General features: G+C 60.3%; 412 protein-coding genes, 11 tRNA genes, 3 rRNA genes, 1 other RNA gene and 16 pseudogenes (2 of these 443 only partly in view). 237 read left to right on the forward strand and 206 right to left on the reverse strand.

What is annotated here, in order from left to right:
* Positions 1–481: the 3' end of a lysylphosphatidylglycerol synthase transmembrane domain-containing protein gene (locus BJ985_RS07485; RefSeq protein WP_179387085.1), read on the forward strand. 536 nt of this gene lie to the left of the window's left edge; the window shows 481 of its 1,017 coding nt (coding positions 537–1,017); the start codon falls outside the window, past its left edge; the stop codon is at positions 479–481.
* Complete coding sequence (locus tag BJ985_RS07490; protein ID WP_179387086.1) at positions 478–807, forward strand: DUF3054 domain-containing protein; 330 nt, start codon at positions 478–480, stop codon at positions 805–807. Before BJ985_RS07485 ends, BJ985_RS07490 begins: the two co-directional genes overlap by 4 nt.
* 188 nt (positions 808–995) lie before the next feature.
* On the opposite strand, the gene BJ985_RS07495 is transcribed toward BJ985_RS07490, so the two are convergent.
* From BJ985_RS07495 to BJ985_RS07555, 13 genes are all read right to left on the reverse strand, one after another.
* Positions 996–2,552 carry an acyl-CoA carboxylase subunit beta gene (locus BJ985_RS07495; protein ID WP_179387087.1) on the reverse strand — a complete coding sequence of 519 codons (1,557 nt, stop codon included), beginning with the start codon at positions 2,550–2,552 and terminating at the stop codon, positions 996–998.
* Entirely contained in the window at positions 2,527–7,233 is a 4,707-nt protein-coding gene (locus BJ985_RS07500) for a type I polyketide synthase (protein WP_179387088.1), read from the reverse strand. The genes BJ985_RS07495 and BJ985_RS07500 overlap by 26 nt, the downstream gene beginning before the upstream one ends.
* Before the next feature lie 79 nt (positions 7,234–7,312).
* Positions 7,313–9,025 (reverse strand): FadD32-like long-chain-fatty-acid--AMP ligase, encoded by a 1,713-nt coding sequence (locus BJ985_RS07505; protein WP_179387089.1) that lies wholly within the window; start codon positions 9,023–9,025, stop codon positions 7,313–7,315.
* Positions 9,026–9,084: 59 nt separating this feature from the next.
* Complete coding sequence (locus BJ985_RS07510; protein ID WP_005327066.1) at positions 9,085–9,999, reverse strand: cutinase family protein; 915 nt, start codon at positions 9,997–9,999, stop codon at positions 9,085–9,087.
* 22 nt (positions 10,000–10,021) lie between these two features.
* On the reverse strand, positions 10,022–10,456 hold the full coding sequence (locus BJ985_RS07515) for a DUF732 domain-containing protein (RefSeq protein ID WP_179387090.1): 435 nt from the start codon (positions 10,454–10,456) through the stop codon (positions 10,022–10,024).
* 2 nt (positions 10,457–10,458) lie between these two features.
* Positions 10,459–12,405, reverse strand: a complete 1,947-nt coding sequence (locus BJ985_RS07520; protein WP_179387091.1) for an alpha/beta hydrolase-fold protein — start codon at positions 12,403–12,405, stop codon at positions 10,459–10,461.
* 137 nt (positions 12,406–12,542) lie between these two features.
* Positions 12,543–13,943, reverse strand: a complete 1,401-nt coding sequence (locus BJ985_RS07525) for an NAD-dependent succinate-semialdehyde dehydrogenase (RefSeq protein WP_179387092.1) — start codon at positions 13,941–13,943, stop codon at positions 12,543–12,545.
* A 21-nt stretch (positions 13,944–13,964) separates the two neighbouring features.
* Positions 13,965–15,110 carry an HNH endonuclease signature motif containing protein gene (locus BJ985_RS07530; protein ID WP_236587126.1) on the reverse strand — a complete coding sequence of 382 codons (1,146 nt, stop codon included), beginning with the start codon at positions 15,108–15,110 and terminating at the stop codon, positions 13,965–13,967.
* A gap of 160 nt (positions 15,111–15,270) precedes the next feature.
* The gene (locus tag BJ985_RS07535) at positions 15,271–16,284 is read right to left on the reverse strand and encodes an alpha/beta hydrolase (RefSeq protein WP_150850360.1); all 1,014 of its coding nucleotides are present in this window, start codon (positions 16,282–16,284) and stop codon (positions 15,271–15,273) included.
* 137 nt (positions 16,285–16,421) lie between these two features.
* The gene (locus BJ985_RS07540; protein WP_179387093.1) at positions 16,422–18,116 is read right to left on the reverse strand and encodes an arabinofuranosyltransferase AftB family protein; all 1,695 of its coding nucleotides are present in this window, start codon (positions 18,114–18,116) and stop codon (positions 16,422–16,424) included.
* Positions 18,117–18,169: 53 nt separating this feature from the next.
* Positions 18,170–19,150: a decaprenyl-phosphate phosphoribosyltransferase gene (locus BJ985_RS07545; protein WP_005325409.1), complete on the reverse strand. Its 981-nt coding sequence runs from the start codon at positions 19,148–19,150 to the stop codon at positions 18,170–18,172.
* Positions 19,143–19,658 (reverse strand): phosphatase PAP2 family protein, encoded by a 516-nt coding sequence (locus BJ985_RS07550; RefSeq protein ID WP_005325407.1) that lies wholly within the window; start codon positions 19,656–19,658, stop codon positions 19,143–19,145. Before BJ985_RS07550 ends, BJ985_RS07545 begins: the two co-directional genes overlap by 8 nt.
* Positions 19,648–21,600 (reverse strand): glycosyltransferase, encoded by a 1,953-nt coding sequence (locus tag BJ985_RS07555; protein ID WP_179387094.1) that lies wholly within the window; start codon positions 21,598–21,600, stop codon positions 19,648–19,650. The genes BJ985_RS07550 and BJ985_RS07555 overlap by 11 nt, the downstream gene beginning before the upstream one ends.
* 106 nt (positions 21,601–21,706) lie before the next feature.
* Between BJ985_RS07555 and BJ985_RS07560 the strand changes: the two genes are divergently transcribed.
* A complete protein-coding gene (locus tag BJ985_RS07560) occupies positions 21,707–22,969 on the forward strand; it encodes a hypothetical protein (RefSeq protein ID WP_179387095.1) in 1,263 nt (420 codons plus the stop codon).
* Here BJ985_RS07560 and BJ985_RS07565 read toward each other — a convergent pair.
* From BJ985_RS07565 to glf, 3 genes are all read right to left on the reverse strand, one after another.
* The gene (locus BJ985_RS07565; RefSeq protein ID WP_179387096.1) at positions 22,966–23,553 is read right to left on the reverse strand and encodes a three-helix bundle dimerization domain-containing protein; all 588 of its coding nucleotides are present in this window, start codon (positions 23,551–23,553) and stop codon (positions 22,966–22,968) included. The two genes, BJ985_RS07560 and BJ985_RS07565, sit on opposite strands and share 4 nt — an antisense overlap.
* A 76-nt stretch (positions 23,554–23,629) precedes the next feature.
* Complete coding sequence (locus BJ985_RS07570) at positions 23,630–23,818, reverse strand: hypothetical protein (RefSeq protein WP_005325400.1); 189 nt, start codon at positions 23,816–23,818, stop codon at positions 23,630–23,632.
* A gap of 40 nt (positions 23,819–23,858) precedes the next feature.
* Positions 23,859–25,055: a UDP-galactopyranose mutase gene (glf, locus tag BJ985_RS07575; RefSeq protein WP_179387097.1), complete on the reverse strand. Its 1,197-nt coding sequence runs from the start codon at positions 25,053–25,055 to the stop codon at positions 23,859–23,861.
* Between the two features lie 146 nt (positions 25,056–25,201).
* Between glf and BJ985_RS07580 the strand changes: the two genes are divergently transcribed.
* Positions 25,202–27,124 carry an N-acetylmuramoyl-L-alanine amidase gene (locus BJ985_RS07580; RefSeq protein ID WP_179387098.1) on the forward strand — a complete coding sequence of 641 codons (1,923 nt, stop codon included), beginning with the start codon at positions 25,202–25,204 and terminating at the stop codon, positions 27,122–27,124.
* On the opposite strand, the gene BJ985_RS07585 is transcribed toward BJ985_RS07580, so the two are convergent.
* The 6 genes from BJ985_RS07585 to serS all read right to left on the reverse strand — a co-directional run bounded on the left by BJ985_RS07585 (position 27,121) and on the right by serS (position 35,206).
* Complete coding sequence (locus tag BJ985_RS07585; RefSeq protein WP_005327047.1) at positions 27,121–27,951, reverse strand: Cof-type HAD-IIB family hydrolase; 831 nt, start codon at positions 27,949–27,951, stop codon at positions 27,121–27,123. The two genes, BJ985_RS07580 and BJ985_RS07585, sit on opposite strands and share 4 nt — an antisense overlap.
* Before the next feature lie 22 nt (positions 27,952–27,973).
* Positions 27,974–29,521: a glycerol kinase GlpK gene (glpK, locus tag BJ985_RS07590; RefSeq protein WP_179387099.1), complete on the reverse strand. Its 1,548-nt coding sequence runs from the start codon at positions 29,519–29,521 to the stop codon at positions 27,974–27,976.
* A gap of 28 nt (positions 29,522–29,549) precedes the next feature.
* Positions 29,550–30,287 carry an MIP/aquaporin family protein gene (locus BJ985_RS07595; protein WP_005325393.1) on the reverse strand — a complete coding sequence of 246 codons (738 nt, stop codon included), beginning with the start codon at positions 30,285–30,287 and terminating at the stop codon, positions 29,550–29,552.
* A gap of 3 nt (positions 30,288–30,290) precedes the next feature.
* Positions 30,291–32,015 (reverse strand): glycerol-3-phosphate dehydrogenase/oxidase, encoded by a 1,725-nt coding sequence (locus tag BJ985_RS07600; RefSeq protein WP_179387100.1) that lies wholly within the window; start codon positions 32,013–32,015, stop codon positions 30,291–30,293.
* 297 nt (positions 32,016–32,312) lie between these two features.
* A complete protein-coding gene (locus BJ985_RS07605) occupies positions 32,313–33,848 on the reverse strand; it encodes a lysophospholipid acyltransferase family protein (RefSeq protein WP_236587127.1) in 1,536 nt (511 codons plus the stop codon).
* A gap of 101 nt (positions 33,849–33,949) precedes the next feature.
* A complete protein-coding gene (gene serS, locus BJ985_RS07610; protein ID WP_049359893.1) occupies positions 33,950–35,206 on the reverse strand; it encodes a serine--tRNA ligase in 1,257 nt (418 codons plus the stop codon).
* A gap of 65 nt (positions 35,207–35,271) precedes the next feature.
* Here serS and BJ985_RS07615 point away from each other — a divergent pair, with 65 nt between their 5' ends.
* Genes BJ985_RS07615 through BJ985_RS07625 form a run of 3 tightly spaced genes read left to right on the forward strand, consistent with a single transcriptional unit; the run spans position 35,272 to position 37,478 of the window.
* Positions 35,272–36,021, forward strand: coding sequence for a GntR family transcriptional regulator (locus tag BJ985_RS07615; protein ID WP_179387102.1), 750 nt, complete (start codon positions 35,272–35,274; stop codon positions 36,019–36,021).
* 36 nt (positions 36,022–36,057) lie between these two features.
* On the forward strand, positions 36,058–37,131 hold the full coding sequence (locus BJ985_RS07620) for a septum formation family protein (protein ID WP_179387103.1): 1,074 nt from the start codon (positions 36,058–36,060) through the stop codon (positions 37,129–37,131).
* Positions 37,131–37,478 (forward strand): metallopeptidase family protein, encoded by a 348-nt coding sequence (locus tag BJ985_RS07625; protein WP_005325385.1) that lies wholly within the window; start codon positions 37,131–37,133, stop codon positions 37,476–37,478. The genes BJ985_RS07620 and BJ985_RS07625 overlap by 1 nt, the downstream gene beginning before the upstream one ends.
* Here BJ985_RS07625 and BJ985_RS07630 read toward each other — a convergent pair.
* Complete coding sequence (locus BJ985_RS07630) at positions 37,475–38,128, reverse strand: histidine phosphatase family protein (RefSeq protein WP_179387104.1); 654 nt, start codon at positions 38,126–38,128, stop codon at positions 37,475–37,477. The two genes, BJ985_RS07625 and BJ985_RS07630, sit on opposite strands and share 4 nt — an antisense overlap.
* A gap of 9 nt (positions 38,129–38,137) precedes the next feature.
* Complete coding sequence (gene pheA, locus BJ985_RS07635; protein ID WP_005325381.1) at positions 38,138–39,034, reverse strand: prephenate dehydratase; 897 nt, start codon at positions 39,032–39,034, stop codon at positions 38,138–38,140.
* 33 nt (positions 39,035–39,067) lie between these two features.
* On the opposite strand from pheA, the gene BJ985_RS07640 reads away from it, so the two are divergent.
* The 5 genes and pseudogenes from BJ985_RS07640 to BJ985_RS07660 form a co-directional block, all read left to right on the forward strand.
* A complete protein-coding gene (locus BJ985_RS07640; RefSeq protein ID WP_179387105.1) occupies positions 39,068–40,204 on the forward strand; it encodes an amidase in 1,137 nt (378 codons plus the stop codon).
* Positions 40,201–40,899: a CPBP family intramembrane glutamic endopeptidase gene (locus BJ985_RS07645; RefSeq protein WP_179387106.1), complete on the forward strand. Its 699-nt coding sequence runs from the start codon at positions 40,201–40,203 to the stop codon at positions 40,897–40,899. Before BJ985_RS07640 ends, BJ985_RS07645 begins: the two co-directional genes overlap by 4 nt.
* Positions 40,900–40,961: 62 nt before the next feature.
* Entirely contained in the window at positions 40,962–42,200 is a 1,239-nt protein-coding gene (locus BJ985_RS07650; RefSeq protein ID WP_179387107.1) for an LCP family protein, read from the forward strand.
* 36 nt (positions 42,201–42,236) lie between these two features.
* Positions 42,237–42,743, forward strand: a pseudogene (locus tag BJ985_RS11905) (exonuclease domain-containing protein); the annotation flags it as partial.
* An 80-nt stretch (positions 42,744–42,823) separates the two neighbouring features.
* Positions 42,824–43,791 (forward strand): annotated as a pseudogene (locus tag BJ985_RS07660) (IS3 family transposase); the annotation flags it as partial.
* Positions 43,792–43,824: 33 nt separating this feature from the next.
* Here BJ985_RS07660 and BJ985_RS07665 read toward each other — a convergent pair.
* Positions 43,825–45,018, reverse strand: a pseudogene (locus tag BJ985_RS07665) (IS3 family transposase).
* A 733-nt stretch (positions 45,019–45,751) separates the two neighbouring features.
* Here BJ985_RS07665 and BJ985_RS07670 point away from each other — a divergent pair.
* The 3 genes from BJ985_RS07670 to BJ985_RS07680 are packed head-to-tail and all read left to right on the forward strand — an operon-like array spanning position 45,752 to position 48,212.
* Positions 45,752–46,501, forward strand: coding sequence for an ATP-binding cassette domain-containing protein (locus BJ985_RS07670; RefSeq protein ID WP_234447502.1), 750 nt, complete (start codon positions 45,752–45,754; stop codon positions 46,499–46,501).
* Positions 46,491–47,630, forward strand: a complete 1,140-nt coding sequence (locus BJ985_RS07675) for a hypothetical protein (RefSeq protein WP_150851231.1) — start codon at positions 46,491–46,493, stop codon at positions 47,628–47,630. The genes BJ985_RS07670 and BJ985_RS07675 overlap by 11 nt, the downstream gene beginning before the upstream one ends.
* Positions 47,631–47,690: 60 nt before the next feature.
* Positions 47,691–48,212: a hypothetical protein gene (locus BJ985_RS07680; protein ID WP_150851232.1), complete on the forward strand. Its 522-nt coding sequence runs from the start codon at positions 47,691–47,693 to the stop codon at positions 48,210–48,212.
* A gap of 224 nt (positions 48,213–48,436) precedes the next feature.
* Here the strand turns inward: BJ985_RS07680 and BJ985_RS07685 are convergent, their stop codons facing one another.
* The 5 genes and pseudogenes from BJ985_RS07685 to BJ985_RS07705 form a co-directional block, all read right to left on the reverse strand.
* Entirely contained in the window at positions 48,437–49,666 is a 1,230-nt protein-coding gene (locus BJ985_RS07685; RefSeq protein ID WP_005324630.1) for an IS110 family RNA-guided transposase, read from the reverse strand.
* A gap of 796 nt (positions 49,667–50,462) precedes the next feature.
* The gene (locus BJ985_RS07690; RefSeq protein WP_179387108.1) at positions 50,463–50,996 is read right to left on the reverse strand and encodes a YceI family protein; all 534 of its coding nucleotides are present in this window, start codon (positions 50,994–50,996) and stop codon (positions 50,463–50,465) included.
* Between the two features lie 183 nt (positions 50,997–51,179).
* Positions 51,180–54,608 carry a murein biosynthesis integral membrane protein MurJ gene (murJ, locus tag BJ985_RS07695; RefSeq protein ID WP_179387109.1) on the reverse strand — a complete coding sequence of 1,143 codons (3,429 nt, stop codon included), beginning with the start codon at positions 54,606–54,608 and terminating at the stop codon, positions 51,180–51,182.
* Between the two features lie 18 nt (positions 54,609–54,626).
* Positions 54,627–56,822 carry a DUF6049 family protein gene (locus BJ985_RS07700; RefSeq protein WP_179387110.1) on the reverse strand — a complete coding sequence of 732 codons (2,196 nt, stop codon included), beginning with the start codon at positions 56,820–56,822 and terminating at the stop codon, positions 54,627–54,629.
* Positions 56,822–57,325: pseudogene (locus BJ985_RS07705) on the reverse strand (NUDIX hydrolase); the annotation flags it as partial. The gene BJ985_RS07700 and the pseudogene BJ985_RS07705, both read right to left, overlap by 1 nt.
* Before the next feature lie 178 nt (positions 57,326–57,503).
* Between BJ985_RS07705 and BJ985_RS07710 the strand changes: the two are divergent.
* From BJ985_RS07710 to BJ985_RS07725, 4 genes are read left to right on the forward strand one after another with little or no spacing between them, the layout of a single operon-like run.
* Complete coding sequence (locus BJ985_RS07710; RefSeq protein WP_179387111.1) at positions 57,504–58,940, forward strand: CCA tRNA nucleotidyltransferase; 1,437 nt, start codon at positions 57,504–57,506, stop codon at positions 58,938–58,940.
* Positions 58,940–59,536 (forward strand): YqgE/AlgH family protein, encoded by a 597-nt coding sequence (locus tag BJ985_RS07715; protein WP_005325866.1) that lies wholly within the window; start codon positions 58,940–58,942, stop codon positions 59,534–59,536. Before BJ985_RS07710 ends, BJ985_RS07715 begins: the two co-directional genes overlap by 1 nt.
* A gap of 39 nt (positions 59,537–59,575) precedes the next feature.
* Positions 59,576–60,304, forward strand: coding sequence for an AzlC family ABC transporter permease (locus BJ985_RS07720; RefSeq protein ID WP_005325868.1), 729 nt, complete (start codon positions 59,576–59,578; stop codon positions 60,302–60,304).
* The gene (locus BJ985_RS07725) at positions 60,304–60,636 is read left to right on the forward strand and encodes a branched-chain amino acid transporter permease (RefSeq protein WP_179387112.1); all 333 of its coding nucleotides are present in this window, start codon (positions 60,304–60,306) and stop codon (positions 60,634–60,636) included. The genes BJ985_RS07720 and BJ985_RS07725 overlap by 1 nt, the downstream gene beginning before the upstream one ends.
* A 12-nt stretch (positions 60,637–60,648) precedes the next feature.
* Here the strand turns inward: BJ985_RS07725 and BJ985_RS07730 are convergent, their stop codons facing one another.
* The 5 genes from BJ985_RS07730 to BJ985_RS07750 all read right to left on the reverse strand — a co-directional run bounded on the left by BJ985_RS07730 (position 60,649) and on the right by BJ985_RS07750 (position 63,522).
* Positions 60,649–60,957 carry a hypothetical protein gene (locus BJ985_RS07730; protein WP_179387113.1) on the reverse strand — a complete coding sequence of 103 codons (309 nt, stop codon included), beginning with the start codon at positions 60,955–60,957 and terminating at the stop codon, positions 60,649–60,651.
* A 15-nt stretch (positions 60,958–60,972) separates the two neighbouring features.
* Positions 60,973–61,938, reverse strand: a complete 966-nt coding sequence (locus tag BJ985_RS07735) for a bile acid:sodium symporter family protein (RefSeq protein WP_179387114.1) — start codon at positions 61,936–61,938, stop codon at positions 60,973–60,975.
* 101 nt (positions 61,939–62,039) lie between these two features.
* Positions 62,040–62,405: a Rieske (2Fe-2S) protein gene (locus tag BJ985_RS07740; RefSeq protein ID WP_005326925.1), complete on the reverse strand. Its 366-nt coding sequence runs from the start codon at positions 62,403–62,405 to the stop codon at positions 62,040–62,042.
* A gap of 85 nt (positions 62,406–62,490) precedes the next feature.
* The gene (locus BJ985_RS07745) at positions 62,491–62,712 is read right to left on the reverse strand and encodes a hypothetical protein (RefSeq protein ID WP_179387115.1); all 222 of its coding nucleotides are present in this window, start codon (positions 62,710–62,712) and stop codon (positions 62,491–62,493) included.
* 339 nt (positions 62,713–63,051) lie between these two features.
* Positions 63,052–63,522, reverse strand: coding sequence for an SdpI family protein (locus BJ985_RS07750; protein WP_005326927.1), 471 nt, complete (start codon positions 63,520–63,522; stop codon positions 63,052–63,054).
* Positions 63,523–63,713: 191 nt separating this feature from the next.
* On the opposite strand from BJ985_RS07750, the gene BJ985_RS07755 reads away from it, so the two are divergent.
* The gene (locus tag BJ985_RS07755) at positions 63,714–64,925 is read left to right on the forward strand and encodes a dicarboxylate/amino acid:cation symporter (protein ID WP_005326930.1); all 1,212 of its coding nucleotides are present in this window, start codon (positions 63,714–63,716) and stop codon (positions 64,923–64,925) included.
* 65 nt (positions 64,926–64,990) lie between these two features.
* Here the strand turns inward: BJ985_RS07755 and trpA are convergent, their stop codons facing one another.
* Genes trpA through BJ985_RS07785 form a run of 6 tightly spaced genes read right to left on the reverse strand, consistent with a single transcriptional unit; the run spans position 64,991 to position 71,680 of the window.
* Positions 64,991–65,857, reverse strand: coding sequence for a tryptophan synthase subunit alpha (gene trpA, locus BJ985_RS07760; protein WP_179387116.1), 867 nt, complete (start codon positions 65,855–65,857; stop codon positions 64,991–64,993).
* A complete protein-coding gene (trpB, locus tag BJ985_RS07765) occupies positions 65,857–67,062 on the reverse strand; it encodes a tryptophan synthase subunit beta (RefSeq protein WP_179387117.1) in 1,206 nt (401 codons plus the stop codon). Before trpB ends, trpA begins: the two co-directional genes overlap by 1 nt.
* Before the next feature lie 13 nt (positions 67,063–67,075).
* Positions 67,076–68,482: a bifunctional indole-3-glycerol-phosphate synthase TrpC/phosphoribosylanthranilate isomerase TrpF gene (gene trpCF, locus BJ985_RS07770; protein ID WP_179387118.1), complete on the reverse strand. Its 1,407-nt coding sequence runs from the start codon at positions 68,480–68,482 to the stop codon at positions 67,076–67,078.
* A complete protein-coding gene (trpD, locus tag BJ985_RS07775; RefSeq protein ID WP_179387119.1) occupies positions 68,482–69,516 on the reverse strand; it encodes an anthranilate phosphoribosyltransferase in 1,035 nt (344 codons plus the stop codon). Before trpD ends, trpCF begins: the two co-directional genes overlap by 1 nt.
* A 2-nt stretch (positions 69,517–69,518) precedes the next feature.
* Positions 69,519–70,166, reverse strand: a complete 648-nt coding sequence (locus BJ985_RS07780; RefSeq protein WP_179387120.1) for an anthranilate synthase component II — start codon at positions 70,164–70,166, stop codon at positions 69,519–69,521.
* Positions 70,163–71,680: an anthranilate synthase component 1 gene (locus BJ985_RS07785; RefSeq protein WP_179387121.1), complete on the reverse strand. Its 1,518-nt coding sequence runs from the start codon at positions 71,678–71,680 to the stop codon at positions 70,163–70,165. Before BJ985_RS07785 ends, BJ985_RS07780 begins: the two co-directional genes overlap by 4 nt.
* Positions 71,681–72,003: 323 nt before the next feature.
* Between BJ985_RS07785 and BJ985_RS07790 the strand changes: the two genes are divergently transcribed.
* Entirely contained in the window at positions 72,004–73,485 is a 1,482-nt protein-coding gene (locus BJ985_RS07790) for an NAD-dependent succinate-semialdehyde dehydrogenase (RefSeq protein WP_373366768.1), read from the forward strand.
* A 272-nt stretch (positions 73,486–73,757) separates the two neighbouring features.
* Positions 73,758–74,969: an MFS transporter gene (locus BJ985_RS07795; protein ID WP_179387123.1), complete on the forward strand. Its 1,212-nt coding sequence runs from the start codon at positions 73,758–73,760 to the stop codon at positions 74,967–74,969.
* A gap of 294 nt (positions 74,970–75,263) precedes the next feature.
* Here the strand turns inward: BJ985_RS07795 and BJ985_RS07800 are convergent, their stop codons facing one another.
* Positions 75,264–75,896, reverse strand: coding sequence for an MOSC domain-containing protein (locus BJ985_RS07800; protein WP_179387124.1), 633 nt, complete (start codon positions 75,894–75,896; stop codon positions 75,264–75,266).
* A 10-nt stretch (positions 75,897–75,906) separates the two neighbouring features.
* Complete coding sequence (locus BJ985_RS07805; RefSeq protein WP_179387125.1) at positions 75,907–78,489, reverse strand: hypothetical protein; 2,583 nt, start codon at positions 78,487–78,489, stop codon at positions 75,907–75,909.
* A gap of 173 nt (positions 78,490–78,662) precedes the next feature.
* Here BJ985_RS07805 and leuS point away from each other — a divergent pair, with 173 nt between their 5' ends.
* Positions 78,663–81,509, forward strand: a complete 2,847-nt coding sequence (leuS, locus tag BJ985_RS07810; protein WP_179387126.1) for a leucine--tRNA ligase — start codon at positions 78,663–78,665, stop codon at positions 81,507–81,509.
* Here leuS and BJ985_RS07815 read toward each other — a convergent pair whose 3' ends face one another.
* Positions 81,510–82,151, reverse strand: coding sequence for a hypothetical protein (locus BJ985_RS07815; RefSeq protein WP_236587128.1), 642 nt, complete (start codon positions 82,149–82,151; stop codon positions 81,510–81,512).
* Between the two features lie 333 nt (positions 82,152–82,484).
* On the opposite strand from BJ985_RS07815, the gene BJ985_RS07820 reads away from it, so the two are divergent.
* Positions 82,485–82,943: a MarR family winged helix-turn-helix transcriptional regulator gene (locus tag BJ985_RS07820; protein WP_179387128.1), complete on the forward strand. Its 459-nt coding sequence runs from the start codon at positions 82,485–82,487 to the stop codon at positions 82,941–82,943.
* Positions 82,944–83,021: 78 nt separating this feature from the next.
* Here BJ985_RS07820 and BJ985_RS07825 read toward each other — a convergent pair whose 3' ends face one another.
* Positions 83,022–83,996, reverse strand: a complete 975-nt coding sequence (locus BJ985_RS07825) for an MDR family oxidoreductase (RefSeq protein ID WP_179387129.1) — start codon at positions 83,994–83,996, stop codon at positions 83,022–83,024.
* Between the two features lie 84 nt (positions 83,997–84,080).
* Here BJ985_RS07825 and BJ985_RS07830 point away from each other — a divergent pair, with 84 nt between their 5' ends.
* Positions 84,081–84,665, forward strand: coding sequence for a VanZ family protein (locus tag BJ985_RS07830; protein ID WP_236587129.1), 585 nt, complete (start codon positions 84,081–84,083; stop codon positions 84,663–84,665).
* A 150-nt stretch (positions 84,666–84,815) separates the two neighbouring features.
* Here the strand turns inward: BJ985_RS07830 and BJ985_RS07835 are convergent, their stop codons facing one another.
* From BJ985_RS07835 to BJ985_RS07850, 4 genes are all read right to left on the reverse strand, one after another.
* A complete protein-coding gene (locus tag BJ985_RS07835) occupies positions 84,816–85,568 on the reverse strand; it encodes a DUF364 domain-containing protein (RefSeq protein WP_179387131.1) in 753 nt (250 codons plus the stop codon).
* An 82-nt stretch (positions 85,569–85,650) separates the two neighbouring features.
* Entirely contained in the window at positions 85,651–86,625 is a 975-nt protein-coding gene (locus BJ985_RS07840) for an NAD(P)-binding domain-containing protein (RefSeq protein ID WP_179387132.1), read from the reverse strand.
* On the reverse strand, positions 86,625–87,242 hold the full coding sequence (locus tag BJ985_RS07845) for a response regulator (RefSeq protein WP_005326954.1): 618 nt from the start codon (positions 87,240–87,242) through the stop codon (positions 86,625–86,627). Before BJ985_RS07845 ends, BJ985_RS07840 begins: the two co-directional genes overlap by 1 nt.
* A complete protein-coding gene (locus tag BJ985_RS07850) occupies positions 87,235–88,335 on the reverse strand; it encodes a sensor histidine kinase (protein WP_218840874.1) in 1,101 nt (366 codons plus the stop codon). Before BJ985_RS07850 ends, BJ985_RS07845 begins: the two co-directional genes overlap by 8 nt.
* A gap of 153 nt (positions 88,336–88,488) precedes the next feature.
* Between BJ985_RS07850 and BJ985_RS07855 the strand changes: the two genes are divergently transcribed.
* Together BJ985_RS07855 and BJ985_RS07860 are read left to right on the forward strand one after the other, a co-directional pair.
* A complete protein-coding gene (locus tag BJ985_RS07855; protein ID WP_179387133.1) occupies positions 88,489–89,472 on the forward strand; it encodes an ABC transporter permease in 984 nt (327 codons plus the stop codon).
* A 1-nt stretch (position 89,473) separates the two neighbouring features.
* A complete protein-coding gene (locus BJ985_RS07860) occupies positions 89,474–90,115 on the forward strand; it encodes an ABC transporter ATP-binding protein (protein WP_179387134.1) in 642 nt (213 codons plus the stop codon).
* A 6-nt stretch (positions 90,116–90,121) separates the two neighbouring features.
* Here BJ985_RS07860 and BJ985_RS07865 read toward each other — a convergent pair whose 3' ends face one another.
* Positions 90,122–91,699 carry a bifunctional ADP-dependent NAD(P)H-hydrate dehydratase/NAD(P)H-hydrate epimerase gene (locus tag BJ985_RS07865; RefSeq protein WP_179387135.1) on the reverse strand — a complete coding sequence of 526 codons (1,578 nt, stop codon included), beginning with the start codon at positions 91,697–91,699 and terminating at the stop codon, positions 90,122–90,124.
* A gap of 18 nt (positions 91,700–91,717) precedes the next feature.
* Positions 91,718–92,533: an Fpg/Nei family DNA glycosylase gene (locus BJ985_RS07870; RefSeq protein ID WP_179387136.1), complete on the reverse strand. Its 816-nt coding sequence runs from the start codon at positions 92,531–92,533 to the stop codon at positions 91,718–91,720.
* Positions 92,534–92,660: 127 nt separating this feature from the next.
* Here BJ985_RS07870 and BJ985_RS07875 point away from each other — a divergent pair, with 127 nt between their 5' ends.
* The 4 genes from BJ985_RS07875 (at position 92,661) to BJ985_RS07890 (ending at position 96,493) form a co-directional block, all read left to right on the forward strand.
* A complete protein-coding gene (locus BJ985_RS07875; protein WP_049359185.1) occupies positions 92,661–94,157 on the forward strand; it encodes a DUF1846 domain-containing protein in 1,497 nt (498 codons plus the stop codon).
* A gap of 112 nt (positions 94,158–94,269) precedes the next feature.
* Entirely contained in the window at positions 94,270–95,211 is a 942-nt protein-coding gene (trhO, locus tag BJ985_RS07880; protein WP_150851517.1) for an oxygen-dependent tRNA uridine(34) hydroxylase TrhO, read from the forward strand.
* A gap of 433 nt (positions 95,212–95,644) precedes the next feature.
* Positions 95,645–96,109 (forward strand): phospholipase A2 family protein, encoded by a 465-nt coding sequence (locus BJ985_RS07885; protein ID WP_179387137.1) that lies wholly within the window; start codon positions 95,645–95,647, stop codon positions 96,107–96,109.
* Between the two features lie 21 nt (positions 96,110–96,130).
* Positions 96,131–96,493, forward strand: a complete 363-nt coding sequence (locus BJ985_RS07890; RefSeq protein ID WP_150851549.1) for a hypothetical protein — start codon at positions 96,131–96,133, stop codon at positions 96,491–96,493.
* Positions 96,494–96,685: 192 nt separating this feature from the next.
* On the opposite strand, the gene BJ985_RS07895 is transcribed toward BJ985_RS07890, so the two are convergent.
* From BJ985_RS07895 to BJ985_RS07920, 6 genes are all read right to left on the reverse strand, one after another.
* The gene (locus BJ985_RS07895) at positions 96,686–97,432 is read right to left on the reverse strand and encodes an aminotransferase class IV (protein ID WP_150851550.1); all 747 of its coding nucleotides are present in this window, start codon (positions 97,430–97,432) and stop codon (positions 96,686–96,688) included.
* Entirely contained in the window at positions 97,429–99,288 is a 1,860-nt protein-coding gene (locus tag BJ985_RS07900; protein ID WP_179387138.1) for a chorismate-binding protein, read from the reverse strand. Before BJ985_RS07900 ends, BJ985_RS07895 begins: the two co-directional genes overlap by 4 nt.
* 17 nt (positions 99,289–99,305) lie before the next feature.
* On the reverse strand, positions 99,306–99,788 hold the full coding sequence (locus tag BJ985_RS07905) for a hypothetical protein (protein ID WP_179387139.1): 483 nt from the start codon (positions 99,786–99,788) through the stop codon (positions 99,306–99,308).
* A 9-nt stretch (positions 99,789–99,797) separates the two neighbouring features.
* Positions 99,798–100,769: a universal stress protein gene (locus tag BJ985_RS07910; protein ID WP_179387140.1), complete on the reverse strand. Its 972-nt coding sequence runs from the start codon at positions 100,767–100,769 to the stop codon at positions 99,798–99,800.
* An 86-nt stretch (positions 100,770–100,855) separates the two neighbouring features.
* Positions 100,856–101,356: a MarR family winged helix-turn-helix transcriptional regulator gene (locus tag BJ985_RS07915; protein WP_179387141.1), complete on the reverse strand. Its 501-nt coding sequence runs from the start codon at positions 101,354–101,356 to the stop codon at positions 100,856–100,858.
* 54 nt (positions 101,357–101,410) lie between these two features.
* Positions 101,411–102,499: an inositol-3-phosphate synthase gene (locus BJ985_RS07920; protein WP_005326986.1), complete on the reverse strand. Its 1,089-nt coding sequence runs from the start codon at positions 102,497–102,499 to the stop codon at positions 101,411–101,413.
* A gap of 117 nt (positions 102,500–102,616) precedes the next feature.
* On the opposite strand from BJ985_RS07920, the gene BJ985_RS07925 reads away from it, so the two are divergent.
* The 8 genes from BJ985_RS07925 (at position 102,617) to dnaB (ending at position 110,318) form a co-directional block, all read left to right on the forward strand.
* A complete protein-coding gene (locus BJ985_RS07925) occupies positions 102,617–102,994 on the forward strand; it encodes a DUF5318 family protein (RefSeq protein ID WP_034667960.1) in 378 nt (125 codons plus the stop codon).
* 75 nt (positions 102,995–103,069) lie between these two features.
* A complete protein-coding gene (locus BJ985_RS07930; RefSeq protein ID WP_179387142.1) occupies positions 103,070–105,319 on the forward strand; it encodes a transglycosylase domain-containing protein in 2,250 nt (749 codons plus the stop codon).
* A 6-nt stretch (positions 105,320–105,325) separates the two neighbouring features.
* Positions 105,326–106,723 (forward strand): glycosyltransferase family 87 protein, encoded by a 1,398-nt coding sequence (locus tag BJ985_RS07935; RefSeq protein ID WP_179387143.1) that lies wholly within the window; start codon positions 105,326–105,328, stop codon positions 106,721–106,723.
* Positions 106,720–106,908, forward strand: coding sequence for a hypothetical protein (locus BJ985_RS07940; RefSeq protein WP_005326995.1), 189 nt, complete (start codon positions 106,720–106,722; stop codon positions 106,906–106,908). Before BJ985_RS07935 ends, BJ985_RS07940 begins: the two co-directional genes overlap by 4 nt.
* A 122-nt stretch (positions 106,909–107,030) precedes the next feature.
* Positions 107,031–107,321 carry a 30S ribosomal protein S6 gene (rpsF, locus tag BJ985_RS07945; RefSeq protein WP_005326996.1) on the forward strand — a complete coding sequence of 97 codons (291 nt, stop codon included), beginning with the start codon at positions 107,031–107,033 and terminating at the stop codon, positions 107,319–107,321.
* A gap of 49 nt (positions 107,322–107,370) precedes the next feature.
* Positions 107,371–107,919 (forward strand): single-stranded DNA-binding protein, encoded by a 549-nt coding sequence (locus BJ985_RS07950; protein ID WP_005326997.1) that lies wholly within the window; start codon positions 107,371–107,373, stop codon positions 107,917–107,919.
* A 48-nt stretch (positions 107,920–107,967) separates the two neighbouring features.
* A complete protein-coding gene (rplI, locus tag BJ985_RS07955) occupies positions 107,968–108,420 on the forward strand; it encodes a 50S ribosomal protein L9 (RefSeq protein WP_005325949.1) in 453 nt (150 codons plus the stop codon).
* A 467-nt stretch (positions 108,421–108,887) separates the two neighbouring features.
* Positions 108,888–110,318, forward strand: coding sequence for a replicative DNA helicase (dnaB, locus tag BJ985_RS07960; protein ID WP_005325950.1), 1,431 nt, complete (start codon positions 108,888–108,890; stop codon positions 110,316–110,318).
* A gap of 1 nt (position 110,319) precedes the next feature.
* Here dnaB and BJ985_RS07965 read toward each other — a convergent pair whose 3' ends face one another.
* The 3 genes from BJ985_RS07965 to BJ985_RS07975 form a co-directional block, all read right to left on the reverse strand.
* Positions 110,320–110,784 (reverse strand): VanZ family protein, encoded by a 465-nt coding sequence (locus BJ985_RS07965; RefSeq protein WP_034667967.1) that lies wholly within the window; start codon positions 110,782–110,784, stop codon positions 110,320–110,322.
* 118 nt (positions 110,785–110,902) lie between these two features.
* On the reverse strand, positions 110,903–113,056 hold the full coding sequence (locus BJ985_RS07970) for a heavy metal translocating P-type ATPase (RefSeq protein ID WP_179387144.1): 2,154 nt from the start codon (positions 113,054–113,056) through the stop codon (positions 110,903–110,905).
* 8 nt (positions 113,057–113,064) lie between these two features.
* Complete coding sequence (locus BJ985_RS07975) at positions 113,065–113,265, reverse strand: heavy-metal-associated domain-containing protein (RefSeq protein WP_005325954.1); 201 nt, start codon at positions 113,263–113,265, stop codon at positions 113,065–113,067.
* Positions 113,266–113,382: 117 nt separating this feature from the next.
* Between BJ985_RS07975 and trxA (BJ985_RS07980) the strand changes: the two genes are divergently transcribed.
* Both trxA (BJ985_RS07980) and BJ985_RS07985 read left to right on the forward strand, forming a co-directional pair.
* On the forward strand, positions 113,383–113,751 hold the full coding sequence (trxA, locus tag BJ985_RS07980) for a thioredoxin (protein ID WP_005325956.1): 369 nt from the start codon (positions 113,383–113,385) through the stop codon (positions 113,749–113,751).
* Positions 113,752–113,834: 83 nt separating this feature from the next.
* Complete coding sequence (locus tag BJ985_RS07985) at positions 113,835–114,572, forward strand: PspA/IM30 family protein (protein WP_049359222.1); 738 nt, start codon at positions 113,835–113,837, stop codon at positions 114,570–114,572.
* Here BJ985_RS07985 and BJ985_RS07990 read toward each other — a convergent pair.
* A complete protein-coding gene (locus BJ985_RS07990) occupies positions 114,569–115,666 on the reverse strand; it encodes an NYN domain-containing protein (RefSeq protein WP_049359225.1) in 1,098 nt (365 codons plus the stop codon). The two genes, BJ985_RS07985 and BJ985_RS07990, sit on opposite strands and share 4 nt — an antisense overlap.
* A gap of 203 nt (positions 115,667–115,869) precedes the next feature.
* Between BJ985_RS07990 and BJ985_RS07995 the strand changes: the two genes are divergently transcribed.
* The 6 genes from BJ985_RS07995 (at position 115,870) to rrf (ending at position 123,888) form a co-directional block, all read left to right on the forward strand.
* The gene (locus BJ985_RS07995; protein WP_005327000.1) at positions 115,870–116,244 is read left to right on the forward strand and encodes a GntR family transcriptional regulator; all 375 of its coding nucleotides are present in this window, start codon (positions 115,870–115,872) and stop codon (positions 116,242–116,244) included.
* Positions 116,241–117,044: an AAA family ATPase gene (locus tag BJ985_RS08000; RefSeq protein WP_179387145.1), complete on the forward strand. Its 804-nt coding sequence runs from the start codon at positions 116,241–116,243 to the stop codon at positions 117,042–117,044. Before BJ985_RS07995 ends, BJ985_RS08000 begins: the two co-directional genes overlap by 4 nt.
* Positions 117,041–118,012, forward strand: a complete 972-nt coding sequence (locus tag BJ985_RS08005) for a beta-carotene 15,15'-monooxygenase (protein WP_179387146.1) — start codon at positions 117,041–117,043, stop codon at positions 118,010–118,012. Before BJ985_RS08000 ends, BJ985_RS08005 begins: the two co-directional genes overlap by 4 nt.
* A gap of 585 nt (positions 118,013–118,597) precedes the next feature.
* Positions 118,598–120,115: ribosomal RNA gene (locus BJ985_RS08010) — 16S ribosomal RNA — on the forward strand.
* A gap of 450 nt (positions 120,116–120,565) precedes the next feature.
* Positions 120,566–123,635 (forward strand): 23S ribosomal RNA (locus BJ985_RS08015).
* 135 nt (positions 123,636–123,770) lie between these two features.
* Positions 123,771–123,888 (forward strand): 5S ribosomal RNA (gene rrf, locus BJ985_RS08020).
* The 16S, 23S and 5S rRNA genes sit together here, the layout of an rRNA operon.
* 344 nt (positions 123,889–124,232) lie before the next feature.
* Here the strand turns inward: rrf and BJ985_RS08025 are convergent.
* Positions 124,233–125,243, reverse strand: a complete 1,011-nt coding sequence (locus BJ985_RS08025; RefSeq protein ID WP_373366769.1) for a pseudouridine synthase — start codon at positions 125,241–125,243, stop codon at positions 124,233–124,235.
* Between BJ985_RS08025 and BJ985_RS08030 the strand changes: the two genes are divergently transcribed.
* From BJ985_RS08030 to BJ985_RS08045, 4 genes are all read left to right on the forward strand, one after another.
* A complete protein-coding gene (locus BJ985_RS08030) occupies positions 125,224–125,367 on the forward strand; it encodes a hypothetical protein (RefSeq protein WP_005325337.1) in 144 nt (47 codons plus the stop codon). The two genes, BJ985_RS08025 and BJ985_RS08030, sit on opposite strands and share 20 nt — an antisense overlap.
* A 41-nt stretch (positions 125,368–125,408) precedes the next feature.
* Entirely contained in the window at positions 125,409–126,308 is a 900-nt protein-coding gene (locus BJ985_RS08035; protein ID WP_179387148.1) for a universal stress protein, read from the forward strand.
* Between the two features lie 119 nt (positions 126,309–126,427).
* Complete coding sequence (locus tag BJ985_RS08040) at positions 126,428–126,676, forward strand: GlsB/YeaQ/YmgE family stress response membrane protein (RefSeq protein ID WP_179387149.1); 249 nt, start codon at positions 126,428–126,430, stop codon at positions 126,674–126,676.
* Positions 126,677–126,754: 78 nt separating this feature from the next.
* A complete protein-coding gene (locus tag BJ985_RS08045; RefSeq protein WP_179387150.1) occupies positions 126,755–127,363 on the forward strand; it encodes a TetR/AcrR family transcriptional regulator in 609 nt (202 codons plus the stop codon).
* Here BJ985_RS08045 and yidC (BJ985_RS08050) read toward each other — a convergent pair.
* Positions 127,320–128,264, reverse strand: coding sequence for a membrane protein insertase YidC (gene yidC, locus BJ985_RS08050; RefSeq protein WP_005325343.1), 945 nt, complete (start codon positions 128,262–128,264; stop codon positions 127,320–127,322). The genes BJ985_RS08045 and yidC (BJ985_RS08050) overlap by 44 nt on opposite strands.
* Before the next feature lie 33 nt (positions 128,265–128,297).
* On the opposite strand from yidC (BJ985_RS08050), the gene BJ985_RS08055 reads away from it, so the two are divergent.
* Together BJ985_RS08055 and BJ985_RS08060 are read left to right on the forward strand one after the other, a co-directional pair.
* A complete protein-coding gene (locus BJ985_RS08055) occupies positions 128,298–128,960 on the forward strand; it encodes a class E sortase (RefSeq protein ID WP_005327018.1) in 663 nt (220 codons plus the stop codon).
* Positions 128,960–129,112 carry a hypothetical protein gene (locus tag BJ985_RS08060; protein WP_049377502.1) on the forward strand — a complete coding sequence of 51 codons (153 nt, stop codon included), beginning with the start codon at positions 128,960–128,962 and terminating at the stop codon, positions 129,110–129,112. Before BJ985_RS08055 ends, BJ985_RS08060 begins: the two co-directional genes overlap by 1 nt.
* Here BJ985_RS08060 and BJ985_RS08065 read toward each other — a convergent pair.
* The gene (locus BJ985_RS08065) at positions 129,109–129,645 is read right to left on the reverse strand and encodes a DUF2020 domain-containing protein (protein ID WP_179387151.1); all 537 of its coding nucleotides are present in this window, start codon (positions 129,643–129,645) and stop codon (positions 129,109–129,111) included. The two genes, BJ985_RS08060 and BJ985_RS08065, sit on opposite strands and share 4 nt — an antisense overlap.
* Between BJ985_RS08065 and BJ985_RS08070 the strand changes: the two genes are divergently transcribed.
* Both BJ985_RS08070 and BJ985_RS08075 read left to right on the forward strand, forming a co-directional pair.
* Positions 129,644–130,807: a sensor histidine kinase gene (locus BJ985_RS08070; protein WP_179387152.1), complete on the forward strand. Its 1,164-nt coding sequence runs from the start codon at positions 129,644–129,646 to the stop codon at positions 130,805–130,807. The genes BJ985_RS08065 and BJ985_RS08070 overlap by 2 nt on opposite strands.
* A gap of 37 nt (positions 130,808–130,844) precedes the next feature.
* Positions 130,845–131,483, forward strand: a complete 639-nt coding sequence (locus BJ985_RS08075) for a LuxR C-terminal-related transcriptional regulator (protein ID WP_040425341.1) — start codon at positions 130,845–130,847, stop codon at positions 131,481–131,483.
* Here the strand turns inward: BJ985_RS08075 and BJ985_RS08080 are convergent.
* Both BJ985_RS08080 and BJ985_RS08085 read right to left on the reverse strand, forming a co-directional pair.
* A complete protein-coding gene (locus BJ985_RS08080) occupies positions 131,480–131,791 on the reverse strand; it encodes a histone-like nucleoid-structuring protein Lsr2 (RefSeq protein ID WP_005325354.1) in 312 nt (103 codons plus the stop codon). The genes BJ985_RS08075 and BJ985_RS08080 overlap by 4 nt on opposite strands.
* 189 nt (positions 131,792–131,980) lie before the next feature.
* On the reverse strand, positions 131,981–132,613 hold the full coding sequence (locus BJ985_RS08085) for a DUF6474 family protein (protein ID WP_005325356.1): 633 nt from the start codon (positions 132,611–132,613) through the stop codon (positions 131,981–131,983).
* Between the two features lie 69 nt (positions 132,614–132,682).
* Here BJ985_RS08085 and BJ985_RS08090 point away from each other — a divergent pair, with 69 nt between their 5' ends.
* Positions 132,683–134,116: a TM0106 family RecB-like putative nuclease gene (locus BJ985_RS08090; protein ID WP_179387153.1), complete on the forward strand. Its 1,434-nt coding sequence runs from the start codon at positions 132,683–132,685 to the stop codon at positions 134,114–134,116.
* On the opposite strand, the gene BJ985_RS08095 is transcribed toward BJ985_RS08090, so the two are convergent.
* Together BJ985_RS08095 and BJ985_RS08100 are read right to left on the reverse strand one after the other, a co-directional pair.
* Entirely contained in the window at positions 134,103–135,401 is a 1,299-nt protein-coding gene (locus tag BJ985_RS08095; RefSeq protein WP_236587130.1) for a copper oxidase, read from the reverse strand. The two genes, BJ985_RS08090 and BJ985_RS08095, sit on opposite strands and share 14 nt — an antisense overlap.
* A gap of 10 nt (positions 135,402–135,411) precedes the next feature.
* Positions 135,412–136,563, reverse strand: coding sequence for an MFS transporter (locus tag BJ985_RS08100; RefSeq protein ID WP_179387154.1), 1,152 nt, complete (start codon positions 136,561–136,563; stop codon positions 135,412–135,414).
* Between the two features lie 71 nt (positions 136,564–136,634).
* Here BJ985_RS08100 and BJ985_RS08105 point away from each other — a divergent pair, with 71 nt between their 5' ends.
* The gene (locus BJ985_RS08105) at positions 136,635–137,489 is read left to right on the forward strand and encodes a LysR family transcriptional regulator (protein WP_179387155.1); all 855 of its coding nucleotides are present in this window, start codon (positions 136,635–136,637) and stop codon (positions 137,487–137,489) included.
* Between the two features lie 43 nt (positions 137,490–137,532).
* Here the strand turns inward: BJ985_RS08105 and BJ985_RS08110 are convergent, their stop codons facing one another.
* Positions 137,533–138,135, reverse strand: coding sequence for a superoxide dismutase (locus BJ985_RS08110; protein ID WP_179387156.1), 603 nt, complete (start codon positions 138,133–138,135; stop codon positions 137,533–137,535).
* 164 nt (positions 138,136–138,299) lie between these two features.
* Between BJ985_RS08110 and msrA the strand changes: the two genes are divergently transcribed.
* Complete coding sequence (gene msrA, locus BJ985_RS08115) at positions 138,300–138,947, forward strand: peptide-methionine (S)-S-oxide reductase MsrA (protein ID WP_179387157.1); 648 nt, start codon at positions 138,300–138,302, stop codon at positions 138,945–138,947.
* Here the strand turns inward: msrA and BJ985_RS08120 are convergent.
* Positions 138,944–140,686, reverse strand: a complete 1,743-nt coding sequence (locus BJ985_RS08120) for an alpha/beta-hydrolase family protein (RefSeq protein ID WP_179387158.1) — start codon at positions 140,684–140,686, stop codon at positions 138,944–138,946. The two genes, msrA and BJ985_RS08120, sit on opposite strands and share 4 nt — an antisense overlap.
* 87 nt (positions 140,687–140,773) lie before the next feature.
* On the opposite strand from BJ985_RS08120, the gene BJ985_RS08125 reads away from it, so the two are divergent.
* Genes BJ985_RS08125 through BJ985_RS08135 form a run of 3 tightly spaced genes read left to right on the forward strand, consistent with a single transcriptional unit; the run spans position 140,774 to position 143,366 of the window.
* On the forward strand, positions 140,774–141,721 hold the full coding sequence (locus BJ985_RS08125) for an L-lactate dehydrogenase (RefSeq protein ID WP_179387159.1): 948 nt from the start codon (positions 140,774–140,776) through the stop codon (positions 141,719–141,721).
* On the forward strand, positions 141,721–142,425 hold the full coding sequence (locus BJ985_RS08130; protein ID WP_005325366.1) for a glycerophosphodiester phosphodiesterase family protein: 705 nt from the start codon (positions 141,721–141,723) through the stop codon (positions 142,423–142,425). Before BJ985_RS08125 ends, BJ985_RS08130 begins: the two co-directional genes overlap by 1 nt.
* 20 nt (positions 142,426–142,445) lie before the next feature.
* Entirely contained in the window at positions 142,446–143,366 is a 921-nt protein-coding gene (locus tag BJ985_RS08135; protein WP_179387160.1) for a DUF5926 family protein, read from the forward strand.
* A 100-nt stretch (positions 143,367–143,466) separates the two neighbouring features.
* On the opposite strand, the pseudogene BJ985_RS08140 reads toward BJ985_RS08135, so the two are convergent.
* The 3 pseudogenes from BJ985_RS08140 to BJ985_RS08145 all read right to left on the reverse strand — a co-directional run.
* A pseudogene (locus BJ985_RS08140) lies at positions 143,467–143,615 on the reverse strand (IS3 family transposase); the annotation flags it as partial.
* Between the two features lie 18 nt (positions 143,616–143,633).
* Positions 143,634–144,135 (reverse strand): annotated as a pseudogene (locus BJ985_RS11750) (transposase domain-containing protein); the annotation flags it as partial.
* Positions 144,136–144,376: 241 nt separating this feature from the next.
* Positions 144,377–145,562: pseudogene (locus BJ985_RS08145) on the reverse strand (IS3 family transposase).
* Between the two features lie 29 nt (positions 145,563–145,591).
* On the opposite strand from BJ985_RS08145, the gene BJ985_RS08150 reads away from it, so the two are divergent.
* The 3 genes from BJ985_RS08150 to BJ985_RS08160 all read left to right on the forward strand — a co-directional run bounded on the left by BJ985_RS08150 (position 145,592) and on the right by BJ985_RS08160 (position 148,795).
* Positions 145,592–145,915, forward strand: coding sequence for a Type 1 glutamine amidotransferase-like domain-containing protein (locus BJ985_RS08150; protein ID WP_179387605.1), 324 nt, complete (start codon positions 145,592–145,594; stop codon positions 145,913–145,915).
* Positions 145,912–147,255, forward strand: a complete 1,344-nt coding sequence (locus BJ985_RS08155; RefSeq protein WP_179387161.1) for an IS256 family transposase — start codon at positions 145,912–145,914, stop codon at positions 147,253–147,255. Before BJ985_RS08150 ends, BJ985_RS08155 begins: the two co-directional genes overlap by 4 nt.
* Before the next feature lie 310 nt (positions 147,256–147,565).
* Positions 147,566–148,795, forward strand: a complete 1,230-nt coding sequence (locus tag BJ985_RS08160) for an IS110 family RNA-guided transposase (protein ID WP_005324630.1) — start codon at positions 147,566–147,568, stop codon at positions 148,793–148,795.
* A gap of 578 nt (positions 148,796–149,373) precedes the next feature.
* Here BJ985_RS08160 and BJ985_RS08165 read toward each other — a convergent pair.
* Together BJ985_RS08165 and BJ985_RS08170 are read right to left on the reverse strand one after the other, a co-directional pair.
* On the reverse strand, positions 149,374–149,808 hold the full coding sequence (locus BJ985_RS08165; RefSeq protein ID WP_179387162.1) for a hypothetical protein: 435 nt from the start codon (positions 149,806–149,808) through the stop codon (positions 149,374–149,376).
* Positions 149,809–150,542: 734 nt separating this feature from the next.
* Positions 150,543–151,202: a hypothetical protein gene (locus BJ985_RS08170; RefSeq protein WP_179387163.1), complete on the reverse strand. Its 660-nt coding sequence runs from the start codon at positions 151,200–151,202 to the stop codon at positions 150,543–150,545.
* Between the two features lie 201 nt (positions 151,203–151,403).
* Here BJ985_RS08170 and BJ985_RS08175 point away from each other — a divergent pair, with 201 nt between their 5' ends.
* Positions 151,404–152,114, forward strand: coding sequence for an IS6 family transposase (locus BJ985_RS08175; protein WP_005326899.1), 711 nt, complete (start codon positions 151,404–151,406; stop codon positions 152,112–152,114).
* Here BJ985_RS08175 and BJ985_RS11755 read toward each other — a convergent pair.
* The 4 genes from BJ985_RS11755 to BJ985_RS08190 are packed head-to-tail and all read right to left on the reverse strand — an operon-like array spanning position 152,057 to position 153,073.
* Entirely contained in the window at positions 152,057–152,491 is a 435-nt protein-coding gene (locus BJ985_RS11755; protein WP_236587131.1) for a hypothetical protein, read from the reverse strand. The genes BJ985_RS08175 and BJ985_RS11755 overlap by 58 nt on opposite strands.
* Positions 152,446–152,772, reverse strand: a complete 327-nt coding sequence (locus BJ985_RS08185) for a hypothetical protein (RefSeq protein WP_179387164.1) — start codon at positions 152,770–152,772, stop codon at positions 152,446–152,448. Before BJ985_RS08185 ends, BJ985_RS11755 begins: the two co-directional genes overlap by 46 nt.
* A 2-nt stretch (positions 152,773–152,774) precedes the next feature.
* Positions 152,775–152,897, reverse strand: coding sequence for a hypothetical protein (locus tag BJ985_RS11760; protein WP_257020387.1), 123 nt, complete (start codon positions 152,895–152,897; stop codon positions 152,775–152,777).
* Positions 152,894–153,073 carry a hypothetical protein gene (locus BJ985_RS08190; RefSeq protein ID WP_179387165.1) on the reverse strand — a complete coding sequence of 60 codons (180 nt, stop codon included), beginning with the start codon at positions 153,071–153,073 and terminating at the stop codon, positions 152,894–152,896. Before BJ985_RS08190 ends, BJ985_RS11760 begins: the two co-directional genes overlap by 4 nt.
* 210 nt (positions 153,074–153,283) lie before the next feature.
* Between BJ985_RS08190 and BJ985_RS11880 the strand changes: the two are divergent.
* Positions 153,284–153,367 (forward strand): annotated as a pseudogene (locus BJ985_RS11880) (IS6 family transposase); the annotation flags it as partial.
* A 255-nt stretch (positions 153,368–153,622) separates the two neighbouring features.
* Positions 153,623–154,123 (forward strand): hypothetical protein, encoded by a 501-nt coding sequence (locus tag BJ985_RS11765; protein WP_236587132.1) that lies wholly within the window; start codon positions 153,623–153,625, stop codon positions 154,121–154,123.
* A 137-nt stretch (positions 154,124–154,260) separates the two neighbouring features.
* On the opposite strand, the pseudogene BJ985_RS08200 reads toward BJ985_RS11765, so the two are convergent.
* The 4 genes and pseudogenes from BJ985_RS08200 to BJ985_RS08215 form a co-directional block, all read right to left on the reverse strand.
* Positions 154,261–154,467, reverse strand: a pseudogene (locus tag BJ985_RS08200) (IS1249 family transposase); the annotation flags it as partial.
* 125 nt (positions 154,468–154,592) lie between these two features.
* On the reverse strand, positions 154,593–154,922 hold the full coding sequence (locus BJ985_RS08205; protein ID WP_049378747.1) for a transcriptional regulator: 330 nt from the start codon (positions 154,920–154,922) through the stop codon (positions 154,593–154,595).
* Positions 154,915–155,319, reverse strand: coding sequence for a hypothetical protein (locus BJ985_RS08210; RefSeq protein ID WP_049378746.1), 405 nt, complete (start codon positions 155,317–155,319; stop codon positions 154,915–154,917). The genes BJ985_RS08205 and BJ985_RS08210 overlap by 8 nt, the downstream gene beginning before the upstream one ends.
* A gap of 156 nt (positions 155,320–155,475) precedes the next feature.
* Positions 155,476–155,613: pseudogene (locus BJ985_RS08215) on the reverse strand (transposase-like zinc-binding domain-containing protein); the annotation flags it as partial.
* Between the two features lie 347 nt (positions 155,614–155,960).
* On the opposite strand from BJ985_RS08215, the gene BJ985_RS08220 reads away from it, so the two are divergent.
* From BJ985_RS08220 to BJ985_RS11770, 3 genes are all read left to right on the forward strand, one after another.
* Positions 155,961–156,413, forward strand: a complete 453-nt coding sequence (locus BJ985_RS08220) for a hypothetical protein (protein ID WP_179387166.1) — start codon at positions 155,961–155,963, stop codon at positions 156,411–156,413.
* Positions 156,414–156,679: 266 nt separating this feature from the next.
* Positions 156,680–157,153, forward strand: coding sequence for a hypothetical protein (locus BJ985_RS08225; protein WP_179387167.1), 474 nt, complete (start codon positions 156,680–156,682; stop codon positions 157,151–157,153).
* A 218-nt stretch (positions 157,154–157,371) separates the two neighbouring features.
* Complete coding sequence (locus BJ985_RS11770; protein ID WP_236587133.1) at positions 157,372–157,857, forward strand: hypothetical protein; 486 nt, start codon at positions 157,372–157,374, stop codon at positions 157,855–157,857.
* Between the two features lie 195 nt (positions 157,858–158,052).
* On the opposite strand, the gene BJ985_RS08235 is transcribed toward BJ985_RS11770, so the two are convergent.
* The 3 genes from BJ985_RS08235 to BJ985_RS08245 form a co-directional block, all read right to left on the reverse strand.
* Positions 158,053–158,490: a hypothetical protein gene (locus BJ985_RS08235; protein WP_179387168.1), complete on the reverse strand. Its 438-nt coding sequence runs from the start codon at positions 158,488–158,490 to the stop codon at positions 158,053–158,055.
* A gap of 317 nt (positions 158,491–158,807) precedes the next feature.
* Positions 158,808–160,037 (reverse strand): IS110 family RNA-guided transposase, encoded by a 1,230-nt coding sequence (locus BJ985_RS08240; protein WP_005324630.1) that lies wholly within the window; start codon positions 160,035–160,037, stop codon positions 158,808–158,810.
* A 309-nt stretch (positions 160,038–160,346) separates the two neighbouring features.
* On the reverse strand, positions 160,347–161,690 hold the full coding sequence (locus BJ985_RS08245) for an IS256 family transposase (protein WP_179386209.1): 1,344 nt from the start codon (positions 161,688–161,690) through the stop codon (positions 160,347–160,349).
* 194 nt (positions 161,691–161,884) lie between these two features.
* Here BJ985_RS08245 and pepN point away from each other — a divergent pair, with 194 nt between their 5' ends.
* The 5 genes from pepN to BJ985_RS08270 all read left to right on the forward strand — a co-directional run bounded on the left by pepN (position 161,885) and on the right by BJ985_RS08270 (position 167,651).
* Positions 161,885–164,410, forward strand: coding sequence for an aminopeptidase N (pepN, locus tag BJ985_RS08250; RefSeq protein ID WP_179387169.1), 2,526 nt, complete (start codon positions 161,885–161,887; stop codon positions 164,408–164,410).
* 82 nt (positions 164,411–164,492) lie between these two features.
* On the forward strand, positions 164,493–165,041 hold the full coding sequence (locus BJ985_RS08255; RefSeq protein ID WP_005326023.1) for an RNA polymerase sigma factor: 549 nt from the start codon (positions 164,493–164,495) through the stop codon (positions 165,039–165,041).
* Positions 165,042–165,125: 84 nt separating this feature from the next.
* Positions 165,126–166,052: a thioredoxin-disulfide reductase gene (gene trxB / locus BJ985_RS08260; protein WP_179387170.1), complete on the forward strand. Its 927-nt coding sequence runs from the start codon at positions 165,126–165,128 to the stop codon at positions 166,050–166,052.
* 6 nt (positions 166,053–166,058) lie between these two features.
* Positions 166,059–166,382: a thioredoxin gene (trxA, locus tag BJ985_RS08265; protein ID WP_005326021.1), complete on the forward strand. Its 324-nt coding sequence runs from the start codon at positions 166,059–166,061 to the stop codon at positions 166,380–166,382.
* An 87-nt stretch (positions 166,383–166,469) separates the two neighbouring features.
* Entirely contained in the window at positions 166,470–167,651 is a 1,182-nt protein-coding gene (locus BJ985_RS08270; protein ID WP_040425444.1) for an N-acetylmuramoyl-L-alanine amidase, read from the forward strand.
* A 9-nt stretch (positions 167,652–167,660) separates the two neighbouring features.
* On the opposite strand, the gene BJ985_RS08275 is transcribed toward BJ985_RS08270, so the two are convergent.
* From BJ985_RS08275 to rpmH, 8 genes are read right to left on the reverse strand one after another with little or no spacing between them, the layout of a single operon-like run.
* A complete protein-coding gene (locus BJ985_RS08275) occupies positions 167,661–168,239 on the reverse strand; it encodes a 2-methylaconitate cis-trans isomerase PrpF family protein (protein WP_179387171.1) in 579 nt (192 codons plus the stop codon).
* Between the two features lie 9 nt (positions 168,240–168,248).
* Positions 168,249–169,289, reverse strand: coding sequence for a ParB/RepB/Spo0J family partition protein (locus BJ985_RS08280; protein WP_005326890.1), 1,041 nt, complete (start codon positions 169,287–169,289; stop codon positions 168,249–168,251).
* 6 nt (positions 169,290–169,295) lie between these two features.
* Positions 169,296–170,144, reverse strand: coding sequence for a ParA family protein (locus BJ985_RS08285; protein ID WP_005326017.1), 849 nt, complete (start codon positions 170,142–170,144; stop codon positions 169,296–169,298).
* A 10-nt stretch (positions 170,145–170,154) separates the two neighbouring features.
* Positions 170,155–170,754, reverse strand: a complete 600-nt coding sequence (gene rsmG, locus BJ985_RS08290) for a 16S rRNA (guanine(527)-N(7))-methyltransferase RsmG (protein WP_040425466.1) — start codon at positions 170,752–170,754, stop codon at positions 170,155–170,157.
* Positions 170,755–170,783: 29 nt separating this feature from the next.
* Positions 170,784–171,761: a membrane protein insertase YidC gene (gene yidC / locus BJ985_RS08295; RefSeq protein WP_179387172.1), complete on the reverse strand. Its 978-nt coding sequence runs from the start codon at positions 171,759–171,761 to the stop codon at positions 170,784–170,786.
* 13 nt (positions 171,762–171,774) lie between these two features.
* Positions 171,775–171,990 (reverse strand): membrane protein insertion efficiency factor YidD, encoded by a 216-nt coding sequence (yidD, locus tag BJ985_RS08300; protein WP_005326014.1) that lies wholly within the window; start codon positions 171,988–171,990, stop codon positions 171,775–171,777.
* Positions 171,991–172,037: 47 nt separating this feature from the next.
* Positions 172,038–172,400 (reverse strand): ribonuclease P protein component, encoded by a 363-nt coding sequence (rnpA, locus tag BJ985_RS08305; protein WP_005326013.1) that lies wholly within the window; start codon positions 172,398–172,400, stop codon positions 172,038–172,040.
* 3 nt (positions 172,401–172,403) lie between these two features.
* Positions 172,404–172,547: a 50S ribosomal protein L34 gene (gene rpmH, locus BJ985_RS08310; RefSeq protein ID WP_003847033.1), complete on the reverse strand. Its 144-nt coding sequence runs from the start codon at positions 172,545–172,547 to the stop codon at positions 172,404–172,406.
* Between the two features lie 670 nt (positions 172,548–173,217).
* On the opposite strand from rpmH, the gene dnaA reads away from it, so the two are divergent.
* From dnaA to gyrB, 5 genes are all read left to right on the forward strand, one after another.
* Positions 173,218–174,840 carry a chromosomal replication initiator protein DnaA gene (gene dnaA, locus BJ985_RS08315; protein WP_150850218.1) on the forward strand — a complete coding sequence of 541 codons (1,623 nt, stop codon included), beginning with the start codon at positions 173,218–173,220 and terminating at the stop codon, positions 174,838–174,840.
* A 745-nt stretch (positions 174,841–175,585) separates the two neighbouring features.
* A complete protein-coding gene (gene dnaN, locus BJ985_RS08320; protein WP_179387173.1) occupies positions 175,586–176,767 on the forward strand; it encodes a DNA polymerase III subunit beta in 1,182 nt (393 codons plus the stop codon).
* Positions 176,767–177,978 (forward strand): DNA replication/repair protein RecF, encoded by a 1,212-nt coding sequence (gene recF, locus BJ985_RS08325; protein ID WP_179387174.1) that lies wholly within the window; start codon positions 176,767–176,769, stop codon positions 177,976–177,978. Before dnaN ends, recF begins: the two co-directional genes overlap by 1 nt.
* Positions 177,971–178,540: a DciA family protein gene (locus BJ985_RS08330; protein ID WP_179387175.1), complete on the forward strand. Its 570-nt coding sequence runs from the start codon at positions 177,971–177,973 to the stop codon at positions 178,538–178,540. The genes recF and BJ985_RS08330 overlap by 8 nt, the downstream gene beginning before the upstream one ends.
* Positions 178,541–178,697: 157 nt before the next feature.
* Positions 178,698–180,767 (forward strand): DNA topoisomerase (ATP-hydrolyzing) subunit B, encoded by a 2,070-nt coding sequence (gene gyrB, locus BJ985_RS08335; protein WP_179387176.1) that lies wholly within the window; start codon positions 178,698–178,700, stop codon positions 180,765–180,767.
* A gap of 69 nt (positions 180,768–180,836) precedes the next feature.
* Here the strand turns inward: gyrB and BJ985_RS08340 are convergent, their stop codons facing one another.
* The 5 genes from BJ985_RS08340 to BJ985_RS08360 are packed head-to-tail and all read right to left on the reverse strand — an operon-like array spanning position 180,837 to position 183,696.
* Positions 180,837–182,312 (reverse strand): MFS transporter, encoded by a 1,476-nt coding sequence (locus tag BJ985_RS08340; RefSeq protein WP_179387177.1) that lies wholly within the window; start codon positions 182,310–182,312, stop codon positions 180,837–180,839.
* Between the two features lie 42 nt (positions 182,313–182,354).
* Positions 182,355–182,792, reverse strand: a complete 438-nt coding sequence (locus BJ985_RS08345; RefSeq protein ID WP_179387178.1) for a DUF6918 family protein — start codon at positions 182,790–182,792, stop codon at positions 182,355–182,357.
* Between the two features lie 20 nt (positions 182,793–182,812).
* The gene (locus tag BJ985_RS08350; protein WP_179387179.1) at positions 182,813–183,169 is read right to left on the reverse strand and encodes a hypothetical protein; all 357 of its coding nucleotides are present in this window, start codon (positions 183,167–183,169) and stop codon (positions 182,813–182,815) included.
* A 38-nt stretch (positions 183,170–183,207) separates the two neighbouring features.
* The gene (locus tag BJ985_RS08355; protein ID WP_005325983.1) at positions 183,208–183,468 is read right to left on the reverse strand and encodes a hypothetical protein; all 261 of its coding nucleotides are present in this window, start codon (positions 183,466–183,468) and stop codon (positions 183,208–183,210) included.
* Positions 183,469–183,474: 6 nt separating this feature from the next.
* A complete protein-coding gene (locus BJ985_RS08360) occupies positions 183,475–183,696 on the reverse strand; it encodes a CopG family transcriptional regulator (protein ID WP_005325982.1) in 222 nt (73 codons plus the stop codon).
* 79 nt (positions 183,697–183,775) lie between these two features.
* Here BJ985_RS08360 and gyrA point away from each other — a divergent pair, with 79 nt between their 5' ends.
* The 4 genes from gyrA (at position 183,776) to BJ985_RS08380 (ending at position 186,992) form a co-directional block, all read left to right on the forward strand.
* Entirely contained in the window at positions 183,776–186,328 is a 2,553-nt protein-coding gene (gene gyrA, locus BJ985_RS08365; protein WP_179387180.1) for a DNA gyrase subunit A, read from the forward strand.
* A gap of 3 nt (positions 186,329–186,331) precedes the next feature.
* Positions 186,332–186,670 (forward strand): DUF3566 domain-containing protein, encoded by a 339-nt coding sequence (locus BJ985_RS08370; protein WP_049378050.1) that lies wholly within the window; start codon positions 186,332–186,334, stop codon positions 186,668–186,670.
* Between the two features lie 163 nt (positions 186,671–186,833).
* A tRNA-Ile gene (locus BJ985_RS08375) sits at positions 186,834–186,910 on the forward strand.
* Positions 186,911–186,919: 9 nt separating this feature from the next.
* Positions 186,920–186,992: transfer RNA gene (locus BJ985_RS08380), tRNA-Ala, on the forward strand.
* Between the two features lie 92 nt (positions 186,993–187,084).
* Here the strand turns inward: BJ985_RS08380 and BJ985_RS08385 are convergent.
* The 3 genes and pseudogenes from BJ985_RS08385 to BJ985_RS08395 all read right to left on the reverse strand — a co-directional run bounded on the left by BJ985_RS08385 (position 187,085) and on the right by BJ985_RS08395 (position 191,209).
* A complete protein-coding gene (locus BJ985_RS08385; protein ID WP_179387181.1) occupies positions 187,085–188,722 on the reverse strand; it encodes an IS30 family transposase in 1,638 nt (545 codons plus the stop codon).
* Between the two features lie 122 nt (positions 188,723–188,844).
* Positions 188,845–189,951 (reverse strand): annotated as a pseudogene (locus BJ985_RS08390) (IS1249 family transposase); the annotation flags it as partial.
* A 23-nt stretch (positions 189,952–189,974) separates the two neighbouring features.
* Positions 189,975–191,209, reverse strand: a protein-coding gene (locus BJ985_RS08395; RefSeq protein ID WP_179387182.1) for an IS3 family transposase whose coding sequence is annotated in 2 segments (ribosomal slippage) — positions 189,975–190,921 and positions 190,921–191,209 — 1,236 coding nt in all. Because the reading frame shifts where the segments join, the coding sequence is not laid out codon by codon here.
* A 375-nt stretch (positions 191,210–191,584) separates the two neighbouring features.
* On the opposite strand from BJ985_RS08395, the gene BJ985_RS08400 reads away from it, so the two are divergent.
* The 11 genes from BJ985_RS08400 (at position 191,585) to BJ985_RS08450 (ending at position 210,682) form a co-directional block, all read left to right on the forward strand.
* The gene (locus BJ985_RS08400; RefSeq protein WP_236587136.1) at positions 191,585–192,088 is read left to right on the forward strand and encodes an ECF transporter S component; all 504 of its coding nucleotides are present in this window, start codon (positions 191,585–191,587) and stop codon (positions 192,086–192,088) included.
* 107 nt (positions 192,089–192,195) lie between these two features.
* Positions 192,196–194,442 carry an ATP-binding cassette domain-containing protein gene (locus tag BJ985_RS08405; RefSeq protein ID WP_236587137.1) on the forward strand — a complete coding sequence of 749 codons (2,247 nt, stop codon included), beginning with the start codon at positions 192,196–192,198 and terminating at the stop codon, positions 194,440–194,442.
* Positions 194,443–194,616: 174 nt separating this feature from the next.
* Positions 194,617–196,389, forward strand: coding sequence for an AMP-binding protein (locus tag BJ985_RS08410; RefSeq protein ID WP_179387185.1), 1,773 nt, complete (start codon positions 194,617–194,619; stop codon positions 196,387–196,389).
* 10 nt (positions 196,390–196,399) lie between these two features.
* Positions 196,400–202,726 (forward strand): non-ribosomal peptide synthetase, encoded by a 6,327-nt coding sequence (locus tag BJ985_RS08415; protein WP_179387186.1) that lies wholly within the window; start codon positions 196,400–196,402, stop codon positions 202,724–202,726.
* Positions 202,719–203,897 (forward strand): saccharopine dehydrogenase family protein, encoded by a 1,179-nt coding sequence (locus BJ985_RS11775; protein ID WP_179387187.1) that lies wholly within the window; start codon positions 202,719–202,721, stop codon positions 203,895–203,897. Before BJ985_RS08415 ends, BJ985_RS11775 begins: the two co-directional genes overlap by 8 nt.
* Entirely contained in the window at positions 203,894–204,937 is a 1,044-nt protein-coding gene (locus BJ985_RS08425) for an ABC transporter ATP-binding protein (protein ID WP_086589202.1), read from the forward strand. The genes BJ985_RS11775 and BJ985_RS08425 overlap by 4 nt, the downstream gene beginning before the upstream one ends.
* Entirely contained in the window at positions 204,934–205,686 is a 753-nt protein-coding gene (locus BJ985_RS08430; protein ID WP_005325973.1) for an ABC transporter permease, read from the forward strand. The genes BJ985_RS08425 and BJ985_RS08430 overlap by 4 nt, the downstream gene beginning before the upstream one ends.
* Positions 205,683–206,420 (forward strand): ABC transporter permease, encoded by a 738-nt coding sequence (locus BJ985_RS08435; RefSeq protein WP_005325972.1) that lies wholly within the window; start codon positions 205,683–205,685, stop codon positions 206,418–206,420. Before BJ985_RS08430 ends, BJ985_RS08435 begins: the two co-directional genes overlap by 4 nt.
* Positions 206,421–206,493: 73 nt before the next feature.
* Complete coding sequence (locus BJ985_RS08440) at positions 206,494–207,177, forward strand: class I SAM-dependent methyltransferase (RefSeq protein WP_179387188.1); 684 nt, start codon at positions 206,494–206,496, stop codon at positions 207,175–207,177.
* The gene (locus tag BJ985_RS08445; RefSeq protein WP_179387189.1) at positions 207,174–208,952 is read left to right on the forward strand and encodes an ABC transporter ATP-binding protein; all 1,779 of its coding nucleotides are present in this window, start codon (positions 207,174–207,176) and stop codon (positions 208,950–208,952) included. Before BJ985_RS08440 ends, BJ985_RS08445 begins: the two co-directional genes overlap by 4 nt.
* Positions 208,949–210,682, forward strand: a complete 1,734-nt coding sequence (locus BJ985_RS08450) for an ABC transporter ATP-binding protein (protein ID WP_179387190.1) — start codon at positions 208,949–208,951, stop codon at positions 210,680–210,682. Before BJ985_RS08445 ends, BJ985_RS08450 begins: the two co-directional genes overlap by 4 nt.
* Before the next feature lie 194 nt (positions 210,683–210,876).
* Here the strand turns inward: BJ985_RS08450 and BJ985_RS08455 are convergent, their stop codons facing one another.
* Together BJ985_RS08455 and BJ985_RS08460 are read right to left on the reverse strand one after the other, a co-directional pair.
* The gene (locus BJ985_RS08455) at positions 210,877–211,047 is read right to left on the reverse strand and encodes a hypothetical protein (protein WP_154762578.1); all 171 of its coding nucleotides are present in this window, start codon (positions 211,045–211,047) and stop codon (positions 210,877–210,879) included.
* A gap of 431 nt (positions 211,048–211,478) precedes the next feature.
* Positions 211,479–211,941: pseudogene (locus tag BJ985_RS08460) on the reverse strand (IS110 family transposase).
* Between the two features lie 316 nt (positions 211,942–212,257).
* Here BJ985_RS08460 and BJ985_RS08465 point away from each other — a divergent pair.
* Entirely contained in the window at positions 212,258–212,665 is a 408-nt protein-coding gene (locus tag BJ985_RS08465) for an MmcQ/YjbR family DNA-binding protein (RefSeq protein WP_236587138.1), read from the forward strand.
* 66 nt (positions 212,666–212,731) lie between these two features.
* Positions 212,732–213,217, forward strand: a complete 486-nt coding sequence (locus BJ985_RS08470; RefSeq protein ID WP_179387191.1) for a MarR family winged helix-turn-helix transcriptional regulator — start codon at positions 212,732–212,734, stop codon at positions 213,215–213,217.
* Between the two features lie 18 nt (positions 213,218–213,235).
* Here the strand turns inward: BJ985_RS08470 and BJ985_RS08475 are convergent, their stop codons facing one another.
* Both BJ985_RS08475 and BJ985_RS08480 read right to left on the reverse strand, forming a co-directional pair.
* The gene (locus BJ985_RS08475) at positions 213,236–213,784 is read right to left on the reverse strand and encodes a DNA-3-methyladenine glycosylase (RefSeq protein WP_179387192.1); all 549 of its coding nucleotides are present in this window, start codon (positions 213,782–213,784) and stop codon (positions 213,236–213,238) included.
* Positions 213,784–214,647: a polysaccharide deacetylase family protein gene (locus tag BJ985_RS08480; RefSeq protein ID WP_179387193.1), complete on the reverse strand. Its 864-nt coding sequence runs from the start codon at positions 214,645–214,647 to the stop codon at positions 213,784–213,786. The genes BJ985_RS08475 and BJ985_RS08480 overlap by 1 nt, the downstream gene beginning before the upstream one ends.
* A gap of 167 nt (positions 214,648–214,814) precedes the next feature.
* Between BJ985_RS08480 and BJ985_RS08485 the strand changes: the two genes are divergently transcribed.
* Both BJ985_RS08485 and BJ985_RS08490 read left to right on the forward strand, forming a co-directional pair.
* Positions 214,815–214,887 (forward strand) — tRNA-Ala (locus tag BJ985_RS08485).
* A 258-nt stretch (positions 214,888–215,145) separates the two neighbouring features.
* Entirely contained in the window at positions 215,146–215,394 is a 249-nt protein-coding gene (locus BJ985_RS08490; protein ID WP_179387194.1) for a hypothetical protein, read from the forward strand.
* Here BJ985_RS08490 and BJ985_RS08495 read toward each other — a convergent pair.
* The 3 genes from BJ985_RS08495 to BJ985_RS08505 all read right to left on the reverse strand — a co-directional run bounded on the left by BJ985_RS08495 (position 215,391) and on the right by BJ985_RS08505 (position 217,038).
* On the reverse strand, positions 215,391–215,861 hold the full coding sequence (locus BJ985_RS08495; RefSeq protein ID WP_179387195.1) for a GNAT family N-acetyltransferase: 471 nt from the start codon (positions 215,859–215,861) through the stop codon (positions 215,391–215,393). The genes BJ985_RS08490 and BJ985_RS08495 overlap by 4 nt on opposite strands.
* Before the next feature lie 99 nt (positions 215,862–215,960).
* Entirely contained in the window at positions 215,961–216,164 is a 204-nt protein-coding gene (locus tag BJ985_RS08500; RefSeq protein WP_005329698.1) for a hypothetical protein, read from the reverse strand.
* A 133-nt stretch (positions 216,165–216,297) separates the two neighbouring features.
* Positions 216,298–217,038, reverse strand: coding sequence for a hypothetical protein (locus tag BJ985_RS08505; protein WP_005326241.1), 741 nt, complete (start codon positions 217,036–217,038; stop codon positions 216,298–216,300).
* Between the two features lie 282 nt (positions 217,039–217,320).
* Between BJ985_RS08505 and BJ985_RS08510 the strand changes: the two genes are divergently transcribed.
* Complete coding sequence (locus tag BJ985_RS08510; protein WP_179387196.1) at positions 217,321–218,253, forward strand: methylenetetrahydrofolate reductase; 933 nt, start codon at positions 217,321–217,323, stop codon at positions 218,251–218,253.
* The gene (gene metE, locus BJ985_RS08515) at positions 218,240–220,510 is read left to right on the forward strand and encodes a 5-methyltetrahydropteroyltriglutamate--homocysteine S-methyltransferase (protein ID WP_179387197.1); all 2,271 of its coding nucleotides are present in this window, start codon (positions 218,240–218,242) and stop codon (positions 220,508–220,510) included. The genes BJ985_RS08510 and metE overlap by 14 nt, the downstream gene beginning before the upstream one ends.
* 49 nt (positions 220,511–220,559) lie before the next feature.
* Here metE and BJ985_RS08520 read toward each other — a convergent pair whose 3' ends face one another.
* On the reverse strand, positions 220,560–221,198 hold the full coding sequence (locus BJ985_RS08520; protein WP_179387198.1) for a DedA family protein: 639 nt from the start codon (positions 221,196–221,198) through the stop codon (positions 220,560–220,562).
* A gap of 142 nt (positions 221,199–221,340) precedes the next feature.
* Between BJ985_RS08520 and BJ985_RS08525 the strand changes: the two genes are divergently transcribed.
* Entirely contained in the window at positions 221,341–222,978 is a 1,638-nt protein-coding gene (locus tag BJ985_RS08525) for a dihydroxyacetone kinase family protein (protein ID WP_179387199.1), read from the forward strand.
* Here the strand turns inward: BJ985_RS08525 and BJ985_RS08530 are convergent.
* On the reverse strand, positions 222,938–223,597 hold the full coding sequence (locus BJ985_RS08530; RefSeq protein WP_179387200.1) for an HAD family hydrolase: 660 nt from the start codon (positions 223,595–223,597) through the stop codon (positions 222,938–222,940). The genes BJ985_RS08525 and BJ985_RS08530 overlap by 41 nt on opposite strands.
* 69 nt (positions 223,598–223,666) lie before the next feature.
* Here BJ985_RS08530 and BJ985_RS08535 point away from each other — a divergent pair, with 69 nt between their 5' ends.
* From BJ985_RS08535 to BJ985_RS08545, 3 genes are all read left to right on the forward strand, one after another.
* Positions 223,667–224,197 carry a peptidylprolyl isomerase gene (locus BJ985_RS08535; RefSeq protein WP_005326254.1) on the forward strand — a complete coding sequence of 177 codons (531 nt, stop codon included), beginning with the start codon at positions 223,667–223,669 and terminating at the stop codon, positions 224,195–224,197.
* A gap of 109 nt (positions 224,198–224,306) precedes the next feature.
* Positions 224,307–224,960, forward strand: a complete 654-nt coding sequence (locus BJ985_RS08540) for a rhomboid family intramembrane serine protease (protein WP_179387201.1) — start codon at positions 224,307–224,309, stop codon at positions 224,958–224,960.
* Between the two features lie 306 nt (positions 224,961–225,266).
* Positions 225,267–226,700, forward strand: a complete 1,434-nt coding sequence (locus BJ985_RS08545) for a phytoene desaturase family protein (RefSeq protein WP_179387202.1) — start codon at positions 225,267–225,269, stop codon at positions 226,698–226,700.
* Here BJ985_RS08545 and BJ985_RS08550 read toward each other — a convergent pair.
* The 9 genes from BJ985_RS08550 to BJ985_RS08590 all read right to left on the reverse strand — a co-directional run bounded on the left by BJ985_RS08550 (position 226,672) and on the right by BJ985_RS08590 (position 236,506).
* Positions 226,672–227,235, reverse strand: coding sequence for a hypothetical protein (locus BJ985_RS08550; protein ID WP_179387203.1), 564 nt, complete (start codon positions 227,233–227,235; stop codon positions 226,672–226,674). The genes BJ985_RS08545 and BJ985_RS08550 overlap by 29 nt on opposite strands.
* A gap of 74 nt (positions 227,236–227,309) precedes the next feature.
* On the reverse strand, positions 227,310–227,579 hold the full coding sequence (gene crgA, locus BJ985_RS08555; RefSeq protein WP_005326260.1) for a cell division protein CrgA: 270 nt from the start codon (positions 227,577–227,579) through the stop codon (positions 227,310–227,312).
* 64 nt (positions 227,580–227,643) lie between these two features.
* Complete coding sequence (gene pknB, locus BJ985_RS08560; RefSeq protein WP_179387204.1) at positions 227,644–229,602, reverse strand: Stk1 family PASTA domain-containing Ser/Thr kinase; 1,959 nt, start codon at positions 229,600–229,602, stop codon at positions 227,644–227,646.
* A gap of 3 nt (positions 229,603–229,605) precedes the next feature.
* Positions 229,606–231,051, reverse strand: coding sequence for a serine/threonine-protein kinase (locus BJ985_RS08565; RefSeq protein WP_179387205.1), 1,446 nt, complete (start codon positions 231,049–231,051; stop codon positions 229,606–229,608).
* Entirely contained in the window at positions 231,051–232,481 is a 1,431-nt protein-coding gene (locus tag BJ985_RS08570; protein WP_179387206.1) for a penicillin-binding transpeptidase domain-containing protein, read from the reverse strand. Before BJ985_RS08570 ends, BJ985_RS08565 begins: the two co-directional genes overlap by 1 nt.
* Positions 232,478–233,830: an FtsW/RodA/SpoVE family cell cycle protein gene (locus BJ985_RS08575; RefSeq protein ID WP_179387207.1), complete on the reverse strand. Its 1,353-nt coding sequence runs from the start codon at positions 233,828–233,830 to the stop codon at positions 232,478–232,480. Before BJ985_RS08575 ends, BJ985_RS08570 begins: the two co-directional genes overlap by 4 nt.
* 3 nt (positions 233,831–233,833) lie before the next feature.
* Complete coding sequence (locus tag BJ985_RS08580; protein WP_179387208.1) at positions 233,834–235,198, reverse strand: PP2C family protein-serine/threonine phosphatase; 1,365 nt, start codon at positions 235,196–235,198, stop codon at positions 233,834–233,836.
* Positions 235,195–235,647 carry an FHA domain-containing protein FhaB/FipA gene (locus BJ985_RS08585; RefSeq protein ID WP_005326266.1) on the reverse strand — a complete coding sequence of 151 codons (453 nt, stop codon included), beginning with the start codon at positions 235,645–235,647 and terminating at the stop codon, positions 235,195–235,197. The genes BJ985_RS08580 and BJ985_RS08585 overlap by 4 nt, the downstream gene beginning before the upstream one ends.
* A gap of 25 nt (positions 235,648–235,672) precedes the next feature.
* Entirely contained in the window at positions 235,673–236,506 is an 834-nt protein-coding gene (locus BJ985_RS08590; protein WP_005326268.1) for an FHA domain-containing protein, read from the reverse strand.
* Positions 236,507–236,705: 199 nt separating this feature from the next.
* On the opposite strand from BJ985_RS08590, the gene BJ985_RS08595 reads away from it, so the two are divergent.
* A tRNA-Leu gene (locus BJ985_RS08595) sits at positions 236,706–236,793 on the forward strand.
* A gap of 23 nt (positions 236,794–236,816) precedes the next feature.
* Here the strand turns inward: BJ985_RS08595 and BJ985_RS08600 are convergent.
* Together BJ985_RS08600 and BJ985_RS08605 are read right to left on the reverse strand one after the other, a co-directional pair.
* Positions 236,817–238,001, reverse strand: a complete 1,185-nt coding sequence (locus BJ985_RS08600; protein WP_179387548.1) for an IS481 family transposase — start codon at positions 237,999–238,001, stop codon at positions 236,817–236,819.
* Positions 238,002–238,297: 296 nt separating this feature from the next.
* The gene (locus tag BJ985_RS08605) at positions 238,298–238,459 is read right to left on the reverse strand and encodes a hypothetical protein (RefSeq protein ID WP_179387209.1); all 162 of its coding nucleotides are present in this window, start codon (positions 238,457–238,459) and stop codon (positions 238,298–238,300) included.
* A gap of 176 nt (positions 238,460–238,635) precedes the next feature.
* Between BJ985_RS08605 and BJ985_RS08610 the strand changes: the two genes are divergently transcribed.
* Positions 238,636–238,872 carry an exonuclease domain-containing protein gene (locus BJ985_RS08610; protein WP_236587139.1) on the forward strand — a complete coding sequence of 79 codons (237 nt, stop codon included), beginning with the start codon at positions 238,636–238,638 and terminating at the stop codon, positions 238,870–238,872.
* Here the strand turns inward: BJ985_RS08610 and BJ985_RS08615 are convergent.
* Positions 238,850–240,331: a multicopper oxidase family protein gene (locus tag BJ985_RS08615; protein WP_179387210.1), complete on the reverse strand. Its 1,482-nt coding sequence runs from the start codon at positions 240,329–240,331 to the stop codon at positions 238,850–238,852. The two genes, BJ985_RS08610 and BJ985_RS08615, sit on opposite strands and share 23 nt — an antisense overlap.
* Positions 240,332–240,402: 71 nt before the next feature.
* Positions 240,403–240,978 (reverse strand): CueP family metal-binding protein, encoded by a 576-nt coding sequence (locus BJ985_RS08620; RefSeq protein ID WP_179387608.1) that lies wholly within the window; start codon positions 240,976–240,978, stop codon positions 240,403–240,405.
* 404 nt (positions 240,979–241,382) lie between these two features.
* Here BJ985_RS08620 and copR point away from each other — a divergent pair, with 404 nt between their 5' ends.
* The 5 genes and pseudogenes from copR (at position 241,383) to BJ985_RS08645 (ending at position 246,714) form a co-directional block, all read left to right on the forward strand.
* Positions 241,383–242,105 carry a two-component system response regulator CopR gene (gene copR / locus BJ985_RS08625; RefSeq protein ID WP_201802326.1) on the forward strand — a complete coding sequence of 241 codons (723 nt, stop codon included), beginning with the start codon at positions 241,383–241,385 and terminating at the stop codon, positions 242,103–242,105.
* On the forward strand, positions 242,102–243,229 hold the full coding sequence (gene copS / locus BJ985_RS08630) for a two-component system sensor histidine kinase CopS (RefSeq protein WP_179387212.1): 1,128 nt from the start codon (positions 242,102–242,104) through the stop codon (positions 243,227–243,229). Before copR ends, copS begins: the two co-directional genes overlap by 4 nt.
* A gap of 143 nt (positions 243,230–243,372) precedes the next feature.
* A complete protein-coding gene (locus BJ985_RS08635; protein ID WP_005328297.1) occupies positions 243,373–243,699 on the forward strand; it encodes a heavy-metal-associated domain-containing protein in 327 nt (108 codons plus the stop codon).
* Positions 243,700–243,750: 51 nt separating this feature from the next.
* Complete coding sequence (locus BJ985_RS08640) at positions 243,751–245,985, forward strand: copper-translocating P-type ATPase (protein ID WP_179387213.1); 2,235 nt, start codon at positions 243,751–243,753, stop codon at positions 245,983–245,985.
* A gap of 93 nt (positions 245,986–246,078) precedes the next feature.
* Positions 246,079–246,714, forward strand: a pseudogene (locus BJ985_RS08645) (IS6 family transposase).
* Between the two features lie 80 nt (positions 246,715–246,794).
* Here the strand turns inward: BJ985_RS08645 and BJ985_RS08650 are convergent.
* The 4 genes from BJ985_RS08650 to BJ985_RS08665 all read right to left on the reverse strand — a co-directional run bounded on the left by BJ985_RS08650 (position 246,795) and on the right by BJ985_RS08665 (position 249,925).
* A complete protein-coding gene (locus tag BJ985_RS08650; protein ID WP_179387214.1) occupies positions 246,795–247,373 on the reverse strand; it encodes an LURP-one-related/scramblase family protein in 579 nt (192 codons plus the stop codon).
* Positions 247,374–247,401: 28 nt separating this feature from the next.
* The gene (locus BJ985_RS08655; RefSeq protein ID WP_179387215.1) at positions 247,402–248,598 is read right to left on the reverse strand and encodes an HNH endonuclease signature motif containing protein; all 1,197 of its coding nucleotides are present in this window, start codon (positions 248,596–248,598) and stop codon (positions 247,402–247,404) included.
* A gap of 95 nt (positions 248,599–248,693) precedes the next feature.
* Positions 248,694–249,494 (reverse strand): PrsW family glutamic-type intramembrane protease, encoded by an 801-nt coding sequence (locus tag BJ985_RS08660; protein ID WP_179387216.1) that lies wholly within the window; start codon positions 249,492–249,494, stop codon positions 248,694–248,696.
* On the reverse strand, positions 249,491–249,925 hold the full coding sequence (locus tag BJ985_RS08665) for a hypothetical protein (RefSeq protein ID WP_179387217.1): 435 nt from the start codon (positions 249,923–249,925) through the stop codon (positions 249,491–249,493). The genes BJ985_RS08660 and BJ985_RS08665 overlap by 4 nt, the downstream gene beginning before the upstream one ends.
* 118 nt (positions 249,926–250,043) lie before the next feature.
* Here BJ985_RS08665 and BJ985_RS08670 point away from each other — a divergent pair, with 118 nt between their 5' ends.
* The 3 genes from BJ985_RS08670 to BJ985_RS08680 are packed head-to-tail and all read left to right on the forward strand — an operon-like array spanning position 250,044 to position 251,531.
* Positions 250,044–250,409: a heme transporter gene (locus BJ985_RS08670; RefSeq protein WP_179387218.1), complete on the forward strand. Its 366-nt coding sequence runs from the start codon at positions 250,044–250,046 to the stop codon at positions 250,407–250,409.
* Positions 250,409–251,248 (forward strand): hypothetical protein, encoded by an 840-nt coding sequence (locus BJ985_RS08675; RefSeq protein WP_179387219.1) that lies wholly within the window; start codon positions 250,409–250,411, stop codon positions 251,246–251,248. Before BJ985_RS08670 ends, BJ985_RS08675 begins: the two co-directional genes overlap by 1 nt.
* On the forward strand, positions 251,226–251,531 hold the full coding sequence (locus BJ985_RS08680; protein WP_179387220.1) for a CHY zinc finger protein: 306 nt from the start codon (positions 251,226–251,228) through the stop codon (positions 251,529–251,531). Before BJ985_RS08675 ends, BJ985_RS08680 begins: the two co-directional genes overlap by 23 nt.
* Before the next feature lie 22 nt (positions 251,532–251,553).
* On the opposite strand, the gene BJ985_RS08685 is transcribed toward BJ985_RS08680, so the two are convergent.
* Together BJ985_RS08685 and BJ985_RS08690 are read right to left on the reverse strand one after the other, a co-directional pair.
* Positions 251,554–252,114 (reverse strand): hypothetical protein, encoded by a 561-nt coding sequence (locus BJ985_RS08685; RefSeq protein ID WP_234447459.1) that lies wholly within the window; start codon positions 252,112–252,114, stop codon positions 251,554–251,556.
* Between the two features lie 22 nt (positions 252,115–252,136).
* Positions 252,137–253,447, reverse strand: a complete 1,311-nt coding sequence (locus BJ985_RS08690; protein ID WP_179387221.1) for a M20/M25/M40 family metallo-hydrolase — start codon at positions 253,445–253,447, stop codon at positions 252,137–252,139.
* 78 nt (positions 253,448–253,525) lie between these two features.
* On the opposite strand from BJ985_RS08690, the gene bioB reads away from it, so the two are divergent.
* Genes bioB through BJ985_RS08705 form a run of 3 tightly spaced genes read left to right on the forward strand, consistent with a single transcriptional unit; the run spans position 253,526 to position 255,712 of the window.
* Positions 253,526–254,506, forward strand: coding sequence for a biotin synthase BioB (gene bioB, locus BJ985_RS08695; protein WP_179387222.1), 981 nt, complete (start codon positions 253,526–253,528; stop codon positions 254,504–254,506).
* Entirely contained in the window at positions 254,506–254,778 is a 273-nt protein-coding gene (gene bsaP / locus BJ985_RS08700) for a biotin synthase auxiliary protein BsaP (protein WP_005328279.1), read from the forward strand. The genes bioB and bsaP overlap by 1 nt, the downstream gene beginning before the upstream one ends.
* A gap of 10 nt (positions 254,779–254,788) precedes the next feature.
* Positions 254,789–255,712, forward strand: a complete 924-nt coding sequence (locus BJ985_RS08705; RefSeq protein ID WP_179387223.1) for a Sir2 family NAD-dependent protein deacetylase — start codon at positions 254,789–254,791, stop codon at positions 255,710–255,712.
* Here the strand turns inward: BJ985_RS08705 and BJ985_RS08710 are convergent, their stop codons facing one another.
* A complete protein-coding gene (locus tag BJ985_RS08710) occupies positions 255,713–256,702 on the reverse strand; it encodes an esterase/lipase family protein (protein ID WP_179387224.1) in 990 nt (329 codons plus the stop codon). It lies immediately after the preceding gene.
* Positions 256,703–257,238: 536 nt separating this feature from the next.
* Between BJ985_RS08710 and kdpF the strand changes: the two genes are divergently transcribed.
* From kdpF to BJ985_RS08770, 12 genes are all read left to right on the forward strand, one after another.
* Positions 257,239–257,334, forward strand: coding sequence for a K(+)-transporting ATPase subunit F (gene kdpF, locus BJ985_RS08715; RefSeq protein WP_005328272.1), 96 nt, complete (start codon positions 257,239–257,241; stop codon positions 257,332–257,334).
* Complete coding sequence (gene kdpA / locus BJ985_RS08720; RefSeq protein WP_049358998.1) at positions 257,331–259,046, forward strand: potassium-transporting ATPase subunit KdpA; 1,716 nt, start codon at positions 257,331–257,333, stop codon at positions 259,044–259,046. Before kdpF ends, kdpA begins: the two co-directional genes overlap by 4 nt.
* Complete coding sequence (kdpB, locus tag BJ985_RS08725) at positions 259,043–261,106, forward strand: potassium-transporting ATPase subunit KdpB (protein WP_179387225.1); 2,064 nt, start codon at positions 259,043–259,045, stop codon at positions 261,104–261,106. Before kdpA ends, kdpB begins: the two co-directional genes overlap by 4 nt.
* 17 nt (positions 261,107–261,123) lie before the next feature.
* Positions 261,124–261,675 carry a potassium-transporting ATPase subunit C gene (locus BJ985_RS08730; RefSeq protein WP_049358996.1) on the forward strand — a complete coding sequence of 184 codons (552 nt, stop codon included), beginning with the start codon at positions 261,124–261,126 and terminating at the stop codon, positions 261,673–261,675.
* Between the two features lie 12 nt (positions 261,676–261,687).
* Entirely contained in the window at positions 261,688–264,282 is a 2,595-nt protein-coding gene (locus BJ985_RS08735; protein WP_179387226.1) for an ATP-binding protein, read from the forward strand.
* Positions 264,275–264,994 (forward strand): response regulator, encoded by a 720-nt coding sequence (locus BJ985_RS08740; RefSeq protein WP_179387227.1) that lies wholly within the window; start codon positions 264,275–264,277, stop codon positions 264,992–264,994. Before BJ985_RS08735 ends, BJ985_RS08740 begins: the two co-directional genes overlap by 8 nt.
* An 88-nt stretch (positions 264,995–265,082) precedes the next feature.
* Entirely contained in the window at positions 265,083–266,486 is a 1,404-nt protein-coding gene (gene amn / locus BJ985_RS08745; protein ID WP_179387228.1) for an AMP nucleosidase, read from the forward strand.
* Between the two features lie 73 nt (positions 266,487–266,559).
* Complete coding sequence (locus tag BJ985_RS08750; protein ID WP_150851023.1) at positions 266,560–267,072, forward strand: phosphoribosyltransferase; 513 nt, start codon at positions 266,560–266,562, stop codon at positions 267,070–267,072.
* A gap of 21 nt (positions 267,073–267,093) precedes the next feature.
* A complete protein-coding gene (locus BJ985_RS08755; protein WP_179387229.1) occupies positions 267,094–268,575 on the forward strand; it encodes a SulP family inorganic anion transporter in 1,482 nt (493 codons plus the stop codon).
* 285 nt (positions 268,576–268,860) lie between these two features.
* Positions 268,861–269,361 carry a ferritin gene (locus tag BJ985_RS08760; RefSeq protein WP_179387230.1) on the forward strand — a complete coding sequence of 167 codons (501 nt, stop codon included), beginning with the start codon at positions 268,861–268,863 and terminating at the stop codon, positions 269,359–269,361.
* A gap of 82 nt (positions 269,362–269,443) precedes the next feature.
* On the forward strand, positions 269,444–269,797 hold the full coding sequence (locus BJ985_RS08765; RefSeq protein WP_179387231.1) for a hypothetical protein: 354 nt from the start codon (positions 269,444–269,446) through the stop codon (positions 269,795–269,797).
* 13 nt (positions 269,798–269,810) lie between these two features.
* Complete coding sequence (locus BJ985_RS08770; RefSeq protein WP_179387232.1) at positions 269,811–270,407, forward strand: HAD-IA family hydrolase; 597 nt, start codon at positions 269,811–269,813, stop codon at positions 270,405–270,407.
* Here the strand turns inward: BJ985_RS08770 and BJ985_RS08775 are convergent.
* Positions 270,390–271,523 (reverse strand): ROK family transcriptional regulator, encoded by a 1,134-nt coding sequence (locus BJ985_RS08775; protein ID WP_179387233.1) that lies wholly within the window; start codon positions 271,521–271,523, stop codon positions 270,390–270,392. The genes BJ985_RS08770 and BJ985_RS08775 overlap by 18 nt on opposite strands.
* Before the next feature lie 108 nt (positions 271,524–271,631).
* Between BJ985_RS08775 and BJ985_RS08780 the strand changes: the two genes are divergently transcribed.
* The gene (locus BJ985_RS08780) at positions 271,632–272,201 is read left to right on the forward strand and encodes an LOG family protein (protein ID WP_049377102.1); all 570 of its coding nucleotides are present in this window, start codon (positions 271,632–271,634) and stop codon (positions 272,199–272,201) included.
* Positions 272,202–272,270: 69 nt separating this feature from the next.
* Entirely contained in the window at positions 272,271–273,941 is a 1,671-nt protein-coding gene (locus BJ985_RS08785; RefSeq protein WP_179387234.1) for a DUF885 domain-containing protein, read from the forward strand.
* Here BJ985_RS08785 and BJ985_RS08790 read toward each other — a convergent pair.
* Positions 273,938–275,029: an AbrB family transcriptional regulator gene (locus tag BJ985_RS08790; protein WP_179387235.1), complete on the reverse strand. Its 1,092-nt coding sequence runs from the start codon at positions 275,027–275,029 to the stop codon at positions 273,938–273,940. The two genes, BJ985_RS08785 and BJ985_RS08790, sit on opposite strands and share 4 nt — an antisense overlap.
* A 118-nt stretch (positions 275,030–275,147) precedes the next feature.
* Between BJ985_RS08790 and BJ985_RS08795 the strand changes: the two genes are divergently transcribed.
* Complete coding sequence (locus BJ985_RS08795) at positions 275,148–275,918, forward strand: TSUP family transporter (RefSeq protein WP_179387236.1); 771 nt, start codon at positions 275,148–275,150, stop codon at positions 275,916–275,918.
* On the opposite strand, the gene hrpB is transcribed toward BJ985_RS08795, so the two are convergent.
* Positions 275,919–278,186 carry an ATP-dependent helicase HrpB gene (hrpB, locus tag BJ985_RS08800; protein ID WP_179387237.1) on the reverse strand — a complete coding sequence of 756 codons (2,268 nt, stop codon included), beginning with the start codon at positions 278,184–278,186 and terminating at the stop codon, positions 275,919–275,921.
* Entirely contained in the window at positions 278,187–278,852 is a 666-nt protein-coding gene (locus tag BJ985_RS08805) for a sugar O-acetyltransferase (protein WP_179387238.1), read from the reverse strand.
* Between the two features lie 1,851 nt (positions 278,853–280,703).
* On the opposite strand from BJ985_RS08805, the gene BJ985_RS08810 reads away from it, so the two are divergent.
* Positions 280,704–281,582: a hypothetical protein gene (locus BJ985_RS08810; RefSeq protein ID WP_179387239.1), complete on the forward strand. Its 879-nt coding sequence runs from the start codon at positions 280,704–280,706 to the stop codon at positions 281,580–281,582.
* Entirely contained in the window at positions 281,465–289,516 is an 8,052-nt protein-coding gene (locus BJ985_RS08815; protein ID WP_179387240.1) for a VaFE repeat-containing surface-anchored protein, read from the forward strand. Before BJ985_RS08810 ends, BJ985_RS08815 begins: the two co-directional genes overlap by 118 nt.
* A 332-nt stretch (positions 289,517–289,848) precedes the next feature.
* On the opposite strand, the gene BJ985_RS11780 is transcribed toward BJ985_RS08815, so the two are convergent.
* Complete coding sequence (locus tag BJ985_RS11780) at positions 289,849–290,133, reverse strand: hypothetical protein (RefSeq protein WP_236587038.1); 285 nt, start codon at positions 290,131–290,133, stop codon at positions 289,849–289,851.
* 101 nt (positions 290,134–290,234) lie between these two features.
* On the opposite strand from BJ985_RS11780, the gene BJ985_RS08825 reads away from it, so the two are divergent.
* From BJ985_RS08825 to BJ985_RS08900, 16 genes and pseudogenes are all read left to right on the forward strand, one after another.
* On the forward strand, positions 290,235–290,924 hold the full coding sequence (locus tag BJ985_RS08825; protein WP_179387241.1) for an alpha-ketoglutarate-dependent dioxygenase AlkB: 690 nt from the start codon (positions 290,235–290,237) through the stop codon (positions 290,922–290,924).
* A 38-nt stretch (positions 290,925–290,962) separates the two neighbouring features.
* Positions 290,963–291,508 (forward strand): NADPH-dependent FMN reductase, encoded by a 546-nt coding sequence (locus BJ985_RS08830; RefSeq protein ID WP_179387242.1) that lies wholly within the window; start codon positions 290,963–290,965, stop codon positions 291,506–291,508.
* Positions 291,509–291,661: 153 nt separating this feature from the next.
* Positions 291,662–292,957: pseudogene (locus BJ985_RS08835) on the forward strand (IS3 family transposase).
* Between the two features lie 431 nt (positions 292,958–293,388).
* Positions 293,389–295,164 carry a choline dehydrogenase gene (gene betA, locus BJ985_RS08840; protein ID WP_179387243.1) on the forward strand — a complete coding sequence of 592 codons (1,776 nt, stop codon included), beginning with the start codon at positions 293,389–293,391 and terminating at the stop codon, positions 295,162–295,164.
* 182 nt (positions 295,165–295,346) lie between these two features.
* Complete coding sequence (locus BJ985_RS08845) at positions 295,347–295,475, forward strand: chemotaxis protein (RefSeq protein WP_179387244.1); 129 nt, start codon at positions 295,347–295,349, stop codon at positions 295,473–295,475.
* A gap of 254 nt (positions 295,476–295,729) precedes the next feature.
* Entirely contained in the window at positions 295,730–295,972 is a 243-nt protein-coding gene (locus BJ985_RS08850; protein ID WP_373366775.1) for a hypothetical protein, read from the forward strand.
* 82 nt (positions 295,973–296,054) lie between these two features.
* On the forward strand, positions 296,055–296,414 hold the full coding sequence (gene cmtR, locus BJ985_RS08855; RefSeq protein ID WP_049358960.1) for a Cd(II)/Pb(II)-sensing metalloregulatory transcriptional regulator CmtR: 360 nt from the start codon (positions 296,055–296,057) through the stop codon (positions 296,412–296,414).
* Positions 296,411–298,303, forward strand: coding sequence for a heavy metal translocating P-type ATPase (locus BJ985_RS08860; protein WP_179387245.1), 1,893 nt, complete (start codon positions 296,411–296,413; stop codon positions 298,301–298,303). The genes cmtR and BJ985_RS08860 overlap by 4 nt, the downstream gene beginning before the upstream one ends.
* 190 nt (positions 298,304–298,493) lie before the next feature.
* Positions 298,494–299,168, forward strand: coding sequence for a LysE family translocator (locus BJ985_RS08865; protein ID WP_179387246.1), 675 nt, complete (start codon positions 298,494–298,496; stop codon positions 299,166–299,168).
* 9 nt (positions 299,169–299,177) lie between these two features.
* Positions 299,178–299,507: a YbjQ family protein gene (locus BJ985_RS08870; protein WP_005323228.1), complete on the forward strand. Its 330-nt coding sequence runs from the start codon at positions 299,178–299,180 to the stop codon at positions 299,505–299,507.
* Positions 299,500–300,435: a CE1 family esterase gene (locus BJ985_RS08875; RefSeq protein ID WP_005323227.1), complete on the forward strand. Its 936-nt coding sequence runs from the start codon at positions 299,500–299,502 to the stop codon at positions 300,433–300,435. Before BJ985_RS08870 ends, BJ985_RS08875 begins: the two co-directional genes overlap by 8 nt.
* A gap of 35 nt (positions 300,436–300,470) precedes the next feature.
* Positions 300,471–300,755, forward strand: a complete 285-nt coding sequence (locus BJ985_RS08880; protein ID WP_150851437.1) for an RNA-binding S4 domain-containing protein — start codon at positions 300,471–300,473, stop codon at positions 300,753–300,755.
* Positions 300,756–301,583 carry a VOC family protein gene (locus tag BJ985_RS08885; protein ID WP_179387247.1) on the forward strand — a complete coding sequence of 276 codons (828 nt, stop codon included), beginning with the start codon at positions 300,756–300,758 and terminating at the stop codon, positions 301,581–301,583. It abuts the gene before it with no gap.
* A 5-nt stretch (positions 301,584–301,588) separates the two neighbouring features.
* The gene (locus BJ985_RS08890; RefSeq protein ID WP_179387248.1) at positions 301,589–301,900 is read left to right on the forward strand and encodes an MGMT family protein; all 312 of its coding nucleotides are present in this window, start codon (positions 301,589–301,591) and stop codon (positions 301,898–301,900) included.
* Complete coding sequence (locus BJ985_RS08895; protein WP_179387249.1) at positions 301,897–302,256, forward strand: DMT family transporter; 360 nt, start codon at positions 301,897–301,899, stop codon at positions 302,254–302,256. The genes BJ985_RS08890 and BJ985_RS08895 overlap by 4 nt, the downstream gene beginning before the upstream one ends.
* Positions 302,253–302,570: a DMT family transporter gene (locus BJ985_RS08900; protein WP_005329765.1), complete on the forward strand. Its 318-nt coding sequence runs from the start codon at positions 302,253–302,255 to the stop codon at positions 302,568–302,570. The genes BJ985_RS08895 and BJ985_RS08900 overlap by 4 nt, the downstream gene beginning before the upstream one ends.
* Before the next feature lie 82 nt (positions 302,571–302,652).
* Here the strand turns inward: BJ985_RS08900 and BJ985_RS08905 are convergent, their stop codons facing one another.
* Both BJ985_RS08905 and BJ985_RS08910 read right to left on the reverse strand, forming a co-directional pair.
* Positions 302,653–303,504 carry a PrsW family intramembrane metalloprotease gene (locus tag BJ985_RS08905; RefSeq protein WP_179387250.1) on the reverse strand — a complete coding sequence of 284 codons (852 nt, stop codon included), beginning with the start codon at positions 303,502–303,504 and terminating at the stop codon, positions 302,653–302,655.
* Positions 303,505–304,086, reverse strand: a complete 582-nt coding sequence (locus tag BJ985_RS08910; RefSeq protein WP_005323218.1) for a hypothetical protein — start codon at positions 304,084–304,086, stop codon at positions 303,505–303,507.
* Positions 304,087–304,128: 42 nt separating this feature from the next.
* Here BJ985_RS08910 and BJ985_RS08915 point away from each other — a divergent pair, with 42 nt between their 5' ends.
* The 3 genes from BJ985_RS08915 to BJ985_RS08925 all read left to right on the forward strand — a co-directional run bounded on the left by BJ985_RS08915 (position 304,129) and on the right by BJ985_RS08925 (position 308,436).
* Positions 304,129–306,063 carry a M13 family metallopeptidase gene (locus BJ985_RS08915; protein ID WP_179387251.1) on the forward strand — a complete coding sequence of 645 codons (1,935 nt, stop codon included), beginning with the start codon at positions 304,129–304,131 and terminating at the stop codon, positions 306,061–306,063.
* Between the two features lie 39 nt (positions 306,064–306,102).
* The gene (locus BJ985_RS08920; RefSeq protein WP_179387252.1) at positions 306,103–306,996 is read left to right on the forward strand and encodes an alpha/beta hydrolase; all 894 of its coding nucleotides are present in this window, start codon (positions 306,103–306,105) and stop codon (positions 306,994–306,996) included.
* Between the two features lie 63 nt (positions 306,997–307,059).
* The gene (locus BJ985_RS08925) at positions 307,060–308,436 is read left to right on the forward strand and encodes a PepSY-associated TM helix domain-containing protein (RefSeq protein WP_179387253.1); all 1,377 of its coding nucleotides are present in this window, start codon (positions 307,060–307,062) and stop codon (positions 308,434–308,436) included.
* Here BJ985_RS08925 and BJ985_RS08930 read toward each other — a convergent pair.
* The 5 genes from BJ985_RS08930 to BJ985_RS08950 form a co-directional block, all read right to left on the reverse strand.
* Positions 308,375–311,833, reverse strand: a complete 3,459-nt coding sequence (locus BJ985_RS08930) for an arabinosyltransferase domain-containing protein (protein ID WP_179387254.1) — start codon at positions 311,831–311,833, stop codon at positions 308,375–308,377. The genes BJ985_RS08925 and BJ985_RS08930 overlap by 62 nt on opposite strands.
* 74 nt (positions 311,834–311,907) lie before the next feature.
* Positions 311,908–313,884 (reverse strand): galactan 5-O-arabinofuranosyltransferase, encoded by a 1,977-nt coding sequence (locus BJ985_RS08935; RefSeq protein ID WP_179387255.1) that lies wholly within the window; start codon positions 313,882–313,884, stop codon positions 311,908–311,910.
* A gap of 194 nt (positions 313,885–314,078) precedes the next feature.
* Positions 314,079–314,837, reverse strand: a complete 759-nt coding sequence (gene dprE2, locus BJ985_RS08940; protein WP_150850296.1) for a decaprenylphospho-beta-D-erythro-pentofuranosid-2-ulose 2-reductase — start codon at positions 314,835–314,837, stop codon at positions 314,079–314,081.
* Positions 314,838–314,874: 37 nt separating this feature from the next.
* Positions 314,875–316,290: a decaprenylphosphoryl-beta-D-ribose oxidase gene (dprE1, locus tag BJ985_RS08945; protein ID WP_005329755.1), complete on the reverse strand. Its 1,416-nt coding sequence runs from the start codon at positions 316,288–316,290 to the stop codon at positions 314,875–314,877.
* Positions 316,291–316,416: 126 nt separating this feature from the next.
* Complete coding sequence (locus BJ985_RS08950) at positions 316,417–316,692, reverse strand: hypothetical protein (RefSeq protein WP_179387256.1); 276 nt, start codon at positions 316,690–316,692, stop codon at positions 316,417–316,419.
* Between the two features lie 34 nt (positions 316,693–316,726).
* Here BJ985_RS08950 and BJ985_RS08955 point away from each other — a divergent pair, with 34 nt between their 5' ends.
* Genes BJ985_RS08955 through BJ985_RS08970 form a run of 4 tightly spaced genes read left to right on the forward strand, consistent with a single transcriptional unit; the run spans position 316,727 to position 319,056 of the window.
* The gene (locus BJ985_RS08955) at positions 316,727–317,191 is read left to right on the forward strand and encodes a hypothetical protein (RefSeq protein WP_040424933.1); all 465 of its coding nucleotides are present in this window, start codon (positions 316,727–316,729) and stop codon (positions 317,189–317,191) included.
* Between the two features lie 9 nt (positions 317,192–317,200).
* Complete coding sequence (locus tag BJ985_RS08960; RefSeq protein ID WP_179387257.1) at positions 317,201–318,109, forward strand: plasmid pRiA4b ORF-3 family protein; 909 nt, start codon at positions 317,201–317,203, stop codon at positions 318,107–318,109.
* An 11-nt stretch (positions 318,110–318,120) separates the two neighbouring features.
* Complete coding sequence (locus BJ985_RS08965) at positions 318,121–318,561, forward strand: GtrA family protein (RefSeq protein WP_005323207.1); 441 nt, start codon at positions 318,121–318,123, stop codon at positions 318,559–318,561.
* Positions 318,562–319,056, forward strand: a complete 495-nt coding sequence (locus tag BJ985_RS08970) for a GtrA family protein (protein ID WP_179387258.1) — start codon at positions 318,562–318,564, stop codon at positions 319,054–319,056.
* Here BJ985_RS08970 and glfT1 read toward each other — a convergent pair.
* Positions 319,053–319,976, reverse strand: a complete 924-nt coding sequence (gene glfT1, locus BJ985_RS08975; RefSeq protein WP_005323205.1) for a galactofuranosyltransferase GlfT1 — start codon at positions 319,974–319,976, stop codon at positions 319,053–319,055. The genes BJ985_RS08970 and glfT1 overlap by 4 nt on opposite strands.
* Positions 319,977–320,071: 95 nt before the next feature.
* Here glfT1 and BJ985_RS08980 point away from each other — a divergent pair, with 95 nt between their 5' ends.
* Positions 320,072–320,740, forward strand: coding sequence for a GNAT family N-acetyltransferase (locus tag BJ985_RS08980; protein ID WP_179387259.1), 669 nt, complete (start codon positions 320,072–320,074; stop codon positions 320,738–320,740).
* On the opposite strand, the gene wzt is transcribed toward BJ985_RS08980, so the two are convergent.
* Both wzt and wzm read right to left on the reverse strand, forming a co-directional pair.
* Positions 320,737–321,540: a galactan export ABC transporter ATP-binding subunit Wzt/RfbE gene (gene wzt / locus BJ985_RS08985; RefSeq protein ID WP_005323203.1), complete on the reverse strand. Its 804-nt coding sequence runs from the start codon at positions 321,538–321,540 to the stop codon at positions 320,737–320,739. The two genes, BJ985_RS08980 and wzt, sit on opposite strands and share 4 nt — an antisense overlap.
* 46 nt (positions 321,541–321,586) lie before the next feature.
* A complete protein-coding gene (wzm, locus tag BJ985_RS08990; RefSeq protein WP_179387609.1) occupies positions 321,587–322,438 on the reverse strand; it encodes a galactan export ABC transporter permease subunit Wzm/RfbD in 852 nt (283 codons plus the stop codon).
* A gap of 213 nt (positions 322,439–322,651) precedes the next feature.
* Here wzm and BJ985_RS08995 point away from each other — a divergent pair, with 213 nt between their 5' ends.
* Positions 322,652–323,908 carry an aminotransferase class V-fold PLP-dependent enzyme gene (locus tag BJ985_RS08995; RefSeq protein WP_005329740.1) on the forward strand — a complete coding sequence of 419 codons (1,257 nt, stop codon included), beginning with the start codon at positions 322,652–322,654 and terminating at the stop codon, positions 323,906–323,908.
* Here the strand turns inward: BJ985_RS08995 and BJ985_RS09000 are convergent.
* A complete protein-coding gene (locus tag BJ985_RS09000; protein WP_179387610.1) occupies positions 323,905–324,861 on the reverse strand; it encodes an NAD(P)H-quinone oxidoreductase in 957 nt (318 codons plus the stop codon). The genes BJ985_RS08995 and BJ985_RS09000 overlap by 4 nt on opposite strands.
* A 177-nt stretch (positions 324,862–325,038) precedes the next feature.
* Between BJ985_RS09000 and BJ985_RS09005 the strand changes: the two genes are divergently transcribed.
* From BJ985_RS09005 to BJ985_RS09015, 3 genes are all read left to right on the forward strand, one after another.
* Positions 325,039–325,122, forward strand: a tRNA-Ser gene (locus BJ985_RS09005).
* Between the two features lie 880 nt (positions 325,123–326,002).
* Positions 326,003–327,610 (forward strand): hypothetical protein, encoded by a 1,608-nt coding sequence (locus tag BJ985_RS09010; protein WP_179387260.1) that lies wholly within the window; start codon positions 326,003–326,005, stop codon positions 327,608–327,610.
* A 202-nt stretch (positions 327,611–327,812) separates the two neighbouring features.
* Positions 327,813–328,073 (forward strand): hypothetical protein, encoded by a 261-nt coding sequence (locus tag BJ985_RS09015; protein WP_179387261.1) that lies wholly within the window; start codon positions 327,813–327,815, stop codon positions 328,071–328,073.
* Between the two features lie 27 nt (positions 328,074–328,100).
* Here BJ985_RS09015 and BJ985_RS09020 read toward each other — a convergent pair whose 3' ends face one another.
* Genes BJ985_RS09020 through BJ985_RS09035 form a run of 4 tightly spaced genes read right to left on the reverse strand, consistent with a single transcriptional unit; the run spans position 328,101 to position 331,159 of the window.
* Entirely contained in the window at positions 328,101–329,099 is a 999-nt protein-coding gene (locus tag BJ985_RS09020) for a ThiF family adenylyltransferase (protein WP_179387262.1), read from the reverse strand.
* Complete coding sequence (locus BJ985_RS09025) at positions 329,096–329,557, reverse strand: molybdenum cofactor biosynthesis protein MoaE (RefSeq protein ID WP_005323197.1); 462 nt, start codon at positions 329,555–329,557, stop codon at positions 329,096–329,098. The genes BJ985_RS09020 and BJ985_RS09025 overlap by 4 nt, the downstream gene beginning before the upstream one ends.
* Complete coding sequence (locus BJ985_RS09030) at positions 329,547–330,026, reverse strand: MogA/MoaB family molybdenum cofactor biosynthesis protein (RefSeq protein WP_005323196.1); 480 nt, start codon at positions 330,024–330,026, stop codon at positions 329,547–329,549. The genes BJ985_RS09025 and BJ985_RS09030 overlap by 11 nt, the downstream gene beginning before the upstream one ends.
* Complete coding sequence (locus BJ985_RS09035; protein WP_005329733.1) at positions 330,023–331,159, reverse strand: molybdopterin molybdotransferase MoeA; 1,137 nt, start codon at positions 331,157–331,159, stop codon at positions 330,023–330,025. Before BJ985_RS09035 ends, BJ985_RS09030 begins: the two co-directional genes overlap by 4 nt.
* A 59-nt stretch (positions 331,160–331,218) precedes the next feature.
* Here BJ985_RS09035 and BJ985_RS09040 point away from each other — a divergent pair, with 59 nt between their 5' ends.
* Positions 331,219–331,479 (forward strand): MoaD/ThiS family protein, encoded by a 261-nt coding sequence (locus BJ985_RS09040; protein WP_005329732.1) that lies wholly within the window; start codon positions 331,219–331,221, stop codon positions 331,477–331,479.
* Here BJ985_RS09040 and BJ985_RS09045 read toward each other — a convergent pair.
* The gene (locus tag BJ985_RS09045; RefSeq protein ID WP_179387263.1) at positions 331,476–331,868 is read right to left on the reverse strand and encodes a phage holin family protein; all 393 of its coding nucleotides are present in this window, start codon (positions 331,866–331,868) and stop codon (positions 331,476–331,478) included. The two genes, BJ985_RS09040 and BJ985_RS09045, sit on opposite strands and share 4 nt — an antisense overlap.
* Positions 331,869–332,921 (reverse strand): histidinol-phosphate transaminase, encoded by a 1,053-nt coding sequence (gene hisC, locus BJ985_RS09050; protein ID WP_005329730.1) that lies wholly within the window; start codon positions 332,919–332,921, stop codon positions 331,869–331,871.
* 108 nt (positions 332,922–333,029) lie between these two features.
* Between hisC and BJ985_RS09055 the strand changes: the two genes are divergently transcribed.
* Positions 333,030–333,118 (forward strand) — tRNA-Ser (locus BJ985_RS09055).
* Between the two features lie 80 nt (positions 333,119–333,198).
* On the opposite strand, the gene BJ985_RS09060 is transcribed toward BJ985_RS09055, so the two are convergent.
* The 3 genes from BJ985_RS09060 to BJ985_RS09070 form a co-directional block, all read right to left on the reverse strand.
* Positions 333,199–333,423 carry a hypothetical protein gene (locus BJ985_RS09060; protein WP_034668758.1) on the reverse strand — a complete coding sequence of 75 codons (225 nt, stop codon included), beginning with the start codon at positions 333,421–333,423 and terminating at the stop codon, positions 333,199–333,201.
* A gap of 80 nt (positions 333,424–333,503) precedes the next feature.
* The gene (locus BJ985_RS09065) at positions 333,504–333,887 is read right to left on the reverse strand and encodes an NUDIX hydrolase (RefSeq protein ID WP_005323190.1); all 384 of its coding nucleotides are present in this window, start codon (positions 333,885–333,887) and stop codon (positions 333,504–333,506) included.
* 64 nt (positions 333,888–333,951) lie between these two features.
* Positions 333,952–334,689: a hypothetical protein gene (locus BJ985_RS09070; protein ID WP_005329725.1), complete on the reverse strand. Its 738-nt coding sequence runs from the start codon at positions 334,687–334,689 to the stop codon at positions 333,952–333,954.
* A gap of 113 nt (positions 334,690–334,802) precedes the next feature.
* Between BJ985_RS09070 and BJ985_RS09075 the strand changes: the two genes are divergently transcribed.
* The 6 genes from BJ985_RS09075 (at position 334,803) to BJ985_RS09100 (ending at position 339,886) form a co-directional block, all read left to right on the forward strand.
* A complete protein-coding gene (locus BJ985_RS09075; protein ID WP_034668755.1) occupies positions 334,803–335,165 on the forward strand; it encodes a YidH family protein in 363 nt (120 codons plus the stop codon).
* Positions 335,158–335,466, forward strand: coding sequence for a DUF202 domain-containing protein (locus BJ985_RS09080; protein ID WP_005323186.1), 309 nt, complete (start codon positions 335,158–335,160; stop codon positions 335,464–335,466). Before BJ985_RS09075 ends, BJ985_RS09080 begins: the two co-directional genes overlap by 8 nt.
* A gap of 44 nt (positions 335,467–335,510) precedes the next feature.
* On the forward strand, positions 335,511–336,290 hold the full coding sequence (locus BJ985_RS09085) for an LppP/LprE family lipoprotein (protein WP_234447421.1): 780 nt from the start codon (positions 335,511–335,513) through the stop codon (positions 336,288–336,290).
* Between the two features lie 92 nt (positions 336,291–336,382).
* Positions 336,383–337,747: a magnesium transporter gene (gene mgtE / locus BJ985_RS09090; protein WP_179387264.1), complete on the forward strand. Its 1,365-nt coding sequence runs from the start codon at positions 336,383–336,385 to the stop codon at positions 337,745–337,747.
* 260 nt (positions 337,748–338,007) lie between these two features.
* Positions 338,008–339,582, forward strand: a complete 1,575-nt coding sequence (locus BJ985_RS09095; RefSeq protein WP_005323181.1) for an SLC13 family permease — start codon at positions 338,008–338,010, stop codon at positions 339,580–339,582.
* 231 nt (positions 339,583–339,813) lie between these two features.
* Positions 339,814–339,886, forward strand: a tRNA-Arg gene (locus BJ985_RS09100).
* 53 nt (positions 339,887–339,939) lie between these two features.
* Here BJ985_RS09100 and BJ985_RS09105 read toward each other — a convergent pair.
* Positions 339,940–341,142 (reverse strand): IS481 family transposase, encoded by a 1,203-nt coding sequence (locus BJ985_RS09105; RefSeq protein ID WP_179387265.1) that lies wholly within the window; start codon positions 341,140–341,142, stop codon positions 339,940–339,942.
* A gap of 238 nt (positions 341,143–341,380) precedes the next feature.
* Between BJ985_RS09105 and BJ985_RS09110 the strand changes: the two genes are divergently transcribed.
* The 3 genes from BJ985_RS09110 to BJ985_RS09120 all read left to right on the forward strand — a co-directional run bounded on the left by BJ985_RS09110 (position 341,381) and on the right by BJ985_RS09120 (position 343,734).
* Positions 341,381–341,572 carry a hypothetical protein gene (locus BJ985_RS09110; protein ID WP_005323180.1) on the forward strand — a complete coding sequence of 64 codons (192 nt, stop codon included), beginning with the start codon at positions 341,381–341,383 and terminating at the stop codon, positions 341,570–341,572.
* 252 nt (positions 341,573–341,824) lie between these two features.
* Positions 341,825–342,688: a DUF418 domain-containing protein gene (locus BJ985_RS09115; protein ID WP_218840705.1), complete on the forward strand. Its 864-nt coding sequence runs from the start codon at positions 341,825–341,827 to the stop codon at positions 342,686–342,688.
* Positions 342,689–342,690: 2 nt separating this feature from the next.
* Entirely contained in the window at positions 342,691–343,734 is a 1,044-nt protein-coding gene (locus BJ985_RS09120) for a trypsin-like serine protease (RefSeq protein WP_179387267.1), read from the forward strand.
* Here BJ985_RS09120 and BJ985_RS09125 read toward each other — a convergent pair.
* Positions 343,731–344,759, reverse strand: coding sequence for a prephenate dehydrogenase (locus BJ985_RS09125; RefSeq protein ID WP_179387268.1), 1,029 nt, complete (start codon positions 344,757–344,759; stop codon positions 343,731–343,733). The genes BJ985_RS09120 and BJ985_RS09125 overlap by 4 nt on opposite strands.
* Before the next feature lie 39 nt (positions 344,760–344,798).
* Between BJ985_RS09125 and BJ985_RS09130 the strand changes: the two genes are divergently transcribed.
* From BJ985_RS09130 to tgt, 6 genes are all read left to right on the forward strand, one after another.
* On the forward strand, positions 344,799–345,278 hold the full coding sequence (locus BJ985_RS09130; RefSeq protein WP_005323176.1) for a tRNA adenosine deaminase-associated protein: 480 nt from the start codon (positions 344,799–344,801) through the stop codon (positions 345,276–345,278).
* 25 nt (positions 345,279–345,303) lie between these two features.
* Entirely contained in the window at positions 345,304–345,735 is a 432-nt protein-coding gene (locus BJ985_RS09135; RefSeq protein WP_005323175.1) for a nucleoside deaminase, read from the forward strand.
* Positions 345,736–345,786: 51 nt separating this feature from the next.
* On the forward strand, positions 345,787–345,987 hold the full coding sequence (locus BJ985_RS09140; protein ID WP_005323174.1) for a CsbD family protein: 201 nt from the start codon (positions 345,787–345,789) through the stop codon (positions 345,985–345,987).
* 91 nt (positions 345,988–346,078) lie between these two features.
* Positions 346,079–346,166, forward strand: a tRNA-Ser gene (locus tag BJ985_RS09145).
* A gap of 202 nt (positions 346,167–346,368) precedes the next feature.
* Positions 346,369–348,963 carry an MMPL family transporter gene (locus BJ985_RS09150; RefSeq protein ID WP_179387269.1) on the forward strand — a complete coding sequence of 865 codons (2,595 nt, stop codon included), beginning with the start codon at positions 346,369–346,371 and terminating at the stop codon, positions 348,961–348,963.
* Between the two features lie 2 nt (positions 348,964–348,965).
* Entirely contained in the window at positions 348,966–350,210 is a 1,245-nt protein-coding gene (gene tgt / locus BJ985_RS09155) for a tRNA guanosine(34) transglycosylase Tgt (RefSeq protein WP_179387270.1), read from the forward strand.
* On the opposite strand, the gene BJ985_RS09160 is transcribed toward tgt, so the two are convergent.
* A complete protein-coding gene (locus BJ985_RS09160; protein ID WP_179387271.1) occupies positions 350,195–350,869 on the reverse strand; it encodes a queuosine precursor transporter in 675 nt (224 codons plus the stop codon). The two genes, tgt and BJ985_RS09160, sit on opposite strands and share 16 nt — an antisense overlap.
* Positions 350,870–350,902: 33 nt before the next feature.
* On the opposite strand from BJ985_RS09160, the gene gluQRS reads away from it, so the two are divergent.
* From gluQRS to BJ985_RS09180, 4 genes are all read left to right on the forward strand, one after another.
* Positions 350,903–351,796, forward strand: coding sequence for a tRNA glutamyl-Q(34) synthetase GluQRS (gluQRS, locus tag BJ985_RS09165; protein WP_150851312.1), 894 nt, complete (start codon positions 350,903–350,905; stop codon positions 351,794–351,796).
* Between the two features lie 11 nt (positions 351,797–351,807).
* Entirely contained in the window at positions 351,808–353,388 is a 1,581-nt protein-coding gene (locus BJ985_RS09170; RefSeq protein ID WP_179387272.1) for a cation:proton antiporter, read from the forward strand.
* A 10-nt stretch (positions 353,389–353,398) separates the two neighbouring features.
* Entirely contained in the window at positions 353,399–353,734 is a 336-nt protein-coding gene (locus BJ985_RS09175; RefSeq protein ID WP_150850831.1) for a hypothetical protein, read from the forward strand.
* Positions 353,735–353,818: 84 nt separating this feature from the next.
* Complete coding sequence (locus tag BJ985_RS09180; RefSeq protein ID WP_156794309.1) at positions 353,819–354,142, forward strand: helix-turn-helix domain-containing protein; 324 nt, start codon at positions 353,819–353,821, stop codon at positions 354,140–354,142.
* A 9-nt stretch (positions 354,143–354,151) separates the two neighbouring features.
* Here the strand turns inward: BJ985_RS09180 and BJ985_RS09185 are convergent, their stop codons facing one another.
* Together BJ985_RS09185 and BJ985_RS09190 are read right to left on the reverse strand one after the other, a co-directional pair.
* Positions 354,152–356,131, reverse strand: a complete 1,980-nt coding sequence (locus BJ985_RS09185) for an acyltransferase family protein (protein WP_179387273.1) — start codon at positions 356,129–356,131, stop codon at positions 354,152–354,154.
* A 301-nt stretch (positions 356,132–356,432) separates the two neighbouring features.
* Positions 356,433–356,521 (reverse strand) — tRNA-Ser (locus BJ985_RS09190).
* A gap of 179 nt (positions 356,522–356,700) precedes the next feature.
* Between BJ985_RS09190 and ffs the strand changes: the two genes are divergently transcribed.
* The 6 genes from ffs to recR all read left to right on the forward strand — a co-directional run bounded on the left by ffs (position 356,701) and on the right by recR (position 362,216).
* Positions 356,701–356,799: signal recognition particle sRNA small type (gene ffs / locus BJ985_RS09195), an RNA gene on the forward strand.
* Positions 356,800–356,859: 60 nt separating this feature from the next.
* Positions 356,860–358,131, forward strand: a complete 1,272-nt coding sequence (locus BJ985_RS09200) for an aspartate aminotransferase type Ic (RefSeq protein WP_179387274.1) — start codon at positions 356,860–356,862, stop codon at positions 358,129–358,131.
* Positions 358,085–358,675, forward strand: a complete 591-nt coding sequence (locus tag BJ985_RS09205; protein ID WP_236587040.1) for a hypothetical protein — start codon at positions 358,085–358,087, stop codon at positions 358,673–358,675. The genes BJ985_RS09200 and BJ985_RS09205 overlap by 47 nt, the downstream gene beginning before the upstream one ends.
* Before the next feature lie 18 nt (positions 358,676–358,693).
* Positions 358,694–361,057, forward strand: coding sequence for a DNA polymerase III subunit gamma and tau (locus tag BJ985_RS09210; RefSeq protein ID WP_179387275.1), 2,364 nt, complete (start codon positions 358,694–358,696; stop codon positions 361,055–361,057).
* Between the two features lie 62 nt (positions 361,058–361,119).
* Positions 361,120–361,488, forward strand: a complete 369-nt coding sequence (locus BJ985_RS09215) for a YbaB/EbfC family nucleoid-associated protein (RefSeq protein WP_005327377.1) — start codon at positions 361,120–361,122, stop codon at positions 361,486–361,488.
* Positions 361,489–361,559: 71 nt separating this feature from the next.
* Positions 361,560–362,216 carry a recombination mediator RecR gene (gene recR / locus BJ985_RS09220; RefSeq protein WP_005323161.1) on the forward strand — a complete coding sequence of 219 codons (657 nt, stop codon included), beginning with the start codon at positions 361,560–361,562 and terminating at the stop codon, positions 362,214–362,216.
* 24 nt (positions 362,217–362,240) lie between these two features.
* Here the strand turns inward: recR and BJ985_RS09225 are convergent, their stop codons facing one another.
* From BJ985_RS09225 to leuA, 7 genes are all read right to left on the reverse strand, one after another.
* Positions 362,241–363,332, reverse strand: a complete 1,092-nt coding sequence (locus tag BJ985_RS09225) for an HNH endonuclease signature motif containing protein (RefSeq protein WP_179387276.1) — start codon at positions 363,330–363,332, stop codon at positions 362,241–362,243.
* A gap of 109 nt (positions 363,333–363,441) precedes the next feature.
* Positions 363,442–364,215: a type 1 glutamine amidotransferase gene (locus BJ985_RS09230; RefSeq protein WP_179387277.1), complete on the reverse strand. Its 774-nt coding sequence runs from the start codon at positions 364,213–364,215 to the stop codon at positions 363,442–363,444.
* Entirely contained in the window at positions 364,208–365,485 is a 1,278-nt protein-coding gene (locus tag BJ985_RS09235) for a Mur ligase family protein (protein ID WP_005323158.1), read from the reverse strand. The genes BJ985_RS09230 and BJ985_RS09235 overlap by 8 nt, the downstream gene beginning before the upstream one ends.
* A 27-nt stretch (positions 365,486–365,512) precedes the next feature.
* Positions 365,513–366,811 (reverse strand): DNA polymerase III subunit epsilon, encoded by a 1,299-nt coding sequence (locus BJ985_RS09240; protein ID WP_179387611.1) that lies wholly within the window; start codon positions 366,809–366,811, stop codon positions 365,513–365,515.
* 198 nt (positions 366,812–367,009) lie between these two features.
* Positions 367,010–369,535 (reverse strand): hypothetical protein, encoded by a 2,526-nt coding sequence (locus BJ985_RS11650; protein WP_218840707.1) that lies wholly within the window; start codon positions 369,533–369,535, stop codon positions 367,010–367,012.
* A gap of 110 nt (positions 369,536–369,645) precedes the next feature.
* Positions 369,646–370,425 (reverse strand): hypothetical protein, encoded by a 780-nt coding sequence (locus BJ985_RS09250; protein WP_179387278.1) that lies wholly within the window; start codon positions 370,423–370,425, stop codon positions 369,646–369,648.
* A gap of 57 nt (positions 370,426–370,482) precedes the next feature.
* Complete coding sequence (leuA, locus tag BJ985_RS09255; RefSeq protein ID WP_179387279.1) at positions 370,483–372,300, reverse strand: 2-isopropylmalate synthase; 1,818 nt, start codon at positions 372,298–372,300, stop codon at positions 370,483–370,485.
* A gap of 217 nt (positions 372,301–372,517) precedes the next feature.
* On the opposite strand from leuA, the gene BJ985_RS09260 reads away from it, so the two are divergent.
* On the forward strand, positions 372,518–373,645 hold the full coding sequence (locus BJ985_RS09260) for a mannosyltransferase family protein (protein WP_179387280.1): 1,128 nt from the start codon (positions 372,518–372,520) through the stop codon (positions 373,643–373,645).
* Here the strand turns inward: BJ985_RS09260 and BJ985_RS09265 are convergent.
* Positions 373,642–374,520 (reverse strand): DMT family transporter, encoded by an 879-nt coding sequence (locus tag BJ985_RS09265; protein WP_179387281.1) that lies wholly within the window; start codon positions 374,518–374,520, stop codon positions 373,642–373,644. The genes BJ985_RS09260 and BJ985_RS09265 overlap by 4 nt on opposite strands.
* Positions 374,521–374,746: 226 nt before the next feature.
* Here BJ985_RS09265 and BJ985_RS09270 point away from each other — a divergent pair, with 226 nt between their 5' ends.
* Positions 374,747–376,012 carry an aspartate kinase gene (locus BJ985_RS09270; RefSeq protein ID WP_179387282.1) on the forward strand — a complete coding sequence of 422 codons (1,266 nt, stop codon included), beginning with the start codon at positions 374,747–374,749 and terminating at the stop codon, positions 376,010–376,012.
* 35 nt (positions 376,013–376,047) lie between these two features.
* Positions 376,048–377,079, forward strand: coding sequence for an aspartate-semialdehyde dehydrogenase (locus BJ985_RS09275; RefSeq protein WP_005327109.1), 1,032 nt, complete (start codon positions 376,048–376,050; stop codon positions 377,077–377,079).
* Positions 377,080–377,189: 110 nt separating this feature from the next.
* Here the strand turns inward: BJ985_RS09275 and BJ985_RS09280 are convergent, their stop codons facing one another.
* The 7 genes from BJ985_RS09280 to BJ985_RS09310 form a co-directional block, all read right to left on the reverse strand.
* Positions 377,190–378,590, reverse strand: a complete 1,401-nt coding sequence (locus tag BJ985_RS09280) for a YkvI family membrane protein (protein WP_179387283.1) — start codon at positions 378,588–378,590, stop codon at positions 377,190–377,192.
* Positions 378,591–378,934: 344 nt separating this feature from the next.
* Positions 378,935–379,102 (reverse strand): hypothetical protein, encoded by a 168-nt coding sequence (locus tag BJ985_RS09285; RefSeq protein WP_227909767.1) that lies wholly within the window; start codon positions 379,100–379,102, stop codon positions 378,935–378,937.
* A gap of 163 nt (positions 379,103–379,265) precedes the next feature.
* Positions 379,266–379,628: a DoxX family protein gene (locus BJ985_RS09290; RefSeq protein WP_005292602.1), complete on the reverse strand. Its 363-nt coding sequence runs from the start codon at positions 379,626–379,628 to the stop codon at positions 379,266–379,268.
* Positions 379,625–380,200, reverse strand: a complete 576-nt coding sequence (locus tag BJ985_RS09295) for a TetR/AcrR family transcriptional regulator (RefSeq protein WP_005292598.1) — start codon at positions 380,198–380,200, stop codon at positions 379,625–379,627. Before BJ985_RS09295 ends, BJ985_RS09290 begins: the two co-directional genes overlap by 4 nt.
* A gap of 62 nt (positions 380,201–380,262) precedes the next feature.
* The gene (locus BJ985_RS09300) at positions 380,263–380,652 is read right to left on the reverse strand and encodes an NUDIX hydrolase (protein ID WP_005292595.1); all 390 of its coding nucleotides are present in this window, start codon (positions 380,650–380,652) and stop codon (positions 380,263–380,265) included.
* A gap of 20 nt (positions 380,653–380,672) precedes the next feature.
* Positions 380,673–381,857, reverse strand: coding sequence for an Nramp family divalent metal transporter (locus BJ985_RS09305; protein WP_011272788.1), 1,185 nt, complete (start codon positions 381,855–381,857; stop codon positions 380,673–380,675).
* Between the two features lie 124 nt (positions 381,858–381,981).
* Entirely contained in the window at positions 381,982–382,524 is a 543-nt protein-coding gene (locus tag BJ985_RS09310; RefSeq protein ID WP_179387284.1) for an RNA polymerase sigma factor, read from the reverse strand.
* Positions 382,525–382,630: 106 nt separating this feature from the next.
* Here BJ985_RS09310 and BJ985_RS09315 point away from each other — a divergent pair, with 106 nt between their 5' ends.
* Positions 382,631–384,181, forward strand: a complete 1,551-nt coding sequence (locus BJ985_RS09315; RefSeq protein ID WP_005327112.1) for a catalase — start codon at positions 382,631–382,633, stop codon at positions 384,179–384,181.
* A 94-nt stretch (positions 384,182–384,275) separates the two neighbouring features.
* Here the strand turns inward: BJ985_RS09315 and BJ985_RS09320 are convergent, their stop codons facing one another.
* Entirely contained in the window at positions 384,276–384,872 is a 597-nt protein-coding gene (locus BJ985_RS09320; protein WP_236587041.1) for a hypothetical protein, read from the reverse strand.
* 86 nt (positions 384,873–384,958) lie between these two features.
* On the opposite strand from BJ985_RS09320, the gene BJ985_RS09325 reads away from it, so the two are divergent.
* Positions 384,959–386,407: a hypothetical protein gene (locus tag BJ985_RS09325; protein ID WP_179387286.1), complete on the forward strand. Its 1,449-nt coding sequence runs from the start codon at positions 384,959–384,961 to the stop codon at positions 386,405–386,407.
* Between the two features lie 458 nt (positions 386,408–386,865).
* Complete coding sequence (locus BJ985_RS09330; protein WP_179387287.1) at positions 386,866–388,230, forward strand: CitMHS family transporter; 1,365 nt, start codon at positions 386,866–386,868, stop codon at positions 388,228–388,230.
* A 35-nt stretch (positions 388,231–388,265) separates the two neighbouring features.
* Here BJ985_RS09330 and BJ985_RS09335 read toward each other — a convergent pair.
* Both BJ985_RS09335 and BJ985_RS09340 read right to left on the reverse strand, forming a co-directional pair.
* Positions 388,266–388,342: transfer RNA gene (locus BJ985_RS09335), tRNA-Pro, on the reverse strand.
* Positions 388,343–388,420: 78 nt separating this feature from the next.
* Positions 388,421–389,311: a metallophosphoesterase gene (locus BJ985_RS09340; RefSeq protein WP_179387288.1), complete on the reverse strand. Its 891-nt coding sequence runs from the start codon at positions 389,309–389,311 to the stop codon at positions 388,421–388,423.
* A gap of 33 nt (positions 389,312–389,344) precedes the next feature.
* On the opposite strand from BJ985_RS09340, the gene BJ985_RS09345 reads away from it, so the two are divergent.
* The gene (locus BJ985_RS09345; RefSeq protein ID WP_179387289.1) at positions 389,345–389,809 is read left to right on the forward strand and encodes a GatB/YqeY domain-containing protein; all 465 of its coding nucleotides are present in this window, start codon (positions 389,345–389,347) and stop codon (positions 389,807–389,809) included.
* 27 nt (positions 389,810–389,836) lie between these two features.
* Here the strand turns inward: BJ985_RS09345 and BJ985_RS09350 are convergent, their stop codons facing one another.
* Positions 389,837–392,350, reverse strand: coding sequence for a transglycosylase domain-containing protein (locus BJ985_RS09350; protein ID WP_179387290.1), 2,514 nt, complete (start codon positions 392,348–392,350; stop codon positions 389,837–389,839).
* Between the two features lie 144 nt (positions 392,351–392,494).
* On the opposite strand from BJ985_RS09350, the gene BJ985_RS09355 reads away from it, so the two are divergent.
* The 4 genes from BJ985_RS09355 to BJ985_RS09370 are packed head-to-tail and all read left to right on the forward strand — an operon-like array spanning position 392,495 to position 394,314.
* Positions 392,495–392,818 (forward strand): WhiB family transcriptional regulator, encoded by a 324-nt coding sequence (locus BJ985_RS09355; protein ID WP_005323132.1) that lies wholly within the window; start codon positions 392,495–392,497, stop codon positions 392,816–392,818.
* 44 nt (positions 392,819–392,862) lie between these two features.
* The gene (gene sp36 / locus BJ985_RS09360; protein WP_005327118.1) at positions 392,863–393,018 is read left to right on the forward strand and encodes a Sp36 family protein; all 156 of its coding nucleotides are present in this window, start codon (positions 392,863–392,865) and stop codon (positions 393,016–393,018) included.
* A 3-nt stretch (positions 393,019–393,021) separates the two neighbouring features.
* On the forward strand, positions 393,022–393,480 hold the full coding sequence (locus BJ985_RS09365) for a RidA family protein (RefSeq protein WP_005327119.1): 459 nt from the start codon (positions 393,022–393,024) through the stop codon (positions 393,478–393,480).
* A gap of 18 nt (positions 393,481–393,498) precedes the next feature.
* Positions 393,499–394,314: an MBL fold metallo-hydrolase gene (locus tag BJ985_RS09370; RefSeq protein WP_040424920.1), complete on the forward strand. Its 816-nt coding sequence runs from the start codon at positions 393,499–393,501 to the stop codon at positions 394,312–394,314.
* A gap of 210 nt (positions 394,315–394,524) precedes the next feature.
* Here BJ985_RS09370 and BJ985_RS09375 read toward each other — a convergent pair.
* Both BJ985_RS09375 and glxR read right to left on the reverse strand, forming a co-directional pair.
* Positions 394,525–395,874, reverse strand: a pseudogene (locus tag BJ985_RS09375) (IS30 family transposase); the annotation flags it as partial.
* A 327-nt stretch (positions 395,875–396,201) separates the two neighbouring features.
* On the reverse strand, positions 396,202–396,885 hold the full coding sequence (glxR, locus tag BJ985_RS09380) for a CRP-like cAMP-activated global transcriptional regulator GlxR (protein ID WP_005323128.1): 684 nt from the start codon (positions 396,883–396,885) through the stop codon (positions 396,202–396,204).
* Between the two features lie 340 nt (positions 396,886–397,225).
* Here glxR and nth point away from each other — a divergent pair, with 340 nt between their 5' ends.
* The 4 genes from nth to BJ985_RS09400 are packed head-to-tail and all read left to right on the forward strand — an operon-like array spanning position 397,226 to position 400,407.
* Positions 397,226–397,882: an endonuclease III gene (nth, locus tag BJ985_RS09385; RefSeq protein ID WP_179387291.1), complete on the forward strand. Its 657-nt coding sequence runs from the start codon at positions 397,226–397,228 to the stop codon at positions 397,880–397,882.
* A gap of 9 nt (positions 397,883–397,891) precedes the next feature.
* Entirely contained in the window at positions 397,892–398,455 is a 564-nt protein-coding gene (locus tag BJ985_RS09390) for a TlpA family protein disulfide reductase (protein WP_179387292.1), read from the forward strand.
* Positions 398,452–399,153 carry an NUDIX hydrolase gene (locus BJ985_RS09395; RefSeq protein ID WP_179387293.1) on the forward strand — a complete coding sequence of 234 codons (702 nt, stop codon included), beginning with the start codon at positions 398,452–398,454 and terminating at the stop codon, positions 399,151–399,153. Before BJ985_RS09390 ends, BJ985_RS09395 begins: the two co-directional genes overlap by 4 nt.
* A 57-nt stretch (positions 399,154–399,210) precedes the next feature.
* Positions 399,211–400,407, forward strand: coding sequence for a MarP family serine protease (locus BJ985_RS09400; protein WP_179387294.1), 1,197 nt, complete (start codon positions 399,211–399,213; stop codon positions 400,405–400,407).
* On the opposite strand, the gene BJ985_RS09405 is transcribed toward BJ985_RS09400, so the two are convergent.
* Together BJ985_RS09405 and BJ985_RS09410 are read right to left on the reverse strand one after the other, a co-directional pair.
* Positions 400,404–401,318: an alpha/beta fold hydrolase gene (locus tag BJ985_RS09405; protein ID WP_179387295.1), complete on the reverse strand. Its 915-nt coding sequence runs from the start codon at positions 401,316–401,318 to the stop codon at positions 400,404–400,406. The two genes, BJ985_RS09400 and BJ985_RS09405, sit on opposite strands and share 4 nt — an antisense overlap.
* 121 nt (positions 401,319–401,439) lie before the next feature.
* A complete protein-coding gene (locus tag BJ985_RS09410; protein ID WP_005323120.1) occupies positions 401,440–401,943 on the reverse strand; it encodes a phage holin family protein in 504 nt (167 codons plus the stop codon).
* A 108-nt stretch (positions 401,944–402,051) separates the two neighbouring features.
* On the opposite strand from BJ985_RS09410, the gene BJ985_RS09415 reads away from it, so the two are divergent.
* A complete protein-coding gene (locus tag BJ985_RS09415; protein ID WP_179387296.1) occupies positions 402,052–402,768 on the forward strand; it encodes an oxidoreductase in 717 nt (238 codons plus the stop codon).
* Here BJ985_RS09415 and BJ985_RS09420 read toward each other — a convergent pair.
* On the reverse strand, positions 402,765–403,646 hold the full coding sequence (locus BJ985_RS09420; protein WP_179387297.1) for an HAD family hydrolase: 882 nt from the start codon (positions 403,644–403,646) through the stop codon (positions 402,765–402,767). The genes BJ985_RS09415 and BJ985_RS09420 overlap by 4 nt on opposite strands.
* Before the next feature lie 460 nt (positions 403,647–404,106).
* On the opposite strand from BJ985_RS09420, the gene ssd reads away from it, so the two are divergent.
* From ssd to BJ985_RS09460, 8 genes are all read left to right on the forward strand, one after another.
* A complete protein-coding gene (gene ssd, locus BJ985_RS09425) occupies positions 404,107–405,174 on the forward strand; it encodes a septum site-determining protein Ssd (protein WP_005327133.1) in 1,068 nt (355 codons plus the stop codon).
* Positions 405,171–406,349 (forward strand): TadA family conjugal transfer-associated ATPase, encoded by a 1,179-nt coding sequence (locus BJ985_RS09430; protein ID WP_179387298.1) that lies wholly within the window; start codon positions 405,171–405,173, stop codon positions 406,347–406,349. The genes ssd and BJ985_RS09430 overlap by 4 nt, the downstream gene beginning before the upstream one ends.
* On the forward strand, positions 406,342–407,130 hold the full coding sequence (locus BJ985_RS09435; protein WP_005323115.1) for a type II secretion system F family protein: 789 nt from the start codon (positions 406,342–406,344) through the stop codon (positions 407,128–407,130). Before BJ985_RS09430 ends, BJ985_RS09435 begins: the two co-directional genes overlap by 8 nt.
* Positions 407,127–407,723, forward strand: a complete 597-nt coding sequence (locus BJ985_RS09440) for a type II secretion system F family protein (RefSeq protein WP_179387299.1) — start codon at positions 407,127–407,129, stop codon at positions 407,721–407,723. Before BJ985_RS09435 ends, BJ985_RS09440 begins: the two co-directional genes overlap by 4 nt.
* 24 nt (positions 407,724–407,747) lie before the next feature.
* Positions 407,748–407,936: a DUF4244 domain-containing protein gene (locus BJ985_RS09445; RefSeq protein WP_005327144.1), complete on the forward strand. Its 189-nt coding sequence runs from the start codon at positions 407,748–407,750 to the stop codon at positions 407,934–407,936.
* A gap of 55 nt (positions 407,937–407,991) precedes the next feature.
* Positions 407,992–408,306 carry a hypothetical protein gene (locus BJ985_RS09450; RefSeq protein WP_005323101.1) on the forward strand — a complete coding sequence of 105 codons (315 nt, stop codon included), beginning with the start codon at positions 407,992–407,994 and terminating at the stop codon, positions 408,304–408,306.
* Positions 408,299–408,625, forward strand: a complete 327-nt coding sequence (locus BJ985_RS09455; protein ID WP_005327146.1) for an Rv3654c family TadE-like protein — start codon at positions 408,299–408,301, stop codon at positions 408,623–408,625. Before BJ985_RS09450 ends, BJ985_RS09455 begins: the two co-directional genes overlap by 8 nt.
* A 242-nt stretch (positions 408,626–408,867) precedes the next feature.
* On the forward strand, positions 408,868–409,065 hold the full coding sequence (locus tag BJ985_RS09460; protein WP_005327148.1) for a hypothetical protein: 198 nt from the start codon (positions 408,868–408,870) through the stop codon (positions 409,063–409,065).
* Positions 409,066–409,072: 7 nt separating this feature from the next.
* Here BJ985_RS09460 and sftH read toward each other — a convergent pair whose 3' ends face one another.
* Positions 409,073–411,436 (reverse strand): Zn-binding domain-containing protein, encoded by a 2,364-nt coding sequence (gene sftH, locus BJ985_RS09465; protein ID WP_179387300.1) that lies wholly within the window; start codon positions 411,434–411,436, stop codon positions 409,073–409,075.
* 176 nt (positions 411,437–411,612) lie between these two features.
* On the opposite strand from sftH, the gene BJ985_RS09470 reads away from it, so the two are divergent.
* Positions 411,613–411,816: a cold-shock protein gene (locus BJ985_RS09470; RefSeq protein ID WP_005323097.1), complete on the forward strand. Its 204-nt coding sequence runs from the start codon at positions 411,613–411,615 to the stop codon at positions 411,814–411,816.
* 44 nt (positions 411,817–411,860) lie between these two features.
* On the opposite strand, the gene BJ985_RS09475 is transcribed toward BJ985_RS09470, so the two are convergent.
* A complete protein-coding gene (locus BJ985_RS09475) occupies positions 411,861–412,490 on the reverse strand; it encodes a DedA family protein (RefSeq protein ID WP_179387301.1) in 630 nt (209 codons plus the stop codon).
* 248 nt (positions 412,491–412,738) lie between these two features.
* On the opposite strand from BJ985_RS09475, the gene topA reads away from it, so the two are divergent.
* Positions 412,739–415,714, forward strand: a complete 2,976-nt coding sequence (gene topA / locus BJ985_RS09480; protein ID WP_005323095.1) for a type I DNA topoisomerase — start codon at positions 412,739–412,741, stop codon at positions 415,712–415,714.
* 18 nt (positions 415,715–415,732) lie between these two features.
* Positions 415,733–416,329 carry a hypothetical protein gene (locus tag BJ985_RS09485; protein ID WP_179387302.1) on the forward strand — a complete coding sequence of 199 codons (597 nt, stop codon included), beginning with the start codon at positions 415,733–415,735 and terminating at the stop codon, positions 416,327–416,329.
* On the opposite strand, the gene BJ985_RS09490 is transcribed toward BJ985_RS09485, so the two are convergent.
* On the reverse strand, positions 416,279–417,517 hold the full coding sequence (locus BJ985_RS09490) for a DUF418 domain-containing protein (protein ID WP_236587042.1): 1,239 nt from the start codon (positions 417,515–417,517) through the stop codon (positions 416,279–416,281). The two genes, BJ985_RS09485 and BJ985_RS09490, sit on opposite strands and share 51 nt — an antisense overlap.
* Positions 417,518–417,529: 12 nt before the next feature.
* Complete coding sequence (locus BJ985_RS09495) at positions 417,530–419,062, reverse strand: adenylate/guanylate cyclase domain-containing protein (RefSeq protein ID WP_005323092.1); 1,533 nt, start codon at positions 419,060–419,062, stop codon at positions 417,530–417,532.
* Between BJ985_RS09495 and BJ985_RS09500 the strand changes: the two genes are divergently transcribed.
* Positions 419,061–420,299, forward strand: a complete 1,239-nt coding sequence (locus tag BJ985_RS09500) for a DNA polymerase III subunit delta' (protein ID WP_179387303.1) — start codon at positions 419,061–419,063, stop codon at positions 420,297–420,299. The two genes, BJ985_RS09495 and BJ985_RS09500, sit on opposite strands and share 2 nt — an antisense overlap.
* Before the next feature lie 76 nt (positions 420,300–420,375).
* Positions 420,376–420,451 (forward strand) — tRNA-Thr (locus tag BJ985_RS09505).
* Positions 420,452–420,520: 69 nt separating this feature from the next.
* Here BJ985_RS09505 and BJ985_RS09510 read toward each other — a convergent pair.
* Entirely contained in the window at positions 420,521–422,143 is a 1,623-nt protein-coding gene (locus BJ985_RS09510) for an AMP-binding protein (protein ID WP_179387304.1), read from the reverse strand.
* 151 nt (positions 422,144–422,294) lie between these two features.
* On the opposite strand from BJ985_RS09510, the gene BJ985_RS09515 reads away from it, so the two are divergent.
* From BJ985_RS09515 to BJ985_RS09525, 3 genes are read left to right on the forward strand one after another with little or no spacing between them, the layout of a single operon-like run.
* Positions 422,295–423,110 carry a GDSL-type esterase/lipase family protein gene (locus BJ985_RS09515; protein WP_179387305.1) on the forward strand — a complete coding sequence of 272 codons (816 nt, stop codon included), beginning with the start codon at positions 422,295–422,297 and terminating at the stop codon, positions 423,108–423,110.
* 52 nt (positions 423,111–423,162) lie between these two features.
* Positions 423,163–424,248, forward strand: coding sequence for an S-(hydroxymethyl)mycothiol dehydrogenase (locus tag BJ985_RS09520; RefSeq protein ID WP_179387306.1), 1,086 nt, complete (start codon positions 423,163–423,165; stop codon positions 424,246–424,248).
* Complete coding sequence (locus tag BJ985_RS09525; RefSeq protein WP_179387307.1) at positions 424,248–424,862, forward strand: MBL fold metallo-hydrolase; 615 nt, start codon at positions 424,248–424,250, stop codon at positions 424,860–424,862. Before BJ985_RS09520 ends, BJ985_RS09525 begins: the two co-directional genes overlap by 1 nt.
* A gap of 3 nt (positions 424,863–424,865) precedes the next feature.
* On the opposite strand, the gene rfbA is transcribed toward BJ985_RS09525, so the two are convergent.
* The 7 genes from rfbA to BJ985_RS09560 all read right to left on the reverse strand — a co-directional run bounded on the left by rfbA (position 424,866) and on the right by BJ985_RS09560 (position 433,648).
* Positions 424,866–425,714 carry a glucose-1-phosphate thymidylyltransferase RfbA gene (rfbA, locus tag BJ985_RS09530; protein WP_005323086.1) on the reverse strand — a complete coding sequence of 283 codons (849 nt, stop codon included), beginning with the start codon at positions 425,712–425,714 and terminating at the stop codon, positions 424,866–424,868.
* The gene (gene rfbD / locus BJ985_RS09535; protein WP_179387308.1) at positions 425,715–427,070 is read right to left on the reverse strand and encodes a dTDP-4-dehydrorhamnose reductase; all 1,356 of its coding nucleotides are present in this window, start codon (positions 427,068–427,070) and stop codon (positions 425,715–425,717) included.
* Positions 427,071–427,072: 2 nt separating this feature from the next.
* Positions 427,073–428,068 carry a dTDP-glucose 4,6-dehydratase gene (gene rfbB, locus BJ985_RS09540; protein ID WP_179387615.1) on the reverse strand — a complete coding sequence of 332 codons (996 nt, stop codon included), beginning with the start codon at positions 428,066–428,068 and terminating at the stop codon, positions 427,073–427,075.
* A gap of 64 nt (positions 428,069–428,132) precedes the next feature.
* The gene (locus tag BJ985_RS09545) at positions 428,133–429,611 is read right to left on the reverse strand and encodes an HNH endonuclease signature motif containing protein (RefSeq protein ID WP_179387309.1); all 1,479 of its coding nucleotides are present in this window, start codon (positions 429,609–429,611) and stop codon (positions 428,133–428,135) included.
* 141 nt (positions 429,612–429,752) lie between these two features.
* Positions 429,753–431,078, reverse strand: coding sequence for a M1 family metallopeptidase (locus BJ985_RS09550; protein ID WP_179387310.1), 1,326 nt, complete (start codon positions 431,076–431,078; stop codon positions 429,753–429,755).
* 45 nt (positions 431,079–431,123) lie between these two features.
* Entirely contained in the window at positions 431,124–432,203 is a 1,080-nt protein-coding gene (locus BJ985_RS09555) for an alpha/beta hydrolase (protein WP_179387311.1), read from the reverse strand.
* Positions 432,204–432,253: 50 nt separating this feature from the next.
* Entirely contained in the window at positions 432,254–433,648 is a 1,395-nt protein-coding gene (locus tag BJ985_RS09560; protein WP_179387312.1) for an alpha/beta hydrolase, read from the reverse strand.
* A 533-nt stretch (positions 433,649–434,181) separates the two neighbouring features.
* On the opposite strand from BJ985_RS09560, the gene lpdA reads away from it, so the two are divergent.
* Positions 434,182–435,594: a dihydrolipoyl dehydrogenase gene (gene lpdA, locus BJ985_RS09565; protein WP_005327177.1), complete on the forward strand. Its 1,413-nt coding sequence runs from the start codon at positions 434,182–434,184 to the stop codon at positions 435,592–435,594.
* Positions 435,595–435,925: 331 nt separating this feature from the next.
* Here the strand turns inward: lpdA and ramB are convergent, their stop codons facing one another.
* Positions 435,926–437,335 carry an acetate metabolism transcriptional regulator RamB gene (gene ramB, locus BJ985_RS09570; protein ID WP_179387313.1) on the reverse strand — a complete coding sequence of 470 codons (1,410 nt, stop codon included), beginning with the start codon at positions 437,333–437,335 and terminating at the stop codon, positions 435,926–435,928.
* A gap of 369 nt (positions 437,336–437,704) precedes the next feature.
* Here ramB and BJ985_RS09575 point away from each other — a divergent pair, with 369 nt between their 5' ends.
* The 8 genes and pseudogenes from BJ985_RS09575 (at position 437,705) to BJ985_RS09610 (ending at position 444,520) form a co-directional block, all read left to right on the forward strand.
* Positions 437,705–438,460 (forward strand): succinate dehydrogenase cytochrome b subunit, encoded by a 756-nt coding sequence (locus tag BJ985_RS09575; protein WP_179387314.1) that lies wholly within the window; start codon positions 437,705–437,707, stop codon positions 438,458–438,460.
* 15 nt (positions 438,461–438,475) lie between these two features.
* A pseudogene (locus BJ985_RS09580) lies at positions 438,476–440,492 on the forward strand (fumarate reductase/succinate dehydrogenase flavoprotein subunit).
* A complete protein-coding gene (locus BJ985_RS09585; protein ID WP_005323073.1) occupies positions 440,492–441,241 on the forward strand; it encodes a succinate dehydrogenase/fumarate reductase iron-sulfur subunit in 750 nt (249 codons plus the stop codon). Before BJ985_RS09580 ends, BJ985_RS09585 begins: the two are co-directional and overlap by 1 nt.
* Before the next feature lie 56 nt (positions 441,242–441,297).
* Positions 441,298–441,672 (forward strand): hypothetical protein, encoded by a 375-nt coding sequence (locus BJ985_RS09590; RefSeq protein WP_179387315.1) that lies wholly within the window; start codon positions 441,298–441,300, stop codon positions 441,670–441,672.
* 251 nt (positions 441,673–441,923) lie between these two features.
* Positions 441,924–443,258, forward strand: coding sequence for a DUF445 domain-containing protein (locus tag BJ985_RS09595; protein ID WP_179387316.1), 1,335 nt, complete (start codon positions 441,924–441,926; stop codon positions 443,256–443,258).
* 19 nt (positions 443,259–443,277) lie between these two features.
* Positions 443,278–443,715, forward strand: coding sequence for a CGLAU_01105 family protein (locus BJ985_RS09600; RefSeq protein WP_179387317.1), 438 nt, complete (start codon positions 443,278–443,280; stop codon positions 443,713–443,715).
* Positions 443,716–443,720: 5 nt separating this feature from the next.
* Complete coding sequence (locus BJ985_RS09605) at positions 443,721–444,011, forward strand: DUF2516 family protein (RefSeq protein WP_005323061.1); 291 nt, start codon at positions 443,721–443,723, stop codon at positions 444,009–444,011.
* Positions 444,011–444,520, forward strand: a complete 510-nt coding sequence (locus BJ985_RS09610) for a beta/alpha barrel domain-containing protein (protein ID WP_005323060.1) — start codon at positions 444,011–444,013, stop codon at positions 444,518–444,520. Before BJ985_RS09605 ends, BJ985_RS09610 begins: the two co-directional genes overlap by 1 nt.
* Here BJ985_RS09610 and BJ985_RS09615 read toward each other — a convergent pair.
* The 3 genes from BJ985_RS09615 to BJ985_RS09625 form a co-directional block, all read right to left on the reverse strand.
* On the reverse strand, positions 444,517–445,365 hold the full coding sequence (locus BJ985_RS09615; RefSeq protein ID WP_179387318.1) for an LmeA family phospholipid-binding protein: 849 nt from the start codon (positions 445,363–445,365) through the stop codon (positions 444,517–444,519). The two genes, BJ985_RS09610 and BJ985_RS09615, sit on opposite strands and share 4 nt — an antisense overlap.
* Before the next feature lie 64 nt (positions 445,366–445,429).
* Positions 445,430–446,242, reverse strand: a complete 813-nt coding sequence (locus BJ985_RS09620; RefSeq protein WP_179387319.1) for a class I SAM-dependent methyltransferase — start codon at positions 446,240–446,242, stop codon at positions 445,430–445,432.
* 20 nt (positions 446,243–446,262) lie between these two features.
* Complete coding sequence (locus BJ985_RS09625) at positions 446,263–446,754, reverse strand: DUF2505 domain-containing protein (protein WP_179387320.1); 492 nt, start codon at positions 446,752–446,754, stop codon at positions 446,263–446,265.
* 24 nt (positions 446,755–446,778) lie between these two features.
* Here BJ985_RS09625 and BJ985_RS09630 point away from each other — a divergent pair, with 24 nt between their 5' ends.
* Positions 446,779–447,885 (forward strand): UDP-N-acetylmuramate dehydrogenase, encoded by a 1,107-nt coding sequence (locus tag BJ985_RS09630; protein WP_179387321.1) that lies wholly within the window; start codon positions 446,779–446,781, stop codon positions 447,883–447,885.
* A 136-nt stretch (positions 447,886–448,021) separates the two neighbouring features.
* On the opposite strand, the gene BJ985_RS09635 is transcribed toward BJ985_RS09630, so the two are convergent.
* Positions 448,022–448,498 carry an S-ribosylhomocysteine lyase gene (locus BJ985_RS09635; protein ID WP_086588932.1) on the reverse strand — a complete coding sequence of 159 codons (477 nt, stop codon included), beginning with the start codon at positions 448,496–448,498 and terminating at the stop codon, positions 448,022–448,024.
* Between the two features lie 71 nt (positions 448,499–448,569).
* On the opposite strand from BJ985_RS09635, the gene BJ985_RS09640 reads away from it, so the two are divergent.
* A complete protein-coding gene (locus tag BJ985_RS09640) occupies positions 448,570–449,853 on the forward strand; it encodes a YihY/virulence factor BrkB family protein (protein WP_179387322.1) in 1,284 nt (427 codons plus the stop codon).
* Here the strand turns inward: BJ985_RS09640 and BJ985_RS09645 are convergent.
* The 4 genes from BJ985_RS09645 to BJ985_RS09660 form a co-directional block, all read right to left on the reverse strand.
* Entirely contained in the window at positions 449,850–451,388 is a 1,539-nt protein-coding gene (locus BJ985_RS09645) for an AMP-binding protein (protein ID WP_179387323.1), read from the reverse strand. The genes BJ985_RS09640 and BJ985_RS09645 overlap by 4 nt on opposite strands.
* An 11-nt stretch (positions 451,389–451,399) precedes the next feature.
* A complete protein-coding gene (locus BJ985_RS09650) occupies positions 451,400–453,109 on the reverse strand; it encodes a long-chain-fatty-acid--CoA ligase (protein ID WP_179387324.1) in 1,710 nt (569 codons plus the stop codon).
* Positions 453,110–453,182: 73 nt separating this feature from the next.
* On the reverse strand, positions 453,183–453,668 hold the full coding sequence (locus BJ985_RS09655) for a methylated-DNA--[protein]-cysteine S-methyltransferase (RefSeq protein WP_179387325.1): 486 nt from the start codon (positions 453,666–453,668) through the stop codon (positions 453,183–453,185).
* 1 nt (position 453,669) lies between these two features.
* The gene (locus tag BJ985_RS09660) at positions 453,670–455,385 is read right to left on the reverse strand and encodes a long-chain-fatty-acid--CoA ligase (protein WP_179387326.1); all 1,716 of its coding nucleotides are present in this window, start codon (positions 455,383–455,385) and stop codon (positions 453,670–453,672) included.
* Positions 455,386–455,451: 66 nt separating this feature from the next.
* Between BJ985_RS09660 and mshA the strand changes: the two genes are divergently transcribed.
* From mshA to BJ985_RS09680, 4 genes are all read left to right on the forward strand, one after another.
* Positions 455,452–456,717 carry a D-inositol-3-phosphate glycosyltransferase gene (gene mshA, locus BJ985_RS09665; RefSeq protein WP_179387327.1) on the forward strand — a complete coding sequence of 422 codons (1,266 nt, stop codon included), beginning with the start codon at positions 455,452–455,454 and terminating at the stop codon, positions 456,715–456,717.
* 39 nt (positions 456,718–456,756) lie between these two features.
* Positions 456,757–457,503: a phosphoglyceromutase gene (locus BJ985_RS09670; RefSeq protein ID WP_005323030.1), complete on the forward strand. Its 747-nt coding sequence runs from the start codon at positions 456,757–456,759 to the stop codon at positions 457,501–457,503.
* 109 nt (positions 457,504–457,612) lie between these two features.
* Entirely contained in the window at positions 457,613–459,250 is a 1,638-nt protein-coding gene (locus tag BJ985_RS09675) for an IS30 family transposase (RefSeq protein ID WP_179386291.1), read from the forward strand.
* 39 nt (positions 459,251–459,289) lie between these two features.
* Positions 459,290–460,321, forward strand: the 5' portion of a protein-coding gene (locus tag BJ985_RS09680; RefSeq protein WP_179387328.1) for a sensor histidine kinase. It continues 231 nt past the right edge of the window; 1,032 of the gene's 1,263 nt are visible here — the first part of the coding sequence; its start codon is at positions 459,290–459,292; its stop codon lies off the right edge, out of view.

Here is a 460,321-nt window from a genome sequence, read left to right on the forward strand (position 1 = left end):
CAACCGCCAAAAGCTCATTAAGGGCTCCAAGCGCGAAGCCCTCGTGGATCAGGTCAAGAATCTGGAGGAAGTTCACCTTACCCGCCGCCAATTCGGCTGGGTGTCCTTCTACTCTTTGGCCAACCGCCTGATCGACATGGTCTCGCTATGGGGCTGCGTGTGGGCCGTTACCGGCCACCTACCCGCCCTGCATGCGGGCGAGGACACCACGACGATGGCCGGGGTAGCGCTCGCCTATCTCACCGCTAAGCTTGCCGGCTCTGCTCAGGTCACGCCGGCCGGCCTCGGCACGGTGGAAGCCGCCATCATCGCCACTCTGGTGGCCACGGGCATGACCGCGGTGGACGCTACCGGCGCGGCCATCATCTACCGCCTCATCTCCTTTGCCTTGATCACCATCATTGGCTGGGTAATCTACTTCTGGCACTATGCCCGCAAGGGCATTACCTACGCCGCCTTGAACCGAAAGGAAAACGCATGAGAATCGCCCCAATTATCGATATCATCGCTCTGATGCTCTTCGCAGTGGCCGCCCGCCTCGCCCACGGCGGATTGAGCTTTTCCACTTGGGTAGATGCCTTTTGGCCCTGGGCCGTAGGCGCGCTCATTGGCTGGGTCATCATTCTGGCTGCCAAGGTGCAGGGCAAGTGGAAGGAGGGCGGCATCGTCTGGCTGAGCACCGTCGTGGGTGGCATGGCCCTGTGGATGCTGGTCAACGGCCGCCTGCCGCACTGGAGCTTCCTCATCGTAGCGACGGTGATGTCCGCACTATTTTTCTTTGGCTGGCGGCTTTTCGCCCGCAAATAAAAAAGAAGGAGGGTTTAACCCTCCTTCTTTTTGCTCCACTTACTTGGAACTTACCTGAATGCCTGCCTGATTCAGAATATCGACCACGAAACCAATGATCTCGCTGACGATGTCCACAGCGCTAGACAGAATCATAGATAACTCCTTCACTAGGATTAGCTCTTTATATGCTATCCAAGCACAAGGCATTACATCGGGGCAATAGTGTGCTTCTTCGGCTGATCGCTTTCCTGCTTGGTGGCCAGTTGGCGCAGTGCCTGACGGAGCGCCAACCGGGACTGATTCGGCTGAATCATCGCGTCTAGATAGCCGCGCTCGGCCGCGACATAAGGAGCGGTCATGGTCTCATCGTAGAAGTCCATGAACATCTTCTTGGTCATTTCGCGCTGTTCCGGGGTCTCGGCGGCCTCGAGCTGCTTGCCGGCGATCATCACCACGGCAGCGGCCGCGCCCATCACGGCGATCTGCGCGGTCGGCCACGCCAGGTTAATATCGCCGGTCAGGTTCTTCGAGCCCATCACCGCATAGGCACCGCCGTAGGCTTTGCGCACGATGAGCGAGACCTTCGGCACGGTGGCTTCCACCACGGCGAAGGCAAACTTGGCGCCGCGGTGGATAAGACCCACCTTCTCCTGTTCCACGCCCGGCAGGTAGCCCGGGGTATCCACCACAAAGACCAGCGGAATATTGTAAGCATCGCAAATGCGGATAAAACGCGCGCCCTTATCGGCGGCGTCGGCATCAATGCAGCCCGCAAGGTGCATGGGATTATTGGCCACAAAGCCAACGGTCTTGCCATCGATGCGGCCAAAGGCGGTGATCATATTGGGCGCGAAGTTCTCTTGAATCTCAATGAGATCCTCGTCATCGCCCAACTGGGTCAACAAGTCCATCATGTCGTAGCCAGCATTGGTGTCATCCGGCATGAAGGCATTGAGGGCTTCGTCTTCGGCCACTTCGGCGTCGGAAGGCGCAGCGAACTCCGGCGACTCATCAAAGCAGGTCAGCGGCAGGTGGTCGAGGAGATCGCGGACCATATCAAAGGCGTCATCCTCGGAAGGGACGACCGCCGAGACGTTACCGTTGAGCTCCTGCTGGCGAGCACCGCCCAGCTCAGCGGAGGTGATGTCCTCACCGGTAACCTCGCGGATGACGTTCGGGCCGGTGACATACATTTCCGCTTCCTCGTCCACGGCAATGACAAAGTCCGTGGTCACGGGAGCATAGACGGCGCCACCGGCGGACTTGCCCATCATGATGGAAATCTGCGGGCTACGGCCGGACAGCGGGAGCTGGCGGCGGGCGATCTCGGAGTACATGGCCAGCGAGGTCACCGCATCCTGGATGCGGGCGCCGCCGGAATCCTGAATACCGATGACCGGGCAGCCAATCTTGATGGCCATGTCCATGACCTCGGTGACCTTCTTGCCAAAGGTCACGCCGACAGAGCCGCCGTAGACGGTCTTATCGTGGGCGTAGATACACACTGGGCGGCCAGAGATGCGGCCATAGCCGGTGACCACGCCATCGGAATAAATGGCGTCAGGGTCACCCGGGGTCTTGCCCAAGGAGCCGGTTTCGACGAAGGAACCCTCATCTAGCAATTCATTGATGCGTTGACGAGGCGTGGTGCGCCCAGCCTCGTCGCGGCGCTTGCGGGAGCGCTCACTGCCTGGGTCCTGCGCCTTGTCCAGACGCTCGCGCAGGTCAGCGAGTTTCTCAGCGGTTGTCTGCTTGGCCGCCACGTATCTTCTCCTCGATCCATTCGTCCATATGCTTGCCCACGATGCCGATGGCCGGCTCGTCTGGCACTGCAAGGTGATCGCCTTGCAGCTGCACAATTTCTAGATCCTTAACGATAACTCCCCAACCGCCGTCGGGGTCAATCTCAGCGTAGCGCGGCTCCAGCTCAATCGCACCGTCGTGCATGCGCTCGGAACGGAAAAGCAGTACCGGCACGGTGACATCGGCCCAGCGATGGAAGTCGATCTTGGCCAGAATCTGGTTATCCACGAAGGAAGCGCGCTGGTGCTCCAGTACGCCGGCGGCAAGGCCGTGCTCGGAGGCGTCGGTAGTAGCGAGGAACTCCGCCAGCATGGTCATGAGCGCATCCTCGCCCATGGTCTCAAGCATCTCGTACGGCGGCTCGAAATCCAGGCCGTAGGTCTTCTTGGCAAAGGCCGCGTAGCGCTCCCACCGGGCACGGGTTTCTTCCGGGGTATCCGGTGCTGGGTTCGACGGCTGGGTGGTATCCAGCAGCGCGATGAACGCCACGTCCACCGAATCCTGGCCGCGCTGGGTGCGCTGATGCAGCTGGTAGGCCACCTCGTAGGCCAGCGCGCCACCGAAGGACCACCCGCCGAGCACGACCTTGCGGCCGCGCGCGTAGTGCAGGATGTCCTCGATATAGGCCTCGGCGCGCTCCTCCAGCGAGCCTTCGATGCGCTCTACGCCGTAGACTGCCACGTCCTCGGGCAGGCGGCGGGTCAGTGGCTGGTAGACCACAGTGGTGCCGCCGGCTGGGTGGAACATGAATACGGCCGGACCATCAGCCTCGCGCAGGACGCGGATATTGCCTTCTACCTCGGTCTCCAGTCCTTCGCGGACGAGGTCGGCCAAAGTCTCTAGCGCCTCGGCCTCGTGGACCTGCTGGGCGGTGACCTCGATTCCGGCACGCTCGGTGAGGCGCTCGGCGATTTGGGTCGCTACCTCATCGCTTACCTCTGGCAGCGCCGAGGTAACGCCCGCAGCTGCCTTACCGGTAAAGGTGGCCCAGGTGCCAAAGACCATGCGCTCCGAGGCATCACGCGGGGCAACGCCGACGCCCTGGCCGGGTTCGTCCTCTTCTGGTGCAGGGGTGTCCGCAGAAGCAATGTCGCTGGTATCCACGCTGCCGCCGGCCACGGCCTCTTCCACCATGGCAATGACGTCGGCCAAAGAGGCATCGCGTAGCGCCTGCACCTGCAGCGGCGGAATCTGGAAGTCATTTTCCACGCGGTTCTTAATGCGCATGCCCATCAGGGAATCCAGGCCCAAGTCAATGAGCGGCAGCTCGCGCGGCAGGTCAGAGACGTCATAGCCCATGGATTCCGACACGATGAGTGCGAGGCGATCCTCCACGGTTTCCTCCGCGGGATCCCAGCGCACGGCATCAACCTCTGCGGTTGCTGCAGGCTCGCTTTCAGGCACATCGGCCACGCCCGGGATAGGCGCCGCGCCCAAGTCCAAGGCGGAGGCAAAGCCTTCCGCCAGGAGCTCCGTCTGTGCGCCACGGACGGCGTAGACGGCTACGGACATACCACCGATGGACTGGCTTACCACCGTGGTGACCTCACCGCGCGGTGGCAGGTCGGCATGTTCCTCGGTGGCGATGATGCGCGCCCCAGGCTTGACGGCCTCGGCCGCGGCCTCCACGATGGCCAGCGCGGATGGCGCCTGATCCGCATTGGTAGAGAAGGCAACCTTGCCCTCGGGCAGATTGACGCGTGCACCCGGCAGGCCGGATACGCCGGCCGACGGACGCGCGTTGGTCCAGAATCGCTGGCGGTTGAACTGGGTATAGGGCGCCTCTACGCGCGCACCGGAGCCAAATACCGCACCGAAGTCCACCGGCATGCCAGCGACATAGAGCTTGCTGAGCAGATCCAGCAAGGACTCGGTGGGATCCACCTTGCGCTTCAACGCATACAGCAGCTGCGCATCGGCCTTGCCCACGGCGAAGGCGGTGGACATGAGGCCCATCAGCGCCACCGGGTTCGGCGAGATTTCTACCAGCTGGGTGTGGCCAGCGTTGAAGGCCGCCTCGGTGGCATCCTGCAGATAGACCGAGTGGCGGGTCATGCGCAGCCAATAGTCCTCATCGTGGACGGTGGTACCAGGGCGATAAACCTCGCCCTTATCCACGGAGGAAAACAGCGGGGTGTGCAGCGGCTTGGCCTCCATGCCGGCGATGGCTGCATGCAGCTCGCCCAGGATGGGGTCCACGGCCGAGGTATGCCCTGCTGCCTTCACATTGAGCGCACGGGCGAACTTGCCCTCACCGTCGAGCTTTTCCACCAGGTCCAGCACCTCTTGGCGAGGGCCGCCCACGGTGGTCATACCGGGTCCGGTATACACGGCGGGTTCGATATTGCCGTCGAGCGCGGCAATATCCTCGGCCGAGAGCTCTACGACGGCCATGGCTCCTTGCTCGGCATCGCTTAGCGACGCCTCACCCTCACCCATCAACCGCGCGCGGTGGCAGGCAATAACCATGGCGTCCTCTGCGGAGATGCCGCCTGCGGCATAGGCCGCGGCAATCTCGCCCATGGACATGCCCATCACGCCGGCCGGGCGCACGCCAAAGGAAGCGAACAGGTCCGTCAATGCAATCTGAATGGCGGTAATGGCCACCTGGGCGGTCTCGGTGTCATAGGTTTGGGCATCGTCGTTGACGATATCCAGGATGGACCAGCCGGACTCAAAGTCCACGATGGCATCCAGCTCTTCCAAGCGGGCCTTGAACTGCGGCGAGAGCGCAATCATGTCCTTCGCCATCTTGCGGTGCTGGGATCCGAAACCGGAGTAAACAAATACCGGGCCCGGAACCTGCGGGGAATCCGCAGCGGCGATGCCAACGGAAACCTTGCCCTCAGCTACCTGGCGCAGGCGCTTGACCGCTTCCTCGGTGGAGCTAGCCGTCACGACGGCACGGGAACGGGAGTGGTTGCGGCGGGCGACGGTGCGGGCGACGTCGACAAGCGCGGGCTTTTCCGCCTCAATGAAGTCTGCCAACAGGGCCGCAGCGCGTGCCCGGTGCGAAGGCAAGAGGCCAGAGACCGGCAACGCCACCGTGTCGGTGGAAAGCTGCGGCGCGCGTTCAGCCGGGGTGCCGCGGTAATCGGTGAGCACGACGTGCGCATTGGTGCCACCGAAACCAAAGCCGGATACGCCAGCGACCTTGTGGCCGGAGTACTCGGGCCACTCGCGCGGATCCTCGACTACCTCAAGGTGCTCGGCCTCGAAATCGATATAGCGATTCGGCGCCGAGTAATTGATATTGGCCGGAATCACGTCATTGCGCATGGCCTGGATGACCTTGATGAGGCCGACCACGCCCGCGGCGGATTCAGAGTGGCCGATATTGGTCTTGGCAGAGCCGAGCAAAATTGGAGTTTCGACCCCGCGGCCCGCACCGAGCACGCGGCCCAGGGCAGAGGCCTCGATCGGATCACCCAGAATGGTGCCGGTGCCGTGAGCTTCGATATAGTCCACGTCCTGCGGATTTACGCCCGCATCAGCATACGCGCGACGCAGCACATCCTCCTGTGCCTCCGGGTTCGGGGCGGTCAGGCCATTAGAGTGGCCATCGGAGTTGACGGCCGAGCCCTTGATGACGGCCAGGATATCGTCGCCGTCCGCTTCCGCGTCCTCCAAGCGCTTGAGCACGAGGACGCCGGCGGCGTCGGCACGCACGATGCCATCGGCGTCGTCCGAAAAGGCGTGAATGGCGCTCGTTGGAGAGGTAACGCCCAACTCCGAGAACGCCGTGGACGCATGCGGGGCAGCCAGAATATTCACGCCGCCAGCCAGCGCCACGTCCGCGCTTCCCGTGCGCAAATCCTTCATCGCCTGGTTCACCGCCACGAGGGAGGAAGAGCAAGCCGTATCCACGTTGATGGAAGGGCCGCGGAAATCCAGGGCATAGGAAATGCGGTTGGCAACCACGGCGGAAGAAATGCCGGTCAGCGCATACGGGTGCATCTCGGCGGAATCAGCGCCGATGAGCATGCCGTAGTCATTATTGGTCGATCCCATATACACGCCGGTCTGCGTGCCACGCAGCTCATTGGCGGGAACACCAGCGTTTTCTAGCGCTTCCCACACCAGCTCCAACAGGATGCGCTGTTGGGGATCCATATTGGCGGCCTCAAGTGGGGACAGGCCAAAAAATTCCGCGTCAAAGGAGGCGATGTCTTCGATATAGCCGCCGTCGGTATTCTGCTGGGCAATCTTCTCGCTCATGACCGGATCAGCGGAGTACTCGGACCACCGACCCACTGGCAACGGGCCAGTGCCTGCGCGGGATTCCGCCAACATAGACCAGAACTCTTGGGCATTCTTGGCGCCCGGGAAGCGTCCGGAAAGACCAATGACCGCAACGTCGGATCCCTGCGCGATCCGCGGGGCGCGCTCTTCCGGCTGGGGCGCCGCCGGTGCGTTCAGCAGGCGGTCCGCCAGCAGCTCGATGGTGGGATACTCATATGCCACGGTGGCATCGAGTCGGGTGCCCAGAAGGTTTTCCAGCTCGCCGGATAGCACTACAGCATCCCGCGAGGAGAGACCATAATTTTCCAAAGGCTTGGAATCTAGGATCTCTTCGGCGGAAACACCGGTGGCCTGGGCGACCCAGTCACGCAGCCATGCTCGCAGTTGCTCGATGGTCATAAAAAGGTCTTTCGTTACGGAAAAATACTAAATGGCGTAGGGGTATATCGCTATATTTTGTCACTTTGTTAGCGATATATCAGAATCCCACATAATTCTTCTTGGCTACGCGGCGCGCAATCTTGCCGGAGGACGTGCGGTTGATTTCGCCAGGTGCCTTCCACACGATGTCATCCGGAGTGATGCCGTGGTGGGCAGTGACCGCGGTGCGAATGGCCTCGGTTGCCTCGGCATCGCCGGACGGCTGCGCATCATCGGCGCGCTCCACCAGCACAACGAGGGACTCAGAGTCATTGCCTTCCACGGAGAAGGCAGCAACGGAATCCGGGCGAACCTGCGCGGAAGCTGCTTGCACCGTGCCCTCAATATCCTGCGGATAATGGTTGCGCCCAGCAATGACGATGAGATCCTTCAGGCGGCCCGTAATGTACAGCTCACCATCCACGATGGTTGCCAAGTCTCCGGTGGCCATCCAGTAATCGTCTTCCGGCAGGCCATCCTGCAGGCGCTCACCCAGCGTATTGCGGAAGGTCGCAGCAGTTTCCTCTGGGCGGTTGAGGTAGCCGGTGGCCATATTGGGGCCGTGGACCCAGATTTCTCCGATAACGCCGTCCTTTACCTCGGCGCGAGTTTCCGGATCCACAATGGCGAGGTGCTGACGCGGCACGCACTGTCCATTGGAAGCGTAGGCAACGGTGTCTTCGGATTTATCCTCGATGACGGCGCGACCTGCAGCTAGCTCCGCGCGGTTAAAGTGCGCGATGACCGGGCGCTTGTCAGTTTGCGGGGTAGACACAATAAGCGCCGCTTCTGCCAGACCGTAGGACGGACGCAGTACGGAACGGTCCACACTGAAGGCATCGAGGAAGGAGTCCACGGCCGATTCGGTCACCGGCTCGGAACCGATAATGATGCCGTCCACGTGGGAGAAATCCGCGTCCTTGGCGTGGCGAGCGGCGAGTTCCAAGGCAAAATTCGGGATAGCGGTATAGGTGGCCTGTTTGCCAGCCGTCACGCGCCGGACCCAGCGATCCGGGTGCTGGATGAAATCGCGCGGGGTCATCATCTCGAAGTCGAGGCCCAAGATGGTGACAAATACGGCCAGGATGATGCCCATATCGTGGTGCATCGGCAGCCAAGAAACGATGCGGGCAGGCATCTGCAGCTGCACGGCCTGGAAAATCTGCGCCACGTTGGTAATAATCGCGCGATTGGTGAGCTCCACGCCGGCCGGGGTGCGGGTGGAACCGGAGGTGTACTGCAGGAAGGCAGTGTCCTCTGCGGTTCCCTCCACAGGAGTCCAGGAGGACGCCAAAGAATCAGGAAGGGCGTCGAGGGAAATGATGCGCGGGCGCTCGCGTTGAGCGGAAAAATACGTGCGCACTGCCGCCGCCGATACGCGGTTAGTTACCACGATGGACGGTTCACAGTCACCAAATACGGCCTTTAGGTGGTCCGAGTGGCCCGGCTCGTTGGGGTCATATAGCGGAATCGGCACCATGCCCGCATAAAGAGCGCCTAAGAAGCCGAAGACGTATTCCGGTGAATTACCAGCCAAGATGGCCACGCGGGTACCAGGATCTGCCACCTGCTGCAGGCGCGCCGCCACCACCTTGATGCGGTTATTGACCTGTGCGCGGGTAAGCTCCCGGCAGGTTTCTTCCTCACCGTAGATCCACTGGCGCATGACCACGCGGTCTGGGTCGGTTTCCGCTTGGAAGAGCTTCTCTGCCAACTGGGCCAAGGTGAACTCGGGCGCTAAGAACTGCCCCATCTGCGCTTTTAGATCCATCGATTCTCCTTAGGTAAATGGTTTCGTTAATAAAACTATCGGAGTTGGGGGAATGGTTGTTACGCGGCGTCGATAAGCTGGCGGGCCCAGCCCACTACCCACTGGTTGGCAGTCGTGCCATCGATAACGCCACTATTGGAGGCGTACTGCGCATGCACGCCATTCGCGGCAATCAAACCCTGCGCGCGCTCTAGTGCATTGGTGACGTTTGGCGGGGCATCACACACCGAATCATTGGGCGCGCAAATTTGGAAGGTGCGATCCGCGAGGCTACCGAACCCATTCTGGCGCGCACCACGCATGGAGGCACCCGGCACAATGGGCTGAACCAATCCGGATACCGGCTGCAGCGCAATTTCAGCGCCGACGCCGCCCACCTTGCGGCCTGGGTTTTGCCCGACGCCATTTTGGCGGCGGCCATCTGCGATAAGGGCCACGCCTGCGATGGATTCCGCCGGAACCACGCCCTGGCCGCCACCAATCTCATCGGCAACGTCGCCGGCAATCACCGCGCCCTGAGAAAAGCCGCTCAGAATGAACTTGGTAGCTGGGCAGCTTTGATGAACGCTACGCAGCTCGTCATTCATCTTGCCGGTTCCCTCATTGCGGGAATCGTCGTAGCTCATTTCGTGCTGCGCATTAATGTTTTTAAATTGCGCGGTATAGGGAAGGGTCCAGACCTTCACGTCGTCCCCGTAGGCCTCCTGCAACGGCTTCGTAATAGACAGCATGAACGAGCGCGGGTTGGCAGAAGGATTAATGGGGTCGTCGTCAGCCGCGGACTCCCAAGTACCCGGGGCAGAAATGAACTCAACACGGGGGCACCACTCGGGCTGCTGCGGTTGCGGCGGCGCTGCCTGCTCCGTGGTGTGCGGAGCAGGGGAATCGGTGCCTTGGTTGAGGTAACGCGACGCGCCCACGCCGATGACAGCTAAAACGACGAGGGCCGCGACGACGGTAATAGTTTTTCGCATGGATTAGTTGTACCAGCTAAACCTAGCAAATCCCTGAACGCGCGGAATCCTTGATGAGCTGGGAAAGCTCCTCAAAACTCTGCGTGGTGCGCTGCTGCTCGATGAGCTGGCCGGCAACCGCAGAAATGGTGACCTCATTCTCGTCGCAGGCCGCTTTGCCGGCTCCAAGGAGCTGATCCTCAACGCCATCGACGTTTACGCCGGCGTCCTTGAGCTTGTCCAAGTACTTGGCGTCCGGTTCCGGCACCTCAGCGGACGGGATTTCAGAGATCTCGCGCGCACCGCGGTCTTCTTGCGACTTAGAGGTGGCACCCTCCGAAGAAGAGGAAGGGGCCTCGGACTCCCGCTCGAGGGGCGCGACCTCGGTCTCTTGCGGCGGTTCGCTATCCACCGTGGCGGAATCGCACCCCGCAAGACCCAAGCACAGCGCCGCGCCCACAACTACTAGCTTGCGCATAGCTACTTCTTCTCGGTCCGAACCTGGCCGAGGACCTCACTGATCTTGCCGTGCTGGAATTCCTGGCTCAGGCCGCCAGCGGCAATCTCGGAGTAGTCAGAAGTAGGCCAGCCGAACTCGCCCTGCTCCCAGCCAGCCTGGCCCCAGCGGTCCATGATCTTGCTCTTCAAAATGTAGTGCGCGCCAGTCTTCGGGGACCAGTAGATGCTGCCCTTCTCAAAGGTCTGGAAGAAGCCGCCATCGACGGCGTTCTCACCGGACGTCGGGAAGCCGAGCGCAGATTCAGCGCCGCCCATGTCCTTGTACTTAGCGCCGATAGCACCGTGGACTACCTGGTTGGAGCCATCCGGGTTACGGGTAAGGACGCCATCCTGGAATTCCTGCATGTAACCCTCGCCGACCTTCTTAACCGAGCCGGTCGGGTACTTCAGGTCGCCCTTTTCGTAGCCGTTTTTGCCCCAGGCCTGGAACATATCGCCGGTAATCTCCCAAGCACCGGTCTCCGGGGACCAGTAGATGGAGCCGTGCTCGAAGTGCACGAAGCGACCCTTGCCGTCCGGGGTCTTAGTCTCGCCGGTCTTAGGGAAGCCCAGCCAGGAGGTAGGTCCGCCGATTTCGGCGTAGCGGGCACCAATGCGGCCGAAGAGGGCGTGCGCACCGGTATCCGGGGACCAGTAAGCGGTACCGGACTCGAAGTCCTGGGCCTTGCCCTTCTTGGCGACGTCGTACTCGTTATTCAAGCAAGAGCCAATGACGCCGCTCTTGGTTTCCTTGGCGATGGCACCAATGGCCTCACAGTCCGCACCGCGATCAGCCTTGTCCATCTCGAGGGCATCTGCGATGTAGGGCCATGCCTGCTGCATCTCAAACTGCCAGTATTCCCAGCTGTGCACGCCGGATGGGCGGAACTTAATCACTGGGTTAATCTTGGCGCGCTTTGCGTAGTCCACATAGGTCTGGGTGGACATGCGGGAAATGACCTCCAAGCCCATACCGGCAAGGTTGGCCTGACCCTTGGCTACGGAGTTGGCGTTACCAAAGTCATCCTTGCCCGAACCTGCAGAGACATACACCTTCATGTCCTTCAGGTTTTCAATGCCCAGCTTCGGATCGTGGTCGATCCAGTTTTGGGAACCTGGCTCGCCCCACATCTTGCGGGAATCATAGCCGCCGGCATCTCGTTGCGCCGCCATGATGGCTTCCGGCATGCCGCGTGTAGTGGTGTCCAGGTAGCCGGAGAAGGAGCCCACGAAGTTAAACAGGTGCGGGTTACGCTCAGCCAAGTTCATCGCGGCGGTGCCGCCCATGGACAGGCCGGTGACCGCACGCTTGTGGTTCGAGCGGTACTCATTGTCCAAGATGGGGATCAATTCCTTGGTCAGGAAGGTCTCCCACATGTAGCGCTGACCGCGGTCTGCCTGCTCCCAGTCCGAATAGAAGGAAGATTCGCCGCCTACCGGCATAACTAGGTTGACGTTACGGTCAGCGTACTGGTTCAAAATATTGGTCTCGATGGTCCAGCCGGACTCATCGTCACGGGCACGTAGGCCGTCGAGCGCCCATACCTCTGGGAACTTCTTCTCCGGGTGGGAGTACCAGTCACGAGCAAGCTGGATTTGTACCTTCTGCTCTTTATCCGGCATAGCCGCGGACTTGATGTAGACCATCAGGTGGCGGTTGGTCAGGTACTCCACACGGTTGATCTTCACGCCCTCCGGCAGGCCCTTAACATCCGGGTATTCGGTGTTCAGCGGGGTGCGGGCGGGCGGTTCCTTCGGTGCGAAGTGATCGGACAGGCTGGAATCGCCGCCGATGGCGGAAGAGAGATCGCCTACGGAAGATTGTGCGGTGGCGTTTGGCAGCAGAGCCAAACCCACGGCAATAGCGGTAGGTACTGCGGCCACTGCAAGGCCCTTGCGAGCTTTGCTCGGGGAAGTGCTTTTGCGCATAGGTAAACGTCCTTGAAGATTTGCCGCGGTACCTTTCCGAGGGTTCCCCTCCCCCGGACCGATGCCTGCGGCGTGAGCTGTCTATCGTGTGCTCAAGTTTAAGTTGAACTTGAGACTTACGCTAGACTGACACGCCGCTACATTGCCGGGGAGTTGCCCGGGTTATCCTGTCCGCTCACGCGGTACAGGTGCTCGTTGACAAACTCGCCGACGCCCCAGCGTGCCAGCTCGCGGCCGTAGCCGGAGCGGTTCACGCCACCGAAAGGCAGGCCTGCTGCGGTTACCGACGCCTCGTTGACAAACGTCATGCCATCGTTGAGCTGGTTTGCCACCTCGAATGCGGCATCTAGGTCGGTGCCCCACACGGAGCTGGACAGACCATACTCCGAGTTATTGGCAATCTCGATAGCCTCTTCAACGTCCTTGGCCTTGTAGACAATAGCCACAGGGCCGAAGATCTCGTTGCAGCCTACGTCGGTGGATGGGTCGACGTCGGTAAGCAGCGCAGGCTCCATGTAGGCGCCCTCGCGGTCAATCTTCTTGCCGCCTACGCGAATCTTGGCATCACCATTGGCCGCGGCCTTTTCCAGGCGCTCCACAATCTCATCGCGAGCACCGATGGAGGACAGAGGACCAATGTCGGCATTCTCGTCGTCATAAGTGCCGACCTTCATGTCCCCAATCTTCTTCTCCAGGTACTCCACGGTGCGGTCGTAGAAGTCCTCCAAAACGATGAGGCGCTTTGGCGCGTTGCAGGCCTGGCCGGTGTTGTACATGCGGATTAGGTTGTACTGATCCAGTACCCACTCTAGGTTCTCATCATCAATAACCAGGAACGGGTCGTTGCCGCCCAGCTCCAGCACGGACTTCTTGTAATTTTCACCGGCGGTCTTGGCCACGGCAGAGCCCGCACCCTCCGAACCGGTCAGCGAAACACCCTTGATGCGCTTATCCGCTACAAAGGCATCCATCTGGGAACCGGAAGCGTAGATGTTGATGTACGCATCCTTCGGCAGACCAGCCTCTTCCAGGATGTCCTGGCACGCCTGGGAAGACAACGGGCAGATGGAAGCGTGCTTGAGCACAATGGTGTTACCCAGCAGCAGGTTAGGCGCCGCGAAGCGGGCCACCTGGTAGTACGGGAAGTTCCACGGCATGATGCCGAGCAACGGGCCGATCGGCTCCTTGCGCACTACGGTCTTGTCGGCATTCTGTGCCGGCAGGTACTCGTCGGCAAGCAGCTCGTGCGCGTGCTCGGAGTAGTAGCGGTAAATATCGGCAACAATCTGCACCTCGGCCTTGGCCCAACGGGTCAGCTTGCCCATCTCGCGGCCGATGTGATCCGCTAACTCATCAATGCGCTCTTCATAAAGATCAGCTGCGCGGGACAAAACCGCAGCACGCTCCTCGATGCGAGTGCTCCGCCATGCCTCGTAGGCCGCGGTGGAGCGGTCTAAGATGTCATCGCGCTGCGAATCATCGATACGTTCAAACTGGTCTTCACTCTTGCCTGTGCTTGGATTCTCAATAGCGAACATGGGCCCCTGTATAGTCCCGACTCACAAACCTTGCAATGGCCCCCTCCTGAGCTTGAGGAATCGCTCCCACGTCAGCTTCCAATGAATACTCCGGGGCGCCAATGGACCTGCAGCTCGGTCCACCTCATAGGTGCCATCCTCAAACATCCAGACAATATCTCCGGTAAACGGGTCCATGATGTATCGCACCCGACCATCCGTCTTCACGTTATGGTGATGCTGACACAAGCTCACCAGATTTCCCACACTGGTAGGTCCTTTGTCGCCGTACTCCACGCGGTGATCCACTTGACAATAGTGTGCTGGCATCGAGCACCCTGGCCACCGGCAGGTCGCGTCCCGTCCCTGCACCCAGGCACGGATTTCTTCTGAGGGGACATACTTTTTGACGTCCTCGGCGGTTAGAGTTCGCACCGCAGAGTCATGTGCTAAGTCCTCCCCCAGATCGCACCATCCCGCGCTAGGAATGAAGACGCGGGAAGGATCCTCCCCGGTGCGATAGGTGTTAATCACCACCTTGGTGCTTGTGCGGTTGAAGATCAGATTTTCCAGCGCCTCCGCCTTTGAAACTCCCTCTTGTGCTGCCGCTTTATCAATATGTCTAGAAATTGCCGCCGCAGTGGCCTTATCTGTCTTCAACACAATCGTGGCCTGTCCACCCGAATAGGACACCGACACTGCGCGCTCGATCTGCGCCGATAAATCTGGCTTCAGCAGCCCATCAATGAATCCACGCAGGAAATTTCGGATTTCCGGTTCCGTCGGCACGTGCTGTCCCGGGTCTTTGGGCGTGAGGAAATCTGCCAAGGCCGCATCAACCAGTTGGACCTGCGCTTCGTCCTCGCCGAGGGGGCGCAATTCCACGTCAATGACCTGGAGTCGCGGAAGGTCCAAAATCCAGTGTTCCGTTTGCACTGCGGTAGTAAGCGGCAGCTCGCGCATCCGAAAGTGGGCTTGGATTGCACTTGATACCCGCCATCGCGAAAGACCGAGTCTCTTGGACAATACGGCCAGTGTGCAATCAACGTCGTCTTCTAACTGTGGCAACACTGCCTGGAACAGTTGCCATGATTGAATTCTTTGCACCATGGCCATGACACACACGGTGTCTTCCATGTCATTGGTAGAAAAATACGCCTGTTTTGGTGGTGCGGTAGCAGTAGTCACGAAAGCTCCCCCTCTAAATAGATTCGCACACCCAATCGAACTGACACCCATAGATTAACGCAACGCCGAGACACCCGCAATAGTTAGACGCATATTTGTTCGATACCCGCCGCAAAAGAAAATCCCCCTTCCATCAGGAAGGAGGATCAGGCCGCGAGAATTACCAAGCGTTCATAACGTTAAGTACCTGTGGCTTAGAGCGGTTGAGCTGGTAGCCGAACTGTTCCCAGTTGTGCAGACCCTGTGCTGGGTAGTCCACGGTCGGGTTCAGGCCCTGCAGGCGAGCGGCGCCCTCCCACACGCGGGTGGTGATATTGGAGCCGAACTCGAGTGCAGCACCTGCCGCTTGGTGCTCCGGCAGGTAGTGGCTATCGCCGGCGCCTGGGACACCAGAAGCTGCGGAGATGTACAGGTTGGTATTGCGCAACTGCGGAATAAGCAGCAGCGGATCGTTCTGGAAACGCTTCGGGTTAAACAGGGAACCGTACATAGCGTTGATGTTGAATCCGCCCGCATCCAGCATGGCAAAGCGCATCATGGTCTGAGCGCCTGGGACCGTGGTGGTCAGGAAGCCGGAGTAGGACAGCGCCTGACGGAACTGGTTCGGGTGCTTTGCAGCCAGGGTCAGTGCAGCACCGGCGCCCATGGACAGGCCAGCAATGGAGTTGTTGTTGCGGGCAACACCGAAGTTGCGCTCCAAGTAGCCAGGAAGCTCGCTAGTCAGGAAGGTTTCCCACTTGTAGTTGACCGGATTTTCCAGGTCGTAGGTAGCAGGACCCTGCCAGTCAGCGTAGAAGGAAGCGGCACCACCGACGGGCATAGCGAGGGTGATGTTGTGCGGCTCGTAGGTCTTGGCAGCATTAACGTCATTTACCCATGCGTTAGTGCGATCGGTGGCACGCAGGCCATCTAGCAGGTAGAGGGCAGCATTGCCGCCGCGCTTTGCCGGCTGAACCTGCACCGGAATGGTGCGGCCCATAGCCTGGGACCATACGTCGCAACGCTGGACCCACCAGCCAACCTTGTCCCACTCACACGTACCAGTGGCGTCACGGCGCAGCCAGTCGCGGTTGGCTGCCTCTGCCGGCTGGGAACCCGCCACGACGGCCAGGCCCAAAGCTACGGCAACTGCCATGATGACTGAAAGGACGCGACCCTTGATGGATGCAGTCATCTTTCTCCTTCAAACTACTCGGTGATTGTCACTAAGTTCTATCGTCCGGAACCTGTATACCGTTAACGTCACGGATCGATAACAATGTCACAGAATAGTGTAACTTAGGTTCTCCCTAAAGTCTGCATTTAAAGGGATTAATGCAGGTAGTCAGAGGGATCAGAAGAAAAAGTGAGGGTCCGGCCATCGGTCAGGGAGAATTTAATATTTTTCCAGAAACGGTCCCAAGTTAGGGGTTCCCTGTATGTGGCGAAGAGTTTCTGAAAATCGGCGTCGGCAAGCGCGGCGCGAGCCTTGGCTGCCTCGTACTTATCAATCCACGCCGGGATCTCGTCAATATCGGCCGCGGAATCTGCCACCTGCCACGACATATCCAAGCTCTTGTCGTGCCCAATGCGTCCGCCCTCGATGCGCGGCTGGCGCGCCGCCAAAGGGTTGCTGAGGCCGATATTGTCCAGCACGCGAATATCCAGCGGCGCATTCATGGAAGACAGGCCCAAATTGAGCAGGTAAACGGTCGGCGGATCGGTGCGCGAAGGGTCTGCAGGCGTGGCCGTCCACGAGAACCTATCTTCGCCCTTGATATAGCGGAAGGTCATGGCGTCGCCGGCCTCTAGCTCGTCGATGCCCTCCTGGTAGTCCTCCATAAACTTGGCGCCGAGGAACTCTTCAGCGCGCATGGGCGGGTCCTGGCGCTGGGTGGCATAGGTCCAGAAATCGCGCTCGTCCACGATGGAGATCTCATCCGCATAGATGCTGCGATCCACCGGATGTCCGCGTAGAACGATAACCAGCGCCCACACCGCGCAGAGGACGGAGACGATCCACATGCGTACACTAACGACAAAGATCGGAAGCAGAATCGCAAAAAGTGGCAGCAGCAGCATGCGGCCGTGCATAAAATCTCCGCCCACGCGCAAGACGTAAAGCGTATGGATGAGCGCCGCGCCCACAAAAAGATACGTGGCAGTGGCGGTGGAGCGCAGAGCGGTGGGCCGCAGGTCCGCCTTCCATAGACCGGCAATGGCCAGCACGATGAGCGGCAGGAAGAGCCAGTACGGTCCGGCAAAGTCCGCCAGGTAGGTAAAGCCCTTGTCCCATTCGGAACCCGCCGCGGACTTGGCCACGGCCGTGTGCGGGGTCAACAGGCCGTAGTAACCCATGCGGAAAATCTCATAGGCCAACGGCAGCGGCACTGCGACGGCAAGAATCTTCCACCAGCGGTGGGATACGAGCAGCGCGATTCCCACCAGGCCGCCATACAGGGCGAGCTCCGGGCGCACCAGCCAGGACAGCCCGGCCCAGAAGGCGAGCCAATAGGCTTCGCTATTACTCCCGGAGTGGCGGCGCGGGCGCGACCACCGCAGCAACAGCCACCACAGCACCGCAAGGTAGAAGATGCACAGGCCCCATTCCAGGCCGGAGGTAAAGAAGTCGCGGGCCGGTGGCAGGGCCACATACACAAGTGCGCCGGCCGGAAGGACGGCGCCAGAGCGCATGCTTGCCGACGCCCCCGTGCCGACAACCATTGCCGCTACCGCCAGGATAAGGCCCAGGTAAATGGCGATGCCTTCCAAGTTTGCGTGGGAGACCCAGCGCACAAGGAAGATGAGGTACTGCCACAGTGTGGAAGTATTGGCCTCCACGCGCTCGCCCATATTGAACACGGGCCCGTTTCCGGCTTCGAGATTGCGCACGGTGCGCAGGACGATGAGGCCGTCATCGGAAATCCAGCGGCGGGCGAAGCCGCCCCAGAAAGATAAAACACCGATCACAAGAACGGCCGCTGGGGTACTCCAGCGGGCGATACTCTTGTGGTCGGTGTTAAGCACGGGGAGAAAGTTTATCAGCCCCGCAGAAAATTTCTACATCGTTTCCGCTGTGTCTAGAACAACGGCATGATATAAACCGCCATGGCAATGCAGGCGAGCCAAGCCAAAGCGAGAACCTGCAAAGTGCGGTCCTCCAGTGCAATCTCGTCCGGTGCGCCACCCTGGCCGCGGTCCACATCGGCCGCGTAGCGCAGGATGGCGATAGTAAACGGCACCATGGAAATCTGGTACCACACGCCACCGGTCTGGGCGTCGTTAGCAAGCTCGAAGCCCCACAGGGTGTAGCAGATAACCACCGCGGTGGCGGCTAGGGTCCACACGAAGCGCAGGTAGGTGGGCGTATAGCCCTCCAGGGACTTGCGGATTTTCGCTCCGGTTTGTTCTACCAACAGGATCTCCGAGTAGCGCTTGCCGGAGGCCATAAACAGCGAGCCGAACGCCGCCACCAGCAGGAACCACTGGGACAGCTCGATGCCTGCGGCTACGCCACCGGCCATGGTGCGCAGCATGAAGCCGGAAGACACCAGCGCAATATCGATCACCGGCATATGCTTCCAGCCAAAGCAATAGCCCAACTGCAGCGCGATATAAATCGCCATCACGATAGCCAGCTGCGGGCCGGCGGTGGCAAGGAAAGACAGGCCGATGGACAGGCCGATGAGCACCACGGCCATGACATAGGCGAGCTTAATCGGCAGCACGCCCGAGGCAATCGGGCGGAAGCGCTTGGTCGGATGCTCTTGGTCCTCGCGCCAGTCCTTCGCATCGTTAATCAGGTAGATGGAGGAAGCGCCGAGGCAAAAGACGACGAAGGCCAAGAGGACGTCGAGAAGCACACGGCCGTGGAATAACGCATCGGCGCCGGCCGCGGCGGGGGCGGCCAGCACCAGGACGTTTTTGACCCACTGCTTGGGGCGCAGGGCCTTAATCATGCCATCGGCAAGATTCTTCGGCGGCTTGCGCTTGCGGCCGGTATCTACGCCGGAGGTGTGCGGTTCCGAATGGAAAAAGTGCTGGTTTCCATCATCACTCATGCTTCATTCCTTTCATCACGACCTCCGCGGTAGCAGCGCCGATGGCCGCACCCACGGCCGTGTCTGTTGGATAGTGCACTCCGAGCACCATACGCGATGCCATCATTACCGGCACGCCGAGAAGGGGCGCCTTGCGGCCGGTCAGGCGGCTTACCGCCACCAGGAATGCGGTGGTCGAAGTCGCGTGCGAGCTAGGGAAAGACAATGTGGAGGGCGTCTTTACCCCCACGCGCACGTACGGATAATCCGGGCGCTTGCGGCGCACGATGCGCTTGAGCACCACACTGGCGGCGTGCGCGAGGAAGGCGGCGGCCCCAACACGGACCCAGCCTTCGCGGCGGCGCTTGTCGATGCCCGCCCCTACCGCAGCGCTGCCCATCCAACCTAAGGCATGCTCGCCCCAGTGGCTAAGCCCGCGGGCGGTGGGAAGTACGCCGGGCACGTCGAAAGCCGCACCCTGGATGGACTCGAGGACGCGCGATTCGGCTACGGAAAGCTTATTGGGCATCGAAGACCTTCTTCCACGACTCGCGCGAGGTCAGCTCCGGCTGGGCCGCGCGGTATTCGGCGCGCAGGTCGTCGAAGTTCTCTTCGATTTCCTTCAGCAATTCGCGGGTCTGGGCCACGAGGTCCTTAGCTAGGTCGCGATCACGCTTGCGGAAGGCCACGCCGGTGCCACCCGCGGTGGACACGGTGGCCGAATCTACGCGGGACAAGGTGAACCAGCGGGCCTCGTCCGGGGTGAGGTTGAGCTGCGGCGCCTCATAGTGCGCAGCGTCTTCCTTGCTGACGAGGTGCTTGAGACCCTTGATGGCCCACGGGATCTTCTTAATCTTGGCCAGGCGGCCGCCGACATTGCGGGTGGGCACGCCCGGCGCGCCGGTGGGAGCCGGGAGCTCATCGGCGGATTCCAGGATGACGGCATCGGAGTAGTTCTTGCGGATCTGCGCGATGCGCGGCAGCGAAGACTCCAGGATGTCGAAGAGATGGTCCGGCCCGGCCAGGAAGTCTCGCATAGCCTCAATCTGGATGGCCATGGTGGAGTATTCCATGCACATGGTGTGCTTGAGAGTGGACTTAAAGATGGACTTGGTAATGCCCTTGGCCGGCCCCTCGTGGTACATCGCGGCCACGATGAGGCGGTTGCGCAGGTGGAAGTAGGCCTGCCAGTCAATGGCATCGTCCTTATCCGCCCAGGCCATGTGCCAGATAGCGGCGCCCGGCCAGGTCACCGTGGGGAATCCGTTGCGCGCCGCGCGCAGGGAGTACTCGGTATCGTCCCACTTGATAAACAGCGGCAGCGGCTGGCCGTTGGTTTCTGCCACGATGCGCGGGAAGAGGCACATCCACCAGCCGTTGTACTCCACGTCAACGCGGCGATGCAGCGCGCGGGAATCGTACTTCTTGGGATCCAGGTGAGTCTCGCGGGTGCCGATGGCGCGCAGCGGGTACTTGGCAAAGTCGTGGTCGTAGACGGCGTGCGGCGCCGCGCCCCACATGAAATCGGCACGGTTGACCTGCTCGCCGGTGGTGCGCAGCTGGGAGCGCTCCTGCAGGTTGAGCATCTGGCCGCCGACGATGATGGGCTTGGCCGCGTAGCGGGCCGCCTGAACCGCACGCAGCACGGAGTCCGGCTCGATGGCGATGTCATCGTCCATGTACAGGATGAAGGGCGATTCGGTATTTTCCAGCGCCTCGTACATGATGCGGGAGTAGCCGCCGGAGCCGCCCAGGTTGCCCTGGCGGAATTCGCGGAAGCGCTCACCAAAGTGGGCCACCGCCTCGTCGTAACCCGGCTCATCGGCCGGGTGCTGGTTGCCTTGATCCGGCATGAGGACGAAGTCGATGATGCCGTCGACTACCGGGTCCTCGGCCAGCGCCTTGAGCGCTGCCACGGCATCGGTCGGGCGGTTAAAGGTGGGAATACCAACCGCCACGCGCTTGTCCTGCGCCGGCTGCTCGGTGCCGTCCGGCAAAAGCTGTGGGCCGGGGGCATGGGGGGAGCACCAGGCGGCGTCGGCAAGCGTGGTTTCCTGCTCGGCGGTGATATCGAACCACAGCCAGCCGCCATCCTCGAAGTTCTTAAGCGGCAGCTCGAACTCGTGGTGGCCGGTGCCTACCAGGTGGTTGGCCACGGAAATGCGCTGGCCATCCTGCTTGGAGCGGTAGAGGGAAATATTTGCTTGACCCTCAATGTCCAGGCTGAGGATTACGGAGCGCAGCTGGGACCAGCGGCGCCAGTAGGAGGCTGGGAAGGCGTTGAAGTAGGTTTCAAAAGATGCTTCCTCGCCGGCCGGGATGGTGACGGAGGTGCGGTTAAACCAGCTGAGGCGTTCGCGGTTTTGCTCGGCTTCGATGAGGTAGAGCATCCGCACATCAAAGGGCTCGCCGCGCTTAGGCAGCAGGATGCGCTGCAGGGGCTCATGGGCCTGGGTGTTGTTGGCAGTCACGATAGCTTCGATTCTCCAAACGGTATAAACAGTAGTCAGCGATTTAGCGTAGTTGCTTTTGCATAAGTACTACGGTTTACACGCGGAGCCCGTATTATGGAACATCATGAGATGGGTTCCTTGCGCGGCAGCAGTGGGTCTTCTCGCTGTAGCCAGCGCGCCCGCCGCTATCGCAGAGGAAAAGCCCGCGGTGGAGTTTCTGGACCACGCCCAAATCCTTAGCACTTCGGACGAAGAGGCCATCAAATCGCAAGCCCAGTCCATGCATTTGCCGGATTCCGTGCACGAGGTCCTCTACGCTACGTACCCGAATTCGGGCGAGGAATTTTCCCGCACCCTGTTCCATGACTTGGAACGCGAGCATCCACAGTTCATCAGCGGAAGTGGGCTACAGAAAAATGTGCTCGTCATCGCGGTAGGTTTTGAGCCCAATAGTATGGCCGTGCACTGCGGCACAGAGGTGTGCCAGGACATCAAGATTTATGACGAAGGCCGCATGGACGGCATCTTGGACCAGATGCGGCCGGCGCTGGCGGACGATGACTATACCGTCGGCATGATCCTAGCGACGCGTGCCGCCGCGGATACCACCGTGCGCCGGCAATATACGCAGGATGTGCCCACGTGGTCCTTATTCATCGCAGCCACTATGGTGCTCGTGGTTCTGGGCGCGGTTGGCCTCATTTCCTACTTGTTCATCCGCCGCGCCCGAGTGCGCACGCGCTACGATTATATTAAGGGCGCTCGCGACGGGGCTGAGGAGCTCATCAAGCGCACGGAGACACGGATTGACGCCCTGCATTCCCCTTTGGCGGGCGACTACCTGAAGGTACAGTGGCGCTCTCTGGTCAATCAGTACACTGATGCGCGGCCGACGCTCAAGGCGCTGGAGGACATCCAAGACTATTCGCTTCACGCTGCCTCCATCAAGGAGGCCTACAAAGCGCTCAAGCAGATCAATACGGCCGCAGCGCAGATAGATTCCCTGGAAAGTTTCTGCGACGGCGATACTGCGGTGCGCGCGGGCGAGGTGCAATGGCTGCTTGGCGACGCCCAAGCGGCCCTCTCTCGCCAGCCCGACAACGCCAGCCTCCGCGAGATGACCCAGCGAGTCAGTAAACTATCTCAGGACCTTTCGCGGGATGACTTTGACTTCGCCTTCGCTCGCCTCTTAGAGGACTACCATCCCCTGGTCGGCGCGCTGCCAGAACGGCTATATCCGCAGCGCGACCGCAAAACTCCCCCACTCCTGGGCACGCCGGAATGGCGCCCCGGTATGGGCACGCACTACATGCCCTATAGGTTTGCGGGCTTCTGGGTGGCTAATAATAACGTCTCCTCCCAGCTGCCCGACCCGTACCGCTTCTAGGCGTTGACCGGTTCGGCTACCGGGTCAATGCCCAGCTTGTTGAGCATGTAGAGTACGCGGGCTTCGAGGTCATCAGCCAATTCGCGCGCCTCCTCCACGGTATCCGCAGCAGGAATATCCCAAATCTTGATGTCCTTGCCCGCCTCATCGCGCTCTACCTCGCGGCCCAAGAACACGATGTAATCCGGCATCGCTACCGTGCGCACCTCGTCGAGGTACTTATTCGGGGCCTCACCCATGCCGCGCTCGTTCATGACGTGGGCAAGGTGGCCTTCCGCTTCGTTTTCTGGGTGAGCAACGGCGGTATCTACAAAGAGGGCCTCGCCGGCGTGCTTGCGGGTAAGTTCCGCTGCGGCTTGGGCCAGCGCATTATTGGTACCGGCAGCAAAGCGAACGTGCAGGCGGTGAGCACCGAAGTAGTCGCGCACCTCACGCTCCACCAAAAGCGGCACGAATTCCTCGAGCTCCGCCTTCTTGGTGTGCTTGGCAATAACCTCATCGAGCTTGGCATCGATTTCCGCGGCCGTGTACTCGTGGCCGTAGTTCTCGTGCAGATCCTGGCGCAGGGTTTCAAACTGGTTCATTGTTATCCCCTTTCTCGGATTATTGTCCCGTTTGCTAATTGTTAACCTGTCGTTAACTTTAATGGTTAACGTTGGGTTAAGTCAAACGGTTGGGAATGACCCAATAGTTTTCTGCACCAAAAAGCGGAAAGGCCCGCCGGGAGTTCCGGCAGGCCTTCTTGGACTGTTCCTTCTTTTTATCGGGAATGCGCGATGCGCGGCTACGCAATTTCAGGTGCTCCTGCAGCCGCTCCGGCGACATTTTCCACATGCGGCGGTCAGCCATGCCGTCACCTCCTTTCTTCAGAGGTGATCAAGCATAGCGCTTAGTGGCCACGCTCCTGCTCAATAGCCTTGCCCTCGTTCCAGAAGGGCGCGAGCTTATTATCAAACATGGACAGCGCTGAACCGATAGCCATGTGCATATCCAGGTACTGGTAGGTACCCAGGCGGCCACCGAAGAGAACCTTATTGTCCTTCGACTCCTGGGCGGCGAGCTTACGGTAGGCCTCCAGCTTGGTGCGATCCTCTGGGGTATTGATTGGGTAGTACGGTTCATCGCCCTTATCGGCAAAGCGCGAATACTCCTTCATAATGACCGTCTTATCCTTCGGGTACTTATCCTTGCGCTCCGGGTGGAAGTGGCGGAACTCATGGATGCGGGTATAGTCCACGTCCGCATCGTTGTAGTTCATCACCGGGGTGCCTTGGAAGTCGCCGGTATCCAGCACCTCCAAGTCAAAGTCGAGGGTGCGCCACCCCAGCTCGCCCTCGGCAAAATCAAAGTAGCGATCCAATGGGCCGGTGTAGACCACGGGCGCATCTGGGGACTCAGCACGCAACTCATCGCGCACCTCGAACCAATCAGTATCCAGGCGGACCTCAATATTGTCGTGGTCAGCCATGTTTTCTAGCCATGCCGCGTAGCCGTCGACCGGCAGACCCTCATAGGTGTCGTTGAAGTAGCGATTATTGAAGGTATAGCGCACCGGCAAGCGAGTGATATTCGCGGCCGGCAGCTCCTTCGGGTCGGTCTGCCACTGCTTCGCGGTGTAATCGCGGATAAAGGCCTCATATAGCGGGCGGCCGATGAGCGAGATGGCCTTTTCCTCCAAATTTTGCGCTTCTTCCGGGGAGAACTCGCCGGCCTGATCCTTAATGAGCTGGCGAGCCTCATCCGGGGAGTAGTAACGGCCGAAGAACTGGTTGATAAGACCCAGGCCCATCGGGAATTGGTAGGCGGTGCCATCGTGCATGGCAAAGACGCGGTGCTGGTAGTCGGTGAAATCGGTGAACTTATTGCAGTAATCCCACACGCGCTTATTAGAGGTGTGGAAGAGGTGCGCGCCGTACTTGTGCACCTCGATTCCGGTGGTGGGTTCGGCCTCGGAGTAGGCATTGCCGCCGAGGTGATTGCGGCGCTCCACAATGAGCACCTTCTTATCCAGCTGGCTAGCGGCGCGCTCGGCAACCGTTAGACCAAAAAATCCAGAGCCAACAACGATGAGGTCATAAGAAGTCATGGCCTCCACTTTATTGCACTACGGCAGCTGACACGGCGCATCGGCGTGTCGCAACAGATTTCACAGAAGTCACAAACATACCATCACTATCAACTCTTAACTTTTGGCAACCGTTTTTACAGCTGCACAACCCTAGGGAGATAACAGTGCAACAACGACGTCGACTAGTACCCACCAGGTCAAAATGGTCCACCCCCGTCATCGCGGCGGTCACCTCCATCGCACTCGCCGTGACGGCCGCATTCGGCGGACAGCAAGTTCTCAAGACCCAAGACTCCGCCAACGGCGATCCCATTGAGGTCAAAAATTCCTCCTCTAGCTTCAGTGACGGCGAATCCATCGTCGTCGATGACCCAGCCGTAGCCGCTCAGGGCGACGGCGAAAGCCGCCGCGCGGTCAAGCAGTTCCACCGCGACGAAACCTTCAACATGTTCGCCGTCACCTGGGAGGGCAAGCGAGATATCAACTCCTTCGTCCGCTCCAAGCAGCAGGACGGTTCCTGGAGCGAGTGGCTGCCCATGGATGCAATGAATTACACCGAGGGCAAGAACGGCACCGAACTCATCTTCGTGGGCGATACCAACGATGTGCAGGTTTCCATGGCCAACGTTGACCTCGTGACCGGTTCCAACCTCGACAAGAAGGAAGACTCCCTCCTAGACAAGGCCGCCAAGGGCGCTGATGCCAACCGCCCCGCGCCACTTGCGTACAACGTCGGCGATATCTCCCCCGTGGCCGATGAGCGCACCCAGGTTGCGGATCTCGACGCCGTGTTTATCGACGGCAACGCTCAAGAAGGCGAAGCCATCGAGCCCACCGCGGAGACCGCGGGCATGCCTAAGGTAGTCACCCGCGCCGGCTGGGGAGCAGACGAATCTAAGCGCTGCCAGGAGCCAACCTACGACGATGGCCTCAAGGCCATGACCCTGCACCACACCGCGGGTACCAATAACTACACCCGCGCACAGGCAGCGGCACAGGTACGCGGTGCCTACGACTACCATGCGCAGACCCTGGGTTGGTGCGATATCGGCTATAACGTGCTGGTGGATAAATTCGGCACCATCTACGAAGGCCGCTACGGCGGCTTGGACAAGGCCGTACAGGGTGCCCACGTGGGTGGCTTCAACTCTAATAACTGGGGCATTTCCATGATTGGCAACTACGAGGAAACCGAGCCTTCCCGCGAGATGCTCAACTCCGTGGCGGAGATTGCCGGCTGGAAGGCCGCTATTTCTGGCATCGATCCAATGGGCAAGGCCAGCTTGTACTCCGGCGGATTCAACGGCTCCAAGTTCCCTGCAGGAACCACGGCCACCGTGCCGGCCTTCGCGGGCCACAACGATTTCCACTACACGGCTTGCCCGGGCCAGTACACCACGCGCCACTGGGACGAGATTCGAAAGAATACCAAGCGCAAGGCGGATGCCATCAAGTCCGGCAAGAACAGCACGGACCTGAACTGGCAAGAGTCTCCACAGCCAAATACCCCCAAGACCCCGCAACCAAATACCCCCAAGACCCCGCAACAGGTGGGCGGAGAAATCATGTCCTCGCTTGGCGAGGTCGAGGTACCGGTCTCCACTATCTCCGCCCTTGCCGGCATCGCTGCCGCCGTCTTCGGCGTGCTCATCGCCAATGAGCGCCTGCAGAAGCCTGATACCGATCAAAAGATGGCGGGCAACCTGACCACCGGCGATATCCCGGAGATTGTCAATAAGGTTGTCCAGGTCTCCAGCAACGAAGGCCTGAAGGAATCGTGGACCTCCGTGCTCAATGCCTTCGGCCCGGTCCTAGGCCTGGCAGTCGGAGGCCCGGATACCACCGACGGCGGCAAGATCCTCTACCAGCTCTTCCAAAATGGCGTGGTGCTCTCCTCCAAGGAGTCCGGCACCAAGGCGCTGACGGGCGAGATTGCCAAGAAGTGGTCCGAGGGCGATAATGCCTCCAAGCTCGGCCTGCCGACCTCCAACGAGGAAAAGAATGGCAAGGAAATCCGCGTGAAGTTCCAGGGTGGCGAGATTGTCTACAACACCGAAACGGAAAAGGTAGACATCTTCACCGACTAGAACCAGCGCTCTAGCACCTTAGCGACGCCCGCCTGGTGGTTAGCCACGGTGACCGCATCCGCGGCCGCCTTTACCTCCGGGTGGGCGTTTTCCATGGCCACGCCACAGCCGGCCCACGTCAGCATTTCGATATCGTTGGGCATATCCCCAAAGGCAATAGTCTCTTGCTGGGCGACCCCGGTGTGCTCCGCCAGCCATTCCACCCCGCGGCGCTTAGTCACATTGGGCGCGGCAACCTCCAAGATTCCTTCCTGCATGGAATAGGTCAGGTGCGCGAGCTCCGGATCGATGTGCGGCGCAATGAGCTCATAGAGCTCTGGGGCGGAGTAGTCCGTGTTGCGGATGAGGAACTTTACCGCCGGCTGCCCCACTAGCTCGCCCATGCTGACCACGCCGAAGCCCTCAAACAGGGCGTTTTCGGAATAGTGGCGCTCGACTACGAAGAGGTCCTCGACGGCGTCGGCAAGCGAGCCCCCTGCCCGCTCCGCGCCAAAGCCTACGGTGCCCAGTACGGTCTGGGCCACGTCCACCACTTCCGCCAACGCGGCGGGCGAAAGCTCATGGGCAGACATCACCCGATCCTCCGCGGAGTCATACAACACAGCACCGTTCGAGGTTACGCATACCGGCCGCACGGGCAGCTGCTCCAGCACCGGGGCAATCCAGCGGAACGGACGACCGGTAGAAAGCGCAAAATAGGCACCCTGTTGGACTGCCCGCGCCACGGCGTCACGATTGCGACGCGGGACGCGATGGTTGCGGTCCAGCAGGGTGCCGTCAATATCGCTCGCGATGAGGCGAGGCGCGCGGGCTGGGAAATTCTCCATACCCGCGAGTTTACGTCAGGACTTAGATGTTCAGGTCCTCGTCCTCGTTATCCTCCCACTCCAAGGAGCGCTTAATAGCGCGCTTCCAGTCGCGGTAGAGCCCCTCTACCTCTTCCTTTTCGCGCTTCGGCTTGAATACCTTCATGTCTCCGGTCTGGCTGCCCAAGACGCTGAGGTCATCCCAGAAACCATGGTCCAGGCCTGCCGCGAAGGCAGCACCGGTGGCGGTGGTCTCGATATTCTTCGGGCGGTGTACTTCCACGCCGAGGATATCGGACTGGAACTGCATCAGCAGTTCATTCATGGTCATGCCACCATCCACGCGCAGCTCGGTAATCTCCACGCCGGAGTCCGCCACCATCGCGTCGGCGACATCGCGCGTCTGGTACGCGGTGGATTCGAGCACGGCGCGAGCCAAGTGCTTGCGATTAGCAAAGCGGGTCAGGCCCACGATGACGCCACGGGCATCCGGGCGCCAGTACGGAGCGAAGAGTCCGGAGAAGGCCGGCACGATATAAACGCCGCCGTTGTCCTTAACCTCGCGCGCGAGGTTTTCGATGGACGCAGCGTTGGGGATGAGCTGCAGGTTATCGCGCAGCCACTGCACCAGGGAACCGCCCATGGATACAGAGCCCTCGAGGGCATACACGGGGCGCTCGCCTTCGCGCTGGAAGCAGACGGTGGTCAGCAGACCGTTCTCGGAGAACTTCGGGGTGGTACCCGTATTCAGCAGGAGGAACAGGCCGGTGCCGTAAGTATTCTTTGCGGAACCTGCGCGGAAGCAGCCCTGGCCGAACATCGCGGACTGCTGGTCACCCAGGATGGCGCGGATAGGCACGCCGGAAAGCGAGCCGCGCTCACGCACGGTACGGAAATCGCCCAGGGACGGGCGGATCTCCGGCAGCATGGACATCGGGATGCCCATTTCCTTACACAGTTCCTCATCCCACTCCAGCTTTTCGATGTCCATAAGCAAGGTGCGGGAGGCGTTGGTGACGTCGGTGGCGTGCAGCGCTTCGCGGCCGGCATCGCCCTCGGCGCCGCCGGTGAGGTTCCACAGCAGCCAGCTATCGATGGTGCCGAAGAGCAGGTCGCCTGCCTCGGCACGCTCGCGGGCGCCTTCGACGTTATCGAGGATCCACTTCACCTTCGGTCCCGCCGGGTAGGAGTTGATGATGAGACCGGTGCGGCGGCGCCACTTTTCCGGTCCTTCCTCACCCGAGAGTTCCTTACAGATGGCGGTGGTACGGGTATCTTGCCAGACAATGGCGTTGTAGACCGGCTTACCAGTGTGCTTATCCCACACCACGGTGGTCTCACGCTGGTTGGTAATACCTACCGAGTCAATGTCTTCGACGGTGATATCGCCATTGGCAAGAGCCTCACCGACGGCGCGACGGGTATTGCTCCAGATTTCTTCTGGGTCGTGTTCTACCCAGCCCTTCTCCGGGAAGATCTGCTCGTGCTCGAGCTGGCCAACGGCAGCCTGCTCGCCGTTGTGGTCAAAGATGATGCAGCGCGTCGACGTGGTTCCCTGGTCGATAGCGGCGACGTATTTCTTGTTAGTCATGTGTCTAGTCTCCTATACGAAGATGGAATTAGAGCGCAACGGACAACAGGCCAACGGCTACGGCCGCGACCAACGGGGCCACGATGGGGACCCAGGCATAGCCCCAGTTCGCGCTGCCTTTGTCCTGGATAGGCAAGATGAATGCATAAGCAATTCGCGGGCCCAAGTCACGGACCGGATTGATGGCATACCCCGTAGGGGTACCCAGGGACAGGCCGACCGCCACCACAACGAAAGCAACAGCGAAGTAGCTCATTGGGCCAAGCTCGCCGCCGGTGGGGCCGAAGGCGATGAACATCAACAGCACGCAGGTGGCGATGAACTCCGTCACCGCATTCCAGCCGTTCTTAGGATGTGCCGGCTTGGTAAAGAAGATACCGTTGGTGTCCTTATTGGCGCCGGTGACGTTTCCGGCGTCGTCGTAATTATTGGCGTCGAAAAGCTGCTTGAAAGCAGCCCATGCCAGGATGGCACCGAGGATAGCGCCGAGGATCTGGCCCAGGAAGTAGTACGGAACCAGGGACCACTCGAGCGAGCCATTGACGGCCAACATTACGGTGACGGCGGGGTTGAGGTGCCCGCCCGTGGGATCGGCCACGCTCGCGCCGACAAAGACCGCCATGCCCCAGCCCAGGGCGATAACGATCCAATCGGAACCGCGCGCGCCAGAGGTGCGCAGGTTAACCAGCGCACATACGCCGTTGCCTAGAAGGAGCAGCAACGCAGTGCCGATAAACTCCCACAGGAATGCATCAAATCCGGTCATAACTTATACCTCGTTTTGGGTGGGTCGGGCGGATCCTGCGCGCACCAAAATGTCATTGGCCTCGCGGTCAGTTACCGCAGCTTCTGCTTCAAGTTCGGCCTGCGTGTGAGCCTTGAATTGGGATACCTCGCGCTCCTTGTCGGCGTCGCTCCAGCCCAGCAGCGGTGCTACAAAATCAGCAACGACCGGGGCGGCGTTCACACCGCGGTCGCCGAACTCGATGGCGATGCGCAGGCGGCGGGACAGGATGTCTTCCAAGTGCAATGCACCCTCGTGGGTGACGGCGTAGCGGACCTCGGCCCACAGGTAGGACTCGGCACCAGGAACTGGCTCGAGCAGGGAGGCGTCCTCTGCTGCCGGTGCCAAAACCTCACCCAGCAGGGAGCCATAGCGGCCAAGCAGGTGCTCAATGAACTTCTCGCTCAGGTTATAGCGACGAGCCAAGGATGGGACCTGGTTGGCCAAGGCGTGGTAGCCGGCGGCGCCCAGGATCGGGGTTTGCTCGGTGATGGACTCCGGGACCTTGGTATCCAGCTCCTCCACTGCCAGGTCCACGGCATCCTTACCGATGACGCGGTACGTGGTGTACTTACCACCGGCGACAGAGACCATGCCTGGGGCCACGCGTGCGACGGCGTGGTTGCGGGAAAGGTTGGTGGTGGAATCGGACTTGCCGGACAGCAGCGGGCGCAGGCCGGAGTAGACACCCACAATGTCATCGCGGGTGATCTGGCGGCGAACGCGCTGGTTTACCTGGTCCAGAATGTAGTCAATATCGGACTTGGTCGGCGCCGGATCCGGCAAGGAGAGACCCTTTTCCCAATCGGTATCGGTGGTACCGATGATCCAGTACTCGCCCCACGGGATAACGAAGAGGACGGACTTTTCGGTGACGAAGCACAGGGCCGCCTCTGCATCGAGCGCATCCTTCGGCACGACGATGTGCACGCCCTTGGAGGCGTGCACGGTGAACTTGCCCTCCACGCCGGCCATCTCTTGAATCTTGTCATTCCACACACCGGTGGCGTTGATAAAGACCTTGCCGCGCACGGTGGTCTCGCGGCCGGTGGCGGTATCGCGAACCTTCGCGCCTACGATGCGGCCGCCGCGATCCTTGTCAAAGCCAATGACCTCGGTATTGGTACGTACATCGGCACCATACTCGGCGGCGGTACGCAGCACGGTCATGGTGTGGCGGGCGTCATCAACCAGGGTGTCGTAGTAACGCACGCCGCCCACAATGGCATCTTCTTTCAGGCCCGGAGTTACCTTAAGCACGCCCTTTCGGGTCAGGTGCTTTTGCATAGGGACGCTCTTGGCGCCACCCATGAGGTCATAAAGAGTAAAGCCGCCGAACATCATCACGCGCTCCCATACGTGGTGGGTCAGCGGGAAGATGAACTTCAGCGGCTTCACTAGGTGGGGTGCCAGGGTAGACATGTTCAGCTCGCGCTCCTTGAGGGACTCCGCCACTAGGCGGAAGTCAAACATGGCCAGGTAGCGCAGGCCACCGTGGAACATCTTGGAGGAGCGAGAAGAGGTACCTGCGGCGAAGTCGCGCGCCTCAATGACGGCGGTCTTGAGACCACGGGTAGCGGCGTCCGCTGCCGCACCGGCGCCTACGGAACCCCCACCGATGATGACTACGTCGTAGTCCTCATCCGCGTATCCATTCCATAGATTTTCAAAGTATTCGGGGTTAAAGGATTGGTTGCTTTGCTGGGTCATTACTGACCGCATCTCCTTCCTTGGTGCTTGCATGTGCCTGCGCCATAAATCCATGAATGAGATGGCAAAAGCACAGCCAAAAGCAGTGAATTGTGGTTTCGGTGGAAAGTATCACACCGCGGCTGCAGAGACTTTATCTCCTGAAATCTATGTTAGGAGTCACGGACGCGAGTTACACATGTGGTTACTCACACGTAAGTTTCAGGCCCGTAAGCAGTCAGTTTTCTTAAAATACTTAGCCATTCAAAAAGAAAACCCACCCCCTCGCGGGGGTGCAAAGCGGACGAAAATCCTTCGCTATTTCTGCGCTAACCGCGCCATTGCTTCAAGCACTTCGGACATTCCTGCTTTCTCGGCAGAATAAGTGACCGCCTGAGCGCCTTTGACCACCTCAATAGGGGCAGTTTCCAACGCCACCACCGGCATCCGGTCTAGGAAATCCTCATCTCCTGGCTCGTTAGCAAAAACCAGGGCCTCCTCCGGCTTAGCTTTCAGATCCTCGAGGATGCGCTCCACGCCTTGTACCGCAGTCGCGGCAGTGACGGACAGTGCATCGGTATCGAGTCGCGGCTGCACAGCGTCCTCATCAACGACAACGCTCCACACGGCTTGCGGAACTTCCACTTCACCGGCGGGTGATATCACGATCAGGACTTCAGCCGCCGGATAGATACCTGCCAATGCCTTGTGCAATCGCGGAGTCAGCGCGCCATCTTCCCAATTCAGCGCGCTGCTCTGCGCCACTACCACGCGGGGGATGGAAGAAAATTGCGCCTTCATGCGGTGTGGCAAGCGCGAAACGATAAGCCGGGATTGGGTGGCTGCCGCCAACAGGCCCTGCTCCGCTACGGAACCAGCCCATATCTCCTTACTGCTGGCCGTGATGGACGCTTGGGTTTGCGCCACATCCGACTTCAGCTGCGCCATGATATCCGCGACCTTATCGCGACCTTCATCCAAGCCGCGGGTTGCCTCTTCTACCACGGCGTTGAGGTTGTTCTTGATCCACTCCAGGGTCTCCGGGGCGGTCCGCGCCTTATTCTTTGGCTCCTCCCCGTCCGCTCCCTTGGCGGCGGCCATGTGGTTGCGCACCAAGTCAACCGTAGTAACCGAGACGCGTTCTTTGAGGCCCACTAGATCGTCGCGCAACCGGCGTACGCGGTGGCGCTCGGTTTCGACTTCAGCATCTCGAGCTTCTGCCTCTTCAAGGGTAGGAGCCCCTCCACCTTTACGGGCGGGCACCCAGTATTCACCGGCAGGCATGGGCCCGAATTCGGCTTCGTACTGTTCCCATAGCCCTTCCAATGCCTCTTGCATGCGGCGTCGAATCTCCGCGGTATCAGCCTCCGCATCGCCGGTGGGATAGTACGGTTCGAGGGCGGTAATAAAGACAGGGGTCTTGGTCCGTCCCAGGTTCTTTTTGTGTCCCTTGGTCCACAGGCGCTGCGAACCAAAAATGACCTGTGGGACTACCGGCACCCCCGCCTCATAGGCAATGCGGGAGGCGCCACTTTTCATGCTGCGGATTTCAAAGCTGCGGGAAATTGTGCCTTCAGAAAACACGCCCACGAGTTCGCCGTCCTTGGCCAGCTGTACCGCTTGGCGGAAGGAGGCGCTGCCATCTATACGGTCAACTGGCACGTGATGCATGGCCTTCAACAACGGACCCGCCACCGGTGCTTTGAAGATTCCAGCCTTAGCCAAGAAGCGCACCAGACGCTTCTTGCGATAGGCCAAAAAGGCGCCGAAGAGGAAATCCATGTAGCCGGTGTGGTTGCAGACCAACACCGCGCCGCCCTTATCGGGGATATTTTCTTCCCCCGAAAGGCGCATTTTTAATCCCTGTGCCAGAGTCACCCCCCTGCCAATGTGGGTGATCTGGCGGTACAGGAAATTCGTCGCAGCGTTCATAACTCTCCAGGACGACGGCGGACTTACTGCGGGGTCAGGACATCCTTGCCCACGAACGGGCGCAGGGCCTCAGGGACAACGACGGAGCCGTCGGCCTGCTGGTGGTTTTCCAGAATGGCGACGAGCCAGCGGGTAGTCGCCAGCGTGCCGTTCAGGGTAGCTGCGGTCTGGGTCTTGCCGTTCTCGTCGCGGTAGCGGGTGGACAGGCGGCGAGCCTGGAAGGTAGTGCAGTTCGAGGTGGAGGTCAGCTCACGGTAGGTGCCTTGGGTAGGAACCCAAGCCTCATTGTCGAACTTGCGGGCCGCCGAAGAACCGAGGTCGCCACCGGCAATATCGATGGTGCGGTAGGGCAGTTCCATGGCTGCAAGCATGTCCTTTTCCATGGACAGAAGGCGCTGGTGCATTTCTTCCGCGTCTTCCGGCTTGCAGTAGACAAACATTTCCAGCTTGTCGAATTGGTGGACGCGCAGGATACCGCGGGTGTCCTTACCGTGGGAGCCAGCCTCACGGCGGAAGCAGGAGGACCAGCCGGCATACTGCAGCGGGCCATTGGAGAGGTCGATGATCTCATCCTTGTGGTAACCGGCAAGGGCCACCTCAGAGGTGCCTACCAAGTACATATCATCGGCCGGTAGGTAATAAACCTCATCGGAGTGCTGGCCCAAGAAACCGGTGCCGGACATAATGTCTGGGCGAACCAGAACTGGCGGGATCATCAGCTTGAAACCGGCTTCGCGCGCCTTCTGCGCCGCGAGCATCAGCATTCCCAGCTGTAGGAAGGCGCCATCGCCAGTGAGGTAGTAGAAACGAGCGCCGCCTACCTTAGCGCCGCGCTTGACGTCAATGAGACCGAGGGACTCGCCCAACTCAAGGTGGTCCTTGGGTTCGAAGTCGAACTCAGGAATCTGGCCTACTTCTTCTACCACTACGAAGTCATCTTCGCCGCCGGCTGGGGCACCTTCGACCACGTTATCGAGCTTGTACTGTAGCTCTTCCACCTTGGCCTCAGCGGCAGACTGGGCCTCTTCCGCCTCCTTGACCTTGGCCTTCAGCTCATTGGAGCCCTCCAGCAGTGCCGGACGCTCCTCTGGGGAGGCTTGGCCAATCTTCTTGCCAAAAGCCTTCTGCTCAGAGCGCAGTTCGTCGGCCTTTTGGATAGCAGCGCGGCGCTGCTCATCAGCTTCCAAGAGCTGGTCTACGAGGGAGGGATCCTCACCTCGGTTCACCTGGGAAGCACGGACAACGTCGGGGTTTTCGCGGAGTAGCTTGAGATCAATCACGAATGTAAGTTTAGCGTATTGACAACATCTTGCGGTGGTAATAACCAGCGAATTATGATGGCTTTATGTCCGCCGTTCAGCTCCCCGCCCGCACAATTACGGACGGTCCCGTTCCAAAACACACCCAATTGCACGATATCCTCGAAGAATTGTGCCGCACGACCCTCAAACCCGGCGATATCCTGCCCGGCGAGAGGCTTCTTGAAGAAACCTATGGCGTGTCACGAATCACGGTCCGCCGCGCCATCGGGGATCTTGTCGCGGCCGGAAAATTGCGCCGCGTCCGCGGTAAGGGCACCTTCGTAGCGCCCAATCCCCTTGTCTCCCGGCTCCACCTGGCCTCATTCTCGGATGAGATGGGCGCACAAGACGTCACCGCCTCCTCCAAAATCCTTACCATCGGACGCAGCAGCGCCCCGGAGGATGCCGCCCTCTTTTTTGATACTCCTGCCCAAACCGAACATATTCACCTGCGCCGCCTGCGCTTGGGCGATGGCGAGCCCTACTCCATTGATGACGGCTGGTATAACTCCACGTATGCGCCCAGCCTGCTAGAAAATGACACCTACAATTCGGTCTACGCCATCCTCGACTCCGTCTTTAACGTCCCCATCACCGATGCGGATCAAACGGTCTCGGCGATTTCAGCCGATGCGGACACTGCTCCGCTTCTCGACGTCCCCGTGGGCACCCCACTGCTACACATCGTGCGCTACTCCCGCTCGGGCGATAGGCCGGTGGAGTGGTGTTCCTCCGTCTACCGCACCGACCGCTACCGGCTGACTACCCGGGTGGCTAGGGAGAACAGTATCTAGCCAGCACCCTGCTTAAAAGGTAAGATTAAAGGCCTTATGAAGAAATCACCTGCGTGGCGTTCCGCTGTGGCCGTCCAGATTGTCTTGATTGCGGCAATCGCGGCGGCCGTTTTCATGGGCATCTATGGCGTTATCAGCTCCCACAAATCGGGCGGCGAAGACACTACCGCTGCCCAGCAGCACAATAGCGGGGATACTTCAGAAACCGCCGCTCCTAAACCGGAGCCCTTCACCGCTGCGGCCGCCGGCGCTTGCTTGACGTGGGACATCGCCCAGGATGGCTCCGCCACTGGGTTCAAGGAAGTACCGTGCTCTGAACAGCACCGCTTCGAGGTTTCCAAGACCGAAGACCTGAGCGTCTACCCCACCAGCGAATTCGGCCCTGATGCCAACCGCCCAGCGCTTACCCGCCAACACCAATTGCGCGATGAGCTGTGCGAATCCGCCACTGTGGGCTACCTGCACGGTAAGTGGGATCCGAATGGTAAGTACGATGTGGCGTCCATTCTGCCGCCGCAGTCCGCCTGGGATCGCGGCGATCGCACCTTGCTGTGCGGCCTACAAACCACCGATGATCACGGCGTACCACAGCTTACTACCGGCAACGTCGAGGCCTCCGAGCAAGCAAACCTCGCCAAGCCGGGCGAGTGCTTGGCCATCGATGACAAGCAGGTTCCGCACGTCGTTGACTGCGCTAAGCCCCACCAGATGGAGACCGTTTCCGTCATCGATGTGGGCAAGCAGTTCCCTGACGGTTACCCGAACGGCAAGGATATGGACAAGTTCCTATCCGATACGTGTACCGCTGCCACCGAGGACTACCTTGGCGGCGAGGAGCAGCTCTACCAGTCCACGCTGCAACCATTCTGGGGCTCTATCACCGAGGCCTCGTGGAATGGCGGCACCAAGTCCGTCAATTGCTCCCTTGTGCATGCCCGCGAAGGCGGCGGTTTCTCTGCCATCACCGGTTCCGCTACCGGTGGCCGCCAGGGGCTGACTATCGACGGTCAACCGCCGGAGGAACGCCCCGAGCGCAATCCACTGCGCGAGGACAAGGACAAGAGCCCGGCACCCGAGTCCGCCGCCCCCGCACCGGCCCCGGCGCCCTAATGGTGGAGGTATCGGAAGAGCGCTTCGATGAGATGGTCAACGAGGCGCTGGATCAAGTCCCCGAGGAATTCGTGCGCCGCATGCGCAACCTCGTCATTTTGGTCGAAGATGAAAATCCCGATAACCCTATGTTGCTAGGGCTCTACGAGGGCGTAGCACTGCCCCGCCGCACCTTCGATCACACCGGTTTCCTGCCCGATGCGATCTTCATTTACCGCAACACGCTGCAGCGCTGGTCCGGCAGCGAAGAAGAATTAGCAGAGCAGGTCAAGGTCACCGTATTCCACGAACTCGGCCACTACTTTGGCCTCGAGGAAGAGGAGCTGCACCGCTTAGGCTGGGGCTAGAGCTCCGTATCCGCCCACCGGGTCAACGTCCACTCACCAAAGTCCTTGCCGCGCGGTTCCAACACCATAAAGCGGCAATTGGCCAGGTAGCCGGTATAGGCAAAGTCGGCGTCAACACCCGTGGCGTGTTTGGTGACCACGCGGATGGCGGCGCCGTGGCTGACAAGGATGACATCGTGGTCGTCGGCAAGCTGCTCCGCAATGCCCTCCAGCACCGGCTGGTAGCGCGCCAGCACATCATCCAAGGTCTCGCCGCCTTCCATCCCGGCGCCGCGCTCGCCATCGCACCAGCCACGCATGGCCACCATGTGCGACCTATGGGCATCCTCGCTACCGTCCATCTCCCAGTCACCGGCGAAAATTTCGTGCACGCCGGCAATTACGTCAACCCGCTGGGAAAATTCCGGCATGCCGCGCTCCTGCTCAAAGGCGCGTGCCGCCAGCATCGCGGTCTGCTGAGCGCGCAGGGCAATGGAGCATTTAAATTCCACCTCGCGCTCGCCTACCAACTGCGCTAGCTCACGGCCTACCTCCGTAGCTTGGTCGCGCCCGCGCTCGGTAAGCTCTGCCCCGGGCGGGCGGGTATCGAGGAAGCGGGAAATATTGGAATAGGTCTGGCCGTGGCGCAGCAGGATAATTCTTCCGGGCATGCTTCTAGATTATTGGCCCCTGCGTGCCCGCGCTACCCAATCATCCGCCGCTGCCAGATCGCGCGGTGGCTTGCCCGCGGGCGTTGCCGCCGGCCAGGAGCCGAGGAAAAGCAAGTCCTCTGCCCGCAACCACAAGGCCCGCAGCGCCTCCGCCACCGGCTGATCGTCAATGTGCCCAATGAGGTCCACGTAGAAGCGGTACGTACCAAAGGCCTCCCGCGTGGGGCGCGACTCAATCCGGGACAGGTCCACGCCGCGGTGCGCAAAGTCCTGCAACGCCCCCACCAGGCTGCCCGGTTCATTCGGCAGGGTGAAGATGACGCTGGTGCGGTCCTGGCCCGTTCGCGCAGTGGGTTTTCCCGGACGCCCCACCAGGACGAAGCGCGTTGCGGCGCCTTCAACATCTGCCACGTCCTGGGCGATGGTCTCCAGCCCAAAGATCTCGGCGGCCCGCGCCGGCGCTGCGGCCGCATCCGCTTCCCCACGGGCCACAGCCTCGGCCGCCGCAGCATTGGAACTGGCCGGCACGAACTCTGCCTCCGGCAAATTGTCTTTTACCCAACCGCGGATTTGCTGGAACGCCACCGGGTGGGTGCTCAGCCGCGCAATGTCGCCCGCGCCTTGCCGGGTCATGATGCTAAAGGCCACGGGGATATCCACCTCGCGGTAAATCTGCACCGGTTCGGCTTCAACCAGCGCATCAAAGGTGGTGGTGACCGCACCATCGACGGAATTTTCAATGGCTACGCAGGCGTATTCCGCCTGCCCGGCGCGCACGGCGGCCACGGCCTCCGAAGGCGAGCCAACCGGCATGGTCTCTACCTGCGGCAGGTGCGCGGCAAACTTATGCACGGCGGCTTCCGTGAAGGTTCCGGCTGGCCCCAGGAAGGCGATGGTGGTAGTCATGCACGTCACCTTAGCCCACTAGACTGGTGCCCCATGGACTTTTCCGTAGAACAACTCCGCGCGGATCTGCACGGCCTTACCCCCGAGGAGCACGGTTTCACCTACCTGGATGTGGACCGCGAGCCCTCCGGCCGCGGCCGGCTGAGCGGCTGGGTCCTCTCCGCCAAGGACCTCTGCGATGTCCGCGGCATGCCCACGACCTTGGGAAATGTCGATCGCACTTACTACCCCGAGCGCAGCGATGCCTTTATTGAGGCCTTGGAGAAGCAGGGTGCGCGCATCATCGGTAAATCCTCCACCCCGGAGTTGGGTCTGCGCGTAGATACGGAACCAGTAGGCCTGCCCCATCCCTATAATCCCCTCTATCCCGGCTGCACTCCGGGTGGTTCCTCGGGTGGTGCGGCGGTACAGGTCGCGCGGGGGTTGCTGCGCGCGGCGCACGCCAGCGATGGCGGCGGTTCCATCCGAGTGCCGGCCGCGGCCTGCGGCGTGGTGGGCTTTAAACCGGCAGGTGATGAACTGGGTGTGCAGGGCTTTATCACCCGGACCGTGGCCGATAATGCCTTTCTGCATGGCCACCGCATGATCACCCCGCGCGCCCGCATTGGCCTGCTCGTAGAGCCGCTGTTTTGCGACGCCAACGTCGATGCCCACCACCTGCGCGCCGCCCGCGAGGCCGCCCAACGCCTACAAGCTGCCGGCTTCACCGTGGTGCCCATTTCCCCGTATCCGCAGGCCCGGGCCACCTTTGCGCATTTCCGCACGACCTTTACCTCCCGTTTGGCGGGGCTCAACCCGGCGGCAGGCTACGCCGAGTGGATCGCTCAGCAGGGCCGGCGCGTGAGCGCCGCTGAGCTGGCCGCGGCGCGGGCGCATGTCCGGCGGCTGCCCGACTTGCTGGCCCAGGAATGGGGCGTCGATGCCATCCTCACCCCAATGCTCACCACGGACCCGCCGCGTATTGGTTCGTTCCTGTCCCTGCCCCATGCGGAGAATTTCGCGGCCCAGACCCGGTGGTCTCCGTGGGGTTCCCTCTTCAACATGGCCCGCCTGCCAGCCATTTCCGTGCCATGGGCCGTTCCCAATCACCCGCCGGTGGGCGTGCACCTGGGAGGCATTACGCTTTCCGACGCCGCCCTGCTCGGCCTCGCCCACATCCTCCACCCATGACCAAGTCCCTACGCGCCGAACTGCTCATCGTCCTTACCCTCACCTTTGGCATTTCCGGGGTGCGGGCGGTGTTAAACCTCATCAATTCCCTGGCCGCGCCGCAGCGGCTCGACGAGCAATCGGTCACGCTCAATTCCAGCCAATCCTCCCTTGCCTGGGTGGATATGGGACTGCAGTTGTGCTCGTCCGCCGTGCTCTTTTCCTATGGAGCCTTAGCGCTTTTCCTGCTGGCCAAGGACCGCTTTGTGCCCCGTGCCCACCGCGCCCGCGACTGGCTAGAAGGAGCAGGGCTTGCCGCCCTCATTGGCATCCCGGGGCTCGCCCTGTATTTCGCGGCGGTGCACTTGGGGTGGAGCAAGGAGGTCATCCCCGGCGACTTCGCCAATGCTTGGGTAGAAATCCCCGTTTCCCTCCTCAAGGCCGCTGCCAACGCCTTCGCGGAGGAAACCGTGGTGGTGATGTGGCTGATGACGCGCTTGCGCCAGGCCCGCTGGTCGCTGCCAGCAGCGCTTGCCGCCAGCTCCATTCTCCGCGGTTCTTATCACCTCTACCAGGGAGTTTCCGCTGGCTTTGGCAATATCATCATGGGTTTAATTTACGGCTATTACTACCACCGCACGGGGCGGGTATGGCCGCTGGTCATAGCGCACTTTCTTATCGACGCCGTCGCATTCGTGGGTTATTCCTTCCTGTGAAAATGCCTGTAGGGGACGTCGCGAAGCAGGCGTTGCTCCCTGCTCCTTGTAAGGTATAGCGCATGACTGAATCAGGACGAGATCCGCATAGGGAGGCCCGCCGCGCCGGCGACGACTCCTCCACTGAATTCGTCCTTGGGGCCGATGGACGTCCCCTCAAGGATCGATACGGCCGCCCCATTCGACGCCGTTCCTCCGCCCGCCCGGCGCCGCGGCGCGTGGAACCCGAGCAACAATCCTTTCGCGCTCCGCAGCCACAGCAACAGCCCCCGCGCCGCACTCCGCCCCCAACACCCAGCCGCTACCCCAGCCAGTACCGCGCGCAGCAGCGCCCGCCTCGTCGTACCGAACCGCGCCCCGCACCCCGGCAACGCCCGCACAGCCGGCGTAAAAAGGTCAATCCGGCCAAGCGCGCCCTCGGCTGCGTTGGCTTGGCGCTCGTTGTCCTACTGGTATTCAACCTCGTCTTCATGTTCTGGGCCGATGCCCGCCTCACCCGCGTGGAGGCGCTGCCAGAAGAACAGGTGTCTAATACCGCTGGCACCAATTGGTTGCTCGTCGGTTCCGATTCCCGCCAAGGCCTCAGCGAGGAACAGCAGGCGGAGCTCGGCACCGGTGGTGATGTGGGCGAAGGCCGCACCGATACCATCATGCTGCTGCACATCCCTCGCACCGGCAAGGCCAAGCTCGTTTCCATCCCACGCGATAGCTACGTGGAAGTCCCCGGTTTCGGCATGGACAAGATCAATGCCGCCTTTACCTACGGTGGACCGCAGCTCCTTGCCCAAACCGTCGAAGGCACGACCGGTTTGCACATCGACCACTATGCCGAGATCGGCATGGGCGGCCTAGCCAATGTGGTCGACTCCGTCGGCGGCGTAGACGTATGCGTGAAAGAACCCATCAATGACCCGCTGGCCGGCATTGATCTCCAAGATGGCTGCCAGAAGCTGAAGGGCCGCGACGCCCTCGGTTACGTGCGCACCCGCGCCACCGCCATGGGTGACCTTGACCGCGTGCAGCGACAGCGCGAATTCTTCTCCGCATTGCTGGATAAGGTTGCTTCCCCAGCCACCCTGATTAACCCATTCCGCGCCTTCTCCTTGGTCAACCACACCGCCTCCTCGTTCATCGTCGGTGAGGGCGACCACGTCTGGCACCTCGCCCGTGTGGCACTTGCCATGGGCTCGGGTGTGGAAACAGAAACCGTCCCCATCGGCGGTTTCCAAGACACCGAGGTAGGAAACGTCGTCCTCTGGGACGATGAAGCAGCCTCCGGGTTGTGGGATTCCCTCAAATAGGGATCAAAAAATGGCCCGGGCCCCGAAGCCACCGGCTTTAAAAAGCGCTATGCCCGCATTATTGAACTTGCTGCCAGGAGCGCCGACTGCCACTTCAACCCCGTCGACTCCTGGCACACACTGCTCCACCCAGACGGCAAGGCCATTAAAAACTCCCACATTCACGGCATTACCAAGGACATCGGGGCCTGCGCCCACAACGCACCGCTTGGCTCCAAAATGATAGTTGCTGAGGTCGACTGCATGACCGGAGTCGAAGAGGACGAGCACTTTCCTTTCATCGACACCATTGACCTTGCTAAGCAAATACTCGACCGCGGCCCCTACAACCTACCGGCACTCCTTGACCGCCTAGGACTGGACAATCCCGACGCGCACGCAGCAGTAGCTGATGCGACCGCCACGGTGAACATGCTCCACGCCCTCTTAGGATTCAAACGCGGCGAAATTGGCCGCATGATTTTCCGCCAAGGCGAAGCATTCCACGCCACCAACACCTGGCAGAAAAGCCACGCCACACTACTACTCCCGCGCAACATATAGGCCTACTACCAGCGCCCACACTGGACACAGTGGCCTGTAGAAGTGAAGCGTCCTAGGCTCAGCTAAGGAAGGATTGAACTATGCCTAGAAGATATTCCGCTGAGTTCAGGGAGAAGGAGATCCATCAGATCATCGAAATGGTCCGTCTGGAGTCTTGCTCACTGCAACACGCCTACATGGAGGTCGGTGAGCTACTTGGAGTATCTCATCACACGTTGCGGACTTAGTACCGTGACAGCGCTTCAGTACGTGATAGTTCTGACGCGTCAAGCGGCGAAACAATGGAAGAAGAACTCAAACGTCTGCGCCGAGAAAACCGCGAACTGAAACGCGCAAACGGCATTCTTAAGACAACTTCGGCTTTTCGCAGCGGAACTCGACCTACTCACGACCAAATGATCTCCTACATCGACGTGTACAAAGATCAGTTTGGGGTCGAGGTCATCTGCAGAGTCCTTAAACAAGCAGATCATGGATTTATCACCTCACGCGGCTACCGGAAAGCCTCTCAACGTATCCCAAGTGCGAAAGCGTTAAGCGATAGTCTGCTCATCCCAGAGATACAGCGGGTGCATGCGGAGAATTTTTCGGTCTACGGCATCCGCAAAATGTGGCACGCGATGAACCGTGAAGGCTTTTATATCGGCCGCGATAAGACTGCCCAGTTGATGAAGCTAGCAGGTGTTTCTGACCGCAGACGTGGACGGGCCCCGTGACAACGATCGTCCCGAAGACGCCGGATCATCGCCCTGGCCTTGTGAGCCGAAACTTCCGTGCGCAGGAAACGGGCAGGCTTTGGGTTGCCGACATTACCTATGTTTGCACTTCGTCGGGATTCGCTTACACCGCATTTGTAGTTGATGTCTTCAGTCGGAAAATCATTGGTGTTGTCACGCGCTCTACGCTGCGTACTGTTGCGCTGCTGATGGAGGCTTTAGAGCAGGTTTTAACCACTGCTGGAAGGATCCATGGCGACCAGTTGATTCATCACAGTGATCGGGGCAGACAGTACGTGTCGTTGAAATACTCTACGGCTTTAGCTGGGGCCTGACCCCCGGAAAGTGGACACATCGGGGGTTGGCTATGCTGCTTGTGTCAGTGTAGCTGAAGTCTCTGCTTCAAAAGCATCAGGAGCCACAAGATTGCACCAGGAGTGCCGCCTACGGGTGTTGTAGCGCATGCACCACCGGAAGACTTCCTGCCGGCAGGTGATCGGATTGTCAAAGACTTTCCGATCACGCAGCACTTCCCGCTTTAAAGTAGCGTTAAATGATTCTGCTAGGGCGTTATCCGCACTCGTTCCTACCGCTCCCATGGACTGGCGTACACCCAGCGACGAGCAGTAATTTCTGAACGCTTGTGAGGTGTACACGCTGCTGTGATCGGAATGAAAAATAGCCCCGTCAAGACTGCCACGCACACCGTGTGCGTGGGCTAGTGCATCGATGACCAGTGAGACACGCATGTGGTCTGCGAGTGCATAACCTGCAAGTTTCCGTGAATAGGTGTCAATGACTGTGGCCAAATACATGTTCTTGCCGCCCTTACACGGCAGGTAGGTAATGTCGCCGACATACACACGGTTTGGCTCGTCAGCTGTGAATGTACGGCCTACGAGATCTGGCATGACACGGTGACCAGGCTTGCGCCTGGTGGTGATGCATCGACGCCGTTTGCTAAAGCCTTTTAGCCCCATGGATTTCATGATGCGTGCAACCTTCTTATGATTGGTCGGGGTATACGCTGGGTCTTCCTTCAGGCTTGCGGCGATACGTTTAGCACCATAAAGCCCGTGCTCATCATCAAAGATGGTTGTAATTCTTGCACCAATAAGGGCATCGGAATACATCTTTAACCTGCGCTTTTTACGGGTTTGCACCCATTTATAAAACGAGGAACGGTTCAGCTTTAAAACGTGGCACATCCGCTTAACCGAGTATTCGGTTCGGTGGTCATAGACAAACTGGAAGCGGATCACCAGCGTGTCTCTTCGGCAAAATATTTCGCGGCCTTGCGCAGGATGTCGCGTTCTTCGCGCAGCTTCGCGTTCTCTTTTTCCAGCTGGCGGATTCGCTCAGAATCATTCGTCGCTTGGGCTTTATCATGCACGGCTTTAATGCGGGCACGTTTGCCGGTGCCGTACTTCTTGACCCAAGAATGCAGCGAGGCTCGATTAATACCGAGCTCTGCTGATGCTGAGTTCAACGAGAGGTCCCTCATTGTTTTCATAGAGGGCCACGGCATCGCGTTTGAACTGTTCGGAATACCTGGACATGGTGGTTGATTACCTTTCTTCCCAGTCCGACTGGGCTGGATATCAGGTGTCCACCAAATGGGGGTCAGGTCCGCCCTAGCCTAGTGAGGGACGCGTCAACTCGAAAGATTTATGCCGTTTGAGCTTAGCGTTTTCCTCGTGGCCTATGAATATGAATATACGCTTTAAAGGTGGATAGAACTTGGGGATAAGGGGTAATTGGGGGTAATTAATTAGAATATTTTTACTGCGGGCTGTACATACTATAAGTGAATAAGTTAAGGTAAACCTGTTTCAGGCATAGGTAAAGCCATTTACCATTTAGGGCTTGAGACAGACACATAAAGACGAGGCCGATTTTGGCATGCTTAACTTTCGGAAGGGGAAGTTCTGTGAAGAAGAAAATTGTAGCAGGGCTAGTTACTGCCTTGGCGGTTTCTATGTTCGCTGCTCCAGCAAATGCGGAGGGACACTTTGAAACTAGTGTTAGCGGGGTTCGCGATGGATTCAGGACTCGCGGCTGGAGCGATCGAAACATTGATGGGTACAACACGGAGATTACAGCAGCTACCTGCTTAAATGCTGTACATGGATCTCCTGGAAAAGTTGAGATGACCCTACGCCGAGAGCTTTCTAAGAGGCCGGACCCCGACCTAGGATCGCGTTCGCTCAATAGATGCTATGGGGGATGGGACCGAGGCGGGTGGGGGCGCCAGGCTGCAGGAAAGTATCATGCCGATATCCATACATTTGATTGGAACCACTTGACCATCAAGTGGATGAAATTTGTATGGTAGTAACTGCTCGGGTTAATGCACTAAGAGTGCGGCGTTCAAATAAGACAATTCTGGATATACCGCAGCTGGTGATAGATGAACGCCCCACGCTTCTACTGGGGGCTAATGGTGCTGGGAAATCAACGCTTTTTTCTGCTCTTGCATCAGATTCTTCTCCGAAGGAAGGAACAGTACTAAGGAAGGGATCTATATCTCTAGTAGAGCAGACATTCAATCCTATTATCGGTTTCACCTCTAGTGAGTACTGCGCTTATGTTGCTTGGTTGTTCGGGCGAGATAAAAAGACTGCAAAGAAAGAAAGCTTAGATTGGCTAGATTTTGTAGATTTGTCAAGAGTGTCTAGTCAACGGTGCGAAAGTCTTAGTGGAGGAGAACGCTCTAGGTTGGCGATCGCCACTGCGTTGAACTCTGGGGCGGAAACATTACTGCTTGATGAACCTAGTGCGGCACTTGATCCACTCAGCAAAGAGCATGTCACTGAGGTATACCAACGGATTGTGGATAGAGGGCATAACCTAGTTGTCTCAACGCATGATGCTGGCGAACTACAGAGGCCTTTCGAGCGTGTTCTTGTTCTTGATAAGGGGAAGCTACATTTCGATGGTTCACGGCAAGATTTTGTACAGCTAGCTACAGAGTCGGGAAATACCCCGGCGCATATTCTCTCACGATCTTTTGTACGGAGAGGAAATTACAGTGATTCCTAATTTCGGTGTTAAACACTGGCTTCGTCGGCCATCATTATGGATTTGCCTTATTGGGCTAATCCTTAGCGCAGTTCCTATTTCGGAGTTAGGAAAGGCGCCATACTATGAGTCGAATGCTGCTCAATCTACATTGGTATTCTTCGTAATTGCGCCTGCGGTTTCTGCCGCAATGGCATGGGAAGCATCACGTTTTCGTCCTCTAGTGCAGATGGGGAGAAAATCTGTGGCTCGTATTTATGTGAACCGAATGTTTGTATGGTCGCTGATTTTTCCTCTTAGCTATGTATTAGCAAGTCTTTCACAAAGTACTGATTCTGCGCTGTTCGGCTCTTTAATCTTTTGGGTTATGCTGGCTTATTCGTCCATCGTCGGTATCTGTTGGACGCTAATCGGAAGTGCACTTGGTTTTTCGTTTAAACCACTGGTATCAGTGTCTGTATCAGCTGCGCTTGCATATACGTGGTATGCGGTAGTTCCAGCCACTTCTCCTGGAGCCCTAAGACATATAACTGGTGATTTTTTAGCGTGCTGTTCTTTTGACGCAACGCTAGATGTGAAAGCAATTGGGACAGCGATTGCAGGGATTATCGGAGCTACGCTGACCATAGTCTCGGCTGCGGCACTGTTTAGGCACAGTAGTAAATTGTATATATTAACTTCCTTTTTAGGGCTTCTCTGTCTTATCGGCTCTTTTGCTTGGGCGCAGCAACTCACAGAGTTTGGCCTTGCACAAAGAGATTCTCGTCAGGTTGTTTGCTCTTCTAATGTATGCGCATGGCCTGAAGTTCCTAGCGAAAATATATTACTTAATATCCAGGCGAGGGATGCTTTTTCTGAAATAGCGCCTACTGAGTGGAGAGATTTTTCAGAGCGTCCTGTGATGTGGGGAGATTTTTCGGAAGAGCATTTAAGTTTAAGCGGCCAATCCACGGTAGAGGGGATAGTTGGAGAGTTCGTGGATCAAGCTGGATCTGCAGAACTGATTCGTTCAGACTCTAAAATCTGCGGAATTCCGGCGAAAGATTTGGGAATTACGCTTAGTGGTCTTCCTTGGGAGCCTAATCGACAAGTTAACGTTGGAGATGTTGTCCAGCGTATCGAACACACTGTGTGCAGAGTTAGCAATTAGCTCATGACATCATACGCATTCTTGTACTGCCGTGGGCATAGGCTAATTACTGTTTTAGTCATGGTGCTGTTTATTGGCTTTGTTCTTGCTTTTGCTGAGGGATGGTTACTAAATATCCCTTGGCTCAATGATACTGCTGGGGCGAACGTTGGCACTTTATGTTCGTTTTCTTATGCCGCATTGCCAGTGATTTTTTTCAGAAATCAGATTTCCAGGTTAGAAGCGCAAGCTTCACGGAATTGGCTGTTTATTGACGGTATAGTCCTCGTAACTTTATGGGTTATTCCTTGGGTATTTTCCCTTTGCGGCATAGGAAGCACTAGATTTGCTTATGTATCTACTGTTCTTACAGGTTTGACGCTTCTTATAGGTAGATATGTGAGTGTGGATACACTTGCTTTGTTGCTTGTAGCACAGCTTGTGTTACAAACTGCTCTTTGGCCATCATTGTCTGATACGAATTGGAAACTCCTTCTTTTCGCTTTAGAGGTTCCACCCGGCCGTATTCCATTAATATTAAGCGTGGTTTCTTTTTTCATGAGTGTTGTTTCTTTGCGTAAATTCAAGCGCTCTGCGTTTTAGCTAACAGTAGAGCGCGTCAATTCTTTGTGCGTGGGGTGGGGAACAGGTATTTTACTGAAGCAACCAGGGCAGGCCACGATCGTTTGATTGATAGATTGTTTCCAGCTGGGAAATTGGACTTCTTTCTCGAATCGGCCGGCTGTGTCTGAAGTACTTTTCCTGTTTAGCCCGCCTAGAAGTTCGTTTGTTTTCAATCTGGAAGAGCGTGATGCTCCTATGTTGTGTCAAGCTGATTTGAGAAGTTCTTCATAAGCCAACCTCAACTCCGGCAAAGGGCGCTTGCCGGTTTCGATATCACTGATTCTCGCCGGGGCACACCCGAGTTTTTCAGCAACCTGGGCTTGCGATAACTGCCTCTCGATCCGTCGAGCTTTGAGTTCATCAACCTCTACCTGGCCCGTTGGAAGAACGGCCTGACCCAAGCACAACACCCGGTAGACCTCCCTGACAATGGCGCGTTTCAGACACCGTAAGATCTCCTTTTTCGACAATCCTTCCTTGGTGCGTTTGGCTACGTAGTCCCTGGTGCGTTGGTCATGATGCATCCGCACCAACGCGATCCGATGCAACGCAGAATTCGCCCGACGATCACCACCCCGGTTGAGACGGTGCCGATGAGTCCGTCCAGAACTAGCCGGAATCGGTGCGGCCCCGCACAGATGAGCTAATGCTGCCTCGGAGTGAATCCGGCCTGGATTATCCCCCACACTGACAATCAGATCAGCAGCCACCACGGAACCACACCCAAATATCGAGGTCACATGCGGATTGATCATCTCAACCAGGATACTGATGTGTTTTTCCAGCTGCGTACCCTGTTTCTGTAAATCACGATAGGTGGTGGCTAATGTCTTCAACGCGAGGAGCACCCCATTTCTGGGGTCGGCCAGGTCAGCTGATGGTCGGCACCGGGACAAGGCCTCCACCATGACCAATGTGGACATCGCACTATAGCGGCGTCGAATCTCATCGGGTGCTGTGACCAGCAACGATTTGATCGTTGTCATCAGTTTCGCTGCTGTCATCACGAGCTGACGGCGGGTGATCTGCAACCCACGGAGGGATTCCACTGGCCCGGAAGTGTCTTTCGGGATGCTTAAGGCTTCCCCGGTGAGCACCTGGCGGGCGGCAGCGACAGCATCAACGGGGTCTGATTTGCCGTCCCGGCGTCGAACGGCCCGGGTAGGGCGTAAGACTTCTACGACTGAGTATTTCTGGGTGCGAAGGTGGCGTGTCAGGCCTGCTCCATAGGAGCTGGTTCCTTCCACACCGACGGTGGTGACACCGTAGGTTGCCATGAACTCTGAAATCGCCACGTAGCCAGGGTTGGTGGCGGGGAAGGTGTCGGTGGCGATGTGCCGGCCGGTGTCCGAAATAACGGCAACAGTGTGGGTATCGGTGTGGGTGTCGATTCCGGCAACGGGGCCGGTGGGGCAGTCGAAAGTGGTAGACATTGGGGATCAGGTCCTGTCTGTGAGCAAACGTGCGGGTGACCCGCGATCCGGGGTTTCCGGGCAGACAAGACGCTGATGGGACGACTACACTAGACACCTGCCGGGGTGGTCACGGTGGAGACGTCACGCTCCTATAAGGTCATGGGCGGATTCACCAGATTGCGGTACAGGGTCGGAACTAACATGGAAGACAGATCACGCTGAAGGCACATGAGGAGATCATGGCCAGTCAAGAAGTGGGTCATTCCACGTGGTTCCGATCCTGTATTCCCATTATCAGCGTCTAGAAAGAAGCGTTTGACGTAGGCGAGATAAATATTAGATATATGCATTGGCCATAGTCCTATTCTTTAACCTTTGCCAGGGATCTTGCGTTTAGCATGAGCTGGACCCTAACACCGCTCCTGACACTGTCCTCGATTCAGAAAGAACAGATACACCACTTCCATGGGCTTGACCGGATCCTCTTCGAAATCCAACAGTTGGCCTTCTTGGATATCCCCAGTCATTCCTGGTGCGATAGCTGCAAGAGCGGTGAGGATACTTTTTAACTCTACCTCTGAAATAGGTGCGTGGTAGCACGAGTCGTTTGAAACAACTCGACAACAACTAATGCAATTTAGTCGAGTCTATAAGACGATACCTGCAGTTAAACACTATAAAACAAAGTTGTTTCAAGTTGTTTTGCAATTGACCAAGTGAATGGAGTGCTATACCGCATGAAGAAAAAGCCCGCAGCCAAAGGTGGCTGGGGGCTAGGAGATGCTCAAGACCTTTAGTGCCTAAGGCTGCCGGCTTACTGCTTGATAGCGGAGACCTCGAGCTCAATCTTGATCTCCTCGGAGACCAGCACGCCGCCGGTCTTCAGCGGGGCGTTGAAGTCGATGCCGAAGTCCTTGCGGTTGATCTTGGTGGTTGCCTCGAAGCCCAAGCGGGTATTGCCAAATGGGTCCTCAGCGGTAGCAACATCGTCAACGTCGAGGTCGACGGACTTGGTGGTGTCCTTAATGGTGAGGTCACCGGTGACGGTGCCGTTGCCATTCTCATCAACGTTGAGGTTGGTGGCCTTGAAGGTGATCTCCGGGTACTGCTCTACTGCGAAGAAGTCCTCATTTTTTACGTGTGCATCGCGGTCATCGTTGCCGGTGGTGATGGAAGCGGTGCGGATGGTTGCCTCAGCAGCGGACTCGGCGATGTTCTCGGCCACGGTGATGGTGCTTTCGAAGTCTGCGAAGTTACCGCGAACCTTGGTCACCATCGCGTGCTTGGCGACGAATCCGATAGCGGTGTGGGCTGGGTCTAGTGCGTAGGTACCTGCTGCGAGGGACATGATGAATACTCCTAAGGCTGTTGTGTGCGTTACGCCCCACCGTGTACGTACCACTTCTAAATAGCCAACACGTGAAGTAAATGATTTTTGAACGTGCAGTTCAAAGAGGTGTGAATGCGGAAAATCTTAAGAAAGAAGGCCGAATCGAGGGTCGTGTCCTCGATTCAGCCGTGTGGGCTGTGCCTAGGGCTGCCCGACGAGACCAATGTCTGCGATGGTTGCCTTATCGGACTTGGGCAGCTCGGTGATCATGAGGAGGAGGCCGTCGAATTGCTCGGTGGTTTCCTCCAGCTCGATATCTTCCTTGCCGCTTTCGAACTTGCCCCTGGCCAGTTGGTGCAGGGAGCCAGCTTGTGGGTTTTCCGGATTGAAGCTGTCCTGATTTACGCCATAGACGGCGTACTTTGCCCCAGTGGAGTTGGACTGCACCACCGGCAGTACCGCAAGGTGCGTTGGCGTATCCAAGGTGACGAGGACGCCGGTGTCCTCCTCTTCGGTGGACCAGGTGGTGGCCGTTTTGCCGTCGATAAGCGCTGCATAGTCCTTGTTATCAGGGACGGTAACCGCAGAGGAAGGCTGGAGACGCACCGGCGGGGTATCCGGAATGTCCGTGCTGCCATGGATGGTCTCGCTGACCGGGTTGGATGCCTCCACATTGCTGAGCAAGGACATGATCCAGGTGGTGAGCGCGGCCATTGCTACGACGAAGATGGTGGCGAAGATGCCGATGACGATGACGCCGGAACCGGAATAACCGCGGCCGCCAAAGCCGGGTTCTTGCGCCGGGTCATCCTCTTGATCCGGTTCTACCTGTGCCTTCACCGGCAGGGCCTCAGGTGCTTCTTCTGGTTCATCCGGTGCGAAGTCGCGCAGGCGCTGGGCGATGCCGGCCAAGGTTAGCGCCTGTGCCTCTTGCAGCTCCTCCATCTTTTCCTCGCGGCTGTCCTCATCAGCACTATCGAGTCCGTAGTGCGCATCTTCGACGCGCTGGGCGGCCTCGTCCGCGGGAAGGTTGGCGTCCTCAGAAATATCGCGCAGCTTCTTCGGCGAAGGCTCCGTGGACTCTACGAGCAGCTCGAGGGCGGAGCTTAGAGCCTCGCGGTCGGTAGCGGCGGAGGTGCCATCCAGCACGGCGGGGAAGGCAACCTTGACCACGCCATCGGTAGAAACGCGGAAACGATCGCGGTGTTCCACGCCGAGGATGAGGCCGGCATCGTGGGCAGCGGCGGCGTCTGCAAATAGCGGTGCAGTAGCACGAGCCACGGAATGGGGATCGAGGTTATCGGCCTCAGCCACCTGCTTAAGGGAGGTGCCCTCAAACCAATCCGCCACTACCAGGCAGCCAGTGCGATAAGACAGAACCTGGATATTATCCGCCACGGTATCGAGCTCCAGCTCGGCCAGGCGGCGGGTATTGCGCGAGATCTCTGCGGAGCGGCGGGCGGCAACTCCCGGAGTCGATGGCGCAATCGGCGCCAGGCTATTGGTATCGACGAACGTCAAGGCGACCAGTCGGCCGGTGGACTGTTCGCGTGCCTGCCAGAACTGCGCACCAGTGACCGCACCGTGATCTTGGAGCAGGCGGAAGCGGCCATCCGATACCGGGGCACCCGGCACGAGGCGTGGTCCGCGGACGATACCGGCGGACATCGGCGGCGGCACCAGGGTGGCGTTGAAGGCGTCCTGGGAGAATACCGGTTGAATTTCCGGTACGTCGGGCTCCTCCAGCTCGATGGCCTTGGAGGAATCGACCTTGATGAAGCGGGACATGCCCGGGATGCGCTGTAGGGCACGGGCCAGGTTCTGGACCTCCGGCAAGGAGGACTTGGACAGCACCAGGCCGGTGGCGATGAGGAAGATGATGCCAAGCACCGCGACCTTGATCAGCGAGACGATGGACGGCAGATTCTCCGGGAGGAGCCAATTCACGCCCCAATACAGCGCCCAGGAGACGACCAAGCCCACCAGGCCGGCACCGGAAGCCCACAGCACGGTTTGGGTGACGGCCTTGCCGCCGAGGCTGCCGAGCTTGCGCTTGAGCAGGAAGCCGCCAATGACCGCACCGGAGACGAAGCCAAAGCCATTGGCCGTACCGAGCAGAATCACCACGCGGTCCGGGTTGGACGTCATCAATGGTGCCAAAAGCGTGAGGACGATCTTGGTCAGCGTGATGCCGGCGATGATGAAGGTAGGCGTCCAGGCTTCCTCGCGGGCATAGAACACGCGCAGGTGCAGCAGCACCAAGGCATACGGGATGAGCGTGAAGGCGGAGAAGCTGATGGTCAGGCCGAGCTGCTCGGCGCTCTCGGCGCCGTAGGCACCGTATTGGAAGAGGGCGCGGGCGATAGGAACGCCGAAGCCGGTCATAAAGATGACGATGGGGATAAGCGCGATGAAGGTCAGCTTGGAGCCTAGGGTGAGATCGCGGACCACGGCATCTACATCGCCGTCGGCGGCGTTGCGGGACAGGCGCGGCATAATCGCCGTCAGGAGCGTCACGCCGATAACGCCATAAGGCACCTGCAGCATGAGCCAGGCATTCTGATAGACCAGCGGTGCGCCGGCATCCGCATAGGCGGCCACGCGGGAGGTGACCACGTAGCCCAGCTGGGAGATGGCCACATAAGTAATGATGGCCAAAGCCATGCCGCCGAATTGCTTGATGCGCGCATCCAGGCCCCATTTGGGGCGCAGATTAATGCCGGCCTTTTTCAGATACGGCAATAGGATGAGGCACTGCACCATCACCGCTGTGGTGGTGCCCAAGCCCAAGAGCATGACGTGGGGATCGGCCACCGGCGTGGGCTCATGCGGGTCTAGTTGGCCGGGCAGGAAGCGATAAGCCAGCAGCACGCCAATGGAGATGAAGTTATTGATCACCGGCGCCCAGGCGCCCGGACCAAAGATATTCTTGGTATTGAGCACGGCCTGGAAGAGGGCGAAGAGGCCGTAGAAAAGAATCTGCGGCAGGAGCAAGAAGGCCAAGGAAGTTGCCTGCACGGCATTGGCCTTGGAATCTTCCGGCAGCATCATCCTGGTCAAGAAGGGGGCGAGCACCACAGAGGCGATGGTGACTATGCCCAGGATGGAAAAGGCCAGGGTAAATAGCCGCCGGACAAAGGTCTCGCCGCGGTCCGTGTCTTCCTTTTCGGCGCGCACGAGGACGGGCACAACCAGAGAGGTCAGCACCGCACCCAAAACGATCTCGGTGACGAGGTTGGGAATCTGGTTGGCGCTGCTAAACGCAGTTCCCACCGTGGCGCCGAGCGTGGCGCCGATGAGCATCTGGCGCAAGAAGCCGGTGATGCGGGACAGCAGCGTCGCGATGGCCATCGTGCCTGTTGCGCGGATAACATCCTGATTGGATGATTCATTGTCTGCGTTGCGTCCAGTGAGCGCGGACTTATCCTCCTCAGGAGGAACGGTGGTGTCCTTCACCGCTGGGGTGGGGCGCTTTTCTGGTACCGGAGCGGGAGGAGAGGCCTGGACGATGCGGCCGCGGGCACCCGCCGGGGCGGGGTGCTCTGCCGGCACGGCGGCATCCTTCGGGTCAACTACACCCGCAGGTGACTTCTCCACGTGTTCGGCCTCGCGGCCAGTCTTATCAGTCATAGAGGATACAACTTCAACTTACTTTTTAAGCCTTTGTGATTTTTTGCGCCGATGGCGGCCTAGCCGGAAGAGCGTGGCTAAGACCAGCGCAAGGGCGCCGACTATGCCGACGCCATACACGCTTACGATACCGGCACGCGTTTGCACAGCGATATTGATGGGCTCGGAGATGGTCTGCTTTTCTGGGGTAGCAAGCCACAGGCCAATGTCCGTGCGATCGGCGTCCTTAGGCATATCGGCGGTCATGGATACAGTAATAGACCCCTTGGCCGGAATACGGACGCTCTTGGGTGTGTTGAGGCGCGCGCCATCGGGGGCGTCGTATTGCAGCTTGGCCTCCACCGGTAGTGGCAGTCCATTTTCTGCCACGATGAGCAGCGGCGATGACTCAGATACGCGGGTATAGACATTGCCCGGTGGGATAAGCGCCACAGAAGAACGCAGGTCCCGCAGCGTATCGGAATGCACATCCATCGTATGAGTGAACCGGCGCTGCGCCTCTGCATTGCTTCCCAAGCTATCGCGGTTGGTCAGCGAGAGGGCGGCGAGCAGATCCCGGCGCAAAGGCAGGACGAATTCATAGCGAGTGAGCGCGATATCGGGCTCATCGACCATGATATTCATCAGCTCATCGGTATAGCGGGCCTGCTGTTCCACGCGGACGATATCGGATTCGGCAAAGGCGGCGGGATCGCTAAAGGGGCTGCCGGGCAGTGAACCGGGCTCCGCGGTCTCCTGCTTCAGGCTGCCGACGGTGCGCGGATGGGACTTACCGGAAGCGATGAGTGCCTCGGCAGAGTCGAGTGCGTACTCGGCCGCGCTGGGATCCAAGTAATTGGGCAAGCGTGCCACGGTGTCATCGCTCGCGGCCAAGCTCAGTGCGGCGCCGCCGGTGATGGCACGAGAAAGATCGGAATCGAGCGAGTAATCGTAGCGCAGCTCTGGGTTGGAATAGCCCACCGTCTGTGGTTTGGAGCCGGTTTGGGCGAGGAGGGCGCCCAGGGAGGCGTCGAAAGTCACGGCGCGGCCGGGCCACGAAGTATTATCCGCCACCAATGCGGGCAGGGGCAGCTGCTGATCCACATAGCCGGAGCCGACGGCGAGCACGGTGGTGGCCGGCTTGGCACCGAGAATTCGCTCGATGGTGTGATTGCCGCGTTGCAGTCCTTCGTAGGTAAGGAAGGGATTATTCGCTTTGGCCACGGAGGAAGCATTGGCGTTCGCCCACGGCATAGACATAAAGCAATCGAGCTCGCGCAGGCGCTTGAGCCAGCGGGCGGCATCCTCTTTCCCTGAGCCGGGTTCGAGGTGCACATCGTCCTCGTTAGTGAACCATGAATCGCGCAGGCGCTTAGGGCGCTCGGCTTGAGCTGGGCGGGCAGAGCCCACCTTATAGCCCTCCGCCATGCGGTTGACCGTATCCAAGAGGGCGGGATCGATGGCTACGCAGCCTGCCCCGCGCAGGTCGTGGTCGGCGTACGTGCTGACCAAGCGATCGAGCCGGCCGCCCTCAGTCAGTTCATCTGCTAACTCATCAGAGGAGAGGATAAGCTCCTCTCCCCCAGCGCCGCCTGGTATCGAGTCGATATCGGAGCTGATGGGATAGATCACGGTGAGATCGTGGGGTGTGGGATCTGAGGGGGCATCGCCAAGCGCCTGCTCCTTCCCCTTCACCTGGCCTACCAGGCGCTCCTCCGCAAAGCTAACCGCCTCGCCGCCTACGGTGCCGGTGAGGGTAAACAGCAGCGGATAGGAGCCAGGCTCTTCGATGGCCAGGGTCTGCTCCCCGTGCAGGGAGGTGGGAACCTGGAAGGTGACCTCCCGGGATTCGCCCGGCTGCAGGGGCGCGGTGGTGGTGCTGGGACCGTAATACGGGAATTCGCCGGTGGCCAGCTGCGTGCGGGCCTGCGCGGTATCCTCCACGGCATTGCCGCGGCGGCTCGTGAGCTGGAGATCCTCCATGGCTTCATCGGTAGGATTGTGCAGCCGGAAGGTCAGTTTCAGGTTCTTGCCCACGGTAAAGGGCTCGGCCGCAAGGAGATCAAGAGTGGCCCGCTCCGGCCCGCGCGCGCCCAACCATGCCTGGATATCCTGCTGCTTTTCGGCGGCCGAGTCCATCTGCGCGGCGGCCTCTGGTAGCGGCAGGCACACGCCCCACCCCGCTACCGCCATGCAGCCGCCCACGACGGCCCAAGACTTCAGGCGCTGGCGCATTACCGTGGGGTCACTTTCCCCGCCGCGGCTTCCTTTCGTGCGAGATCGGGAAGGAGATCATGCGCGATGCGCGCCAGCTTTCGCTCATCGGCGTAGGCCAAGTGCTCGATGAGTTCAGAGACGGGGATCCACGAGACCTCAGTGACCTCTGGATCCTCATCGTTCATAATGCCGTCTACAAAACGCAGCAGGTGGTGGTGCACGGTCTTATGGATGCGTACCCCATCAGAGACGAACCAGTAATCAATCATGCCGAGGTCCGCAAAAACCTCACCAGAAATGCCGGTTTCTTCCCATACCTCGCGTTCAGCGGTGACCTCCTTGGCCTCGCCATTTTCCACGTGGCCCTTGGGCATGGACCACAGCAGGCGCCCGCGGCGGTCGAGGCGGCCGATGAGCGCCACATAGAGCCGGGAAAGGTCGACGTTGCCATTGGCATCGACGCACTCCGCCAAGCCGGAGACAACGAGGCCGCCCGCGGAGGTTTCATCGCGGGTTTCCATGGCAGTGGATTGGCCATTGCCACCGCGGTAGGGCTTGCGCTGCTGAGTGGTGCGGCGCGCGCGATTATCCGGCCGGCGGCGCCGCCTGCGCCGAGACCGGTTGCGGTTGCGGCCGCCTCCCTTGGAGGGGCCCTGTTCTTGGTTAGTCATCCTTACCAATCGTAGTAGACTCTCACCCGTGAATTTTCAGGACACTCAGCTAATCGGCGTTCTTGCCCGCGCGGAATCCACCGTCTCCTCCCTCAGTAGCCTGCTGGGCGGACTGGTGGAGAAATTTGCCGCGCGCGGCTACTCGCTCTACCTCGTGGGCGGCTCTGTGCGCGATGCGCTTTTGGGCCGCTTGGGAAATGACCTGGACTTTACTACCCCGGCTCGCCCCGAGGTGGTCAAGGAGATCCTCGATGAGTGGGCCGAAACCGTGTGGGATACCGGCATAGACTTCGGTACCGTCTCCGCGGCCTACAAGGGCCAGCAGATTGAGATCACTACCTTCCGCTCCGATTCTTATGACGGCCAGTCCCGCAATCCTGAGGTGGTTTACGGTGACACCTTGGAAGGCGATCTTGTCCGGCGCGACTTCAAGGCCAATGCGATGGCCATTGAGCTGCTTGCCGACGCCTCCTTTAAGTTCCACGATCCCCTCCACGGCCTCCGAGACATAGCTGACCGGGTGCTCGATACCCCGGATAAGCCGGAGATCTCCTTCCACGATGATCCTCTCCGCATGCTGCGTGCGGCTCGGTTTGCCTCCCAGCTAGAATTTCGCGTGGCCGATCGCGTCGTGGAGGCCATGCGGGATATGGCTGGTGAGATCCAGCGCATCACCGTGGAGCGCGTGCAGGTGGAGCTGGATAAGCTCATCTGCGGCACGGCCCCGTGGGATGGCATTGATCTACTGGTATCTACGGGAATCGCGGACTATATCTTCCCGGAGATCCCCGCGCTACGCATGACCGCGGACGAACACGCGCAGCACAAGGACGTCTATGCCCACTCGCTCAAGGTGCTAAGCCAGGCCATGGATCAAGAGGAAGATGGTCCAGACCTCGTTCTGCGCTGGGCGGCGCTGCTGCACGATATTGGCAAGCCGGATACCTTTGATAACACCGATGGCAAGGTCTCCTTCCACCACCACGAGGTGGTGGGCGCCAAGCTCGCCCGCAAGCGCCTGCGGAAGTTGAAATACCCCAAGGCCACTACGGAGGCCATCGGCCAACTGGTTTATTTGCATATGCGCTTCCACGGGTTTGGGGAAAATCAGTGGACTGATTCCGCCGTGCGCCGCTATGTCACCGACGCCGGCGATCTCCTTCCCCGATTGCACAAGCTGGTGCGCGCCGATTGCACCACCCGCAATGCCAAGAAGGCCCGTCGCCTCCAGCGCACCTACGATCAGCTGGAAGAGCGCATCGAAGAGATCGGCCGCAAGGAGGACCTGGCGCGCGTGCGTCCAGACCTCGACGGCAACGAGATCATGGAGATCTTAGGCCTCCAGCCCGGCCCTGAGGTGGGCCAGGCGTGGTCCTATCTCAAGGAGCTGCGCCTCGAGCATGGACCCCTCGAGCGCGAGGACGCGATTGCGAAGTTGCGCGAGTGGTGGGATTCTAAACAGTGATGTTTGCCGATAGATTATTCAACGCCCTCGAGCGCAATGACCCCGCCCCCGGCCAGCTGCTCATCGCCGCTCCGGGCATGCTTTCGCCGGAATTCGCCCGTTCCGTCATTCTCGTCATTGAGCACAATGACATGATGACCTTCGGCGTGGATCTGACCAAGCGCTCCGAGGTGGCGATTTTCAATGTGCTGCCAGAATGGCTTCCCGTTGTGGCCAAGCCGCAGGCGCTGTACATCGGCGGCCCGCTCAATCAGCAATCCGTCGTAGGGCTCGCGCAGACCAACCAGGGCGTCGATCCGGACAAGCACGACCGACTCACCCGCCTCGCCCCGCGCCTCGCGCATGTGGATCTGCGCGCGGAGCCGGAAGAGATAGAGCCCTTGGTCTCGGGTATGCGCATGTTTGCCGGCTACGCCGAGTGGGGCCCGGGCCAGCTAGAAGAGGAAATCGAGGCCGGCGAATGGTTCGTCTCCCCTGCCCTGGCCCAAGACGTTATTACGCCGGGCCCGGCCGACCTCTGGTCCGATGTTATGAAGCGCCAACCCATGCCGTTGCCGTTGTACTCCACCTATCCTGTCAACGTGGAAGACAATTAATTCCTATCGAGCTGCAGGCAGTGGGCTACACTAGCCCGCATGCGTGAGGATATTGCACAAGGCTTGCGGGATACCTGGGCCGCCGCCATCGGCCTTATTCCCCTCGGCCTAGCCTTCGGCCTGCTCATGGTCCAATCTGGCTTCAGTTGGTGGTGGACGCCTATTTTCTCCATCGTCATTTACGCCGGCTCGATGGAGTTCCTCGCCATTTCCATGGTCACCGGCGGCGCCACAGCCGTGGCTTCTCTAGTCACCGGTTTCATGGTGAACTTCCGCCATATTTTCTATGGCCTCACCTTTCCCCGCCACCGCATTCGCTCGCGCCTAGGCAGGGCTTATTCCACCTACGCGCTTACCGACGAAACCTATGCCATCGTCTCCTCCCTCCCCACCGATGACCGTCCGACCGGGGCCCGGATCCTCACCATCCAAATTTTTTGTCAGGCCCTGTGGGTAGGCGGTGGCATTGTCGGTGCTCTCGCCGGCCAGGTCATTCCCTCTACCGTGCAGGGCATGGAATTCGCCCTAGTGGCGCTGTTCGTCGTGCTGGCTATGGATTCCTTCCGCAATAACCAGGACCTTTCTTTACCCCTAAGCGCGGCGATGGTGGGGATCCTCGCGGCCGCCTTCGCCCCTGGACAACTCCTCATGGTGGCCCTGAGCGCCTACTTCATCCTGCTCATTATTCGGTACCTATCCCCACGCGTCGATGCGGCTTTTACCTTGCGTAGACGAGGCGACGTTAAGAGATTCCGTGAGGAGTACTAATGCCCGCTGGAATCACCCTTGCTTCCATCGCGGCCGTCCTAGTTCCCGTCGGCCTCATTACCGTTGTACTACGCCAACTTCCTTTCTCCTTTGTGAAATGGATGAAGGATAGTCAGTTCTTTTCCTTGCTCGGCATGATGATGCCTGTCGGAGTGATGACCATCTTGGTGGTGTATACCGTCCACGGGCAGTCCAGCGCCCCCGGTGGCATCTGGGCGGCTCTCCTCGGAGTGGTGGTCACTTTCCTGCTGCATCTGTGGAAGCGGGAGTCTGCGCTGTCCATCTTCGGCGGAACCGCCTTCTATATGCTCCTCGTCAACGTAGTCTTGTAGCCCTTGCGATTCTTATAGGCCGAACTTGGCGGTGGCTTCGGACCACAGGGCGTCGAACCGAGACTGGTCCACGTACTGCGTGCTAATGTCCGGAAAATCGTCGTAGGTGTCCGGGTGAGGGACAACCTCTTGCGGCTGATCCACGTTGCCCGTGGAACTACTCGGTGTTGCTACCCCGACGATGGCATCCGAGGGATCAAGCGCAATCATGCGCACCATGCGGCAGCTGCGGGCATCGCGCTCTTCCATTTCCGCCATGTGAATTGCTGAGCCGACGCCGGGCACATTCAGTTCGGTTCGTACGTAAAGGTAATTCGTCATGGCACTTAAGTGTAGTTACGTGCTGGGGTGCTGCGCGTAACGAGCCGCTAGCCACGAACACATCATCAACTGAACCTGGTGGTAAATCATCAACGGGAGGATCAGTAGACCAAGAGACGCGCCGCCAGAAGCAAAGATAACCGAGGCCATGGGGAGTCCCGTGGCCAATGATTTTTTCGATCCACAGAACTCGATAGCGATGGTATCGGCGCGGTTGAATCCCATCTTTTGGCTCGCCTTTCTGGTGAGCCACAGCATGAAGGCAACGAAGATTGCGGCGAAGACGACCAGGAACGCCAGGTCCCACAGAGAAATAGAGGACCAAATTCCGTCCACCACACCCTTAGAAAAAGCGGAATACACCACCATCGCGATTGAGCCGCGGTCCACGACTTTAGTGGCCTTGCTTTGTGCAACCTTGCCTACCCAGCGCCGAGTAAGCTGACCTAAAACAAATGGCGCTAACAATAGAAGGGCGATTTCGCCGAATACTGACGTATCGATGTGAACTCCTCCCCCAGTTCCCATGAGGAACATGACGAGCAATGGAGTGATGATCACTCCCACTAAGTTTGAGGCAGAAGCCGATACGATTGCGCCCGCCACGTTTCCCTTCGCGATTGAGGTGAAGGCAACCGACGACTGCACCGTGGATGGAACCAGCGTGAGGAATAAGATGCCCAGGTACATGTCGTGCGATATGACAGCGGTGAGTGGGCGCAGAGCTATGCCTATAAGCGGGTAAACCACAAAGGTGAAAGCGAGAATTGTGAGGTGTAGCCGCCAGTGCTTGAGCCCGTTGAGGGCTTCTTGAGTGGAAAGCCTCGCGCCATACAAGAAGAAGAGTAGCGCGATGGCCACGTTTGTTAATTGGCCGACAATGTCGGCAAAGTTCCCGCGGGCTGGTGCGATTATCGCAATGATGACCGCCAGGATAATGAGGACAATAAGCGGGTCGGGCTTTTTCAAACGCTGCAGCATGCTAAGAGTTTAAACCCGGTTCGTATTCACATGCTGCAGATACTCGAGCCGAGAAAACACAACCCGTGTAGTTTCACGTGAAACCACACGGGAAATGCTCTTTAGGCCGTGGTGACGTTAGAGCCGTCTTGTTTAACTTCGTATTCTTCCAATGGATCGCGCCCCGGGCCGGAGATTACGCTTCCATCGCTGAGATTGTAGGAGGTGTTGTGCGCCGTGCAGGTGGCCGTCATGCCATCGATCTCGGTGATTGGATTGTGCTGGTGGGGACAGGTTTGGGAGTAGGCCTTAAACTCGCCTTCCTTGGGCTGGGTGAAGATCACGCCATCAACAATCTTCGCGGAGCCAATCGGAATCTCGGTCGCCGCAATTTCTGCGGACGGAGAGGAGCCACAGGCCGCGGCGTAGGCGCCTGCAAATGTGGTGGCGGTTCCAAGCAAGAACATTCGACGAGAGCACTTAATCATGTCTCTACTCTAGCCCGTTGGTCTCGCGTAATGTGTCATACTCGTTTGTCCGGTTGACATTATAGTTTCACGTGAAACTCTGAACTTAGTCAGCTAGGAGACCCTCCCACGTATCCGGAGAGCCATCGTAGGTAGCGATAAGTTCATAGGTGCCGGACTCAATTCCTAAATCATCAACGATGCTCTGTGCAGATTGCTGTTCGTGTGCTTCTGCTACGGCCGTCGTTACCTTGTGGTCTTGCTCAGCGTAAGCGCCGATCACAAAAGTTGAAGCGGCGATGGCCGCCAGGGCGGTACTTTTCTTCATGCACTATATTCTGCCCTTCAGGGGGCTGGTTGCGCTTTGGCCTGCCAGGCTTCCATGGCACCTTTACGTAACCTCTATCCTCTCTCGCAGAAACAGGATAGCAAAGATAAATCAACTATTTGTTTGTGCAAGTATGGGGGCAATCAAGAAAACGGAAGATTGAGAAATTCGACAGTTACTAAAAACGCACAACGCCCGGCCCTCCTTAATACCGTCACGGTTACTAAACCTAAGTGCTTGCGGATGCTTCCTATGCACATGGGATAGCTACAAAAATTCCCCTTCTGGACGGAAGATGAATCTTTCTCCAGAAGGGGTTGGTTGCGCAGCAGTGCGTGCCTACCTGTCGGATTCGCGAGCGGCGTGACGGAGCGCGTCTACATCAACTTGGGGAGCGGATGCTGCGGTGACCTCTTCCCCACCGCAACCGTCGGAACCACAATTACAGGATTCTCCGCAACCCTCCTCATCCGCGTGTGCTTGTTCGTAGAGGAACGCGGCACGTGAGCCGAGGTTAGAACCGATGGAGAGGGCTAGAACAGCGGCCACAAAAGTAAGAACCGGGATGAGCCACATCCAGCCCTCAGCGCGGAGCGCGACGATGCCGCCAAAAACTAGGCAGACGCCGCTGAGTATCCAGAATGGGCCGGCGACGCGATGGGCATTGTCCCATGCTTCACGAGACTTGCGAATTTCCTGTAGGCGCAAGCCGATATAGCTGTTTCCAGGTAGGCGCTTGGTTGAGGCCAAGGCTCCCACGACGATAAGAAAGACGGCGAGGATTAAAAAGATGATTCCCACAGCGATCATGTACTTAGTTTAACCTTGTAGCGCCAAGATGAAAATCGTCGCTGGGGTGAGTGTTCTGACTATGCCTCCAGTCGGGTAGTATGCCTTTAAGGTCGATCGATAGATATTGAAGCGGCCGTTGCCTCTGTACCGCGCTGTTTCACTCTGGAACTTTTACCAAGGGGCGAAACACCCGATTTGATTGTAAGTACATGAATTTCAAGAAACTCTCGGAATCTCTGTTGTTCCGCATCATCGTCGCCATCATCCTTGGCGTGGTGGTGAGCCAATTCGCGCCAGAATGGTTTGGCCGCGTATTCGCCACCTTCAATGGACTCTTTAGTAACTTCCTCAATTTCTTTATTCCGGTCCTCATCTTCGCGCTTATCGCCCCGTCGATTGCTGGTCTGGGACGAGGGGCCGGAAAATGGTTGGGTATTACTGCAGGCATTGCCTACGGCTCAACGATTGTTGCGGGTCTTCTTGCCTACGTACTTGCGCACTGGCTCTACCCCACCATACTCAGTGGTCAGGATCTGATTACAAATGTCTCCGATATTGATGAGGGGGCACTCACTCCGTACTTCGAGGTGGAAATGGCGCCGCCTTTTGAGGTTATGACGGCTCTCTTGTTGTCATTCTGCATCGGTGTAGCGATGACTACAGTGAAGTCCGATACCTTGTATGCGGTCACAAAGGAATTGGAGAGCGTAGTAGTCAAGGTCATTTGGGGCTTTGTAGTGCCAATTCTGCCCTTCTATATCTTCGGCATGTTCTTGGGCTTGGGCATGAATGGCAATTTGGGCTCAGTACTCTCGGCCTTCGCGAAGGTCCTGATCCTGGCGGTTGTCATGACTCTGGTTTACCTGGTGCTCCAGTACATCATCGCTGGTGCCATCACCGGTAAGAATCCTTTCAAGGCATTGCGCAATATGGTGCCGGCATATTTCACCGCACTGGGAACCTCTTCTTCTGCCGCCACCATCCCGGTGTCTATGGAGTCCACCTTGAAGAATGGCATTTCGAAGCCGGTGGCAAGCTTCGTTATCCCACTGTGTGCGACCATTCACCTCTCTGGTTCCATGATTAAGCTGACGCTCTATGCCTTTGCGATTGTGTACATGGCGAACCTGGATATTAGTACGAGCACCGGCCTTGGTTTCATCTTCCTGTTGGGAATCATGATGATTGCGGCACCAGGTGTGCCTGGCGGCGCGGTTATGGTCGCAGCTGGACTACTGGCGGATATGATGGGCTTTGACGATGGCATGGTGGCGCTGATGATCGCGGCCTACATCGCCATTGACTCGGTCGGCACGGCTGCCAACGTTACTGGCGACGGCGCTATCGCGATGATCGTGGATAAGTTCGCGGGCTCCAAGAAGGACCACACCGAAGAGGAATCTGCAGAAGCAACCGCGTAGAGGCTTTTTATAGGGAACCCTCCTCAGCTGCCGAGAGCTGAGGAGGGTTCTTCGCGTCTTCAGGACTACTCTTGAGTCGCTGCCTTCATGCGAGCTACATACTCGGCGAGTTCCTTATGCAATGCTCTCTCGTCGGAAATGCGGCCTGGAGTTCCTTCCACTGGCCTGCCTTCCGCGTCTGTTTCACGTGAAACGTGGCGATCGATAATCTTGGTGATTGCGGATCCTGTAATGGCCCCCGCTGCCCCAGCGGCTACGGCATCGCGCACGTGTTCAGGCTCGGAAATGCCGAATCCGAGCAGTACCGGAGGTCCGTCAAACTTCTTGATGTTAGCGACGACTTCTTCGAGGCCAATTGTTTCTGATTGCTTTTCGGCACCGGTAACTCCATCTCTCGATACTGCGTAGATGTAGCCGCGTGAGCTTTGAGCGACGCCCTCGAGGGTGTGCGCAGTCGCGCGGGCCGGGGCGATAAAGATTGGGTCAATACCGGCTTTTTCTGCTGCGGTGATAAATGGAGCGCCTTCGCGCACGGGGACGTCGGGAAGCAAGATGCTGTCCGCACCCGCTTCTGCAAACTCGGCGTAGAACCGGTCGAAACCGCGAGTGAACGCCACATTGCCGTAGATGAGCATGCCGATGGGAAGCTCGGGAAATTCCGCGCGTATTGTTCGCACCTGTTCCAAGGCGGAATCTACGGTGGCGCCGCCATCGATCGCGCGAAGGTGGGAGGCCTGAATGGTGGGGCCGTCGGCCACTGGGTCAGAAAATGGAACACCGAGCTCCAATGCATCGGCTCCGGCCGCGACGACCGTTCGCACGATGGCCAGCGTGTACTCCGGCGTGGGATCGCCCAACATAAGGAACGGGACGAAAGCGCCCTCTCCCCTGTTGCGCAGTGAGCGGAATAGGTCTTCGTATCGGGTGCTCATTAGTTCTTCTCCTGGAGCTTAAATTCTGGGTGGTTCTCAAGGGTGTGGCGAACGTGGTCGATATCCTTATCGCCGCGGCCGGAAAGGGAGACCAAGATGTTGATGTCCTCATCCTTCCGCTTCAAGGCGTAGGCCAACGCGTGAGAGGATTCGAGAGCGGGAATGATGCCTTCCTTAGTGGAAAGAAGCTGGAATGCTTCGAGTGCTTCGGCGTCAGTAATGCCGACATATTGTGCGCGGCCGCTGGCGTGTAAGTGCGCGTGCTGTGGTCCTACACCTGGGTAGTCGAGTCCGGCGGAAATAGAATAGGATTCTTCCACTTGGCCGTCCGCGTTGCGCATGAGGTAGCTGCGCGCGCCGTGGAGGATGCCAACCGTACCGTTGTTGATGGTGGCACCGTGCTTGCCGGAGTCTAGGCCTTCGCCGCCAGGTTCGGCGCCGACGAGTTCCACTTCCTCTTCCTCAATAAAGTCTGCAAACATACCGATTGCATTGGAGCCGCCGCCGACGCAAGCCACGACTACATCTGGTAGCCCACCGGTCCGCTCAAGCATTTGCGCTTTAGCCTCTTCGGAGATGACCTTGTGGAATTCTCGGACGATGGTTGGGAATGGATGCGGCCCGGCCGCGGTACCGAGGAGATAGTGGGATTCATGGAAGGTGGCGGTCCAATCACGGAGGGCTTCATTCACCGCGTCCTTAAGAGTTCCGGATCCGGTGTCGACGGCGACGACCTTCGCTCCCATCAGCTCCATACGGAATACATTTGGCTGCTGTCGGGCCACATCTTTCGCACCCATGTAGATCACACACTCGAGATCCAGCAATGCGCACGCAAGTGCAGTAGCGGTGCCGTGCTGGCCCGCTCCGGTCTCCGCAATAATGCGTGTCTTCCCCATCCGCTTTGCTAGCAGTGCCTGACCAAGGACCTGGTTCGTCTTGTGTGCTCCACCGTGAACGAGGTCTTCCCGCTTGAGGAAAATGCGCGCTTTACCCCCGAGGTTCCTCGCCTCTGCAATTGGCGTGGGCCGGCCGAGATAGTCACGCAAAAGTGTGCTTAGCTCTTTGCGAAATGCGGGGTCGTTTTGTGCGTCGACAAAGGCCTCCTCAAGTTGGTCGAGCGCCGGGATGAGGGATTCGGGGACGAACTGTCCGCCGAATTCGCCAAAGTATGCCGGAAGGAGCGTTTCACGTGAAACTGTCATCGTTCTCTTCTTTCTATGGGTGTGTGTAGTTCCGGATGGTGCTAAAGGCTTGGGCGATCAGTGAGGAGTCCTTGCGCCCAGGTGCATATTCCAGACCTGAATTGAGGTCGAGTCCCGCCGTGCCGATTGACAGTGCCTCTTCGAGGTTGTCAAGCCGGAGCCCTCCGGCGAGGAGGGATTTCTCCTTCACTTCATCGGGGATCGTCCGCCATTCAAAAGTGGTTCCCGTCCCGCCGCTGCCGGAGTCGAGGACGAGGGCCTCTACTTCTGGTACTAGGTCCGGCGTTAAGGCAGCGAATTCAGAGTTATTCATGTCGATGGCTCGCCAAAGGTTAAGGCCGTCAGCGACGCCCCGAACATCGTGAAGGAATTGCAGCTCTGCTTCCCTACTCCCTTGGAATGGGGCGTGAAGCTGGAGAACTTTGAGGCCGGGGATCTGGGCTATGCTCCGCAGCGTTTCCACATCCGTAGAGCGCGTCACGGCTACGTACTCCAGCTCTGGTTCCGCGGAAATGATGCTTTGTGCGGTTTCACGTGAAACACTGCGAGGTGAATCCGGCGCGAAGATGAGTCCCCCGTAACGGGCTCCAGCAGCGCGCGCTGCTTGTGCGGAGGAGGCGGTGGTAAGGCCGCATACTTTGTTGGCACCATAGACGAGGTCGCGCGCCGCCCGATCGATGTCCTCCTGGGAGGTGAGCTGGGAGCCTACAAGGAAAGCATGTGCGTGGGCCCCTAACCGGCGGACGGTGGCATTATCGCAGATTCCAGATTCGGAAACTATCGCCTTTCCGTCTGGAACATGGCGGGCTAGGCGTTCAGTGCGCCCTAGATCGATGCTGAGATCGTGGAGGTTGCGGTTGTTGATGCCGATGATATCGACACCGAAATTCACCGCGCGATCCACTTCGTCCTCGGTGATGGCTTCAGTCAAGACGTCTAGGCCGAGTTCGTCCGCCAGTGCCTTGAGCTCACCGTAGGTGTCATCGTCCACGATAGACATCATGAGCAAGATGGCATCGGCGCCGTAATAACGCGCGGCATAGACCTGGATGGGATCGACAATGAAGTCTTTGCACAGCACCGGTACATGGGTGGATAGCGCGACGGTCTGCAAGTGGTCGTAGTCGCCGCCAAACCGATTGGGCTCGCATAACACCGAGATGGCGGAGGCGTAACGGGAGTAGATCCGGGCGATATCACCGGGCCGATAGTCTTCACGGATCATGCCGAGGGACGGCGAGGCGGACTTGCACTCCATGATGAAGCGGTTGGTGCCACGGAGGGCGTCGGCAAGCGAACGCTCCGAGCGTGGCACGCTAGCTAAGTCCACGTGGGATAGCCGCTCCCGGAGTGCGGGCAGGTGAGTGCGGCGCTGGGCGACGATCTCCTCGAGCACTGTAGGTAATGCATTCCCGGACATCAACTCTCCTCCCCTACGGCATAGTTGGTGTTCTCGTGGAGCGCGAGCCAATCTTCAACAGTGCCGCTGCTAATCAGTTCCTTCGCGTGAGTGACTCCCGCCGCGATAGTCTCCGTGGTCCCGTTGAGGTAAAACATGGCGCCGGCGGTGCCGGCAATGGCGTCACAATGGGCGGGCTCGCCACGGCCGGCAAAAACCGCACGGAGGGCTTGGGCATTGGCGGCGCCGTCGCCGCCGGCTAGGTCCGCTAGTTCGTGGCGCTTGATGCCGAGGTCTTCTGGGGTGAGCTCATAAGAGACAATCTCGCCGTTGTTGAGCTCCCAGGCCTGCGTCGTACCGTGGGTAGCGATCTCATCCGTGCCAGCACCATGGACGACCAAGGCGCGTTCCCGGCCGAGCTCCCGGAAGACTTCCGCGATGAGTTGGCCTTGGGCTGGGTTGGCGATGCCCATGATTTGGAGAGAGGGGCGTCCTGGGGACAGGAGCGGTCCCAGCGTATTGAAGATGGTGGGGATGCCTAGCGCCTTGCGCACCGGTTGTACGTGGGCGACGGCTGGGTTGTAGGCCGGGGCGAATAGGAACGTGAAGTTGGAAGCTTTAAATTGGCGCACTGCTCGGGCGGCGTCCAGGTCCAGTGGGATATTCAGTGCTTCGAGAACATCGGCCGATCCGGACTTGGAAGAGACCGAGCGGTTGCCATGCTTGATCATCTTCACTCCCCCGGCGGCGGCAACGAGGGAGGCGCCCGTAGTGATATTGATGGTATTCGCGCCATCGCCACCAGTGCCGGCCGAATCCATGAGTCCTTCTCCGGTGATGGGGAATGGATAACCCACTTTCAAGAAAGCTTTGGCCGCGCCGGCAATGTCTGCGAAGGTCTCGCCGCGGGTGCGGATATGGGTAAGCAGCGCCGCGATATGAATATCGTCGTAGTCACCCACGGCCAAGGGGGTAAATACCTCCATGGCTTCTTCGATGGTGGGCTGAGGGTTATTCAGGAAGGCTTGCAAGGTACGCAGGGGATGGTGGTTCATTTTTAGTTCTCCGTATCCATAGTGGTGTGCGTATATAATTGATTGATGCAACGCTCAAGCATGAGGGGGCCGCGGGGCGTGAGGATGGACTCGGGGTGGAACTGGAAGCCGAGGGCGCTACCGTCATTCGTCTCGGCCGCCATGGCTACCTCTCCGATGTCCGTGGACGTACGCGCGAGACAACGCATCCCCTGAGGGAGGTCCGCGCATCCAAGCGAGTGATAGCGCGCCACCGGAACTTGCGTACCAAGGTGATCCGGTTGGTCCGGCTCGGTATCAGTGGCAAGGCCCTGAAAGACGGGGTGCATTACCCCGGCCTCGGTAAGAGTCATCGGGACGGATTTCCCGTGTACGGGCCCGCACGGTTCGACTGCGCCGCCGTGGTGCTCGAGTAGCGCTTGGAAGCCGAGGCACACGCCGAGGATCGGGATGGTGCCTAGGGTGGCGTCGATAAGCTCCATCATGCAGCCGGCGTCCCGTGGATGGCCGGGGCCCGGGGAAAGCACAATAATGTCGGGCTGCGCGCGCAGCACGTCGTGCACCGCTACGGTATTGCGAAACACGGTGGTATCTAACCCAGCGAGGGCATCGACGAGGTTGTAGACAAAAGAATCGTGGTTATCCAGAAGGACAATATGCGGCGAGCTCATCGCTGTACCTCCAATTCGGCTCCGTGTGCCATGGCGATGGCATGGAGGACGGCGTAGGCCTTGTGCACCGTTTCATCGGCCTCGCCTTGCGGCACGGAATCCTTGACCACGCCGGCGCCGGCTTGTACCACTGCGGTTCCGTCCTGGACGTAGGCCGAGCGGATGACGATGCAGTTATCCATGGCTCCATCGCCGCGCAGGTACCCCACCGCCCCGCCATAGGATCCGCGGCGCTTTCCCTCTGTGCGGCGGACCAGTTCGGTGGCGCGCAGTTTGGGTGCTCCCGTAAGCGTTCCCATATTCATGCACGCACGGTAGGCATCGAGCGCTTCGAAGTCTGGGTGGAGCGTCGCCGTGACGCGGGAGACCAGGTGCATGACCCGTGAGTAGCGGTCAACGTGCAGGAGTTCTGCCACTTGCCGGCTGCGGGGCACGGCCACGCGGGCGAGGTCATTGCGTGCTAGGTCCACCAGCATTGTGTGCTCCGCAATCTCTTTCTGGTCTGTACGCATTTCTAGCTCGTTGCGAATATCTAGTTCATGGTTGATGCTGCCATCCGGGTTGAGCCCGCGTGGCCGAGTTCCGGCGATGGGATAGAGCTGAATCTGCCTATCTTCTGGCGTGAATTTGAGATTTGATTCTGGCGAGGCGCCGAAGAGCTCATAGGCGGCACCGCGGACGTAGAACATATAGGGCGAGGGGTTGGTCTCGCGCAGCGCCCGGTAGGCAGCCAGGGCGTTGGGGCATTCCACGGTGAAGGCGCGCGCGGGCACTACTTGGTAGATATCGCCGGCGTGAATATTGCCTTTAAGCTTGTCGACGTCCGCCCGAAACCCCGCATCATTAACATCGGCCACCGCCCGGATCCTTTCCCTTTGCGGCGCCGTGGGAGGAGCAGCCACCGGCAGTGAAGCAAGAGAATCCAACTCTTCCCGCAGGCGCTTGTCGTCGATGTCCCAGCCTTCTAGGTGCGCAGTCCCTTGCAGGTGGTCCATTGCCAGGACCGTTTGGGCTACCAAGAATTCATAGTCCGGGTAAGTGTTGGCCCCCGGTTTAACCTCGGGCAGTTCCTCGAAAGTAGCAAGGTAGTCATAGGCGAATCCACCCCCAAGGAACGGCAATAAAAGAGTGGAATAGTTGGCTTCTAATTGCAGGAACCGCAAAACATCAGCGGTAGATTCGGCAAGAAGCCGCTCCCGCTCGTCTGGGTGTGTGGACAGCGAGAACTCGAAAACCGCGGTGGTAGTTTCACGTGAAACTAAGCGATGGTGGAACCGCTCCTCCAGGGAAGGGAGAAGCGACTCCCCTGCCTCCGTGAGAGCGCGTACCTCGACCCTCTGGCCGTGGCACGTTACTTTCAGGGCCGCCTTGAGTACGGCGAGGCAATTGAGATTCTTCTTGGTCTCAATGTCCGCGCTTTCAAGAAGTAGGGAGTCGTGCGGTTGTGCGAGGGCGTCAAAAACCGCGGCCGCGTCGCTGTCGTAGGGTATATCGCGAGTGGCGGTGTATGGCATTGCAGTGCCCTTTCGGTGGGTGAGGGAAACCGGGAAACGGATAGTGAGATTCCGCGAGCAGGGACACTAAAACGCCAAAAGGCCCGCAGAATGCGAGCCTAAAAATGGGAGGTGGAATAAGGCCCGCGGGTTACGCGCGCCACCACCAAGCAGTAGTCATCTTCTTCATATCGGTCATACTAACCTACATTTCTATAGCCTGTAAGGTAATCGATAAAAATATTCGCCCACTCCCCCTAAGCGCTTGTGCTTGGCGCAGGACCAAGAAGACCGGCTATCGATTCGCGGTACTGTGGGGTGCATTCACGCAATGGAGAAAGGTGATGAATATGAGCATCGATCAGAAGGAACTACTAGCGAAGGTCCCCACCCAGCTATTGATTGGCGGACAGTGGCGCGACGCGTCTTCCAGCGAGACCTTTGACGTAGAAAATCCGGCAACGGGCGCGACCATCGCCACGCTGTCGTCGGCGAATTCTGATGATGCGGTGGCTGCCCTCGATGCTGCCTGTGCGGTACAAGATGAGTGGGCGCGCACCACCCCGCGCGAGCGCGCCGATATTCTCCGCCGCGCCTTTGAGTTGTTACACGAGCGCGCCGATGAATTCGCCACCCTAATGACCCTTGAAATGGGAAAGCCTTTTGCCGAGTCCCAAGGTGAGGTCACCTATGGTGCGGAATATTTGCGGTGGTTTAGTGAGGAAGCCACGCGCGATTATGGCCGCTACTCCCCTGTCCCAGAAGGCACCTTGCGCATGGTTACCCGCCGCAAGCCCGTGGGTCCGTGCCTGTTGATTACTCCGTGGAACTTCCCCCTCGCCATGGCCACCCGAAAGGTTGCCCCAGCCGTTGCAGCGGGCTGCACCATGGTCCTGAAGCCGGCCAAGCTGACGCCGCTCACCGCGCAGTACTTCGCGCAAACCATGCTCGATGCCGGCCTGCCACAGGGTGTGCTCAATGTTGTCTCCGGCAGCTCCGCTTCGGCGATTTCGGAGCCCTTGCTTGCCGACGCCCGCTTGCGCAAGCTCTCCTTCACCGGTTCTACTCCAGTGGGCAAAACCCTTCTCAAGGGTGCCGCGGATAATGTCTTGCGCACCTCTATGGAGCTAGGCGGTAATGCACCGTTCATTGTTTTCGAGGATGCGGATATCGACCAAGCGGTTGCGGGAGCCATGGGCGCGAAGATGCGCAATATTGGCGAGGCTTGCACCGCGGCCAACCGCTTCGTGGTGCACGAGTCCGTGGCGGAAGAGTTTACGCAGAAGCTGGCAGCAGAGTTTGAGAAGCTCGTCGTCGGCAATGGCATGGACGAAGGCGTGACGTGTGGTCCGCTGATTGAGGCTAAGGCGCTCGACAATGTCGCAGCCCTGGTTGAGGATGCGGTGGACAAGGGGGCGACCGTTGTCACCGGTGGCACTCGCGGCGAGGGTGCGGGTCACTTCTATGCGCCCACAATCCTGAGCAATGTTTCACGTGAAACTCGCGTGGCTCAAGAAGAAATCTTTGGACCGGTCGCGCCCATCCTTACCTTCAAGGATGAATCGGAAGCGCTAGAGATTGCGAACGATACGGAGTACGGACTTGCCTCCTATGTATATACGGAGGATTCCGATCGCCTCTGGCGCGTTGCCGACGGCCTCGAGTTTGGCTTGATGGGATTCAATGCCGGTGTCATCTCCAATGCCGCTGCCCCATTCGGTGGAGTCAAGCACTCTGGTTTAGGACGCGAAGGCGGCGCCGAAGGTATTGAGGAATATACCTCGGTGCAGTACTTGGGTATCCGTGATCCTTATGTCGGCGCCTAGGATTCAAGAACTTTTCTTAAGCGTGAATAAGTCAACGCTACCTACACAGTGCGTAGCATTTTTCCAGTTCAAGGTGTAGCGGTTGCCGGTAGCCGCCCGTGTACGGGCGGCTTCGATAAGGGCCTGGAAAGCTTTTCAATTAACCTTTGTAGCCTGCGGGGCGTATAGTGCCTCTCCGTATAATTCAATTTCTATTTCCTTCGTCTGCGATGCGCGGCCTTATGGCCAGCGCGTGGAGAAGGAATTTTCTTTTTGTTATTTGGAGTGAGTATATGACGCCTACAGAATCTGCAGCGGCTAAGCCGCCGCTGATTACGCCTACGTTTGTCCTCGCGTGGGTGGCTAATTTTTGTCAGTTCTTGGTCTTTTACCTGTTCGTAACCACCATGGCCCTCTACGCGGTAGAGAGTTTCGGGGCATCGGATACCGTGGGCGGTTTCGCCTCCAGTGCCTTTGTTCTGGGCGCGACGTGCATGCGCGTGTTCTCCGGCTGGATCGTGGACCGCGTGGGCCACAAGAAGGCGGCCTTGGCTTCCCTGGCCTTCGTCACAGTTGTAGCTGTGGCGTACTTTTTTGCCCACAATGTTGCGGTCTTGATTATCGTGCGAATGGTGCACGGCGCGGGCTATGCCTTGACCTCCACCGCACTTATGGCGGTGGCGCAGTCCGTTATCCCACACGAACGCCGTGCGGAAGGCACCGGATACTTCGCCCTGGGCACTACCCTGGCAACCGCGTTTGGTCCAGCTATCGGCCTGTTATTGGCTAACAACATCGGCTACACCACGCTTTTTGCTGTCGCCCTTGGTGCAAATATTGTTTCCTTGATCCTGGCCTTGGTGCTGCGCTATCCGGCCGAGGTTTCCTCCGAAAAGCCGGCCTTTAAGTTGCGCAATGCCGTGCACCCCAACGTGGTGCCCATAGGTCTATTCATGCTCCTAGTCGGCATCGCCTACTCCGGCGTGGTGACCTACCTCAACGCCTACGCCCGCAAGGAAGACCTGGCCACCGGCGCAGGGCTCTTCTTTATCGGCTATGCGGTCACGATGCTCATCATGCGCTTCTTCTTGGGCCGTATCCAGGACCATAAGGGTGATAATGCCGTGATGTACCTCGGCTTGGCCGCCTTTGTCGTGGCCCTGTTGATCATGGGCTTCCCCACCAATGACGTCATGCTGGTGGTCGCGGGCGCCTGCACCGGTTTAGGCTTCGGCACCCTCAGCCCCGCCTGCCAAGCCATCTCCGTGCGCTCGGTGTCTGCCGCGCAGTTGGGCGCCGGTATCTCCACCATGTTCCTGCTCATGGACCTCGGCATTGGCCTGGCCCCGTTCGGCCTGGGCCCCATTGTCGGGGCAACGGGCTTTGACACGATGTATCTCATTCTCGCGGGTCTCGTGGTCATCGCCGCTATCTACTACTTCTTCGTGCACGGCCGCTTCCCTAAGGCGAAGGGGCACCATCTGAGCTTTGAAGCGGGCAAGTAACACAGCCACTGCCCCTCCTTCGCACTCAGCATGAAGAGCACGCCAGCGCTTAGCGCTGGCGTGCTTTTGTTTTGCGCGCACTCCGGGCAAGAAGAGCGTGCTGGCCTCGCCGGTAAGCTAAAGGCGCTGACACCGCCTGTGGTTCCGGAAGTAGAGTATGCGTCGACATCCGCTGCGCACGGATGTGCTGATTAACGGTCCCATTCCCCTATTGGATGTTTGGGCTCATCGAGTGCGGGTGCGACAACGGGACATTGATGAGCTCGACATAGCGGGCTAAGAGCGCTTGTGTAACTAGGTGCGAAGCGAGTTCTGTTGGTGGGTGGGCAGGCAGCCAGCATCGATAACGCGCCTGGCAAGGGCGCGGTCGCCCATCTTGGCGGCAAAGGCCATGCGCATGGTGATGCCGTGGCTGGGTGGGGTATCCAGCTCAATGGCGTCGCCGGGGCGAATGCGGCCGGGGGAAATGATGCGCAGGTAGGTGCCGCAGTCGCCACGCGCGGTCCAGCGCTTGAGCCAGCCGCGCTCCCCTAGCCAGCCGGCGAAGGTGGCACACGGTTGGCGGGGCACGGATACCTCAAGCACGGCGGTGCCGATGCACACGCGCTGATTGATGAGCAGAGCAGACAGATCGATGCCCTGCGTGGTGAGATTTTCGCCAAAGCTGCCGGAGGCCAGCGGGCGGGAAAGTTCAGATTGCCAGTAATCCAGTTCCTCGCGGGAGTAAGCATAGACGGCCTTATCGTTGCCGCCGTGATGTTGGGTGTCGCCAATTATATCGCCGCGCACGCCGGACCCATCGCCGTAATGGGGTCCGGGCGCTGCCAGATCGATAAAGTCCTGCGGCTGCTTGTCGATGCCAGAGAACTCATGCCGCCCGCTCGGGTCCGGCCGGCGGACAGCGACATTGGTAGAGATGACCTGCATGCCTGCCACCCTAGCTGAGCGTGAGCGCCTCCGCGGTGAGAATATCGCGGTAGAACAGCTGCGGGGCGAGGGAGACGGCCTCGGCGAGCTGTGGGAGGGCGTCGTCAAGCGTGGCGGCGAAAGCAGGGTCCGCCAGCTTGCCATTGGCTACGCCGCGCGCCGTGATGGCAAAGACATAGGAAATAAACGGCATCCAGGCGGAATCGCCGAGCTCCGAATTGCCATCGCCAAAGGCGTCCAGCGCGAGCAGGGTATGCAGGACGGACTTATCGACGCCCAGCTGTTGCAGCGTCACCCGCAGCTGCATTGCGGTGCTACGCAGGTTAGAAATGGTGCCCAGGCGGGTGAGCGCAAGGTCATTGGCAAAGCACTCGCGCAGTGCGGCGATGCGGTGGGCATCATCGCAGAGCTGGTCGCCGTCCGTTGCTGGCGTAGGTGCCTCGCCCGTTGCACTCATCAGCAGCATGGGGCGGGTGACATCGTCGACGCCGGTGGACGGCACGCGCGCGAGGGAGGCGGAGCCGTGGGTTTCGACGTAGTCATGGGCGGCGTCGGCAAGCGCGGCCAAGAGTGAGGAAGGCTCGGCGGCCGACTCCTCGCGCTCCTCGCGGCGGAAGGTGCGGGAGACCAAGCCGGTGCGGACAAAGGCGCGCATGCGCTGCCCCGGCTCAAAATCTGCCGCCATGAGGGCATCCATGCTGGCGCGCGGATCCGCCTCAATCTCCTTGATGATTCCCTCGAAGGTTTCCTTGGCCTTGGGCGCGAGGCGGCGCATGGCCGCGTAGGTAGGCCACAGGCCCTCGGTGTTTTCGGTTTCACCGTCGTGGAAGATGATGAGGGCGCTAGCCGGCGGGTACTGCGGCGCGGCCAAGTCGCTGGCCGGCTCATCCTCGCGGAAGTCCACGATGAGGTGGCCGGCGTCCAGCAGCTCCTCGGGCAGCTCAAAGCCTTCCTCAGTGGGCTCCAGCGGCAGCGGCTCACCTGCAGGATTGCCCAGCGGCCACGCCCAAGCCAATAGCTCTACCTCCTCCTCGTGTGCCTGCTCGGGGACGAGGATTCCGTCCTCAATGGTTGCGCGGGCTACCAACGGTGCCTTGCGCACGGTGGCGATGGCGGCATAAATGAGGTCGCTGGCCGCGGTGGCCTCATATTCCATGACGCGACGCTCAAAGCTGCGCTTCTGGTGCGCTGCGCGCTCCTTTTCCGGTAGTCCTTCGAGGTATTCCTCATAGGACAACGTGGACCACAGGAGGTAGAGCTCCAGCGAGGTCTTCTTCGTCAGCGCCGACTTCAGCGCGCGGTTTGGTACGGACAGGCTGGTGGCCGCTTCCGTCGAGCCATTGGCGGTGACCAGGTCCCTAATCTTCTGGTTCTTGTCAATGACCACGAACTTTGCCAGCGGCAGTGGCTCCGGTGAGTGGATGGTAAAAAGTGCATCCGCATCGAGCTGGTCCGCCAGGATGACCTGCTTATCCAGGTAATCCACGGGCTCGGCCGCGGTGCGCTTCACGCGAGTACGAATCGTCGCCGGTTCCACCTGGAAGGTCAGCTCATAGCCGGCCTCACTGCCGACGGTCTCCTCGCGCACGCTTTCGTCCTCGCCAAAGACGCGCTGGCCCTTTTCCATCTGGATAGCCTTGCCCGGCGCAGAAGCCAAGGCATAGCTAAACGGCGAAAGGTTGCCCAGGGCATCGATAAAGCGGAAGTTGGTGCCGCGCGGGCCCTCGTTCTTGGCACGCATGTGGAGCGACTCCGCAAAATTGAGGTACTGGATATCCACCAGTTCCTCGTCCTTGTACAGGGTGAAGCGGTAGCGGCCTACCCAGGGATCCTCGAAGGCGTCTGCGGGAAGCACCTCGTGAATACCCTCCGGCAGCTCGTCCTCCAGCACGGCCTCCTCTTCCCCACCAATGGGGACATAGGCCAGCTCCATGCTGAGTTCCGTATTGGCGATGACCCGCGGGGACTGGGTATAGACCAGTTCGCCATCGAGGCCATGGGCATTGGGTAGCGTCTTGACGGCCATGTCCCAGGCAAAATCAGGGCTGCCGGAGACCTTGATGGTCGCGGGTTCCTGGCGCGGAACCTCCACGGTGAAAGACTGGCTGACCTCTACCGGGGCGATAGTCCAGCCCTCCCATGCACCGTGGGGACGGGCCTCGCCGACCTTGGCCTTGGCGAGCTCCGTGCCAGCAGGGGCGATGAAGGTATAAGAGCCCTTGGCCACCGCGGTGGTGGTATCGATTGGGCGATGGGTGGAATCCAACAGCAGGCCGCCATTGGCCACGCCGGCGAATTCCACAGTGTGCTCCTCAAAGGAGACGCTGAGGTGGCTAAAGGCACGTGGCATGCTGATCCACAAGCCGGGCTCCTCGCCCTCCACATAGTAGAACTTGCGGGTGTCCTCGCTGCCATCGAGCAGCTGTGCGGTCACGGTCCACTGGGGATCTTCCGGCTCATAACCTGCGGTTACGGCCGGTAGGTACAGCTCCAATGTGTCGGTAGCTGGGGAGAGGCGCAGGTGCGGGATCCCCTGAAATACCGCTGCGTCTGCAAAAGATGATAGCTGGCTGCGAAACTTCTCCTGGCTCATTTACCCCAGCCTAGAACATTTTCATGCAGATCTGCATTTTGGCTGCGAGCGGCGGAAATGACGCGAAAACCGGGGGCGATTACGGCGGGGATTTTGGGTGTGCGTGCCCTGCGGAACGCGGAAAGCGTAGTGAACTACCCCGCTCCGGGATGCGGCTATTACACTGTGTGATTATGACTACCCAGAGCGATTCCACTTCGTACCGCTATACCCCGGAGCTGGCGAACCAGATCGAGAAGACCTGGCAGCAGTACTGGAAAGACAATGGCACCTTTAATGCCCCGAACCCGGTCGGCGAGCTCGCCACCGATGCGGGCGAGTTGCCTAAGGAAAAGCTCAATGTGCAGGATATGTTCCCCTACCCTTCCGGTGCGGGCCTGCACGTGGGACACCCACTGGGATATATCGCTACCGATACGTACGCCCGCTATAACCGAATGCTGGGCAAGAACGTGCTGCACACCTTGGGCTACGACGCCTTCGGCCTGCCGGCCGAGCAGTACGCCATTCAGACCGGTACCCACCCGCGCACCACCACCGAGGCGAATATTGAAAACATGCGCCGTCAGCTGGGTATGTTGGGCTTGGGTCACGATCCGCGCCGCTCGGTAGAATCGACCGATCCGGAGTTCTTCAAGTGGACGCAGTGGATCTTCCTGCAAATTTATAACTCTTGGTTTGATGAGGAACAGCAGAAGGCGCGCCCGATTGCAGAGCTCATCAAGGAACTAGAGGCCAATAAGCGCACCACCAAGGACGGCCGCTACTACGAGGACCTCACCGAAGAGGAAAAGGCCGCGGCTATCGATGAATTCCGCTTGGTCTACCTGTCTAATTCCACGGTGAATTGGTGCCCAGGCTTGGGTACTGTGCTGGCAAACGAGGAGGTCACCGCTGAGGGTAAGTCCGAGCGCGGAAATTTCCCGGTCTTCCGCAAGAACCTCTCGCAGTGGATGATGCGCATTACCGCCTACTCCGATCGCTTGCTGGATGACCTGGAGCTTTTGGATTGGCCGGACAAGGTGAAGTCCATGCAGCGCAATTGGATCGGCCGTTCCCGCGGCGCAGAGGTTTCCTTCCCTGCCGAGGGCTACGAGATCGAGGTCTTTACCACCCGCCCGGATACCCTCTTCGGTGCCGAGTACGTGGTGCTGGCGCCAGAGCATGAGCTTGTCGACGCCCTCCTCTCCCCCATCCCTTATGACGATGACGTGGATGAGCGTTGGACCTATGGCCACGATGATCCGAAGGAGGCCGTGGAGTCCTACCGCACCGATATTGCCGCCAAGTCCGACTTGGAGCGCCAGGAGAACAAGGAAAAGACCGGCGTCTTCCTGGGTACTTATGCCACCAACCCGGTCTCTGGCAAGAAGGTCCCGATCTTCATCGCAGACTACGTCCTGACCGGCTACGGCACCGGCGCCATCATGGCAGTTCCGGCGCACGACACCCGTGACTACGAGTTTGCCCGGGCCTTCGGCCTACCTATTACGGAGGTTGTCTCTGGCGGAAACGTGGAGGAAGAAGCCTGGACCGAGGACGGCGCGCTGGTTAATTCCTCCAACGACAAGGGCCTGGATCTCAACGGCCTGAACAAGGCTGAGGCCATTGCCACGGCCATCGAATGGCTGGAAAAGGACGGCTCCGGCCGCGAAAAGGTGCAGTACAAGCTGCGCGATTGGCTCTTCGCCCGCCAGCGTTACTGGGGCGAGCCCTTCCCCATCGTCTATGACAAGGACGGTTTTGCCCACGCCCTGCCGGAATCCATGTTGCCGGTAGAGCTGCCAGAGGTAGAAGATTATAAGCCCGTTTCCTTTGATCCAGAGGACAAGGACTCCGAGCCACAACCACCGCTGGCAAAGGTGCGCGATTGGGTAGAGGTCGAGCTGGATCTGGGCGACGGCCCACAGACCTATTTCCGCGATACCAACGTTATGCCGCAGTGGGCGGGTTCTTCCTGGTACCAGCTGCGCTATATCGATCCCCGCAATGATGAGGCATTCTGCGATATCGAGAACGAGCGCTACTGGACCGGCCCGCGTCCGGAGCAGCATGGCCCGCAGGACCCGGGCGGCGTGGACCTCTACGTCGGCGGCGTCGAGCACGCGGTGCTGCACCTGCTCTACTCCCGCTTCTGGCATAAGGTGCTCTTTGACCTGGGCTTTGTTAGCTCCCAAGAGCCTTACCGCCGCCTGTACAACCAGGGTTATATCCAGGCCTATGCCTACACGGATTCCCGCGGCGTGTACGTGCCGGCCGCTGAAGTAGAGGAAAAGGACGGCAAGTTCTACTACAACGGCGAAGAGGTCAATCAGGAGTACGGCAAGATGGGTAAGTCCCTGAAGAATGCCGTTGCTCCGGACGATATTTGCCGCGACTTCGGTGCCGATACCCTGCGCGTTTACGAGATGTCCATGGGTCCGCTGGATACGTCTCGCCCGTGGGCTACCAAGGACGTCGTAGGCTCCCAGCGCTTCTTGCAGCGCCTGTGGCGCCTAGCCGTCAACGAGGACACCGGCGAGCTGGCCACTACCGACGCCGCCCTGAGCGAGAATGACCTCAAGCAGCTCCACCGCACCATCGCAGGCGTGCGCGATGATTACGAGAACCTGCGGCTCAATACCGTGGTGGCCAAGCTCATCGAGTACGTCAACTACCTGACCAAGACCTACCGCACCGAGGCCCCGCGCGACGCCGTGGAGCCGATCGCACAGTTGGTCTCCCCCATCGCCCCGCATATCGCGGAAGAACTGTGGCAGCGCTTCGGCCATGACGAGACCATCACCTACCAGCCCTTCCCCACTTTTGAGGAAAAGTACCTGGTAGACGATGAAATCGAGGTGCCGGTTCAGATCAATGGCAAGGTCAAGGCCCGGATCAACGTGGCCGCTGATGCGGACCAGGATGCGGTCTTTGACGCTGCCCTGGCCGACGCAAAGATCGCCGATCTGACCAGCGGAAAAAACGTGGTGAAGAAAATCTACGTTCCGGGCCGCATGGTCAACCTCGTGGTCAAGTAGTTACCCTTCCCAAAATTCCGTGGCGCACAGCGCAATGCCGTGCGTCCGGATCCCCTGGCCGACCTCAAGCTTCTCGTTCACAATGAGCGGGAGGCCGTCGAGGTCGCATACCCAAAACTCCCCCATGCCCAGCTCATTGCTGTGCTTGGCGACGCCCCCGATAGTCCCCGCCACCTCTACCTGCGGGTTGAGCATGCTGGGCTTGAAGTTCCGGTAGAAGCGCTCGGTAGCGGGTGAAGTCAAGGAAAACTCTTCCGGCTCCCCTACCTCGTATTTCAATGCCACAACCGCCGGCCGCACCTGTTCCTGGAGCTTCTCTCCGCCGACCGGGTTGCCCGCCGGCAGGGCAAAGGGCGCATCCGCCAGCGCCGCGAACCGTAAATCCCCCGTTTCCACAATGCCGATATAGGGCGTTGCGCGATATATCGTCCCCGGTGCCTCTTCCCCACCCCGGTACGAAGGAACCGCGGCCCACTCCCCCTCGTACTCCATGGCTGTAACCGCCATGCCGGACGGGTCGGCGTGGAATAGCACTCGATCAAATCCGGGCGCCTCCCACATGTCGTGGTCGGTAGGCAGCTCCGCAATGAGTTCTTCCATATCCGCGAAGTCGAAACCGCACGTGCTAAATAGCTTATCCATGCTTGCCATTCTAAACGCTGTGGTCTCCTCTGCCGGAGCGGTCATTGCGTTCGCAGCCGCATTCTTGCCGCGGGTAGTCGCTTCACTATTTAATTTTCCGGTCAAGAACATATCTACTCAAACAATGGTGAGTTTCAGCAGATAGGTATTCAAAAGGAAAATTAAAGTGCTTTTGGTGGAAAAGGTATTGGTTTGTGAAATTGTTGTTCTCGTAGACCCACATCTCTGTGCAGTAGTGGGAGTTGGTGTATCAACTCCCGGCAGGGCAATGAGTTGCTAGATCAACTGTGCAGTATAGACTGGTGAAAGAAGGAGAACCAAAGGAGGAATGCGATGCGCGTGGAGCAGAGCGCGGCGTGGGGCGATTTTGTTGCCATGCAGGAAGCGCTTCACGCGCGGCTTTCTGGGGAGCTGCAGAGTGGCTCTAGATTGAGCGAGGCAGACTACGCGGTTTTGGCCGTGCTGAATCGTCGGCGCCAAACTTCTACACGCCCGCATGAATTGGCAGACGAGCTCCGGTGGGAGAAGTCGCGGCTGCATCGGCAGTTAGTGCGCATGGAGTCCCGAAAATTGGTTTCCAGGCGCGAGGCGCCGGAGTTAGGAACCCGTGCAGTTGAAGTCACTGTGACGGAAAAGGGAAGTACCGCTTTCAACGCCGCGATCGCGCGACATACCGCCGCAGTCGAGGAAATCGTAGTGGGCACCCTTAGCGACGAAGACCTACAAACCTTGGGCAGGATTTCCCGCACGTTGCTACGCGGGGTAGTTAAAGAGGGGACGTCGGAAGGCTAGCGCTCGGCTGGTAAACCGTGCATACAAAAAGGCACCCGCCAAGAGGGCGGGTGCCGCGAAAGATTGTCTAGGAGTGGCCTAGGAAATCTTGAGGACGGTGCGTCCGTGGTGGGTGCCCTCGAGGAGGGACTTGGATTCCTCGACAACGTCCGACAGAGGAATGGTATTGGTCAGGGACTTGAGGATGGACAAGTCCAGCTTGCGCGCGAGCAGCTGCCATGCGTTCTGGCGGTAGTGCAGCGGGGCGTCGACAGAGTTAACGCCGGCCAGGTGTACGTTGCGCAGAATGAAAGGCAAGACGGTGGTGGGCAGGTCTGGGCCGGCGGCCATACCGGTGGAAGCGACGGTGCCGCCCCACACGGTGCGGGCCAATACATTGGCTAGGACGTGGGAGCCGGAGGTGTCGACGGCACCGGCATAGCTAGCCTTTTGTAGTGGCTTTCCGGCCTCGGCGAACTCGGCGCGGTCCACAATGGTGTGGGCGCCAAGCTCGTGGAGGTACTGGGAGTAGTCATCCGGGCGGCCGGTCATCGCGTGAACCTCGTAGCCGGCATTGGAAAGGAGGTTTACGGCGATGGAGCCCACGCCACCGGTGGCGCCGGTGACCAGGACCGGACCATCGGGCAGCCCGCGCAGAGAATTAACACACAGTGCGGCAGTGTAGCCCGCGGTGCCAACGGCGGCCGCCTGCTCTGCGGTGAAGTCCGCGGGCAGGGCGACGGTTGCTTGGGAGTTGACGCGCTGCTTCGGGGTGTAGCCGCCGTGGCGGAATTCGCCGAGTCCATCGCCGAAGGAAGCTACCAAGGTGCCAACTGGGAGGCGCTCGACGCTGGATTCGGAAACCGTGCCGACCACGTCGATGCCCGGAACCAGCGGGCTGGTGCGCATGACGCCGCGGTCACCTGCGATAGCCATGGCGTCCTTGTAGTTCAGGGAAGAATAAGAAACATCAACGGTAAGGTCGCCCTCGCCGAGGAACTCTCCCTCTTCGAAGGAGGTCGTAACGGACTTATCTTCGTTGCGAGTTACTAGTAGCGTGCTCATGCTCACCATCGTACGTTAAATGTGATGCAGAGATTTAACAGCGAATCTCACGGGGATTTCTCAGACTCGCTTGTTAACTTAAACAACATGACGATGACCACGACATCCACCCGCATCTCGCGCCAGGTTGGGGCGCCGGGCGTGCCCGCCCGACCCACCCTGTGGCGCAGTGCCGGTGTGGCCTGCGTGGTCGTTTTGATGGCTATCGCCGTAGCTACGGTGGGCAAGCCATTTATTGATATCCCCGGCGTGATCGATGCCAGTGCGCATGCTCGCCGCAGCCTCGATCTGCAAATGTTCAATGGCTTTAATAACCCTCACCCGTGGTGGGGTCCGTGGACCAATACCTTTGGCAATATCGCGCTGTTTATGCCGCTCGGTGCGTGCCTGGTAGTAATGGGGCAGAATTCGCGGCGCGTCCGCTTCGGCCGCGGTGGAACCATCCTTCTGGCGATGGCGCTCAGCCTGGGTATCGAAATTACCCAATACGTATTCTCGTTGGGATTTAGCGACGTCGACGACCTCGTTTTCAACACCCTCGGTGCGTCTGTGGGCGCATTCCTAGTAAGCCGCAGCAGCGCAAAGGTGCAGCTGCGGACTGTACGCGTCATTGGGTGGCTTGCGGCATTGAGCTTGGGTGTATTACTGCTTGCCGTTATGGCCGGGGTAGTTCTCTAGAAACTAGGCCTCGAGCGGTGGGCCTTAGGCTGGTTGGCGTTGCGGGCTATGCGCAACGTAATTCTCGTTCCCTATGTGCGGGAGAAAACCATCGACGAACTAGCAGAAAATCTATGCAGCGGCCTGCGAGGCGCTTTTGGAGGCGCGGCCTTAGGCGGATAATTCCACTCGGTGGCCCCATTCAAACATGGTGATGCCTGCATCGGTGCCACTTAAGCCCTCGAACATAGCCAGGGGAGAGGTGGGAACCATTCCGGTGACCTGCGATACGCCGTAGTCTTCCAGCAGTACCGGGGCTAAGGGAGTTGATGGGCCCAGGACGACATTGAAGGACTCGCGAGAGAGCTCGAGCAGGCGGGGCGCGGTCTTGTTGACAAAGGCGGAGCCGGTAATGAAGACATAATCGCACTCGGGCAGGATGTATTCGGCGGCGGAATCGGGGTAGTCGCCCTCATTGAGCGAGCGCTCCAGCATATAAAAATCCGCAGCCTGGTTGAGTGCTTTAGGTGCAAAAGGGAAGTGGCCGATTACCGCTACCTTCTTCCCGGCGACGGCGTTGCGGAAGGGATCGAAGAAGTGGGGCCAGGGGGCGTCGGCAAGCGCAAAGCCATGCTCGTCGGCCACGGAAGGTGTGGCGTAGTAGGAATTTAGCGCGGCCATGCCGAAGGACGCCTCCGAGAAATTCCAGCTCTTGGCCAGCTGGGCGATGGCGCGTAAAGGAACGCCGGAGTACTCGGCGCGCATCTGGGCCGGGCGGGAGGTTGCGGACATGGTCATGGCCATGCCGCAGCTAGGGCTTTCGGTGTATACCCTGGTCCACCGCGGGCCTTGGGCGGCGCGGGAGACCACTATGTCACGGGGAATGGCATCGATGAGGTCATCGTAGAGATCCCAGGCAGACATGTATAAACCAGCTTTCCCAAATTGTGTCGCACTCTCTGCGTGAAGGCAGTGTAGTCGAATTAGCTGGGACTAACCTATAGCTTTAGTCACATATATTCGCTACATCGTTCGCGGTCTGCTTGGCAAAGGGGCTTACCCCGGTAATGGTTGCGGAGCCGGGGCCGGTCCACGTGCCGTAACCCACGAGGAAGAGGCCGTCGACGGTGGGGGAGGTGCCATCAAGGAGCCTGCGGATGGGCCGGAGGGCAGGCCGGAAACCGGTGCACCATATGAGGTGGTCTGCGGTGACTTCTTCAAGCGAAGAAAACATGGGGGTGGCCTGCAAAAGCCCTGAATTCCGCGCGCGTAGGACTGGTGGGACCATCACAATATCGCCCAGGTTGGAATCCGCGCCGGGGTCTGGCTCGCCGCGCAGCATGGCGTTGAGGCGGGCGCGATTGCGCTGAAAGAGTACGCGGCCGTCAACATCATCGGGCATCCACCGCGGGGAGTTGCGGGTATACCAGGTGGTCTCCACTCCGGAAAGCAGGAGCTCGGCCGCGATCTGGGCACCGGAATTGGCCGCGCCTACGACCGCCACGCTGGACCCGATAAAGTCCTCCGGGCCCGGGTAGAAAGCCGAATGCCATTGCTGTCCGCCAAAGTCGCCGGGGTAGTAGGGGATAAAGGGCGCAGACCACGTGCCCGTGGCAGCTACGACCGTGCGCGCGGTCAGATGCTCCGTACCGGCAAAGACGTGGAAGCACGCGCCATCATGGGTCACCTCATCCACTTTGACTGGCCGGCGAATGGGCAGTTCATAGCGCTGCTCGTAGCGCGCAAAATAGTCGATGACGTGGCTGGCCGGCGGAAAGCCCTCGTGGTGGGGCATGGGCCATCCCGGCAGGTTAGAGGAGGCGGAATTGCTAAAGAGCGTCAGCGAAGGCCAGGTGTGGCGCCAGGCCGCGCCGGGGCCGGGTTCAGCGTCCAGAATGACAAAATCCAGCCCCTTCTTGCGCAGGTAGTAGCCCACCGCAAGACCCGCCTGACCGGCGCCAATGACTATGCAGTCCAGCATTAAATGAGCTTCCTCTCCCGCGCCACGGTCACCGCGGCGGTGCGAGTTTCCACGCCCAGCTTCTGAAAAATGTGAATGAGGTGGGTCTTGACCGTGGCCTCAGAGATGAAGAGCTGCTTGGCTAGCTCCTTATTGGAGGAACCACTGGAAAGCGCCCGAAGAATTTCTAGCTCGCGGGCGGACAGCGATTCTTGTGGCCGGCCCACACGTTGGGCGAGGAGATCCACCACTTCCGGCGCCAAGGTGCGGCGGTGCGCGGCGGTATTGAGCACGGCCTCGTGCAGCGCCTGCTCAGGGGAGTCCTTGAGCAGGTAGCCCATTGCGCCGGCCTCCACGGCGGCAAGGATATCGGCCTGGGTGTCATAGGTGGTGAGGATGAGTACCGGTGGGCCGCCGGCCTCCACTACCCGTTTGGTGGCCGCGATGCCATCCATGTCAGGCATCTGGATATCGCAGACCACGGCGTCTACCTGCGGGGCATCCGCAGTAAAAAGCTTATCCACATCTGCGCCGGTAGAGCCCTCCATGACAACCTCGACATCGGAGAAGGCATTGAGGATGGCGCGCAGGCCGGCGCGAACCACGGGGTGATCATCAATCAGCATGACATTAACCATTGCTTTTCTCCTTCAGCGGGATACGGACGGCCAGGGCGGTGCCTTCGCCGGATTCCAGGCTCATGGTGCCGCCTACGCCCTCCACGCGGCCGCGGAGGCCGCTGAGCCCAAAGCCATTGTCCCTGCCGCTGGGGCGAGGGGAGGCGGATAGTCCGCGTCCATTATCAACGACGTCCAGGGTAACCGCATCCTCGAAAAGCCCGAGCGTGACCACCGCGCGCGAGGCGTGGGCATGTTTGATGACGTTATTCAGGCCCTCTTGCGCGGCGCGCACGATGACCTCTTTGATGCGTCCGGGCACCTTGCCGCTGCCGGAGACCACCAGCTCAAAGGTGGGGCCTTCCCCTAAGGCCTTGACCCGGCTGCGCATCTGGGACAGTAGGGAAGTGAGCTGGGTTTCCAGCCGCTCATCGGGGCCGGCGAGCTCGCGGACGAAGCGGCGTGCCTCAGCCAGGTTTTCGCTCGCGACATCCTCAATGACCGCCAGCTGCTCCTCTTTGGTCGCTGGATCATCGGTGCCGCGGGCCGCGCGGGAGAGCAGCAAGATAGAGCTGAGGCCTTGCGCGACGGTGTCATGGATCTCCCGGGAGAGGCGCTCGCGCTCCTCTAGCCGGCCGGCTTGGTGCTCGCTGGCGGCCAGTTCGGCTTGGGTTTCGCGCAGCTGCTTGGCGATGTCCCTGTGGTGCGCCGCTTCTGCCTGCAGGCGCCGCTGGATGAAAAAGACCGTGGCTGCAAAGGCGGTACCGATAAGCGGTCCCACGGCCGCAGCGATGGACCAGCTCGCGGGGTGCATCCAGGCGGGAATGAATGCCGCTGCTGTCCACAGTATGGCGATGGAGACCAACCCAGGCACGGTGGGCAAAGCACGCAGAAAGACAAAAATGAGCGGGAATTCCAGCCACATGAAATCCTGCGCATGCACCATCAGGCCCAGCCACAGGAGGCATAGCCCACCCAGCCATAACCATGTGGGCAGCCAACGCTGTGCGGCATACACCACGGCGAGGGCGATGGCTAAGCCGATTACCCGGGCATCGAGCCGGCCATCCACATAGGCGCGCGCCACGCCGAAGACCAGCAGAAACGCGAACATGGCGTGCAGGCCATAGACCCATAATTTTTGTCCTTTAAACACAACCACCCAGGATATCCGCGCACCGGTGGACCGTGAATCAACCACTTGGTTGACTCGAGGTTCAGCGAGCTGGCCGATTACTTCTGACCTGCACAAAGGGAATATAGAACTATGTTCCTAGCAATCAGAGAAATCACCACAGCGCGCGGCCGCTTCGCGCTCATCGGCGGCACGGTTGCGCTCATTACCCTTCTGCTCGTGATGCTCTCCGGCCTCACGGAGGGCCTGTCCAAGCAAAATACTTCCGCGTTGGAGTCCCTGGAAAAGGAATACCCATATATTTCCTTTTCCACTGAGGACCCTTCCTTTAGCGAATCCGAGATGCACGCCGGCGATGTCGCCAGCGATGGCATTCCCTTCGGTGCGGCCCAGACCAAGCTGGAGGGCCACGGCGGCGTTGCTGTCCTCAGCCTGCCGGCCGGCACTCAGGTTCCGGGTAGCGATAAGACCATCCCGGAGCAGGGTGTGCTCCTGCCAGAGTCCATCGACGCGGCCGGTACCGTCACCCTAGGCGGCGCCGACTTTTCGGTGGAGGGCACCGTCCCAGAGACCATGTACTCCCACTCCGAGGTGGTGTGGGCTTCCACCGAGTCCTGGCAGCAGATTAGCCACGCTCCGCAAGACGTTATCGGCACCGCAGCGCTGTATAAGTACGAGGTTCCAGGCTCCGTGAAGGTGTCCACGTCCTTTTCCGGCCTAGCGGCCTATCAGTCTGAGCGCGGCTCGCTGCTTACCATGCAGGGCTTCTTGTACGGCATCTCCGCGCTGGTCACCGTCGCTTTCTTGACCGTATGGACCATCCAGCGCACCCGCGACCTGTCCATCCTGCGCGCGCTCGGCGCCACCGTGCGCTATCTCCTGCGCGATGCCCTGGCGCAAGCGGCCATCATTTTGGCCGCCGGCACCATTGCGGGTGCCGTCGTTGGGTGGGTGCTCGGCGCGCTTGCTTCCGGCACCGTGCCCTTCGATGTTTCCCTGCGCACCATCGCCGTTCCCGCGGTTGGCATCTGGGCCCTCGGCATGGCCGGCGCCCTTATTGCTACCCGCCGCGTAGCTAAAGCCAACCCACTCGATGCCCTTGGAGGAAATGCTTAACATGTCCACCATTCTTGATATCCGCAACGCCACCGTGACCTACCAGGACGGTGAGACTACGACCACCGCGCTTGCCGACGCCTCCCTCATCGCCGAATCCACTACCCTTACCGCCATCGTGGGTGAGTCCGGGTCCGGCAAGTCCACGTTGCTGTCCGTAGCCGCAGGCCTCATCACCCCAGACTCCGGATCCGTGCACGTGGACGGTACCCGCTCCATCATCTTCCAGCAGGCCAACCTGCTGTCTTCGCTCAATGTGCGCGACCAGTTGGTGATCATGGACCATATCGCTGGCCGCAAGCTGCGCCCACAGCGCGCTGATGAGCTATTGGAGTTTGTTGGCCTAGCGGGGATGGGAAACCGCCGCATGGGTCAGTTATCCGGTGGCCAGCGCCAGCGCGTCAATATCGCCCGAGCGCTCATGGAGCAGCCGGACCTGCTCTTGGCCGATGAGCCCACCTCCGCGCTCGATTCCCACCTCTCGCAAGAAATCATCCGCCTCTTGCGCGATGTCACCCAGGAGATGAACACCGCCACCGTGCTGGTGACCCACGACCGCTCCCTGCTGAACTTCGCTGACCGCGTGGTGGAGGTCAAGGATGGCCACGTCTCTGAGCAGGAGAAGGTTTCTGCGCTCAGCTAGCCTCAGCTAGCGCTGCATGAGGAGTAGCCGTGCGATTGCCTGCGGCACGGATGCGGCAATCTGGGAGGCGGAGCAAATCCCAAAGCCGTCCGGGGTGTGGGCGGCAATGGCCGCCGCGTGTTGGTGGATGGCTGCCGCGTGCAGGATTTCCATAATTATCGCCTCCACATCCGCCTCGGCGGCATCCAGTTGCGCGAGCGTCGCTCCGAGGATGCCAGAGAGCACGTCACCAGAACCGGCGGTGGCCGCGTAGGAATGCCCTGCGTTCATGCCATAAATCTTCTGGCCTGGGGCCGTGACCGTGGTGATCCGGCCCTTGTGCAGGATGAAGCAGTCGAGGGCATCGGAAAGCTCTCGCAGGCGCACCCCGAGCCCCTCCGAAAGATCAAGTTCGCGGCCGAGAGTTGCCGCGTAGAGCCGCGCAAACTCCCCGGCATGCGGGGTCAGGACGGCGCAGGGATGATCGCGCACGAGTTCGCGTAGATCGCCGTCGGTCGAGAGCACGGTCAGCGCATCGGCGTCGATAATGGTGGGCAGCCCGCGTTCTAGCACGGCGCGCAATTCCGCGGCCGCCTCCGGTCCGGTGCCTCGCCCAGGGCCTACGACCCAGGCTTGGGCGTGGACTTTTTCTTGGGCACTGGCATGAGGCACTACCTCCGGCAGGCTCGTGACCACGGAGTCATTGCCCACGACGCGAACCATGGACGGCGTGGCGCGCACCGCTCCCGTGGCGGCGAGGATGCCCGCGCCGGGATAGGCGCTGCTGCCAGCACAGACCGCGGTCACCCCGCCGGTGTACTTGGTGTTTGTCGCCCCCGGAGTCGGATCCAGAATCGGCCCCGTGCAGCCCACCGGCTTCGGGGCGGTGACCAGGCCTTGTTCTCCCGAAAGCACCGGCTCAGTCGGCCACTGGTAGGGCAAGGTAATAGTGGGTTCGTTGGCGATATAGCCCACCGGTTCAGCGGTGGCGGACAGCTCTTCTGCGAAGGAGCGTGGGGCGCCGGGTAGGCGCAGATCGCAGAGCACCACCGCGCCGCATTCCGGGGCAAAGATATGTCCGGCACGAGCCCAGCCAAAGCTAATGGTCACGTCTGCCTCTACGGCATCGGCTGCGGCCACGCCGGTATCGGCGTTAATGCCCGAAGGAATGTCCACCGCTAATACCGGCACCCCACGCTCCTTGGCCTCGGTATAGGCCCTCAATGGGGCACCGGAAAGGCCGCGGGTGGAGGCGAGGCCGGCGACGGCGTCGATAAGCAGATCGGCGTCTCCTAGGCCGTGCGCACTGGTTCCGCCGGCCGCGGCAAATGCCTTCATCGCGGGTTCGTGGGCGCTATCCGCTGCAAGGATGGCCTCCACGGAGTAGCCCTCTTCTGCCAGGAAAGCGCCAGCATAGAGTCCATCGCCGCCGTTGCCGCCTGGCCCGGCAAGGATAGTTACGTGCCGATAAGAGTCGAGCATGCTCGTGGCCGTGGCCGCCACGCCTCGTGCGGCCAAGCGCATGAGCTCATCGTCAAAGTTCTGCTGGGCGAGAAGGGAATGCTCCGCCGCGCGGACGGCGGCAACGCTATAGGCATGTCGCATGCCCGCCAGGATAGGCCTTTAAGGTGCCGGTTGGCAGGTAGGGCACCAAAATAGGTTGCGTCCCTCCATGACCTTTTCTGCCACCGGTGTGCCGCAGATATAGCAAGGTAGGCCGGCGCGGCGGTAGACGTAGACTTCGCCGCCGTGGTCGTCCTTGCGCGGTTCGCGGCCCATGGCCTCGGGGGAATGTTCGGGCCGCACGGTATCGATGCGGCCGTGCTCCACCCCGTACTCCATCAGATCCACCAAGTCCGCCCACGTGGCGTCAAAGGTTTCACGGGAAACATCTCGGCCCGGCAGGAAAGGGGAGAGGCCGTGGCGAAAGAGGGTCTCCGCCCGGTAAATATTGCCCACGCCGGCATAAAGGTGCTGATCCATCATGAGGGAGCCGATGCTGCGCCGCGATTTATGCACTTTGGCCCAGAGCGCCTCCACATCGGCATCCGCGCGCAGCGGATCTTGGCCCACCTTGGTTAGCTGTGCGCGGTACTCCTCTTCGGTGAGCAGGCGGCAAAACTGCGGTCCGCGCAGGTTAGCGGCCTCGGCGCCATTATCGATGCGCACTCGGATCTGTCCCCCGGCTTCCTCGCGGGGCTCGAAGCGCAGCTTGCCAATCAGGCCTAGGTGAATATAGAGGATATGGCGCGGATCCTCGGCGCTAAAGTGCACGAAAAGGTGCTTGCCGTAGGTCTCTGCGAGCTCAATGCGCTCGCCATCGAGAAGCTCTGCCTCCGCCGCGAAGCGGCCCTGCGGGCTGGTCACGTGCAGTGGCATGCCGCGATAATCGGCGTTGAATTTATTAGCTAGGCGGTGGATGACGTGACCTTCAGGCATGAAATCCAGTTTAATCGGGAAGAATTTTCGGCCAAACCGGGCGCTAACCAGCTCACTTATTTGCAGAGTCGCAATAGCGTAAACTCGAAATGCGGAATGATTTAACTCAGGGGAAGGCTTTCAAATCATGACGCAAAAAATCGGCTTTGACCGCGAGAAATACATTGAGCTGCAGTCGAAGCACATCCACGCCCGCCGCGAGGAAATCGGCGGCAAGCTCTACCTAGAGATGGGCGGCAAGCTTTTTGACGATATGCACGCCTCCCGCGTGCTGCCCGGCTTCACTCCGGACAATAAAATCGCGATGTTGGAGCGCATCAAAGAGGACGTAGAGATCCTCATCTGCATCAACGCGAAGGATATCTCCCGCCAGAAGGTACGCGCGGACCTGGGCATCCTTTATGAAGATGACCTGCTGCGCCTGGTGGACGTATTCCGCAGCCGCGGATTCTTGGTGGAAAACATCGTCATGACCCAGCTGGAGGAGGGCAACTCCCAGGCGGAGGCCTTCATCGACAAGGCAGAGCGCCTCGGCCTCAAGGTGGCGCGCCACCGCGTTATCCCTGGCTACCCCACCAATACGGACCTCATCGTGTCCGAAGAGGGTTTTGGGCGCAATGAGTTTGCGGAAACCTCCCGCGACCTCGTCGTGGTTACCGCGCCGGGCCCTGGCTCCGGCAAGCTGGCCACCGCGCTCTCGCAGGTCTACCACGAGCACCAGCGTGGCAATAATGCCGGCTACGCCAAGTTTGAAACCTTCCCTATCTGGAATCTCCCCCTGGAACACCCCGTGAACCTGGCCTATGAGGCAGCCACGGTGGACCTGAACGATTCCAATATTATTGACCACTTCCACCTGTCCGCCCACGGCGAATCCACCGTGAACTACAACCGCGATGTGGAAGCATTCCCGCTGCTGCGCACGCTTTTGGAAAAGCTCACCGGCACCACCCCGTACCAGTCCCCGACGGATATGGGCGTGAACATGGCGGGCTTCTGCATTACTGACGACGCCGTGTGCCGCGCCGCCGCCCAGCAAGAAATCATCCGCCGTTACTTCAAGGCGCAGGTGGAAGAGGCTCGTGCGGGCTTGGGCACCGAGCAATCCGAGCGCGCCGCGGTCATCATGGCCAAGGCCGGCATCAAGGTAGAAGACCGCCCCGTGGTGGCACCTGCTCGCCAGCGCGCGGAAGAAACCGGCGAGCCCGCCTCCGCTATGCAGCTGCACGACGGCACCATGATCACCGGCCGCACCGCGCCCCTGCTGGGCTGCTCGGCGGCGATGCTGCTCAACGCGCTGAAGCACCTGGCGGGCATCGATGACGATATTCATCTGCTGTCGCCCGAGTCCATCGAGCCGATTCAAACGCTCAAGACCAAGCACCTGGGTTCCAAGAATCCACGCCTGCATACCGACGAGGTTCTGATCGCCTTGTCCGTGTCTGCGGCGAAGGATGACAATGCCCGCAAGGCGCTGGAGCAGATCAAGGAGCTTGCTGGTTGCGACGTCCACACCACCACCATCCTGGGTTCTGTGGATGAGGGAATCTTCCGCAACCTCGGCGTGCTCGTGACCTCTGACCCAGTCTTTGCCCGCAAGAAGGCGCTGTACCAAAAGCGCTAACTTTCGCATGCTCAAGATTCGGCCCTTTCAGCTTGTACTGGAGGGGCCGCAGTCATATAAGGGAGAGCTACAAGATTGGGGATCTGCGCAGCTGCGGGCCTAAGATTGGGGCGTGACTATTGGCAAAGTTCTCCTGTATTACTGCTTTACCCCCATCGAAGATCCCACCGCAATCATGCTGTGGCAGCGCACCCTGTGCGAGTCCCTGGGGCTCAAGGGGCGCATCCTCATTTCCGAGCACGGCATCAACGGCACCGTTGGCGGCGATATGGAAGCCTGCAAGCGCTACGTCCGCCAGACCAAGGAATACCCCGGCTTTAAGCGCATGCAGTTTAAATGGTCCGAGGGCGGCGCGGATGACTTCCCGCGGCTTTCGGTCAAGGTGCGCGATGAAATCGTGGCCTTTGGCGCGCCGGGCGAGCTGAAGGTGGATGAAAACGGCGTCGTCGGCGGCGGCGTGCACCTCAAGCCCGAAGAGGTAAATAAGCTGGTAGAAGAACGTGGCGAGGAGGTCGTCTTCTTTGACGGCCGCAACGCCATGGAGGCAGAGATTGGCAAGTTTAAAAATGCCGTCGTGCCCGATGTGAAAACCACGCATGACTTCATCGAGGAAATCGAATCCGGCAAGTATGACTGGATGAAGGATAAGCCGGTGGTGTCTTATTGCACCGGTGGCATTCGCTGCGAGATCCTGTCCTCGTTGATGAAGAACCGTGGCTTCCAAGAGGTCTACCAGATCGATGGTGGCATCGTGCGCTACGGCGAAAAGTACGGCAATGATGGCCTGTGGGAAGGCTCCATGTATGTCTTTGACAAGCGCATGCACCACGAGTTTGGTCAAGGACTCCAAGACCCCGGCTTCATCCAGCTGGGTCACTGCGTGCACTGCGGCAAGGGTACGAATACCTTCCACAATTGCATCAATGAAGATACCTGCCGCCAGCAGGTACTCATCTGTGATGACTGCATCCAGCACGTAGAAACCCAGCACTGCGGTCGGCCGGATTGCGCTGAAGTGGTTGAACATCTCGTCGACCAAGATGCGAATTCTTGATTAAAATTTTTTAAGTACTGGCCAAGCGGGCGTGAAATCGGTAAAAGCACACTATTATTGGCGGATGCTCTGACTAGCGTCAGGATGGGCTGAGAGTTAACTAAAACGTTAATAGAGTTTTACCGCCATTTTACTTGCTGCAAATTGCTTTCAAGTATGTTGTTTTTTATAGGTTCCAGCTTTGCCCGCTGCGTTGAAATATTATACGTATCGGTGGCAGGCGGGCCTAAGGCTTTCACGTTCGATTTGAGGAGTTTAATTTTATGCTCAGTTTAAAGATGAAGGGGGGCGCGTTGCCGCAGCTGCACTCGTTGCCCTAGGTGCGATTTCTGTTGCGGTTCCGTCCGCCGTTGCGGCTGAACAAACTAATGAGGCGGTCAGCGCGGTTAATGACGCTGCTGGAAAAGAAGTAACTCCTGAAATTGCGAAGAATTTGAATGAGTGGGCGGCATCGCAGGATCTTGATCTCGATGCTGAATTTCAGGAAGATCCTGTAACTATTTCTACAGAGACTCAAAAGGCCCTTGCAGATAAGCATATTGTAATGTTCAACCGAGCAGGGATTGAACCCCCACCGGGTTATGTGTATGACCCTTCAAAGGGAAGCCTGAATGACTATTGTACGAAGTCTCCGGATCAGTTCCCAGCTCCCGGCGACAATGCTGATTTCTCTGGCGCATGCGCAAAGCACGACATGTGCTACGGAGCCCATCAGGATCCCGGGGAGCGTGTGGGCTGCAATATTCGACTAAATAAGGACATGGTTCATATTTGCAAGAGCGTCTATCCAAATGTTGCCGATCCGCGTAGGAAAGGCTGTCTTGCGACTGCAGGAACCTATTTTGCTGCCGTGACTGCAGCTCATCCTAGCCAGTGGAACCCTACGATTTCGGGATAAGAGAAGCAAAGGAGAGTAACTATGGCAAGTGGAAAACTCCGTCCGCTTTGGCCTGAATTGGTGGCGGCTGTCTTAGGGGTGGCTCTCGTTCTTATGGCCCCAGTCAGAATCGGTTGGATCGGCACTGTGGTCATTATTCTATCTGTGGTTTCCGCAATTACCACGTTAATTCTCTCGAAACAGTCCGCGAAGGTCCAGTTGACAGGAATGATCATTGGCGTCATTGCCATTGCAGTCGGTCTGTTAATCGGTTCAAAAGGCGATGGGCAAACTGCGATCTTCTCGCCGGCCCTTGTTTGGGTATTTGGTGCGGGACTAGTGATGTCGACCCTTTGCACCTTGATAACTCGAAATTTGAAAGCTAATTCAAATCAAATAGCTTAGGATTTTGAGTGCTTTCTCCGACGGCCTCGTCTACCTATCGAACATAGTAGGCGGGGCCGTACTCACGCTTGCTGGACTGGGTGGTTAGGTGTTTGTAGGGGACAGTGGATTTAAAGAGTCAGTGCCTATGACTGGTTACGATCAGCATATAGCGTAAATGCAGTGGGCAGCGCAGCTAGCCAAGCAGGAGAGCTAGTCGCCCGCAGTTTCCCTGCGGAAACAGCCCCACCACCAGTGCTGCCACCCGGTGGTATGCGGGCTGTGCGGTGGATGGATGACACCGGTGGGGGCGTGTAGTTCGCTAACGGGGCTCATGCCGTGGAGCGAGTTGAGGAACCACAGGGGGCACTCGGCGGCGAGCTCAGGGGTGATGGGGCGCGTTTCGGTGTGAATTCCAAGGTCCGCAGCGCGCCGGGCAACTTGGCGCAGCGTGATGCTGGGCAGCGCCGGACCGGTGGGGAGGATGAGCGTTTCCCCGTCCCAGGCAACGAGCGCGCCAGTGGTGGTCTCCACCATGGCACCGGAAGCATCCACGATGGCGGTGTCATCGGTGCCGTCTGCCTGGTACTCGGTACGGTAGCGTGCCAGCGCTGGAAAATCGGGGCCCTTGACTAAAGGCTGCGTGCGTGGATCGGGGGCTTGCACATAGGTCAGCCGGGTGGTTCGGCGCGCAGGGGGCGCAGGGCGAATGTCGAGGCGCAGCTGTCCGCCGGCTAGCGAGATGCGGGGAAAGAGATCGCCGGGGCCGAAAAGCTGCAGCATCGCGGGGACGAAGCCAGCGGGCAGTGGGCCGGCTACCGACTCGAAGCGCTGGAGGTGCAGGGGGAGGGCGTTGGAGTGGGCGTCGCCAAGCATCCGCCAAGAATCCGCCACGTCAAAGGGCCCGGGGTGAGGCTGGCTTGGAATGAAGCTGCCCTCGTGCCAGAGATAGGTGCTCATTGCCACGCCCCCAACACGGATTGGGCCTTGAGGTTGCGCTCCTCCAGCTCGGCGGCCGGATCTGAATCCAGGACGATGGCCCCGCCGGCGCCGATGGTGACCTCACCGACCGCGCGCACGGCCGTGCGGATGACCACGCTGAGATCGGATTGACCGTCAAACCCCAAGTAGCCCACCACGCCGGAGTACACGCCGCGCGGTCCCGTTTCGAGTTGGTCAATGATCTCGCAGGTGCGCAGCTTCGGCGCGCCCGTCATAGAGCCAGGAGGAAAGGTGGCACGGAGGGCATCGACCGCGGTGGCACTGGCGCGCAGCTGTCCGGTAATGGTGGAGACCAATTGATGCACGGTGGCGTAGCTTTCTACCTGCATTAACTTAGGCACGCGCACGGTGCCGGGCTCGCATACCCGGGAGAGATCATTGCGCAGTAGGTCAACGATCATGAGGTTTTCGGCCCGTGTCTTCGGGTCCGTGGTCAGCAGCGCGGGATCCTGGTCGGCCGAGATGGTGCCCTTAATCGGCTTGGCCTCCACCTCACGGCCGCGCACGGTGAGGAAGCGCTCGGGCGAGGCGCTGCAGACTTCCACGTCGTCGAAGACGAGGTGCGCGGCATAGGGGGCGGGATTGTGCGAGCGCAGGCGGGGATAGAGCTCACCCTCGGCCGCGGCCGTGTAGGTATCGGTCAGGCAGACCTCGTAGCTCTCGCCGGCGTGCAGGAATTCTTGGGCGCGCTTAATCCGCTCCAAGTAGCCAGGGCTGCGCCAGGAGCCCCCGCTTAGCGACGCCCCACCGTCCTCCCCCGTGGGCCGTGGTTCCTCTGCATCCAAGGCGGTCTCCAGGCGGTTTAGCAATTCCTCGGCGCCGTCACCGGCAAGGCAGCACAGGTGCGCGGTTTCTGTGTGATGGTCGTAGACGATGAAGGACTGCGGCCGCACAAAGTAGGCATCTGGGTAAGGGGAGCGGTGGCGTAGCTCAATGGGCAGGGTGAGCTGGGCGCATTCATAGCCCAAATACCCGATGACCCCGCCGGTAAACGGGAGGGCCGGTGCGTCGATGATACGGGTGGCAAGCTCGCGGTCGAGGAGGGTGAGGATATCGGGGGCGTCGCCAAGCCGGTAGCGGAAAGAGCGACTCAATGCGCCGGCGGTATCGCCGAGGATGGAATAGCGCCCGCGGGGATCCGCGGAGTCGAGGAAGAAGGCATCGTTGCCCTCGGCGCGAAGGGCGGCAAAGACCCGTGGGCAGTCCACCGCGCCGGGGACTTCGCGGTGGAGCAGGTGAAACCCACCCAGAAAGTTGCGCATAATCTCCCGGCCGTGCTGGGTAAGCACCGACTCCGGGTGGAATTGCACGCCCCAGTGCGGCAAGCCATCGACCTTCAGCGCTTGGATGACGCCATCCTCGCTGCGGGCATGCACGGTAATGCCGGGGGTCTCCTCTATATGCAGGGAGTGGTAGCGCACCACTTCGAAGTCTTGCGGGATTCCGGCGAAGATGCCTTCGCCCGAGTGACTGATGGTAGAGACAAAACCGTGGCGCGGCTGCGGCGCGCGCGACACCTGGGCACCGGCCAGCAGACCTAGCCCCTGGTGACCAAGGCATACACCCAGTACCGGAATCTCGGCCGCGGCTGCGGCGGCGACAATGCCTCGGGCAGCACCGAAATCCTCCTCGCGTTCCGGCGTGCCCGGGCCAGGAGAAATCACCACATGCGAAAATTCGCCGGCACGGACGCGCTCGGCCAGTCCGTCCGCTTCACCGGCAGCGACGACGAGTGGTTCGCGTCCGGCTACCTCCGCGATGAGGTGGGCAAGGTTGAAGGTATAAGAATCGTAATTATCAAGCAGGAGGATCATAGGGAGGCGGAAAGTATCTATGCGGCGGCCGAGTCCATGAGGAACAGCTGGATATCGGTGATAGTCCACAGCATGAAATTGCAGGCCATTACCCAGAAAATGGCCATCCAACTGCGCCACCGCAGATAGCGGTGCAGCTTGCGCACCATGATGATGGCGCAGCCGATCATGCCGAAGAAGGGAATGATCGGGGTGGTCAGGCTAAAGAAGGTGCGCTGCCCGTCGGTGCAGAGCCACGTGGCGGTGCCATCCTCACACAAGGGGCCGCCGGAGAGCCGAGTAAAGAGTGCGACCGCGAAACCATACAGCGCGGAGAGCACAAGAACGCCGATCATGTACCAGACGGCCTGGCGGGTGGAGCGGCGGTTAGCAGCGGCAATCTCTAAAGGGTCCGGCTCATCGGCCAGCTCATCAAAGCTCCGCGGTTCCGGGCGGCGCAGATTGGCATAGTCCGCATCGGAAGTCAGATCGTTTTCGGGATGCTCTGGTCGCAGGCTCATGCCCCAATCCTAACCGCAGGATGGGTGGACCAAGATAGGCACCCGAATATGCGGCAGCAGCTCCGTGGCGGTAGATCCCAAGAACACGCGGGCGATGGGGCCCTGCGGGGTGGAGGCCATGAGCATGAGATCGCCCTTCTTCCACTTGAGCGAATCCACCGCGCCGCCCCAGCCCGCGCCGGAACCAATTTCAGAGGTGACAACCAGCTCGGGGAATTTCTCCTGGATGCTATCGCGGGCGCGGTCCAGCATGGCGAGGGAATCCTCGAGCCACTCGGCCGTCAGCTTAAGCGCCATATCGTGCTTATCCTTGGACGGCGTATTGAGCAGTCCCTTTGCCGAGAAGGCAAGCAGGCGCAGCGGTAGGTTCCAGCGGTTCGCGAGCTCCGCTGCGGCGAGCATCTCATGATCTTCGCGCGGGCTGCGTTCGGTGATGGCAAAGTTAAAGCGGGTGACGCCGTGCTTGGACAGCTTTACCTTGCGTGGCACCAAACCCAACGGCTGAGGAGAATAATGCAGCAAGGTATCGGCCGTAGAACCAGCAAAGAAACGGCCCTTCGGCGCCGACTGGTTGGGGCCTAAGATGATGAGGTCTGCCTGGAATTTCTTGGCCATCTCCGTCAGCAGATGGGGGCGCGAAGGCCCATCGACCAAGAGGGAAGGCTTGTCATCCCAGCAGCTGCGGGGTACGCCAGCTTCATCGAGGGCGGCATGGGTCGCGGCCGCGCAGGCCTCCTTTTGTGCTTTAAACCATTTCTTATATTTTCCGCCCAGCTTGGTGAGGGAAGTAGTAGTCCACGGCTGGAACACGGTAGAGATGACCCGCACCTGGGTAGTGGCGGTACGGGAAAGCCATGCGGCACAATCTAGAGCCTCGGTGCCGGAGGAAGAAGGGCTCCAAGAAATAAGAATGCGAAGGGGTTTATCGGCCGAGCCCTTGCTTAAGGCCGGCAGGTGCCCATCGGAAGAATCAGTTGCCATACGGAGTGAACTAGTGAGAGATTACGGTTTTCGTTTTCTCAATTATCACGTTAAGCCCACGAAAAATGAAATCACCGCGGGCAAAACTAGTGCTGTTCGCCGTTCATTGTGGGGCGATAGACATCAGCCAGCTTGGAGATGACGGTGGCAACGTCGTTCGCGGTCTCCAAATCCTTCGGCTCGAGCCACCGCATGATCTCTGCTAGGGCGGAGGCACGCTGCTGCGAGACGATGGCTAGTTCGGATTCGCCTAGTTGCGTCAGCGCTACCAAGACGCCGCGGCGGTCCTCTTCATCGCGGTGGCGTTCCACGTAGCCGCGGCGCTCTAGCTGATAGAGCGCGTTGGAGGCGGTGGGCATGCGGATAAGTTCTGCCTGCGCGATGGTGGAAACGCGGGACGGTCCGCGCATACGCAGCTGGTTCATGATGGACACCTGCGAGGTGGTCAATGAAGAGCCCTCCGCCGTGCGCTGGAAAATAAGAATGAGCTTATTGAGCGACGGCTGGATGGAACGCGCGACCTCGACAGCATCCTCGTACGTAGACGGGGATTGAGCGGGGCCCTTCTCCTCATGTTGCTGCGTCATAGAAAACGATTGTATAGCCCGTTTTCCCTGCGCGGTAGTTCGGAAGTTAAAAAATTAGTTTCCAGCAATAAAGTCTTCTAGCTCGGCGCGCGCCACGTCATCGGCCTTTTGCACCGGCGGGGATTTCATCAAGTAGGACGAGGCAGCCAGTACCGGGCCCGCCACCCCGCGGTCGAGGGCAATCTTGGCGGCGCGTACGGCGTCAATGATGATGCCGGCGGAGTTAGGCGAGTCCCAGACCTCCAGCTTGTACTCCAAGTTCAGCGGTACTTCGCCAAAGGCGGAGCCCTCTAAGCGGACATAGGCCCACTTACGGTCATCGAGCCATTCCACGTAATCGGAAGGCCCGATGTGGACGTTGCGGTCTTCGCGCTTGCCGGCGATGGGCGAGTTGTGCAGGTTAGAGGTTACGGCCTGCGTCTTGGAGATCTTTTTGGATTCGAGGCGCTCGCGCTCGAGCATATTCTTGAAATCCATATTGCCGCCCACATTGAGCTGCATGGTGCGCTCCAAGCGCACGCCGCGGTCTTCAAAGAGCTTCGCCATGACGCGGTGAGTAATGGTGGCGCCCACCTGGGACTTAATATCATCGCCCACGATGGGCAGCCCGGCATCTTCGAACTTCTTCGCCCATACCGGATCAGAGGCAATAAAGACCGGCAAGGCATTGACAAAGGCGCAGCCGGCATCGATGGCCGCCTGGGCGTAGAACTTATCCGCTTCCTCAGAGCCCACCGGCAGGTAGGAGACTACGACGTCGGCGCCGGACTGGCGGAGTATGGCGGGGACGTCGGCAAGCGGGGCTTCCGATTCCGCGATGGATTCTTGGTAGTACCGGCCGAGGCCGTCCAGGGTAGGACCGCGCTGCACGGTAACGCCCAGCTCAGGGACGTCGGTAATGGAAATGGTGCAATTGCGGGAGCTGCGCGTAGCCTCCGCCAGATCCTTGCCCACCTTGTCCGCATCCACGTCGAAGGCGGCAACGAATTCCACATCGCCAACGTGGTACGGGCCAAATTGGGCGTGCATCAAACCGGGAATATCTGCGTCGGCCGCGGCGTTGCGATAAAACTCCACGCCTTCAATGAGGGACGTGGCGCAGTTGCCGACGCCCACGATGGCGACCTTTACTTTTTCGGACACGGTCTACTCCTTTAACTCCATGAGTTGTGGCTGTCAGTGACTGCGCAAGAGTAAGCCGAAAACTATGCCCTACGGTGGCATAACGCCATGTGGATCGATCAAGAAGAGGTAATTAGGATGATCCGGGTGAATTCCGTTGCCTATAAGCACGTGCTCTCCCATGAGTGGGAGCGCGCCCACCACCTGCGCGAATTTCGCGCCGGGCAGCTCACGCGGGAGGACGTGTGCGATGCTGATTTTTTGCTGCGCGCCGCAGCTGAGCACCATGGGCGCACCATGGATAAGGAATGCCCCGTGTGCGGCGAGCCTTTGCGGCTCACGCGCTGGGTCTATGGCGAGAACCTCGGCCGCCGCGCCGGAAGCGCCCGCAGTGAGAAAGAAATAGCGGAGTTTGTGGCCGAGGGCTTGGAGTTTACGGTGCACGAGGTGGAGGTATGCCGCCAGTGCCGGTGGAACCACTTGTTGCGTTCTGCTACTGCATTTAACGCGTGTTAGTTTCCAGCGCACCGCCTTAGGCAGTAAGCTGCAATTATTTAGTTTGTGATCAGGGATGAATGAGGACACGAATCAGTGACCGAGAAGGAATCTACCGGCAAGTCCACTAAGGTGGCTCGCCCCAGCAAAAAGCAGGCGACAAAGAAGCGCCGCATCTGGCCGTGGGTCGTTTTGGCGTTCCTACTGGTCTTTGTAGCACTGCCCGCAGGACTTTTTGCCTACGCATACTCGCAATACTCCGTTCCGGAGCCCAAGGACCTGGCCAATAACCAGGTCTCCACCATCTACGCGGGTGATAATCAGACCCAGCTCGCCCGCCTGGTGCCGCCGGAAGGCAACCGCACCCACGTGAAGCTGGATGAAATCCCAGACTACGTGCAGGACTCCGTGCTGGCCGCGGAGGACCGTGACTTCTGGGATAACTCCGGCTTCTCCTTCACCGGCCTCGGCCGCGCCGTGGTGGGTAAAGTAACCGGCAATGAAGATGCTGGCGGCGGTTCCACCATTACCCAGCAGTATGTGAAGAATACGCTGGTGGGCAACGAATACTCCTACGTGCGCAAGATTCGCGAGCTCATCTACTCGGTGAAGATGACCAATGAGTGGGATAAGAAGGATATTCTCAACGCCTACCTCAACACCGTGTATTTCGGCCGCAATGCCTACGGCATCCAGGCGGCATCCAACGCCTACTTTGATAAGGACGCCAAGGACCTCACTCCGGAGGAAGGCGCCATGCTCGCCGGCCTCATTCAGTCCCCATCCGGCCTCGACCCGCGCGTGAACCAGGAGGGCTCCGAGGACCGCTGGAACTACGTACTTGACGGCCTGGTGGGAATGGGTGACCTCACCCAGGAACAGCGCGATGGCATGGTCTTCCCGGAGACCCGCGACCCAGCTGAGTACTCCGCCTACACCGAGGCGCCCGGCGCCAATGGCCACATCAAGGATCAGGTCATCCGCGAATTGGAAGAGGTAGGCATCACCGAAAACGAGGTGTCCACCGGCGGCCTGCGCATCACCACCACCATCGACATGAATGTGCAGAACAACACCATTCAGGCAGTTGATGACCAGATGGCTCCGCTGCAAGAGGATGCGCGTGCGGCTTCCGTGACCATCGATCCGAAGACCGGTGCGGTCCGCGGATACTTTGGCGGCCACGATTCCAATGGTTGGGACTACGCCAACTCCCCGCTGCAGACCGGTTCTACTTTCAAGATCATGGCCCTTGCGGCCGCCTTGCAGCAGGGCATCAGCCTCGATACCAATTACTCTTCCGCCCCGTACCAGCTGCCTGGTTCGGATGTTGTCACCAACGTGGGCGGCGGCTGCGGCGTGTGCAACCTGCGCGAGGCTACTAAGCAATCCCTGAATACCTCCTTCCTTCGCCTGCAGGCGGACCTCAAGAACGGCACCCAGGACACCGCGGATATGGCGCACGCCCTTGGCGTGGCTAAGTCCCTGCCGGGCATTGACAAGACGCTGACGGAAAAGGGCAAGCAGCCATTCGAAGGCATCGCTCTGGGTCAGTATCAGTCCCGCCCGCTCGATATGGCCACCGCAATGTCCACCCTGGCTAACCAGGGCGTGTGGCATAACCCGCACTTTGTGCAGCGCGTAGAAAACGCTGCCGGCGAAGTGCTGTACGAGCACCCCGAAGACGGCGGCGAGCGCCGCGTATCGTCCAACGTGGCCAATAACGTCCTCGAAGCCATGGAGCCGGTGGCCGCATGGTCTAATGGCGCCCTAGCCGGTGGCCGTGTTTCCGCCGCCAAGACCGGTACCACTCAGATGGGCGATACCGGAAATAACAAGGATGCCTGGATGGTCGGTGCCACCCCGCAGCTGGCTACCGCCGTGTGGGTAGGTACCGCGGATAACACCTCCGCCATCTTCGATCAGTACGGCGGCATCATGTACGGCGCGGGCGCGCCAACCAAGATTTGGAAGGCCGTGCTGGACAACTCCCTGGCCAACTCCGAATTCCAAAACTTCCCGGCTGCCTATCCGCTGGGATTCGGCAACATGGGCGCCGGAACGGCCGCTCCGGCCTATGACCCGAGCTGGGATAGCGGCGCTGGCGATACCCAGGACTACGAGGCCCCTGCCGAGCAAGCAGCTCCGGAAGAGGAGACCAAACCGGTTCAGCCGGAGAATAAGCCGGAGAGTCCGAAGCCTGCCCCGAAACCGCAACGCGGTAATGGCAATAACGGCAATGGTGGCAATAGCGGTAATAGCAACCAGGCTCCGGCCCAGCCAGAGGCGCCGTCGTTGGATGACCTCATCGGCCCCGATAGCGACTTGGCAGATCTCCTAGGGTAGGCGGCAGTGACAGCGAATCCGCACCAGCGCATTCCCGCCTCCTCAGAACCCTTGGCCCGCGGGGTAATTGAATTCCTCGGCGGGCCAAGGGGCCGTTTTGCCGGTGTACGCCGCACCCAGTGGTGGACCCCGCTGCGCGCCATAATCGCCGTCGGCTGGGTTTTCCTGGCGTGCGGATTCCTCTCGAAGGCTAATTGCGCCGGCGGCACCCGCGGTGATGACGGGGTCATTAACCTAAATTGGGCGGGCAACCGCCAGTACACCTCTTTTTGCTATAACGACATCATCCCGCTCTACGGTGGCCGTGGCCTCGACGAAGGCGGCTTCCCCTATGCCTATTCTTGGCAAGAGGGTGACCTGACCCGCTATATGGAGTACCCAGTCCTCGCGGGCCTATTCCAGGGGTTGATGGGCTGGATTGCCCGCAATACGTACTCTCTGGTTGAGTGGGTTGGCATCCCGGAGGCCGGATGGTACTTCGGCCTGACCGCCTTGGTCATGGCGTGCATCTGGGTAGGCGTGCTCTACATGGTCTACCTGCTGGTGGGCAACCGCACCTGGGACACCATCCTCGTCGCCGCCAGCCCCCTTGTCATCATCCACGCCTTCAGCAACTGGGATATCCCCTCCATTGCCTTTGCCGTAGGTGCGCTCTTGGCCGCCGCGCGCAAGCGCCCTGTCGTTGCGGGTGTCCTCATCGGCCTTGGCACTTCCTTTAAGCTGTGGCCGCTCTTTCTCTTGGGGGCGTTCCTGGTCTTGGCGGTGCGCAATCGTCGCTGGCCGCAATTTTTCTACGCCTTGCTCGGCGCGGCCGTGACCTGGATTGTGGTCAACGCGCCGGTGGCACTGAAGTACCCGGAGGCATGGCGCGAATTTTTCCGCCTCAACCAAGAGCGCGGTGCGGAGTGGACCACCATCTACTCGGTGCTCAGCCGCAATACTGGGATTAGCTTTAGCCCTGAGTTCCTCAATACCTTCAGCCTGGTGGCGTTTTTGGCTCTCTGTGCGGCGATTGCGGTGTTGGGCCTGCGCAGCGCGCGGACCCCGCGCATGGCCGAGCTGGTTTACCTCATCGTGGCAGCCTTCTTGCTATTCAACAAGGTATGGTCGCCCCAGTATTCTCTGTGGCTGGTAGTGCCCGCGGCCCTAGCCCTGCCACGCTGGCGCTTGGTCTTTAGCTGGGCGCTTGTCGACGCCCTCGTGTGGCCCCTACTCATGTGGCACATGCTGGGTACAGACAATAAGGGTATTCCGCACGAGCTGCTTGACGTTGCGATTATCTCCCGCGACGCCCTCATTATCGCCATGGCTGTCCTCGTCATTCGCCAGATGTGCGGAAAGACCCCGGATAAGGTGCGCGATGCGCACGCCGGCCGCGACCCCTTGGCAGGAGCATTCGCATGATCATTACCTATATCGGAATGGCATCCATCATCTTGGGATTCCTCTGCGTGATGGGGGCCTTCTGGCTCTTCCACAATCGTGAAGATCGCCGCGGGCCCATCGTGCTGGGGCTTTTGGCCATTCTTTTCCTCACCATCATTCCGGCGACTGCTGCTGTGTTTTTCGCCGCAACGACCACTGGTTAGATTTCTTTTCGCCGGTCATTTGCGGTACTGTAGTGGGGTTGCTTGACGCAACGTACCCTCCTGCTGCATCCGCAAAGGTGATGCAGCCGAAAACTACTAGACCATAGGAGGTGATGAGGTCCGTGCGTCACTACGAAGTCATGATCATTCTGGATCCTAATCAGGATGAGCGCACCGTAACCCCGTCCCTGGATAAGTTCCTCGAAATCGTCCGCCAGGAAGGCGGCAAGGTTGAGAACCTTGATGTATGGGGCAAGCGTCGTCTTGCATACCCCATCAACAAGAAGGAAGAGGGCATTTATGCCGTCGTCAACCTGGAGTGCGAGCACACTTCGGTTGCCGAGCTCGACCGCCGTCTGAACCTGAACGACACCATCCTGCGTACCAAGGTTCTGCGCACCGACAGCAAGTAGCGGATACTGGGATCAAGCACAATCCACGTAACCGATAAGGAGTAAAGACATGGCACAGGGAGATACCAATATCACGGTGGTAGGCAACATCGTTGCTGACCCCGAGCTGCGCTTCACCCCGGCGGGTGCGGCAGTAGCTAACTTCCGCGTCGCCTCCACCCCTCGTCGCTATAACTCGCAGACGAATCAGTGGGAAGACGGCGAAGCTATGTTCCTGACCTGCAACGTATGGCGTCAGGCAGCGGAAAACGTTGCCGAGACCATGTCTAAGGGCATGCGCGTCATCGTTACCGGCCGCTTGAAGCAGCGTTCCTTCCAGACCCGTGAGGGCGATAACCGCACCGTATTCGAGATTGACGTCGACGAAGTCGGTCCGTCTCTGCGCTACGCCACCGCTCAGGTAAACCGCAATCCGCGTGAGGGCGGCAATAACTTTGGCGGCGGCGGCCAACAGCGCTCGAATAACAATAATCAGGGCGGTTTTGGAGGCGGCCAGCAACAGCAGCCGCAGCAGAACCAGGCTCCTTCTGAGGATCCGTGGAACTCCGCACCACCTGCAGGTGGTTTCGGAGGCGCTGATTCTGAACCTCCGTTCTAAGTCTGTCACCCGCAACTATTCAACTAACTCAATTGAAAGGCAGGGATCATGAAGCTGATCCTCACCGCTGCCGTTGAGAACCTCGGCGCCGCTGGCGAAATTGTTGAGGTTAAGGACGGCTACGGACGTAACTACCTGCTTCCTCGCGGCCTGGCCATCGTGGCTACCCGCGGCGCAGAGAAGCAGATTGAGGGCATCAAGCGCGCCCAGGAAGCTCGCGAGATTCGCGACCTGGATCACGCACGTGAGGTCCGTAACCAGCTCGAGCAGCTGACGGATGTCAAGGTAGAGGTTAAGACCTCCGAATCCGGTAAGCTCTTCGGTTCCGTTCAAGCAGAAGACATTGTCAACGCCGTCTCCAAGGCTGGTGGCCCTAAGCTGGATAAGCGCATCGTTGTGCTTCCTAAGGGCCTGGTCAAGAAGACCGGCAACTACCAGGTCGAGCTGAAGCTGCACGCTGATGTTATCGGCAAGGTGAACTTCTCGGTCGTTGCTGCCTAACTAGGCGCACGACGGTCCATATAGACCCAAAGACAACAGCAACGCTTTAGGCCTCAAGTTCCTGCTATGTGAGGTGGCAGGAACTTGGGGCCTTTAGCGCGTTTTCACCGGCCTGTGGATAACTGTGGAATTCTGTGGATAACTCTTTGTGCGTTTAACTTTCTGTTTACGTGGAGGCTGCTTTATTAACTCGCAGGTCAGGCCCCTTATCCACGGATGATGTGCCTATTTTCACACCGGGAAAAACATACCCTGAACTGGGATTTTGATTTGTGCAGGTCATGGGCTTTTGGAGTTATCCACAGGCCTATGCAGGGCAAATATGGGCAAAGGCTCTCGCGACCTGCATTTTTCACAGCGCCCTGTGGATAACTATGGAAGTTATGCCCAGGGGGTGGTGTCCGGGCACTAGACTACACTGAGATTCCGATACGCTCGGACGCTCGAAAAGCCACAAGGGGGAGACCATGACCAACGCCAGTTTTGATGATGAACACCTACCACCGGAGCCACCACCGGAGGAGGAACCGGCCCCACGCCGCCGCTATCAGCAGGAAGAGCCAAAGCGCTATGGCGAATTCCGTCAGCCTCCCGCAGACCGCGAAGCGGAGCAGGGCGTCCTGGGCGCAATGTTGCTGAGCCCCCATACGGTGATGGAGGTCATCGAGGAGCTAGAGCCGGAGGATTTCTACTATCCGGCGCACACGTTGATTTACCGCGCCATGCTGGATCTATATTCCGAGGGCAAGGACGTCGACGCCGTCATTTTGGCCTCCCAGCTCGACCGCTTTAATAACCTCGAGCGCGTCGGCGGCGCCCCCTATCTCCACACGCTGCTCGCCACGGTGCCCACGGCTGCGAACGCACGCTACTACGCCGAAATCGTCGCGGAAAAGGCAGTGCTGCGCAAGCTTGTTGATGCCGGTACGCGCGTAGTACAGCTCGGATTTTCCGGCACCGAAGATGCAGAAATCGAGTCCGTCCTGGACCGTGCGCAGCAGGAAGTTTTCGCCGTCGCCCAGCGCAAGACGGCAGAAGATTACCGAGTCCTGGGGGATCTCATTGACCCCACCATTGATGAGCTCGCCGCCCTGCAGCAAGCCGGCGGTGTGGAGCTAGGCGTGCCGACTGGCTTCATCGACCTCGACAAGTTAACTAACGGCCTTCACGCGGGCCAGATGGTCATCGTTGCTGCTCGCCCTGGTGTGGGTAAATCGACCCTGGCCATGGACTTTATGCGGTCCTGCTCCTTGCAGCACGGCAAGTCCTCGGTGATTTTCTCTCTCGAGATGTCGGCTTCTGAGATTGTCATGCGCCTGCTTTCAGCGGAGTCAGAGGTGAAGCTGGCCGATATGCGCGGTGGCCGGGTTTCCACCGAGGACTGGGCAAAGATCGATGAGACCCTTAACCGAGTACAAGACGCCCCACTCTTCATTGATGACTCACCGAATCTCACGATGATGGAAATTCGGTCCAAGGCCCGCCGCCTCAAGCAGCAGCACGGCTTGGACCTCATCGTCTTGGACTACCTGCAGCTGATGTCTTCGGGTAAAAAGGTGGAGTCCCGCCAGCAAGAGGTCTCTGAGTTCTCCCGTCAGCTAAAGCTCTTGGCCAAGGAGCTGGAGGTTCCTCTCATCGCTATCTCGCAGCTGAACCGTGGCCCTGAGGCGCGTACGGATAAAAAGCCGCAGCTTGCGGACCTCCGTGAGTCTGGCTCGCTGGAGCAGGACGCCGATATGGTCATGCTGCTCTACCGCCCCGACTCCCAGGACCGCGATAATGAGCGCGCCGGCGAGGCGGATATTATCCTAGCCAAGCACCGTGGCGGCCCGATCGATACCGTGCAGGTGGCGCACCAGCTGCACTACTCCAAGTTCGTCAATATGGCGCACGGTTAAATTACAGGTCTACCACCGCGTTGGGGTCTCCCAATCGTGGGCCAAGGATGACCAGTACCAAGAAAACCGCAGCTGCGGCAATCGCCAGCCATCGCCACACGGGGAAAAGGCGTTCGCCGCACAGGCGGGCGAACGCCGCACCGATAAGCGCGCCCAGGGTATTGAAGAGAAGATCATCGATATCCGTGCGCCCCAGGGCGAAAGCATATTGGCACACCTCCAGCACTAGGCTCAGACCAAATCCCCACGCAGCTGTCTTCTTAACGGAGCGGCAGAGGCTAAAGACCAGCATGCCGAAGGGGATGAAGAATGCGGTATTGCCCGCGTACTCAAATAGCGGGCCAAACCAGCTGCCGCCGGAAAATTCATCGAAAGGAACCCAGCGCAAATCCCGGGCGCGCTGATTTTCCGGTTTCCACAAATAGCCAATCTGGTAGAAGGGCTTGAGCGTGGTTAACGCGACCATGACCGCGGTCCACGCGGCGAGGGATACCCTGCTGAGCACGCGCTAGTCCTTTCTTTCGTGGCGGGGGAGTGTACGCCCCGCCAATGCTAGCCTGCTCAGGGGTGCTCGGCGGCCTTATTTAGCGACGGACGGAAAAGCCGCGCAGCCGCAGCGAGTTAGTAACCACGAAAACCGAGCTCAGCGCCATGGCCAGGCCCGCCAGCAGGGGATTGAGCCAGCCGAGCGCGGCCACGGGAATGAGTACGACGTTATAGGCGAAGGCCCAGAAGAGATTGCCCTTAATGATTGCTAGCGTGCGGCGCGAGAGCCGAATGGCATCAGCGGCGCAGCGTAAATCGCCGTTCATCAGGGTGATATCGGAGGCTTCAATGGCAACATCGGTACCCGCGCCCATGGCCAGGCCGAGGTCGGCTTGGGCCAGCGCGGCGGCGTCGTTAATGCCATCGCCCACCATCGCCACGGTGTGCCCTGCGGCCTGCAGCTCCTTGATGTGGTTCACCTTGTCCTCTGGCAGGACCTCAGCGCTGACGTGATCGATTCCCACCTCGGCGGCCACGGCGTGAGCGGCCCCGGCATTATCACCGGTCAGCAGGTAAGGGGTTAGCCCCAGTTCCTTCATCTGCGCCACGGCGGCGGCCGAGCTGGGCTTGATGGTATCGCGCACCTCAATGACGCCTGCGGGCTGTCCGTTGACGGTGACGACCACCGGCGTGGCACCAGCGTCCTGTGCGGCGCGGAACGGCGCTTCCAGGTCACCCAACGGGCCTTGCCGCTTGCCGACGCCTACCCGGACCCCCTCCACAGTTCCTTCCACGCCACCCGGAACCACTGCGAAGTCGGTAGCCGGCTTTACACTGCGCTCGCTAGCGATAGCGCGAGCGATGGGGTGCTCGGAATTGTGTTCCACGGCCGCGGCCAAGTCGAGGACGTCGCCGTGTACGGCGGTAACGGACATCTCTCCGGCGGTGACCGTTCCGGTCTTATCCATGACGATGGTATCGATTTGCCGCGTAGATTCCAGGATCTCCGGGCCTTTAATGACAAGCCCCAGCTGCGCCCCGCGGCCGGTGCCGACGAGGATCGCGGTGGGCGTCGCCAAGCCCATAGCGCAAGGGCAGGCCACAATGAGGACGGAGACCGCGGCAATGAAGGCCGGGGCCACCCCGCCGAAGAAGAGATGGGCAAGGAGTGTCAGCGCTGCCACGGCGATGACCGCGGGGACGAAGACCTGTGCAATGCGGTCCACGAGGCGCTGTACCGGCGCCTTGGAGGTTTGTGCATCCGTGACCAGCTGGGCCATTTGGGCCAGTACCGTATCCTCGCCCACCTTGGTCGCGCGCACCTCAAGCTTGCCGGAGGCATTAATGGTTGCGCCGGTCACCGCATCGCCGGACCCGACCTCGACGGGCACCGGCTCGCCGGTGATCATGGAGGCGTCGACCGCCGAGTTGCCGGCAACGACGATGCCATCGGTGGCGATCTTTTCGCCTGGGCGTACTACGAAGACATCGCCTACCTGCAACTGGGCAATGGGAATGCGCTGCTCGCCTCCCTCGCGCAGTACCGAGGCTTCTTTAGCGCCTAGGGAGAGCAGCTCCCGCAGCGCCTCGGAGGACTGGCCTTTGGCTCGTGCCTCGAACCACCGGCCGAGTAGGAGGAAGGTAATGACCATGCCCACGGACTCGAAATAGATGTGATCCATCTGCGCCGCGTTCGCATCCAACGTCATGTGCATCTTCATGCCCGGTTCGCCTGCATTGCCGAAAAACAGCGCCCATAGCGACCAAAAGTAGGCCGCTGAGGTTCCCATGGTGATAAGCGTGTCCATGGTGAAAGAACCGTGCTTGAGGTTTGTCCACGTAGCGGTGTGGAAAGGCGCGCCACCAAAGATAAAAACGATGGTGGCCACGATGGCGCAGGCCCACTGCCAATTGGGAAATTGCAGTGCCGGCCACATCGATACCACCATGAGCGGTAGCGATAGGGCACCAGAGATGATGGTGCGGCGCAGTAGCCCTCCGTCACTGCTCTTCTCGGCTTGGGGCTCCTCCGCCTTCGCCCCCGCCATATCGAAGGCGCCGTAGCCTGCGCCCTCTACCACCGAAATGAGCTCCTGTGGACTTACCGTTTGGGAGTCGTACTCGATGGCCGCCGCCTCGGTAGCGAAATTGACGCTGGCGCTTACACCCTCGAGCTTGTTGAGCTTGCGCTCGACGCGGGAGGAGCAGGAGGTGCACGTCATTCCCGTTACGCCAAGGTCCAAGTGGGACATGGTGGTGCCTACTTCAGCGTGTAGCCGGCCTCTGCCACGGCGGCCGCTACCTGTTCATCGGTGAAATCGGTGCCAGTAACCGTGACGGCGCCGGTGGTATGGTCCGCAGTGACCTCGCTAACGCCGGAAATTTCGCCGACCTCTTCCTTCACCGACATTTCGCAATGTCCGCAGGTCATGCCCTCTACGGTGTAGTTCTTGGTGCTCATAATGATCCTTTCTTAGAGTTGGTTTCTGGGCTCATTCTATACCCCCTAGGGGTATATTACAAGGATTTTTCATGTACGTTGGGGAATAAAGCAATCCGCAAAGGAGTTAGAACAACCATGGCTACTATCGATGTCACCGAAGAAAACTTTGAAGAAACCGTTACCGGCGAGGGCATTACGCTCGTAGACGCCTGGGCCGATTGGTGCGGCCCCTGCAAGCGCTTTGCGCCGGTTTTTGAAAAGGCCTCCGAAGAGCACACGGATGCTACCTTTGCCAAGCTCGATACCGAGGCCAACCAGGGCCTCGCATCCGCGCTGGAGATTCAGTCCATTCCTACGCTGATGATCTTCCGCGATGGCATCCTGGTCTTCCGCGAGGCTGGCGCGCTGCCACCTGCAGCATTGGAAGACCTGCTGAAGCAGGTCAAGGAACTCGATATGGCGGAGGTTCGCCGCCAGGTAGAAGAGCAGAACGCGCAGGGTTAATCCCCGCTAGCTTCCTGGGCGCTTTCTGGTGAGTATCGCTAAACTCGCTAGAAAGCGTCTTTTTATGTCCAAAGGAGAAGATAATGGCTAACCCCTTCAGCAAGGGCTGGAAGTACATGATGAGTTCCTTCGATCAGAAGATTGATGAGAACGCTGATCCAAAGGTGCAGATCCAGCAGGCCGTCCAAGCTGCGAAGGAGCAGCACCAGCAGATTTCTGATCACGCTGCAGAAATCATTGGCCATAAATCCCAGCTGGAGATGCAGATGAACCGCCTGGTTAAGTCTCAGCAGGACTACCAGTCTCAAACCCAGCGTGCATTGGAGCTGGCGGATTCTGCGGAGGATCCGCAAAAGGCCTCCGAGTATAACCAGGCTGCGGAAGTGGTTGCCTCCCAGCTGGTGGCGGTGGAGCAGGAGCTGGAAGACGTTAAGCAGCAGTACGCCGCCGCAGAACAGGCTGCCGCGCAGGCCAAGAGCCAGCAACAGCAGTCTGAGGCGCGCTTGAAGGAACAGCTGGCCCAGGTTAGCCAGCTGGAGGCCCAGGCGGACCAGGCGGCTATGCAAGAAAAGAACGCCCAGGCTATTGATTCCATGAATCAGCTCAACCCGGACGATTCCGTTCCTACTCTTGATTCTGTGCGCGCCAAGATTGAAAAGCGCTACGCCGATGCCCTTGGCGCGCAAGAATTGCAGCACGCCACCGGCGGCGATCGCATTAATGAGATCCAAGCCGCCGGCAATGATATGAAGGCGTCTGCGCGCCTCGATGCCATCCGGGCGGATCTTAAAAAGAAGAAAGAACTCGAATCTGGCGATTAATTCTGCCGGCGAACGTTAATCAGAACCCCACGAATCCCTGAGTGGAATCCATCGCGCAGGTTCACGCGCTGGGTTTCGGTCAGGGTGTATTCGTGCAGGGTCTCGCAGGCAAACTGCAATAGTGGGCGGTCGATCTCCGGGGGAAGCCCGCCGCCTGAAAGTAGATGTGCCTGATCGCGCTGCTCGGTGCTAGCAGCGTTATCGAACCACCATGAGGCGTATTGCTGGCCCACGTCGAATGGGGATTGGAACCCAGCCGAGCTCCATACTTCTTCCGGCAGCGGCACATACTTGGAGCGCAGCTTGCGGCGCGGCGCCATCATGGATGGCTTGGGCGCCGGCTTCTCCGCGGGAGAGTCCTCCTCGGCGGGGGAATCCTCTGCAGCATCCACCTTGGGCGGAGCCGGCTTGGGCGTCGGGGCCGGGGTGGGCTTTTCTGTGGCGCCGAAGGCTGCCTCCACCTCTGAGGGCTCGCCGCATTCATCCGGTTCGGGCATTTCCTCGCCCTCTTTATGTGCATTTTCGCGCACCACTGGAGGAAGCGGGCCTTCTAGGACCTGCAATTCCATAGCGTCTGCGAAGTCCTCGCGAGGGTCCAAGATGGTGGTGGAATCGCAGGCATGGCGCAGTGCGGAGGACATGGAGTCCCAGCCGAATCCATAGAGGTGTACGCGGATGCCGTTATCTACGGCTGCTTGTGCGCCGGGAATCATGTCGGCATCGCCGCTGACGAGGACAAAGTCGGTGAATTGTCCCTTCATGGCGGCGATGACCATGTCCGCTACGAGGCGGGTATCTACGGCTTTTTGGGTGCGGCGCTCGCCCCATTCGATGAGCTGACCGGTGCGCAGCTGGACCCCTTCGCAGGTACGCAGTGCGCGCTGGTAGCGGTGCGGGCCGGTATCGGGAATGCCGTCATACCAGTATTGGCGCTGGATGGGGGTCCCAAGTTGGTTCTCAATCATCCCGCCCATGGTGCTGACCACCTCGGGCAGATCGATTTCTAGCTGTGCGCGGGCACCCGTTTCCCACGAGTTATAAAAGCTTGCGAGCAAGTAAGAGGTATCGACAAAGACGAGTGTGCGTTCAAGCATGGCTCCTAAGTTCCGTTCTAATTGTTCTAAATAAAATTCTTTGTGGTTTCCAGTGTGCCCCATTAGTCACAAAACGTCGATAAGCTTGGGCAAAATCCCAGCGCAGTGGCCGCAAAAAAGTTTTCTCTCTGGAAGTATTGCAGGGATGGGGTGTTGCCGATATGGTTAGTTACACAAGTAACTAACCAACGAACCGAGGGTCAATGGATAATTCCACGCAACCACTCTTCCGTCAGATTGCTTCTCTGGTGGAGGACGCCATCGTGGACGGAACCTTGGGCGAGGGGGATAGGGCCCCATCTACTAACGAGCTTGCTGATTTCCACAACATCAACCCGGCCACTGCCCGCAAGGGCATCAGCCTCCTGGTGGATATTGGGGTGCTGGATAAGCGCCGCGGCATCGGCATGTTCGTGGCAGAAGGCGCCCTGAAAACGATCCGTGAGCGCCGCCGCGCCGATTTCGCGGCGGAATATATGGCACCGCTTGTCGACGAAGCCGTTCGCCTGGGTTACAACCGCGCCCAACTCCACGACCTATTTGATCGCGTTGCAGAAAGCCGAGGAATGTACTCATGATTACAACACGAGATTTCACCTTTGCCGATGGCCTCACACATGGCTTAGTTGGCCCCAATGGCATTGGCAAAACCACGCTCCTGCGCAAAATTGCCGGACAAATCCAATCTGGCGGCATTACGGTCTTCGGAGAAGAGCCCTTTGACAAGCAATCGGTTCTCAACCGAGTCATTTTGATGGGGATTGATAACCCGCTGCCGGATTCCTGGGGCATCGGAAAGCTGGGCGTCATTGGTAAGGCGCGCTGGCCGCGTTGGGATGAGGAGCGTTTCAATGAGCTGTTGGTTCGCTTCGACGTACCGGCCAAGGCCTACTCTTCCTTGTCCCGCGGGCAAAAGTCTGCGGTGGGATTCATCTTTGCCGTAGCTTCCGGCTGCGAGGTCATGCTTCTCGACGAACCCTATCTCGGCCTCGACACACAGCGCCGCGAGCTTTTCTATCAGGTCCTTCGTGAGGAACACGGCCGTACCATCGTCATCTCCACCCATCACCTCAATGAGGTAGCGGGTCTTCTCGACACCGTCGCTCTTATGGGGGACAGCCCGATTTCAGGCCCCATTGATGACTTCATCGAGGGAATTCTTGAGCTCACGGGCCCATCTGAGGCTCTCAACGCAGCGGTCGAAGAGCTCGACCTCCGCGTACTCAGTAGGGAAACCACAGGCTTGGGGGACCGCGTGCTTATCGACGCCCGTTCCGCTTCCACTGATCCCATTTTCCGCATTGCCCAGGCCCACGGCCTGCGTGTCAATGAGGTCTCTTTGGAGCGTGCGGTACTGGCATTGGAGGAGAAAGCATGAAACTACTGTGGTACCTAGGAGATTGGTGGCTCTGGACCTTTTTCCTGTTCGCATTATTGGTCATGCCAGTCATGGCAGAGGGAACGTGGAGCGCGCTCCCCGTAATCGCTTCCTTGGGGCTCGTGCTCTCCCTAAAGCCTGATTTTCAGAAATATCAACTAGTGGGCCTGGGTTCGAGAATCTGGAACGAACATCGTCGCATTCTCGTCGCACTATTCGCACTAGCGGCAGCTATTGGCGCCCTCACCGTGCAGTTGTGGTGGGCATTGCCCATATATGCCGTCGCAGCGGCGTGGGCCATGTACCGCAAAGTTGTGCCTCAACGGACCGGGTACACCACCACCGGCACCCAACCCTCAAGCGGCTTCGGATGGTTCCCCCGCACCTTGGCTGGGCAAGCGATATACCACCCACAAGCCAAAGCATGGTGTGGGGCTTGCTTGGCGCAGATGATCGGCTTAGTTCTCCACCAGTATAGGGACGCGGCTTCAGTGCTCGAATTCCTCGGCACCTTCATCTGGGTACTGACTTTTCTGCTACTCGCGGCGGTTTCAGGCAGCTTAAGAAAATCCCTCCGCGAATACACGGTTATGGGAGGAAGTCGTAGAAATTGGGCCCGGCATACTGCAGTGCTCGGGCTGATACCGGTCTTCGCGGCCATCAGTATCAGCGCCGCACTGACGAATGACAGTGAACTCGTTACGGCCATCGCATTGCTTAGCGCCACCTGCGCCCCGGTTTTGGTCACTCTGGAATTTCTGGGAAAGAAGAACTGGCACCTATTCATTCTCTATGCGGCACTCATAGTCGGGACAGTCGTCGTAAGCGTCCAAGCCCCGGTCTCCGCAATTGCCAATCTTTTCTTGGCGGTGGCCTTTTATGCAGTATGGGCATTGGCCCTCCCCACCTACATTCGCCGAGCGAATATCCACGGTGGCGGAATCAGCGGGTGGTTGGGCGTAACTTAAAGCCCTCAAAATGATAACTGGCCTGGGGATTTGTGTTTGTTTAAGTCGCTGTGTAACTTAATACGAGTCAGCGCGACCGACAGCGCCCCACAGGAACAAAAAAGTTCCTGGCTGAAGCGGCGATAGGAAAACAGGCCCTGACAAAACAAAATTCTTTTTGCTCACGACGAGCTACATGCGAAAGTGTGTGGTTGTTGTGTGGTGATGATGTTTGAGAACTCAATAGTGTGCCAATGTACTTTTTATTTTTTGTGTGCATGGTTGTGTGTTGATTGGTTTGTCTGCCAATGGGCCTTTAGGTGGTTTGTTGGTTGGTGTGTGCCGGTTGGGTATGTGGAACACGTACCTTTTTGAATGCTGTTTGGTGTTTCGGCTGCATTGAGATGGATTGGTTGGCATGTGATTGTGTTCAACTTTTTTGGTTTCCTTATTTTTGCCCCGTCGGGTTGAGGGAACTTATTTTTTCTTTGTAGTAATTTTTTGGACGCCAGCATGAGCTGCATTGTTGTGTGGTTTGTGGTGGTTTGTTCTTTTGTTGGGTTTCGGGCTTTTCACGGCCTGTTTCGGATTTGTTCTGAAATTTTTTTTGTGGAGAGTTTGATCCTGGCTCAGGACGAACGCTGGCGGCGTGCTTAACACATGCAAGTCGAACGGAAAGGCCCTGCTTGCAGGGTACTCGAGTGGCGAACGGGTGAGTAACACGTGGGTGATCTGCCCTGCACTTCGGGATAAGCCTGGGAAACTGGGTCTAATACCGGATAGGAGCCATTTTTAGTGTGATGGTTGGAAAGTTTTTTCGGTGTAGGATGAGCTCGCGGCCTATCAGCTTGTTGGTGGGGTAATGGCCTACCAAGGCGGCGACGGGTAGCCGGCCTGAGAGGGTGGACGGCCACATTGGGACTGAGATACGGCCCAGACTCCTACGGGAGGCAGCAGTGGGGAATATTGCACAATGGGCGCAAGCCTGATGCAGCGACGCCGCGTGGGGGATGACGGCCTTCGGGTTGTAAACTCCTTTCGCTAGGGACGAAGCTTTTTGTGACGGTACCTAGATAAGAAGCACCGGCTAACTACGTGCCAGCAGCCGCGGTAATACGTAGGGTGCGAGCGTTGTCCGGAATTACTGGGCGTAAAGGGCTCGTAGGTGGTTTGTCGCGTCGTCTGTGAAATTCCGGGGCTTAACTCCGGGCGTGCAGGCGATACGGGCATAACTTGAGTACTGTAGGGGTAACTGGAATTCCTGGTGTAGCGGTGAAATGCGCAGATATCAGGAGGAACACCGATGGCGAAGGCAGGTTACTGGGCAGTTACTGACGCTGAGGAGCGAAAGCATGGGTAGCGAACAGGATTAGATACCCTGGTAGTCCATGCCGTAAACGGTGGGCGCTAGGTGTGAGGGTCTTTTCACGACTTTCGTGCCGTAGCTAACGCATTAAGCGCCCCGCCTGGGGAGTACGGCCGCAAGGCTAAAACTCAAAGGAATTGACGGGGGCCCGCACAAGCGGCGGAGCATGTGGATTAATTCGATGCAACGCGAAGAACCTTACCTGGGCTTGACATACACCGGATCGGGCTAGAGATAGTCTTTCCCTTTGTGGCTGGTGTACAGGTGGTGCATGGTTGTCGTCAGCTCGTGTCGTGAGATGTTGGGTTAAGTCCCGCAACGAGCGCAACCCTTGTCTTATGTTGCCAGCATTTGGTTGGGGACTCATGAGAGACTGCCGGGGTCAACTCGGAGGAAGGTGGGGATGACGTCAAATCATCATGCCCCTTATGTCCAGGGCTTCACACATGCTACAATGGTCGGTACAACGCGCAGCGACACTGTGAGGTGGAGCGAATCGCTGAAAGCCGGCCTTAGTTCGGATTGGGGTCTGCAACTCGACCCCATGAAGTCGGAGTCGCTAGTAATCGCAGATCAGCAATGCTGCGGTGAATACGTTCCCGGGCCTTGTACACACCGCCCGTCACGTCATGAAAGTTGGTAACACCCGAAGCCGGTGGCCCAAACTTGTTAGGGAGCCGTCGAAGGTGGGATCGGCGATTGGGACGAAGTCGTAACAAGGTACCCGTACCGGAAGGTGCGGGTGGATCACCTCCTTTCTAAGGAGCTTTTATTTTTCGGGTGCAGTTGCACCCTTGGTTGGTTGAGTATGCGAGTGTCATGCTGCCGGCCTTTTATTATTGAAAATTGTCCGGGTGAAACACACACCGATGAGGCAAAACCAAGTGTTTGAATGGCGCTTTGTGACACACGTTGTCCATGCACAGTTGAACAAGAAATAATGTTGTTTGTATGTTGGTGCATTGTTGGGTGTCTGGGGCATTATCCCCTTTTTTGTGCCTGACCATAAGGCTTGTTGACACGGTTCGTGTTGGCAGGGTGTGGTTGGGGTGTTGTGTGAGAACTGTATAGTGGACGCGAGCATTAAACACAGATGAATGGGCCGTGTGGTTTGTTTGTGTGTGTTTGTGTGATTTCTTTTTTCTTTAATCAATTTTTTGTCAAGTTCACTTGTGTGGCCACCCGCATGTTTGTGTGTGGTGGTTTGTGTGTTCGTTATTAAGGGCGCATGGTGGATGCCTTGGCATGCTGAGCCGATGAAGGACGTGAAAGGCTGCGTTAAGCCTCGGGGAGTTGTCAATTGAGCGTTGATCCGAGGATGTCCGAATGGGGAAACCTGGCCCTGGTTATGTGGGGTTACCCTTCAGTGAATTCATAGCTGTTGTGGGGGTTTACGCGGGGAAGTGAAACATCTCAGTACCCGTAGGAGGAGAAAATAATAATGATTCTGCTAGTAGTGGCGAACGAACGTGGATGAGGCTAAACCGTGTGCATGTGATACCTGGTAGGGGTTGTGTGTGCGGTGTTGTGGGCCCCAATTGACGGTGACTACCATCATCGTGCTCGTGTGTTGTTGTTAGGTGAAGTGGTTTGGAATGGCCTGCCGGAGAAGGTGAGAGTCCTGTAGTTGAAGACAATGGCATGTGGGTTGTTGGGTTGCCCGAGTAGCAGCGGGCTCGTGGAATCTGCTGTGAATCTGCCGGGACCACCCGGTAAGCCTAAATACTCAGTGTGACCGATAGTGTATGAGTACCGTGAGGGAATGGTGAAAAGTACCCCGGGAGGGGAGTGAAATAGTTCCTGAAACCATGTGCTTACAATCCGTCAGAGCACCGTGTGTGTGTGTGATGGCGTGCCTTTTGAAGAATGAGCCTGCGAGTCAGCGGCATGTCGCGAGGTTAACCCGTGTGGGGTAGCCGTAGGGAAACCGAATCCTAATGGGGTGCAAAGTGGCATGTCCTGGACCCGAAGCGGGGTGATCTACCCATGGCCAGTGTGAAGCAGCTGTAAGAGGTTGTGGAGGCGCGAACCCACGTAGGTTGAAAACTGCGGGGATGAGCTGTGGGTAGGGGTGAAAGGCCAATCAAACTCCGTGATAGCTGGTTCTCCCCGAAATGCATTTAGGTGCAGCGTCGTATTATAGCTTGGTGGAGGTAGAGCGACTGGTTGGTTGAGCGGGACTACAATCTTAGCAATGTCAGCCAAACTCCGAATGCCACTAATTGTGTTGTACGGCAGTGAGACTGTGGGGGATAAGCTTCATAGTCGAGAGGGAAACAGCCCAGATCGCCGGTTAAGGCCCCTAAGGGTGTACTAAGTGGAAAAGGATGTGGGATCGCGAAGACAGCCAGGAGGTTGGCTTAGAAGCAGCCATCCTTGAAAGAGTGCGTAATAGCTCACTGGTCGAGTGGTTCTGCGCCGACAATGTAGTGGGGCTCAAGTACACCGCCGAAGCCGCGGCAAACATTTTTTGTTTGGGTAGGGGAGCGTCGTGCATGGGTTGAAGCGTTACCGTAAGGAGGCGTGGACTGTGTGCGAGTGAGAATGCAGGCATGAGTAACGAATTGATAGGTGAGAATCCTATCCGCCGGATGACTAAGGGTTCCTGGGTCAAGTTCGTCTTCCCAGGGTGAGTCGGGACCTAAGGCGAGGCCGACAGGCGTAGTCGATGGATAACCAGTTGATATTCTGGTACCCGTACATGCGCGCCCATGATAAAGCACTGATACTAACCACCGCGGATGCACTGCTAGTCTTCTTTGAAGATTGGTGGTGTTGATGTCGTGGGGCCTGATGTGTGGTTCAAGTGATGGGGTGACGCAGTGAGGTAGCCACGCCACTTATTGGATTGGTGGTGTAAGCGTGCAGATCGTGTGGTAGGTAAATCCGCCACACATTTGGTTGAGACGTGATGCGTAGACCCACAAGGGTTGATGGTGGTGATCCTGTACTGTCGAGAAAAGCCTCTAGCGATGTGTGTGTATGGCCCGTACCCTAAACCGACACAGGTAGTCAGGTTGAAAATACTAAGGCGTTCGGGTGAACTGTGGTTAAGGAATTCGGCAAAATGCCCCCGTAACTTCGGGAGAAGGGGGGCCTCACGACGTGAAGGTCTTTACGGCTGGAAGCGTTGTGGGGTCGCAGAGAATAGAGGGAAGCGACTGTTTATCAAAAACACAGGTCCATGCGAAGACGTTAAGTTGATGTATATGGACTGACGCCTGCCCGGTGCTGGAAGGTTAAGAGGACCGGTTAGTCAACTTTGTTGGCGAAGCTGAGAATTTAAGCCCCAGTAAACGGCGGTGGTAACTATAACCATCCTAAGGTAGCGAAATTCCTTGTCGGGTAAGTTCCGACCTGCACGAATGGCGTAACGACTTCTCTGCTGTCTCAACCACAGGCCCGGTGAAATTGCACTACGAGTAAAGATGCTCGTTACGCGCGGCAGGACGAAAAGACCCCGGGACCTTCACTATAGCTTGGTATTGGTGTTTGGTTCGGTTTGTGTAGGATAGGTGGGAGACTTGGAAGCTATCACGCTAGTGGTGGTGGAGTCGTTGTTGAAATACCACTCTGATCGGATTGAGCATCTAACCTTGGCCCATGATCTGGGTTGGGGACAGTGCCTGGTGGGTAGTTTAACTGGGGCGGTTGCCTCCCAAAATGTAACGGAGGCGCCCAAAGGTTCCCTCAGCCTGGTTGGCAATCAGGTGGTGAGTGTAAGTGCACAAGGGAGCTTGACTGTGAGACAGACATGTCGAGCAGGGACGAAAGTCGGGACTAGTGATCCGGCACCTACTTGTGGATGTGGTGTCGCTCAACGGATAAAAGGTACCCCGGGGATAACAGGCTGATCTTCCCCAAGAGTCCATATCGACGGGATGGTTTGGCACCTCGATGTCGGCTCGTCGCATCCTGGGGCTGGAGTAGGTCCCAAGGGTTGGGCTGTTCGCCCATTAAAGCGGCACGCGAGCTGGGTTCAGAACGTCGTGAGACAGTTCGGTCTCTATCCGCCGCGCGCGTTGAAACTTGAAGAAAGCTGTCCCTAGTACGAGAGGACCGGGACGGACGTACCTCTAGTGTGCCAGTTATCCCGCCAGGGGTATCGCTGGTTGGCTACGTACGGAAGGGATAACCGCTGAAAGCATCTAAGCGGGAAGCCTGTTTTAAGATGAGGTTTCGTTAAGGTCCCCTAAAGACGATAGGGTAGATAGGCCAGACCTGGAAGCACTGTAAGGTGTGAAGGCTACTGGTACTAATTGACCACAACAAACACCAACACACTACGTGTACTGGCAAAACAACAAGAGAAGAAGAAACAGTCACTGTCGTGACCGCGTCCACTATGCAGTATCTGACACAACACCCAGAGCAAAAGGGCACCCAAAAAGGGTATTTTTGCTTCGTATGTTTGTCGGTGGTCAATAGCTGCAGGGAAACGCCCGGTCCCATTCCGAACCCGGAAGCTAAGCCTGCACACGCTGATGGTACTGCAACCGGGAGGTTGTGGGAGAGTAAGTCACCGCCGACACCAAACAACACAACAACTCAATATTCAAAGGGAAGAGGACGGAACACCCACCGTCCTCTTCCCTTCTTTCACGTTTTACGGGAGCAAGCATCACATGACGGAACACGTAGCGAGCTGCACACCGCCACCATTCGTCGTAGCTGAAGTTTATCGGCATTAGGCGCCCCAGGAGAACACTTCAGGACGAGCGATTGAGAGTCTTTCCGCACCCAACTGTGTTTGTTGCTGGGGATCTACGGACTAGGAATGGCTCGGTGATTTTCCCTTATCTACTCGTAAAGGGCGCCGGCTTTGGCTATACTTTTTCGCCACGTGACAGTTTCATGGACTACACAGTGTGTCGGCTATGTTTGATCTATTAAGCGGTGCGTATAGAGAGGAAGGGCGGACTCGAACTCCCGGTACTTCCCGCTGAGGGGGTCAGTAAATTCGATGTGGGTTGCGGTGAGATGCATAGGGATCCGCATATCCTCAGCATCCTCGGGATAGATTTCTGGATAGACAGGATCACCCAGGATGGGTATTCCAGCCTGCCACATGTGGAGACGCAATTGATGGGTCTTGCCCGTGGTGGGTTTGAGTGTGTATTTGCCTAATTGTGGCAGTTCTCCGTGGATCTTTTCATACGGGGCGTTATCTATTAGTTCTACTGCAGTCAGAGTAGTAAATGCGTTGGGGGTGCCATCGCCTATGCGGCCTTGGATTTCGCCGGGGGTCTTGGTGAGGTGGGAGGCCCACTGGAGGGGCGCCGGAAAGCGGCGGTATTCGGCGATCGCCTGATAGGTCTTCTGTACCTTCTTTTCCGCAAACAGCGTTTGGTAGGCGCCGCGAACATCCCGGTGTTTGGTGAATAGCAAAATTCCGGAGGTAAGTCTGTCTAGGCGGTGCGCCGGTGCGAGCTCGTCGTTTCCTGTCATTCGTCGGAGCTGGACTGTAGCTGTCTGTACGATGTGGCGTGCGCGTGGCATGGTTGCCATAAACGGCGGCTTATCGGCGACGAGGATATGTTCATCCTCGAAGAGAATGGGGACGTCGTAAGGTACCGGTGTTTCGGGTGCCGGAATGCGGTAGAAAAAGACGTCCTCGTCGTTGCCTAATATTGAGTCCGGCCGAAGCCTGGTCTGATTGCGTAGGACAACCTCGCCAGAGTCGAAGCGCGCCTGGAGCGCCGAGGCGTCGTCGTCGGGGTGTCGATGGCGTTGTGCCGAAATTACTGCACTAAGAAAATCCCAGGCCGTTATGCCTGCCTCGGAAGTGCGCACGCGGGTTGGATTCAAGCCGTCTTTAATCGGCAAAGGCGTGAAACCTTTTCGGCGATGTATTAATGTTTTGTCCATGGATTTTAATTCTCTCATTGAACCGGTTGTTGCCTTTTTCTCTGAAGGTATTGGTGCCGTAATTCGCACCGTCCTGGAGTTTGTGTACACCGTTATGTTCCCGTCGAATTCCGAGGCTGCAACCGTCAACCCTCAAGCCTAATCCGTACTACAATTAAGGTATAACCACCGAAAGGACACATCATGGCTAAGGAAGACATTGTAGTCGTTGCCGTTGACGGTTCGGATGCATCGAAGAATGCAGTTCGTTGGGCCGCAAATACGGCTATGAAGCGCGGGATTCCACTGCGAATCGCATCTAGCTACACCATGCCACAGTTCCTGTACGCAGAAGGCATGGTTCCGCCTAAGGAGCTTTTCGACGACTTGCAGGCCGAGACCCTCGAGAAGATCGAGGAAGCTCGCGCCATCGCTCATGAGGTAGCCCCAGAGCTGAAGATTGGTCACACTGTGGCCGAGGGCTCCCCGATCGACATGCTGCTAGAAATGTCGCACGATGTCACCATGATCGTCATGGGCTCCCGCGGCATGGGTGGCCTGTCCGGCATGGTGATGGGTTCTGTCTCCGCTTCGGTTGTGTCCCACGCCTCTTGCCCGGTCGTCGTCGTTCGCGAGGATAATCATGTCACGGACTCCACCAAGTACGGCCCTGTCGTTGTTGGCGTGGATGGTTCTGAGGTTTCGCAGAAGGCCACGGCTTATGCGTTCCGTGAGGCACAGGCCCGCGGTGCTGCTTTGATCGCCGTGCATACTTGGATGGATATGCAGGTGCAGGCTTCCTTGGCGGGTCTGTCGGCCGCCCAGTCCGAGTGGGCTGATATTGAAAAGGAGCAGAGCGAGCTTCTGACTGAGAATCTGAAGGAGCCGCGTGAGGAATACCCAGAGGTTGAGGTAAAGAAGCTCATTACCCGTGACCGTCCAGTGAGCGCTTTGACCGAGGCTGCAGAAGGCGCGCAGCTTTTGGTTGTAGGTTCGCACGGTCGTGGCGGCTTTAAAGGTATGCTCTTGGGCTCGACCTCTCGCGCACTGTTGCAGTCCGCACCGTGCCCGATGATGGTTGTCCGTCCGGATGAGGAAAGCTAAAAGCTGCTGTTCATAGAGCGCTTCGCCCACAAGGGCGGAGCGCTCTTGTTGTGTGGGGCCGCCTTAGGTAGTGTGCGCTCGTGTACGCTAAGGTATGACCGCTAATTTAGGAGGATTGCATGAATTTGGGACTGGGGCTTTTTAGCTCGATTATCATCGGTATCATTGCCGGCTGGCTGGCAGAGAAGATTATGAAGCGCGACCACGGCCTGCTGACCAACCTTATTGTTGGTGTGCTGGGTGGCATCATCGGTGGCATGATTATCCACTTCCTGAACATTGAGGAAGGTGGATGGATCTTCTCCTTGATTGCCGCTACGGGTGGTGCTTGTATCCTGTTGTGGATCGTGGGGCTCATCAAGAAGTAGCCCGAATTTAATTCGCGTACAAACCGGTTTGTCTATAAAGTATAGATGAACCGGCTTTGTCGTTTTAGAGAGGAACCCATGGCAGAGAAGAAGTCGCGCCGTAATCGGCCCAGCCCGCGCAGCCGGCTGCTGGAATCGGCGACCAAGCTTTTTACCACCGAAGGCATTCGTGTCATCGGAATTGACCGCATCCTGCGCGAGGCGGATGTGGCTAAAGCTTCTTTGTACTCTTTATTTGGTTCCAAAGACGCGCTCGTTATCGCTTATGTAGAAGCTTTGGACGAGAAGTTCCGCCAAGATTGGGAACAGCGTACCGCGGAGATGTCGGATCCGGATCAAAAGATCCTGGCCTTTTTTGATAAGGCGATCGAAGAAGAACCCCAGCAGGAATTCCGCGGCTCCCACTTCTTGAATGCGGCCGGAGAGTATCCGCGCCCAGAAACCGAGGCGGAACACGGTATCGTGGCTGCCTGCGTTGAACACCGCAAATGGGTGCATTCCACCCTGACGGCCTTGCTAACCGAGCGCAATGGTTACCCATCGTCCTCGCAGGCGAGCCAGCTGTTGATTTTCTTGGATGGCGGCCGTGCGGGTGCTCGCCTCACCAAGGAGATTGGGCCGCTGCAGACGGCCCGCGACCTGGCTACTCAGATGCTTTCTGCTCCCCCTGCTGATTATTCGATTTAAGGTACTTTCGGGCCTCCATACGTAGCTGGCTGACCCGCTTCTTCTCCTCCTTGGAGAGGGCGGGTTCTTTTTCGCGCTTGCGCCAGCGGCGAATGCTTTCGCGGCGCATAGCGTGGACATCCTCAGTAAGCGGGTAGTCGCGGTGCAAAATGATCTCAAAGATAGCGGTTTGGATCAGCATGAAGAGATAGGCGCAGCCCCAGTAAAGAATGATGGCCACCGGGATAGGTCCGGTTTGGGCCAGGTGCCATAGGAAGAATGGGATCACCAGGAGCAAAAAGCCCATGAGAATGAAGACGCGGCGGTTGACCTTCTGATCAAATTGAGTGGTGCGGAAACTGCGCACGAGGGAAATGACGGAATTAGCCATGGTAAAGGCGATGGCGGCAATGAGGATGGGATTGATGAGGTCGCCGTGCTCGCGGGCGAAATCCGTCAGCGGAGCGCCGTAAAAGGTGGTTTCGCGGAAGGCCGAGACGTCGGAGGCATTCAACATGCCCACGGTGGTGGAGCCGCGCTCAATATTGGACATGCGCAGGAGCACTTGATAGAGGCCGATGAAGGCCGGAATCATGATGAGCGGGGGAACACAACCAGCTGCGGGGTTGTAGTTATAGCTCTTCATGAGGTTCTTTTCCTCTTGCATGAGCTCCGCCATTTCCTCGGTGGTGGTGGCGTTATTCATCTGCTTTTTGATGCGGTTATTCTCCGGGCGGATGAGTGCGCCGATGCGGGCGGAGCGTACGGATATCCAGTTCAAGGGAACAACGACGCCGCGCACGGTGATAACCAGCAGGATGATGGAAATCAGCCAGGCCGTAGATTCACCGACGAAGCTGCTGATGAGCCAGTGCCAGAATTTCATGATTCCGGAAACTGGGTACATGAAGACTTCGTACATGCTCAACCTTTCATGGGCAGTATGGTTTAAGGCATGACTAAAGTTCTAGGGGAACTCATGCTAACCATTGGCGTGGTTCTTTTACTCTTTGCATTCTATGAAGCCTATTGGACAAATGTAGAATCCGGCCAGCTGCAGGAGGAGGCGAGCGCCCACCTCGACGAGCAATGGCGCAATCCGCGGCAGAAGTTGGAGCCGGAGTTGGGTGAGGCGTTCGCGCAGCTTTATATTCCCACGTTCGGTTCTGACTACCGCTTCGCCATCATTGAGGGCACCAATGAAGATGATCTGCTGCGCGGCCCGGGGCGCTACCTGGATTCCCAGATGCCGGGAGAGATGGGCAATTTTGCGGTTGCGGGCCACCGCGTGGGCAAGGGAGCTCCCTTTAATGACTTGGGCAAGCTAGAGACCTGCGATGACATCGTGGTGGAGACGCAGAAGGAGCGAATTACCTATCGCGTATTGCCCATCGATGGCGAGCAGGCGGACTGTTTCAATGGAATTCCGCCGGAGTATTCGCACGTAGCTGGCCGGCATATTACGACGCCTGGCGACGTCTCGGTGACCAACCCCGTGCCAGAGTCGGACGCCGAACCGAGCCGCGAGATCTTGACCTTGACCACGTGTCACCCGCAGTTTTCCAACGCGGAGCGCATGATTGTGCACGCTATGGAAGTAGAAAAAGAGGAGAAATAATGTATCGCGCTTTGTGGAATCTCTTGCCGGGGCCCACACCGGTGAAGGTCATCTTGGCCATTGCTATTGCGGTGGGAGTCTTCTTCCTCCTAATGGAGGTTGTATTCCCGTGGCTGTCGCCGATGATGCCGTATAACGACGTCGCGGTTTAAAGTCCCAAGTTGGCGATCGCTTCGTGGGCGATCTGCTCCGACTTCACGGTTTGTTGCTGGTTGCTCCACACCAGCACCGCGTGCGTGTCCTTTTGCACCGCGTACACGGCATGCTCATTGACCACGCCCCGGCCGCCTTCCCAGCCGTCGAAGGAGGCGGGTTCGGTGGCGTCGATAGGCGCGGCCCAATCCACTGCGGCGCGGGCGTCATCGACCGTGGGCATATCGCGCACGATGACGGTGGCCTGTGGCTCGTCCTGGTAGGACCAAAAGACGCAGGCCGGGGTGGGAAAGCGCGTGTCGATGCCCTGCTTGGTCAGGCGCTGGCCGTTGGTTTCTTCGAGCCAGCCGGGGCCGATGTAGGGGCAATCGCTCCAGTCATTGACTTCCGCGGTTTGGGCGACATTAACTTCCGGTGCCTCCGAAGCCTCCGGAGTGACCGTAGTTGTTGGTGCAGGGGTGGGTGCGGATGAATTGCAGCCGGCGATCCCAAAGGTGGCTAGGGCGAGTAGGGGAAGTAGGCTTTTGCGCATGAGCCCCACAATAGACCGGGATACCGATGCGTTGCGCACCGGCATCCATATCCTGACTGCTGGCCTGCTGGTGGTAGGCATTTTTACCTCCGCGCGAATGCCGCTTTCGCAAGCGATCATCAACCTGTTGCTTTTGGTGGGCTTTGCGGCCGTGTATTTCGCTGGCTCGGTATACGGGGAATATTGGGCAAGGCCGGTGCGCTACCTGTGGCTGTGCATCCTCTCGGTGCTGTGGGTGGCGGATCTGTTCGTGGCCCCAGCGGCAATCTATTTGGTTTTCGCGATGTTCTTTTTGTACCTCACGGTGCTGGACATGGCGGCGGGCATCGCGTGCGTCATCGTTGCCTCGATCATCACCGTGGTGGTGCAGATTCCGCAGGGTCTGACCTTCGGCGGTGTCATGGGGCCGGCGGTCTCAGCGCTGGTGACGATAGCGATCACCTACGCCTTCCGGACGCTGTCGCGGATGAATAAAGAGTTGATTGAAACTCGCTCGCAGCTGGCAGCCACGGAGCGCGATGCCGGCATGGTGGCCGAGCGTCAGCGCATTGCGCACGAGATTCATGACACCCTTGCCCAGGGTCTGTCTTCCATTCAAATGCTCCTGCATTCGGCGGACCGGGATCTGGATAAGCAGGACGCGGACAAGGCGCGAGAGCGCATCGAGCTGGCCCGCAGGACGGCCGCGGATAATTTGCACGAGGCGCGCGCCATGATTGCTGCCCTGCAGCCGCCGACGCTCAATGAGGCATCCCTTGAGGCCGCGTTGACCCGTATGGCGGAAAATTTCGGCGCTACCGGAGATATCCACGTCGAGGTGGAATCCGAAGGAGAGGTACAGCAGCTGCCCATGAAGGTAGAGGCGGCGCTGCTGCGGATTGCGCAGGGCGCTGTGGGGAACGTCGTCAAGCATGCAGAGGCAAGCCGCGCCCGGATCACGGTGACCTATGAGGGCGATGAGGTGCGCCTGGATGTGGTGGACAACGGCAAGGGCTTTGATCCGGCCGCGGTGGAAAGTACCCCGGCTGGACTGGGGCATATTGGGCTGGCCGCAATTAGGCGCCGCGCACAAGAGCTAGGCGGGGAGGTCATTATTGAATCCGCGCCGGGGGAGGGCACTGCCGTGTCAGTTAGTATGCCCTTAGGCAACCGGGTAGATTAAACTTTTGGTTGACAATGACATCGATAGGAGGAATGTCGTGATTCGGGTCCTATTGGCAGATGACCACGAAATCGTCCGCCTGGGTCTGCGCTCCGTGCTTGAGGGCGCAGAGGATATCGACGTCGTAGGGGAGGTCGCTACGGCCGAAGCTGCGGTGTCGGCAGCGCAGGCGGGCGGCATCGATGTCATTTTGATGGACCTGCGCTTCGGCGCGGGTGTGGAAGGGACCCGTGTTATGGGCGGAGCGGAGGCAACCGCGCAGATTCGCTCCGCGATGGCCACCCCGCCCAAGGTCCTCGTGGTTACCAACTATGACACTGATGCGGATATCCTCGGCGCTATCGAAGCCGGTGCCGTGGGCTATTTGCTCAAGGATGCACCACCGCACGAGCTGCTGTCCGCAGTGCGCTCGACTGCGGAGGGTGATTCGGCGCTATCTCCCATCGTGGCCGATAGGCTGATGACTCGCGTGCGTACGCCACGCACCTCGCTCACGCCGCGTGAGCTCGAGGTCTTGCAGCTGGTAGCAGCGGGGGCGTCGAACCGACAGATTGGCCAAGACCTCATGCTGTCTGAGGCCACGGTAAAGTCTCACCTTGTGCACATTTATGACAAATTGGGCGTGCGCTCGCGCACCTCCGCTGTGGCGGCAGCACGCGAGCAGGGCGTGCTTTAATTAGCGGCGTTATACGCCTCGATAACGTCCTGCGGGATTTTTCCGCGGTGCGCCACTGGCAGGCCTTGGGTGCGGGCCCATTCGCGGATTTGGCTGGGGTTGGCCCGCTGGGCATCGAGGGCGGGGGCAATGCGGGCGGCGTCCACGTAGGGGGCGAGCAGATTATGGAAATGCCGCGCGTTATCCGTGGAGAGATCGATAAGGTAATTTTGACCGTTTACGCTGAAGCGAACGACTTCTAGTTGGTCTTCAGGGATTAGGGTGTGGTCCAAGTCGTCGTAAAATTGGGTCACTTCACGGCGGGACATATTTCCTCCAATTTTAAAAACTGCACACCAAGCACAGAGAGCATAAACGGTGTTAAAGGGGTAGGGCGGTTAGAAGATTATCAGCAACTTTTTCTGGCCGAAAATACTTTTCCCGAAAAATCCCGGATCTTTATAGAAAATAAATAAACGCCACCACCAAATAGGGGGCGGTGGCGGCGTGTAGCTCTTTTACTGGGCCAGGCGCTGCTGGATTTCCGCAGTAATGGAGTCAATTTCCGAGCTAATGGTCTTGTGAGCGCGGCGGCGCTGCTGCTCGGTCATGAACTCGGCATTATCGATGGCGGAGTCTACTTCTTGTAGGCGGTCACGCACATCGCGCTTGAAGCCGGCCGGAACGTCCGTGTTATCGAGGGAGTTGCGGATGCCGGCGGTGCGGGCCTTGAGCGGCGCACCGTAGCCGGAGAAGGAAGCCATCTGATCCGAGCTCACGCCCGCCTTAGCGGCCTTGCGCTTTTCGCCTTCGGTCTTCAGGCCCACGTAGCCGCGGTAGAGGAGCGGCAGCAGCAGGGGCGCGGCGGTGCGCAGCGCACCGGCGTAGCGCTTGACGTTATCGGAGTTAAAGCGGCCGGCCTTGAGCTTGGCTAGCTCATTCTTGGCCATCTTCTCCTCGTGCTTGCGGCGCTTCTTGAGGCCCTTTTCCTCCGACTTAATGAGGTGCTTTTCCTGCTTGGCCAGGAGCTTTTGCTGGCGGCGGCGGTCCTTAGACTGTGCCTTTACCTCTGCCTTGGCGCGGGTCTTGGCGGCCTTTGCCTGTGCGCGTGCTTCTTGGCGGGCCTTTTTAACTTTCTTCAGAATGCTCATTAAATTTCCCTCACGTTTGATCGAGTCTGGATTCAACTTTACCTTGCCGTTCTATTAAGCTCACCCGGTGTGGAGGATGTGGTTGTTGCTTCGGACCTTGTGGGGTGCCGCTACCGCTTAGTACAGCGGCGCGCGCACCCCGAGATGCCGCGTACCCATGCCTCGATTGCCCGGGCGGAACGCCACGCGGCCGCAGTGGAGGCCGTCATGGAGATGTTTCCCCGCAAGGGCTCTGGCCGGTTCCGCCGCATCGATCTGGAAGGCGATGAGTGGGAGCGCTCCATGCGCACCCTTGAGGCCTTAGCTTCCGGGTATACGCACATCACCAACGCGGTCTTCGCCACCGCGGAGTGGATGGTGCGCGTGGATTTGCTGCTGCGCGAAGGTGATAAGTACACCCCAATTATCGTGTCCAATCACCGTGTGGCCCGCAAGAATGACACCAAGACGACGCTGGCGGTGCCCACCCACCGCTTGGGTTTGAGCGAGCCGCTCGAGGCGCCGTATAAACTGCGCCACCACTCGGTAGATGGTTACCGCTTAGCGTTTGCCGCCCGTGCTTTGCAGGATCTCGGACTCGATTCCGGCCGGGGCGGGGCCATCGGCCAGGACCGCACCCGGGCATTTTTTACGGAAACAGCCAAGTTTGATCTGGAACGCGCCTGGAATCAGCCGCTTCCTACCGCCCCGGTGCGGGTCAAGGAGTGTGCGAGCTGCCGCTTTTGGTCTTTGTGCGAGCAAGAGCTGGTGGCGGCGGATGATATTTCGCTTTTCCTATCCGGCGACCGCGCTAAGCCTTACCGCGAGCGCGGGATTACTACCGTGCAGGCGCTTATCGACGCCGACCTAGGCGAGCCCTCCCGCCTTGCTGCTGCCTGGCGCGCCGGGGAAGTGTTGCTGCGCCGCGGCGACGTGCACGCTCCGCGCGCGGACGTCGAGGTAGACGTGGATATGGAAGCCTACCTGGACCAAGGCGCGTACCTATGGGGAGCCTGGCACGACGGCAACTACGTTCCGTTCGTTACGTGGGAGCCGTTGGGCGGGCGCGCCGAGGCGGAAAACTTTGCGGCGTTCTGGCGCTGGTTGATGGATGTGCGTGCTAAGGCCCATGCGGAGGGCAAAACCTTTGCTGCATATTGCTACTCGGCCCACGGCGAGAACCATTGGATGCGCATGTCCGCGCAGCGCTTCCGCGAGGTGGATGAGCAGGAGGTAGAAGAGTTTATCTCTTCACCGGAGTGGGTGGATATGTTCGCCCACGTCAAACGATCCTTCGCCGGCCCCTTTGGCCTAGGCCTGAAGGTAGTCGCCCCGGAAGCGGGTTTTACCTGGCCAGAAGAAGACTTCGACGGCGAGGAATCCGTGAACGCGCGCCGCGAGGCGCTAGCTGGTGACCTCGTGGCGCGGCAGCGCTTGCTGGACTATAACTCCGGCGACGTCCAAGCCACCCGCGCGGTCCGCGAGTGGATGGACGCCGGCGCGCCGGGTACTACAGCGCTGTAAATAGGGCGTAGATGACCGCGAGAATCGCTATGCCTGCATAGACCTGGTTCCATTCTGGCCCCGGCTTCGGATCCGGGCCCTCCGCCTTCTTCATCAGGACCTGCTTCTGGGCCTTGACCGCCCGGGCGATGAGCACGGGGTAGACCGCCAGGGGCAGGATGCACAAGAGGGAGGCGACCACCTTAAGTAGGGAAATATCGGTGCCGATCCAGATGAGCAGCCCACCGTTGACGAGGGTGGCGCGCAGGAGGCCGAGTTTGTCCAGTTGCTGCAAGCCCGCCCGGACGGCAGCGGGGCCGCCACCCATGGTGCTGGGCAAGAGGTAGCTCATCACGCCGATGAGTAGTTGACCGGCAAACCCCACCAGCAAGGCGAGGGTGGGCAGCGCCGGCTCGGGTATAAAGAAATGCTGCACCGTGTAGTACACCAAAGACAGCACCAGCCATAACGAGGCCATGAGCACGGAGACCGAGGCAAAGGTGATGCGATCGCGCGGGTCCTTAGCCACCGTCAGTACATTGGCGAGCCACTGCTGCAAGTTCAGCGCCCAACCGCAGCAGTAGGCGATAAGGCCCAACTCAGGGAAGCCGAGGAAAGCGCCCACGATGGTGGCAACCACACCGACGGCGAGCAGCGCAAAGGAGGAGTGCATGTGGCGATTAATACCTTGGGTGCGCCAGATGGAGGGAAAAAGGATAGTGAGAGAGCCGGCCGCGGCCAAGCCGATGAATCCGCCGATATTGGCGGCGATATGGGCGAGCAGTAGCGTGGGCTGGCCGGGGGAGACGGCCAGCAGGCCGCCAAAGATGGCACCCACCGGCAGGCACAGAGCGGAAAGAACATAAGCGCCCACCACGGGGCGGAAGCGCTTATCTTTGGCACCGCGCCATTGCCGGAAGAGCGATGCCGCATGCCAGAGCATCATCAGCGCAATGAGCGTGGCGCCCATCTGGGTGACGATCCAGTGTTGGGACCAGAACTCCATGAGGATTTGGCCGATTAACGCGAGGATGATTCCGGCATTGAGGCCATAGATGCGGGCCAATTGGGTAGGTCGAGTGGATTCGGGGAGGCGCTGTTGGGTGAATTTCTCCGTGAGGTGCTGGGACCACACGATGATGCTATTGCTCACCAGTCCGAGGGTGAATAGGTGGATGAGCACCCACCGGTAGTTCGGAACCAAGGTATGCGTTGCACCCACGAGGATGAAGACCATCATCCACAGGGATACGGGACGGGAGGCCTTGCGGTGCCATGTCCGCGCCGACCACTTATTCTCAGGCATAAAACCGATTTTAGTCGGTTTTAATCTTGGTCCAAGTCAGCGCGGTAAGGGCGAGGGCTACGGCGGTGAAGAAGGCGATGAAGAGGGGCCACGATAGGGCGTCGAAAAGCAGGCCGGCACATGCGCCCACCACAGAAGAGCCAAAGTAATAGCAGAACACGTACATCGAGGAAGCCTCTGCGCGGTCGTGGGTGGCAATCTGGCCCACCCACCCGGAGGCGGTGGAGTGCACGGCGAAAAAGCCCACGGTGAAGGCGATCATGCCGAGAAGCGTCAGCGGAAGGTTACCGGCACACAACGCGATGCCCACAGTAAAAAGTGCGGCCGAGCCGCACAGGGTTTTTCCGTGGCCGATTCGGGCCACTAGCGCTCCAGCCCGAGCCGAGGACCAGGTGCCAGAAAGGTAGAAGAGGAAAGCCAAGCCGGCGAGCGAAGGGGCCAAGCCAAAATCATCGATGAGCCGGAAGGTTAAGAAGTTATACATGGAGACAAACGTGCCCATGGACAGGAATGCGGTGAGAAAGAGCAAGGCCAAATCCCGGTTGGCCCAATGACCAAAGAGTGCCCTGCTTTCGGTCTTGAGATGGATGGATTTAGGCCGGAAATTGCGTTGGGTAGGAAGCAGCAGCCACGACGTAATGGCAAAGGCGAGTGAGACCAGTGCCGAGCCGAAGAGCGCCCAGCGCCACGTGGAAATCTCCACCAGTCCGGTGGGGATGAGGCGGCCGGTAAGGCCACCGACGGAGGTGCCTGCAATGTATAGGCCCATGGCTCGCGGCAGGGCTTTGTCATCGAGCTCTTCAGAAAGCCATGCCATTGCCGTGGCGGGGGCGCCGGACAGCAGCGCACCCTGCAGGCCGCGTACCACGATGAGCTGCCATCCCTCCTGGGCGAGGGGAACAATGAGTCCCACGCCGGTCGCGGCAACGGCCGAAATGAGCAGGATACGTCCGCGGCCGAAGCGCTCGGAGAGGATCGATGCGGGCACCACGCATAGGGCCAGCGCGCCTGTGGCGGCCGATACGGTCATGGCCGCCTCGGTGGAAGAAAGGCCCATGTTCCGTACCAGCGTGGGAAGGATGGCTTGGGTGGAATACAGGCTGGAGAATATAGCCAAGCCCACCAGGAGCATGGCTACCGTAGCGCGCCGCGTTCGAGTCATATCATTTAGCCTGCCCGGCCGTGCTGCATGTGTAAAATGTGGAAAATTACACTAATCGATGCGGAGTATGCATGAATGTGGAGGATGTTCGCGGCTTCCTCGCCGTGGTGGATCATGGCCGCGTGGGTGCTGCGGCCGATGAACTGGGGATCTCCCAATCCGCGCTGACCCGCCGCGTACAGCGCGTAGAAGCTAGTCTTGGCGCCCGTCTTTTCGAGCGCACTGGGCGCACCCTGCACGTGAACTCGCGCGGGAGGGCCTTTGCTGCGGCCGGGCGGGAAATGCTCCGCGCCTACCAAGTAGGGCGGGACGATGTTGCTCGCCTCATGGATCCAGAGCGCGGCACCGTGCGCCTAGATTTCATGCACTCGCTGGGCACCTGGCTGGTTCCGGACTTGCTCAAGAGCTATCGCGCGCAGCACCCGCACGTGGATATTCGCCTCCATCAAGGCGCGGCGCAGGAGCTGGTGAGCAGGGTGGAAAACGGCGAATCCGACCTTGCCCTCGTGGGCCCTCGGCCTGATGCAGCCCTGGGCTGGCACCGGATTAAGGTGCAGCGACTAGGCCTAGCGGTGCCGGAAGGCCACTGGGCAGCGAACCGGCGGGAGGTGAAACTAGCGGAATTCGCTGCAGAACCGTTTATCGGCATGCTCCCAGGCTATGGCACGCGCATGCTTCTCGATGCCCTCGCGGACGACGCTGGCTTTAGCCCCCACCTCGTCTTCGAATCGATGGAGCTTACTACCGTTGCGGGGCTGGTAGCGGCAGGACTCGGGGTGGCGCTTTTGCCGTTGGATGATCCCTATCTGCAGGTGGGGAGCCTGATCCCCCTTACGCCGCCGGCGTACCGCGAGCTCGGTTTGGTGTGGCGCGCCGGGGATGATGCTCCCCCAGTGCGGCAATTCCGGGAATTTATCCGGGCATAGAAAAAGCCGCCCCGAAGGGGGCGGCCGAAGTAACTAAAAGGAGTTACTTGGTGGCTGCAGCGAAACGCTCAGCAACGTCATCCCAGTTGAAGACGTTCCATACGGCCTTAACGTAGTCAGCCTTAACGTTCTTGTACTGCAGGTAGAAAGCGTGCTCCCACATATCCAGCATCAGCAGAGGGGTGAAGTTGATGGAGGTATTACCCTGCTGGTCAGTCAGCTGCTCGATGATGAGGCGACCAGCAATGTGGTCGTAGCCCAGAACGGCCCAGCCGGAGCCCTGCAGGGAGGTAGCAGCGGCGGAGAAGTGAGCCTTCAACTTCTCAAAGGAGCCGAAGTCGCGGTTGATGGCCTCTGCCAGCTCGCCGGTAGGCTCGCCGCCACCGTTCGGGGACAGGTTCTTCCAGAAGATGGAGTGGTTGGTGTGGCCACCCAGGTTAAATGCCAAGTTCTTGGAGAGGGCGCGGATGCGATCCGGGTTAGCCTCACCGTTGCGCTCTTCCTCGAGTGCCTCGAGTGCAGCGTTAGCGCCAGCAACGTAGGTTGCGTGGTGCTTATCGTGGTGGAGCTCCATGATCTCTGCGGAGATGTGTGGCTCCAGTGCGTCGAATGCGTATGGGAGGTCAGGAAGTTCGTAAACAGCCATTTGTTAAATCCTTTCTTCGGGTACGTGTCCCGATGATAGGCACGGTTGAAAGATTTCGCCATGATTAATTCGAATTGTGGAACTAGCGCGAATATTAACTGGCCGCGGAATAGGTTTTCGCAGTACAACGTTGGGAAGAAGGAATAAGGAAGGAGCTATACCTCATGTGGATGTTTAAGCCGGAGCCCAAGCTCGTGACTGCAGACGAGGCTCTGCCGGGTCGATCCGAGCCGATCCTAGCCCCCGCCCCGCACGCAGTTCTAGGAACGCCGATTACCGGACCGTGGAAGGACGGGCAGCGCTCCATTCTCATTGCGTTGGGATGTTTCTGGGGCGCGGAGAAGATGTTTTGGGAGACCGAAGGCGTGGAATCCACCTCGGTGGGCTATGCGGGCGGTACCACCCCGAATCCCACGTATTACGAGGTCTGCCGTGGGCTAACCAACCATGCCGAGGCGGTGGAGGTGGTCTATGACCCGCAGCGCATCAGCCTGCGCGATCTTGTCGTACAGGCCCTAGAAGCGCACGATCCCACGCAGGGCTTCCGCCAGGGCAACGATGTGGGAACGCAATACCGCTCTGCTTTCTACCCACGCACGGAGGAAGAGCGCGCAGAAATCCAGGGCATCGTGGATTCCTATGCAGAAAAACTCAAGGAATTCGGATTCGGGGATACCACCACGGAGGTCAAACTCCTCTCCGAAACTGATTCTGGGGAGTACTACCTGGCTGAGGATGAGCATCAGCAGTACTTATATAAGGTGCCTAATGGGTACTGCCCGCACCACAGCACTGGGGTGAAATGCGACTAAGCGTCGCGCCGGATAAAGCGGGCAATCTTCTTGGCTAACTTCGGCGTGAGCGATTGGCGGGATTGTGATCCTAAGACCTCATCCCAATACCAGAGCATTTCTTCAAAATAGTTGTGTCCGTGCCCGCCAGGGACGTTGAGGGAATTGATCTGGTCCAAGCCAATTTGCCACCAGGTAATAAACGGAACCCAATGCAGCTGCCGGAAGGTATCCGCGTGCAGCGCTTCCGGCTGCGGTTCATGAATCCAGGTGGGCCTGCGCACGAGAAGGTTGAGATCCCACCACACGATGGCGTCGGAAGCATGCTGGGCAATGAGCATGCGGGGTCGGCGCCAGGTATGGGCGTAGTCATTGCCAAAGGCGTCGTGCAGCGTATGGTCAGGGGCCGCGGCGTAGCGCACATGCTTGCCGCCATCGATAACGGGCAGGCGTTCTAGGGAACCAATATCCCGGCGCAGGCGCTGCGTAAAGTGCGTCATGCGCGGGGGGCCGGAAAAAACTGCGCCATTACACGCGGAAAGTAGGTCTTCCACATTATGGTAGTTATCCATAATGGCGTAGGCGCCAAGCGATTCACCTGCGAAGTAAAGCCGCGGGCGGTTTTCTTTAGGCAGCTTATCTATTTCTTCTTGTATGACCCGAATCAATTCGCGGGCCGCCTGCTTTGGCGCATTCTTATCCACGAGGTAGGAAAAAACCGAAGGCAGGTAGGAGTACTGCATGGTGACGGTGACGCAATCACCACCGGTCAAAAACTCATAGGAGCACGCACCCCAGTTATTGATCCATCCCGAGCCGGCGGGCATCTGGATAACAATAGTCTCTCGCCGCAAGGCACCGGTGCGTTCGAGTTCGGCGCGGATCTTTTCCGCGGATTGTTGGAAGGAGCGCCCTGGAATGTATCCGGCGTAGATGCGGATCGGTTCCTTTGCATCGGTTCCCGTCACTGTGCGGATATCGCGGGCGCGGGGGCCATTGGAGACAAAGCGGCGTCCCTGTTGTCCCAATGCCGACCACGGCTCGAGCGACCACGGACTGCCGGAGCGCTCCGGCTCCCACGGCATGGAGGTGCCGGGGAAAATCTGCTTATTTAACCGCTGCGCTTGGTGCGATAGCGAGCGCAGCCAGCGTCGAAAGACCACGCGGTCAGAAAGTGCAAACGCCGTGAGGCTCAGTCCCGCGGTAACCACCGGCCACGCAATGAGCGCCGGCACCCAGCGGCCCAGCTGGCGTGACAGTTTGGTGACGGCAAGCTGCGTGGCCTCCCCGATGAGTAGGAGCGTGCCGTAGCCTGCGGTGCCCGCAGCCAGGCCGATGGCCGCCGTGACGGGCCCGCGCACGAGCTGCTTATTGACCAACTCCGCCTGTTTTTTCTGATTGCGCAGCGAAAGCACGGCATTAAATGCAGTCCCAGCGCCAATAGCAAGGTGCACAATTTGTCGATGTTGAGGTCCGAGGCGGTCCTGCGGGCGCTTGCCAATGCTATTGAGCACGAAGCTTGTTGACGCCGCCCCTAGATGCCCGACGCCCTGCCCGATTGCCACGTTGGCGGCGGTCACCCACCACGGACGGGGCAGTAAGGAAGGCGAAACAGCAGCCCACGTAGCTAATTCCGCACCCAAAATTCCAGCCGACATATTGGGCGGTAAGGTTTGCCGGCTGGTCATACGGACGATGGGCGTGAGATCCGCGGCTACGCCAAGAGCGGTTAGTGCAGCGCGGCGGAGTGCGCGTTTCATAATGCCCGATTCTCCCAGATTTCGGTGGGAATTTCAGTGTGAGACTTAGCCCGTGCAAAAATCTCCACAAAGTTGCACAATAGGGTCATGGCAAATCATGTAGGAAACAAAGTAGTTCTCATTGGCGCCGGCGATGTGGGAGTCGCTTACGCCTTCGCTCTCATCAACCAAAGCATCGTTGACCACCTGGCTATCATCGATATCGATGAAAAGAAGCTAGAGGGCAACGTCATGGACCTCAACCACGGTGTTGTCTGGGCCCCCACCCGCACCCGCGTCACCAAGGGCACCTACGCCGATTGCGCAGACGCCGATATGGTCGTCATCTGCGCCGGTGCCGCACAGAAGCCGGGCGAGACCCGCCTGGACCTGGTGGGCAAGAACGTCAAGATCATGAACAGCATCGTCTCCGATGTTATGGCGAATGACTTCGACGGCATCTTCTTGGTTGCCTCCAACCCAGTGGACATCCTGACCTACGCCGTATGGAAGGCCTCCGGCCTGGATCACAAGCGCGTCATCGGCTCCGGCACCGTGCTGGACTCCGCTCGTTTCCGCTACATGCTGGGCGAGCTGGAAGATGTTGCACCGAAGTCCGTACACGCCTACATCGTGGGCGAGCACGGCGATTCCGAGCTGCCGGCCGTCTCCACCGCCAATATCGCCGGTGTCCCGATGTCCAAGAAGCTGGACTCGGATCCGGAGTATGCAGAGCGCATCGAGAAGATTTTCGAAGACACCCGCGATGCCGCCTACTCCATCATTGACGCTAAGGGCTCCACTTCCTTCGGCATTGGCATGGGCCTGGCCCGCATCACCGCCGCCGTCATCCAGAACCAGGATGTGGCGCTGCCAGTATCTGCTTACCTGCAGGGCGAGTACGGCGTAGAGGATCTCTACATCGGCACCGCTGCCATCATCAACCGCTCCGGCATCGTGCGCGCGATTGAGCTGCAGCTCAGTGAACACGAAAAGGAGCGTTTCGATGCTTCTGCCAAGACCCTGAATGACATCAAGGAAGAGTTCTTCGGCTAGTGAAGATTGTCGCCCATAGGGGATACTCCGGAAAATATCCGGAGCTATCCCCTCTAGCTTTTGAAAAAGCCCTAGATTTGCCAATTCACGGCGTCGAGTGCGATGTGCGCTTGACGCGCGATGGAAAAGTAGTGGTCCAGCACGATCCCACGTTGGACCGCACCGCAGGGCGTCCCGGCCGCATTTCCAAGATGGATTGGGAAGAATTGCGCGGCGTTGACATCGGTTCGGGCCAGCGCATGATGCTTCTCGACGAACTCTTGGAACTGCTCGAGGGCACACCGCACCACCTTTATATCGAGACTAAGCACCCCTCCGGGCAGGGCGACATCCTGGAGGAGCAAACGGTGCTGCGCCTGCGTTATGCGGGGCTTTTCGATGACCCCCGGATCCACGTCATTTCCTTTTCCCACCACGCCATCCGCCGCATGCAGAATTTGGCGCCGCACATGGACCGGATCTATCTTCGCCGCGATTGGGAACGCCACGTCAACCGTCCCGATGTAATGCTGTCCAGGCCCACCGCGCTTGGCGTATCGTTGTTGCGCGCGAAGCTGCAGCCGGCAATTATCGGCGCGCAGGGATTGCCTACCTACCTGTGGACCGTAGACAAGCCGGAAGATATGAAGTGGGCGTGGGCTAACGGGGTAGATATGCTCGCTACCAACCAACCCGAAGTGGCCCTACATGCCATTGAGCTCTAGTAAGCAGGTATCTTGGAGGCATGGCCAAGAAGAAAAAGAACAAGGAACAGCTGCCTGAGGGCATGTCCCGCCGCCAGGCAAAGCTCGCTGCCCGCGCCAAGGAGCGCGCCGCCCTGGAAAAGGATCCCCGCCCCTACGGCGGACTTGCTGCGGAGGCCTCCCTGGTCGCCATGCAGGAGTTCGTCCCCTCCGCTTTTGCCAAGCTTGACGTTAAAGGCTGCGATAAGAACGTGTATGTAGCCACCGTCCTGCCGGGTGCTTCTGCTGCGCTTATTCGGGACACCGAATTTGGCGGCGATGCCTTCGTGGGCCTGCAGGTACAGTCCCACACCCACAACCCGGGCCGCGACCTCGCCTTCGCCCTTAACTGGGTGAAGAATAACGAGCCGGGCGCCACCCTGGAATCCACCGCGGCTGACGGTTCGGAGCCGAAGCTGGAGGAGCTTATCGATGCCTCCGCTACCCTCGACGTGCAGGTTCACCAGGACTTCGAATGGTGGATTCCGGAGGGAGCACAGGTCACCCCGCAGATTGCGCAGTCGCTACGCGCCGCTAATGATTCCGTCATCGAGTCCCACCAGGTGGGCGAGAACATCACCGGTGCGGCCTTCTGGGCAAATGCCGGCGGCGGCAAGGCCCACATCCGTTGGGTCCGCCCGAATGACGATGAATCCGCATTCCTCAACGCTTTGGCGCGCGTCGCCGCCCGCGGCGAGCTGAACTTGGGCGAGGGCACCAAGTTTGCCGGTGTCTTCCGCACCCACGGTCTTATTGCTCCGGTCTTCGACTTGGATCCAGAGGTTGACCACGCTTCCTATGAGGACCACCTCACCCGCGTGGACAAGGCCTTGGAGGAAGAAATTTCTAATGATGCCCAGCTGAGCGCCGATGAGCGCAAGCAGCTAGAAAACATCAAGTCCCGCCAGGTGACCTTGCGCTAAAGACATAAAAAGTGGCCCCTCCTGTTGGACTGGTTTAATTCCAGGCGGTTAGGGGATTAAGGGCCTGATTCCGATAGTGCATCGGGGTCAGGCCCTTGAGTCATTGTTGGATGCGTGCGGTGTTGTACCACTGGATGTAGTCTTCGATAGCGTGGGTGAATCCCTCGACGTTGCTAGAGGCTTCTCCGTGGTGCATCTCGGTTTTAAGTGGCCGAAGAAGTTCTCCATTGCTGCATTGTCGTAACAGTTGGCTGAAGCGTCCTTGGCTTAGCTCCCTTTTTTCGACCCTGTGTTGATGGGCTGAATTAGTACCTGGTTTCTACTTTTTGTGGGGTGGCGCAGTCGAATGCTCCAAGAAGCTGCTTGGTGTTCCACCAATGCGCCCTCCGCAAGGTGGCCAGTTCGGCTTTTGCGAGCGACGTCTACGGGTCTTGGGCGTGAATGAGTTCCGCTTTGTAGAGACCGTTGGCTGTTTCGACTAGAGCATGGTCATAAGTATCGCCGGCTGTTTCTATGTTTGGCCGGATTCCGGAATTAGCTAAGGCGCGGAATACTTCAATGACACCTACTGACTGCCCCGATCGCTGTGGTACACCAGCTGGTCTCCGTAGATTTGTTCTGCAGTTGTTAGCGCATGTTCCAAGGCCTTTATGAGCAGCGCATCGGTACGCATCGTCAGAACTATCACGTACTGGGGCGCTGCCACGGTGCCCATCCCGCTATGTGTGATGAGATACTCCAAAGGGCTAACCGACCTCCGTGTAGGCGCGGTGTAATGAGCCAGACTCCAGGCGAACCATGTCGGTGATCTGATTGACCGCTTTCTCTTTAAGCTCGGCGGAATACTTCCTAGGCATAGCAGTGCCCAATCCTTTCTTAGCTGAGGTAGGAACTAAACCCAGGATGCTTTAAACTGGAAGGCGCAGTCCCTTATGGGGTTGCCCGCAAACCGTGGACACGTTGTTAAGCTGCTTAGGGGTTAAGCAGCGGCTTTCTTATTATCATTTTGATCAGCGAGCTGAGCTTCGAAAATCGACCGGGCTTACCATCCCGATGGACGAGTGGCGACGGCGCCGGTTGTAGACAATCTCAATCCAGCGAGCCACCGCCTTTCTAGCTTCGTTGCGGGTTCGCCATTTCTTCCGATCGTAAAATCCGGTCTTCAATGTCGACCAGAACGACTCGGCCATCGCATTGTCAAAGCAGACACCAGTACGGCCGACCGATTGTGCAATCCCTAGTTCTTGACAGACCTGCCACAGCTGTTCGCTGGTGAACTGGCTACCACGATCGGCGTGGAAGACCACCCCGTGGGGTACCTCACCACGCAGGGTGTAAGCCATGCGCAGTGCACGTTCAACCAGGTGAGAATCCTGCACACTATCCATGGACCAGCCTAGGACTCGGCGGGAGTGTCCATCGCGGATAACGCACAAGTACAACCAGCCTTCAGCAGTGCGCAGGTAGGTAATATCTGACATCCACACTCGGTTGAGCTCACCAGTATCAAACATGCGCTTGACCAGGTCAGGAAGCGTGGACTTACGCTTGGCTTGAATCGTCGTTACAGGAACAAATGCCCTGGGTGAAATGCCCTCAATACCCATCATCCGCATGCGTTTGGCCACAGTTTTTGCGATTCACATAGAACCCATCCTCGGCGAGTTCTGCAGTAATCCGTGGGGCACCGTAGACTTCGTCAGAATCTTCCCAGATGTCATGAATTTTCCTGTCTAACTGGTCGAGGAATCTCTGACGCTGATTTTCACCACGAAGCCGCACTGCTTGAGCCTTTTGCCATTTATAGTAGCCAGAACGGGAAACCTCTAATAACCTGCTCATTCTTTTTATGCTGTAGTTCGCCTTGCTCTGGCTGTATTAGCTCAAATTTTTCCGATCGCGTTGCTTCGCAGCGAAGAAGGCGGTGGCTTTTGACAAGAACTCTTTATCCATCTTGGCCTCAGCTAGCTCACGACGCAGGCGAGCGTTTTCGGCTCGTATATCGGCATCACTGCGGCCATCTACCGAGCCTTGGCGTTCCCGCTCGAGTTTGACCCACCTGCCTAAAATTGTGGCTGATACGCCAATTTCCTTAGCCACATGAGCGATTGGGCGCTCAGACTCGATGACCAGTCTGGCGGCCTCCTGCCGGTACTCCGGGGTGTACTTCTTCCTTGACGAACTCACAATGAACATCCTCTCCTACGGACACAAGATCCGTACTAATAGGGTGTCCACTAAACGAGGGTAACCTCACAGAGACACCGCTGAGTGTTTTTCGCCATGAGCTTGAGCAAGCTGATTGCGTTTATGTTGCGAGTGGTGAAACATTCCGCTTGCTTCATGCGCTGAAATCTACCGGGGCAGATCAGCTTCTTGCTGACGCCGTGCGTAATGGAAAGTTGTATGCGGGAAGCTCTGCTGGGGCGATTATTGCTGGACCTTCAATCGAGCCAGCAACGGTGATGGATGATCCTTCAACCGCTCCGAGAGTGTCTGATGGTTTGTGTGTGGGTTCCCAACCCGCACAAGGAGATGGACCAGAATGACTACTGTGACAAGACGAGATCCGGCTGATAAGGCCAAGATTGATGCGATTGAAAAGAAGCTGCTTGCTAACCCTGAAATCGCGAAGCTGATTGATGACCTAGGCACGTCGACAACGGATGCCAATGACCTGGTTCGGGGCATGTTGCAAGCCTCGATTACTAGGGGTTTGAATGCTGAAATGGATGCCCACCTTGGCTACGAGTCCGGCGACAGGAGCGGCAAAGCTGCAGCTGGGACAGACAATCACCGCAACGGCACCTACTCGAAGACCGTGGATTCTAACTACGGGCCGGTCACCGTGGATATCCCCAGAGACAGGACTGGGACGTTTATCCCAACTATGGTCCCTAAAGGCTCGAGACGTTTAACTGATGTCGATGACATGATTGTCAGCTTGTACGCAGGTGGGATGACCATTAGGGATATCCAGCACCACATGGCAACGGCGATGCGGGTTGATATCTCCCATGAGACGATTTCAGCGGTTACTGACGCCGTCTTGGATGAGGTCATGGTGTGGCAAAACCGCCAGCTAGATGAGTTCTACCCGGTCATTTTCCTGGACGCGCTGCGCATTAAAGTCCGCGATGGCGGCCGGGTTGTTAACAAGTCTGCGTACATGGCAATCGGTGTGGACCTCGACGGTATTAAGCATATTTTGGGATTGTGGATTGCCAAGGAAGAAGGTGCTTCCTTCTGGGCGCAGGTATGCGCCAACCTGTCCAACCGTGGGGTTAAAGACGTCTTTATTGTCTGCTGTGACGGGTTGAAAGGCCTACCCGAGGCAGTGGAGGCAACTTGGCCGAACTCTATGGTACAAACCTGCATCGTGCACCTGATACGTGCCGCGAACCGGTGGGTGGCCTACGGGGATCGCCGGGCTGTATCCGCCGCGTTGAAGAAGGTCTACACCGCCACAGACGAGTCCACAGCTAGGGCTGCTTTAGCCGAATTCGAGGCTTCCGAGCTGGGTGAGAAGTATCCCCGCTCAGTCAGAGTCTGGCGGGATGCGTGGGCGCGGTTTGTCCCGTTTCTGCAGTTCCCACCAGCAGCCAGGAAGGTCATCTATACGACGAATTCCATTGAGTCGTTTAACAATGAGCTGCGTAAAGCTACTCGCAACGGGGTGCAATTCACCAATGATGAATCAGCGATAAAGACGCTGTGGTTGATGATCTGCAACATTGAAGACAAACGCGCTGCAAAGAGAGCAAAGCAGGGAAAGCGAGTCTCAAGAACAGCCGGCAGACTCATGGAAGGAGCTCGAGTTTCCGGCTGGAAGCAAGCCATCAACCAGATGGCCGTGGCCTACCCCGACCGCTTCGACAAGTACCTATAACCCCCAGCCCCACACACAAACAACTTGACGCTGATAATGGGAATACAGGATCGGAACCACGTGGAATGACCCACTTCTTGACTGGCCATGATCTCCTCATGTGCCTTCAGCGTGATCTGTCTTCCATGTTAGTTCCGACCCTGTACCGCAATCTGGTGAATCCGCCCATGACCTTATAGGAGCGTGACGTCTCCACCGTGACCACCCCGGCAGGTGTCTAGTGTAGTCGTCCCATCAGCGTCTTGTCTGCCCGGAAACCCCGGATCGCGGGTCACCCGCACGTTTGCTCACAGACAGGACCTGATCCCCAATGTCTACCACTTTCGACTGCCCCACCGGCCCCGTTGCCGGAATCGACACCCACACCGATACCCACACTGTTGCCGTTATTTCGGACACCGGCCGGCACATCGCCACCGACACCTTCCCCGCCACCAACCCTGGCTACGTGGCGATTTCAGAGTTCATGGCAACCTACGGTGTCACCACCGTCGGTGTGGAAGGAACCAGCTCCTATGGAGCAGGCCTGACACGCCACCTTCGCACCCAGAAATACTCAGTCGTAGAAGTCTTACGCCCTACCCGGGCCGTTCGACGCCGGGACGGCAAATCAGACCCCGTTGATGCTGTCGCTGCCGCCCGCCAGGTGCTCACCGGGGAAGCCTTAAGCATCCCGAAAGACACTTCCGGGCCAGTGGAATCCCTCCGTGGGTTGCAGATCACCCGCCGTCAGCTCGTGATGACAGCAGCGAAACTGATGACAACGATCAAATCGTTGCTGGTCACAGCACCCGATGAGATTCGACGCCGCTATAGTGCGATGTCCACATTGGTCATGGTGGAGGCCTTGTCCCGGTGCCGACCATCAGCTGACCTGGCCGACCCCAGAAATGGGGTGCTCCTCGCGTTGAAGACATTAGCCACCACCTATCGTGATTTACAGAAACAGGGTACGCAGCTGGAAAAACACATCAGTATCCTGGTTGAGATGATCAATCCGCATGTGACCTCGATATTTGGGTGTGGTTCCGTGGTGGCTGCTGATCTGATTGTCAGTGTGGGGGATAATCCAGGCCGGATTCACTCCGAGGCAGCATTAGCTCATCTGTGCGGGGCCGCACCGATTCCGGCTAGTTCTGGACGGACTCATCGGCACCGTCTCAACCGGGGTGGTGATCGTCGGGCGAATTCTGCGTTGCATCGGATCGCGTTGGTGCGGATGCATCATGACCAACGCACCAGGGACTACGTAGCCAAACGCACCAAGGAAGGATTGTCGAAAAAGGAGATCTTACGGTGTCTGAAACGCGCCATTGTCAGGGAGGTCTACCGGGTGTTGTGCTTGGGTCAGGCCGTTCTTCCAACGGGCCAGGTAGAGGTTGATGAACTCAAAGCTCGACGGATCGAGAGGCAGTTATCGCAAGCCCAGGTTGCTGAAAAACTCGGGTGTGCCCCGGCGAGAATCAGTGATATCGAAACCGGCAAGCGCCCTTTGCCGGAGTTGAGGTTGGCTTATGAAGAACTTCTCAAATCAGCTTGACACAACATAGGAGCATCAAGCCTGATACAGCAATCCAGGTTTTGGCAGGTGCCAGTTTTGATGAGCAAGAGATTCTCGAGTGGATTGATGAAGGCAAAAAAGTAGACCATGACATTTGGTACGAGGAAATTCCGATAGAGAATGCTTCCCATTCTCTCAGCTCGCCGAGTGAGGTATTAGTTTATTTCGATGGGTGTTCTTTTAACGAAGGATGGGAACATGATTTCCAGTGGACAGATCCAGTAGGTCGTAGAGCCCTTATCCCCGACAAGTTTAATGGAGTTGTACGCCCCCAACCTGAAACAGAAGGAGTGCAACGGGAAGACGGATATGTAGGTAATGATTACTATCTGTGGAGAGTTCCTTGCCCATGGAAAAGCCGCTACCTTTTAGCTCCGTTCCAGGATAGGAGTAATGAGGATGAGTACGAGGGACGTCCGTTTACGGTTTGAGCGTAATTAAATCGTAAAATCATGATGCGAGAAAAGTGACCTTAACTAGAGCAGCTAGTTAAGGTCACTTTTGTTTGTGCTAATGATTTTCATCAAAAGTAAATCCGATAAGACATCAGAAAATGGTTAGCCGTGACCCGTTAGCGGAATGTAAAGCTCTGCGTCTATCCTTCTGTCTGCTTTCATCCTTCTCAATTCCATAAAATGCTGAGGAACGTTGTTGCTGACTTCCCCAAGCCACTCGATTTTATCTCCTGATCCATAGTCCAAGTCCCCGACAAGTGGGTCGCCAGCAAGCCTATCCGCCCAACCTTTTACAGCAGTATCTTCCTCCGAAGAGACGCCCCCAGTACTCGGTATTGGGAACATTTCCATACCAACATACGCAAGTCCTCGCGTAACTCTCATTACTGAAAATACGCAGTAGACGAATTGGGGAGTTCTCCAGGCCGCTCTAAGCTCGACAGCCCCTGGGGAAATCAGGTTTTCTTCAGCGAAATATCTCTTCAAAAGAGAATTCATATAGCCCCCGAAAGCTGATGAGCTCCACTCAGCCTTCATATTCCACACTCCACACTTCAATGTGCCAAAATTTTGTCCTGCACCAATTCACTGTATTTTACAGCCGAAAAATACCCTCAAGCGTTTATTTCTAGAATCGTGCTCTGATTCTTATCCTCTCCGAGACAGATAACACTTGCAAAAGTTGATTACACCTCACAGAACGTTGTTCTCCTCGAGCTTGGTGAGAAGCTCCGGGAACTTGAAGGCGCTCCACACCTCGCGCACGTTGGGGGAGAAGGCATCGAGTTAGGTGAGCATGCCTTTTTCACGCGGTCATCGCTGCCGCCGATGGTGGCCAGGGACAGCTCGGAGGTGTTGTAGAAAGACAGGCTGTGGCTGTACTGGATGATCGCATCCCACATGGATTCGGAGAAGGTGGTGTGCTTGAGCGTCTGCAACAACGCGCAGGTAGGTGTCGGCGGTTTGCCATACGGCCTTGTCAAGTGAGGTGGATGAAGCCATGGTGTGGTGTCTCTTTCGTTACTCAAGTATTAACTGGCAGGGTGCCTGGGCGGGTTATGCGCAGCAGGTGTAGCTACCCCGAACCGTCTTTGTCCTCTACTTTGCCTGACGTATAGGACATGGCGTGGCAGGTTTCGAGCTAAAAGACGATTACGGGTGGAGAGGGGAAATGTTCCCGAACTGCCGGAAAATATCCATAATTGGAATGGCGGTGAAACTGACCCTGGGCTAACAGATTTCAACCATCCCGAGAGGATGTGGACCTTACGCTAAAGGAGGGAGTTGATCTTCTCCCACAGGGTCTTTTCGAGTTCACCCTCAATAGCGATGAGCTCTTTGTGGAGTTCCTTAAGGGCATCGCCTCTCCAGGTAAGAGTCTTAAAAGCGGCGGCGCTATTCTTGGGTTCCCTTTTCACGGTAATGTGATCACCGGACTGGATGGCATCCACAGGCGACCCAAGTAACTCATATGCTTCGGTATCCGTTATCTCGCTGTGGAAGCCATGTGCTACTTCATTGCGGAGATCAATTGCGGTTTTCAGCCGATCCAAGAGGGACTCGGGCACATGGGGCTTCAGGCTCTCCTGCAGTTGAGTTCCTGAGCGTGTCCATGCTTTATCAATTGGCGGATCAAATGGGCCAGACTTTGAGACTGCAATGATCTGCCCCGCGACGTGTTCTGTCGCAGCTGCCTGAGAGATCACTAGGCCAATTTGGCGTAAATTCTGGGCGTTCAGCATTTCTGAGCTGCCCCGGAATTTTTCTAAGTCTGTTTGGTGGATGATTTTTTCGGATATCGCTTTTAGTATTTGTTTTGCTTGCTTGCGCTTGTTTGGGTCTTGGCCGAACTGGTCAGCGCATAAGTAGAAGAGAGCTTTTAACGCATCTGTATCATCAGGCAAGTTTTGGAAAAATTCGTTTCCGCTCATGGAATGCGCCCTTCTGTCATCAACGATGGAAAATATGTCAAAATCTTGTCGGATTAGTTAACCTCATTGTCTAGCTGTTCGCGACATGAATGTTCACTCGGCCCCCCTAGCTGTACTGACCGGAGACGTTGATTGAGACGGCTCACTGGTGCTGTTGCAAAGTTGGGGCAGTAGAAAGACCGGCGTGAAATAATCAGAGCCATGGGCATCTTCTCCGGTCGGCATTTCCCCCGTGACATCATCCTGTGGGCGGTGCGGTGGTACTGCCGCTACGGCGTGAGCTACCGCGACCTCGAAGAAATGATGACCGAGCGGGGTGTGCCAGTCGATCACACCACGATCTACCGCTGGGTGCAGAAATACGCCCCTGAGCTGGATAAGCACACTCGCTGGTACCGGCAGGTACCCGACTGGCAGGCCCGGTCCTGGCGGGTGGATGAGACCTATATCCGGGTCGGCGGCACGTGGTGCTATCTCTACCGGGCTATTACCGCCGGTGGGCAGACCTTAGACTTCTACCTCTCACCAAAACGGAATGTGGCTGCGGCCAAGCGTTTCCTGGCCAAGACGCTGCGATCGAATACGACAGCCGGGTCCCCGCGGGTCATCAACACCGACAAGGCACCAGCTCTGGCCAAGGCAATATCCGAGCTGAAGGCGGAGGGAATCTGCCCTCAGACGGTGGAGCACCGGCAGGTGAAATACCTGAACAACGTTCTCGAGGGAGATCATGGCCGACTTAAAAGAATCCTGGGACCGAAGGGGGCGTTCAAAAACCGAATTTCCGCCTACCGGACGTTGAAAGGGATGGAAGCGATGCATTCATTACGGAAAGGTCAGGGCACGATGTTTGCTTATGGGCACCCCAATCCGGACGCGGTGATCGTCAACCGGGTCTTCGAGACGGCCTGAGAACGCCGGCACGCAGCGGCCATCAGGAAATGAGAAACTGGGTCGTCTCGGCTCTCCGCCCAACTTTGCAACAGCACCTTATCTGCAGGCCTCTGTTGAGACAGATTTCTTTGTGCTGCGCGCACGAACTTGGCGAGCATTCCGGCGTCGCGGGCCAGTGGGGAAGTCGCAGGCAACTCCGCTTGTATTGCTTGCAGGTGTTTGGCTGCGCTGTTGGCGGCGTCTAGCGCGTACTCGTAGTCTCCAGTATCCCCGTGCGCCCCAATAAACAAGGCGCACAGGTGCGTGTCTTGGGCTTCATGAACAATGTCGGCCATTGCCCGCTCCTTAGTCATGCCGTTTTCCAAGTGCTTTTTATTTTTGTCGAAGCCTTCCACGCTATTCCTAAGTTAAGGGTTTGAAGAACAGTAAGCATCATGATCCAACCAACCCCCTCTATGCCGGACTCTGGTTCCGCACCAGTAAGAAAAGCGACTGTGATTACAAGCCCCTGAACAATAAAAATTATTGAAGGGAATTTCACTTTAGCGGCCCCAATGAACAGCCCTATTCCGACCACCAGTAGGGCCAGGAAAGCCCCTATGAGCAAGTCGCCACCGCTCCTTTCGTCGTAATATTCAACCAGTTGGAACAGTGCAAACAGCGCCACTTGAATCACGATTAGCGCCCTTGTTCGATAAAAGCTTCTAGTGCTTCGGCCACAAGGGCCTGCAGGGTGACGCCGCGCGAGTGGTCCGCATCAGTCGCTCGAGCCTTGAGGTCAGCAGGCACGCGTACGTTCATCGATACAAGCGCGGGGGGCGTGGCGGCGGCAGCTCCAGGGCGTGGAGGGTAGCGACTTGGACGTCCTCGATGGTGTAGTGCTCGCCTAGGCGATGAGCAGCCTCCGGGGCGAAAGACTCCAGGCGGGCGCGGGCAGCTTGGGCAGCGGGTGAGGGCGGACGTTTACGTGTAGACATGATTTCATGTGTACACATAGGCGAGCTAGGTTGCTACTTTTTATTACTACCGCACTAGCTAGCTAGCATTCTTTCTAGCACCTCCTCTTTCTCTAGGACGCGAGATTTTCCTACGGAAGTAAACTCGCGTACTTCGGTAAATCGCCTACATAAGGCGCGCTTTGTTTCTTCTGTTGCCGAGGGGTACCAATCCCATGGGCCGTCATTGGGCGGAAAGGGCAAGGCGCGATGTTTGCCTACGGGCAACCGAACCCGGACGCGGTGATCGTCAACCGGGTCTTCGAGACGGCCTAACGACGCCCACACGCCGCGGCCATCAGGGAATGAGAAACTGAGTCTTCGCTGCTCTCCACCTAACTTTGCAACAGCACCGTACAGCTCGCGTAAAGTGGAACAAGATTGCATTGGAGACGTCGAAACCTCATCTATCGGGGTAACTGAAGGAACAATTGTTACCTCAACGGGAACCTATTATGCGAGGGCTTATAGTAATCCGGCTCGCGTTGAATGTAAGGTTCCTGGCAACCTTTAAAAGATAGGACTCGGTTAATGCAAATATCTAATATTTATCTCGCCTACGTCAAACGCTTCCTTCTAGACTCGCATGGTAGTGCAATCCAGGGTAGTGCAATCCAGGTTTTTGCAGGTGCCAGTTTTGATGAGCAAGAGATTCTCGAGTGGATTGAGGAAGGGAAAAAAGTAGACCATGACATTTGGTACGAGAAAATTCGGATAGAGAACCCTCCCCATTCTCTCAGCTCGCCGAGTGAGGTATTAGTTTATTTCGATGGGTGTGATTTTGACGAAGGATGGGAACATGATTTCCAGTGGACAGATCCAGTAGGTCGTAGAGCCCTTATCCCCGAAAAGTTTAATGGAGTTGTACGCCCCCAACCTGAAACAGAAGGAGTGCTACGGGAAGACGGATATGTAGGTAATGATTACTATCTGTGGAGAGTTCCTTGCCCATGGAAAAGCCGCTACCTTTTAGCTCCGTTCCAGGAAAAGAGTAATGAGTACATTGACTACGGACGTCCGTTTACGGTTTGAGCGTAATTAAATCGTAAAATGGTGATGCGAGAAAAGTGACCTTAACTAGCTGCTCTAGTTAAGGTCACTTTTGTTTGTGGTAATGATTTTCAGGGTTAAGGGTCAAAATGTGTGTCTGGCTCGGCGTGTCGCTTGGGCTAGATTTGGCCTTTTTGGATGCCGATTGAATGGGTGTAGTTGGTGTCGATAGCGTTGTCGTAGAGGGTTGGTCGTCCTGTTTCGTGGTCGGCTTGGTTCTCGTTGTGGGTCAGGGTTTGTACTTTGGCGAGTTGGTCCTGGCCCCAGTTGGACTGCCTGGCGATTTCTACGGGATCGTCGGGCAGTTCTGTTTTTAGATACAGCCATCACGCTTGCCGACGTTTTCTCGGCTCCGCTCACTACCATTGAGAACGGTGGGCACTTCCTGGGGAGTGACGGCTACCTCGAATTTCCGCAGTTGTGGCAGCACATTATGCAGTGGCTGCGCAGCCTATGAGCCCTCTGTCATGGCTTTGAGTGCGGCAACGTGCTGTGCATAGGCTCCTGTTCCAGTCTGGGTCAACGCGACCCAGACGGCGTCTTTCGCGCGCGTGGAGCCATATTCGCGGGTGCGGCTGATATAGCCGCTGTCCTCAAGATGTTTCAACTGCTTGGAAAGCGTATCGGCGGGAAGCTCGGTGAGTTCTGCAAGCACGGCGTATTTCATCTGCCTGCCGTCGGTTGCGCCTGAATGGAACAGCGTGGCACAAATTTTAAGCCGATTGATGGGGTGGATGACCGGATCTAGCTTGGCTGATTGGTGCGTAGACTCCTTAGACATTGACGCCCTTTACGGCGGCATTGCGGTTCTCATACAACATCCATGCCATCGCCGTAGAGACAACGACGCCGCAGACAATCATCCACGGCCAAGTATCAGGCGTCGGTGTTGTAGACATGATCATTGCACCGGGTAGCAATACTCGTGACCAGGTTGCGAGATCGTTGCTCGGACCCATATTTGGATCGAGGCGCACGAATGGGTTTGCAATCTTATCCTTGAGGAGATAGCCCAGAACGAACGTCGGTACAAGAACCGCGAGGCCGTACCACCATGACAGCTTGGTTAGCGCGAGACCGCCGCCGACGCCAAGCGCCACTATCGCCACCGCCCACCAGCTCTGTTTCCACGTGGTGCGCTTTTGAACGTCGTGAATGATCTTAAGGTCGTCGCTCATCGTTCTTCTCCCTAACGCCAACCTCCCTGGTTTGCAACTAAGGCAAGTGTAACACTTGCTGTGCATGCAAGTCTAATGCTTGCCAAGTATGCAAGTGTAAGGACTGTGCACAGTGGGAATGTAGCTACGCTCAGGGGTCTAACGGGACTGGTGGTCTGCTACTGTGACATCTGGCCGACTTTTATTGACTGAGGCTCCGCAGGCCTTACATCGCCATCGGGTAGTGCCTTTGCTGGTTGTTCCATTGCGTTTGGTATCACCGCCGCAGTAGCAGCGTGGTCGGTTCTTTGGCATTGAGTCACCACACCACCGCCTACTACCACAGACTGGCAGCCACACTGGGGATTTACCGTGTTGAGGCCAGATATATGCTCCCAAAGCATATATTTCACGCTAACCTACAGGTCAGAACCTAAAAATCCCCGATCCCAGACACACTTTCTAACCCTTAACCCAATTTTCATCGATTGGACGAAATGAACCAATGGCACAAACTAACCAGCTGGTGCTGCCGCAGAAGTCGCAGGAGCGACTTCCTTACCCCATGTGATTGTTATGTATCCCGTTTACAATACTGGTACTCATGGAATGAGCGACAAGGCCCCCAGCTGGTTTAGTACAGATATTCCCACTTTGGATTTATGGAAATGACAGTAACCCCAGAGCGTCATTTTGATTTAAAGACTGCTGCATTTTGTTTGGCGGAAATCCTTAATAAGGATGCTTTGAGTGAAAATAAGTTTAGGGGTGAAGCCGCCACATCATTGCCAAGGTTCCATGGCGCCGCTGCTTGGATTAATACCTTCTTATACATTATTTTGAAAGTAGAAACACCTAACGGTACAGCCTTTGTGGGGTTTGAAGCCATCTTCCACCCTGAGGGAACTTTTCGAGAATACTCGGTTGAGTATGAAAATGTCCACGACTTATGGGCATACGAAATTGCTGGTGAACCATTTCTTAAAGAACTCGATTTTGAGGATCCAAACCGTATCACTTGGTTGAAAACAGATAGGAAAAGTTTCGTTCCTTCTACATGGAACGACTTACTCGATTTTAATGATGCTTCGAATCAAATATGGATGCAGGATTAAAGGATTTTCCTTTTGACTATTGCCACGAACGGACTTGACCACTTAATACGAGATGACTCGTATCCACCAGCAGGTCATCGTAAATAGCTACTACCCGACACGGCCAGAGCCGTCAAATTCATCATCTGATTGGCGGAGAAAACCACCTATAAATGGCAGGATAGAAGCTCTTGGCTGGTTCAGCTCGACAATCCCTAGTTTTAAGGACATCGCTAGGGGATAGTGATAGGCGTAACTAAAACTCTGAAGCGCGGAATGGAAGATTTATGTGGGTAGATATCGAACAAATCGATATTGGCCGATTAGCAATAAAGTTGTCGGCAGCACTAGACAAATGGATAGCTGACGAAAACAGTTATAAAAGCAAGACAGATATAGCTCCATTATTCATAGTGCAATGGCCTTCTCATTTCGAGATCGCCCTTGCCCTCCGTGTTAAAGCCTCAAAACGGACGGCAATTGTCGGATATGAGGCCGGCTACCAACGCTATACATGGTCACCTTATTTATACGAAGAAATCGCCGATTCAATTGTTTTCGACACATTAGCTGGCGACTATCCAATCCTTAAAGCAGATTTTTCCGAGCCGGACAAAATTGTATGGGCTGGAGGAAAGAAAGCTGCAGATGCAAAAGCGCAGTCCATCGGAGATTTCTTAAGCTACTATGAGGACTTAAATGAGCGTGCCAAGGAAAGAATCTGGATCAGCAAGGATTTTCCTTTAAAGAAGCTCTTGTAAAGAGGAGCAATATGAGTTCATATATCGAATCTTCCACATGAGTACAGCTCGCGTAAAGTGGAACAAGATTGCATTGGAGACGTCGAAACCTCATTTATCGGGGTAACTGAAGGAACAATTGTTACCTCAACGGGAACCTATTATGCGAAGGCTTATAGTAATCCGGCTCGCGTTAAATGTAAGATTCCTGGCAACCTTTAAAAGATAGGACTCGGTTAATGCAAATATCTAATATTTATCTCGCCTACGTCAAACGCTTCTTTCTATCCGATCCTGATGCAGCAATCCAGGTTCTTGCAGGTGCCAGTTTTGATGAGCAAGAGATTCTCGAGTGGATTGAAGAAGGCAAAAAAGTAGACCATGACATCTGGTACGAGGAAATTCGGATAGAGAACCCTCCCCATTCTCTCAGTTCGCCGAGTGAGGTATTAGTTTATTTCGATGGGTGTGATTTTGACGAAGGATGGGAACATGATTTCCAGTGGACAGATCCAGTAGGTCGTAGAGCCCTTATCCCCGAAAAGTTTAATGGAGTTGTACGCCCCCAACCTGAGACAGAAGGAGTGCTACGGGAAGACGGATACGTAGGTAATGATTACTATCTGTGGAGAGTTCCTTGCCCATGGAAAAGCCGCTACCTTTTAGCTCCATTCCAGGAAAAGAGTAATGAGTACATTGACTACGGACGTCCGTTTACGGTTTGAGCGTAATTAAATCGTAAAATGGTGATGCGAGAAAAGTGACCTTAGCTAGAGCAGTTAGTTAAGGTCACTTTTATTTGTGCTAATGATTTTCATCGATTGGGCGAAATGAACCAAACGATGACAGCGACGTAGTTCCTCAATGGTTTAACTTGGAACACAATATCGACTAAAAGACGAAGGGGCTAGTCTGGCTGACTAGTCGTGAGTGGCTAGGGGTAGATAAATATCTGCCCCTTCGCTTTTCATTTTTTCTAGTTCCGCAAAATGCTTCGGATCGTAGTCTCTCTCGCCACCAATCCATTCAATCTTATCGTCGGAACCGTAATCTAAATACGGGGCAACAACATTTCCTGCCAACTGATCTCCCCACCCCGTAACAGCGGTTCTCCCCTCTGATGAGTAGCTTTCACCCGATTCAAGAGTATGTCTTGGAATCAGCGCAAATTCCATGCCAACATATGCAAGTCCTTGCGCGGATTTAACTGAAAATACGCAATATGCGTACTTGGACGTTTTCCAGGTAGCTCGTACTTCGACATCATCAGGAGACACACCATTTTCCGAGGGAAAATACCTCTTTAGCAAGTGGCGTATCTCCTGGTAAAGAATTTCTGAACTCCACGCCTCCGCCATAATTCACACTCCGTATTTCACTACGCTGCATAACTTTAGTTAAATTGCATGAGTCTCCACTATGGCTAAAAGGTACACCCTATTGTTACGCCGCTTTGGAGCAGAATGTTTCCTGTAAATAGGGCCGTTCCTAGCATTGTTTTACACGCGTCTAGTGGGGTCTAGGCCTTATGTTTACAGAAAGTGGTGAGTGTGGTGTTATCGTCTGACGGTTTCCATAGCTTGCATCCCTCAGTGTGGTGTGACGCTTGCTGATGGTCACTGACATCTTGCGCCACTTGAAGAGTGTGAGACGAGCGTGATGCTCCTATGTTGTGTCAAGCTGATTTGAGAAGTTCTTCATAAGCCAACCTCAACTCCGGCAAAGGGCGCTTGCCGGTTTCGATATCACTGATTCTCGCCGGGGCACACCCGAGTTTTTCAGCAACCTGGGCTTGCGATAACTGCCTCTCGATCCGTCGAGCTTTGAGTTCATCAACCTCTACCTGGCCCGTTGGAAGAACGGCCTGACCCAAGCACAACACCCGGTAGACCTCCCTGACAATGGCGCGTTTCAGACACCGTAAGATCTCCTTTTTCGACAATCCTTCCTTGGTGCGTTTGGCTACGTAGTCCCTGGTGCGTTGGTCATGATGCATCCGCACCAACGCGATCCGATGCAACGCAGAATTCGCCCGACGATCACCACCCCGGTTGAGACGGTGCCGATGAGTCCGTCCAGAACTAGCCGGAATCGGTGCGGCCCCGCACAGATGAGCTAATGCTGCCTCGGAGTGAATCCGGCCTGGATTATCCCCCACACTGACAATCAGATCAGCAGCCACCACGGAACCACACCCAAATATCGAGGTCACATGCGGATTGATCATCTCAACCAGGATACTGATGTGTTTTTCCAGCTGCGTACCCTGTTTCTGTAAATCACGATAGGTGGTGGCTAATGTCTTCAACGCGAGGAGCACCCCATTTCTGGGGTCGGCCAGGTCAGCTGATGGTCGGCACCGGGACAAGGCCTCCACCATGACCAATGTGGACATCGCACTATAGCGGCGTCGAATCTCATCGGGTGCTGTGACCAGCAACGATTTGATCGTTGTCATCAGTTTCGCTGCTGTCATCACGAGCTGACGGCGGGTGATCTGCAACCCACGGAGGGATTCCACTGGCCCGGAAGTGTCTTTCGGGATGCTTAAGGCTTCCCCGGTGAGCACCTGGCGGGCGGCAGCGACAGCATCAACGGGGTCTGATTTGCCGTCCCGGCGTCGAACGGCCCGGGTAGGGCGTAAGACTTCTACGACTGAGTATTTCTGGGTGCGAAGGTGGCGTGTCAGGCCTGCTCCATAGGAGCTGGTTCCTTCCACACCGACGGTGGTGACACCGTAGGTTGCCATGAACTCTGAAATCGCCACGTAGCCAGGGTTGGTGGCGGGGAAGGTGTCGGTGGCGATGTGCCGGCCGGTGTCCGAAATAACGGCAACAGTGTGGGTATCGGTGTGGGTGTCGATTCCGGCAACGGGGCCGGTGGGGCAGTCGAAAGTGGTAGACATTGGGGATCAGGTCCTGTCTGTGAGCAAACGTGCGGGTGACCCGCGATCCGGGGTTTCCGGGCAGACAAGACGCTGATGGGACGACTACACTAGACACCTGCCGGGGTGGTCACGGTGGAGACGTCACGCTCCTATAAGGTCATGGGCGGATTCACCAGATTGCGGTACAGGGTCGGAACTAACATGGAAGACAGATCACGCTGAAGGCACATGAGGAGATCATGGCCAGTCAAGAAGTGGGTCATTCCACGTGGTTCCGATCCTGTATTCCCATTATCAGCGTCAAGTTGTTTGTGTGTGGGGCTGGGTTTATAGGTATTTGTCGAAGCGGTCGGGGTAGGCCACGGCCATTTGGTTGATGGCTTGTTTCCAACCGGAAACTCGGGCTCCTTCCATGAGTCTGCCGGCTGTCGCGGAGACCCGTTTGCCCTCCTTTGCCCTCTTTGCCGCTCGTTTATCTTCAATGTTGCAGATCATCAACCACAGCGTCTTCAGCGCGGATTCATCATTGGTGAACTGCACCCTGTTGCGGGTAGCTTTACGCAGCTCATTATTAAACGATTCAATGGAGTTCGTCGTATAGATGACCTTTCTCGCTGCTGGCGGGAACTGCAGAAACGGGACAAACCGCCCCCATGCGTCCTGCCAGACCTTGACTGAGCGTGGATACTTCTCACCCAACTCGGAAGCCTCGAATTCGGCTAAAGCTGCCTTGGCTGTGGACTCGTCTGCGGCGGTGTAGACCTTCTTCAACGCGGCGGATACAGCCCGGCGATCACCGTAGGCCACCCACCGGTTCGCGGCACGTATCAGGTGCACGATACAGGTTTGCACCATAGAGTTCGGCCAGGTTGCCTCTACTGCTTCTGGTAGGCCTTTCAGCCCGTCACAGCAGACGATAAAGACGTCTTTGACGCCACGATTGGAAAGGTTGGCGCACACTTGCGCCCAAAAGGATGCACCTTCTTCCTTGGCAATCCACAATCCCAAAATGTGCTTGATCCCGTCGAGGTCCACGCCGATTGCCATGTACGCGGACTTGTTGACAACTCGGCCTCCATCGCGGACTTTAATGCGTAGTGCGTCCAGGAAAATGACCGGGTAGAACTCGTCTAGCTGGCGGTTTTGCCAGACCATGACCTCATCCAAGACGGCGTCAGTAACCGCAGAAATCGTCTCATGAGAGATATCAACCCGCATCGCAGTTGCCATGTGGTGCTGGATATCCCTAATGGTCATTCCACCGGCGTACAAGCTGACAATCATGTCATCAACGTCAGTCAATCGCCTCGAGCCTTTAGGGACCATAGTCGGCAAGAATGTTCCCGCCCGATCCCTAGGGACATCAACGGTTACCGGCCCGTAGTTCGAATCCACGGTCTTTGTGTACGACCCGTTGCGGTGATTGTCTGTCCCAGCTGCAGCTTTGCCGCTCCTGTCGCCGGACTCGTAGCCCAGGTGGGCATCCATTTCAGCATTCAAACCTCTGGTGATTGAGGCTTGCAGCATGCCCCGAACTAGGTCGTTGGCATCCGTTGTCGATGTGCCTAGGTCATCAATCAGTTTCGCGATTTCGGGGTTAGCAAGCAGCTTCTTTTCAATCGCGTCAATCTTGGCCTTATCGGCCGGATCTCGTCTTGTCACAGTAGTCATTCTGGCTTATCTCCTTATGCAGGTTGGAAACCCACACACAAACCATCAGACACTCTCTGTGAGACGGCAAAAACTAATCCAACTGGTCCACAGCGAGGTCCCAATACCCGCTGGGTAGTTTGCCTCTAAAAGGCAGCGGAACTTAGACCCCAACCCCGCACCCTACGTGACGGCGGTAACTATAGTTCCTAAGTATGACCGCACCACAAACTAAGACGCAGCACGAGTTGCTCCAAGAACGCGCAGCGGCGGTGGACCTGCGCGCCTATCACCTCCACCTTGACCTCTCAGAGGTACTCGACAGCCCCACCTACCGCGTGACTACCCGCCTCGAGCTCAGCAGCAGCGAACCCGAGCTTTTCCTTGATTACCTGGGCGAATCCGTCGCGGAGGTCAAGATCAATGGCACCCCGCAGGAGGTGGATTTTGATGGCAGCATCATCCGATTGCACGGCCTGCCGGTAGGGGAGGAGCTCGCCATCGAGGTCACCGGCCACTCGCGCTATTCACGCACCGGCCAGGGCCTGCACCGCATGCACGATCAGGCCGATGACGCGACCTACCTGTATTCACACCTCGAGCCTTCCGACGCCCGCCGCATCTTCCCCTGCCTGGAGCAGCCGGACCTCAAGGCCGTCTTCCACGTGCGCATGACCGCACCGAAAAAGTGGCAGATCCTTTCCAACCAACCGGAAGTCGAACGCAGCGAGGAGGGCGATCTCGCCACCGTTACCTTCGCGCCGACCCCGCCACTGTCGACGTACCTGACTTCTTTCGCCGCTGGCCCCTACCAGTACCAAGAGCGCACCTGGACCGCCCCGGATGGCAGCCACTCGGCACAGCTGCGCGCCTTTGCGCGCGCATCCATGTTTGAGCACCTAGACGACGAAATCCTAGGACTTACCGCCCAAGGCATGGACTTTTTCCACCAGAACTTTGGCTATCCCTATCCGTGGGGCAAGTACGATTCCATCTTCGTACCCGAATACAACCTCGGCGCGATGGAAAATCCCGGCCTGGTGACGTTTACGGAGAACTACATCTTCCGCTCCCGCGCTACCCGCGCGCAGCATGCCGGCCGTGCAAATACCATCCTGCACGAGATGTCCCATATGTGGTTCGGCGATCTGGTCACTCCGCAGTGGTGGGATGACCTGTGGCTCAAAGAGTCCTTCGCGGAATTTATGGGCGCGGATTCTTCCGTCCACGGCACCGACTACACCGAGGCCTGGGCCAATTTTGCCGGCGCCCGCAAGAATTGGGCCTACCTGCAGGATCAGCTGCCCACCACGCACCCCATCAAGGCGGAGATCCCGGACGTGGATGCCGCACGCCAGAACTTCGATGGCATCACCTATGCCAAGGGAGCGGCGGTGCTCAAACAGCTGGTGCACTACGTCGGCCGCGATAATTTCTACGCCGGTGCGCGCGACTACTTCCAGGAACACGCCTTTGCCGCCGCCACCTTTGATGACCTCCTGCAGGCGCTCAAGAAGCACACGGACCGCGATCTTGATGCTTGGTCCCAAGCCTGGCTGCGCACCTGGGGCCCGGATACCCTCACCCCGGAGTTGCACACCGAAGGCGAGAAAATTGCGGAGCTGGCCATCAGTGCAGACGCCGAGGACGTCACCCGACCGCACCGCCTGACCGCTTCGCTCTTTGATGCATCCCTGCACAAGTACCGCGAGATCGACATCGATCTCCCCGCCGGCGATGGCACCACCCGCACCATCATCGATGAAGCGGCCGGTCTTCCGGCCCCGGCATTGCTGCTGCTTAACGACGCCGACCATACCTACGCCAAGATCCGCTTCGACGAGGCCTCCCTAGACACAGCGAGTGAGCGCCTGACCGACATCGAGGATGAATTGACCCGCGCGGTAATCTGGACCGCCCTGTGGAACCTCACCCGCGATGGGGAAATGTCGGCGATTGACTATGTGGGGGTCGTCGTCAAGCACGAAGCCTACGAGACCAACACGACGCTGCTGGCTGCTGCCTGCGCCAATGCCAACTTTGCGATTGCCCACTATGTTGCAGACGCCGACCGCGAGCAGGTCCGCACCGACTATGCCGAGGCGATCTGGGGCCACCTGGACGAGGCCGAACCAGCCTCGGACACCCAACTTGTGCTCGCTCGCGCCGCCATCCGCGCACTCGCCGCAACGCCGGAGGAATCAGGTACCGCGCGCCTTAAGGCCCTGCTCTCCGGTGGCATTGCCGGCCTTCGCGTGGACCCCGAAATCCGCTGGTCGATCTTGCGCGCCCTCGCCGCCCGCGACGCCGTAACTTTGACCGAGCTCGAAGAGGAAAAGCAGCGCGATAATACGCTAACCGGCGCTACCGAATTCCTCGGCGCCAGCCACGCCTTCCCCACGCCGGAGACCAAGCGCTCCGCGTTCGATAAGGCGCTCACGCCCGGCGCATATTCCAATGCCGAGGTCGACACACTGGTCGCCGGATTCAATGCCCCGCGCTCAGCTAGCCTGCAGGAGGCCTTTGCGGAGGAGTTTTTCTCCCGCGTGGAAGATATCTGGGCCGCGCACCCGATTGAGATTGCTAACCGCCTCATCCGTGGCTTCTACCCAGAATTGCCGATGGCCGATGCCGCCACCACGCGCCTACTGCACCGGGAGCTGCCAGGAGCGCTGCGCCGCATCCTGTTGGAATGCCGCGATAACCTGCGGCGCACCCTGCGCGTACGGGCTGGTCAATAGACTGTACTGCCTAGCGCTCGCGCCCTAATTCCCCTCGGGTCACACTGTGTATAACAGTTGTTGATCCGGGGGGAATCTACATATGACGCTGAGCCATGACCGCAGTGACGAAGAACTAGTTGATGCTTTTATTGAGGGGGATAATAAGGCCTTTTCCACCATCGTGGAACGCCACCGCACGCGGCTGACCACGGTGGCGCGGCGCTACACCAGAAACGATCATGATGCCCAAGATGTGGTCCAGGAAGCCTTCCTGCGCGCCAGCTGCAACCTGCACTCCTATCGCCGAGAGTCTGCGCTTTCGACCTGGCTGCACCGGCTGGTGAAAAATTCTGGCTATGACTACTTGAACCACCGCTCTAACAGGGAAAATGCTTCTTTAGATGCGGAGGACTTCGACGACGATCGCAACCCGCTGCTCGCGCATAACCCTTCCGAAAACCTTGCGGAGCAGCTGGTGGTGCGAGAAGCCATGCAGCTGCTGCGCGAGGATCAGCGCGAGGCGCTGGTGCTTACCGACGTCGCCGGGTTCCGCGTCGGCGAAGTTGCCACCGCCCAAGGGGTAAAACCCGGCACCATTAAATCCCGCCGCGCCCGAGCGAGGGAAGTCCTACGCGCCGCCATGGGGTGAGTTTGCTAATACCGACGTTTGTCAGCGTGGCGGGTAGACTCAGGGCGTTACGCGAAACCACACTCTGATTTAAGGGAGTTAGCAATGACCGTCCACGATGTTGCCATCGTAGGTTCCGGCCCTGCCGGTTACACCGCCGCGCTGTACGCGGCACGCGCCGAGCTCAACCCGATTGTCTTCGAGGGCTTCGAGTACGGCGGCGAGCTTATGAATACCACCGAGGTAGAAAACTACCCCGGCTTCCAAAAGGGCATTATGGGCCCAGAGCTCATGGAAGAAATGCGCGCCCAGGCCATCCGCTTCGGTGCGGATCTCCGCATGGAGGTCGTTGACTCCGTAGAGCTAGAAGGCGAAATTAAAAAGCTGCACGTAGGTGACGAGCTCTTTGAGGCCCGCACCGTTATCCTCGCCACCGGCGCCGCCCCGCGCCACCTCGGCGTTCCCGGTGAGGAAGAACTCTCCGGCCGCGGTGTATCCACCTGCGCTACGTGCGATGGCTTCTTCTTCAAGGGCCACAATATTGCCGTTATCGGCGGCGGCGACTCTGCCATGGAGGAGGCAACCTTCCTCACCAAGTTCGCGGACTCTGTCACCATTGTGAACCGCTCCGAGAACTTCCGCGCCTCCAAGATCATGCTGGAGCGCGCCCAGGCCAACGAAAAGATCAAGTGGGAGACCAATAAGGTCGTCGAAGAAGTTATTGAAGCCGATGGCAAGGTCGGCGGACTCAAACTCAAGGACGTCACCAACGGCGAGACTTCCACCTTGGACGTCACTGCCATGTTCGTAGCAATTGGCCATGATCCGCGCTCTTCCTTCCTCAATGATCAGGTCAAGCTCAATGACAACGGCTATGTTGTAGTTGAACAACCCACCACCAAGACCTCCCTGCCAGGCGTTTTCGCCTGCGGTGACTTGGTGGATGACCACTACCAGCAGGCAATTACCGCGGCCGGCTCCGGTTGCCGTGCGGCAATTGATGCGGAACATTTCCTCGCAGAAAACCGTTAATTCAGTATGAGCAACGTCAAGAAAGTAACCACCGATACGTTCCGTAAGGACGTCATCGAGTCCGATAAGCCCGTCATCGTCGACTTCTGGGCCGAGTGGTGTGGCCCGTGCAAGAAGCTTTCCCCCATCCTGGAAGAGGTAGCGGAGGAGTTGGACGGCCAAGTCACCGTCGCCAAGGTTAACGTCGATGAAGAGCGCAACCTAGGCGCCATGTTCCAGATCATGTCCATCCCCAATGTGCTGATTTTCAACCACGGCGAGAAGGTAGACGAATTTGTAGGTCTGCGTTCTAAAGATGACATCGTGGCGCAAGTGAAAAAGCAGCTTTAACTGTTAATCTAATTCCTATTAGATTAAGCGTGTAGAAATTCTGGAATGCGGCCCTAACTAAAGCGGGCTGTGAAAGGGGTATAAGGCGTGAATCGCGTTCTTCGAGTCGGCGATACAAGCGTGCGTGTAGCTGAGGCTCGCGCTACCTTGGCCCGTCTCGGCCTCTTGTCAGATTTCAAGGGGGAACTTTCTGCGTGGAAGAAGCAGAAGTACTCCGAGAGCGACAAGAGCTTTGATGCCAATTTGTCTGAGGTCCTCAAGGCCTTCCAGCAATCCCGCGGTATCGTGCCCACGGGCGAGATCGACGATCTCACCCTGCGCGAACTGCGCCAAGCCTCGTACACGCTCGGCAGCCGCGTACTTAGCTACGAGCCTGCGAATGAGCTGGTGGGTGACGATATCTCGCAGCTCCAGCAGCAGCTGCAGGAGCTCGGCTTCTACCAGCAGCGGGTAGACGGCCACTTCGGTACTAATACCCACGCGGCCCTGAAGGAATATCAGCACAACTGCGGCCTGCAAGAAGATGGTGTGTGCGGCCCGGCCACCATCCGCGCCCTTGGACTGCTCGGCCGCCGTATTACCGGTGGTTCCGCGCACAATATCCAAGAGCGTGAGCGCGTCCGCAATGCCGGCCCTAAGCTGGCGGGCAAGCGCGTTGTCATCGATCCCGCCTTGAGCGGCGGCGACGCCGGCCAGTTGGTCAAGGGTCGCTTCGGTGATATTTCCGAGCAGGAAATCCTGTGGGACCTCACCCAGCGCATCGAGGGGCGCATGATTGCCGCAGGCATGGAGACCATCATCTCCCGTCCTCGGACCTCCGATGCGGACGTCAAGTCCCGCGCCGAACTGGCTAACGCCTTCGATGCGGACATGGTCATTTCCCTAGCCTGCGATTCCTACCCCAATGAGAAGGCCAATGGTGTTGCCACCTTCTACTTCGGGTCCGAATCCGGCAACTCCTCACTCATTGGTGAGACCCTTTCCGGTTTCATCCAGCGCGAGATTGTCGCGCGCACTGAGCTGCTGGACTGCGGCAACCACGGCCGCACCTGGGACCTGCTGCGCTTGACCCAGATGCCGGTCATCCAGATCGTACTGGGCTACCTGACCAACCCAGAGGACATAAAGATCCTCACCAACCCGTCCCGCCGCGATGACATTGCGGAGGCGATCGTGATTGCCGTAAAGCGCATGTACCTCATGGAGCAGGACACCGCCGTAACCGGCACCTATAAGTTCTCCGAGCTGCTCCAGGCCGAGCAGGCCTAGGCCTAGAATCTAGGCCAAGGCGCGGGCTAAAAGGTCTTCGGCAGCTGCCGCACTGAGCATATCGTGCTCTGGCGGCAACTCGAGCCGCAAGCGGGGGAGTACTGGGTGATCAGCGGCTACCTCAAAGCCGGCGGAGCGCAAAGTCTCATAAGACATCAGCCCAATATAGGCCGGTTTATGGCCCAAGAAATCCGCCGCTGCCGCAGGATCGCCGTAATAGCCAAAGGCCTCCACGGCGGTGCTGCCGCGGTTGGTGAGGTGCATAATGGCGGCGTCGACAAGCACTGCTTCAATGCCACGCCCCATTAAATGTGCCTTAACGAAGAGCGAGGTAATGATCTCCGCATCGTTTGAAATGGGGGCGGTGGGAAGCTTGGCGGCGCCGGCAGCATCCTCGCGGGAGCAAAAGAGAATGGTGGCGTCCTCGCCCACGGTAAAGCCGCACTGACCAAAGGAGAGCAGGGTAGTAGCCAGCCACGCTTCCTTTTCAAAGGCGGGATCGACCACGGAGGCCTCCAGCTCCCAAAAGGTGCTGCGCGCGGCCTGGCGGTGAATGCGCGTGCCTTCGCGTACCGGCTCGAGGATCATCGCCCCGGTTTAGTGCTGGCCCTCAATGAGCGCCATGATGCGCTCGAAATCTTCTTGGTCGCCGAATTCCACGACCATCTTGCCCTTGCGCTTGCCCATGGTCACGGTGACCTTGGTATCGAAACGATCAGACAGGCGCTCAGCGGAATCGGTAAAGTACTGCGGCTGCGGTGCCGGCTGCTTCTTCTTGGATTCGGCCGGCTTACCATCGCGCTTGTAGAGGGTGACTGCCTCCTCGGTCGCGCGTACGGACAGGCCCTCCGCGATGATGCGGTTGGCAATGTATTCCATGGCCTCGGTGTCATCCAAGGACAATAGGGCACGCGCGTGGCCGGCAGATAAGGTACCAGCAGCTACGCGCTTTTGTACCTCTACCGGCAGCTTGAGCAGGCGCAACATATTGGTCACCTGTGGGCGCGAACGGCCAATGCGGTCCGCCAGCTCGTTCTGGGTAACGCCGAACTCTTCCAGCAGCTGCTGGTAGGCGTGCGCCTCTTCCAAGGGGTTGAGCTGTACGCGGTGGATGTTCTCCAGCAGGGCATCGCGCAACAGGTTGTCGTCCTTGGTATCGCGCACGATGGCCGGAATCGTGGCCAGGCCCGCCTTGGAGGAAGCGCGCCAACGACGCTCACCCATGATGAGCTCAAAGCCGCCTTCCTCGGAAGGACGAACGACCACAGGCTGCAACAGGCCAAACTCGCGGATCGAGTGGACGAGCTCGCCGAGTTCATCCTCGTCGAAGACCGTGCGCGGCTGCTTCGGGTTGGGGATGATATCCCCAATGGAAATCTCGCGGTAGGTCGCACCGATAGGAGCCGGGGTGGCCTGGCGCTTCTTGGAGGACTTAGAGCCAGAACCCTGTTGAATGGTGGGAGCACCCTTTACGCGCTTGCCTTCACCACCCTTCCGGCCCGGCTGCGGGGTGGAATTACCCAAAATAATATCCGCGGCGGAATCGCCCAAGCGCGGCTTGCGGGTAGGAGCATCAGGACCGGACGGGATGAGTGCGGCTAGGCCTTTGCCAAGGCCGCCTTGCTTCTGTTCTGCCATGAGTTCCTATCCTTCCAATTCCGCGTAAATCTCTGGGCTCACGCCAATCGCCCCGGTGGTCGGGTGCGGGCGGTAATCGCCACGCCGGTCAAGCTCGCGCGCGGCCGCAAGGTAGGCGCGGGCACCGGTGGACGAGGGAGCGTAATCAATAACCGTAGTACCGTACCCCGGTGCCTCGGAAACGCGCACGGAGCGCGGGATAACATTGGCCAGCACCACGGCTCCGAACTGTTCGCGGACGTTATCGGCCACGTCCTCGGCCAAGCGCGTGCGGGCGTCATACATGGTCAGCAGCACGGCGGAAATATGCAGATCCTCGTTGAGGTGCTCGCGAATCATGGAGATATTGCCCAGCAGCTGGCCCACGCCCTCCAGGGCGTAATACTCGCATTGAATCGGGATGATGACCTCTTCAGCGCAGGTCATCGCGTTAATGGTGAGCAAACCCAGCGATGGCGGGCAATCAATGAAGACATATTCGAAGCCGTGCTCTTCAAGGAAGCCATTATGTAGGGCGTCGTACAGCCGAAATTCACGGCGTACCAAGGAGACCATTTCAATCTCTGCGCCAGCCAGATCAATGGTGGCGGGGATGCAGAAGAGGTTCTCGTTGTGCGAGGAGGGCTGCATGGCCTTCTCGGCGGTGCAGTCTCCTAGGAGCACCTCATAGCTGGAATCGGTGCCGGAATTATGTTCCGCGCCCATGGCCGTGGAGGCGTTTCCCTGCGGGTCAAGATCGATCACCAGCACTTTTTTGCCCTCTGTGGCTAGCGCTGCGGCCAAGTTGGCGGCGGAGGTGGTTTTGCCTACGCCGCCTTTCTGGTTAGCAATGGTGATAAGGCGCGGATTAGTCATGCCGTCTACTTTAGTTCACGCGCGGGACACGAATGATCGTGGTTCCCTCGATGGTGCTGACCTCGGCCTTTCCACCGCCGGCCTTCTTAATGTCGGCGGCATCGCGTTCCAGTTCCTCGTGTACCGAAGAACCCTTCAGCGCGATCATCTCGCCACCCTTGCGCACGAGCGGCAGCGACCACTTCGCCAGCTTGCCCAGGGGCGCGACGGCGCGGGAGGTGACCACGTCTGCTCCCGCCACGGCCTTTTTAATCGGTCCCTCTTCGGCACGGCCGCGCAGGACCGTCACGTTGTCTAGGCCCAGCTCTTCTACGACTTCGTTGAGGTAGTTATAGCGCTTGAGCAGCGGCTCGATCAGAGTGATCTGCAGGTCCGGGCGCGCAATGGCCAGCGGAATGCCGGGCAGCCCGGCACCCGAGCCGACGTCGATAACCGTGGCACCCTCCGGGATTGCCTGCTTGACGACGGCACAGTTAATAATGTGCCTGTCCCACAAGCGTGGCACCTCGCGGGGGCCTATAAAACCACGAGTGGACCCGTCTGTAGCGAGCGAATCATGGTAAGCCTGCGCGAGGGGCAAGCGGGAGCCGAATACTACTGACGGGTCCATCTCGGACACGATGGGGTTCTCCTCCGTGTTTATTTGTTTTTGCGCTGTTTCTTGGTGCGGTTGTCCTTCTTGCGGGCACCCGGCTTAGGCGCGGAAGTGCGCTTGGCCTCTACCTTAGCGGCTTCCTCTTCTTCTTCCTCGCGGTCCATCTTGGCATAGACGATGCGGGTTTGGAAGAAGGTCCAGACCGTATTGGCCATCATGTAGAACAGCAAACCAATCGGCCAGATGAAGCCGGAGAAGACCAGCATGGCCGGCATGACCCACAGCATCATCTTGGACATCATGGCCATTTGCTGCTGCATCATTTCCGCATTTTGACCCTGCGGTGCTTGGGTCTTGCCAGCAGCACGGCGCTTTTCCTGGCGGTTCAGGCTCATGCGGGCGTTGAAGTGTGTCATAACCGCAATGATGGCGATCATCGGAACGATGATGACGGCTGCCTGGGTGGTGGTTACGCCCTCCACAATCGGCGAGTTCAAGCGCAGGTTGGTCACCAGCGGAACATCAAAGATCTTGGCATCCAAGAACTGCTGGACTAGGTCCGGCTTGAAGATGTAGTTCGCGGTATTGGCGTTATCCTCAATGGACATTGGGTCGCCACTGGGGTGGCCGATGCCACCGGCTACCGCAACGGTGCGGTCGAAGGAGCGCAGCACGTGGAACAAACCAACGAACATTGGAATCTGCACGAAGACCGGCAGGCAGCCGGCCATCGGACGAACGCCGGACTCCTTGTAGACCTTCTGCATTTCCTGCGCGGCCTTGGTTTGATCATTACCGTACTTCGCGCGGATTTCCTGCACCTTAGGCTGGATTTCCTGCATCTTGCGCGAGGAACGAATCTGGCTAATGGTCGGCTTGACCATGAGTGCCTTAAGCGTCCAGGTCAGCAGCACAATGGCCAGAATCCAGGTAATGCCCCAGGCAGGGTCCATTACGAGGGACAGCAGCCAGTGCCAGAACCACAAAACGGCCGAAATTGGCCAGTAAATGAAATTAAGCACGAGTGTTTAATCCTCAATTGTTGTTGGTACCCGGGACCGGATCGAATCCGCCCGGATGCCAGGGGCCGCATTTGCAGACCCTGGCTATTGCCATCGCCGTACCCTTGATTGCGCCGTGTTGAGAAAGCGCCTCTAGGGCATAAGCACTGCATGTCGGCTCGAACCGACAGGTCGATACCATCTTAAGGCCAGAGACATGTTTTTGGTAGAAACGAACCACTTTGACCATTGGTTTGGCCAATCCTCTGGCTGGGGGAATTTCCTCCCCGCGGGAATTTAGATATCCCATTGCTTGCGCAGTGCTTTGGCAAGATCTTTTTCTAATTGCTCACTGCTAGCAGTGGCGCTGGCGGGCAAGGCACGGATGACTACGTCCACGCTGGCGGGCAGCTTGGGAATGAATGTCATGCACACATGGCGAAGCCGCCGGGAGGTGCGGTGGCGAACCACTGCATTCCCGACGGCTTTAGAAACAATCAGCCCAAATCGCGGCCCAGTGGCGGCGATATCGGCTGCCTTGTCCGTACCTGCGTTGTCGCGCGCGTGCACGACGACCGTACGAGTGCCCGCCCGGCGACTGCCCTTCATCGTGCGCCGAAATTGCGTCGGCGACGTGAGCTTGTGCTGGGCTGGAAGCATAACTTATGCAGTCAGCTTTGCGCGGCCCTTCTTGCGACGAGCTGCAACAATGGCGCGACCTGCACGGGTGCTCATGCGGGTGCGGAAGCCGTGCTTGCGAGCACGACGACGGTTGTTCGGCTGGAACGTGCGCTTACCCTTTGCCACGTTAATTCTCCTTGAAGTTGTGCGTAGGCACACCACCGCGATGCAGCGGCACGCCCACTGATGAATAGATTCCATGAACCTGACGCATCACAGTCTCTCCGGTGCACGGCGAGCCGACGGGCCCAGCCGGTGCGAGGTGACGCAGTCACTTTCACGCGCAACTCTTTGTTGCAATAGACCATGCCAGATTACGTGATTTCTGCCGCTGGGAACAAATCGACACCCGGGTACACCCGAAATTACATAAATGTTTTTTCCTGCAGCTAGAGGGCCAGATTCTGTGCTCTTACTGCACCTAATCCGTCACACAGTAAGACCCACCCCAACCCACACCCGGGTGGTGAATTTTTCTCGCTAGACACACCCGCCGTTTCGGCGGTAGAACAGAAGAATCAAATTCCACAGCCCAACCGGTCATGTGGATAACTCTAAATCAACGCTTGAGACTTGTGCAGTTTCCGCAGCATAGGGCCATAAACTGACCAATGAAGAGTTATCCACAGTCATGAACTAAGCTGTGAATAACTATTTAATCCACACCTGTGGATAACTCTGTGGAGATCGAGGTGACTCGATAAAAACCGATGTGAAAACCACGGTGGAATCCGCAGTGAAAATTGTTATTCAATGTCCACCCGTCCCCGACTAAATTCCACAAAGGTAGCCTGTTGTGACTGACCCACAAGCGAACCTGCATGCCGTTTGGCGCGCGGTCGTTGATGACCTGCTCGCACAATCCGAGCAACCCAATTCCGAGGTCCCCAGTTTTTCGCACTCACAGCGCCTTTACCTCCAACTGGTTCGCCCCATCATGATGGTTGAGGGCTACACCCTCGTTGCCGCCGAAAACCTGGATGCCAAAAATGTGGTCGAAAATGAGTTGGGCGAGCACATTGCCAAGGCATTAACCCGCCACCTAGGCCGACCGTGTTCCTTTGCGGTTACCCTTGCCACCCCGCAAGAGCCACAGCCGCCGGCCGCGGACCCTGCACCACAGCCAACACCCCCTCAACAACAGCAACCGCCGCAGAACACGGAATCTACCCAGAACTACATTCCGCGCCCACAGCAAACGGATGCCGCTGCACAGCAGGCCCCTTCCCAGAACAATTGGCAGTCGAGTCACGCCCCTGCAAGCCTGGATGAGCTGGCCCAGCACTATAACCAACAGCAGGCAGAATCCGCGGGAAATTTCTCCGGTGCTGCCACCAATTCTGCCCGCATCCCGCGCGAGGCCCCTGCGCACGATCCCAACCGTGAAACTTCCCTCAATCCGAAGCACACTTTCGATAGCTTCGTCATCGGTTCTTCGAATCGTTTTGCCAATGGTGCCGCCGTGGCTGTGGCCGAGAATCCCGCCCGTGCGTACAACCCACTATTTATCTGGGGTGGCTCTGGCCTGGGTAAAACGCACCTTTTGCATGCCGCCGGCAATTACGCCCAGGTACTGCATCCGGGTCTGCGCGTGAAGTATGTGTCTTCGGAAGAATTCACGAATGACTATATTAATTCCCTGCGCGATGACCGTCAGGAATCATTCAAGCGGCGCTACCGCAATCTCGACATTTTGATGGTCGATGACATCCAATTCTTGGAAGGCAAAGAATCCACCCAGGAAGAGTTCTTCCATACTTTCAATGCGCTGCACCAAGCCAATAAGCAGATCATTTTGTCTTCGGACCGCCCACCGAAGCAACTAACCACGCTGGAAGATCGCCTCCGCACCCGCTTTGAAGGCGGTCTTATCACCGATATTCAGCCGCCAGATCTAGAAACGCGTATCGCGATTTTGATGAAGAAGGCGGCCAATGACGGCACCGAAGTGGATCGCTCCGTGCTTGAGCTCATTGCCTCTCGTTTTGAGTCATCTATTCGTGAGCTCGAAGGCGCACTGATCCGCGTTTCGGCCTATTCTTCCTTGGTGAATGAGCCAATCAACGTGGAGATGGCAGAAATCGCGTTGCGCGATTTGGCCCCAGATTCCGCCGATAGGCAAATCACCGCTACCTCGATCATGGAGGTCACGGCAGAATTCTTCGATATTGATGTAGAGACTCTGCGCGGCGCTGGCAAAAAGCGTGCGGTGGCGCATGCACGCCAGTTGGCTATGTATCTGTGCCGCGAGCTCACGGAGCTATCCCTTCCCAAGATCGGTGAACAGTTCGGCGGCAAAGACCACACCACCGTCATTTACGCGGATCGCAAGATCCGCAAAGAGATGACTGAAAAGCGCAATACCTACGACGAGATCCAGGCGCTTACCCAGCGCATCAAGAATCGCGGTCGCGCCTAGATCTCGTCACCTTTTCTACAGCTCCTTCCTTAAGCGCCTTCCTTATATAAAGGAGGGCGCTTTTGTCTGCCCTTTGTCACTTCGCGGATTCTGCTCGCACTACTTAAAGGTGAGACCAGAACTACCAGATCAGAGATTCTTGACTGAGACGCCGAAACCTGGTTCAAACCGTCCACACAGCCGCCTATACCTTCGTGTAATTCCACAAAGAACCCAGAAGGTCCACGAAAAGTACTCTCTTAACTGCGAAAAGAGTTATCCACAGCGTTATTCACACTTGTGTAATTTCATCTTTGTAATTCATAGATCTTACTCACAGTTTTAAATTCCACAGGCCCTATGCTGGGAGAACCGCCCTGTGATCAGTGCTGTGTGTAGATCGGTGATCAAATGACAAAACCTGTGGATAAAACGGTGATCCCGTTAGTTGTCCACAATTCGCCCCGATTGATCACAGCAAGATCACAAGAATTGGCACACCCCGGATCTGCGGCTTGAACTTGTCATTTACCTAGTTACCCACAGATCCCACAGCGCTTATTACTACTACTAAATTATTTCTCTGATCTGTATAAAAGAAAGAGGGTGTGTGGAATTCGGCCCGGCCTGCCTTCGGCCAGGCGCGGATCGGGCGGGCAAAGATGGAATTACACGTTGTGGCGCACCGCGCCCGATGCGGTAAGTTGGAAGCCAGTCTTTTGTAAGTAACAAATTTCCTACTTGCCCCAGAGGAGCTCTTCGCACCATGGATGAAGCCGTGTCATTTCGCGTGGCCAAAGATGACCTTGCCAACGCCGTAGCGTGGGTTGCTCGCAGCCTGCCGTCCAAGGTCACCCAGCCCGTGCTCCGCGCGATGCTGATTACCGCGGATGACAATGGTCTTGAGTTCACTGGCTTCGATTACGAGGTATCCACCCGCGTCCGCATCGCCGGCATGGTGGATGAACCCGGACAGATCGCGGTCGCCGGCAAGCTCCTCTCTGACATCGTCGCTTCCCTTCCCAACAAGGAAGTGGAGATCTCCCAGGTAGATTCCAAGGCCCTGGTTACCTGTGGTTCTTCCCGCTTTGAGCTTCCACTGATTCCTCTGGATGATTACCCGCAGCTTCCGGTCCTGCCGGAGGTTACCGGCACCATTCAGCCACAGCTATTCGTCGAGGCCATCCACCAGGTCGCCGCTGCGGCCGGCAAGGATGACACCTTGCCCATGCTCACCGGTGTGCACATGGATATCCGCGGCAAGGACATTGAGATGACGGCAACGGACCGCTTCCGCCTGGCCATGCGCACCTTGGAATGGGAGCCGAAGTCGCCGGATGTAGAAGCGAAACTCTTGGTGCCTGCGAAGACCCTGCAGGAAACCGGTCGTTCCTTGGATCCGCACCTGAATATCCCAGTGGAAATCGCTGTGGGCACCGATGACAATATTGGTGCCGATGGCCTCTTCGGCCTGCACGCGGATAATCGCGAGACCACCACGCGCATGCTGGATGCGGACTTCCCTAATGTGCAGCCCCTGTTGCCGAAGAGCCACACCAATATTGCCTCCATTGAGGTCGCCCCGCTGCAGGAAGCAATTCGCCGCGTGTCTTTGCTGACGGATCGCAACGCGCAGATTCGGATGGAATTCGCCGATGGCCAGGTGACCCTTTCCGCCGGCGCGGATGCCGGTAACGCCACCGAGACCCTGCCGTGTGCATTCCATGGCCGCGATGAATTCCTCATCGCCTTCAATCCGGGCTACCTCAAGGATGGCTTGGGCGTTATCAACACCGACCGCGTGGTCTTCGGCTTTACCGAGCCTTCCCGCCCAGCCATCATGATCCCAGAACCGGAAGAGCTGCCAGAGGCCGATGAAGATGGCAACTTCCCCACGCCGGAGACCAACTTCACCTACCTGCTCATGCCGGTTCGCCTGCCGGGCTAATGTACGTCAGGGATCTCGATGTTCGGGATTTTCGCTCGTGGCCCGAACTTAATGTGCAGTTAGGGCCGGGGATCACCCTTTTTGTCGGGCGCAACGGCTTTGGCAAGACCAATATCGTTGAGGCCATTGGCTATACTGCTCACCTTTCCTCCCACCGCGTTTCCCACGATGCACCGCTGGTGCGTCAGGGCGCGGACAGCGCGCGGGTATCCATTACCGCGGTGAACCAAGGTCGCGAGCTTACTACCCATTTGCTGGTTAAGCCCCACGCGGCCAACCAAGCACAGATTAATCGCACCCGCCTGCGCAGCCCTCGTGAGTTGCTGGGTGTGGTAAAAACTGTGCTCTTTTCCCCGGAGGACTTGGCCCTGGTGCGCGGGGAGCCGGCCGGGCGCCGCGCCTACCTCGATAGCATCATTGCCTCGCGGACTCCGCGCCTAGCGGGCGTGAAGGCCGACTACGACAAGGTGCTCAAGCAACGCAATGCCCTGCTGAAATCGGCCTCCGGCAGCCTGCGCCGCGGCTATTCCGATAGCGATGGCGCCGCTGCGTTGGCCACCTTGGATACCTGGGATGCGCAGCTTGCCCGGCTCGGCGCCCAGGTGATTGCTGCGCGCCTTGCGCTTGTCGACGCCCTGTTGGACCACATCCCCGCCGCCTATTCCGGCCTGGCGCCAGAATCGCGACCGGCGCACGTGGAGTATAAGTCCACGATCGATACCTCCGATCGCGAGGTGCTAGAGGCCGTGCTGCTCACCGAGTTGGCCGCCGCCCGGCAGCGCGAGATCGAACGCGGCATTTCCCTGGTGGGTCCGCACCGCGATGATCTGGTGCTCAACCTGGGTGATCAGCCGGCCAAGGGCTTTGCTAGCCACGGCGAGACGTGGTCCTACGCCATCGCGCTGCGCCTGGCGGAGTTCAACCTCCTGCGTCAGGAGGGAGGCTCGGATCCGGTGCTCATCTTGGACGATGTCTTTGCCGAGCTCGACGCCAAGCGCCGCAAGCAGCTGGTCCACTTGGCCGCCGAGGCGGAGCAGGTGCTCATCACCGCGGCCGTGGATGAGGATTTGCCTGGAAACTTGGAACCCATCGTGCGCTACCGCGTGAGCGTAGAAGATACCGAGACCGGTCGCATTTCCAAGCTCAGCGCCGAAGATTCTGCCGAAGATCGTGCTCAAGATACCGCTGAGGAAGGTGAGGGGAATGAGTGAGGATCAAGGGGGCGTCGGCAAGCAGCGCATTGATCCCGTCACCCAGTACTTCAAGCTGGTTCGGTCCACCTCCAAAAACCCGCCGAAGCTGACCCGCCCAGTACCGAAGATGCCGGTGCCCTCGCTGGAGAAGGCGCAAAAGCAGGGGTATATGGGCTATCAACGCGGCCGACCTACGGGTCCGGATGGCAGAAAGAAACGGCGCACGCTGGCCGTGCCGAGCCTGGGATCCCAAATTAACCGCGAGGTGGTCAATCGTGGGTGGGAGCATGACCTGGCTAATGGCTGGGTGATGGGCAATTGGGAGCATCTGGTGGGCGAGCGCATCGCCGCGCATACGCAGCCGCAGCGGATTAAGGACAAGATTGTCTATGTATCCTGCGATAACTCCACGTGGGCAACGGAGCTGCGCTACCTGCAACGGCAAATCCTGCGGAAAATCTCTGACCGCCTTGGCCCCGATGTCATCGTGGAACTGCGGATTCACGGGCCGAAGCAAAGGCGCAATTACGAGGGGCGGCAGTGGGTCAAACCGCAAGGATCACAAGATACCTACGGCTAATAGGCTGAGGTTTACTCAGACCTGCACAAAGTAAAGAACCTCAGAGCGCGCCAGATTCCTATCTCTCACGGGTGTGGGGTGTCTTTCAGTAGGGGGTATCCGTGTAGAATAGTCAAGGTCTTAGAATTAGCTATAGCCAAAAGGAGAGCACGAATCCGTGGCTGAAGAACACGCATATGATGCCGGGTCAATTACGATCCTGGAGGGCCTCGAGGCCGTCCGTAAGCGCCCCGGCATGTACATTGGTTCGACCGGTTCGCGCGGCCTGCACCACCTCATTTGGGAGATCGTTGATAACTCCGTCGATGAGGCCATGGCCGGTTACGCCGATAAGGTTACCGTCAAGCTGCTGGAAGATGGCGGCGTCGAGGTCATCGATAATGGCCGTGGCATCCCGGTAGAAATGCACGCCTCTGGTGCACCTACCGTCCAAGTGGTCATGACCCAGCTGCACGCCGGCGGTAAGTTCGACTCCGACTCCTACGCCGTTTCTGGCGGCCTGCACGGCGTCGGTATTTCCGTGGTGAACGCGCTTTCTACCCGCGTGGAGGCGGAGATCAAGCGCGACGGCAAGCACTGGTACCAAAACTTCCAGAACGCCATCCCGGATGATCTGGTTGAGGGCGGCAATGCCCGCGGCACGGGCACCAAGATCCGCTTCTGGGCGGACCCGGAAGTTTTTGAAACTACCGAGTACGATTACGACACCATTGCCCGCCGCCTGCAGGAAATGGCCTTCCTGAATAAGGGCCTGAGCATTGAGCTCATTGATGAGCGCGTCACCGAAGAGCAGATCGAGCTGGAAGAGATCGCCGATGCAGAATCCGGCGAGACCAGCGCTGATGAGACTTCCTTCGATGATGCCCCGGACGCCGGCGATACCTTCAACGAAGAATCCGGCGAGGCGAAGGACGCTGCGGCAGAGAAGAAGCGCCGCAAGAAGGTAACCTTCCACTACCCGGATGGCTTGACCGACTACGTCAAGTACCTCAATAAGTCCAAGACCGCGATCCACCCGACCATCGTTTCCTTCGATGCGAAGGGCGAGGATCACGAGGTAGAGGTAGCGCTGCAGTGGAACCAGGGCTATAAGCAGTCCGTTCACACCTTTGCCAATACCATCAACACCCATGAGGGCGGCACGCACGAAGAGGGCTTCCGTGCGGCCCTGACCTCCCTGATGAACCGCTACGCCAAGGAGCATAAGCTTCTCAAGGAAAAGGACGGCAACCTCTCCGGCGATGACTGCCGCGAAGGCTTGGCGGCCGTCATTTCCGTCAAGGTGGGCGATCCGCAGTTCGAGGGCCAGACCAAGACCAAGCTGGGCAATTCCGAGATCAAGGGCTTTGTCCAGCGCGCGGTCAACGAGCACGTCAATGACTGGTTCGATGCCAACCCGGCTGAGGCGAAGGCCATTATTAATAAGGCCGTGTCTTCCGCGCATGCTCGCATGGCTGCCCGCAAGGCTCGCGAGATGGTGCGCCGCAAGTCCGCCACCGACCTTGGCGGCCTGCCGGGCAAGCTCGCCGATTGCCGCTCGAAGGATCCGAAGATTTCCGAGCTCTACATCGTGGAGGGCGACTCCGCAGGCGGCTCCGCTAAGGGCGGCCGCGATTCCATGTTCCAGGCCATCCTGCCGCTGCGCGGCAAGATCCTGAACGTGGAGAAGGCCCGCATGGATAAGGTCCTCAAGAATGCCGAGGTCCAGGCGATCATTACCGCGCTGGGTACCGGCATTCACGAGGAATTCGATATCAAGAAGCTGCGCTACGACAAGATCGTGCTCATGGCCGATGCCGACGTGGACGGCCAGCACATTGCGACGCTGCTTCTGACCTTGCTCTTCCGCTTTATGCCGCAGCTGGTTGAGGACGGCCACGTGTTCCTGGCTAACCCGCCGCTGTACAAGCTCAAGTGGTCTAAGGGTACTCCGGGCTATGCTTTTTCCGACGCCGAGCGCGATAAGCTGCTGGCCGAGGGCCTGGAGCAAAACCGCAAGATCAATAAGGATGACGGCATCCAGCGCTACAAGGGTCTGGGCGAGATGAACGCCGCCGAGCTGTGGGAGACCACGCTTGACCCGAGCACCCGCATCCTGCGCCGCGTGGACTTGGAAGACGCGCAGCGCGCCGATGAGCTCTTCTCCATCCTCATGGGTGATGATGTCTCGGCCCGCCGCTCCTTCATTACCCGCCGCGCGAAGGACGTCCGCTTCCTGGATATCTAAAGCGCAGCATGAAGCCCACCGTGGAATTACCGCGGTGGGCTTTAATTGTGGCGTCGGAAAGCGCCGGGCCTAGGCCTGGGAGCTGCGCTGATCCGCTATGGCGAATCCCAGGGAAGCGAGGCACATCGCCAGAATGACGCCGAAGCCGGCAATGATGGACAGCGGCCAGTCGGCGCTCGTGCCGTGCAAGGTGGCAAAAACGATGGCCGTAATAACGGCAAGTCCAATGGCCGTACCGATGCGCTGGCCGGTTTGGAGGACGGCGCCGGACGATCCGGCGTAGGCCTGTGGAACATGCGCCAAGGTGAGCGTTTGGTTGGGAGAGATGACCGAGCCTTGCCCGCCGCCAACAAGGGCCAGCGAAAGGACCATCCACCATTCGCTAGCGCCCCATTGCTCGGTGGCCCAGATGAGCGCAATGGTGGCAATGAGGCCGGAGATCGTCACGAGCATGCCCAGCACCACGACTTTGCGGCCGTGGACGGATACGGATCGGCCGGCCAGCGTGGCAGATATGGAGCTCAACAAGGCAGCCGGAATGCCTACGGAGCCGGCAGCCAAGGCGGAGTGTCCGAGCCCGCTTTGGAAGTAAAGTGCCACGAGCACCCAAATGCTGGTAATGCCCATAAACCACAAGGTGGCGATGATGGTTCCATTGCGAAAACTCGGGGTGGCAAAGATAGTCAGATCTACCATGGGCGGATGGCCAGTGGCCTTGTGGTGGCGCTCCCACAGCACCCATCCCACAAGGAGGACGGCGCCCAGCAGTAGGAGCCACCACACGGCCGGGGAGGCGGACGATTCCATGAAGGGGAAGAGGATGGCCCACACCGCAGCGCCGAGAATCACCGCACCGATGGGATCCAGGGTGGCAAGGGCCTTGAAGATGCTCAGTTTATTGCCATTTTTATCGCGCACGCGGGAAAACAGCGGCCGCGGAAACCACAGCAATCCTAAGATGATGGCAATAAGGCCGACGGGGAAATTGACCAGCATGGTCAGCCGCCAGCCTAGGTCGGCGCCGCCGAGGCGAATGAGCAGGCCGCCCAGTACCGGTCCGATAGCCACAGCGATGCCCACCGTGGAGCCAAAGTAGCCGAAGGCGCGGGCGCGCTCCGGACCGCGGAAGTACTGCTGGATCATTCCCACGCCCTGCGGATTGAGTAGGCCAGCGCCTATGCCTTGGATAAAGCGGGCGGCGTTGAGTGCTTCCGCGTTGGGGGCAAAGCCGGCCACGGCGGCGCTGAGGGAATAGATGGCAATGCCCGCTAGAAAAATGCCGCCGCGGCCGACGAGATCTCCCGCGCGGCCGGCCGCCACAAGGATGACACCAAAGGTGAGTGCATAACCGGAGAGCACCCATTGCACATCGGATTCAGAGGCTCCCAGGCCCGATTGAATCGAGGGCAGGGCTACGTTCACGATGGACACGCTCAGCAGGGACATGAACAGCGCCGTGAGCAAAACGATAAGTACCCGCCAGCGGGCGGGATCTTGGCCGGCGGGGTACTCGGTTTGGTTAGCTGCGGAAGTAGTCACTTCCACACTTATACTCTGCGGTTTGTTCTAGGTTCAACCGCGCGGAAACTACATGTGTTTTTGCAGCACGCGGCCGAAATCCGGCACCGCAGGGGTGAGGAATTTCGAGGCCTTGCCGCGCAAGGAGTTATACGGCTTAGACAGCGCGGGGGAGTTAATCTGCTTGGCGTGCTTATCGGCCACCGACATGATGGAATCGCTCACCTGGGCGCTGCGGGGCTCCAGGAAGGAACCGAAATCCTGCTCGGAGGTTTCCGAAAATTCCTGCCAGTGCGGATCCAGGGCATCGAGGATATCCGGCAGCACGCGGCCTAGGGCCTTGGTGATGATGGCGGAGTCGACCTTCTTCGCGGCGGCGACGGCGCCCTTGAGCGCCATGCCGGTAATGCCCGATTGCTTGGCGACGACCCCCTCAACCAGCTCGCCGCAATCGTTAATCACCGCAGTGCGCTGCGGACCTGACATAAGTTCAGAAAGATGTGCCATGCTGCACCACCTTACGCGAGTTAGGCGGGCTGGCCCGGCAGGCCAGGGAGGTTGGCCTGGATGGAAGCAATCTGATCGGCGATCTGGTTCAAGCCAGCATCGCGGGCAGCTTTCTCCAGATCCACGTTAGGGGAGTAAAGGGCCACGGCGCTGGCCAGCGCGGTGACGCCGGCGGCCGCTGCGGTGATAATCAGGGTGAGATCCAGCTGGGAAGAACCGGTAGAGGAACCACCGGCCTCGCCCGGCTGAAAGTCCGGATTTACCGTTTCTTTCCAGGAATCGGCATCAGCGGCGGTGGCGGTAGGAGCAGTGACGGCGGTGGCAGCTAGCGCCACAACGGTCAGGCCTGAGGCGGCAATCTTCTTGAAGCGGGACATGGTGGTAGTTCCTTTCTTGGGTCACTATCCCCAGTAACTTAGGTAACTTCTTTAACACTAAGGTAGACGCGCGCGCTGAACTTTGCGAACTCTGCGTTATACCCGCTCAGCGCCGGCACGCGGGCTAATACCTCCGCCATGGCGCGGGCGGCATCGCGGTGGTTGTCATGAATGGCTATTCCCTCCACCTTGGCGGTGCTGGCAGCCGCCGCGGCCGCCAGGGCGGCAAAGTTGGTGATGCGGACGTTAAGGCGAGCGCAAAACTCGCGGGCCAAGAGGTAGAGCTGTTCAGTAGTCATGCTTGCCTAGGACTGTGCGGGCCGGGCACGGCGGATTTCCGCCTCCAGCTCAGCGCGGCCGGGGAGGAGGGCGCGGGCGGTGGACTGCACGTGGGCGTCGGCAAGCGTGCGGGCTGCCGCCGCAACAATGGCCCGCACCACCGCCTCGTGCTTGGAGGTGCCCTGCGCGGAGGCCAGCAGCGTGAGCGCGTGATCCTGCTCGTCCGTAAGTCGCAATGTCATCGCCATGCCTAAAGTGATACCACGGTGATACCACCCGTGCGGCAATTCGAGTCCTGAAAAGCGCTAGAGGGTAGAATTTGGGGCTATGAGTGACAATAACGACGATCTTTTTGATCGCATATTTCCCATTGACATTAATGAGGAGATGGAGTCGAGCTACATCGACTACGCCATGTCCGTCATCGTTGGCCGCGCCCTGCCGGAGGTGCGCGATGGCCTGAAGCCGGTGCACCGCCGCATCCTCTACGCGATGTTCGATTCCGGTTACCGCCCGGAGCGCGGCTACGTGAAGTCCGCCCGCCCGGTCTCGGACACCATGGGTCAGTTCCACCCGCACGGTGACTCCGCCATCTATGACACCTTGGTGCGTCTGGCCCAGTCCTGGAACATGCGCTATCCGCTGGTGGATGGCCAGGGTAACTTCGGTTCCCGCGGTAACGATGGCCCGGCAGCAATGCGTTATACGGAGTGTAAGCTCACCCCGCTGGCCATGGAGATGGTGCGCGATATCCGCGAGAACACCGTGGACTTCTCTCCCAACTACGATGGCAAGACCAGCGAGCCAGACGTCCTGCCGTCCCGCGTTCCGAACCTACTCATGAACGGTTCGGGCGGCATTGCCGTGGGTATGGCCACCAATATTCCGCCGCATAACCTCAACGAGCTGGCCGAGGCTATCTACTGGATGCTGGATAATCCAGACGCCGATGAAGAGGCTGCGCTGGAAGCCTGCATGGAACGCGTCAAGGGCCCGGATTTCCCCACCGCTGGCCTCATTGTGGGCGATCAGGGCATCAAGGATGCCTACACCACTGGCCGCGGCTCCATCCGCATGCGCGGCGTGACCTCCATCGAGGAGTCTGGATCCCGTCAGACCATCGTCATTACGGAGCTGCCGTTCCAGGTCAACCCGGATAACCTCATCTCTAATATCGCGGAGTCCGTGGCCAGCGGCAAGATCGCGGGCATCTCCAAGATTGAGGATGAGTCCTCCGACCGCGTGGGCATGCGCATCGTGGTCACCCTTAAGCGCGACGCTGTGGCCCGCGTGGTGCTCAATAACCTCTACAAGCACTCCCAGCTGCAGACCTCCTTCGGTGCCAACATGCTCTCCATTGTTGACGGCGTGCCGCGCACCCTCCGCCTGGATCAGATGCTGCGCTACTACGTGGAGCACCAGATCGAGGTCATCGTTCGCCGTACCCAGTACCGCCTGAACGAGGCCGAGAAGCGCGCCCACATCTTGCGCGGCTTGGTCAAGGCCCTGGACATGCTGGATGAGGTCATCGCCCTTATCCGTCGTTCGCCCACCGTAGACGAGGCGCGCGAAGGCTTGAAGGAGCTTCTCGACGTCGACGATATCCAGGCCGATGCCATCCTCGCCATGCAGCTGCGCAAGCTGGCTGCACTGGAGCGCCAGAAGATCATCGACGAGTTGGCCGAGATCGAGCTCGAGATTGCTGACCTGAAGGACATCCTTGCCCGCGAGGAGCGCCAGCGTCAGATTGTCCACGATGAGCTGGCAGAGATCGTCGATAAGTATGGCGATGAACGCCGCACCGAGATCATCCCGGCCACCGGCGATGTCACCGATGAGGACCTCATTGCCCGCGAGAACGTCGTGGTCACCATTACCTCCACCGGCTACGCTAAGCGAACCAAGGTGGATTCCTATAAGGCGCAAAAGCGCGGCGGCAAGGGCGTGCGCGGCGCTGAGCTCAAGCAGGACGATATTGTGAAGAACTTCTTCGTCTGCTCCACGCACGACTGGATCTTGTTCTTTACCAACTTCGGCCGTGTCTACCGTCTTAAGGCCTATGAGCTGCCCGAGGGCGGTCGCGCCGCACGCGGCCAGCACGTGGCTAACCTGCTGGAATTCCAGCCGGAAGAAAAGATCGCACAGGTCATCCAGATTCAGTCCTACGAGGACGCTCCTTACTTGGTCCTCGCCACCCAGCAGGGCCGCGTGAAGAAGTCCCGCCTGACCGATTATGAGTCCGCGCGTTCCGCTGGCCTTATCGCCATTAACCTCAACGAGGGCGATGCGCTCATCGGCGCACAGCTCGTCTCCGAGGGCGATGACATCCTGCTTACCTCCGAGCAGGGCCAAGCTATCCGCTTTACTGCCGACGACGACCAGCTGCGCCCCATGGGCCGCGCTACCGCCGGTGTGAAGGGCATGCGCTTCCGCGGCGATGATCAGCTGCTATCCATGTCCGTGGTCCACGATGGCGAGTTCCTTCTGGTCGCCACCTCTGGCGGCTACGGCAAGCGCACTGCCATTGAGGAATACACCCCGCAGGGCCGCGGTGGCTTGGGTGTTATGACCTTCAAGTACACCCCGAAGCGCGGCAAGCTCATCGGCGCCATCTCCGTCGATGAGGATGACGAGATCTTCGCCATCACCTCCGCCGGCGGCGTCATCCGCACCGAGGTAGACCAGATTCGTCCGTCCTCCCGTGCGACCATGGGCGTGCGCTTGGTGAACCTGGCCGACGACGTCGAACTGCTTGCCATCGACCGCAACGTCGAAGAAGATGGTGAGGAAGACGCTCAGGCTGTAGCCAAGGGCGAAAAGACCGTGGATGAGGTCCAACAGGAGCACAAGGCTGGCGATGCTTCCAAGGATGAGGAGTAATTAATGGCACGACGAGACGTAACGATTACGCGAATCTCGCCCACTTCCGCGTTCCGCGTTGGTCTGGCCTTGTCACTCGTCGGACTCATTGCCTGGATGCTGGCCGTATGCCTGCTCTACATCGGCCTGAACCAGGTGGGCATCTGGGAATCGCTCAATAGCCTCGTCGGCGGCGTGGGCGGCGGATTCGAGGTCACCTTCGGTGTCATTATCTCCGCCTCCGCGCTCATCGGCGTTATTTTCGCCGTTCTCCTTACGTTGCTGGCACCACTGATGGCGGTTATTTATAACGCCATCGTGGACGTCTTTGGCGGCCTGCGAGTCGACTTAGACAACCGCTAGCACCTCTCTTGTGTTGGAAGATGCCGGTACCTTCGGGTGCCGGTATTTTTCTTTCTTTTGTGCGAATCTTTCCCCTTCTTCTTACCGGCCGGAAATATCTGTTGAGCAGGCGATTTGTGTAAATCCGGGGATAGTATGTAGAGTTAATCCTCGTTCCGCACAAGGGCCTATAGCTCAGTCGGTTAGAGCGCATCGCTGATAACGATGAGGTCGCTGGTTCGATTCCAGCTAGGCCCACCACGGAACAATGGGGCATTAGCTCAATTGGTAGAGCATCTGCTTTGCAAGCAGAAGGTCAGGAGTTCGATTCTCCTATGCTCCACAGCATAAAGTCCGGCTTCCTCTTTGGAGGGGCCGGACATTTTTCATTTCCGCGCTCATGGCGGATTCTAGGGGTCGTTGCAACGATGATGGTTAGTTTGGTTTGATGCTACCGGTTTGTGTGAGGGCGTTGGTCATGACTTCGGCTGGGGTGCGCCAGTTGAGTGCTTTGCGTGGTTTGTGGTTGTGAATGTTGGCGATCATTTCTAGGTCCTCGGCGCTGTAGATGGACAGGTCGCTGTTTTTGGGAAGGTTTCTTCTGAGCCTGCCGTTGGTGTTTTCGTTGCTGCCGCGTTCCCATGGTGATCCTGGGTGACAGAAGTAGATGGGAATGTCAGTGGCCATGGTAAAGGCTTTATGACCAGCCATTTCGCTTCCTTGGTCCCAGGTAATTGATGACCAGATAGCTTTATCGATTCCTGTAACTGCCTTGTGCAGGGCTGTGAATACTTCTTTGCTGGTATGCCTTCCTGGTAGGTGGCCAAGGACAACAAATCGGCTAACACGTTCTACTAGCGTGATTACCGCTGATTGGTTGTTTTTACCGAGGATGAGGTCGCCTTCCCAGTGGCCTGGCAAAATACGTTCACTTACCTCATCTGGTCGGTCGTCTATGAGGATCATGTCGTCGACGAAGCGTTGCTGGGCAGGTGTGCTGGAGCGGGTTTGGCGTTTCTTGCGTTTCTTTCTACCGGTCGGCAAGTTCAGGCCAAGGTCTTTGAGTCTTCCTTTGGCCTGCAGGTAAAAGGCGTCATAAATCGTTTCGTGACTAATGCGCATGTCCTTATCAGTGGGGTAGTCGATGGGCAGGCGATTAGAAATCTCCTCAGGTGACCATTGTGCCCGCAATTGTGCGCATACATAGTCCCATAGTCTTTTGTTGGCTAGTAGTTTCGGTATTTTCGGCCGTAATCTGCGCGCACAGGCCTTTAACTGGGCTGTTTCTGCACGATACGGGCCTTGAGCACTGTGGTTTCTGCGTACTTCACGCTGAATTGACGATGCACTTCGCCCTAAACGGCGCCCAATCTCACGCAGTGGCACATCTTCGCGGAGAAGGTCGGCGATGATGACGCGTTCTTCGAAGCAAATGTAGCGATTGCTGATGCGTTTATACGGATCTACCCCGCTAGGTAAGGCGGGAGGGGCAAGCCTTCCGGATTCGATGACATCATGGCGTTGGCGCAGCGCTTTCATAAGTCTGTTATACGTGCTGGCGTCTTCGCCGACGGGTATGAACTCTTCTCGTCGACCCTGGGATTTGGTGAGTCCTTTTTCGAAATCTAAAGACAGTCGACGATCAATTCCTACTGCCGTGCCAGCATCACCACTAGGCAGGCTCGCCAGCCGAAGGCGCAGGTATTCCACTCTTAACTGCGTCTGGCGGACTTTCCGAGCATACTGACTTAACCGGATATGGCACCCAGCTTCCGTAGCTACGGCATACGCAGCGGTAAGATGCATCCCACATCTTTTAGCAGCTTGGCGTACCGACAGTCCGCTTCGGACTAGCTCTACAAGCTGGACAGCCTGGCTGCCGCGGCGATCAACTCGTTTGGCTTTATACACGACTGGCAATCCAAAGGCATGGCAAAAATTCAAAGCATGCCCGTAATGACAGCCAAGCTCACCAGCCGCCGAACGGACACTACGCCCACTGCCAACCAAGGCAACTAAGCCACGACGATCCGATTCAGACAACGAATGAAACGGGCCAACAACCTCAGACACAACAACACCCTCCTAAGGGAAAGTGTTGCAACGACCCTCTGAACTCAAGCATTCTCAGGCTTAAACGACAGAATGTGTTGTTTTTGGCGTGTCGGGCTAAACGACATTTTGTGTTGGTGGGGTTAGCGTATGTGGCCTTTGCGTATTCCCATAGAGTGGTTGTAGGCAGTGTCGATGGCATTGTCGTAGGTTGCTGGTTGGCCGTCTTCGTGGCCGCTGGTGGCTTGTTTTTGCTGGTTGGCTAGGGTTTGTGCTTTGGCGAGTGCGTCCTGGCTCCAGTTTTGCTGCCTGGCGATCTCTACAGGGTCGTCAGGCAGTTGCGTGTGGAGGTATAACCACCAGTCGCAGGCGATGCGCTGTTGTTCGTCGCGCAGTCCGCGGTGGGTGTGCATAAGTTGCTTAATTTGTGAGTTCACCCCGCCTTCTAGCTTGTTGGTCGTGCGTTCAAACCGTTGGCCTTCTTCGGCTTCGGTGAGGTAGGCAAAGAGGTGTCCTTGTTGGCTCATTTTCTTTAGCTGCAGGTAGATTCCGCGGTGAGTGTAGTGGGTGTACCACCACTTTTTGTTCCGGCGCTTGGACTTTGGAATCTGGTCGAAGGGAACGTCTTTGACGTAGGTTTTGGCTTTGAGCTGGGTGCTAAATACGGTGCCGAACTGTTGTAGTTTTACGGTCCATTCGGCTGCTTTATCCAGGTTGTCGACGGCGAGTAGTTCAAAGGAAAGTCGTTGTAATGCTTTGCCCATAGCGGAAGTGGGATGAAGGCCGGTGGCGCGTTGGATATTGCGTTTGACGTGGACAATGCAGCGTTGAACCGGGGTATTAGGCCACAAGTGGTGCAGTGCTTTAAGGCCTCCGGCATCCCCATCGCAGGTGACCAATTGTGGTGGGGCTAGTGGGTCGAGCAGGCGCGTGTAGGACCACGAGGATTCTTTCGTGCACCAGAACCAATTGATGACATGGCTGGAGTCGGCAGCTACAACAAGGCACTTGGTGTTGAAGTAGGTGCCGTCGATGAAGACTTGATCGTAGATTCGCTGCTTATCAACGCTTCGGGGAGGTTGGATAAGCCAGAACGGTTTAAAGCGTCGCTGCAAAGTTCGCGTTGAAACACCGCAGGTTTTAGCGGTTTCTGCCAGGCTGTGGCCTGACATGAGCCAGGCAATGAAAAGGCGGAACCATTTGGCTTGCACGGCATCGTTATTCACGCGGGTGAAGGTGGCTTTGCAGGTGTGAAGTGTCCCGGGTTTTGTTCCTAGGCATTTGCCTTGATTTCCATTATTTCTTGGGCCGGGTTGGTTTCCCAAAACTCTGACTCAACCTCAGCTGGCGTGCGATAGCCGAGACTTTGGTGAAGCCGTACCTCGTTCCACCAATTAACCCATTCAAACGTCGCGATCTCCACGTCAACCACGCTGTCCCACGACCGCCGATGAATCAGCTCATTTTTGTAGGAACCGTTGACGTTTTCGGCCAAAGCATTGTCATAGGAATCTCCTACTGTCCCGGTAGAGGCAGCAATTCCATACTCAGCCAGCCGTTCGTTGTAGACAATGCTGACGTACTGTGAGCCATGATCTGAATGATGAATCAGCCCCGTTGTTTCCTTCGCGCTGACAATCGCCTGATTAAGCGCCTGCAGCGGCAGCGCCTCGGTACGCATTGAATCAGATAGTGCCCACCCGACGATCCTTCGGGAGAACACGTCGGTAACAAAAGCGGTGTACACGAATCCTTTTCTAGTGCGCACATAAGTAATATCGGCCACCCACAATCGGGCCGGTGCCGGGGCGTTGAACTTGCGATTAACTAAATCAGGACGCAGATCTGGTCCCTTCGGCTTGCGGGTAGTAATAGGAGACTTACCTTTACCTTTGCCTCTGACTCCAGCAAGACGCATCAGGCGTGCGGTCTGCTCACGGCCAATGTCGATTCCTTCACGGCGCAGAGTATGCCACATCTTACGGATGCCGTAGACGCTAAAATTTTCTTCATGGACCTCGGCGATGTGCGCGACTAGAGCAGCGTCACGAAGACTGCGGGCACTCATACCACGGGCTTTTGATTGGCGGTATCCACGGGACGTGATGAAACCGCCAACACGGTGGGTGTTTAACGTCTCGCAAATGAACTCGATGGAGAAACGATCCCGATACTCATCGATGAACCGGATCATTTCCGACGTTTTGGGTCGAGTTCCGACGCGAAAAAAGCCGAGGCAGCCTTCAGTAGCTCATTGGTGTCGCGTAGCTCTTGATTTTCACGGCGTAGCCTCGCGTTTTCCGCGGCCAAGTCTTCAGGCACAGGTTCTGGGATGCTTCCCGCACGACGGGCCTGCTGGGTCCACTGACGAGCCGTATGCCATGAAACCCCCAACTTTGGAGCTACTGCCTGGCACGCGGCTTGCATCGACATATTTTCCGCCAAGATACGGTCCTCTACAAGACGGACCACACGGTCCTTCGCATCCTGGTCAAATTTTCTTGGCATATTCCAGATTTTCCCATCTACTCAGACGGAACAAAACCTGGGACACTTCACAATCGGGTGGACAGACTATGAATCTTCGGCGCCCTGAGGTGGAACTGCTAACAACGAAATGGGGGGGGAACGGGGGGCAAAGTCAATAATTCGAGTCTGGCATAAGTTGATAAGGATTGCCTAACCTAATACTGTTTCAAGTTGTGGTCCCGATCGGGAATCGGCAACGGAAGCGAGGCGGCGACGATGAACAGAAAACGTGGATCGACCAGAGAACCCCTCTCCGGAGGGGGAGTCGGGGACGCGGGCCCGGACGGGACGGACGACGGGCGGTTGGTGCACGTCGCACCGGTCGCAGCGGGTGGCCGACCATCCACCCGCGATATGCTCGTCGCCGCCGCGATCGGCGTCGCGGGGTCTCTCGTCGTCGTGCCCCTGACCTACCTGCAGGTGTTCGCCGGCATCGCCCACGTTTATCTCGTCGCGGCGACGCTCGGGTTGTGGTTCCTGCAGTGCGTCGTTCCCCTCATCGTCGTCCGCAAGCCTGGCGCGAGCCTCATCGCGTGCCTTGCCATGGGCGTCGTGTCCGCGGCGACCACTCCGTTCGGCGTCGCCGCGATCGGGGCGCTGATCATGGAAGGATTGCTCATCGAGCTTCCGTTCATGGTCACCCTGTACCGGCGGTGGACGCGTCCCCAGTTCGTGGCGTCGGCGATGTTGTTCTCCGCGATGATGGGAACGATGGCCCCGCGCGCAGTTGGCGTCAACTCGCCGACCACGCCCATGACCCTGATCAGCTTCGGCGTAGCCTTGGCATCGAGCCTGGTGTTTTTGGTCCTGGGCTTTGCCGTCGCAAAGGGTCTTCGCAGCCGCGAGGTCACCCGGTGACCGGCGGAGCACCCGTGTGCGCCGGTGCGACACGCGGGACGGCCCCGGCCCGGTTACGGGTCAGTGGCGCGGGCGTGCGGCACGCCGATGGGCGATGGGCACCTGACATGGTGGATCTCTCCTTCGATTTCGGCACGATCAACGTCATTACGGGACCCGTGGGATGCGGAAAGACGAGCCTGGCCCACCTCATCGCTGGACTGATCCCCTCGCACATCCCCATCGACCATGCCGGATCCGTGCATATCGTCGATGCCGACGGCACCGAATGCCCCGTGGACGGGGACCGGGTCACCTTCGTCGGGCAAGACCCAGCGACGCAGGTGCTCACGCTTCGAGTCGTCGATGACGTATCCATGGCCCTCGAGTTTTCCCTCGTGGAAGCTGACATCGTCGCCAAGCGATCAGCCGCGGCCCTGTCAGAGCTCGGGCTGTCAGAGCTCGCGGAGAAGGATCCGTGGGCTTTGTCGGGCGGGCAACGCCAGCGGATGGCCATCGCCGGTGCGGTGGCCAGTGCGCCGGAGGTCATGATCTTCGACGAGCCCGCGGCCCACGTCGACGAGGATGGTCGCCGGTCGCTGTTCGCCGCTATCCGTGAATTGCGGGCTCCGGGGCGCGTCATCCTGCTCATCGAGCACGACCTCCGCCCGTTCGACGGGTGGGTCGACACGGTGACAATCCTTGATGTGGACGGGAGCGTCGCCGCCCAACGAGCGTCGGAGGGCATCGCGGTGAGGGGCATTGCGACGACGGCCGCGACCACCGGAACGCCGGACGACAGTACGCCGGGCACGGGAGCGCCGGACCGTCCCGGTCCGGACCGGCGGCGAAAGTCCCGGAGGGCCGGGAATGGCACCGATCCGGATTCGGAGGCGGATGCCGTTCCGCTGCTGGCCTTGACCGGAGCCAACGTGGCCCGGGGCGGGGAGCGGATCCTGAACGGGGCTGATCTGACACTGGAACGGGGCGAGATCCATGCTCTAGTCGGCGCCAACGGAGCCGGTAAGTCCACCTTGCTGGCGGTGCTGTCGGGCCAGATGAAGGCGGGAGCGGACATACGGATCGACGGCGAGTCCGCCCGGCGCGCCCCCGACGCCTTCGCGTCGTGGGCGTTCCAGAACCCCGAGCACCAGTTCACCCGTGCGACCGTCGCCGCGGAAATCGCCTCCGCGCTGGCCGGCACGGACCCGCACGGACCACTCGGCGCCGATGAGCTGAGGAAACTGCGGGAAGCCTTGTGCCCCCGGGCACTTGACCCTGTCTCGCCGTTCGTCCTGTCGGGCGGACAGAAAAGACTGTTGGGAATCTTCCTAGCGGCGGCGGCCAATCGCCGTTTGCTGCTTCTCGACGAGCCGTTGGCGCACCTGGATTCGCCGAGCTCGCGCATCGTACTGGATGCGCTGGCGGAATACGCCGGGGCCGGCGGAACCGTTGTGTTCACGTGCCACGACCGCCGTGCCGCGCGAACGTGGGCGGATCGGGCGAGCATCGTCGCCGAAGGGAAGGTCGCCTGGTCTGGTCCCGCGGCCGACGTGCCGGCTGCCCCGGAGCCGTCCCGGCGGGATCGCGCACTGCCCGCGGCCGGCGCAGGGACGTCCGGGAATGAAAACCCCTGGACCAGTGAAGCCGCCCCTCGAAGACGCGCAGGGTTGAACGCCATCACGATTGTCGCGGCGGTGATGCTCGTCGTCGCCGCCGGGCTGCTCTCCGGCGGAGACGCCGTTGTCGCGCTGACGGTGGTCGCGTTCCTCGCACTCGCTGCGATCGCGGAACGCGACGTTCGGGCGACGGCAGGGAAGGTCCTCCTCGTCCTGTTGAGCGGGGTGTTCTTCGGCTTGATCGGGTGGCGCTCCGAGTTCTATGGAGGTGGGGATGCGGCGGAGGCCGTCCGCCACGGCATCCATCACGGACTGCTGTTGACGGCCGTGTTCGCGGGGACAGTCCTGGTCTCCGCGTGCATGCGCGTCGAGGAGCTTTTCGACGCCATGGTGCAACGCCTCCGGGTGCCCTACACATGGTGCACCATAGCGATTTCCGGGGTGAGCATCGCGGCGTTCCTGCGCAGCGAAATCCCCCAGCTGACATGGGCGATTAGATTGCGCTCGATGCGACCAGGGCAGTTTTTCCGCTCCGGTTTCATTCGCGCGACGACGCCCGCGCGCATCGCCTTCCCCTTGTTCGTCAGCGCCGTGCGCGGCGCCGAAAAGCTGTCCCTGACCCTGGCGATGCGCAACTTCGGCCGCCATCCGCGGCGTACCTTCCGCACCGATCATCCCTGGCGAGTGCGTGACGGTTTCGCGGCCGCAGCGTCCGCCGCGGCCTTCGTTGCCGCCCTGGTGTCCGCAGTGACTTGACGGGCACCCGGAACCGGCGGGCCCCGAGCCCGCGAGCGTTTCCGAGCCTGTGCGGAGACGCGCCCCACCCAGTTGCTTCACCCCTTCAACCCTTCAGACACACCCTCCGGGTCACGCCATGCGGGCCCGGTCCGCCCGGCACCTGCATGGCGCCGACAACCGAAAGAGGTACCAGTGAACACGATCCGGACCATCAGCGACGTGCTTCGGGACAAGGCCGATGAGACGAAGAAGGGGATCACCTTCGTCGAGAACCGGCGGGACGTCTTCGTCCCGTACGGCCGGGTCCATGCGGAGGCGGTGGCGGTTGCGACTCGGTTGGCCGAAGCCGGCATCGGCCCCGACGACCGCATAATCTTCCAGGTTTCGGAGAACCGCGGGCTCATCCGGGCGTTCTGGGGCTGCGTCTACGTCGGCGCGGTTCCGGCGCTTGCGCCGCCGGTGTCGGGCCCGGCTGACGTCGACAGGGTGCGGACGCTCTTGGACATGATGCCCGGGGCCCCGATCCTGGTCGATGAACGCAGTCACACGCTGCTCACCGGCGCAAACGGTGCCGTAGTCGTGGACGAGGACCGGCTGCTCGACGTGTCCATAGTCAATGACGCCGCCGCGGAACCGGGGGCGGCGATGCCGGGTGATGCTGAATCGGACTTCTCTCAGCCGGGGGACGTGGATTCCGGGGAGGGCGCCGGCGCGGTCCCCGTGTTCCCGGTGCGGGGTGGGACGGGCGGCGAAGCCCTTATCCAGTTTTCGTCCGGTTCCACGGGATCGCCGAAGGGCGTCATCGTAACCAACGAGTCCGTGCTGAACGGTCTGCGCGCGACGATCCCACGCCACGCGCACCGGTACGAGAACAAGATGCTCACGTGGCTGCCTTTGACCCACAACCTTTCGCTGATCGGCTTCCACGTCTACGCCCTTTTCCGTGGGTACGACCAGGTGTTGCTGCCGGTTTCCGAGGTGATCGCCGATCCCCGGAGTTGGTTCGAGGCCGTGACCAGGCACCGGCCGACGGTGACCGTGTGCCCGAACTTCGCGTTCAAGCACTTCCTGCGCCATCTCGAGCGCCGGCCCCTCGGGCCCGACCACGGTTATGACTTCTCCAACGTCCAGAAGCTGATGAGCGGTTCTGAACCCATCGACGCTCCATTGGCCCGGAAGTTCCTCGCGGCGATGTCCGCCCTGGGCCTCCGGGAGGATGCCCTGACCTCCGCCTACGGAATGTCTGAAGCTTGCCTGCTGGTCACGACCCGGGACATCTACTCGGGTCTGTCCACGGTGCGGCTTGACCGGAAGGGCATCACCATGGGGCAGCGTTTCGAGGACATCGAGAGCGAGTCTGGAGCTGAGTTCGTCGCCTTGGGCAAGGCCGTCCCGGGGATCTCGTTGACCATCCGCGGTGACGGGGGCGGGGTCCTCGGCGACGGCACCGTCGGTGAAATCCACATCGCCGGCGCTCCGATGACCCGCGCCGCGATCACGGCAGAGGGGATCGTGGAGCACGAGCTTACCGATGACGGGGCGTTCGCCACGGGGGACATGGGCATTCTCCGCGACGGCGAGTTGTTCGTCCTCGGCCGGAAGAAGGACATCATCTTCGTCAACGGCCGGAACTACTATTCGGCCGATTTGGAAGCCGTGCTGGAGAATGTGCTTGACCGCGATGTCGCCGTTCTCGGCCGGAGCAACCCAGCCACGGGCGAAGAGGAGATCGCCGTGTTCCTGGCCAGGCAGACCCCGACCGATCGTGCGGCCGACGGTGCGACCGGTGTCGGGCAATCGGACGCGGATGAAACTCCGATCGATGAACAGGCGGTGGCCCGTTCCGCGATGACCGAGCTGATGCGCGTCGCCGGGGTGCCCGCTTCCCGGGTTCTGTGGGTCGACGAGCTGCCCGTCGCGTCTAACGGCAAGAAGCTCCGCCGCAAGCTCGAGGCTCTGCTCTGAGGCGATGACCATGACCAATGAAACGATCGCGCCGGCCGCCGCATCTACCGCCGTGGGAGGAACCCGCACCGGGGCCCGAGTCGCCCCCGAACGGCTGTCGGAGTCCATCGCCGACGCCATCGGCGTGCACCTGGATTCGGCGGACGTGAAACTCCGCGACCACATCCCGAACTCCCTGACTTTCCTCCAGATGCTGCTGGCGCTGGAGGATGAGTACGGGGTCAGCATCGATTACGCGGCGATGGACCCCGGGGCCACGGTCGCTGATTTGGCGGCCACCATCGACGCGGCCCGGGGTGGCGCTGATGCCGGATCTGCCGCATGCGCCGCTGCCGACCCCGCTGCGGCGACGGATGAGTCGGATGACGGCGGGGCCGGCAAAAATGGGGCCGATCCCGCGGATGCGGTCCCGCTCAATCCGATCCAGACCGCCTATCTGCTCGGCGCGGACGAGGACATCGAGCTTGGCGGCCAAGCGACGTACATCTACGCGGAATCCCGGCACGACCATCCGTTGCCGCAGGTGGAGGAGGCCGTGCAGGCGGTCTTCGGGCGTCACGACGTGCTGTTCCATCGGCTCGACGTCGATGCCGGGGTCTTGAGCCCGACCGGCGCGTGCCTCGCCACCGTCGAGGTAGTCGGGTCCGGCGACGATGTCGACGCGGCGGTGGGGGAGATCCGTCGGGACATGCGAACCGCGGCGCGATCGTCGAACGAGGATGGTCCCATGGTCGCCGCGAGGCTGCTCGCAGATGCGGGCGGGTGCAGGATGTTCATCTACTTCAACATGATCGTCATGGATGCGGGTTCGGTGTACCTGTTCTTCGACGAGCTCGAATCCCTGCTGGCCGGGGAGTCGCCGGCTCCGGCTTCCAGATATGGGGATGCTGTGGCGGCAATCTCCGCGCGCCGGCGCGACGGGAAACGGCCCGAGGACCTCGCCTATTGGGAGAAGAAGGCCGCAGATCTGCCGCGGCGCCCGGAGTTCCCGGCGGCCGTGGAGGGTGGCGACGATTGGTCGACCCGGCGCTTGGGCACGGTGCTTGACGCGGAGGTCACCGCCAAGCTCGGCGAACGTGCCCGCCGCATTGGAGTTACCCTGTCGTCGCTGGTGATGGCCGTCAACGCCGCCGTCGTCTGCAGGTGGCTGCCCGAATCCGCGTTGACGGTCAATGTGACTGTCAGCGAACGCAGCGGCCTCGCTGCGGGCACGAGGGTGATGGGAGATTTCACTTCATCGATGCTCGTCGGCGTCGACGCCGGGAGAGCCGCGACCATCGACGGGTTGGCGGAGGTGATCGACCTGGACATCCGCGAAGGGCTGTCCCACCGCGGCGTTTCCGGTGTGGAGGTGCTACAGCGATTCCTTCGGGACGCGGCCAATCAGTCCCAGGCCACTGCTCCAGTGGTGTTCACCAGCTACCTCGGCGGCGAGCGGGGAAGCGGGCGCAGCCCGGTCATCGAACGCGTCTACACGCAAACCGCGCAGGTGTGCCTCGACATTCAGGTGATGCCGGCATCGGGCGGGATGGCGTTGTCGTGGGACGTGGTCGACGATTACTTCCCTGCGGTAGATGCGATGTTCGGGGCCGTTGCGGAGGCCCTGGACGTGGTGGCGGAGGGTGGAGAGGCTCTGCCCATCCGTCATGCGGAGACGGAGGGGGCCGTCGCCCGCTACAACGACGCTGCGGGACCGATCCACGATGACACCCTGGTTTCGCTTGTCGAATCCGCATGCGCGGCGACTCCGGACGCACCGGCCGTGCGCCTCGCTGCCCGGGGCATCTCGTACACCTACGCCGAGGTCTGGGCCCGGGCCGGACGCATCGCCCGCCAACTCTCGGATTCCGGCGTCGAGGCGGGGGATGCGGTGATCGTGCGCTACACCAAGCATCCCGACGACATCGTCAACATGGTCGGCGTATTGCGTGCGGGAGCCGCATTCGTGCCTGTCGACGCGGGCATGCCGACCCAGCGACAAGAATACGTCGTGGAAGCCTCAGGTGCGGCGGGCCCGATTCTGGACACCGGCATGATCGATGAACTGGACCAAAGCGGAGTGGCGGGCGTCGGCAAGCCCGCAGCCGCGGAAGTCTGCGACCGCGCGGGCAGCGCGGGTGCGCACTCTTCGCCCGGCACTGCCCCTGACGACCTTGCCTACGTCATCTTCACCTCGGGGACCACGGGCCGTCCAAAGGGTGTGCGGATCAGTCATCGCAACTGCGTCAACACCATCCTCGACGTGAACCGGCGGTATGGAGTCACCTCCGCCGATCGCATCATCGGATTGTCGTCGCTGGGATTCGACCTGTCGGTCTACGACGTGTTCGGTGCGTTCGCGGCAGGCGCGACGGTGACGATGGTCGGAGACGAACGCGACGCCGATGAAATCCTCGACGTCTTGCGGGAAGAGCGGGTCACGCTGTGGAACTCCGCGCCCGCCCTGTTGGAGCTCGCCCTGGTCCGGGCGGCGGACGACGACGTGTTCCCGGATGTGCGCACCGTATTGCTCAGCGGCGATCGCATCGCAGCGGGGCTTCCGGCACGCGCCATGGCCATGTTCCCGAACGCGTCGATCAATAGCCTCGGCGGTGCGACCGAAGGAAGCATTTGGTCCATCCACTGCCCGCTGCAACGCGACAGCCTGGAAAACCGCATTCCCTACGGGTACCCGCTGGCGAACCAGGGCATCCACGTGCTCGCGCCCGACGGGGTGCATTGCCCCGTTGGCGTGCCGGGGGAAATCCACATCAGCGGTCTCGGCGTCGCGCAGGGGTACGCGGCCGATCCGGAGCGGACCGCTGCCGCCTTCGGGCATGTCCCAGGTATCGGGCGCTGCTACCGGACCGGAGACGTGGGCATGTTCAATGCGGAGGGTTTTGTGGAATTTCTCGGCCGCCGCGATCGTCAGGTGAAAATCGCGGGCTTCCGCGTCGAACTTGGAGAAATCGAATCGGTCCTCGAGCGGTCCGGCCTGGTGACCGCGTCGATGGCGGCGGTCGTCGAATCGGGCGATCGGGGACTCCTGGCGTGCCTCTACGTTCCGGCGGACGACATGACCGGCTCGCGGGATGCCGTCCGGGCCGAGCTTGCCCGCTGCTTGCCAGCGTACATGGTACCGACGGTCCTGCTGCCGGTGGCGCACCTGCCCGTTACCGTCAACGGGAAACTGGATCAGGAGGAAATTCGTAGGCACGTCGGCGCCGCGGGCGGCGGGGCAACGGCCGATAGCGAGGCCGCCGGGGTGGGGGCCGGAGCCGTGGGCGCGCCTGGTTCCGTCGCCGACCCCGGGGCGATCGAGTTGGTGTCCGGAGTCTTCGACGAGATCCTCGGGGAAGCCCCGTCGACGGGTGCCGCGGATCCGACGTGTGGCGCGGGAGAGTCTTTCTTCCACCGCGGCGGCGATTCCTTGCAATTCCAGGTTATGATGCGCGCGATCCGGCAGAAGACGGGAGTCCGGCTCCGTTTCCGCGACGTCATCGCCGACCCGACCATCGCGCACATCGCCGGCCTTGTCTCGGAAGCCATGCGGGAGTCCAGGGCCGAGTCTGAAGACGTCGCCGAGGCAATGTCTTCCCCCGATTGTGCCGTCGGTGCCGGTTCAGCCGCAGGAGGCGCCCGAGAATGTTCCGCGAGTGCCCACGGGAAGGATCCGGTGGAACAATTCGGGGACGACCCCCACGCGCCGTTCCCCCTGACCGACATGCAGAAGGCCTACTACGTTGGCCGGAACTCCGGGTTCGAGCTGGGCGGCGTCACCGAGCACTACTACATCGAATCCGTCACAGAACCAGGTATCGACATCGACCGCCTGGAGGAAGCCCTCGACAATCTAATCCGCAGGCATCCGATGTTGCGCGTCGTGTTCACCGCACAAGCCACGCAGCGGATCCTGCCGGAGGTTCCGCGCTACCGCATTGACGTCGCCGACTACCGGGCCGCCGATGAGGCGACCGTGGTCGAGGCGGTGCGGCGCAAGCGCGATGAGCTGAGCCACCAGGTATTCGATCTGGGCAGCTGGCCCTTGTTCCATCTGTCGGCGTTCGCGCTCCCGGACGGGCGGCACCGCCTGTTCTTCAGCGTGGATATGATCATCGGAGACGGGGCGAGCCAGCGGATTTTCATCGACGACCTGGACAAGCTGTACCGGGGAATGGAGCTTCCCCCCGTCACTGGCGACTACCGCACGTACGTCTTGGAGATGAAGCGCCGGGAAGCTTCGGCGGTCGGGCGGGGCGAAGAGACGTTGACTCGGACGGTGGTCGAGGAATTCCCGCCCGGCAACACCCTTCCATCAAGCGGTGCGGCCGCGGACGTGGATGTGCCGCGGATGCGTCGCCTGACGTACACATTCACCGCTGCGGAAACCGCACTGTTGCGGGAACGGGCCAGCGCCGCCGACGGCAGCGTGTCCGCACTGCTTCTCGCCTGCTATGCGACGAGCCTGTCGCTGTGGTCGAGGGGGGATTCGGTCGGCATCAACATCACCACGTACAATCGTGATCCCGAAATCGCCGACGTCGCCGGCGTCTTCGGTGATTTCACCGGCGTGATTCTGATGCCGGTGAAAGCGGCCGCCGACCATGATCTCCGTTGGTGGACGGCGGAACTGCGCGACCGGCTGCTCGGGCACATGGCGGCCGGGTACTCCGGGGTGTCGTTGCTCGGTGCCATCGCGCGCCACCGGGGTCTGCCTGTCGGACAGGCCGTAGCGCCGTTCGTGTACACCTCGTTGCTGTTCGGCGAGGGTTCCGCGGCAGGCGATGGCTCGGGCAGGGATGCCCACGTCCTGGGAGACGTCGATTACGCCATCTCCCAGACCCCGCAGGTGCTGTTGGACAACCAGGTGATGGAGGTCGACGGGCGTATCAACGTCGCCTGGGATTTCGTCGAGCAGATTCTGAAACCGGAACTGGTGGAGGACATCTTCGACCACTACATCAGGTCGGTGTCGGGCTTCGCCGGGGGCTGCCCCGAAGCGGCGCCGCTGAGCGTCGGCCAGGTTCGGCACCTGCGCCTGGCGGTCGGGGGCACTTCTTCCGGCGGTGGGGCGATCGACGACGGCGTCTCGGGCGCGTCATCGGCGGAGCGCGACAGATCGGGCGCGATCTCGAGGATCGCATCCGGGGACCTGTTGGGCCGAGCTCGCGGATACCTGACGGTCATCACCGGGATGGTCCGGGCCGATCTCGGCGGCGCCGAAGCCGGCGCGGACGACGACCTGTTCCTCCTCGGCTACGACTCCCTGGGATTCGTGAAGCTAATGCAGCGGATTCAGGACATCACCGGGGCGTCGGTGCCGCTCGCGGAAGCGCTGGCCAAGCCGACGCCACGTGGCGTGGCCGAGCTCGTCGACCAGTCGACGGCCACGCCGACCGACCGGCGGGACGCGGATGACCCCGGCGCGTCGGCCGCGGACCGTTCGCTGGTCCTATTGCGCAGCGGCGATGAGGCGCGCCCGATCTTCCTCGTCCACGGCGGATTCGGCACCGTCGACATCTACCGAGACCTGGCACTCGCGATCCCCGGTGGCGGGCAGGTGTGGGGTGTCGGCTTCGCGGAGTTCGAGAGACCATTCCCCCACGCTACCGGCATCGGCGACATCGCGGCCCACTACTCGGGCCGGGTCCGCGAGGTGCTCGTCGACGGTGCCGCCCCGGCGATCGTCGGATGGAGCCTCGGCGGCACCATCGCAGCCGAGATGGTGCTCCGTTTGGCCGATCTCGATCCCGCGCTGGTATTTCTCGACAGCCTGGCTCCGGGGATCGCGGTCGACGTCGGGGATTTCGACGCGGAATCCGAAAAGGGACTGCTGTCCCGGGTGGTGCCCTCGATCGCCAATCTCCCGCACGGAACGCCGGTTTCCCGCCTCTGGGCGGAGTTCGACGGGGTCGACGAGACCGACGGGGAACGGGGGGCCCGCCTGCGTGCCCTGGCCGCGGCGGTCGCACCGACGCTCCTGGAGGACCTTGGGCTTTCCGGCGACCGGGTGACGGCTACGGAGTTTAACTCGCTGCGCTCGCTCATCGATGCCCGCACCCGGTACCGGCCCGAGGGGCGGGTGAGGGAGGCGTTGTTCGTTCTCCCCGATGACGGCGAGGCCCACAACCACGACCAGTGGCGGGACCACCTCGTCAATGACCTCTGCGTTGTCGGCGTCGCGGGAAACCACTATTCGTTCGTCCTCGGAGAGGATGCCGCGCTGACTGGGGCTCTCATCGGGGAGTACATCGAACGCCGGCGCCGGGCACCGGAAACGGATGACAGGGCAGTGGACCCGTCGTCCGATGGAATCGACCGGTCGCGGGACCGGGGAAAGGAGATAGAAAGTGACTGACCGACGAAACGGCGGGGAAGCACGGGACCGCGACGGGGGCGAACCCGTGAAAGTGCTGGTGGCCGGAGGTACCGGCGTCACCGGACGGCTCGTCCGGGGGATGCTCGGCGTCGTCGACGGGATTGAGCTGGCCTACACTTCCCGGCAGAAACCGGACGATGGCCCGGGGCGGCACTTCCCGCTGAGGATCGCCGCCGGCCACAACGAGATCTGCAGGGTCTTCCGCAAACACGATTGGGTGGTCAACTGCACCGGCCCGTTCGAGGTGCATGCAGACTCACTCGCCCGTGCTTGCATCGACTCAGGCACCGGGTACATCGACGTCAACGATTCGATCGACGCCCGCCGCGCAATCATGGCCCTCGACGGGGATGCTCGGCGGGAGGGGGTTCCCGTGCTCACCGGGTTCGGCCTGTGCCCGGGCTTGTCGACGGCCCTGTTGATGCTCGGGGCCCGCGCTGCGGGGGCCGAAGAGGTCCGCGATGTGCGGGTCGATCTGCGAATTGGCGCCGACCAGGAATCCGGGGCCGCGTCGGTCGAGTCGATGTTCCGGACCATTCGCGGCGGATACCGCGCGATGCTCGGCGGCGCCATCGTCGAAGTGCGGCGCAACCTGGTGTCGTCGCAAAGCGGAATCGGCTACGAATGCCCGGACATCGACGTCGTACGCGAGGTGTGCCCCTCGATCCTCGGATATTCCTACCACGTCGCCTTCGATGCTCTCCCCGATGAGTCGGTGGAGAAGATCCGCACGTCGAGACTGTACGCGATGCCCGTCGTCTCCGGTCTGCTCGCCCGTCTCGGGGCGGCCGTGACGTCGCGGAAGGCGCGGGCGAAGGGCACTCCGCAACCCGCCGAGCTGGTCGTCGCACTGTCCTCCGCCGGCGCGGGCGATGCGGGGTCGGCGGCCGAGACAACCGTCGTCCGGGCGACTGGCCCGGGTTCCTACAAAATGACCGCGGCCATTGCCGCCGCCACCGTTGCGTCGGTCGCGGGGAAGCCGGTCGCGCCGGGGTGCCGGGATCTCGTCGGCCACCCCCGGCTCCTCGAACCGGTCCTCGCCTTCGCCCGCGATGCGGGCATCCATATCGAAACGCCGCATGACAACCCGACCACGGGGCCACTGCCGGCAGCGGCCCAATGCGACACTAAAGAAAAGGAGAAACGATGACGGATCAAGCTGAACGGGGTGCGGCGATCGTCGTCCGCGACCTCACGAAGAGCTACCCGATTGCGGGCAAAGCCGGCACCGCGCCCGAAGGCGGGGCAGGTGCTCCGCCGGACGGCGGGCGCAAGGGAAAGCGCGGCGCCCGGATGCGCAAGCATGTGCTCGACGGCGTGAGTTTCACCGTGCCCGCCGGGTCGATCGTGTCGTTCCTCGGCCACAACGGCGCAGGCAAGACCACCCTCATCCGAATCCTGTCGACGCTCATCACCGCAGACTCCGGCGAGGTGAGCATCTTCTCGCGCGATGTGAAAGAGGATCCGGCGGGCGTGCGCGCCGACATTGCCACCACCGGCCAATTCGCGGCGATCGACGAGAACCTCACCGGCCGGGAGAACCTGGAGTTCTTCGGGCGTCTGCGCGGACTCGACCGCGCCGACGCGGCCGCCCGCGCGACGGAACTGCTCGCGCAATTCTCGCTCGCGGACAGTGCCTCGACGTTGGCGTCGGCCTATTCGGGTGGCATGCGGCGCCGCCTCGACATCGCCGCGTCGCTGTGCGTCGTGCCCAGGTTGCTGTTCCTCGACGAACCCACGACGGGGCTGGACCCGGTCAGCCGCGAAGAGTTGTGGGGCTTCATCCGGCAACTGCGGGACGACGGAATGACCCTGGTGCTGACCACCCAGTACCTGGAAGAGGCGGAGGCGCTGGCAGACCACGTCCATCTGCTCAAGGACCGCCGCATCGTCGCCAGCGGAACGCCGGAGGAATTGCGTCGCGACTTCGGGTCGCACGTGCTCCGCGTGTCCTTCGCCACCGCCGCCGGGGCGGAGGCATTCGCCCGCTGCCTAAGGGGAGCGTGTCTGGACCGCGCCCGCGTCGCGGGGAAGATGGTGTCCCTCGACGTCGACCCCGGACCGCAGGTCCTCGAGGCGGTGGCGCGGGCGATGGAGGCCTCGGAAGCGTTGCCGGATTCGCTGAGCGTGTCGCCGCCCACCCTTAACGAGGTGTTCATATCGATGAACGCGGGGGGTGCGGCGCGATGAGTGCGACGTCGGTCGCGGCGTTCCTCCGTCGGGATCTGCTGCTGTTGCGACGCAACACCGCGTCGCTGATCTCCATGTTCGTCGTTCCTCCCCTCTTCCTGCTGTGCCTGTACGCGGTGTTTGGGTACTCAGCAGGGCAATCCGGCTTCGGGTACCTGCGTTTCGTGCTCGGCGGCTGCCTGTTCCAGGCGGCGATGTTCACCGCCGCGGCGTCGGCGATGGCGGTGGGACAGGACGTCGAATCCGGGCTCGTCGACCGTGTGCGCGTGTTGCCCGGGGCCACGGGCGGCTATGTCGCCGGCAGGCTCGCCACCGATGTGCTGCGGATGTCCGCGTCGATCGCGGCGCTGCTGATCGTCGCGTGGGCCTGTGGCCTCGACATGGCTCTCGGTGACGTCGCGTGGACAGTCCTGTGGTCACTGCTCGCTGCCGCGGTCCTGTCCCTGGTCACGGACGGGGTGATCCTGATGGTGCCCGCTCCGGTGTCGACGGCCTCATCGATCCAGGCGCTGGAAATGCTGCTGCTCATGTTCTCCACCGCGTTCATTCCGACGACCGCTGTGGACGGCTCCCTGCGCGACATCGTGCGCCACATGCCTTTTTCGCCGGTGATCGAGGTGATCAGGGCGGCGTCCCCGGGCGCCTTCCCGAATCACGCCGGGGAAGAGGCCGCCCTGTGGCTCGGTGTCGCGACGGTCGTCGGAATCGTCCTGTTCATCCGCCTGTTCACCTCGAGGAGCGAATCATGATCGACGCCATTTTCGTGCATCTGCGGCGCATCGTCCACACTTGGCTGCGGCGCCCTGACTTCTGGTTCATGACGTTCATTGCTCCGCTCGTGTACCTGTTCATCGTCAACCGCATGTTCGGTAGCCTGGTCAGGCAGCTCACCGGAGAGTTCGAACTCCGGAACGCGGTCATCCTTGTCGTAACGGCGTGGGCGTTCATCTTGGCCATCACGGGATCGTCCACCGTGTTCGTTGAACGCAGCAATGGCCTCCACGAGCGGTTGATCACAATGCCGGCACCGTACGCGGCCGTGCCGACCGCACGGATAATCGCCGAGTTCATCCGGATCATGGCGATGACGATCGTCGTCGCGGCGGTGGCCGCCTTGCTTTCCGACGGCCCCCTGGAGGTGTCCTGGTGGTGGAGGATCACGGTGACCGGCGCGATGGTTGCCGCGGCGGCCGCATGCACCGGCACGTACATCGCGTTCTCCATCACCAGCCCCCAGGGATCCGTGGCCCTTATCCCGTTGATAATCGTTGCGATGTTCGTCAACACGGTGCTCATGCCCGCCGACCACTTCCGTCCCCTCCTGCGCGGAATCGCCGGGCACACCCCCGTATCTGCGGCCGGCGAGGCCGTCAACGGTACCGGGGCTGCGGGTCTGGTGGTCTGCGCGGCCTGGTTCTTTGGTATCGCCGTGCTCGCGGCGTGGGGCATCGCCGTGAAAACGAGGCCGGGGGAGTCTGCATGACGGCCCGCGAATCCGAGCATCTAACCCGAAACCGCCGCGTGGACGCGGCCCACACACCCGGAGACAGAACCAGATGAAGTCGATCGCCCAGATCGTCCAGAACAACCGCAGGCTCCTCGCGGCCTACGAGGACAAGGTCCAGCCGAGGTTCCTAAGCCGCTATGCGCGCGAACCGATGGACGCCGCCGCCGTGTACCGGAAGCTCCGTGCGCTGGATCCCGGGCCGGATGCGCCGGCCCGGGTCCTCGACCTCGGTTGCGGAACCGGGTGGCTCGCCCGCACGCTCGCCGCTGAGTCTCGCTATCGCAGGGCGAACATCGTCGGCTACGACCTGTCGCCCAATGCGATCCGCATCGCCCGCGAACGCGCCGCCGCCGACGGGCTCGGGGCCCGGACGGAATTCCACGTTGCCGACATCCTCACGCCGCTCGCGGGAGAGCCCGGCGGGGCCTGTGAAATCTGGGTGTGTGGCGCGCTCCACCAAATGAAGGATGCGGGAGCCGCGCTCGGCAGGGTCTCCGGGCTGCTCGCCGACGGCGGCATCGCTTACGTGCAGACGTTCGTCGAGGATCCCGACGTGAACGAGCGGGTCGACATGGCCGTCATGGCGAAGATGGGCCACCGGGTGTTCCGGGGCAGCGAGCTCGAGGACCTCGCCGAAGCCAACGGGCTGAAGCTGGACGGAGCCTCACGCGCCGGCACGGTGTATTTCTGCACTCTCGCGAAGAAAAGCGCGATCGGGGAGGCGGGGAAGTGAGCGCCGTGGACGGGACCGTCGGCCCGTGGTCGCTGCTCGCCCCGATCCGGACCCGGATGCGTGCGGTGGTCGCGTTGTCCGTCCTGTCGTCGGTGGCTACCGTCGCTTCGCTGGTCGGCATCATCGACATCGCGATGACGTACCCGGAGGCCCCGGTGCATCGGACGTGGTTGGCCGTGGTTGTCATCGTCGTCGCCGCGACGGTGCGAATGGCTGCGGACGGCGCCGCCGGCATGCTCTCGCACCGGGCGGATAACGACCTGCAGCTCTACCTCCGGCGCCGGTTGGTTGCCCATATCCGGAAGCTGCCGCTGGGTTGGCTGGACGCCCGGCGCTCGTCGGGGATCATCGGGTCGGTTGAGAAGGACGTCGCGGCTGTCCACCAGCTCATGGGCCACACCGTCGGCGAGACCGTGGTGGCGGTGCTGGTTCCCCTGCTTTCCCTCATCGCGCTCGTCGCGGTCGATTGGCGGATCGCGGCGGTGGCGGTCGTCCCGGTGCTGGTCACCTTCGCCCTGATGGGCGTGATGATTTCGCGCGGAGCCGGTCTTCAGCGCGACTACGAGCGAGCCTCTGAAAAAGTGACGGCTGCGGTCATCGAGTTGGTGCGCGGCATCCCGGTGATGAAGTCCTTCGGACGCGCCAGCCAGGGCGCGGGCCGCTACGATGCCGCGGCGTCGTCGTTCGTCCGCGCGTGGTCCGCCTGGTCCCGGCAGTCGAACATCTATCTCGGGCTCATCGACGTGGTGACGTCCCCGATCACGGTCCTCGCAGTGGTGTGCGGCGCCGGCCTCGCTTTGAGGGACACCGCGGGCGGCAAACCGGAGGGTCTCGTCGCCGGGCTGGTTCTCGGCCTTGGACTCTCCGCGGCGATCGTGAGGGTGGCTATGAACTCCGAACCCATCATCGCGGGGATCGCCGCCCTGAAGTCCATCGCGGAGGTGCTGGGCACGCCGCCGATCACCGAGTCCGCCGAGCCGGTGCCCGTGCACGGAGGCGCGCTCGAGGTCCGGAACCTGGTCTTCTCCTACGGGGATGGGCCGCGGGTCCTCGACGGGATGTCCGCGACGTTCGAATCGGGGGCCCTCACGGCGCTGGTGGGACCCTCCGGTTCCGGAAAGTCCACCGTCGCCCGGCTGTTGGCGCGTTTCCACGACCCTGTCGAAGGCTCGGTGCTGCTGGGCGGCGACGATCTTCGCGACATCGCCGTGCGCGACGTGCACCGTTCGGTGTCGGTGGTGTTCCAGGATCCGCAGTTGCTCACGCTGCCCTTGCGGGAGAACATCCGGCTGGCCAGGAGAGACGCCACCGACGGCGAAATCATGGCGGCCGCGAAGCTCGCGAACCTCGATACGGTCATCGCGGCGCTGCCGAAGGGCCTGGATTCGGTGGTCAACGTCGACGTAACCTTTTCCGGTGGTGAGGCGCAGCGCGTGGCCATCGCGAGGTCGATTGTCACGGACGCGCCGGTGCTCATCTTCGACGAGGCAACCGCTTACGCGGATCCGGCTTCCGAGGCCCTCATTCAGTCCGCAATCGAGCGTTTGGCTCGTTCGCGGACGGTGATCGTGATTGCGCACAGATTGAGCACGATCCGCAACGCTGACCGCATCCTCGTTCTCGATGGGGGAGCGGTCGCGGAGGCGGGCACCCACGACGAGTTGCTTGCGCGCGGTGGCCGCTACCGGGATCTGTGGCGCGCGTTCGCCCTCGACGACGAACCATCCGCCCCGCGGGGCACTGAAGCAGACGATGAAAAGGCAGGGAACCGATGATCCGGGACTTGTGGTCGATGACGGATCGGCACTCGAAGATGACGCTGGCGTGGCTCATTGCGTTGGCCGCGCTTGCCGCGCTGGCACAGGGAGCGGCGTTCGTCGCGCTGCTGCCGCTGCTGTCGGCTCTGGCCGAGGGAGATGATGCGACGGCGTGGCGTTTCACCGGCGTCATCGCCGGCCTCGCGGCCGCCCATGCGGTGCTGTCCCTCGCCGCGGGGACGGTCGGCAGGGCGAATTCCGCAGCGGTGCTGTCGTCCCTGCTGCGTTCCCTGGGCGAACGCGTGCTGACGTTGCCACTCGGGTACGTCACCAAGTCCACGGCCGGCCGCTTTTCGGAGATGGCGTCTTCGGGCATGGCGTTCGCGGCGTCCGTGCCGCACGTGATCCTGCGGCCCGTCATCGCCGCTGTGGTTACGCCGACCGTCATCGCTCTCGGAATTCTGGCGATGGATTGGCGCGTCGGGTTGGTTCTCGTCGCGTCGGCGCCGGTGCTCTTCTTCGCCTACCGGGCCATTGGCCGGGTCGGCGGGGAGTCGGACGAAGCGCATGCTGACGCCGTCGCTGCCGTCTCCGGCAGGCTGATCGAGTTCACCCGCGGCCAGCAGGTGATTCGCGCCGCGGGCGACGGTTCGGCGGCGGACGCGATGGTGGATGAGGCGATCCAGGCCCAACACGATGCGTTCGCGAAGGCGACGTCGACGCAAGGCGCGGCCATCGGACGGTTGGGCTCGGTCGTCCATGCGGTGTTCACGGCGGCGGTGGTCGTCGCCGTGGCGGTCGCCGCGACGGGCGGGATGTCACCGGCGCATTTGGCGCCGATGCTCATTGTGGTCGTCCAGTTCACCGGACCGATCACCACGGCGGGAGCGTTGTCCGGCGGTTTCGGCGCGGGCCGCAACACGTTGGCTGCGCTGCGTGAGCTGCGGGCGATCCCCGTCCTTCCCGAGCCTGCCGCACCGGAGCTGCCCGACGGGCATGACGTGGAGTTCCGCGGCGTGAGCTTCGGGTACGGGGAGAAGAAGGTCCTCGACGGCGTCAGCTTCCGTGCGCCTCAGGGAGCGCTGGTCGCCATAGTGGGACCTTCGGGGGCGGGCAAGACGACGGTCATGCGGCTGCTGTCGCGGTTTCATGATCCGGACTCGGGGGAGATCCTCATTGGCGGGGTGCCCTTGCCTCGGATCGGCACCGACGGCGTGAACTCGCTGGTGACCCCGGTGTTCCAGGAGACGTTCCTCTTCGACGCGTCCGTGCGGGACAACGTGGTCTTCGCCGACCCCGGATTCGGTTCCGGGCCCGGCGACGGAGACCGCTTGCGCGAGGCCGCCCGGCGATCCGGGGTGGACCGCATCGTGGAGCTGCTGCCTTCCGGGTGGGATAACCCGGTGGGGGAGGAGGGGACGCTGCTGTCGGGAGGCGAGCGGCAGCGCGTCGCCATCGCCCGGGCGCTTCTGAAGGATTCCCCGGTGGTGCTTTTCGACGAGCCGACGTCCTCGCTGGATGCGGCCACTGAGCGGGCGATTGTCGGCACGATGGAAGCGTTGCGCGGCGATCACACCGTGATCGTCGTCGCCCATCGCCTGCACACCGTCCGCGATGCCGACCTCATCGTCGTGCTTTCGGAGGACGGGACGGTCGCAGAACGGGGCACGCACGATGAATTGCTGGCGAAGGGCGGCCGCTACGCCGAGTCGTGGACGTGCCGGACGGGAGGCTCCCCGGGCGCCTGATCCTCGTCCGTCGAGGACTATCGCTCCGGTCCGGTACCGGTGCAGTGGTCCCGCCACGCCATCCCGGTCAGCGGGTCCTCGACGATGCCCTGGGCGACAGGGTCGTAATTGAAGCCGTAGTGCTCGGTGCGGTGGGCGGGGCACACGTCTTGGACGGTGATGTTGGTGACGCCGGGTTCCCGCACGAAGGAGTTTTAGTGGGGGAGCACGGCATTGTCGTGCCGCGTGCCCAGGAAGGTGTACCGAACGCCCGGTCGAGTGATGTCGCCGATGGTCAGCTCATTCAGCAGCATGGAACCGGAGATCTGCTGTTCCCAGGCAAGCGCGTTCGTTTTGCCGGCGTTTCGGGAGTATCCGTGGCGCATCTCGGGGTGGACGTCAAAGCGATCGGCTGCGCTGTGCGCCCGGGGCCCGTGGTTCGAGGCCCGGTACCGATGAGCTGTTCGACGACCCGGTCCCGGGAATGAGGATGACGGGCAATTCACCGTCCCGGGGCGGCACCGGAAGTCGTTGGCGCCGGGGGCACCAGACCGGGCTTGGCCATGGACAGGGCCCGGGCGGCCGCGGGTGAGGTTTGCCGGTGGCCGGGCCACCGGTCGGGAAACCGCCGTCCGACAGCGACGAGGGGATTCTCGTCACCTCGTCGGGGGTGTTCCTATATAGGTTGTCAACTCCGTGGGTGGGCTTGTTTGGGGGTGTGAACGGCTTCTGCTTCGTCTCGTAGATGTTGTTTTGGGTACCTTGAGGAGCCGATTGGGCTTGCTGTGCAATCGGCTTGGATGGGGGTCTGGTGGCTTTAGGCTGCTGCGGCCTTCTGGATTGTGGGGATGTCTCGGTAGTGCTCGCCGTTTCGCATCATGGCGAAGAGGACGTTGAGGCGTCGGCGTGCGAGTGCGACGACTGCGGCGTTGTGTCTTTTGCCTTCTTTGCGTTTTTGTTCATAGAGTTGCCGGGAACGCTCGTGGAATCTGATCGATGCAAAAGACGATTGCCATAGGGCGTTCTTTAATTTTTGTTGAGCGATCGTCTGCCCCCATGTGTTGGGCGACTGCGACGGTTAATCGGCCGATGTTGTTGGGCTGATCGACAATGACAAGGACCGAGGCGTTGTCGGCGAGGAATTGGCCGAAGAGCTTGCGTAGCGAGCCTTCATGCTGATTGATGCGTTTGGACAGGACTTGCCTGCCTTGGGGATCGAGGACGCAGGCGTGGTGGAAGTATTTGCCGACGTCTACGCCAATGACGAAGTCATAGGCCATGGGTGTATGCCTCCTAGCGATGACTTAGAAGTTGGACTATTTGAGCTTCATCGCTGGGGTTGTCGGACATACTTAGTACTGGCATCTACATTACTGTGAGACCTCGTACCACCTGGGCTGGGTCAGGTTCCTATTGAGCTGTTTGAGTATGTCACTGTCTTCGGCGGCATCACCCCCGGATCATTTTCAGACAGGGGCGGGAATAAGCCATACCGAAGCCAGCGACTAGTTCCACTGTCCTTTCAGACGGAGGGAACGGAAATAAACATAGCCCGCCCAATCGGGTGGACAGGCTATGAATCTTCGGTGCCCTGAGGTGGAACTGCTAACAACGAAATGGGGGGCGATGTTGGACGGGAGCGGCATCTACAAGGTTGCGCGGCAGCGCGCCGAAGAGATGCTCGGCTCGCAGGTACAGCATCCTTTCGGGCCCGACTGGGAAGTATTCAAAGTACGCGGCAAGGTTTTCTTGTTGTTGACCGCGGTGACAGGTCAACAGCAAATGATCATTAAAGCCGAGCCGGAGGATTGCCAAGCGCTACAGCAGCAATACCCGTTCATTGCGCCGGGCTACCACATGAATAAGAAGCACTGGGTTTCCGTCTATCCACACGCAGAGCTGCACCAACAGCTGATAGAGGAGTTAGTCACGGATTCCTATCGTTTGGTGGTGGAAAAGCTGCCGAGAGGGCGGCGGCCGATCGATCCGTCCTCTGGGCATTAAGGCCTTGGCGTTTAGGACAGTGACGAGTCACTTTAGAATTAAAGCCATGTTGATAGAATAAATTCCATGACTGAGCGCGATGACTACTGGCTAAATGATGAAGAACTGGCATCATTTATGTCTCTAATGAGCGTAAATATTCGCTTGACCAATATTTTGGATGCTCAGCTGCGCGATGACGCAGGTTTGAGCTTTTTTGAATACACAGTGCTCTCGCGGCTATCTGAGGCGGAAAATCGCGAGATGCGTATGCGTGATTTGGCGATTACCGCCAACGGATCTTTGTCCCGCTTGAGCCAGGTTGTTACGCGCCTAGAAAAGCAGGGGTGGGTCGTGCGCCAGCCGTGCCCAACTGACGGCCGCACCACCATGGCACAGCTGACGGATAGCGGTTGGGACAAGGTAGTAGAGACTGCGCCTGGGCACGCTAAGCAGGCGCGAAGGTCCGTAATGGATAACCTGACCCGCACGCAGATCCGCCAGGTGCTGCAGATTAATCAGCGGATCATTAAGGCCATTGAGAATGATGAGCGCTACGGCGGGCGCTATTAGCTAGCGGAACTAGCAGGGCTATTTCTTGGGATAGCCGCGGCGGCCCGAGACGGTTTTATCGAAGGGGATCCAAAACCGTAGGGCCGCTTCCTTGTTTTTGGAGATACCGATACGCGGTCCGCACACCCATTCTGGTTCGGTGGTTCGCTCGACAATGTGAATGGGTTGGTGGTTATCTTCCAGCGTGAAGCCTAAGGCCTTGCCGAGGTTTCCTGGCCCGCGGGCGAGGTTATGAAAATCAGAGGTGCCACGGCGGGCGAAGGCGGTGTCGGCGCCCTCGATGATTTCACCGCCACGCAGCAGACAGCCCTGGCCAGTGCCTTCAGGGGCGCAGACGATATTGACGTTGCGGTGGATACCGTAAGAGATATAGACGTAGAACCTGCCCGGCGGACCGAACATGGCCGCATTACGCGGGGTCTTGCCATTGAAGGTGTGTGCCGCGGAGTCCTCGGCGCCTAGGTAAGCCTCGACCTCTGTAAGGCGGATGCTCACTCCGGCATGGGTGAGGGTGCAGCCGAGGAGTTGGGGAGCGACGGCGTCGGCAGTCAGGGCAAAATCAATCATTAACCACGAGCGTAGTAGCGCTTACCTGCCGCGGGGGTACGCAGGAGGCGATCTAGGCTCACTGGCTCGAGGCCTTTGGCGCGCAGGCCGTCGATGACGCAATCGGCGGCGTCCACGGTGGTGGGGTGGATATCGTGCATCAAAACAATGGAACCGGCGCGGGCACCTTGCACGGCCGAGGAACAGACGTGCTCAGAGTTGCGGTCTTTCCAATCCACGGTGTCGACGTCCCACAGCGCTTGGGAGACACCCTTATCGCGGGTTACCTGATCCACGGTGGCGTTGGTAGCGCCGTAGGGCGGGCGTACCCAGCGCGTGCTCTGGCCGGTGGCTTTTTTGATAGCGGCATTGCCGGCATCGATTTCCTGGGATACCTGGTCATAAGACAGGGTGTTGAGCTGGCGGTGGGTCTTGGTGTGGTTGCCAATGGTGTGGCCCTCGGCCTTCATGCGCTTGAGTAGCTCAGGATGTTGTTCTGCGTTGGGGGCTAGCACCATGAAGCTTGCGTGCGCGTTCTTGGCCTTGAGTTTGTCCAGCAGGCGGTTAGTCTCGGCACCTGGGCCGTCGTCGTAGGTGATAGCTACGCAATTGGCGCAGTCGACGCCACCACTGTTGCGCGGCTCTGTCTTCTTCTCCTGGGCCGAGGTGGGCGCCTTCTGCTTAGGAGCTTTCTGCGGGAAGGCCTTGGAGGTGATGTCCTCGACCTGTGCGCGGGCGTCTTCGATGCGATGGTTGATTTCGTCTTGGAAATTCGAGCTGGAGGACACAGGCAGCTGTGGAATCTGCGGCAACTGTGCGTTAGCGGCCGCTGGAACGGCAGCGGCGACGAGCACGGTGAGGGCGGAGGTGAGAATGCGACGCATGGTTTTCCTAAGGGTGAGGGAAAGTGGACACGATGTGCCCATGACCCTAGCGCCTGCGCGTTACGGAAGTGATAGGACATGCCTAAAGTGGCCAAAGTGATTTAAGTGGTTCAGGTTGGGAACGGTTTGTAGTTACTTCGGCTGCGGTAGTAAGGTATCTAGGCACTGGGGCATTAGCTCAATTGGTAGAGCATCTGCTTTGCAAGCAGAAGGTCAGGAGTTCGATTCTCCTATGCTCCACAGCATGTAGTCTGGCTTCCTCTTTGGAGGGGCCGGACTTTTTCTACGTGGTGGGGTTCAGGGGTCGAATTGGCTGCGATCGCAACTTTCGTCCATACAAACCGTGGTTTCCGTCGACAGTTGTGCCGGTTTATATGGACGAAAATCGTGATCGGCGGAAGGGGGGATGGCGGAAGTGTGCAAGGTCGCGGGGGAGAAACTTTCAGTACAGTGAATGGGGAATCATTACTGTCCCGCGATACCACCAGGAGACCAACCATGACCGCCAATGCTCGCTACAGTGATCCCTTTACCTCCGCAGACAAGGAAGTTGCGGCGCCGGAGGGCGCGGAATACGTTGTGGTGCGCAAACGTGGCGAGGCCGCAGTGGATGGCGAGGTCATGAGCTTTCACGGCACCCGCGAAGAGGCGCGTGAGGCAGTTATGGCTGGCCTGACCGAGGAATTTAAGACGGCCGTGGATAACGAGCCGATTTACGTCACCCACGCCCGCCTGCGTTCGCTTTAGAAGCGCTTGACCATCACAAAGTGATCCTCGTGGCTGCCCACGTGCTCGAATCCGAGGTGCTCATAGAGACCCTTGGCGCGGGGATTATCGGGGTGGACGGCTAGCGAGATGCCGGGGGCGCGCAGGGTGTGGGCGAGGGAAATGGCGGCGTCGATAAGCGCGGTGGCAATGCCCTGGCCCTTATAGCGGGCCTCGACCGCGATGGCGAGCTCCGGAATGGCGGGCTCGACAAAGCCAAAGCCGTGATTGTCCTCCGTACCCCAGTTGAGCCACACGCCGCCAGCCGGGACGAGCTCCTCCCAGGCAATAAAGCCGCCCTGGTTGGGATCCCAATTTTCCACGTAGAAGGCAAAATCATCGGCGAAGTCGGGGGAAAGCTCGCCGTGCTCGTCACCGAAAGTATCGGTAAGAAAGTTGAGGCGGGCGAGATAGGTGCGGTCAGATTCTTGGGTCGCGCGAAGTTCCATAAGATCCACGATAGACGCCAGTGGTGCAGCGCGGGGTGCGCGTGCGAAAATCCCCTCCGCACAGTCCAGTGGTCTGCGGGGAAGGGATTCTGCTCGCGCTTAGGCTAGGTGGTAATTGCGAACGTCGTGACCGTTAAACTCGCGCTCGATACCGGCCTCGTCTACGGAGTGGAAGGTGGTTCCGTTATCGATGGCGAAGCGCAGGTTATCCACGCGAGAGGAAGGGTCTTTGGACACCGCACCCGCCGGGAAGTAGTACGTTGCGCCGTCTTTGAGCTTGACGGTAAGGGTCTCAAAGCTCATTGTTCATCTCCTTGTAGAAAGATCCCTAATGTGGGAATTCAATCAAGAGATTTTTGTTTAGGCAAAGCGATGAGATCTAGACAACGCTACGCATACCCCCACCGCGGGGTGGTAAGCGTATTTATTCCTCGGTTTACAGGCGGTGCTTGCCCTCGTTTTGGTGGTCATCGGTAACGCGGGTGGTATCGGCCGGCTGAGCTGCTTCTTCCTCGCGGTGCTTGGCCAGCTGCTCATCGATGGAGCCGAGGAGCTCCTCATCGCGTACGGCGCCTTCCTCGACGAGGTCAGACTGGGTGTCATTCTCGCTGGTGGAGGTGTAGACCAAGGTGGACTCCGGAGCGGTGTGGGAATCGGACTGGAAATCATCCACGCGTGGCGGGGTCTGGGACGGCTTGTCGTTGGAGCGCAGCCAGTAGTAGACACCACCGGCTGCAGCGGACAGCAGGGCGATAATGCCGGCGAAGATCCAGCCCTTAGAGGACTTCTTATTCTTCTTCTGCTTCTTGGCTACCTTGGCGGACTTCTTCTTGAGGTTCTTCTGGGCCTTCTGAGAATCCTTCTTGGCCTGCTTGCGGGCCTTCTTAGCCTTCTTGGTGGCCTCTTCCTTGGCGTCGTTCAGGCGCTCGGTGGCGTCTTCGCGGTAGTCGTTGAACTCCTCCAGGGCGCGCTCGAGGCGGGAGTGTGCGGCGCGGGTAACAGCGCCTGCCTGACGGCGCGGCTCGGCGAAGGCGCCGTTATCGCGCTCGTCCATCTTCTGTGCGGCCTCTTCCAGGGCGGTGTAGGCCTCGCGGGACTTTTCCTCGCGGTAGTTATTGAACTGGCTCCACAGGTTCGATGCGGTCTTAAAGGCCACGTTCAGCGTGGTGGGGTTCATGGGGTGGAACACTCCTTAACTCAGATTTATCAATTCGCTTTCACCCAGCATAGTGACGTGGTGGGCGGTGTACCACCGTAGGCGTCGCGGCGTGCAGCGGGAACGCGCTAGAAGTAGACCGCTTGGTTCAGAATCCGCGATTATTATTCACCTGATTTTTCGTCAACCTCGCAGTTTGCAGGCCTACAAAGGTATCACCATTGCGCAATCGCTACCGCGCAAACTGAACAGCTTGGTACGTTTTTCTCAACACACCAACGACGACCAGCAAAGGAGGTGACCATGAGCCCGCGACTTTCGGCTTCCGCGCCCTTGGACTATGAAAGTGAAGAGGAAGCACATGCGCCCGAGCGCCTGGCCCTTTCCTTTGAGGTAATCCCGCCGCGCCACGATGCCGATGCCGCCAAGATCGACCGCTTACTAGAAGTCCTGGAAAGCTATCACCCTGATTACATCGCGGTGACCAGTTCCCAGCGCTCCGGTTGGTTGGAAGGAACTGCGGCCTTCATTGAGAAGATCTCGCAAAACACCTCTATGCGCCCCCTGGCGCACTTGGCCTGCACAGCCGGGACGCGCGACGAGCTCATCGGGTGGATTAATCGTTTGGTGGATGCCGGTGTGCGCGGCCTGCTGGCCCTGCGCGGCGATCTCCCCGAAGGGGGCATGCCAGAGCATTACCTGCAACATGCTGATGAGCTGGTTCGCCTCATCCGCCAGCTGGAAAGCCACCAAGCGGCCCGCTTTGCCGCCGGCCGACTCGCGGTAAGTGTGGCGTGCTACCCCAGCGGCCATGCCGAATCCAAAAACGAGGACGAGGACTTCGACGTTCTGCTCAATAAGCAGCGCCTCGGCGCGGACTTTGCCATCACCCAGCTTTTCTTTGACGCCGAGGATTTCCTCCGCTTCGCCCAAAAGGCCAAGTTGGCCGGGGTGAAGATCCCCCTTATTCCGGGGATTATGCCCATGACCAGCTTGCGCCGGTTGGAGCGAATGGGGCAGCTGTCCGGGCTGACCGTACCCGAGAGGGTACGCACTCAGCTCGCGGCAGCGACAACCCCAGAAGAGGAATACGAAATCGGCATGGAGCTTACCGCCCAATTGGCCCGCACCATCGTGGCCGGCGGCGCGGACGGCCTCCATATCTATACCCACAACAACCCGGACATTACGCAAGACCTGTTATCTCGAATCGGAGTAGACAATGACGAACACTAACTTCCCCAAGGCGACGATTGAGGGCTACCCTCGCGTCGGCGCTAACCGCGAACTCAAGCGTGCGCTGGAATCCTACTGGGCCGGTCGCATCGATGCAGAAACCTTCGAGTCCGCCGCACACTCTCTGCGCCTGGATACTTATAACCGCTTGCGCGACCTGGGCCTTACTGAGGACTACGCCATTCCTGCCGACGTCGCCTACTACGACCAAGTGCTCGAGACCGCACTGACCGTTGGCGCCGTGGCCGGCGAGACCCTGGATGATGAGTTCACCTTGGCGCGCGGCAATAAGGACACCGCGCCGCTGGAGATGACCAAGTGGTTCGATACCAACTACCACTACATCGTCCCGGAAATCGCCGATGACCAGGACTTTGAGGCGCACCCGCAGCGCGTTATCAAGCTGGTAGAAGAGGCCCGCGCGGCAGGCCACACCGTGCGCCCATACCTCGTCGGTCCGGTTACCCTGCTGGCCCTGTCTAAGCAGGCAGAGGGTGCTACCAAGTCTCCGCTCGACCGCTTGGATGATGCCGTTAAGGCCTACCAGGAGGTCCTGGCCGAGCTGGATAAGTCCGGCGTGAAGTGGGTACAGCTGGCCGAGCCTGCCCTGGTAGCGGACCTGACCATTGCCAACGATGAGGAACTGGCCGCCCATACCAAACGCGCCTATGAGGCCATCTTGGCCGCGGACAACCGCCCGCAGGTATACCTCACCACCCCGTACGGTTCTGCTCGCAAGGGCCTCGACGTTCTGGCGGAGCTCAAGCCAGAGGCCGTCCAGGTGGACCTTTCCGTGGGCACCCTGGCACTCGATGAGGGCTACCTCGATCGCGTAAAGAACCTGAAGTCCCACGTGGTTGCCGGCCTTATCGACGGCCGCAATGTCTGGGCCGCCAACCTGCGCGACCTGCGCTCCAAGTACGAGGACCTGGAGGGCAGCCTCGACTCCCTGTCCGTATCGACCTCCGTATCCTTGCAGCACGTGCCGCACACCGTGGAGGCGGAAACCAAGCTGCCGGCCGACGTCGCCACCTGGTTCTCCTTCGCCAATGAGAAGATCAAGGAAGTCGTCGCCCTCTCCCAGGGTCCGCTGGAGGCACCGGAGGCTTATAGCATCAGCGACCGCGCAGTGCGCACCCGTGCCGAATCCGAGCGCATCCACAACGCGGCGGTGAAGGCGCGCATCGAAAAGCTGCCGGCCGGCGAGGTTAAGCGCGAGCCTGCCTTTGCCGAGCGCAACGAGGCACAGAAGGAACTCGGCCTGCCGCAGCTGCCAACCACCACCATCGGCTCCTTCCCCCAGACCAAGGAGATCCGCCAGGCGCGTGCGGCGCACCGCAAGGGCGAGCTTTCCGACGCCGACTACAATGCCGCCCTCAAGGACGAGGTCAAGTCCGTCATTGAGCTGCAAGAGCGCCTCGGCCTCGACGTCCTCGTCCACGGCGAGCCGGAGCGCAATGACATGGTGCAGTACTTTGCCGAGCTGCTCGATGGCTTCGTCACCACCGAAAACGGCTGGGTCCAGTCTTATGGCTCCCGCTGCACCCGTCCGCCAATCGTTGTTGGTGACATCTCCCGCCCTGCTGCGATGACCACCGAGTGGTCCAAGTACGCGCAGTCGCTCTCGGAGCACCACGTCAAGGGCATGCTCACCGGTCCGGTGACCATCCTGGCATGGTCCTTCGTGCGCGATGATGTGCACCAGTCCGTCTCCGCGGACCAGCTCGGCGTCGCGCTGGCGGATGAGGTGCACGACCTGGAAGAGGCCGGCATCGACATCATCCAGATCGACGAGCCCGCCCTGCGCGAGCTGCTGCCGCTGCGCGAGGAAGACCGCAAGGCCTACTTGGACTGGGCCGTGCGTTCCTTCCGCCTGGTAGCCCTCGAGGCCAAGCCGACCACCCAGATCCACACCCACCTGTGCTACTCCGAGTTCGGCCAGATCATCGATGCCGTTGCCGGCCTGGATGCCGATGTCACCTCCATCGAGGCGGCCCGCTCCCGCATGGAACTACTGGAGGATATCGACGAGACCTTCCACTCCGAAATCGGCCCGGGCATCTACGATATTCACTCCCCGCGCGTGCCTTCCGTAGCGGAGATGGCCGAGCTCATCCGCGCCGCGCTCAAGCACGTGCCGGTCGAGCGCCTGTGGGTCAACCCGGACTGTGGCCTGAAGACCCGCGGCTACGAGGAGACCGAAGCCTCCCTGCGCAATATGGTGCTGGCTCGCGATGAGGTGCGCGAGTCCCTCTAAATCCTCCCTAATCGCACCGCAATCCCGGCCGGGTAAAGAATAAAAATTCTTACGTGGCCGGGATTTCGCGCTGTGCCTTGCGGCGCTTATTGATCCAGCCGATGATCATCGGCAGCACGGAAATTGCCACCACGATCAGCATGATGATGTCGATGGAGTGAGCAATGCCCGGGATGCCGCCCAGCAGTACGCCGACGAGCAGCATGGAACCTACCCAGCCTATGCCGCCGAGGATATTCCAGCGCAGGAACGAGGAGTAGCCCATTTCTGCGGTACCCGCGGCGAAGGGGACGAAGGTGCGCACAATCGGCACGAAGCGGCCCAGTACTAGGGCCACCGGGCCGTGGCGCTGGAAGAAGTCCTCCGCGCTATCGAGGTGTTCGGTGCGCAGGACGCGGGCATCGTCCTTGAAGAGCTTGCGGCCAAAGCGGCGGCCTAAATAGAAGCCCACCTGGTCGCCGGCGAAGGCGGCCACCGCGGCCACGACAAAGAGCAGCCAGGCGTTGATGTCGAGCTCGTGGCGCAGGATGGCCGCGGTAACGAGCAGTGAATCACCCGGCAGAAATGGGAAAAGCACGCCGGACTCGATGAAGATGACGACGGCGACGCCGAGGAGGATATAAGGTCCGAAACTCTGGAGCAGCGAGCCCGCGTCCATGAGGTTGTGGAGGGAGGACAAGAAATCCATGTGCGGATCCTTTCTTAGTGATTCCTTTAGTATCCTCCGCAAACTGCAAAGTGGCTGCGAATCCGCTGGGTGTCCGAATGGAACCGGTATGTTTCTTTTCTCCTCCTAGCTTCCGGGTAAGAAACATCACTAGCGTGGGAGTATGAACCACTCCGCATTCCGCAATAGTCAAGACACTTTCCTCTCCGACGCCCTCGCTGGACTCATCGCCAACCACCCCGATGCCCGCTGGCACGACGTCGGATTCATCGGCCGTACCACGCCGCTGCGCACCGCGGATGGCGATCCGGCAGTGGCGGTGATTTCCGGTGGCGGTTCCGGTCACGAACCGATGCACGCCGGGTTCGTCGGCCAGGGCATGCTCGCCGCGGCCTGCCCGGGACTGCTGTTTACCTCCCCGAACGCGGTCCAGGTCAGCGAGGCCACCCAGTGGGCTGACCAGGGCAGGGGAGTAGTCCACGTGGTGAAGAACTACACCGGTGACGTCATGAACTTCACCGTCGCCCGCAACGCCGCCGCGGCGGTAGATACCCGCACGGTGCTGGTGGCTGATGATATTGCCACCGATGGCAACGAGGACGGCCCCGGCCGCCGCGGTACCGGCGCGACCATCCTGGTGGAAAAGGTCGCAGGCGCCGCCGCCTACCGCGGCGATGACGTGGACACAGTCGCCGAGTTGGGCAAGCGTGCCGCGGAGAATTCCCGCAGCATGTCCGTAGCGCTGGGCGCCGGCTTCATGCCGACCACCGGCCGCGAAACCTTCGATCTGGAAGCCGGCCAGATGGAGGTGGGCGTGGGCATTCATGGCGAGCCGGGCACGCACACCGAGCAGGTAGATAGCGCGAGCGCCATTGTGAACCAGGTCCTGGAAAAGATCGTGCCCGCCCTCGACCTGGGCCACGGCGATGAGGTGGTGTGCTTGGTCAATGGCCTCGGCGGCACTACCCCGCTGGAGTTGAGCCTGCTCTTTGGTGAGGCCTCCGCGCAGCTGGCCCAGCGCGGCATCACCGTCGCCCGGTCGTTGGTGGGCTCCTACGTCACCGCGGTCAATATGCACGGCGCTTCCTTTACGCTGCTCAAGGCGGATGCGGAGCTGCTCGAGCTTATCGACGCCCCCACCTCCGCCCCTGCCTGGCCCCATACCCTAGGCGGTGCGAAGGCGGTGGAACCGGCCACCATCACCTTCCAGGATGAGCTGCCCACCGAGGGCGAGGAAAATCAGTGGCTCACCGCCTTTGTGGAACGCCTCCAAGCCTCCTTTGAGGCGTTGACTGAGCTGGATCGCAAGGCCGGCGACGGCGACTTTGGCCAGAACATGGAAGCGGCCTTCGGCGGCATCGAGCTTCCCCTGCGCGGCACGGATACGGAGATCCTCACCGGGCTGGCCAAGCGCCTGCTCGTCCTCGCCGGCGGTACCTCCGGTGCGGTCTTTGGCACCCTCTTTACTGAGCTGGCCCGCGCGGAGTCGCTGGCGGATGGGCTCAATGATGCGGCCGACCTCATCCACGAGCTTGGTGGCGCTCAGCGCGGTGATCGCACCATGCTCGATGCCCTCATCCCAGCCGCAGAAAAGGCCCGTGAACTAGGTGCGAAGGATCCGGACGCGGAGACTTTGCAGGCGCTTTTCGACGCCGCGCATGCCGGCGCCCTCGACACCGAGGACCTCGCTGCAAAGAAGGGCCGTGCCTCTTACCTGGGAGATCGCAGCAAGGGCGTTATCGATCCGGGCGCCATCGTGGTCAGCTGGCTCTTTGGGGGAGAACCTCTCTCAGTGCGCTAAGCGAGCGCAGATCTCCATCACCAGCACGGTCGAGATGGAGCGCTCGCAGCCCTGCTTTGCGCGCACCCTGCACATCATTGGCCAGGGAATCGCCCACCATGAGCGTGTCTGCGGGGGCCGCACCCAGCTGATCGCAGGCGGCGAGGTAAGCCGCGCGCTGCGGTTTGGGGCAGCCGAGGTCGACGGTGGGGATAAGGAGGACGTCGGCAAGCGCAAGGCCTGTCGCCTCCAGCTTGGCCTGCTGCATCTCGCGCTCGCCGTTGGTGAGAACGCCCACCTGGAAGCCGGACTCGAGGGCCCAGGTGAGGGTGGGCAGGGCGTCGGCAAAAGCGCGCCACTGCTCCCGGTAGGCGGAAAGATAGCCGTCATAGGCGGCCAGCGCCTCAGCATCGTTCATCTCCCGGCCGAGGAATTCGCGGCAGCGCGCCGCCCGCTGGCCGTGGTGGGAGACCTCGCCGCGCTCATAGGCTTGAAACCACTTTCGTTCAATGGCCGCGAACCGCGCATGCTGGCCCTCGGGCAGTCCTAGCTCGCGGCACCATTGATCCACTGCGTCCCGGGCCGCGCCGGTGTGGTCGAGCAAGGTGTCATCCAGATCAAAAAGTAGCGCGCGAATCATGCCTTCAGGCTAGCGCGATCGCTGACAGCGTTATGCCATGCGCGGCAGGCGCGCGTTAAATTCTTTACAATGGCTGGCATGACTCAGAAGACCGCAACTGCAACGATGCATACCAACTACGGTGACATTGTTATCGATCTCTTCGGTAACCACGCACCGGTAACCGTTGAAAACTTCATTGGCCTAGCCAAGGGCGAGAAGGACTACTCCACCCAGAACGCAAAGGGCGAGCAGTCCGGCCCGTTCTATGACGGCGCAATCTTCCACCGCATCATCGATAACTTCATGATCCAGGGCGGCGACCCTACCGGCACCGGCCGCGGTGGCCCGGGCTACCAGTTCCAGGACGAGTTCCACCCGGAGCTGCAGTTTGACCGCCCATTCCTGCTGGCCATGGCCAATGCCGGCCCAGGCACCAACGGCTCCCAGTTCTTCATCACCGTGGCGCCGACCCCGCACCTGAACAACCACCACACCATCTTTGGTGAGGTTACCGATGCTGCCTCCCAGGAGGTTGTGTCCAAGATCGCCAAGGTTGATACCGACCGCATGGACCGTCCGCACGAGGACGTTGTTATCGAGTCCATCGATATCGCGTAATCGCCTTTTCCCTCGGGCCCGTCACCGCATTATCCATGCGGCGGCGGGCTTGTTGCAGTTTTACCCCGAGCCATCCACCACTAGACCTGCCCCAAGGACTGACAACTTTATGACCATGGTGAGAAACTATATCCGCGCTACCCCGGCGACCGCGCTCATTGCCGCCGTTTGCATCATTGCTTGGCTTATTACCGCGGTGCAGGCCAGCACGCTAGGAGCCACCTTCTATGATTCCCCGCTCGCAGCGGATTGGGGCCTGTGGGGACCGGATTATCCCTTCCGCCCTCAGGCTGCGCTGTCTTCGGAGTTTATGCACCTAGACGCGGGCCACTTGGCGGTGAATATGGTCATGCTCTTGCTCATAGGCAGGGAAGTGGAGCGGGCGCTTGGCACTGCGCTGTACCTCGCCGCCTACCTCATTTCTTGCCTCGGCGCGTCCGCCATGATCCTGACATTCGACTTTGATACCCCCACCGTCGGCGCCTCGGGTGCGCTCTTCGCGCTCATGGCCATGCTGGTGGGTGCTTACCGCCAGCGCGGGCTCGATCTCCGCGCGCCCATTGCCCTCGTTCTGGCGAATGTGGCCTATACCTTTCTAGCCGATGGCGTATCCCTGTGGGGACACCTTGGCGGGTTGTGCACAGGCATCGTGTTGAGCCTTTTCCTCTATCGAAAAAGCCCCACCCTCCGCTGGGGCGGCGTTGCTGCGGTGGCCGCGGTAGTCCTCGCACTATTAGCCCACCAAGCTGGGGTTTGGGGATAACTGTGGAATTTGATCACCGGAAAGCGTGTGCGAAAGAATTCCACAATGCTTATCCACATTGTGAATAACTACATTTTTGTAATTTACCGAACGCCTTTCCGGAGTTTTCCCTGATCACGCTGGTCTAGCCCGTGCGAAAGGGTGAAAATCAGCTTGTGGAAGCCCGTGAAAACAGTTATCCACAGGGTGTTAATAATTGTGTGAAATTCACATTTCACAGGTTTTCTCCACAGCCTGTGGATAACTTTCTACCCATTGTGTTAACAAGACTGATAAATTTGGGCATTGACCTGCATAAGGAGCATTGTGGATTATCAACCTCGCGCTGTGATCGTCGGCGCAGGCCCGAATGGGCTCACGGCCGCGGCGCGGCTGGCTATGGCCGGATGGCGGGTGGATATCTTCGAGCGCGCCGGCCGGGCCGGTGGTGCGGCGGCATCCTCCGCGGAGATTTTCCCGGGTACGATTGTGGATCTCGGCGCGGCCGGGCACCCCTTTGGCGTAGCGAGCCCGGCTTTTCGCGCCCTCGACCTGGAAGCCCACGGTCTGCGGTGGTGCAATGCGCCTTATCCCATGGCCCATCCGCTAGAAGGCGCGCCGGCCGGGATCTTGCACGGTTCTTTGGCGGATACGGCGGCGGAGTTGGGGACCGATGCCCAGGCGTGGAGGCGGCTGCACGGGCACATCGTCCGCCACATCGATGAGCATGTGGATAACGCGCTTACCCCGTTGGTGCGTTGGCCCGAAAGACCCGTGCGCTTGGCGCAGTTTGGCGCGGCCGGAGTCTTGCCCGCCAGCAGCTTGGCGCGGGCGGCCTTCCGCACGCCCCAGGCCCGCGCGCTCTTTGCAGGCAGCGCGGTCCACGCGATTACCTCGCCCACCACGCCTTTGACCTCAGCGTTCGGCCTGCTCTTTGGCGGGCTGGGCATGACCCGCGGCTGGCCCGTGGTGGAGGGTGGCACCGGTGCTCTTATCGACGCCCTCCTTAACCTCCTGCGCTCCCACCACGCCCGCCTCCACACCGGATGCGAGGTCACCGATCTGCGGGAACTGCCTCAGGCCGATGCGACCATCCTGAACCTCACCCCGCGCCAGATAATGCGGCTGGGCGGTCTGGAACTGCGGGACGGCAGCCGGCGGAGCCTGGCGCGCTGGCGCTATGGCAGCGCCGTCTTCAAAGTGGACTTCCATCTCAGCGAACCCGTCCCGTGGGCCGATCCGCGCGTGGGTCAGGCCGGCACCGTGCATGTGGGTGGCACTTTGGAGGAAATATGTGGGGCTGAGGGGGACGTCGGCAAGCGGCGCATGCCTAAGCGACCCTTGGTATTGGCATGCCAGCAATTTGTTGCCGACCCCTCCCGAGGGCAAACGCTGTGGACCTATGCGCATGTCCCGCGCGGCTATGTGGAGCGCTATCCGGGCGAGGTCACCGAGCTGATTGCCGCCCAGATCGAGCGCTTTGCCCCCGGATTTCGCGATACCATCCTGTCGACCCACGCTACGAGCCCGGCCGATCTGGAGCGATGGAATCCCAATCTGGTGGGCGGCGATATTGCCGGCGGCGCCATGAATGGGCTGCAAACCCTCCTGCGTCCACGCTTGTCGGCCCATCCGCAGCGCCTCGCCCCGGGGGTCTTCATGGCCTCTAGCTCCGCCGCTCCTGGCGCTGGCGTGCACGGCATGCCGGGGTGGTGGGCCGCCGAAGAAGCGCTTAGCGCGTGGAGCGACGCTGCCAAATAAAGAAGCCCGCGCCGATGAGCCAGAGAGTCGCGGCGGCGAAGTACCCAGGAATGGTTGTGGTGCGGGGGAGGTAGGAACTGCCTGGGATGAACCCGGCAACCACGGGCTCGAGGAGGAAGCCAAGGACGGCGAGATAGTCGAACCAGCGGAACCGTGCTGCGGCCGCGCCGGCTAGCCCCAGAACGGGTCCAGAGATGAGCGCTAGGAGGAACCACTGGGCGTTGTACTCGAATGCCTCGCGCCAGTTATACACACCGAAGACCACGAGCAAGGCGTAGTGCACGGCCAGCATCATAAGGATGATTCCCGTGCTGGCCAGGAGTGCTTTGAGCCACCGGCCTGGAAAATCCTTACCCATGAGGTAGCTAAAGATTCCCCACACCATGCCAGAGCCCAAGACGTTGCCTAGGTAGTTGCGCACGGAAAGGCGGAGGGGAGCGGCGCCGGTGAGGAGGGTGGCGTCGGCAAACGCGATATGCACGACCGCGTAGGCAACCGCAATGATGAGGCCAGCAGCAAGAATATGGCGAGACATGTGGCTCCTAGGTATGAAAAATCCTCGCCACCTACAGGAAGTAGGGAGCGAGGGAACAGGCTGGGAGCTCTAGCTTAGCGCCAACCCATGGTCATCAACAGGCCAATGATGGCGAGCCCGAAGCCAATGCCGTAATTCCAAGCGCCGAGGTCTGCCATGAATGGGATATCCTGGCCAGCGAGGTAATTGACCACGAGCCACAGCAGGCCGATGACCATCAGGCCCAGCATGATGGCGACGTACCACTTCGGGGTGCCCTCAGAATTGATCTTGACGGGCGTGCGGTTGGTAGCAGAGCTCGAGGTAGGGACGGAGGAGCTCTGGGAAATCTTTGACTTCGGCATAAGATACCTTTTCTAGATTTAAGTTCTTATCTAAGTTCGTACTGAGGCATTAGGATACCAGCAGTTATGGCTGCGGCAGAAGTGCAGCGGGGTCGAAGTTCCACAGGCGGATATCAATATTTTGATCCTTGCGCATGGTATCGCCCGGGTTCACAGACGCCCAGCCAATCTTATTGGCATCCACCAAGGCACCGGTAGGTGCCGGCTCGCCCACGATGAACCGCCCGGTCCAGCCGGCCTCCCGCAGCGCAGCCTCCGCCTGGCCTTCATTCTTGCGTACCAGGTCAGGGGCCTTAAAGAGCATTCCATTGGATACCTCAACGGTAACGGGCTTGCCCTTTTCCAGCTCCGCGCCCTGATTGGAGACGCTAAGCACCGTGCCCTTCGGCTCCAAGGAATCTACCTCGCGCACGTCTACGTCAAAATCATTCGACTCTAGGCGGCTCTGGGCATCCTCGACATTCATGCCGGCAACATCGGGCACGCGCTTCTTCTCGACGCCCTTAGATACCGTTACCCGAACCTTGGATCCCTTGGACAGCTGCGTGCCGCCGGCCGGATCCTGCTTGATGATTTGGCCGGCCGGTACTTCATCGTTTTCTTCCGAGACATCGGAATTAAGCGCCAAGCCTGCCTCTTGGAGGGCCTGGGATGCTTCGTCCAAGGTCATGCCGGTGATATCCGGAACGTCCGTAATCTCCTTGCCGGAGGAAACAGTTAAGGTCACCGAGGCATTCTTCTGCAGCTCGGAGCCTGGAGCCGGATTAATGCGGATGGCATTATTGCGTGGAATATCCGGGTTGGCCTCCTCATTGACGGTGACCTGCAGACCCATGCCTTCCAGTTCCTCGACCACCTCATTGCGCGGGCGGTTTTCCACCTCTGGCACGGTGATTTTGTCCTCGCGGGCCGATTGGGTCTGGCGTGGCTTATCCTCAGAGTCTTTATCGTTGGAGAAGAAATCCCAGGCGAAGTAGCCCACAATGGCCACCAAGAGGGCAGCCAGGAAGGCTGCCAGCCACTTCATCCAGCCGCCACCCTGATTGTCATCGTCCTCGGTGGGGCGGGTGGACTGGATTGGCGCCCGGTGCGCGGCCGCAGCTGGTGCGGCGGCGCCGACCATTTCGGTAGGCTGCTCGTCTTCTTCCTCGTTGACGTGCATGCGCGCTGCAGCGGTGACTTGCCCATTGCGCAGGCGCTCCAAATCGCCGGCCATCTCCCAAGCGGACTGATAGCGATCCGCCGGGTGCTTGGCCATAGCGGTAAGTACTACCGCATCGATATTGACGCGTTGGGTAGGAGTCAGCGAGGGATCCGCAATGAGCTCCGACGGCGGCGTCGGCTCTTCCTGCACATGCTGATACGCAACTGCAAAGGGGGTTTCGCCCTCAAAAGGAGTATGGCCGGTAAGCGCCTCATAGAGCACGCAGCCCAGCGCATAGACATCGGAGCGGGCATCCGCGTTCTTACCGCGGGCCTGCTCCGGAGAAAGGTACTGGGCGGTGCCGATAACGGCGGAGGTTTGCGTCATCGCCGAGGTGGAATCATCCAAGGCACGGGCAATGCCGAAGTCCATCACCTTCACCTGGCCGGTGTTGGTGAGCATAATATTTGCCGGCTTGATATCGCGGTGGATAATACCGGCCTCGTGCGAGGCTTGTAGTGCATCCGCTACCGGTTTGAGGATATCTGCCGCCTCCTGGGCGGACAGGGCGCCATCCTCGCGAATGATATCGCGCAAGGTGCGGCCGTTGACCCGCTCCATGACGATATATGGGATGGTCATGCCATCCAGCTCGGTTTCACCGGTGTCATAAACCGCCACGATATTGGGGTGATTCAGCTTGCCCGAGTTCTGGGCCTCGCGGTAAAAACGCTCGCGGAAGTTGACGTCGCGCGCCATTTCCGGTCGGAGCATCTTTACCGCTACCTGGCGGCCTAGGACGGTGTCTTCGGCAGCATAGACCTCAGACATGCCGCCGGCGCCGATGATCTCGCCTCTCCGATAGCGGTCATTGACCATCGCTTAGTCACCCTCCTGTGTAATTAGATCGGCCAAGTCTCCGGGGAGCTCATTAGCCTGCGAGTTTACTGGAGTATCCAGCTCAGGTGTAGTTTCAACGTGCGTATCCTGCGGATTCTGTTGCGTTGGTATGGCCGGGGGCTGTTCCTGGCGAGTAGGCGAGTGGCGCGTGGGTGCCTCGCGGTGAGTCGTGCGCGGGGCTTCTTCCAGATTGGATTCTTGCGGCTCCGTCTCTGTCACTGTCACCGGTTCCGGGGCCTCTTCCGTATCTTCGTCCGGGGTGTCCTGCGGGGTGGTGGTGGGATCGCGGTACTCCGTAACCACCGAGGTCTCCGGTGTGCTGGAGGGCTCGCTTTCTCCCTCGTTATCGCTCAAGTTGTGGTAGGCAGCGTAACCGCCGCCGGCCACGGCTGCGAGGAGCAGGGTGATACCCAGGCCCTTCAGGAAGGAGGAGCCGCCCTTGGATTCCTTAGCCGGAGCGGTTCCCGCAGCCGGATGGATGGTGGTGGGCTGGGCAACGTTGCCCAACATCTCCGTCGATGCGGACGGGGAGGGCTCGGGTGCGCGTTGCGTTATTGGGGCGGACTTAGGCTGCGGCGGGCGCTTGCCCAAGCGAACTGCGGAGATGGCCAGGGTGAACTCATTGCCATCGGCATAGCGGGTGGCCGGATCCTTGCGCAACGCAATGCGAATGAGCTCGCGCGCAGGGGCGCTGATATTCGTCGATAGTGGCTCCGGCTCCTGGTTGATGTGGGCCAAAGCGATGGATACGGAGGAATCTCCGGTAAAGGGACGCTTGCCGGCGAGCATTTCATAGCCGACGACGCCGAGCGAATAGACATCGGAAGCCGGCGTGACGTCCTTGCCCTGTGCTTGCTCGGGCGATACATACTGTGCGGTACCCACCACCATGCCGGTGCGGGTCAGCGGCACGGCCGCGGCCGCCTTGGCAATGCCAAAGTCCGTGATCTTGACCTGGCCATTTTGCGTAATGAGGAGGTTGCCAGGCTTAATATCGCGGTGGACCAGCTCCATTCGGTGAATGATGGATAGTCCATGCGCCGCCTGCTCGAGGACGTCGAGAGCGAGCTCTTCTTGCAGCGTATTTTCGCGCGCCAAAAGGTCCGCGAGGGATTCGCCGCGCACATACTCCAAGGCCATGAAGCAGAACTTGCGGCCGTTATCCTCTAGCTCGCGGTAGTCATAAGTGGCCACCACGTTCTCGGACTGAATGGATTCGGCCGATTTCGCCTCGTTGCGGAAGCGCGAGAGGAACTCCTGGTTATCGGAAAATTCCGGACGCAGAACCTTGAGTGCTACCTCACGATCATTGCGGGTGTCATCAGCCAGCCACACGGTGGACATTCCGCCGTGGCCGATTACCCACTGCAGCTCGTAGTCGCTGCCAATCAGTGCCTGGAGATGTTCCTTATTCTCGGCGCTATTCATTACTGCTCCCCCTGGTATGCGCGCAGGATGGCGCGGCCAATTGGGCCGGAAACCTTGCCGCCCGTCGCGGACTCACCTAAGTTACCACCATTTTTCACTACGACGCCCACTGCAATATCCCGCTCCGGATCGAAGGCGACGTACCACACGTGCGGGGCCAGCCCCTCGCCGTGCTCGGCGGTGCCAGTCTTCGAGGCAAAGCCATTACCGTCATATCCGGCGGAGGAACGCTCGGAGGCGTACATCAAGTCAGTGAGCGTCGCCGCAGTTTCCTCATTAACCGCCTGGTCCGCCTTCTTTGGTTTGGTGGTGCGAACGTCCTTCATCTGGGCGTCGGTAATGCGATTGACCAGGTAGGGCTGCATGCGGGTGCCCTTATTGGCTACGGTGCCCGCCATGACGGCTGCCTGCAGCGCGGTCATGGTGACGTCGCGCTGGCCAATGGCGGACTGCGCCGTGGCCGCCCCATCCGGCAAATCGCCCAAGGTGCCGGCGGAGGTAGACACGCCGAGGTCATAGTTCTCGCCTACGCCAAAGGCCTTGGCGTACTTGCGCAACTCATCAGCGCCGAGCTGCTCCGACATCTCCACAAACGCGGTATTGCACGACAGCGCGAAGGCGGTCTGCAGGGTCACCGCATCCTGGCCGTTGCACTTTTGGTTGGCATAGTTAGTCAGCTCCGTCACCGTGTCTGGCAAGGTAATGACATTGGAACCGGTCAGGGTGGAGGAAGGATTAAAACCGTTGTTCAGGCCCGCCGCGGTGGTAATGATCTTGAAGATGGAACCCGGAGGCAGCGTTTCTGCACCGGCGTGGTTGACCAGCGGCTGTCCCTCTTGCTCTTGCAGGTTGGCCCAAACATCCTCGGCGGAATCACCCATTAGATCATTGGGGTTGTAGCCGGGGTTGGAGGCCATAGCCAGGATCTTGCCGGTGGAGGGCTGAATGGCAACCGCCGAGCCCTCGTAACCTGGGCCCACAAGCTGATCGTAAGCCGCCTGCTGGAGTGCAGGATCGATGGTGACCTCTACATTTGCACCCTGCTTCGGCTTATCGGCTAGAGCATCGAGCCAGTTTTGCTTCATTAAAGAATCATCAGTGCCATTGAGGATGTCATTTTGGGAGGACTCTAGTTCCGAGGCCCCAAATTGGCTCGACAAGTAGCCGGTTATGTTGCCAAAGGCCGGTGAATCAATGGGGTAGGAGCGCGAATAGGTCTCGTCTGGGTTCTGCGTCGACTGTGCCAATACGGTATTACCCGCAAAGATTTGGCCGCGCGGGGTGGTCTGCATTTCCATGAAGCCGCGCATATTCCGCGGATTATGGGCATATTTATCTTCAGAAAAAGCCTGAATCACCGTCAAGTTGACCAGCAAGATGGCCGTCAAAATGATGGCGAACAAAGACACTAGGCGGATGGATCGATTCATCGGTGAGCCTCCTGGACCGACGGGAACATGGAGGTATCGCTCGGAGCAGTGCCCGAGGTCTCCTGCATGGGGCGACGAGCCGCGTTAGAGATCCGCAGCAGAATCGCCAACAACACGTAGTTAGCCATGAGAGAGGAACCACCGGCAGACATGAATGGTGTGGTCAGGCCGGTCATCGGCAGCAGTGCAGAGATGCCGCCTGTGACCACGAAAACCTGCACGGCCAAGGTAAGAGAAAGACCAGATGCTACCAGCTTGCCGTAGGTATCGCGGGTGCGCAGAGCGGTACCGAAACCGCGGGTGGTCAGCATACCGAAAAGCACCAGTACGGCGGCTAGGCCAATGAGACCGAACTCCTCACCGATTGCGGCAAGGATGTAATCCGAGTGGGCCACCGGAACTAGTTCTGGATGCCCCTCGCCCAAGCCGCTGCCAGAGATTCCGCCTGAAGACAAGCCGAACAACGACTGGGAGAGCTGGAAACCCGTGACGTCATAGTTTCCCAGTGGGTCGAGGAAGTTAGAAAAGCGTTGCTGGATCTTGGAGGAAATCTGGTAGATGCCAAAACCTCCGACGCCGACGAGAACGACACCGATAAGCAGCCAGCTCACCCGGCCGGTGGCCATGAATAGCATGCCGAGGACGGTGCTAAACAGTAGAAGTGCCGGGCCGAAGTCATTGGAAATGCCCATGATGACGATCGCGATGGCCCACACGATCAGGATGGGTGCGAGGTCGCGAAGGCGCGGCAGGGAGATACCCAGTACTCGGTATCCCGCTACGGTAAACAGGGAGCGCTTTTGCGTCAGTAGCATGGCAAAGAACAAGATCAACAAGATCTTGGAGAACTCACCCGGCTGGATGGAAAAGGGGCCCAAGTTTATCCAGATGCGTGCCTCCACGTCCTCAGGCTGCGGCCATACCAGTGGCAGGGCCAGTAGGACAAGGCCTGTGGCGCCCAAGATATAGGAATAGCGCGTCAGCGAGCGGTGATCCTTCAAAATGGCTAAGACCAGCACAAAGAGCACGAGTCCGACGATGGTCCACATGACCTGACGCACCGCGAGCCCGCTTTCTTTAACCAGATCCAGGCGGGCCAACATGATGAGCCCGATGCCATTGAGGATCGCCACAATCGGCAGCATGATCTGATCGGCATAAGGCGCTAAAAAGCACATCACCAAGTGGGCAACAGTAAAGACTCCAATGAACCCGCCAATGAGATAAACCAGGTCCATGGTCAGCGCGTTGTCTTGGGATAGCTCCAGGCTGACCAAAGTGATAGCGAAGACAATGGCGGCTAGGATGAGCAGGCCGAGTTCGGTGCCTCGGCTAAAAAACTTTTTCACAACCTACACCTCCCGGCAGGTAACGCCAGGCTTGTTTTTCTTGGCATCTTTTTTATCTTTTTGGCTTGGTGCAGTGATACATGGCTTGAGCGCCTTATCGCCCAAATCATTGATCTGTTGCTGCACCTCACCTAGATCACCAGTGGAGAGATGGTCGACGGCGCTGCGTTCAGATTCCGGCAGGTCCGTGACCTTCAGTGGCGTGAAGTCGCCCTCGCACGGCTGGCTGGAAAATAGCAGCGAGTTGCTGTCATTAATGCATACGTTTTGGTGTGTGGAGTGTAGTTCCTTGCCAAAGACGGAGTAGTCAGCACCCTGTTGGATGGTGATTTCCTGTGCCTCGTTGGTGGCCACGTAGTAGTTATTGGACAAGAAGTTCTTCGCCCACAGTCCGGCACCGATGACCAACGCTAGGACGATGAGCAAGGCGATGAGTACCTTCCAGCCGATCTTTCGGCCGGAAGTTTCGTCCTCCGCTTCGTCATCAGCTGGCTCGGGGCGCTCCTCCTCACCATCGGCCATGACGGCCGGTGGAATTACTTGAGGCTTGCGGGAGAGCTGTGCCGCCCGCGAGGCGGAAGAATCCGGATGGGTTGGTTCTTCCGTAGGACCCGCGAGAGCGCCTACGCGGAATGGTTCGTGCTCCTGGGGGCTTTTCTCGGTTACTTCACCGATAACCACGGTGACATTATCTGGACCTCCGGAGCGGATAGCTAGGTCCACTAGGGCGGATCCGGCCTGTTCGATGCTGCCTTGCCCCAGTGCGGTTTCAATAGTGGAGGCTGTTACCGGATCAGAAAGCCCGTCGGAGCACAACAGGATACGGTCGCCGGGCTTGGCGTCGAGGGTAAATAGCGTTGCCTCGACTGGGCGGCCCGTGTAGGCCTTTAGGATGAGGGACTTTTGCGGGTGCGACGAGACGTCGCCTGGGTCCAGTTCGCCCTTATCCACCAAGGATTGCACGTAGGTATCGTCCTTGGTGATCTGCTTGAGCTTGCCGTCGCGCAGCAGGTAGCCGCGGGAATCACCTACGTGGCAGACGCCGAAATCCGTGCCGTTGAAGAGCATGGTGGACAGCGTGGTGCCCATGCCTTCGGTTTCTGGATGCGCCTTGACGTGATCACTAATGGCCTCATTGGCCTGCTCGGCGGCCGCTTCCAGCAGGGCCTTGGTGTCTTCCTGGCCCGGATCTTGGTCCAAGATTTCTAGGTGGTTGACCATCAGCTCGGAGGCCACCTCGCCCGCCGCGTGGCCACCCATGCCATCGGCCAAGATCAGAAGGTGAGGACCGGCGTAGCCTGAGTCCTCGTTGTTGTCGCGAATGAGGCCGCGATCGGACTTAGCAAAGAAGTTCAGCTTCAGTGTCATGCGTTCAACCTCACGGTAGTGCGCCCCAGCTTAATTTCGGAGTCCGCGCCGACTACCTCGGGTTGGTCGATGCGCACGCCATTGACAAAGGTGCCATTGCGAGATTCCAAATCTTCCACAACCCATTCTCTACCGCGGCGGAATAGCCGGGCATGGTGTCCGGAAGAATAATCGTCGCCCGTGACAAAGTCGCAGTCAGAGGCGCGGCCTAGCGTGCAGTCCTCCAACGTGCCCAATTCCATATGGGAACCCTGCAGGGGACCCTCCACGATGGACAGCTGCTTAATCGCTTCCCGACGCCGCGGTGCCCCCACCTTCTTCGACTGCTGGCGGATAGCACCAGCAGATTTATTAGTATCGCGGCGCATGGCGTTTAAGGCCACCAGGATAAAAATCCAGAGCAGAGCCAACAAGCCGATGCGAAGCGCCAGCATGATGACTGCATCCATGGCGACCTCCCTTCCTTAACTGAACTTAGTAGCTGTGCGAATCAAGGCCCGTGATGCGGACCTCGATGTGGGAATGGCCCATGGTGATCACATCGCCATCGGCAAGCAGCCAATTATCAATCGGCGTTTCATTCACCGTGGTGCCGTTGGTGGACTGCAAATCCACCAGAACCGCATCCTGGCCGTTCCAGGTGATTTCCGCGTGCTGGCGGGATACGCCAGTATCCGGCAGGCGCAGGTCGGCGTCGTTGCTGCGGCCGATAATATTGGAGCCTTCTTGCACGTGATACACGCGCGAAGAGCCATCCTGCAGCATCAGGTTGACTGCTGGGCCCTGCGGCTGCGGGGCGGGTTGACTATCTGGAGCAATGAAAGCGGTAGTTACCGCGTCATCAGCCGTATTCTCGTGCTGCTCGGTCATCTGGTCCTCCTGACCATCAAAGTCGTGGAAAATAGCCTCAAAACCGGTCTCTTCCGTGGGCTCGTGATCAATAAACGAGGACACGCGAAGCTGACCCGTGCGCAAACCAGATTCTTCTGCCACTCGCACGATCACGGGGCCCGCAAGGGACCATCCGCTATTGCGAATAAAGCGCGACAACTGGTCTGCACAATCGGCCGGCAAATTGCGATCCTGCGACAAGTTCTCCAAATCCTTGGAGGAGACACCCACAGTCATTACGTTCGGACTATAAAGGTTGTCATCGTCGCCGCGCGCAAGATTGTCCTGAGCCTCTTGCTTCAAAAGCTCATCAATTTCCGCGGGAACGACCTTGCCGCCGAAGACAAGGGCCATGCCATTATCAAGGCCGCGTTGCATGGCGGAGTCCAGCTTCGCCAGCTTTTCTAAAAACGCCACGAGCCATTCTCCTTTCCACCATGCAGCGATCAGTAGCGATCAGTATAGTTTGTTCACTCCCTCGAAACGTAGATGGCGACGCGAAAGTTCCCAGAAATTTCGCCACCCCCTCCTCGAAATAATCCACTTTTCCTGCAGATTTGTAGTTCAGTGCGATCTTCGTGGTATCTTTATCAAGTCGCTAAGACAACCACACCCTGCCCGGGTGGCGGAATTGGCAGACGCGCTGGCTTCAGGTGCCAGTGTTCGATAAGAACGTGCGGGTTCAAGTCCCGCCCCGGGCACCATGTGAAGTCTCGAGACATCGTTCCTATGGTGTCTCGAGATTTTTCGTTTTTGTTGTGCCCCGGGTGGCGGTGATTTCGTTGTCTTTTTGGTTGTAGTAGACCTTGTCGGCTTCCATCGTGTAGGCGGCTATTTGTTCCCCGGTTGCAGCTATTTTGATGGTGACGTGTTCATCTTTGCATGTCATGGTGATGGGTTTTCCTGTCCATCGGCGCCCGATGTATAGGCGGCGTAGTTTTCCGCGCCACCGCAGTGTAGTTTTGCCGTTTTTGCCTACTTTGTCTGTGCGTAAGCGAAATTCATGTGTGTGTTTGATGGATGCGGGTCTAGCTTTAGGCAGTGCGTTGTAGGCTTCGGCTGGGGTGTAGCGGTGTAGCGCTCTGTGTGGGCGTTTGTAGTTGTAGTATTCGATGATTTCGGTTAACTGTTCATTGAGTTCTTCGATGCTTTTAGCTGTGGCTTTGTTTGCAAGGGCTACTTTAAGTGTGTGATGGAAGCGCTCTACTTTTCCCTGGGTTTGGGGATGGTATGGCTTTCCGTTCTTTTGGATAATTGCTAGGTCTACTAGGAGTTGTTCGAAGCCGTTGCGGGTGGGTTTAGTGCGGTCACAGTTGGTGGTGAAGGCTCTACCGTTGTCGGTGAGGGTTGATTGTGGATATCCGTGACGTTTTCCTGCGTGGATGAAGCTTTCTAAGACATTTTCTACTGTGGCGTGTGTGTAGGCGTGGCAGGAAATGATGAACCTTGAGTGGTCATCGAGGATGGTTAAGATAGCGACTTTTCTATGGCCAGTTATTGTCCAGTCGCTGTAGTCCATTTGCCAGGTTTCGTTGGGCTGGTCTGCTTGAAACCGTCTCCATGAGCTGCGGGGACGCTTTTGCGGTTGTGGGGTGATGTGTCCGTTGTTGGCCAGTACTCGGTGAATGGTTGATGGTGCAGGGGCAGGATTGATGCCGTCGCGTTGCAAGTGCCACGCAATAGTATGTGCTCCTGCGTTTGTGCCTTGCTCTATGAGTTCTTGTCGTAGCTTTAGAATTCGGTCAACCACCGTGGGGGCTAGGGCTCGGGGATTGGTGTGTGGGCGCTTGGACCGGGGTTCTAAGGCCTCTATTCCGCCGTTGTGATAGCGGCGCTGAAGGGTTCGGATCCATCTGGTGCTGATGTTGAAGTGTTCGGCTGTTTCAGCTTGAGTCATGCCGGTAGCAAGCATTGTTTCAATGATGATTTTAGGGGCGGGTTTCGAGTTGTTCTCCACTTATTCAGCATGGCGGAACTATGTCTCGAGACATGCCGGTTCACCCCCGCGGGGCACTCCCGCCCAAAATCGTGCTGCCGGATCGATGTAACGAGACATTCCCGCAGGACAAACCGGAACGATCTCATAAGACATGCGGAACGATGTCATGGAACCAGACACCGCCCCGGGCACCATCGAAATCCGGGGATGGAAACCAAAGAAGTTTCCACTCCGGTTCTTTTTATTTTTCCTAATCGCTGTTCTTCTGCTTAGTGCGCAGCATATCCATGCTCATCAATCATGTACTGGGTAGCAGTATTTAATTCCTGCTGGGAAATATCCCACAAACTCGGCCCCCGCCGCTGACCCTCCCCAGTGGTCGTAGTAGCGGGGGTTGGGGTGGAGTTCGGATAGTCCTGCGAAGTGCTCATAGTACTAAGGCAACCACACTAACCTTGTGGACAACCCGCACACGGCTAGTGTGGTTATCCACAGAAATCCACGTTGGTTGCAGTGTTCGATAGCGTTTAGGCGGGCGTCGGTATGGGCCTCTTGGCTTGAGGCCATAGGCTTCTTAGAAAACCTCCTCAACCGCTACACCCCACGCATGCCGTGCGAGCCGGTCTTTGCGGTCATTGATACCGAAACCACCGGCTTTAACAAGCGCTACGACCGCATCATTGGACTTGCTGCCGTGCGCGCTGACGCATACTTCAATCCCGTTGACTCCTGGCACACATTGCTCACCCCTGACACCAACGCCGTGTTCACTACTCGGGGGACACCCCCGCCCACCTCGGCACTCAACCCTGCTGTGGGGGTTACTCGTAGCGAAGCGAGCTGAACATCCCGGTTTCCATGTGATAGGCGTTATGGCAGTGAAATGCCCACTCACCGGGGTTGTCAGCGATCAGGTCGGCGATCATGGTTTCACCGTGGCGGAGAAGGACGGTGTCCTTGCGTAGCCCGTCGCTGCCGGGCAGCGCCCACGTGTGGCCGTGGATGTGCATGGGATGGGGCATCATGGTCCTGTTGCGCATGACCATCCGCAGGCGCTGGCCCTCCTGCACGGTCGCGGAGGAGGATTGGCCGTCGGTGAGAATGCTCCATTCATACGGCATCATCTGCCCGCCCAGGTCGATGCTGACTTCTCGGTCTGGTGTGCCCTCGGGCAGGAGTGCACGGTCTGCTGGCTTCAGGGAGGACAGAAGCAGTCCGGTGGACGACAACTCGGGGAAGTCGACATCGGGGCGGGGGGCCTGGCCGCCGGCGGTGCGGATGACGGCGAAGGCGCGGTCATCCTTACCCACCGCCAAAGCCGTGAGCGGGAAGATGCCGTCGTCGAGGATGACCTCGACGTCGACACGCTCGCCCATCGACAGGTAGATCGATTCGGTCTTCCTGGGCTGGACAGGGAAGCCGTCGGTGTGGGTGACGGTCATGCGGTGGCCACCGAGGGCCACCTTGAAGATGGTGTCACCGCCGGAGTTGATAAACCGCAGGCGGGCCTTGTCGCCCGGGCGAGCCTCGAAGGTCCGGTGAGCACGGGGGATACGTCCGTTGATGAGGTAGTGCGGATACATCACATCGCCGGCATCCCCGCCCAGTACCCGGTCCGGGGTGCCGTGCATCATATGGCCGTGGCCTCCCATCCCCTTCTTCCCGTTATGGTCGCCCGAACCCATTCCGGTGAGCTTGTCGAGCTCATCGTCGGGAGTGCCCTGAATGCCATCGACCCAGTCGTCGAGCACGATGGTCCACTCGACGTCCTGGTCCTCAGCGTCTTGCGGGTCACGGATGATCAGTGGGGCGTGGAGGCCGCGATCAAGCTGCAGGCCGGAGTGGGAATGGTAGAAGTAGGTGCCACCGTGGGGGACTTCAAAAACATAGGAGAAAGACTTGCCAGGTTCAATGGGGTCCTGGGTCATGCCGGGCACACCGTCGGCTGCGTTGTGGAGTGCGATGCCATGCCAGTGGATGGAGGTGCTCTCAGGCAGTTCATTGGTGATATCGACCTGTAGGACGTCGCCGGCAGTGGCCTCAATGGCCGCATCCCCGGTGTCAGAGACGTATCCCCACGTCTTGGCTTCGATGCCGCCGATATCCAGAGAGAGGGGCCGGGCGTTCAGTGTCCGGCGCACCGTCGGCTCACCGAGCGCAGTGGGGGTGGGAGTGGGGCGAAGAGAGGAACCTGGTGCCGAGGCAGCGGGTCCAGGGTCGCTGGTGCAGGCGGCCACGGCCCCAGTGCCGGCGAGAACGAGCCCGCCGAGCAGAAACTGTCGTCGGGAAAACGCGTTCATCATGATTTGACCTTCCTTGGTGCTAGATTTCAGTGACACGGGAGACAGGCGCAGGTGAGGATCCTGCTGAGCCATTACGTCAGGCGCAGGTCTGTGACACAGGTGGCACCGTCGTCAGCGGTGGAAAACTCCGTGGTGCCGGTATGGCCCTGGTAGCTGACCTCAATCTGGCCGGTGGCATCATCGGGAAGCCAGAAGCCAATAAACCCGTTGTCGAAGGTGGTTGTCGTCTCGTCCACCAGCACCTCACCGGTCGCCTCATCGGTGATCGTGACCTGGATATCCTCATTGTCGAGTTCCCCCTGGCAGGTCGTGAGGCTGTGGTAGAAGCAGTCGTGGGTGGAGGTGAGATAGGGTGCGATCGAGACATACGTCTGATTGTCGGGAAGATCGAGCACAACTTCCTGGTCATCGCTCGAGAGCAGCAGTTCATCGGCACGCACTGAAGCGTTCAGATCCGTGGGACGCTCAGAGACCTTCTGCCGGTCGAGGTGATCAATGATCTCCACCGCGTCCATGCCGGCCAGGCCATGGGTAGTCAGGAATGTATCCTGGGACACCGTCCCGTCGGCGGTGGGTTCCGGGTCGGCGGCCGAACACCCCGTGAGGGCGAGGGCAAGGGCGGCGGCTGCGATCGCTGCTCGTTTCACGTCAATCTCCTTGGATCGTGGTAAGACCGTGAGAAGACACCGCCTCAAGGTCGATGCCATACCTTTATCTAGCACGGGTGCCTGACGGACTAGAAATCAAAAACCCTGCTCACAGCCTTATAACAGGGCGAAAAGGGGGTGAATTCGGTGGGCTGGGTCACCACCGGAACACCACCCCACAGCCGTGGGCGATGTCCTTCTACCCGCCCTAGGTATGCGGTGCAGACAGTGAAATCCCTGGTGGCGCCTGCTGAACCGAACAGGGGAGGCGATACCGCCGACCCGGGGTGGGGCACAGGGGTGACGGCGGTCGAAGGGTGATGTTTGAAGATTTGATGAAGATTTCCCCGCCGGGCACTGAGCGAGGGTGGTATTCCCCCCTGACCGGAGCGATACTGGGGTCTATGGCTGACCGCACACCGACCACCGCCACGCCCCCGGGGCGGGTGCTGGTCGTCGATGATGAACAACCCCTGGCTCAGATGGTGGCCTCCTACCTCATCCGGGCCGGCTTCGATACCCTCCAGGCGCACACCGGTACCCAGGCCGTGGACGAGACCCGTCGCTTTTCCCCCGATGTTGTGGTGCTGGATCTGGGGCTGCCCGAACTCGACGGCCTGGAGGTGTGCCGACGGATCCGCACCTTCTCGGACTGCTACATCCTCATGCTCACCGCGCGTGGCAGTGAGGACGACAAGATCAGCGGTTTGACCCTGGGGGCGGATGACTACATCACCAAACCTTTTAGCATCCGGGAACTGGTGACCCGGGTGCATGCGGTGCTGCGCCGTCCACGCACCAGCACCACCCCACCGCAGGTGACCACCCCCTTGATCGTTGGTGACCTCATCCTTGACCCCGTCGCCCATGAGGTACGGGTGGGGGAGACGACCGTGGAGCTCACCCGCACGGAGTTCGAGCTGCTGGTTGCCCTGGCCCTGCGCCCCGGCCAGGTGCTGACCCGCCACGACCTGGTCACCGAGGTCTGGGACACCACCTGGGTCGGTGATGAACGCATCGTCGATGTCCACATCGGCAACTTGCGTCGCAAGCTCGGCACCGACACCCAGGGCCGGGGGTTTATCGACACCGTGCGTGGCGTGGGCTACCGGGTGGGGCAGCCATGAATCACGGACCCGGCCTGACCTTCCGCTTCCTGGCCGCCCAGGTGTTGGTCGTGGTGATTAGCCTGCTGGTGGCCGCGGCCGTGGCCACGATGGTGGGCCCGACCCTGTTCCACGATCATATGCTGATGACCGGCCGGGAGGACCCTTCGCTGGAGCTGTTCCATGCCGAGCAGGCCTACCGGGGCGCCAACCTGATCACCCTGGCCGTCGCCCTACCCACCGCCTTGATCAGTGCCCTGCTGGCCAGCCTGTGGTTATCGCGTCGTCTGCGCACCCCCCTGCAGGATCTCACCCGCGCCGCTACCAGCCTAACGGCCGGCAACTCCCGTATCCGCGTGCCCGCCGGAAAAGCAGGCCCCGAGGTCACCACCCTGGCGCATGCCTTCAACACCATGGCCGACCGGCTGGAACACACCGAACAGGTCCGCCGCCAGATGCTCTCTGATCTGGCCCACGAAATGGGCACCCCCTTATCGGTGCTCACGGTCTACCTCGATGGTCTCCAGGACGGGGTCGTGGACTGGAATAATGCCACCCACACGATCATGGCTGACCAACTCACCCGCCTGACCCGGTTGATGGAAGACATTGACGATGTTTCCCGGGCCCAGGAACGCCGGATCGATTTGGACCTGGCGGAGGAAGGGCTCGGGGATCTGCTCCATACCGCCGCTGCTGCCGCGGGGGAAGCTTATGCTGACAAAGGCGTCGATTTACAGGTCGAGACCATTACGGACACCACCCGGGTGCTCGTGGACCGGCAACGCTTTGGCCAGGTGATGAGCAATCTCCTGTCGAACGCGCTACGGCACACCCCGGCCGGCGGGCAGGTCCGGATCAGCGTCCACCGACAGGGGGCGTCCACCGCGCTCATCCACGTCGCCGATGACGGCGAGGGCATCCCACCTGACCAGCTCGGACACATCTTCGAACGCTTCTACCGGGGGGATGCCGCCCGCAGCCGGGACAACGGCGGGGCCGGTATCGGTCTGACCATCTCCAAGGCATTGATCGAGGCCCATGGCGGCACTCTCACCGCCACCTCCCCCGGACCCGGTCGCGGAGCGGTGTTTGCCCTCCGCCTCCCGCTGTCCCCTCCCGACAGTGAGGAGGCTGCTCGGTGACCACACCCTGCCCCGCGTGAGGGCCGTGCCCTTCACCCCTTGAAAATATACCCCGGGGGGGTATACGCTAGGGAATATACCCCAGGGGGGTATGCGCTAGAGAGCGGCATCGCCGCACCCCACCGAACCGAAGGAGCTTTCCCATGATCACCTCCCCGCCCCGCCTCTTGCCGATGGCCTCCCACGGCTGCAGCTGTTGCGGACCTGCCTCACGTGCCGACACCGCCTCCACCCCTGCCACCAGCGACTCGTCAGCAGGAGGGTCCTCCCCTAGCTACCAGGTCACCGGCCTGACCTGCGGGCACTGCGCGAAAAGCGTGACCCAGGCCCTTCAGGCCCTCCCCCAGGTCGACGACGTCCAGATTGATCTCGCTGCTGGTGAAGTTTCCACCGTCACGGTCACCGGTGTCGTACCTCCGGAGATGGTTCGCCGGGCCATCGAGGAGGCCGGCTACACCGTCTTATCCTGATCAGTTTTACCCATCATCTCGACCCCGACCGGGTTGAGCGAAAGGAACGTCATGAGCACTCCCCACCATTCGGGTGATCACCATGGTGATCACCCCGCTCCGGAAACAGACCACACCCACCACCCGGATCATGCCGGCCAGGAACACCACGCGGATGCCGACACCCACGGCCAAGCGATGCCCCACGATCACCCACACTCCGCCCTGGACGAAGACCACCACGTTCATGGTCACGGCGAACACGCCGGACACAGCACCGCAATGTTTCGGGACCGCTTCTGGTGGTCGCTGATTCTGTCCATTCCCGTCGTTATTTTCAGCCCCATGGTCGCCAACCTGCTCGGCTACCACCTCCCGGCATTCCCCGGATCCACCTGGATCCCCCCGGTGCTGGGCACGATCATCTTCGTCTACGGCGGAACGCCTTTCCTCAAGGGCGGATGGAAAGAACTGAAATCCCGCCAACCCGGGATGATGCTCCTGATCGCCATGGCCATCACCGTGGCGTTTGTCGCCTCCTGGGTCACCACTCTGGGGCTGGGCGGTTTTGAGCTGGACTTCTGGTGGGAGCTGGCCCTGCTGGTGACCATCATGCTGCTGGGCCACTGGCTGGAGATGTCCGCTCTCGGGGCCGCGTCCTCCGCGCTTGACGCGCTGGCTGCCCTGCTGCCGGATGAGGCCGAGAAAGTCATCGACGGGACCACCCGCACCGTGGCCATCTCCGACCTGGTCGTCGACGACGTCGTGCTGGTGAGGGCCGGTGCCCGGGTGCCGGCCGACGGAACCATCCTCGATGGAGCCGCCGAATTCGATGAGGCGATGATCACCGGCGAATCCCGTCCCGTCTTCCGCGACACCGGTGACAAGGTGGTCGCTGGTACCGTGGCCACCGACAACACTGTCCGCATCCGGGTGGAGGCTACCGGCGGTGACACAGCCTTGGCCGGGATCCAACGCATGGTTGCCGACGCCCAGGAGTCCTCCTCCCGGGCCCAGGCCCTGGCGGATCGGGCGGCGGCGTTGTTGTTCTGGTTCGCGCTGATCTCCGCTCTGATCACCGCGGTGGTGTGGACCATTATCGGCAGCCCGGACGATGCCGTCGTGCGCACGGTCACGGTGCTGGTCATCGCCTGCCCGCATGCCCTGGGCCTGGCGATTCCGCTGGTCATTGCGATCTCCAGCGAGCGGGCCGCGAAATCCGGGGTGCTCATCAAGGACCGTATGGCGCTCGAGCGGATGCGCACCATCGACGTGGTGCTCTTCGACAAAACCGGCACCCTGACCGAGGGTGCGCACGCGGTCACCGGTGTCGCGGCAGCTGTCGGCGTCACCGAGGGAGAGCTGCTGGCCCTGGCCGCCGCCGCGGAGGCCGACAGTGAGCACCCCGTGGCCCGCGCCATCGTGGCGGCCGCGGCCGCCCATCCCGAGGCCTCCCGTCGGCAAATCCGTGCAACTGGTTTCAGCGCCGCCTCCGGCCGGGGGGTCCGGGCCACTGTCGATGGCGCTGAGATCCTCGTGGGCGGGCCGAACATGCTGCGCGAGTTCAACCTCACGACCCCGGCCGAGCTCACCGACACCACCAGCGCCTGGACCGGGCGTGGGGCCGGTGTGCTCCATATTGTCCGCGACGGTCAGATCATCGGTGCGGTGGCCGTCGAGGACAAGATCCGCCCCGAATCCCGCGCCGCTGTGAAAGCCCTGCAGGACCGCGGGGTGAAGGTCGCGATGATCACCGGCGACGCGCAGCAGGTGGCCCAGGCGGTTGGTCAGGACCTAGGCATTGATGAGGTCTTCGCCGAGGTCCTGCCCCAGGACAAAGACACCAAGGTCACGCAGCTGCAGGACCGGGGTTTGAGCGTGGCCATGGTCGGTGACGGTGTCAATGACGCCCCCGCTCTGACCCGCGCGGACGTCGGTATCGCCATCGGTGCCGGCACGGATGTGGCCATGGAATCTGCCGGGGTGGTCCTAGCCAGTGATGACCCGCGGGCAGTGCTGTCGATGATTGAGCTGTCCCAGGCCAGCTACCGCAAGATGATCCAGAACCTGATCTGGGCCTCTGGCTACAACATCCTCGCTGTGCCGCTGGCCGCCGGAGTGCTCGCCTCGATCGGGTTCGTGCTGTCCCCGGCCGTGGGCGCGATCTTGATGTCTGCCTCGACCATCGTGGTGGCCCTGAACGCCCAGCTGTTGCGCCGCATTGATCTGGATCCGGCTCACCTGGCTCCGACCGAGTCGAAAGAGGAACACGCCACGCCTACTTCGGCATCCACCGCCGTCCACTGATCCACCACTTCTCTCCACTGCCCCCATATGACCCTGAAAGGTGCTGTTGGAAAGTTGGGGCAGTAGGAAGAGTGACGTGAAATAGTCACAGCCATGGGTATCTTCCCCGGTCGTCATTTCCCCGTGACATCATTCTGTGGGCAGTGGGTGGTACTGCCGCTACGGGGTGAGCTACCGCGCTCTGGCGGAAATGATGACTTCAGCGGGGCGTGCTGGTCGATCACACCACGATCTATCGCTGGTCCAGAAATACGCCCCTGAGCTGGACAAGCAAACACGGTGGTACCGGCAGGTACCTGACTGGCAGGCCAGTTCCTGGCGGGTGGATGAGACCTCTATCGGGCGATCACCGACGGTGGCCAGCCCCTGGACTTTTACCTCTCTCCGAAGCAGAACGTGGCCGCAGCGAAGTGTCTCCTGGCCAAGGCCGTCAGATCCAATGCGTCAGCCGAGTATCCCAGAGTGATCAACGGCGATAAAGCACCCTCCCTAGCTAGGGCAATCGCCGAGTTGAAGTCAGAGGGAATCTGCCCGCCAACAGTGGAACACCGGCAGGTGAAATACCTCAACCACATCCTGGAAGGCGACCATGGTCGGCTGAAGCGGATCCTCGGGCCGAAAGGGATGGAGGCGATGTACTCATTGCGGAAAGGGCAAGGTGTGATGTTTGCCTACGGGCAACCGACCCCGGACGCGGTGATCGTCAACCGGGTCTTCGAGACGGCCTAACAACGCCCACACGCAGCGGCCGTCAGGGAATGAGAAACTGAGTCTTCGCTGCTCTCCGCCCAACTTTGCAACAGCACTTTCTAGTCGCTGTTCTTCTGCTTAGTGCGCAGCATATCCATGCTCATCACAGCGCCGAGGATGGCAGCGTGCTGTTGCTCGTTGAGCCCCGCGGTGATGGCCAGGCAGTACGTATTTTTGCCCATGAAGTAGTTGCCCACGCCGGTCCACTCGTTGGTGACGTTGGCAAGCCGGCGGCCCCGCGAGGTAATAGTCAAATTCCAATCCCAGAAGTCGCCGCGAATTTCGACGTCGGCAAAGCCCTCCATGGTCAAGTCCAACTTTGTCTTGAGCATGGAGAAACGCTTGGTAATGACGGCCATGGGCTTTTCGATTCCCGGCAAGTGCACCTCATAGGTATCCCGCAGAAAATTCGGCGGGTCCGAAATCGTCATGACCGTCTGTAGCGGGTTGCCTTCAGCATCCGTGATGGCAACCTCCAAGCTGCGAGAGGATTTAAACACCATGTCTTTGAGACTGGTGGATTGCAGGATAGTGCCCACAGGAGTGCCGTCTAGATCGGTGATCATGAACTGATCGTTGAGGAAGGACTTGGTCTGGGTAATTACGAGCTCATCTAGCGTGAACAAATTTTGCGTCATGCCAGCCACTTTAAGGCAGATTACGGATTTATTCCTCCTCCCTAGGGGTGGTTTTCTGCTGGCGCATGAGTTCTTGCGCCTCCTCATAAGCTCGGGCGCGGTGGGAGGTCATGGTTTGGGCGAAGGTCTGCACCCAATTCTTGTTCTTGAGCGCCAGCGGGCCGGAGGGCTCGGTGGTGGTCCAGGTGCCATCCTCAAAAAGCCAGATGATGTCGCGCGTATGTGGATCCATGACATAAAAGGCCCGGCCATCGGTCTTTACGTTGTGGTGGTGCTGGCATAAGCAGGCGAGGTTGGCCGGGGTGGTCGGCCCGCCGTCCGCGTGGTTGATGCGGTGATCCTTCTGGCAGGCGGATGCCGGGCGGTTGCAGCCGGGGTAGCGGCAGGTGCCGTCGAAACCTTCCAGGTACGCGGCCATGGCGGCGGGAGTGACATAGCCCTTGACCTGGTGGTTAGGGTCCATCTCTCGGATTTTAGTGTAGGGCAGCGCATTGGAGCGCGCCGGGTCGAGCCAGCCTACGGACTCAATAAATGCCGGGGAATTGGGCACGTCGGTGGCCTTGTAGGCGTTGAGAATGATCTCGGGGGCTTGGGTGCGGCCGGTGAGGAGTGCAATGGCGGCGTCGGCAAGCGAGCAATCTAGCTCCAGCGCGGTCTGCCGGACGCACTTATCGACGCTTGCGATAACCGCCGGGTCCGCACTCAAAGTCACCGCCGAGGTGTTATCGCCCCAATTTTCCATGGTGTAGCGCGGCTGTGTAGGGCCCTGGGTGACGGCTAGCGTGTCATCGGCGAGGTTGATGAGCTCGTTGAGCTTGCGCTTGATCTGCGCCTGTGTGCGCATGGCCTGGTTGGGCCGGGTAGGGGTGAGGTAAGCGGTGAGCTGCTCATCGATGCGCGCCACCACCTCTGGCGTCGGATTGCCCAAGCGGTTGAGGGACTTATTGATGGCAATAATCCGGTCGAGGTCCAAGTGGTAGAGGCGGTGCTGCAGCGCTTGGAGTTCGGGTAGCTCCTCCAAGCGGTGCAGTGCCATGAGGATATGGCCAATCCGGCCTTCATTAACGCCGGTGGTGCGGTAGAGGGATTGGGTAACTAATTCGAAATCAGAATCGAGATCCGGGACTTGGTTCACCCAGAACTCGTATTCCGCCTTTCGTATCTCAAAGGCTAAGCGTGTGGTGGGGTCGGTGGTATTGGTCGTGGAAAAGTAGGGTTCTTCCATGGCGCATCGTACCTAAATAATCGTGTGAACTTGTGTACGATTCACACCTTATAACATCCCTCGGACACGAGCCCCTTCCTTCGTATTTACACAGCTCAAGAGCTATATTCTGGATCCTTGGTGGGCAGAGTAATTTCGCTTCTTTGTGCCGCATATTTCTTCTCTTGCTTGCGTATGAAACGCAGGCCCCAGATAATCAGTGTCCACGTAATGAGAGCGGTAAGGAAAAAGGTCACCGGCCAATCACCCGTAATGATCAGCGAGGCATTGAACAGGGTATGTAGGGCGATACCGGCCAGCCAGAATCCGGCCACCTGCCAATACCCGTGGCGCGCGCCCGCATAGAGCTTGCCGACGCCCCATGCCGCAACCCCCGTATACAGTGCATGGCTAAAGGCGCCAGTGAAGAATCGTCCGATACCAGTAATGATGACGCCCCAGAGGTCGCCGTCCAAGTTATCGATGGCCGCGTGGAGGATGAACGGCACATTTTCCATGGCATCAAAACCAAGGCCTATGGCCATGCCGATCGCGGCGGCTTGGTAGGGATGCCGCACGTTCTTAAAGGCTGCAACGATAATGACAACGCCGAGGAGCTTGATGGTTTCCTCCGGAAGCGGCGAGTAAAAGGCGGCGTCTAGGTGGGTGAGCCCCAGCTTGTCTGAGATGCCCACCATCTGGTCATTGAGGCTTACCACCACCGGCTGGGCGAGCGCACCCCATAGGATGCCTTGCCACATCGGCCGCGGCTTGAACCACAACAATCCCAGCCCGAGCGTCAGGCCCGCGCAGATGAGCGCGCCGAGGAGTCCGACCTCGGTAAAACGGCGATCAACAAAGAAAAAGCCGGAAACTACCAGGCCGAAAGCGATAGATAGCCAGTACAGATTCTTCATGCTTTTTCTACCTCCTGGGCAAGTTCTTCAGCCCGCGGTCCGTGCAAGGAGAGGAACGTGGTGAGGCCATCGCCCTCAATGCTGATGGCTACGAGGTCGCCATCGCTAAGCGTGCGCTTATCCCCGTCGCGGTCGATGTCTCCTTCCGGTATGGCCGTACCTTCCCCCATTGCCCGGAGGTACCGGCGGGTGGCTTGGTCTTTGTCCTGTACGCCGACTTCTTTAGCGCGGATCTGGGTGCCGTCACAGTCCCAGCGTGGTTCACTGCTGGTGGAGCCATCTTCTTCCGTGCAGGATAATCCGGGGATGCGGGCCGAGCCGACCTGCACTTCAGACGTAGGGTTGTCATAAAAGTCTGGCAGGAGTGCATTGGTGCCGTAGATGGCGCCAAATACTACGCCCGCCGCGAGGATGAGTGGTGTGCTTTTCATGCCTTCAACGCTAGGTACGCACTGCTCAGCGCGGTATCCTCCGCGGGGAGGATTAGGCCGGTCGCAGGGAGGATTTCTTCCCCATAAGTTTCCTTAAGCCCTGTGATAGGTTGGGTGCGTGTTTGAGGAGCTAGAGGCAGAAGCAGAAGCAAAAGACGAGCCCAGCCGCGTCTGGTGGCAATGGTGGGCACCCATCGCCATCGCTGCTGTTTTCATCGTTATTCCGCCCGCTGTCTACCACCTTGTCCCCGGCCTTGCCCTGCTCATCCTCATGGCCGTGCTGACGGTGATCATTGCTCTTGTCGACGGCGCCACTTTCCGCGCCTCCTGGACCATCTTCTGTGTGGCTGGGCTGGCCTATTTTGCCGCCATGTCACTGTATTTCAATGAAGGAACGTGGATTTACCTCCCAGTGTTTGTTTTCCTGGCATGGGCCGCGAGCAAGCTGGGTGCCGTGGTGGGCTCTAAGGCAGGGAAGAGCTAATGGAGACGTGGCGCCTAGAGCACCCAGAAGTGGGCACCATCGAGGTGCAGCGCGGGTACGATGCCGAGTTCGCGGAGATGGGCGAGTGGCCGAAGAAGGCCAAGGATTTCACCCCGGTACCGGGCGATGCTTCGCTGCCGGAGCGCGTCCAACTCTGGCGGAAGAACCCCAGCCCGCGCCTGCAAATTGTGGTGAATGGTCAGGTACGCAGCCGCCACGATCGGCCCCGCGCAGGGCGCTATTCGCTCAAGAAGAAGATTGAAAAAGATCTCACCCTGCTCGAGAACTCCGCCTCGCGCAGCAAACCTTACCTAGATATCCAAGCCTCCCCCTTTGGCGAGCTCTTAGACGTCTGCTACCGCAATGGCGAGGAGGCAGTTGCCCTCGATCCGCCGGCCGGCTCCGTGGGGGAAAAGCGCCGCCACGCCATGGAGGAAAGCTCTTTTAAGCGGGTGCTATATCCGCTCCTGGGCGGCTTGGGTAAGTCCGGCTGGGCCATTGGCGTGATCGTGCTCGGGCCGATTATCAGCCGCATCTTGTCCCGGTTGCTTCCGGATTGGGAGCTGCCGGAGATTAACCTGCCGGATATCGCGCTCCCCGTACCGGAGTTTCCGCAGATAGAGCTGCCGGTGCCGAATTTCGACTTCAACATCGACATCGATCCGCCCGACTGGCTCGTATTCCTCATGGATTACAGCAAGGTGTGGGTACCGCTCATCATTGCCATCGTGGTGGGCATTCAGGCCGTGCGCAATGCCAAGAAGTCTGAAGAAAAGAAGCAGCAGTGGCAGCAGAATGGCGCGTATGCTGACGGCCATGAAGATTCACGGCGCGATTGATGCGGAAGGCCGGTGCAAGCACTGGCATTCGCCGCTGGATGTGGTGGCCAATAAGTGCGCCACCTGCGGGGAGTATTTTGCCTGCGCGCTGTGCCACGCCGAGCTTACGGACCATGAGTTTGGGCCGATGCTTGCCGACGCCCCCTCGGTACTCTGCGGCGCCTGCCGCACCGAGATGAACTACCACGCCTATTCCGCCGCGCCTGCCTGTCCCCACTGCGGGCATAAATTTAATCCCGGCTGCAGTGCGCATGCCGGGATCTATTTTCAGCTAGACCGCTAAGCGGTCCGGCCAAGTCAGTGTCTTAGAAGGAAGACAGCTGCTGTAGCTGCTGGATCTGCGGAATCTGTGGCAGCTGGAACTGGGATACAGCGTTCTGGGCAATCTTGGCCGCGTCCGGGATGCGGAAGGTCTGGCCCAAGAAGGGAACGTCGACAGTCGGCTGGCCCGGGATGGTTCCCAGCTCGATGACCTTGGCGTTCTTGGCTGGTGCCGGTGCCGGAGCCGGAGCCGGCTTTGGCGCGGGGGCATTGCCGCGCTGGCCGCCAGTGTTGACCGGCTTGCCCTGGCCAGTGGTGCCGTTTAGGCCGCAGCGAGCAATGGCCTCATCCATGCGGCCGATGGCGCCGCGGACTTCGTTGCCGCGTGGGTGCACGGTGGCAACGGCGAGGGCCTGGGACTTCTTCTGGTTGTAGTCAGCGGAGTTGGTCCAGTACTGCTTGGCCTGGGAGCAGGAAATCTGGCCGGCAGGCATCTTGGCTAGGAGGTCATCAACGGCGTCGGCATGGGCAGCGGCAGGGGTAGCGAGGGTTACGGTCAGGGCGGTAGCTGCAGATAGCAGCGCGGACTTACGTGCAAAGCTCATGCCAGACATCTTGCCATAAATGTTACTCCTGTGACAGGCCTAGGAAGCGATTGACCAGGCTGCGGTAAGCGCGCACGGTGAGTTCGAGGTCTTCTAGGTAGAGGTGCTCGTCGTGGCTGTGCAGCTGCGAATTGGCACTGGCCATATCGCGGCCCTCGGCGTGCATGGCAAAGCCATAGGCATTGCCACCCTTGCGGCGGGCGAAGCGCAGATCCGAGCCGCCGGTGGCGTGAACAGGGACAACGGCCTTGTTGGGGAAGAATTCCTTGGAGGTGGCCTCAATCGCCCGCCATAGCTCGGTATCGGTGGAGGATTGCGTGGCATCTTCGGTAATGAGGTGTTCGATTTCTACCTCATCGGCCATGTCCCCTAGCGCGCTGCGCAAGAAGTCATCCAGATCCTCTTGGGTTTGGCCGGGGAAGGGACGCACATCCATTTCCAGGTAGGCATGTGAAGGCAGCACGTTGATGGCACCGCCAGCGCGCAGGACGGTCTCGGCGATGGTGGTGTGGCTAAAGGCGTGGGCATAGGCGTCGAGGTTGCCGAACTTGGAGTAGTCACCGGTGCCGTCGATAAGCTCCTGCTCGGTCTGGGGGTCAAACTTGAAGGTGCGCACAAAGCCCTCCCAGATCTCATTAGAGGCCGTGGGCGGCTCAGCAGTTGCGATGCGGCGGGCCACCTCGCCGATCTTCACGATGGCAAAGTCCTTGCCATAAGGAGTAGAGCCATGGCCGGCATCGCCATGTACGTGCAGGCGGCGCTGGCCGGCGCCCTTTTCGCCCACGTTGAAGCCCACCGCGCCGGGCAGATGGCTGCCGCCGGTCTCAGACAGGCAGTTCTTCCAGGAAAAGGCATCGGGGTGGTTCTCGGACATGAAGCGCACGCCGAGCCCGCCGCGGGCTTCTTCATCGGCCATGCCGACGAAGGCGAGGGTACCGCCCGTGTTACCGGCGCGGGCGACCTCGCGCGTGACGGCGGCCATGGTGGCGGTAATAAACAGCATGTCTACGGAACCGCGGCCGTAGAGCTTGCCGTCCTCGATAAGCGCCTCGAAAGGCGGCTTGGTCCACTTCGGCTCGTCCACGGGGACGACGTCCGTGTGGCCCATGAGGGTGAGCGGTTCCTGGTCCGGATCGCCGGGGACGGTCACCACGATGGAAACGCGGCCTGGGTGGGATTCGAAGCGCTCAATCTGCACGTCTTCACCTGCGAAGAATTTTTCCAGGCTATCCGCATTGCGCACCTCGTGGCCGGAGTCTGGCGTGAGGTCATTAACGCAGGCATTGCGGATCAGCTCTTGGAGGAGGGAGAGGGTGTCATCATAAAGCGTCATGCCCCCGAGGGTAGTTCCGTACAGATTTATATGTGGTTTTAACCAAAGTTGAACGCCGTTCAAGTAGGGTTTAGCACCATGAGCATCGTTGACATCGCCCGTGAGAAAGCCCTGGGGCAAGGCAAAGGCCTCAACCAGGAAGAGCTACTGCAGGTATTGCAGGTTCCGGATTCCCAGCTGGAGGAGATCGCCGATATTGCCCACCAGACCCGCCTGAAGTGGTGTGGCCCGGACGTATCGGTGGAAGGCATTATCTCCATTAAGACCGGCGGCTGCCCAGAGGATTGCCACTTCTGTTCCCAGTCCGGTCTTTTTGAGTCCCCGGTGCGCGCCGTGCGCCTGAACATCCCGGAGCTGGTGGAGGCGGCGCAGAAGACCGCTAAGTCCGGCGCCACCGAGTTCTGCATCGTCGCCGCGGTGAAGTCGCCGGACGATCGCTTGCTGGACCAGGTGGGCGAGGCGATTGCCGCGATTAATGACGCCGTCGATATCGAGATTTCTTGCTCGCTGGGCACCCTGACCCGCGAGCAGGCGCAGCGCCTGAAGGATATGGGCGCGCAGCGCTATAACCACAACCTGGAGACCTCCCGCTCCTTCTTCCCTAATGTGGTCACCACCCACACCTGGGAGGAGCGCAAGCAGACCCTCGATTATGTGCGCGAGGTAGGCATGGAGGTCTGCTGCGGCGGCATCATCGGCATGGGCGAGTCCCTGGAGCAGCGCGCCGAGTTCGCCGCGCAGCTGGCAGAGATTGATCCGTGCGAGGTACCGATGAACTTCCTTGATCCGCGCCCGGGCACCCCCTTCGCGGATCGCCCGCTGGTTCCCTTGGGTGAGGGCCTGCGCGCCGTGGCGGCGTTCCGCCTGGCCATGCCGTCTACCACCTTGCGTTTTGCTGGTGGCCGCGAGCTTTCGCTTGGCGACGACGGCACTGAGCGCGGCCTCCTCGGCGGCATCAACGCCATTATCGCCGGCAACTACCTGACCACTCTGGGCCAGCAGATTGAAAAGGATGTGGACATGTTGCACCGCATCGACCTGCCGATTAAGGCCCTGTAGTGCCTGGTTTATCCGAGCCAACATCCGAATTGGCTGCCGCCGTGCTGGCTGGAGATGAGCCGATTTTTCATCCGAATACCGGCAAGCCGATCGAAGAGGTCTTCACGCTGCACCCGGCGGCCGCAGCCGGCCTCGACGTGCCGCGTTATTGCCAGATCTGTGGCCGCCGCATGGTGGCCCAGGTGCGCCCCGATGGCTGGCACACCACGTGCTCGCGCCACGGGGAGCTGGATTCGGAGTGGCTATATGTAGAGCACTTGCCCGAAAGCTAGCATCGGGGGCATGGATCCAGCCGTCTCCCTTGCTCACCAGTCCGCGCTGCGCTCGATCGCCCGAGTGGTAGAGGAATCGGCGCCGCATACGGAGGAAGGGAAGGCTTTAGGGGACGTCGTAAAGCAGCTGCGCGAGGGCCCAGTGATGGTGCTAACCGGGGCAGGTGTGTCTACGGAGTCGGGCGTGCCGGATTATCGGGGCCCGCGCGGCTCCCTTAGTAGGCACCGGCCGATGACCTATCAGGAATTTCGCCACGACCCGGCCGCGAGCCATAGGTATTGGGCCCGTAGCTTTGTGGGGTGGCGAGTCATGGATTCCGCGGTGCCGAACCGCACGCACTATGCGCTCGTGGAATTAGAGCGCGCCGGGCTGGTCAATGGTGTGGTCACGCAAAACGTTGATGGACTGCATAAACAGGCAGGGACCGCGAACTTGGTGGCACTGCATGGCGACATGGAAACCGTCGTGTGCTTAATGTGTGGGCAGCGGGAGGCGCGGCCGCACTTCGATGCGCGCTTGGCCGCAGCAAATCCGGGGTACTTGGAGCGCCTCGTCGTGGAGGCGGACCAAGTGAACCCGGACGGTGACGTGACGCTTGATGAAGCTGACGTGGCTGCGTTCCGCATGGCAGGGTGCGAGCGCTGTGGTTCTGCATTATTGAAGCCGGACGTGGTCTACTTTGGTGAGCCCGTGCCGCCCGAGCGCCGCGATGCCGCTTTTGCCGTGCTAGGCCAGGCCCGCTCGCTGATGGTTGCTGGCTCCTCGCTGGCGGTTATGAGCGGATACCGCTTTGTGCTGGAGGCAAAGAAGCAGGGCAAGCGCGTGGCCGTCATCAATGGCGGGCCCGGCCGGGGCGATCAGAAGGTGGATACGCTGTGGCGCACGCAGGTAGGTCCCGCCTTCGATGCGCTGCTCGATGAGCTGGGGCTATAACTAGCGCGGGATGCTTTCCACCAGTTCCAAAATGGTGCGCACGATGGCGCAGACGCGCTTATCCATCGGCATATCCTCGTGCATGACCATCGCGCGGCGGTCGAAGTCTTGGACATAGATATTGCGAACCGTGCCCTCTGCGACGCCGCGGGGGTCGAGGAAGCAGGTCTCGGGTGGGACCACGACGGCATCAGACCGGGTGGCAATGCAGGTATAGCTCACGCCGGATTCCAGATCGCCGTCCCGGTTGGTTTCGCGCAGCGCCTCACTGCCGACGACCTGGTCCATGCCCGCCGGCCCAAACCAGCCATCAATGATGGAGCGCAGGACCGCTTCTTGGCGCGGGGTGCGAATGAGGCGGCTGGCGATGCCGCCATAAGTGGTGCCGTGGTTCGGCGCGCTGATGCACATCAGGTGCAGGACGTTTTCGGCGCCGCCAATCATTCGCATCCAATAGCGGGCAAGCAGCCCGCCCTGCGAGTGGCCGATGAGGATGACCTTGTCCGCGCCGGTGACTGCGCGCACGACATCAATATAGGCGCCAAGCTCCTTCGCGGATTCCGCGAGGGGCTGGGTAGCGCGGTGCCCATAATCGGGGGCGAAGACGGCCCAGCCGTCCTGGCGCAGTTCATTGCCTAGGAGCTGCCATACGCCTTTGGTATCGCAGGTGCCGTGGATGAGGATGACTGGCCAGGGGCGCTGTGCGGTGGGACGCGCGCTCCAGTCATCTTCAAAGACGCCGCGCGGCTTAATGCGGGCACCAAGGGGAAGGGTAGCGGCGGCATCGGCGTCGAGGGCGGTATCGCCGGGGCTGGTCTTGATCTTCTGGGCTTTGATGAGGTCCGCAATCTCGGCCGCGACCTCCTCGCGTAGTGCTGTGGCTTCGGCAGGGGAGGCGATGCCGCGACGCGGGGAATCGGTCAATTCCTTCTCATTGGCACGCCAGAATTTGCGGAGTTGCTCGGAAATGGTGGATTTCAACTCAGCCATGGTTCCGGATTGTACTCGTTATTGCAGGTTAACTGTGTTTTTATCAGGGGTGAAGAAATTTATGGACAAACCCTTGACCATCCTACGAAAGGTTTATAAACTTAGGCTTGCCTAATCACGGGCGGTGCTTGCAGGAGGGTGCGCTCCACTCCCTCCTTGGGTACCGAGAGATTAGTCATGGGGAGAAGGCCCGCTGATGTGCTGTCGGCGGGCCTTCGTTGTGGATAAAGGGCGGTTCCCGGCCTGAAGAAAAGGTGGCGCAAAAAGGGGTGTAAAGGAAATATAAAAATTGCGAGCGGGAGGCGTAAAGATAGCGCAAAGATTGCCTAGGGCAGCGGGGGTGTGGTCCTAACGTTTGTGCGTAGCAGGTGCTGCCTTGGTACCGGCACCTGGCAGGAATACCTGTCAGGCACAGGAAAGTTTCACTCGCACAAGGGGGTTTTCCACATGTTGGACATCGTGGCAATCCTGATAGCCATCCTGACGGTTGGCTGTCCCTCCGTCCTCAACGAGCTTTTGGACGGTGATGCATAACCATGAACACCATTACAGCGGTCATTGGCCTCGTCATTGTTGTGGCGTTGGTGACCTACCTCATCATTTCCTTAGTTGATCCGGAGCGTTTCGCATGATCGCCGGCATTGGGGCGGTATTACCGCAGTTCCTCGCCCTCGTCGTTTTGCTCGCGGCGGCATATGTTCCTTTGGGCAACTGGATCGCACGCAGCTACACCTCTGAAAAGGACTGGGCAGTAGAGCGTGCGGTGTATAAAGTCCTGCGCGTTGACCCAAACCGCGGGCATAACAGCAAGAATTACAGCCGTGCATTGCTTGGTTTCAGCTTGGCATCCGTACTCGTGCTTTACGCGGTGCAGCGCCTACAAACCGTTGTGCCTAGCTTTGGAAATCCCCGCTCCGCAGCGGTGGAACCGTGGATGGCGTTTAATACCGCGGCGTCATTCGTGTCCAATACCAACTGGCAGTCCTATTCGGGCGAAGAAACCCTGACCAATGCTGCGCAGATGCTTGGCCTGACCGTCCAGAACTTCGCCTCCGCGGCTGTCGGCATGTGTGTGGCGGTTGCGCTCATTCGCGGTATCGGTCACTTGGGATATAGCCGAGACAAGCTGGGCTCTGAGAGCGGACAGCACCTCATCGGAAATTTCTGGGTTGACCTCACCCGCGGTTTGGTGCGCATTCTTTTGCCGCTTTCACTATTGATTTCCTTCGTCCTTATCTTGGGCGGAACCATGCAAACCTTCGGGTCCAACCTGGTGAGCTCCGCGGGCGTGGATATTCCGCGCGCTCCGGTGGCTAGCCAGGAAGCAATTAAATTGCTGGGAACCAATGGTGGTGGCATCTTCGGCGCCAACTCGGCGCACCCTTTTGAGAACCCCACTGGTTTTACCAACCTCGTGGAAATCTTTTCTTTGCTGGTTATCTCTTTCTGCTTTATCCGTGCCTATGGGGTAATGCTGAAATCGCAAAAACATGCCTGGACCCTGCTTGGCGTCATCGGCGGCATCTGGACCGTTATGGTTGCCTTGGTGGTATGGGCACAGCACACTACCACCGGTGCGGCAGCTCAGGCTGCGGGCGGCAACTTGGAGGGCATCGAACAGCGCCTAGGTATTGACGCTTCCGCACTCTTTGCGGTGTCTACCACGGGCACTTCTACCGGTGCGGTCGATTCGATGCACGATAGCTACTCACCATTGGGTGGCGGCTTGTTGATCCTCAATATGCTCCTGGGCGAAATTGCACCAGGCGGCGTGGGCACGGGTCTCTACGGTCTGCTGATGGTAGCAATCCTCGCCGTATTTATCGGCGGCCTGCTCGTTGGGCGCACACCGGAGTTCATGGGCAATAAGGTCGGCCGCAAGGAAATCTCCGCGGTGAGCTTATACATCCTCACCATGCCGGTCCTCGTCCTGGTAGGCGTGGGGGCATCGGTGGCTCAGCGCAAGCTGGTGGAGCGTTCCGCGACCAACTTCGGCGCGCCAGGAACCCCAGATAACGCGCACGGTCTCTCCGAGGTGCTCTATGCCTTTACCTCGGCCTCGAATAATAACGGCTCGGCCTTCGCCGGCCTGACGGTAACCGAGCCCTGGTGGCAAGTCACCCTCGGTATCGCCATGCTGCTGGGCCGCTTCCTCCCCATCGTTTTCACCCTGTACTTGGCGGGCAGCCTAGCCGGTCAACGCCGGCAGGCCACTACCGCCGGCAGCTTGCCGACGTCCGGTGTGACCTTCGCGCTGCTTACCATCGGCGTCATTGTGTTGGTCGCCGCCCTTACCTTCTTCCCCGTTCTTACCTTGGGTCCCATTTCGGAGGCACTCTCATGACAACACCAACTATGACCACTGAGCAACGCACTCCTCAGCGCCCTGCCACCAAAACCAGTGGGTTGGCTGCGGCAGCGTTAAAGTCGTTGCCGCACAAGATGTCCCCACTCGCCCAAGCCCGCAACCCCGTCATGTTCGTGGTGTGGGTAGGCGCCGCGCTGACTACCCTGTGGTCCATCTTTAGCCCCAGCGTTTATGGCTGGGTGGTGACCGTATGGTTGTGGTTTACCATTGCGTTCGCCGCGTTTGCTGAGGCATATGCCGAAGGCCGCGGCAAAGCCCAAGCGGATAGCTTGCGCGCCGTGCGCGATGACGCCACCGCTAACCTGGTCACCGATGGCGGCATCGAGGTCATTGCCGCTTCTGAGCTCACCAAGGGCGCTATCGTGCGCGTGGAAGCCGGAGAGACGATCCCGGGCGACGGCGACGTCATTGAAGGCGCGGCAACCGTCGATGAATCTGCCATTACCGGCGAGTCTGCTCCCGTGGTTCGCGAGGCCGGCGGCGATCGCTGTGCTGTAACCGGCGGTACCGTGGTCTTGTCTGATTCCATCTTGGTACGGATCACCTCGGAGCCGGGATCTACCTTCGTCGATACGATGATTGCCTTGGTGGAGGGAGCGGAGCGCCGCAAGACCCCGAATGAGATCGCGCTGAGCATCCTCCTGTCTACCCTGACTATTCTCTTCCTCATTGCGGTTACCGCACTGGCCCCAATGGGGTTGTTTACCGGCGCGGAGCTCTCCCCGCTCTCGCTGGTGGCCCTGTTGGTCTGCCTCATCCCAACCACCATCGCTGCCCTGCTATCTGCGGTGGGAATCGCGGGAATGAACCGCCTCGTGCACCACAATGTTCTGGCTACGTCCGGACGAGCGGTGGAGGCGGCGGGCGACGTAGCGACCCTACTCATGGATAAAACCGGCACCATCACCTATGGCAACCGGCAGGCCACCGGGCTTATCGTTGCGCACGGTGTCGATGAGCAGGAAGCTGCGGAGATAGCCCGCGTTGCTTCGGTTGCCGATGAGACCCCAGAGGGGCGCTCCATCGTGTCGTGGTTGACTGAAAACTACCACCTTTCTACCGCAGCAGGAGAGGAAGAAAAGACCGCTGAGGTCATTCCATTTAGCGCTTCTACCCGCATGTCTGGGCTTGACCTCAGAGGCCGAAAGCTGCGTAAAGGCGCCGGCGATGCTGTACGCCGGTGGGTAACCGAGGCGGGTGGCCACTGGCCGCAAGAAATTGAAGACTCCGTGACCCAGATTGCTGAAGGTGGTGGAACCCCGCTGCCCGTTGCTGTGGAAGAATCCGACGGCACCCGCAGGGTTATTGCGGTGGTGCAGCTCAGTGACGTCGTCAAGCCGGGCATGGCGGAGCGCTTCGCCGAACTGCGCCAGATGGGCATCAAAACCATCATGGTGACCGGCGATAACCCGTTGACGGCAGCGGCCATTGCTCAAGAGGCAGGCGTCGACGATTACATCGCGGAGGCCACCCCAGAAGACAAGCTGGCCAGGATCCGCGAGGAGCAGGCGCACGGCCGCATGGTCGCTATGACCGGTGACGGTACCAACGATGCGCCGGCGCTGGCGCAGGCGGACGTGGGCGTGGCCATGAATACTGGTACCTCTGCAGCGAAAGAAGCCGCCAACATGGTGGACTTGGATTCTGATCCGACCAAACTTATCGATGTCGTGCGCATTGGCAAGCAGTTGCTCATCACCCGTGGGGCGCTCACCACCTTCTCTTTGGCCAATGACTTAGCGAAGTACTTCGCCATCTTGCCGGCCCTGTTTTCTACCCAGCTTCCGCACCTTGAGCGCCTCAACGTGATGCACCTGCACTCGCCGCAATCCGCCATTGTGTCTGCAGTCGTATTCAACGCGCTCATCATCGTTGCTCTTATCCCATTGGCGCTCAAGGGCGTGGCCTATAAGCCGGCCTCTGCTTCGTCCCTGCTCCGCCGTAACCTGGGCATCTGGGGCCTGGGCGGCGTTATCACCCCATTCCTAGGCATCTGGCTGATTGACCAGGTAGTCAACCTGCTTCCAGGTATATAGAAAAAGAAGGACCAAAAATGCGTGTCTATTTTCGTAACCTCGCCGCTGGATTCGTAGCCGTACTATTATGCGTTGTCGCACTAGGAATGATCTATCCCGCTGCCGTGTGGGGAATCTCCCGCATCAAGCCGGACTCGGCCGAGGGCAACCTCATTTACCAAGGTGAGTGCCTAGCTGGCTCGACCCAGCTCCAAGATGGCCAGACTGAAGGCCCGTACTTCTTTCCCCGTTCCGAAGGCATGAGCAATTACGGCGCTAGCAGCTCCGAGCTAGAAAAAGCCGTGCAGGAGCGGCGCGGGGACATCGCCAAGCGCGAAGGCGCCGCCCCAGAAGATGTTCCTACCGATGCGGTAACCGGTTCTGGCTCTGGTGTCGACTCTGGCATTAGCCCTGCGTACGCTGAACTACAGGCTCCGCGTGTCGCACGAGAACAGGGGATGAGCACCGAAGAGGTGCGAAGCCTCATCGAGGACAACACGGAGCATGCCAGCCTCGGGTTCCTGGGCGAAGACGCTGTTAACGTCACTACTCTCAACCGAGCGCTGCCCAATCCCCCGTCCTGCTCATAAGATGAGTGCTATATGAACGACAAGAAAGTTCCGGCGCGCACCAAGCGTGGCGCTTTGAAGATCTACCTCGGCGCGGCGCCTGGGTCTGGTAAGACCTGTGCAATGCTCAACGAGGCGCACGGCCTTGTGCTGGCCGGCCGCGATGTGGTCATTGGCATCGTGGAAGATCATGGGCGCGAATTCACTCGGGCGCTGTGTGATGGCCTTGAGACCATCCCGCGGCGCTACGCCGCCGGGCTATCCACCGGAGAACTCGATACTGCAGCCATCATCTCGCGCCAGCCGGAAACCGTTCTGGTCGATGAATTTGCCCATTCCAATCCGCGCGGTGAGGAACACGCTAAGCGCTGGGAGGACGTAGAGGAACTCCTAGCCGCAGGAATCGATGTGATTTCTACCCTGAACATCCAGCACCTTGAAAGCCTTAATGACGTAATAAAGCAGATCACTGGTATTTCCCCGCAGGAGACGGTGCCGGACGAGGTGGTGCGTGCGGCGAACGAGATCGAGTTGGTGGATGTATCCCCGCAGCTCTTGCGCACCCGCTTGAGTGATGGCCAAATCTATAAAGAAGCGCGCATTGCCCCAGCCTTGAATAATTATTTTAGGGTGGGCAATCTGACTGCATTGCGGGAGCTTGCCCTGTTGTGGTTGGCGGACCAGGTTGATGAGGCTCTCGCATCCTACCGTTCTGAACAAGACATTACTGATACCTGGGAAGCGCGGGAACGGGTGGTTGTGGCCATTCAGAACGTCGCGCATGCAGAACTGCTCATTCGCCGCGGGCGCCGCATCGCGTCCAAATCCTCAGCCGAGCTACATGTCGTCCACGTAATTTTTGGGGACTCCTTTTCTTCCGGTGAATCTTCTGTTGCAGGTTCCGCTCAACAACTGGCCAAATTACAATCCTTGGCTCAGGACGTGGGTGCCCGTTTGCATCAGGTCACCGGTGACTCGGTGCCAGAAGCGCTGCTTAATTTTGCCCGCAGCGTCAACGCCACCCAGCTGGTCCTGGGGGTTTCACCACGGCGTCGCTTAGGCCTGCACTGGCGCGGCACCGTTGCTGAGGCCGTGTTGCGGGATTCAGGCAAGATTGATTGTCACATTGTTAATCTTCCGTCCGATAAGCCCTCGCCTCTTTCACCACTGCTGCGACCATTGCATTCCCTTCCGCGCCGGGCGGTGTCTTGGGTGGGCGCGGCTGTCGCTTTCATCGCCTTGACCGCACTGTTGCAAGGCATCGACGGCTCGGCATTGGGAACAGGCACGTGTTCTGCTTTTTACTTTGCGCTGATCCTCCTCGTGAGCATGCTCGCTGGCCTGTGGCCGGCGGTAATTACTGCGTTTGCCTCGGGCTTGGCGGTCAATTGGTTCTTTACCGAGCCCCTGTACACCTTCGATATTGCTGAGCCGGCTAACGCTGTCATCCTCGTGGTCATGGTAGCCATTGCCCTGGCCGTGGGCCTACAAGTGCGGCGCACCAAAATAGAGCACCATAATGCGTCCATTGCCACGCGCGATGCTGAGCTCTTGACGGTCTTTTCCCGCGCAGCCCTCAACCGCCGTGCGGACGTATCTCCCATCGACGCAGTGCTTCGCAAGGTAGGAGAGACCTTCGGCTGCCATAAGGCCGTGCTTCTTGACGCCTCCGGGGACATACTCTCTACCTGGCACGCTTCGGCGGCCTCGCCCCGGCAAAGTAGACACCTGCATATCCCCGCAAAGACTCATAAACGTGAGGTAGAAACGTTGGTCTCCAGCGAGGACACTACGGTCCAGATTGTGATGGAAGGCCCAGCGTTATCCGCCCGCGACCGTGCTTTGGTGGCGGTTGTGGCAGGCTATTTAGCCGGCATCGTGCGCCGCGACAAGCTTTCGGCTGAAGCCGCACGTGCCGATGCCATTGCTGCCGCTGATGAATTGCGTCGTGCGCTGCTATCGAGCGTGAGCCACGATCTGCGCACGCCCCTAGCAACGGCCAAGCTGGCTGTGTCCTCTTTGCGGAATTCCGAAATCGAATTCAGTCCAGAGGATCAAGAAATACTGCTGGCGGAAACCGCAGCTAGCATCGATCAACTCACGCTGCTCGTGACCAACTTATTGGATCACTCGCGCTTGAGTGCAGGAGCGGTAACTGCACGGCGGGATACTGTGGAGTTATACGAGGTAGCCAATCGGGCTATTGCTTCCTGTGCCTTTGGACATAGCAAGGACCAACTTGGTCGCATTCATATTGGTTCTGGACTCCGTGGCCGCACCTGTTGCGCGGATAGCGTTTTGCTGGAACGCGTGCTGGCGAACCTATTCGATAACGCTTTGCGCTATGCGCCGAGCGGACCAGTCAACGTTGATGCGCAGGTTATAGATGAGCGCGTGGAGCTGAGTGTGAGCGATGAAGGGCCGGGAATTTCACCAGAAAAGCAGCAGGAGCTTTTCCAAGCTTTTCAGCGCTTGGGCGATACCAGCAATGACAACGGGGTGGGTTTAGGCCTCTCCGTCGTACGCGGATTTGTGGAGGCCATGGACGGTACTATCACCGTAGAGGCCACTCCAGGAGCGACCTTTATCCTGAGTTTCCCGCTGCGGGAGGAGAAAAGCCATGACTGATAAGAAGGCCACGATTGTCATTGTGGATGATGATCCGCGTTTGCTCACCACCTTGAGCATTAACTTTAAGGCGCGTGGGTATGAGGTGTATTCAGCGAGCACCGGGGCGGAAGGTCTGCAGGTGGTCTCCCAGCACCAGCCCGATGTGGTGATTTTGGATATGGGTCTGCCGGATATGGATGGGCGGGAGGTCCTCGATGGGATTCGTGGATGGTCAGCAATCCCCGTTCTGATTCTTACGGCCCGATCCGATCCCCTATTTAGTGCCTCGGCTCTAGATCGCGGTGCTGACGATTATGTGACCAAACCCTTTTCCATGGAAGAGCTCTTGGCTCGTGTGCGCGTGGCTTTGCGGCATGGCAGTCCCCAGCATCCATCTGCCCAGCGGGAAGCCACGATGGTGCGGGCGGGCGATGTGCTTATCGACGTCCCTCGACACTCCATCACCAAGGCAGGAAAGCCCCTTCACCTGACCCCCACTGAGTGGGGCGTGCTTACGACGCTGCTGCGTGCCCACGGCGGTTTAGTGCGCAAAGAAGACCTCCTCGCAGAAATCTGGGGTCCGGGTTTCGAAGGACAAAGCCACTACCTGCGCATCTATACCTCGCAGCTGCGCCGCAAACTGGAAACCGATCCATCTAACCCCCAATACCTGCTCACTGAACCCGGATTGGGATACCGCTTCGTTACCTCCCCAGAAGTACAGGCTTAGGCATCCTTCGGCTTTACTGCGCCTTGTTGTTGATAATGAAATGCGCGGACCGCTGCCGCGCAGCTAAGTCCCCGCTACACTCACGTCTATGACCGACCTGCAGCATGTCCACTCCGTTGATGAGGCAGTAAATCGCCTGATTGAGCTCTATGAGAACTCTTGCGAGCTTGCCCGCAAGACGCTGGAATCAGGAAACCTAGATGACTATCGCTACGTGGTTTATCCCAAGGTCACGGTGGATATCCGCAAATGGCAGCCGATCGATCGTTCCGAGCCGTTTGGCTACGTCAATGAGGCCGGCAAGTACTCGGCGGTAATTTCCAAGCCGCACACTATTCGGGACTACCTGCACGAGCAGCTGACTCGCCTGGCGGGGAATTATCCGTGCGATATCTTTGTTGGCCAATCCGACCAGCGCATTCCACCGGAGTACATCAAGGACACAAGGAAAGCCCCGCAGGAACGCGGGCCTATTCCGCGTCCGACGCTGGATGAGGTCAATGATGCAATCATTGATGGCGAATGGGATGCCTTCCACGGTGCGGAAAAGCCGCTTTTTCATTTTGGCGCCCAGCGCTTTGATATCGCGTGTGCACGCATTGAGCATTACACCGGCATCGAGGTCGATACGGTGCAAAAATACATTTTGTTTACTAACTACGCGATGCACACCACCGAGTTTGTGAAATTCGGTTTGCGCGAGTTGACCAGGGAAGACTCGCGTTATACCGCCTTGGTGCTGCCCAATGGCGAGACCATCCACCCCAACGATGCGGTGGACCTCGATGTGGATGGTCTGACCTTGACCTCTCGCTTCCAAATGCCGCGCTTTGACCTGATCACTGCCGGTGGTGATGGCATCACGATGATCAATATCGGTGTAGGGCCCTCCAACGCCAAGACGATCACGGATTGCTTGGCGGTACTGCGGCCGGAAGCCTGGATCATGATCGGCCACTGCGCTGGCATGGATGGGCGCATGCGCATCGGGGATTTGATTTTGGGCAATGCCTACCAGCGCAATGACCACATCTTGGACCAAAAGGTTGCGGCGACCTCTCCCATCCCGGCGATTCCGGAGGTACAGCGCATGCTCGAGTCTGCGGTGAAGGCGGTATATGGCGACGATAATTCGCTCATGCGAACCGGTACGGTGCTCTCCACCGATGATCGTAATTGGGAGTGGCGCACTAACCGGGATTTGTGGGAGTGGCTGCGTACCTCCACCGCGGTGGCTGTCGATATGGAATCGTGCACGCTCGCGGCCAATGGTTACCGCTACCGCGTTCCTTATGGAACTCTGCTTTCGGTCTCTGACCTGCCATTGCATGCGGTGCCGAAGCTGCCGGCCCAGGCGCAGGCCTTCTACTCCAATTCGAAAGAAGCTCACGTAATGTGCGCGGTGCGTGCGATGGAGCATCTAGCCGAAAATCCGGAGCGCCTGCGCACTCGCAAGCTGCGCCGGACTTTGGGCGAGGTTCCATTCCGGTAGGTGCCTTTTCTTTGGCAGGCAATGCTCGTTAAACTACAAAGAAATCCCATGACGCAAAAGGAGCCACACAATCGTGACTGAAAATTGGATCCACCCGGACCGGGAAAACCTCACCTGGGAGGTCTTCGGCGAGGCGAGCCGTAACCTATCGGAACAGATTGTGGAATCTGGCTGGTTCCCAGATCTCATCGTGGGCGTCGCCCGCGGCGGCCTGATCCCAGCCGGCGCTATTGGTTATGCCATCGGCGTGAAGGCCATGGGCGCTATCAATGTGGAGTTCTACACCGATATCGGCCAGACCTTGGATGAGCCTGTAATCCTTTCCCCGCAGCTGGATACGGATTCGCTGAAGGGCAAGAAGGTCTTGGTTGTCGATGACGTCGCGGACTCCGGCAAGACCCTCGATCTGGTGGTTAACCTGCTCAAGGAAACCGCAGACGATGTGCGCTCGGCCGTCATTTATACCAAGCCGAAGACCATTTTTGAGCCGGACTTCTCGTGGAAGAAGACCGATCAGTGGATCAACTTCGCCTGGTCCGTGCTGCCCGTGATCACCGCGGATGGCTCGTTTAAGGAAGGCTCCTAAAGTCCACTAGGATGTGCAGGCGTGATTAAAGAACAGCCTGCTCCTACCGGCGTCATCGCCAGTTTCCGCTATGCATTTTCCTCGCCTGCGCGCCTGCGCAAGGAGGTTTTTGGCGGACTGGCGGTGGCGCTTGCTTTGATCCCGGAGGTCTTAAGCTTTTCCATCCTCGCAGGGTTGGATCCGCGGGTGGGATTGTTTTCCTCCGTGGTCATGGCCATGTCCATCGCCTTTACTGGCGGCAGGCCGGCGATGATTTCCGCCGCGGCCGGTGCGGTGGCACTGGTGGTCTCTCCGCTCGCGCATGAGCATGGGCATGATTATGTGGTCGCCGCGGTGCTGTTGGCGGGAATTATGCAGGTGGTGCTGGCTGCGGTGGGCGTCGCTAAGCTCATGCGCTTTATCCCGCGCTCGGTGATGACGGGGTTCGTCAATGCGCTGGGCATCATGATGTTTACTACGCAGCTGCCGCACCTTATTAATGTGCCGTGGATGGTGTATCTGCTGGTGGCCATTGGTCTGGCTATCATGCTGGGGCTACCGCGGTTGACCACGGTGATTCCAGCCCCGCTGATTACCATTTTGGTGGTCAGCATCATTGCGGTAGCGGCTGGGTGGAAGGTCCCCGATGTGGCGGACCAGGGCGAGCTGCCCACCTCGCTGCCGGGGCTTTTCGTGCCGGATATTCCGTGGAACCTGGATACTCTGCAGCTTATTGCTCCGTATGCCTTTGGCATGGCTTTGGTGGGCCTGATGGAATCGCTGCTGACGGCCAAGCTGGTCGATGACATTACGGATACCCACTCCGATAAGACGCGCGAGTCCTTTGGCCAGGGCGTGGGCAATATCCTCGCCGCGGCCATTGGCGGCATGGGCGTGTGCGCCATGATTGGCCAGACCATGATCGGCGTGAAGGCATCCCAGGCGCGCACGCGCTTGTCGACGTTCCTCGCGGGCGCCTTCCTCCTTATCCTCTGCCTGCTCTTCGGCGAGACCGTCGGCCGCATTCCGATGGCCGCACTGGTGGCGGTGATGATCATCGTCGCCGCAACGACGGTGGATTGGCATTCGGTTCGCCCTCGCACGCTGAAGCTCATGCCGCTCTCAGAAACGCTCGTGATGCTGGTGACGGTGGTAGGCACGCTGGCCACGCATAACTTGGCGGTGGGCGTGGTGCTCGGCGTGGTGGCGGCCTCGATCGGCTTTGCCCGCCGCGTGGCCCACCTGGTGGAGGTGGAGCACGTAGGCGATGCCGAGTATGCGGTGCGCGGCCAGCTCTTTTTCGCCTCCTCCAATGATTTGGTCTATGCCTTTGATTACACGCTGGATACCCAGCGCGTGGTGATTGATATGAGCAAGGCCGAGGTATGGGACGCCTCTACGGTGGCGACGCTGGATGCGGTGCAGAAGAAATACGCCGAGCGTGGCATCGAGGTAGAGTTCCGTGGCCTGGAAGGGGCGAGCGCGCAGCGCCTGAATCGCCTGAGCGGCCGCTTGGGTGATTAACATCACATTTTTAGCCTAGGGTGCGAAGGCTCAAGTAGTAGATACCGAACTGGCCGCGGACTCGCGTCGGCATAAAAGCAGAGTATCCGCGATGACCTCGAGTTCTTAGGGGAACTTTGCCCGCGCTTGGGGGCTAGCTTTGTCTTGGCTAACTTAGGTTATCCAATCTAAAAAAGCATAATGACGTGCAAGTTTACTTAAGTAGACCTTGCTGGATCGCGGGAGAATCTCCGGTAGTGTGGTGCTTAGCACTAATTAATTTCCCCACACAGAAAGGTTTTTACGATGGACGAGAAGCTGCAAACCCTGTTGAATGACCAGGTTATTAGCGAATACGGCGCTTCCATGGTCTACACCCAGCTGGCCTTTGAGATGGATAACCTCTCCTTCCCGGGCATGCGTGATTGGTTCATGGGCCAGGCCGCCGAGGAGCGCGAGCACGCCGAGAAGATTGCGGACCACTTGCTCTCCCGCGGCTACCGCGTAGAGCTCAATGACATCCCGGTTGGCTCCGTCAAGGCCGCTAACCCGCAGGACGCCTTCCAGGCTTCCCTCGAGCACGAACAGAAGGTTTCCGAGGAGATCCGCACCATCGCCCGCGCGGCGCTGGACGCACAGGATCTGGAATCCCGCCAGCTCGTTGACTGGTTCCTGAGCGAGCAGGTAGAGGAAGAAGCTACCGTTTCTGAGATTCTGGACCAGATCAAGCTGGTGGGCAATGACGGCTCTGGCCTGCTGCGCATCGATGAGCGCCTGGCTGGCCGCCCCGATGGTGGCGCTGCCTAAGCGCGCGTGGGTGAATAACAAACCCATCAAGATTTAGCTCAATCCTCCCAAAGCACTGCGGTGCGGTGGGAGGATTGTTTCTATGTCAACGCAACGCAAGGCTTTGTGCGCCATAACCCTGTTAGTTCTGGCGCTCTTCCTCATCGTGGGAGCAGCAATCATGTCCACGCACATGGCCTTGGGGGTATTTCTCACCACTGCGGCGCTGATGCTCGGCCCCTTCGCCGGGCTCGCACTGCTGGTTTATGGCGTCGCCGGCAAGCGTGGAGTAGTCACGCGCTCGCTCTATAGCCTCGGCGGCATGCTGCTCATTGGAGCCATCGGCGGCATCTTCGCCCTGTCCATGGACCAGGCGTCTGCGATGCTGCCTCTCTTTGTCGCTGGTGCGGGCGTGGGGATCGTGGCCGTGCTGACCCAAGCGCCTAAACGCGCATAAACTGGCCCCCGTTATGCCCAAACTCCTCTTTGATATGTATGGCGTGCTCATGCGCCCGGCCACCCCAGAAAGCCATGCGGACTTGGAGCGCCTCCTCGCGCCGCCAAATACAGAGGCGATGTGGGAGGCCTACGGGTTTTATCGGCCGGACTACGATGCCGGTATCTTTAGCGATAGCCACTACTGGAACGAGGTAGCGGCCCGCGCCGGGTTGGGGGAGGTTCCCGTCGCGGAGGCGGTAGCGTGCGAAAACAGCGGCCTACTGGAGGCGGACCCGGACATGGTGGCGCTGGTCAAGGGGCTTATCGGGGAAGGCTATAGCGTGGGCATCTTGTCCAATATCCCCACCACGCTGGCGGGCCAAGTGCGAAAGAAGCAGCCGTGGCTGGAGGATTGTGCGGCGGTGACGTTTAGCTGCGATATTGGCGTGGCCAAGCCGCACCCAGAAGCCTATCGTGTGGCCGTGGATGCGCTCTCCGCGCAGCCGAAGGATACGCACTTTTTTGATGACCGCATCGACTACGTGGAGGGCGCTAGCTACTGCGGGCTCAATGCCCATCTCTTTCGCGGCATCGACTCGGTACGTGAGGTGCTAAGCACACTGGAGTGAGCGGCCTAGCTCCAGCGGTTGGCGCAGGAGCTGGTCGGTGGCCACGGTGCGGGCTACCGCGCGGACAATCTCCTTATGGCTGGGGATCATGCGCAGCTGCAACTCATCGCCTGCGGAGGCGCGGACGGTGGCGGCGAATTGCTTGGGGGCCTTCGGGTCGTCGGTAAACGCGCCGCCGGCGATAACCACGGTGGCCGGGGAGTGGGCCTTGACCAGCTCCGCGGTGATGGCGCCCAACTGGCGGGCGCGCTCGTCCAAAATGGCGCGGACGGCGGGGTGGGAGTCGGCTACCTGGGCGGCGTCGGCAAGCGAGGCTACCTCCACGCCCTCGTGGCGTATCGCCTCCAGGATGTGCTGGGTGGCCAGCAGGTGCTCGGAGGCGCCGTGGCCCAGGAGCTCGGAGTGCGTTGCAGGCACGGGAATAATGGGGCTGACCTCGTCCTCTACGGAGAGGGCGGAGCCGATGGAATCGTCTGCGAAGAGGACCAGGACGCGCTCGCTGGCGCCAATCTCGGCCGCCTGGGTTTCGGAGCCGAGGATGGCCGGGATGGCGGAGGAGACCACCACGGGCACGCCGAACTGGAAGCGCAGGCGCTCGGTAATGTCCACGCCGTGCCAATTGAGGTTTTCCGCGGTGACCAGGCCGTTATCATCCACGGTGCCGGAGGTGGTCACGCCGAGGGAGACCAGGCGGTGGTTCAGGTTGGTCATCATGCGGTTGATGCCGGCCATGATGTGCTCGAGGAAGTCATCTTCGCTGAGGTTAGCCACCGGGGTGGTCAATTCCTCTTCGCTCAGCGTGCGGCCCTTGATGTCATAGAGGCCGATGTAGGTCTGTTTGGTGCCCACGGAAATGCCGCCGAGTGCCCAGTCATTATCGGCCGCCTCAAGCGGCACGGTGGGCCGGCCGCGCCCGCGGGACTGGGTGAGGTCGGTGCGTTCCTGGATGAGGCCCGCGTTGAGTAGGGAAGTAGTAGCGCGCGTGATGGTGGGCTGGGAAAGTCCGGTGGCTTCCACCAGCTCGCTCCGGGTGATGATCGGGTTCAGGCGCACCAAATGAAGGCACTTTGCGGCCGGTGTGCGGGGACGCGTGAACACTGGGCCAGGTTTGATCATAAAAAGAAGTATAAATATTCCAGACTGCTTTGTCTAATCCCGTAAACTCACCATGTACCGAATGGTCTAAAGGTGGTGGTGGGCGCGCAGATATCTATGCTGGAGAGCATGCAGTCAGTAGCGGTTTATTGTGGTTCAGCAACAGGAAACTCGCCGGCCTATACGCAGGCGGCACAGGAATTGGGCGCGGAGCTGGCCCGACGCGGCCTGACCCTGGTCTATGGCGGCGGCAATATCGGCCTGATGCGCGAGGTGGCAGAGGCCTGCCTGGCCGCCGGCGGTACCGTCACCGGCGTGATGCCGCAGTCCCTGGTGGATCTGGAGATTTCCCACCCCGGCCTGACCGCCCTCGAGGTGGTCGGCTCCATGGCCGAGCGCAAGACCCGGATGGAGCAGCTTGCTGATGCCTATATTTGCCTCCCCGGCGGCGTCGGCACCCTCGAAGAGCTCACCGAGGTGCTCACCTTGCAGCAGCTGGGCCACATCCGCGGCCCGGTAGGCCTTGTTAATACGGAGGACTTCTGGCGCCCGTTCCACGCCATGTACGCCGCCATGGCCGAGTCCGGCTTCATCTTGCCGCGTTTTGTCGATGCCTTGGTGATGGAGGAAAAACCGCAGGACATCCTAGATAAATTCAGCGGCTGGAGCTACCCCGGAACAAAGTGGGACAACGATTAGTTAACAAGTTCGCAACTTCAGCCCGCCCGGGTGGCCTATAGGCGATACTTAGGGATAGACTTCCTCGTTATGAGTTCTGAGCAGACCGCTAAGCGCCAGCCCTCTCTACTGGACGCCTCGTGCGATAACTTCGTTCACGACCTAGCCGAGCTTTCCCCCACCGATGCCACCGCGTGGGGCATTGACGGCTACGAGGGCGAATTGCAGGATTTCTCCCCCGAGTACTTCACCGCCATCGCAGACCGCACCCGCGAAATGGTCGCGGACCTGGATGCCCTGGATGACACCACCGATGAGTCCGATGATGAGGATGACTTTGATGACGTGGACTATGTCACCGCGGCCGTCCTGCGCGATCGCCTCTGCCTTGATCTCGATCTGCACCACCACGGCGAGGATGTGTGTTGCCTGAATAACATCGCCTCCCCGGTGCAGACCATCCGCGATACCCTGCTGCTCATGCCGCAGGACACGGACGAGGACCGCGATGCCATTCGCTCCCGCCTGTCTAAGGTGAAGACCTCCCTGGCCGGCTACCGCAGCTCCCTGGAAGAGGCGGCCTCCCATGGCATGGTGGCACCGCACCGCCAGATCTCTGAGGTCATTGTGCAGTGCGAGCGGCTTGCCGACGCCGACTCGATGCTCGAGTCCCTCGGCGTCGACGCCGACTCCGCCGAGGTGCAGCAGGCCAAGGAGGCCTTTGGCGAGTTCTCCGATTGGCTCTCCAATGACCTGCAGCCCCAGGCACCCACCAAGGACGCCGTGGGCCGCGAGCGCTACGAGCGCTTTTCCAAGCTCTTTGTGGGCGATGCCGTCAACCTCGACGAGGCCTATGAGTGGGGCCTGGACCAGGTGCGCAGCCTGCGCGCGGAGCAGGAAAAGATCGCCCACGAGCTCTACGGCTCTGAGTGCTCGGTGCGCTCGGCGATGCGCAAGCTCAACCATGAGGACCGCTATACCCTGCGTGGCACCGATGCGCTGGTGGAGTGGATGCAGTCCACCGCCGATGGCGTCATTGCTGAACTCAACGGCAAGGAATTCGATATTCCGGAGGAAGTAGAAGAGATCGAGTGCTGCATCGATCCGGCCGGCACCGGCGGCATTTTCTACACCCCGCCGAGCGATGATTTCTCCCGCCCGGGCCGCATGTGGTGGTCCGTGCCGGAGGGCCAGGACACCTTCCACACCTGGCAGGAGCTGACCACCGTCCACCACGAGGGCGTGCCGGGCCACCATCTGCAGCTAGGCTCCGCGCTGGTGCAGGAGGATCTCAACCTGTGGCGCCGCGCGGTGACGTGGAACTCTGGTCATGGCGAGGGCTGGGCTCTCTACGCCGAACAGCTCATGGCCGAGCTGGGCTACATGGACGATCCGGGCTTCCGCATGGGCATGTTGGATGCCCAGCGCCTGCGCGCTGCCCGCGTGGTCGTAGACATCGGATTGCACCTGGGCAAGCAGCTGCCGGATTGCTCTACCTCCGGCACATGGGACAAGGCGCACGTGAAGACCTTCATGCGCGAAAACACCGCTATGGATGATGCAAACCTCAACTTTGAGGTCAACCGCTACCTGGGCTGGCCGGGCCAGGCGCCGTCCTATGCGCTGGGTCAGCGCCTGTGGCAGGAAACCCGCGCCGAGGCTGAGAAGCAGGGCATGAGCGCGCGCGAGTTCCACTCGGAGGCCCTCGCCTTGGGCTCCGTGCCGATGTCCGTCCTGCGCGAGGCCGTGCTGGGTAATTAGCGGCGCAGCAGGCGCTTCGCCAGCCGCAGCAGCTGCGGCAGGTAGCCTGCGATGACGAGCACCGCAATGAGCCGGGTGAGCTGTACCGCGATGACCGCTGGTCCGGCTCCGCCCTCGGCGGAGAGCGCAAGCACCGTCTCGAGCGCGCCGGGGCTCGTGGCCAGGTAGGCCTCAAAGTAGGTGATGTGCAGCCACTTAGTCAGCGGCCAGGCGGTGGCCGCACAGATGCCGATAATGACCACGATGAAAAGAACCGTGGCGGGCAATTGCTTGGCAAAGGCCTTGAGCGCGGGCAGCGAAAGCCCGCCGCCGCAAACCCAGCCGATGGATAAGAATGCCATCACTTTGAAGACATAGAGCGGCTCGAGCGTGTGGCCCTCCGGCAGCACGAAGGAGACCAGCACCGTCAGCAGAAGGGGGCCGAGCACGGCCGTGGCCGGCAGGTGCAGCAGCTTTCCCAATTTCTCGCCCAGGAAGGCAATGGCAAGAACCAGCGCGATAATCCACCAGGTGGTTTCTCCCTCCACCGTGAGGTCCGCGCCTTTACCGGCCGGGGTATCAAGCAGCGCGACGACGGCCGGTAGCGATACCGAGACCACCAATAAGCGCAGGTACTGGGTGAGGGCGACGTAGCGGTAGTCGGCACCGAGTTCGTCGGCAAGCGCGGGCATCAGCGAGGCACCACCCGGCAGCATGGACAAGATGCCGGTTTCTGAGGACACATCGCGCGGCTGCGCGCGGTGCAACAGCAGGCCACCGACGATGCCAACCATGATGGTGACAAAAGACATGGTCACGGCCGCGGGCAGGAAACCCACCAGCTGGCCCAGGGGCACGACTGTGAGGGGAAGCGCTGCCATCATGCCGATAAAACCGCGGGACATATTATAAAAAGTCCGGTTGACCTGGAGGTCTTCGCCAGTAATGAGAGCCATGGCGCCCGAGGCGATAATGGCCGCCAGAATCCACGCGGCGGGCACATGCCACAAGTTAAATAGCCAGCCCAAAAGGACAGAGATTGGGACGACGATAGCCCACCGCGCTACGGTGTGGGCATTAAGTCCACTGCTTTCCTGCTGTGCGGCCATGCGCGCCCTCCTCAAATTACCTCTGCGACTTGAGTCTAGCGCCCCTTCCTTTCATTACCGCGGGCAGTGGATAGGGGCGAGTTATCACAATACATGATTAAAGATTTATGATCGGGGCATGGAAATCGATGTGGCGCAGTGGGTGATTCTCTTCCTCGGTACCGCGACTGCGGGGTGGATCGATGCGGTCATCGGCGGCGGAGGATTGATCCTCATTCCGCTGCTGCTCGCGGTCCTTCCCAGCCTCGCTCCTGCGGCGGCGTTGGGAACCAGCAAGCTGGCCTCGGTAACCGGCACCGGCTCGGCAGCCGTGACCCTTGCGCGCAAGGTGAAGTTGGATAAGGCGGAAATGGCGCGCTTTATCCTCATCGCGCTGGTTTGTTCTGGACTGGGAGCCAGCGTGGCCTCGAGCCTAGACAAAGACGTCATGCGCCCCATCATCATCGTCCTCATGGTGGCCGTGGGCATTTTCGTGGCCTTCAAACCAGACTTTGGCAGCAGCGACGCGGCCGGCGTCCGCGGCGGTTGGCGCACCGTGGTGGTCCTCGTGCTCTCCGGCATCTTTTCCTTCTACGATGGCATCTTTGGGCCCGGCACCGGCATGTTTTTGATCATGGCCTTTACCTCCATCTTTGCGCAGAGCTTCCTGACCTCTGCGGCGATGGCCAAGGTGGTCAATACCGCCACCAACTTAGGTGCGCTCGTCGTGTTCGCCCTCGGTGGCCACGTGTGGTGGACGCTCGGCATCGTGCTCGCGGTGGCAAATATTGCCGGCGCGCAGCTGGGCGCGCGCACCGTGTTGGGTGGCGGCGCCAAGTTGATTCGCTACGCGCTGCTCATCTTGGTCGTGGTTATGAGCTGCTACCTGGGCTGGCAGCAGTGGGGATAACTACATCCGGTTCTTGGTGCGCGCGGTAGCCACGGCATTCCACGGGTCTTCGGGCCACGGGTGCTTGGGGTAGCGGCCGCGCATATCGGCGCGCACGCCGGCATAGGGGCCGGACCAGAAGCTGGCGAGATCATCGGTCACCGCGAGCGGGCGGCCGGCGGGGGAGAGTAGGTGGAATTGCACGCGGTGGCCGCAGTATTCGGGGGATTCGGCCAATCCGAAGCATTCCTGCAGCTTGATATGAACCACGGGGCGATCACCGGACCAGTCGATTCGTGCGTCCCGGCCGGAGGGCACCGGAAGGCGCTCGGGAGCGAGGTCGTCCAGATGGGTGGCTTCCGGCCAGGGCAGGAGGCGTTGCAGCGCGGGGTACATGTCGAGCTTGGCGGCGGGAGTTCCCTCCGCGATGCTATGCAGTTCGGGGCCGAGCCATTCGGCGGGATCCGCGGAATCGACATCGGGCCAAGGGGAGCCATAGTGGGCGTGCAGGTGGCGCAAACGGTCTTTTAAGCTTTGGGCTTTCTCGCTGAAGGTGAAAAGCCCCAAACCTTCCTCGCGGATGCCGGCGGCAAGGGCCTCCTCGGCCGCGGGGCCGGTGACCTTGACTGGGGTTTCAGAAAGCGTGATGGCGCCCGCGGCCTTGACCTTGACGCCGCGCACGCGGCCATCGCGCAGGAAGGCGCGGGTTTCTTCGGTGATGCCGATGGTGTCCAGCGCTGCGGTTTCCTCGATGCGGGCGGCCGAGCGGATGATGGCATTACCCGCATTGGACAGGGAGACCTCCGCGATGGCGAGCCACGGGGAACCAGTGAGGCCCGAGTTATCGAGCAGGCGGGCGCGGGTGCCGCTGGCCAGCAGGTAATCCTCGCCCATGCGCTTGGCCACCTGCTCGGGAAAGGCGGTGGCGACGACCTCCCCGGGATCGACGGGGCCAAGATCGTCGACCAGGCGGGCGAGCCGCTTGACCTCTTTTTGAGGTGGGCGGTGACGGGTGAGATTGGGGGTTAAGGGGGCGTCGCCAAGCGAGGCAATGATGGGCGCGGCCTGGCTGCCGTGGTGGAGCAAGGAGGCGCCGAGACGCGGATCGGTGGGTAGGAGGGCGAGTTCCTGCGTCGCGCCAATGCGCTTGAGGGTCGCCTGCGCGGATGCCAGGGCCTGGGCCGGCGGCGGATCGAGCAACGGGAAGTCCGGGCCCGCGCCCCAGCAGTCCAAAAACAACGCGGCCTGGGTCAGGTCCGCAGATAGGATCTCCGGGGTGGTATGCGGAGAAAAGTGCTGGTAATCATCCTGCGAGTAGCAGCGAATGACGGTGCCAGGTGCCTCACGGCCGGCACGACCAGCGCGCTGATCGGCACTCGATTTTGAGGTAGACACCGTCACCAACCCGGACATGCCACGCTGCGCATCGCGCCGGGGAACGCGGGAGAGCCCGGCATCGACCACCACGCGCACGCCCGGCACGGTAAGCGAGGACTCCGCGATAGAGGTAGCCACGACGATGCGCTGTTCATCGGTATACAGCGCGGCGTCTTGCTCCGCGGTGGTTTGCTTGCCATGCAGGGGAAATACATTATGGCCTGCTAAGGCATCGCACACGAGGTTGACTTCGCGCACGCCGGGCACAAAGACCAGCGTGGATTCCTGCTGGCGAGCTGCCTGCTTGGCGACGTCCCCGTAAAACTCCCTCGTTCCCGCCGCCCTGCCCGGCATGGGGGCGTAGTGGATGTCGAGCGGATGGGTCACCGCCTCGGTCACGTGGACAGGCGCGTCCATAAGCTGGGAAAAGCGCTGCGCATCCACAGTTGCAGACATGGCGATGACGCGAAAGTCCTCACGCAATTCGGCCAGTTCCAGGCACATGCCTAGCACCAAATCCGTATCGAGCTGACGCTCGTGAACCTCATCGATGGCAACGGCGGCCACGCCCTCGAGTTCCGGATCCTTCAGCAGGCGGCGCAGCAGCACGCCCGGCGTGACGAACTCGACTTCGCTGCCCTTGCGGGACTCGCCCCGGATGGCGAAGCCGACCTTGTCCGGGGTGCCGCTGAGCGTGCTTAAGCGCTGTGCGGCCGCGCGCACGGCCACACGACGTGGGGCGGTGACGATGACCTTGCCGCGCCCTGCCGCATGATTGGCCAGCGCTGGTGGCACGAGCGTGGTTTTACCCGTACCGGGCGGGGCCTGGATGACGACGTTTCCGGTGCTAGGCAGCGAATCGATGGTCTCGGCTACGGGCAGTCCCGCGCCGATTCTGGCGAGATCAAACATTTACTTGGCGGCTCCAAAACCCTCGACGGGACCGTTGAGATCCTGGCGCTCCCAGGCCTCCTCATTGTCTTCCAGCTTGCGCACCACGCGGCCGGGTGATCCCAGGACCAGCGAATTATCCGGAATATCGGTGGTAATAAGCGTGCCCGCGCCGACGACGCAGTTCTTTCCAATGGTGATGCCCGGCAGCACGGTGACATTGGCACCGAACCAGGTGTTGTCCCCGATGGTGATGGGCTTGGCTATCTCCCACCCACCGGCGCGCATCTCATGATCGTTGACCGGATGCCCCACTGTAATCAGGGAGCAATTGGGGCCCACCATGACGCCATCACCCAGCGTCACCGTGGCCTGGGCCAAGATGGTGGTGCCAAAATTAATGAAGACGCGCTCGCCGCACACTAGATTGCAGCCATATTCCAAATTCAACGGAACGTGCAGGCCCGGCACCGCAGATTCTTCCGGCAGAATCTCGCGCAGGATGCCCTTGGCACGCTCTGGGTCCGTATTCTGTAGTTCATTGAGCTGCTTAACCAAGCGGAAAGTGCGTTGATGTTCGTCCTTAGCCTCCGGCATGCTCGGCAGGAACCACTGCCCACCGGTCATCCGCTCCCATGAGCCGTAGCGTTCCAAGTCCTGCCGCCCCTGTGCATCCATGGGTGTCATTGTAGAGGGTGAGGCGCCCCTAGTTTTCTCTAAGTGGTTGGGCCATTGGGAGTATGCCCAACAAAGTTGATCAGGATGCAACGAACCGTATCCGCTTGGTGGCGGATCGCGGTGAGGTAGACAAGCATTCAATGGAGCTCACATGCCACGGCGCAGCACCGAAACCGGGAAAACTCTTAGACCGCACCCTGGCACTGGCCACAGAAAGTCGGCCGCAAAGGAGAAATTCCTTAAATACTTTCCCGCGGGCATAGTTTCCGCGCTCTTGGTAGGAGGAAACCCTCTGGAACATAGTCGCCTGGTCAACCACGCAGATTCCGGTGTTTATGGTGTGCGGCCAATACGGCATCCCCTTAGCCAGTGAAAAGTATTGGTATCGGCTCATACAGACTCTGTCATGCCGCTGTGTATGACCGGTGTCTGGTCGCCGCAGGCAGAGGGCGGTCCACCTGGCACCACACAGTAAATAAAGAGGAAACGGAGATATGACTCGGCCTTGCCAATGATGAATTCACAGTACCGGGAGCAGGAAACTTGTGGGAAGTGGACAATACATATGACAGATGAGGAAAGGAATCGCATACACTGCCTGTTATCCTCGCAAGATTGCAGGCTGGGCACTATCCGGGATGCGATATGCTCTTTACCTTGGCCACCACAGCAACTCAACCAAGCCATTATGTAGACCAAGAAAACCGCAGGTCCTCTTCAACATTCGGATCGCGGGAAGCAGTACCTCAGTACTGCTTACAATGGAAAGCTTGCTGAGCACCGCACCGCCGCTTTTACCGACGGACACCCGGTACCTGAAATGCCACTGCTGTGGCCAATGGTCCGTTGATGCCCCGATGTACAGCGTCGTTAGCGAAAAAATTCGCGACGTTTGAATAGATGAAATGGCCAAAAATTCCAGGCGTCGTAGCCCCTAAGGTCGCGCACCCTGCTGAAGCTCATTCAGAGTTTTAAAGCTGCAAATCAAAACCTTTCAGAAACTCAAAGCAAATACCGATACCTAGGAACACAACGCAGCGCACGTCAGTAGCTTGGGAACAAGATCCGGGGTGCTGCACATGAGAAACAATAGGGAAGAAACCTAAACCGTTACCCCTGATGAGGATAGTTGTGGCACTTGAAACGATGGTGATGCTTCCACGGGTAACGTTTCTGGTAGCTCATCCTGATTCCAGCTCTAGGGTAGGAAGAGCATGGATAGTCTCGAGCAAGTTGCTGAACATGACAGAAGCATCGGTGGGGACCCTGGCAGGCCCTCCATTTATCCACGACAACTGCAACACCTATAGCGCCAAGCTCCAGAGAGGGCCCTCCTGAGCACTGCAAGTTTGGGCCAAGTGAAGCTCGCAGAGTTGGAGCTATAAACCAAGAACAAGATGGGGTTAGAAAAGCTTTGCCGTCCACGGACCGTGAGGCCGTACCTCCGGTACTACCGGATACGCTCCGGACATGCAGGCTGCATTAGGCATTTGTGCAGCTTTAATGAGAGCCAAATCCTGCGGAATCGAAACGGTGCGGGATTGTGCCCGCTAGGGCATGGCCGATGTACAAATGGAATCTGTTTCAAAAGGATCAGCAACTGATTTACAGGGATTTCTCAGACGATTGAAGGTTGTTTATAAAAGACCGACAAAATGCCCTGTAGCTGTATTTATGCTGAAAATGTATTACGCGCAGCTACCTAAATGGTGGTAATGTTCAAGATGCGCTAAAAGACTGATCGATAGCTTGGCTTTGGGGCCGTAATCAGGTGAGGTGTGCTCAGCATAGAAAACTGGCTGTGAGCAGCGAGATTCCCTGCTGATCGGAAAAATATAATTTGCCAATCTAAGAGGAAAAATGGATATTTCAAGAAGCTTGCCTCGAAAGAGGTGGACGCTCTTAACTGCAATTCTCGCAACAATTGCGGTGATCGCGGCCTTGCTGACTGTGCCATTGAACAAGGCCAGCGCGGCAGAGCCGACTGACTTTGAACCCGACACGACGCTCGGTAGCGAGGCTGAAAAGAGTACCCTGAAGGGGCATGATAAGACATGGGACGGTCTTGTTTGGGCGGGAACCCCCCAAGGACCCGCAGCGTCCAAAAACGCAAACCCTAACAATAATGTGGGCTGGGCCTGGTGTATTGAGCCTGGTTATGGAGTCCCTTATGAGACAACATTTGTGTATGACCGAGCGAAGGCTGAAAAACTTAATGTTAATAGACAGTATCGTGATGCCGCGATAATTCTCGCTCGAAAGATAGAAAGCGCCGTTCTCGACAAGGATTACGAAGCGGCTAGTACTTACCGTACTTACTTAATTCCCTTCGTCGCCAGAGATGAAACCTCAAAGCATAGGGCAGCCACAACAATCACCGGCGAAGATCCGACTTACACTAATAAGTACGGGAAAAGGAACTTTCCGGGATATAAGGGAAGTTACGAAGAGTTTAAAAAACTTACAGGCTATGAATTCGTCAAACATGAGTTGTACGGTTATAAAACCGATCTAAAAAAATTCCAGGAGCAACGATCCCGGCGCAGCCTGCGGATTGGTTTATTACCATTGTCCGGCCTAAGCCTGACGACAAGTACGATAAGAGGACTTCTCAAACTGTCATGCCGGTGGATCAGCCGGGCCTGCCTAATGAGAACGGCGGAAGCGGCTCTAACCCGTCCACTAAGAAGCCTAAGATCAGCACGACGGTTGATCAGCTTGGTGAGCATGAGGCTCTGAAGGCTGGCACGGTTGTTACTGACCATGTTCACTATGAGGGTCTGGTTCCGAATAAGGAATACATTCTGAATGCTGAGCTGCGTAACAAGACTGATGAGTCTGTTATTGGTGAGTCCAAGGAGCCGGTGAAGTTCACTCCGAAGTCCTCTGAGGGTGATGTTGATGTCAAGATCACTGTTAACGAGGGTGTTGAGGCTGGTTCTGTAGACCAGGGTGTTGCCTTTGAGTACTTGACTTCTACTGCGGTGGATAAGTCTGGTAAGGATTCCGAGTCTGGCGATGAGAATAAGATTGCTGAGCACACGGATATCAATGACGGCAAGCAGACTGTTGACTCTCATGAGGAGTTGAAGCCTAAGATCAGCACGACGGTTGATCAGCTTGGTGAGCATGAGGCTCTGAAGGCTGGCACGGTTGTTACTGACCATGTTCACTATGAGGGTCTGGTTCCGAATAAGGAATACATTCTGAATGCTGAGCTGCGTAACAAGACTGATGAGTCTGTTATTGGTGAGTCCAAGGAGCCGGTGAAGTTCACTCCGAAGTCCTCTGAGGGTGATGTTGATGTCAAGATCACTGTTAACGAGGGTGTTGAGGCTGGTTCTGTAGACCAGGGTGTTGCCTTTGAGTACTTGACTTCTACTGCGGTGGATAAGTCTGGTAAGGATTCCGAGTCTGGCGATGAGAATAAGATTGCTGAGCACACGGATATCAATGACGGCAAGCAGACTGTTGACTCTCATGAGGAGTTGAAGCCTAAGATCAGCACGACGGTTGATCAGCTTGGTGAGCATGAGGCTCTGAAGGCTGGCACGGTTGTTACTGACCATGTTCACTATGAGGGTCTGGTTCCGAATAAGGAATACATTCTGAATGCTGAGCTGCGTAACAAGACTGATGAGTCTGTTATTGGTGAGTCCAAGGAGCCGGTGAAGTTCACTCCGAAGTCCTCTGAGGGTGATGTTGATGTCAAGATCACTGTTAACGAGGGTGTTGAGGCTGGTTCTGTAGACCAGGGTGTTGCCTTTGAGTACTTGACTTCTACTGCGGTGGATAAGTCTGGTAAGGATTCCGAGTCTGGCGATGAGAATAAGATTGCTGAGCACACGGATATCAATGACGGCAAGCAGACTGTTGACTCTCATGAGGAGTTGAAGCCTAAGATCAGCACGACGGTTGATCAGCTTGGTGAGCATGAGGCTCTGAAGGCTGGCACGGTTGTTACTGACCATGTTCACTATGAGGGTCTGGTTCCGAATAAGGAATACATTCTGAATGCTGAGCTGCGTAACAAGACTGATGAGTCTGTTATTGGTGAGTCCAAGGAGCCGGTGAAGTTCACTCCGAAGTCCTCTGAGGGTGATGTTGATGTCAAGATCACTGTTAACGAGGGTGTTGAGGCTGGTTCTGTAGACCAGGGTGTTGCCTTTGAGTACTTGACTTCTACTGCGGTGGATAAGTCTGGTAAGGATTCCGAGTCTGGCGATGAGAATAAGATTGCTGAGCACACGGATATCAATGACGGCAAGCAGACTGTTGACTCTCATGAGGAGTTGAAGCCTAAGATCAGCACGACGGTTGATCAGCTTGGTGAGCATGAGGCTCTGAAGGCTGGCACGGTTGTTACTGACCATGTTCACTATGAGGGTCTGGTTCCGAATAAGGAATACATTCTGAATGCTGAGCTGCGTAACAAGACTGATGAGTCTGTTATTGGTGAGTCCAAGGAGCCGGTGAAGTTCACTCCGAAGTCCTCTGAGGGTGATGTTGATGTCAAGATCACTGTTAACGAGGGTGTTGAGGCTGGTTCTGTAGACCAGGGTGTTGCCTTTGAGTACTTGACTTCTACTGCGGTGGATAAGTCTGGTAAGGATTCCGAGTCTGGCGATGAGAATAAGATTGCTGAGCACACGGATATCAATGACGGCAAGCAGACTGTTGACTCTCATGAGGAGTTGAAGCCTAAGATCAGCACGACGGTTGATCAGCTTGGTGAGCATGAGGCTCTGAAGGCTGGCACGGTTGTTACTGACCATGTTCACTATGAGGGTCTGGTTCCGAATAAGGAATACATTCTGAATGCTGAGCTGCGTAACAAGACTGATGAGTCTGTTATTGGTGAGTCCAAGGAGCCGGTGAAGTTCACTCCGAAGTCCTCTGAGGGTGATGTTGATGTCAAGATCACTGTTAACGAGGGTGTTGAGGCTGGTTCTGTAGACCAGGGTGTTGCCTTTGAGTACTTGACTTCTACTGCGGTGGATAAGTCTGGTAAGGATTCCGAGTCTGGCGATGAGAATAAGATTGCTGAGCACACGGATATCAATGACGGCAAGCAGACTGTTGACTCTCATGAGGAGTTGAAGCCTAAGATCAGCACGACGGTTGATCAGCTTGGTGAGCATGAGGCTCTGAAGGCTGGCACGGTTGTTACTGACCATGTTCACTATGAGGGTCTGGTTCCGAATAAGGAATACATTCTGAATGCTGAGCTGCGTAACAAGACTGATGAGTCTGTTATTGGTGAGTCCAAGGAGCCGGTGAAGTTCACTCCGAAGTCCTCTGAGGGTGATGTTGATGTCAAGATCACTGTTAACGAGGGTGTTGAGGCTGGTTCTGTAGACCAGGGTGTTGCCTTTGAGTACTTGACTTCTACTGCGGTGGATAAGTCTGGTAAGGATTCCGAGTCTGGCGATGAGAATAAGATTGCTGAGCACACGGATATCAATGACGGCAAGCAGACTGTTGACTCTCATGAGGAGTTGAAGCCTAAGATCAGCACGACGGTTGATCAGCTTGGTGAGCATGAGGCTCTGAAGGCTGGCACGGTTGTTACTGACCATGTTCACTATGAGGGTCTGGTTCCGAATAAGGAATACATTCTGAATGCTGAGCTGCGTAACAAGACTGATGAGTCTGTTATTGGTGAGTCCAAGGAGCCGGTGAAGTTCACTCCGAAGTCCTCTGAGGGTGATGTTGATGTCAAGATCACTGTTAACGAGGGTGTTGAGGCTGGTTCTGTAGACCAGGGTGTTGCCTTTGAGTACTTGACTTCTACTGCGGTGGATAAGTCTGGTAAGGATTCCGAGTCTGGCGATGAGAATAAGATTGCTGAGCACACGGATATCAATGACGGCAAGCAGACTGTTGACTCTCATGAGGAGTTGAAGCCTAAGATCAGCACGACGGTTGATCAGCTTGGTGAGCATGAGGCTCTGAAGGCTGGCACGGTTGTTACTGACCATGTTCACTATGAGGGTCTGGTTCCGAATAAGGAATACATTCTGAATGCTGAGCTGCGTAACAAGACTGATGAGTCTGTTATTGGTGAGTCCAAGGAGCCGGTGAAGTTCACTCCGAAGTCCTCTGAGGGTGATGTTGATGTCAAGATCACTGTTAACGAGGGTGTTGAGGCTGGTTCTGTAGACCAGGGTGTTGCCTTTGAGTACTTGACTTCTACTGCGGTGGATAAGTCTGGTAAGGATTCCGAGTCTGGCGATGAGAATAAGATTGCTGAGCACACGGATATCAATGACGGCAAGCAGACTGTTGACTCTCATGAGGAGTTGAAGCCTAAGATCAGCACGACGGTTGATCAGCTTGGTGAGCATGAGGCTCTGAAGGCTGGCACGGTTGTTACTGACCATGTTCACTATGAGGGTCTGGTTCCGAATAAGGAATACATTCTGAATGCTGAGCTGCGTAACAAGACTGATGAGTCTGTTATTGGTGAGTCCAAGGAGCCGGTGAAGTTCACTCCGAAGTCCTCTGAGGGTGATGTTGATGTCAAGATCACTGTTAACGAGGGTGTTGAGGCTGGTTCTGTAGACCAGGGTGTTGCCTTTGAGTACTTGACTTCTACTGCGGTGGATAAGTCTGGTAAGGATTCCGAGTCTGGCGATGAGAATAAGATTGCTGAGCACACGGATATCAATGACGGCAAGCAGACTGTTGACTCTCATGAGGAGTTGAAGCCTAAGATCAGCACGACGGTTGATCAGCTTGGTGAGCATGAGGCTCTGAAGGCTGGCACGGTTGTTACTGACCATGTTCACTATGAGGGTCTGGTTCCGAATAAGGAATACATTCTGAATGCTGAGCTGCGTAACAAGACTGATGAGTCTGTTATTGGTGAGTCCAAGGAGCCGGTGAAGTTCACTCCGAAGTCCTCTGAGGGTGATGTTGATGTCAAGATCACTGTTAACGAGGGTGTTGAGGCTGGTTCTGTAGACCAGGGTGTTGCCTTTGAGTACTTGACTTCTACTGCGGTGGATAAGTCTGGTAAGGATTCCGAGTCTGGCGATGAGAATAAGATTGCTGAGCACACGGATATCAATGACGGCAAGCAGACTGTTGACTCTCATGAGGAGTTGAAGCCTAAGATCAGCACGACGGTTGATCAGCTTGGTGAGCATGAGGCTCTGAAGGCTGGCACGGTTGTTACTGACCATGTTCACTATGAGGGTCTGGTTCCGAATAAGGAATACATTCTGAATGCTGAGCTGCGTAACAAGACTGATGAGTCTGTTATTGGTGAGTCCAAGGAGCCGGTGAAGTTCACTCCGAAGTCCTCTGAGGGTGATGTTGATGTCAAGATCACTGTTAACGAGGGTGTTGAGGCTGGTTCTGTAGACCAGGGTGTTGCCTTTGAGTACTTGACTTCTACTGCGGTGGATAAGTCTGGTAAGGATTCCGAGTCTGGCGATGAGAATAAGATTGCTGAGCACACGGATATCAATGACGGCAAGCAGACTGTTGACTCTCATGAGGAGTTGAAGCCTAAGATCAGCACGACGGTTGATCAGCTTGGTGAGCATGAGGCTCTGAAGGCTGGCACGGTTGTTACTGACCATGTTCACTATGAGGGTCTGGTTCCGAATAAGGAATACATTCTGAATGCTGAGCTGCGTAACAAGACTGATGAGTCTGTTATTGGTGAGTCCAAGGAGCCGGTGAAGTTCACTCCGAAGTCCTCTGAGGGTGATGTTGATGTCAAGATCACTGTTAACGAGGGTGTTGAGGCTGGTTCTGTAGACCAGGGTGTTGCCTTTGAGTACTTGACTTCTACTGCGGTGGATAAGTCTGGTAAGGATTCCGAGTCTGGCGATGAGAATAAGATTGCTGAGCACACGGATATCAATGACGGCAAGCAGACTGTTGACTCTCATGAGGAGTTGAAGCCTAAGATCAGCACGACGGTTGATCAGCTTGGTGAGCATGAGGCTCTGAAGGCTGGCACGGTTGTTACTGACCATGTTCACTATGAGGGTCTGGTTCCGAATAAGGAATACATTCTGAATGCTGAGCTGCGTAACAAGACTGATGAGTCTGTTATTGGTGAGTCCAAGGAGCCGGTGAAGTTCACTCCGAAGTCCTCTGAGGGTGATGTTGATGTCAAGATCACTGTTAACGAGGGTGTTGAGGCTGGTTCTGTAGACCAGGGTGTTGCCTTTGAGTACTTGACTTCTACTGCGGTGGATAAGTCTGGTAAGGATTCCGAGTCTGGCGATGAGAATAAGATTGCTGAGCACACGGATATCAATGACGGCAAGCAGACTGTTGACTCTCATGAGGAGTTGAAGCCTAAGATCAGCACGACGGTTGATCAGCTTGGTGAGCATGAGGCTCTGAAGGCTGGCACGGTTGTTACTGACCATGTTCACTATGAGGGTCTGGTTCCGAATAAGGAATACATTCTGAATGCTGAGCTGCGTAACAAGACTGATGAGTCTGTTATTGGTGAGTCCAAGGAGCCGGTGAAGTTCACTCCGAAGTCCTCTGAGGGTGATGTTGATGTCAAGATCACTGTTAACGAGGGTGTTGAGGCTGGTTCTGTAGACCAGGGTGTTGCCTTTGAGTACTTGACTTCTACTGCGGTGGATAAGTCTGGTAAGGATTCCGAGTCTGGCGATGAGAATAAGATTGCTGAGCACACGGATATCAATGACGGCAAGCAGACTGTTGACTCTCATGAGGAGTTGAAGCCTTCTGAGTCTCAGACCCCGACCACAACCACTACTGGTGTAGTGCCTGGTAATGGCGGTAATGGTGAAACTTCGAAGCCATCTGAGCCTTCTTCTGAGCAGTCTTCCTCTGAGGATTCTTCTACCTCGACGACTAGCGAGACCTGTGAGTCTGAGGAGCCGGGTAACTCTGAGAGTGAGCGGCCTTCCGAGTCTGAGGAACCGTCTGAGTCTGAGTCCGGCGAGCCTTCTGAGTCTGAGTCTGTAGAGACCACGTCCTCTGAGGCTTCCGAGACTTCTGAGTCTGACGAGCCTTCGGATTGCGGTTCGACTACTCCGGAGAAGCCGACCGAGCCTTCTGAGTCGACTGAGCCTAACGAGCCGGGTACCCCGGGCACCCCTGGTGACAACGATGAGAAGCACACCCCGAAGGTTTCCACTAATGCGGACTTCGAGGGCGGCCTGCGTGAGGTTGTTGCTGGTGCCAAGGTTGTGGACCAGGTTTCCTATGAGGGTCTGGTTCCGGGTAAGGAATACACTCTGGATGCGCAGCTGATTTCTAAGGAGGACGGTAAGACCGTTCTTGGTGAGACCAAGGGTCACAAGTTCACCCCGGATGAGGCTAATGGCACTGAGACTGTCACCATCGTTGTCGATGACAGCGTGACCGAGCCGGTTGAGGCTGCGGTTGCTTTCGAGACGCTGACCTCCACCCAGGTGGATAAGCACGGTAAGGACAACCCGACCGATGAGGACAACCCGAACCCGGTTGGTGAGCACAAGGACATCGATGATGAGGATCAGACTGTAACTTCTGAGAAGACTCCGAAGATCTCCACTAATGCTGACTTCGAGAAGGGTTCTCACGTGGTTGTTGCTGGTGCCGAGATTGTTGATGAGGTTTCCTACGAGGGTCTGGTTCCGGGTAAGGAATACACCTTGAAGGCTGAGCTGATTTCCAAGAAGGATGGCGAGTCTGTTCTGGGTACTGGTGAGAAGACCTTCACCCCGAAGAAGTCCAAGGGTATGGAGCCTGTCACCATCACCGTCAACGATGATGTGAAGGAGCCTGTCCAGGCTGCGGTTGCCTTCGAAGAGCTGACTTCCGTAGAGGTCAATGACAAGGGTGAGGAGACTCCGGGTACTACTTCGGAGAAGCCGAACCACATCGCTGACCACAAGGACATTAACGACGAGGACCAGACTGTAACTTCTGAGGAAGGCCCGAAGGTTTCCACTAATGCGGACTTTGAGGGTGACCTGCGTGAGGTTGTTGCTGGTGCCAAGGTTGTGGACCAGGTTTCCTATGAGGGTCTGGTTCCGGGTAAGGAATACACTCTGGATGCGCAGCTGATTTCCAAGGAAGATGGCAAGACCGTTCTTGGTGAGACCAAGGGTCACAAGTTCACCCCGGATGAGGCTAATGGCACTGAGGCTGTCACCATCGTTGTCGATGACAGCGTGACCGAGCCGGTTGAGGCTGCGGTTGCTTTCGAGACGCTGACCTCCACCCAGGTGGATAAGCACGGTGAGGACAACCCGACCGATGAGGACAACCCGAACCCGGTTGGTGAGCACAAGGACATCAACGATGACGCCCAGACCGTTACCTCCAACGAGGACGGTGGCGATACGCCAAACAATGGTGGTTCTTCTAAGAGCGAAACCCCGTGGTGGCTCATCCTGATTCCGGGCATTGGCTTGGGCAAGATCATCAAGGACCACTTCGATGAGGTCGGCCACCAAGAGGAAAATCCGAATGATAGCCATGGTGGCAAGGGTCACCAGCCTAATCACCAGGATGCTCCTGAGGGTGACAACTCCGGCCATGACAACGGCAGCGGCGATACTGCGGGTCAAGAACCTGGAGAGGTGGGCAATGCACTGCCTGCCGACGCCCCGCGTGCCGACATTAAGTCCGTACCTTCCGGCGCAACTGAGCTTGAGCCGGGCATGCAGAGCTACATTAAGTAGCCTGTATCGCTGACGCGACTTAATCACTGCGAATCCCCTCCAGCGTGTGACTGCACACGTTGGAGGGGATTTCTATATAGCCTGCCGTATTTATGAAAGAGAAGCAGCTGTCTCACAGGGAAGAAGTGTCGCTACGTATCCACGCGATGTGTGGGTAGCCTCGTAGTCCTTTAATGCCGTATCCATATTCGTTTCGAGGCGTATTCCAGAGCCAGCACATCGCTCCATGTAGATGGAACGAAATATTTGCTATCAGTCTTGAACCACGTAATTTGATCCGGATCATCAAAATCTAGGTTCTTGAGGAGCGATTCTCCGGCAATGTCGTACGCCTATAGGTCGTGGACATTTTCATACTCGACCGAGTATTTGTGAAAAGTTCCCCCAGGGTGAAAGATGGCTTCAAAGCCTACAAAGGCCGTTCCACTAGGTGTTTCCACTTTCAGAACGATGTATAGGAATTTATCAATCCACGCGGCAACGCCGTGATACGTCGGCAACGAAGCGGTGGGTTCCATTCTGAACCTATTTTCACTCAAGGCATCCTCAGTGAGGATTTCTGCTAGGAAGACTGCAGCGTCTTTTAAATCGAAACGATCCTTTGGGCGTAATGGCATTGTCCTAAATCCAAAGTGGGAATAACTCTACTGAACTAGCCCTCGAAACTGGACTGGTTTAATTCTAGGTGGTTAGGTGGTTAGGGGGTTAGGGTGATGTCATGCTTTTTGATTCGCTGCCGCGGCCGAGTGTACGTGTGGCTCCGGGGGTGGGGCATGTGCCGGGATGGGTGGGCGTCGATAAGCAGAAGGCCGTGGTAGAAGAGATGCGCGGCATTGCGCGCGAGTATGCGGCGACGCCGATGGCGATGCTGCGGCCGCGGCTGAAATCGGGCGGGCAGATGAGTGTATTTCAGCTGCATCTGGGCAGGTATTGGCATTATCCCAGCTATCGCTATGTAGACAATATGGAGGGCACGCGGGTTCCGCCGGTGCCGGAGAGTCTGCGCCAGATCGCTCCGGGGGCGCTGCGCGCCGCGGCCGAGGTAGCGCCCGAGCTTGAGCCGTGGGTGGAGACCTTCGTGCCGGAGATGGCGCTAGTTAATTACTATCCACCGGGATCGGCCATGGGTATGCATGTGGATGCCTTTGAGGAATCACCTGCGCCGGTGATTTCGCTCTCCATTGGGGATGAGGCGCTTTTCCGTATGGGGCATACCGAGGCGCGCACGCGGCCGTGGGACGATATCACGCTGTGTAGTGGTGATTTGGTGGTCTTTGGCGGACCGAAGCGCTACGCCTACCACGGGGTGGTGCGCGTTAATGACGGCACGCTGCCCGAGGGGTGTGGGCTTAAAGAGGGACGTATCAATATCACTATCAGACAAGTATCTGCACGGGCTGTAAGCTAGAGATGTTACATAAAGCTTGAAGGAAAGAAGGTTTTCTCATGTCTCGTATTGGCATCATCATCGGCAGCACCCGCGATAAGGCCGCCGGCAAGGTAGTGGGCGAGTGGCTCAATGACTTGGCTCAGGGTCGCAAGGACGGCGTGGAGTACACCCTGCTGGACCTCAAAGAATTCGATATTCCGGTTCTGACCACCGAGGTTGTACCGGCTGCCGCTAATAAGCAGTACGAGGACGAGAAGGTTCAGGCATGGTCCGATGCCGTCGACGCTTGCGATGGCTTCATCTTCATCACCCCGGAGTACAACCGCTCCGTGCCGGGCCCGTTCAAGAATGCCTTCGACTGCCTGGCCGCAGAGTGGGCGGGCAAGCCCGTTGCCTTCGTTGGCTATGGTCCATCCGGTGCGGTCCGCGCCATCGAAGCATGGCGCCCTATCGTGGTGAACTTCTCTATGCCGCAGCTGCGCAACCAAGTCGAGTTCTTCCTCGCCACCGATTGGGCAGAGGGCGAATTCCACCCAGTTGATTTCAAGGTGGAGCGCACCACTTCCTTGCTGGCTGAGCTGGAAGACGCCGTTTCCGCATAATCAGTGCCTGGTGGCCGCATACAAAAAGCCAGCCCCCGCGCTCTTTGAACTGCTCCCCATTAGTTGGACTGAGAAATCAGTTTCCGATTAGTGGGGAGTAGTTTTCATTGAGAGCTCGAAGTTTGGTGAGTGAGCATCAGCGGGAGCAGTTGGTTGAACTATTTGAGCAAGGCGTGGGCTATCGTGCCGCTGCTACTGCTCTTGGTGTCTCCACATACGCCGCCCGTATGCTCTGTCGTCGGTTTAAGCTGCATGGCAGACTATGTCTTGTGGAAAAACCGACTAAGCAGCAGTATTCGTTCGAAATCAAGACCGAAGTTGTCCAACGCCACCTTTCTGGTGAGACAGCGATGAATCTTGCCCGAGAGTTCAATCTTTCATCCGACCACCTCGTCAAGGACTGGGTGGCTAAGTGGCGCAGAGGCGGCGACGAGGCTCTGCGCCCGAAGCCGAAGGGCAGGCCCAAAGGATCGGCTGCGCCGAAACGCCTCACGGAAGAGGAAAAGCTTCGCCGCCAGGTTGAGCGGCTGGAAGCGGAAAACGCCTACTTAAAAAATTGCGAGACTTGAGGAACCAGGGACACGCCTGAAAGCCCAGGCAATCGTCATCCTCAAGTCACACCACCGCTTGGACTACCTCCTGGATGCGGCCGGCATGGCACGCTCGACATTCTTCTACCACCAAAAACGACTCACCGCACCGGATAAACATGCCGAGCTCAAACAAGCGATCCGGGACAGTTTTCAGCGCAACAAACACCGCTACGGCTACCGGCGGGTACTGCTCGACCTGCGTAACCAGGGCTGGGTGGTCAACCACAAACTTGTCTACAAGCTCATGCGCGCCATGGGCTTGAAAGCCAAGATCCGCCAGCGCAGGCCCTACATCTCCTACACTGGCACAATCAGCTACATCGCTGAGAACACACTCGAGCGCAACTTCACCCCCGATAGGCTCAACACTGTCTTCGTCAGCGACGTCACCGAGTTCAGGGTCGCAGGCCGCAAGGTCTACCTGTCACCGGTGATGGATCTGTTCGACCGTTCAATCGTTGCCCACACCGTGGCTACATCGCCGTCGACAGCGTTTACCGCCGATTCTTTAACTAAGACGATTAAAACGTGTGCGCCTGAGCCTGGGTGGATGATGCATACCGATCAAGGTTTCCAGTACAAGCATTCGTCCTGGCGCAACCTGATTCATGACAACGGTGGTGTTCAGTCAATGTCGCGTAAAGCCAACTGTTACGACAACGCGGTCATGGAGAATTTCTTCGGGCACTTGAAAACCGAGATGTACCACGGAGAAGTCTTCGACACCGTCGCAGAGTTCAACCAGGCCATCGACGAGTACATCCAGTGGTACAACACCGAACGCATCCAACAACGACTCAAGGGTCTGACCCCGATGCAATATCGAAATCAGACCCTTGAAGCCCTAACCGCCTAGAATTAAACCAGTCCAACTTTCGGGGGCCAGTTCACTTGTTGGGGGTCTTTGTTTGAAGTGTGAGACTCCTCAGGATCGTGAGGGTCAAAGTTAGCCATCTACTTCTCCTAATGTTGGTTGGTTTGGGCCGAATCTTTCGCACGAGTGCCCCAAAAGTCTCACAAGATCGCAGGGAGAGATAGGTGAGTGAAATGAATCATATGTGGGTAATTTATGCGAAAAGACTTCGGATTTCATCTGCTGAGACGTCCATCCGAACAAGGTAAATATACATTAATCTGGGCAAACTTCTAGGGGAATGTGTACTCTGGAGATAGTGCCCACACATAAGGCGATGTGGATATTTACAGACTTTTGTATAAATTACAAAATATTCACTTTCGGTGGGGCCATCTTGACGTGTGAGATATTTCACAGAAAGAAGGGGATTTATGGGTTTTATGGACAAGCTGACCAAGAAGCGTTCCGCTAAAAGGGTCACCGATGAAGTAAGCGACGTTGTCGTTGTTGGCGGTGGCTCCGCAGGCTCCGTCATCGCTGCGCGCCTGACCGAAGACAAGAACACCCGCGTGCTGGTCCTTGAGGCTGGCCGCCCAGATTCCCTGTGGGATCTGTTTATCCACATGCCATCCGGCTTCTCTTTCCCAATCGGCGCAAAGAACTACGACTGGATGTACGAGTCCGATCCAGAGCCGGAGATGAACGGCCGCCGCGTCTACCATGCTCGCGGCAAGGTCCTTGGCGGATCCTCCTCCATCAATGGCATGATCTACCAGCGCGGTAACCCGATGGACTACGAGAAGTGGGGCCAGAACCCGGGCATGGAGAACTGGGACTTCGCCCACTGCCTGCCGTACTTCAACCGCATGGAAACCGCCGCTGCGGCTGAGCCAAACGATCCGCGCCGTGGCCACGATGGCCCGCTGTACCTCTCCCGCGGCCCGGCTACCTCCGAGCTCTTCCAGGCCCTGTTCAAGTCTGTGCAGGAAGCTGGCTACAACCTGACTAATGACGTCAATGGTTACCGCCAGGAAGGCTTCGCTCCGTTCGACCGCAATATTAAGAACGGCAAGCGCTGGTCCGCTGCCCGTGCCTACCTCCACCCCAATATGGATCGCGAGAACCTCGAGATCCGTACCCGCGCTTTCACCACCAAGATCCTCTTCGAGGGCCAGAAGGCCGTCGGCGTCGAGTACGAGTGGCAGGGCGGCGTTCACCGCGTCTATGCCGAGAAGATCGTGCTGTCCGCCGGTGCCATTAACACCCCGCAGCTGCTGGAAATCTCCGGCATTGGTGACCGTGAGATTCTGGAGAAGCACGGCATTGACGTCGTCAAGCACCTGCCAGGTGTGGGCGAGAACCTGCAGGACCACCTCGAGGTCTACATCCAGTACGAGACCACCAAGTCCACCGCTTCCTCCCAGCCTTACCTGGATAAGTGGCGCTGGCCGTTCATGGGTCTGCAGTGGCTGCTGACCCACAAGGGCCCGGTTGCTACCTCCCACTTTGAAGGCGGCGGCTTTGTGCGCTCCAATGAGAATGAGGACTACCCGAACCTCATGTTCCACTTCCTGCCGATGGCTGTGCGTTATGACGGCCAGAAGGCGGACGTCAAGCACGGCTTCCAGTGGCACGTTGGCCCGATGTTCTCCGATACCAAGGGCCACGTTCACATCAAGAGCGCCGATATCCACGACAAGCCGTCCATCCTCTTCAACTACCTGAAGACCGACCAGGACCGCCGCGAGTGGGTGGAGGCCGTACGCGTTGCCCGCTCCCTGCTGGATACCAAGGCCATGGAAGAAGTAGGCGCCCGCGAGTTCAGCCCGGGCCCGGATGTCCAGACCGATGAGGAAATCCTGGAGTGGGTCCGCAACGATGGCGAGACCGCGCTGCACCCATCCTGTACCGCCAAGATGGGCGCGGAGTCCGATCCTATGGCCGTGGTTAACCCGGACACCATGGGCGTGTGGGGCGTCGAAGGCCTCTACATTGCGGATGCCTCCGTCTTCCCATCCGTGACCAATGGCAATATCTACTCCCCAACCATGATGGTGGGCGAGAAGGCCGCCGACCTCATCGCCGGCCGCACCCCGCTGGAGCCAAACCACGCCGAGTGGTACAAGGCCAAGCAGGATATGCCGCTCTACGCTGAGGGCGAAGCAGTCCGCGATCACAAGCACTCCATCCAGGGCGCTGACCACTAAGCAGCCTGCCGCCGGATTGCTCTAGCGCCGCGTTTCCCTTCCTTGGGGGCGCGGCGCTTTTGCTTGCCGACGCCCCCTTTCTCCTTCCCGGACACCTCTCCAATGGGCCAGAATCATGGTTTAATCGTCGGGCAAGGAATCGGCTCCGCTGGATTGAAGTGACAGAGTAAAGGAAGACATTGATGCTCAGCATTATCGCCTTAGTAATTAGTATCGTTTTCGCCGTATCCGTTCTGAGAAAGCTCGATGACATCGATACGCACCTGAAGGAGCTGCTCGCCTCGCGCGAAGATGGCGAAACACCGCGTTAATCGTGCGGGTGGCTAAGGAGATGGTGAACGAATTTCGAATTAACCAACTGCAAAAGGCCCATACCGACCGTGAAATGGAATTTTCCTGCGATGTAGCTTGAAGAGCTATGTCTTCGTAGACCAAAGTGGTTTCCAAGCAGCAGTGCCAGTACTTCGTACGCGGGGTAGCCAACACTGCCGACTTCAAGGAAGTATCATTCCCGGATACCAGCGAAAAGAGTTAGTCATTTGGCTATTAGAAAGCTTCGCTACGTGTGGTTCGACCCGTACGCAATGTCCGTGAGTGTCTAGCCCTTGATGGAGAACCTGGTGTCAGTGTCGCTAGCCGCACCTACGCCGCCGTCATGTCCGCCGACACCCTGTTCATCACCATCCCCACAGGGGTGGGTGTGGACATCCACGTGAAGATTCTGGAGAACTTCGCCGCCCATGTCGCCCCCGCGTTGAGTTGGCAGCCGAACCGTGAAGGACCAGTCATCGGCTATCCCATCGACTAATTCTTGCAGGTCGCAGGACTTTCGCGTGACTGTTAGTTCAGCCCATTTTAAATAGTTCATCGCATACTGTATAATTCAGCGCATGCTGACTATTGCTTCGCGCCTCGACGTCATGAACCGGCTCGGCCGGGCCATGGCTGATCCGACGCGCTCCCGAATCCTGCTAACCCTACTAGACGGTCCGAGCTACCCGGCCGTGCTCGCGCAAAGCTTGGATCTGACCCGCTCGAACGTCTCGAACCACCTATCCTGCCTGCGCGATTGTGGCATTGTCGTAGCTGAGCCGGAGGGCCGCAAGACCCGCTACGAAATCGCCGATCCCCACCTCGCGGCAGCGCTCGAAGCGCTGCTCCACGCGACGCTGGCCGTCGACGAGAATGCCCCCTGTATCGACACTGAGTGCTCGGTGCCCGACTGCGGCGAGAAAGGAACGAACGCATGAGTTCAGCATGTGGATGCGAACACGAAACCGGCACGGAGATCGACGAGCTCGATCGGCCATGGTGGAAGGACCCTGAGCTACTGCTGCCGATCTTCTCCGGCGTAGCCCTCATAACAGGACTGGCGCTGGACTGGTCCGACTTGGAGACGCCCGCGACGGTACTGTATTGGGTTGGCCTGCTGTTGGGCGCTTACACGTTCGCGCCTGGAGCGATCCGAAACCTTGTCATGAAGCGCAAGCTCGGCATTGGCTTGCTAATGACGATCAGCGCGGTCGGCGCGGTGCTCCTCGGATTCGTCGGAGAGGCCGCGGCGCTAGCGTTCCTGTACTCGATCGCCGAAGCACTGGAAGACAAGGCGATGGACCGGGCCCAAGGCGGACTGCGGGCACTGTTGAAGCTGGTACCGCAGACCGCGACGGTGCTGCGCGACGGCACAGCGGCCGAGGTCGCAGCGAAGGACCTCGAGGTTGGCGAGCTAATGCTCGTGCGCCCCGGGGAGCGGATCGCCACGGACGGCATCATTCGGTCCGGGCGCTCCAGCCTTGACACCTCAGCGATCACCGGAGAATCCATTCCGGAGGAGGTTGCGCCCGGCGACGAAGTGCCTGCGGGAGCGATCAACTCCGCCGGGGTACTGGAGGTCGAGACGACCGCAGCTGGAACGGACAACTCGCTGACCACACTCGTGGACCTAGTCGAGCAAGCGCAGGCGGAAAAGGGCGACCGCGCCCGGATCGCCGACCGGATTGCCCAACCCCTAGTGCCCGGGGTGATGATCCTGGCGGTGCTGGTCGGCGTTATCGGCTCGCTGCTGGGCGACCCTGAGACGTGGATCACCCGTGCGCTGGTAGTCCTGGTCGCAGCGTCGCCGTGCGCGCTGGCAATCTCCGTGCCGCTGACGGTCGTGGCCGCGATCGGCGCGGCCAGCCAGTTCGGAGTGGTCATCAAGTCCGGCGCGGCGTTCGAGCGACTCGGCGGCATCCGTCACCTAGCAGTGGACAAAACCGGAACCCTTACCCGCAACCAGCCTGAGGTTACCGGAGTGGTCCCGGCAGACGGATTCGATCGGGCGCAGGTGCTTTCCTTCGCGGCGGCAGTTGAGCAGCAATCGACACACCCCCTCGCTGCGGCGATCGCGGCAGCGGGGCCCGAAGCGCCCACCGCCTCGGACATCAGCGAGGAAGCTGGGCATGGCATCGGCGGCACCGTCGAAGGCCGACGGGTGCTGGTGGGCAGCCCCCGATGGATCGACGCCGGACCACTGAAAGCAGACGTTGAGCGCATGGAGTCCGAGGGTCAGACCTGCGTCCTGGTCACCGTCGATGACGCTCTCGCCGGGGCGATCGGGGTCCGTGACGAGTTGCGGCCCGAGGTGCCCGAAGCCGTGCAGGCCCTGCACGCCAACGACGTGGAAGTAAGCATGCTCACCGGCGACAACACTCGCACCGCCCGGGCGCTGGCTGGAATCGCCGGAATCGACGACGTGCGCGCCGAGCTGCGCCCTGAGGACAAGGCAAGCATCGTCGCCGAATTCTCCTCCAAGACGCCGACGGCGATGATCGGCGACGGCATCAACGACTCGCCGGCACTGGCGGGCGCGACGGTGGGCATAGCGATGGGAGCGACCGGCTCTGACGCCGCGATCGAGTCCGCTGACGTCGCCTTCACCGGCCACGACCTCCGGCTAATCCCGAAGGCGCTGCAGCACGCCCGCCGAGGAAGCAGGATCATCAACCAGAACATCGTGCTGTCTCTGGCCATCATCATCGTGTTGATGCCACTGGCGATCAGCGGCGTGCTGGGCCTGGCCGCCGTCGTGTTGGTTCACGAGGTAGCCGAAGTGATCGTGATCTTGAACGGCCTGCGGGCTGCGCAAACAAAACGCTGAGGCTGTGACCGGCAAGTCTCATAAGTGTTAAACCACACGCTGAGCGGACACACCTTGGGCCAGGCACGTCATTCTAAAAGATAGATTGAGAAGCTACCTAAATCACAGAACTTACCTGTTTCGCTGCAGGTGAGAGACTTCTTATAGTGGCATGTGTTAATCCAATCGCATGCGAGTATGGAGGTGTTAGGTGGCTATTAGCGCCCTGGTGACCTTAATGGGCGTGTGGTTCGCGGCGATTGCCTCGCCGGGCCCAGACGTAGTGCAAATCATTCGCTTAGGTGCGCGTTCTACGCGCGCAGCCGTATGGGCGGCGCTTGGTAGTACCACCGGCCTTACCATTTGGACCGTGGCCTCCTTGGCGGGTCTATCCGCGCTGATTTCTGCGCATCCGGGGATCCTCGTGGCGCTGCAGGTTCTCGGTGGTTGTTACCTGCTGTGGATGGCCTATACCGCCATTACCGGCGGCATCAAGGAGCGCCGTGCGCCCGCAACCGTCGTGGGCACCGAAACCCGCGCTCCGCAGCCGCGCGGGTTTACGCCGGACGGCATCATCAAGGCGGGCACTGCCTATCGCATGGGATTCATCTGTGATCTTTCGAACCCCAAGGTGGTCATCTTCTTTGGCGCCATCTTTGCCAATTTCATCGATCCCGGCATGGGCATCGGCGCCAATCTCATGGTGGGTGCCGTATTGATTCTGGAAAGCCTCGTGCTTTTTGTCGGCGTGGCTCTGAGTACTCGTGCGGTCTCAAAGTGGATGGCTAAGAACTCCGCCTGGGTGGATATTGTCAGCGGCGTGGTCTTCCTGCTGCTGGGTGTCATCATCCTTTTCGAGGGAGTGCGTGGGCTTATAGCCATGTAATCTGGGTCCATGATTTTTACCACTACTAATACCGTTGATGGCTACGAGATTACGGATTATATCCGCATCATCGCCGGGGAAACCGTCATCGGTATTAATATGCTGAAGGATTTCGGGGCATCCCTCCGCAATATCACCGGTGGACGCTCCGCCGGGTATGAGAGCGAGGCCATCAAGGCGCGCGAGGCAGCACTCGATGAGCTGTGGCGACGCGGGCAGGAGCTCGGGGCCGATGGCGTGGTGGGCATCGCCTTTGATTATTCGCCCATGGGCACCTCGAATGACATGTTGATGGTCACAGCGACCGGCACTGCGGTGAAGCTGCGCGCCCGTGATTAAGGTAGGCAAGAAAGCACTGGCCCTATGCGCTGGGTTATGCGCGGCCGCCGGGCTCATGGCAGGGTGCGAGGAAGAACTGCCGCAGCCGGGCAGCGTGCCGAATGAATCGCAAGGCGCGGCCGATGGCTATATCACCACGCTGCCGGATCAAGGCACAACGGCCAATGGTCAGTACCAGATCATTAACCTGCAAAATCATCGCAGTTTTGTGGTGCACGTGCCGTTTAATGCGGATAAGCGCCACCGATTGCCCGTGGTCGTGGCGATGCACGGCTATGAGATGGATGCCGGCAATATGTTCAAAGGCACCGATCTCTCCCAGGGCGATGCCATCACGGTGTTCGTCCAAGGCGCGGGCAAGGCGTGGGCACCGGCACCCTATGCGGTAACCAGCTTGGAAGATGACCTCAAGTACGTGGATGACACGATTGATTTCGTCCGGCGCCATTATCCCGCCACGGACACCACCTATGGCGTGGGCTTTTCCAATGGCGGCGGATTCGCCCGCGCGGTGACCTGCAAGCGGCCGGGCCTATTCGATGCGGTGGCCACGGTTTCGGCGGCAAAATATGACCGCGTGGAAAAAGACTGTGCCAGCGAGCCCACCGATTACCTGGATATCCACGGCACTAAGGACGCGCTGATGAAATATGGCGGTGGGCGCCAACACGGAGCGCACTACCACTCGGTCAAACAATCGCTGCGCGGGATTGCGAAAGAGAATGGGTGCAATCCGTTTCCAAAGAGGCGTCGGAAAGAAGCAGTGGAGCACTTCACCTGGCGGGTATGTGATGCGCGCACCGAGCAGTACACCATCCACGGCGGCACGCACACGTGGAACGGTGGGGCCACGGACCATTCCGGTTTGGTGAAAGCGGAGTGGACCACCGATACGGTCCTGGATTTCTTCCATATCGCCCACCCGTAGCGATAGCCGCGCGCGGGCTGGGTAAGCTGGGCGGCATGCTAGACATTCCTATCAATGGCGACTCCATCAAACTGGGCCAGTTCATCAAGCTGGCCAGCTTGGTGGCTACCGGCGGCGAGGCTAAAGAGCTCATCGCAGAAGGCGTAGTTACGGTCAATGGCGAGCCCGAGACGCGCCGGGGCGCCACGCTCCACCCAGGCGATGAGGTGTGCATCGAGGATGCCTGCGCGCGCGTGGGCGAGCCGGACGATGACGATGATTACTTTGATGAAGCCACGGCCGACGATGACTTTGATCCGGAAAAGTGGAGGAATATGTAGATGCCAGCATTCGAAGCTGAAGTGGGCATGCCCTACTGGATTGACCTGACCACCTCGGATCCGCGCAAGTCCGCGCACTTCTACGAGCAGGTGCTGGGCTGGGAGATTTCCGCCGAGTCCGCGGAGGAAAAGCCCTATCAGATGGCGCGCCTGCAGGGCCTGCCCATCGCCGGGCTTATCCCGCAGCCGGAAGAGGCACCCATGCCGGATACCTGGGTGACCTACTTCCTCTCCAAGGACATTGCGGGCGATTGCCAGCGCGCCGAGAGCCTAGGCGGGCGCATCCTGGTGGAGCCGCAGCAGGTGCAGCTGGGGCACATGGCCCTGCTTGTCGACGCCGCCGGGGGCATGTTCGGCCTCATCCAACCTGCCGGCCCAGAGCACTTCGTGGCCGCCGGCGAGCCCGGCACCCCGGTCTGGCACGAGCTCACCGCTACCTCGGGCTTCCAGAGCGCGATGGATTTTTATGGCGAGCTATTCAACTGGGAGATCCGCGCCATGCAGTCTGAGGATGAGAACTTCATCTACGCCACCGCGGAAGAAGACGGGGCGCCGTTTGCCGGACTGTGGAACGCCGAGGGGCAGTTCCCGCCCCAGGTGCCGAGCTTCTGGCAGACCTACTTGGGCGTGCGCAATATCGACGCCGCTGCGAAGAAGGCCGTGGAACTAGGCGGCGAGGTCATCCGTGAACCATGGGATTCGCCCTTCGGCCGCATGTGCCTCTTGGCCGATTCCACCGGTGCGACCATCACCCTCACCGAGGTCGAAGACGCCCCCGAAGAGGAACCGACCGAATCGGATGACGTGCTGGGACTCGACCCACAGTAGCCGAGATGAGTGAGTCGCCTCTGGTCAAGCGCGTATTGGCGGTCGCTGCCGTAATCCCACCCGGCAACGTGACCTCTTATGGCGAGGTGGCCAAGGTGGCCGGCTGCGGCGCGCGCAACGTCGGCACCGTGTTAAAGCGTCACGGCGGCGGTGCCGATACCGCCTGGTGGCGCGTCGTCCGCGCGGATGGCGCCTCCCACGATCCCGCCCGCGCCGCGGAGTTTTGGGATCGCGAGGCCATCGCGCACGCCAACGGCCGCGTTAAAATGCACGAGCACGGAATCGACGCCCGCGAATTACAGGAGTTGATGGAGTGAGGGCCTGGGTCATTCTCTTTCTTGCGATTGCCGCCGAAGTCCTGGGCACCGTCGCGCTGAAATACGCAGTGGACCATTTCTGGATCTATGGCGTGGCCGCTTTTTGCTTCATCCTTGCCTTCGTGTTGCTTCACCGCGTGATGCAAGAAGGCCTCAACGTGGGCGTGGCCTATGGTCTCTGGGCATCCGGCGGGGTCATTTCCACTGCTCTGCTGTCCGCCGCGCTATTTGGCGAGCCGCTCGGCGCGGTAAAGCTCGCCGGCATCGCGCTCATTATGGCCGGCGTATTCTGCGTGGAAATGGGTGCGAAACCAGACGAGGATCAAGACCACACGGTGGAGGTGGCGCCGCAATGATCTGGTTCCTTCTTTTCCTCGCCACCGCCATCGAGGTTTCCGGCACGCTGTGCCTGCGCATGTCCGCGGTAACCGGTCGCCGATTCTGGGTGGTGCTCGTTGCCCTGTGTTATGTCTCTGCCTATGGATTCTTGGCGCTCGTGCTCAAAGCCGGCATGGATCTTGGCGTGGCCTACGGCATCTGGGCTGCCACTGGCGTTGCGCTTACCGCCATTGCCTCCTATCTCCTGTTCAAGGAGCCGTTTACTTGGTTAAAATCTTTGGGCGTGGTGCTCATTGTCGGGGGAGTGCTGCTCGTAGAAGCCGGGGCGTAACACTGACAAAACAAGCACGTTTCGTCTCTCACGGGGTGTGAAAAGGGCGAAACGTGCTTGCTTTACAGAGTGGTCGGTGGCTTTAGCGCACGAAGGCGAGGGCGTCGTCGGCAGTGCTGTGGCTATAGCTCTCATCGGACCTGGCGAGCTTATTGCCGCGCAGCACCAGCCATATGCTCAGCGGGTAGAGGATAAGCGCTACCGTGACGGCCTGGATGATGGCGGCCACCTCGGAATCGTGCAGGTAGTTCCAGCAAAAGTGCAGGAGGAAGGCGGCGGCTAGGCAGCCGAGAAAGACGCCGATGCGCCACCACAGCGGCTTGGCGGCGGCGTAGAGCGCCCAGCCGATGCCCCAACCAGCCAGCGCGGTGAGCAAGACGTGCAGGCCCGGGCCGGCGACAAGGCGCAGGCCCCACATCTCAAACAGTCCCTGGACATCGCTATCGGGGTGCATGGTGGCGCCCATGGCGCCGTAGAGGATGTTTTCGCAGGCCTCGAAGCCTAGGCCCACCACTGCGCCCACTATCCAGCCATGCCAGGGGCGGTTGAGCTGGCGGAAGGACATGAGTACGAAGATGACGCCGGTGGCCTTGGAGATTTCTTCTGGGTAGGCGCCGCTCCAGGACATCATGGCATCCACCCAGCCGGTGCCGATGGCGAGCTGCATGACCGGCCCAGCGCTAATAAGCGCCAAGGAAACGGCCACCCCGCCGCCCCAAAGGAAAGCCAGTAGGGCCCACAGGCGCGCCGGGCGTGCCCACATGGGGCTGCGTTGCAGCAGGTAGATGACCAGTGCTACGAGCACGGCGGCGATGAGCAGGCTGAGCAGGCCCATCATGGGAGAGATCAAAAAAGTGCTCAGCGTCTGGACCAAGAACGCGATGAGTCCAATGCCGGAGAGGATCCACAGCGTGGTGCGAAAGAGCTTGGACATCTAGTACATCAACTCCCCGGAGAAGTCAGCGAATTCTGCATTAGCATCGGCGGGCAGATCCTCTTGGCCGAAGGCATGCCAGATGCGGGAGGTGGTGGCCCGGGCCTGATCGCCCTTGCCGGTCACGGTGACCACCCAATCCTTGTTTTCATCCTTGCCGGTGCCGTCGAGGGAGAGGGCGGCGGTGGAGGAGGGGGCGTCGGCAAGCAGGAGTGCTCCATTCGTGCCGTCGAAGGTAGGGGCGTCGGCCGGCAGGGAAGCCATGGCGAGGGCGCGGACCATGCGGCGCAAGGTGGTGGCATCGTCCTTGGCATCCTCGGTGAGGGTGGCCTGTACGCTGACATCACCGCAGGTCCAGCCGATGCTGGCGAGGGATTCATAATCGCGCTCGCAGTAGAGATCGGGAACGTCAATCTCCCAATCCTGGCTGGGCTCGGTCAGGGTGACCTGCTCGACGTCCGCGGAGGGATCCGCCAGCGCCGCCTGCACAATTGTGGGCAAAGCGAGAACCACCGCCACGAACGCAATGACGGCGAGGAAAAGGCGCCGCGGATGCGCTGGAGGAAAGCGATAAAATTCCATAGCCCACACCTTATCTTGCTGCTTTGACCTAGAGTGGCAAGCATGAAAGATCTTTATCAACTAGTCAATGGACCCTGGCTGGAAAGCCACGTCATTCCCGATGATCGCGGCGTGGATGGCACCTTCCACGCGCTGCGCGATGAGGCGGAGGAACTCGTGCACGAGATCGTGGACAAGGACACCGGCCGCCCGGGCAAGCTCTATGCCTCCTTTATGGATACCGAGGGAGTCAACGCGGCCGGCATGGCTCCATTGGATGCGGATCTGGACCGCCTGAGCGCGGCCGACCCAGAGGAACTGGCACAGCGCCTGGGTGAACTTGAGCGCACCGGTGTTGGCTCCCCGGTGACCTTCTGGGTATCCAAGGACTCTGGTTCCGAGGACGCCATTGCTTATGTCATTCAATCCGGCCTGGGCCTGCCGGATGAGGCTTATTACCGCGAGGAAGCCCACGCGGAAACGCTGAGCGCTTATGAAAAGCACGTGGCCGAAATGCTGGAATTCCTCGACCCAGCCCGCCTCTTTGGCCTGGGCGCCGAGGTAGCAGCCCACCGCATCGTCAGCTTGGAAAAGGAGCTGGCCGCTGGCCATTGGGACGTGGTCTCCACCCGCGATGCGGTTAAGACCTATAACCCCTGCGAATTTAGCGAGCTGCCCACCATGACCCGCGCTCTGCTCTCCGGCGGCAACCTGCCAGAGCACCGCGTGGTCAATATGATGCCGTCCTACCTCGAGCACTTCGAGAGCCTCTTTACCAGCGCGCGCATGGCCGATTGGCAGCTGTGGGCCACCTGGCACATCCTGCGCTCCCGCGCGGCCATGCTGCCCGAGGAAGTAGGCGCGAAGAACTTCGAGTTCTATGGCACCAAGCTCTCCGGCGCCACCCAGCAGCGCGACCGCTGGAAGCGCGCGGTAGGCCTGGCTGAGTCCCTCGTGGGCGAAGAGATTGGCCAGGTATTTGTGGATAAGCACTTCCCGGCTTCCTCCAAGCGCGAGATGGATGAGCTGGTGGACTACCTCATCGTTGCCTACCGTGAGCGCATCTCCCAGCTGGAGTGGATGACGCCGGCCACCCGCGAGCGCGCGCTGGAAAAGCTCTCCCAGTTCAAGTCCAAGATTGGCTTCCCGGATTCCTGGCGCGATTACTCCGGCCTCGAGGTCTCTGGCCAGGGCGCGGACCTGCTGGCCAATGCGCGTGCCGGCTCTGCCTTTTCTCACGACTTTGAGCTGGCCAAGATTGGCAAGCCGGCCGATCGCGATGAGTGGGTGACTACCCCGCAGACGGTCAACGCCTTCTATAACCCGGTGGTCAATGACATCACCTTCCCGGCGGCAATCCTGCGCCCGCCGTTTTATAACCCGGATGCCGATGCCGCAGAAAACTTCGGCGCCATCGGTGCCGTCATCGGCCACGAGATTGGCCATGGCTTTGATGACCAGGGCTCGCAATTTGATGGCCAGGGCAACCTGAACTCCTGGTGGTCCGAGGAGGACCGCGCGGCCTTTGACAAGCTCACCGCCAAGCTGGTGGAGCAATTCAACGGCCAGGTACCAACGGTGCTCAAGGAGGCCGGCATCGACTCCACCGGTGTCAACGGCAGCTTTACCCTGGGTGAGAATATCGGTGACCTCGGCGGCCTGGGCATCGCCGTGGTGGCTTTCAAGAACTACTGCGCCGATAAGGGCATTGACCTGCAGGGCAAGGAGGAGAAGTTCGAGGTAGACGGCGCCGAGCCAGAGTTGGCCGAGCACACCTACAACGGACTGCAGCGCTTCTTCCTATCCTGGGCCCGCGTATGGCGCACCGCCATCCGCCCGGAGATGGCCACCCAGTACCTCGCCATTGACCCGCACTCGCCGGCGGAGTTCCGCTGCAACCTCATCGCTGCCAATATCGCGGAGTTCTACGAGGCCTTTGACGTAGCGGAGGATTCTGCCATGTACATTGCGCCAGAGGACCGCGTCACCATCTGGTAGCCCCTTTAGCCGGTAGGCGGTGCGCGTAGGCTCGGTGGCATGACTAACGCAGATGCTAACCAGGACCCGCACCGCCCGCTGGAGCCCGGCCAAGAGTGGCACATCGGCGGCCAAGACCGCCAGATGGGGGAGAAGGAACAGCTCGAGCAGCTCGTTGCCTATATCGACGCCCACTATGACACCCCGGATTTCCGCCCGCCGTGGGCCGGGGGCGGCTCCCCAGAGGCGGACCAATATTGCTCGCTCTTGCCGGATCGCATTACCCATGCGGCAATGATGGTGCTCGGTACTGCGGTGGACCATGCGCTACCGGGCACTGCATACACGGAGGGCATTAGCGTAGAAGAGTCTGAGGTGGGCGCCATTTTCCGGCCTAGCACCCCCACCGGCCGGTGGGCGGTCTCGCTCCATTCGGGCGGTTGGTGGCGCGGCAGTGGTCAAGCGCTGGAGGTGCAGTGGCGCCCCGAGGTAGCCGCCGCCGCACAGCTATCCGGCACCACCATTATTGACGTGGATTATCCGCTCGCCCCCGAGCACACCGTGGCAGAGATGGTCAGTGCCGTACAGCAAGCCATCGACTATGCCCGCGCGCAGGGCGCTTCTAGCGTTACTACCTGGGGGTATTCTTCCGGCGCGGCGCTGGCGGCGCTAGCGCCTGCCGACGCCCTCCTGCTCACCTTCCCCGACTTCGGCGCCCTGGCACATCTGCCCGAGGATCTTCGCGCCGGATACGACATCCCGGCGGACCTATCTGAGCTAGGTCCGCACACCTTCGTGCAAACCGCAACTGAGGATGAGATTGCCGCGCGTGTTTCCGTGCCCGGCGCTACCGCGCGCGATTATGTTTCCACCCACCGCGTATCTACCCCGGCGGTGGCCCGGCAGCGCGTGCGGGATGCGGCCGCGTTCCTGGCAGGCGAGCTAGAAAAATAACAATTCCCTGGAGGTTCCATGCTAAAAAGGAACTAGTTTCAATAGGAGTGCGACTAGTTCCGCATGACCATATCCACTCATGGCGCGCTATCGCGCCTGCATAAATTCGCCGGCGTAATCATTGCGCCCTTCCTCATAGTCGCAGCATTAAGCGGGTTTCTCTATGCCTTGGCACCCACCTTTGAACCGTGGATTTACCACGATGAGGTAACCGCCACCGCGCAAGGCGGCCCGCGCAGCCTCGATGAACAGATTGCCGCCGCCCAGCGCCAGCACCCAAATGGGCATGTGGTTCAGGTTGAGCCTTCCGAGGAACCGCAGGAAACCACCCGCGTGCTATTCGCAGACCCCAGCGCACCCAACGCCAGTTACACCCACGCCGTCTTTGTGGATCCGGTGGATCTGCATATCACCGGCGAACTCCAACAATATGGCGGATCCCGCGCGCTGCCCTTCCGTACGTGGGCCTCCGATGGCCACCGCACCCTGTGGCTAGGCGAGCCTGGCCGCCTCTATGCCGAACTTGCGGCCTCGTGGCTCGGTGCGCTGAGCATCCTTGGCCTTTACCTGTGGCTTAAGCGTAAGCAGAAGAATAGAAAGCGGCTTTCCAAGCTGCTGACGTTGCATGCCCGCGTGGGCGCTTGGTTGCTGCCAGGCTTCCTCTTCCTGACCGTCACCGGCCTGACGTGGTCGCTGGTGGCGGGTACCAGCATTGGCAAGGTGCGCGAGGAACTGAATTGGAAGGAACCGTCCGTGGCAACCTCCGTTGCGGAAGCGGGCGCTAGCAACGAAGCGAGGGAGCATTCCGGCCACGCTGGTCACAAGGGACATGCGGGTCATGCGGGACACGAGGGCGCTGCGAAACTTGCCGGGGCCCAAACCGCATTGTCGGCAGCACGCAGCCAAGGATTGACCGGGGTTCTGGAGATGACCCCACCGGAAAAGCCAGGCGATGCGTGGGGCGTGCGCGAGGCTCGTGCGGCCTTCAAACTGCGCAGTGATGCCGTAGCAGTGACCCCGAATGGAGAGGTCATTGACCGCATCAATTCCGCCGACTGGCCGCTTGCCGCACAGCTAACCTCGTGGCTCATCCAGCTGCACATGGGGACGCTCTTCGGTATCTATAGTCAGATCGCCTTGGCGGCGCTGGCCTTGGGACTGCTCGTGGTGAGTGGCGCTGGCTTGTGGATGTGGTGGATAAAACCGCGCCGCGGCCTGCCCGAGCTAAAAATTACCCCCGCCGTGCTGGCGGGGGTGGTGGCCTATTCGATCGTCGCGCCGCTCTTTGGCGCCTCGCTAATGATCTTTTTCCTAGGCGATTGGATTGTGCGGCGGTTGCGCGCCCCGCAGCGGGGCCGAGGCGCTGCCGCAGGTGAAACTACTCCTCGCCCTCGGGGCGGATCTTCATCTTGGAGTCTTGCCACAGACCGGAACGGGTAACGTCCTCATAATCGATCTCGGCGGGGACTGGGGCATTGCCCTGTGAATCGGTACGCAGCTCGTACTTTTCAATGGCGCCCCAATCGCGGGCCCAGTCATTATTGAGGTAGCTCGGGATCTCATAGGAGTAGTTGACTGCCTCCGCGGTGGACATGGCGCCACCGCCGGAGAAGGACTGGAAGTCCGTCAGCGAGGTCTGTGCCGAGGAATCCGGCAGGATGCGGTACTCCGGGATTTCCGTGACACCGGCAAAGTGGTCGAAGGTGCGCTGGCACGGGAACTGCAGGGCTACGGCCCAGTCCAGCAGTGCCGGGGTGTCCTTGGAGAACTGATTATTGATGGTATCCAGCTCCGGCACGCGCGGCGGGGTAAAGGCCAGCCAATCATCCTCATCGGTGGAATCATCCGTGGCTACCAGGCGCACCACATTGGCGTCCTGCGGCAGCTTATCCAGCGGCAGGCGCAGGTTGCGCCACTTCGGCGTGGCGCCGACGGCGGAGAGTTCCTCCTCGCCGGTATTGGTGACCTTGCCGGAGTCATCGATGGTGCCGTACTCGAGGCTAAGCTCCATGCCTTCTTGCTCCACCCCGTTGACATCGTGGTGGTAGATATTGCCGGCTGCGGACACGGCGAGAACCGGGGTATTGTCTTTGGCTTCTGGCAGGTTGTACCACTTGGTGGTCACCTCAGAGGTGGAGTCTTGGTCTTCGTTATAGGAACCGAGCACCGGCACCTTGGTGTAGTCCAGGTTGAACGGCAGGTGCATGGTGGAACCATTAACGCCCCGGGTGCCGCGCACGCCACCCTCAGAGGTATTGGTGGTTTCCTTGGACTTCTTTTCCTTCTTTTCCTTCGACTCCTGGGAATCGGCGGAATCGCTCGCGCCGCCGGATTCAGCATCCGCGCCGGAGGTAGCGGTCTCGGCGCTATCGGAGGAGGAATCGCTGGAGCCATCCGCAATGGCGCCCACGGAGGCGGAGTTCTGGTTTTCCGGCTCGATGGATTCGGGGATGAAGTTCGGGTCGAAACCAGTGTGGGTTTCGTCCTCATCCACCAGGGAATCGCCCAAGTCGCCGTCCACCGGGGTCAGGAAGGAATCATTGGTATTGGTCTCCACCATGGTCTGATCTGCCAGCGCGCAGGTATTGCCGCGCAGGGAAGCCAGGTTGCCCTTGCCCACGGAGTAGGAATCCGCCTGGGAGACGGTGGCCTTGGCAAAGGAAGCACAAGAAAGCGCTACCACGATGGCGCAGGCCAGGGCGATGGGCGCGGACATGATGCCGGCCGAACGCGAGACCTTGGCGGCGGCATTCTTTTCAAACTCTGCGAGCGCGCCCGCCTCTTCCGCCTGGGACTTGCGGTAGCTATGGCGCAGGGACTGCACCACGCCGATGGCGAAGATGATGAGGGCGATGGCGAGCAGCACCTTATTGGCCTCGATGGCCTTGAGCTGCACCGTGCGGTCCCACCACGGAATGCCAAAGGAGGATACGTACCACCAGGCGTTCCAGCCGGCGAAGGAGATGGCAAGCAAGAAGACCACTGCGGCGATGGCGAAGGTGCGAGCGCGCGGCGAACGCAGCGCAAACTGGGAGAGCACCACGGCACCGAGGGCGGCGATGACACCGGCCACGCCGGCGTAGATGCCAAAGTGGTGGGTCCACTTGGTGGGGGTGAACATGAGGAAGAACATGGACAGCGCCACGATGATGAGCAGGCGCTGGGTCGGGCCGACGGCAGCGCCGACGACTCGACGGTTCTTGATAAAGGCCGCCACGATGAGCACCAGGCAGAAGAGCATGGTGAAGACCGCGAAGCGGCGGGTCAGCGAGCCATCCACGGATTCCTGGAAGAGGGTGGAGTAGCGCGCGTACTCGGCATACCACGGCAGGGAGGGGCCGACCTCGGAGCGCACGCGGGTGGACTCCAGCACGGTAGACAGCGTCTGGTCACCAAAGGCGGCGACCATGATGGCGGTGCCAGCGCTCAGGAACGGCGCAATGAGCGAAAGCCAGCCCAGGGCGCCACCGCCCATGGATGGCACGCGCTCGGCCATGGCGCGGAAGAGGTGCGGCAGGCTGACCAGGAAGACGCCCACGGCAAAAAGGCCGGTGGGGCCGGCGGCCAGAGTGATGGTTGCGGCGATGGTGCCCACGGCCGCGGGAAGCAGGCGGCGGGTGGCAATGGCGCGCTCGAAGGAAGCCCAGGTAAACATCACGCCGAGCGCCACGATGGGCTCCGGGCGAGTGCCGTTGTTATACGGCAGCCAGAAGGCCAGGAACATCAGCGCTGCGGTCCAGTGGGCGACCCGGCGGCCGTCGACAAGCTGGCCAAAGCGCGGCAGCATCTCGCGGGAGAGGATAAACCAGATAATGAGCCCGGAAATCAGGCCCGGCAGGCGCACGAAGACCGAGGCGGTAGAAATCTGGGAGAGTACGGCAACCAAGTCATAGTAAGGAGCGCCAAAGGGCGCCTCCGGCACGCCGTACCAGCGGTAGTAATTGGCCATGTAGGTCGCGTGATCGAAGACGCGGCTCATGGAGAAGATGAAGCCATCATCGGAGGTATTGGCGCCGAGGATGTACCAGAATCCCAAAATGGCGGCGACCACGCCATCGAGCGGGCGTACCTTCTTCCACGTCTCGGGCATGAAGCCGAAGCGGCGGCCATCGAGGCGGTCGATGCGCCACAGGCAGAACAGGGACACGACCACCATGGCGATGCCCAGCCACATGGCAATGGTCTTGAGCAACGTCGGGGACGAGGTAAAGCGGGAGTTGATATCGACGTGGACATTGAGGCCGTCGTCAAGCAGGGCTTGCACGTCAGCCTTATCGTCGATTTCGGTATAGACGCCGGTGACCTGCGGGCGCAGATCCTCCTCGGTGGTCTTTTCATGATCGCCTACGCTCACGGAGGTGCCATCGCCCGTAGCGGAGATTTCAATCTTGGCGTCCTTGGGGAGCTTGGCTACCTCTTTGGCGTTGAGGGTAAGCAGCACCTCATCCAAGGACACAACGGACAGGCCCTCGTCATTCGCGCGGACGAAAAGGCCGCGGTTGGAGGCCTTCTTGGACTCCGGCGGGACGGTGCCGTAAACCATGGACTGGCCCTCGCGCAGTTCATCGACTGCGGAGATGGGGATGGTGGCCTTCAGGTCCTCCGGGGCGACGGAAATGAGCGGCGCGTTGATGGACTGCACGGAATCATGCTGCGGCCAATCATAAGAGGACTGGGTTTGGGTCACCGGCAGTAGCGGGGTCGCTACAAAACACAGGAAACCAATCAGCCCGGCAATGATTGCGGTCCACCGCAGGCCCGCAGGGGCGGCGGCGAAGCGGGAGCCGGCAGCGGCAGGTCGCGCTTGGGTGGTATTCGTAGTGAGGCTATCTGACACGGCGAATAGTTTACGTCAGATAACCCCCTCGGCCCGCGGGCACACCCTGCCGCGGGCGGGAAGTGTGGGTGAACTTACTTGCTGCGAACGGCTGTTACAAAGGGGCCGGTTTGCTGCAACTTCCAGCCCTTATCAAAAACGTCGGCATTGAAGAAGACCGCGCGGTAGCGAATATTCGGCTGGTTAGGATAGATATCCTCTGCCAGGTGGAACTTGAAGCCATCGTCCTTATTCTCCAGGTCGCCGCGGAACATCATGACATCCGGGCCGCGCCAGGCGGCAGAATCCAAGGCCTTGCGGAACTCCTCCGGCTGCATATCCCAGGAATCGTTGGCCCAGGTCTCAATCTGTTCATTGCGGGTGCTGAACTCGCCCAAGGGATTGGCGTAGTGGCTGGTAAAGGCGTTAAAGCCCCAGTAGGGGTAATAAGACATGAAGGTCTTTTCATCCGTGAGCACCACCGTTTCATCCGGCGTATAGCCCTGGTCCTGAATAAAGTTGTGGATATCCAGGTAGTAGTGGGCGGAATCGCTGGTGAAGCGGTCCGCGCGTTCGCCGTAGCCATCGGTATCGCTATAGGCGTGATCGATGGCGTCCTCGTTGGCCTCTGGGATCTGCTGCGCATAGAAGACGCCGGCCAGGGCCAAGATGATGCCAAAGACCGCGGTGATCTGCTTATTGGTGGTGTGGGAGAACCGCGCCGGGTAGAGGCGGTGCACGCCGAGTAGACGAATCTCTGCCAAGGCCAGGATGCCGGCGGTGGCAAAGAGGAGCACCACGATCACCTCGAGGCGGAAGCTGAGCAGCGTGGTGCCGGCCAGGGTTGCCACCATAGACACCACGGTCCACAGGTAGGTGCCAAGGAGGGAGATGCCCAGCGCGCGTACCTCCACGTCATTGAGGCGGATGACGATGTAAATAAGCCCCATGAGGCAGAGGAAGCCCACAATGCTGAAAGACAAGAAAGGCACTGGAATTTGCGTGCCTTCCTCCGGCAGGTAGTGCTGCGCGGTGGTTTGCAGTGGCGCCGGTGAGTGCATGACCGACCATAGGTAGGGCCCCCAGGCGATGAGGGCGATGGCAATGGAGCCTACCGCCATGATCACCAGGCGCAGGATGGGGCGCCACGTATGCTCATAGAGCGCGGTAAACAGCGCGATGAGGCTGACCACGGTGAGCGCAGCCGCACCGGTGAAAAGGGTATAGAACGTGGCGGAAATGCCCAGGTAGAGCGTCACTCCAAGGGTGGCCAGCCAGGAGCCGCAGAACGCGCGGGCGCTCAGTACCGCAATGGCGGGCAGCCCCATGGCAATGACCGCGGAATAGGGCTCCTCGGCCGCGATGGTGAGCGTAATCGCGGTGGTCACCAGGGCGATGGCGGTGGCGACCGGCAGGGAACTGGTCAGGCGCTGCCAGATGGGCACCAGAATACAGCCGGCCACGGCAATGGAGATGAGCGCCCAGGGCTGGTAGACCTCCCAGCCCGGAATTCCCATGAGCGCACCCAAGCGGCCGCCCAACCAGAACCAGCCAATCGGATAGAAGGACGGCATGTCCTGGTAGTTCATGTCCGCATAGCCCATCTCATCCACCGAACGGGTGAGGAACTGGGTGCGGAAGGCCTGGTCCACCTGCACGCCATCGAGCCACAAGCGGGAGGCGGACAGTGGCAGGCCCACGGCGGCCAGGGTCAACAGGGCCGGGGAGAGGTAGGTGACCGCGTAGGTCAGCCAGGACCGCCAGCGCGGCCGGGTAAAGGACTCCTTGTAGTGGTCATAGAGCCACCACACGCACAGCCCGCCGGCCAGGGCCAGCGTGAGCACCACCCCCACCGTGGTCAGCGCGCGGGTGACCATGGAGGTATTAAAGGACGGCAGCGAGACCGTCTTGAAGGCAAACCAGCCCAGCAGCGTTACCACGCCACCGGCCAGGGCGGCCAGCACAAAACCCAGTAGGGTCGCGCGAGGAGTCAGCGCATCGGCGCGGTAGGCCTCGGTGCGGTTATCCTCGCTCACGGGCGTTGACTGGGCGGGTACAGCGGTGCTTGTCATGCCCATTAGTTTCGCATACCCAAGCCCCACAGCCCAGATTTGGCGCGGGCAGGTGAGCACTTGCTTGCCGACGTCCCCCTGATACACCACCGCCCCCGTCACCTCCCTCGCCGCGGGCGTGCGGCGAGGCGAAAGAGCGGGGGCGGGGCGGAGGCGAGCCGGCCGGCTAGCGCCAGCGCGGAAAGCTGCGCCGTTTAGAACGGCAGCTTGCGGAAGATGGCCTGCGGGATGAACTTGAATGCCAAAGACACGTACTCAAATAGTGGGTGCACGAAGATGGACTGCTTGCCATCGAGCACGGCCTTGACGGTGGCCTCGGCAACGTCGGAGACGTTGACGGTCAGTGGGGCGTCGCCAGCCTCGGCGGACATCTTGGTGCGCACCTGGCCTGGGCGCACAACCAGCACGTTGGCGCCGGTGCCGCGTAGGGCCTCGCCCAGGTTGATGTAGAAGCCGTCCACGCCGGCCTTGGAGGCGCCGTAGACAAAGTTGGAACGGCGCACGCGCATGCCTGCCACGGAGGACATAGCGATGATGGTGCCGTGGCCCTGGTGCTTGAACTTCTCGCCCAAGAGCACGCCTACGGACACCGGTGCGGTGTAGTTGGTCTGTGCGGAGGCAACGGCCTTGTCGTGGTTCTGCCACAGCTCTTCCTGGTCACCCAGGGTGCCGAAGGCAACGATGGCCACGTCGACGTCGCCGCGGGCCCAGGCCTTATTAATAACGTCCGGGTGGGAATCGAAGTCGGTGGCATCGAAGTCCAGGACCTCTACGTCAGCGCCACGGGATTCCAGGTCATCCTTGGCCTGGGCGATGCGTGGGGACTCCGGGCGGGCGGCCAGGGTGACCTTGGCCGGGCCGCGCTGCAGGAACTCGGAGACGACGCCGAGGCCGATCTCGGAGGTGCCGCCCAGAAGCAGGATGTGTTGTGCTTGGCCTACTGCATTAAGCATGGTCAGTAAATCTCCTTAAAGGTGTTATTTCCAGTGATTAGTGCAGCTCGAGGCGGCGGGACATATCGGAGGCAAAGACGCCGGTCGGGTCGATCTCGTTGCGGGTCTTCAGCCAGCCTTCCATGCCCGGGTACATCTTGTGGAAGTTCTCCGCGGAGGTGCGGGATTCCTTGGCCAGGTAGAGGCGGCCGCCGAATTCCATCACGCGGCGGTCCAGGTCATCCAGGAACTTGCCCAGGCCCGGACGGATGGGGAAGTCCACGCAGACGTTCCAGCCCGGCATCGGGTAGGACAGCGGCGCGCGGTTGCCTTCACCGAAGAGCTTGAACACGTTGAGGGCGGAGTAGTGGCCGGAGCGCTGCATATCGCGGATGATCTCCTTGAACGGCTCCACGGCCTCGGTCGGTACCACGAACTGGTACTGCAGGAAGCCCTTGGAACCGTAGCCGCGGTTCCACTCGCCGATGAGATCCAGCGGCTGGTAGAACTGCGTCAGGTTCTTGACCTGGTTCTTCGCCGGTGCGCCCATGGTGTAGTACGCCAAGCCCACGGCGGAGAGGGAGAGCTTATTCATGGTCCAGGACGGGAAGATATCCGGTACCGTCATTAGCTGCGGCGCATTGAACTTCAGTGGATCCTTGGCCAGCTTCGGGGCGAGTTCTTCCAGCTGTGCCAGGGTGGCCAGCGAGCCGCGGGAAATGGTGGAGCGGCCCAGCTTTGGTTCTGGTGAGATGACATCGAACCAGGCGGAAGAATAGGTGTAGTTGTGCTCGGAGCCATCGGAGTGGAAAGCGATGGTCTCATCCAAGTTATCGGTGCGGTCCGTATCCGCGATGAAGTAGGCGGTTTCCGTCTTGGTCATGCGGATGGTGGCGCGCAAGATGATGCCGGTCAGGCCCATGCCGCCAACGGTGGCCCAGAAGAGGTCGCCGCTCGGGTCATCCTCGGAGCCCTCCGGGGTCAGGTGCAGCACGCGGCCATCGGCCACGAGCAGCTCCATGGAGACCACGTGGTCACCAAAGGAACCGGCGGAGTGGTGGTTCTTGCCGTGAATATCCGGGCCGATTGCGCCACCGATGGTGACCTGGCGGGTACCCGGCAGAACCGGAACCCACAGGCCATACGGCAGGGCGGCCTTCATCAGCTGGTCCAAGGTGACGCCGCCATCGACGTCCACCAGAGCGGACTCTGGGTCGATGGAGTGGATCTTATTGAGTTTTTGCATGTCGATGACCAGGCCGCCGCCATTTTGGGCGGGGTCACCGTAGGAGCGGCCCATACCGCGGGCGATGACGCCGCGGCGCAGGTGGGCGGGCTTATCCGAGTTATCTTCTGCAACCTGGGCCACGGCCTTCTTGATGACGTCCACGTCTTCGGTGGCGAGCACGTGGGCGGTCGTCGGGGCGGTGCGGCCCCAGCCGTGCAGGGACTTTTCAGTAGTATGTAATTCCATCTCTTACTCTTTGCTCGACGGATTTATGTCGCTTCTCTAGCCTACCTAGCTCACAGGAGGGTGGCTGGAGTGGCGCGAGTGATATTCGGAACAAAACGGACGCTTGTACTGCCCGAATGTGACCGTTTACAGATCCATGAGCGCGCGGATCTCCTCCGGCAGTTCCTCCTGGGATTCAATAATCGGGCCGTCGTACTCCCGCAAAAGCTCATAGACGCGAGCGCGGGAGGAGGAATCCAGCATGGGCAATTCCTCTGCCATCAGGCGAGTCATGAAAGGGCTCAACGGCACATCGGTATGTTCTGTGGCCTCGAAGTGGCCGTTGCGCTTATCGTCCTCTGCGCGCACATCCTGTGCCGCTTGCTGCGCCGGCGTCATATGCTTTGTCTTTTCCGAGTACATGCGCATTAGCTTACCGCCGCTTAAAGTAGTCGCTATGACCAACAACCGTGAGACGCATGATCAGCGCCAAGACAACTACGCCCTCGATGACACGCTGGCTGGCCGCATCACCCAGGCCGCCGCCGTGGGCATTGCGACCTCCTATCCGGATTGGATCAAGTCCAAGGGCGGTTTGATCACCGCGTATACCTTGTCTTTCTTTGGCTTTAGCGCCCTAGTGGCCTATACCAACGCGCACGCCGAGCAGGACGGCGATGAGCCGCGCTCGCCGCAGGATAGTGCCGATCAAGGCCTCAAGCCGTGGGCCATTTTTGCCGCAGTGGTGCTGCTGCTCATCCTGGGCGGCTGGATGAACGTTGCCCTTTCCCGCCGCATGGTGAAGTTCCTGCGCAAGCGCGGTGCCAAGCGTCCGTGGACCCTCTTGGGTGCCATAGGCGCGGCGCTGACGTTCCTTATTAGTGAGCTGGAAGCTCGCGATATTGCAAAACTAGCTTCCTAAAATTTGCGTATGGTGGGGCTCATGAACGCAGGGGTCACCGATATCGCACAGGCGCGGGCCAAACGCGCCGATAGCGTGGTATCCCTCAAGCGCGAGCCCCTCACCATCATTTGCCAAGCCGCGAATATTCGCGCCGATGGCGAGGTGCACCGCCAGATTGGTTTTAGCGATGCCCTGACCTTCACCGAGCTGCACCGCGTACTGCGCATCTGCTTTGGCCTGCCGGAGGAGGAATCTCCCTGGCACTTTTATGAACACACCGAGGCCCGTGGCCCGCGCATCGATCCGGAGCGCCAGGCCTCCGAATTCCTCTGGCGCGAGGGCGATCAAATCGACTTCGCTTGGGGACTGTGGGACTTCGAGCTGGTAGTAGCCGAGATCTATCCCCGCGATAATGGCACCCCAGAGGCGCTGTGCGTGGGCGGCTCAGGCTCGCTCTTTCAGCCCTTTGAGCTGACCAGCGTGAACCGTGAATTGACCGGACAGGAAGTTACCGATGAGGTCTTTTCCGCGGTATCGTCCCCCGTGCGCGATTTAATTGAGCGCACCAAACTCTATGACTTCGTCCCGCTGCTGCAAGCGATGGACCTGGGCAGGGAAACCGACCTCACACCGCATGCTTCCCGCGTGCTCGCCAGCTTGCCGCGCGAGGTGACCCATGAAGGCAAAGACGCCTTTTGGTCCATGGCGCTTGCCCTTTCCTGTATGGGCGGCGCGGAGCTGACCGATTCCGTCGTGGAGACCACCATGGATGCGCTCGGCTGGGTCAATGACGATGGCACGGCGCTCTCCGGCGCCGACGTGCGGCAGCTCTGCGCGGCGTCGTTACAGCAATTAGCCGAGATCGGTGCTTATGGCACCGAATCCGCCGCGCCGGTGGATCGGTTGGACATGTACCGAGCGCTCTTGCGCGGGTAGGCTACTCACTCGTGACTAATTCCGCTGACGACGCCGTAGAAGTAAAGCCCTCATCCACCTCGCTGCACACCCAGCTGGTGCGTTTTATTTCCGTAGGCGTATTTACCGCCGCCATTGACTATGGTCTCACGCTTTTATTGACCTATCTGGGACTGCACCGTTCTGCCGCCAAGGCCATCGGTTGGGTCTTTGGCACCATCGCCGCCTACCTGGCCAATGCGCGGTGGACCTTTGGGGCCAAGGTGTCTGGCCGCACAGCCGCGACCGTGGGCATTTTGTACGCCTCTACCTTTGCGGTCCAAAACTTCCTGTACTGGGTGCTCAATGAGCCGCTTATGGCTCTCGGCTTTGAGGGTGCGGTAAAAGACACCATCGCCTTCGTCATCGCCCAAGGCGTGGCCACGGTGACCAACTTTGCCATTCAAAGGGCCTTTATCTTTAAGGAAAAATAGATGGCAGCAGCCTCCTCACGGACGTGGCGCGGCGCGGCCCAGCGGGCTTCGCGCTCGACCAGCCTGCGCGCGCAAAGCGCCAAGTTCGCGGTGACGGGGGCGCTTGCCGCGCTTATCGACGTCTCCTTAACCTGGCTCCTGCAGATCGGCTTCGGCCTGCTTAGCGCCGACCCCGCCCGTGCGGTGGGCTTTATTATCGGTACCTGGGCGGCCTATCTACTCAATCGCCGTTGGACCTTCCAGGCCGAAGCCACCGCGGTGCGCTTCGCCGGCGTCCTTGCCACCTACGGCGTGACCTTCGTGGTCAATATGGTGGCCTATAAGTTCCTTTTTGAGCTTTTCGACGTCCACTGGGAGTGGAACTCGACCCTTTCCCTCGTGGTGGCCTTTGCTATCTCGCAGGGCACCGCCACCGTGGTGAACTTTGCGGTGCAACGCTGGATTATTTTTAGGAAGGCGGGGGTCCGGGTCGTCGCCAAGCAGGATCCGTCCTAGCCCTGGTTAGGCCGGCGGAAATCTTCTTGGCGCCCGCGGTTGTGGAGCTTGAGCCATTCGATAAAGCCGGCCGGGTCGTGGCGCTGGACTAAGAAGAACCAGCCAAAGCGGGCAAATTCCTGGGGCAGTAGCTTGCGCATGCCGCGCTGCCACAGCAGGTAGCCGCGATTGCGGTAGGTGAAAAAGCGCTTGAACTCACCTTCTGGGTACTGGGTATGCATTTTGCCACCCAGGATGGGCTTGAACTCATCCGATCCGTCCGGGTGCAGGTAGCTGGTGGTCAGCGCCGTGCCGAAGGAGAGCCCGGAATTAACCAGCCGGCGGTGGTATTCCACCTCATCGCCGCGGATAAACAGCCGGTAGTCCGGAACGCCAATGATCTCCATGGCCGCGGCGGAAATCAGCGCGCCGTTAAAAAGCGAGGCGATGCCGGGCAGGAAATCGCCCTCCAGCTCGTCCATCCGGCGGCGCCATACCAGCCCCTGGCGCAGGGGGAAGGCCAGGCGGCCGGGATCGTCAATATTGCATACCGCCGGGGAGACCTCATGCAGGCGGTTGGCTTCTGCCACTCGATACAGCTCCGCTAGTACCGCGTGATCGGCAGGGCGGCCGTCATCATCGGCGCACCACACGGCATCGGCGCCCAAAGACAGCGCGGTGAGAAAACCTAGCGCAAAGCCACCGGCGCCGCCCAGGTTGGTTTCCGAAGGCACGTAGACACCCCGGTCACCCGCCATGGATTCGACGAGTTCGCGCACCGCATCTTCCGCGCCATTATCCACCACGACTACCCACTGCACGGGGTGGGTTTGGTGGACTACCTGTTCAAGCGAAGCCCGCAATAGCTCGGCGCGCTGATGGGTAACAATGACGGCGGCGGTGGAACCGGTGGAAGTCAGGGTGGCAGTCATGGGTTCCATCTTGCCACCGGGGTAGGGGGACCAACGCAGAAACACTCCGTGCGGGTGAAGCGAAAACTAGATATGGCCGCAGCTTTGTGGATACTGTGAAATGTATGGAAAATATCTGGCCGCCTTTTGCGGTGACCATTCGGGCCAGCGATGATACTGGCCGTGGAGTCGACCTGCGCGTCATGCGCGATGAAGACATCGCGTGCGTGGCCACGGTAGGTGCGGCAGATATCTATGGCACCGACATTCCCGAGCACGCCTTTCCCTGGCTCTTTGATGAAAAGCGGAATACTCCCGCTGCCATGGCGCAGCACCGGTGGGAGCACCGAGCGCAGCTGCGCGCCAATAATTGGACCCTGGATTTCATTGCCCGCGACGCAAAGACCCAAGAATTGGTGGGGGTGGTGGACCTATCGGCCGAAAACTTTGCGGCCGCGCGGGAAGTGCAGACCGCATCATGGGTACTGCGCCGCTTCCAAGGCCAAGGCTATGGCACGCTTATCCGCCAAGCGGTGGTCGAGTTTTCCTTTACCCACCTCGATGCGCATTCGCTGCGTACTTGTTGGATAGAGACCAATCTTGCCTCGGCCCGGGTGAGTGAGAAGATGGGCTACCGCATAAGCACCGAGAAAAAGGAAGAGCCTGCCGGCCCAGAAAAAATTAACCGGCCGGTGGTCAGCGCGCGCCTTAGCGCCGCGGAGTATCACCGGCCGGATGGCTTGCAGCTGGAGGTAACCGGAGTGGGCGAGCAGCTGCTGCATATGCTCAGCTAGTTGCCGCTGGTGTCCTCATTTTCAAAACGCTCGCGCAGGTCGCGCACATACTCGCCCACCTCAGGGCCTTCGTATTCGCCGACGACCTCGGAAACCTCGCCCACCGAGCGGATCTCGCCATGGTCGATCCATAGCGCGGTATTACACAGCTGCGCCAAAAAGTCATTGGAGTGGGAAGCAAAGACCAGGATGCCGGAGCGCTTCACCAGCTCTTGTAGGCGTACACGGGCCTTGGCCATGAAAGCGGCGTCGACGGCGCCGATGCCCTCATCCAACAGCAGGATTTCCGGCTCAATGGACGTCACTACGCCGAGCGCCAAGCGCACGCGCATACCGGTGGAATAGGTGCGCAGCGGCATGGAGAGATAATCGCCGAGTTCAGAAAACTCCGCAATCTCATCCATCTTTTTCTTCATCTGCTTGATGGACTGGCCCAAAAAGAGGCCACGGATAATGATGTTGTCGTAGCCAGAGACCTCCGGGTCCATGCCTACGCCCAAATCAAAGACGGGGGCCACGCGGCCGCGCACATCGGCAGAACCACGGGTGGGTTCATAAATGCCAGACAAAAGGCGCAGCAAGGTGGACTTGCCGGCGCCGTTATGGCCCACCAAACCCACGCGGTCGCCCTCGCGCAGGTGCAGGTTAATATCCTTCAGCGCCTCCACCACGACGGTGTTCTGGGCATTTTTGCCAATGGCGCCGCCGGCGGAAGAAAGCATGGCCTTCTTGAGCGAGCGGGATTTGGCATCAAAGATGGGAAAGTCCACGCACGCGTTATACGTATCAATCGAGACCATCAGTCTGTATCCTTTCGAGGAATCTCAGGAAGTGCAGGGCGTGGGCTTAAACCCAGTAGCTGACGCGGAAGCGCCACTTGCGCATGACCAAGCCGGCGATGAGCAGGCCAAGAACGGTGCAGCCAATAACGATCCACCAGTGGTAGGCGGCCACCGGCTCACCGATCATGGGCGCACGGACGATTTCCAGGTAGTGGTAGAGCGGGTTGATTTCCGCGATGCGGGCGCGGCTGGACACCGCACCGCCCTGGTCCTTCAAGGTATTGGTCATCCACACAATCGGGGTGACGTAGAACAGCAGCTGGGTCAGTGCTTCAAGCAGCGGAGCGACGTCACGGAAGCGGGTAGCGATGATGCCAAAGAACATCGTGACCCACACGCCGTTGACCAGCAACAAGGCCAAGCCGGGGAGGAAGAGGAAGAACTCCCATCCCAAGTTGCGCGGGAAGATAAGGATAAGCAGCAACCAGATGATGAGGTTATGGCCCAAAAACAGCGTCTGGCGCCACACCAAGCGGTAAACGTGCACCGACAGCGGGGCTGGGAGCTGTTTAATCAAGCCCTCGTTGTCAATGAAGACCGTGGAGCCTTCTTTGATGCAGCCCGAAATGAAGGTCCACATAATAAGGCCCACGGTGACGTGGGGGAGGAACTCCGCGACGGGAATCTGGAAGAGCATGGAATACAACAGGCCCAAGGCGAGGGCCATCACGCCGGTGGCGATGGTGATCCAAAACGGGCCCAGGACAGAGCGGCGGTAGCGCTGCTTAATATCTTGAATGCCCAGTTTGAACCACAGCTCGCGCTGCTGTGCACCCTGCACCAGGTCCGCGAAGGCGGCCTTGAGGGTCTCGGACTGGGACGCTGGGGTGGCCTCGCCGTCTGGCTGGGAGGTCATGCGGGCGATATCAGCGCGCAGTTGATTGTTATCTTGCACGCTCAACACCCTAGCGCGCGGGCTGGGCAAACGGGAACTACACGCCGCCAGCCTGCGAAAACAGCGATATCCAGCGAAAATTCAAATTTGGGAAACTTGGGCCAAACGCGTATACAGTAGGGAACCGACCGCCACTGTGTGGCGATGCCTAGCGCGATAAAGAAGGGGACCGTAATGCCAGCAGGAGCTTCGGCACACTACGACGTATTCAGTGTGCGCGGTTTATACACCGGGCTATCTGATGGTTGGACCTACCTCAACGCGCACGCGGTGCCCCAAATTTCTGAGCGCGTCGCCTCCGGCGTGGCGCGATCCTTCCGGATGTCCACCGCAGTGGCCACCCAGGAGGGCCCAGGCGGCGCCCACTCCGCCACGCCCGCGCCGGGCCGTTTGGAAGGCGATGGTAATTACACCGCCGCACGCATGGCTGTAGCGGATCTGACCGGGTCCAAGGCAGACCGCGTAGTGCTTGGCCCGTCCTTGCCCGTGTTGTACCAGTCCTTGGCGCAGACGGCCCGTCCGCTATTGGGCAGCAATTCCTCGGTGGTGCTCTCCAAGCTGGATCCGCCGTCTTTGTACTCGGCGTTTTCTGAGGTCAAGGCAGAAACCCGTTGGGCCCAGCCAGACTTGGGTACGGGTGAGCTGCCAGGTTTCCAATTTGCCGAGCTGGTCGATGGCTCCACGCGCCTCGTTGCCTTCTCCGCCGCGCACGAGCTTTTGGGTACGGTATCCCCGGCCGCTGAGATCATTGACACCGTCCATGAGCGCTCCCGCGCCTGGACGCTTCTCGACGTCTCTGCGATCGCTCCCTACCGCCCCATCAACTTCGATGATCTCGGCGCCGATATCTTAGGCCTCGACCTGGGATTGCTGGGCGGACCGCAGCTAGCGGCGCTTGTCTTCCGCGATACCCGCATGTTCCGCCGCCTCGACGCCCTCGATCCGGTGCATACCGGCAAGGGTTCTCGCAAGCTGGAAACACCCATTTCCTCTGGCTTGGCCGGCGGTGTCGGACCGCTCGTGGACCATCTTGCCGCCCTCGCCGGTGGGGAGAGCGGCTCGCGCCGCAAGCGCCTGCGCACCTCCATGGATGCGCTCAGCGTCTACTTGGAGGATCTGCGCGCTGACCTCTATTCCTTCTTGAGCACCCTGCCCGCCGTGCATATTCTTGGCGTGACCGGGGAGGCTGCCGCAGGCGCCTCCGACGATCGCCTGCCGCGCCTCACCTTCGCAGTAAAGGGTGTTCCGGCCGAGACCGTGCACAAGCGCCTCTTTGATAACGGCCTTGTTACCACGCTTGCCCCGCAGACCCCGTTGCTCACGGAGATGGGCGTGGAAGAAATTGGCGGTGCCGTTACTGTTGCGCTCGGCCCCTTCAACACCTATCACGACGTTGAGCATCTCATCCGCGTCGTAGCCTCGCTGGCTTAAACGGTAAGAACCAAGGTGCCGGTGACCTCGCCGCTGTCTAGGGCGGTGTGGGCCTGGGCGGCGTCGGCAAGCGGGTAAGTGGCGTGCAGCGCGTGCTTTACGCGGCCGTCTTCCAACATGGGCCACACATTTTCTACCGTGCCCGCCACAATCTGTGCCTTGTCTTCTAAGTCGCGGGCGCGCAGCGTCGTGCCCTGGACGGTCAGGCGCTTGGGCAGCATGGCGCCCAAGTTGATTTCCGCCTTGGTGCCACCCTGCATGCCAATGATGATGAGCTTGCCGTCCTTGGCCAGGCACTTCATATTCTTTTCCAGATATTTCGCGCCGATGATGTCCAAAATGACATCGCAGCTTCCCTTCAACTCTTCTACGAAGTCGTGCTCCTTATAGTTGATGAGAATATCGGCGCCTAGCTCGCGGCAACGCTCCAACTTTTCCTTCGAGCCAGCCGTCACCGCCACCTCTGCGCCGAGGGCCTTGGCTACCTGGATGGCAAAAGTGCCAATGCCGCCGCCTCCGCCATGGATGAGGACGCGCTGGCCCTCGTGAAGGCCTGCCTCAATGCCTAGGTTGGACCACACGGTGCATCCGACCTCAACCACCGCTGCAGTTTCCTCGACGCTCAACCCCTTGGGCACGGGAAGCAGCTGGCCCTGCGGAACCGCGACGTATTCGGCGTAGCCACCACCGGCAAGCAGGCAGCCCACCTCGGTGCCTACCTCCCAGTTCGTATCTCCGGCATCGGCAATGGTGCCTGCTGCTTCTAAGCCCAAGATTTCCGACGCCCCCGGTGGCGGCGGATAGGCACCCATCGTCTGCAGGATATCGCCGCGGTTAACGCCGGCCGCCTGCACCTTCACAAGCACTTCGCCTGGACGCAGCTGTGGGAGAGCGACTTCGCGGAGCTCTAAGGACCGACGATCCTGCGGGTCGGTCTGAACGATGGCCTTCATGCGTGTTGTAGTCATGGATCCAATCTAACGAACCTGGTGTGTCCTGCGCCACGAAATTCGGAGTATCCAGCGGCGATATCCAGTGCTGCAGGTGGCTTTTTGGGAAACCGGGCTATCTATTTAGTACACTGACCAAGTTGCTTCGTAGGCACGATGAGTGTTTTCGAAGAACAACATGGAGACGTGGCAGAGCGGCCGAATGCACCGGTCTTGAAAACCGGCGAGGTAATACCTCCGCGGGTTCAAATCCCGCCGTCTCCGCCGCAGGCACAGTCCCTAGTCAGTGATGGCTAGGGACTGTGCTTTTTCTATTGCGTGCCGGCTTAAGGTCGTGACGATGCCATAGCGCTACCAAATGGGACTTTCTATTACATCAATCCGAGCCCGGTAGTTGAGCTATCAACAGACAAACTCGACGTCGGATATGTTCTATTAGAATGCCCATTCGATGTTATGTATTAGTTCTTTAATACGTTTGCCTATTCAGAATTAGAAAGAGAAAGGGGCGTCTAAGAGTCCTGTGAGTTTCTATGTCAAATCAAATCCTGCACCACTAGGTACATCTGCGCTGGTGAAGGTGCAATTAAGTGCATAGTTTGCGCTATAGAGTATGCAAATATGCAACTTAAATAGAGGGTAAGTTAAGTAGCCCTTAAGCCAATATTAGATAGAAGGGGAATAAAGGGCCTGCATACGGATCTGCAGTAGCGGCCTATGTGGCTGGTCTGGATAGCCTGAAGTGCTTTCCCGGGAGGGGTACCTAGCTGTGAATGGTCGAAAAAATGCATAAAAAGAAATAAATTATGCACGCCCCGTATGGGGGTAAAACTGTGTCTCAATATTCACAATTGCCACACGGGCGCTGGTTCCTATTTTTCCAGGGGCCTCCAATTCTGTGTGTGATGACCAGCAAAAATGGAGGATTTCCAGTCTGGATTGCCTGAAAATTACCTGCCAACGCGATTGGATTGGGCTGGAAGCGAGCTTGCTTGTTGGATAGTGTCATTTCCAGCGACAAAAGCTGCACTGAATGTTGAGAATGAGAAGTTCATTCGTTGGAACATCGCTCGCGTCGCCCTACACGACGGTTATCGAAAGATAATTCTCACTGACCCAAACTCAACTCTCTTTAGGGGAAAATATGTTCAAGAACCGTGTTCGTACCGCCGCTCTTGCTGGCGCTGTTGCAGTTGCTACCGGTGTCTCCGGTCTGGCTGTTCCCGCTTTCGCAGAAGACAACGCTGTTTCTAACACCATCGGTGGCGGCTTCAACGAGGCTGACAACTCCGCTGCTAAGGGTGTAGTTGCTAACAACGTCTCTGAGCGTGCCCTGCTGAACAAGACCGACGCTACTGCGAACTACATCGTGAACCACAACCAGTGGTACGACCTGTACCACAACGCTGCACAGGCAGCTACCGACGGCCTCGACCCGTCCGAAGAGGCTGCATTCCAGAACCTGAAGCGTGAGGCTGAGAACGCAGGCAAGCAGCTGGCACAGGCTGAGCAGAACGTTCAGGATGCACGCGCTTCCGTTGCTTACGCACTGGAGAAGGACGAGGCAGCTAACAAGGCTTGGGACAACGCAGACTCCAAGGAGGCGGCGCTAGAGGCTGCTAAGGCTGCTGCTGTTTCCGCTATCGCTCCGGCCGTAAAGGCTGCTAACGCTGAAGGCCAGCAGGGCGGCCAGCCGGACCTGCAGGTTCCGGCAACCGGTTCCGTTGCTGACCTCAAGGCTGCGCTCAAGACCTACGAAGACGCATACGACCACGCAGGTGAGCGCGACGCAGACCAGGCAAAAGGCGACTTCATCCCGCGCGACTACATCGGTCTGCTGGAGACCCTGATCTCCACCGCCAAGGATGAGCTGGGCAAGGTAGAGGCAGCTCAGGCTGCTTACGACGAGGCTGTGGCAGCTGCTAAGGACGCTTCCCGCGAAGCACAGAAGTCCGACGTTCTGGTTCGCCAGGGCTTCCTGAACCGTGCATTCGCTCAGGTTCGCGTTCTGCGTGCTCTCGAGGCTCGCTTCGCTGTCTCCACTCGTGAGATTGAGCTGCGCGAGTCCCCGCAGAACAAGAACGTTGTTATCGACGGCCAGACCAAGACCCTGCGTACCGCTTACGCAGAGCTCATCACTGGTGGTCCTAAGGGCATCCTGAACGTTGCTATCGACGACACCACCGCTCGTCTGAAGGCTGCTGACGTCAAGGCTCTGAAGGGCTGGGACGGCGACCTGGACAACTTCGACGGCTCCCTGGCAAAGGAAGGCGAAGAGAAGGTCTACGACGCCATGAAGGAAGAGGCACAGCGTAAGGCATACGAGGCCATCGACTCCGAGCGTGACTGGGAAGAGGCTGTTAAGAAGGTCTCCAACGAGGATGACAAGATCATCGCGCAGCAGCTGAAGGAGACCGCACAGGACGAGGCTCAGAAGGCTCAGGAAGAGAAGCGCGCTGAGGAGTCCGCTAAGCAGCAGGAGCTCCTAGAGCAGCTCATCGCAGCTATCAACAACAAGAACAAGGACAACACCCCGGCTCCGGAAGAAAACGGTAAGACCGAGACCGAGACCGAGGGCGGTAAGACCGAGACCGAGACCGAGGGCGAGGGCAAGGAAAGCTCCTCCAAGCTGTCCCCGCTGGGCATCGCTGGCATCGTAGTTGGCGTGCTGGGCGCAATCGCTGCTATCTTCCCGTTCTTGGGCAAGCAGCTGAACCTGCAGCTGCCGCAGCTGCCTAAGCTTCCTTTCTAAGTTAAAGGAGCATAGAAGCTTATAGCTTCTGAGTGAGGGAGTGCAGTATTAAGGCACCCTACCGATTCGGTAGGGTGCCTACTCACGTTTTGGGCGGTTTCGCGGGGTGACAGTGAAAATTAAGTCCACGGCCAGACAGCGTTTACATTGAATTCCTACCGTGAGGTACGGACTTTCAAACACCGTTAACGTTGAGGCGACTATGACAAATTATATTTCCTACTTGGCCGAGGACCAGATACCGGCATCGTATGACTGGCTATGGAGCGGGCTAGGAGCCGTCATCGTCATCGCCTTGTTGGTCTTTTGGGTGGCCTCTCTCATTTCCATCATCCGTTCGGGATATAGCGGAGGCGTCAAGATATTGCTGGTGATGGCGGCGTTTGCCTACCCGTTCCTCGGGCCACTTGTATGGTTCCTTTTTGCGCGGAATAAGGAGCGTAAGACCAAAATCGACCGATAGGCTGCGGTCTTGCCAAGGGGAATTCGGTTACTGCTGCTCGAGCCAGGAATTGATGCCGCCGCGTAGGGAGACGACGTTGGTGAAGCCGCGTTTGCGGAGGATATCCACCGCTTGGGCGGAGCGGATGCCGCTGGCGCAATAGATAACGGCCGCAGCATCTGGTTCGATGTCGGGGTCTTCGCCGGCGAGGATGCGGTCGAGTTCGAAGTGTGTGGAATTGGGGATCGCGGATTGGGCACGCTCGGGGGAGGTGCGGACGTCGATAAGCGGGGCGTGTGGGGGAATCTCGCGGACCTCGGGGGCGTCGGCAGGCTGAGTAGGCTGTGCGCCGGTGGGCTGGAGGGGAATGTATTCCCAGGTACCCGATAGGGCGTCGAAGTAGCCGAGCGTGCCGATGAGTGGGGTGCCTACGCCGGTGATGAGTTTGAGGGCTTCGAGCGCCATGGCTGAGCCGACAACGCCGACCACTGGGCCTAAGACTCCGGCCTGCGAGCAGGAGGGAACCTCGCCGGGTGCGGGAGCTGTAGGAAAGACATCCTCGTAGACGGGGCCGTGGCCGGACCAGAAAACGCTGAGCTGGGCATCGAAGCCGAGGATGGAGGCCCATACGTGCGGGATGCCGAGCTCGTGGGCGGCCCAGGAGCTGAGGTAGCGGGCGTCGAAATTATCGGTGCCATCGAGGATGAGATCGCAGCCGCGCAGCTGCTCAAGTGCCGTCGCTGATTCGAGGCGGCCGTGGCAGGTGATGTCCACCTCTGGATTGAGTGCGCGGACGGTGGCCGCGGCGGAATCCGTCTTCGGTGTGCCGATGGCGGCGGTGGTGTGGATGACTTGGCGGTGCAGGTTGGAGGGGGAGACCACGTCGTCGTCGAAAAGCGAAATGCGGCCCACCCCCGCGCCGGCGAGGTAAAGCAGGGCCGGGGATCCCAGGCCACCGGCGCCGATGACCGCTACGTGCGCGTCGCTGAGCTTGCGCTGGCCTTCCTCGCCCCAGAGCGCTTCCTGGCGGGCATAGCGGATGCTCATTCCAGACCCACCCAATTGGTGGAGCCATCGCCGTGGCTTTGTTCCTTCCAGATGGGGACTTCCGCCTTGACCCGATCGGCGCATTCCTCGGCGGCCCGGAAGGCATCGCCGCGGTGCGCGGCGGCCGCTACTACGGCAAAGGCGAGGTCGCCGACCTTGAGATCCCCCGTGCGGTGGGCGGCCCACAGGCGCACTGGGTGGTTGGCAGCGACGGAATCGGTGACTTCTTGTAGCTTCTCCGGCGCGGATGGGTGGGCGCTATAGGAAAGAAGGGTGACATTCGGCCGGCCGCCATCGTGATCGCGGACGATGCCCTCAAAAGTGACGACGGCACCCATGGCGGCAGTGGCGGCCTCTTCCTTGGCAGCGGCAAGGAGGGATTCAAGGGGTTGATCGCTCAGAAGCGTGCCAATGGTGCAACCGGTTTGCTCGGCCACATAGGAGGGATCAGTGCTCATGTTTTCCTTCTAACATATCGACGATCGGAACGATTAATTCTTCCAAAACCGCGCAGCCGTCTTTTACCCCGCCGGTGGAACCGGGAAGCGTCATGGCAAAGGTGGAGTCATTGACGCCGGCGATGGCGCGGGAGGCTACCGCGGTGGGTACGCTTTCCAATCCCTTCTGCCAGAAGGCCACCGCTATGCCGGGCAGCTCGCGGGTGATATGTGGGGCGACGGCCTCTACCGTGCGGTCATCGTGCGTCAGCCCGGTGCCGCCGGAGGTCAGGATGACCGCGGGCTTTTCGGCGAAGGCGGCGGCAACGGCGGCGGCGATTTCGGCATCGGGGACGATGCGTGCGTCGGGACAGTCAAAGCCCTTGCGGCGCAAGAAATCCACCGCGATGGGGCCGGAGCGATCGTCGTAGATGCCCGCGGCGGCGCGAGTAGAGGCGACGATGACGATGGCGGTGCGCTGTGCGCTCATAGTGGGTAAACCTCCACTTCCTGGCCTTCTTCAAGGCGTTGACCGGCAGGGATGCGGATGAGATGGGTGGCGTCTGCCGCTTGGGCGAGCAGGTGGGAGCTGGCACCACCGAGGATATGGGCGTGGGAATCGACGCGCCCGCGGCGAAATTGGTCCTTGTGCGGGAGGCCCTCGATGCCCGCGGCCAGGGGGACGTGGAAAGGCTCTGGTGCCCAGCCGAGCGCAGGCGCGACGAAGAGGCGGAAACTTACCAACGTGGAAATGGGGTTTCCGGGCAAGCAGATCACTGGGGTGTTGTGGAAAGTGGCGATGCCCTGCGGGCCACCGGGTTGCTGGTCCACATGGCCGAACCAGCCATCGAGCACCTGGCGGACTACTTCAAATTTCCCGGCGGAGATTCCGCCTGAGGTAATGATGGCGTCCGGGCGGTGCTGCGCGATGGCTTCTGTGAAGGCTAGTTCTAGGGCCTGCGGGTCATCGTCGGTAGTGATATAGCCCGCGACGTCGATGCCGGCGCGGCGGGCCATTGCCGTTAAGAGTGGCGCATTGGCATCCGGAATGGCGGCGCTGCCGTGGCCGATTTCCGCGCCGCCGGTGCAGATGAGGATGCGGGCGGGGCGGTAGACCTCTACCTCGTCGATTCCTTGGGAAGCGAGGGCGGCCAAGCGCACCGGCGTGAGCTTATCGCCGCGGGCGGCGAGGAGGGCGCTTTCTTCCAGGTCCGAGCCGGTGCGGCGGATGAATTGGCCTGGCGACGTCTTTGGCACGGTGATGCGGCCGCCCGGGGAGAGGAATTCTTGTGGTTCGCAGCGCTCGATGGGCACGATTGCTGCAGTTCCATCCGGCACCTTGGCGCCGGTCATGATGGGGCAGGCGCTGGCAAGCGGGCCGTCGAGTACCTGGGCGGGCTCCGTGCCGGCCGCGATGGTGGGGCCCACCGGGTAGGTCCCGGCCGCGCACTGCGGGAGGGCGTAGCCATCCATCTGGGAGTTATCAAAGCGAGGGGAGGGGAAGCCGGCGTGTATGTCTGCAGCTAGAACCATATCCTGCGCCTGGGTGAGGGGCACGGTGGTGGCTTGGCGTGCGGGCAGGGCCGCTGCGACCTCGCGCGCGTGAGTCTCGGGTGTGCGCATGGCGGCTAGTTTACCCGCGGTCTCGACATGGCATGGGCGTGCGGGGCATAGTAGAGGGCATGTTGACCGTTCACTATTTCGCCGCCGCCCGCGCCGCTGCGGGCGTGGCTTCTGAGCAGGTAGAAGCCCCCGCCACCTTGGGTGATCTGGTGGCGCAGCTGAGCGAGGAGCATACCGGCACCACCGAGGCCGGCATGAGCCTGAAAGAGGTCTTGGGGCGCTGTAGCTTTCTTATCGACGGCGCCGGGAACACCGCCATGGATTCCCCGCTGGCTGGTGTTACCCGGGTGGACGTCCTGCCGCCGTTTGCGGGCGGCTAGTCGCGCTGCCGCAGCGGGCTAGTAAAGAAGTTGATGACGCTGCTGACTATGGACAGCACGATGGCGCCGATGATCGCGGCGCCCCAGGAGTCGATGACGAGGTGGCCGATTCCCAGGTCCAGGGAATTGAGCGTCCACTCCACGATGATGAGCGCGGCGCCGTTGATGACGAGGGAGAAAAGTCCGAGCGTCAGGCAGGTCAGCGGCGCGCCGAGGACGCGCAGGACCGGCATGACCACGGCATTAATAATGATGAAGACGATGGCGATGGCGATGAAGTTGCCGGTCTCTGCTGGGGTGATGGTGATGCCGGGAATGACGGCAACTACCGCCCACAGCGCCACCGCGATGGCAAAGACATTCAGGACAAAGTTGATGAGTGAGCGCATTTAGCCTCCTATGGTTGCGTTCCACGCCTGCAGCAGGGTGTCGGTTTCTTCTTCGGTGGTCACGGTAATGCGTATGCCTTCGCTAAACGCGCGCACGAGCACGCCGCGTTCGGCCAGGCGAGCGGCCACTTCCTGCGGGGTACCAAGGCGGGCCAGATTCGCGGCCGGCAGCCAGACATGGTTTGCCTCGGAATGCGGCACTCCCCAGTCCTGCAAGGCTTCTTCTAGGCGCTCGCGCTGGGCGACGGCCTCATCAGTGCGCTCCCGCAGCGAATCCTGCGCTGCCAGGGCTGCGCGGGCGCCAACCTGCGCCACGGTGCTGGCGGAAAAGGGGATGGCCACCTTATTGAGGGCCTCAATAATATTTTCCGGGCCAAAGGCATAACCGATGCGCACCCCGGCCAGGCCATAAGCCTTTGAGAAGGTGCGCAGGCACACCAGGTTGGGATAGGTGCCCACTAGCTCCGTACCCAGCGGAATGTTGGTGGCGCGGTTGTATTCGATATAGGCCTCGTCGAGGGCAACGAGGACGTCGGCAGGCACGGCATCCATGAAAGCGGCGAACTCGTCCTTGGTCACCGTGGTGCCGGACGGGTTATTGGGGTTGCACACGAAGATAAGCCGGGTCTTGTCCGTAATCTTCTGCGCCATGGCCGGCAGATCCACGCGCTGGTCTGCACCTAGCGGAACCGGGATGGGGTGGGCGCCGACTACCTGGGCGAAGATGGGGTAGGCCTCGAAGGAGCGCCACGGGAAGAGGACTTCTTCACCAGGGGTAGCGGCAATTTCTACCAACTGTTGGCACAGCGCCGACGATCCGGTGCCCACCGCTACCTGCTCGGGATCCACACCTAGGTGCGCGGCGAGGTCCTCGCGCAGCGCGGTGGCCGCAATATCCGGGTAACGGTTAGCCTTCGTCACGGCCTCCGCCATGGCCGCGGCCGCCTCCGGCAGCGGCGGGTGCGCGGCCTCGTTGGAGGAGAGCTTGAGCGCGTCATCGTTGCGCGCGCCGGCGGCGTAGGCGGGGATGGCTTTCAGGTCTGGGCGAATCATGCCTCCCACTTTAGGGCCTGCGTCTTTGCTGCGGGCGTGAAAGCAGGGGGCTAGTTTGGCAGCAGCGGGGCAGGCAGGTATTCTCAAACGAGGTTCCTTGAGAACCGTGGAGATGTGCCAGAGCGGCCGAATGGGGCTCCCTGCTAAGGAGTTGACCCTTCTGGGGTCCGGAGGTTCGAATCCTCTCATCTCCGCCATTTAATCCCGAGCGAGCGCGCTCGGGATTTTTTAATTCGCGTTTTCTATTCTCGTCGGCTCCGTGCAGCGGAGAAATCTGCTATTTGCGCTGGTACTTGGCGCAGCGGCGGAAGAGCGTGAGCATGCCAACGCCGAAGATGAAGCTTCCGGTAAAAGCCGCAGCGCGTAGGGAAGTGACCTCGTGGAAGAGGGCAGGCACCATGAGAATGGCGATAACAGAGCTAATGACTCCTAGGGCGAGGAAAGTAATCGTCACGATAGGTCCCGGTGTGGATTGCTGCGGCATGGGGGTCAGTCCTTTCATCACTCAATTCTGATGAAAATAACTCTAGGTTGCCCTCTTAAGAGCCGCAATAGGAAATTCCCAAGAGACTAAGCGGGGCCTTAGGATTCTAGGGCAGGAAAGACCTCGTCACGCAAGAGATGGGCGAGCTCGCGATCCGGGTTGGTCGGGTCTACCCACGCGATTTCGGCAATTTCTGCGGCAGCGCGGGCAAGGACGGGGCGCGGATAGGTAAAGATGCGTCCGCGCACGGTTTCTCCGGGTTCGTTGGCGGCCGGCGCGTCGAAGGTTCCGAGCGGGGAAAGCTCCGGGAGACGGACCTCCACACCGATTTCCTCTGCGACCTCGCGGGCTGCGGCCTGTGCGGGGGTTTCGCCAGCCTCAAGCTTGCCTCCAGGTAACTGGAACTTGGTGGAGGATTCCTTGCGTACGGTGAGAACATGCCCCAAGGAATTGCGGAAAACTACGGCAGCAACTTCAATCATGGGCCCGACTATAACCTCGCGGCGTGCAGGCGGTGAACTTAGATGTGGTGCCTGGTGGTGCTCCTTAATTCATGAAGCGGGGCACCCAGTCGCGTTCAGCTACGGTAAGGGCGGCGGCAATCTGTTCGTGGGTTAAGCCATGGCCGATGGTGCCGGAATCGATCGGGGCGCCGTCTATCACCGCGTAGAGGGTCCAGCCATTATTATGTTCAAAATCCACGCGTAGCTCATCCGGGTGGCCAGCTAGGCAGGTGCCGGAGCTTTCCAATTGAGCGGGACTCGGCAGGCCCGTGGCGCTCAGGCCTTCTACTATGTCGGTGCCGCCATCGGGGCGCAGCACCATGAGGCAGGTGCTGTACATATAGGTGGTCTTGCCGTTGCTGGTTTCGGAACCGCGTTTGACCAGGTTTCCTACTAGGGCCGGGTAGAAGACTAGCCAGTTATTATCCCAGGCCTGCTGGATTCGCTTGCGGTACGACAATGCGCGGCGGATACCCCAGATAGCTGCACAAAGGATTATCCCGAGCAAGGAGAATCCAATAAGGGGCGCACGGGCAGCCAGCAGCACCAGAGGAAAAGCGGAGGTGAGGATGCCAGTTAGCCCGAAGACCATCCCTACGACCATAAAGAGGGATAGGGAGGCATTGCGTCCGGGCGCCGGACCGGCGGCGGCAATGGCCTCACGCAGGGCCGAGCGCTTGGGGTGTGGGTGTGGTTTGTGTACGCCCGCGATGCGGGCGGCACGCGCGAAGCGCAGGCCCGGCGAGGTATCGAATTGCAGGGGGCTTTGGGGCAGGTACATAGCGAGGTGCTCCTTCGCGTAGGGGCTGGCCTGCACTGTTGAGAATACGGGAGGATGCTGCGCAGTGCGCCTTTATTGGGACTCAAACCGAAAATGAATATAAGGTGGTGGACATGAGTGACTCGAGGTTTCCCCGCTCGGTGTTTGCGGTTGGCACCGACCCTGATCCGCGTTTCACGCTCGCTAATGAGCGCACGTTTTTGGCTTGGATCCGCACGTCTTTGGCGTTGATTGCTGGCGGCGTGGCGCTCGAGGCCTTTGACGTTCCGCTGCCGGCCGGTCTGCGTTCTGCGGTGTCGGTATTCATGCTGGTCGTCGCCATTATTCTGCCGCTGGTGGCGTGGGTGCATTGGAAGCAGTCCGAACGCGCAATGCGCGAGGAACGCCCGTTGCCCTTTAGCTTTGCTATCCCGGTGCTCGTCGTGGTGATCATGGTGGTAGCGGGCGCGCTCGTAGTGGGCGAGTTCCTTGGCTAGCCCACTTTTTGATCCCGGCCTGCAGCCCGAACGCACCCGCCTATCGTGGCAGCGCACCCTTTTGGCGTTGTCCTTGGTGGTGCTGGGCGTAATGCGGGCGGTAAGCGTGCATGTCTTTTTGCCGCTGGTTTTTCTCGCCGCCGGCGTTGTGGCGTTGGCCTTGGCGGTGTGGCAGCGTGCCTCGCTTGTCGACGCCGCCTTATCCGCCCACCGCTCCCTCCCGCACGCGGTCATCCTTGCGAGCACCGCGGGACTCGTGTCCCTGCTGGCCTCCTTCGCACTGTGGGGCCTTTTCTTCTAGGTTTTCACCCGGCTCGGGGAACCGTGTCGCTGTATATTATGCCTATGCCTAAATCCCTATCTCTCCCTCTTGTCGTCCTCGCGGCGACCGCCGTCGCCGCCTTGGGTGGGTGTTCCAATTCCCCTGAGTCCGCCGGGCCCGCGGATAAGCCGAATTTCACCGGCACCGCCCCGAGCACCTCTGCGGCGGCCGCGTCCGATACTGAAGCCGAGACTGAGTCCTCGGCCACGGGCTCCCCAGCAGTAGAAACCACCACCGAAGCCGCAGCGGCTAAAGATGAAAACGATGCAGACAAGGGCACCGAGGGCGGCGGGGAAAATAAAATCATCCCGGTAGAGGCCCTCGATTCCCTGTGGGTGCCGGCGTTGTGCGATAACCAAGCGGGCAACTTGGAAGGTGGCCAGCTGCCACAGCATCTTAAGACCGGGATGCTTTTCGACGTCGCCGCGGCGGGCCTGAAGTTGAATCAGGACGATACGCCGAAGGGCGCCTACGCGGATATCAACGGCGATGGCAGGGACGAAGCCGTTATTACCTACGTCTGCAACAAGGGCGGTACGGGATGGCCGGATAACTTGCTCATCTATGACAACGACCTGAATTACATCACCAAGGTGGATGATTGGGAGCGCGAGGGAATGCCACCAGCGCGTGGGCATATCCAGCAGCTGCAGTGGACCAAGGACACGGTCACCGTTACCTGGCGTGCCTATGCTGATGATGACCCGGCCTGCTGCGCTACCCAAGAATTCACCGGAAACCTCACGTTGGACGGGGATACGCCGCACCTTGCGGTAACCGGTCACCGGCAGGTTGCCGGCTAGCGGCATTCCCTGCAGTATGGCGTAGTCTAAATGGGCTGTAACTAATACTCTGGGAGCTTCATCCCAGAGGCAAGAAAGGCAGGGCAGGGCCGATGGCGGAGACCACCGAGCAGGCTAGCGATATCGTCGAGGCGTGGCTGAAACAAGAAGACGCCATCGATCCACACAAGGCCCCGCGCCTGCAAGAACTTTTGGATAAGGTGCCGCTGCAGGATCTCATCGCCGTCGTCGAGCGGCAAAATGCCATCCGCGCGGCGCTGGCCCTGCGCCTGTTGCCGCGCCAAAAATCGATCGCCGTCTTTGACGCCCTAGATGCTAAGCACCAGGCGGATATCATCGATGAGCTGGGAAATTCCGATGTCTATGAGTTCTTTGATGAGCTCGACCCAGAAGACCGCGTGGCCTTGTTGGATGAGCTGCCCGCGGAAATTGCGGACCGCCTGCTGCGCTCGCTGACGCAATCCAAGCGTGATGTCACGGGCGTGGTGCTGGGCTATGACAAGGGATCGGTGGGCCGCCGCATGTCGCCCGAGGTTCCCGTCATCCACCCAGAGATGAGCGTGCGGGATGCCCTGTACAAGCTGCGGGAAACCGCACACGAGCTAGAGACCATCTATACCGTGCCCATTACCCGCGAGGACCGGCGCTTGGTAGGCGTGGTCAGCCTGCGCGAGATTTTTACTGCCGATGCCGCACTCACCATGGCCGATATTATGCAGGAACCCGTCTTTGCCCAGGCCGGCGATGATGCGGAGGAAACCGCGCGGTGGTTCCTGCCGCTGGATATGCTGGCGCTGCCCGTTGTGGATGAGTCGCACCGCCTTGTCGGCCTGCTGACGTGGGATGATGCCACCGATATCGTAGAGGAAGAAGATAGCGAGGACTCCGCTCGCGCCGGCGGTACCGAGGCCCTCCAACAGCCGTACCTGTCCACGCCGCTGCTCAAGCTGGTGCGCTCGCGCATCGTGTGGCTGCTCGTGCTGGCTGTCTCTGCGCTGCTGACGGTGCAGGTGTTGGATTCCTTTGAAGGCACACTGGCCAAGGCCGTGGTCCTGTCGCTCTTTATTCCGCTGCTGACCGGTACCGGTGGAAATACCGGCAACCAGGCGGCGACCACGGTGACGCGTGCCTTGGCGCTGGGCGACGTCCGCACGCGCGATCTCCTCGCCGTCATGTGGCGCGAGCTGCGCGTCGGCATGCTGCTCGGCGCTGTGCTGGGACTAGCTGGCCTGGCGCTGGCCACCCTGGTTTATGGCCTAAGCATCGGCCTCGTCATCGGCTCGACGCTGTTTTTGATCTGTTCCATTTCCGCGACCGTGGGCGGGCTTATGCCCATCGTGGCTAAGACCATCGGCGCCGATCCGGCGGTCTTTTCCAACCCCTTCATTTCTACTTTCTGTGATGCCACGGGCCTGATTATCTACTTCCTGATTGCCAAGACCGTGCTGGGTATCTAGCGCGCCTCCCTACGGTTCGGGGGTGGGGAAGTGGTGGGGTCATTTCTGGTTTCGGGCAGGTGTAGTGTGTGCTCTACGGGGGTGCGGGGGTGGCTGCGTGTGGCGGGATATGGTTTCTGCGTCACATGTTTTGTATGGTCAGTGCATGCTTCGCAGTGAACTGGATAACTTTCAGTCTGCTGCTTCGGCCTAGCTAATAAACTGGGAAATACGGAGCATATCCCACAGCACAATCCTCTCTATGTGAAGGAGCGCGCGGTATGACCACCCCGCATACTCACGAATCTACCGCCCACACCGAAGGTGACGAGGCCCCCGGAGCGCCGCGCAGCGAGTGGCGCCGCCAGTTCATCGGCCTCTTCATCGGCTTGGGTTTGGCCGTACTGGTCTTCTTTATCTTCCCCTCGAATGCGATCGAGACCGTACAGGGCTCCGCGGGTGCGGATCCGGAGGCCGAGTACACGCTCAGTGCCATCCGCACCGTGGCCGCCGTAACCATCTTGATGGGCGTGTGGTGGATGACCGAGGCCATCCCGCTCGCTGCCACCGCGCTGCTGCCGCTGGTCATCTTCCCGCTCGCCGGGGTGGGCACGATTAAAGAGGTGGGTGCCCCATACGCGTCCGCCACCATTTTCTTGTTCATGGGTGGCTTCCTTATTGCGCTTGCCCTGCAGCGCTGGAATTTGCACCGCCGCCTAGCGCTGTACGTGGTGAAGATCATCGGTACCTCGCCCAAGCGCCTGATCTTGGGATTCATGCTGGCCACCGGCTTTTTGTCCATGTGGGTATCTAATACCGCTACGGCAGTGGTGATGCTGCCGATCGGCACCTCGGTGCTGGCACTGACCGCGGAAACTGTAGGCGGCTGGGATAAACAGAAGAAGTTTGCCACGGCACTGATGCTGGGTATCGCGTATTCCGCCTCCATCGGTTCGCTGGGTACGCTCATCGGCACCCCGCCGAATGCCTTCCTCAACGCATATATGGCCGATACCTGGGGCGTTACCCTTGGCTTCGGGCGGTGGATGGCGGTCGGTGTGCCGCTTGCAGCAATCTTCTTGCTGATTGCCTGGGCACTGCTCATCACCGTTTTCAAGCCGGAGATGAAGGATATTCCAGGCGGCCGCGAGCTTATCAACGACGAAATTGAAGCCCTCGGCCCCTGGACCCGCCCCCAAATCATGACCGGCATCATCTTCATCCTCGCCGCCGCAGCCTGGGTTACCCTGCCGCTGGTGCTCAAGGAATTTGAGAACTACGACGATGCCATCGTGGGCATTGCCGCCGGCATCCTGCTCTTTATCCTCCCCGCGGATAACCAGCGCCGCATCCGTTTGCTGGACTGGAAGACGGCCAATGAAATGCCGTGGGACGTCCTCCTGCTCTTCGGCGGTGGCCTGTCGCTGTCCTCGGTCTTTAATTCCTCCGGCCTGTCCCTGTGGATTGGTGAAATGGCCAAGGGGCTTAGCGTCCTGCCCGTTGTCCTCATCGTCTCTGCCGTGGCTGCGCTGGTGCTCTTCCTGACGGAGATCACCTCCAATACGGCGACGGCGGCTACGTTTATTCCGATTATGGGTGGCGTCGCCGTGGGTGTGGGGCTTACTGCCGATGGCGATATCAACGTCCTTCTCCTCACCATTCCGGTGGCCCTCGCGGCAACCTGCGCATTCATGCTCCCAGTTGCCACCCCGCCGAACGCCATTGCCTATGGCTCTGGCTACGTCAAGATTGGCGAGATGATCAAGGGCGGCCTCGGCCTCAATATCATCGGCATCGTCCTCATCACCCTGACGGTGTACTTGCTGGCAGTGCCAATCTTCGGCCTGTCCATCTAGTTCCAGAGCGGAGTCCGTAGCCATTCCCTAAAGAGCACCAGCGTCATTAGGGAATGGCTACATCCGTTACTGTGCTGGCTGAATTTTTAGATAGCGGGAAAACCGATCCTAACCGCCCTCATTCCAGCCAGGTAAACACCGGGTGAACAGGCGATTTGTTAGTTTTCCGTACCGTGGGTATAGTAAATTCTCGTTGCACAGCAGAGCACACGCACTGCTTACCAACGGTCTGCGCCCGTAGCTCAACGGATAGAGCATCTGACTACGGATCAGAAGGTTGGGGGTTCGAATCCCTCCGGGCGCACAATGTGAAGTCTCGAGACATCGTTCCGGTCGATGCCTCGAGATTTTTCGTTTTCAGTTGCCCTGTTGGGGGTCAAGTTCGTTGTCTTTCTTGTTGTAATAGATTTTTTCTTCGGTGAGTGTGTAGGCGGCGATTTGTGCCCCAGTGGTGGTTATTTTGATGCTTACGCGGTTGTCGATGCAGACCATGGTGATTGGTTCGCCGCCCCATCGGCGCCCGATGTAGAGGCGGCGTAGTTTGCCACCCCATCGCAGGGTTGTCTTGCCGTTGGTGCCTACTTTGTCAGTGCGTAGGCGGTAGTCGTGGTCTGGTTTGATGTCTGCTGGGAGAGCTTTGGGCAGTGCTGTGTAGGCTTCTGCGGGGGTGGTTCTGTTTAGGGCTCTATGGGGGCGTTTGTGGTTGTAGTATTCGATGATTTCTTTTAGCTGAGAGTTGAGTTCATCGAGACTTTGAGCTGGTATTTTGCTTGCTAGGGCTAGTTTAAGGGTGTAGTGGAAGCGTTCAACTTTTCCTTGTGTTTGGGGGTGGTAGGGTTTACCGTTTTTCTGCTTGATTCCTAGGTCTATGAGCAGTTGCTCGAATCCGTTTCGCGCGGGGTTTGTCCGGTCTGTGCTGGTTGTGAATGCTCGGCCGTTGTCGGTGAGGGTGGACTGGGGGTAGCCGTGTGTCTGGCCTGCATTAATGAAGCTTTCTATGACGTTTCCCACGGTGGCATTGTTGTAGGCACAGCAGGAGATGATGAACCGGGAATGGTCGTCCAAGATGGTGAGGATAGCTACTCGCTTGTGACCTGCGATGGTCCAGTCACTGTAGTCCATTTGCCATGTTTCGTTGGGTTGATCTGCTTGAAATCGTATCCATGAGCTGCGAGGACGCTTTTGTGGTTGGGCGATGACGTGACCGTTGTTTGCGAGCACTCGGTGGATTGTGGATGGTGCTGGTGGTGGGTCGATTCCCTCTTGCTGCAAGTGCCAGCGAATTGTATGGGCTCCGGCGTTAGTGCCGCGTTCTGTGAGGTCCTGGCGCAGTTTAAGTATGCGGTCGACAGTGCTGGGGTTGAGCGCTCGGGGATTAGTGCGCGGGCGTTTAGAGCGTGGTTCTAGGCGGTTGATTCCGCCTTCTCGGTAGCGGGCTTGAAGTGTTCGGATCCATCTGGTGCTGACGCCGAAATGGTCAGCTGCTTCGGCTTGAGTCATGCCGGTAGCAAGCATGGTTTCGATGATGATTTTTGGGCTTGGTTTTGATTTCTGCTCCATTTTTAAAGCATGGAGGATCGATGTCTCGAGACATCACTTTTTGTCGCGGCCGGGCAAATTTAACTTCAGAGTTTTCTACCGGATCGATGTAATGAGACATTAGTGCTGGTTAGACCGGAACTATCTCATAAGACATGCGGAACGATGTCTCCGAACCAGACACCTCCGGGCGCACAAAATCAGCCGCCTTCGGGCGGCTTTTCTTGTATCTCAGCCCGTCCCACCCAGGTCTCGATCTATGAAGTCTTCCGCCCTCGTCTCCGGCCTCATCGCCGGTGTCATCCTTGGCCTCATGCTATGGCTGGGGTCCGGCATTTTCTGGCTCTTCCTGGTTGGCCTAGGCATTGGGGTCGCTGCAACCCCGCTCCTAAAACTGGCCGCCGATCCTTCTCGTTCGCGCAAGCGCCGCGATAGTTCCTTCCGCGACTAGGTCCGCACCACGCCGCTCCTCACGGCACCCGCATAAGTCAGGCACAAGTCTCACGCAATCCACTTATAAAATGCAGGACAAGTATAAAATATTCGCAGCAACCTTCCAGACAGACTTAGTAGAAAAAGAAAGTCTTTATTAACAAGGGGAGTGCGGCGACGCGTTCCCCTCCGTCTTGAAGGAGAACGCTAGGTGTTAGCACCCTCGCGCATTGTAGGGCTCGATATAGCCCGTTCACTTGCGATTATCGGCATGATAGTTCTGCATATGGCCTCCTTGGTGTGGCATACCAAGGTCATTTTAAATGGCCTGCCCGCCGCACTATTCGCCGTTCTAGCCGGCGTCACGTTGATGCTTATGTCCCGCGATTTCACGGCGACGACGTTCCTGCGCATCATCGCTCGCGGCTGCATAATTACGCTTATCGGCCTCGTCCTGCTGCCCGTGGGCGGAGAGATTCAAATCGTCCTCGTGGTCATCGGTATCACGATGATCCTGGTGTCCTGGGTCCCGCCGCTGCGCTGGTGGTGGAAGCTCCTGCTCCTCGCCGCTGCCACCGCCGCCGCGACCATAAAATATGCGCCGCTGACCCTGCCGCAGGTCTATCCGCTGCTGGCCTATTGCGCCTATTTCCTCGCTGGCATGCTGCTCTATGAGGTCTATATCCGCAGCTCCCGTGCCGCTGCCCAGTGGGTGTCCACCGGCATCGCCGCCGTGGTCGCCGCTGCCGGTTTTTACTTCCGCTTTGCCCCGGACATGCCTGGCTGGCTGCGCTTTACCGGCCACACCGGCGTGCTGGGAGAGATTGTCCTATCCATCGCCGTCGCCGCGATCGTCCTGCACTTATGCCTGCTTATCGGTCGAGTGGTGCCTAAGCTGGCGTATCCCTTTGCTGCGCTGGGGGCAATGTCGCTGAGCATCTACATCCTGCATGTACTCACCGCTTACTACTGGCAGAGCCACGTCTCCCTGCACAACACCGCCTGGGCCTGCGCGTTCATCGCCCTCTTCCTCGTCTTCGCGAGCCTATGGCGCCGCCTGATAGGGAAGGGGCCGGCCGAATGGGCCGTCGCCAAAGTTATCGCCATCGCCGTTCCTGCCGGAAAGAAGGACTAATCATGCAGCACAAAATCTTCCCTGCCTTGCTCGCCGCCAGCATCGTGGCACTGACTGCCGCCCCGGCCACTGCACTCGAACACGGCGAACCAGCTCCGGACTCCCCGGAAGCCCGTACCGTCGCCCAACTCAAGATAGGACGCGTGGGCAGCTTCGGCGATTGCACCGGCACCCTCGTGGCCGCCCAGTGGGTGCTCACCGCCCGCCACTGCCTCGAGTCCGTCAATAACGAGGGCACGCAGGCCCGCATCAATGGCACCACCTACGACGCCGATTCGTGGGCGCTATCCCCGCTTTCCGACGCCGCCCTTCTCCACCTCACCACCCCCGTCACCGACACCACCCCGGCTGAGATTTCCGCTCACGTGCCAGAACCTGGCCAGCGCGGTACGCTTTACGGCTGGAGCAGCAGTTCCTCCATGGCGCGCCGCGGCCAGCTGCCGCAGGCGGAGATGGAAGTGGCTGAGCTCCTCGGCGCCGGCCCTGCTGGCCCCGCTAGCTCCACCGAACCAGGCGCCGCAGACGCGGCCGAGGATGGCGCCGAGGATGCCGCTGGCGGAGAAAGCATTCCCGCGGCCGAGGCCATGCCGGGGCTCAGTGCACCAGAGGGGACAGAAAGCGTACCGGCCGGCGAAGCGATGCCGGGTGGGGCGCCAGATGGTCCGATGCCACTAATTGAAAGCGCCATCCTCGACGTACACTCCACCGGCCGAGCCGGCATGCAGGGCGGCGACTCCGGCGGTCCTTTCTTCGTAGACGGAAAGCTTGCCGGTTTGGCCACCGCGGGCACCGCGAACGGGGACCCAGACCTGCCTTCACCTAGTGCGGCTATTACCACGCTGGCCGGCACCAAGGACTGGATCGAGGGAGTAGTGAGCGGGCGCGATAAGGAAGCGATTCTCACCGCGGAAACCACTCCCGAACCGCCGAAAACCCCGCAGACTAGCGCCGACCACCCTTGGCTTTATGCCGGCATAGCAGTGCTAGGTCTTATTGCCGCCGCGGTAGCATCTCGCATTCCTGGCCTGCGGGGCCGAAAGCGTTAGAAAATCTCGATGCGCCCGCCCAGGGACTCGGATTGGCGCAGCTGCGCCACCCAGTTCGGGCCGCCTGGGTGTAGGCGCAGCACTGGGCGGGAAGAAATCTTGACCGGGGAAACCGATTCCTTGCGCGCGCCGGAGCGGGCATCGATGCGGGTGCGGGCGCGATAGCCGGCGTCGGAAAGCTCAGCGATGGAAGGTTCGGGGGAGTCGAGCTTCTCGCGGGCATCGCGCAGCAAGTCCAAGGCTTCGTCCAATGCTTCCACCAACGCCGGCGCATTGGTCTCGCACATCTGCTGTACCAGCTCTGGGTGCGTGCCGGCCACGCGGGTGGCGTCCTTGAAAGAACCGGCGGACAGGGACTGTGCCAGGATTCCGCCATTATCGCCGACCACGGCGAGGATCTCCGCAAAGACGTGTGGCAGGTGGGAAATGCGCGCCACCGCGGCATCATGATTAGCCACGCGGATAGGCACCGCCTCTGCGTGCACCATCTGGGTCATGCGCACGACCTCGGTGAAGGTCTCAATCCACTCCTTCGGAATCTTTTCCCCGCGCGCCTCACACTCGGCGGCGTAGTCATAGGTAATGCCCCACGCCGCGCGGCGGAACAGGTCCTTCTGCGAGTTATCCCAGCCGGACTGGGACGTGCCCGCCATCGGGTGGCCGCCCACATAGCGCGACTCCATACCGCGCTCCAGTACCTGCTGGCGCACGGCCGTCTTAACGGAAACGACGTCCGTAATACCGCAGCTCGGCGCGTGCTCCTGAATGGCGTCGAGTACCTCGCCCACCGCGCCCATTGGCACGGCTATGACAATGAGCGCGTTCTCCGTCTCCGCGCGGGTCAAAATCGTCGGAAGATCATCGGTGACGTCAAAACCCTGCTTTACTGCAGTGCGGGCGCCAGAAGTGGAGTGGTTGTAGCCAAAAACGGGGTGATTGTATCCGGCGAGATCGCGCAGCAAAGAGCCGCCGATGAGGCCGAGGCCAATAATGCAGATAGGGCGTTGAACATCTTGAGAACTCACGATGACAATTGTGGCACAACACGACTAATCTCACGAGGTATGAGCAACGAAAATTACTCCTTCGCAGTAACCGTCGCCCGCAACGCGGGCCAATGGCTGGTGCGCAGCTTCAACGATGACTTTGAGGATCCGCAGACCTCCATCAATGCGGTGCGCAGCCTGCGTTCCGAGGGCGCTGCGTTCGCGCTGCTGTGCGTGGAGGATGCCTATTTTATTGCCGTGCGCCCAGTGCCGGGCGGGGTAAAGATGCTCATCTCGGACGCCACCTATGGTGTCGACGATGACTTCGCCGCCGATTTCATGGATATCAACGATCATGAAATCCCGGATGTGGACCCCGAAGAGGCCGATCCTTATGGCGAGGGCGATTTCGATATCTTCGCTGATCTTGGTCTATCCGAGGACCAGGTGGGATACATCATTGACAATGATGAGGACTGGCCTTCCGATATGTTGCTGCGCATCGCCGGCGAGCTCGGCTTTGGCGATGAGTTGGAAGACGTCATTGATAACGCCTGAGCCCTTGCTGCGCGCTGAGGCTCGGATGCGCCGCGCCCTCGACGTCGCCAAGCGTGCGCCGGCCGGCGACGTCCCCGTGGGTGCGGTACTGTACGACGCCGCCGGAACCGAACTTGCCACCGGCGTCAACCGCCGCGAAGAGCTTGCGGACCCCACCGCCCACGCCGAGGTCGAGGCCATTCGCCAGGCCGTCCGCGTGCACGGCGATGGCTGGCGGCTTTCCGGCTGCGAACTCGTTGTCACCCTAGAACCATGCGCCATGTGTGCCGGTGCGCTGCAGGCCGCGCGGGTGTCTTCCGTGGTCTTCGGCGCCTTTGAGCCCAAGACGGGCGCGTGCGGCTCGCTTATCGATGTCCTCCGTGCCCCCACCGCCCCCTTTACCCCGCAGGTCCGCGGCGGCGTCCTCGAAGGCGAGTGCGCTGGGTTGCTCCGAAACTTCTTCGACGGCCTGCGCTAAACGTGCGTACACTGGTGGTCATACAACAACTGTCTACTCAAAGGAGTGATTATGGGCGATTTGGAAAACAAGAAGGATGGCCTCGTAGGCAAGGCAAAGGAAGCCTACGGCGAAGCTACCGACAACAAGGACGTAGCTAACGAGGGCAAGGCCGACCAGGTCACCTCCGAGGCTAAGGACAAGCTGTCTGACGCCGCTGAAGGCATCAAGGACAAGGCCAACGAGGTTATCGGTGGCCTGAAGGACGACTAATCCTCGTCCCTCGTTTCCGCATCTCGCTGCGCTGGCACCCCGCCGGCGCAGCGATTTTGTCGCTCGGGCCTACTCCCGTAATCTGGAACGCGGTGGCGTGTCCGAGCGGCCGAAGGTGATCGCCTCGAAAGCGATTGTTGGGTAACCCCCAACCGCGGGTTCAAATCCCGCCGCCACCGCACCGGGATCCCGGCCTGTTTACGCAGGTCGGGATTTTCTTTTGTCCAATTTTCCGGCAGGCGCGGGGAATCCGGCTGGCTGGCCGCCAGCTGTGAAAACTGGGACGCAGGTGGCTTCGTGATAGGGGATTGTGGGGTATGGCCACTACACTAGGGCAAAGTTCAACCCGTCCCCCACGCGAATGCGAAGGTACATCTACCCGTGGCTAAACTGCTTTATCGTCTTGGGCGCTGGTCTTTCCTCCATAAGTGGAAGGTCATCGTGGCATGGCTGCTGCTGCTCGCCGCCGTCGGCGGTGCCGCCGCCTTGCTGATGAAACCGATGACGAGCGAGTTCTCCATCAAGGGAACCCCGTCCATCGACGCCACCTACAAGACCATGGACCTCTTCCCAGAGGGCGGCAACCCTGCCAACTCGCCCTCGGTCAACGTGGTCTTCAAGGCTCCAGACGGCCAGAAGCTTTCTGATCCCGCCAACCGCGAGGCCATCGATGCCACCATCTCCTACCTCGAGGACAACCTAGAGATGGGCGATACCACGCGCTTTGGCAACCCGCTTGAGGTCTCACCTCGCCTACAGGACCAGGTGATCCATCAGTTCACGGATATGGGGCTACCGGAAGCATCCGCCCGCGCGGATGCGGACAACCTCGCCATGGTCAATGATGACGAGACCATTGCCTATACCACCTTCAATTTCGACGCCGAATCGCCCTATAGCGTGGAACAGGCCGACAAAGACACCGTTACCGACGCAATGAATATTGCCCGCGACCGCGGCCTCACGGTAGAAGGCAATGGTGCCGGCTTTGGCGATGAAATCGCGGTCAATTCCACCTCTGAGATCATCGGCCTCGGCGTTGCCTTCATCGTGCTCATCTTTACCTTCGGCTCCCTGGTGGCCTCGGGTATGCCTTTGGTGTCCGCCGTCATTGGCGTGGGACTAGGCGCGCTGGGCATGCTCATTGCCACCCACTGGATTGAGCTCAACAATATGACTCCGGTCCTGGCCATCATGATTGGCTTAGCCGTGGGCATCGACTACGCACTGTTCATTCTTTCGCGCTACCGTGCCGAGCGCCGCCGCATGGACGGGCCCGATGCCGCAGGCATGGCGGTGGGCACGGCGGGCTCCTCCGTGGTCTTTGCCGGCGCGACCGTCTTTACTGCGCTTTTTGCGCTCCTCATTGCGCGCATCGGCTTCCTGACGGCTATGGGCTTGGCCGCCGCCGGCACCGTCGCCATCGCAGTGTTGGTCTCGCTTACGCTCATCCCCGCGATGCTCGGCTTGCTGGGCGATAAGGCCTTCAATGGCCGCATCCCTGGCGTGGCCGGCAACCCGACCCGCAAGGGCAAGCGCCGCCGCGGCCCCACCATGGGCAACCGCTGGGTGCGCCTGGTTCAGAAGGTCCCCGGCCTGGCCATGGCGCTGGTTGTGCTCTCCCTGGGCGCGATGACCGCGCCGGTGCTCCACATGGAGCTCGCCCTTCCGGCCGATACCACTTCCAATCCCGATACCACCCAGCGCAAGGCCGCCGACATCATGTCCGAGGGCTTCGGCCCCGGCGTCAATGGCCCCTTCCTCGCCGTGGTCGACGCCCATACGGTCAACGCGGATGCCGGCGCCCTCGCCCCGCTTGTCGACGCCCAATCCCAGCCCGAACCAGCCCCTGCCCCCGAGGGCGCTGCACCAGAGGACGTTGCGCCGGAGGGCGGTGCGCCGGAGGACGCTGCCCCTGAGCAGCCGCAGCCGGACCAGCCCGAGCCCGAGGCCGAGGCCGAGCCGGAAATCGCCCCGGCCGCAGAGGTAGTAGACACCTCCGCAGACGCTGCCGACAATTCCTCGCCGGAGGATAAGGCCGCGCTCGCGTCCTTCCTGTACACCGCGGATCAGCTCAAGGGGCTGGGCGGCGTAAAGCACGCGCAGATCGTCGGCCTGAGCCAGGACCAGCGCGCCGCGCAGATCATGGTCACCCCAGAAACCGCGCCGACGGACGCCGCGACGGTCAACGTTGCACACGCGCTGCGCTCGGCCACCAGCGAGATCGAAGACGCCACCGGTACCGACATCGGCTTGACCGGCCTGACCGCCGTGCAGCTTGATATCACCGAGCGCCTCGAGGAAGCCATGGCGCCGTACCTGGCCATCGTTGTGGGCCTGGCCATCGTGCTACTGCTGTTGGTCTTCCGCTCCATCCTGGTGCCGCTGGTTGCGGGCCTGGGCTTCCTGCTGTCCGTCGGCGGCGCCTTCGGCCTGACCGTCCTGGTCTGGCAGGAAGGCCTGTGGAACCTGGTTCCCGCGCCGGGCCCGCTGATTTCCTTCATGCCCATCTTCCTCATCGGCGTGACCTTCGGCCTGGCGATGGATTACCAGGTCTTCCTCGTCACCCGCATGCGCGAGCACATTTCTCGCCACCCGGAGGGCACCGGCGGGCGATATAACGCCGTCGACGAGGCCACCATCACCGGCTTTACCCAAGGCGCCCGCGTGGTCACGGCCGCGGCCATTATTATGATTTCGGTCTTCGTGGCCTTTATTAACCAGCCGCTGCCCTTCATCCAGATCTTCGGCTTTGCCCTGGCCGCCGGCGTGCTTTTCGACGCCTTCTTTATCCGCATGACCCTCGTCCCTGCCACCATGTTCCTCATGGGCCGCGCGACGTGGTGGATGCCGAAGTGGCTGGCGAAGATTCTGCCCACCCTGGATATCGAAGGCACCGCCCTGGAAGAAGAATGGGAAGCTAAACACGCCACCCCAGCCCCAACCCCTAGCCCTGCACACAAGGAAGAAGAGTAAAGATGGACTTGAGTTTCGACGTCGGCAAGCGCCTGCCCGAAGGCCCCGGTAAGCACGGCCGCAGCGGTGTCATCCACACCCCGCACGGTGATATCCAGACCCCGGCCTTCATCCCGGTGGCCACCAAAGCCACGGTCAAGACGCTGACCCCGGAACAGATTCGCTCTACCGGTGCGCAGGCCATCCTGTCGAATGCGTACCATCTCTACCTGCAGCCGGGCCACGATATCGTGGATGAGGCTGGCGGCGTGGCCGAGTTTGAAAACTGGCACGGCCCGACCTACACCGACTCCGGCGGATTCCAGGTCATGTCGCTGGGCGTGGGCTTCAAAAAGGTCCTGGCGATGGACGTTGCGGATCTCAGCGATAAGGACATCCGCGCCGCCAAGAAGGAACGCATGGCGCAGGTGGACGAGGATGGCGTGGATTTTAAATCCGTCATCGACGGCTCCAAGCACCGCTTTACCCCCGAGAAGTCCATGCAGATCCAGCACGGGCTGGGCGCAGACATCATGTTTGCCTTCGACGAGCTGACCACGCTGGTTGATACGCGCACCTATCAGGAAGAATCCGTCGCCCGCACGCACCGCTGGGCCAAGCGCTGCCTGGATGAGCACGATCGCCTCACCCGCGAGCGCGCCCACCGCCCAAAGCAGTCGCTGTGGGGCGTTGTTCAAGGCGCGCAGTACGAGGACCTGCGCCGCCAGGCCACCCGCGGCCTGCTCGACCTCGATCGCGCCGCACGCGAGGACGGCAAGCGCGGCTTTGGCGGCTTCGGCATCGGCGGCGCGCTGGAGAAGGAAAACCTGGGCACCATTGTCGGATGGGTCTGCGATGATCTACCCGAGGACAAGCCGCGCCACCTGCTCGGCATCTCCGAGCCGGACGATATCTTTACCGCCGTCGAGGCCGGTGCCGATACCTTCGACTGCGTGGCGCCTACCCGCTTGGCGCGCCGCGGCGGCGTCTACACCCTTGACGGCCGCATGAACCTCACCAATGCGCGCTTCAAGCGGGATTTTGCCGGCGTGGACGAGGAATTCGGCGGCTACGTATCTGAGAATTACTCCCGCGCCTACCTGCACCACCTGCTCAAGGCGAAGGAATTCCTCGCCGGCACGCTGTGCACCATCCACAATGTGGAGTTCATGATTCGCTTGGTGGATAATATCCGCGCCGCCATCGACGGCGGATATTACGAGGCCTACCGCGATGAATTCCTCGGCCGCTATTACGCCGGCAAATAGTCCTCGCGCTTCTTCACCCACTTAATGACCGCGGCCGTCACCGGCAGCATGACGGCCTCCATCAGGGTCTTCCACACGAAGCCCACGATGACGTAGTTAATAAACCCGCCCACGGTGTCCACGCCGATGACCGGCGCGGCGATGGCGCAAAACAACAGCGTATCGCCGAATTCGCCCACCACGGTGGAGGCGATGAGGCGCGCAAAGAGGCCCTTTTCGCCGGAGCGCTTCTTCATCGCGGTCAGCGTCCAGGCGTTGAGGAGCTGGCCCACTAGGTAGCCGGCCAGCGAAGCGGCCAGGATCTGCGGCATCAGGCCGAGCGTGGCGGCGAAGGCCTCCTGGCCCTCGTAGAAATCGGCCGCCGGCAGCCAGATGGCGATATAGAAGCACACGGCCGCCAGGATGGCCATCGCAAAGCCGATGTAGACCGCGCGCCGGGTGGATTTGAAGCCATAGCACTCCGAGAGCACGTCGCCGACGATATAGGCCAGCGGGAAGAGGAAGAAGGCGCCGTCGGTCACCAGCGGGCCGAGCTGGACGCCCTTGGTGGCGTTGATATTAGAAATCAGGAAGGTCACCACAAACACGGTGACCAGCCAGGGGTAGAGGGTGGAGCGGACGGGAATGAAGCGCACCTCAGCGCCGTTCGATTTTTCCATGCCCGCCATTGTGCCAGCCCGTAGACTGTGGGCATGAATTCCGCGACCACCGGCGCCGGCCGTTACGCGCCAAGCCCCTCGGGCGATCTGCACTTTGGAAACCTCCGCACGGCGCTTCTGGCGTGGCTTTTCGCCCGGTCGACGGGCAGGCGCTTTGTGGTGCGCGTGGAGGACATCGATAAGCAGCGCTCCTCCCAGGAGTCGGCCGAGCGCCAGCTTGCGGACCTGCGCGCGCTCGGGCTGGACTGGGACGGCGAGGTCATCTACCAGCACGATCGCGACGCCGCCTATGAGCAGGCCCTAGCCCAGCTGCCCACTTACGAGTGTTATTGCTCCCGTAAAGACATTCGCGAGGCCTCCCGCGCCCCGCACGCCATTCCCGGCCAATATCCGGGCACCTGCCGCAACCTCACCGAAGACCAGCGCGCGGCCAAGCGCGCCGAGCTTGCGGCCCAGAATCGTCAACCTGCCCTTCGCCTGCTTGCCGACGTCCCCACCTTCACCATCCACGACGCCCTCCACGGCACCTATACGGGCGACGTGGATGACTTCATCCTGCGCCGCGGCGGCCAAGACACCGGCTGGGCCTATAACCTGGCCGTCGTCGTCGATGATGCCTACCAAGGCATCGACCAAGTGGTCCGCGGCGATGATCTGCTCTCCTCCGCGCCGCGCCAGGCCTATCTCGCCTCGCTGCTCGGCATCGAACCGCCGGAGTATATCCACGTCCCGCTCGTGCTCAATGCATCCGGCGAGCGCCTGGCCAAGCGCGATGGGGCGGTGACCATGCGGGAGATGGGAGAGGAGGGGGACGTCGTCAAGCAGCTGGCGGCCTCGCTGGGGTACGAAGCCCATAGTGCCGCGGAGCTGCTCGCGCAATTTGCGCCCGATCGACTCAGCCCTGAGCCATATATCTGGCGCGGGTAAAATCTGGGCCCATGGAAGTTCTACTGGTGCTCATTGGGCTCATGCTGCTGACCGTGTTCGTCGTCGCCATCGGTGACAAGATTGGGCTGCCGTGGCCGGCCCTGCTGACGATTATTACCGCCTGCGCGGTCTTCGTGCCCGGCCTGCCCCAGTTCGAGCCGCCCACCGAACTCATCCTGCCCATCTTCCTGCCGCCGCTGCTGTGGGCGCTGGCCCGGCGCACCTCGTGGGGTGTGATCCGCGAACAATGGGTGACTATCTTGAGCCTGTCCGTGCTGCTGGTGGTCGCCACCACGCTGGCCGTAGGTTTTACGGCCTATGCCTTCCTGCCGGGTATCAGCCTGGCCGCGGCCATTCTCATCGGTGCGGCCATCGCCCCGCCGGACCCCGTCGCCGTTGATGCCGTGGCCGAGCCCGCCGGCATCCCGCGCCGCATCATCACCACCTTGCAGACCGAGGGCTTGTTTAACGACGCCGCCTCTATCGTCGCCTTCAATCTCGCGCTGACGGCCGTAACCCAAGGCGATGAGCTCTCCTTTGGCGGCGGCGTGCTCAACTTCTTCTACTCCGCATTCGTCGCGGGCGGCCTCGGCTGGGGCGTCGGCCGGCTGGTGGCGCTGTTTATCACCCACGTCCACGACGTCACTGCGCGCAACGCGCTGACCTGGGTGACGCCGTTTGCGGTCTACCTCATCTCGGAGGAACTCGGCGCCTCCGGTGTTATCGCCGTGGTCATCGCGGCCGTGGAGCTTAATTCCCGCGCCGATATCCAGGCCGAGGACCGCCTGTCCGGCCAGTCCTTCTGGGAGACCATCGAGCTGCTCTTTACCGGCGTCGCCTTCGGGCTCATTGGCCTGACGGTCAATACCGCCATCGGCGAAGTGGGATCGGACCTGTGGCATTCCGTGGTGGTAGGCGTCATCTTGTCCCTCGTGGCCTTCGTCGTCCGCTTGGTGTGGATGTACATCTATTACCGCATCAACGTCTCCCGCGGCCGCCCGCGCGTGGCGCCGTTGCGCTTGCAGGAGGTGCTGTTGATGACGTGGTCCGGTATGCGCGGCCTCGTCACCCTAGCGCTGGTTTTGTCCATCCCGGCCGGCGTGTTCAGCTTCCACCACGAGCTCGCGGTCATTGCGCTGACCGTCTTATTGGTCACGATGGTGGTGCCCGGCTTGCTGTTGCCGTGGCTCATGGAGCGCCTCGATCTCACGGAGGCTTCCCAGATTGCCAGCGATAAAATGCGCGCCGCCGTTGTGGCCCGCGCGCGTGCGGCCAGCATCGAGGCCCTGTCGCACTTCCGGCCGGACGGCCACATTACTGCCGACGCCGAGAAGGTCGACCCCGAAATTTCCGCCAACGTGATTCAGTGGTTCGAGGACAGGCTGGGCGATGGCGGGGATGTTTCCGATGACTCCCGCAAGCAGCGCGCCTGGCAGGCCCGCCACGTGGCTCTGGAGGCCCGCCGGACCGCTTTGGCGGCGGCGCAGGAGGAGCTGCTACGCATGCGCGGCGATCGGGCTTATAACCCGGCCATTGTGGACGAGGTGCTCGAGGAGATTGACCGCATGGTTCTAGGCGCCAAGCGCCACTAGGCTGGGCGGCATGGATCCCTTCGATTATGCGCAGCTTGAGGACGCGCTGGATTACCTCTACGACTTCCTCGACCAGGACCTAGCGGACCGCGTGCGCGCCGAGCGCGAATATGTTCCGGCCGGGCTGGAGGGCCTGCTTGCCGACGACTCCCTCGACGACTACGTCTGGCTCTGGATCAAAGACCCAGGCCCGAATGGCTTCCGGCAATACCTGCGCGATGGGGGCTATTCCGAGGCCGAGGTCTCCCAGGCATTCCTCGCAGCGCGCACCGAGTGGGGGATGAATACGCCGCCGCACGTCGCGTGGTTGAAGGCGGATGGCTACGAGCCACCGGTCATCGATTAGGGGAGAGGGGCGTCGGCAAGCGCGGCCGCGCGCCCGTATACAACAAAAATACCGGCTTCGTTGCTATGCAACAGCAACTGCACTATGGCCATAGTCAAAGCTGTACGCCATCCAGGTCGCAGTTCGTCAAAGGTCGCTAAGCAATGCGGTATTTCCCGGCAGCGCGTCCATCAGGTTCTCAACGCTTTTGATGCTGGTGGCATGAAAGCCGTTGCGCTGAAATCGCGTGCCTCGCATACTCATCCGCAGGCCATGCCAGATAAGTTGCGGGCAGAAATTGTTACTATCCGTCGTCAACTGACGTGGCCCACGCCTTCCTGGCTCGCCCGTACGGAATGGGAGATGAATGCCCCACCGCATGTCGAGTGGCTCAAAGAGGACGGCGTGGAGCCGCCCGTCTTTAACTAGTGTTTACGCCTACTTATCTACCGTGACTATCTGATCGTCCGGTGCGGAGCCATCCGTGGGGAAGGCCAACGTGAGTGCCTTGGCGAAGTACTCCGCGCGCTTTTCATTACCTTCAGTCTGGTAATGCACGTCATCGCCTGGGAGGAACCATTCGGGGCGAACGTCGGAAGCCCAGTCATAGACAATAAGGTTTGGGTAGCGATCCCGGGCGGCAAGGAGTGCCTTGTTGAAGGGCGCCATGTTGGCATTATCGTAGGGGCCGGAATTGAGGTTGGTCGCGGCAGTCGGCCACAGGACGGGGGCATCCCCCAATAGTTCCATGATCTGGTCCACGCGCCAGCCCTCCTCGCCGGATCCGCCCACGGCGCGGTTGGCGGCGTCGTTCACGCCGGCACCGATGATCCAGCAGGCGTCCTCGCCGTAGCCCTGGTCCAGAAGACGCTGGACAGAATCACGGATAGAGGGATCGCCCTCCAAAGACTCCACGGTGGAGCGTGCACCGGTGACATCAGCCACCACTTCGTGCGCGCCGACGTTCTTGTACGTCACCTGCGCGTTGCGCTGGGGATCGGAGAGGTAGTCATCATCAAACATTCCGATGGACGTGGAATCGCCGACGTGAATGACGGTGGTGCAGCGGGTCTTGCCGTCCTCTGGGGTCGCATTCTCCGCGGAAGGAGAAGCTTGTCCGGAAGCCTTAGCGGAGGAATCTTTCTCCTCTGAGTCGGACGGGGCCGGGCCGTCGCCACCAATCTGGACGCCCATCTGCTGTGCGCCGGGCTGCTCGGCCTGGTTGAGGGAATTATTCCACGCAGCGGGAACGCCCATGGATACTACCGCGGCAAGCAGCGTAGCCGGAATGGCGAGGGCCATGCGCGGCAGCGTATTGCGCTTGTCCCACCATTGTTTCAAGGGCGCGAGTACGCCGTTGCGGCGGACCGGATCCTCCACCAGCGTCCAAGAAATGTGTGCCAGCGCAACGGCCACCACGGTGACCAGCGCAGGATGAGCCCACGGCAGGTTTTCCCACTGGGGAATGAAGACGATGGCGGGCAGGTGCCACAGGTAGATGCCGTAGGAGCGCTCACCAATCCAGCGCAGCGGCGTGAGACCAAAGAACTTGGACGTCAGTGTCCGCTTGTCTAGGGCAGCGGTGATCACTGCGACGCTGGCCGCTGAGAGGGCTAGAAGGCCCCAGTTGTACAGGTGCGGTGAGTAATCTGGCAGCAGCCAGAAGAGGGCGGCGATGCCCAGCACGCCGAGCAGCGCGGCGGGGATGGTGAGCAGGCGCGGCGGAATGCGGTAACCCTGCGCGTTAGTCAGCGCGATGGCCAACGCGGCGCCCAAGAGGATCCCGCCAGCGCGGGTATCGGTGCCCTCATAGACGCGGGTGGCATCGGATCCGGTGTTGAAGAGGAAGGCCATCCAGCCAAAGGACACAGCAGCCAGTACCAGCGTGCTGACGACCAATGGGGCGCGCTTGCCGCCGGTGAGCTTAAGAAGCACAAACAACACGAGCGGCCAGAACAGGTAGAACTGTTCCTCCACGGACAGCGACCACATGTGGTCCAGCGGCGCGTGTCCAGCAAAGCGGTCGAAATAGGATTGGCCTTCTGCGATGACATGCCAGTTATTGACATAAAACAGCGAGCTTAAGGAGAACCTGGCATTTTCGCCCAGTTTGGGCAGGTCGAAGAAGATAGTGAGTAGCAAAACCGTTACCAGCATGAGCGCAACCGCCGGGACGAGTCGGCGGAAGCGGCGCAACCAGAACGTGGGCAAGCCCAAGCCTTTGCCACGGCGGTAGCTTCGCATCAAGTTTGCGGTGATGAGGTAGCCCGACAACGTAAAAAACATGCCGACACCCAAATAGCCACCTGGCAACCATGCAGGGTTGAAGTGGTAAATCAAAACGCCGAGCACGGCGACGGTCCGAAGGCCGTCGATGGCTGGGACATAGGAGGTGTGTGAATCAACCGGTCTTGGCATGTTCGGGTAACTCCTCGAATGAAGGTACACGTAGGGGATGGCGCTCGCGCCATAGGGGACTCACATACTCTAAACCGTGAAGCGAAAGTCGTTACAACTTCTACACCCTCGGCAGGGTTCGTTCCCCGGCTTGAGGGACATCTGGGGGTGCCGACATTTTTAGGATTGTGAAAGTAGCAGCTTGCGTCGGCGCTGGTTGATGCTTAATCCCTTTCTGTCGCATATCCCTATCCCAACAAATCCCCAAAACGAAGAAAGTCTCGAAACATCGAAATGGTAACGATGTCTCGAGACTTCATAATGGCGGAGGATGTGGGATTTGAACCCACGAGGGGCGTGAACCCCGCACGCGTTCCAGGCGTGTGACATAGGCCGCTAGTCGAATCCTCCGAGAAGAAACATTAGCAGCCGTGGCAATTATTTTACCAATCGCCAGGTCAGGACCTGTTTTCGGCGATCTAAAGCCGTTTTGTGTCGGATGGTCCTTGGGTCGCGCGCCTGCGGGCGGTGGCGGCCCGTGCGGCCGGAGGCTCATTTGGCTAAACCGGCGCGCGGGCGTTAGAGTATGAGGCAGGATTCCGCGTGGCGTCCATCCTCTGAACTCCCCCAGGGCAGGAATGCAGCAAGGGTCAGGAGGCTCTGGCGGGTGCGCGGGGTCCCCTTTTTGTATGGCGTGCGTTACTATTGGGGGCTAAAAGTCGCCCTATACATGGAAGGTAGACATACGCATGTCGCTTCTTACTTTGGAATCGTCCGAACTCGCGGAGCTCGCCGCCCAGGTCCGTAAGGACTACGAGGACCTTAAGGCTAAGGGCCTGAAATTGGACCTGACCCGCGGAAAGCCGGCCAAGGCACAGCTGGACCTCTCCAATGATTTGCTGGCGCTGCCCGGCCCGGGCCATTACACCGATGCGGCCGGAAACGACCTGCGTAACTACGGCAACCAAAAGGGCATCAAGGAACTGCGCGACATCTGGGGCAAGCTGACCAACATGGACCCAGAGCTGCTGGTTGCCGCAGATTCTTCCTCGCTGAATATCATGTTCGACCTGATTTCTTGGGCATTCCTCTTCGGCACCAATGATTCCGCACAGCCGTGGAGCAAGGAAGAAAAGCTCAAGTGGATCTGCCCGGTGCCGGGCTATGACCGTCACTTTGCCATCACGGAGCAATTCGGCTTCGAGCTGGTCACGGTGCCAATGGAGGAGGACGGGCCGGATGTAGAGGCCGTCGAAAAGCTGGTGGCGGATCCGGCGGTCAAGGGCATGTGGGTAGTGCCGATGTTCGCTAACCCCACCGGCGCCGTGATTTCTGAAGACAAGGCCCGCCGCCTCGCCCGCATGCAGGCCGGCGCGCCGGATTTCCGCATCGTGTGGGATAACGCCTACGCGGTGCACACCCTGACCGAGGACTTCCCGGAAATCCTGCCGATTCTGGATATCGCCGCGGAAGAAGGCCACCCGAACCGCTTCTGGGCCATGTCGTCCACCTCGAAGATCACCTTCGCGGGCGCGGGAGTGGGTTTCTTCGGCACCTCGGAGGATAACCTCGAGTGGTACCTGGAGCACGCCGGAATTCGCGGCATCGGCCCGAATAAGATCAACCAGCTGGCGCACCACGAGTTCTTCGGCTCTGCCGAGGGCGTGCGCGCGGTAATGCGCCGCCATGCCGCGCTGATCAAGCCCAAGTTCGATGCCGTGCTGCGCATCCTAGAAAAACGCCTCGGCGAGTACGAGGTGGCGCAGTGGACCAACCCGAAGGGCGGCTACTTCATCTCCCTCGACGTCGTCGACGGCACCGCCAACCGCGTCTGGGAGCTCGCGCGCGATGCAGGCATCCTCCTCACCCAGGCCGGCTCCGCCTTCCCTTATGGCCAGGACGACAATGACCGCAATATCCGCCTCGCCCCAACCCTGCCGCCGCAGGAAGAGGTCGAAACCGCGATGGACGGCGTTGCCACCTGCGTCCTGCTCGCCGCCGTGGAGAAGCTGGGGGCCTAAAATCAACGCCGACGAGTCTGCCCTGTGGCTGAGCGAGCTTATCCCGGCGCCGCTGGAGTTCCGCTACGTCGATGAGCGCCGGCTAGGCCTTGCCTCGCTTGCCGACGCCCAATCGCTCGCCCTCACCACCACCTTCAACACCACCGACACCGGCCTGCAAAGCCAGGACGACGGCACCGATGTGCGCTGCGAGCTGCTCACGGTGGCGCGCACCGGGCAGCCCGAGGTGGCCGCCGCCATCAACGCCGCGGCTGACACCTTCGAAAAGGCCGACGGCCTGTTGCCGGCGCAGCCGGGCGTGATGCTGCCGTCCATCCTCGATGTCCCTGATATCACCGTGCACCACGGCCTGTTCATCGCGCCGTACCTGTGGGGCGGGCAGACCCCGCAGTTTCGCGAAGAGGGCCGCCTGACCCTCATCTTGCAGCTAGTCATGCTGACGGATTCGGAATATGCGTTTGGGGTAGAAGAGGGCGTCGGCAAGCTGCAGGGAGCGGTGGCCGAGCAGGGCATTGACCTGCTGGACTGGTCGCGCGAGGGTTAGCCGGTAAACTGGCTAACCGTGGCTTTATACCGGAAATATCGTCCAGCAACGTTCGCGGAGGTCGTGGGCCAAGAGCAGGTCACCACGCCGCTATCCGCCGCCCTTGATGCAGGGCGCATCAACCACGCCTACCTCTTTTCCGGCCCGCGCGGCTGCGGCAAGACCTCCTCGGCGCGGATTATGGCCCGCTCGCTCAACTGCGAGCACGGGCCGACCTCGACGCCGTGCGGCAAGTGCGATTCCTGCGTCTCCCTCGCCCCCGGTGGCCCCGGCAACCTGGACGTGACGGAGCTCGACGCCGCCTCGCACAACGGCGTGGAGGACATGCGCGAGCTGCGCGACCGCGCCTACTACGCGCCGGCCGAATCGCGCTACCGCATCTTCATTATTGACGAGGCGCATATGATTTCGCCCTCCGGTGCGAACGCGCTGCTCAAGGTGGTGGAGGAGCCGCCCGAGCACGTCATCTTCATCTTCGCGACCACGGAGCCGGAGAAAATCATCGGCACCATTCGCTCGCGTACCCACCACTATCCCTTCCGCCTGCTGACCCCGCCGGCCATGAAGGGCCTGCTGCAGCGCACCGTTGCGGCCGAGGGCGTACATGTTGAGGACGCCGTGTACCCCATGGTCATTGAGGCGGGCGGCGGTTCCCCGCGCGATACTTTGTCTCTGCTGGACCAGCTGCTGGCCGGCGCCGGGCCCGATGGTCTGACCTACGACCTTGCCCGGCCGCTTTTGGGTGTCACCGATGTCTCGCTGCTTGACGACGCCATCGAAACCCTCGCCAACCAAGACAAACCCGGCCTCTTCGCGATGGTCGACCACGTCATCGAGGCCGGCCACGACCCGCGCCGCTTCGCCGTCGACTTGCTCGACCGTTTGCGCGATTTGATGATCCTGCAGGCCGTGCCCGGCGCCATCGATGCCGGCCTCGTCTCCGCGCCCACCGACCGCGCCTCGGTACTTACCGCCCAGGCGCAGCGCTTTTCCGGGCCGCAGCTGACTTACCTGGCATCCACGGTCAACGACCGCATCAGTGACCTCACCGGCGCGACCTCGCCGCGCCTGCTGCTAGAAATCATGTGCGCGCACCTGCTTATCGGGTCCACCGGCCCCGCTGCTGCCGCGCCTGCACCCGCAGCGGCTTCCGCTTCCGCCCCCGCTGCCAATGCTGCCGCGGTCTCGCCCGCGCCGGCTGGCCCTGCGACCCCGGGCGGTGCTCCCGCGGCCAACTCTGCCGTCGCCGGTGCCCAAGACCCCCAGTCCGCCGCTGCTGCCATCATCGCTCGCCGCCGCGCCAAGTCCCAGGAGCAGCAGGCTTCTGCCCCGTCTTCTGCTCTAACCTCTGCACCGGCCGCTCAGCCGCAACCGCAGGCCCCGTCCCAACCGGAATCGCAACCGGATGCGCAGCCGAAGGCGCAACCCGAGCAGCCGGCGGCCGCTGAGCCGCAACGCACGCAGAAGCCTCAGGACCAAGAGCCGCAACCGCAACGGGACGAAGTGGCTGTGGCAAAACAGCCGGCAAAGCAGGAACAGCAGCAAGAGGCTGGGGACCCGTGGCAGCGTGAGCGGCAAATCCCGCAAGCAGAAGCGCCCGCGCAGCAAACGCCGCAGCCGGCACCGGACCAGCAGGAGCGTCGCGAGCCACTGGAGAAGCCTGTGCCGGCCCGTGCAGAGGAATCCGCCACGGAAACTGCGCCGGAACCTGCCGCGCAATCGCAGGCGGCGGAGGAGCCGGCGGGTGACTTCGCAGAGGCCGTGAGGGAGAAATGGGTGGCGTTGAGGGAGAGCGTCGGAAAGCGGAATAAGGTGGCCGAAATCATGCTGGCCGAAGCCCGCGTGCTTGGCTTCCGCGATGGCACCCTGACGCTGGGACACACCACCGGTGCGCTGGCCGAGCGCATCAATGCGCCCGCCAACAACGCCGTCATAGTGGAGGTGCTCAAGGAGGAGTTCCAGCGCGATGTGGCCGTGAACTGCGTGGTGGGCACCGACCCGAAGACCTCCGGTTTCGATGCCCCGCGGCCGCCACAGCGCAAGGAAGCGTGGACGCCGAATCAGCCGGCGCGCGAGCCGGCCGACGACCAGGAGGCGGAGAGTAAGCCGGAAAGTGCGCCCGGGTGGCGCTCGCGCATCGCACGGGCGACGCAGGCGGCCAAGCAACGCGATGAATCGCAGTTCAGCAATGGCGTGCCGCTTCCGCCCGAGCCTGAGCCGGACTTTGGCGCTCCGCCCGAGGAGCCCCCGGCCTATACCCGCGACGACGAAGAGCGGGACATGATGGAGGCTGCGCAGTCTACCGGCGAGATGGATCATCGCAGCGCTACCGAGGTAGCTATGGAGCTGCTGGAGCGCGAGCTGGGCGCACGGCGTGCCTAACCGGCAAGCACGGTACACTCGGGCGGTAGCGAAATTTACAGTTGAATTAGAAAGGAAACGACATGGCTGACCAAGACCCAATGCAGCAGGCAAATGACATGAACGACCTCATCGCGCAGGCCGCGCAGGTGCAGGCGGACCTGCAGAAGGCGCAGGAAGAAATCCTCGCCACCAACGTCGAGGGCCAGGCGGGCAATGGCCTGGTTAAGGTGACCATGACCGGCGGCGCCGAGCTCGTGGACCTGCAGATCGATAAGTCTGTCGTGGACCCAGAGGACGTCGATACCCTGCAGGATCTGGTCATGGGCGCGTTCAAGGAGGCTCACGCTGCGGCCGGCCGCCTGGCACAGGAGAAGATTGGCCCGCTGTCCCAGGGCATGGGCGGCCAGGGTGGCCCGTCTTTTGAGGATGTCTTCGGCGGCAACCAGTAGCCCGCACGATACGATAAAAGGCCGTTGCCCCGGGTGGGGCCGCGGCCTTTTGCTGATTTTGGGAGTAATTGATGTTTGAAGGACCTCTGCAAGACCTCATCGACGAGTTTTCGCGCCTGCCGGGCATCGGCCCGAAGTCGGCGCAGCGCATCGCGTTTCACGTTTTGCACATGGAACCCGAGGACATCGAGCGGCTGCAGAACGCGCTGGGCGCGGTGCGCGATGGCGTGACCTTCTGCCGCATCTGCTGCAATATCTCCCGCGAGGATGTCTGCCGCATCTGTATTAATTCGCAGCGCGACGCCTCGACCATATGCGTGGTGGAAGAGCCGAAGGATATCCAGGTCATCGAGCGCACCGGAGAGTATGAGGGCCGCTACCACGTCTTGGGTGGCGCGCTGGACCCGCTGGCGAATGTGGGCCCGCGCGATTTGAATATTTCCACGCTGTTGCAGCGCCTGGGTGGTGTGCTGCCGGACCGCGAGCTGGCGGATTCCACCCCTGAAGCCCCGCTTTACGACGCCACCCCCACCATCCACGAAGTCATCCTCGCCACCGACCCCAATACGGAGGGCGAGGCCACCGCCGCATACCTGGTGCGGTTGCTGCGCGACTTCCCTGATTTGAAGATCACCAGATTGGCCTCCGGCATGCCGCTCGGAGGCGATCTGGAGTTCGTGGACGAACTCACCTTGTCCCGCGCGCTCTCTGGCCGCCTGACCATTTAGCGCGGGTGAGCGCGCGAGCGCGGGCTAGGGGACGGCGGCCGAGGGCCCGGTTCGCCCGCGGCCGGTGAACACTGGCGGCCCGTGTGCTTTGCTTGCCGTCCCGTTATCTGCGCTGCTGTGTACACCGCTGTGGCCGCTATGCATGCTGCTAGGCGTAGCGTTGTGCCGGCTGGCGGGCGGAAGCCAGGCGACTCGGCCGTTGACGCGGGCCATGCGGCCGCGGCCCGGCAGGCCGTTGATGGAGTTGTGATACGGGCACAGCAGCGTCATGTTTTCGGGGTGGGTGAGGCCGCCGCGGGAGTATTCGATGAGGTGGTGGGCTTGGCATTCGGAGGCGGGGCGTCGGCAAGCGGGCCAGGCGCAGCGGGCGCCTTCGGCCTCGAGCATGCGGCGCTGCTTCGCGGAGGCCTGCCGGGTGCGGTAGAGGTTGACCGGCCCGCGCTCGGGGTGGATGAGCGTGAAAAGGCCGGCGCCGGCGAGGGTGCGGCGGACGAGTTCGGCGCCGGTGATGGTAGCGCCGTTGGTGAGAGCGAGGCGGATGTCGTCGCCGTCGCCGGCCAGGATTTTCAGGTAATCCGGCAGCTCGATGATGACATTGGTGGTCACGGTCGCGGGCGCGGCGGCGCGGGAACCGGTGAGCCAGGCCAGCGGGTCGGATTTGGCGGCGGCCCAGATATCGGCCATCTGCGCGGCGGGGCCGGTGAAACTCAGGGTGGTTTTCTCGCCGTGCATGATGCGGCGGCCGCCGTCTTCGCGCTCGGGCGGCGGGTTGATTTCGCGCAGCAGCCGAGTGGCCGCGCGCGAGACCTGCGCGGTGGTGCCGGCGGTGGCGCATAGCTTCTCGCGGAATTGCCAGCGCTTGGTGGGGTCAGAAATGCCGCGCGAGCGGCGGGCGATGAGCGCGAGGGTTTCCAGGCTGTGCTGGTTGCGGCGCGCGGCGGCCAGGGCGCGGGATTGGTAGCGCGAGTGGCTGGTGGGCGAGAGGAAGGCCGCGGCGGTGCGGCGCACGGTGCGCGCTTGGTCCGCGGGCAGGGGCAGGCTGGAGGCGGCGTGGGCCTCTTCGAGAAGTTCCACGCCGCGCTTAGCGATGTCGCCCAGCTGCTCCAATAACGTCATGCCCCGCAGCCTATGGGCGGGGGCAAGCGGCTACAAGGGGAAGCGGCCGAGCCTGTGGATAACTCGGGGGTTTCGCGGCCGCCGGGCGAAGTTATCCACAGGTTTGGGCCTATCTTTGGGAGCGCGGGGGCTCGGAGGCGTTAAAACGTTCGACGCGCAGGCGGTCGACGGCCGGAATCTCAATCGGCTCGAGGTCCGCGAGGGCCACGCCCATGGCCTGGGCGAGGAGGAGATCCGCCAGCTGCGGGTTTCGGGCCAGCGCCGGGCCGTGCATATAGGTGGCGATGACGCTGCCTTGGACGGCGCCTTCGTAGGTGCGCTGGGCGGAGCCGTCGCTCAGATCGGCGGTGGCGGCCTGGTCGGCATTGCCATTGCCGCGGGTGAGCGTGCCGAGCGGCTGCGCGGAGGGGCCGAGGATGGTGGCGCCTAGGTGGTTTTCAAAACCGGTCAGCGGCTCGGTGAGGTCAGCGGTGACACCGGCGCGGGTGGGCTCGGAGGCTACCTCGCCGATGGCGCGGTCCTGCATGCCGGCCGTGGTGGCGTCGAGCAGCCCGACGCCGTCGACGATGCGGCCGGAGGCGCGGAAGGATTCGCCCAGGACCTGCAGGCCGGCGCAAATGGCAAAAATGGGGCGGCCGGCGTTTGCGGCGCGGGTGAGGCCGCCATCGGAAATCAGGTGGTCCGCGGCCAGGATCTGCGCGGTATCTTCGCCGCCGCCGAGGGTGTAGATATCCAGTGTCTCGGGCACGGGCTCGCCCAAGCGGATGGGGTGAATCTCCGCCTCGAAACCGCGCATGCGGGCGCGCTGGCGCAGGACGAGGGCGTTGCCGTCGTCGCCATAGGTGCCGAGGACGTCGGGAAGCACTAGGCCGATATTAAGCATTGGTGGCCTCCTTGGAAAGCGCCTTCTTCAAATCGCGGAAGGCGGTGTAGTTGGCGAGGACCTCGATGCGGCCCTCCGGGCAGGCGGCGAGCGCGTCCATCGGGTCCGGGATGAGCTCGTGGGAGATATCGGCGTAGACCAGGCGCACGGCCAGGTCGGTGCCGCGCTCGCCGGCGGCCTTGACGCTTAAGCCATTGAAGCCTTCGAATTTCACGTCCCAGAGCCAGGACATGTCGATGCCATCGGCCACCTGGCCATTGGTGGCGATGACCAGGCCATCGGCGCTGCGGTCCACCATGGACAGGGCTTCTTGCCAACCGGCCGGATTCTTGGCCAGCAGCAGGCGAATTTCGCGGCCCTTCCAGTGAATGGTGGAGTAGCGGCCGGCGACGTCATCGATGCCCTCGGCGGCCGCAATGGCCTTATCTAGGTCCACACCGAAGCCCTGCACGGCCGCGGCGATGGCCTGGGCGGCGTTGCCCCGGTTCGCGCGGCCGGGCAGCGCCAGGTTCAGCGGGCGCTTGGCGGTGGGGGTGATAATGCCATGCTTATCGACGCCCCAGGTAGGCTGCGGCCGGCGGAATTCGCGGCCGTCGGCAAGCGGCTTAACGGCATACCAGTCATCCTCGGTGCGCACGACGTGCCCGCCGGTACGCGGGCAGGTGACGGAATCGCCGAGCCAGCCGGCGCCGGCCGAGACCCAAATGACATTCTTGGCGTCGTAGGCCACGGAGGTCATGAGCACATCGTCGCAATTGGCGATGACGAGCATGTCCGGGTGGGCCTCCACGGCGCCGCGCAGGGCGCGCTCAATCTTGTTGATTTCACCCACGCGGTCCAGCTGGTCGCGGGTGAGGTTGAGCAGGACTAGGGCCTGCGGGTTGAGGTTATCGGCTACGTGGGGCACGTGGAGCTCGTCTACCTCGAGGACCAGGTGGGAGGCATCTTTGCCGGCCATGAGCGCGGAGATGATGCCGGCGTCCATGTTGTCGCCGCCGTCGTTGGTGGCTACGGTGTGCTCGGCGCGGACAGCGGCGGCCAACATGCGGGTGGTGGTGGACTTGCCGTTGGTGCCGGTAACCAGCACGGCCGGACGCCCACCGCCCAGGTTGGTCATGATGGAAGGGTCAATGGCATTGGCGATTAGACCACCGATCATTCCGCCGGCGCCACGGCCGGTGGCGCGGGAAGCGGTGGTGGCCAGCTTCGCGGCGGTTGTGGCGGTGGTGGTGCGCAACTTCTTCAGCGCACCCGGGACTCTAAAACTCATGTCCCCTAGGGTAGTCGGGCGGGCGGCTTAGTCGTTCTTTTTCGCCGCCGAGCCGCCAGAATTTCGTCGGCCCCTGCCGCGACCACCGCGGCCGCCGCGGCGCCGGCGCCGCTTGTTGTTCTTACCGCCGCCCTTTTTGTTGTTCTGCGGCGAGCGTTGGGCGCGCGGCGCAGGCTTGGCGGATTCGGGTTCGGGCTCGGCGTCTTCGATGCGCGTGAGGGCGTCAAGAAACGCCGCATCCGACATCAGCGGAATGCCCTTGCGGTGGGCATGCATGGGCTTTCCCACCAGATCCGTGGTGACATTGCAGACAACCAGCGAGGACTCGCGGGTAAGCTTTTCCGAATAATTGAGCTCCTCGCGCATGAGCGCGGCGATGATGGTGTCTGGGTCCTCGAGGATTTCCGGTGCGACGACGATTTCCATGCCGCGGCGCAGCTCCTTGCCCGGCTCGTATTTGCCGGGATTGTGGTGCTGGACGGGGGCCTCGGCGGCGTCGACGCGCACGTGGGAGCGTTGCAGGCCAAAGCGATCGGCGCGCACGTCCTCCGGTGCATAGCTGCGCACGGTGCCGCCTTCTTGCTGGCGGTAGAGCGCAATGAGCAGCTCGGTTTGCTCGCGCGAGGTTTCTGGCTCGGGCCGGCCGGCGCGCTCCACCGAGGCATTCGGCGTGGCGTCCAGGCCGCTCTGCTTGGCGACGCCCCCTAACCGCACATCATTCGACCGCACCTGCTGCGCATAGGAGGTGGCCAAGGTATCGATGATGCGAACCGGCGTGGGGACGTGGCCGACCTTTTGGCGCCGCCGGCGACCCTTGTTGCGGCCGCGGTTGCGCGCCCGGTTTTGGCGGGCGGCGGCCATCATGGCGCGGCGGGCCTCGGCAACGATAAATCCCCAGGTATAGGGGAGATCGTGGACGATGAGCGTGTGGCCGTCGATAAGCCTGTCCAGCGATTTAAGGATCTTGCCAAAAGCTGGTGCCTGCTCAATATCGGTGGTGCTCAGCCCGTGGAGGTGGCGCGGTCCGGCGTCGATATCGGGTTTAAGGACGGCGTGGAAGAGCTGGCCTTGTTCGCCGGCGTCGTTGAATGCGATGGCGTCGATAGTCACGATGCGCCCGGTGCTGGGGTGGATGCCGGTGGTCTGTAGGGTCAGCGCCACGTACGGGTAGTCGGCCGCATCGGTGGATGAGTCGGCTTGCTGCTGCTGTGGCTTTTGGTGAGCCGCCTCCGGCGCGGCAGGTCGCTCGTGACGGGCAGGTGGGTGCGGCTTCGGCTTCGGTTTTGGCTTGGGCTTTGCGGCGTCCGGTTCGCCGGACGGTCGCACTGCGCGGCGCGGCCGGGTACGTCGCTGTTCTGTGCCCGGTTTGGGCGCTGTGGACCTGGCCGCGTGGCGCGAAGCCACCGTCGCGGGCGACGGCGCTGGGGCCGACGCCGGCGTGTGCTGCGGGGAGGAGCCAGGTGTGTTGTTCATTAAACTCAGTGTAGTATCCCGCATTTCGTGCAGGGGGACAGGGCGCGCCGCTTAATTTTCCACGACGACAATGACCTTCGGCGGAGTCGTTGGCTCTTCGGGCTCCTCAGGTCGCCCCGGTGCTTCCGGCTCTGCGGGCTCTGCTGGCTCTGCCGGTTTCTCCGGTTCTTCCGGCTCTTCCGGCTCGGACGGTACCAGCGGCACCTCCGGTTCGAGCTCTACAGTGATCTCTGGTTCGGGGGTGGGGTCGATTTCTGAGCCAGGGATCGTCGTCGTAGGAGCAGTAGTCTCCGGCTCTGGCGTCGGCTCGAGCTCGGAACCTGCGATAGTGGTGCTTGGCGCGGTGGTAACCGGCACCGGCTTAGGCTCAGGCTCGGACTCCGAGGTCAGCAACGGAGACGTCGTGGTAGGTGCGGTCGACTCCGAGGGCTTTGAATCCGAGGACGCAGGCTCTGAAGATTCGGGCTCGGGCTGTGCCGAAGTGGACGTAGAGGACGCAGAGGTAGAGGTAGACGTAGACGAGTCTGCAGCCTGGGTCGGCTTAGACGTTGGCTCGCTCGTGGCAGAACTTGTGGCGGAGCTGGTGGCGGAGCTGGAAGGCTCTGCGGTCTGCTTTTCCGTCGAGGCTGCGGTGGTAGTTTCAGCTGTCGTTTTCTTGGAAGTTGTCTTTTCCGAGGTAGACGTGCTTGAGGTCGGCAGATCGGACGGCTCGGCAGGCGAGGATGCCTCAGAGGAAGGCTCCGCAGATGTCGTGCTCTTCGTGGACTCGGTGGTCTGGGAAGGCTCTGCAGCCTGGGTCGGCTTAGACGTTGGCTCGCTCGTGGCAGAACTTGTGGCGGAGCTGGTGGCGGAGCTGGAAGGCTCTGCGGTCTGCTTTTCCGTCGAGGCTGCGGTGGTAGTTTCAGCTGTCGTTTTCTTGGAAGTTGTCTTTTCCGAGGTAGACGTGCTTGAGGTCGGCAGATCGGACGGCTCGGCAGGCGAGGATGCCTCAGAGGAAGGCTCCGCAGATGGCGTACTCTTCGTGGACTTCGTGGTCTGGGAAGGCTCGGCAGACTGGGAGGACGAGGAGGTTGCGGTCGGCGCCTTGGCCGCTACCTGGGGTGCGGGTTCCGAGCTGGAGGATGGCGTCGAGGCAGGCGTGGTCCGAGACGGTGCGGGTGCCGGGGCAGAGGTTCGGACCGAGTCGACGTTGTCGGCTGCGGCACTGGCGGCAGCAGCGGCGGTGGAGGCGGCGCGAGAAATCGCGTCGGAACTGTCGCCGTGGTGGCCGCCGCGGGGTTCGCTGTGATAGCCACGTCGGTTGTCGGCGGCAGGGGCCTGGGTGCGGTCAGCGTGTGGAGAGTGCGTCGCGCTGGGCTTCTTCGTGGTCTGCGAAGTGAAGGTGGGGTGGTGCGGCGCTGGAGAGGAGGGGGCGTCGGCAAGCGGGGGCTGAGCCGAGGTACCGCTGGTGGGGCCGGCATCGTGGATGCGCGGCGTGGCGGGGTGCGCGGGGCGCTTGGGACCATTGCCGTCGAAGTGGGAAGAATCGAGGGAGGAATGGTTGTCTTCCGGAGCGGGCGCGGTGGAATGCGCGTTGGTGTCCGAAAGGGATTCGTCGTCGCTCAGCAGGTTGGTGGCTGCGGTGGCGCCGCCGCCAACGAGCACGGCGACGCCGGCTGCGGCCAGCAGGTTCGAGGTCACGGCACCGGAAGCGCCGGCAGCACCGGCGGTAGAGGCGACGCTGAAACCGCTGGCTGCGGAGGTGCCGGCGGTAGAGGCACCGGCAGCGGGGCCGCCGGGCACAGCGGATGCGGCCTGAGCGCGGGCTGCGGTAGCGGCGGACATGACGGCGGTGCCACCGGCGACGACACCCAAAATTAGGCCGGCGTGGTGCCTATTGGCGGCGTTGTGCGCGTAGATGGTGAGCGCGGGGCGGTCATCGGCGTTGTAGTGGAAGTAACCGTGGGCAATGGCGAGGCGGCCGGTCTTGGTGCAGTCGAGCACGGCAGGGGCGATCTCGCGGGCGGCTTCCCGGGGAAGGGAGCCTAAGAAGGTGCTATTGATATAGACGTCGACGGTATTGCGGCGCAGGAAACCGCGGGTGCGCAAAGAAACGAGGTAGTGCTCGTCGGTTTGCGGAAAGGCGGTGACGTCCTTGGAAAACTCCGTCAGCGTGGCGGTGGTCTCGCCGGGCAGCATGGTCCAGCGCTGCGCTGGCGGGTTATTGGCGGGAATGCACAGGTGCGGCGCCGGCAGCAGCAGGTTGAGCGTGGGCCATTCTTCCCCAGCGGCATCCGTCATGCTCACATGGGCGGTGGCGCGCGGGTGCAGGCCGGCGCTGAGAATCCAGTCAAAGAGGGCGTAGGCCTGGGAATCGGCGGCGCTGAGGTGGCCCACAAGCGAGTCATCGATCCGAACCGCGAAGCCTTCCTCGGCGGTACGGGGGCCGAGTTCTGCGGATAGGTAACCATCTTCCGCGGCTGTGGATTCGAGCAAGTCGCTGAAAATCTCTGGCGAAACATCCGCAATAGGCAGCTTATGGATCACGCCAAAACCGTGGTCAGGGACCACGTAGGTGGCGGAATCCAGCGAAGTCATTGGGGCCTTTCCATACGAAACAATAGTTACTTCGCATTTTAAGCATCGCTAGGGGCGATTTCCAATTTCCCAACCCGGCGAGAACGGGGTGTTATCCTGCCGAAAAGTTTCTAGAGAATAAAAATAAGTACGGCGATAAGCGCTGCAATTACCAGTAGGGCAATGAGGGTGGGCCACCACTGCCGGCGGCGCGGTGCGGCGTCATTGACGTTCACGGCGCGGAAGCTGGTGGTTTCGAAGGTTTCGGTGGCGGCGGGGGAGGTAGGGGTGGCGTCGGCAAGCGAGGCTTCCTTTGAATCCGGCAGCGGCGCACCCGCATAGATGCTGAGCACGCGGCCGGTGCTGCGCGGCGCATGGTAGGCATGGGCCAGGGTTGTGCCCTGCTTGGCGACGTCCACCCCATCCAGCCGCCCCACCCACTGCGGGCCCAAATAAGCATCGGCGCCGGATCCGGTGGTGCTGGGTGAAAGCGTCACCAATACGTGCATGCGCGCGTGGGCGGGAATATCCAGATCCGCAGGTAGCTCGGTGATGTTGATGGGCGGGGCATAGCCCAGCATCGTCCACGGGCCGGCCGGCGGGTTATTGGCCGGCAGGCAGAGACCCGGCCGAGGCAATAGGAGGGACAGGGATCCATCGGGCTGCCGCGCGGCCGTGGCTGCAGGGGTGAGCCCGGCGCGAAAGAGTAGATCTATCTCGGGGTATTCGGCGCGGTCGGCGCTGGTGATGTGCCCGATGGGGGAGTCGGTGCGCACCTCCAGGCCACCGTCCTGGCGGGGCGCCAAGGTGACGGTGAACTCCTGGCTTTCCTTCGTCTGCGCACCATAGATGGGTAGGGCCTGCACGGCGCCCAAGCCGCGGTGCGGAATGAGGTAGGTAGAAGAAGGCATACCCACCCTTCTACCACGCCGGGGCGCGGCGCTGGTGTTTAGCGCCGGCGAGCGCGCTTAGGCCAGGGCGCGGTTGACGGCGGAGTTAATCGCGTTAATGGAAGCCCGCGTGGTGGAGCCGGCGATGCCGGCGCCCCACACCTTGCTCTGGTTGACGTCGGCAGCGATATAGCAGGCGGCCTCGGCGTCGTCACCGGCGGAGCGGGACTGCTGGGAGTATTCCATGACCTCGAAGTCGATGCCCAGGGATTCCAGCGCGTTGGCATACGCCGCGATGGGGCCGTTGCCGGTGCCGGAGACGGTGGACTTTTCCCCGCGGAAGGCCACCGTGGCGGTCACGGCGACGTCGCCGTCAGCGGCCGGGGAGTTGTCTACGTGGAAGGCCTCCACGGCCAGCGGGGTCTCGCGGTCAAGGAATTCGGTGGCGAAGATGTCCCACATATTCTTGGAATTGACCTCGCCGCCCTCGGAGTCGGTGATTTCTTGCACCACGGTGGAAAATTCCGCTTGCATGGCGCGCGGCATATTGATGCCGTGGTCGGTCTTCATGATGTAGGCAACGCCGCCCTTGCCGGACTGGGAGTTGACGCGGATGACCGCCTGGTAGTCGCGGCCCACGTCCTTGGGATCGATGGGCAGGTAGGGAACCTCCCAGATGGCCTCGCGCAGTTCTTCCCACGAGACCTCGGTATTGTTCGCGCCGGGGCGGATGGTGGCCGCCAGCGCATCCAAGCCCTTGTTGATGGCGTCCTGGTGGGAACCGGAAAAGGCGGTAAAGACCAACTCGCCGCCGTAGGGGTGGCGCTCCGGCACGCGCAGCTGGTTGCAGTATTCGACGGTCTCGCGGATCTGCGGCAGGTCGGAGAAGTCAATCTGTGGGTCCACGCCCTGGGTGAGCATGTTCAGGCCCAGGGTGATGAGATCGACGTTGCCGGTGCGCTCGCCGTTGCCAAATAGGCAGCCCTCGATGCGGTCCGCGCCGGCCATAAAGCCCAGCTCGGCGGCGGCGATTCCCTCGCCGCGGTCATTGTGCGGGTGCAGCGAGAGCAAGATGTCCTCGCGGCGGGCTAGGTTGCGGTGCATCCACTCGATGGAATCGGCGTAGACATTGGGCGAGATCATCTCCACGGTGGACGGCAGGTTAATGATCATTGGGTTATCCGGGGAGGGATCCATGATCTCTGCTACCTCATCGCAAACCTCGCGGGCGAAGTCCAGCTCGGTGCCGGTAAAGGATTCGGGGGAGTACTCCCAGCGCCACGTGGTGTCGGGGTAGTCCGCGGCGATGGACTTGATGAGTGTGGCGGCGTCGGTAGCCAGCTTCTTAATGGCGGGCTTGTCCTTGCGGAAGACCACGCGGCGCTGCAGCTTCGAGGTGGAGTTATAAAAGTGCACGATGACGTTCTTGGCGCCCTCGCAGGCCTCAAAGGTGCGGCGGATCAGGTGTTCGCGGGCCTGGACTAGTACCTGGATGGTGACGTCATCGGGAATCTTATTGCCCTCGATGATTTCGCGGACGAAGTTGAAATCCGTTTGGGAGGCGGACGGGAAGCCGACCTCGATTTCCTTGTAGCCCATCTTGACCAGCAGGTCGAACATGCGGTGCTTGCGCTCTGGGCTCATGGGATCAATCAGTGCCTGGTTGCCATCGCGGAGATCCACCGCGCACCACTGTGGGGCGTGGGTGATTTTCTTGCTGGGCCACGTGCGGTCCGGCAGGTCGATGTCTTCCACCTCGACGGCGAAGGGCTGGTAGCGCTCGTGGGGCATGGCGGAGCCGCGCTGCTTATTCCACGCGGGCTGGCCTTCGCGGCGTGGGCCGTTCGGGGTGGTGATATCGCGAGGGGCGCTGATAAAAGAGTCAGTGGGGGACATGGTGCGGTTTCCTTGTCTGTGGTGTCTATGGGGAGACGGCCAGCTGGGCTTGGGTAGCCGGACTCCGCGACGGGGCGCTGGCCAGTGCTTAGGCCTAAATCCCGCCGCGGCAGATAAGGAGTAGGTCAATCCGCTGCGTCATATCGGTCACACTACAGGTTCTCTCACTATGTGGCAAGAGATTTCATTCAATGAGACACGGCGGCGGTACGGTACTATGCCTTTCGTGTCTACAGCCCGCCATGCCGCATCCACCTCACCGTCCTTACTGCGCTCCTTGTGGGCGCCTGCCGTGCTCGTTGCGCTCATCGGCGCCGCACTGCGCGTAGGTGCGCTCGCGGCGGTGGCCGCCGTGCAGGACGATAAGCTCTGGGGACTGCTCAACAAGTGGGACGCCAAGCACTACGTAGGAATCGCCCGCGGCGGGTACTTCGGGGCGGATATCTCTACGGATGGGCCGGTCCATGAGACGACGATGGCCTTCTTCCCGGGCTTTCCCTTCCTGGTGCGTGCGGTGAGCGGCATCTTGGGAACCGGCGAGGCCGGCACTGCCATCGCGCTCAACGTGCTCTTTAGCATCGCGCTGGCCGCCGGTGTGATGGCCCTGGCCGCGCAGATGGGCATGGGGAAGTGGGCCCAGGTGCTCAGCGCCGTAGTGGTCACCAGCGCGCCGATGTCCATCGTGTTTTCTATGCCGTATACCGAGGCGCTTTTCGGGGCACTGGCTATCTGGGCGGTGGTGGCGCTGGTGGGCGAGCGCTGGTGGGCCGCCGCGGCGTATATCTTTGTGGCCGGGCTCGTGCGCCTTACCGCGGTGGATCTCGTTGCGGTCTTTGGCCTTATGGTGCTGCTGCGGGCCCGAAAGGACTGGCGAGCCTGGGCTGCGGTGGCGTTTTCCGTCGTGCCGCTGGTGGGCTATTTGTGGTGGTCGAGCAACCATTTGAAAGACGTCGGCGGCTACTTTGGCATTCAGAAGGAACATTGGAATTCCGGCTTTGATGGTGGCAAAGCCACGGTGGTGTGGCTGTGGGAGACGCTCACCGGGGCCACCAATGGCGGCTACCTGCTCAGCGCCGGCGTAATGATCGCTGCTCCGGTATGCCTGGTGCTAGCGTGGCGCCGCCTGCCGCTGGCGGCCTGGCTATTTTCCGCCGTTCTCATGGCCAACGTGTTGCTTTCTGATGGCATCATGCACTCGCGGCCCCGGCTGCTCCTGCCGGCGGTGATCGTGTTGTTGCCGTGGGTGAAAAAGGGGGCGTCGGCAAGCGTGGCGGTTATTGCCTGGGCCCTGTTTGGCGCGTGGTTTTCGGCCTATATGCTCGGCGTATTTGAGTGGGCCATTTAGCCGCGCTGGCTCACCGGGCTGCGGGAGAGCACGATGGTGGACAGCACCATGACGGTCAGGGCGATGAGCATAATTGCCCAACCGACGGCCGTATCGATGAGGAATTTCTCTCCCAGAACCATGTATCCCAAGCCGAAGGCCACGATGGGTTCAAAGATGGTCATGGCCGGCAGGGAATGGGCCAGGGGGCCGGCGTTGAAGGAATATTGCTGTACCACCGTGCCGGTGAGCGCGAGGCCGATGAGGCCGTAGAACTGCCAGCTGGCTAATAGTGTGGTGAGGCCTTCGTGGGTGAAAATATCCACCACAGCCTTCGAGAGCAGGGCGACGAAGCCATAGATAACGCCGCAGGCCGTGCCCAATGCTGAGGGGCGCTGATCTGGTAGCTTTGCGGCCGCCGCGCCGAGGATTGCGAGGGTGGCCAACCCCACAAGGAGCGCCGGCCACCAGTCGCTCCATTCGGGGCGGGGATTGCCGGCAACCGGCCGGCCGTAGATGACCATGATGCCCACCGCGATGGTCAGCGCAATGGACCAGAAAACTTCGTGGAAGGGCATCTTGCGGCCGGAGTACCACGCCGATAGCGGCAGGGTAAACATCAAGGACAGCACCAAGATGGGCTGGACCACCAGCAAGGTACCGAAGCCGAGCGCGATAACCTGCAGGCCATAGGCGCCAATTGCGGCCGCGGTGCCCACCCACCACAAGGGGTTAGACATGGCGGCGCGCATGACCGAATCATCGGCGTCGAGGGCGATGCGGTGGCGGATGACCGTGCCCCAAGCAACCGTCAGCGCGGATGCGAGCGCGAAAAAGATGGCGAGGAGGTTGCTTAACACCCGCTCAACGGTAGTAAAGATTCCTGTTATATGCATATTCTGCGCTGTATGGCGCGCGTTTTTCTCCTTGGAGGCGGCCGGCGCATGGCGCGCTTTATGCTCGGGGCGTGTGAATAAAAAGCAAGCATTGTCTAGGAATTATGATGAGGACTAGACCCCTGCGGGGTAGCATGGGTATTTGACTAGTGACCGACAGGTATTTCTGGCGGTGTGCAGACGCGCGCCAGGGGTGCCTTGAAAGACGAAAGGCGGCATCCTTACCGTGGCCCTGATCGTGCAAAAATATGGCGGTTCATCCCTCGAATCCGCAGACCGCATTCGCGCCGTTGCGGAGCGCATCGTGGCCACCAAGAAGCAGGGCAACGACGTCGTCGTGGTGTGCTCCGCCATGGGCGATACCACCGATGAGCTGCTCGACCTTGCCGCCCAGGTCAACCCCGTTCCGCCACGGCGCGAAATGGACATGCTGCTTACCGCCGGCGAGCGCATCTCCAATGCGCTGGTGGCCATGGCCGTGGAATCCTTGGGTGCCCATGCTCAGTCCTTTACCGGCTCCCAGGCCGGCGTGCTCACCACCGAGCGCCATGGCAATGCCCGCATCGTGGACGTTACTCCGGGCCGCCTGACTGAAGCGTTGGATGAGGGCAAGATCTGCATCGTCGCCGGATTCCAGGGAGTTAATAAGGAATCGCGCGATGTCACCACGCTAGGCCGCGGCGGTTCCGATACCACCGCGGTGGCGCTAGCAGCCGCGCTGAACGCTGACGTGTGCGAGATTTATTCCGATGTCGATGGCGTGTATACCGCAGACCCGCGCATCGTCCCGGACGCGCAGAAGCTAGAGAAGCTCTCCTTCGAGGAGATGCTGGAGATGGCCGCGGTAGGTTCCAAGATTTTGGTTCTGCGCAGCGTGGAATATGCCCGCGCGTTCAATGTACCCTTGCGAGTTCGCTCGTCTTATTCAAATGACCCCGGCACCCTAGTTACCGGATCGATGGAGGATATTCCTGTGGAAGAAGCAGTACTCACTGGTGTAGCAACCGATAAGTCCGAGGCAAAGGTCACTGTCCTGGGCATCCCGGACCGCCCGGGGGAGGCCGCGAAGGTCTTCCGCGTCATTGCCGATGCAGAGATCAATATCGACATGGTCTTGCAAAACGTCTCCTCCCTGGAGGATGGCACCACCGATATCACCTTCACCTGCCCGCGTGCCGACGGCCCACGCGCCATGGAGCTGTTGACCAAGCTGAAGTCCGAGGGCGGCTGGGCCAATGTGCTTTACGACGACCAGGTGGGCAAGGTCTCCCTCGTTGGCGCCGGCATGAAGTCCCACCCAGGCGTGACCGCCGAGTTCACCGAGGCCCTGCGCGACGTCGACGTCAATATGGAGCTCATCTCCACCTCCGAAATCCGCATCTCCGTGCTCACCCGCGAGGCTGACCTAGACAAGGCCGCTCGTGCGCTGCACGATAAGTTCCAGCTCGGTGGCGAAGAAGAAGCCACGGTTTATGCTGGAACCGGACGTTAAATACCCAAAAAGCAACTACAGAGGATTTTTAAGTCATGACCACTGTTGCAGTCGTAGGCGCTACCGGCCAGGTCGGCCGCGTTATGCGCTCCATCTTGGAAGAACGCAATTTCCCGGCGGATAAGGTGCGCTTTTTCGCCTCGTCTCGCTCCGCCGGCACCGAGCTGGATTTTCGCGGCGAGCAGATTACCGTAGAAGACCTCGCTGAGGTCACCGAGCAATCCGTTGCCGACGTCGATATTGCCTTGTTCTCCGCCGGCGGCTCCACCTCTAAGCAGTGGGCCCCGGTATTCGCCGCGGCCGGCGCGACCGTGGTGGATAATTCCTCGGCTTATCGCAAGGACCCAGAGGTTCCCCTCATCGTTTCCGAGGTCAACCCCGAGGCAGCCAAGAACACCCCGAAGGGCATCATCGCGAACCCGAACTGCACCACCATGGCGGCCATGCCGGTGCTGAAGGTCCTCCACGATGCCGCTGGCCTGAATAAGCTCCACGTGTCCTCCTACCAGGCGGTGTCCGGCTCCGGTTTGGCTGGCGTGCAGGCGCTGGCCGCACAGGTCTATTCCGTTGGCGAGCACAATGTGGGCTTGGTTCACGATGGTTCCGCGCTTAATGACGAAGACTTTGGCCCGTACGTGGCACCTATCGCCTATAACGCCCTGCCGATGGCCGGCAACCTCGTCGATGACGGCTCCCTGGAAACCGATGAGGAACAAAAGCTGCGCAACGAATCCCGCAAGATCCTGGATATTCCGGAGCTGAAGGTAGCGGGCACCTGCGTGCGCATCCCGGTCTTCACCGGCCACACTCTGACCATTCACGCCGAGTTCGATAAGCCCATCACCCCAGAGCAGGCCACCGAGCTTTTGGGTGGCGCTCCGGGCGTTACGCTTGCCGACGTCCCCACTCCGCTCGCCGCCACCGGCATCGACGAGTCCTTGGTCGGCCGCATCCGCCAGGACCAGACGGTGGACGATAACAAGGGCCTCGTGCTCGTTGTCGCCGGCGATAACCTGCGCAAGGGCGCTGCTCTCAACACCATCCAGATTGCAGAGCTGCTCGTCTAGCACAGCGCTACTTCGCCGCCTGTCGCATTACAAAGCTCGGCGCCCTCCTTTCCTAATAGCAAGGGAAGGAGGGCGCCGAGCTTTTGGCCTATCAGCCGTGGACGAGGGGGCTAGTCCTCAGAAACCGGCTTGGCGGTGCCAGTGCCGGAGTCGGCACCAGTGCTCTTCTTGCCAAAGTCGAGGTCGCTAGTGGACGACGGAACCTCCGGCTTGGTGTGCTGCACGTAGGTCACGGACGGCTCCGGATCTTCGCGGTCGTACTCAATATCATCATCATTTTCGAGCTCCTCGTGGATCTCTTCTGCGATATTGGTGACAAACTCGGTGGTTTCCATATTGGATGCTGCAGCCAGCTTGCGCAGCTCGCGCTCGTTCTTCTTGGTAAAGCGCTTGCGCGGGTCCAAGCGGCGGGACACCAGCTCGTGTGCGCGCATGCGGCGGTCGGACTCATCTGAGAGCTTGCTGCCGTTCTTGATGCGGTTGAAGACCATCACCACGATCATCAGCAGTCCGAGGTAGCCCAGGATCGGGTAGACGTTGCTGACCAAGGCCTGGAAGCCTACGAAGGACAAGATGAAGCCGATGATGCAGGCGCCGGCATAAACCGGGTAGAAGCGCTTGGGGTTATTGCGGGTCAAGCGCTTGCCCAGCGCGTAGAACATGCCGATGGCGGTATTAAAAACCATGCCGTAAATGACAAAGGTCATCAGCACGCTCAAGACTGGGTGGATGCTGGTAATCAGGCTCAGTACCGGCATGTCCTGGCCGTTGACGGTTTCTGCTTCGAAGAAGAGGGCGAATACCAACAGTGCCAACAGGATGAGATAAAGCAGGCCACCGATGAGGCCACCGACGCCAACTGCACGGTTATCCAGGAAGTTACCGCCAATAACGATGGACATGGATACTGCCGTCATCACGTTCAGGCCGGTGTAGTTCAGTGCGGCTAGCCACCAATTAGGCAGCGAGGTATCAACATTGTTGACCGCCCAGTCATTCATGGCAGAGAAATCAACGTCTGCGTTCAAGATGGTATAGCCGGTGGCAATCACCACAAAGATGATGATGAATGGGGTGATGGTACCGATGACCGCGGTTACGCGGTCGACATCCATGAGGCCGACGAGCAGCACCAAAATCAGCATGGCGGTGGCGCCCACCCACACGGGGATGGACGGGAACTGCTGATTGATATTCGCACCACCGCCGGCAAACATGACGAAGCCGATGGCGAACAAGGTCACCAGGGTGGACCAGTCCAAAATCTTGGCGGTAAATGGCGATGCGACCTTGTCGTAGACAGCGGTGTGCTCCTCGGCTTGGAAATACGAGCCGAGCTGCAGGATGGAGATGCCGGTGATCATCATCAAACCAGCGGCTAGGGCGATACCCCACAGGCCCCAGTTACCAAAGGCCACAAAGTACTGCATGGCCTCCTGGCCGGAGGCGAAGCCTGCGCCCACGACGACGCCGATAAACGCCATGGAAATTCCGATTGCGCGTTTTAACATGAAAGGGAGAAACTCTCTTACTCACACGCGCCGGGCCCGCCATTGGTATCGCGCGGGCCCGGATCGACGGTCGATTTATCACGTGTGTTCACATCTAATAAACCACACATCGGACAGGTATTTCGGGCAAGAATCGCCACAACTGTGGTCTCGTTCACCCCGGCCGTAGTACGCAAAGTGCAGCTAAGTGCCAAATTTTGGGACCCGTGGGGCGAAAGGTAACCGTTGCCACAACATCCAGGAGTCCAATTGTTTCATGCCGATTTAGAGCACTACTTAGCCATTGTTGAGCGGGTTTATGTTGCGGTGCAGCGGAGTGGAAGGCATAAACGAGAATGTTGACATCAGGAATGATCATCGAGTACCGCCCACACAGCTTCTTTGTTGCTGAGATCAACTAGAGCCGGTCCGCCGCAATCGAAGGAGGGCAGGTTAACGGGGGTGTCTTCGGTACTGATGCGGGCTTCCTTCTTGAGGGCAGCGCGGACCGCCTCTTCGACGTATGAGCTCAAAGTGACATTGTTGGCTTTGGCTTGGACCTTCGTTTCTTCAAGGAGTTTCGGCGGGAGGTTTATCGTCGTGCGCATACCTTTAGGGTAGAAAGCATCAAGTCATCATTCAAGAGGTGCAATGATGTATCTGCCTTCAGGAAGCCGTGAAAGGTTGACTGGTGTCTTAATTCAGTGCGAGCGTCAGGATCAGTACTCCGATGGAGAATGCGAGCATGCCTAAGCAGTTGATCCAGAATGCGCTACCGAGGAAGTGGGCGCGGACATGGGCTGCTGCGGCCGCGCAGAAATAGGCGATGACTCCAATCATGGCTGTGATTCCTACGCCGGGGAACCAGAGGCCGGCAATGAGTCCTACGGCGGCGAGGCACTTGATGACAATGAGCGCCCACCACCAGTCCTTGGGGAGTTTGACGCCGCTGAGGCAGGCTTCGATGAAGGGGACTGGTTTGAGGGAGAGGGCGGCGTCGCCAAGCAGAATGGCTGCTAGTAGAAGGGAGGGCCAGGCTGGGGAAGATTCTAGGATCATTGGGTTACTCCGAATGCGGTGTTGAGGCGTTCGATCGATGAGGCGGCTTGGGATGTGAGGTGCTCGGTGTCGTAGATTCCGGCGGCCCAGCCGATGAGTAAGCCGAGGTAGACGTTGTACAGCAGGTCGGCGTACTCGGCCGCATCGGCGCTGCTGAGCCTGGTGCCGAGTCGCAGGGTGATTTCATCGGTCAGGAGCGTTTTGAGTGCGGTGAGCGCTTCGCCTTGATTGCCTTGTTGGATGAGTGCTGCGCCAAAGGCGCGGGAGAGCTCTTCGTGGCCGGTAAACATCTGGAGGAAAGGTCTCAGGACATCGAGAAGGCTATCGGATTGTCCCCGGATGTCATCGTGGAGTTCTGAAATGTGTTGGCCAATGGTGCGGATGAGCAGCGTTTGTTTGTCGCCGACTCCCATGACGGTTCCCACGCTAACGCCAGCTTCGGATGCGATAGTCCGGATGCTGGTGGTGGCGTAGCCCTGAGTGAGGAAGAGTTCGTAGGCGGTGGCTAGGACCTTGCTGACGGTGCCAGCTTTGGCGGCCGAGCGCGATGAGTGAACGTGTTCAGTGAACATGTTCAAAAGGGTAGCTCTTGATGGTTTCGAGGTCAATGACGCCGAAGTGTTGACAGTTGGCGCTAGGCCAGCGTGGGGAAGACGCGGTCGCGCAGCAGGTGTGCAAGCTCGCGGTCGGGGGCTGCTGGGTTGACCCAGGCGGTGTCGCCGATTTCGGCGGCGGCATGGGGTTCGTCGGCGGTGACGGTGCGGGTGTAGGTGAAGATGGTGCCGACGACGACCTCGCCCGGTTCGTTGGCGGCGGGAGCGTCGAAGGTGCCGAGTTTGTTGAGGCTCTCGGCGTCGAGGGTGAGGCCTACTTCTTCGGCAACTTCGCGCAGGGCGGCGTCGACAAGCGCCTCGCCCGCCTCGGGCTTGCCGCCGGGCAGTTGGTACTTGGTGGAGGACTTCTTGCGCACGGTAAGCACGTGGCCTTGTGGGTTGCGGATGACGACGGCTGCTACTTCAATCATGGCTGCTGATTGTAGGCGGCCTAGAGCAGCGGCAGGAGCACGAGGGCGAGATTGAGTGCGATGACCAGCGCGGCAAGCGTCCAGCCCACGGCCATAGACCAGGGTTTCGCGGCGAACTCACCCATGACGTCCCGGGAGCCGGCATAGCGGAAAAGCGGGATGATGGCGAAGGGGATGCCCAGGGAAAGAAGTGCCTGGCTGACCACCAGTGCCATAGTGGGGTCGACCCCGCAGCCGATGATGACCAGCGCCGGGATGAGCGTGACCAGGCGGCGGACTAGTAGGGGGACCTTGATGTGAAGCAGGCCGTCCATGATTTCGGAGCCGGCGTAGGCGCCCACTGACGTCGAGGCGAGGCCGCTGGCCAGCAGGCCGATGGCGAAGAGAACGCCGGCCAGCGGGCCGAGGTGGCTGGCAATCGCCGTGTGGGCCCCGGAGATGGTCTCTGTGCCGTCCACGCCGTAGAGGGCCGAGCCCGCCAGGACCAGCAGGCCCACGTTGACGAGCCCGGCGATGGACAGCGCCACGGCGATGTCCGCGCGGGTGCCGGCCAGCACGTGGGGGATTTCCAGGTCGGGGTAGCGCTGCTTGGTCAGGGAGGAGTGTAGGTAAATGGCGTGCGGCATGACGGTGGCGCCCAACATGGAGGCGGCCAGCAGGATGCTGTCCTTGCCCTCTAGGCGGGGGATGAGGCCGCCGGCCACGTCGGCGGGGTCGGGCGGGGCGATGGCGAGGCCGGCAAGGAAGCCGATGCAGATGACCAGGAGCAGGCCGATGACAAGCCCCTCGAACCACTGGTTCTTCTTCTGGAAGATGAGGAGAATGATGGAGACCGCGCCGATGATGAGCGCGCCCGCGAACAGGGGGAGGTTGAAGAGGAGTTGCAGGGCAATGGCGCCGCCGATGACTTCGGCGAGGTCGGTGGCCGCGGCGATGAGCTCGGCCTGGGCCCACATGCCTAGGCGCGCGCGGCGGGAGAGACGCTCGCCCATGATTTCCGGCAGGGAGCGGTGGGTGACTAGGCCCAGTTTGGCGGAGTGGTACTGGATGAACATGGCCATGAGGTTGGCCACGACGAGTACCCACACCAGGAGGTAGCCGTAGTGGGAGCCGGCGCTGATGTTGGCGGCTACGTTGCCGGGGTCGACGTAAGCCACTGCAGCAACGAAGGCGGGGCCGGTGAGGCTGATTAAGGTCTTACGCATAGGCATCTCCATACCAAAAGTTCAACTACTTGAAGTCTAGTTTTCATCGCCATATGTTCAAGCCAGAGCGTAACAATTTGGGAGTGAAATTAACTCCGCAATCGCAGGGGGCTAATTGGGGGTATTATCCTGTCCCCGCGATGAGATCTTTGCGGGCGCGCGCCACACGGGAGCGGATGGTGCCCACGCGCACGCCGGCAATCTTGGCCGCCTCCTCATAGGTATAGCCCAGTACCTGGGTAAGAATGAGGGCTTCGCGGCGGTCGGCAGGGAGGGCGTCGATAAGCGTACGGGCGTCGATCCACTCGCTCCACGCCGCGGAGCTTTCCGGCGCCGCGCCCATCGCGTCTTCGTACTCCGTGGCAGACTTTCGCGGCCGGGCCATATCGTGGCGAATATTATCCACCCACACGCGCCGGGCCAGAGAGAGCAGCCACGTGCGCGCGGAGGAACGGGCGGCGAAACGCGGCAGGGCGCTGATGACACGCAGATAGGTCTCTTGGGTGAGATCGTCAGCTCCCTCGGGCCCGCCCAGGTGCGCCAGCAAGCGCCACACATCATCCTGGGTGGCCTTGATAAACTCCGTCAGCGCCGCGCGGTCGCCGCAACCGGCCCGAAGGGCGAGGTCGGTGACGCGGGCGTCGTCTGCTGCGGAGTGGTGAGTCACCTGAATGAATCTACCAGCACCCCTTACTCTCTTTGGCGAGCCCTGACAACCGTGCAAAGTTTTGCCACACTGGAGTCAACTGACCCCAAATTGCCAGGAGGCATAAATGACTGATTTCACCGCTGATGACATCCTGAATAAGGGCCAGCGCCCCGCTGGCAAGGGAAATACCACCCGCCCCTCGGGCCAGCCGGTGCCGTCCGAGAACACCTCGGTGACCGCCGGCCAGCAGGGCCCGGTGGCGCTCAATGATATCCACCTCATTGAAAAGCTCGCGCACTTCAACCGCGAGCGCGTGCCAGAGCGCACGCCGCACGCTAAGGGCCACGGCGCCTTTGGCGAGCTGCACATCACGGAAGATGTGTCTGCCTACACCAAGGCCAAGGTCTTCCAGAAGGGCACCGTCACCCCGATGATGGGCCGTTTTTCCACTGTGGCCGGCGAGCAGGGCTCTCCGGATACCTGGCGCGATGTGCACGGCTTTGCCCTGCGTTTCTACACCGAGGAGGGCAATCTCGACATCGTGGGTAATAACACCCCGGTCTTCTTCGTTCGCGATGGTCAAAAGTTCCCAGACTTCATCCACTCCCAGAAGCGCTTGGGTACCAATGGCCTGCGCGATGCCGATATGCAGTGGGACTTCTGGACCCGCAACCCAGAGTCTGCCCACCAAGTCACGTATCTGATGGGTGACCGCGGCACTCCGAAGTCCACCCGTCACCAGAATGGCTACGGCTCCCACACCTTCCAGTGGGTCAATGAGGAAGGCGAGGCCTTCTGGGTGAAGTACCACTTCAAGACCCGCCAGGGCGTGGAGAACTTCACCGATGAAGAGGCCACCACCACCGCCGGCCAGAACCCGGATTGCCACCGCGAGGATCTTTATAACGCCATCGAGGAGGGCAACTACCCGATCTGGGACGTTAAGGTGCAGATCATGCCGCTGGATGAGGCGGAGAATTACCGCTTCAACCCCTTCGACCTGACCAAGGTGTGGTCCAAGAAGGACTACCCGCTGCACGATGTGGGCTACTTTGTGCTCAACCGCAACCCGCGCAACTTCTTCGCGCAGATTGAGCAGGTGGCGCTCGACCCGTCCAATATCGTGCCCGGCGTTGGCCTGTCTCCGGATAAGATGCTGCAGGCTCGCGTCTTTGCTTACGCTGACCAGCAGCGTTACCGCATTGGCCCGAACTACCAGCAGCTGCCGGTCAACCAGCCGCAGAACGTGGACGAGGTCAATACCTACCAGCACGAGGGCAGTATGCAGTACCACTTCAATGCTCCAGAGGATCCGGTCTACTCGCCCAACCGCTATGAGAAGGGTACGGGCGTGCTTGATGACGCCGCTGTGAACGACCGCTCCCAGCTCGAGACCACCACCGCGGCGGAGCTCTACATCAATCCGGAGTCCTACGGCAGCGACTTGGTGCGTGCACCGTACGTTCGCCACTCCGAGGACGATGACTTCGTGCAGGCGCGCGACCTGTACGAGAACGTCTATGACGATGCCGCCAAGGAGCGCCTAGTCACCAATATCACCAACGCGATGGCCGGTGTATCCGAGGAGACCGAGGAGCGCGTCTACGAATACTGGACCAAGGTGCACCCAGCCTTGGGCCAGCGCGTGCGAGAGGTCTACGCCGAGAAGAAGTAACCCTTCCCCGGTAGCGCCTGTGCGCTAACGACGCCGCCCCCGTACCGAGTTGCATAACTACTGCGCGGTACGGGGGCGGTTTCTTGCTATGCGGCTAGTCGCAGCGGCGCATGTTTTCCGTGACGAAGGCAGGAGCGCCCTCGGCGGCCCACTTATCCACGTCGTAGCACGAGACGGCTAGGCCGGAGGTTGTCGTGCCAATGGATTCAATGGCTACCCACTGGCCGCCCTCATAGCGTGCCCAGGCAGTCCAGTCCGTGCTGTCTTTGCCAAAGTGGGCCCACTGGCCGTCGCAGTTATTGACCCGGATATTGGTCATGGTGGGAGCTGCGGGCTGTAGCGCTTCTGGGGAGCAGTCGCCGCGGCCGGTATCGGCGGGTACGGCGGCTGGGGCTTCACTTTCTTCGTTGGCGGATTCCGCGGTGTCCTCGGCGGGAGCTGCGGCTGCAGAGGTGGGCTCGGCCTCCGCGGTCTCGGTGGCGGTGTCTGCGGCTTCCGAGGTAGCGGGCTCGCTCGTGGTTTCTTCGGACGAGGTCTCCGTAGCCGAGGAGCTTGCGGCGGTCGCGTCGGAGAACTCCGGTTCTGCGGACGTATCGGCGTCGTTGGAGCAAGCAACAAGGCTGAAACACAGCGGCGCGATGGCCGCAGCAGTGAGGTAGCGGGAAGGGGACAGGGAATAATTGTGGGACATGCCATACATCGTAGAGGAACTGCCATTGCGGGGGTGTTCGGCGCGCCTGCAACAGGGGAGTGACCTGCGAGGATAGGTTCAGTATCATGACCTCACGCCTTGCCTCCCCAGACGCTGCGTCCCCTTCCCGGTGGCGCAGCGTCCTCTTGATTCTCTTGCTCGCCCTGCCGCTCATTATTGGCGCTGCGGTGGCGGGCCTTGCGCAGTGGGAACCCGCCCACACCTGGTCTAGCGCCGCGCAGCCGTTTGGAGCGCCGCGGGAAAATTCCGCCTCCCCAGAAGTAAAGGAAGCCGCCGAGGCGGCCAGCCGCGCGCAGGCACAGGCGAGCATGCTTAAATCGGGCGCCACGCAGCTTGACGACGGCACGGGGGAGCTGAATAAGGGGGCGGATGAGCTTGGAGGGGGCGTCGACAAGCTGGCGACGGGCTCCCAAGAATTGGTAGCCGGCCTCAATCAGCTGCAGTCCGGAACTAATACGCTCGGTGGCGGTGCAACGGAACTGGCCAATGGTGTCGGCGGTGCCGTGGACCAGGTGGTGGGTCTGGGCGCCGTGCAAGGGCAGATTCTGCAGGCCATCGATGGCACGATGCGCGACCTGGAAGGAAATAAATCCAAGGAAGCGAAGGAAATTCGCTCGCAGCTGGGCGATCTCCGTGCGCAGGTGAATAATTTCCGCCTGGATAATTCGGTGACCGATCAGCTCAAAAAGCTCAAGGACGGCTCGCGCGATCTATCCAATCAGTTGGCGGTCAACGGCTATGCCTATCATGATGGCGTGAACCAGGCCGTATCCGGTGCGCAGGAGCTCAATGAGGGCATCGCGGAGCTCAACAAGCGCGTCGGTGAGGCGCAGGAGGGCGTGGACAAGCTTGACGAAGGCGCCGGCAGGCTGTCCACCATGGCAGCCCAAAACCAGACCAATGTGGGTGAAATTCAGCGTGCCCTGCCGCCGGCGCATTCCGCGACCGACGGACCTGCACATTTGCTCAGCCCCATCGTGGCGATGTTGGTCTCCGCCTTGGTCCTGCTCGCAGGCGCCGCGGCCGGTGTGGCCTGGCAGGTGGGGCTCCGCCCATGGCTGACGGTCCTCGGCGGCACGCTGGCCGCGGTTGCCATCGGGGAAATCCTCCTTTTTGTGCTTGCCACCGGATTTACCCCTGTGGCGGCGGTGTGGGCCGGCGCGGCGCTCCTTCTGGGGGCGCTGTCCATGGCGGCCATCACCCGCGCCCTACTCGGGCTATGCGGTATTACCGCCGGCAGCATCCTCGCGGCGCTCTTTGTCATCGGCCAAACCGCGCTGGTGGGATGGCTGTGGAAATCCGCGGCAATTGCCGGTGTTTCTAAGGTATGGCAGGTCGTTTCTAATCTTTTGCCGCTGAATTGGACTACCGCGGCCGTCACGGCGGCGGGTAACGAAGGCGAACAGGCCGTCTTGTGGACCGGCGTTGCGGTATTGCTCGTCATCACTCTCATTGGGCTGAGTGCAAAGTGGTGGGTTCCATCCACAGGAAAATTCAAACCTACGGTTCATTAGGTCTGAAAAAGCACACCTAAGAAAAAGAAATATTGGTGGAAACTGGGAATTTTGATTCGCGCTACCGTTTGCATTGTGCGAGTGCTACAGTTGGTCTTGCTCACAAAGCCTACTTAGGGGGTAGGCGAACGGTTTCTCCAATCCGTTGTGAGTGATAGGGAATAGGGACGACGCGGCGCTGTAGGGGCACCGCGTCGTTTCCCATATGTGGGGTGTCTAGCTGCAATTTTTCGCGGAAAAATCCGTGCAATTCCTTGAATGCTTTTGCTGGGGTGGGGATTTTCTCAAGCCGTGCGAACTGCTTCGCGGCGACGATTATCTATAGGAAATTCAATTTAATCCAGTGTGGACTTTGGGGGTAGTGGTAGCACTGTCGATAGTTGGGGTTTAATCTGAGTCACACTCGCCTACTTTCGTAGCGTAGGACATGGCGAGTTGTCGACTTATTAAGGAGCACTATGCAGACCTCGCTCGGGCTCACGGCCATGGGCCTCATCATCATTTTCGTGACGGTGGGAATTTTGATCCGCGGCCGAGTAAATCCCATTATCCCCATGACCCTGGTACCCGTAGTTGGTGCCTTAATATGTGGATTTGGTCTAGGTGAAATATCTGACTTTTTCAGCGAGGGCTTAAATTCCGTTATCAACGTCGTGGTGATGTTTATCTTCGCCATTATCTTCTTCGGCATTTTGCAAGACGTTGGCCTATTTACTCCAGTCATTCGTACGCTCATCAGGGCCACCCGGGGAAGGATCATGGCCGTAACGCTGGGCACTGCGGCGATTGGTGTAGTAGCGCACCTTGATGGATCGGGTTCTACTACCTTCCTCATCACCATCCCGGCCCTCTTGCCGCTCTACCGTGCGCTAAACATGTCGCGCTACGTGCTCATTACCATTGTGGCGATGGCTGCCTCGGTCATGAACATGGTTCCTTGGGGCGGCCCGCTGGGCCGTGCCGGTGCCGTGGTCGATCAGGAACCCAATGCCATCTGGGTGCAGCTCCTGCCCATTCAAGGCGTAGCGATTGTGTTGGTATTCCTCTTGGCTGCGTTGTTGGGATGGCGGGAACAGCGACGCATAGCGGGCTTGCGTGAAAGCGGGGAACTAGCGGGTGGTACTGCAGTGGACGTGAATGCGTTGGCGGATGAATTCGCTGCTGCACAGGCACGTGAACAGCATAAACTGGGCTACCACTTCCGCGAAGGGCGCTGGGTAACCGTGATCAACATTGTCGTTGCACTTGCCGTTTTGGTGGCCTTGCTCTCGGGCGTAGTCCCACCCGCCCCAGCCTTTCTCATAGCCACGACCATCACTCTGGCTATTAATTTCAGCGGTCCCATGGAGCAGGGCGAGGCTCTGCGACGGCATGCGCCCAATGCCTTGGCCATGGCAGGCGTTATCCTTGCAGCCGCGATGTTCTTGGGTGTCCTCAATGAAACCAAAATGCTTGAGGAAATCGCGCTGACACTAGTAAACGTCTTACCAGAGGGCGTCGCACCGCACCTCCATGTGATTGTGGGCTTCTTCGGTGTGCCGCTTGATTTGTTGACCTCGACGGATGCTTATTACTTCTCAGTGCTTCCAATTGTTCAAGGAACTGTTGAAAGCTTTGGGGTCAGTGGCATGGGTGCGGCTTGCGCGCTCATTATCGGCAACGTGGTGGGCACCTTTGTTTCGCCCTTCTCTCCTGCATTGTGGTTGGCGCTGGGGCTTGCGGAAGGTCAGATGGGTAAATACCTCAAGCTGGCTTTCCCAATTGCGTGGATTTTCTCCGCCATCTTGGTTGCCGTGGCGCTATTTGCGGGAATGCTGGCGTAACAACGAAAAAGGCCCGCAGCAAAGCTGCGGGCTGTTGGTCGGGATAACAGGATTTGAACCTGCGACCTCTTCGTCCCGAACGAAGCGCGCTACCAACCTGCGCCATATCCCGGCGTTCCGCCTTGAAAAGCGGTACCTGGATACTTTAACGCAAGCTGAGCGCAATCAACAAAACGGCAGGTGGCTGGGTTTAGTCCACCTCGGTGATTTTCAGCAGAGTGGCGGAAGGTCGGCAGAAAATGCGCACCGGGGCGAATTTGGAGGTGCCCAGGCCATTGGAGACATGCATCTTCATCGGGCCGAAGTCGTGGAGGCCCTGCACGCGGTCGCGGTCGATGCCGCAATTGGTTACCAGTGCGCGGGAACCGGGCAGGCAGATCTGACCGCCGTGGGTGTGGCCGGATAGGGAAAGCTGGTAGCCATCGGCTGCGAACTTTTCCAGCACGCGGGGCTCGGGGGCGTGGAGGAGCGCCAGGGACAAGTCGGCGTCCTCGTTGGGCGGGCCGGCGATTTCGGAATAGTCATCTAGATCGTGGTGCGGATCGTCCACGCCGGCGGCGGCAAGGCGGACATTGCCCACCTTGAATTCATGCCGTGCCTGGTTGGCATCGCGCCAACCGTGCTCCATAAATGCGGCGCGCATACCTCGCCACGGCAAATCCACGTAGGACGGTTCGCGCTTTTTGCCCAGCAGGTACTTGAAGGGATTGACCGGCTGCGGTGCCCAGTAGTCATTGGTGCCGAAGACGAAGAGGCCGGGGCGGGCCAGCAACGGGCCGAGAGCGCGCAGTGTATCGGGAACGGCCTGTTGATCGGAGAGATTATCGCCGGTGTTGACCACGAGGTCCGGCTCCAGGGCGTCGAGGGCAGAAACCCAGGCAATCTTGGTTTCCTGGCCGGGGATCATATGCAGATCTGACAGATGCAGCAGCCGAAATTCCGGCTTGCCGCGCAGCGTGCCCTTGGGCAGGAGGGGGAGCGTATATTCCTTGAGCTCGAATTTGGTCAGTTCGCTATAGCCCCATGCTGCGGCGCCCAGGCCGGCAGCGGTGAGGCCGCCAAGAATACGTAAAAGTTTCACGGCTACCACACTACCTGGCGTACATTGATAGGCATGAGCGAGCTAAAACAAACCATCCGTGCAGATCTGAAAACCGCAATGAAGGCGAAGGAGAAGCAGCGCACCAGCGCCATCCGCGCCTTGCTGGCCGCCATCCAGGCCGAGGAGACCAATGGCTCCCGGCATGAGCTGGAGGACGCCGATATCCTCAAGGTCATTGCGCGCGAAATTAAAAAGCGCCGCGAGTCCGCCGAGGTCTATGAAGAAAATGGCCGTCCAGAGTTGGCTGAAGCCGAACTTGCCGAGGTCCCCTTCTTCGAGGCCTACCAACCCCGCCAGCTGGACGAGTCCGAGCTTAAGGCCCTAGTGAAGGACTCTATCGTGGAGGTTGAGGCCGAAAACGGCGAAGCACCCACCATGAAGCAGATGGGTGCAGTAATGAAGGTGGCCAATGCCAAGGCCGCCGGCCGGGCGGATGGCAAGCGCCTGTCCGCCGAGGTCAAGTCCCAGCTGAGCTAAAGCGGGCCAGACCGCAACGGGCGAGGCTTAGCGGCCGAGCAGACTGCGGACGTCGTTGGCAAAGTTATCGATGTCCTCTTGGCGGATGCCAAAGTCTTCCGGCGAGAACCCGCCGCCGGTACCGGTACCGCCACCGCCGTTGTCCGTTCCGCCGCCCGTTCCGCTAGTCGAGCGGCCCGGGCTCGTAGCACCGTCGGCATTATCGCCGCCGGTGCTATTTTGTGCGCCGGTGGAGTTGGCGTCGGCCACGCCGGAGGAGGGGGATTGGGAGGCCCCGGCGCCGTCGGAAAGCTGCAGCGTAATCTCCGCGCCCTTCTTCTTGCCGTCCTTGCCGGTAATCGCGCGAACTACACGGCCATAAGGAACATTGCCGCCAATGACCCGGGAGGTCTTGACCACGTAGCCCTTGGACTCCAAGGTCTGGCGGGCCTCGGCCTCGGACTTGCCGCGCAGGCTATCAAGGGTCTTATCGGCCGTGGTGCCGTTGTCGTACTTCTTGTTGTAATTCGGCAGCCCGGCCTTGGTAGCTATCGGCAGCTGCGAGGCCATGCTGAAGAAGGTCTGCGCCGGCTCCAAGCCGCCGTAGAGGTTGCCCCAACCCGCGCACTGGCGCACCGGCCCGGTACATAGCGGGACGGTGGAGGTGCCATCGTTATAGATATAAGGCGCGGCGGAAATACCCTCGTTGAATCCCAAAAATGCGGAGGACTGGTTGGACTCGGTGGTACCGGTCTTGGCCGCGATTGGGCTGGAATAACCGGCCGCTTGGGCGGCATCCTTGGCGGTGCCTTGCTTGGCGTCCTCGGACAGGGCGTTGCTCATCGCGCGGGCTACGTCCTTATCAACGGCCTGCTCACACGGGGTTTCCTTGAGGTATACCTCGTTGCCTTCCTTATCCGTGACCTGGGCGATGGGGTTAGGCTCGCACCACTTGCCATCGGCGGCCAGCGTGGCACCCACATTGGAAAGCTCCAGCGGGTTGACCTGGTCCGGGCCCAAGGTGAAGGAGCCGGAGTTGGCCTCCTTGGTGTGCTGGGCAATCGAGGTGTCTTTATCAAAGCTGCCCTTGTCATCGTAGGAGCGCAGGCCCAAACGTACGGCCATATCGACGATGGGTGCCACGCCTACCTGCTCCGTGAGCTTGATAAACGGCGTATTGGGGGAGTGCGCCAGCGCTTCCTGCAGCGTCATCGTGGCCTTATAGGCGCCAGCGTTTTCCACGCAGTAGCGGTCCGCCGGGCAGCCGGCGGCGCCGCCATGACCCAGGCCCTCCGCCTCGTAGCGGGTCGGCACATCCACGGTGTTTTTGATGCCATAGCCCGCTTCGAGTGCGGCCGCGGCGGTAAAGATCTTGAAGACGGAACCTGCACCGTTGCCCACCAAGGAGTAGGGCTGCGGCAGGATGGTCTCATTTTTATCCAGGTCCAGGCCGTAATCGCGCGAGGAGACCATGGCCAGTACCTTGCGGTCCGACCTGCCGGGCTTGATGACGTTCATGACTTCAGCCACGCCCGGGGCATCAGGATTGGTATGGCTTTGGACGGACTCGAGGGCCTTATCCTGCACCGTTGGGTCCAGGGTGGTCTTGATGGTGTAGCCACCGCGCGCCAGCTGCTCCTCGCTAATGCCCTTCTTATCCAGGTATTTCAGCACATAATCACAGAAGAAACCGCGGTCGCCGGCGCCGATGCAGCCATTGGCTAGCGTATTGGGCTTCTTGCCGACGCCCAGCTTCTCCCCCTTATACCTATCCGCTTCCTGTTGCTTGATATAGCCGTTATCCGCCATGGATTGCAGGACGAGGTTGCGCCGCTCGGTCACTTCCTCGGCATTGGTATAGGGATTGAGGCGCTCAGAGGATTGGACCATGCCGGCTAACATCGCTGCCTGCGGCACCGTGAGCTCGGAAGCATGCGTGCCAAAGTAGGTGCGGGCCGCCGCCTCGACGCCATAGGCATGGTTACCAAAAGAGACCAGGTTGAGGTAGTTGGTGAGGATGTCATCCTTTTCCAATTCCTCGTCCATCTTGGTGGCCATGCGCATCTCGCGCAGCTTGCGGGCCGCGGATTGTTCGGTGGCCGCGGCGCGCTCTTCATCGGTGGTGGCAGAGACTAGCAAGAGGTAGTTCTTGACGTACTGCTGATCGATGGTGGAAGCGCCCTGGGAGACGCCGCCCGATGTCAGGTTTGTCCACAGCGCGCGGAAATTGCCTTGGAAGTCCACGCCTTCGTGATCATAAAAACGCTCGTCCTCAATGGAGACGATGGCATTTTTCATGGCCTTAGAAATCTTCTTGCTCTCCACCGGGTGGCGGCGTTGGCTGAAGACATAGGCCATGTCCTTGCCCTTGGCGTCTTTGATCGTGGTGACGCCTGGGATATTGCCGGCAGTCAGATCTTGCAGGTCAGATTGCATGGTTTCGTTAGTGCGGGCAATCGCTACACCGGAAATGCCCGCGAAGGGGGCAAGAGCCAGGGCGATGAGCGCGCCTACCAAGACCGTAGACAGGGCTATCTTGGCCAAAGATTTGATGACAGTCACGCCCCATACCCTACGTGGTCGCCCTTGGTAGGTGGAAGATCACTCGCACCCCCTAAAGTGTGACGTGTTAGACAATCTTCGACCCGGATGAATAGACTTAGATGCGTTACATAGTATTCCGTCTGGGAAGGAGCACACTCACCCATGACCGTTCGTGTGAAGACTGCTGGAATGTCTAATACAGCCCGAAATCCCGAGCGTGGTGAGTGGGTCACCCAGGCCAAATGCCGCAAGGGTGACCCGGATGCCCTCTTCGTTCGCGGTGCGGAACAGCGCAAGGCGGCCGTCATTTGCCGCCACTGCCCGGTGCTGACCGAATGCCGCGCCGACGCCCTGGATAATCGCGTCGAGTTCGGCGTGTGGGGCGGGCTGACCGAGCGCCAGCGCCGAGCCCTGCTGCGCAAGAACCCCCACATCACGGATTGGGCTCACTACTTGGCCCAAGGTGGCGAGCTCGTCGGGATTTAAGAATTTAGACGGCGTGGGGCGTATTTAATAGTTAGAATGGGCCCATGACTAAATGGGAATACGCAACCGCACCTGTTCTTACCCACGCCACCAAGCAGATCCTCGATTCTTGGGGAGAAGATGGCTGGGAACTGGTCACCGTCACCCCGGGGCCTAACCCGGAAAACGTCGTGGCCTACTTCAAGCGCGAGGTGGCATAGTAAATGGGCTTTCATGCTCGCTTGCGGGAGCTGGGGTATGAGCTACCGGGCGTCGCCAAGCCGCTAGCGTCCTATGTGCCGGCCGTGCGCGTGGGTGATCAGGTCTGGACCTCTGGCCAGCTTCCCCTCGTGGAAGGCGCCCTGCCGCTCACCGGCAAGGTTGGCGCCGAAGTCACCACGGAACAAGCCCAGGAACAGGCACGCATCGCGGCGCTGAATGCGCTTGCCGCTATCGATGCCGAAGTTGGCCTGGACAATATCTCCCGCGTGGTAAAGATCGTAGGGTTTGTGGCCTCCGATCCGTCCTATGAGGAGCAACCGGCAGTAATCAATGGTGCCTCCGATTTCATCGGTGAGGTCTTTGGGGATGCTGGAAAGCATGCTCGCTCCGCTGTGGGCGTGGCCGCGTTGCCTAAAAACGCCCCGGTAGAGATCGAACTAATCGTAGAAATTACTGCTTGATCGGATAGGCTAGTAACTATGGAGCACCCCGCATATAGTCAATTGCGTCCCGTCAGCCAATCCGTTGGCGTAGTCCTTTGTGATAACCCCAGCTACACCGCCCTTGAGGGTACGAATACGTGGATTATTCGCGCCGCTGAAGACTCTCGGGCGATCGTCGTAGATCCGGGTCCCGAGGATGAAGGCCATCTCAACGTTGTGCACCGCAACGCAGGTGAGGTGGCTTTGATTTTGATTACCCACCGCCATGATGACCACGCTTCGGGCGCACAACGCTTGCGGCAGATGACTGGCGCCCCCATCCGCGCCTTCGATCCGAGCTACTGCAATGGTGCCGAGGCCCTTCAGGACGGCGAGCACATCTCCCTCGATGGCATCACCCCAAGTCTCGAGGTCGTGCACACCCCAGGCCATACCGCGGATTCCACCTGCTTTTTTGTGTGGAGCGAGGAGGTAGGAAATTCCCGCCTCGAAGGCATTATCTCTGGTGACACCATCGCCGGCCGCCACACCGTTCTCCTTTCGGAGACGGACGGTAACTTGGCCGATTACCTGCACACCCTCGACACCTTGGAAGAGCGCGGCAAGGATATTGCGCTGTTCCCAGGGCACGGTCCGGACTTGGATGACACCTCTCAGGTGGCCCGCAAGTACATTGACCGCCGCCACTACCGTCTTGACCAGATTAAAGAGATTCGCTCCCGCCTAGGCGATGATGTGGATTTGAATACCCTGGTCAACGAGATGTATGACGATGTGGACCCAGTGCTGCGCCACGCTGCGGAGCAGTCCACGCGCACCGCGCTGAAGTACTTGGACGGCGAGGCTAAATAAGCCTATCTCAGTTTGCCCCTCTTCCTCTTTGGTGGGAAGAGGGGCTTAATTGTGCTGTGGGCTGAGGCAGGAGGCGCGCAGTGCCGACGTATGGCCGCGGTGGGGCCCGCAGGCGGTGCGGAGTGGAGCGTACCGTGGCCACAAGTGCGGTGCGGAACTGGTTAAAAGGGCGGATTCTAGTGGTCGTGGAAACACTTCCTGTGTTTCGGTTGAGTTTATCAGTGCTGCCATTTTCTCGGCTGGTGTTTGAAAGCCCAGGGTTTTGCGGGGGCGGCGGTTGAGTTGCATGGCGACGAATTCTAGGTCCGCTGCACTGTGGAGGCTTAGGTCTGTTCCTTTGGGGAAGTACTGCCTAAGTAGTCCGTTGGTGTTTTCATTGGTGCCCCGCTGCCACGGCGAGCCAGGATCGCAGAAGAACACGGGACAGTTTGTCGCTACAGAAAAGGCCTTATGGCAGGCCATTTCACTTCCCTGGTCCCAGGTAAGTGAGCCTTTGAGATGATCTGGCAAGCCAGCGATCGCTTTAGTAAGTGCTGCATTTACTTCGGTAGCATTATGCCCATTAGGTAGATGCAGCAAGATGACATAGCGCGTGGTTCGTTCTACGAGAGTCCCAATTGCAGACTTATTGCCCGCGCCTAAAATGAGGTCGCCTTCCCAATGACCTGGTACGGCTCGGTCGTCTACTTCTGCTGGCCGGTCGGAAATCATCACTATAGGGTCAACAAACCGCTTGCGGGCGCTGCGCGTGCCACGAGGTCGACGTTGGGCGTGACCGCGACGCAGTGCAGCAGCGATTTCTTTTTTCAACTCGCCTTTAGCCTGGAAATACAGAGATTGATAAATCGTTTCAGGACACACGTACATAGTCTCATCACCGGGGTAGCAACTGCGCAACCGCCCAGAAATCTGCTCTGGCGAGTACCTGTCTTTCACCATTTCCCAAACCACCTCACGCAAGCGTGGATTGGCATCAATCTTGCGCTTTTTCGGTCTAAACCTACGCAACACCGATTTACGGTGCGCATACGTGGGAAGATATACCCCAAACTCATCCCGGTTGCGTTTAAGTTCCTTGCTGATAGTTCCAGCAGAGCGCTGAAGACGCCGAGCTATCTCACGTACACCTTTGCCTTGCCGGTCAAGATCAAAGATGAGCTCGCGCTCTTCTATCGATAGATAGCGCGAAGAAATACGCCTATCGATACGCTGTTGTGAAATAACCTGGACTGGAACTGCTTGGCGACCATCAACGTACTCGAGTACCTGCATAAGCCTGTTATACAGCGCCACATCCGGGCCATCCGGGACAAAAGGCACACGCCCGGTGGAAAGCTTAATGACGCCTTTGTCTATATCAGCAGCATTACGCGGATGAATGCCACAGGCTAAAGCGGCATCTTTGCGTCCTAAAGCATTTACACGCAGTTGCAGATAACTACACCGGCGAGTTGTTGCCGCAGCTTTGCGGCCGTACGGATTGCGTTTCCACAAACCAAGCTCAATACCGATTCGATATACCGGAGTAGAGCCTATGGAAAGCTGGCGCGCAATATCCATTGGTGCCACACCTTCAAGCCACAGGCGAGCTATTGCCTGACTGTCAGCCGAGCTAATACGCCTGCGGCGCTTGCGCGGCAAGTCCAACTCACCAGCAAGCCGATAAGCCACCGACCGCGGTAAACCAACCACACCAGCAGCCGCCCGTATTGAACTACCAGCCCGAACCAACGACGCAAACCGCGCCACGACAACAGAATCCGGAACCCATTTCGACTCCACACAATCACCCAACCCATGTCAGGTGTTTCCACGACCGCTAGAAATCAAGAAAGGGGGTAAAACCAGCGAAACCCCGCCGGAGCGGGGTAGCGGGCTGGCGCGGTCTTAGCGAGCGCGGCGGGCGAGGTGCTCGGTATCGACGATGAGCACGGACTTGCCCTCGAGGCGGATCCAACCGCGGTGTGCGAAGGTGGCCAGCGCCTTGTTGACGGTCTCACGGGAAGCGCCCACCAGCTGGGCAATCTCTTCCTGGGTGAGGTCGTGGTTTACGCGCAGGGCGCTGCCTTCCTGAACACCGAAGCGGTTAGCCAGCTGCAGCAAGGTCTTTGCCACGCGGCCCGGAACGTCGGTGAAGATGAGGTCAGCCAGGTTGGCGTTGGTGCGGCGCAGGCGGCGTGCCAACACGCGCAGCAGCTGCTGGGCGATTTCGGGGTGGTCACCAACCCACTTCTTGAGCAGCTCGGAGTTCATGGTGGCGGCCTGAACCTCGGTCACGCACACTGCGGAGGAGGTGCGTGGGCCCGGATCGAAGATGGACAGCTCGCCGAACATATCGGATGGGCCCATGACGGTCAGCAGGTTTTCGCGGCCATCCGGGGCGTGGCGGGCGAGCTTAATCTTGCCCGAGGTGATGATGTACAAGCGGTCACCGGGCTCGCCTTCGTCGAAGATGGTGGTTCCGCGCGGGTAGCGCACGGTCTCCATCTGCTCGATAAGGTGCTGCACTGCAACGGGATCAACGCCTTGGAAGATTCCGGCGCGGGAGAGGATGTCCTGTACGCCTTCCACGTTTTACTCCTTGGATGTCGACTGCGAAAGTCCATAGATGAGCCTGTGCCACATCTGGGTGCGGTCTTTCATGCACTCGACAATGCGGAACAAGCGGGGTCACTGTGTACCGCGTTTCATCTTACAGTGTAATTGGTCACTTTTGGTACTTCACAGAAATTTTGTCACACTATAGAAACTCTACTCGTGCTAGTGCACGGTTCAGGCCAGCAGTTTTGCGGCCTAGTCAGCAAAAACGACTGCCTCGAGCTTTTCCATCAGGAGGGCGAAAAGGGCGATGGCAAGTGGTACCAGAATCACGAGTGAAATCATGTTTTCCTAGTCTACTAAGCTAAACCCCATGAATTCAGCACTGTCAGTGGCCAGCGCGCCGGAGTTGCGCGCACCGGAGGTAAATCGGCGTTTGGCGCAAGAGTATCCGGATGCACGGTGTGCCTTGGACTATGACTCCCCGCTGCAGCTGCTCATTGCCACCGTTCTTTCCGCACAATGCACGGATGAACGCGTGAATTCGGTGACCCCTGAACTCTTTGCCCGCTACCCCGAGGCGGCGGATTATGCGGCTGCGCAGCGCTCGGATTTGGAGAGCATCCTGCGGCCGTTGGGCTTTCAGCGCGCCAAGGCGGGACACCTCTTGGGTATCGGGGAGAAGCTGGTGGCAGATTTTCAAGGCGAAGTCCCGCGCACGGTCAAGGAACTGACCAGCTTGCCCGGTGTTGGTCGCAAGACCGCACTGGTGGTGCTCGGAAATGCTTTCGGTATCCCCGGACTGACCGTGGATACGCACTTCGGCCGCCTCATGCAGCGGCTTGGGCTGACGGGGGAGAAGACTCCGGTCAAGATTGAGCGGGACATCGCTAAGCTCGTGCCGGAAGAAGAGTGGACGATGTTTTCACACCGCGTCATCTTCCACGGGCGTCAGGTCTGCCATGCGCGCACACCGGAGTGCGAAGCATGCGTTCTGCGGGATATGTGTCCAGCCGCTCGTGGGCGCTAGGCTAACGGTATGAAGAACTACGTCCTTGGCACGGTAATTGCCGCGATCCTCATTGCCGTTATCGCGGTCGTGGGGGTCTCGCAGTTGCGGGGCGGGGACGGATCCGAGGAGGCGTCGCCAAGCGAGGCTCCTTCGCAAGAAGTCCCGCAGCGCCCGGACTGCCCGGCCGGCGCCGTGGCTGGAGTAGAGCTGGAGTGCTTAGGCGGTGCGGCCACCGAAAAGCCCGCCGATGAGGGCATAGCCGTGGTTAACGTGTGGGCGTGGTGGTGCGAGCCGTGCCGCGCGGAACTTCCCTACCTGCAGGATGTGGCGGACGCGCACCCGGACTGGCAGGTCGTGGGCGTGCACGCGGATAAGAACGCAGGAAATGGCGCAGCCTTTTTGAATGACTTGGGCGTCGAGCTGCCCAGCTTCCAGGATTCGGATAATAAGTTTGCCGGTGAGCTGGGCCTGCCGAGCGTGGTGCCGGTGACCGTGGTGCTCAAGGATGGTGAGGTGCGCAAGCAATTTGCGCAGCCGTTTAGCTCCGCAGCGGAGATTGAAAAGGCCGTGGAGGAGGCGATTGCGGCATGAGTCAACTCCTTCCCGAGCACACACCAGAATGGCTCAAGCCGGCGCTGGGGGTAGACCCCAGCCAGGTGCAAGAGCTCATTGGCAACCGCCAGGCTTCGTCCCTCAACGGCACCAATGTGCAGGTGCCGGTCAAGCGGGAAGCAGCCGTGCTCATGCTGCTGAGCGGCGAGAGCGCGGAGGAGGCCAGCATCTTGCTCACCCATCGATCGCCGTCCATGCGCTCGCACTCGGGCCAGATTGCCTTTCCCGGCGGCCGCCGGGATCCCGCGGATACTTCCCTGGTGGATACCGCGCTGCGGGAAGCCTGGGAGGAAACGGACCTGCAGCGCAACTCCGTGACCCCGCTGGAGCAGTGGGAGCAGCTGCATATCCGCGCCACCGGCAATCCGGTGAGCCCCATTTTGGCGCATTGGACCCAGCCGGGGGAGGTCTATCCCGCCAGCCCCGATGAAACCGATGACGTGTTTCTCGTGCCTATCCGGGAGCTGGTCGATCCGCGCAACCGCTTCATGGTGGGCTTTAGAAAATGGCAAGGACCAGCATTTCACGCCAATGGTTACGTCATTTGGGGCTTTACCGCCGGCGTGCTCTCGGCACTATTGCAACACGCCGGGTGGAGCGTTCCATGGGATAACAATTCAGTCATGGACCTGCGTGACTCCCTCACAAACTCCCGCAATAATGAGAAGATGTCCTAACCGCTGCTGCCGCGGTACGTATACGTCTTAAACCCCAGATAGAAAGAACCCATAGCCATGACTCCTGCGCTCATCGTTGACGGCCTGATTGTGGTCGCCGTCCTCATAGCGCTCCTGAGCGGGTGGCGCAATGGCGCCCTCGCGGCGGTATTGGCCTCCATAGGTGTGGGCGCTGGGGTAGTGCTAGGCATTGCCGTGGCCCCGGCCGCCCTGCGCCTGGTGGATCAGCCCTCGCTGCGCTTGCTGCTATTGGTGGGAATCCTGGTGCTTTTTGTGGGCATCGGGCAGCTTATCGGGTCCTCGTTGGGCGGCAGCGTGCGCGATCGCATGAAGGCGCGCAAGACGCAGCGCCTCGATTCTGCCGTGGGCGCGGTTTTCCAAGCCTTTGCCGCCTTGGTGGTTATTTGGCTCATTTCTATCCCTGTGGCCACCAATTTAGGCGGTGCGGCCGGCCAGGGCCTGCGCGATTCCCGCATCTTGAGCAACCTCAATTCGGCCGCGCCAGCGCGGGTAGCGGCGTTGCCCAATGGGGTGGCGGCGATGCTCAATGAGTCCGGCTTGCCGCCGCTGGTCTCGCCGTGGCAAAACTCGATTAGTACCGAGGAAGTAGAAGAGCCGGACCCAGACGTGGAGGATCCGGAGATGGTGCGGCGCATGCGGCCGTCTATCATTCACGTGCTTGGCGACGCCGAAGAGTGCTCCCGCCGCCTCATGGGTTCCGGCTTCGTGGCGGCCGATGACTACGTGATCACCAATGCTCACGTCGTGGCCGGCACGCAGACCGTGCGCTTGGATACCAAGGTGGGCCTCAAGGACGCGACCGTGGTTTACTACAACCCGGATGTGGATGTGGCGGTGCTGCATTCGCGCGACCTGGGCATCGATCCGCTGCCGTGGGCCCAGGCACCGGCTCAGACGGGCGATGATGCCATGGTCATGGGCTTCCCGCACTCCGGGCCTTTCGACGCCGAGATGGCCCGCGTGCGCGATCGCATCACCATTTCCGGCCCGGATATCTACTCGCATGGTCGCGTGGAACGCGATTCCTACACCGTGCGCGGCAAGATCCAACAAGGAAATTCCGGCGGACCGCTGGTCAACACGGCCGGCGAGGTCCTCGGCGTGGTCTTCGGCGCCTCGGTGGATGATTCCGAGACCGGCTATGCCCTAACCGCCGATGAGGTCAATGCCCAAATCGGAGACATCACGCAGCTTACCCACCCTGTAGATACCGGCGAGTGCGTGGCGCACTAGCTATGTTCTTGTAGCCAGGCCGCCAGCGTGGAAACGAAATCCGCCGGTGCTTCCAAGTGCGGAAGGTTCTTCGCGCCGGGGATGGTCGTGGCGGTGAATCCGCGGCGGGCGCGCGAGGCGGCGCGGCGGACCACAGGGTTCCACAGTCGCTGTTGGGCGTGGATGAAGAGAACGGGACGCTCTACTGCCAGTTCCACCCAGGTCAAGGGAACCACGGCGGTGCGCATGCGGTGGTTCCACAAGATTCCACGGCTGACGCTGCCGATGCGGGAGGCGCGCAGGCGGAGATCGAGGATGCGGTCTAGGGTGGCGTCGGCAAGCAAAGGCCCCGTATCCAGCTCCAGCTCCTTGCGGTAGGCGCGGGGGCTAAGCAGCAGGTTTTGGGCGCGGGTAACGCGCGGCAGGCGGCACAGCAGCGAGCGCAGATTAATCCACCCAAAATCCCACGGCCGGGCGGCAATCGCGCGGCGCAGATCTACCGGGTGGGCGGCGGAAATGGAGGCCAGGCCGCGCACCCGCTCAGGGCGCTCTGCCGCCAAGCACCAAGCCACCGCGCCGCCCGTATCGGCGCCCACGACAAAGGCGTCGTCATGGCCCAAGGCCTGAATGAGCCCGCTAATATCGCCCACCAAAGTGCGGATATCCTGCCCCGCATCAATGGGCGGCTTATCGGACATACCAAAGCCCCGCATATCCACGGCCGCGACGTGGAAGCCGCGTTGGGCAAGCGGCGCTATGACGTCCTGATAATCGAACCACCCGCCAAAAGCGCCGTGGATAAGCACCACGAGTGGCTGCGTGCTATCGCCCGCCGTGGCGACATGCAGGCGGATGCCGCGGGTGTGGACGAACTCATGCGCATAAGGTCCATCCAGCTCCACCGTTGAGGGAGGCAGGGGTGCGAAGGCCATAGTGCCGCCTTTCTATAGTTGGGGCAGAAACGGTAGAGAAAAGGGGGAGGAAGTACACAAAATCCGCCCCAGGCTAGCTAGGGCGGATAGAGGGGTGCACGTACGCGTGGCGCTTGCCGGTTTAGGTGTAGAGGCCGTGGGTGTTCTTACGGTCCAGGGACTTCTGCGCCTTGCCCGGAACCAGGTTCTTGAGCTCCTTGGTGGAGTCAATGGTCTTCTGCGGGGCCTTGACCTGCTTGACGTTCTTCAGGCCAACGAAGGCCAGGATGCCGGCGAGGACGATCATGATCAAGAAGACGATCAGGAACGCTGCCCAGCGGTCCAGCCAGACGGCGAGAAGCTCCGCCAGGAAGAAGAAAAAGAAGAAGGAGCTATACAGTGCGATGGTGCCTGCGCCGCCGAAGAGGCCTGCACCGATGCCGCCCTTCTTAGCGGACTCTGCCAGCTCGGTCTTGGCCAGCTCCACCTCGGAGCGCACGAGCTGGGACATCTGCTCGGTGGCGTTGGAGACCAGCTGGCCTACCGAGGTCTCGGACGAGGACGTATCCACGTCACTCAAAGGGATAGAGTTCACCTTCGGTGCAAATTGATCAGTACCGTCGGTAAAAAGTCCATCGTTGCTCACGATTAATTCTCCTCGCGTTTATCTAAACCTTGTAATGTCCCCAATAATAATGGAATCACTATTATCCCATGGTGCCACGCATACTTAGGGACTTCCACGGCTATCCTAATGGATATGTCAGAAAATGACGCGTTATCCCCGCTGTTTCGCCTGCCGGGGGTGAAAGAAAGTGCAGAAAAGGCCGCCGCTGCCATTGCTCGTGCACACCGCCGACCTGCAGGATTGCGCAAGTTTGAGGTTATCTCTGCGGAGTCCCTCATGCGCGGCGCCCGTGCCAGCGTGGCGCTGGACGGCCACGCCATCCCCCCACATCCGGGACCGGAAGATATGGAAAAAGGGCCGCTGGCCAGCGCTGTCAGCGCCTATTCCGTGGCCGCCCCGGAACTCTTAGATGGCACGGTGCGATCCTTTGCCCGGGCACCGCTGCAGGTACTGGCACGCATTGACGTCGCGGCCGGCGGTACCGGCATTCCGGCCGGCGAGAGCGCGCGCTTGCAAGGGTTAGGCCGGCTCATCGCGCAGGGTGGCGGTCCCGCTTTCGATCTCTTGCTGCCGAGTGTGGTCCATGCCGAGATTGCCGCCGGCGAGTTCTTTGGCCCTCGCAGTGGCCTCGTCGCCCGCGTTGCCTCCCGCCTCGCCGCGGTGCATACGGGCTTTGACCCGCGCGGTTTCGCCGTGCCCGAGGTCTACTACACCCGCCACCGCGCCGAATATGCCGCCGCGGTGGGCAATTATCGCACCGCGCTTGCCGACGCCCTCTTAACCCACCTCGCCGCCTGGGCCGCCGGTGGCAAAGAAGCCGACGCGATTGCCCGCGCGGCCTAAGAGGCGCGCCGTGGGCCCCGCTTGGGCAGGCTAGGGCGGCCCGGGTGCTGGGCGAGCCACAGCCCAGCGCCAATAACTGCCGCGGTTCCTGCCAGAACGGAGGCGCCGATTCCAATTTCCTTGGCGGTTGGTGCAGAAAGGAGCGGCACCGGGTCCTTAAAGGAGCGGATCTCCCAGTGGTGGGCGAGGGCGTGGCGCTTTAGTTGCTTGTCAGGGTTGACGGCGACGGGGTGGCCTACCTTTTCCAGCATCGGGATATCGGTAGCGGAATCCGAGTAGGCGTAGCTGGCAGCAAGGTCGAGGTTTTCTGCCGCTGCGGTCCGCTCCAGGGCCTCTGCTTTAGTGGGGCCCTTGCAGTAGAAGAGCACCTCGCCGGTAAAACGGTCGTTTTCCTCTGCCAATTCGGTGGCGATGACGTGCTCGACGCCGAGTTCCTCTGCGATGATGTCCACCAGCACGGCCGCGGAGGCAGAGACAATGACCACGTGGTGGCCAGCGGCGCGGTGGGCGCGGATAAGCTCGCGGGCCTCGGCATAAATGGAGGGCGTGACCACGTGGTGCATGGTCTCGCGGGCGATGGCGCGCACCTCGTCCACGGACCAGCCCGTGACCAGTGCGGTGAGCTGGTCGCGGGTGGAATCCATGCCTTCGCTGGTTAGACCAGAAAACATATAGGTGGCCTTAGCAAGTGATAGCTGCAGTGCTTCGGCCGGCGAGATGAGCCCGTTGTGGAGGAATTCGCGACCAAACGCATAGGCCGAGGAGGTGGCGATGATGGTCTTGTCCAGATCGAAAAACGCCGCGGTGCGTGCGGGGTCGCCGCCAGCGCGGGTGGTGTCGGCGCGGCGGGGATGACGGGGCTCGCGGGAAGTAGTCATGATGTGCTGCCGAGTGTAGCTGCCCTAAGCGCTTGCTGGTGTAGAAGTGACTGATGTTAACGGTGATTTGTATGCCACTAATGTGGGATTGGGAACCCGCGTGGGGGTGGCGCTGAGTGAACATGCATTCGGTGCAGGTCAGCGCCGTGGCCGTGGAAATCTGCTGTTAGCTGTTGTGATTGGGTGGCGAACATGTCATAATAATGCGTGCAAGGCCCCGATATACTGTGCGGCCTGCCCCGGCTCACCCCCCCGAGGCCGGGTTACTGACGGCCCGCGCGCACACCCCCCCGATGCGCGGGCCGTCACCTATATCTACCGCCGTGCGGAGCGGGTTATCCACAGATTTTTGGTTGAAACGACAACCAAATCGCGCCTACATGGTGACTTCTGGCGGGTTATCCACAGCATTGCCGCCGGAGCCTCGCTGCGGTTGCGCGACTGCTTCAGGCTATGAGGCATGAACGCATTACACCCTGATTCCGCCGTCATCATCGTCGCCATTGGTGACGAAGCGCTGCGCGCCGAGGCCGTTCACGCCGCGGCTGCGACCAGCCACGATGTGCTGACCGTAACCGATCCCCGCGATGTCCCGCGCAGCTTGCCCGGCGCCTATGCAGTGCTGGTTGATTCCCTTATGGCCCGCGTGGTGGCAGCAGCGCGGCGCACCCACACCGCGCCTGCGCCCGTGCTTTTCCTGGCCGCGGACCCCGGGCCGATTGACTACGAGGCGGCGCTCGCCTGCCACGCGGAGAGCGCCTTTATCATCCCCGCCCAGGTGAAGGAGTTGCTGGCGAGCATTGCCGCGGCGGGCGCGCCGCAGGAAGCGCGGCCGGGCAGCGCGACCATCGCCGTGGTGGGCGCGAGCGGTGGGGTGGGTACTTCGACCTTCGCTGCCGCGCTGGCCCGCACCCAGTGCGCAGCCGACGGTCGCGCCCTGCTTGTCGACGCCCGCCCATACTCCGGTGGCCTCGACCTCCTGCTCGGCGTAGAAGCGGAACCGGGGGCGCGCTGGCCGGAGCTTACCGTGGGCGATGGCAGCATCGATGCCGCTGATCTCTACCGCGCGCTGCCATCCACGCCTGATGGGGTAGCGGTGCTCTCCGCCGCGCGCAGCACCGTCGCGGATCCCTTCCGCCTAGAAAAGGATCTGCTCGCGCGGGTGGTAGGCGCGGCCCATGCGGGAGAGGGAGTATGCGTGGTGGATTGCACCCCGGAGACCATCCCGGATGCCTGTACCCACGTGGTCATCGTGGTGGCCGCGGAGGTGCGCTCGGCCGCGTCGGCCGCGCAACTTCTGGTGCGTCTCGATGCCGCGCGGCGCAGGTGCGTGGTGGTGCTGCGGCAACGCCAGTGGGCGTCGTTAAGCGCGGCGGAAGTAGAACGCATCGTCCACAGCACGGTGCTGGCAGAATTGCCAACGCTCCGGGGCCTCACCCGCACGGTAGAAATCGGCGGCCTACCGCAGCGCCTCCCCGCACCCTTGCGTAAGGCCGCCCGCGCGGTCCTCGAGGAGGTCGGCGCATGAGCGAGCATAAAGCAGCACAAGAAACGCTGGAAAAGATGCAGCGCATCATTGCCGCTGAGCCTGACGTGGTACAGGATGCTGCAGCCCTGGCCCGGCGCATTCGCGCAGAGGCCGGCGTGATTAGTGACGTTGCAGTGCTTGACTTGCTGCGCCGCCTGCGCCAAGACGCCACCGGGATGGGGCCTCTCGATGCGGTGCTGGGGCGCGAGGGCGTCACAGACGTCGTAGTAAACGGGCCAGACGCGGTATTCATGGACCGCGGCGAAGGCCTCGAGCGCACTGATATCACCTTCCGCGATGATGCCGAGGTCCGCCAGCTGGCCAGCAGGCTTGCGGCAGCCTCAGGCACGCGCCTCGATGATGCGCAGCCCTTTGCCGATGGCCGCGTCACTCGCCCCGATGGTGTCGTGTTGCGCGTCCACGCACTGCTGAGCCCACCCGCGGTTGCCGGGACTTGCCTGAGCTTGCGCGTATTGCGCCAAGCGCAGACAACCCTGCCCCAGCTTGTAGACAATGGCACGCTGCCAGAAGACATCGCGGCACTGCTGCGCGCCGTGGTAGACAAGCGGATTTCCTTCCTCGTCATTGGCGGCACCGGTTCCGGCAAAACCACCCTGCTCTCCGCGCTTTTGGGAACCGTCTCCGAGCGCGAACGCATCCTCGTCATCGAGGACACCGCCGAGCTCTGCCCACACCACCCGCACTGCGTCAGCGTGGTCTCGCGCCGGGCCAACGCGGAGGGAAGCGGCGAGGTCACGATGTCACAACTGCTGCGCCAAGCGCTGCGCATGCGGCCGGACCGCATCGTGGTGGGCGAGATCCGCGGCCGCGAGGTAGTGGACCTCCTCGCCGCTCTCAACACCGGCCACGATGGCGGCGCCGGCACGCTGCACGCCAATTCCCTCTTTGAAGTACCAGCCCGCATGGAGGCCCTCGCCGCCCTCGGCGGCTTGGACCGGGCGGCGCTGCACTCGCAATTGGCGGCGGCTGTGCACATGGTGCTGACCATGGAGCGCACCCCACAGGGCCGCCGCCTCGCCCATATCGGTGTGCTCGAGGGAAACCCAGTGACCCCGCGCATCATCTGGAGCGCCGAAGATGGCCCGGCAGACGGCTTCGCGGAATTCTCCGCGCAGCTGCTGGGAGAACAGGCCGGGGAGGCCAGCCGTGCTTAGTTACCTCATCCTTGCCGCTGCGCTGCTTATACCCGCGCCCTCGAGTGCCGGCCGCCTGGTCTTGGCCACGCGCCGGGCACAGACCAGCTCCGTGGTTATCCTAGGTGCAGTCTTTTGCGGCAGCCTGGTCTTCTACTCAGTGGGCCGCATCAGCATCGCCATCGCCGCCGCCATTATCGCGTGGTGCGTGTCCTGGTACGTCAAAGACCTAGTGGCCGCGCGGGCAGAGCGGCGCGGCCGCGAGGGACTGGCCGCCTACCTGGGCGTCGTCACCGCGGACCTGCGTGCGGGGGCAACGCTAGCTGGGGCGCTCGCCCGTGGCGTGGAATCCCTGCCAGCTACCACCCCGCGCGAGGTATCCGCAGCACTAGAGTCCACGGCCGCTCTCGCCGCGCGCGGTGCGCCGCCGCACATGGCGCTGATAGATGCGCAGAGCGGCAAGGCCCTGCCAGAACTTCACCGCTTAGGTCACTTATTAGAGCTGTCCACTTACCACGGCATTGCGGTGGCCAGCTTGCTCGACCAAGCCCAAAGCCGCCTCGACGCTTCCCGACGCCACCAGCAATCCACCGCCGCTAGCCTGCAAGGCCCCCAAGCCACCGCCACGGTGCTCGCGTGCCTGCCCATAGCCGGCATCGCCATGGGCGGGGCCATGGGTGCCAACTCCCTCGGCTTCCTTTTAGGCGGCGGATTAGGCGGTATTCTCCTCGTGGTGGGTGTGGCGCTGGCCTGCGGCGGATTCGCCTGGTCGCGCGTCATTATCCGGAAGGCGGCCGCATGACCCCGCTCATCTTTATCGCCCTCGCCGCCCTTATCGGCCTGCCGCCGCATGCCGCCCGCTTGGCACCTGCCAGCGCAACCGAGACCACCGCCAAGACCCCGCGCGATGGCCCGACCGCGCGCGGGGGACTGATAAGCAAGCTCAAGCCCGCCGCACCGCTGGACCCACTGGCAGTAGCTGGCGACGTCGAACTTTTCGCAGCATGCCTGGCCGCAGGGCTATCCGTGCACGGCGCCACCACCGCGGTGGCCCGCACCGCGGATGCTCAGACCAAGGAACTGTGGGAGACCGTCGCCGCGCTGCTCGGCGTGGGCGTTCCCGCGCAGTCCGCGTGGGGCCACATGAAGGGCCATGCGGGGCTGGAGGACTTAGCGCAGCTTGTCATCATGTCGGGCCAATCCGGCGCCACCATCGCGGCCGGATGCCACCGAATCTGTACTTCTTTGCGCGCGGAAGCATCCGCCCATGCCACAGCGCAGGCGGAGCGCGCAGGAGTATTCATTGCCCTCCCGCTGGCGGTGTGCTTCCTGCCAGCATTCATCGTTCTAGGCCTTGCGCCCGTAGTCATCAGTTTGGGCGCACAACTTCTCTAAACCTCATGTGAAAGGACACTAATCATGCACGCACTTAATAAGTATTCCCAGCTCATCCGCAATGACGAGGGGATGAGCACCATCGAATATGCCATGGGATCTCTGGCGGCCGCCGCGCTTGCCGGGGTGCTCTACATGGTCATCAACGGCGGCGGGGTGGTCGATGCTATTGAGGGCATCATTACCGACGCCCTCTCGAATACCCCGAGCTAGCGACGCTCTTTAACCGCGGCCGGCGGGCCCAGCCTGCCGGCAGAAAGGAGGAAAGATGCACAGGGTATTTGATGACGATGGCTCCGTGACCATCGAGGCCGCCTTGGCTTTAAGCTCCCTGGTCTTGGTCGCGGCGGGAATCGTGGGTGCCATTGCCACGCTGGCATCCTATATCGCCGCGGTGGACATGGCGGGCGCGGCCGCGCGTTCGCACGCCATCGGCGTCGAATACCATCCCCCGCGCGAGGATGCCCAGGTCAGCGTGGAAGAAAGCGGTGGGTTGGTGAGGGCGTCGGTAAGCGTCGATGCCCCCGTCGGCACCATGCGCTCTGAGGCGGTATTTCCGGCCGAGGTGGGCGGAAATGAGTAGGCCGAGGCGCTGCGGCGAGGAAGGCTATGCCACCATTGCCGCGGCCGGTATCATCGTCGCCATCGTGAGCCTGCTGCTTATCGTGGCGGCAGTGGGCTCGCGCGTGGCCGCGCGACACGAGGCTCAGGTGGCGGCCGACCTCGCGGCGGTTGCCGGTGCCTGGGCCCTCGCTACGGGTGAAGATGCTTGCACCGCCGCGCGCGATACCGCCGCGCTTAACGACGCCACCTTAGAAACCTGCACCGAATCCGGCCGCGACGTCATCGTCACCGCCACGGTCCGTGGACGGTCCACTCAAGCGAAGGCCGGGCCGGTATGACCTGGCAAGAAGCAGTAGTGCGCCTTATCCCCACCGCAGTGGCAGCCGTAGCAGGCTTTATCGCTTGGCGGGAATACCGCCGAAAGAATTACTGGATGGTATTTTCTCCCCACAATTCTGGGATTATTATCGGACGTTGAAGGAGATTCCCCTTTTATTAACACGCTGTGGGATTTTGCCCAAGAGTTTAAAGAGGGTGAGCTCGACAAATCTGCCCCGAAAGAAGAAAGAGGCGATGCTCCATGAGGCATCCGCAAGGCTCGCCTTTTTACGAGCCGAATCCGGAAGTGCGGCGCACTCGCGCACGTGCAGCGGCGGAAATTCAGCGCATCATATTGGAGCGGTTTCCTCATCGGCGTGAGGAGCTATTGCAGCGCAGCGCCGACTATGAATACGCGCGGGCGCAGCGAGTAAATGAAGAAGAAGGCAAAACCGCTTAAGTTGCGGCTAGCCCTGCGTCATGGTGACCAGCGCACCCAGTAGCTTGATGGCGCCGTCCTTGCTCAGCGGGTTATTCCCGTTTCCGCACTTGGGCGATTGCACGCACGATGGGCAACCGGCTTCGCACGGACAAGAGCGCACCGCCTCGAAGGTGGCCGCGATCCATTCGGGGAAGCGGCGGAAGCCTTCCTCGGCAAAACCGGCGCCGCCGGGGTGGCCGTCGTAGACAAAGACGGTGGGCAGCTGGGTATCGGGGTGCAGCGCGGTGGACACGCCGCCGATGTCCCAGCGGTCGCAGGTGGCGATAAGCGGTAGCAGGCCAATGGCGGCGTGCTCAGCCGCGTGCAGCGTGCCGGGCGTATCGGAGGCGGTAACCCCCATCGCGGAAAGCGCCATCGGATCGATGGTGTAGGCCACCGCCCGGGTGACCAGGCGTTGTTCGGGGAGATCGAGGGGGATATCGTCGCCAATGGTGCCGTCGGCAAGCCGCACCTGGTAGCCGGTGACGCGGTCGGTGACCTCCACCTCCACGTCCGCCACCCACAGTCCTGGGGAGTAATTAACCAAGTGATCGGCCTCGCGCAGGATGCGGATATCCGTGGTGGAGCGCGGAGTCGTGGAATAGTCCGGGGCCTCGGGCCGTGCGAGTGCTAGGTAATCGCTTAAGATGAGCTCCTCGATGACAAAACTTTCGCCCTGGTGCAGGTACACCGCGCCGGGGTGGACTTGGCTGGTAGCGCGGGCGGCGTCGATGGTGCCGAGCAGGCGGCCGTCGGAGGAATCCACAATCATGACTTCTTCGCCCGCGCCGCCGCGCAGCGACACCGCGGTATGCGCCGTCTCCGGGGAGAGCTCTTCCGGCGCATGGGCGGCGATGGGCACGGCGAACCAGCCGCGCGCGCGGCGGCGCAGCAAGCCAGATTCGGCCAGCTGGTGAACCACGTCTTGCGCGCCCCAGGCGGCAATCGTGGCATCATCCAGCGGCTTTTCCACTGCGGCGCAATAGACGTGGCCGAAGAGGATATACGGATTGGCCGGATTGAAAACGCTGGCCTCCACCGGCCGGCCCAGCAGGGCCTCGGGGTGGTGGACCAGGTAGGTATCCATCGGCTCATCGCGGGCAACGAGCACCACGAGCGAGCCCTGCCCGCGGCGGCCGGCACGCCCGGCCTGCTGCCAAAAGCTCGCGACGGTGCCCGGGAAGCCGGCCGTGACCACGGCATCGAGACCGCCGACATCGATGCCCAGCTCGAGGGCGGAGGTGGTGGCGACGCCGAGCAAGGAGGCGTCGTCAAGCGCGCGCTCCAACTTGCGGCGGTCCTCGGCCAGGTAACCGGCGCGGTAGGCGGCGATGCGCTGGGCAAAATCGGGGCGGCCGAGGCTACCGGAGAGCACCTCGGCCGCGCGCATGGCCACCACCTCGGCCGAGCGGCGCGAACGCACAAAGGTCATGGTGCGCGCGCCCTCGGCGATGAAGGAGGCCATCATCTCGGCCGCCTCGGTGGTGGCGGCGCGGCGCACCGGCGCCCCGTGCTCGCCCTCGGCGCCCTCGATAAAGCCCGGCTCCCATAGCGCCACGGTGCGCGCGCCGGTGGGGGCGGTGTCCTCCGTAATCGCGCGGGCAGGCCGGCTGGTAAGGCGCTGCGCATGCCGGCCCGGGTCCTTCATAGTGGCCGAGGCATAAATTACCGTCGGCCGCGAGCCATAGTGCGCGCACAGGCGCAGCAGGCGCCGCAGCACCAGCGCCACGTTCGCGCCAAAAACGCCCCGGTAGGAATGGCATTCATCGATGACAATGAACTCCAGGTGCCGCAGGAGCCGCGCCCACCGCGCATGGGCCGCTAGCAGCGACATATGCACCATATCCGGGTTGGAAAAAATGAACCGCGAATGATCGCGCACGCCCGCGCGGGATTCCTGCGGCGTATCGCCGTCATAGGGCGAGGGCACCACGCCCTTGAGCGCCGGAATGCCCCGGCACAGCTCGAGCACCGCCTGCAGCTGGTCCGATCCCAGCGCCTTGGTGGGGGTGAGATACAGCGCGCAGGCGGTCGGCTCCTGCGCCAGCCGGCTCAAAATGGGCAGCTGATAGCCCAGGGACTTACCCGAGGACGTACCGGTAGAAATCACCGCATCCTCGCCGGCCCAGGCGGCCTGCGCCAGCTCTGCTTGGTGGCTATACAGCTTGCCGACGCCCCCTTCGACCAGCTTGTCCTTCAATTCCGGCAGCACCCATTCGGGCCACTCGGCATACTGCGCGCGCTGCGGCGGCAGGGTGGTGTGAAATGTGAGAGTGGACTCATCGAGGCGGCGCTGGATGAACTCGAGCAGCTCTTCTCCTAGGGGATTATCCGTTTCCGGGTGAGCCAATTTCTACCCCCTCATGAGTTAGGCCTATCGCTTTGGCGTGGAACGTGTCACACTGATATGAGGCCAATGATGTCTTGGTGCGGTGTTTACACTTTAAGGTACTGCTAAAGGACGCATTTACCGAACCCCTCGGCGCGGAATCGCCGCACCGCCAATCAAGAAAAGGACTGCACACCATGGCACAAGGAACCGTTAAGTGGTTTAACTCTGAAAAGGGCTACGGCTTCATCGAGCGCGCGGACGGCGAAGGCGATATCTTCGTCCACTACTCCGAGATCCAGGGCAGCGGCTTTCGCACCCTAGAAGAAAACCAGCAGGTCACCTTCGAGGTAGGCTCCGGACCGAAGGGCGAACAGGCCCAGTCCGTGTCCGTCATCTAGGCGGCCGGCTCCCTCGCTCAGGCCTTTCTGCTCAGGCCTTCCCGCTATGGCGTTTCGGCGTAGCCGCGGCGGGTATCCCACCACTCGGTGAACTTATTCTGCAGTTTCTGCAGGCCCACGCCGATGATGACGGCGGCGATGATGCTGACCACCACGGCCAGCACGGGCGAATTGGAAAAGGCCATGCCGCCCAGGTAGCCAATGGCGAGTGCCTGGGCCGCCCAGAGCGCGACGCCGATGGTGTCGAAGAAGACAAAGACGAGCCACGGGAAGCGCATCGACCCCAGCAGGATGGTCATAAATAGGCGCGCTGAAGGAATGAAGCGGGCAATAATAATGGCCGCACCGCCGCCGCGGCGCATATTGCGCTTGACCCAGTTGAGCCCCTCGTAGGCCTTCGATCCCTTAGGTACGCGCTGGAGCAGGGGCATGAAGCGCGTGCCCAGCAGGAAGCAGAGATTATCGCCCATCATGGCGGCAATGAGCGCTACGAAAAACATGGTGGGCAGGTGCGGAAAGCCCTGGGAGCCGGACCAGGCGCCGGCCATATTGAGCGGGATTTCAGAAGGCAGCACGGGGAAGAAGCAGTCACCGAAGATCAGCACGCCGACCAGCGGGTAGATCCACTCTGTGGACATGACGGTTTCGATCCACATAGTGATGGTGTCAACCATGAATCCTCCGCGGGCGTCGTCTTGGGTGTGCTATCGTGCCCCACAATGCTTTCACAGCTACTGGGCGTTCTAAGTAGGCCAGTATAGACCCGTTCCGTGGGGGTACATAGTGCCCCTGAAAACGGCCTTTTGGCAGAACCGCGTATATGGTGCGAGAAAGGAAACGCAGATCAACTGTGTACGCTAGGGGCGATTGCTGAAAGCGTGCATACCTTATTGTTCGCATCATCGAAAGGGATGAAGTCGAAGTGGCAGAAGCAGCCGGGCCGGGAAAGACCTTGGTGATCGTCGAGTCGGCGACGAAGGCGAAGAAGATTCAGCCTTACCTCGGAGATAACTACATCGTGGAGGCCTCCGTGGGCCATATCCGCGATCTTCCCCGTGGCGCTGCGGACGTGCCGGCTAAGTATAAGAAGGAATCCTGGGCGCGCCTCGGCGTGAACCCGGAGGATGACTTCGCACCGCTGTATGTGGTGAGCCCCGATAAAAAGAAGAAGGTCGCGGACCTCAAGTCCAAGCTGAAGCAGTGCGACCAGCTCTACCTCGCAACAGACCCCGACCGCGAGGGCGAGGCCATCGCCTGGCACCTGCTCGAGGTGCTCAAGCCCAAGGTCCCGGTGCGCCGCATGGTCTTTAACGAGATCACCAAGTCCGCGATCCTGGAGGCCGCGGACAATACCCGCGATCTGGATTACAACCTTATCGACGCCCAGGAAACCCGCCGCATCCTCGACCGCCTCTACGGCTACGAGGTTTCCCCGGTGCTGTGGAAGAAGGTCATGCCGCGGCTTTCTGCCGGCCGAGTGCAGTCGGTGGCCACCCGCGTCATCGTCGAGCGCGAGCGCGAGCGCATGGCGTTCATCTCCGCGGACTACTGGGATCTGGCCGCCACGCTAGATACCGGCGCTGCGGACGCGGACAACCCCGCTACTTTCGACGCCCGCCTTACCGCCGTCAATAGCAAGCGCGTGGCCTTGGGCCGCGACTTTGATGACCGCGGAAACGTCAAGAGCAAAGACGTCATCGTCATCACCGAGCCCCAGGCCAAGGCGCTAGAAACCGCGCTGCGCGGTGCGGATATGCAGGTCGCTGGGGTCGAACACAAGCCCTATACGCGCAAGCCCTATGCGCCGTTTATGACCTCTACGCTGCAGCAGGAGGCCGGCCGCCGCCTGCACTTTACCTCTGAGCGCACCATGCGCATTGCGCAGCGGCTGTACGAAAACGGCCATATTACTTATATGCGTACGGACTCCACCTCGCTCTCCAAGCAGGGCCTGTCCGCCGCGCGCAACTCCGCTACCAGCATCTATGGTGCAGAATACGTCTCTGATTCCCCGCGCGTATATGACCGCAAGGTGAAAAATTCCCAGGAGGCCCACGAGGCTATCCGCCCGGCCGGCGAGTCCTTCGCCACCCCGGGCCAGCTCTCTGGCCAGTTGGATGCGGAGGAGTTTAAGCTCTATGACCTGATTTGGAAGCGCACCGTCGCCTCCCAGATGGCCGATGCCAAGGGAACCTCCATGAAGGTCACCGTAGCCGGCACCGCCGCCACCGATAAGGGCAGCTACGACGTGGAATTTTCCGCCACCGGCCGCACCATTACCTTCCCCGGCTTCCTGAAGGCCTACGGCGCGGACGACGCCAAGGGGGACAAGAAGGGCGAGACCCGCCTGCCGCACTTGGAAGAGGGCCGCGCCCTGACCGCCAAGGAGGTCTCCGCCGAGGGCCACTCCACCAACCCGCCGGCGCGCTATACCGAGGCCAGCCTGGTCAAGAAGATGGAGGACCTGGGCATCGGCCGCCCGTCTACCTACGCGTCCATCATCAAGACCATCCAGGACCGCGGTTATGTGGTCTCGCGCGGCAATGCGCTGGTGCCTTCGTGGGTTGCCTTCGCCGTCGTGGGCCTGTTGGAGGAGAACTTCACCGAGCTGGTGGACTATGACTTCACCTCTTCCATGGAAGACGAGCTAGACCAGATTGCCACCGGTATCGAGGACGGTACCGCCTGGCTAAACGGCTTTTACTTTGGCAACGCCGAGGCCAACGAGCAGAAGGCGGCTTCCATTGCCCGGCACGGCGGCTTGAAGTCGCTTATCGACGTCAACCTAGAAGCCATCGATGCCCGCAAGGTCAACTCCCTGCGTCTTTATACCGATACCGAGGGCCGCGACGTCTTCGTCCGCGTGGGTCGCTATGGCCCGTATATCGAGCGCGCCGTTGGCACTAACGACGACGGCAGCATCGAGTATCAGCGCGCTAACCTGTCCGAAACCGTCACCCCGGATGGCCTGAACGAGGAGCTGGCGGAAAAGCTTTTCGCCACCCCGCAGGGCGGCCGCGAGCTGGGTGAGAACCCAGAAAACGGCCGCATGATCGTGGCCAAGGAAGGCCGCTTCGGCCCCTATGTCACCGAGGTCGTCCGCGAGGATGAGCGGGAGAAGGCCGAGGGTGAGGCCGAGGAGATCGTCGCCAAGGAGCGCGCTGAGGAAGACAAGCAACGCGCCGAGGAAGGCAAGCGCGCCAAGAATTGGGAAACCAAGACGGCCGCGAAGCAGAAGGAAAAGCGCGTCAAGGAGTACATCGAGAACAAGCTCAAGCCGGGTACGGCTTCGCTGTTTAGCTCCATGGAACCTTCCACCGTGACTTTGGAGGAGGCCCTTAAGCTGCTTTCCCTGCCGCGCGAGGTGGGCGAGGACGACGGCGTGATGATCACCGCGCAGAACGGCCGCTATGGCCCGTATCTGAAGAAGGGCACCGATTCACGCTCGCTGGCTAAGGAAGAGCAAATCTTCACCGTCACCTTGGATGAGGCCCGCCGCATCTACGCCGAGCCGAAGCGTCGCGGCCGCGCAGCGGCTCAGCCGCCGATTAAGCAGCTGGGCGATAACGACGTCTCCGGCAAGCCCATGACCGTCAAGGACGGCCGCTTCGGCCCGTATGTCACCGATGGCACCACCAATGCCTCCCTGCGCCGCGGCGATGACCCGGAGCAGCTTACCGACGCCCGCGCGAACGAACTCCTTTCCGAGCGCCGCGCCAAGGAAGCTTCCGGCGAGACCAAGAAGAAGTCCACCAAGAAGTCCTCTAAGAAGACGACGAAGAAGAAGGCGACTAAGAAGGCCACCAAGAAGTCCACGAAGAAGGCTGGCAAGAAGGCAACTAAGAAGCCTTCGCCCGGCACGAAGAACGTGGTAAAGGCCGGCTCGCGCAAGAAGTAACCGCGTAAGGTGGCGGGCATGAACGATTTTCTTGCCCGCACCCAAGAAGGCGCTGCGGCCCTGCGGCGCGCCGTCACCGACATCAGCGCGCGGCCGCAGCTTTTGGCCTCGGTACGCGAAGAGCCCGCCGTTGGCGCCGGAGTCTTAGCCGGGGCTATCGCCCAGGTGGAAAAGGCCCGCACCCTGACCCGTCCTTCGGTGCTCGGCGTGGCGGCCGTAACGGCGAGCCATGCCGCCTATGCGTGGAGCCTGTATCGCCGCGGCGCGCGCAATGATGCTCTGGGTTGGGGCCTGCGCGCGGCCGCGTGGGGCGCGGGCGTTGCCGCCACTCGCACACAGCCGACGGCCGCTGCGGTCGCGGTGGGCGGCGCGGCGGTGCTCACGACCTCGGCAATGGCGGGAGATCCAGCGCTGCGCACCGATGCTGGCAAAGGCATGAGCCACGGCGCCAACCTGCTCGTTGCGGCCGAGGGGCTGACGGCCCTGCGCGCGGCACTCGCGCAGCACTATCGCGGTAAGCGGAAGCAGGGGGCGCGCTTGTTATGCGCGGCCGAGGCGGGTGCCCTAGCGGTCGGCCACCTGCTGCTGATTGATGGCCTGTGCCGCACGCGGTAGCTGCGGCTGCATCGTCGGACCATAGGACAGGCGGCGGTGCACCGCCTCGAACGGCCCGCGGAGGTCGAAGACTTCCAGCACGCAGGCCCCGATAAGCGTAGCCAACCACACCGCGAAGGCCAGCGCGGCCTGGCCGAAGGCGCCCAGATCGTGGCCGAAGTTCAGCGTGAATGGGTGCACGAGGCAGAAAAAGAGGATGGACTGCCCTACGTAGCCGCTCATGGAGCGCTTGCCCAGCGCCGCGAAGGGCCACAGTACCGCGGGCAGCGGTGCGCCAGCCGAGAGCCTTTCTTGCACTGGCTGCAGCACCAACGCGAGCCCGGCCAGGATGCCGGGGCCAGTGAAGACGCCGATGAAAGCGTTGGCATTATTGGCTGCATTCGCCCAGCGCTGCTCGATGACCCCAAGCGTGCTCAAAGACCACAAGGCGCCGATAACCACGGTAATGATCACCGCGACGGCCACCCAGCGGAGGAGGGTGGGGCGGTGAGAGGGGACGTCGGCAAGCACGCCTTGGCGCGCCCACACAAAGCCCACCAGCATGACGGGCAGGTACATCAATAAAATGATCGGCGTGGCCAAAGCCTGGCTGCCTAAGGTGACAAGCTGGCTGAGCAGCAAATCGGGGTAGGACTCGATGGTGCCGATGCCTTCCGTAGCCACCACGCCGCGGGGATCCATAGCGCCGGAAATGAAGGCCACAATCCCGCCCAGCGCGCACAGTGCGAATAGAATATAGGCCACGAGCATGAGGGAGGAATCCCGCTTGCGCAGCAGGAATGCAATTACGATTCCGGCCGCGCCATAGAAGAACATGATGTCGCCCCAAAACAGCAGCACCATATGCACCGCACCCATCACTGCCAAGAAGGCATAGCGCTTGGCGATGACCCCGCGCGCCGCCCGCACCGGAAATCCGCGCCGCCACAGGCTCAGCGCGATGAGCCCCACACCAAAGCCCAGCAGCGTAGAAAACATGGGCAGGCCGCGGTTGTGGACAAAGAAGGCGCCGAAGACGACGGCGACCTTGTCCCACGCGCTGCCGTCGATGATGCCACCGAAATAGCTGCCCGGCCGGTCGGTGGTGATGATCCACGCCGTGGTCATATTGGCCATGGCGATGCCTAGAAGGGCCATGCCGCGCGCCACATCGGGCACGATCATGCGGGGCCGGGGAGCTGAGCTCACTTAAAAACCTCTTTATACCTCGGAACGTTCTGCCAGGGTAGCGCGGATAGGGCGAGCCAGCTGGGTCATGCGGTGACGGCCGCGCAGCTCAATGGATTTCATCATAGTCCAGCGGGCCTGCTCGGCCTCATTGGCGGTCTTGAGTGTGGCGGCGTTGGTAAGAACCTGGCCCGGGGTGTCCTTGGCCAGCTCGGTCAGGCGCGCAGCCTCGTTCACGGCGTCACCAATGACGGTGTATTCGAAGCGATCCGCGCCGCCGATATGCCCGGCCACAACGTGCCCCGCCGCCACGCCAATGCCCGCCTGCAGCTCCAGCCCGCGCAACTCGCCGCGCAGCTCGCGGGCGGCCTGCAGCGCCATGGAGGCGGAATCATAAACATTGAGCGGCGCGCCAAAGACAGCCAGCGCGGCATCGCCTTGGAACTTGTTAATGATGCCTTTATTGCGGTGCACCACCTCGACGACGTGCTCGAAGAACTTATTGAGCTCCTCCACTACCTCCTCGGGGGAGTGGTTGACGGCGAAGGTAGTAGAACCGATGACGTCAATGAAGAGCACAGCGACTTTGCGGTCCTCGCCGCCCAACTCGGGGCGCTCCTCTAGGGCGCGCTGCGCCACCTCGGCGCCGACGTAGCGGCCGAAGATATCGCGCACGCGCTGGCGCTCGCGCAGACCGCGCATCATCTCGTTGAAGCCGGCCTGCAGCACGCCCAGCTCGGACCCGTCATAGATATCGACCTCGGCATCGTTCTCGCCACGGCGCACCCGGTTAATGGCGTCCTGCAGCTCCACGATCGGGTCCACCACGCTCATCACCGCGAAGCTAGTACCGATAAACCCGGTGGCCAGAGCGGTAAGTGCCAGGGCCGTGATGGCGGGAACCAGGTCTCCTGCGGTGCCGGAGAAGAGCCCGGTGCGCTGGGCGATGAGTACGAGCAAGATACCCACCAGCGGCACGGCGGAGGTCATCAGCCAGGTTGAAATGAGGCGGTACTTGATGGGCGGCTCCAGGGTGGCATCCTCAAAGCGGCGCGCCACTGCCTGGGCGGCCACCGGGCGTACGAGGCGCTCTGCCTGCAGGTAGGTCAAGATGACCACCACAAGGCCGGCCAGGGTGGCGGATACGCCCACGACGAGCCCGAGGCTGCCGGATTCCCGGCCGGAAATTACCACGGCCAGGATGATGCCGATGAGCCACACCGCGGCCGCCACCACGGATTGGTAGACGGGGATGCGCAGCACCAGGTTGCGCACCATATTCGGATCGTGCTCGTCCGGGTTGCGCTGCCAGTCCAGCACCGGGCGGAAAAGCAGCAGGGTGACGGCGATGCCGATGACCACGGCAAAGATGAGGTACACCGCGGCGACGCCCATCAGGCTGGGCAGCTCGGCGGCAAAGTCCTTAATCTCCGGCATCGGCAGGAAATAGAGGACAAAGGTCATGATGGCGATGGCGCCGATGAGGTTCGCGCCCAGGACTAAGGCGGCGTAGACCGGCCATTGGGTACCCATGAGCCATCGTGCGCCGCGCAGTAGTCTGTTCATGCTTTCATACTTTAGTAAGACCAGTAGGCTAGGGCGAGTGAATACCGGAAGCGTTGCGCAAAGATTGGCAGATACCCCAGGTGTGGCCCGCACTATCCTGGGCGCCGCCCGGGCAGCTCGGGGGATGCCGGGGGCAGACCCGCGGGCGATGAGCCATTCCTGGCTATTTACCGGCCCGCCGGGCTCCGGCCGTTCCTTGGCCGCCATCGATTTTGCGGCCGCGCTCATGTGCACGGACCCAGAGGAACCGGGCTGCGGCCGGTGCGAGGCCTGCCGCGCGGTGCTAGAAACCAAACAGCACACCGATCTGGTCCTCGTGGATCCGCAGGAGGTCATCATTCCCGTGGATACGGTGCGCGAGGTCATCGGCCGCGCGGCGAGCCTGCCCACGGTGGCGCCCTGGCGCGTGGTGATCTTCAATAACGCTGACCGCCTGAACAATAACGGCGCGAATGCCCTGCTCAAGACGGTGGAGGAGCCGCCGGCGCGCACCGTGATCATTATGTGCGCGCCTTCCGACGCCCCCGAGGACTTCTCCCAGACCCTCCGCTCGCGTTGCCGCCACCTCTACATTCCCTCCCCGTCGGTGGAGAGCATTACCGCCCAGTTGGTCAGCGAGGGCGCCTCGGATCACGACGCCCACTTGGCCGCCCTCACCTCCCTCCGTCACGTCGGCCGGGCGCGGCGCCTGGTCAACGATCCGGCGGTGCAAAAACGCCGCGCGGTGGCCATCAACCTGGCAGAAGAGGTCTTCCACGGCTCCCAGGGCTTCCAGGCGGTGACCTCGCTGCTGAAATTGGTGGACTCGGAGGCGAAGGAGTCGCATAAGGAACAAGAAGAAGCCGAGCTGGCGAAGCTGGAGCAGACCCTCGGCGTGGGTGCGAAGGGCAAAGGCGCGGCTAAAGCGCAGCGCGACGCCCGCTCCGCCATTAAGGATCTGCAGGACCAACACAAGAAGCGAGCGAAACGCCGCGTGATCGACAATCTGGACCTCGTGCTTGTTGATCTCTCCGGCGTCTACCGCGATGCACTCATACAGAAGGTGGGCGCGCAGGTGGATCTCACCCACCCGGATTTTGCTGGACTTTCTGGTGAGATCGCGCAGCGCGTGAGCGAGGAAGGCTTGCTGGACTGCCAGGCGGCCATTACGTTGTGCCGCGAGCAGCTGACCCAAAACGTCGGCACGCAGATTGCTTTCGACGGGTTGGTGGGCCGCCTGCGCCGCGCGTGCCTGTAGGTGGGGCCCGATTTCTATTCCGTGGCACCCCTAGGTTAGACTTTCTCTTGCTGCACTGGCGTATGCCGAGCAGCGCGCCGCCTTAGCTCAGTCGGTAGAGCATTTCACTCGTAATGAAAAGGTCGCGAGTTCGATTCTCGCAGGCGGCTCCACAGTGGCCGCAGGTGTATAGCCTGCGGCCTTTCGCGGTTTCGGGGACAGCGGGTTGTGGGTGTAGCGCGCTAAGCCTCGCCGTGGTTATTGAGCAGGCGCGGGACCACCTTGCCGGTGGCGTTGCGCGGAAGCTTGGCCAGGAAGTGCACGTCGCGCGGCACGGAGTGATCGGCGAGCTTGGTGCGGACCCAGTCGCGGATGGCGTCGGCGGTGAGGGCCTTTCCGGCGGCGTCGGCAGTAGGCACCGCCCATACGGCGATGCGCTGGAAGGTCTCGCTATCCTCTACGCCGCCGGCATGCACCTCGTGGATGCCGGGCATGGCCTCGAGGACCTCGGTGACGGACTGCGGGTGGACGTTCTCGCCGCCGACGATGATCATGTCATCGGCGCGGCCGACCACGTGCAGGAAGTCGTGCTCGTCGATGTAGCCCAAGTCTCCAATAGAGATGAGACCGTCCACCTTATTGAGCCGCAGGTTCGGGTTGGTGTAACCGGTCATGGCGGTGGAGTTGTTCAGGTAGATCTCTCCCACCTCGCCGCGCGGCACCGGGTGGCCTTCCTTATCGAGGATGCGCAGCTTCGTGCCGGAGGCCACGCGGCCGGCGATGGTGGGGTTGGCGGCCACCTGGTCCATGGTGGCGGTCGTCGCGAGCGCGAGCTCGGTGGATCCGTACACGTTGCATAGGATGGCGCCGAAGCGCTCATTGGTCTCCTTGACCACCTCCGGGGTCAGTGCATTGCCGGCCGAGGCGATGAATTTCAGGCTCGAGGTATCGAACTCACCGGCTGGGTCCCGCTCCACCAAGCGCTTAAAGAAGATGGGGGAGGAGATCATGCCATCGAGGCGGTAGCGCTGGGCATCGTCAAGCACCTGCTCCGCGTCGAATACGCGGCGGGTGACGATGGTATTGCGCAGGCCCAGCGCGATATTGATGCAGGCCCAGCCCCAGGTGTGAAAAATGGAGGCGGTGAGCTGCAGGCGCTGGTCGGCGCGCCACGGAATCGTATCCACGATGGAGGCCAGCACCACCGGCAGGGTCGGCTCCGGCCGGACAATTCCCTTCGGAATACCCGTGGTGCCGGAGGACATGAGCACGATTGGGCCGTGCTTGGGGAAGCGCGGCAGCTCCACGGCCGGTGGGTTCTTTACAATCTTGTCCAGCTTCGGCAGATCGCTTGCGCCCGTATCGTGCGCGATGATGACCGGGATATCGGTGTCCACGCGGTCGATGAACTCATCATCCACGACGAGCACATTGATGCCATTCTCCTCGATGCAGCCGGCCAGCTGCTCCGGGGAGGAGCCCACGTTGAGCAGGTAAATAGAAGCGCCCACATATCCCTTGGCACCGAGCGGAATGATGATGCCGCGGCCGTTGCGCGCCATCACGCCGAGGCGAATCTCGGGCAAGTCCAGCGAGCGGAGGTAGCGGGCGAAGCCCTGCGTGTGGGTGCGCAGCTGGCGGTAGGTGAGGGTGCCGTCGTCGTCGATAAGCGCCAAGCGCTCCGGGCAGGCGAGGTAGCCCTGTTCGATCTCGCGCGCGGTGGTGAAGCGGTAGCGGGCCAGGTTCGGCAGCAGGTTGAGCTGAGCCTTCGCGCCGCCTTGGTGGCTGACGAGTCCGGCGTTAAGTAGCGCCGGCACGAACCGGCCGAGGGCTGCAGCGTGGAATGTGAAATCAGAAAAATTCACGATCGGGAAAGCTCCAAATTAGCGAAGATAACGAAAAGATAACCATGGACGATATCGTGAGAGAGGCGGGCGGTGTTGCCGCCAACTCGAAATATGTTACAGAAGTGGCTACAGTTACCTGAAGTTACTGGTGTTTCTAGAAAAGGATCTTATGAAATCTCTGCAGCTCAAAGTCCTCTCCGTGGTGGCGTCCGCGCTGGCCGTCGTAGGCGTGGCTGTCGCGCCGCAGGCCACCGCCGCGGAGCGCAACCTAGTAGCCTTCGGCGATTCCGTCCTTGCGGATCCAGATGCCGGCTCCTACTTCGCCCACCGCTTCGATCCCTCTAAGGGTGTGGGCGTGGATTGCCCGAACTCCAATAATTACGCCAAGCGCGCCGGCGCCAAGCTGCGCCTTCCGGTGCGGGACTTCTCCTGCTCCGGCGCCGTGTCCATGTCCCGCGGCCCGCAGGTTTCTCAGCAGGTGGATGCGGCCATCCGTACCGGCGCGCTGAGCCCAGCCACTAACCGCGTGGTTATCACCACTGGCTTTAATGACACTTACAACCACCGCGATATGAGCCTGCCGCAGATTCGCAAGCAGTTCGCGGACCGCACCGCCCCGCAGATCGAGCGCATTAAGCGCGCGGCCCCGAACGCTCGCGTTCAGATCGTGGGATACCCCACCATCGGCACCGGCCCTTATTACTGCCTCTTCCACTTCGGCCCGCGCCCGGCTGATTCCACGTTCCTGCCGGGTATTCAGGACTTTGAGAATAAGGCCCAGTGGATGCAGGTAGATCTGGCGGCGCGCACCGGCGTGCAGTTCTTGGATATGAAGCCTTCCACCCGCAATAACGGCATGTGCGCCGATGCAAACCAGCGCATGTGGGCTGGTCTGGTGGACTTTAGTGCTGGCGACGGCAACCTGCCCATCCATATGAACCAGCGCGGCCACGAGCATGCGGCCAACGTCATTGCCCGCTCTTAAAAAGAATTTTCAATAATGCGCCGGTTTTGAAAATATAGGTACACTCGGGCGCATGACTGTAAAAGCTGTTATTGCCCGCTCCAAGGGCGCGGAAGTCGAAACCGTCAACATTGTCGTTCCTGACCCCGGCCCTAACGACGTCATCGTGCGCGTCCAGGCCTGCGGTGTATGCCACACCGACCTTGCCTACCGCGATGGCGATATCGAAGACGCCTTCCCCTTCCTGCTCGGCCACGAGGCCGCAGGCGTGGTAGAAACCGTAGGTTCTGCGGTTACCCACGTGGAGGAAGGCGACTTCGTCATTTTGAACTGGCGCGCCGTGTGCGGCGAGTGCCGCGCCTGCAAGAAGGGCGAGCCAAAGTACTGCTTCAATACCCACAACGCCTCCAAGAAGATGACCCTCGAGGATGGCACCGAACTTACCCCTGCGCTGGGCATCGGTTCCTTCGCGGAGAAGACCCTGGTCCACGAGGGTCAGTGCACCAAGGTGGAAGACACCGACCCAGCCGCCGCTGGCCTGCTGGGCTGCGGCATCATGGCGGGCCTCGGCGCTGCCGTGAATACCGGTGACATCAAACTCGGCGAGTCCGTTGCCGTCTTCGGCTGCGGCGGCGTTGGCATGGCGGCCATTGCGGGCGCCAAGCTGGCAGCCGCGGCAAAGATCATCGCCGTGGACATTGACGAATCCAAGCTGGAAACCGCCCGCGAATTCGGCGCGACCGATGCTATCTGCTCCAAGGACCTGTCGGAACAGGAAGTCATCGACGCCGTCCGCGAGCTCACCGGCGGCTTCGGCACCGATGTTTCCATCGACGCCGTGGGCATCCAGCCCACCTGGCGCCAGGCCTTCTACTCTCGCGACCACGCCGGCCGCATGGTCATGGTGGGCGTGCCTAACCTCACCGACCACGTGGACATTCCGGCCATCGACCTCTACGGCCGCGGCGGTTCCATCAAGCCTGCGTGGTACGGCGACTGCCTCCCGGAGCGCGATTTCCCCGCTTACGTAGCGCTGTCCAAGGCCGGCAACTTCCCGCTGGACAAGTTCGTCTCCGAGCGCATTGCGCTTGACGACGTCGAGCAGGCCTTCGCCACCATGAAGTCCGGCAAGGTCCTGCGTTCGGTGGTGGAGTTCTAATGCGTATCGATAGCACGGTTACTTCTGGCAAGTTCCGCCTCGATGGCGGCGAGTGGGACGTGGACAATAACGTCTACGTCGTAGGTGATGACTCCAGTGTTTATGCGGTGGACCCCTCCCACGACCTCGATGCGGTAGCAGAGCTCGTTGGCGATCGTCGCGTGGAAGGCATCTTGCTCACCCACGCGCACAACGACCACTGCGAGCTCGCTCCCGAGGCCGCCAAGCGCTTCGATACCGAGGTCTACCTGCACCCAGACGATGACATGCTGTGGCAGGAGTCCAATGGCGATGCTCCGTACACGCCATTGGCGGACCGCGGTCAGTTCGATATTGGCGGCGAGAAGATTACGGTCTACCACACCCCGGGACACTCGCCGGGCTGCGTGGTGCTGCATGTGGGCGAGACGCTGCTGTCGGGCGATACGCTCTTCAACGGCGGCCCCGGCGCCACCGGCCGCAAGTACTCCGACTTCGATGTGATCATCGAGTCGCTGAAGAACGTCGTCTTCACCCTGCCGGAGGACACCAAGGTCCTGCCAGGGCATGGCGATGCCACCACGGTGGGCGCGGAGGCTGCGCGCATCGACGAATACATCGAGCGCGGCTACTAGCCTCTAGTACGCCCGCAGGTACTCGCCGTAGCCGGACTTGAGTAACGGCTCGGCGAGTTTTTCTAGCTGGGCGCGGTCGATGAAGCCGGCGTCGAAGGCGGCCACTTCTGGTGAGCCGATAACGATGCCGGTGCGTTTTTGCATCACCTCGACGTAGGCGGAGGCCTCGCTCATCGAGTCCACCGTTCCCGTATCGAGCCACACGCTGCCGCGGTGCAGGCGCTGGACATTGAGCTCGCCGCGGCGCAGGTACTCCTCGTTTACCGCCGTGATCTCCAGTTCACCGCGGCCGCTGGGCTCGATGCCCTTGGCTATCTCCACGACGGAGTTGTCATAAAAGTACAAGCCCACCACCGCGTGGTTCGACCGCGGTACTTCCGGCTTTTCCTCGATGCTGAGCGCATGGCCTGCGGCGTCGAATTCCACGACACCATAGCGCTGTGGATCCGAGACCTCGTAGGCGAAGATGATGCCGCCCTCCGGATCTTGGCAGTGGGCGAGCTCGCCGCCGAAGCCGTGGAAGATATTATCGCCGAGCACCAGCGCGACGCTGTCGTCTCCAATAAACTCCTCGCCAATCAAAAAGGCCTGCGCGAGCCCCTCCGGCCGCGGTTGGACCGCGTAATCGATCATGAGCCCGAGCTGCGATCCATCGCCAAAGAGTCGCTGGAAGGCCCCCGCATCCTCCGGGGTGGTGATGATGAGGATTTCCCGAATACCCGCCTGAATGAGCGTGGTGAGCGGGTAATAAATCATCGGCTTGTCATAAATGGGCATGAGCTGCTTCGAGATGCCCTTGGTAATCGGGTAGAGCCGCGTGCCGGAACCGCCGGCCAGGATGATGCCTTTCATTTAATCCTCCGGGTACAGCGCCAAGTACAGGGCAAGGGCCGCGCGCCAATTCTGCGGCTTGAAGCCCGTAGCCTCGATTTTATCTAGCGCAAGCGTCGACTCCTTGGGGCGCGGCGCCTCTGGGCCCGCGATCTCGCGGTACTGCTCGGTGCTTACCGGAGTGACCTCGGCCGGGTCGTGGCCGAGCCCGATGAACACGGCCATGGCTATCTCATCGCGGCCCACGGTATCGCCCGAGTTGGAGAGGTTATACACGCCGTAGTCCGCACCGGAGTCGAGTAGGTGGACGATGCCCTTGGCCAAGTCCTCAGCAAACGTGGGCCGCCCGCGCTGGTCATGGATGACCTTCGGCTCCACACCCTTATTGGCCAGCCGGCGCATGGTGGACATGAAATTCTCGCCATCGCCAAAGACCCAGGAAGTGCGGATGACGTAGTGCTGCGGCGCGGTCTGCGCGGCGGTATCGCCCGCGGCTTTCGACGCCCCGTATGCACTGAGCGGCGACGGTAGCTCCTCCTCGGTGTGGACCTCGTTAGTGCCGTCGAAGATATAGTCGCTCGACACATGCACCAGCGTGATCTGGTTTTCTGCGGCGATGCGCGCCAGCCGTGCGGGCGCTTCCGCATTGACGGCCCAGGCGGCGGCGCGGTCGTTTTCGGCGCCGTTGACGTCGTTATACGCCGCGCAATTGATGATGGCGGAGTACTGCTTCCAATTCCGTTCTGGTGGGTCGGTGATGTCGAAGTCGGCGTGGGAGCAGAATTCGGCGTCGGTAAGCAGGCGCTTCAGCGCCCGCCCCAGCTGCCCGTTCGCGCCCGTGACGAGGATGCGCCGGGCGGGCATCGGGCTCACGTCTTCAAGAGCGGGGTGCTGCGTGTCCTTCTCCGAAATCTCGGTGGGCTCCAGCGGCCAGTCGACGATGTTGAGGTTCACCGCGGCATAGCGAGCCTCGGCCGACCAGTGCTCATTCACCAGGTAGCAGTAGGAGGTTTCCTCCAGTGCCTGAAAGCCATTGGCGACGCCCCGCGGGACAAACACCGCAGTCTCCGGCCCTACCTCGTGGGTGACGACCTCACCAAAGCTTTCCGACCCCTCGCGCAAGTCGCACCATGCGCCGAAAATCTTGCCCTGCGCCACCGAGACGAGCTTGTCCCACGGCTCGGCGTGCAGGCCGCGCGTAGCACCGGCGTGGTTGAAAGAGATATTGTTCTGCACCGGCTGGAAGCTCGCGAGCTCTGGCGCGAGGCCGGTGAATTTTTCGCGTTGCCAATTCTCCTTGAACCAGCCGCGGTTATCGCCGTGCACGTCGAGGTCGATGATGAGCAGCCCCGGGATGGCGGTTTCGGTAATACGCATATCTACTGTCCTTGCTGCTTGTAGCGGGCTTCCACGTTTTCTTTCTCGGGCTTCCACCAGCCTTCGTTATCGCGATACCACGCGATGGTGTCTTCGAGACCGGCGCGGATATCCGTGAACCGCGGGGTCCATCCCAGCTCGCGACGCAGCTTGGCGGCGTCCATGGCATAACGTTGGTCGTGGCCGGGGCGGTCCGCCACGTGCTCATAGAGCGCGCGCCCATTGCGGGTGTGGCCCATGATTTCGCAGATCAGCTCAATGACCTGCTTATTATTAATATCTTCCTGGTCCGCGCCGATATTGTAGGTCTCGCCGATGCGGCCCCGCTCGAGGATGGCGAGCACCGCTTCGTTGTGGTCATCGACGTGGATCCAATCGCGCACCTGCTCGCCCGTGCCATAGAGCTTGGGGGTGTGTCCGGAAAGGATATTGGTGATCTGGCGGGGGATGAACTTCTCGATGTGCTGGTAAGGCCCGTAATTATTGGAGCAGTTTGAGATGGTCGCGCGCAGTCCGAAGGAGCGCACCCATGCTCGCACGAGGTGGTCAGACCCCGCCTTGGTGGCCGAGTAGGGGCTGGAGGGAGCGTAGGCGGTGTGCTCGCTAAATTTGGTCGCTGCTCCTATCTCGAGGTCGCCGAAAACTTCGTCGGTAGAGACATGGTGGAAGCGCGTATCGTGCTTCCGGCAGGCCTCCAGAAGGGTGAATGTGCCTACGAGGTTCGCGTGGATGAAGGGCGAGGGGTCGCGCAAAGAATTGTCGTTATGGGACTCGGCGGCAAAATGAACCACTACATCGGCAGCTGCGACAAGCGGTTCTACGGTGGCGGGATCGGCGATATCCCCCTCCACGAGGTCAATATCGAGACCGGCGAGGTTGGCGCGGTTTCCGGCGTAGGTGAGCTTATCGAGCACCGTAACGCGGGTATCGGGGCGCGCCTGGCATATTAGGCGCACGAAATTGGCGCCGATAAAACCGGCGCCGCCAGTGACGAGCATCGTTTGCATGGTTATCCAGTGTAGGGCAGTCGGGCGCGCGGCTGTGGCAGGCCGCGGGCCCCGGTCAGGCCGCGCCCGGGGGCGACGGCGGTGGCGAAGGCGGATCGGTGAGCCTGCGGGCGGGGGCTTGTTCCGCCGCGGGGTGGTCGTTGACCTCCACGGTGGGCGATAAGCCGTTGGTGTGGGCGGCTCGGTAGCCTACCCGGCCCGTGTCGGGGTCTCGTTCGGCGTGTCCCATTCCGTTGCGGCCATCGCGGTAATCGTTATTGTCCACGTGGTGCCGGCGGCACAACAGAGTGAGGTTTTTGAGGTCGGTGGCGCCACCGTGAGACCAGGCCTGGAGGTGGTGGACGTCGCAGTCCTGCCACGGGCGGTTGCATTCTGGGTGCGTGCAGACGAGTTCGGAGGCTGCGAGAGCGAGCTTCTGCCAGAGGGACGCGGTGCGCTTGGTGCGGCCAAGCTCGAGGGGAAAGCCCTTGTCATCCACGGCACAGAAGAAATCGTGCCGCGCGCCGCCGAGGCGGAGGAGGTCGAGCGGGGTGAGCTCGATGCCGGTGCTGGTGGCGAAACGGGTATCCCCGCCCATCGCTTCCAGCTCTTCCAAGGTAGTGGCGACGAAGAAGGAGCCGAGACCGTCGGAGTTCTTTTGGGTGGCGGAAAGATAGCTCGATAGCGCAGCGGTCAATTGGTCCGCCATGCGTTGGGCATAGGTACGGGTATCGTCCTCGGGACTGAGGTCCGCGCTGCCCTTATTCTTTGCGGGCGCGAAGGCGCTGGCGAGGATGGCCGCTGCGGAGGCATCGAGGTAGCCGGAGATGTGCACGCCGCCGTCAGCATCTTGGCGGGAGATGCTAAAGCGGCGTTTGCGGGTAGCGGCGTGCGGATCGGGCTCGCCGGCAGGGTTGAGAGCGTGCTTATTCGCTTTGCGGATGGCCTTGCGCAGCCACTCGCGCAGGGAATCGAAGGAACGACGCTTGGCCTGCTCGAGAGCCTGATTGCGCAGTTCGCTCGGGCCGGGGATGGCGTACTTGCTGAGGCTGCGCAGCTCGTTTTCGATGAGGTTGAGGATGCGCTCGGGGATAGGCTCTTCCTCAAAGAGCTTCTTGCGGCGCTTCTCCTCCTCGCGGTGCTCGCGGTCGGCGCGGCGGCGGGATTCCTCTTCGGCTCGGGCGCGTGCGGCATCGTCAGCATCGGGGTCCGCAGGGGGAGCCGGATCCGGATCGGGGATGGGTGCGAAGAGGTTGCGTCCATTGCGGAGGCGGGCGGCGGCCTCGGCATCGGTAAGGCCTAGACGCGTGGTCAGGTAGTCCTTGGCCTTGGAAGAACCAACGCGGCGGCCGGCGTCATCCCGCTCCGCGATGAAAGCGAAGGCGGCGTCGATGGTGGACTTATTGCCTAGCGCCCGCTCCAAGTGTTCGAAATGCGAATGAAGAAGCTCGAAGGACAGATCGGAAGGATCCTGCATGAGGCTGCGCAGCTGGGTCAGCCCAGTGGCAACCTGTGCGATGGCGGAGTCTATCTCCGCGTGCTTGGTGGTATGCATGATCCCTCCCTTCCTTTTCGTTTACATGTTCTATCTTACCCAGATAAAACACCCCGTCAACAGGAAAGAAGGGATTGGTCAATAGATTAGACATTCCCCAAACAAACGCAGTCAAAACCCCGCAAAGCGGGGCCAAAACCACTAATTCGGGAAGGGAGGAAGGGCCTTCTGGTTAAGCCAGGCGTCTACGGTGGCGTCGAAAAGCGCGGCGTCAGGAGCGGCGGCGCGGAAGTCATCCAGCAGCATGGAAGGCTCTACTACCGAGTGTTGGTGCTCGGTGAGGTAGCTGCGGAGGGTGCTAAAGAAGGCGTCGCCAAGCAGGCGGTGAATGGCATGTACAGCCAAGGCGCCGCGCTTATATACGCGGTCATCGAACATATCGCGCGCACCCGGATCAGAAACGGTGAGGTTCTGCGCCTTGCGTCCCAGGACGTTGTAGTGGGAACGTGCCGCCTCGCGCGCGGTGGTCTCGCCCTTGTGCTCGCCCCATAGCCACTCGCTGTAGCAGGCAAAGCCCTCGTTGAGCCAGATATCCTTCCACTCGCCCAGGCCCACGGAATTGCCAAACCACTGGTGGGAAAGCTCGTGCGCAATAAGGCGCTCGAAGGCGTGGTCACCCTTAATATGGTTGGAGCCAAAGATGGACAGGCCCTGCGCCTCCAGCGGGATTTCCAGCTCATCTTCCGTGATGACCACCTGATAATCCGCAAATGGGTAGGGGCCATAGAGGGAGGAGAAGAAGTCCACCATTTCCTGCTGCTGGGCAAACTCATTCAGCACGCGATCGCGCAGTGCGGCCGGCGCCCAAGCGCGCGTGGAAGGTCCCAAATCAAAATTAGAGAACTCTCCTACCTGCACCGTCGCCAGATAGGTGGCCATGGGCTGGCGGGTGCGGTAGTGCCAGCGCGTGGTGGAACCGCCCGCCCGGCGGGAGACAAGGTCACCATTAGATATCACGATGAAAGGATCATCGGCCGTAATGATGATGTCATAGAGTGCCTTGGCAGAAGGCGTATCGTCGCAGGGGAACCAGCTCGGCGCGCCATTGGGCTGGCTGGCCACCAGCGAACCGGACTCGGTTTCTTCCCAGCCGATCTCGCCCCAGGTGGTGCGGATCGGCCGCGGGCTGCCGCCATAGCGAATCACCAGCTCAAACTCCGTACCGGCCGCAATCTCCTCTGCAAACCGCAGGCGCAGCTTCCCGGAGGATTGGCGGAATTTAGCCACCCGCGGCGCGCCCTGTGCGGTCACGCGCCGGGCCACCATCGCCCCGCCCAGATCCAGGGTTAGGGACGCCAAATTCTCATCGGCCCGGATAGCCAAAGTAGCCTCGCCGTGGAGCAGGTTGGGCTCCACGCGGTAGGTCAGATCCAGCGTGTAGTGGGAAACCTCGAAACCGAGATTAAAATCCACGCCGGTATAAGGATCAGTGTGGGCACGCGAAAGGGCGGTAGGAAGCAACTTCATAATGCTGCAAGCCTACCGCCCTTTCAGCCGTGGAAAGAAACGAGCTTATTTATTGAAAGCGCGCTCGAAGACCGGCCAAGAATCCTTGAGGTCCGCAATCCAGTGCGGCCAGGAGTGGGTGCCGGTATTGCGGAAATTATAGGTTGCCGGGATGCCAGCCTGGTCCAGCTTGGCCTTGAAGTTGTGGGTGCAGTAGTTCACACCAGCCTCGATGGCGCCACCTTCGACCTGCAGCTGAGCGGAGCCCACAGCAGCGATAGCAGGGTTATTTCCCTTGCCCACGTGATAGGAGAAGGTATCCTCCTTGCCTGCCAACCCAGAACCAGAAGAGATGTACAGCTCCGTGCCACGCAGCTTTTCGTGGTTCATCATCGCGTCGTTATAGCGGTTGGTAGGAGAGCCGAACGGTCCCCACATCTGCTCCGCGGTAGCGCCACCGCGGTTGACGGTAAGCTCAACGGCCTTGTGCTCTACCGGGTAAGCGGTGGCTGCGCAGCCGGCGTAGGAACCAACGGCGTCATAGAAGCCCTGGTTGTGCTCCGCCAGCAGCAGGGAGGAGGTTGCGGACATGGACATGCCCGCAATAGCGCGGTGGTTATCGGCCTTGATGTGGCCCTCGATGGCGCCCGGCAGTTCCTTGCTAAGGAAGGTTTCCCACTTCTGCGGGCCCTTGAGGTACTTGGAGTTCGGCTCGGATACCCAGTCGGTGTAGTAGGAGAAAGCACCGGCCTGTGGGATGACCACGTTGACGTTCTTGGAGTGGTAGAAATCGACGGCGTCAGAAAGCTTCAGCCAGTCCATGTCCTGCTCCGCGCCGCCTGCACCGTTGAGCAGATAGATGGTCGGGCGGTTCTCATCCTTCGCGCGAATGACGGCCAGCGGAATCTTGCGGTCGTTCATGGCAGGGGAGGTGGCCTGCAGCTTTTCGACGCGCGGATCGTCCTTGTACTTCTGGTACCAGGTCAGCTGCTCCAGCTCTGGGGTGACCTCCAGTGGGGCCAGGGTGGACTGGGCGGCGTTGCCCGCTACCTGCTGCGGGGTGAGCTGTGCGGCGCCCGCTAGCGGGGCGCAAGCCAAGCCTGCACACACGGCGGTGGCGGCCAGGATGGAGCTAAGACGCTTCATAGTGCTTCTTTCCTGTAGTTATGAACTCGCTGATTATACTTCTGCGCTACTTATTCCGCGACGCCGGCAGCCTCTGCGGCTCCAGCAGCCTCTGCACCCTCTGCGCCCTTGCCCTCGACAAAGTCCTTGTCCGGGGACTGGTCAGCGGCGCTCGGGGCGTCCTTAACCTGCGCATCTTCCTCGGCCTGCGGCGCATCGATGGAAAGCTCGTTGGGCTTTACCTCCGGCTTGGCCGGTGCTTCTGCAGCGTCCTTGGCAAAGCCGCGCTCGAAGGTTGCCCAGGAGGTGAAGAGATCATTGCGCCAGCCCGGCCAGGAGTGGGTGCCGGTATTGCGGAAGTTCCAGTCCGCCTTCATATCCTGGGAATCCATCTTGGCCTTGAGGTCGTGGGTGCAGGAGCTCATGGCGGCCTCAATGACGCCGCCCTCGACGATGAGCGTGGACGAGCCCTTAGCGCCCCAGTCATTGGCGCCGCCCAAACCACTATTCACGGAGACGTAGGTCTCGGATTGGCCCAGGTTCTTCGGGTTAGCGTTCACCAGAGCATCGTTGTACACGTTGTACTCGCTGCCCATGGCACCCCACATCTGATCGGCCGAGCCCCCGCCGCGGTTCACGGTCAGCTGGGTGTACAGGCGCGGCAGTGGGCGAGAGGTAGCCGCACAACCGGAGAAGGAGCCCACGGCGTTATAGAAGCCCGGGTTGTGTTCCGCCAACAGCAGGGAGGAGGTCGCGGACATGGACATGCCGGCAATCGCGCGCTTGCCATTGCCACCGATATGATCTTCTAGAGCGCCTGGCAGCTCCTTAGTGAGGAAGGTTTCCCACTTCTGCGGGCCCTTGAGGTAGCCGCTATTCGGGGAAGATACCCAGTCGGTGTAATAGGAGAAGGCACCGGCCTGCGGGATGACCACGTTGACGTCCTTGGACGTGTAGAAGTCCACCATGTCCTGTACGCCTTCGGCCTCAGGGTCGATGTCGTGGTTGGTGGTGGCGGTCAGCCAGTCCATGCCCTGCTCGGCGCCGCCGGCGCCGTTGAGCAGGTACAGGGTGGGGCGCTTCTTATCAAAATTGCCGTCCGGGGTGATGACCGCAAGCGGAACCTCGCGGCCGCCCATGGCGGCGGAGGTGGCGGTCAGGGCCTTAACGTGGTTGCCGTAGTGCTTGCCCTGGCCGCTCTTGTGGCCGAAGGCGTAGCCCTTCCACTTGTCCTTAGATTTCAGCTCGGCAATATCCACCACGCGGTTTTCACCTTCGGTGGTGATGGCGTAGTTGATGTTTTCCGCATCCGCTGAGTCGGTGAGGTTTACCTCGCGGATGGTGGACGGGGTGGCGTCACCCTGGATCTCGGCCGGCTCGACGGCGGAGGCGATAGGGGTGGAGAGGACTCCTGCCGCGATGGCGATGCCTGCGACGCTGGAGCCGATAGAGCGCAAAGTATGCATATTTTTAGCTTCCTCGAGTTAAGAGAATCTTCTCAGTAGGTATCGTTCCGCATAGCGGGAGTGTTAGCAAGACTCTATGCCTTAATAGCCCTTTTAATGTAGCAAAACCTGTGACGCATGTGGTTTGTGTGTCATAATTCTGAACGCAGCGCGTATGTAACGGTGGCGCTACAATCTCCGCTAGTACTAAACGTGTGAATAATGCGGTCCCCAACCGCGGGCCCATCCCTCGCTCTAGGTAAGTAAAAACACAGAAAGAAGCATAATGAACGTTTTCGATTCCATCCTCGTGTCCATCAACGAAGTTCTGGGCCAGTTCCTGCACACCGGTTCCTCCATGTCCTCCACCGCTGCACTGGCTCTCGGCCTGTTCTAAAACGCCGAGTCCATAGCCCTGCGTGGGGGCGTCGCGCGCTTGCCGACGCCACCGTGCAGGGCCTTTGTGCGTTTTACCCCCGAAGCGTGGGGTACTCGGGCACAAGAGTGTGACCCAATGCGCGACATGGAGGGGAAAGTTACGTATCCTAAAGGGCGTGACTAATGAACATTATGACGTAGTAGTACTCGGCGCGGGCCCTGGCGGCTACGTGGCCGCCATCCGTGCAGCTCAGCTTGGTAAGAAAGTTGCCGTAATCGAGAAGCAGTACTGGGGCGGTGTCTGCCTCAACGTAGGCTGCATCCCTTCCAAGGCGCTGCTGAAGAACGCTGAGGTTGCCCACACCTTCAACCATGAGGCCAAGGACTTCGGTATTTCCGGCGATGTCTCCTTCGACTTCGGTGTTGCCCACAAGCGTTCCCGCAAGGTTTCCGCGGGCATCGTCAAGGGTGTCCATTACCTGATGAAGAAGAACAAGATCACCGAGATCAACGGCCTTGGCTCCTTCAAGGACGATAAGACCATCGAAATCACCGATGGTGATGACAAGGGTAAGACCGTCACCTTCGATGACTGCATCATCGCTACCGGCTCCGTGGTCAAGTCCCTGCCGGGCGTAGAGCTCGGCGGCAACATCGTCTCCTACGAGGAGCAGATCCTCAACGATGAGGCCCCGAAGTCCATGGTCATCGTCGGCGCCGGCGCCATCGGCATGGAATTTGCTTATGTTCTGTCCAACTACGGCGTGGACGTCACCATCGTGGAGTTCATGGACCGCGTCCTGCCGAACGAGGACAAGGACGTCTCCAAGGCCATTGCCAAGGAGTACAAGAAGCTTGGCGTTAAGCTGCTGACCGGCTACAAGACCACCTCCGTCAAGGACAACGGCGACAATGTCACCGTTGAGGTCGAGTCTAAGGACGGCTCCAAGCAGGACACCCTCACCGTGGACCGTGCCATGATCTCCATCGGCTTCGCCCCACGCACCGAGGGCTTCGGCCTGGAGAACACCGGCGTTGAGCTCACCGAGCGCGGCGCCATCGCCATCGATGACACTATGCGCACCAACGTGGACCACATCTATGCCATCGGTGACGTTACCGCGAAGCTGCAGCTCGCCCACGTTGCTGAGGCCCAGGGCGTTGTCGCCGCAGAGACCATCGCCGGCGTGGAGACCCAGCTTTTGGGCGACTACATGAACATGCCGCGCGCTACCTTCTGCAACCCGCAGGTCGCTTCCTTCGGCTACACCGAAGAGGCTGCCAAGGAGAAGTTCGCTGACCGCGACATTAAGGTCGCTACCTTCCCGTTCTCCGCTAACGGCAAGGCTGCTGGCCTCAATGAGACCGCGGGCTTTGTCAAGCTCATTGCGGACGGCGAGTACGGCGAGCTCATCGGCGGCCACATGGTGGGCTCCAACGTTTCCGAGCTGCTGCCGGAGCTGACCCTGGCACAGCGCTTCGACCTCACCGCTGAGGAGATCGGCCGCAACGTTCACACTCACCCGACCCTTTCTGAGGCCATGAAGGAAGCTGCCGAGGGCATCGGCGGCCACATGATTAACCTCTAAGCAGGGCTGCTTGCCGACGTCGGCCTTTCTCCCACCACCGCCTCAGTAGCGCGGTGGGAGGCTAGGGCCTAGGCGCACCACAACGGCAACAGTATCGGCACCGCTGATCCTCCCCCGCCCGCACTGGGCAGGGGTCAGGGCACCGCGGTGCCGTTGCTATATGTACACATAACGCGCGCAACCCTCACTGCTACTCGAAAAATTTTCGAGTAGCTTTCGAGTAGCTTTCAAGTACTACTAAAGCGCCAGTTCAGGACGATTTTTACTCGAAACGAGCTCTTTCGAGTAGTTTTCGAGTAGCTTTCGAGTAGGTCGATTGGTGCCTAAGGCGCTAGTAGGGTGCAACGGCGGAGCGGTGGGCATCGACGTTGATGACCTCGTTGATGGGTGGAAAGGCGCGCTGCGCGCAGTTTTCGCGCGGGCACGTGCGGCAGCCGGAGCCGATGGGGGTGGCCGAGGAGAGATCGGTGAGATCGAGGCCTTCGGCGTAGACGGTGCGGTCGGCGTGGCGGGCCTCGCAGCCTAGGCCGATGGCGAAGAGCTTATCGGTATCGCCAAAACGCCCCTGGTGGTGCTGGACGGCGCGCGAAATCCACAGGTAGTTGCGTCCATCGGGCATTTGCGCCAACTGGCGGGAGATAATGCCGGGCTGGGTGAAGGTCTCGTAGACATTCCACAGCGGGCAGGTGCCGCCATTATTGGAAAAGTGCACGCCGGTGGCGGATTGGCGCTTGGACATATTGCCTGCGCGGTCGACGCGGACAAAAGTAAAAGGAATGCCGCGGAGGTTATCGCGCTGCAGGGTGGACAGGCGAGAGGCCACGGATTCATAGCCCACGCCGAAGACCTGGCAGAGGTATTCCACGTCGTAGCCGGAGCGCTCGGCTTCGGAATGCATCAGCGCATAGGGCATTACGGTGGCGGCGGCGAAGTAGCTGGCCAAGCCGCGCTGCGCGAGGTTGCGAGAAGCATCCGAGGTAAACGGCTCTTCCTCCACTAGGGAAGCGATATCGTCCCCGGCCTCGAGGAAGCCCAGCTCCGCGGCCATGCGGAAGGCGCGCTGGCCTTCGCTCAGGCGCGACGCGAGCCGGAACTCGCCGGTCTCGCGGTCAAAGCTATGCAACGTGCCATCCATCTGGGAAGTGATGTGGATATCTACGTTGTGGCGATCGCGCAGGCGCTGGGCCAGGGCGTGTTCGGTGTCGCGAATGCCGAAGTGGGTGACCGAGAGGGCGTCGGCAAGCTGCTCTGCATGGTGGTCTAGGTTGTCCAGGTAGTTCTGGCGGGCGTAGAAGAAGTCGCGCACCTCGTCGTGCGGCATGGATAGGGCCTGGGTGGCCTCGGTGGTGCGGCGGGCATCGGTGGCCAGCGAGAGCTTATCGCGCACATTGCGGTAGCGGCGGTGGACATCGACCAGCGTGCGAGCCACGGTGGGGTGGTTATAGACCAGCTCGGAGAGCTCCTGCAGCTCGACGGGGGAGGGGCAGAGCTCCTTGTCTTGGATGACGTCCTGGATCTCGGCAAGAAGGCGGGAGTCATCGTCGCGGGAGAAGAAGGTGGCGTCGACGCCGAAGACCTCGGTGATGCGCAGGAGCACCGGGACGGTGAGTGGCCGGACGTCGTGCTCGATCTGATTGACGTAGCTGGCGGAGAGCCCCAGCGTCGCAGCAAGGGAAGCCTGACTGAGATCGCGCTCACGGCGAAGCTGGCGAAGGCGGGATCCCACATACGTCTTACTCATGCCGGCAAGGTTACTGGCTGGCCTGCGGGTGTGCACCCTAATTGCAAAGATCTTGTGAAGAATGTTCACCCGCCTGTGGGCTGCATGTGGGTTTCATGCGAAAGTTTGACACATAAAGGGGTAAGCTGGTCACTCTAGTAACACCGGGTGACCAAGTTCACAACTGCGGAGAGAATTACGCAACGTCAATATTGCGGAATTCCGAGCAGCCAAGGTAGTGACGTTTTGCCCCAAGGCTTCTAAGGCAACCCTTACCTAAAAGAATTCTGACTTTAACCGTACCGCCGTACCGTTAGGCGAAACGCTGCAGGAATTGACTAGTAACCAGCGGTTAAGCCCAGTTAAAGTGAGGGCGACAATGGAGGTGTCATGACTTTAAGAAATCCGGACCGTGAGGCAGTAACTCACGGCCACATTACTAACGAACCAATCCGCCAGAAGCCGGGAGTGCCCTCCTGGGTTCTGAAGCTCATCATGGCCGTCACCGGCCTGCTCTTCGCCCTCTTCGTTGTTGGCCACATGGCCGGCAACCTGAAGTTGTACTTGCCGGCGCACGGCGGCGAAGAAGCACTAGATGAATACGGTGCATTCCTGCGCTCCATGGGCGAGCCGTTGTTCCCGCATGAGGGTGCATTGTGGATCATTCGCGCTGTCCTGCTGGTTGCCATCATCGCCCACATCTATGGCGCGATCGCTTTGACTGCCCGCTCCAAGGCATCCCGCGGCAAGTTCAGCCGCAGCAACCTCATGGGTGGCCTGGATTCCTTCGCCACCAAGACCATGCTGGTCTCCGGCCTGGTTCTGCTGCTGTTTATCATCTTCCACCTGCTGGACCTGACCATGGGCGTACAGCCCATCGCTCCAGGTGACTTTGCAGAGGGCGCGGTGAAGGCCAACATGATTGCAACCTTCAGCCGCTGGCCGGTCACCATCGTGTACGTGATCGCCATGTGCTTCCTGTTCCTGCACCTCACCCACGGCATTCGCCTTGCCGCCTCTGACCTGGGTATCACCGGTGCGAAGTGGCGTCAGACCTTCCTGATCTTGGCGTACGTCATCCCGGCCGTTGTCTGCATCGGCAACATCGTTATGCCTTTGTCCGTTGCCCTGGGCTTGGTCAGCTAAAGGAGTTAGAAACCCATGACTAATACTGAACTCAAGCGCGAGCACCCTAAGTTCTCGCACCCACAGTCCATCGTTCCGGGCGTATCTGCCGGCAACATCCTGGAATCCCACGAGCCGCACGGCGTGCCGATGAAGGATATGTGGTCCCACCAAAAGGACCACATGCAGCTGGTCTCCCCGCTGAACCGCCGCAAGTTTGAGGTTCTCGTGGTTGGTACCGGCCTGTCCGCTGGTTCCGCTGCGGCCGCACTGGGCGAGCTGGGCTACAAGGTAAAGGTATTCACCTACCACGATTCCCCGCGCCGCGCGCACTCCATTGCCGCGCAGGGTGGACGTCAACGCCTCCCGTGCCAAGAAGGTGGACAATGACTCCGCCTACCGCCACACCAAGGACACCGTGAAGGGCGGCGACTACCGCTGCCGCGAGTCCGACTGCTGGCGCCTGGCAAACGAGTCCGTCCGCGTCATCGACCACATGAACGCCATCGGCGCCCCATTCGCTCGCGAGTACGGCGGCACCCTGGCTACCCGTTCCTTCGGTGGCGTGCAGGTCTCCCGTACCTACTACACCCGTGGCCAAACAGGTCAGCAGCTGCAGCTGTCCACCACTTCGGCGCTGTACCGCCAGATCGGCCTGGGCAACGTGGAGCTCTTCGCTCACAACGACCTGCAGGACATCATCGTCTACAACGACAACGGTAAGAAGCGTGCCGGCGGCATCGTTACCCGCAACCTGATTACCGGTGAGCTCAAGGCCTTCACCGGCCACGCAGTTGTGCTGGGTACCGGCGGCTACGGCAACGTCTACCACATGTCCACCCTGGCAAAGAACTCCAATGCCAGCGCCATGATGCGTGCGTACGACAGCGGTGCTTACCTGGCTTCCCCGGCCTTCGTGCAGTTCCACCCGACGGGCCTGCCGGTCAACTCCGATTGGCAGTCCAAGACCATCCTGATGTCGGAGTCCCTGCGTAACGACGGCCGCATTTGGTCCCCGAAGAAGGAGGGCGACGACCGCGACCCGAATACCATTCCGGAAGAAGAGCGCGACTACTTCTTGGAACGCCGCTACCCGGCATTCGGCAACCTGGTTCCGCGCGACGTTGCTTCCCGTGCCATCTCCCAGCAGATCAACGCCGGCCTGGGCGTTGGCCCGCTGCACAACTCGGTGTACCTGGACTTCCGCGACGCCATCGAGCGCCTGGGCAAGGACAAGATCCGCGAGCGCTACTCCAACCTCATTGAGATGTACGAAGAGGCCATCGGCGAGTCTGCTTATGAGACTCCGATGCGCATCGCCCCGACCTGCCACTTCACCATGGGTGGCCTGTGGACGGACTTCAACGAGATGACCTCCATCGACGGCCTCTTTGCCGCCGGTGAGTGCTCCTGGACCTACCACGGTGCTAACCGCCTGGGTGCTAACTCCCTGCTTTCGGCTTCCGTCGATGGCTGGTTCACCCTGCCGTTTACCATTCCGAACTACTTGGCTGACCACCTCAACGAGGAGAAGCTGGCCGAAGATTCCCCAGAGGCACAGGCAACCCTGGCGCAGTCCCAGGAGCGCATCGACCGCCTCATGGGCGTGCGCGGTGAGAACCCGCACGGTCCGTCCTACTACCACCGCCAGCTGGGCGATATCCTCTACCACGGCTGCGGTGTGTCCCGTAACGTGGAAGACCTCAAGGCCGCCATCACCAAGATCCGCGAGCTGCGCGAGGACTTCTGGGCTAATGTCCGCATCCCGGGCGAGGCCAATGACATGAACCAGGTGCTGGAGTACGGCCTGCGCGTTGCCGACTACCTGGACTTGGGTGAGCTCATGTGTGTTGACGCTCTGGACCGCGATGAGTCCTGTGGCGCTCACTTCCGCGAGGACCACCTCACCGAGGACGGCGAGGCAGAACGCGATGATGAGAACTGGTGCTTCGTTTCCGCATGGGAGCCGGGCGCAAATAAGAACGAGTTCATCCGCCACGCCGAGCCGCTGTACTTTGATTCGATCCCGCTGATGACAAGGAACTACAAGTAATGAAACTGACACTTGAGATCTGGCGTCAAGCCGGACCGACCCAAGAAGGCCATTTCGAGACCGTCCAGGTGGATGACGCCTCTGAGCAGATGTCCATCCTGGAGCTGCTGGACCACGTTAACGAGGGCTACATTGAGCGCGGCGAAGAGCCCTTCGCCTTCGCTTCTGACTGCCGTGAGGGCATCTGCGGTACCTGTGGTTTGACCGTCAATGGTCGCCCGCACGGCCCTGGCCAGAACACCCCTGCCTGCCAGCAGCGCCTGTTCAACTTCACCGATGGCCAGACCGTCAAGCTGGAGCCATTCCGTTCCGCTGCCTACCCCGTCATCAAGGACATGGTCGTAGACCGCGCGGCACTGGATCACGTCATGGAGCAGGGCGGCTACGTCTCCATGGATGCTGGTACCGCTCCGGATGCGGATACCATGCACCTCAACCACGAGACCGCCGAGTACTCGCTGGACCACGCTGCCTGCATTGGCTGCGGTGCCTGCGTTGCTGCCTGCCCGAACGGTGCGGCTCACCTGTTTACCGGCGCGAAGCTGGTGCACCTTTCCCTGATGCCACTGGGCAAGGAAGAGCGTGGCCGCCGTGCTCGCAACATGGTCGACGACCTGGAAGCCAACTTTGGCCACTGCTCCCTCTACGGTGAGTGTGCCGATGTCTGCCCGGCTGGCGTTCCGCTGACTGCAGTTTCTGCGGTTACCCGCGAACGTGCACGTGCTGCTTTCCGTGGCAAGGACGACTAAGCTAAGGTTATTCCGTAGGAATACTAGGAACGAGAGAAAGACAGAAAGACTCCGCCATGAGCGATAACACCCACGCAGTCGCTGACTACGCCAGCGAGACCTACCCGGAGTTCTCCGGCAAGATTCAGGACACCTACATTGAGGGCTACGATCCAGTATCCTTCGGTGCTCCTCACTCTTCCCTTCTGCGCACCTCCACCTGGGTGGGCATGGGTCTGATCCTGTCTTGCCTCCCAGCCGCCGGCATCCTCATCTGGGGCCTTGGCGTGTGGGATACCCCGCTGGGCACTGCCGGTGAGGGCAACTACTCCCTGACCATCATCATCGGCATTATCGCTCTGGTGGCTGTGGCTATCGCCGCATTCGGCACCGTCCACTACGGCCGCCGCTACTACCGCAAGTACCGCAAGGAAACCGGCCGAGCTAACTAAGGCAGCTGCCTAATCTAGGCATTGCCTAAGTTTCTGTACTGACTCGACGCAACCCCCGCCTCCATTAGCATGTTCACCGTGCAGGAGGCGGGGGTTGCGTGATCTCTCACCATCTAAACGACTCTGCCGCTAGCAGGTGGTAGCGATTCAACAAGTCGCTGGAATGACGGCAACCACCGGGCGTGTCCGAGGTGGGCACTAGTGTTATAGAACGAAGCTGAAATACACTTTCACAACCTCAAGGAGAACTCATGACGCACCGCGCGGACGAAGGCCTCGAAAGGGCTACGGCATCGGCATCGTCGGGTGCTGCTTCCGTGCCGCAGGCTGGCAACCAGGAGGCGCGGCGGGCGGATCTGCGCCGTTGGAAAGCGATTGCGCTGTCGTTCCTGATTGGTGCGGCGGTGATCTTTTTGGGGTGTTCGTGGTGGCAGGCGTCGGAAAGCGGGGCTCCCGTCTGGGTGGGCTACGTGCGCGCAGCGGCGGAGGCCGGCATGGTGGGCGGTCTGGCGGACTGGTTTGCGGTGACCGCGCTATTTCGCCGGCCGTTGGGGCTGCCCATCCCGCATACGGCGCTGATTCCGAATAATAAGGACCGCGTGGGCGATGCCTTAAGTGACTTTGTGGAGGAGAACTTCCTTACCGCGGATGCGCTTAGCGCCAAGGTGCGGGAGGCGGAGCTGCCGCTATGGCTGGCACGCCAGGGCGTGGAGCCCGGCAAGGCGGAGGAGGTCTCCGCGTGGATTGGCGAGCGTGCCGCCAGCGTGGTGGAGGATCTCGACCCCGAAGAAGCAGAGCAATTCATCCGCACCCAAGTCATGGACCGCCTGGCCGAACCAGAGTGGGGCCCGCCGCTGGGTAGGTTGCTGGAGGGCTATATTGCAGACGGCAAGGCACGTCCACTGGAAGATGACCTCATTGAGTGGGCACACGGCAAAATTTTGAGTATGGAGCCCACCGTGGTCACAGCCATCGATGAGCGCATGCCGGGGTGGGCGCCGCGCTTTGCCCGCGAGATGGTGGGGGAGAAGGTCTATACCGAGCTCGTGGAATTCGCCGATGAGGTGCGCCGCAACGGCAACCACGAGGCCCGCCTGGCCATTCGCCGCAACCTGTCCAAGCTGGCCTCAGACCTGCAGTGGGATGAGGACATGCGTGGGCGCATTGAGGGCATCAAGCAAGAGATGCTCGCCTCCGACCAAGCCCAGCAGGCACCGGCGGCCATGTGGCGCACGGTATCCACCACGCTCATTGACCAGCTCAATGACCCAGAGTCCTTCCTGCGCCAGAAGATTACGGCGAAGGTAAAGGAGCTCGCGCACCGCCTGCTCGAGGACTCCGAATTCTTAGCCCAGGCCAATGCCCTCGTGGATAAGGCCGCGCGCTACGCGGTGGAGAAATTCGCCCCGGAAATTATCGCGATTATCCCGGAGACCATCAAGCGCTGGGATGCGGAGGAAGCCTCCCACAATATCGAGCTCATGGTGGGCAAGGACCTGCAGTTTATTCGTTTGAACGGCACTATCGTCGGTTCCCTGGCAGGATTGGTGATATTCGCGATTAACCACCTGATCTTTGGTGCTTAAACACAAGGAGTAATGAGCAATGAGCGATAATAAGAAGATTTTCGATTCCCTGAAGGATGCCGGCAGCGCTGCTTTTGAGGTAGCCAAGGACTTCGGTGGGCGCCTGCAAGAAGAGCGCACCCAGCACGCTCAAGGCGCGCAGGCACACAGCCCCTACGGCGCCACCGGCAAGGATGGCTTGGTGGACAAGGCCACCGCCACCGCGAAGGAATTTGGTGCTTCCTTGAAGAAGGCCGCGGACGGCACCCGCGAGTCCGCGTCGTTCGCTGACGCTAAGGGCAAGTTCTCCACCGCCTATCAAGAGACCCGTGGGGGCGTCATGGACGCCTATAATTCCGCCCAGGCCCGCCGCGCGGAAAAGAAGAATGGCGCGCGCCCCGGCCAGAATTCGGCTCCTTCGCAGGGCGATAATATTATCGATGGCGAAGTAATCGACACCGACGACCCACAGAATTAATCTGCATGTATTTCCTTTATGAACTTGCCTGGAATCTAGACAGCTACATCTTCCGAATCCTCACCCTGACCGCCATCGTCGGTGCGGTGCTCGCTGCTATTACGCGCGAGGATGCCTTCCGCGCCGGCGACCGTCAGGGCAAGTGGGTGTGGGTTGGCCTGCTGGCGGGCTCGGCGGTAGCGATGGCCACCGGCATGCCATTCCTGTCCTGGATCGGCACGGTCATTACCGGCGTGTACTGGTTTGATGTGCGCCCGCAGCTCAAGGCCATCATCAACGGCGATTACAGCTACTAATGCTTAACCTGCTTGCTGCCCCGGCCGCGACGGTCAAGGACCGCGCCGCCGATAACACCGTCGTGGTCTCCCCGCACCATGTTTCCATTGCCGCGGGGGCCGGCGCGGCCGATATCATCTCCGTCGCCGGCTATCCCACCGGCCGCCACCACACGCTCATCAAGGCCTCTGAGGCGCGCTTGGCCATCCAGTCGGGCGCCAGCGAGGTGTGGGTCAGCCTTGATGAGACCGTGACGGATGCCAATGCCGTGCTCTCCGAGCTCATCGCCATCCGCGAGGCCTGCCCGGATCCGGCCCGCTTAGGCCTCATCGTCCCAGACGCCCCGCTTGCCGACGCCGCCCTCAACGCCGCCCACCAAGCCGGCTACCAGCGCCTCATTGTGCGCAGCTCCGCGGCCGCAGGCGCGGACCGCGCGGAATCCGGTGCCGGTGAAGAAGGCATGAAAAAAGGACCGGCGTTGGCCGCTGCCACGCTTCCGGTCCTCGAGTTTCCCGCTGCTTTGGTTTAGGCGGCTTCCGTCTGCGCGTCTTGCTGCGGCGCGCCATTGTTGGCCCCACCATTGCCGGTGGCGCCCTCGCCACCGGCCAGTTTATCCATGTCGTTCATCGGAACATCGGTGCCGGTAATGGTGAGCTTGAGTTCGCCATCGAGCACCTCTACGGAATCGACGTTCATGTCCGAGCCCACGAACTGATCCGACATGCCGTTTTGCAGCGCGGAGGAGATGGCTTCGGTAGCCTGCTCCGGCAGCTCAAGGCCGAAGATGGCGGCCTCGGTGGCGCGGATATCGAGCTTTCCATCGTGGGCGGTGGGCTCCAGCGACAGGTTGGCCAGGCCGCCGGCGAACTTCACGTCCAGCACATGGTCCTGCTCATTGGCGGTAATCTCCGTGACCACCATATTGCCTACCTTGTCGCTGCCGGCCTGCTCAGAAATGCCCTTCTGGAAGGAGGCCAGCAGGTAGTCATCCGGCACGGTGGTAGAAGCGCGCAGCTTACCGGCCACCGGATTGTCCTGGTCGGTGCTCATATCTTCCACGTGGATCTCGGAGGCAGGCTGGCCCTTGATCTCAGTGCCGTCGATTTGCAGGGTGGACGGCGTGGTCATATCCATCTGGGAAATGGAACCCTGTAACAGCCCCAACAGGAGCGGGCTGCCGCCGAAGCTGACGGAGGGGTCTTCTTTGACCTGGATGCCCTCTTGCTCAGCGGCCTCGTTGAACTGCGAGGTCATCTGGTGGCCGATGAACCAGCGCAGGCCGAACTCGGCCAGCAAGATGAGCACGAGGAGTGCTACGAGGATGCCAATGATGATTTTCCAGGCGAGTGAGCCCGCCGATTTCTTCGAAGCCATGCGTACCAGTGTGGCGCATGAGACGGCGCGGGGCAAAGTCTGCGGTGAAGTTAGCAGGACATTTTTAACCTTGCGGCGCCACCGATTCCCAGTCCACGGTGAGCACATTATCGCGCAGGCGCCGGCGGACGGGGTGGATGTTAAAGGGGGCGTCGGCAAGCATGGCGCGTGCCCTACGCCAGCGCACACGAGGGCCGTAAGGCGCCCAGCCGGCAGCGCGGTCCCAAGCTTCGTCGGCGGCCTGAAGCAGCTCATGGATGGGCTCGCCGGGCACGTTGCGGTGGATGAGGATTTTGGGCAGGCGCTCGGCAATATCGGAGGGGCGCGCCACATCGAACGGGTCCCACGCCAGGGTGAGCGTCCGCGGACCATGGGCATCCAGCAGCAACCAGGCCGCGCGCCGGCCGAGCTCATCGCAGGTGCCCTCCACAAAGAAGCCGCCCGGGGCGAGGCGGGAACACACCGTCTGCCAGGCCTCTTCCACCTGGTCCACGTCATACTGGCGCAGCACATTAAACGCGCGCACCAGCTGCGGCCGGTAGCCGGCCAGCTCAAAACCGCCCAGCTCGAAGCGCACGCCATCGCGCGGCGGCAGCACCCGGTCCGGGTGGATTTCTAATCCGCGCACGTCTACCCGCGGATTCGCCCGGCGCAGCCACCCTGCCCACTCGACGGTGGTGGCATGCGAGGCCCCGTAGCCCACGTCAAGCGCCAGCGGCGTATCCACATGCCGCAGCAGCGCGGAAATCTCCGGGTGCGCGAGCATCCACCTATCGCAGCGCCGCAGCCGGTTGTGATTGGTGGTGCCGCGGGTAATAACGCCAAAAGGCCGACCCGCAGCTGCGCTGGCGCGCAGATTATGTGCGTGGTCGGCCATAGATATTGGGTCTTAAGAACTTAGGCGTTCTCAGAGATCCACTGTTCGGTCAGCTTGCCCTCGTTATCGAAGAGCTCGCCCAGGGACTCGCCCACCTTCGGCTCGATGGCGGCGCCCATCATCGGGATATTGACGGAAATCTCGTTGACGTAGGACAGCTTGGTCATTTCGCCCTCGCCAGCCAGGGAGATATCGCCCTTGAAATCAACCGGGGTGCCCTTGACATCCGCGGTGTAGTTAACGTCAGCAGCCTCACCATTGAGCTCGCCCACGGTAACCACGCGCTTGACCTTCAGGTCCTGGGAGACCATGGCGCGCACTGCCTCTGGCAGCAGGGTGGTCGGCAGAACCTCGAAGAGGGTGGCTACGTTATCGCTGAAGTCGTGCACCTGGCCCGCCTCAGGGGAGAGGTTGGCCACGATGTACTCCCAGTATTCCTTGGTGAGCAGCGCCTTGTGAACCTTTTCGATGGGCTGATTGATGGTTACGGTGTTTTCACTACGGGTTGACATGCCTAACAGACTACCTTGGTAGGCGTGCTTGATAAATCTTTGACGCAACAGCTCACAGCGATCGACGGCGTGGAACTGGACCCCGCCGCCACCTTCGCGGACCTGACTACGCTGCGTGTAGGCGGAAAACCGCAGGCCGCACTGCGCTGCTCGCAGCCGGAGGCCGCCGTTGCCGTGGTGCGTGCCCTTGATCACGCCGAAGTGAAATTCATCGTCGTTGGCGGCGGCTCCAACCTCTTGGTGGCCGATGGCGCCGTGGATCTCGTCGCGGTCGTCCTCGACTTCGACGAGGTCTCCATGGACACCGAAACCGGCGTGGTGCGCGCGCAAGCCGGCGCCGTCTGGGATGACGTAGTGGCCCGCTCCGTGCAGCTCGGCCTGGGCGGCATCGAGTGCCTTTCCGGCATCCCCGGCACCGTGGGCGCGGTCCCCGTGCAGAATGTGGGTGCCTATGGCGCGGAGATCTCCGAGGTCCTTACCCGCGTGCGCCTTTATAACCGCCGCACCGATACCGATGAGTGGGTCCCCGCCTCCGACCTAGAGCTGGCCTATCGCTATTCCAACCTAAAATTCACCGGCCGCGCCGTGGTGCTGGAGGTGGAGCTGCAGCTCGATAACGAGGGCCTTTCCCGCCCGCTGCGCTTTGGCCAGCTCACCCAGAACCCGGGCGAGCGCCGCCCCGTGGCCGAGGTTCGCGAGGAGGTTTTGAAGCTCCGCCACGGCAAGGGCATGGTGCTCGACCCCACCGACCATGACACCTGGTCCGCCGGCTCCTTCTTTACCAATCCGGTGGTGGATTCCGCTCTTGCCGACGCCGTCCAGGCCAAAGTCCGAGCCTCGCTTGGCGACGCCACCGCAGACTCCATGCCCCGCCACCCCTCTGCCGAGACCGGCCGGGAAAAGCTGTCCGCCGCCTGGCTCATTGACCGCGCCGGGTTTGCCAAGGGCTATCCGGGCTCCGGCCGGGCCACCCTCTCGACGAAGCACACGCTGGCGCTGACCAACCGCGGCGAGGCCACAGCCGCCGATATCGTGGGCCTCGCCCGCACCATCCGTGACGGCGTCCACGAAACCTTCGGCGTGGAACTCGTGCCCGAACCCGTGTGGATCGGCCTTTCCCTCGACGAGTAGCGCGCGACCGTGCTTTCGCTCCGAGTCTCGGGGCCTAAAACCTACAAAGCAGCCACGATAGCGCCCTTAACCACGCGGTTTTCGAGTCTATCGTGGCTGCTTTTTCAGTTCGGCGTCTAGCGCGCCGGCGACTCGCTTAGGCTGCCATGACCTGGAGCCACTCATCCTTAGCGCCCAGGAATGCGCGGGCCGCCTCCTGCGCGCCCTCCAAGCTGTGGTGCGCACCCCAACCACACTGCTCTTCATTGGCGGCCGGTACCTCGGTAGCGTTAAGAATATCGTTGAGCGCGCCTTCCACCGCGCGCAGCAGCTCGTCCTGCTCCATGCCGTTGGTGATGGCGTAGAAGCCGGTGCGGCAGCCCATCGGGGCGAAACCGATGAGCTTATCGGTGTAATTGCGCATGAAGTTTGCCATCATGTGCTCCACCGAATGCAGCGCCTTGGTGTCCAGGTGATCCTGGTTAGGCTGGCAGAAACGCAGGTCGTACTTGATGATTTCGACGCCGCCGCCCAAATCCGTGCGGTCGGCCACGCGGATATATGGCGCGCTGACTAGGCGGTGGTCGAGTTCGAAGGACTTAACGTTGAGCTTCTTTTCATTCTGGTCAGTCATGCTTCCCCAGTGTAATCACGGCTGAGTGTCACTTCCTGAAATAGATTCTTTACCGCATACGCTGGGATAATATGAGCACTCTCGACGACGCCGCCGAGGCCCCCGGCGCCGCACGCACCCCTGGGGACTTGCCTTCTGCCGAACAGCCTGAAAGCAAGCAGCCCGCCGGCGAACAGCCTGCTGGCACTCCGTCGAGCGCCGCGGCTACTCCGGTGAGCGAATCCGTCTACGAGGGCGCGGATAAGATCGTGCCCAGCACCGTGCCCACCGTGGTCAAGATTGAGGGTCATACTGATGAAGTGGACCCCCTGGCCCGCGGCAATCGCTTGCGTAAGGAAAGCTGGGGGCTGGTGGTGCGCCGCGTGTGGGCCGATTTCTTCCATGATGCCTTGATGGACCGTGCGGCCACGATGACGTACTTCACGCTTATGGCCTTTGCCCCCACGGTGCTGGCCGCCTATTCCATCGCCACGCTCATTTTCTCCTCGCGGCGTGCCGAGGTACACGAATTAACCTCGCAATTCATTGCGGACTACGTGCCCAGTTCCATGACGGAGCAGGCCGAAAAATTGGTTGGCTCCATTATTGGTTCCACGGCGCAAGGCACCTTCGCGCTGGTGGTATCCGTGCTGATTTCGCTCTTTGCGGCCTCGGCCTATGTGCGCGCCTTCTCGCGCACGGCCAATACCGTCTATGGGCGAGTAGAGGGCCGCGGAATCATCCGCACTTGGGCGTTGATGTGGGGGCTGACCATCGTCCTCGTCATCGGTGCGGTCATCGTCCTCTTTGCTAACCTGCTGCGCGATACCATCGTGAGCGGCGTTATCGATCCCCTCGCGGGCAAGTTGGAGATGCAGGGCACCGCGGACTTTTTGGGTGGGATCTTCATGCCAGTGTGGAATTGGCTGCGCTTCCCGCTCACCGTGGTGATCGTGCTGAGCTTGATCGCCATCTTGTATCACTTTTCCCCGAACGTGCGGCCGGCGCGCTTTCGGTGGATAACCCTAGGCTCCGTCGTAGCGCTGAGCACCAATGTGGTGGTGTGGGGAGCATTTGCGCTGTATGCCCAGCGCTTTGCCGGAGCCAGCGTCTATGGCGCCTTCAGCCTCATCATGGCCGTATTCATGGCCGTGTGGCTATCTAATACGATGCTCATTTTAGGCATCAAGATCGATGCGGAAATCCTGCGCGCCAAGGAGCTGCAACTGGGCCTGCACGCCGCGCGGCATATTCAGGCCCCACCGCGTTCCGACGCCGCCGCAAAATCCCAGGCCCGCGCCCAGCACGACCTTGAGGAACGTTCCGAGCGCATCTATCGACAGGCGGTGCGCCGGGGAGAGCGGGAAGAAGGCTAGCCCTGGTTGAGTAGGGCGAGGAGATCGCGCTGGACATCGCGGCGGCGCAGCTTGCCGAGCTGATCTCCCGCGAGCTTATCCATGGCAAAAAATCGTTGCGGGACCTTATAGCGCGCCAACAACCCGCGGCAATGGTCGCGCAAGGCGGGCTCATTGAGCTGCGCGCCGGGGGCAAGCACCACGCAAGCGGCGACATCTTCTGAACCATCGGAGCGAGGAACACCTACGACCGCGGCCTGGGCGATGTCAGGGTGGGAGGTTAAGGCCTCCTCAACCTCGCCGGGATAGACATTGAAGCCACCGGTGATGATGATTTCCTTGATGCGGCCCACCAACCTGATATGGCCATCGGGCTCGCGCACGCCCATGTCCCCGGTGCGGAACCAGCCTTCATGGAAGGCGGCGGCGGTGGCGGGGGCGTCGGCAAGGTAGCCGCCAAAAACCTGCGGGCCGCGGGCGAGAATTTCGCCGGCCACGCCATCCGGTTGGGTACGGCAGAGATCGGCCGGATCGCCGATGCGCAGCTGCGTATCCGGCAGCGGCAGGCCGATGGTGCCGGCGCGCCGGGAGTCATCGAGAGGATTGATGGTCAGTACGGGAGAGGTTTCCGTGAGCCCATAGCCTTCCACCAGCAGGCCGCCGGTGCGCGCCTCCCATGGCTCGATAATGCGCGAGGGGAGGGAAGCTGCGCCCGAGATGGAGTAGCGTACCCCGCCGAGATCCGTGGGCGCGTCAGAAGCGGCGGTGTCTGCGGCCGCGGGAGTGGCCGCCATGGCGCGCTCGTAGATGGTGGGCACGCCCGGCATCCAGGTGGGGCGGCGGGTGGCAAGCGCCTTGGTCACCGCGTCGGTGTGTGGGGCGGGCAGCAGGATGATCTCGGCCGCGCAGCGCACCGCGAGGAGCACGCTCATCGTCAGGCCATAGGAATGGAACATGGGCAGCGCGGCCAAAAAGCGCTCGTGGCCAGCGCGCAGCGGGGCTTGGGTTTCCAGCTGCAGGCAGTTGGCCGCTAGGTTGCCGTGGGTTAAGACCACGCCCTTGGGGCGGGCGGTGGTGCCGGAGGTGTAGAGGATAAGGGCGGCGTCGGCAAGAGCGGTAGGGTGCGGGTCCACCGGGGCGCCGCTGAGGGGAAGCGGCTCGCTGAGGGTAACGGTAATGGTGGTCTCTACCTGCGCGGAGACGGTGGGGGCGATGTCCTCCCAGGCAATCGCCACGCGGGCGCCATGGTGGGCGAGCAGCGGGGTGAGCTCGTGCGCGGTATAGCGCGGATTGTGCTCCACCACCACCGCGCCCAGGCGCAGAATGGCGAAGAATGCCACCACGTGCTGCGGGCAATTGGGCAGCAGGAGCGCCACGCGGTCGCCGGGGCGCACACCCATCTCGCGCAGGGCCCCAGCCGCGGCCGCCACCTGGGCGTCGAGCTCGCCATAGGTCAGCGTCTGGCCAGCGAAATAGGTGGCGGGGCGCTGGGGAAACCTGGCGACGGCGGCCGCGAGGAAATCCGTCAGGGTAGCGCCGTAATGAATATCTGCCATAGCCGCTAAGTTTAGGCCTCTGCCTCCAGCAGCTCGAGTAGGTCCTTGCGCACCTGGTGGCGGCGGATTTTGCCCAGGTGGTCGCGCGCCAGATCTTCGAAGTGGTAGAAGGTGCGCGGCACCTTATAGCGGGTCAGGCGTGTGCGGCAGAATTCCTTCAGGCCTTCTGGATCAAGCACGGCGCCATCGCGCAGGGTGACGCAGCCGACGACATCCTCGGAGCCATCCTGGCGCGGGCGGCCCACGGCGGCGACCTCCACGACGTCGGGATGCTGGGCAATCGCCTCTTCCACCTCGGCAGGGTAGACGTTGAAGCCGCCGGTGATGATGATTTCCTTGATACGGCTGACCAGCTTGAGATAGCCATCCGGCTCCATGAGCGCCATATCGCCGGTGCGGAACCAGCCATTGTGGAAGGTCTTTTCGGTAGCGGCGGCATTGCCAAAATAGCCCTGGAAAATCTGCGGGCCGCGCGCGAGCATCTCGCCCGGTTGGCCATCGGGTTGGGTTTCATCCAGATTCTCAGGGTTGGCAATACGCACCTCCGTATCCGGGAAGGGCACGCCTACATAGCCGGGGCGGTGCTTGCCGTTCATGGGGTTGGCAGTGAGCACCGGGGAAGTCTCCGTCATGCCGAAGCCCTCCACCAGCCGACCGCCGGTCAGGGCTTCCCAGCGCTCCACAATCTCTACGGGCAGCGTGGCGGCGCCTGAGAAGGCATTGCGGATGCCGCTTAGGTCCACGTCCTTTTCCTCGGCCGCGTCCATGATCTTCTGATACAGCGTGGGCACGCCCGGCAGCCAGGTAGGCGTGCGCTTTTTCACGATGTCCATAATCAGCGGCATCTGCGGAGAGGGGACCAGGATGAGCTCGGCGCCAAGGTAGATGCTGAAGATGCACAGCGTGGTCATGCCATAGGCATGGAAGATGGGCAGTGCCGCGAGGAAGCGCTCTTGTTGCTTGCCCATCTGCGGCACCCAGGCCTTGCCCTGGATGGCATTGGCAATGAGGTTGCCGTGCGAGAGGAGCGCACCCTTGGGCTTTCCGGTGGTGCCGGAGGTATAGAGGATGAGCGCGATATCGTCCTGGGAGATCTCAGGGACATCGAGGTCCGAGCCATCGCCGCCAATCGCTGCGCCGATGAGGGTGGACCACTCCACGGTATTGGGCGCGGGGCTGGTGAGCTGCTCGCGCTTGGCGGCCAGCGGTGGGATGGGCAGGCGCAGCGCGAGGCGCTTGATCGGTGGCATGGCATCGACCATGTTGACGGAGACGATGGTCTCCAGCGGGGTGGTCGAGCGCAGTCTTTCCAGCGTGAAGGCGGTTTTATCCCAGGAGATGGCCACGCGCGCGCCGTGGTCATTGAGCAAGCCTTCTAGCTCCGGGGCGGTATAGAGCGGGTTGTGTTCGACCACGGTGGCGCCAAGCAATTGCACCGCGTAGAAGGCCGCGACGTGCTGGGGGCAGTTAGGCAGCACGATGGCGACCTTGTCGCCGGGGCGAATACCAAAAGCCTTGAGGCCGGCCGCGGCGGCGCGCACCTGGGAGTCGAGCTCCGCGTAGGTGTGCGTGCGGCCGAAGAAGTAGGTGGCGGATTTATTGGCATTGACCCGCAGGTTATCGCGATAGTAGTCGACGATGGTTTTATCGCCGTAGTCCAGCGTGTGTGGGGTCCAGTCGCTGTAGTGCTGGAGCCAGGCTTGGGAGGTGGAAGCGGACACGCGTCAAAACCTTTCGTTTGGCTACAAAAACTATTTCTGAGGGGATAGTTTATCCCAAACGGAAAGAATCCTTCTAGATTTCTTCCAGCGCCAGCAAAAAACGTTTGGCTTCCAGACCACCCGCGTATCCGCCAAGCCCGCCATCGCTGCGCAGTACACGGTGGCACGGCCGCACGATGAGTAGGGGATTGGCGCCGCACGCACTGCCCACGGCCCGCGTCGCGCCGGGCCGGCCGAGCTTCTTGGCGACGTCGCGATAAGTGACCGTCTCCCCATAAGCAATCTTCATCAACTGCGCGTGGACTGCGGCGCGAAAGTCCGTCGTTCTGGGCGGGTCTAGGGGCAACTCGAAGGCGCGGCGCCGGCCAGCGAAATACTCCGCCAGCTGTGTCTGTGCCGCATCGAGCACAGCTGCGCTGTGCTTTTCGGAGTCCCCTTTAACCGCGCTGTCCGCCGCTTCCTGCGGGGTGCTGGCCGCAGTGATGTCGACGCGGGAAAGGCCCCGCGGGCTCGCCTGTAAGCGCAGGGGTCCGAGGGGGCTATCGATGAGGCGGAACATGTTAATTCTGCTCGGCCTCGAGGCGGCGGATGAGGTCCGCTTGGACCTCGCGGCGGCGGATCTTGCCCATCTGGTCCTTGGCCAGCTCCTCAAAGTGGTAGAAGGTGCGCGGGACCTTGTAGCGGGTCAGGCGCTCGCGGCAGTAGTCCTTGAGTCCCTCCGGATCCAGGGCGGCGCCATCGGCGAGGTCGAGGCAGGCCACGACATCCTCGGAGCCGTCCTCGCGCGGGCGGCCGACCACGGCGACGTCATCGATGCTTGGGTGCTCGCGCAGGATTTCTTCCACCTCGCCCGGATACACGTTGAAGCCGCCGGTGATGATGATTTCCTTGATGCGGCTGACCAAGCGGATGAAGCCATCTTCTTCCATGACGCCCATATCGCCGGTGCGGAACCATTCGCCGTGGAAGGCGGCCTCGGTGGCCTCTTCATTGTTGAGGTAGCCCTTGAAGATCTGCGGGCCGCGGGCCAGCACCTCGCCTTCGACGCCGTCCGGCTGGGTCTCGTCCAGATTATCTGGGTTGGCAATGCGCACCTGGGTATCCGGGAACGGAATACCCACGTAGCCGGGGCGGCGGTCGGTGCTCATGGGGTTGCCCACGATAATCGGCGAGCACTCGGTGAGGCCGTAGCCCTCCACCAAGAGGCCGCCGGTGTAGTTCTCCCACTTGTTGACCGTGTCCGAAGGCAGGGTAGAAGCACCGGAGAAGGCCGCGCGCACACCCTTGATGGGGATTTCCTGATCCTCGGCGGCCTTCACGATGCGCTCGTAGAGCGTCGGCACGCCCGGTACCCAGGTTGGGGTGTGCTTCTTCATCAACTGCATGATGAGCGACATATCTGGCTTTGGCAGGATGACTAGCTCGCCGCCGATGAACTGCGCCAAGGTTACGTTCATGGTCAGGCCATACGCGTGGAAGAAGGGGAGGGCGGCGAGCATGCGCTCCGGCTTATCGCCCAGGCCAGGAACCCACGCCTTGCCCTGCATCAGGTTGGAAAAGAGGTTGCCGTGCGAGAGCATGGCGCCCTTCGGGGCGCCGGTGGTGCCAGAGGTGTACATAATCAGCGCGATGGTGTCCTTGTCCACGTCTTTCGGCGTGGTGATATCCCTGCCGTCGCCGCCGATGGCGTTGCCCACCAGGGCCTCCCACGGCACGGTATTTGGCGCCGGGGACGACAGCTGCTCGCGCTTGGACTTCAGCGGCGGGATGGGCAGGCGCAGGGCCGCGCGCTGCAGGGTGGGCATGGCGTTGATCATGTTGATGGACACGACTGTTTCCAGGTTGGTGGTCGCGCGCAGCTTCTCCAAGGTCGGCGCTGCCTTATCCCAGGCGATGGCGATGCGCGCGCCGTGATCCTGGAAGAGACCTTCCAGCTCGTGGGCGGTATACAGCGGGTTGTGCAGTACCACCTGGGCGCCCAGCTTCAAGATAGCGTAGAACGCCGCGATGTACTGTGGCGAGTTTGGCGCCACGATGGCGACGCGGTCACCGGGGCGCACACCGAAGGCTTTCAAGCCAGCGGCCGCAGCGCGAACCTGCCGGTCCAGCTCCGCATACGTTTGGGTGCGTCCGAAGAAGTAGGTGGCCGGTTTATCGGCGTTGACCTCAAGGTTATTGTCGTAGATATCCAGCAACGTGGTGTCGCCGTACTCGAGGTGGTGCGGTGTCCATTCCGGGTAATACTGGAGCCAAGCCTGTGATTCGTATGCGGACAAAACTTTACCTTTCGGTGGCGTAGGTTTCTGGCAGGGGCCAGTATAGCGCCGGTAGAATTGAGCGCCATGCGCATCGCCATGATCTCTATGCATACCTCGCCGATTGAACAGCCCGGCTCGGGGGACGCCGGCGGCATGAACGTCTACGTCCTCAATAGTGCGCGCCAACTGGCTCGCCGGGGGATCGAGGTGGACGTCTACACGCGCGCCACTCGGCCTAGCCAGGGCGAAATCATTGAGGTTGAGCCCCACCTGCGCGTCATTAATATCGTCGCCGGGCCGTACGAGGGCCTGGATAAAGAGGATCTGCCGACCCAGCTGGCCGCTTTCGCGGGCGGCATGGTGCAATTTGCCAAGTGGCAGGGCAAGAAATATGACCTTATTCACTCGCACTACTGGCTCTCCGGCCAGGTGGGCTGGCTACTGCGGGATCTCTGGGGCATCCCGCTCATCCACACGGCCCATACCCTCGCCGCGGTGAAGAACGCCTCCCGGACCGCGGATGACACCTTGGAGTCCGAGGCCCGGCGCATCTGTGAGCAGCAACTAGTGGATAACGCGGACCTGCTCGTGGTCAATACCGAGCAAGAGGCCCGCGACTTGGCCGAGCACTACGACGCCGAGTGCGACATCATTCGCGTGGTCTCGCCCGGCGCCGACGTCGAGCTTTTTACCCCTGGCACGGACCGCAATACCGAGCGCTCCCGCCGCGAGCTGGGCATTCCACTGCACACCAAGGTGGTGGCCTTTGTGGGGCGCCTGCAAAAATTCAAGGGCCCAGAGGTCCTCATCCGCGCCACGGCCGAGCTCTTCCGCCGCGAACCGACCCGCAACCTGCGCGTGGTCATCTGTGGCGGACCATCGGGGGCCAATACGGCGCCGGAGGCCTATAGGGAGTTGGCGCGTGAGTTGGGCGTCGATAAGCGCGTGCGCTTTTTGGGCGCCCGCCCGCCAGAGGAGCTGGTGGGGGTCTACCGCGCGGCCGATATCGTGGCGGTGCCTAGCTATAACGAGTCCTTCGGCCTAGTGTCGCTGGAGGCCCAGGCTTCTGGCACGCCGGTGGTGGCCGCGGCCGTTGGCGGGCTGCCCATCGCCGTGGCCGAAGGGGAGACCGGCCTGCTGGTGCACTCGCATGCCCCATCCGACTGGGCCGATGCTCTAGCCCGCCTGCTTGACGACGACCCCATGCGCATCGCCATGGGCGAAGCCGCCGTCGCCCACGCCGCGCGCTTTAGTTGGGCCAGCTCCGCCGCCGCGCTCGCAGAAATCTATGACGAGGCCAGCCGCATCGAGGTCCCGGATTGCCATCAACGGCGGGCGATTGGGGATTAAACCCCGACGCCGGTAATAATTTCATGGCATGCTGGAGGCATGACTAACGGAAAGCTGATTCTTCTTCGCCATGGCCAATCCAAGTGGAACGAGTCCAACCAGTTCACTGGCTGGGTCGATGTAGATCTGACCGAAAAGGGCGAGGCGGAAGCCAAGCGCGGCGGTGAGCTGCTCGCGCAGGAAGGCGTTCTGCCCGATGTACTCTATACCTCTCTTCTGCGCCGTGCTATCCGCACCGCGAACATCGCTCTTAACGCCGCCGACCGCCACTGGATTCCAGTGGTGCGCGACTGGCGCCTCAACGAGCGCCACTACGGCGCCCTGCAGGGCCTGAACAAGGCCGAGACCAAGGAAGAGTACGGCGAGGAAAAGTTCATGGCATGGCGCCGCTCCTATGACACGCGCCCGCCGGAGCTGGCCGATGACTCCGAGTACTCCCAGGCCGATGACCCGCGCTACGCGGACCTGGACAAGGTCCCGCAGACCGAGTGCCTGAAGGACGTCGTCGCCCGCTTCGTGCCGTACTTCGAGGAAGAAATCCTCCCACGCGCTAAGAAGGGCGAGACCGTACTTATCGCCGCTCACGGCAACTCCCTGCGCGCACTGGTCAAGCACCTGGACAATATCTCTGATGACGATATTGCCGGCCTGAATATTCCGACCGGCATCCCGCTGGTCTATGAGATCACCGAGGACGGCTCCGTGGTAAACCCAGGTGGCACTTACCTGGATCCGGAAGCCGCCGCTGCCGGCGCCGCCGCCGTTGCTGCGCAGGGCGGTAAGTAAGAAACTGCGCTAAAGTCCCCGGGGAGTATTCCCTGGGGACTTTGTGGTGGATAGGGTAGACTTGAGTTCAGAGGGTCGTTGCAACACTTTCCCTTAGGAGGGTGTTGTTGTGTCTGGGGTTGTTGGCCCGTTTCATTCGTTGTCTGAATCGGATCGTCGTGGCTTAGTTGCCTTGGTTGGCAGTGGGCGTAGTGTCCGTTCGGCGGCTGGTGAGCTTGGCTGTCATTACGGGCATGCTTTGAATTTTTGCCATGCCTTTGGATTGCCAGTCGTGTATAAAGCCAAACGAGTTGATCGCCGCGGCAGCCAGGCTGTCCAGCTTGTAGAGCTAGTCCGAAGCGGACTGTCGGTACGCCAAGCTGCTAAAAGATGTGGGATGCATCTTACCGCTGCGTATGCCGTAGCTACGGAAGCTGGGTGCCATATCCGGTTAAGTCAGTATGCTCGGAAAGTCCGCCAGACGCAGTTAAGAGTGGAATACCTGCGCCTTCGGCTGGCGAGCCTGCCTGGTGGTGATGCTGGCACGGCAGTAGGAATTGATCGTCGACTGCGTTTAGATTTCGAAAAAGGACTCACCAAATCCCAGGGTCGACGAGAAGAGTTCATACCCGTCGGCGAAGACGCCAGCACGTATAACAGACTTATGAAAGCGCTGCGCCAACGCCATGATGTCATCGAATCCGGAAGGCTTGCCCCTCCCGCCTTACCTAGCGGGGTAGATCCGTATAAACGCATCAGCAATCGCTACATTTGCTTCGAAGAACGCGTCATCATCGCCGATCTTCTCCGCGAAGATGTGCCACTGCGTGAGATTGGGCGCCGTTTAGGGCGAAGTGCATCGTCAATTCAGCGTGAAGTACGCAGAAACCACAGTGCTCAAGGCCCGTATCGTGCAGAAACAGCCCAGTTAAAGGCCTGTGCGCGGAGGTTGCGGCCGAAAATACCGAAACTACTAGCCAACAAAAGACTATGGGACTATGTATGCGCACAATTGCGGGCACAATGGTCACCTGAGGAGATTTCTAATCGCCTGCCCATCGACTACCCCACTGATAAGGACATGCGCATTAGTCACGAAACGATTTATGACGCCTTTTACCTGCAGGCCAAAGGAAGACTCAAAGACCTTGGCCTGGACTTGCCGACCGGTAGAAAGAAACGCAAGAAACGCCAAACCCGCTCCAGCACACCTGCCCAGCAACGCTTCGTCGACGACATGATCCTCATAGACGACCGGCCAGATGAGGTAAGTGAACGTATTTTGCCAGGCCACTGGGAAGGCGACCTCATCCTCGGTAAAAACAACCAATCAGCGGTAATCACGCTAGTAGAACGTGTTAGCCGATTTGTTGTCCTTGGCCACTTACCGGGAAGGCATACCAGCAAAGAAGTATTCACAGCCCTGCACAAGGCAGTTACAGGAATCGATAAAGCTATCTGGTCATCAATTACCTGGGACCAAGGAAGCGAAATGGCTGGTCATAAAGCTTTTACCATGGCCACTGACATTCCCATCTACTTCTGCCATCCAGGATCACCATGGGAACGCGGCAGCAACGAAAACACCAACGGCAGGCTCAGAAGAAACCTTCCCAAAAACAGCGACCTGTCCATCTACAGCGCCGAGGACCTAGAAATGATCGCCAACATTCACAACCACAAACCACGCAAAGCACTCAACTGGCGCACCCCAGCCGAAGTCATGACCAACGCCCTCACACAAACCGGTAGCATCAAACCAAACTAACCATCATCGTTGCAACGACCCCTAGAATCCGCCAGACACGTGGAATTGATTCTTTCCTTTGCCGCCGGCGTGGTGGCCTGCGGATTGGCGCTGCCGGTGATTTCCTGGTTGCGCGGGCGCATTGCGCGCTACCGCCAAGCCACCGATGCCGAGGCCAACCAGGTCACGACGGTCAGCCAGGTGCTGCACTTGGCCGTGCAGGGCTCACCGACGGCCCTGGCGGTGTTGGACCGCAACCAAGAAATCGTCATGTCCAATCCCGCCGCCCACGAGATGTCCCTGGTGCATGACCGCGCCGTGAACCCAGACGTGTGGCAGACCGCGCAGGAGGTCTTCGAGGACAAGGAGACCCGCACCGTCGACCTGGCCATTCCCAAGCGCCGCACGGGGCACCGCGTCACTCAGTTCAAGGCGGTCATTAAGCCGCTGACGCTTAACGACGGCCGCTTTGTCATCATTTACGGCACCGATGAGAGCGAAAACGTCCGCATGGAATCCGCCCGCCGCGACTTCGTGGCAAACGTCTCCCATGAGCTCAAGACCCCCGTCGGCGGCATTGCCCTGTTGGCCGAGGCCCTGCTCCAAGACCCCGGTGACCAGGAAACCGTCGAGTACTTTGGCAATAAGGTCTACAAGGAAGCCAACCGCATGGCCGATATGGTCAGCGAGCTTATTTCCTTGTCCAAGCTGCAAGGCGCTGAAGCGCTGCCAGAGATGGAACCGTTGGCCGTCGATGACCTCATCGAGGAAGCGCTCTCGCGCAACCAACTGGCTGCGGAGGCTCGCTCCATCGAACTCAACCGCGGCGCTTCCGCAGGCGTGCAGGTCAAAGGAGATAGGTCCCTGTTGGTTACCGCCCTGTCTAACCTCGTCTCCAACGCAATTAACTATTCGCCGGAGAAAATGCCGGTGTCCGTCTCCCAAAAAGTGGTGGATGGCGGGGTCGTGCTCATCCGCGTCACGGACCGCGGCATCGGCATCGCACCGGATGATCAAAAACGTGTTTTTGAGCGCTTCTTCCGCGTAGACCAAGCCCGGTCGCGGCAGACCGGAGGCACTGGCCTAGGATTA

The organism is Corynebacterium tuberculostearicum (assembly GCF_013408445.1).
Classification (GTDB): Bacteria; Actinomycetota; Actinomycetes; order Mycobacteriales; family Mycobacteriaceae; genus Corynebacterium; species Corynebacterium tuberculostearicum.

Bases quoted from the DNA above. Each gene is read 5' to 3' on its own strand.
- BJ985_RS08100 (WP_179387154.1), bottom strand. From the start codon at position 136,563: ATGACTCGAACGCGGCGCGCTACGGTAGCCATGCTCCTGGTGGGCTTG.
- BJ985_RS07890 (WP_150851549.1), top strand. From the start codon at position 96,131: ATGGCAAGTGGAAAACTCCGTCCGCTTTGGCCTGAATTGGTGGCGGCT.
- recF (WP_179387174.1), top strand. From the start codon at position 176,767: ATGTACGTCAGGGATCTCGATGTTCGGGATTTTCGCTCGTGGCCCGAA.
- BJ985_RS07560 (WP_179387095.1), top strand. From the start codon at position 21,707: ATGAGATGGGTTCCTTGCGCGGCAGCAGTGGGTCTTCTCGCTGTAGCC.
- BJ985_RS08690 (WP_179387221.1), bottom strand. From the start codon at position 253,447: ATGACGCTTTATGATGACACCCTCTCCCTCCTCCAAGAGCTGATCCGC.
- BJ985_RS09010 (WP_179387260.1), top strand. From the start codon at position 326,003: ATGTTCAAGAACCGTGTTCGTACCGCCGCTCTTGCTGGCGCTGTTGCA.
- BJ985_RS08825 (WP_179387241.1), top strand. From the start codon at position 290,235: ATGCTTTTTGATTCGCTGCCGCGGCCGAGTGTACGTGTGGCTCCGGGG.
- BJ985_RS08425 (WP_086589202.1), top strand. From the start codon at position 203,894: ATGACGGATCAAGCTGAACGGGGTGCGGCGATCGTCGTCCGCGACCTC.
- BJ985_RS08405 (WP_236587137.1), top strand. From the start codon at position 192,196: ATGGTGGATCTCTCCTTCGATTTCGGCACGATCAACGTCATTACGGGA.
- BJ985_RS08435 (WP_005325972.1), top strand. From the start codon at position 205,683: ATGATCGACGCCATTTTCGTGCATCTGCGGCGCATCGTCCACACTTGG.
- sp36 (WP_005327118.1), top strand. From the start codon at position 392,863: ATGACTAAATGGGAATACGCAACCGCACCTGTTCTTACCCACGCCACC.
- BJ985_RS09305 (WP_011272788.1), bottom strand. From the start codon at position 381,857: ATGCGTAAGACCTTAATCAGCCTCACCGGCCCCGCCTTCGTTGCTGCA.
- BJ985_RS07800 (WP_179387124.1), bottom strand. From the start codon at position 75,896: ATGCAGGTCATCTCTACCAATGTCGCTGTCCGCCGGCCGGACCCGAGC.
- BJ985_RS09455 (WP_005327146.1), top strand. From the start codon at position 408,299: ATGAGTAGGCCGAGGCGCTGCGGCGAGGAAGGCTATGCCACCATTGCC.
- BJ985_RS08045 (WP_179387150.1), top strand. From the start codon at position 126,755: ATGGCAGAGAAGAAGTCGCGCCGTAATCGGCCCAGCCCGCGCAGCCGG.
- BJ985_RS08510 (WP_179387196.1), top strand. From the start codon at position 217,321: ATGAGCCCGCGACTTTCGGCTTCCGCGCCCTTGGACTATGAAAGTGAA.
- BJ985_RS08535 (WP_005326254.1), top strand. From the start codon at position 223,667: ATGGCTGGCATGACTCAGAAGACCGCAACTGCAACGATGCATACCAAC.
- BJ985_RS08255 (WP_005326023.1), top strand. From the start codon at position 164,493: ATGACGCTGAGCCATGACCGCAGTGACGAAGAACTAGTTGATGCTTTT.
- BJ985_RS07995 (WP_005327000.1), top strand. From the start codon at position 115,870: ATGGATAATTCCACGCAACCACTCTTCCGTCAGATTGCTTCTCTGGTG.
- BJ985_RS09230 (WP_179387277.1), bottom strand. From the start codon at position 364,215: ATGCTTAATATCGGCCTAGTGCTTCCCGACGTCCTCGGCACCTATGGC.
- BJ985_RS08160 (WP_005324630.1), top strand. From the start codon at position 147,566: ATGTCTACCACTTTCGACTGCCCCACCGGCCCCGTTGCCGGAATCGAC.
- BJ985_RS07975 (WP_005325954.1), bottom strand. From the start codon at position 113,265: ATGAGCACCAAGAACTACACCGTAGAGGGCATGACCTGCGGACATTGC.
- BJ985_RS07740 (WP_005326925.1), bottom strand. From the start codon at position 62,405: ATGATTAAGTGCTCTCGTCGAATGTTCTTGCTTGGAACCGCCACCACA.
- BJ985_RS08280 (WP_005326890.1), bottom strand. From the start codon at position 169,289: ATGGCAGAACAGAAGCAAGGCGGCCTTGGCAAAGGCCTAGCCGCACTC.
- BJ985_RS07490 (WP_179387086.1), top strand. From the start codon at position 478: ATGAGAATCGCCCCAATTATCGATATCATCGCTCTGATGCTCTTCGCA.
- BJ985_RS09325 (WP_179387286.1), top strand. From the start codon at position 384,959: ATGACCTCACGCCTTGCCTCCCCAGACGCTGCGTCCCCTTCCCGGTGG.
- trpCF (WP_179387118.1), bottom strand. From the start codon at position 68,482: ATGTCCGGGAATGCATTACCTACAGTGCTCGAGGAGATCGTCGCCCAG.
- BJ985_RS08950 (WP_179387256.1), bottom strand. From the start codon at position 316,692: ATGTACTCGGAAAAGACAAAGCATATGACGCCGGCGCAGCAAGCGGCA.
- BJ985_RS09140 (WP_005323174.1), top strand. From the start codon at position 345,787: ATGGGCGATTTGGAAAACAAGAAGGATGGCCTCGTAGGCAAGGCAAAG.
- BJ985_RS07910 (WP_179387140.1), bottom strand. From the start codon at position 100,769: ATGGCAACTGATTCTTCCGATGGGCACCTGCCGGCCTTAAGCAAGGGC.
- kdpA (WP_049358998.1), top strand. From the start codon at position 257,331: ATGATCGCCGGCATTGGGGCGGTATTACCGCAGTTCCTCGCCCTCGTC.
- BJ985_RS09015 (WP_179387261.1), top strand. From the start codon at position 327,813: ATGACAAATTATATTTCCTACTTGGCCGAGGACCAGATACCGGCATCG.
- BJ985_RS08175 (WP_005326899.1), top strand. From the start codon at position 151,404: ATGGGCATCTTCTCCGGTCGGCATTTCCCCCGTGACATCATCCTGTGG.
- kdpB (WP_179387225.1), top strand. From the start codon at position 259,043: ATGACAACACCAACTATGACCACTGAGCAACGCACTCCTCAGCGCCCT.
- glf (WP_179387097.1), bottom strand. From the start codon at position 25,055: ATGACTTCTTATGACCTCATCGTTGTTGGCTCTGGATTTTTTGGTCTA.
- BJ985_RS08660 (WP_179387216.1), bottom strand. From the start codon at position 249,494: ATGAAGAATCTGTACTGGCTATCTATCGCTTTCGGCCTGGTAGTTTCC.
- BJ985_RS09625 (WP_179387320.1), bottom strand. From the start codon at position 446,754: ATGTCAACCCGTAGTGAAAACACCGTAACCATCAATCAGCCCATCGAA.
- BJ985_RS09355 (WP_005323132.1), top strand. From the start codon at position 392,495: ATGACCGTTCGTGTGAAGACTGCTGGAATGTCTAATACAGCCCGAAAT.
- BJ985_RS08550 (WP_179387203.1), bottom strand. From the start codon at position 227,235: ATGTCTCGCCATATTCTTGCTGCTGGCCTCATCATTGCGGTTGCCTAC.
- wzm (WP_179387609.1), bottom strand. From the start codon at position 322,438: ATGACCTCCCAGCCAGACGGCGAGGCCACCCCAGCGTCCCAGTCCGAG.
- BJ985_RS08355 (WP_005325983.1), bottom strand. From the start codon at position 183,468: ATGACTACTGAACAGCTCTACCTCTTGGCCCGCGAGTTTTGCGCTCGC.
- BJ985_RS08025 (WP_373366769.1), bottom strand. From the start codon at position 125,243: ATGAGAGAATTAAAATCCATGGACAAAACATTAATACATCGCCGAAAA.
- BJ985_RS07780 (WP_179387120.1), bottom strand. From the start codon at position 70,166: ATGAGCTCGCCGCATATTGTCCTTCTGGATAACCACGATTCTTTTGTC.
- BJ985_RS09180 (WP_156794309.1), top strand. From the start codon at position 353,819: ATGGCCATAGTCAAAGCTGTACGCCATCCAGGTCGCAGTTCGTCAAAG.
- BJ985_RS08540 (WP_179387201.1), top strand. From the start codon at position 224,307: ATGACCATGGTGAGAAACTATATCCGCGCTACCCCGGCGACCGCGCTC.
- rfbD (WP_179387308.1), bottom strand. From the start codon at position 427,070: ATGCGTATTACCGAAACCGCCATCCCGGGGCTGCTCATCATCGACCTC.
- BJ985_RS09085 (WP_234447421.1), top strand. From the start codon at position 335,511: ATGCCTAAATCCCTATCTCTCCCTCTTGTCGTCCTCGCGGCGACCGCC.
- BJ985_RS08120 (WP_179387158.1), bottom strand. From the start codon at position 140,686: ATGAAACGCGCACTCCGCCGCGCTGCACTAACCGCTCTTGGCGTAGCC.
- BJ985_RS08095 (WP_236587130.1), bottom strand. From the start codon at position 135,401: ATGCCTGAGAATAAGTGGTCGGCGCGGACATGGCACCGCAAGGCCTCC.
- ramB (WP_179387313.1), bottom strand. From the start codon at position 437,335: ATGAGTAAGACGTATGTGGGATCCCGCCTTCGCCAGCTTCGCCGTGAG.
- BJ985_RS07545 (WP_005325409.1), bottom strand. From the start codon at position 19,150: ATGAGTGATGATGGAAACCAGCACTTTTTCCATTCGGAACCGCACACC.
- BJ985_RS08580 (WP_179387208.1), bottom strand. From the start codon at position 235,198: ATGACACTGAAGCTGAACTTCTTTGCTAAGTCCGATCGCGGCCTCATT.
- BJ985_RS07645 (WP_179387106.1), top strand. From the start codon at position 40,201: ATGACCAAGTCCCTACGCGCCGAACTGCTCATCGTCCTTACCCTCACC.
- BJ985_RS08370 (WP_049378050.1), top strand. From the start codon at position 186,332: ATGGCACGACGAGACGTAACGATTACGCGAATCTCGCCCACTTCCGCG.
- BJ985_RS09515 (WP_179387305.1), top strand. From the start codon at position 422,295: ATGAAATCTCTGCAGCTCAAAGTCCTCTCCGTGGTGGCGTCCGCGCTG.
- BJ985_RS09615 (WP_179387318.1), bottom strand. From the start codon at position 445,365: ATGGCTTCGAAGAAATCGGCGGGCTCACTCGCCTGGAAAATCATCATT.
- rfbB (WP_179387615.1), bottom strand. From the start codon at position 428,068: ATGCTCGTCACTGGCGGCGCCGGTTTTATCGGCGCCAATTTCGTGCGC.
- gyrA (WP_179387180.1), top strand. From the start codon at position 183,776: ATGAGTGACAATAACGACGATCTTTTTGATCGCATATTTCCCATTGAC.
- BJ985_RS11650 (WP_218840707.1), bottom strand. From the start codon at position 369,535: ATGACTTCGCTGGATTCCGCCACCTACGTGGTCCCTGACCACGGTTTT.
- BJ985_RS11760 (WP_257020387.1), bottom strand. From the start codon at position 152,897: ATGAACGTACGCGTGCCTGCTGACCTCAAGGCTCGAGCGACTGATGCG.
- BJ985_RS09225 (WP_179387276.1), bottom strand. From the start codon at position 363,332: ATGACGTTATTGGAGCAGCTGGGCGACATCGCTAAGCGCGGCGTGGAA.
- cmtR (WP_049358960.1), top strand. From the start codon at position 296,055: ATGCTGACTATTGCTTCGCGCCTCGACGTCATGAACCGGCTCGGCCGG.
- BJ985_RS07735 (WP_179387114.1), bottom strand. From the start codon at position 61,938: ATGCTGCAGCGTTTGAAAAAGCCCGACCCGCTTATTGTCCTCATTATC.
- BJ985_RS08935 (WP_179387255.1), bottom strand. From the start codon at position 313,884: ATGACAAGCACCGCTGTACCCGCCCAGTCAACGCCCGTGAGCGAGGAT.
- BJ985_RS08640 (WP_179387213.1), top strand. From the start codon at position 243,751: ATGAGCACTCCCCACCATTCGGGTGATCACCATGGTGATCACCCCGCT.
- BJ985_RS09605 (WP_005323061.1), top strand. From the start codon at position 443,721: ATGTATTTCCTTTATGAACTTGCCTGGAATCTAGACAGCTACATCTTC.
- BJ985_RS07685 (WP_005324630.1), bottom strand. From the start codon at position 49,666: ATGTCTACCACTTTCGACTGCCCCACCGGCCCCGTTGCCGGAATCGAC.
- BJ985_RS08285 (WP_005326017.1), bottom strand. From the start codon at position 170,144: ATGACTAATCCGCGCCTTATCACCATTGCTAACCAGAAAGGCGGCGTA.
- BJ985_RS09290 (WP_005292602.1), bottom strand. From the start codon at position 379,628: ATGATCCTAGAATCTTCCCCAGCCTGGCCCTCCCTTCTACTAGCAGCC.
- crgA (WP_005326260.1), bottom strand. From the start codon at position 227,579: ATGCCGAAGTCAAAGATTTCCCAGAGCTCCTCCGTCCCTACCTCGAGC.
- amn (WP_179387228.1), top strand. From the start codon at position 265,083: ATGACCGACCTGCAGCATGTCCACTCCGTTGATGAGGCAGTAAATCGC.
- glfT1 (WP_005323205.1), bottom strand. From the start codon at position 319,976: ATGGAACCCATGACTGCCACCCTGACTTCCACCGGTTCCACCGCCGCC.
- BJ985_RS09460 (WP_005327148.1), top strand. From the start codon at position 408,868: ATGAGGCATCCGCAAGGCTCGCCTTTTTACGAGCCGAATCCGGAAGTG.
- BJ985_RS09445 (WP_005327144.1), top strand. From the start codon at position 407,748: ATGCACGCACTTAATAAGTATTCCCAGCTCATCCGCAATGACGAGGGG.
- BJ985_RS08735 (WP_179387226.1), top strand. From the start codon at position 261,688: ATGAACGACAAGAAAGTTCCGGCGCGCACCAAGCGTGGCGCTTTGAAG.
- BJ985_RS08125 (WP_179387159.1), top strand. From the start codon at position 140,774: ATGGCAAATCATGTAGGAAACAAAGTAGTTCTCATTGGCGCCGGCGAT.
- wzt (WP_005323203.1), bottom strand. From the start codon at position 321,540: ATGGTCTCGATTGATACGTATAACGCGTGCGTGGACTTTCCCATCTTT.
- BJ985_RS08060 (WP_049377502.1), top strand. From the start codon at position 128,960: ATGTATCGCGCTTTGTGGAATCTCTTGCCGGGGCCCACACCGGTGAAG.
- BJ985_RS07965 (WP_034667967.1), bottom strand. From the start codon at position 110,784: ATGGTCGCGTTAACCACGCTCAAGCCCTTCTACCAGATTGGCTATTTG.
- BJ985_RS08065 (WP_179387151.1), bottom strand. From the start codon at position 129,645: ATGCGCAAAAGCCTACTTCCCCTACTCGCCCTAGCCACCTTTGGGATC.
- BJ985_RS09095 (WP_005323181.1), top strand. From the start codon at position 338,008: ATGACCACCCCGCATACTCACGAATCTACCGCCCACACCGAAGGTGAC.
- BJ985_RS08570 (WP_179387206.1), bottom strand. From the start codon at position 232,481: ATGAATCGATCCATCCGCCTAGTGTCTTTGTTCGCCATCATTTTGACG.
- BJ985_RS09475 (WP_179387301.1), bottom strand. From the start codon at position 412,490: ATGGTTGACACCATCACTATGTGGATCGAAACCGTCATGTCCACAGAG.
- nth (WP_179387291.1), top strand. From the start codon at position 397,226: ATGAATTCAGCACTGTCAGTGGCCAGCGCGCCGGAGTTGCGCGCACCG.
- BJ985_RS07680 (WP_150851232.1), top strand. From the start codon at position 47,691: ATGGTGCTGTTTATTGGCTTTGTTCTTGCTTTTGCTGAGGGATGGTTA.
- BJ985_RS09320 (WP_236587041.1), bottom strand. From the start codon at position 384,872: ATGTCCCACAATTATTCCCTGTCCCCTTCCCGCTACCTCACTGCTGCG.
- BJ985_RS08005 (WP_179387146.1), top strand. From the start codon at position 117,041: ATGAAACTACTGTGGTACCTAGGAGATTGGTGGCTCTGGACCTTTTTC.
- BJ985_RS07925 (WP_034667960.1), top strand. From the start codon at position 102,617: ATGATCCGGGTGAATTCCGTTGCCTATAAGCACGTGCTCTCCCATGAG.
- BJ985_RS09295 (WP_005292598.1), bottom strand. From the start codon at position 380,200: ATGTTCACTGAACACGTTCACTCATCGCGCTCGGCCGCCAAAGCTGGC.
- BJ985_RS08275 (WP_179387171.1), bottom strand. From the start codon at position 168,239: ATGATCCTCGAGCCGGTACGCGAAGGCACGCGCATTCACCGCCAGGCC.
- BJ985_RS07865 (WP_179387135.1), bottom strand. From the start codon at position 91,699: ATGCGACATGCCTATAGCGTTGCCGCCGTCCGCGCGGCGGAGCATTCC.
- BJ985_RS08245 (WP_179386209.1), bottom strand. From the start codon at position 161,690: ATGACTACTGTGACAAGACGAGATCCGGCCGATAAGGCCAAGATTGAC.
- BJ985_RS09030 (WP_005323196.1), bottom strand. From the start codon at position 330,026: ATGAGCGCACAGCGCACCGCCATCGTCATCGTCGCCTCTACTCGCGCC.
- BJ985_RS07640 (WP_179387105.1), top strand. From the start codon at position 39,068: ATGGACTTTTCCGTAGAACAACTCCGCGCGGATCTGCACGGCCTTACC.
- BJ985_RS09275 (WP_005327109.1), top strand. From the start codon at position 376,048: ATGACCACTGTTGCAGTCGTAGGCGCTACCGGCCAGGTCGGCCGCGTT.
- rnpA (WP_005326013.1), bottom strand. From the start codon at position 172,400: ATGCTTCCAGCCCAGCACAAGCTCACGTCGCCGACGCAATTTCGGCGC.
- BJ985_RS09105 (WP_179387265.1), bottom strand. From the start codon at position 341,142: ATGGAGCAGAAATCAAAACCAAGCCCAAAAATCATCATCGAAACCATG.
- BJ985_RS09370 (WP_040424920.1), top strand. From the start codon at position 393,499: ATGGAGCACCCCGCATATAGTCAATTGCGTCCCGTCAGCCAATCCGTT.
- BJ985_RS08680 (WP_179387220.1), top strand. From the start codon at position 251,226: ATGAAGATTCACGGCGCGATTGATGCGGAAGGCCGGTGCAAGCACTGG.
- BJ985_RS08525 (WP_179387199.1), top strand. From the start codon at position 221,341: ATGAACCACTCCGCATTCCGCAATAGTCAAGACACTTTCCTCTCCGAC.
- hisC (WP_005329730.1), bottom strand. From the start codon at position 332,921: ATGATTCGCCCAGACCTGAAAGCCATCCCCGCCTACGCCGCCGGCGCG.
- BJ985_RS08030 (WP_005325337.1), top strand. From the start codon at position 125,224: ATGGATTTTAATTCTCTCATTGAACCGGTTGTTGCCTTTTTCTCTGAA.
- BJ985_RS08915 (WP_179387251.1), top strand. From the start codon at position 304,129: ATGAAAGATCTTTATCAACTAGTCAATGGACCCTGGCTGGAAAGCCAC.
- msrA (WP_179387157.1), top strand. From the start codon at position 138,300: ATGTGGATGTTTAAGCCGGAGCCCAAGCTCGTGACTGCAGACGAGGCT.
- BJ985_RS07915 (WP_179387141.1), bottom strand. From the start codon at position 101,356: ATGACGCAGCAACATGAGGAGAAGGGCCCCGCTCAATCCCCGTCTACG.
- BJ985_RS08360 (WP_005325982.1), bottom strand. From the start codon at position 183,696: ATGGCGATGACATTGCGACTTACGGACGAGCAGGATCACGCGCTCACG.
- yidC (WP_005325343.1), bottom strand. From the start codon at position 128,264: ATGTACGAAGTCTTCATGTACCCAGTTTCCGGAATCATGAAATTCTGG.
- BJ985_RS08040 (WP_179387149.1), top strand. From the start codon at position 126,428: ATGAATTTGGGACTGGGGCTTTTTAGCTCGATTATCATCGGTATCATT.
- copR (WP_201802326.1), top strand. From the start codon at position 241,383: ATGGCTGACCGCACACCGACCACCGCCACGCCCCCGGGGCGGGTGCTG.
- BJ985_RS07510 (WP_005327066.1), bottom strand. From the start codon at position 9,999: ATGCGAAAAACTATTACCGTCGTCGCGGCCCTCGTCGTTTTAGCTGTC.
- BJ985_RS07990 (WP_049359225.1), bottom strand. From the start codon at position 115,666: ATGCTTGAACGCACACTCGTCTTTGTCGATACCTCTTACTTGCTCGCA.
- BJ985_RS08960 (WP_179387257.1), top strand. From the start codon at position 317,201: ATGGTGGGGCTCATGAACGCAGGGGTCACCGATATCGCACAGGCGCGG.
- BJ985_RS11770 (WP_236587133.1), top strand. From the start codon at position 157,372: ATGCAAATATCTAATATTTATCTCGCCTACGTCAAACGCTTCTTTCTA.
- BJ985_RS07785 (WP_179387121.1), bottom strand. From the start codon at position 71,680: ATGCCATACACCGCCACTCGCGATATACCCTACGACAGCGACGCGGCC.
- BJ985_RS07815 (WP_236587128.1), bottom strand. From the start codon at position 82,151: ATGGATAAGCTATTTAGCACGTGCGGTTTCGACTTCGCGGATATGGAA.
- BJ985_RS09420 (WP_179387297.1), bottom strand. From the start codon at position 403,646: ATGACTACTTCCCGCGAGCCCCGTCATCCCCGCCGCGCCGACACCACC.
- BJ985_RS08480 (WP_179387193.1), bottom strand. From the start codon at position 214,647: ATGCGTCGCATTCTCACCTCCGCCCTCACCGTGCTCGTCGCCGCTGCC.
- BJ985_RS09330 (WP_179387287.1), top strand. From the start codon at position 386,866: ATGCAGACCTCGCTCGGGCTCACGGCCATGGGCCTCATCATCATTTTC.
- BJ985_RS08155 (WP_179387161.1), top strand. From the start codon at position 145,912: ATGACTACTGTGACAAGACGAGATCCGGCTGATAAGGCCAAGATTGAT.
- BJ985_RS08740 (WP_179387227.1), top strand. From the start codon at position 264,275: ATGACTGATAAGAAGGCCACGATTGTCATTGTGGATGATGATCCGCGT.
- trxB (WP_179387170.1), top strand. From the start codon at position 165,126: ATGACCGTCCACGATGTTGCCATCGTAGGTTCCGGCCCTGCCGGTTAC.
- BJ985_RS09555 (WP_179387311.1), bottom strand. From the start codon at position 432,203: ATGAAGCGTCTTAGCTCCATCCTGGCCGCCACCGCCGTGTGTGCAGGC.
- BJ985_RS07625 (WP_005325385.1), top strand. From the start codon at position 37,131: ATGGTGGAGGTATCGGAAGAGCGCTTCGATGAGATGGTCAACGAGGCG.
- BJ985_RS08805 (WP_179387238.1), bottom strand. From the start codon at position 278,852: ATGACACCCATGGATGCACAGGGGCGGCAGGACTTGGAACGCTACGGC.
- bioB (WP_179387222.1), top strand. From the start codon at position 253,526: ATGAGCATCGTTGACATCGCCCGTGAGAAAGCCCTGGGGCAAGGCAAA.
- BJ985_RS09645 (WP_179387323.1), bottom strand. From the start codon at position 451,388: ATGGCAGATATTCATTACGGCGCTACCCTGACGGATTTCCTCGCGGCC.
- BJ985_RS08450 (WP_179387190.1), top strand. From the start codon at position 208,949: ATGATCCGGGACTTGTGGTCGATGACGGATCGGCACTCGAAGATGACG.
- BJ985_RS08565 (WP_179387205.1), bottom strand. From the start codon at position 231,051: ATGAATAGCGCCGAGAATAAGGAACATCTCCAGGCACTGATTGGCAGC.
- BJ985_RS08220 (WP_179387166.1), top strand. From the start codon at position 155,961: ATGGAAATGACAGTAACCCCAGAGCGTCATTTTGATTTAAAGACTGCT.
- dnaB (WP_005325950.1), top strand. From the start codon at position 108,888: ATGACCAACGCCAGTTTTGATGATGAACACCTACCACCGGAGCCACCA.
- BJ985_RS09430 (WP_179387298.1), top strand. From the start codon at position 405,171: ATGAGCGAGCATAAAGCAGCACAAGAAACGCTGGAAAAGATGCAGCGC.
- BJ985_RS07720 (WP_005325868.1), top strand. From the start codon at position 59,576: ATGCGTGAGGATATTGCACAAGGCTTGCGGGATACCTGGGCCGCCGCC.
- BJ985_RS08910 (WP_005323218.1), bottom strand. From the start codon at position 304,086: ATGGAATTTTATCGCTTTCCTCCAGCGCATCCGCGGCGCCTTTTCCTC.
- BJ985_RS09390 (WP_179387292.1), top strand. From the start codon at position 397,892: ATGAAGAACTACGTCCTTGGCACGGTAATTGCCGCGATCCTCATTGCC.
- BJ985_RS09620 (WP_179387319.1), bottom strand. From the start codon at position 446,242: ATGGCCGACCACGCACATAATCTGCGCGCCAGCGCAGCTGCGGGTCGG.
- BJ985_RS08705 (WP_179387223.1), top strand. From the start codon at position 254,789: ATGGATCCAGCCGTCTCCCTTGCTCACCAGTCCGCGCTGCGCTCGATC.
- BJ985_RS07950 (WP_005326997.1), top strand. From the start codon at position 107,371: ATGGCACAGGGAGATACCAATATCACGGTGGTAGGCAACATCGTTGCT.
- BJ985_RS07690 (WP_179387108.1), bottom strand. From the start codon at position 50,996: ATGTCCCTCGCAGCAGGTACCTACGCACTAGACCCAGCCCACACCGCT.
- BJ985_RS08350 (WP_179387179.1), bottom strand. From the start codon at position 183,169: ATGTCCCGCTTCAAGAAGATTGCCGCCTCAGGCCTGACCGTTGTGGCG.
- gluQRS (WP_150851312.1), top strand. From the start codon at position 350,903: ATGAATTCCGCGACCACCGGCGCCGGCCGTTACGCGCCAAGCCCCTCG.
- BJ985_RS09655 (WP_179387325.1), bottom strand. From the start codon at position 453,668: ATGTTCCGCCTCATCGATAGCCCCCTCGGACCCCTGCGCTTACAGGCG.
- BJ985_RS08925 (WP_179387253.1), top strand. From the start codon at position 307,060: ATGACCATATCCACTCATGGCGCGCTATCGCGCCTGCATAAATTCGCC.
- BJ985_RS09300 (WP_005292595.1), bottom strand. From the start codon at position 380,652: ATGATTGAAGTAGCAGCCGTCGTCATCCGCAACCCACAAGGCCACGTG.
- BJ985_RS07570 (WP_005325400.1), bottom strand. From the start codon at position 23,818: ATGGCTGACCGCCGCATGTGGAAAATGTCGCCGGAGCGGCTGCAGGAG.
- leuS (WP_179387126.1), top strand. From the start codon at position 78,663: ATGACTACCCAGAGCGATTCCACTTCGTACCGCTATACCCCGGAGCTG.
- BJ985_RS08615 (WP_179387210.1), bottom strand. From the start codon at position 240,331: ATGATGAACGCGTTTTCCCGACGACAGTTTCTGCTCGGCGGGCTCGTT.
- BJ985_RS08530 (WP_179387200.1), bottom strand. From the start codon at position 223,597: ATGATTCGCGCGCTACTTTTTGATCTGGATGACACCTTGCTCGACCAC.
- BJ985_RS07985 (WP_049359222.1), top strand. From the start codon at position 113,835: ATGGCTAACCCCTTCAGCAAGGGCTGGAAGTACATGATGAGTTCCTTC.
- dprE2 (WP_150850296.1), bottom strand. From the start codon at position 314,837: ATGCTTAATGCAGTAGGCCAAGCACAACACATCCTGCTTCTGGGCGGC.
- BJ985_RS08235 (WP_179387168.1), bottom strand. From the start codon at position 158,490: ATGGCGGAGGCGTGGAGTTCAGAAATTCTTTACCAGGAGATACGCCAC.
- BJ985_RS07845 (WP_005326954.1), bottom strand. From the start codon at position 87,242: ATGGTTAATGTCATGCTGATTGATGATCACCCCGTGGTTCGCGCCGGC.
- BJ985_RS08890 (WP_179387248.1), top strand. From the start codon at position 301,589: ATGAGTGAGTCGCCTCTGGTCAAGCGCGTATTGGCGGTCGCTGCCGTA.
- BJ985_RS09440 (WP_179387299.1), top strand. From the start codon at position 407,127: ATGACCCCGCTCATCTTTATCGCCCTCGCCGCCCTTATCGGCCTGCCG.
- BJ985_RS08980 (WP_179387259.1), top strand. From the start codon at position 320,072: ATGGAAAATATCTGGCCGCCTTTTGCGGTGACCATTCGGGCCAGCGAT.
- BJ985_RS08610 (WP_236587139.1), top strand. From the start codon at position 238,636: ATGCCGTGCGAGCCGGTCTTTGCGGTCATTGATACCGAAACCACCGGC.
- BJ985_RS09415 (WP_179387296.1), top strand. From the start codon at position 402,052: ATGGATATGTCAGAAAATGACGCGTTATCCCCGCTGTTTCGCCTGCCG.
- BJ985_RS07805 (WP_179387125.1), bottom strand. From the start codon at position 78,489: ATGAGCCAGGAGAAGTTTCGCAGCCAGCTATCATCTTTTGCAGACGCA.
- BJ985_RS08765 (WP_179387231.1), top strand. From the start codon at position 269,444: ATGTCAACGCAACGCAAGGCTTTGTGCGCCATAACCCTGTTAGTTCTG.
- BJ985_RS08730 (WP_049358996.1), top strand. From the start codon at position 261,124: ATGCGTGTCTATTTTCGTAACCTCGCCGCTGGATTCGTAGCCGTACTA.
- BJ985_RS08190 (WP_179387165.1), bottom strand. From the start codon at position 153,073: ATGTCTACACGTAAACGTCCGCCCTCACCCGCTGCCCAAGCTGCCCGC.
- BJ985_RS09470 (WP_005323097.1), top strand. From the start codon at position 411,613: ATGGCACAAGGAACCGTTAAGTGGTTTAACTCTGAAAAGGGCTACGGC.
- BJ985_RS07820 (WP_179387128.1), top strand. From the start codon at position 82,485: ATGCGCGTGGAGCAGAGCGCGGCGTGGGGCGATTTTGTTGCCATGCAG.
- BJ985_RS09185 (WP_179387273.1), bottom strand. From the start codon at position 356,131: ATGCCAAGACCGGTTGATTCACACACCTCCTATGTCCCAGCCATCGAC.
- BJ985_RS07825 (WP_179387129.1), bottom strand. From the start codon at position 83,996: ATGGTGAGCATGAGCACGCTACTAGTAACTCGCAACGAAGATAAGTCC.
- BJ985_RS07600 (WP_179387100.1), bottom strand. From the start codon at position 32,015: ATGACCCAGCAAAGCAACCAATCCTTTAACCCCGAATACTTTGAAAAT.
- BJ985_RS09025 (WP_005323197.1), bottom strand. From the start codon at position 329,557: ATGAGCACTGATCCCTCCTATGTGGCCGAGCAAACCGGTTGCACCATT.
- BJ985_RS09450 (WP_005323101.1), top strand. From the start codon at position 407,992: ATGCACAGGGTATTTGATGACGATGGCTCCGTGACCATCGAGGCCGCC.
- BJ985_RS07855 (WP_179387133.1), top strand. From the start codon at position 88,489: ATGTTCCTAGCAATCAGAGAAATCACCACAGCGCGCGGCCGCTTCGCG.
- trpA (WP_179387116.1), bottom strand. From the start codon at position 65,857: ATGAGCACCCGATACGAAGACCTATTCCGCTCACTGCGCAACAGGGGA.
- rsmG (WP_040425466.1), bottom strand. From the start codon at position 170,754: ATGGACCCGTCAGTAGTATTCGGCTCCCGCTTGCCCCTCGCGCAGGCT.
- BJ985_RS08520 (WP_179387198.1), bottom strand. From the start codon at position 221,198: ATGGATTTCTTGTCCTCCCTCCACAACCTCATGGACGCGGGCTCGCTG.
- BJ985_RS09590 (WP_179387315.1), top strand. From the start codon at position 441,298: ATGAGCGATAACACCCACGCAGTCGCTGACTACGCCAGCGAGACCTAC.
- BJ985_RS09215 (WP_005327377.1), top strand. From the start codon at position 361,120: ATGGCTGACCAAGACCCAATGCAGCAGGCAAATGACATGAACGACCTC.
- BJ985_RS08170 (WP_179387163.1), bottom strand. From the start codon at position 151,202: ATGAGCGGAAACGAATTTTTCCAAAACTTGCCTGATGATACAGATGCG.
- BJ985_RS08415 (WP_179387186.1), top strand. From the start codon at position 196,400: ATGACCAATGAAACGATCGCGCCGGCCGCCGCATCTACCGCCGTGGGA.
- BJ985_RS08035 (WP_179387148.1), top strand. From the start codon at position 125,409: ATGGCTAAGGAAGACATTGTAGTCGTTGCCGTTGACGGTTCGGATGCA.
- BJ985_RS08920 (WP_179387252.1), top strand. From the start codon at position 306,103: ATGACTAACGCAGATGCTAACCAGGACCCGCACCGCCCGCTGGAGCCC.
- BJ985_RS08490 (WP_179387194.1), top strand. From the start codon at position 215,146: ATGACCGCCAATGCTCGCTACAGTGATCCCTTTACCTCCGCAGACAAG.
- dnaN (WP_179387173.1), top strand. From the start codon at position 175,586: ATGGATGAAGCCGTGTCATTTCGCGTGGCCAAAGATGACCTTGCCAAC.
- tgt (WP_179387270.1), top strand. From the start codon at position 348,966: ATGGACTTGAGTTTCGACGTCGGCAAGCGCCTGCCCGAAGGCCCCGGT.
- BJ985_RS09595 (WP_179387316.1), top strand. From the start codon at position 441,924: ATGACGCACCGCGCGGACGAAGGCCTCGAAAGGGCTACGGCATCGGCA.
- BJ985_RS09365 (WP_005327119.1), top strand. From the start codon at position 393,022: ATGGGCTTTCATGCTCGCTTGCGGGAGCTGGGGTATGAGCTACCGGGC.
- BJ985_RS09075 (WP_034668755.1), top strand. From the start codon at position 334,803: ATGAGTGACTCGAGGTTTCCCCGCTCGGTGTTTGCGGTTGGCACCGAC.
- BJ985_RS08780 (WP_049377102.1), top strand. From the start codon at position 271,632: ATGCAGTCAGTAGCGGTTTATTGTGGTTCAGCAACAGGAAACTCGCCG.
- kdpF (WP_005328272.1), top strand. From the start codon at position 257,239: ATGAACACCATTACAGCGGTCATTGGCCTCGTCATTGTTGTGGCGTTG.
- BJ985_RS07830 (WP_236587129.1), top strand. From the start codon at position 84,081: ATGACCACGACATCCACCCGCATCTCGCGCCAGGTTGGGGCGCCGGGC.
- BJ985_RS09345 (WP_179387289.1), top strand. From the start codon at position 389,345: ATGAGCGAGCTAAAACAAACCATCCGTGCAGATCTGAAAACCGCAATG.
- BJ985_RS09160 (WP_179387271.1), bottom strand. From the start codon at position 350,869: ATGGAAAAATCGAACGGCGCTGAGGTGCGCTTCATTCCCGTCCGCTCC.
- BJ985_RS07870 (WP_179387136.1), bottom strand. From the start codon at position 92,533: ATGCCTGAAGGTCACGTCATCCACCGCCTAGCTAATAAATTCAACGCC.
- BJ985_RS07730 (WP_179387113.1), bottom strand. From the start codon at position 60,957: ATGACGAATTACCTTTACGTACGAACCGAACTGAATGTGCCCGGCGTC.
- BJ985_RS08475 (WP_179387192.1), bottom strand. From the start codon at position 213,784: ATGATTGATTTTGCCCTGACTGCCGACGCCGTCGCTCCCCAACTCCTC.
- BJ985_RS07875 (WP_049359185.1), top strand. From the start codon at position 92,661: ATGACGCAAAAAATCGGCTTTGACCGCGAGAAATACATTGAGCTGCAG.
- BJ985_RS07745 (WP_179387115.1), bottom strand. From the start codon at position 62,712: ATGAAGAAAAGTACCGCCCTGGCGGCCATCGCCGCTTCAACTTTTGTG.
- recR (WP_005323161.1), top strand. From the start codon at position 361,560: ATGTTTGAAGGACCTCTGCAAGACCTCATCGACGAGTTTTCGCGCCTG.
- BJ985_RS08665 (WP_179387217.1), bottom strand. From the start codon at position 249,925: ATGAAAAGCACACCACTCATCCTCGCGGCGGGCGTAGTATTTGGCGCC.
- BJ985_RS08210 (WP_049378746.1), bottom strand. From the start codon at position 155,319: ATGAGCGACGACCTTAAGATCATTCACGACGTTCAAAAGCGCACCACG.
- BJ985_RS09110 (WP_005323180.1), top strand. From the start codon at position 341,381: ATGAAGTCTTCCGCCCTCGTCTCCGGCCTCATCGCCGGTGTCATCCTT.
- BJ985_RS07565 (WP_179387096.1), bottom strand. From the start codon at position 23,553: ATGAACCAGTTTGAAACCCTGCGCCAGGATCTGCACGAGAACTACGGC.
- BJ985_RS08970 (WP_179387258.1), top strand. From the start codon at position 318,562: ATGGCAGCAGCCTCCTCACGGACGTGGCGCGGCGCGGCCCAGCGGGCT.
- BJ985_RS09070 (WP_005329725.1), bottom strand. From the start codon at position 334,689: ATGTACCTGCCCCAAAGCCCCCTGCAATTCGATACCTCGCCGGGCCTG.
- BJ985_RS08430 (WP_005325973.1), top strand. From the start codon at position 204,934: ATGAGTGCGACGTCGGTCGCGGCGTTCCTCCGTCGGGATCTGCTGCTG.
- BJ985_RS09585 (WP_005323073.1), top strand. From the start codon at position 440,492: ATGAAACTGACACTTGAGATCTGGCGTCAAGCCGGACCGACCCAAGAA.
- BJ985_RS08000 (WP_179387145.1), top strand. From the start codon at position 116,241: ATGATTACAACACGAGATTTCACCTTTGCCGATGGCCTCACACATGGC.
- BJ985_RS07750 (WP_005326927.1), bottom strand. From the start codon at position 63,522: ATGATCGCTGTGGGAATCATCTTTTTAATCCTCGCCGTCTTTCTTATC.
- BJ985_RS09635 (WP_086588932.1), bottom strand. From the start codon at position 448,498: ATGACTGACCAGAATGAAAAGAAGCTCAACGTTAAGTCCTTCGAACTC.
- metE (WP_179387197.1), top strand. From the start codon at position 218,240: ATGACGAACACTAACTTCCCCAAGGCGACGATTGAGGGCTACCCTCGC.
- BJ985_RS07515 (WP_179387090.1), bottom strand. From the start codon at position 10,456: ATGCGCAAGCTAGTAGTTGTGGGCGCGGCGCTGTGCTTGGGTCTTGCG.
- BJ985_RS09545 (WP_179387309.1), bottom strand. From the start codon at position 429,611: ATGCATACCACCAAGCACGCGGAGATAGACTCCGCCATCGCACAGGTT.
- BJ985_RS08860 (WP_179387245.1), top strand. From the start codon at position 296,411: ATGAGTTCAGCATGTGGATGCGAACACGAAACCGGCACGGAGATCGAC.
- BJ985_RS07970 (WP_179387144.1), bottom strand. From the start codon at position 113,056: ATGTCCCACTTGGACCTTGGCGTAACGGGAATGACGTGCACCTCCTGC.
- BJ985_RS07630 (WP_179387104.1), bottom strand. From the start codon at position 38,128: ATGCCCGGAAGAATTATCCTGCTGCGCCACGGCCAGACCTATTCCAAT.
- BJ985_RS08470 (WP_179387191.1), top strand. From the start codon at position 212,732: ATGACTGAGCGCGATGACTACTGGCTAAATGATGAAGAACTGGCATCA.
- BJ985_RS07850 (WP_218840874.1), bottom strand. From the start codon at position 88,335: ATGTTCGCGTTTCTGCTGGTCTTCGGCGTGGCGCGCGCCTATGTGGAT.
- BJ985_RS09260 (WP_179387280.1), top strand. From the start codon at position 372,518: ATGCCTTTCGTGTCTACAGCCCGCCATGCCGCATCCACCTCACCGTCC.
- BJ985_RS07650 (WP_179387107.1), top strand. From the start codon at position 40,962: ATGACTGAATCAGGACGAGATCCGCATAGGGAGGCCCGCCGCGCCGGC.
- pknB (WP_179387204.1), bottom strand. From the start codon at position 229,602: ATGGTCAATGACCGCTATCGGAGAGGCGAGATCATCGGCGCCGGCGGC.
- BJ985_RS07585 (WP_005327047.1), bottom strand. From the start codon at position 27,951: ATGGAGAATTTCCCAGCCCGCGCGCCTCGCCTCATCGCGAGCGATATT.
- BJ985_RS08790 (WP_179387235.1), bottom strand. From the start codon at position 275,029: ATGGCCGCACAGCAGGAAAGCAGTGGACTTAATGCCCACACCGTAGCG.
- mshA (WP_179387327.1), top strand. From the start codon at position 455,452: ATGCGCATCGCCATGATCTCTATGCATACCTCGCCGATTGAACAGCCC.
- BJ985_RS07525 (WP_179387092.1), bottom strand. From the start codon at position 13,943: ATGTTCGCTATTGAGAATCCAAGCACAGGCAAGAGTGAAGACCAGTTT.
- BJ985_RS08830 (WP_179387242.1), top strand. From the start codon at position 290,963: ATGTCTCGTATTGGCATCATCATCGGCAGCACCCGCGATAAGGCCGCC.
- mgtE (WP_179387264.1), top strand. From the start codon at position 336,383: ATGGCGGAGACCACCGAGCAGGCTAGCGATATCGTCGAGGCGTGGCTG.
- BJ985_RS08500 (WP_005329698.1), bottom strand. From the start codon at position 216,164: ATGAGCTTTGAGACCCTTACCGTCAAGCTCAAAGACGGCGCAACGTAC.
- ssd (WP_005327133.1), top strand. From the start codon at position 404,107: ATGAACGCATTACACCCTGATTCCGCCGTCATCATCGTCGCCATTGGT.
- BJ985_RS09495 (WP_005323092.1), bottom strand. From the start codon at position 419,062: ATGAACAGACTACTGCGCGGCGCACGATGGCTCATGGGTACCCAATGG.
- BJ985_RS09315 (WP_005327112.1), top strand. From the start codon at position 382,631: ATGACTGATTTCACCGCTGATGACATCCTGAATAAGGGCCAGCGCCCC.
- BJ985_RS07620 (WP_179387103.1), top strand. From the start codon at position 36,058: ATGAAGAAATCACCTGCGTGGCGTTCCGCTGTGGCCGTCCAGATTGTC.
- BJ985_RS07700 (WP_179387110.1), bottom strand. From the start codon at position 56,822: ATGCGCCAGCGCCTGAAGTCTTGGGCCGTCGTGGGCGGCTGCATGGCG.
- BJ985_RS09520 (WP_179387306.1), top strand. From the start codon at position 423,163: ATGACTGTAAAAGCTGTTATTGCCCGCTCCAAGGGCGCGGAAGTCGAA.
- BJ985_RS08650 (WP_179387214.1), bottom strand. From the start codon at position 247,373: ATGACGCAAAATTTGTTCACGCTAGATGAGCTCGTAATTACCCAGACC.
- BJ985_RS08815 (WP_179387240.1), top strand. From the start codon at position 281,465: ATGCCGGTGGATCAGCCGGGCCTGCCTAATGAGAACGGCGGAAGCGGC.
- betA (WP_179387243.1), top strand. From the start codon at position 293,389: ATGGGTTTTATGGACAAGCTGACCAAGAAGCGTTCCGCTAAAAGGGTC.
- trxA (WP_005326021.1), top strand. From the start codon at position 166,059: ATGAGCAACGTCAAGAAAGTAACCACCGATACGTTCCGTAAGGACGTC.
- BJ985_RS08105 (WP_179387155.1), top strand. From the start codon at position 136,635: ATGAATGTGGAGGATGTTCGCGGCTTCCTCGCCGTGGTGGATCATGGC.
- BJ985_RS09175 (WP_150850831.1), top strand. From the start codon at position 353,399: ATGGATCCCTTCGATTATGCGCAGCTTGAGGACGCGCTGGATTACCTC.
- BJ985_RS09640 (WP_179387322.1), top strand. From the start codon at position 448,570: ATGAGCACTCTCGACGACGCCGCCGAGGCCCCCGGCGCCGCACGCACC.
- BJ985_RS09120 (WP_179387267.1), top strand. From the start codon at position 342,691: ATGCAGCACAAAATCTTCCCTGCCTTGCTCGCCGCCAGCATCGTGGCA.
- BJ985_RS08225 (WP_179387167.1), top strand. From the start codon at position 156,680: ATGTGGGTAGATATCGAACAAATCGATATTGGCCGATTAGCAATAAAG.
- trpB (WP_179387117.1), bottom strand. From the start codon at position 67,062: ATGACAGTTTCACGTGAAACGCTCCTTCCGGCATACTTTGGCGAATTC.
- BJ985_RS07790 (WP_373366768.1), top strand. From the start codon at position 72,004: ATGAATATGAGCATCGATCAGAAGGAACTACTAGCGAAGGTCCCCACC.
- BJ985_RS08995 (WP_005329740.1), top strand. From the start codon at position 322,652: ATGCCAGCAGGAGCTTCGGCACACTACGACGTATTCAGTGTGCGCGGT.
- BJ985_RS07715 (WP_005325866.1), top strand. From the start codon at position 58,940: ATGTTTGCCGATAGATTATTCAACGCCCTCGAGCGCAATGACCCCGCC.
- BJ985_RS07520 (WP_179387091.1), bottom strand. From the start codon at position 12,405: ATGCGCAAAAGCACTTCCCCGAGCAAAGCTCGCAAGGGCCTTGCAGTG.
- BJ985_RS07905 (WP_179387139.1), bottom strand. From the start codon at position 99,788: ATGAGCCTGCGACCAGAGCATCCCGAAAACGATCTGACTTCCGATGCG.
- BJ985_RS07895 (WP_150851550.1), bottom strand. From the start codon at position 97,432: ATGAGCACCTATCTCTGGCACGAGGGCAGCTTCATTCCAAGCCAGCCT.
- BJ985_RS07615 (WP_179387102.1), top strand. From the start codon at position 35,272: ATGTCCGCCGTTCAGCTCCCCGCCCGCACAATTACGGACGGTCCCGTT.
- BJ985_RS09670 (WP_005323030.1), top strand. From the start codon at position 456,757: ATGACTAACGGAAAGCTGATTCTTCTTCGCCATGGCCAATCCAAGTGG.
- BJ985_RS08795 (WP_179387236.1), top strand. From the start codon at position 275,148: ATGGAAATCGATGTGGCGCAGTGGGTGATTCTCTTCCTCGGTACCGCG.
- BJ985_RS08710 (WP_179387224.1), bottom strand. From the start codon at position 256,702: ATGGCTGAGTTGAAATCCACCATTTCCGAGCAACTCCGCAAATTCTGG.
- BJ985_RS09040 (WP_005329732.1), top strand. From the start codon at position 331,219: ATGTTGACCGTTCACTATTTCGCCGCCGCCCGCGCCGCTGCGGGCGTG.
- BJ985_RS08070 (WP_179387152.1), top strand. From the start codon at position 129,644: ATGAGCCCCACAATAGACCGGGATACCGATGCGTTGCGCACCGGCATC.
- BJ985_RS09400 (WP_179387294.1), top strand. From the start codon at position 399,211: ATGACTCCTGCGCTCATCGTTGACGGCCTGATTGTGGTCGCCGTCCTC.
- BJ985_RS08905 (WP_179387250.1), bottom strand. From the start codon at position 303,504: ATGTCCAAGCTCTTTCGCACCACGCTGTGGATCCTCTCCGGCATTGGA.
- BJ985_RS08900 (WP_005329765.1), top strand. From the start codon at position 302,253: ATGATCTGGTTCCTTCTTTTCCTCGCCACCGCCATCGAGGTTTCCGGC.
- BJ985_RS09235 (WP_005323158.1), bottom strand. From the start codon at position 365,485: ATGAGTTTTAGAGTCCCGGGTGCGCTGAAGAAGTTGCGCACCACCACC.
- BJ985_RS07840 (WP_179387132.1), bottom strand. From the start codon at position 86,625: ATGCTGGACTGCATAGTCATTGGCGCCGGTCAGGCGGGTCTTGCGGTG.
- trxA (WP_005325956.1), top strand. From the start codon at position 113,383: ATGGCTACTATCGATGTCACCGAAGAAAACTTTGAAGAAACCGTTACC.
- BJ985_RS08055 (WP_005327018.1), top strand. From the start codon at position 128,298: ATGACTAAAGTTCTAGGGGAACTCATGCTAACCATTGGCGTGGTTCTT.
- BJ985_RS08770 (WP_179387232.1), top strand. From the start codon at position 269,811: ATGCCCAAACTCCTCTTTGATATGTATGGCGTGCTCATGCGCCCGGCC.
- BJ985_RS08655 (WP_179387215.1), bottom strand. From the start codon at position 248,598: ATGGAAGAACCCTACTTTTCCACGACCAATACCACCGACCCCACCACA.
- BJ985_RS09395 (WP_179387293.1), top strand. From the start codon at position 398,452: ATGAGTCAACTCCTTCCCGAGCACACACCAGAATGGCTCAAGCCGGCG.
- BJ985_RS07835 (WP_179387131.1), bottom strand. From the start codon at position 85,568: ATGTCTGCCTGGGATCTCTACGATGACCTCATCGATGCCATTCCCCGT.
- BJ985_RS08635 (WP_005328297.1), top strand. From the start codon at position 243,373: ATGATCACCTCCCCGCCCCGCCTCTTGCCGATGGCCTCCCACGGCTGC.
- BJ985_RS07940 (WP_005326995.1), top strand. From the start codon at position 106,720: ATGATCATTACCTATATCGGAATGGCATCCATCATCTTGGGATTCCTC.
- BJ985_RS09600 (WP_179387317.1), top strand. From the start codon at position 443,278: ATGAGCGATAATAAGAAGATTTTCGATTCCCTGAAGGATGCCGGCAGC.
- BJ985_RS09265 (WP_179387281.1), bottom strand. From the start codon at position 374,520: ATGCATATAACAGGAATCTTTACTACCGTTGAGCGGGTGTTAAGCAAC.
- BJ985_RS08585 (WP_005326266.1), bottom strand. From the start codon at position 235,647: ATGGATGCAGTCATCATGCTGGCGCTTCGCATCGGCTTGTTGGCTCTG.
- BJ985_RS08240 (WP_005324630.1), bottom strand. From the start codon at position 160,037: ATGTCTACCACTTTCGACTGCCCCACCGGCCCCGTTGCCGGAATCGAC.
- BJ985_RS07900 (WP_179387138.1), bottom strand. From the start codon at position 99,288: ATGATCCTCCTGCTTGATAATTACGATTCTTATACCTTCAACCTTGCC.
- hrpB (WP_179387237.1), bottom strand. From the start codon at position 278,186: ATGTTTGATCTCGCCAGAATCGGCGCGGGACTGCCCGTAGCCGAGACC.
- BJ985_RS08085 (WP_005325356.1), bottom strand. From the start codon at position 132,613: ATGAGCATTCTGAAGAAAGTTAAAAAGGCCCGCCAAGAAGCACGCGCA.
- rfbA (WP_005323086.1), bottom strand. From the start codon at position 425,714: ATGAAAGGCATCATCCTGGCCGGCGGTTCCGGCACGCGGCTCTACCCG.
- BJ985_RS09035 (WP_005329733.1), bottom strand. From the start codon at position 331,159: ATGCGCACACCCGAGACTCACGCGCGCGAGGTCGCAGCGGCCCTGCCC.
- BJ985_RS09250 (WP_179387278.1), bottom strand. From the start codon at position 370,425: ATGCCTTCTTCTACCTACCTCATTCCGCACCGCGGCTTGGGCGCCGTG.
- pepN (WP_179387169.1), top strand. From the start codon at position 161,885: ATGACCGCACCACAAACTAAGACGCAGCACGAGTTGCTCCAAGAACGC.
- BJ985_RS09135 (WP_005323175.1), top strand. From the start codon at position 345,304: ATGCGCCGCGCCCTCGACGTCGCCAAGCGTGCGCCGGCCGGCGACGTC.
- BJ985_RS07795 (WP_179387123.1), top strand. From the start codon at position 73,758: ATGACGCCTACAGAATCTGCAGCGGCTAAGCCGCCGCTGATTACGCCT.
- BJ985_RS08870 (WP_005323228.1), top strand. From the start codon at position 299,178: ATGATTTTTACCACTACTAATACCGTTGATGGCTACGAGATTACGGAT.
- BJ985_RS09550 (WP_179387310.1), bottom strand. From the start codon at position 431,078: ATGAAGTTGCTTCCTACCGCCCTTTCGCGTGCCCACACTGATCCTTAT.
- BJ985_RS07595 (WP_005325393.1), bottom strand. From the start codon at position 30,287: ATGACCGGATTTGATGCATTCCTGTGGGAGTTTATCGGCACTGCGTTG.
- BJ985_RS07605 (WP_236587127.1), bottom strand. From the start codon at position 33,848: ATGCGCCTTTCGGGGGAAGAAAATATCCCCGATAAGGGCGGCGCGGTG.
- murJ (WP_179387109.1), bottom strand. From the start codon at position 54,608: ATGACTGATAAGACTGGCCGCGAGGCCGAACACGTGGAGAAGTCACCT.
- BJ985_RS08600 (WP_179387548.1), bottom strand. From the start codon at position 238,001: ATGCTTGCTACCGGCATGACTCAAGCTGAAACAGCCGAACACTTCAAC.
- yidD (WP_005326014.1), bottom strand. From the start codon at position 171,990: ATGGTCAAAGTGGTTCGTTTCTACCAAAAACATGTCTCTGGCCTTAAG.
- BJ985_RS08785 (WP_179387234.1), top strand. From the start codon at position 272,271: ATGAGTTCTGAGCAGACCGCTAAGCGCCAGCCCTCTCTACTGGACGCC.
- BJ985_RS07505 (WP_179387089.1), bottom strand. From the start codon at position 9,025: ATGGATCTAAAAGCGCAGATGGGGCAGTTCTTAGCGCCCGAGTTCACC.
- BJ985_RS07755 (WP_005326930.1), top strand. From the start codon at position 63,714: ATGAATTTCAAGAAACTCTCGGAATCTCTGTTGTTCCGCATCATCGTC.
- BJ985_RS08685 (WP_234447459.1), bottom strand. From the start codon at position 252,114: ATGAGCTTTGCACGTAAGTCCGCGCTGCTATCTGCAGCTACCGCCCTG.
- trpD (WP_179387119.1), bottom strand. From the start codon at position 69,516: ATGAACCACCATCCCCTGCGTACCTTGCAAGCCTTCCTGAATAACCCT.
- BJ985_RS09485 (WP_179387302.1), top strand. From the start codon at position 415,733: ATGAACGATTTTCTTGCCCGCACCCAAGAAGGCGCTGCGGCCCTGCGG.
- BJ985_RS08775 (WP_179387233.1), bottom strand. From the start codon at position 271,523: ATGATCAAACCTGGCCCAGTGTTCACGCGTCCCCGCACACCGGCCGCA.
- rplI (WP_005325949.1), top strand. From the start codon at position 107,968: ATGAAGCTGATCCTCACCGCTGCCGTTGAGAACCTCGGCGCCGCTGGC.
- BJ985_RS08455 (WP_154762578.1), bottom strand. From the start codon at position 211,047: ATGCGCCACGGATACTCCCGAAACGCCGGCAAAACGAACGCGCTTGCC.
- BJ985_RS08165 (WP_179387162.1), bottom strand. From the start codon at position 149,808: ATGAAGGCTGAGTGGAGCTCATCAGCTTTCGGGGGCTATATGAATTCT.
- BJ985_RS09020 (WP_179387262.1), bottom strand. From the start codon at position 329,099: ATGAGCATCCGCTATGCCCGCCAGGAAGCGCTCTGGGGCGAGGAAGGC.
- BJ985_RS08605 (WP_179387209.1), bottom strand. From the start codon at position 238,459: ATGAGCACTTCGCAGGACTATCCGAACTCCACCCCAACCCCCGCTACT.
- BJ985_RS09060 (WP_034668758.1), bottom strand. From the start codon at position 333,423: ATGAAAGGACTGACCCCCATGCCGCAGCAATCCACACCGGGACCTATC.
- BJ985_RS09045 (WP_179387263.1), bottom strand. From the start codon at position 331,868: ATGCGCTCACTCATCAACTTTGTCCTGAATGTCTTTGCCATCGCGGTG.
- copS (WP_179387212.1), top strand. From the start codon at position 242,102: ATGAATCACGGACCCGGCCTGACCTTCCGCTTCCTGGCCGCCCAGGTG.
- BJ985_RS09115 (WP_218840705.1), top strand. From the start codon at position 341,825: ATGATAGTTCTGCATATGGCCTCCTTGGTGTGGCATACCAAGGTCATT.
- BJ985_RS08110 (WP_179387156.1), bottom strand. From the start codon at position 138,135: ATGGCTGTTTACGAACTTCCTGACCTCCCATACGCATTCGACGCACTG.
- BJ985_RS11765 (WP_236587132.1), top strand. From the start codon at position 153,623: ATGCAAATATCTAATATTTATCTCGCCTACGTCAAACGCTTCCTTCTA.
- BJ985_RS08760 (WP_179387230.1), top strand. From the start codon at position 268,861: ATGGACGAGAAGCTGCAAACCCTGTTGAATGACCAGGTTATTAGCGAA.
- BJ985_RS08205 (WP_049378747.1), bottom strand. From the start codon at position 154,922: ATGTCTAAGGAGTCTACGCACCAATCAGCCAAGCTAGATCCGGTCATC.
- pheA (WP_005325381.1), bottom strand. From the start codon at position 39,034: ATGACTACCACCATCGCCTTCCTGGGGCCAGCCGGAACCTTCACGGAA.
- BJ985_RS08880 (WP_150851437.1), top strand. From the start codon at position 300,471: ATGCTAGACATTCCTATCAATGGCGACTCCATCAAACTGGGCCAGTTC.
- BJ985_RS09000 (WP_179387610.1), bottom strand. From the start codon at position 324,861: ATGAAGGCCATCGTTCAGACCGACCCGCAGGATCGTCGGTCCTTAGAG.
- BJ985_RS08505 (WP_005326241.1), bottom strand. From the start codon at position 217,038: ATGAACCCCACCACGCTGAACGTGGCCTTTAAGACCGCATCGAACCTG.
- BJ985_RS08345 (WP_179387178.1), bottom strand. From the start codon at position 182,792: ATGGCACATCTTTCTGAACTTATGTCAGGTCCGCAGCGCACTGCGGTG.
- BJ985_RS08955 (WP_040424933.1), top strand. From the start codon at position 316,727: ATGACCAACAACCGTGAGACGCATGATCAGCGCCAAGACAACTACGCC.
- BJ985_RS08080 (WP_005325354.1), bottom strand. From the start codon at position 131,791: ATGTCCCGCCGTGAAGTGACCCAATTTTACGACGACTTGGACCACACC.
- BJ985_RS08845 (WP_179387244.1), top strand. From the start codon at position 295,347: ATGCTCAGCATTATCGCCTTAGTAATTAGTATCGTTTTCGCCGTATCC.
- BJ985_RS09200 (WP_179387274.1), top strand. From the start codon at position 356,860: ATGTCGCTTCTTACTTTGGAATCGTCCGAACTCGCGGAGCTCGCCGCC.
- BJ985_RS09525 (WP_179387307.1), top strand. From the start codon at position 424,248: ATGCGTATCGATAGCACGGTTACTTCTGGCAAGTTCCGCCTCGATGGC.
- BJ985_RS09170 (WP_179387272.1), top strand. From the start codon at position 351,808: ATGGAAGTTCTACTGGTGCTCATTGGGCTCATGCTGCTGACCGTGTTC.
- BJ985_RS07860 (WP_179387134.1), top strand. From the start codon at position 89,474: ATGTCCACCATTCTTGATATCCGCAACGCCACCGTGACCTACCAGGAC.
- BJ985_RS09280 (WP_179387283.1), bottom strand. From the start codon at position 378,590: ATGTTAAAACGCGCAATCGGAATTTCCATGGCGTTTATCGGCGTCGTC.
- BJ985_RS08675 (WP_179387219.1), top strand. From the start codon at position 250,409: ATGGAGACGTGGCGCCTAGAGCACCCAGAAGTGGGCACCATCGAGGTG.
- BJ985_RS11780 (WP_236587038.1), bottom strand. From the start codon at position 290,133: ATGCCATTACGCCCAAAGGATCGTTTCGATTTAAAAGACGCTGCAGTC.
- BJ985_RS08330 (WP_179387175.1), top strand. From the start codon at position 177,971: ATGAGTGAGGATCAAGGGGGCGTCGGCAAGCAGCGCATTGATCCCGTC.
- BJ985_RS09405 (WP_179387295.1), bottom strand. From the start codon at position 401,318: ATGGCCTTCGCACCCCTGCCTCCCTCAACGGTGGAGCTGGATGGACCT.
- BJ985_RS09065 (WP_005323190.1), bottom strand. From the start codon at position 333,887: ATGATTGAAGTTGCTGCCGTAGTTTTCCGCAATTCCTTGGGGCATGTT.
- leuA (WP_179387279.1), bottom strand. From the start codon at position 372,300: ATGTCCCCCACTGACTCTTTTATCAGCGCCCCTCGCGATATCACCACC.
- BJ985_RS08400 (WP_236587136.1), top strand. From the start codon at position 191,585: ATGCTCGTCGCCGCCGCGATCGGCGTCGCGGGGTCTCTCGTCGTCGTG.
- BJ985_RS09560 (WP_179387312.1), bottom strand. From the start codon at position 433,648: ATGCATACTTTGCGCTCTATCGGCTCCAGCGTCGCAGGCATCGCCATC.
- BJ985_RS07535 (WP_150850360.1), bottom strand. From the start codon at position 16,284: ATGACTGCATCCATCAAGGGTCGCGTCCTTTCAGTCATCATGGCAGTT.
- BJ985_RS09500 (WP_179387303.1), top strand. From the start codon at position 419,061: ATGCTTTCATACTTTAGTAAGACCAGTAGGCTAGGGCGAGTGAATACC.
- BJ985_RS07550 (WP_005325407.1), bottom strand. From the start codon at position 19,658: ATGCCCAATAAGCTTTCCGTAGCCGAATCGCGCGTCCTCGAGTCCATC.
- BJ985_RS08440 (WP_179387188.1), top strand. From the start codon at position 206,494: ATGAAGTCGATCGCCCAGATCGTCCAGAACAACCGCAGGCTCCTCGCG.
- BJ985_RS07500 (WP_179387088.1), bottom strand. From the start codon at position 7,233: ATGACCATCGAGCAACTGCGAGCATGGCTGCGTGACTGGGTCGCCCAG.
- BJ985_RS08135 (WP_179387160.1), top strand. From the start codon at position 142,446: ATGGCCAAGAAGAAAAAGAACAAGGAACAGCTGCCTGAGGGCATGTCC.
- BJ985_RS08495 (WP_179387195.1), bottom strand. From the start codon at position 215,861: ATGGAACTTCGCGCGACCCAAGAATCTGACCGCACCTATCTCGCCCGC.
- BJ985_RS08810 (WP_179387239.1), top strand. From the start codon at position 280,704: ATGGATATTTCAAGAAGCTTGCCTCGAAAGAGGTGGACGCTCTTAACT.
- BJ985_RS09610 (WP_005323060.1), top strand. From the start codon at position 444,011: ATGCTTAACCTGCTTGCTGCCCCGGCCGCGACGGTCAAGGACCGCGCC.
- BJ985_RS09575 (WP_179387314.1), top strand. From the start codon at position 437,705: ATGACTTTAAGAAATCCGGACCGTGAGGCAGTAACTCACGGCCACATT.
- glpK (WP_179387099.1), bottom strand. From the start codon at position 29,521: ATGACTAACAAGAAATACGTCGCCGCTATCGACCAGGGAACCACGTCG.
- BJ985_RS07725 (WP_179387112.1), top strand. From the start codon at position 60,304: ATGCCCGCTGGAATCACCCTTGCTTCCATCGCGGCCGTCCTAGTTCCC.
- dprE1 (WP_005329755.1), bottom strand. From the start codon at position 316,290: ATGGAATTACATACTACTGAAAAGTCCCTGCACGGCTGGGGCCGCACC.
- BJ985_RS09130 (WP_005323176.1), top strand. From the start codon at position 344,799: ATGAGCAACGAAAATTACTCCTTCGCAGTAACCGTCGCCCGCAACGCG.
- BJ985_RS08885 (WP_179387247.1), top strand. From the start codon at position 300,756: ATGCCAGCATTCGAAGCTGAAGTGGGCATGCCCTACTGGATTGACCTG.